We start from the raw sequence: 461373 nt of genomic DNA, 5'->3' as shown, positions 1-461373 counted from the left end.
AATTTCCGTCATTTCCCTGAGAGCGTCCTCACAGAAGTCGGCTGCCGAATAAGGCTCGGCAGGATCCCGGATATCAATCAACCGGTGCGGAGCCTGCGCCAGTTCCTGGGCAGAGGGTTTGGCCGTTCCTATATCCATTCCTTTGTAGACCAGTGCCGAATCAACACTGACCAACTCACAGGGCAGCCTCTGTGCCAACTGGATCGCCAGATCCGTTTTACCAGAGGCAGTGGGTCCCATCAGAAAAATAGCCGGTGGCCGTTTTTCTTCAGGAGCGACAGTCTGTGTATTCGGTTCGGATGTCATAAAAAAACAAAGCGTTATCAAAAAAAACGGGGAGCTGAGTGTACCTGAAGCGTTCCCGGTATCAAAAGCCATAGACTGAATACTTGTGAAAGAGTTCCAAAGGCCTGGCCGGGAACGGCAAAAATTTTTTTTACCAATTTGTTGCTACCACAGTAGGGCAGTCTATTCTCGAACAGAGTCCTGATTTTATTTTATTGGAACGTGTAAACAATGGAATGACTGACGTAAACTGATCCACAACAAGGGTTTCTCATGAAAGCAGTCCCGTTTTTAACTCCCTTTTGCCGAAAAATACTTTCACTGGCAGCTCTTTCCTTAATGCTATCCCCTGTCCAGGCTAACGAACTTTATAGCCAGTTTTATAGCTTTGGAGACAGCATCTCAGATACGGGAAACCTGAAAATCGATTATCACGGGCGGAAAGTGCCACTCAAGTTCTCAGACAAAACCCTGTACAACCAGAATGTTGCCGGCACCATGGGGTTTAATCTTCGCCCCTCTATGGATGGCGGCAATAACTTTGCTGTGAGCGGTAACTCCAGTGAGGAAATCCTGTTATCCGTCACGTCTGATAAACCCTACACGCCGTTGAACCTGGAAATTTTCAAGTCCCAGAAGCAGAATACTTTCTTTATGAGAAACCATGGCCAGGCAGATAAGAAAGCCATGTACATGATTCTGGGCGGTAGCAATGACGTCGAATTTGAGAGGCTCGGGCTTCGTACACCCCTGCAAGTCGCCCGGAACCTGATAGCCAGTGTCAATGCGCTCCATAGCTATGGCGCTCGCTATATCTTTATGCTCAATGTTCCCAATCTCGGAGAAACACCGGGAGGAGAGAAATTGTTGGCTGACAAACGCTCTGCCATCAGAACCTACAGCAAAGACATTGATAGCTCCGTCCTCAAAGAACTCAAAAATTCCAATGCCAATGTCTTCTATATGAACTTGTACGGACTGCTTAAAGAAGTATCTGATAACCCGGCAGCCTATGGTCTTGTTAATCTTCCCCCTGAAAACGTAGATATCACCTGCATGGTTAAGGGCGAAAACAGCGTTCCGTGTATAAAGCCCGACTCCAGTGTTAAAGGTGGTGACGAGAGAAAACGCGTTATAACAGGCGTTGCAAACCAGTCCGTATTCTGGGACGGCCTGCACCCCTCCAGCTATATGCACAAGATAGGCAGCGATTATATTTTGTCGGCTGTCAGAGGGGCTACCGAGGTCGGCGGCCTGCCAAGAATTGCAGACTCTCATTCCACCACACTGGATGGCAGCATTTTTAACGAGCTGGCACAGTACCGCTGGCGGGACGTGGCGCCAGGCACCCTGTCATTCTTTGGCGGTGGCGGAGCTGGAGTAGAAAACCAGATTTATGATGCTGTTGATAAAAAAGCCGACGACAACAAGGGCTATGCAATCCACGCCGGCCTTCACTATCAATTGACAGAAAGCCTCAAGCTGGGGGTCGCTATACAAGGTGCTGAAACCCGTTACAAGCCTGAGCAGTCCGACTTTAAAACCACCAGTGTAGGTGGCAGTCTGTTTGCCAGTTACCAGGGGGAAAGGTTTTTCTCCAATGCCGCAGTAAATTATCTCGACCTTGATTACAAAAATAAGCGCGGTTTCCGCTTGGCCGCCCTGACACGTAAAGAAAGCAGCTCCACTTCTGGCAAACTCTATGGTTTAACGCTGGATGCGGGCTACGCACTCTACGACAACGGACAACTAAAAGCAGGCCCTGTGGTTTCCGCCAGCTATCATAAGTCATCGGTGGATGGCTTTGCCGAGTCCGGAGACAGCCTGTCCGCCCTGGTATTCGGTGATCAGGAGCTGGACTTCAAGAATGCCGCAGCCGGTGTCTTTCTTGATGCTATAAACGACAAAACACGTCTTGGCCTTCAGCTTGATTACAACAAAGACCTTAATAGTGATGACGTGAGAACCGTTAACCTGAGACAGAAAAAATTTTCCCGCATGGCCTATCTACCCGCTGATATCAGCAACAACGATGCCTGGCGAATGAAGGTGAGAGTAGGACATTCCCTGACACCCGACGTAGAAATTTATGGCAGCTACCAGTTCAGCAAGGCGATTGACTATCCGATCGATTATCAAGCCCTGCAAGTGGGCATTTCCTGGTCCATGTAAGCGTTATCCGTTCGTCCTGAGCTGATTGAAGGACGGACGGAACCTGTGAGGTTAACGCCCCCGCAAAAACAGTTTGTCCAGCTGGTCCAGTGTTAACAGCGTCCAGGTGGGCCTTCCGTGGTTGCACTGTCCACTGCGCTCTGTATGCTCCATATCCCTGAGCAGAGCGTTCATTTCTTCGATGGAAAGACGACGGTTAGCTCGTACTGAGCCATGGCAGGCCATTGTTGCCAGCACTTCATTAATCTGACTTTCCACACGATCACTGGCACCGTGTTGCATCAGGTCTGAAACCACATCACGAACCAGCTGCTCAACGTCCGCATTGTGCAACATCACCGGCACCTGACGAACCAGCAGCGTTTCTGGCCCCATACGCTCAAGAGTCAGTCCCAGTTTCCTGAAGTACTCATTATTCTCTTCAGCACAGGTCGCCTCACGGTCACTGACAGCAATGGATTTTGGCACCAGCAGGGGCTGGGCTTTAATGCCATCGGCATGCCAGGAAATTTTCATCCGTTCATAAGTAATGCGTTCGTGGGCGGCATGCATGTCCACCAGAATCATTCCCTGCTCATTCTCAGCGAGAATGTAAATACCTTTCAGCTGAGCGATGGCAAAACCCAGGGGCGGAATATCGGCTTGAACGGCTTGCGCATCGTTGACGGCTAAAGGCTGACCTTCCTGAGGAGCATTGTGCTCCGCAGCACCAGAAGCATAGAGTTCACCGTAGGCTTTAATCTGCTGTTGAACCTGTTCTGGCATAGGTGTTTCTTTTAATTGTCTGGCACCTGCCGATGCCGACGGTGATCCCGACGTCGCACCATGAGCATAAGAAGAAGCGCCCGGAGCCGGGGACAGCTGCATACTTTCCTGACTCTTGAACTCGCCACCTTCAACACCGGAAGCCCGGGTTTGAGGTTGTGAAGAAAGTGGTGAAGAAAGTGCGGCTGAAGGCAGTTGATCTTCCGGAGACACCTCACCCAAGGCACGATGCAGGGTACTGAACAGGAAATTATGGACCATTCGGCCATCCCGGAATCGAACCTCATGTTTGGTGGGGTGAACGTTGACATCCACCAGCGCCGGATCCAGTTCAAGATACAAGACAAAGGTTGGATGCCTGCCGCCGTAAAGGACATCACGGTAAGCCTGACGAACAGCGTGTGCCACCAGCTTATCCCTGATTACCCGGCCATTGACAAAAAAGTACTGAAGATCGGCGCTGGACCGGGAAAAGGTGGGCAACCCTACCCAGCCCCACAGCTTGAGCCCTGACACCTCAACATCAACAATCACCGAGTGTTCAATAAACTTCGGCCCACACAGGGCAGCGACCCGACGATCTTTCTCAGCCTGAGTGCTACAGGGTCTGAGCTGATGAATACTGCGCTGGTTGTGTCTTAAACCAAATCCCACATCAAACCGGGACAGGGCCAGACGCTTTACCACTTCTTCAAGATGGGAAAACTCGGTTTTTTCCGTGCGCAGGAATTTACGTCGTGCCGGGGTATTAAAAAACAGATCCTTGACTTCGATGGTGGTACCCACAGGGTGAGGCGCGGGATTGACAATAGCCTCCATATCACGCCCTTCGGTACGAACCTGCCAGCCCGACTCCTGACTCTCAACCTGGGACGTTAATGTCAAGCGTGACACCGAACTGATGGATGCCAATGCTTCACCACGAAAACCCAGGGTGCCGACACCTTCCAGGTCTTCCAGTTCGGAAATCTTGCTGGTGGCGTGTCGCGACAAGGCCAGTGCCAGATCATCTTTACCAATGCCATGTCCGTCATCACGAATACGGATCAGTTTGACGCCCCCACTGTCTACGTCGACATTCACTCGTTTCGCACCGGCATCAAGACTGTTTTCCAACAGTTCTTTAACAACCGACGCAGGACGTTCAACCACCTCACCGGCAGCGATCTGGTTAGCAAGGCGGGTATCGAGTAAACGGATAGGTTTCATAAAAAGGGGTCAGTCAGTCCGGTTTTATTGCCGGAAAGACTATCAGCCCCCGTCGACTTTTGCCAAGCCCTTAAAACAGACTGGACAACAAAGTGGGTGTCCAGCTCATGGCAAAGTCGGTCACCGCAGGCATGGCATTATGGTCGAAGTACAAGGCCGCAATCTCATCCTTGAAATCCTTGATGCGCCAGAGTGCCAGCATGGCTGGAATAAGCCGATAACCCGGAATGGCGAAGCCCAACAACTTCAGTGCTGACAGTGACGGGCTGGCAGAACCACAAGCCTGTGCCAGCTGAAGCATACGACGGCCCATGTTTTCATTGACTTCATAGTGAACCTGATCTTTCACCACGCCCTTAAGCCGTGTCTCCAGCCGCTCTAACCTCTCTTCTGAAACAACGAGGGTTGCAGCCCCCTTCACTTTGCTTCCTGCCGGAGACAAAATACCCACAGCTACGGTGAGAAACCGCCAGACTTTATTTTCAAGCTCTACCGTGGGCATACCGGTCAGCACATCGATCACCTGAAGGTTTTCCGGTTTTTTTTGTCCTTCAGTTTGTTTTGCCAGAACCTCAGGTTCTTCGGCGGGCCTGAAGGGTTCTCCCCAGGCTTCGGGCGCATTTTGTTTTGCCTTCTGTTTCCAGACCTGCTCCGGCACCAGCAATCGCTGTCTGACACCAACAGACCGAAATCTGGAAGGTGGCACCGAATCAATGCAGGGGTACTCGGTAATCACCTCATAGGATTCCAGCAAATCTGGCCCATGGACTTCAGGCTCTTCAAGATCAGGGGGGGAGAGCGTTAGATTTTCAAATTCAGCAATAGACCGATCATCCAGTCTGGTAATGGCATCGCTGAAAACCCGATGCCCTGGCTGGTTGACCCGGTTATGCTTATTTAAAGGATGATCCTGACACCCATGGTCAGACAGTTCATCGGTTGATAACCGATTCTGACTAGCAGGTAATGGGTGAACTGAAATTCTTGTATGCATAGCCATATCTCCCTGGGATTTTCCTCACAAGGGCACTTTATGGGAAAAACTCAGGGAAGTGACTGACCAGCCTGTCAGCAGTGCTGACATTACCTCCAGATTTTTTTAATTCGGAATAACCAACGTCTGCCCGGTTCTGATCGTATCTGAGCGGCTGATATCATTGGCTGTTTTCAATGAACTCAAACTGATATCAAAGCGACTGGCAATCTCTGACAAAGTATCACCCGCCCGGATCACATACTGGTCTGGACGGGTATCTATTTTACCCTCAGCCTTGAGGCTGGCGAGCAGACTGCCGGGTGGCGGCTTATTAACAAAGTAGCCTTTCACACCTTTGAATATCTGTCGGGCCATGGCACGCTGATGGCTTCGGGTTTTCAGTTTACGGCCTTCTTTGGGATTAGAGATAAAGCCGGTTTCCACCAGAATAGAGGGAATATCGGGCGACTTAAGCACGACAAAAGCCGCCTGCTCCACCTGTTTTTTGTGCAGCCTGTTAATCGCACCAATATGCTTCAGTACCTTATCACCAACTTCCAGACTGGAAGACAGCGTTGAGGTCATGGACAGATCCAGCAAAACCCCCGCCAGAACATCGCCTTTGTCACTCAGAGAGATGCCCCCTTCACCACCAATCAGATCCGATGAGTTGGCCCTGTGAGCCAGCCAGCGGGCCGTCTCTGAGGTGGCTCCGCCAATGGACAGCGCGTATACCGAGGCACCATTGGCACTGGGGTTGGTAAAAGCGTCGGCATGGATGGAGATAAACAGGTCTGCCCCTGCTTCACGGGCAATACTGGCTCGCTCACGCAGGGGGATGTAGTAGTCCCCGGTTCTTACCAGCACAGGCTTGAAGCCGGGTTCTTTTTTCAACAGCGCGGCCAGGTCTTTGGAAATGTTCAGCGTGACGACTTTTTCATGTCCGCCACCATAGGCCAGCGCGCCAGGGTCTTCGCCGCCATGACCGGCATCAATGGCCACCACAATATCTCTGTTGGAAGGGGGTTTGACGGGCTGTTTTACCGACTCTGTCGTTTTTTTCTGACCATCAAAGAGATCAACTACAAGGCGATAGCCGTAGGTTGCATTGGGTGCCAGCAGGAAGCTTTTGCTGGTGACCTTATTCTTCAGATCCAAAACAACACGCAAATCTTTTTTGTTTCGAACACCATAACGAATCTTGCTTATGGGGGTGTTGCTGAGGCGGGGATTAGCGACATTTTTGGGCTTTTGAGTGCCACGGATATCCAGCACCAGTCTTCTGGGGTTGTCCAGAAAGAACTGCGAGTGAGCCACGTCGCTGGAGACATCAAAGACCAGACGGGTTTTATCGGGAGAACGCCAGACACGGACATCATCCACCTGGGCTGCAAACAATGGCAGAGGCAGAATCAACAGGGCAGCAACAAAGAACCTCCTTATCCTTAACGACATTCGCCCTCCTGCCATCCCTGCAGCTTTTTCAGCTTTTGCAGCTTTTTCAGCTTTTGCAACATCGCCTGCCCACGTTCGGTCCCTGCTTTGATCAGGGCCTTACGTCCGGGCAGGTGGTAGTCCAGTTGTACTTCCAGATCAGCGTCCGGCAGAGCCCCTGCGCCTTTGCAGGGCCACTCGATCAGACAAAGACAGTCCTCTTCAAAGTAATCCCGTCCCCCGATAAACTCAAGTTCTTCAGGGTCAGCCAGTCGATACAGGTCAAAATGATAGACCTGTTGATCTCCAATGGTGTAGGGCTCCACCAAGGTATAAGTCGGGCTTTTAACCGCCCCCTGATGACCAAGACTGTGCAGAATCCCCCGGCATAACGTGGTCTTTCCGGCCCCCAGGTTACCCACCAGATAAACGACAGCGTGACCACCGCTTACTTCAGCCAGCTTTTTGCCCAGCTGAACCATTTCCTGCTCATTATCAATCAGCAGCTCAATCCTGCCTTCCATACACTCACTATTTGTTTACGGGAACGGATGTCCGTTCATTGCTTGTTGTCTCTATAGCTTGTTGTCTCTACAGCTTGTTGTCTCTATAGCTTGCTATTTTATTCAGCTGGCTTCTTATATGAGGAACCGTTTCCAGCGCCAGCATGCCTCTTTCACCCTGAAGTCCGGCTAAATGGTCTGCGGCTGTCGCATGTAGCCAGACGCCCAAAGCGGCAGCAGCATGAGTCTCTAACCCTTGGGCGGCCAGTGCAGCGATCACACCGCTGAGTACGTCTCCCATACCCGCTACTGCCATACCCGGATTACCCTCGGAACACAGATTCAGGGTTTTGCCGTCGTATACCAGTGTGCCCGCTCCCTTTAATACCACCACTGCACCGAAGCGGCTAAACAGTTCTTTCGCAGCCTTGACCCGGTCGGCATTAATGGTTGCAGCCCGGGTTTCCAGCAGCCTTGCCGCTTCACCGGCATGGGGTGTGAGAATCATCGGGTACTTTCGATGTTTAAGCAACGCCGGATCTTCCGAAACGAGATTGAGACCATCGGCATCCACCACCACAGGACACTCAGCTTTCAGTACTTCAGTAAGCAGCTCACGGGCCCATGGATCTTTTCCCAGACCGGGCCCCACCACCAAAAGATTTTTCCCTGCCATAAGCGGTCGCAGATCTTCTGCCCCTGACACCGCTGATGCCATTAACTCTGGACGACGGGCGGCCAGGGCCAGCAGATGTTCCCGACGAGTCGCTACGGTGACCCGACCCGCACCGCAATACAAGGCCGCTTCTGCCGACATAATGGCGGCCCCGGGCATCCCCTGATTGCCAGCCACCACCATAACATGCCCATTGTCGCCTTTGTGTAAATCTCTGGCCCGGGGCTGAAGCCAGCGACTCAGCCGGGCTTCTGACAATCTCAGAGCTTGAATTGGTACGGCGTTATAAACCTCTGCCGGTACATCCAGATCAGCAAACTCAACCCGCCCGGACAGCTCTTTTCCGTGGCCTGAAAGCAAGCCCAGCTTTATACCAATAAAGGTTACGGTGACATCTGCTTTTATGGCAACGCCCAGGGCAATGCCTCTATCCGCACAAAGACCGGACGGAATATCCACAGCCAGAACCGGTCGGCCCGATTCGTTGATTCGAACGACAATGTCTCGATAGTGACCCTCAACCTCTCTTGCCAGCCCCGTTCCCAGCAGGGCATCGACAAACACATCACCGGACAGTGGGGTCTCGGGTGCATAAGGTTCAACATCAACCCCTTCTGCGATACAGGCTTCATAGGCTGAGAGGGCGTCGCCAGACAGTTTTTTGGGGGAAGACAGGCAAGTCACTGAAACCGCAATCCTCCGTTTGGCGGCGAGCATGGCTACCAGATAACCGTCGCCGCCATTATTCCCGCCACCGCAGAAAACCTGAAGCCGTTTGCCGTGAAGCAGGTCTGGCCAATGATTCATCAGGCAGCGAAAAGCCGCACGGGCCGCCCGATTCATTAGTTCAAAGCCATTGATCTGAAACTTATTGATCGCCGTGTCATCCAGCTGGCGGACTTGTTCAGCGGTATACAGCCGATCACAGATGCTAACTTGAGTGCTGTCGTACATAAGTGTTCACCTTTGCCTCTGTACGAAATCTTAACCTAGTATTGATGACCATTCTTCACAAAAACCGGTGTGTTAGAATGCTTTTCCAGATTCCCCTATTCTTTTCTGGCAGCAATTTATCAACGTGTCCACATCCAATCACTCTTCTGCAAGCCTTGATTATCAACAACTGGTTGACGATATTCGCCTTTGGGCCCGGCAATTAGGCTTTCAGCAGGTAGGGATTACTGAACCCCGAATCCCGGAGCAGGACAAAAAACAGTTTCAGCAGTGGCTGGAACAGGGACTGCACGGTGACCTGGAGTACATGGAACGGCATAAGGAACTAAGGTGCCATCCTGAGCAGCTTCACGAAGGTGTTATCCGAATCATCTCTGTCAGAATGGATTATCTGCCTGCAGAAACCGAGACCATCAAAATTCTGAATGAGCCGGAAAAGGCTTACGTCTCCCGTTATGCTTTGGGACGTGATTACCACAAGCTGATTCGCAAACGCTTAACCCAGCTCGGCAAAAAAATAGAAGCGGTGGTTGGAGACCATGGCTACCGGGCCTTTGTTGACAGCGCACCGGTGATGGAAAGACCCCTTGCCCAGCAGGCCGGTCTGGGCTGGATGGGCAAACACTCGCTGATTATCAACCGTCAGGCCGGTTCTTTCTTTTTCCTGGGGGAACTCTTTACCAATTTACCCCTGCCCACGGATCAACCTTATGAGAAGAACCATTGCGGTCGTTGCAGTGCCTGTATGGATATTTGCCCCACCAGCGCCATTATTGAGCCCTACAAAGTGGATGCCAGAAAGTGTATTTCCTACCTGACCATTGAGAACCGTGGCCCCATACCCGAAGAGCTGCGCAGCAAAATGGGCAACAGGGTTTTTGGCTGTGATGACTGTCAGCTCACCTGTCCCTGGAATCGATTTGCCAGACATACGCAGGAAAGTGATTTTCAGCCCCGTCATCATCTGGATAACAGTGATTTGGCGGATCTCTTTCTGTGGACAGAGGAAGAATTTCTGGAGCGCACGGCCGGGTCACCAATTCGGCGTGCAGGTTTTGAATGCTGGTTGAGGAACCTGGCGGTAGGTCTGGGTAATGCCCCCACTACCGATAAAGTTATGTCGGCGCTGCACCAGCGCAGGAACTATCCTTCGGAGCTGGTGAAGGAGCATGTGGAGTGGGCGCTTGCACAGCACAGTTTATGTTCTCGTGGCTAAACTAAGTTCAAATTATAACGGGCACTTCTTCCACCCCCCGGCATGCGATTCAAACAGCCCTTCTCAACCAGGTCGCCAAGATCACGTGTAGCCGTTGCTTTGGAACATCCAGTCATCCCCATGTACTTTTTGGCGCTCACCCCAAACTCAAAGCCATCCGGACCGGCCTTAAACACTTTATTGATGGCTTTTACTTGCCGATCATTTAGTCCAGATTCTGGGTGGGCTTCCCAGAACCTTGATTTCTTAAGGACAAAGTCAACCTTTTTCACAGCGTCTCTTTGTGCCAACAGAACCGATTTGCAAAACCAATTCACCCAGGCAGTGATGTCCAAATTTGCTTGGCTTGCCTTGTTCAGCCCGTTGTAATAAGCGTTCTTGTCTTTCTCAATAATGGTCGACAGGCTAAGCAGCGGTGGCCGATCAAGATCTTGAGCCAGCGCCTGTTCAGCGATTGCCCGACCAACACGTCCATTACCATCATCAAACGGGTGGATAGACTCAAACCATAGGTGGGCTATTGCTGAACGGACGGGACCTGGAAGCGCTTCTTTCTGACTGGGGTTTAGCGGACTCGAATCGTTATACCAACTTAAAAACCGATCCATTTCAGCTGCCACTTGATGTGCGGGTGGGGCCTCGTAATGTACCTTTTCGTAACCGATAGGCCCCGATATCACTTGCATAGGGTCTTCCGATGTTCGCCATTGACCCACTTGTATTTTGTGTCGAAGAAAGCGGTTCTCTTGCTCAGGTATAACCAGCTGATGCCAATGAAACAGCTTTTCTTTTGTCAGCTCGGCTTTAAAGGTTTTGCGGACATCCACCATCAGCGCGGCAATACCTTCGGCACGGGGGTCCGCAACCCGGGTAGGCGGGTTGCTTAGTCCTAAAAAGTTTTTGATGGAGGAGCGTACATCCTCCCTGTCCAGTCGTTCCCCTTCAATCTCGCTTGTATTAATTGCCTCACTGACCATGAGGTCTATGTAGGCCTCGTATTGGAGCGAGTCCTTAAGCTGCCCCATTCCACCAGACAGCCGACCAGCTTCCAAGGCGTATTGATAGAGAGCGTCACGAGACTGCGCATCATCGTAGGTGAATTTTGGCCAGTCAGGGTGCTGCCAGCTGTATTTCATAAGTTGGTCCGAGCCGATTGGGGGTGGCTTATCGGCTCAGTATAGTTAATATTTTGAGCCGTTTGCAGTAGCATCAGCGCAAAAGCAGTTAGCAAAATCGTCGTAAACCCTCGCCCAATCGGGCGGGGATATAAGACGGGAACGCGAGGAGCGTTCCGGTTGCGTGTTTGTACGGAGTTGGCTATATTCAACCTCGGTCTGTCCCTATGCAGGGACTCACGGTGACGAAAACCAAGCACTGTTAAAAAAAATACATAGCAGAGTTAACTGCTTGTTGGGCTAGAAGACCCGCGAAAGTCGTTATTGAAACGCATCGCAGAGGGAACCGTATAGATACCCAATAAATCAAACAAAAGACCAAACAAATAACCGAGGGGCACCCGGTTACTGCTGATGGAGGCTTCTGTGTAAGTCCAGCCGCTATGGGCTGGCAAAAGCCTGAGAAGTCAGAAAGAAGCCTCGCCTTACAAGGCGGGGAGTGTCACAGTACAGGGCTTATAACCTCTGGAAACCACCCCCCGAACGCTGCCCATCCTGATGCTCAACCTTGGGTTTCTTTGGCTTCTTGCGTTTGGGTGGACGAGTATCCAGTTTCGATTCTGGCAGTGCATTCACAGGCTTGAAACCAGGGATTTCCTCCCGATCAATCACCTGACGCGTTAACCTTTCAATCGCCACCAGCTCTTTAAATTCGTCGGCACACACCAGGGAAACTGCCTGTCCGGTGGCACCGGCCCTGCCTGTTCTGCCGATCCGGTGCACATAGTCTTCAGCAACATTGGGCAGATCAAAATTAACGACCTGCGGCAACTGATCAATATCCAGCCCTCGTGCAGCAATATCGGTAGCTACCAGAATTCGAATCGCACCGCTTTTGAACTCAGCCAGCGCTTTGGTCCGAGCATTCTGGCTTTTATTGCCGTGAATAGCAGCCGCCTGAATCCCCTTACTCTCAAGATGCCGTGTGAGCCGGTTGGCACCGTGTTTTGTCCGGGTAAATACCAGCACCTGATGCCAGTCATTCTCCTTGATTAACTGGGTCAGCAGAGCGGCTTTCTTACTTTTATCCACAGGGCAGATGCACTGGTCTACGGTTTTAGCGGTGGCGTTTCTTGGTGTAACCGAGATCTCTACCGGCGAGCGCACCAGACCTTTTGCCAGTTTACGAATATCGTCGGAGAAGGTTGCCGAAAACAGCAGGCTCTGCCTGCTTTTGGGCAAGATCGCCAGAATCTTGCGAATATCATGAATAAAGCCCATGTCCAGCATACGGTCAGCTTCGTCCAGCACCAGCACTTCCAGCTGTTTGAACTTCACCGCGTTCTGGTTGTATAGATCCAGTAGCCTGCCCGGTGTTGCCACCAGCACATCGACACCTCTTCTCAATCTCATCATCTGGGGATTAATCTTGACTCCGCCAAATACCACGGTCGAGCGAAGAGGAAGATGACGGCTATAGGTTTCCACACTTTCAGCCACCTGAGCCGCCAGCTCACGGGTCGGTGTCAGAATTAACGCCCGCACCTGATTGCCCCGAACACGGGGTCCTTTTGCCAGCTTTTCCAGTATGGGCAGGGTAAAACCAGCCGTTTTTCCGGTACCCGTTTGGGCGGCGGCCATAACGTCATGACCTTCAAGCACTGCCGGAATAGCCTGAGACTGGATGGCGGATGGGGTATCGTAACCCTGCTCTGTGACAGCTTGGAGGATGGGCGCTGATAACCCCAGTGAGTCAAAGCTCATGAAACATTCTCGGTCTCGGTCGGTGTCATTCAGCAGAACCGGGCTGAAGACATGGAGGGGTCGGCAGCTTACCGTATATGTCTGGTTTAAGCTATCGGGCTGTTGCTGTCAGAGCTACAAACTTCTCCTGTGAACGCGCACGGCAAACACTGCATTGCTGGATAATAAGCGTATTGGCGTACAGCCTTGCTTTTGTGAGTTTGTATGCCATACTGACAAACAAATAAACATAGGAGGGACTAGGTCATGGCTCAAAGTGCAGCTCGTAAAGAGACCAGGCTTGTTGCAAGAGCATCCTATGAGGTGCAGGAAATGATACAACGGGCGGCTGACTACTCCGGTGCAACCCTGTCACAGTTCTTGATCGACTCAGCAATGGAAAAAGCACGCACGGTGATTGCCGAAACTGAAGCTATCCACTTGTCAGGAAAAAGTGCAGACGCCCTCCTGGAAGCCTTGGAAAATCCACCAAAAGCCAACTCTAAATTGCTGGAAGCTGCCGAGAACTATAGAGGCTCTGTGAATGCCTCTGACCATTAAAGAAATAACACGGCAGCACAAGAGGAAGGCATTTGATTGTGGCGCTCCTGAGCTGAATCAGTTTCTCCGGCAACAGGCTCGGCAAAAGACTGCCCAACACATCTCAAAGACCTACGTTGCTTGCCAGCATGATACTCCAACAGTCATTAACGGCTATTACACGCTGACCGGATGCTCTGTTATGACTCCGCCATCAGCTCATAGGGATTACAGGCAGTATCCACACCCTCTGAGCGCAGTTAAACTGGCACGATTGGCTGTTGACAAGCAGTGTCAGGGGCAAAAGCTGGGACAGCGATTGTTAATTGATGCCATAAAGCGCACTGTGATTGTATCGCAGCAAATATCGACTATTGGCCTGTTTGTTGGTCCAATGACTCCGGAAATTGTGCCCTTTTATCAGCAGTATGGATTTTTGCCTGCCGATCCTGACGATTCAAATCGTTTGGAAATGTGGCTGCCCATAGGTACCTGTTCAGAAGTGGCAAATGCCATAAAAAACCCATAACTTGAACACAAAAAGGTCAGGCTCCTAGGTTGAAGACTCAGGACCGAATAAAATGCTGACGATAAAAACGAAGCTCTTCAATGGATTCACGAATATCTTCCAGCGCCAGGTGAGTGCCTTTCTTGGTAAATTGCTTCAGCATTTCAGGCTGCCACCTTCTTGCCAGCTCTTTTAACGTACTGACATCAATATTGCGGTAGTGGAAAAACTCATGAAGCTCTGTCATGTAGCGGATAAGAAAACGGCGATCCTGACCAATGCTGTTCCCACACATGGGTGACGCACCGGCTTCGGAATACTGTTTGAGAAACGCCAGAGTCATTCGCTCGGCTTCGGCCAGACTGACCTGGCTCTCACGGACTCTCTGGGTCAGTCCCGTTTCACCGTGGGTTTTGATGCACCACTCATTCATATTGTTAAGCACTGCATCGCTCTGATGCACCGCTATCACGGGGCCTTCAGCAATAAAATTCAATTGACCATCGGTAACAATGGTCGCAATTTCCAGAATTTGGTCATGTTCAGGATCAAGACCCGTCATTTCCAGGTCGATCCAGATAAGGTTGTCCGTTTTAGCCATCAAACACCCGATTTCCTGTAGAGAGATGTGCCTGTAAAGAGATGTGCCAGCCAAGTTGCAGCGAATAGAACCCGGAGCTGAGCATTGGCAATAGCCCCGGGGACAATCCTGTGACATTTTCTGAGAAAATAATGGCAAATGAAGAAAGCCATGGCTGACTTATTAAGTCTAACCGATCATAATCTCTCCGTGAAATCCACACTCGCTTCCAACTGGCCGCTCCTTCTCTTTACTCAGTCATCAGCGAGACACAGGCTATTTGTGGCGCTATGCCATGAACAGCCGGAATCCTATTCAGCAGATCAGGTAAAACCTTGAGCAAAGCATGAGTAAGCGCAGACTAACGCGCAAACAGAAATGGCGCATAGAGAAAGTCCAGCAGGAACGCATTGCCCGTGCCCAGAAGCGGGAACAGCAGATTGAGCAGGAAATACAGGACGATAACCTGGGGCCTGAGCAACAGGGTCTGATCATTGCCCACTATGGAGCCACTCTGGATATTGAGCCCTTGGGCCAGCCCGGAGCCATTCGTCGATGCCACCTGCGAACCAACCTTCCGCCGCTGGTCACCGGAGACCGGGTGGTATGGCGCCCGTCGCTGAAAGATGAAACCGGAGTGGTAGTAGCCCTTGAAGATCGCACCAGCCTGCTGACCCGGCCCGACAACCATGGTCGAATCAAACCCGTTGCTGCCAATATCGACTATATTGTGCTGGTTATAGCGCCTGTCCCCATGCCTCACACCAATCTGATTGACCGTTATCTGGTGGCTGCTGAGACCGTAGGCATCGAGCCGGTTCTTTTATTGAACAAAATCGACCTGCTGGATGATGAGGGCATGGCACTGATGGACGACATGCTGTCAGTTTATGAAGACATTGGTTATAAAATCCTCCGGGCCTCCACCCGCTCCGAAGATGGGCTGGCCCCGCTCAAGGCTCTGCTGGATCAGCATGTCAGTGTCTTTGTTGGACAGAGTGGCGTGGGCAAGTCCTCACTGGTCAATGCCTTGTTACCCGGTGTCGATATCCGTGTTGGTGATTTGTCCGAAGCCACCGGCAAAGGTATGCATACCACCACCGCAGCAAAACTGTTCCGCTTCCCTGCCGGTGGCATGTTGATTGACTCACCCGGCATTCGGGAATTTGGCCTGTGGCATATTGATGCTCAGTCAGTGCTTGAGGGCTTCAGAGAATTCAGGCCCTATCTGGGTTATTGCCGGTTCCGGGACTGTCAGCACGAGAAAGAACCGGGCTGTGCACTAAAACAGGCTCTGGAAAACGGCGAAATTCTGGAAGAACGAATGTTCAGCTACAAACAGATTGTGGACTCTCTGGGCGTCTGATGAAGCGGCAATAACGTAAACTTTCACCCCATGAACCATAACGAGCCAGCCATATGAATCCGTTAGACCATCTGCCACTGATCCTTGAGGCTGAACAGCTGGTGCCTCTACTGGGGCACAAAGACCTGCTGATAGTCGACCTGTGTAACCCACGACTGTACGAACAATCCCATATTCCCGGTGCCATCAGTGTGGCGCCACAGAACATGGTTTCCGGCGTACAACCCGCTACCGGCAAACTGCCCGCCGTTGAACAGCTCAACCAGATGTTCTCTGACATTGGCTACCGCAAAAACAAACACATTGTTGTTTATGATGACGAGGGCGGTGGCTGGGCAGGTCGCTTTATCTGGACTCTGGATGTGATCGGACACCGGCAATACAGCTACCTGAACGGTGGTGCCCACGTCTGGCTGAATGAAGGTCATCCCACCGAAAGCACCCTGAACCGCCCTGAACCCACACAGGTTGACCTGAAGGTTGATGACTCCGTGATAGCCAGCAAAGACTTGATCATGGATTCGCTGGCAGACCCGGACACCGTGATCTGGGATGCTCGATCGGCGGCTGAATACCTGGGCGAAAGAATCTTCGCACAAAAGGGCGGCCACATCCCCGGAGCCGTGCACTTTGAATGGACATCGGCCATGGATCTTAACCGCAACCTGCGAATTCGCAGCAACATCGCCGATGTTCTTGAAACGCTGGGCATTACCCGCGACAAAAACGTGATTACCCATTGTCAGAGTCATCATCGTTCAGGGTTCACCTATCTGGTGGGTAAGTCGTTGGGGCTGTCTATCAGAGCTTACGATGGTTCCTGGTCAGAGTGGGGGAATCTGCCGGATACTCCTGTTGAAGCATAACTGCGTCGTTTAGTTATAAGTGCGTATCCCGACTGTCTATTTTAGTGCTTACTTGTGAGACGCTGTTCTCATCATTACAATCCAATCTCATTCAAAAACAGGACGAGTCCTGACTGTGAAAGATCGATTATTTGCCATTAGCCAATATTTTCTGCCGCACCACCTTATTTCACGGGCGGTTTACGGCTTTGTTGAGAACACCTGCCCCAGGTTCAAGAACGCGCTGATCCGTCGCATCATCCAACAATACGATGTTGATATGAGCGAGGCTGAGCGGGAAAACCCTGAAGATTACCTTCACTTTAACGATTTCTTCACCCGTTCCCTGAAACAGGGTGTACGTCCTCTGTCTGAAGACCAAAGCCTGATCGTCAGCCCTGCCGATGGCGAAGTCAGCCAGATCGGTAATATCGAAAACGGCAGGGTTTTCCAGGCCAAAGGGCACGACTACAGCCTGATTGAACTGCTGGGTGGAGACGATGATCTGGGTCAGGAGTTCATGGGTGGAAAGTTCGCCACCATCTACCTTTCTCCCCGTGACTATCATCGTGTTCACACACCTTTTGGTGGCACGCTGCGCAAAATGATTCACGTTCCTGGTCGTCTGTTTTCAGTAAACCAGAACACCGTTGAAAACATCCCCAACCTGTTTGCCCGTAATGAACGGGTTGTGGCTATTTTTGACACTGAGCGCGGCCCCATGGCGGTGATCATGGTAGGTGCCATGATTGTTGCCAGTATCGAAACCGTCTGGGCTGGGCTGGTCACCCCCGTCAGGAAAAATGTTCGTACGTTTAACTACGGCGAAAGTTCAGCGGAACAAGTCTCCCTGAGCCGGGGTGATGAAATGGGTCGATTCAAGATGGGCTCTACCGCTATTGTTCTCTTTGGCAAAGATCAGGTTGACTGGCTTGAGTCGTTCGAAGCCGGCTCGAAGATCAAGATGGGAGAGGCGCTGGCCGCACCAGTGAACTAGATGACTATTAAACTTGGCGTTGTGATGGACCCTATTGAGTCCATCGATTACAAAAAAGACAGTACTCTGGCAATGCTGGTGGCAGCCCAAAAAAAAGGCTGGGAACTGTTCTATATGCAGCAGGAAGACCTGTATCAGTCAGAAGGTGTCGCCTATGGCAGTATGCGTCCTCTGCAGGCCCGCTACAATCCGGAAGATTTTTATACTCTGGGAGACCGGGAAGAGCAGTCGCTGGGCACTCTGAATGTCATCCTGATGCGTAAAGACCCTCCTTTTGATATGGAGTTTATTTACAGCACCTATCTGCTTGAACAGGCCGAGGCCGCAGGCACGCTGGTGGTTAACAAACCCCAGAGTATTCGTGACTGCAACGAAAAAATGTTTGCCACCCTGTTCCCACAGTGTACGCCTCCGGTCATGGTGGCCCGCAGTGCAGGACACCTGAAAGCGTTTGCCGAGAAACACGGCGATGTAGTGCTCAAGCCGCTGGATGGTATGGGAGGGTCGTCTATTTTCAGAACTCACGCCAATGACCAGAACTTCAGTGTGATTGTTGAAACCCTGACCCGGCACGGGCAACAACAGGCCATGATCCAAAAGTACATTCCTGAGATCAAGGCAGGTGACAAACGCATTCTTTTGATCGACGGTGAACCGGTGCCTTATGCTCTGGCACGTATCCCGGCTGAAGGTGAACTGCGTGGCAACCTTGCTGCGGGCGGCAGTGGTGTGGGTCAGAAGCTGACTGAAAAAGACTACTGGATTGCTGAGCAGGTGGCGCCGGTACTGAAAGAAAAAGGTCTTCTGTTTGTGGGGTTGGATGTTATCGGAGAATATCTGACCGAAATCAATGTCACTTCGCCCACCTGTATACGACAGTTGGATGATCAGTTTGGTATTAGTATTGGTGACCGGTTGATGGATAAGATTGAGGAAAAGCTGTCGGTCCTGTGATCGAAAAAAGGGGGGATTTCTTTATCCCCCTGTTCATCAAAAACATTTCATTCCATTCTAAATCAATCAGTTTTATTTGATGCCCTCGATAATTTCATGATTCTATAAAACTTGGATTCCAGACTATAGAAATAAGCCCTACCTTCGTTGCCTAAAGTGAGCATAAGGTTTTCTTCTAGTCTGTAGATATTGCATTTAATTTCAACAGCCAATTGAAGAAGCAAAGACTTATCATGATATTTTTTAAAAAGAGATTTTGCCAAGGTAAAACGAGTTTCATTATCAACCTCTCTAATATGAAATTTTCTATTAAACTGAGTTGCAGCTTTAAATCCATCTTCGATAATCTTTTTATCGGCGTCAGATCTATTAGAAGGATTTTTAGCTCGATCAATAGCAGCATCCATAGCCTTATTCAGAATATCATTTTCAAGTTTACTCTTCATCTGGTGAGCACGAGTTCCAAAAACGTTCATACCAATTTCATCAGATCTTTTAAATGCGTCAAAAACTGCACCAATAATACGGCTAAAAATATTTTTCCTGCCTGTTTCAGCTGTGACATCGATCTCAACAAATCTATATTGATCACTACTGGGGCGGACAGAAACATGATAGTTTCTTTTTGCTTGCAACGAGTAAAATGTTGCTTTTTCCTCGCTACCTTTGAACCCACCAATTCCATCAATGAGTGTGCGATCATGCATCATATCATCCAATCTATTAATGTAAGTCGCAGCTGAACATCCTTGAATATTCATATCAATCACCTCCGTGGCAGTTAATCAACATACCTATCACTTAGGATAAGTAATAAATATGTTTTAAAAAGATATAGAAAAATCATCCTGACTATAATGACAACTCTGTTGGCAAGACTAACAATTAGTAATGAGTGCAATATCGCCCCGCTCTGGTATGCACATCAAATTTCTCTGCCGGCAGGTAACATGTCCATCCATTCTTTGTCCTCGTCGGTCATGGCCAGACGTTCAGCCGGACTTCTTTCAAGCAGGGCTTCAAGGGTTAACTCTTCTTTGACGGGGGACAAGACAATCTTATTGTCTTCAACGGACAGATTCAGCCTTGACCCTATTGTTATCCCCAAGGTTTTCAGTACGGCTTTGGGTATAGTGACGATACTGGCTCCGCCGGACTTTCTGACAGCTATGGACGACATGGTATTTTCCTCCTGATGTTTTATTCAGGTATAACCACGATCAGGTTTTACTCAAGTAAAATTTTATACATTCCATCGCAGAGCGAGGCTGTCGCAAAACTCTGGTTCCCATGCTCCAGCGTGGGAACCCATACCTATCTCGCGCTTTAGAGTCTGCTTTTTAGGGGAGGTATGCATTCCCACGCAGAGCGTGGAAACGAGTTAAATCACTCAAGTAATTCTCCCAACCTTAGCCTGGCTGTTCCAGCCTGTACTACATAACAATGCACCTTATAATCTTCCTCAACAAAAGCTTTTTTTCTACTTATCGACTTCTTCTTAGTCATTGGCCTTCCAGTATGTACGCAAACCCTTTTAAACTTCAACTCTTCCTCTACCCCATGCCATGCTTTAACGAGAGAAAGCAGGTACTTGACAAAAAGTTCTGAGTTTTTAAGTTGTAGACTGACTTCATTCACTCTGGGTTTGTTGGACTTCATATCCCCGAGAACAGCAACTAATGCCCCCTTAAGCCTTGTCAAAATAACAAAATCACACCCTTTATTAATTTTGTCATGTTGAACATTCAAGTAGCACGAAAGTTGTTTAAAACAGGAGCCTAATGTTCCGGATGGCTGATGATCAAGAGTGAAAGCTATATCTCCATCAGCAAGCCCCCTTATCTCCAAACTCTTGAGCTTGGCATCACGTCCTGTTTCTTTAACAATAATCGTTCTTGTGCCTGAATGTTCGACCACATTCAAGGTAACCTCTGGCGCAAGCAATCCAAGACACTCAGGTATCATAAACGACATCCTTATGTTTAACTCATCTGATAATAAATAGCGTCTTGCAAATTATTTGCATCTTCGATCTTTTCATCAAAAACATCGGTATCAATGCCATCCTCAGTAACCTCAACCTGATGAACTTTATGATCAGAGTACACTGTATACGCCTTAACCTGTTCTGGTCGCAATATATCTTCTTTAACCATCTTATGTTCTTTCATGAGGTTGGACCGCCCCTTGAAGTCGGCATTAAGCATGATTCTGTTATTTATTTCCCGCACCAGAAAATCACTGTGCGTGGTCATAACAACTTTGATACCCGCATTAACCAGCCTTGCCAGCAGCTTGGCCATTTGCCTTTGCTTATCTGGATGGAGATTCAGTTCTGGCTCGTCAATAATCAGAACACTGTTTTTTTCAGCTATAGAATTGATATACAGATCCAACAAAAACAGTGACTTAATCGAAGAAGAAGCCAGATAGATGGGTAGAACTGTTTTATCCCTGTTTCGTTCTTTAACAGGTTGATACAAAACCTGATCATTTACAGTATTAAAACTACCACCAATAATCTCTCTTAAAGCATCAAAAACAGGCTTGTATTCACCTGACTTATCTTCTTTAAGAAAACTTTTTTGCTTAGCAATAGTATCAGCGTCACGAACAATATCGATATTATCCTTAATAGGTTCTGCATATCTGGAGCGCATACTGTTCAACAGCCTGAATGGATTAATCCCTTTCTTGCTGCTATCGGACAAATGCTCAACCAGAATATTCTTGCTAAGGTCCAGCTCTTTATAGAAAAGAGAAATGCCAGTCCTTTCAGAGGTCAGTACAAAAGGAGTCAATAGGCAAGAACCAAGAAGAATCCTGGCCAACTGTCGCTCTACAATATCAGCAATAGCACGCTCAGGCAGGCCAGAGTCCGCACCCTGTAGTGTGATAATGAGCGTATCATCTCCTGACTCTTTTGAGAGAATCAGCCTACCTTTGCTACCCAGCCTTACTACCCAATGAATTTTTTCATTCAAATCGAGCGTGTAATTTTCGAGTTTGAGACCTACTTTGGTTTTCGACATCAGATCGGAATCTGTATTGAAGTACTTCCCAAGATTATGACTAAAACGATCAGACATTTTCTGAAGGATCCGGTCAAGTTTTCCTGCATAACCTGACAAAGAGAGCTTTGCAGTTCCATGCTCCTGAAGATCCTTAAAAAGCTTCGGCTCAAGGTCAAATGAAGCGACAAAAGGATAATGTTTCAACAAACCATATATGGCATAGTTGAGCCAGGTTTTACCGACATTATTTGGACCACAGATCAAAGTCATACCTCCCAACTCTATTGACCCTTGGTCCACATACCCCAGATTTTTAAATGTAAATTTCATCGCCCTTCGCTCAAAGGATATTCACAATAATGAGTGTGCTGAACTTTCTCAAACTTCAATAATACACAATTATCGCTACCAGTAGACAAGTAAGGTAGTACAAGCCCCCAAACCCTGCAGGCAGTACTTGCGCCCCCCATTTTCATTGATGACAATGCCCAAATAGCTGGTAATGTATTGAGATAACCTTCCAGCTTGAGGAGGTTCCTTTGTAAAATCGAGGATGCAGCTTTCAAGAGGCCCATTCCGTCAATGACGACCGTTTCTTCCGCCGACCGTTTAGGCTTTACCCTGTTCATGGCAGCCGCTATTCATGCCGTGGTTGTGCTCGGTCTGTCTTTTGGCCTTGAAGACCAGGTGCCACCTCCGAAAACGCTTGAAGTCACCCTTGCCACGTACAAGAGCCAGAAAAAACCAGACAATGCCGACTTCCTGGCTCAGCTCAATCAGCAGGGCAGTGGCACACTTGAAAAGAAAGCCACACCCACAACCGATCGCAAAGTCGATATACAGGACAACCAGATCAGCGAAGTTGAACTTCAGTCTCAGGAAGCTGCCGCACCTGAAACACAGGTAAAGAAAACACCTCAGGTCGTTACCCGGGCTGAGAGCGAGAAAAAGGTTCAGGACAGTGAAGTCATTGAGCAACCCGTCCCTGAACAACCCAAAGAAGCCGAGCCCCGCAAGCACATAGATCTGCGTCAGGAGATTGCCAGCCTTGAAGCCCAGCTCAGTGACCAGCGCCAGCAATATGCCAAGCGCCCCAGGGTGAAACGACTGACCGCCGCTTCTACCATGCTTGAGCCTGGTGCCGCTTATAAAAATGCCTGGAGACAGAAAGTCGAGCGTATCGGTAACCTGAACTATCCTGCCAAGGCTCGCCAGCAAAAACTCTATGGCGAACTCCGTTTGATGGTGGCGATTAACCGCGACGGCACCCTGTCTGATGTCAAAATTTTAAAATCTTCAGGTTACAAGGTTCTGGATGACGCTGCGATCCGGATCGTAAAGCTGGCGGCCCCCTATGCGCCATTCACCGATGATTTGCGGGATTACGACAAGGTGGAAATTATCCGTACCTGGCGCTTTGAAAGAGGTGATAGACTTTTCAGCCAGTAACGCCAGTGACTCACTTATCCAGCACTTTATTTGCCATCAGGTATTTGCCATCAGGGCCGTTTGCCTTAATACTCCTTCTATGAGCAGTAAAACCTTTCAAAGCCTCAAAAACCATTTCCTGATTGCTATGCCTCGCATGGCTGATACTTCTTTTGCGGGTACTTTAACGCTGGTTTGTGAACACAGCCCCACCGGGGCAATGGGCATCATCGTTAATCGTCCCACCGAACTGACGCTGGGTGAGATTTTCAGCCAGGTAGGCATCAAGGATTCAGACAAATGCTTCCTCAGCCCTGACGCTATTTATTCCGGTGGCCCTGTGGCGGTTGAAAGAGGCTTTGTGCTTCACTCTGGCAACGATCAATGGCAGTCCAGCCTGGAAATCAGTCAAGGGCTTCAGCTAACCACTTCCAGGGACATTCTCCTCGCCATGGCCCGGGACGAAGGCCCCGATGATTCACTGGTGGCCCTGGGCTATGCCGGCTGGGGCAGTGGTCAGCTTGAAAAAGAGCTGTCTGATAATGCCTGGCTCACCTGCAAGGCCAGTCAACAGATTATTTTCGAAACACCTTTCCAGCGACGTCTGGATGCTGCCGCCCAATCGCTGGGTGTCGATCTTCGACTGCTCTCTGATCAAATTGGCCATGCCTAACGCTTCACAACATAAGACCACCTTTAGACAACGAAAAGATGACTGAAAAAAAACTGAATACCCTGATGGGCTTTGACTTTGGCACCCGCAATATTGGCGTCGCCATCGGTCAGGTTGTGACCCGAACCGCAACAGCTCTGCCTTCTATCAAGGCAAAAGACGGTATTCCAAACTGGGACGATGTCACTGCGCTGATCGCAGAATGGCAACCTGACGCAGTGGTGGTCGGTATTCCTCTAAACATGGATGGCAGCGAGTCCCAGATGTCGATGCGCGCCAGGAAATTCGGTAAACGTCTGCATGGTCGTTACAACCTGCCTTTCTATGAGGCTGATGAGCGTCTAAGCTCTTTTGAAGCCAAAGACTGGGCAAACAAACTGGGTCATAGTGGGCACTATGGCTCTGATCCGGTCGATGGTATGGCGGCACAAATCATACTGGAAGGCTGGATGAGTTATGAGAACAACCCGGTGCTCTAGCACTTTTGTCACTCTGTTTATTCTGTTGGGTTCCCTGTGCCTGAAATCTCAGGCTAATGAGAGGGAAATTATTCACCCGCTCTGCTTTGAGCCTTTTACGGGCCTGGGAAAAACCAGTCAATCGTCGGGTAATAAAACCATCAACCTGAACAACTGCCAGAATAAATACATCAAGTATCCTTTCAAGCAGCCTACTGCCTGGCAGGCTGTTTTCGAAAAAAATGATCAACCCAAAGATAACAGCGAAACCGGCTTACCGACCTATGCCAGCTATAAACTGATTGGACAGATGGAAAACCGGCAGGTTCTGATGAGTTACTCCGCCAGTTACGGTGACAGCGGTAAATTCAGCCATGCTTTCATTGTTGAGGGTATCTCACTGCAAAAGCAGGTTGCTAATAACAATACACTGACCCAGACGTTATTCGTTGAAGGCGGTGATCGCTGCTTCGGAAGTATTGAACGGCTGTCGATTATTTCGCCACAGAAATTTGAGATCCGCCGCAAAGTAACACCCAGCGCCCTCGTGGGTTATGGGCTGACTGCTGACTACGCACTGAGAGTCACAAAAGGCCTGTCAGATTGTGCGTTGTGCTGCATAGGCAGTTTAGTGGAACAGGTGGATATGAAAGGCAATACAGAACTCGTGAATGTCATTCTACTGCCAAGAGAGTTACGTGAAACGGATACCGAACAGGAACGCTGCCTGAACCGTCTCACCAAAACGGACACCCATACCAATCTGTTAACCCACGAGGATCTGAAAACGCTTCAGCATAATTACATCAACGAGTGTCACGAGGGAATTGCACCCTCCCTCAATGGCTATTAAAAATGTTCCGGATCCCTGGCTTTTTCCTGGGCCACGTCCCTGGCAATCAGGCCTTTTCTCACCAGCTCGTGGAGACACTGGTCCAGTGTCTGCATACCCAGGGCAGCACCGGTCTGAATGGCAGAGTACATCTGGGCAATCTTGTCTTCGCGGATCAGGTTACGAATAGCAGAGGTGCCGATCATAATCTCGTGGGCAGCGACGCGTCCGCCACCGTTTTTCTTGATCAGGGTCTGGGAGATAACCGCCTGCAGGGACTCTGAAAGCATGGAGCGCACCATGGCTTTTTCTTCTCCGGGGAATACGTCCACCACACGGTCAACGGTCTTGGCGGCGGAGGTGGTGTGCAGGGTTCCGAAAACCAGATGACCCGTTTCTGCAGCTGTCAGGGCCAACCGAATGGTTTCAAGATCCCTCATCTCACCCACCAGAATAATATCAGGGTCTTCACGCAGTGCTGAGCGCAGTGCATCACTGAAACTGCGGGTATCCCTGTGAACTTCCCGCTGGTTTACCAGGCATTTTTTCGAGGTGTGGACAAATTCAATCGGGTCTTCGATGGTCAGAACATGCTTATGCTTGTTCTCATTGACGTAATTCATCATGGCCGCCAGACTGGTACTTTTTCCGGAACCGGTAGGCCCGGTCACCAGCACCAAGCCACGGGGCTTCAAGGCAATATCCTTGAACACCTGACCCATGCCCAGGTCCTCCAGTGAGAGGATTTTAGTGGGGATAGTACGAAAGGCGGCGCCGGCTCCACGACTGTGATTAAAAGCGTTAACACGAAAACGGGAAACACCGGGGACTTCAAAAGAGAAGTCTGTTTCCAACTTATCTTCGTAGTCTTTTTTCTGCTTGTCGTTCATAACGTCATGGATCAGGCTAAGAACGTGCTTGTGATCCATGGGGGGTACATTAACCCGGCGAATATCGCCATCGATACGAATCATGGGTGGAAGACCGGCTGAGATGTGCAGATCCGAAGCGCCTTGCTTGTAACTGAAGGCCAGCAGTTCGGTTATATCCATGAATTTTCCCCCCTGAAACCCGGACGCAGGTAAAATAGACCGGAACACCCCTTTATCTTCGACCGAAATACCGGTTTCTTGTTATTAACGCACTACGTACAGACTGATGACCTCATTAAATAGTCAATTCGATCAGGTTTTTGCAAGAATTCATAAAGCCGAGCAAGCCAGTGATCGGGAAGGCCAGGTGAAGCTTCTGGCAGTCAGTAAAACCAAACCCGCAAACATGATTGCCGAGGCCTGGCAGCTGGGCCAGAGGGATTTTGGCGAAAACTATGTACAGGAGGCTGTGGATAAAATCACCCAGCTCAGTCGTCTGAAAGGGTTGGTCTGGCACTTTATCGGACCCATCCAGTCCAACAAAACCCGCGATATTGCCTCTCACTTTCACTGGGTGCACAGTGTCGATCGCTTTAAAATTGCGCAACGACTGAATGATCAACGCCCGGAAAAACTGCCGCCCCTGAATATCTGTCTTCAAGTCAATATCAGCCAGGAAGAAAGCAAGTCCGGAGTCACTCTGGCAGAACTTCCTGAGCTGGCAGTGGCGGTATCTCAACTACCGAGATTACGGCTCCGTGGGCTAATGGCAATTCCCGCACCCCAGGCCGAACAAAGTAAACAGCGGGCGCCTTTCAAAAAGGTGGCCGATGCCCTTGAATCTATTAACCGTGAGCACCATCTAACTATGGATACATTGTCCATGGGAATGACCGGAGACCTGGAAGCAGCCATTGCTGAAGGGGCTACCATGGTTCGCATTGGTACGGCTCTTTTCGGGGCCAGGAGCCATAAGGAATAAGGAATGACCAATAAGACCATTGCCTTCATCGGTGCTGGCAATATGGCCACCAGCATTATGGGTGGATTGATTGAACACGGCTGGCCCAAAGACCGGATATTCGCTTCCTGTCGGACAGAAGCAAGCGCCAGAAAACGTTCCGAAGAGCTGGGCATTCAGGCATCTACCAACAGTCAGAAAGCGACAGCAAAAGCAGACATTGTGGTGCTGGCCGTTAAACCCCAGGTGATGAAAGCGGTTCTGACTGAACTGGCACCCGTGCTTCAGGAACGAAAACCTTTCATTATTTCTGTGGCCGCCGGTATCCGCCTCGACAGTCTGGATAGCTGGAGTGGCGGAGGGCTGCCGGTTGTCCGCGGTATGCCGAATACGCCATCCCTGTTGCATTGTGGGGCAACCGGTCTGTTCGCCAATACTCAGGTGACGGATGAACAGAAAGCCATTGCCAATGAGATTTTTTCACCCATTGGTATTCTTCACTGGCTGGCAACAGAAGAACAGGTCGATACCATTACCGCCCTGTCAGGCTCCGGCCCTGCTTACTTTTTCCTGTTCATGGAAGCTATGGCAGAAGCCGGGGTCAGGCTGGGGCTGGATCATGAAACCGCTGAACGCTTTTCATTGCAAACCGCTCTGGGAGCTGCAAACATGGCTGTTCAGAGCAATACGGATGTGGCCGAGCTGCGCAGAAGAGTCACCTCCCCCAACGGCACCACGGAACGAGCCTTGCAAACCTTCCAGAAGGAAGGCTTTGAAGCCGTGGTGTACAAAGCGGTTAAGGCCGCAAAAGAACGGGGTGCAGAGCTGGCAGAAGAGTTGGCTTAGTGTATTATGACTGCTTTATTTAATATTCACGGCTGTTTAGACACGAAGGATTTTTATGTCAGCACTCTCCTCCAGCCTCGTCTTTCTGATACAGACCCTGGGAGGTCTGTACATCATGGCTGTTCTGCTGCGCTTTCTGCTGCAACTGGTTAAGGCGGACTTTTATAACCCCATCTCTCAGGCCATTGTCAAAGTCACCTCGCCACTACTGAACCCTCTCAGGAAAGTGATTCCGGGAATGGGCGGCCTGGACCTGGCTGCTCTGGTCCTTGCCCTGCTCTTGCAAATACTGCTGGTTTACGTGCTCTTTATGGTCCAGGGTCTGGCCACTGCCGCGATTCCTTTTCCCCAGGTTCTGATTATCAGCCTTAAAGAACTGGCGGGAGAAATCCTGAACATCTATATGTTCAGCCTGATCATCATCGCCATTGCCAGCTGGGTAGCACCCGGCAGTTACAATCCGGGCCTGTTGCTGTTGCATCAACTGACTGAGCCCCTGAGCAGCAGAATCAGACGAGTGATTCCCCCCCTGGGAGGACTGGACTTTTCCCTGATGGTGCTGGTTTTAATCATTATTACCCTGAAGAATTTTATTGCCGCTCTTTAATTCAGTTCAAGGAACGCCCAAAACCTCTGGCTTTTTTCTAGAGGTTTATTGCCCTGTGGACGTTTATTCGTGACTGGCAAGGTGTCGGGTCACAGCAAAATAAGCGTTATAGGGCAAGATTCTGAGCATCCCCATCATCATGCCAAACACCGTCGGAAATCGAATTTCAAAATGTTTCCGACTCAAACCACGCAAAATAGCTTCCACTGCTGGCTCAACATCCATTAGAAAAGGCATTTTAAAGGTGTTTTTATCCGTCAGAGGGGTTTTCACAAAGCCCGGATTGATCAATTTGATCTCCACACCTTTCGGTTTCAGGTCAATGTGCAGAGACTCAGCCATATTGATCAGAGCCGCCTTGCTGGCACCATAACCGGCGGCAGCCGACAAACCACGATAACCGGCCAGCGACGCATTAATGGCAAGTGTTCCCGACTGCTGAGCCACCATTATTGGGATAAGTGCGTCCAGACAATGACAAACACCCATCACATTCAATTCGAAGTGTTGACGCATGTGGGTGGACCTGAACTCCACGCCTGCCGTTTTGATGAAGGTACCTGCATTTAAGATGGCAATATCGACCCGACCAAATCGCGTCATAATCACGTCGGCTGCCCGCATCACTTCATCATGACGGGTCACATCAACGGGCAGAGGGTAAATAGTCCCTTCCAGAGTCAGTGCCTCACTCTGTAGCTGATCCAGCTTGCCGGAACTGCGAGCTGCGGCTACGACCGTGCCACCCTGGCGGGCCATGGTTAAAGCCAACTGGCGACCGATTCCCTGACTGGCACCGGTAATCCAGACCACCTTGTTTTTCAGGGACGGGAGTTTCTTCATGGTTCCTTCCCTGGTTCGACACCCTGATGTTGCAGTTTTTCCAATGACGAGGAACTAATCAGTGAATGATCTTTACTGAAGTGGAAAGTGAGGGTGCCCAGAGCGAGTCCCCATTTGCTGACCCTGGCAATATTAAGAATCTGGCCGTTTTCCTGCAAGAACAACCAGTCATCAAACTTCACTCGCCAGTTGAACCCCCTGATGGGTAAATTCATTTCATACGTCCAGTTAAAGGTATTTCCCTGGCTCGCTCCTGTGGCCAGGCCGATCACATCGTGCGCCTGACCCTGATACTGACTATCAGCCAATATTTTTATCTGCCAAAGTCGGTGGGATATATCGCCATTTTGATAAATAAAATGTTCATCCAGCATTAGAACACTGTCTTCTACCCAACCTTTCATAATGACTTCAAAACGGTTTCGTATTTTGCCAAAGCGATCTGCAAAATCACCCTTGGCATAGGTGACACCCTGAAAATACTGTTCAATGGTTAAAACGGGTTGATCCCGTGTGTATCGTTCCTGCATTGCTTCCCGTATTGCATCCCGCATAAATAAGGCCTCCCTGCTGCTTATAAATCAGGCTTACTGATCTGATAAAGTCGCACGTCGATACTGTCCTGTTTAAAGCCCGCTTCACAATAAGCGAGGTAGAACAGCCACATGCGTTTAAAATGCTCGTCAAAGCCCAGAGTCATAATCTCCGGCCAGTGCTGCCTGAATGATTCAGCCCAGATTGACAGTGTTCTGGCGTAGTCACGACCAAAAGAATATGTGTTCTCGATGGCCAGACCTGCCTGGTGACATTGGTCATGGATCACCTGATCCGTCGGGAGCATACCGCCCGGGAAGATATAACGCTGAATAAAGTCGGCTTCTGCCCGGTAATCGTTGAAGCGTTCTTGATCAATGGTAATCACCTGGATCACAGCCACCCCGCCGGGCTTGAGAACATCAAACACTTTCTGAAAATAGATGGGCCAGTGGTTTTCTCCTACGGCCTCCAACATTTCTATGGAGACAATGCGGTCATACTGCCCCTGAATATCCCGGTAATCTTTTAGATGAACATTGAAACCCGCCTGCTGCTGAAGTGAATGACGGGCAAACTGTAGCTGCTCTGTGGACAGGGTCACTCCGAAATAATGCTGTCCTCCCTGCTGCTGTAATAACCGGGCAAAGCCTCCCCAGCCACAACCAATTTCCAGCACAGAATGCTCTGGCATTGTATCCAGCCAGTTCAGTATCTGATGGTATTTATTGGCCTGAGCCTGCTCCAGTGTTTCATCGTTATCATTGAACAGGGCGCTGGAATAGGTCATGGAAGGGTCCAGCCACAACCGATAAAAGTCATTGCCCAAATCATAATGGGCAGCAATGTTACGACGACTTCCTGAACGACTATTGTTGTTTAAAAGATGGCTCATCCGATTCAGTTTTCGAGACAGCCAGGTTGAGGAAAATTGTTTTTCTATCTGCTTCTCATTGACCATGCCCCAATCCAGTACAGCCTGCAGGTCGGGCGTATCCCAGTCCCCTTTCATATAGGATTCAGCCAGTCCGATCAACCCCCTGCTGGCCGCCCTGAGCAGACTAAAAGGGCGATTAATCCTGACTTGGGCTATCGGTACGTCCTGTACAGGCAAACCTACTGGTATCAGGCCGTCTTTTTGCTGTAACTCAATACGGCTCAGCGAGGCATTCTCCAGTCGTTTCACCAGCCACTTTATGGTATTTGATGCACCCTGCCCGCTGGACAAGCCATTCTGAGGCAGGGTTTTTCCTGAGATGTCCAACATTTATACCCCCTGTTTCCCGTACTTTTTTTGCCCACTGGTTCTTGTTATTTTGCCTGCATTTGCCAGTTTTTCATGCCACCGGTGTGTGGTGCCACGACTCCAGCTGAAGAAACGATCTTTTGGAACGTGGCGAACCACTCGAATTCCCTTAATAAACAGCCGAAAAGCCTCCCAATGAATGGCCAGAGTCACTTTAAAAGCCTGCAATGGCAGAACCAATAACTGCCTGAGAATATTCAAGTCACTGAGCACCTGTCGCTCACCTTTGAGTACGGCTGCAAATAACCGGCCTTCGGCATTGTGAAGATGAATGCCCAGCTTCAGGGTTTGATCGGGCAACTGTGCCTTGAAACGGTACTCACAATCGGTTTCAAAAAAAGGTGAAACGTGCAGTTGTTTTTTGACGGACTGGTGGAAGCTGGTCTTGTTATCCTCATTCTTTGCTATGGGGATAACGTAACTGTGTCGTTCACCAAAAGTGTTCGATACTTCATAGATAAGGGCAGATAACTTCTCCTCTGAGTCGAGACAATAATAGACCGTCAGAGGATTGAAGATGTAGCCAAACACTCTGGGATAACACAACATAAAGATTCGCTCAGGCGTCGCTATATCGTGCCCCAGCAGAAGCTCAGTGGCCTGGGTTTTAAGACAGCTTCCAGAACCATCACCAAAATCCTTTGGATATAAAGAGAGCAGATTAAACCGGCTGACTGAAAACAGCTTGAGCTGGTCATCAAGCTGCTCCAGCTCATCCAGATCAATAAACCAGGAAGCGATACGATACGAGAAGCGATGCTTGCGGGGTTGAATGCGGTTATGCATTAACTGCCCCCAGTAGATTGCTGACTTCATACCTGCCTCCTGACGCTGCCGTCCGTACCACTGCACGAAGCAAAGGTGACCGGTCTTTTCCCGATACCATGTTCGGGCCAGGTCAACCTGTCGTTCTGGTTTTCAACAGACCAGGGCCTTCGTTTTCCGCCCAGCGCTTCGGCCACAGCCAGCCCGGACTGAAGGCCGTCTTCATGAAAACCATAACCAAACCAGGCCCCACAGAACCATGTACGATTGTGGCCCTGTAACTCCCATAACCTTGACTGCGCCTCCAGGGCATTTCGATCAAACACAGGGTGGTCGTAGAGGTAGCAACCGTGAATGTGCCCGGGCTCTCTGGAAGGATTCAGGGTGACAAACAGAGGAGGGCCTTCCAGATGTTGAAGCCGATTCATCCAGTAAGTGACGGAAGGTCCTTCATTGGCACGGGTGCCAAAATAGTTCCAGCTCGCCCAGGCTTTTTTTCGGGTGGGCATCAGTCGTTCATCACTGTGCAAAATGGCCCGGTTTCGTTGAAAGCTGAAGGATCCCAACAGTAACTGCTCCAATTCGCTGGGTTCGCTCAACATGGCCAGGGAAGTATCGGCGTGACAGGCCATGACCACATGATCAAACTCGTGGATATCACCCTGCAAATCGGTGATGGTCACCCGGTCGGCATGGCGTTTGACCTTCCGGACACAGCGATTCTTGATGGCCAGACCGCTCATGTCACCCAGAATGCGGCTAACATATTCTCTGCTACCGCCATTCACGGTTTGCCATTGAGGACGGTCTGTCAGTTGCAGCAGACCATGATTCTGGCAAAATCGCATAAAAGCCAGGGCTGGATAATCCAGCATTCGATCCGAAGGTGTTGACCAGATGGCGGCTCCCATCGGAATCAGGTGATCGTCAATAAATCGTTGGCTGTAGCCCCGATCGGTGAGCAGCTCCCGAAGAGTGACCGATGGCTTCAGCTGTTTCATGACATCGGCGCTGGACTGGTAGAATCTGAAAATATCCATCAGCATTCTCAGAAATCCGGGCTTAACAACATTTGACCGTTGGGCAAACAATCCGCTCAGGCTGGTTCCTGAATATTCAGTCTGCCCCTGATTCATGGAAACAGCAAAAGACATATCTGTATTGACAACCGGTACATCCAGATAGTCAAAAAAAGCCGTCAGATTAGGATAAGTTTTGTTATTAAAAACAATAAAGCCGGTATCCACTGGAATAGACTGGTCACTGTCCTGAACCATCACCGTGTTACTGTGTCCGCCGAAGCGATCATCTTTTTCAAACAGGGTGACATTGTGCTGCTTAGACAGCAGCCAGGCGCTGGACAGCCCGCTGATGCCTGATCCAATTACAGCAATACTGAGTCCTTTAGCTGTCATAGAGCGACCTGTGTAAACGATAGTATCAATAATCTCTACGCTTTAACGGTTTATTCGGATCACTGAACCTGGCTTCCAGATGATCCAAACCAGCCTTGTTTACGTAGGCAGAGACAAACAGGCTGAACACACGATATTCTGATGATACGTCCATCTATGAACAAAAGCACAATGGATTCAGAAAACAGTCGCTGTGACATGTCAGGCAAACTCAAGCAGTCATTGGTTGATCTTGGCTGCTATCGGGACAAGCAGACATTTGCGCTCCTTTATGATTTTTTTGCGCCCAGACTCAAAAGGCACCTGATGACTAAAGGTGCTCACGGAGAGATGGCTGAAGACCTGGTTCAGGAAACCATGCTCTCCGTCTGGAGACATTGCAAAAGTTACGATCCCCGTAAGTCGACAGCTTCTACCTGGATATTCAGGATAGCCCGCAACCTCTGGATTGATCGACTGAGAAAGGAAAAGCCAGATTTGATGACACCTCTGGATAATTATCCGGAAACCTGTTTTGAACCGGCCATGGCAGAGTTTGATTCAGAAAAGATCAAGTCCGCCCTGAAGGGTTTGCCTCAGCAACAGGCCCAGCTGGTGTACAAAGTGTATTACGAAGGAAAAAGCCATCGTGAAATTTCTGAAGATATGGACATGCCGTTGGGCAGTGTGAAATCAGGCTTGAGACTGGCTTTCAACAAGCTTCGTAATCAAGCAGGAGAGGTAACATGACAACCCATCACCCTGACCTCAGTACCCTGATGAGTTACTCAGCAGGCAGTCTTCCTGATGCTGTTGCTACGGTGGTTGCCGCTCATCTGAGTGTATGCAGCCGTTGCCGCCAGCATGTTCAGGAAGCAGAACAGGTCGGTATCCGTTTACTGGAAGAGTTAGAACCAGCAACCTTGTCGGCCCATGCTAAAGACGACATTCTGGCTCTACTTGATAAGACTGAGCGGGCCGCCGCTGACAGCAGGGAAGAGCAGAATATTCCGAATGACTCCGATGTTCCCCCCCTCCTCAGACCCGTTTTGGGCTATTATCTGGACGACCTGCACTGGAAGTATATGGCACCCGGACTGAAGCAATTTATCCTGCCAGCATTCGGCAGTAACCTGAGATTGTTAAAAATTGCGCCAGGCACCTGTATGCCTTCCCATGGGCATACCGGCTCTGAGCTCACCATGGTATTAAGAGGCTCCTACACCGATGAGCTGGGACGATTTTGCGCTGGCGATGTCGCCGACCTGGACCCTGACGTTCAGCATCAGCCAGTGGCCGACACTGACGAACATTGTATTTGCCTGATTGCTACTGATGCCCCTTTACGATTCAACGGGCTGGTACCCAGGCTTCTGCAACCTTTCTTTCAGATTTGAGTGAGTTATTGATTTTTACCAATGCTTCAGGCGACTTATGACGTATTTAAGTTACCAAACTCCGCGTAAAGCATCGCCCAATCGGGCGGTGATACAAGCGGTCAGTACGCAGTACTGATAAGAACTATCATGCTTTACGGAAGCCTATGTTTTCTGTAAAGTGATTCCTATGAAGACGAAACGAGCCTACAAAGAACGATTCTACCCAACCCCTGAGCAAGCACAGCTACTTGCCCAATCATTTGGTTGCGCTCGTTTCGCCTACAATAATACCCTTCGATTTCGTACCGATGCCTACTACAAAGACGGAACCAGTATCTCTCATGCTCAGGCTGAAAAGAGGCTTGTCACGCTGAAGGCAGAGTATCCATTCTTAACCGATGTTTCCAGTGTCATTTTGCAACAAACACTCAGGGATCAGCAGGAAGCCTTCAGGAACTTTTGGGATGGAAGAGCCAAGTACCCCAAATTCAAAAAAAGACATTCGAGGCAAAGTATACGGCTGACAAAGGCTGCTTTCAGGTACAAAGAAGGCAAACTATTCATTGCCAAGAGCAAAGAGCCGTTGAATATTCGCTGGAGCCGACCACTGGCTTCTGAGCCTTCCAGTATCACTATCATTAAAGATCGTGCAGGCCGGTACTTTGTGTCCATGCTGTGCGAGTTTGAAGCTAAACCAATGCCTACCATCAATAAGACAGTAGGCATTGATTTAGGTTTAAATGATCTATTCATCACTTCAGACGGTGAAAAATCCGGTAATCCAAGGCACACCAAACGCTACGAGCAAAAGCTCGCCTATCTTCAGCGTCAGATGTCAAAAAAGCAAAAAGGCAGTAGCAACAGAGCCAAAGCAAAGCTCAAGGTTGCACGACTTCATGCCAAGATTGCCGATTGCCGGATGGATGCCACCCACCAGGCATCCCGCAAACTCATTAACGAGAACCAAGTTGTTTGCGTAGAGTCTCTGAACGTGAAGGGAATGATCAAAAATCCAAAACTGACGAAACATATAGCCGATGCAAACTGGGGAGTGTTTGTCCGCCAGTTGAAATACAAGGCTTATTGGGCGGGTAGAGATCTGGTTAAGATAGACCGTTTCTTTCCAAGTTCCAAACGCTGCTCCAGTTGCGGATTTATCCATGAAAGTCTGCCGTTGTCTATTCGTGATTGGGAGTGCCCAGAGTGCAAAACCCATCACGACCGGGACATTAACGCAGCAAAGAATATCAAAACCGCCGGGCTGGCGGGGTTAGCCTGTGGAGCGACTGGAACGGGGATAGAGGCTTAAAGCCCCTATCTAGGGAAGGCGTGTTGAAGCAGGAAGGTTCTTGGAGCGATCTAAGAACCCTCGCCCGATAGGGCGGGGAGTGTCAGAAAGGCTACCAAGGCACTATTGAGCCACAGGTTGAAACAGGATCCCTTTACGGCAAGCTGGCCTTTATCCGTGACTTGGTGACCTACGAGGCTGTGACACTCTCTGAGCTGGAAAAAGAGTTCAGGACGGCGGTTGATACTTATCTTAGAGAATGCATTGAGCTCGATAAAGTACCGGATAAACCTTTTAAAGGTTCCCTGAATATCCGGATTGGCGAAGAACTCCATCGCGTTGCGGCGACTGTTGACAGCGGCATGTCTCTGAATGCCTTTATCTGTAGCGCCATCAGGGAAAAGCTGGAACGGGATTTTAACACCAGGGTCTGATATCCAGTGCTTTCAGCAACCTTAACACCAGGGTCTGATGTCCAGCTCTTTCAGCAACCGCGATAATCATCATCCCGGCATGACTGAACATCAGATACCCTATTTGTTGACAATGAAACATCCAAGATTATGCTCTTACAATCATTCTGGATAAACGTGCAACTTGTAGTATTGATAAAAGGAATAAGCACAGGACCATAGCTGTGTAGACATGAAAAACAATATCAGGGCTAGTCGTTTCACTGAAAAAATATACAGCTGGAATACAAACAAGGAAATATCCTGTAACTATCGATATAAAGGAGAAAAATGTATCTTTGAAATGCGTAAGTATAATTCCCGAGGTGGCCTGTATTGAATCAAATATAATCGCTATTAACACAAGTGGTAACGTATTTTCAAAAAGCATTGTAACACTTTCATCAGATGTGTACTGCCTAATGAGCCAACTTTTTATTAAGTACAAAGACAGAGCAACCATGATCGTAATTAGAGTAATATTCAATAAACAAGCATATAACCAGCAGTGAGCTTCTTTATCTGATACAAACTTATCTGAATCTCCCAGTCTCGATAATTGTGCCTGCCCATATGCAATAGGAAAAATAAACACAATTGAAGCAACATTATTAAGTATCCCAAATGCCGCAACATATGATTCTCCCGCTTGCGCAATCCAAATAGCTAACATTGACATTGCGGTAAATTTAGTAACCACTGCTGCTGAGATCGGAATCCCAATAATAAAACTTTGCCTGAGCGTCGATAAACTAAAAACAGGTAATATTATTGGACCTCTTCCTCCGAATTGCCTCACATAGAGTAACATCCCATAAGTGAGAGAAAATATATAGCTCAGAACCGTTCCTACCGCAGCTCCTTTCTCTCCCATTGGCTCCCCTCCAGTTAAACCAAACACAAGGGGAACCGTGATCAATACATTAACCAGGAACGACAAGACACTTATCTTAAGTAGAGGCTTTGTATATTTACTCACGATAAATAGGTTGGTCACTACCATACTCAAGGAGAGTGGGATCAGGCCCCACATCAAAATTTTCAGATAATTATAGGCATGTGCACTTAACTCTATCTCAAAGCCAAAAAAGAATAAAAACGATTTTAGATTAACAATAATCAGACACAAAGCAGTGCTCACACAAAGCGCAAGAGCACCTACATTGAATACGACGCGTGCTTTTTCCCTGCTATCAGAGGCGGAGAAATACTGTGGAATCATACTCCGTAATAATCCGTTCACAGCTGTTACGAAAATAACGAAAATACTAGTACCAATAACTGCTGAAGATAATGCTAGTATTGAGAACCTTCCGAGCACAACTGTATCTATTACCCCTGACAATATACTAAAGCTTAAGGATATTAAAATTGGAAAGCTGATTTTAGCTGTTTCTAAAAGATCACGTTTGAAATAGGCATAGTATTTCGCCATTCGTACATATAGAGTCATTATTATCACTTCCCCTGTATTAGTCACGACCTGATCTGACACTGCCCTCTCCAAAACTGAGGGTTACCAGTTTAAGTTGGAAGTGCCACCAACTAAAGTAACCCTCAATGAATGAGAAAAACCATCCTGACTGACATCATCTTGCTGAAATTACGTGATACTCCAGCAACCCCCGATGTTGCATCCAGCGAATAAACCAGACCAGCAATCTCAAACGAATCCAGACTTTTGGACGAGTAACAGGCGACAGTTGTCTATAATGCTGCGAGAACCAGAAGCAGAAGCCAGAAAGAACATCCTGACTGATGTCGACGCATTCAATTTTTTCAAAGCCAGCTTCTTGCAGATGGTATTCATACTTCTGCTGAGTCATTAAGCCTTCCACAGAGATGCCACAGGATCTTGCCAGCAGATTGACCATTCTCTGCTCCATCCGATCCTTGAAGGGGCGGCTGAGCACCATATCAGTCAGGGTGAGGCTACCGCCTTCCTTAATCACTTTTCTGGCATTGTTGAAAAAGCGTGGTTTGTTATCAAAGTGGTAAGCGCAATCAAGGGCCAGCAGTTTGTCAAAAGAGTCTGCGTCCAACTTGGCCAGCTCTGCTTCATGACCTCTGACCAGCTTTAGCTGATCATAGTGATGACACTGATCCTGGGCACCTGCCAACAGCTGTTCCGTTTCTGCCAGGGCGGTGAGGGACTCAACCTGATAGTAATCGAGCCAGACCAAAAGCTGATCGTAGCTGGAAAAACCAACATCCAGCACCTTATCCTGATTGGAGAGACAGGCTTTATCGGCAAGAAGACCTGCCAGCTCAGAACACGCCTGGCCATAATCGGAGGTTTCACGCCAATAACCGATCAACCTCCAGCCGGAAGAGGTGGATACGCCACTGTTCAAAAGCCACTGATCAGCCTGCATACCCCGCTCGCCACTGGAAGAAGGCCACCAGATACTGATGATAAAACTGATCAGTTGGGATAAAAGTCCCGACATTACCAGCCAAGTTAGCAGGACGCCGGAAAGAAATGCGAAAATGGTCATAAATATAAATTATTATTCCTTGTGGATAAGCCTGCATGTGCCTGTAGTACTCAGACAGGTACCCGATAATAGAGAGATCCTTCTGCTATTACCAGAGGCAAACTTTTTCTTCCTGTGAATAGAAACTCGATGCATAAAATGTTTATAAAAATTCTACTCTTTGTTCTGGCTCTGGCTGGCTCCGCTTTCCTGTATCTGAAATTCAAACCGGTTGAAAAGCCTGTCAGCCCGCTTCCCGAACTGACCCAATTGTTGGAAAGAGCCGAGATTCAGTCTGAAGCACTCACCCTGCCAAAAGCAAAGCCCATTCATTTGGCAGACTGGCAGCTGCTGATGCAACAGGTGGCTGACCAGAACGGTTTGCAGATTGGCGTCAGAGAGGGCAATGCCCTGCAGGCTGAAATCTACATCAAGGAAGGATCGGTAGAATCCTTTGTGAACGGGTTTGCGGATATGTATGCCAGAGGGCTGAGAGTTCAGAGCATACGATTGCTGGAAGCCGGTGAGCCAGGGCAGGTTAGGGCTGAAATGGTGAAGTTGCTGGTGAGTCCTTAGATGACAGTCTTATCTTTACTGGCCGTTTGAGCCGTCAGTTTACTGTTAGTGAAAAGAAGGTCGACAGGAAAATGAGGTTCTTCTCGTTGTCTGACAAGTGACTCGATAGCGTCTTCATTGGCAATGTGAGTCATCAATGCTGGATTTTCTTTTCAAGAGAAGAGACATGTCTGGTTGCTCCAAAGTCGGTATTTATTTTCGCCTGAAGAGGGTTTTCAAAATTAATCGCTCCTCCGCAGTTCAGTAATTATCGCCCGAGCAAATTGATTAATGGTCAACACATGTCGGGCATCGGCGCTAATGGTGGCTAATCTGAGTGGATCCTCGTCTCGAATAGTGGCTTTTTTAACCCATAACCCCTCTCTCCCAAGACCATAAATGTGCGCCTCATTGTCACCCGCGGCGATGGTTACCAGATGGCAACCATCGGCACTGAAGGTGGCTGACCGGAGTTTACCTTTGTGGTTAATGGTGACTTTTGGTCTCCATATTCCATCGTCATCCCGACCATAGATTTGTGCGGTGTGATCGTCACTGGCGGTCACTACATAACGGCCATCAGCGCTGAAGTGGGCTAAGGTGATTGCGTCCTTGTGTTTAATGATGGCTTCTTTTTTCCACGATCCGGGGGTTTTCTGAACATAGATTTTTGCCTTCCCATCTTTACCGGCAGTCACCACACGTTTGTTATCGGTACTGAAGTTGGCTGAGTAGACCCGACCACCATGATTAATTGTTTGTATTTTTTCCCATGATCCGTCGTCCTGCAGGTCATAGATTGTTGCCGTACCATCTTTGCTGGCGGTTACCAGATGATTGCCATCGGCGCTGAAGGTGGCAGAGTAGACTTCATTCTTATGGCGAATGACGGTTCTTACGTTCCATGATCCATCTTCTTCCCGACCATAGATGGTGACAGTGTTATTATCTGAATCAATGACCGACAGATGACGTCCATCGAAGCTTAAGCTGGCCGACTTGACTGGACCCTCATGATTAATGGTGGCTGTTGGTTTCCACGATCCATCGGTCCCCAGACTATGGATTCTCAGCCCTCCATATTTATCAGCAGTCACCACATGGCGACTATCGGCGCTGAAGTTAGCAGAACAGATTATAGATTCATGATTAATGATGAGTTTTTCTGTCCATGATCCATCGTCAGTCTGACCACAGATTTTCGCTATGAGATCATCACTGTTGGTCACCATATGACGGCTATCACGACTGAAGATGGCGGATTTGAGCCAACGGGGATGTGAAATGACGGTGTTTTCTGCCCAGGATCCATCGATTTTCTGGCTGTGGACTTTCACCGTTGCATCCGCACTGGCGGTCGCCAGATGGTCGCTATTGGCGCTGAAGGTGGCTTCGTTGACAAAACGTCTATGCCAAAACTCGATTTTTTTTACTAACTCAAACGTTTCACATTGAGCCATCAGTTTACTGTTAGTGAAAAGAAGGTCGACAGGAAAATGAGGTTCTTCTCGCCGTCTTACAAGTGACTCGATAGTGTCCTCATTGGCAAATGGCCGCAACCAGTTACGGAGTTTTTGCTCATCACTTTTTGCCGTAGCGATAGTCTTGAGTTGATATTGGTGTGGAGCAGGAAACCGGCGATACCAGATTTTTTCCACCGTCTTATTGTTTTTAATAAATGTGTGAAAATGTTGGCATACCTTAGCTAAACCAATAATCTCCCGAAAACTCAAATGGCTGATAATCATAGAGGTCGGTACGTCGGGCAAACTGAGGAACAACGATTTGTTTTTGTCATAGACAGTAACCTCCCTGCCTGCACTGACACCCCTTGGTGCTTCCTGTGTTTGAGGTTGCTTAGGTGGTTGTGAGTCATCAATGCTGGATTTTCTTTTCAAAGTAGGAGGCATGTCTGGTTACTCCAAAGTCAGTATTCAATCTCGGCTTGAGAGAGTATTCAAAACCGATTCATGAAAGTTGGAAAGGGTTTCAGAATAAAAGTTCATAACATTAAGGTCAGTGACGCTGACTAAATTGCAAATAAGCCCCCCTGATCTACAATAATTTCGGCCAAACCAAAGAACTGGTCTGGCTGCCTGAGTAGCCAGTTGTAACCTGCTACAGCGGCAAAATAGAAAATTTGGGACAATTTAAAAATGAGTAATATGGCCAGAATTGTGGCATTGGTTTTATTTTTGACGACACTTCCATTGGCGGCCAGTGGAGGTACTGAAACACTCATCCATGTTAATGAACATCCAGTAGGTACGACGATTTCGAACCAGGGAATATCCCACTTATTAAAACCACAGACCCACCTTCTGGTACAACAGGATTCTTATACAATCGCTCGACAGGTGTTAGATTCACTGCGCACTTCTGCCATTTTTGTTGTTATTGCATTTGTACCCTATTACATAGCCGCCGCCAGAGAAGTGGTTCTTAAACAGCAGTCAGGCAGCCACTCTTTTATAACGGATGTTTTCGCAGCATCGGCAGTGACAGTAGAGTCAGGGATCGGTGCATTTTTTACACTGCTTAACCTGAATTTTTATTTTAACTATCTGACTTCCACTGTGTCTGACTACGTCGACAGGGAAAACAAAATCCTTGCCTGTGACGCGCACCTTCCCCGCAAAGGCTTCATGCCTGTCTACCCTGAACACCCTTGGCTGGCCAGTCATTACTATCAGCAGGTTGTATTCCCCGAAGATCAAAAGCCATTTCTGGAAATCAATGTACTGGAAAATAATGACGACATTGATCCCCCTGATGACATTCCAGAATGGCTCCATTTATACCAAACGCTTTCTGACAACCGTATGGATAAGCTGACTATCCAGATTGATGAGAACCATAACAACCTGCTAAAACTGATGGTCAGTGGAGACCAGGTTTCTGAAGAAATAAACCTGCTTATTGATGCTGAAACGGATGTTCAATGGGATTTAGAAACCATCACAACCGTCTGCTCACACTTTGAAGAGGCTAAGGTTTACAGTCTCTTTCATGGAGAAACCTTAAAGGCTGTTAACCGGGCTATTGAAAACGCAATATTGGGGAGTGCCACCGAAATGATGGTGTTTTCCCCATCTTTAACCGATGTGTTAAACAGTCAAAAAGGCGCTGCGGTTATTAGCCTGAGTACCAGCCAGAATAACCCGGTATCACGACTGGTTTACTCTGACCATGATCTTTTTAGCCACCATCAGGGCTTTTTACTGCTCACTGACTCCAGCCAGCATTCAGAGGATCTGTTTTCACTGGCGCTCAGTACCACATCAGACAAACTGGCCATGGGTATTTCGTCACAAAAAATCTGGCAGCAGCATCATATCAAGGACCTTGTGTCATTACTTCAAATGGGAACCGGGCACTTATTTTATCATTCCATGAATAGCCATCTGGCAAGGTCGTCTAACCTTGGGTCAGCTCCATCATCTCAACAGAGCCATTCCTTTAAAAACAGCCTGACCAATATTCGAGAACCGACAGAATTATCGCAACGTTCGGTGGAACCCGGTTTTTTGAGATCCTCAATCGATACTTTCGAAAGGATGATAGAAGCGGGAAAATGGTCTTTCCATAACGAACTGTATAATCTGCATGAAAAAATTTTAAACCGATTTGCTCTGTTCATGCTTGAACCGTCAGCTGATGGTGCCAGTTCATCGAAAAAAATACGACTGGATCAGACAAGGTACCCCAGGCAGAATGCACAGGGCCAAGAGGAAGAGCATGTTTCTTTATTAAGAAAATTCAGAAGGCTGCTACTAAGTAAATCCAGAAAGAAGGTTGATGAGCATACAAAATATGGTGATAGATTTATAATGGTAAATGATGTATTTGATAAGCGTCTTTTAAAAAAGGTTAAAAGAAAAATAGACAAAGATCGCCGATTGTTTGATGTGGATTTTATCAAAGGTCAGCTTGAAAAACACTTATTTATGGGGGGGTTCTTCATACCGAAAAATGATATTTGTGATCATGTGTTTCTGCAATTAATTAATGGTAATCTACGGTTTTATATGGAATTGGCATCCAAATATAGAAACCTGATCTGTCATTTTGACGAAAATGGCAAGATCATAGAAAAAGAAGAATTCAAAAAACGTATTGTTAACACTTCTTCAAAATCTGTTAAAAAGCTATGCTGTCAGGCATTAGAAAAAATGTGTGATTCATTTGGTTGGTCAGGTAATAAGGTTGAAAATATACGGTTTATTATAGTGCGTTATCCCCTGATCCATCCCGACAGGTTTGAAGGGTTCCCGTTACCTCACAAAAATATTAAGGATTTGCTCTGGCATCGTGATCCGGCGCAGGCAAGCTTTGTTGTACAGCTAAGTGACAACGATTGTGAAATAGAATATTCAGGTGGTGGACTTGATATTGGACGATCTTCAACGCGCCGCTTGATTGTTGACTCGCCTGATGAAGGGACGGAAGAAACACATGGTTATAAATTAAATTTCGGTTATGCCTTTACTAACGAGAAGCATTTGGTTCATCGGGGTGGAAATATAAACTTCAAATGCAGCAATGATAAGAGCAAAGTAGGAGAAAAATGCATCATTATTGTATCGGCTGATTACTGGTAAGTACTCAGCTATTTGGAAACGAATATTTCTAGCTTATTGGGCAGGTGCTCGGTCAGGCTCCTGGTAACCTGCTACAGCGGCAAAATAGAAAATGTGGGACAATTTAAAAATGAGTAATATGGCCAGACTGGCAACATTGATTTTATTTTTGACTGCACTTCCATTGGCGGCAAGTGGAGGCACTGAAACACTCATCAACGTCAATGAACATCCAGTAGGTACGACGATTTCGAACCAGGGAATACCCCACTTATTAAAACCACAGACTCACCTTCTGGTACAGCAGGACTCTTATACAATCGCACGACAGGTGTTAGATTCACTGCGCACTTCAGCCATTTTTGTTGTTATTGCATTTGTACCCTACTACATAGCCGCCGCCAGAGAAGTGGTTCTTAAACAGCAGTCAGGCAGCCACTCTTTTATAACGGATGTTTTCGCAGCATCGGCAGTGACAGTAGAGTCAGGGATTGGTGCATTTTTTACACTGCTTAACCTGAATTTTTATTTTAACTATCTGACTTCCACTGTGTCTGACTACGTCGACAGGGAAAACAAAATCCTTGCCTGTGACGCGCACCTTCCCCGTAAAGGCTTCATGCCTGTCTACCCTGAACACCCCTGGCTGGCCAGTCATTACTATCAGCAGGTTGTATTCCCCGAAGATCAAAAGCCATTTCTGGAAATCAATGTACTGAGCAATAATGACGACATTGATCCCCCTGATGACATTCCAGAATGGGTCAATTTATACCAAACGCTTTCTAACAACCGTATGGATAAGCTGACTATCCAGATCGATGAGAACCACACCAACCTGCTAAAACTGATGGTCAGTGGAGATCAGGTTTCTGAAGAAATAAACCTGATTATTGATGCTGAAACGGATGTTCAATGGGATTTAGAAACTATCACAACCGTCTGCTCACACTTTGAAGAGGCTAAGGTTTACAGTCTCTTTCATGGAGAAACCTTAAAGGCTGTTAACCGGGCTATTGAAAGCGCAATATTGGGGAGTGCCACCGAAATGATGGTGTTTTCCCCATCTTTAACCGATGTGTTAAACAGTCAAAAAGGCGCTGCGGTTATCGGCCTGAGTAGTAGCCAGAATAACCCGGTATCACGACTGGTTTACTCTGACCATGATCTTTTTAGCCACCATCAGGGCTTTTTACTGCTTACTGACTCCAGCCAGCATTCAGAGGATCTGTTTTCACTGGCGCTCAGTACGACGTCAGACAAACTGGCCATGAGTATTTCTGCACAAAAAATCTGGCAGCAGCACCATATCAAGAACCTTATGTCACTGCTTCAAATGGGAATCGGGCACTTATTTTATCATTCCATGAATAACCATCTGGCAAGGTCGTCTAATCTTGGGTCAGCTCCATCATCTCAACAGAGCCATTCTTTTAAAAACAGTCTGGCCAGTGTTCCGGAATCGACGGAATTATCGAAAGGTTTGGTAGAGTCTGGTTTTTTGAGAGTATCAACCGATACTTTCAAAAAGATGATAAAAGCGGGTAAATGGTCTTTCCATAACGAACTGTATAATCTGCATGTAAAAATTTTAAACCGATTTGCTCTATTCATGCTTGAACCGTCGGCTGATGGTGCCAGTTCATCGAAAAAAATACGACTGGATCAAACAAGGTACCCTAGGCAGAGTGCACAGGACTCAGAAGAGAATGTTTTAGCAGATATAGCCGGTAGCAGCCATTTCGCCACGCCATCGGTTTTAGGGGAAAGGACAGTCGATAAAAATATAAAATATGGTGATAAATTCATTCAGGTAAAAGATGTATTTGATAAAGATCTTTTAAAAAAGGTCAAAAGAGAAATAAGCGAAGATCGCCGAATATTTGATGTGGATTTTATCAAAAAAGGGTTTTTAGAATCCTCCTCTAAAGATTATTTCAGAATTCCGAAAAATAATATTTTTGATTATCTAGCTCTGAACCGCCTTAATGGTAACCTACGAAATGTAATTAAATTGGATGACGAGGTAGAAGAACTGACCTGTCATTTTGATAAAGATGGAAAGATAAAAGAAAAAGAAGCATTCAAGAGAAATATTATTTACACCCGTTCGGAATCTGTTAAAGAACTATGCTGCCAGGCATTAGAAAAGATGGCAGATTCATTAAATTTTTCAGGTAATAAGTTTGACAATATACAGTTCTATATAATGCGCTATCCCCTAATGCATCCCGACAGGTTTGAAGGGTTCTTTTTGCCTCACAAAAATATTAAGGGTTTTCCTTGGCATCGCGATCCGGCACAGGCAAGTCTGGTTGTACAGTTGAATGACAACGATGGTGAAATAGAATATTCAGGTGGTGGACTTGATATTGGACAGTCTTCAGATCGCGGCAAGAATCTTCACTCGCCTGATAAAGGGACGGAAGAAACACATGGTTATAAATTAAATTGCGGTTATGCCTTTACTAACAAGAATTATTTGGTTCATCGGGGCGGAGATATAAACTTCAAATGCAGCAATGATAAGAACAAAGTAGCAGAAAAATGCATCATTGTTGTATTGGCTGATTACTGGTAAGTACTCAGCTATTTGGAAACGAATATTTCTGGCTTATTGGGCAGGTGCTCGGTCAGGCTCCTGGTAACCTGCTACAGCGGCAAAATAGAAAATGTGGGACAATTTAAAAATGAGTAATATGGCCAGACTGGCAACATTGATTTTATTTTTGACTGCACTTCCATTGGCGGCAAGTGGAGGCACTGAAACACTCATCAACGTCAATGAACATCCAGTAGGTACGACGATTTCGAACCAGGGAATACCCCACTTATTAAAACCACAGACTCACCTTCTGGTACAGCAGGACTCTTATACAATCGCACGACAGGTGTTAGATTCACTGCGCACTTCAGCCATTTTTGTTGTTATTGCATTTGTACCCTACTACATAGCCGCCGCCAGAGAAGTGGTTCTTAAACAGCAGTCAGGCAGACACTCTTTTATAACGGATGTTTTCGCAGCATCGGCAGTGACAGCAGAGTCACGGATCGGTGCATTTTTTACACTGCTTAACCTGAATTTTTATTTTAACTATCTGACTTCCACCGTGTCTGGCTACGTCGACAGGGAAAACAAAATCCTTGCCTGTGACTCGAACCTTCCTCGCAAAGGGTTTATGCCTGTTTACCCTGAACACCCCTGGCTGGCCAGTCATTACTATCAGCGAGTTGTATTCCATGAAGATCAAAAGCCATTTCTGGAAATCAATGTACTGAGCAATAATGACGACATTGATCCCCCTGATGACATTCCAGAATGGGTCAATTTATACCAAACGCTTTCTAACAACCGTATGGATAAGCTGACTATCCAGATTCATGAGAACCACACCAACCTGCTAAAACTGATGGTCAGTGGAGATCAGGTTTCTGAAGAAATAAACCTGATTATTGATGCTGAAACGGATGTTCAATGGGATTTAGAAACCATCACAACCGTCTGCTCACACTTTGAAGAGGCTAAGGTTTACAGTCTCTTTCATAGAGAAACCTTAAAGGCTGTTAACCGGGCTATTGAAAACGCAATGTCGGGCAATACCACTGAAAGGATGGTTTTTTCCCCATCTTTAACCGATGTGTTAAACAGTCAAAAAGGCGCTGCGGTTATCGGCCTGAGTAGTAGCCATAATAACCCGGCATCACGACTGGTTTACTCTGACCATGATCTTTTTAGCCATCATCAGGGCTTTTTACTGCTCACTGACTCCAGCCAGCATTCAGAGGATCTGTTTTCACTGGCGCTCAGTACCACATCAGACAAACTGGCCATGGGTATTTCGGCACAAAAAATCTGGCAGCAGCATCATATCAAGGACCTTATGTCACTGCTTCAGATGGGAACCGGGCACTTATTTTATCATTCCATGAATACCCATCTGGCAAGGTCGTCTAATCTTGGGTCAGCTCCATCAACTCGACAGAGCCATTCTTTTAAAAACAGTCTGACCCGTGTTCCGGAATCGACAGAATTATCGAAAGGTTTGGTAGAACCCGGTTTTTTGAGCACATCAAGCAATACTTTCAAAGAAATGATAGAAGCGGGTAAATGGTCTTTCCATAAAGAATTGTATAATCTGCATGAAAAAATTTTAAACCGATTTGCTCTGTTCATGCTTGAACCGTCGGCTGATGGTGCCAGTTCATCGAAAAAAATACAACTGGATCAGACAAGGTTCCCAAGGCAGAGCGCAGTCGATAAAAATATAAAATATGGTGATAAATTCATTCAGGTAAAAGATGTATTTGATGAAGGTATTTTAGAAAAGGTCAACGGCGAAATAGAAAAAGATCGTCGGATGTTTGATGTGGATTTTGTCGAGAATATTTTAGATAAATGCAAAAATATTGCTAATGGTAAAATTCCGGAGAATGATCTTTTTACTGATATAAATGTAGGTATTTTTGGAGAAGGAAACTTGCGCTCTCTAATTAGATTGGATTCTGACAATAAAGTCTTAAATAGCTATTTTGATAAAGATGGTAAGATGATAGATAAAGAGCTATTCAAGGAAAATATTATTCAAACCCGCTCGGAAGCCGTCAAAGATCTATGCTGCCAAGCATTGGAAAAAATGGCTGCTTCATTAGATTGGTCAAACAGTTTGGTTGAAAAAATACATTTGTATATAATCCGCTATCCCCTTTTCCATCCTGACAAGTACAAAGGGGTCTTCTACAGATCTGGTAAGGTTGAGGATATGCCCTGGCATCGCGACGATGCAGAGGCCACTCTGGTTGTACAGTTGAATGACCACGATTGTGAAACAGACTATTCAGGAGGTGGGCTTAATATTGGCCGTTATATTGGCCGGTCTTTAGACGAGATTTTTAAATTCCCTGATGATGGTACGGAAGAAAGCTATTTTTATGAAAAAAATAGCGGTTTTGTCTTTACTAACAAGGCTGGTTTAGTTCACCAATGCCAAGATATGGTCTACAAAATCACTAATGATGAAACAAAAGTGGTAGAAAAATGCATAATTCTTGTACTCGCTAAACGAGTAATCAGAAAAATTGGTATAGGAAAATGACTTGCACCCTTGATCGTACTGGAAGGATGATCGTTGTTTTTTGAATGGGAAAATAAGCGCATGGACGTGCTGAATTAATTGCAAATAAGCCCCCCTGAACTACACTAATCCCAGCCAAAACAAAGAACTGATCTGGGCTGCCTTTTAACCTGTTAAAGCGGCAAAATAAAAAATGTGGGACAATTTAAAAATGAGTAATATGGCCAGAATTGTGGCATTGGTTTTATTTTTGACGCCACTTCCATTGGCGGCCAGTGGAGGTACTGAAACACTCATCCATGTTAATGAACATCCAGTAGGTACGACGATTTCGAACCAGGGAATATCCCACTTATTAAAACCACAGACTCACCTTCTGGTACAGCAGGATTCTTATACAATCGCACGACAGGTGTTAGATTCACTGCGCACTTCTGCCATTTTCGTTGTTATTGCATTTGTACCCTATTACATAGCCGCCGCCAGAGAAGTGGTTCTTAAACAGCAGTCAGGCAGCCACTCTTTTATAACGGATGTTTTCGCAGCATCGGCAGTGACAGTAGAGTCACGGATCGGTGCATTTTTTACACTGCTTAACCTGAATTTTTATTTTAACTATCTGACTTCCACTGTGTCTGGCTACGTCGACAGGGAAAACAAAATCCTTGCCTGTGACGCGCACCTTCCCCGTAAAGGCTTCATGCCTGTTTACCCTGAACACCCCTGGCTGGCCAGTCATTATTATCAGAAGGTTGTATTCCCCGAAGATCAAAAGCCATTTCTGGAAATTAATGTACTGAGCAATAATGACGACATTGATCCCCCTGACGGCATTCCAGAATGGGTTCATTTATACCAAACGCTTTCTAACAACCGTATGGATAAGCTGACTATCAAGATTCATGAGAACCACAACAACCTGCTAAAACTGATGGTCAGTGGAGATCAGGTTTCTGAAGAAATAAACCTGATTATTGATGCTGAAACGGATGTTCAATGGGATTTAGAAACCATCACAACCGTCTGCTCACACTTTGAAGAGGCTAAGGTTTACAGCCTCTTTCATAGAGAAACCTTAAAGGCTGTTAACCAGGCTATTGAAAACGCAATGTCGGGCAATACCACTGAAAGGATGGTTTTTTCCCCATCTTTAACCGATGTGTTAAACAGTCAGAAAGGTGCTGCGGTTATCGGCCTGAGTGGTAGCCAGAATAACCCGGCATCACGACTGGTTTACTCTGACCATGATCTTTTTAGCCACCATCAGGGCTTTTTACTGCTCACTGACTCCAGCCAGCATTCAGATGATCTGTTTTCACTGGCGCTCAGTACCACATCAGACAAACTGGCCATGGGTATTTCGGCACAAAAAATCTGGCAGCAGCATCATATCAAGGACCTTATGTCACTGCTTCAGATGGGAACCGGGCACTTATTTTATCATTCCATGAATACCCATCTGGCAAGGTCGTCTAATCTTGGGTCAGCTCCATCAACTCGACAGAGCCATTCTTTTAAAAACAGTCTGACCCGTGTTCCGGAATCGACAGAATTATCGAAACGTTCGATAGAGCCCGGTTTTTTCAGAGCATTAACCCATGTTTTCACAGAAATGATGAAAGCGGGTCAATCGTCTTTCCATAACGAACTGGACAGGCTGCATGTGAAATTTTTAAGCTCATTCGCTCTGTTCATGCTTGAGCCATCGGCTGATGGTGTCAGGTCATCGAAAAAAATACGACTGGATCGGAACTCCGGGCAGGACGCACAGTACTCAAAGGAGGATGTTTCAGCAGAAAGGGCAGTTGATGAACATATAAAATATGGTGATAAATTCATTCCGTTAAATGATGTGTTTGATAAAGGTCTTTTAAAAAAGGTCAATTGGGAAGTAGGTCAAGATCGCCGGTTGTTTGATGTGGATTTTATCAAAAATGAGATTGATAAAGCCCTTTTCCCTGATTTTTTATTGATACCTGACAATGATATTTTCGATCATATGGTTATTGATATTGTTAACAATAACCTACGGAATGTGATTAAATTGCATACCGAGGAAAAAGCGCTGACCTGTTATTTTGATAAAGATGGAAAGATAAAAGAAAAAGAAGCACTCAAGAGAGGTATTACTCACACCCGTTCGGAATCTGTTAAAGAACTATGCTGTCAGGCATTAGAAAAAATGGCAGATTCATTAAATTGGTCAGGTAATAAGGTTGAAAATATACAGTTTTATATAATACGCTATCCCCTAATGCACCCCGACAGGCTTGAAGGGCTCCGTCAGCCTATCAAAAATATTAAGAGTTTGAGATGGCATCGCGATCCGGGACAGGCAAGCCTCGTCGTACAGTTGAATGACAACGATGGTGAAATAGAATATTCAGGTGGTGGACTTGATATTGGAAGGTCTTCAATTCGCGGCAATCGTATGGATTCGCCTGATAAAGGGACGGAAGAAACACATGGTTATAAAATGAATAGCGGTTATGTTTTTACTAACGAGGAGAAATTGGTTCATCGGGGCGGAGATATAGACTTCAAATGCAGCAATGATAAGGAAAAAGTAGGAGAAAAATGTATCATTACTGCATTCGCTGATTACAAGTAAGTACTCAGCTATTTGGAATCGAATATTTCTGGCTTATTGGGCAGTTTATGAAATATCCGGGCTAGCCGTTTGAGAACCTGTCGCATAGTCTTACGGCAACATCGTACCTGAAAGCAATCCCAACACCACTGAACCAGGTATTTCAACGTCCAGCGTCGTACGTGGGTATGCCGCATGTATGGACTGCTGGAGCAGACAATCTTGTGTCTGCTGCCACTAAGTACCAGTCTGACAAACTCTGATTTTCTAACTGGGTGCGATTTAGTGCAACGGTTTCGCATTTTACTGCTACTCTTGCTGATGCTTGGAAACATCAACAAATACAGACGGCAGAGAGCTTCAAATGTGCAAAAACACAACACGTTGCCTGGTATGGAGCGCCATCACGTTTCTCACGAACTCTATTCGCAGCTTTCTTATGCATCGCCATGGCTTGATGCATATCCCCAGTTCTATGACTGGATTCAGGAGCCATTTAAGAGTGAGTAATCCAGCCAGACGGGTGACATTGATTTTATTTTTGACGGCGGTTCCATTGGCGGCAAGTGGAGGTACTGAAACACTCATTAATGTCAATGAAAATCCAGTAGGGACGACGATTTCGAACCAGGGAATAACCCGCCTATTAAAACCACAGACCCACCTTCTGGTACAACAGGACTCTTATACAATCGCACGACAGGTGTTAGGTTCACTGAGAACTTCAGCCATTCTTGTTGCTGTTTCCTTTTTACCCTATTACATGGCCGCCGCCAGCGAGGTGGTTGGCAAATACCCATCAAGAGGAAGCCGGTCTTATGTAGCCGATTTTTTCGCATCATCGGCAATGGCATTGGAGTCACAAGTCAGGGCATTCTTTACATTGCTCAACCTGTATTTTTATTCTAACTATCTGACCGGTACTGTGTCTGACTATGTTGGCAGGGAAAACAAAATCCTTGCCTGTGAATCGAACCTTCCCCGCAAAGGGTTCATGCCTGTCTACCCTGAACACCCCTGGCTGGCCAGTCATTATTATCAGCAGGTTGTATTCCCCGAAGATCAAAAGCCATTTCTGGAAATCAATCTACTGAAAAACAATCTACTGAAAAACAATGCCGACACTGAGCTCCCTGACGATATTCCAGAATGGGTTCATTTATATCAAACGCTTTCTGACAGCCGTCTGGATAAGCTGACTATCCAAATTCATGAGAACCATAATCACCTGCTAAAACTTATGGTCAGTGGTGAACAGGTTTCTGAGGAAATATACCTGACTATTGATGCTGAAACGGATGCTGAAACGGATGCTGAAACGGATGTTCAATGGGATTTAGAGACCATTACAAACGTCTGTTCACACTTTGAAGGGGCTAAGGTTTACAGCCTCTTTCATGGAGAAACCTTAAAGGCTGTTAACCGGGCCATTGAAAACGCAATGTCGGGCAATACCGCTGAAAGGGTGGTTTTTTCCCCATCGTTAACCGATGTTTTAAACAGTCAAAAAGGCGCTGCGGTTATCAGTCTGAGCAGTAGCCAGAATAACCCGGTATCACGATTGGTTTACTCTGACCATGATCTTTTTAGCCACCATCAGGGATTTTTACTGCTCACTGACTCAAGCCAGCATTCAGAAGATCTGTTTTCACTGGCGCTCAGTACCACATCAGACAAACTGGCTATGGGTCTTTCGTCACAAAAAACCTGGAGGCAAGATCATATCAACGACCTTATGTCATTACTTCAAATGGGAACCGGGCACTTATTATATCGCTCTATGAATACCCATCTGGCAAGAACGTCTAACCCTGGGTCAGCCCCATCACCTCAACAGAGCCATTCCTTTAAAAACAGCCTGCCCAATATTGGGGAATCGACAGAATTATCGAAAGGTCCGGTAGAGTCCGGTTTTTTGAGAGCATCAACCGATACTGTCCAAAAGATGATAAAAGCGGGTGAACTGTCTTTCCATAACGAACTGTACAAGCTGCATAGGGGATTTTTAAAATCATTCGCTCTGTTTATGCTTGAACCATCGGCTGATGATGCCAGTCAATCGAAAAAAATACGACTGGGTCAGACAAGGCACTCCAGACAGAGCGTTCAGGACTCAGAAGAGAGTGTTCCAGCAGATAGAGTCGATAGTGACACGGCCGGTAGTAGCCATTTCGCCACGTCATCGGTTTTAGGGGAAAGTACAATTGATGAACAAATAAAATTTGGAGATAAATTTATAAAGATAAATCAAGTATTTAACAAAGATCTTTTAAAAAAGGTCAACGGAGAAATAGGCAAAGATTGCCGATTATTTGATGTCGACTTTATCAAAGAAGGGTTTTTAGAATCCATGTCTGGTAAATATTTCAGAATGTCGGGAAATGATATTTTTGATCATGTAGCTCTGAAAATTGTTGGTGGTAACATATATAATGAAATTGAATTGAATTCCGAGGAAAAACGCCTGATCAGTCATTTTGATAAAGATGGCAGGATAAAAGAAAGAGAAGCCTTCAAGAAAGATATTATTTATACTCGTTCAGAAGCCGTTAAAGAGCTGTGTTGTCAGGCATTGGAAAAAATGGTTGTTTCATTAGGTTGGTCAGGTAATGAGGTTGAAAATATACAATTTTTAATAATGCGCTATCCCCTAATCCATCCTGACAGGTTTAAAGGGTTCTTAATGACTCCCAAAAATATGAAGGGTTTGCCTTGGAGTCGTGATCCGGCACAGGCAAGCCTGATCGTACAGCTGAATGACAACGATTGTGAAAGGGGATATTCAGGCGGTGGAGTTAATATTGGATGTCGTTCTTCATCTTTTTTTTCTTCAGCTTCATGGTTTGTCGATGGCCCACCTAAGGAAGGTACGGAAGAAGAGCATCTTCTTGAACAAAATAGGGGTTTAATTTATACCAACCGTGAGGGTTTAGTTCACAAGGAAGCAGACATAGACTGCGAATTCGGCAATGATGAAAAAAAAGTGGGAGAAAAACGCATCCTGCTTGTATTGGCTGGTTACCGGTAATCGATCAAAATACTTCTGGATCAGATAAGCTACCCCAGTCAGGGAGGCTTTTCAATTAATTGCAAATAAGCCTCCTGATCTACAATAATCCCCGCCAAACCAAAAAACTGGTCTGGCTGCCTTGTAACCTGCTGAAGCGGGAAAATAGAAAGTTTGGGAAATTTTAAAAATGAGTAATATGGTCAGACTGGTGACATTGATTTTATTTTTGACGGCGTTTTCATTGGCTGCAAATGGAAATACTGAAGCACTCATCCATGTCAATGAAAATCCAGTAGGTACGACGATTTCGAACCAGGGAATACCCCACTTATTAAAACCACAGACCCACCTTCTGGTACAACAGGATTCTTATACAATCGCACGACAGGTGTTAGATTCACTGCGCACTTCAGCCATTTTTGTTGTTATTGCATTTGTACCCTACTACATAGCCGCCGCCAGAGAAGTGGTTCTTAAACAGCAGTCAGGCAGCCACTCTTTTATAACGGATTTATTCGCAGCATCGGCAGTGACAGTGGAGTCAGGGATCGGTGCATTTTTTACACTGCTTAACCTGAATTTTTATTCTAATTATCTGACCTCCACTGTGTCTGACTACGTCGACAGGGAAAACAAAATCCTTGCCTGTGACTCACACCTTCTCCGCAAAGGATTTATGCCTGTCTACCCTGAGCACCCTTGGCTGGCCAGTCATTATTATCAGCAAGTTGTATTCCCCGAAGATCAAAAGCCATTTCTTGAAATCAATGTACTGAGCAACAATGACGACATTGATCTCCCTGATGACATTCCAGAATGGCTCCATTTATACCAAACGCTTTCTGACAACCGTATGGATAAGCTGACTATCCAGATTGATCAGAACCATAACAACCGGCTAAAACTGATGGTCAGTGGAGACCAGGTTTCTGAAGAAATAAACCTGCTTATTGATGCTGAAACGGATGTTCAATGGGATTTAGAAACCATCACAACCGTCTGCTCACACTTTGAAGAGGCTAAGGTTTACAGTCTCTTTCATGGAGAAACCTTAAAAGCTGTTAACCGGGCCATTGAAAATGCAATGTTGGGGAGTACCACTGAAAGGATGGTTTTTTCCCCATCGTTAACCGATGTTGTAAACAGTCAAAAAGGCGCTGCGGTTATCAGCCTGAGCAGTAGCCAGAATAACCCGGTATCACGACTGGTTTACTCCGACCATGATCTTTTTAGCCACCATCAGGGCTTTTTACTGCTCACTGACTCCAGCCAGCATTCAGAAGATCTGTTTTCACTGGCGCTCAGTACGACATCAGACAAACTGGCCATGGGTATTTCGGCACAAAAAATCTGGCAGCAGCATCATATCAAGGACCTTATGTCACTACTTCAGATGGGAACCGGGCACTTATTTTATCATTCCATGAATAGCCATCTGGCAAGGTCGTCTAGTGCTGGATCAGCCCCATCAACTCAGCAGAGCGATTCTTTTAAAAACAGTCTGAACAGTGTTCCGGAATCGACAGAATTATCGAACGGTTTGGTAAAGCCCGGTTTTTTGAGCGCATCAACCGATACTTCCAAAGAGGTGATAAAAGCGGATAAATGGTCTTTCCATAAAGAATTGTATAATCTGCATGAAAAATTTTTAAACCGATTTGCTCTGTTCATGCTTGAACCATCGGCTGATGGTGCCAGTCCATCGAAAAAAATACGACAGGATCAGACAAGGTACCCCAGGCAAAGCGCAGTCGATAAAAATATAAAATATGGTGATAAATTCATTCAGGTAAAAGATGTATTTGATGAAGGTGTTTTAGAAAAGGTCAACCGTGAAATAGACAAAGATCGTCGACTGTTTGATTTGGATCTTATCAATGAAGTGTTTGATAGTATCTTTTCAACTTTTGAAAAACAAATAGCTAAGAGTGATATCTTTGATTGCACATATATAAGATTTGAATCTTTTATAGAACCTGAAAATAGTAACATAGTGTATTCATATCTTTTGCATGGCTTAGACGGATATTTAGTCTGTCAATTTGATGAAAATGGCAAGATAAAAGCAAAAGAAGCATTCAAGAGGACTCTTCAAACCCGTTCGGAAGCTGTTAAAGAACTATGCTGCCAGGCATTGGAAAAAATGGCTGTTTTATTAGATTGGTCAGGTAATGAGGTTGCCAGGATAAAGATTTATATAAATCGCTATCCTCTATTCAATCCTGTCAGGTTTAAAGGTTTATCGTTCACTCCTCAGAATATTAAGAATATGCACTGGCATCGTGATCAAGAGGAGGGTAGCCTGGTCGTACAGCTGAATGAGCACGATTGTGAAACGGAATACTCAGGTGGTGGACTTGAGATTGCCCAGTGTTTAGCTTCTGATCCTTTTATGACCCCGCTTGAAGGTACGAAAGAAGAAAACCCTTATGAAAAAAATGGCGGATATGCTTTTACTAACGAAATGACTTTGATTCACCGTAGTCAAGATATAGAGTTTAAAGGCATCAATGATGAAAAAGAAGTGGCAGAAAAACGAATAATCGTTGTAGTGGGTAGTAAACTCCGTCCCTAAAGGAACGGGCTTGCAAAAGCCTCTCATTTTGAGATTGACTTGATAAAAGTACTGAGCACCGTGTCTTGATTTACATCCTCAACTTAATGACAGGATTCAGGAGTGATTTAAGAGTGATTAATCTAGCCAGACTAGTGACATTAATTTTATTTTTGACGGCACTTCCATTGGCGGCCAGTGGAGTGACTGAAACACTCATCCATGTCAATGAAAATCCAGTAGGTACGACGATTTCGAACCAGGGAATACCCCACTTATTAAAACCACAGACTCACCTTCTGGTACAACAGGATTCTTATACAATCGCACGACAGGTGTTAGATTCACTGCGCACTTCAGCCATTTTTGTTGTTATTGCATTTGTACCCTACTACATAGCCGCCGCCAGAGAAGTGGTTCTTAAACAGCAGTCAGGCAGCCACTCTTTTATAACGGATTTATTCGCAGCATCGGCAGTGACAGTGGAGTCAGGGATCGGTGCATTTTTTACACTGCTTAACCTGAATTTTTATTCTAATTATCTGACCTCCACTGTGTCTGACTACGTCGACAGGGAAAACAAAATCCTTGCCTGTGACTCACACCTTCTCCGCAAAGGATTTATGCCTGTCTACCCTGAGCACCCTTGGCTGGCCAGTCATTATTATCAGCAAGTTGTATTCCCCGAAGATCAAAAGCCATTTCTTGAAATCAATGTACTGAGCAACAATGACGACATTGATCTCCCTGATGACATTCCAGAATGGCTCCATTTATACCAAACGCTTTCTGACAACCGTATGGATAAGCTGACTATCCAGATTGATCAGAACCATAACAACCGGCTAAAACTGATGGTCAGTGGAGACCAGGTTTCTGAAGAAATAAACCTGCTTATTGATGCTGAAACGGATGTTCAATGGGATTTAGAAACCATCACAACCGTCTGCTCACACTTTGAAGAGGCTAAGGTTTACAGTCTCTTTCATGGAGAAACCTTAAAAGCTGTTAACCGGGCCATTGAAAATGCAATGTTGGGGAGTACCACTGAAAGGATGGTTTTTTTCCCCATCGTTAACCGATGTTGTAAACAGTCAAAAAGGCGCTGCGGTTATCAGCCTGAGCAGTAGCCAGAATAACCCGGTATCACGACTGGTTTACTCCGACCATGATCTTTTTAGCCACCATCAGGGCTTTTTACTGCTCACTGACTCCAGCCAGCATTCAGAAGATCTGTTTTCACTGGCGCTCAGTACGACATCAGACAAACTGGCCATGGGTATTTCGGCACAAAAAATCTGGCAGCAGCATCATATCAAGGACCTTATGTCACTACTTCAGATGGGAACCGGGCACTTATTTTATCATTCCATGAATAGCCATCTGGCAAGGTCGTCTAGTGCTGGATCAGCCCCATCAACTCAGCAGAGCGATTCTTTTAAAAACAGTCTGAACAGTGTTCCGGAATCGACAGAATTATCGAACGGTTTGGTAAAGCCCGGTTTTTTGAGCGCATCAACCGATACTTCCAAAGAGGTGATAAAAGCGGATAAATGGTCTTTCCATAAAGAATTGTATAATCTGCATGAAAAATTTTTAAACCGATTTGCTCTGTTCATGCTTGAACCATCGGCTGATGGTGCCAGTCCATCGAAAAAAATACGACAGGATCAGACAAGGTACCCCAGGCAAAGCGCAGTCGATAAAAATATAAAATATGGTGATAAATTCATTCAGGTAAAAGATGTATTTGATGAAGGTGTTTTAGAAAAGGTCAACCGTGAAATAGACAAAGATCGTCGACTGTTTGATTTGGATCTTATCAATGAAGTGTTTAATAGAATCGATACAAGTTGTAAAAATCAAATACCTAAGAATGATATCTTTGATTGCCCATATATAAGATTTGAATCTAGTAAAAGACATGAAGATAGTAACATAGTGTATTCATATCTTTTGCATGACGTAGGCAAATATTTAGTCTGTCAAGTTGATGAAGATGGCAAGATAAAAGCAAAAGAAGCATTCAAGAGGAATCTTCTAACCCGTTCGGAAGCTGTTAAAGAACTATGCTGCCAGGCATTGGAAAAAATGGCTGTTTTATTAGATTGGTCAGGTAATGAGGTTGACAGGATAAAGATTTTTATAAATCGCTATCCTCTATTCAATCCTGTCAGATTTAAAGGTTTATCGTTCACTCCTCAGAATATTAAGAATATGCACTGGCATCGTGATCAAAACGAGGGTAGTCTGGTCGTACAGCTGAATGAGCACGATTGTGAAACGGAATACTCAGGTGGTGGACTTGAAATTGCCCAGTGTTCAGATTCTTATCCTTTTATTATCCCGCTTGAAGGTACGGAAGAAAAAAAACCTTATAAAAAAAATGGCGGATATGCCTTTACTAACGACATGAGTTTGATTCACCGTAGTCAAGATATAGAGTTTAAAGGCATCAATGATGAAAAAGAAGTGGCAGAAAAACGAATAATCGTTGTAATGGGTAATAAAAGAAAAGCAGCAAAATAGACAATTCAGGAGCAGTCATTTTGATAAAAATGGCTGCTTAGATTGGTCAGATAATGATGCTCCAGCGTGGGAACGAGCCGTTGGTGTCTTGCAACAATCACAATCGGGCAGGGTAAGAAATAGCGAAAAGTCATTGCACATTCAAGCCAACACTGGAACTATTGGCTGGCCTAACAAAAATTAATGCAAAGGAAGTTTTTCTATGTCCGAGGGGGTTTTCAGACGGTGTGCTATCACCGCCAGTCTATTGGTTGCCTGCTTTAACGTGCAGGCAGAGGTCGTGAATGTCAGTGATGATCTGGCTCCGGAAGCAGCGACAGGGTTTGAAGAAAAGAGTCTGGTAAAGGCCAGCAAACACATGGTGGCAGCGGCCAATCCGCTGGCTGTCCAGGCAGGCGATGAGATTCTCAGAAAAGGCGGTTCGGCAGCGGATGCTGCGATTGCCGTTCAGCTGGTACTGAACCTGGTTGAACCACAGTCGTCTGGTATTGGCGGCGGTGCCTTTACTCTCTACTTCGACGCTGAAAAAAAACGTCTGATCACTCTGGATGGCCGGGAAACAGCTCCTGCAAAAGCAACACCGACCCTGTTTCAGGACGACACCGGCAAACCATTACAATTTTATGATGCCGTGGTTGGGGGGCGCTCGGTAGGTACGCCAGGTACCGTCAAACTGCTGGAAGAGATGCACCAGCGTTATGGTAAACGTCCATGGTCTGAGCTTTTCCAACCGGCCATTAAACTGGCGGAAGAAGGCTTTATGGTTTCTCCCAGACTGGCCAGCCTGATTGCCAAAGATCAGGAAAAACTCAGCCGTTATCCGGGCACCCGCCAATATTTCTTTGATAAAAAAGGACAACCGCTTCAGGCGGGAACGCTTCTGAAAAACCCTGAGTTTGCCAGAACCCTGAGGCTGATTGCCAGCGGTGGTTCAAAAGCCTTTTATAAAGGAGAGCTGGCAGACAAGATTGTCAAAACCGTCAGAAAAGCCGAGGGCAACCCCGGAGTGCTTTCAAGAAAGGATCTGAGAAACTATCGGGTAATAGAGCGTACGCCGGTATGTTCAGCCTATCGCCAATATTCTATTTGCGGCATGGGTCCTCCCAGCTCAGGGGCTACCACAGTGGGACAGATTCTGGGCATTCTGCAGTCGTATGACCTGGCCAGCCTGGGATCTGAGAATCCGGAGTCCTGGCGTCTGTTTGCCGGTGCATCAAGACTGGCTTTTGCAGACAGGGCCCGTTATCTGGCCGACAGTGACTATGTACCTGTACCTGTCCAGGGACTTCTGGATAGTCAATATCTGGCAGAAAGGGCTAGACAGCTTCAGTCCGACCAGCCTCTGAAGACCGTGAAAGCAGGCAACCCCGCCTGGCAGCACGCTTCGCTTCAGGCGGATGATCAGTCCATTGAACTGCCCTCTACCAGCCATATTTCCATTGTCGATGCCGAGGGTAACGCTCTGTCCATGACAACGACAATTGAGAACGGCTTTGGTTCCCGTTTGATGGTGGGCGGTTTCCTGCTGAACAATGAATTGACTGATTTCTCCTTTGCCAGTCATGACAATGGTACGCCTATTGCCAATCGTGTTGAACCTGGTAAAAGACCAAGGTCTTCTATGGCGCCTACTATTGTTATGAATAAAGAGGGAGATCCTTATATGGTGATCGGCTCACCCGGCGGTAGTCGTATTATCAGTTATGTTGCCAAAACTCTGGTTGCTCACATTGACTGGGGAATGGATATTCAGAAAGCTATTTCCCTGCCCCATCTGATCAATCCAATGGGTGTTTATGAGCTGGAGCAAGATAGCGATGCAGAGCTTATGAAGCCGGCGCTGGAAAAGCTCGGTTATCCCGTCAAGGTGAGGGAACTGAACAGTGGCCTGCACGGTATTGTGATAACCGAAGAAGGTCTTGAGGGCGGCGCTGATCCTCGACGTGAGGGAGTAGCGATGGGGATTTAGTGGCGGTCAATAATTGACCTTCCAGTTAGAGGATGGTTTAGGCTGAAACCCTGAACCATCCTCTCTTATTTTTGGAATAACGCTAATGCAGAAGCTGAAAACCCTGTTCTTGGGAACTACTGTTTTAATGTCGTCCATGTTGGCTCAGGCTGAGGCATCATTCCCGACCGTTGACGTCTACAAAATCCCTGCCTGCGGCTGTTGTACAGACTGGGCGAAACACATGGAAGAGCATGGCTTTAAGGTCAGGTTGCATGATGTACCCAGCACCGCCATGTTCCGTGCCAAGGGCGGTATTCCAACAGGAATGGAATCCTGCCACACGGCTTTTATTGGCGATTATGCCTTTGAAGGTCATATCCCGGCTGAAGACATCATACGTTTGCTGACTGAAAAGCCTGAAGGGGTGAATGGCCTGACGGTTCCGGGTATGCCCATGGGTTCACCCGGTATGGATTACGGCAACAGCAAAGAGCCTTATCAGGTGGTTAGTTTCACTGAGGATGGCAAGTTGAGTGTGTTTGCTACTCATTGACTTGTGTTTAACCCAAAGAAGCCCTTCTATGGGCTTCTTTGGATGATGAGATTGGAACGAGTTTATTGACACCGGTTTCTAAACTCGATGACGAGTAACGATATCATCTTCGACGCTGATAACCAGTCGCTTACCAAGAGCATGAAGCACTTCCTCTATGCTCTGGATTTTTGACCCGGCATTAGGATCAAGCAAAGTTCTGATAAACTTCTCATTCTTTCCAACCAGTGCTGCAAGCTCTGTTTTCTTATGACGCTTAGCCTTGTGCTCGTTGTAGATAGCAGCCTTGGCAGCAATAAGGGCAGACGGCGAAACTGGAAAGGTGTTAACGGCCAGCATGTCACCGGGAACAGGTAAAACTTCATCGTTTTCTATAGTGGTTGCAATCAGCTCATCAAGGCAGTCAGCAGCCTCGCCAAGAGCTTCTTCTATAGTTTCTCCATCGGTACAACCCCATCCGAAGTCGTAAAACTTCACTAGATAACGACCGTCTTCATCACAACTGACGGTAGCAGGATACTGTATTCTCATGGTTTTACCTCCGGGAGCTTTATAGCCCCTCTATATCACCCTTATTTAATCCGAGGTCTTCTAACATATTTTTCAAAAGCCCAGCCCCGATTTCTTTTTTTGGGTCTTTCAAGGTGGTCTTTCGATCTCCGTAATAAAGTGTCCCGTGAGACCCCTTTCCTCTCGCTTTAAGCAATTTGAGCTGTTCATCTCTTAGCCTTGCCAGTTTTTTAAGCTTCTTGAGTAGTTCGTTTCCGTTCATGCCTTTATTATAGGGCATATATGATCCGAAAAGGTCAATTATACGGTTTTTTTTATCCGAAAAAAGGTGGGAGGGACACCGGCTTAAGGTTAAAGAATTCCCCTCGAAGAGATTTTATTCAGAATCGGCGTCTTTTCCCTCAACCAACCGGTCAATGATAGGGCAGTCCGGCCTATCGTCCCCATGACAGCACTGGGTGAGCTGTTTCAGGCTCTTACGAATCACCTGCAGCTGACTGATCTTCTCCTCGACATCGACTATTTTTTGCAGGGCCAGTGATTTCACATCAGCACTTTTACGGTGCCTGTCATTGTAAAGTCCCAGAAGGTCTGAGCACTCTTTCAAAGTAAAACCCAATTCTCTGGCGTGGCTAATAAAAGACAGTTCTCGTAGGTGCGATTCATTATAATCACGGTAACCATTGTCTAAACGGTGAGCCGGTGAGATCAGCTCCAGACTTTCATAGTAACGAATGGTTTTGGCGGTCAGCCCGGTGGCCTGTGCTGCTTTGGAAATATTCATCACTCAGATCTCCCTGGCGGTGGGCCTGAACCGTCTCAGACGGTTGGCATTACTGACGACAGTGACCGATGACAGTGCCATGGCAGCGCCTGCAACCACCGGGTTAAGCAACATACCCGTGAGAGGATAAAGCACTCCGGCTGCAATGGGGATGCCCAGAGAGTTGTAGACGAAGGCGCCGAACAGGTTCTGCTTTATGTTTTTAAGGGTTGCCCTGGACAGCTCAACAGCATCAGCCAGTCCATGCAGCGAAGCGCGAATCAGGGTGATGTCGGCTGATTCAATGGCAACATCGGTGCCTGTGCCAATGGCAAAGCCAACGTCGGCACGGGCAAGGGCTGGAGCGTCGTTTATGCCGTCACCGGTCATGCCGATTTTATGTCCTTTTTCCTGCAACTGTCTGATATAGCTTTCCTTGTCTTCAGGCAGGGTTTCGGCCCTGAAGTCATCAATGCCTACCTGTTGAGCGACAGCAGCAGCCGTCAGCCTGTTGTCACCCGTCAGCATCATGACCCTGATGCCCAGTTTATGCAGCCTGTCGATAGCCGCTTTGGAGTCTTTTCTTATCGGGTCGGCCACCGCTATCAGCCCCGTCAGCTGTTGATCCACTGCCAGATACATGGGGGTTTTTCCCTGATTGGCCAGCGACGCTGAAATGGATGCCAGGGGCGTGACATCAATGTGATTAGCAGCCATCAGCTTGTCATTACCCAGCATCACAGACTTTTCGTTAACACGCCCGGTCACTCCCTGACCGGTCACCGCATGAAAATCCGATACCGGTGAAATTAACAACGACTGTTGTTTAGCCGAGCCGACAATAGCATCAGCCAGAGGATGTTCCGATGCGCTTTCAAGACTGGCGGCTATCTGCAGAATCTGGTTCCTTTCTTCCTCTGTGTCCGCTGTGGTGCTGATCCGATCGGTTACCTTGGGAACACCTTCAGTAATGGTTCCTGTTTTATCCAGCACGATCGTGGTCAATTGACTGGCCTGCTGCAAAGAATCCCCCTTGCGAATCAGCATACCCAGTTCCGCGGCCTTGCCAACACCAGCCATCACCGACATGGGCGTAGCCAGACCCAGGGCACAGGGGCAGGCGATAATCAAAACCGTGGTGGCGACGACCAATGCGTGAGCCAATGCCGGTGCAGGGCCGAATAAGAACCAAAGCGTGGCTGACAGAAGTGCGATGACCATCACAACGGGTACAAATATCGATGAGATCTGGTCGGCCATCCGGGCAATGGGCATTTTTGAGCCCTGGGCTTTTTTTACCAAGGCAATAATATGGGCCAGAGCCGTTTCGCTGCCGACTTTTTCTGCCCTGAACAGCAAACTGCCATTTTTATTCAGAGTCCCTGCTGAAACGTCGTCGTCTGGTGTTTTTTTCACGGCCAGTGGTTCGCCTGTGAGCATCGACTCATCCACCAGACTGCTGCCTTCCACGACGATGCCGTCTACTGCGATTTTTTCTCCAGGCCTGACTCTGACAATGTCGCCTTTTAAAACCTGATGTGTAGGAATATCCATTTCCTGTCCACTGCGCACGACTCTGGCTGTTTTTGACTGAAGCCCTAACAGTCGCTGAATCGCCTGACTGGTTTTGCCTTTGGCTCTTAACTCCAGGGCATGACCCAGATTGATAAGACCAATAATCATGGCACTGGCTTCAAAGTAAACATGGCGAGCGGCAAAAGGTAGCAGCTGAGGAAACAAGACGACGACCATAGAATAGAGCCAGGCTATGCCTGTGCCAGTGGCGATCAGAGTGTCCATGTTGGTGTTGCCATGCTTCAGGGATTTCCACATGCCGGTAAAGTAATGCCTGCCAGAGAACACCAGGATAAACAGCGTGGCAAGGCCGACAACCCCCCAGGCAAGTTGCTGAGAGGGCGTGTTGACGCTCATTTCACCGGTGACAACACCCCAGATCATCAGGGGAAAACCCAGGCTCAGGGCAATCGCCGTATGTTTTAGCAGGTGGCGATACTGTTTTTTATCTTCCTGCTCCTGGTTTGCCTGAATAGAACATTGTCGTTCAGAGTCGCAAGGCATCATTTCAGCTTCGAATCCGGCGGCTTTCACGGCTGAAATCAGAGAAGAAGGGTCGGCTCTGCCTTCGACCATGGCGGTTTTATCAGCAAAGTTAACACTGGCTTCATTCACGCCAGTCACAGCTTTCAGAGCCTTTTCAATTTTGCCCACACAACCGGCACAGTTGACTCCGGACAGGGCCAGCTGAATCTGTAGAGATTTCATGATCTTACTCTCGGAGATCAATTTTAAAGGGAAACTGAGCACAGGATAACCCTTACCCTGACTGGAAGGTAAATGGTTGTTTAGCAGCTATTTGTAACCAAGTGACCACAAAAATGATACAGGTCAATTTATGCAACGCCATTAATCTATTATGGTAACCAGTCACTCCCTCCTTGTTGATAAAAAGCAGTTTCCTATGAGCACACCCGAACACCTGTTTCCCAAGCATTTCTGGTGGGGCAGCGCGACTTCCGCTACCCAGTGTGAAGGCGCTTCCCGCGAAGGCGGCCGTGGCCCCAATGTCTGGGATTTCTGGTATGAAAAAGAACCTGAGAAGTTCCACCATCAGGTAGGCCCCTGCGAAGCCTCTACCTTCTACAAAAATTACAAAAATGATATTGCCCTGATGAAAGAGCTGGGGCACAACTCGTTTCGTACTTCCATCTCCTGGTCTCGCCTGATTCCAGCCGGAACCGGCGAGGTGAATCCCCAGGCCGTGGCTTTCTACAATGACATGATTGATGAATTGATCAGGCAGGGCATTGAACCGGTCATCAACCTGTTCCATTTTGACCTGCCCGTTCCGCTGGTGGAAAAGGGAGGCTGGGAATCCCGGGAAACGGTTGAGGCTTTTGCTGAATACGCTGAGAAATGTTTTGAACTCTTTGGTCACAAGGTAAATTATTGGTTTACCCAGAACGAACCCATTGTGCCAGTGGAAGCGGGTTATCTGAATGTCTATCACTGGCCCTGCGTCGTAGATTTTAAAAGGGCGGCACAAGTCGCTTACCACTCCATTCTGGCCAATGCCTGTGCTATTGAGCGTTATCGAAAAACCGGGCTGGCAGGAAAGATCGGTATCATCCTGAACCTTTCACCAACCTACGCTCGCAGTGATTCCCCTGAAGATCAGAAAGCGGCTCATATAGCCGATTTGTTCTGTACCAGGGCATTCCTCGATCCGGTCACCAAAGGAACTTACCCTCGTGAGCTGGTGGCGTTGCTGAAAGCGCACGGTCAGCTGCCAGACTATGACAAGGCAGATCTTGAGATTATTGCTGCCAACACCATTGATGTCCTGGGCTTTAATTACTATCAGCCCCGTCGAGTGAAAGCCAGGGAAGTAGCCCCCGCTGCCGATGCCCCGTTTGTTCCTGAGAATTTCTACGACTTTTACCAGATGCCCGGTCGCAAGATGAATGAACACCGTGGCTGGGAAATCTATGAGAAAGGGGTATACGACACCTTGCTTGATTTGCGGGATAACTACGACAACATTGAAGTCTATATCTCCGAGAATGGTATGGGTGTTGAAGGTGAGAAGCAATTTGAAGTCAATGGTCAGATACAGGACGACTATCGCATCGACTTTATCAGTGACCATCTGAAATGGATTCACAAAGCCTCCGAAGAAGGCTCCAGAGTTCGCGGCTATCACCTGTGGACGTTTATTGATTGCTGGTCCTGGCTGAATGCTTATAAAAACCGTTACGGTTTTGTCAGTCTGGATCTGGAAACTCAGGAGAGAACCATTAAGAAGAGCGGTCTCTGGTTCAGGGATGTCGCCCGCAATAATGGCTTTTAAGCCTGGCGTTTATGGTTAATGAAACCCCGGTTATCCGGGGTTTTTGTTACCCGTCGGTAGGGAAAATAATTCCCAGTGTTTTACGGGCTTGTGTGATGATTCGGTTAACTTCACGGGTTTTTGCCAATCCGGGATGATCAACGGTGTTGCCTTCAATCAATTCAGCAAAAGCAGCGGCTTCGTATTCCATCGTATTTTCTGCCTGCTTTCGGGTCAGTTTTTGCACCGGGTGGTCACGCGTTATCAGGCTGACACCTCTGCATTCAGAAATAAAGTCGATCAGTAAAGTGCCCTGTTCACCCTGAATTTCACTGGGAATATGCCCATCGCTGACTTTGGAGTGAGCAATCAGCACTTCGAAATCCTGATAATGAAGTGTCAGAGAACCTTCTGCGTCCACACCTGATTCCAGCAGGTTGCCGTTAGCGGTAAAGCTTTGTGGGGCTCCAAACAGCTCTACGGCGGCGCTCAGAGGATAAATGCCAATATCCATCAGAGAGCCATTGGCAAATGCGGGGTTAAAGGTATTGGGATTTTCTCCATCCAGATAGCGCTGGTAGCGTGATGAATACTGACAATATGAAAAGTAGGCTTTGCGCAGTTTACCCAGTTTTGGCAGGGTGTTTTTGCAGATTTCCATATTGGGCAAGTAACGGGTTTTCATAGCTTCAAACAAAACGACATTGTTTTGTTTGGCCAGTTCAATCAGTTGATCGACTTCCGTAACGTTTGAGGCAATCGGTTTTTCTGCGATGACATGTTTGCCCTGTTTCAGAAACAACCTGGCCTGAGGAGCATGAAGAGCATTAGGGCTGGCGATATAAACAGCATCAACATCCTTGTTAATGGCCATAGCTTCCAGATCGTCATAGCATTGGCTGACGCCATACTCAGCAGCAAATGCCCGGGCGGTTTCCAGTTGGCGGGAGTAAACCGCCTGCAAAAGGAGTTTGCCCGTTGCCTGCGCGGCCTTACAAAAATCGTGGCTGATCCAGTTGGTTCCTATGACGGCAAAGCGAATCATGGCTGTTTCTCTGTGAGGTAAAGTTCGTTGAAGTAAGCCGCTACGCGGCAAAAAAATCACAGTATTGTCTAATAACTCCTGATACCACACCAATTCTGATATGCCTGAATAACAGGAATGCTTATTCGTTATAGCGAAATTATTGAAAACCAGCTTGACTTAATGCATTTTCATAATAGTCAAACCAGAGTGTACTCCAACCCATTTGCTGACATAGATCGAGAAGATCATATTCATCATTGATATTGTTGTCTGTTATTATTTCATGTGTGTCTTTATTTATAATCAGACCATTCCAAATCATGTTCACCAAGTTTGGATATACTGACTGGCGGCGAATATGATGAAACTCAGAGGTTCTTTTTATTAGTTTAAAACCTGTGAGTTCATCACAAACTATATTGAACTGTTTTATTCTGCTTTTCTTTAATTCTCTCTTTACACTCGTTATGTATTCATTATATCTAAGGCGATAAACTTCAGCAGAATCTGAGTCTCTTACAGATTTCCCTATATTTTCAGATAGTCGGAGATAATCTCTTCTCTGATTAGAGATTGGACTATCAATTATTTCATTAAGTCGATAAATTACAGCCGAGTAGTTTATACAAATAACACCCCCAAAATTAACTTTATCACCTGAAGGTATTCCGTCTACAAAGTAGCTAGATGTTGCTTTATCTGTCCTCCATATTTGAAAAAGATATTCTTCATTTATCCATACCTTGCCAGTCCCATCCACAAGAGTACCATTTGTCCAAGCGTTTAGTGTACCTTGTGCTGATGTTTTATTAAGATTGTTGCCAATATTATTTTCTAGATCAAAGTTAGGTTTGCTATTTTTGAATAAAATCGTTAATTCACTGCCTCTTTTATTATTTTGCATGCTTTAACATCCTTTCATAGAGGCTATTTAATACCTCTGTAGCTTTTTTTGCATCGGAATGCTGGCTTTTTTCAGGATTTATCTTCTTTATTATCTTGTTTCTCCAAGCCTTAGCTTTTTTCTTATCTTTGTAGAAAGAAGGTGCTATTTTTAATGCATTTATCTGAGCCTCACCAGTTAATACTGCTAGATAATAAATTAATTCACTCTCCTCACTTAAAAAATAATCGGACTGATAGCCTGAAGGGGCGTTCAAGCTATCATGATTTAAATCAAGCTTATCTAAAAGTTCAATAACAGAAGAAATGATGGTTTTTTGTTTGTCTTCATTTATATTAAAAATTAAATCATCTGACAGAGAATGATCTGGTTCATTTTGTTTTTCCATTTCCATTTAAACCTCAATTTAAAGTTGTACGTACTATACCACATTAATTCTGATGTGTCTGAATAGCAAGAATACCAAACATTAATTCAACCGAAAAAAAAGTTCGAAGAGCTTTACCAAAGACGGCTCGCTGCACTCAAGCTACAAGGTGAAAATAGTGGCTGATACAGTTGGTTCCTATGACGGGAAAACGAATCATGACTTCTTTCTCTGTCAGGTAAAAACGGCAGGCTATTCTCGTTCAGGCTTTTGGTGAGTGCCAGCGTATTTTGCTGGCTAAAGAGCATCGAGCCAATTTAGCTCAATAGATCCACGATGGCTTTACCTACGCCGTGTGCGCTGGCTGGGTTTTGACCTGTGATCACGCGGGTATCGACAATCACCAACTCTTGCCATGGTTGGACTTTAGAGTAGCGTGCTGCGCTACGTGCCAGAGACTCTTCCAATAGGAATGGGATGTCGTTTATGGTACCGAAGTCGATTTCCTCTTCGCGACTGAAACCCGTCACCGACTTAGACGCAAGCAGCTTTTCGCCATTGCTTAGTGTGATAGGCAGAAGGGCACCCGGACCATGACAAACGGCTGCCACAATACCGCCATCTTCATAATGTTTTGCGGAGATGTTTGCGAAATCTTCGTTGCTCGCCAAGTCAGAGAGAAGACCAAAACCACCTGGATAGAAGACCGCATCGTAGCTGTCACCGTTGATTTGTGATACTGGAATGGTGTTGTTGATGCGGTTCTGGAAATCATCATCAGCTAAGATGCTCGTGTTTACCGCATCACCTTCAATGTTTGTTCCATACAGTGGTGCTTGCCCGCCTTTGATGGAAGCAATGTCGTAATCGAAGCCAGCACCCAGTAATTCGCTGAGCGCGTGAGTTAGCTCTGGTGCGTAAGTTCCGTTTGCCTGGTCGGTTTCACCAAGAGTTGCATGGTTCGTCACAATAATGAGTACTTTCTTCATAATGGTTTCCTTATTGGCTTGCGTGTATTTGTTGTACACCTTCATAGTAATTGCTAAACAAATGAGCAACAATGCAATTAATCGACAAAACATTATTGCCATATAGCAAAGGTGAGTATGGACAGTTTTGAAGGCATCAATGAGTTTGTTACGGTTGCTGAGAGCTTAGGGTTTTCTGCAGCAGCGAAACAATTGGGCTGCAGCACCAGTCACGTCAGCCGCCAGGTCACAAGATTAGAAGAGCGGTTAGGCGTTGCCTTGTTAGCGCGTTCGACACGAATGGTGAGCTTAACAGCAGCAGGGCAGGCGTATTATCAGCAGTGCAAAGAGCTAGTGATTGGGCTTCAACAAGCCAATGAGCAACTCACCACACAGCAAACTCAATTGAGTGGCACATTACGAGTGAGTGCGGCTGGTGCGTTTTCTGAAAACCACGTTGCCCCTGCCTTGATGACGTTCGCCAAACAACATCCCAATCTCACGGTAGAAATCAACTTCAATACCAGCATAGTGAACTTTATTGAAGAGGGTTGTGATTTTGCCATTCGTTACGGAAAATTAAGTGATTCAGGCCTGGTCGCAAGAAAGCTGGTGGATCGACCAATGGCAGCTGCTGCCAGTCAGGGTTACATTGATGAGCATGGTTTACCGACTCACCCTGAGCAGCTCAAGCGTCACAGTTGCATCATCGCCAACAAAAACGTTTGGTTGTTTGAAAAAGATGGCAAGCCGTTAGATGGAGTGAAAGTGCAAGGCAGATGGAAGAGCAATAATGCCCACACTGTTTTGCAAGCCTGTGCAGAAGGGTTAGGCGTGGCATATCTACCAAAGAGCAGCTTTAACGATGCTATCTCGTCTGGTCGTTTGGTTCCAATTCTTAAGCCCTATTGGGGAAGCGGTAATAGTAGTTGGATTGTGTATCAGAATCGTCATTTTCTGCCACTAAGAGCGAGATTGGTTATCGATTTTTTACTCGACCACTTTGCGGATTGGCAGGGGTGATCAGGTGATATGGCAAATCCTGAACAATCCTCATCAGTTCTAGCTGGGAAAAGTGACTGTCCCCTCGCACCACCTAAGCAACCTCGAACAGAGGAAGCACCAAGAGGTGTCAGTGCAGGCAGGAAGGTTGCTGTCTTTGACAAAAATGAATCTTTATTCCTTAGTTTGCCCGACGTACCAACATTTAAGATTATCCGCCATTTGAGTTTTCGGGAGATTATTGGTTTAGCAAAGGTATGCTCACATTTTCACCAATTTATTAAAACCAATAAAACGGTGGAAAAAATCTGGTATCGCCGGTTTCCTGCTCCACACCAATATCAACTCAAGACTATCGCTACGGCAAAAAATGATGAGCAAAAACTCCGTAACTGGTTGCAGCCGTTTGCCAATGAAAACACTAGGGAGCGGGACTGATCCTTCGAGGAAGTGATTTTCCACATAGAGAATGGCGGCCTGCTGGATGACATTGCCCACCCTAACCAGCAAACCTATTCGCATCAGCGGATTTTTGTGGTGAATGTACAAGGTTACGTCTGGCTGGTGCCTTACGTGGAAAGTAAGCAGGAGATCTTTTTAAAAACACTGATTCCCAGCCGCAAACTTACCAGCAATTCCCGCTGTTTTTTTAAGCCTTTGAGCCGCATAGCCTCCAGCGCACTCAAAAAAAAACACTTCGCAGACTTTTTAGCTCTATATTGAAGGCATGAAAACACTGTCGTACTTTTGTGATCACAGCCATGCCCAAAGTCAGCAAACACCTTAACGCAGCAAACCTAATCGATCAGGTTTGCAAGTGCCTTGATGAGATTCCAGATCACCGGCCTAACCATTGCCCTAATGGGATTCCCTTTCCCAACTTTGCAAAATCCGCTTTTGCCATGATGCATCAGAAGTACGATTCCCTTCTGACCTTTGACTCTGACCGTGCCGACCCGGTTATTCTTCATAACCTGGCGACTATGTATCACGTCCAAGATCAGAAAGTACCCTGTGATACACGCATGAGAGAAGTGCTTGATCCCATTGAGCCTGCACAGTTTCGCAAGCCCTTCAAGAAGTTATTCTCCCTGATTCAGCGTAACAAGCTTCTTAAAGCCTTCGAGTACCAGTGTGGTGACTTGAAAGACTGGTACCTGATGCCGGTTGATGGCACCGGCCTCTTCTACTCAGGTAAATGCCGATGCCAAGAGTGTTGTGTAAAAAACAAGGGGAAACCCAATGAAGCTTACTACCACAACTTATTGGGCGGCTGTATTGTTCACCCGGATCAAAAAGTCGTCATGCCCTTTGCCCCAGAGGCGATTGTTCAACAGGACGGCGACAACAAGAATGACTGCGAACAGAATGCCATCAAGCGCTACCTGGCGCACGTCAAGAGAGAGCACCCTCATTTAAAACTGGTCATACTCCTGGATGGGCTTTTTGCTGACAATCCTACTATTGAGTTGATCAAGAGCTATGGCTGGCACTTCATCATTGTGGCTAAAGATGGCAACCACAAATCCCTTATCGAGGCGATGGATGCGCTGTGTGACCAGGAACAGCTCAGTTATCATAAAATCATTGATGAAGAGCAAGGAACCAGGCACTGGTTTCGTTTCGCTAATGATGTACCGCTGAATGCCTCCAAGTTGACCCAAAATGTCAATGTCCTTGATTACGTGGAGACAGACAGTGAAGGCAAACGCCACACCTGGTGCTGGGTCACAGATATTGAGTTAACCAAAGATACCGTTGAAGCTGTCATGAGAGGAGGTCGTTGCCGCTGGCACATCGAGAACCAAACGTTTAACACCCTGAAAAACCAAGGCTACAGCCTTGAACACAACTATGGTCACGGGAAGCAGCACCTGGCAACCAACCTGGCTTACCTGACGTTCCTGGCCTTCATGGTTGATCAAATCCAGGAAATGGCCAGCCCGGAATTCAAAAAGGCGCTGAAGGAGCGAGCGAGGGGCGTCCGAACGTACCTATGGAAGGTGATTACACGGGTATTCCTGTCCTGGATGCTCGAAGGTTGGGATGAATTGTTCGATGCGCTCATATATGGCATAAAGCCTGGTAGGGTTCAAATTAACACTTCATAGAAAAGTAATGTAGCCAAGGTTTTCAGGGGACAATAGTACTTGTTAATGTACCTGGGGTGCAGGGTTTTTGCTGGCCGCTAACTCCTGAGCACGAATTTGAATAAAATACTTACATTGTCGTATTAAGTGCGGGAATCGCTGCAAACTTACCCGTGACTATTTGGGAGATTGAACATGAAAAAAACCACACTGGATAACGAGGAACAGACGCTGCTCGATGCCCTTGAACAAGGTGAGTATGAATCCGTGATGACGCCCGAGCGCAAGGCAATGCTGGAAGCAGCGGCCAGTCAGACCTTTAAAAAGGATAAGCGTATTAATATCCGCATTTCCCAACATGACCTGATGGCAATTCAGTCACGGGCCCAGCGGGAAGGGATTCCATACCAGACACTAGTGTCCAGTATTATCCATAAGTACCTGTCCGGCGCTTTGCGGGACGTTTCAACGCAGCCTTGAACAGTCACTGAACCCCGCCCTTTTTCCTTCACCCCCAGGGAACCCCGGGGGGACCTGATCAAATTTCCCATTTCACACTGACAGCAAAGTTTCTGCCGGGCTGGGTATAACGGTTAAGGCCTTCATAGGTAGTAGGAAGACCCCGCACATCATCCCACTTCCAGTATTTTTTGTCGGTAATATTGAACATACCAGCGGTCAGGGTTACGTCTTTGATGGGCTTGTAGTAAGCGGTCATATCGACAATGCCGTAGCCGGGTGTTGCGAACTGTTCGCCCCCTGCTTCACTCTCGTCTGAAGCAATATCACTGTTAGAGATATCGTTTTTATCTTTAGCGGCCACCAGCGTCCACATCAGCTCCCCACCCCAGTTGTCACTGGGTGCGTCATAGGCCAGGCCAATAACAGCGGTGAGCGGGGCAATACTGTTCAGAGGATCGTCTTTAAACAACTCTCCCTTATCATTGGAAAAAGTCCCCTGACCTTCACTCCAGGCGACAGCTGTCTTAAAGCTGGTGCCAGTAGGGGCTCCCATGGCTTCGTCCAGCCAGAGCTGCCCCTTGAATTCAAGCCCCTTGATGGTGGTGTCATCGAGATTCTGATATTGGAAGCGGGCCTCTCTGTTCACTATTCCAAGGGGAACCAGTTCAATAAAGTCATCATAGCGATTGTAAAACGCCGTGATTTCTGCACTTCCAAGTCGCCCATTGGCTCTTAATCCCACTTCAATAGAGTCACTTTTCTCGGGCTTAAGGTTAGGATTGGGCATGACATGGATGCTGACTGGGAGCGGTACGATTTCTTCAAAGTACATCGCAAATAAATCCGGTGTACCAAAGCCCTGGCTGTACTGTGCAAACCCGGAAAACACGTCTGTGAATTTATAAACAGCCCCCAGCTTTCCAGACCAACTGTCGTATGATTGGTCTTTATAAGCTTTCTGGTAATATTGATCCGTTTCAGTTTTGGGTGAAAAACTGTCGTAACGAATACCGGGGGTTACGGTCAGACGATCATCCAAAAAAGATATTTCATCCTGAAGATAGAAGCCCGCAGAATCAACGGTGGCCAGCGGCGCATAACGACTAATGTCGTTTTTTTCGCCCGCCGGATTCTTAACGTAAGTGGTCTTGTTGAGATTATTCTGCTCTTTTCTTTCCAGCTCCAGACCATAGCTGATAAGGTGATCGGACCATTTGAAGTCCAGCCATTTGGTCATGTTCAGACCCAACTGCCAGCTGGTTTCCCTGTAGACGTAATCCTTGTGTCTTGCCTGAGTTTCCCATTTCGGAAAGCTCCCGGTTTCGACCTGCATTTCATCATAGGTAATCTGATTGGTCTCAGTTTCCTGCCAGTTCAGAGTCCACTTGAGTGTATCGAAAGCCGGTGCAAATGCTTCCCACTCATGGAACAGGCCAAGGCGTTGACGCCGGGTTGAGTCATCGGCATTAAACTTGCCGTAAGGAGAAGGATTTCCCGTGGGCTGTGCGCCGACCATGGACAATAAATCGGTCTTGGAGTTGAGATCACGCCACTCGGCAGTTAACCCCACACGATGATTGTCGTTCACTTGATACTGTAATTTACCCAGCACGTTATTGATCCCGATATCCTTGGGATCGGCTTCTCCCCTGGCATCTCCCGTCACATCAGCGCCACCATGGGTCCGGGTTTCCTTGGCATCACGGCGGGTATAGATCAGCAGGCTCTCCAGGTCACCGCTGCGATTGGCAAAGGTTGCTGTTTCGGTAAACGCACTGTCGGCAGAGGAGTATCCTCCCTTCAACGATACATAGCCGTCATCCCCTTCGTGCTTGAGAAAATCGGCTGGATCTTTGGTGACAAACGCCACCACACCACCGATGGCATCACTGCCATGAACGGTGGAAGCCGGGCCTTTTAAGACCTCAACCGCCTTGATGGTTTCCAGGTCAATAAAGTTTCTCTGGGACCGCAGAAAAATTTGGGTGGAATCAAAAGCTTTGGCCTGATCCACACTGTCTACAGTGATTTTGACCCGGTTGGCATCCATCCCACGAATATTGAAGCTGCCTGCACCGGTCCGGCCATCATCCGTGACCGTGACTCCCGGCTCGTAACGCACCAGGTCATCAATGTCATTGACCATTCTTTTTTCAATGTCATCCGCTGTGGTGACATCCACACTGCTGGCCACTGAATCCAGATTCTGCTCAGTCAGGGTCGCTGACACAGTCACCTGATCCAGCAGAGTGGGTTGTGTGGAGGGCAAAGCATCTTCTGCCTGTGCTGTAGCAGTGGCTACCGCCATAATGGCCAGGGCCAGATGTGTTTTTTGAATTGCGGATAGGCTCATACAACTTCCTGAGACTCAAATGAATTGGCTCTTCTGCAACCTGAACTCTACCACTACCGGCAGGTGATCCGAGAGTAAAAAAGAGGTTTTTAAAACTGAAGGCATAATACCACCCATTGCCGACCATGGTCTGACAGTATGGTTTTTATTGCGCTTTCAGTTTCTGTTTCTGCTTGATCATCTTGTTGACCCCAAGCTTCAGCGCCGACTGAATAACCTGCTTTTGAATAAAGGCATCATACCTCTGCTGATATTTATCCATTTGCCTGTCCAGCATGTCACGGGTGTAGAGCCGACCCTTCACCACAACGGCTTCGATGGTATTCAGGGCAGCAAGGTTTTCCCTGGGATTCTCTCGGTAAATGACAAAGTTGGCGTTAGCGCCGGGCTCGAAGCTGACCGGTTGCCCAAGAAACCTGGCCGGGACCGTCGTCGCTGCTGCCAAAGCCTGCTCTGGCCCCAGACCAGAATCGGAAAGCAACTCAATCTCCTTGATTAAGGATGCGCCAGGAACAACCCCCGGAGCCATGGTATCGGTCCCGGCATGGATAGGCACACCCGCTTCATAAAGTGCTTTGACCGTCGCCTGCATTGTTGTCAATACATCTTCAAAGGCCATTATCTGGGCTTCGTTCATAAAACGTGCTGCGGTGATTCCCTCTTCTGAATCCCAAAGGGTATCCCGATAGTAATCAGGCAAAAGCTCGTTTGCTTTGTCTGCTAACATGGCTTCACGATGTTTACTGGCTATGACCCGTTCGATAGTCACCAGCGTGGGTGTGACAGCACTTCCCTGTTCGACCAGTGCCGATATCATGGCTTTTCTGCGTTTTTCGTCCATATTCAGCCACTGCATACGACCGGCGACGTAGTTGTCCGGATTCTTTGCCGCAGGAGGAAAGCCCCTCAAATGCTGAACATCGTCCAGCTTCGCTTGCGCGGCATTCATACCATGAGGAACATGCCCAACCAGCTGCATATGGTATTTATGGGCGGCTACACGCAGGGCGTCCAGCACATCAGGCTGAACATGGTCGTATACTTTGACACAGCTGTTACCCTGCTCAGACAGTGTTTTTACCACCTGGTCAGCGTCTTCAGGCCTGCTCACAACCAGAGCAGAGTCCCAGACCGGATCAGGCCCGTCAATCATACGACCACAGCTTTCTATATTCGGACCGGCCATTGTGCCTTTGGAGATCAGGGCCCGAAGCTCGGAGGATTGACCCGGCTTCATATCGCCCATGGTGCGAATCGTGGTCACGCCATGATAAAGATGCAAAAAGGCAAACAGTTCATTTTGATCGGGCAGCGGCAAATGATTCCAGTGGGCGTGCATATCAATTAATCCGGGCATTACAAACATACCGGCGTAGGGATCATTTTCGTCAGCTTCAGCCTTTTTGACACGGGCAATGGTTGCCCCTTTAACCTCAAGGCTGACCGGAGCGGTTGCCGGTTCTCCGGGAATCACCAGCTCGACGTTGCTGAGCTTTAACCCTGGCTCGGGAGAAGGCAGGGCAGCCGGTAGCTGAATCTGTATGGCTGCAACGGCAGCCAGTGCAAGCAATAACACCATAATGGGTAACAGTATTTTTTCGGGACTGTGAATGCCTTCAGCATATTCCCAAACCCCTGTCGTTGAATATGGGTAGAAATCTCATTATTGCGCAAGGGCTTACGACGATTTGCTAAACGTTAAAGTACCAGTTGACTGCCAGTACGGAAGCAATGGTCAGCAGGGCGCTGCCAAAGGTTATAAGGTATTGCCGGTTGATGGTGGTATGGATTTCGGTTTTCAGTTCGGCGTATGTTCTGGAGTTTTCCATTTTCAGTTCGTAGTAGCGAGCGTCTGACTCGGCTTTCTGTTTTTGGTAGCGAGCCTCTGACTGGGCTTTCTCTTCGTAGTAGCGAGCGTCTGACTCGGCTTTCTGTTTTTGGTAGCGAGCCTCTGACTGGGCTTTCTCTTCGTAGTAGCGAGCGTCTGACTCGGCTTTCTGTTTTTGGTAGCGAGCCTCTGACTCAGCTTTCTCTTCGTAGTAGCGAGCGTCTGACTCGGCTTTCATGTCGGCCATTTTTTGATCACTGCGAGTCTGGTACTGCAAGATGGCCTCCTGCATGATAAGCACGTCTTTCTTGCTGGCATTGTGATCCGGGTCAAGGGAGGCACTGACTTTTGCCGCCAGCTCCTCGTCAATACCAATGTTTTTCAGTTCTTTGAACAGCGTTTTTGACACACCCGAATCCTGCTAATTGATGGAAGAGATAGAAGCCTAGACCATAGATGACTTTAACAACAAACCGTCTGGGCTGATTGCCCCCTTTTAGCAAATGATAACGATTTGCATTTAGTTTTAGTTTTACCTATTATCCTACGCCATCATCACGAGCACTTCGGGGTTTTAAAATAAAGTGCTTGTGTGACTGACCTGATCCAGATTCATAAAAAAATACACATAGGAAAACAATGACGTTTACTAAAAGTAGACTGGCAATGGCTGTCATGGCAGTGACTTCCAGTTTTGTATACGCAGAAAATACACCCCAGACTCAGGCAACCCTGCTCAATCAAGTGACAGTGACGGCTACCCGATCTGAAAAAGACATCAACGATGTTGCCCGGACGATCGAAGTCGTAGACCAGGATCAGATCCAGCAGGACCAGCCTGAATCAGTGGCTCAAGCCGTCAAGGCGTTGCCAAACGTCTCCGTCCGTGGTGGCCCGCGGGCTAATTCCCAGAGTATTAACATTCGTGGCCTGGAAGGCACCCGTGTTTTGCAGATCACCGATGGTGCCCGCCAAAACTTTGCCAACGGTCACCGTGGTACTTATTTCACAGACCCGGAGTTGTTGAAGTCTATTGAGGTAGTGAAAGGCCCATCCAGTAACCTGTGGGGTTCAGGTGCTATCGGTGGTGTTGTCGTACAAAACACCAAAACAGCCGAAGATCTGCTGGCACCCGGTAACACCCTGGGTGGTTATGTATCCCAGGGCTTCCTGAGCAACAACCATGAATCCCGGACCCGTGCCTCTCTTTACGGGATCACCGACCGCTTCGACTGGTTGCTCAATGGTTACTACAACGACGGCGGTAACTATAAAACAGGCACCAGTGGCCAGGGCAATGGCGACGAAATAGAACACTCCGGCTCCCGCGAACAGGGTGGTATGGCGAAACTGGGCTGGCAGCTGAATGACGACAGTCGTCTTGAGTTTAAGGCTCAGCAAGCCCAAACCAATGCCAGGGTACCCAGCAATCCAGCAACAGCCGTGGCTACCGATTCGCCATTGATCGTGCAGGAATCTGCCCATACCAACGTGTCCGCAGCCTACCTTCTTAATCCAGACAGTGCGCTGGTCGACAGCAGGCTCCAGCTGTTTTACAACGATACCGAATTTGATGAGTATCGAATTGAGGACAAGCAGACTGACAATACCCGCTACAAAACTCTCGGGACAGCGTTTACCAACGTCTCAAAACTGACTCATTTTGAATTAACTTACGGTCTGGATGCCTACAAAAACACCATTGAGACAGTCAGGGATGATACAGGTAATGAAGGCAATCGCCCGGAAAATCTGGACGGTGAATCCACCACTGCCGGTGCGTTTGTACAAGCCGATATTCCTTTGGCAGAGGCATGGACTTTGCAGACCGGCGTCCGCTATGACCGCTTTGAAGCCCGGGACAACCGCTCTGAATCCGATATCGAGGAGAAGAAACAGTCTAACCATGCGATCTCTCCTTCTGCAGCCCTGATCTGGGATAGCACCGACTGGCTGACGCTCAGCGCAAGCTATAACGAAGCGTTCCGCGCCCCCAGTATGGAAGAGATGTTTTCCACAGGGACTCACTTTGCTGCCGGGCCTTTCGTCAACAGGTTTGTTCCTAATCCGGATCTCAAACCCGAAGAAGCTAAAAATAAGGAAATTTCCGCCCGCATGAATTTTGCTGGCATTCTGGGCGATGATGAACTGACCCTGACTGCGAATGTCTTCCAGAATGATGTGGATAACTTTATTAACATGATCGTTGAAGGCACAACGACCACCTGGAAAAACGTTGATGAAGCTGAATTGAAAGGCTTTGAGCTGGCCAGCCAGTATCGTTACCAGGATATTCAGTTTGGCCTGTCCTATGGTCAGACCCGGGGAGAAAATAAAAAGACCGGTGAGTACCTGGATCACATTCCGGCCGACAAAGTCGTTGCCGATGTTGCCTACCTGATGCTACAGGGCGACCTGAAGATGGGCTCCCGTTATACCCATGTTGGTGCCCAGGAAAATATCCGTGCCGACTATGACAGCATGAGTTCCTACGGCAGCTACGATCTGGTTGACCTGTACCTGAGCTATGAACCAACCACCAGCGCTCTTAAAGGCATCAGAACCGATCTGACCGTCAGCAACCTGACCGACGAGTACTACATCACGGCCTGGGAAACACTCCACGAGCCAGGCCGCAGCATCAAGCTGAACCTGCGATATCGGTTCTAATACATCACTTCAATGAGTTTGATGTGAACAATCCACGTTCATCCTGAGCGCCCTTCGACTCCGCTCAGGGTGAACGGAGTTTGGGTGCCTTTTCTGCACAAACCCTTCGGCTTTTCTCTACATAAGGACATGATGTCCTGATACCCGAATCATTAACATGTGATGAATAATAGCCTTGCAAAAACAGTAAAACGGTACGGTCAAAAACGCATTTATTGCCCCAAATCAAATAAAGTTCAACGCATCACAGAAATGCGAATTATTATCATTTAATTTATTGAATACATCTTAAAGTTGCAGTAACCTTCATCCGCCAATGAACAAGTAAACTAATTATGTCTCGAACGCTGCTACTCACATTGATCATTTCCATTGCCACTCACGTCGCAGCGGCGGTCTACCATGGTCAGCAGGAAGATCAGCAGGCTGAAGTAGCCCAGGGCAGTATCAAAGCCCCCATCAGTATGACCTTTTCTTCGGTACAGCAGGCGGCTGCACAGCCGGAGCCTGTCAAAGAAGAGCCTGTCAAAGACACCCTTGAACCAGTGGCAAAAAAGCCCGAGCCCATCAAGCAACCAAAGCCGAAGAAAAACGTCGTCAAGATAGCGGAACCAGAGCCGCAGCCTGAAAAGCCCGACATCAAAAAAGAACCGGAAAAGGTGGCCGAGAAAAAACCTGAGCCACCCAAAAAAGAAGTAAAGCCTCAGGATGAAGCTCCCGCTGAAACTCAGGTGGTCAAAACAGCCACCGAAAAGACGGAAGTCGAAGGCCTCAGCAATGAGCCGGTTTTCGTCTCTAAACCCGCTATTCGCAAGTCCGTACCGCCCAAATACCCACGCATCGCGCAACGCAGAAACCAGCAGGGCGTTGTTATGCTGGAAGTTGTGGTGGACAGCCAGGGTCATGCCATGAACATAAAAGTACTGGAGTCATCCGGTTTCGAGCTGCTCGACCAGTCTGCCATTGAGGCCGTTGAAGACTGGCAGTTCGAACCACAGAAACGCAACAACCAACTGGTGGCTTCCCGGGTGCATATTCCCGTGGCATTCCAACTGAATTAACCGCCTCTGGTTCACTCCACAGGCGACAGAAGACTTTTAAGATAAAAGACAGGTATTAATTGATGTTACTGGAACAGATCTCATCCCTGGGACTTATGGGCTGGCCCCTGACCATTATTTCCTGCATCAGTCTGGCCCTGATTCTGGAAAGGCTGATTACCTTTACTCTGCTCCCCAGCCTCAACAAAAAAAGCATGAACACCCTTCTCAATGAAGTGCGCGGCTGCTCCAACTGCAACAACAGCCAGAACAAACTCTGCAAAAACCTGGTTGCCGGGAAAGGGGTTCGCAAGGGCATCGCTATTCTGCTGAGCCACAATGACTGCGAAAAGGAAATGCGTGAAGAAGTGGCTGGCCTCTGGCTTCTGAAACAAAAAAACGCCCTTCATGCCTGGCTGAAACCCCTGATGCTGATTGGTATCCTGGCTCCGATGCTGGGACTGCTCGGTACCGTCCTTGGCCTGATTGGAATGTTCCAGGGCATTTCTGAAATACACGGCCCGGTCACACCGGACGTTCTGGCGGGCGGCCTCTGGGAAGCGATGTTCACCACGGCATTTGGTCTGATGGTGGCCATTCCATCCCTGGCAGCGGCTCACGGTTTTGGCATCTGGGCCAATTACTATGTATCGAAGCTGGAGTTCGCCCTGAATCACGCCAACCTGCTGCTGGAAGGCGTGAAAATGAACGACGATGGTATTGCCCTTAATCAGGAACCCGGCACCTGCCCCGAGGCTGTTGCAGCATGATTCGTATTTCCAATAGCGACGAAACCAACGCTTCGTTCAACGCAGCAGACCTGACACCTCTGCTGGATGTGGTTTTTATCGTCATGGTGTTCCTGCTGTTCACCGCCAATGTGCAAACCCTGAGTCTGCCGGTGAATCTGCCTGAAGCCAGCCGTGAACAAGCCGCCCTGACCGAAGAACCGAAAACACTCACGGTGAGTATCCTGGCAAAGGGTCAGCCCTGGGCGCTGGAAGATCAAAAATACGACAGCTTTAAAGTGTTTAGTCAGAAGTTGCTGGCCCAGGTCAAGGAAGCACCAGACACCACGGTGCTTGTTGCCGGCGATCAGGAAGCGCCGCTGGGTAATCTGGTTAAGCTCATGATGTTTTTAAGTGAACACGACATCACCGCCGCACAAGTGCTTATGGAGGAGGACTCTCGATGATAAAAAGGTCTGGAAAAAGACTTCCAGTTCCTCTGCTGATGGCGGCTCTGTTGTCATTCTCCATAATGACAGCGGACGCTCAGGAAAATCCTTCAGCGCAAGATTCAGCGCAAGAGAAGCGCATTATTTCTGCTGGCAACGGCATTACTGAAATCATTTACGCACTGGGTGCCGGTGATCAGCTGGTGGCTGTTGACCTGACCAGTAACTACCCTCCGCAGGTGAATAAACTGCCTAAGCTCGGTTATCACAAGCAGCTGTCTGCCGAAGGGATTCTGGCACTCAAGCCTGACCTGCTTATCGGCACCGACGACATGGGTCCAAAAGCCACCCTCACGCAATTGGCAATGGCGGGGCTGGAAGTGGAATCCCTGGCCACCGACCACTCTGCCGAAAGCCTTCTGGAACGCATCCATTCACTGGCGGACCTTCTGGATAAAGAACAGGAAGGCAAAGCCCTCTGGCAGTCCATCGACCATGACCTGAAGGCGGCAAAGCAACTGGCCATTGGCAGGGAGAAGCCCAGAGTCCTGTTTCTGCTGGCTGCTGAAGGCAGAAATCCTTCCGTTTCCGGTGCTGGCACTGAAGCCAATGCCCTGATCGAACTGGCCGGCGGTTTTAATCCTGCCAAAGCTCAGTTCAACAGTTACAAACCTCTGGCCAATGAGTCGCTTTTGACCCTCGCTCCTGATGTGATCATCTATTCGAGTCTTGGTCGTGGCCTGACCGTGGAACAACTGCTGGCCAGCCAGCCTGTTTTGAAACAGACACCGGCAGGTAAAAACGCCCGTGTCATTGCCCTGGATGGTCGGTTGCTGTTGGGCGGGCTGGGCCCAAGAATCGGCGAAACCGCCCTGAACCTGGCCAAGAGCTTTTACCCGGAATCCTGATCACTGTCATTGAGAGCAATAATGAACCGTAGTCGTAAATCAGCACTGCTGCTGATATCGCTGGCAGTAGCCCTGCCAGCCGTTATTATCCTGTCGGTGGGCACCGGTCCGGTTTCCATCTCCCCTCTGGATATTATCTATGTCCTTCTGGATCGTCTGGGAATTACTGACAGTCAGGTGCCTGAGCAGACCCGACTGATTGTAGAATCCATCCGCACGCCAAGAACCCTGATGGGGATCATGGTGGGCAGCGCCCTGGCCATTGCCGGTGCGTCCATGCAGGGCTTGTTCAGAAACCCGCTGGCAGATCCCAGTATCATTGGGGTATCCAGCGGAGCCGCCCTGGGTGCCGGGATCGGAATTGTGTTAGGTGCGCCTCTGTTTGCCGGTTTTCCACCATTACTGATGGAGTACAACGTCTCCCTTCTGGCCTTTTTCGGTGGCGTTCTTACGACCTGGATCGTGTATAAGATAGGGACGACCAATAACGGTACTTCTGTCGCTACCATGCTGCTGGCCGGTGTCGCCATTTCTGCACTGACCGGCGCAGGTATGGGAATACTGACGTATATGGCCGACGATAACACGCTCAGAAGCCTGGCCTTCTGGTCAATGGGCAGCATTGGTGGTGCCAACTGGAACTCAGTCCTGCTTTGCTTCACCCTGCTGGGTCCTGTGGTTTTCATGCTGTGCCGTTACGGACAGGTTCTTAACGCCATGCTGCTGGGTGAATCCGAAGCCAGACATCTGGGCATTGATGTCCAGAAAACCAAACTCAAACTGATTGTGGTCACGGCCATGGCAGTGGGTGTCTCAGTTTCTGTGGCCGGTATTATTGGCTTTGTCGGGCTGGTGGTGCCTCACCTGATTCGCCTGATGGTAGGGCCTGATCACAGAACCCTGTTACCCGCCTCAGCCATGCTGGGTGGTGTGCTGCTGCTGGCCGCCGACATGATCGCCAGAATAGTGGTCGCTCCCGCAGAACTGCCTATTGGTATTGTCACTGCCCTGATGGGGGCGCCGTTCTTTATGTCTCTGCTGTGGCAGCAACGCAAGAGGATTGCCTGATGAGTTGTCTCAAGGTTGAACATGCCACAGTGCAGATCGGTGAAAAGATACTGCTGGATGATGTCAGCATCTCTGTCGCTCCCGGCGAAGTGGTGACGGTACTGGGCCCTAACGGGGCGGGTAAAAGTACCCTGATGAAAGTCATCAGCGGTGAGCAAAAGCCTTCGTCAGGAAACGTACTGTTAAACGACAGAAGCGACTGGAAACTGCAACAACAGGCTTTGATGCTGGGCGTTTTACCTCAGTCTTCCTCCCTGAGCTTTCCCTTCACGGTCGAAGAAGTAGTTATTCTGGGGCGCATTCCCTGCTCGACAGACCGGACAGAGAACCTGGCTATCGTTGAAGCCGCTCTGACTGAGGTCGATGGCCTGTACCTGAAAGATCGTCAGTACACCACCCTTTCCGGTGGTGAACGACAAAGGGTGCATATGGCCCGGGTATTGGCCCAGATCTGGGAAGAGTCGGATTTTGGCAAACGTTACCTGCTGCTGGACGAACCCACCTCAGCACTGGACCCGGCCCACCAGCAACTGACGCTGAAAATGGCTCGCAGACAGGCTGAAAAAGGTGTGGGTGTCCTGGTCATTCTGCACGACCTTAACCTGGCAGCCCGTTACTCAGACCGTCTGGTGATTTTGAAAGAAGGGGGTATGGCTGCCCACGGAACACCCCATGAAGTGTTGACTGCCGAAACGGTGCAAGCCGTGTTTGATGTGGATGTTACGATTTCACAGCATCCTGTGCATAACTGTCCTTTGGTGATTAATAACTAGTGCATACAACCCCCCTCGTTCCCACGCTCTGCGTGGGAACGCATACCGGTAGTGCGTCACGCTCCCATGCTGGAGCATGGGAGCAAGTCACTTATTCATGTCTAAAAATTTCTTAAAGACTTCTAAATTGAACTTTTTCTGTTCGGCTATCATTATTTCGTTTTGAAGCATCCGTTTTTCTGTTTCTATTTGCCTTTTGTGAACTACTCGCCCCTAAAGGAGCGAGCTTCCAATACTAAGCAAGCTACCGGAGTAGTTACCGTTCTTTTCTTTTTTGACGTTTCACTGCGAGCTGCGGAAGAGGGCTTGCCCTTTCCCGACTTACGGTTCGCTCCACGTCCTTTAGTCAGCACAGGAATTCCTTTGCCAACCAACTCCGTTCCAGAGTCCATGAAAAACTTAATTGCTCGTTTCTTGATTACGATGCTGGCGTTTCTGTCAGCGTTGTCAAAGTGTCCACATTGACCGCAAAGAAACAGTTCTTGTGTCTTGCGGTTGTCGGGGTGAGTGTGACCGCAATCAGCACACTCTTGACTCGTAAAGGGTGCAGGCACTTTGAAGACTGCTTTGCCTGCTCTTGCTGCTTTATATCGGGTGTAGGTTTCCAAGAAGTGCCATCCTACGTTGAGAATGGCCTTGTTCAGTCCGGCTTTTTGTTTCGCCTTGTTGGAGATGAACTTTCCATTTTGATCTTTTTTTGCTTTTGGCCTGCGAGTCATTTTTGAGGTTTTCAGATCCTCGAAAACAATGACCTTGGCCTTGCTATCGACCATTTTTCTGCTGGTTTGGTGGCAGAAGTCTTGCCGAATGTTGGCTACTTTCTTGTGCTGCCTGCTAATCCTGTTCTTTGTTTTCTGACGACGGTTAGAGCCTTTGGTTTGGCGAGACAAACGGCGCTGAAACCTCTTCAGGTATCGCTTGCGCTTATCCATGTTCTTTGTCTGGTTTTCTGTAAAGTCGTAAGGCTTAACACCAGTATGAACAGGTATAACAACACCTCGGTCCACGCCGATAACATGCTCTTCCAGCCACTCTTTGGAAGCACCTTTAAGGTATTCCAAATGCTCTTTTTCTGTTGCTGGTTCTTCTGATCCATCGTCATAACAGAAAGAAACAGAGTACTGACCAGCCTCTTTCCTAATGTAAATGGATTTTGGTTCGTTGAATGGACGGTGAGTTTTAAACGACAAATAACCAATATTATTGGTCTTTGTACCAATGAAAAGACGGGTTACACCATCTTCACAGATATCGAACCGGAACACTTCATTGGTGAGATAAATGCTGCCCTTGTCGGATTTTGGCTTCTTCTTTGGCTTACCGCACTGGCCATTGATGTGTTTTTGGTAGGTCTTATACCAGTTGGTAGCCGAGTTTCTGATTATCTGACTGGGACAATCGGATAACCAGGGTGATAACTCTTCGCTTTTGAATTGGGCTGCCTTTGTGTCAATAGGGGCATACGCACCTATGGGGCAGTATTTTTTTGCGTAAGTGCTGTAATAGCGATGTTCATCACATTTCGCATTCCAGATAAACCGAGCGCAACCCATCCACTGAGACAGAACCAACTTTTGCTGATCTGTTGGATTGGCTTTGAGTCGGATACCTTGAAGCATTACATAACCTGTTGAATTGAATGGCTTCATGCTAGTCTGGCTAGAAATATCTGTCAAATATGAGGTTTTTATGTACGAATGGAGATCGGGTAGATCATGTGTATTTAGGAATAACGTACATCTAGTATTTGTTACTAAATACCGTAGAACCGTGTTCACTGAGAAATGATCGACCGGCTACGAAGCGACTGTCACAGCAAGGCTAACGCCTTGCAAGGGCTTGACCCGCCTCTAAAGAAGCGGGATTGCGCCCTTAATTTCGTTCAAACTCTATAAAATTCGATGTTTCTGGCGGCCCACTTTCCTAAACACTTCGGAATCAAGCGGTGCCACTCATCCTCATTTTCTGTATGTTTATCCATGTTATCGAGATAGATTTCCAGCCAATATTGCTCGTCTTGACCTTTAGACAATAACTCTGAAAATTTCCTGGTTGTTAAGGGGCTAACGACAATGTTTTGATGACGCAAACAGTGCTTGGCTATCGTTAATTTACTCTTTTCCGGGCATTCTTCCCAGAGTTGATGAAAATATTCCCGGCACTCTCTAAGGTGCGATTTACAAAAAGAAGCTTTGCACTTTTTCATTGTAGCCAGAGGCAGGCCATCTGTTTTCAGGGAAGACATTGAGTTATTTTCTGCACTTTCGCTACTGACCTCAGGAATATCTTTCAAGCAATCGTCATGCTCATCGGCGCTGTTGGCAATGTTGGCAATGTTGGCAATGTTGGCAATGTTGGCAATGTCGCCAAAGTCTATGTATTTATCATTGGATTCAGGGAACAAAATAAGGTTGATAACATTTAAGATCAATGCCAAAACTGCTTCCCGGGAAAAATCATTGTATTTGAAGTGTTTGAGGGAACATAATTGTTGATCCAATGGACTTCGATCAATGCTCTCATAACATCCTTTTTTCAGGAAGATGCTTCTGAACTCAAAATACACCTCTTTAAGATCTTTTATTTTGCCATCATAGAATTCCTTGTTATTTTCAACAAAACTTATTGCATTGGCAGTATTTTTAAATTGAATGGAAAAAAGATTATAAATAATAACACAAAGCTGCTTTGGATAAGTGCGTTTAATTTCATCAATATGTTGGGACAGAATGTCCCTGCTTAAATCATCCAGCGGTGTTGAGTCGGAGCATAGACAATTACTTTTCCCCATCACATCCAGCCATTGCTCCAGATTGAACTTATTGTTCTGATTAACACACGACCGATATAGGATTCGGGAAAGCTGGGGTGTATTTTTAAATACCTGGCCGTCCTCACCAGGATTGTAAAAACGAACATTGTCTAATACCGATGATGAAAACCGCTCACCTTCAAAATAACATTGGTTGAAATAGCTATCGTCAACAATGGCTCTGTTTAACCGCTCTGTATTAAATTGACATTCGCTAAAATTAGCCTGCAGTACTGTCCCCTCCATTGAACAGCGGCTGAAATTAATCTCTTTTATACAGCACTTTTTATTTAGCGTAAGACCATCCAGGGAATCCAGCTTGCACTCCAACAGTTGCGGGTTTTGCTCAAACAGCAACTGTATTTGCTCTTCGCCACAACACTTGACAAGCGCTTTGATGCTTTCGTGATACTCGCTGTCTTTAGAGATTAACTCGTAGTAGAAGATTGACCAGGATTCCCGAAAAAGCTGTTCCAGCGGGCGTCCGTCGGGCCAGTGACTAAAACGCTTCTTCAGTGTACCCAACAATTGCCGTTGTCCTTCGAGGGAACTCATCTCAAGTTTGTCCAACTCGTCAATCAAGGACACAGGATTGGAAAAACGGGTCTCTTGTGACGCAGTGTCTTCAATCTGTCGATAATCGTAGAGTGACCACGTAATAATTTTCTCATTACGTGCAAAGGCCTCCAAACCTGAGAATTCATTCTCATATTGCCCTTCATTTCTATAAATTTGTCCATCCATTCGGCCCAGTGTTTCAGAAGTCAGGACCAAAGACATGGCCCCACCCGCTCTGTACCTGGAATTATCCTTCAGCCCCTCCATGACTCGGAAAAATGTGTATTCTGCGTCGCGTCGCATCCTGTCTGCCACATCCTGCGCACTGACAGGATTAGGACCTATCCCAATCTGACCACGCCGTTCAAAAGAGTCCAGGGCACCTTCATTTTCCAGGCTGATCCAGAACAGTTGACTGTTCTGTTCCTGCTTTGCATAAAAGTTTAAATTGTGCCCGAGGCAGAATTCCCTGGCGGGGTTTGCCGAAATGCTATAGGGAAACCCCGGACGGAATTGCACCCAACGTCCTGCGCGAATCAGAGAATGCCTATCCCACTTCAGTTCTTCATCACTGAGATTCAGCAACCGTTTAAGAAACGCTTGTTTGCGGCTGTTGTCCGGAGTATTGATAGCCGCTGCCACGGTACGGTTCATATCACCAAGGCAGCCGTGGTAGTCGGCCAGGGCATCCAGCCATATCTCCTCCAGATCGTTGGTATCCGGCCTTTCCCCGTCAATGCCCAACTCTGCCAGCTCCCTGAACAAGGCTTCAACCACCGTTTTACTGTGTCCCGGAAAGGTGAGGGTCAGTTGATTTTCAAAACAAATGGCTTCAGGCAGGTTCGGAGGAGAAAACAGAATACTGCCGCCTTCGCAGACAGTCGATTCAAGCACAACAGCCCGAACCGGTGAGGTGGTCAACCGGGCTTCCTTCAGTTGTTCCGGACTTAAATAACCAACGCTCTGGCCAGTCAGTTTGGCAAAACCATGGCTGAATTCAGCCAGTTCTATTTTCACTTCAACCTCTTCGCCGGTTCTTGAACTGACTCGTGCAGGAAAGACAGGGGCGGGCAGTGGCGTTTTAATGGCTGGCAGCTTTGCAATATACGGCACGTCGGAGATTAACGACGCCCGGCACTTGTTAGCAATGTCTTGCAGAATCATCACGGTATCATTAAGGGTGGCGTGATCCTTTTCGTGCCATCGTGTTTTATCTTCAGCTAACTGCTCGGCCATGCCCTTACAATCATTGGCCAGGCTGGTCAGGTCACTGCGCCAGTCGCGGTAACGGTGTTCCAGGGCATGTTCAGGATCATTCAGGGCAAAGTTGGTATATTGAACCCGGTGCGCCAGACGGTGCAATCCCTGCTCCAGAGCCAGGTTATCAGCCAGTTTCTTGCCCGCTTCCCGGGACAGCTTGAGGAACATCCGGGTAATAGGCTGGCCATTGGCATCCAGTAACTGGCTGATTCCGATCTGCCTGCCCTGAATATCCTGCCCTTTGACCGGCAGCCAACCGCCGCGGATACCCGATGCCTCGATCGACTTATATTCCGCCATGGATACCCGCTCACCCGCTTCCAGACTGTTGGGAAAGCGGGTGGTCAGCCAGGCAATGCGATCGTGAATGGTTTGTCGTAACCAGCTGCGGTCACCGGGCAGAAAACCGCTGTGTTCGATCAGCTGGTCCAGCGCCTGCCAGTCAACCTGACGCAAGATATCTTTCAGGGTCTCGCCCAGTAAGTCATCCTCTAATGGCGCAAGGATATCGACGCAAGGGTTATAGATCGGTAACGAGTTCATGGGCGGAGCCTTAGGATCCCGAAGTTTTTGCAGCAGCACCGGCATGGAGGAAAAGTCATCCGCTTTGGGGTCAGGCTCTGGTTTCTCTGGGCACGGGTAACGGGTCGCCATCCCGGCATAATCCCAGTGGAACATAACCGGCTCCCCTTCCGGAGTTAGTTCAATGCCTTCCCAGGCACTGTTCACCATATTTTCGTTACCAACAATCACATTAATCAGCAATAACCGGGCCCACTGCTCTGGAGACAAAGAGCGCAGCGTCGCCTCCCCGCCTTTGAGCTTACCCTGCCATTGTTCGGGAACAGGACTGACCACATAAAAATGCCCCTGCTCTTCATGGACAAAACTCTGAGGTACGGTAATGCCCAGCAGCCCGGCAAGATTAGCCATCAGTAGCTGGTTGCGGGCACTGAGCTCACAGCTCGCCGGTTTGATGGAATAAACCTGTTGGCTAATGGGGTCGTTGTAAAGCCCTGCTGGCCAGGTGCTGCTCTGGCATTCTTCCATGGCAGTACTTTTCATAGCAGCATTTTTCATAGCAGCATTGTCCAGGATCAGTTTTGCCAGAGAGAAAGACGATGTCGGTGGTTCTGCCAGCTGTCCGGCATAAGGTGCAATCAACTCCCGGACAACACTGGACTGCTCACCTATGCTAAACAGCTCATAACTGAAGGGAGAAGGATGGTGCTCCCACTGCTTTTTAGTGTTTTTACACAGGCTGTGGTCACCGATTCTGAAGAAATAGTTGCCGCTTGTTTCACTGTCCTGCAACCTGGTCCGGTACCAGAGGTCACCCTGCCTGCCAATCACCTGGCAGACTTCCTGAGCCAGCGTGCGCCAATGTTTTCTCTGGAGATCATCCTGACTGGCAACAAAGCACTCCAGCCGATCCATGTAAAAGCAGTCTCTGACCCGCATAACCTCCAGCGTATCGGCATCATGGAGCAGGCTGCGCAGAGTCTGTATCTCCGCTGGCAGATTCCAACAGCCCTTCGGATTATCCTTGTGGAAAATGGCTTCACCACACTGCCAGGCCAGGGACTGATCTATGCCTGAGTTGCGCAGGTGTTCCATCAGGTTGTCGGCACTGGCCCGCTCCCAATCCTTCGTATCGTTCCCATCGCCTTCACGGCCCGTATCGTGAAACAGGCAGACTTTGATCAGCAGCGGTATCATTTGGTCGGGAAATTCCAGCGCCCTGCGGTCGCCGTGCAGTCTACGCTGTTGCAACAGGGCGACTGCCCAGATTGCCGCCCGACAACTGTGCTGGAGACCATGAACTTCGCGAGCAATGCACCCGGCAGGCGGTGAGATGTGTGATGGGCGATAAGGCTGAAGCAAGGCCGTTTTCGCTACCTGGGTAGATTCGATCAACGATGGATCAATGATCGGAAAATGGGTGGATTCAGTGTTTGTGTTAGTTGTTTTCGGACACTTTTTTACCGGTTCACTGGTCGGCGTTGCCAGTGTTGTCGCGCTGATTTGTGAAGTAATATCAGCAACGGTTACTTTACGTTTATGTCCGTCAATAGGGGTGGCCTGATCCCACTTTTCAGGAGCAGCACCGGGGAGCATAGGCTCTTCACGTGTACTCACTGTCCTAGTGGCAAAAGCGACGCCTGTCTCACTATTGTCAGGTGAACGGGTACAGCCAGCAAAAGGTTGGTGTTCTGTTGTTTTAATAGGAAGCGGATCCATTTTTAGCCCTCGCAACGATCCCTGTTACAGCAATCCGATTAAGACGAACCTGATCGAATGTGAATTTGACTTTTTATCCAACAATTAGTTCCTTCCATGGTCAGGGCTAAATCCTAATGGAAGTGCCAGTTGATCACAAAGACGCTGACAATGGTGGTAATCAGGCCGAGAAAGGTAATGATGTATTGTCGGTTGGAAGAGCCCATTTCAGTGCGCACATCGGCTATTTCTTTATGCAGCTCCGTACGCAGGGTAGCGATATCCGAACTCAGTGACTGATAATTGCGCTCACCCTGTAACTGAATCTGCATGATGGCTTCCTGCATAATCAGGATATCTTTTTTACTGGCATTGTGTTCAGGATCAAGGGAAGCACTGACTTTGCTGGCCAGCTCTTCATCAATGCCAATACGCTTTAGCTCTGAGAATAACGACTTTTCCATGACCACCCCGAAAAAAACTGAATTACAGCGTAGATCAGGGATGACATTATGACCACCTAAAAAGAACCTTAAATTCGACTGGTATTCGACTGGTATTCGACTGGTATTCGACTGGTATTTTCCTGATTTTGTGCCATCCTGAAATGCAGTTTTCTGATCGCTTGTCACGATTTGCTTGTCACGATTGTCACTCTGCCTATGCTGTCGCTGAACCATTGACGACTCCTTGCCCAGTACCTGCTGTGCTCTCTCCGCTTCATCAGAGAGTGAAACCACGATCGCTTGGGCTTTGAGAGTCATAACCGGCCTGTCCCTGCTACTGGCTCTGTAACCTGATACCTTCTCCTGAGGGTCCTGAGCATGATGAAGTTGAAACATTACACGATCTGGTTAATCGCTGCTGTATTCCTGTTACAGGCTCTGTACTCACGGGCTCGAAGCATTGCAGGTGCATCATGCAACGCAATGACGCTGCCTGATGCGACGGCGGGGAAAGACGTGTCGATCGTGAGCCAGAATGCCGTAGGTTCAACCGTTGCCGTGCCCACTGGAGTCTTGACATCCTCCCCGCCGTGAATGACGGGGATTTCTACAACTTCTGCAAGCCGAGCTTACATCCCCGTGCTCAAAGTACAGGGTTTTACGCTCATACGATAACCACTCTACCCATAGCACTGGCTCTGTAACCTGATACCTTCTCCGGGGAGTCCTGAGCATGATGAAGTTGAAATATTATCTGGTCTGGTTAATCACAACCGTACTTCTGTTACAGGCTCTGGATCTTCAGGCCACTCCCGCTAATTGCAGTACTTTTGCAACGGATCGTTCTTCATCAGATGGGTTAAGAGGCTGTTGGCTAGCGAGAATAACTTTCCCGGACGAAAGTGCATTGTTATCGCTACCAATTCGACTATAAATGTCAATAAGGTGGTAGAAGACACTCCTGAGAACACCATAATGCTACTCTCCTCCGCCCCTTCGGTTAGTCCGGTACCCGGTAAAAAGAGTGAATCTAAACACTATATTAATGGTCCCATCACGTTGAAAAACGGCCACGAGATTATAGGGGCTCCTGATGACGGTTTTGAAATCGTCATCGAGGATCGGGTGACGTTTTATGGCGAAGAAATGATCAAAATTGGTAAGCAAAACAGTTTCACGTTTCCAGAAATAAGAGATAGTCGTATCAAACTCATTACTTTCAAGCCTATGAATGCTTGTGGGGGCGGCCTAAACAGCATTATCGATGCAAAGTGTTTTAACCGGAAACTGATTGTAGAAGACAACAAATTCATTTTTCATCAACGGGAGGCTGTCCTTCTCCTCGTTTGTAGCCAATCAATACAACCTATCAAGGGTTTCGCTTTCACGGGTCCAATCCTGAAGTTTACCAACAACGTGATCACAAGTGAGACATTCATATTTACAGATGGTATACGAAGAGTCTTCCTTCCAGAGACGGTATTATTGGTTAATCTTCCTAACGTGAAGGGCGAGTCAGATACGCTCCACTTCTCTGGAAACACACTCAGCGGCAAACTAGCCCGGATATTTCATAAACTGCCCCGAATCTCGCGCAGGACTTTGTCGCTCTAAGGGATTTTGCGAGGGAGCGCCGTACCGGGGAGTACGGTCGACTGAGCAAAACTCCCTTAGAGCGGCAAAGGACAAGCGAGATCGGGAGCACGTTTATGAAATATCCGGGCTAGGGACTGTAGGTCGGTTTCACCTTGGCTCCGGAACCGATATGAAGATCTTCAACAATACTGTCGACATTGACAATGACGGTCCGCTATCGATTGCTGGTGGACGTCGACGTTGGCGATTAGGTGGCTTTTCGCTTTCAGGTCTTGAGAATAACAACAATAATGAAAAACCTCCTCTCTTTAAAGTGGCCGGTAATAATATCAAAGTCACACATTCAGTTTTCAATATCGAGTCGCGAGTTGCAGTGGATCTTGCCTGTAATAACCTGACTGGGGAGCGACCATGGTTTCAAGCTCGAAGGCAATATCCCCTGATAGCCATTGAGCCATCAAAACAGCAAGCTCAGTGTGGCGGAACACTCACCAATATCTGGAAACCCAGACGTGACAACCCCTCTGCTCGTGCCAACGACAGCTTGATAAACGTCGAAAATCGATTCCTCTTTACCACTGTCCCTCCAGACCCCGTTTTTCCTGATGACTGCCCCGCCTGTCCAACCGCTCCTGCCTGTCCGAGCACGCCGCGTCCGACAGTCTTGTGCGACTTTCTTACAGGGCAGTCCATGGGTGTTCAAAAAAAGCTAGACCAGTATAAAGATCTGTTTAGTGGACGACAGTGTGTTGTTCTCAGTGCCGACCCGGCACAGGATTTAAGTGCGTTAATCAAACGGACTCCACCGAATGCCGTCGTATTATTGTCCTCCGAAACGGTCTCCGGACCATCAGCGACTTCCTCCGGATCATCAGCAACGTCCTCCGTACCATCAACGACTTCCGTGACGGGTAAAACGCCGGTTGAATACTTTACTGACCACGAAATCTCCCTAAAGGATGGTCAGGCTATTATTGGGGCTGCTGATGATGACTCTGAAATCGTTATCAGGGACCGGCCAGGATTTAAACACCATCATTTGATCAGGGTTGGAGCCAAAGACGACTTCCAGCTTAGCGATACCAGAGACAGCCATATAAAACATATTACTTTTCGGCCAGCTCGAAATGATGGACATCACCCCATTGACTCCATTGTTTTCGCAGAGTGCTATAACCGGAAGCTGATGGTAGAAGACAACCTGTTTCATGGCCCCGCCCGGGCAGCTGTTACCCTTAATTGCGCGAAATTTCTGGATGCGTCGGCTGCTAATTGGATCCAGGGCCCGAACTTACGGTTCGCTAATAACAGGATCATCGGTGAAAAGTACGACTCGATGGTCGACCAACGTGTTCCCCATGACATTCTCAATCAAGGGTTATTTATTCATCTTCCTGCCATTGTGAAACAGTCGGGGCAATTATCTGTTATTAGCAACACATTCGAGGGCAATATGGATCATGCGGGTGTGTTAAGGCTGGCGACCGGAAGCTATATCAGGGTACGTGAAAACCTCATTGACATTTCCAATGTCGGCAGCGCATCTGGCGACTCTATTGACAAGGGAGGGTTCGTTCTCTCAGGGCCCGTAAAAGATACCGTCGTTCCTGCTGTTTTTTATCTGGCTGGCAATCAGATCCGTGCCACACAGACAGCCATAGCGGTCAAGGGAGAGCTTGCGCTGGCCCTGGTTTGTAATCACCTTCAGGGTACCAGAGCCTGGCACCAACCCCAGCAACAATTCAGCATGAAAGCTCTTTCAAAAATGCCGAAAGACGTGTCGAACGTGTGCCGGAACCTGGTAAGTTCAACCGCTCTGCCAACGACGCCACCGAGTGGCAACCGCTTGGCTAATACCTGGACAGCCATCAATGACTCCCTTGAGACTCCCTGCTGTGGACTGACCAACTTCGAAGGTCAATTCGTCTTTGACACAGAAGTTTGCCAGCCCGGCACTGTTACGTGCCTTACCGACACCGACGCGACAGCGGCTCCCACTTCATCATCAGCGGGCACCACCGCAGTCACTACGGCTTTGGGAATCATAACCACCCTGTCCATATTACAGGCTCTTTAAGCTGATGGCTCTTTAAGCTGATGCATTGGCCTCAAGCTTGTCGCTGACTCAGTGCACAGCAAGCCACCGCTGTGCTCCCGCAAAGGTGCCTGTACTTTGGGACGGGTAATCGGTAGAAGGAGGATGCCAGACAGTGCCGCTGTGGATGGAGCATTCCGCAATGTTCGTTAAAACCGTCTTTCATCACCCCTGTCAGGAATACACCGACTCGTAAAAAATGCCCAAAATTTGAATGATCGTCCACTGCCTTTCCTTCAAGCCGACCACATGCTCCTCCTGACTATTGACCGTCAATACACTAATCCCTTGAAAACAGAAAAATACCCATCTCGCCGTTGGGTTCTGGCAAGGCTTTTTTTTCTGGTCTGGAAATACACGACTCTGCTTTTTCAGTTCCTGCCTTATTCTGTGCTGGATAGCAGCATAGACCATCAGGCACAGAGTCATCACCATTAACAGGGCTTCAATGCGTTCCGCTTTCTTCAGATAGAGTGAAGAAACCAGAAAATCCGGACTCTTCAGGAACCGAAAGCCACCTTCAACCTGTTGTTGTGACTTGTAGGTAGACAGCAGCTCAGAGGCATTCAAACTATCTTGATCCAGTTCATTGGTGCCCAGGATAAAACAACCCAGTGAGGCCTGTGCATTCTCCCTTTTCTCGCAGGAAACAAAGCATTCGGCTTGCACAAAGTACTCGAAGTGATCAGGCTTGCTATCCGGCGATGGTCTTCCTTTGCCGGAATAACAGGGTTTACAGATAACCTCAGGCTCTGTTTCACTTTGACAGAGTTTTGATTGTTTCTGCCACAAGGCAAAAGACTTCAATGCATCGTCCCGGCACAGAAAGGCTTTTTTACTCAGCTTCTCGAGATCGCGGGCCTCTTTCAGTGACTGCTTCTGCATCTTTCGGCTCAGTGTTTTCTGTTCATTATGCCTGCGCTTTTTGTTGAGAAACAAGAACCATCGTTGTTGAACCTCCCCATAGCAGGAAGGCACTTCAGCTGAGTAATAATCTTCATAGCCTTCAACAGGCTCCAGTGACATCGCTGGCGCTTTGCAGGCCAGATCCTTTACATCCTTGATATTCAGGGGCACCCGGGAGATAAACAGCTGCTTTTGCTCGTCAAGCGACTGAAGGGTTTCTGCGACATACATGGCGGCATCAGCAACCAGATAGCGGCTATTCAAGGCAGCCTTAAAAGACGACAGATGATTTTTAATAATTTCCTGAAAATATGTTTTGTCGTTTACATTGCCGCTGGCAGGAGCCATGAACACAGGGATACCCGCCTCATTTTCGGTCATACAAGAGCAAAGCTCTGCCCAAAAAAGTACCAACACTGGCCTGGCTACTCCAAACCATAGCGAAAGTGGGTGGCTGGTGTGACTCCAAACGAACAGGCATTCCGGGATGGTTAGTTGTTTGGGAAGGCTGGGCGAAACTGCAAGACCGTCTCCACACCTACCGGGTAACGAGGGGTGTGGAGATCTGACTAAGAGACAGCCTTCAGGGCGGGGTTCAGTGACATACCTATAAGCATGTTTTAGTTGATCGATGAAAGGCTGCAAGTCATTTTCGATAAACAACAGTTTTTGACCGGGGTCAAGTTTTCATCAAACTGATACAAATGTGCGAACAATCGTTCAAATATCAGATACTGTCATCAACGGCAATTGAATATAGTGCAATCCATTCCAAACTTTCACACAGATTGCCAATGACAGCCCACGACCCTCAAGCTCAGAAAGTGTCGTCTGGAGACAGCCCTTCTAAAGTCAAAAAGATGTATACCATTGCCCACACCCATTGGGATTATGAGTGGTATTTCACCCAGAATGAGTCGCAAATCCAGCTCGACTATCACATGGACGAGCTGCTGTATGCGCTGGATGCCAACCTGCTGCAAAGCTATCTGCTGGATGGCCAGACCAGCCTGATTGAAGACCATCTCAGTAATTGCCCCCAGAACCGTGAAGCCATTGCCAGGCAGGTAGCAGACAAGCGACTGCTGATTGGCCCCTGGTACACACAATCGGACCTGATGATTGTGGCGGGTGAAGCCATCGTCAAAAATCTCCAGACCGGTTATCACTACGCGCAAGCCATGGGTCACTCCATGGACATCGCCTATGTTCCGGACTCCTTTGGCCAAAGTCAGGATATGCCAAAAATCTTTAATGGGTTTGGTCTGACCCGCTTTGTGTTCTGGCGTGGGCTGTCCAGCCGCAAGAGTGCCTATCGTGAATTTTTGTGGCAAAGCGAAGATGGTTCTGCACTGACCTGCTACAACATTCGTGAAGGTTACTACCCCGGCGGTGCGCTGATCTGGGGGAATGAACACGATATCCGTTCTACCGCCGACACCAACAGCCAGGCCTCGCACTTTGATTTTGGTGTCTTTCCCGTCGGGGGCGACCAGCGTTATGTGGACTTCGACTTTAAAGCAAAAATAGCCAGGGCCAATCGTGAAGTTGCAGAGTATGAATTTATAGAAAGCGACTACGGACAAGTATTCGAAGCGATCGACACCGACAAACTGGCAACGATCCACGGCGAAATGCTGGACTCCGAGAACTCCAAAATACATCGCTCCATCTACTCCTCACGCTACGACCATAAATATATGAATGACCGGGTAGAGCGCAAGCTCATCAATACCCTGGAGCCTCTGATGGCCGTGGGAGCCGCCCTGGGGCTGGAACACAAGCGTGGAACCCTTGACAACATCTGGAAAGGGGTTCTGAAAAACCATGCCCATGACAGTGCCTGTGGCTGTAATACCGACAAAACCAACTACCAGATTCTAAACCGGTTTATTAATGCCGATGAGCGGATTGATGCCCATATTGATTACCTGATTCGCAAGATTTCTGAAGCAACGCCGCAAGACAGTACCCTGACACTGTTCAATACTTTGGCTTACCCGTCAGACAAGAAAATCACAGCCACCATCAGTACCAAAAAGCCTTGTTTTGACATCACCCTGAAGGGTCAGAGCATTCCTTTTGAAGTGGAAGCCATCCGTAAGGTCTACAACGGTTCCATCAAACGGGACGAAAGCGAAAACGATCCAGAGTTGTATTACTACGAGACTGATATTGCTTTCAGACAGGCAATGAAACCGCTTTCTTATTGCAACCTGAACGTTGAAGAAGGGGGGCAGGAACACTCCGTTACCCGGCAGGAAATGGTTCTGGCGGCTATTGAAGATGATCACTACCAACTGACAGTCAGTAACGGTCAACTGAACCTTAAAGAAAAAAGCACAGGCAGACTGCTCAACAACTTGATCATGCTGGTCGATCAAGCCGATGACGGTGATACCTACGATTACTCACCGCTGGTGGGGGACGAGCCTCTGGCATTCGATTTTACCGATGCCGAATGCTCTGCCGAAGCCCACTCGCTCACCCAGACCCTGACAATCAGAAGCAGCATTGAATTGCCGGAAGCGATTGCAGGTCAGATGCGCAGCAGTACGTTGAAAAAACTGCCCTACAGCCTGCAAATTTCTCTGGAAAACAACGGTCTGCTGCAATGTCGTTTGCAAGTGGACAACACTTGTAAAGATCACCGCCTGAGAGTTCGGATTAATACTGGTATTCAGGCAACGACGTCTTTTGCTGATACGCCATTCGGCTGCATTGAGCGCCCTGTTCGTCAAACTGAAATGGATAACTGGCAGGCGCTGGGTTGGAACGAAGAACCCACCGGCATTTATCCCATGCTGAACATCGTCAACCTACATGATGATCAAAGCTCTGTCACAGCCTTTACCCGTGGCATCAAAGAATACGAGATCACCGGCGACCAGGGACAATTTATTGAATTGACCGCTTTCCGAAGTGTTGGCTGGCTCGGTAAGCCAGAGCTTCAGCGTCGTCCCGGTAAGGCATCAGGCAATGAATACCGCTATATCCCGACACCGGACAGCCAGCTTTTGCAAAGCCTTGAATGTGAGTTTGCCATCAGTCTGGACACTCAATTCCACTTCGCAGAACTGCGCAAACGGCAACAGAACTGGACGACACCGGTTCTGCACTATCAAAAGCAGGAGTTGAACCGTTTTACCGGCCCTCTGAAATATTTTGTCTCCAACCGTATGCGCCGTGAACTGGACAGTGAATTCCAGTTGTTCAGCAAGATAGAACTCAGCGACCAGCTGGTCAGTTCTTTGTTCAAGCTGGCAGACGATGGCCGTAGCTATATTCTCCGCCTGCTCAATGCCAGTAATGAGCAACGGGTAAGCGCAACCATTGAATTCAACACAGCACCGAAACGGTTAACGGAGACCGACCTGACCGAGCGTTCTCAGCTGGCCGTTTTCGACAACACGATCGACCTGGACACCATGAAACCGGGCGAAATCAAAACCTTCCTGATTGAACTTTGAGAGTGACTGATGAGTAAAAAAGTCCTTGCCATTACGGGGTGTGCCGCGGGCATAGCACATACGTTCATGGCGGCAGAGAGCCTTGAGAGCACTGCCAAAGCCATGGGTTACGAGGTAAAAGTAGAAACCCACGGCACCATCGGTGTTGAAAATGAATTCACTGCCAAGGAAATTCAGGAAGCCGATGTCATCATCATTGCCGCGGACATTGATGTCAGCCTCGATCGTTTTATCGACAAACGTGTTCTGAAAACCTATGTAAAAGCGGCGATTGAAGATCCTGAAGGTCTGATCAAACAGGCTTTTGAAACCGCCGAAAAACACTCGGTAAAGGGTGAGACCGTCGGCAGTGTTTCCCTGGGCAAAACCAACAACAGCGCCGTAAAACATCTGATGAGTGGCATCAGCTACATGATTCCGATGTGTATCTCGGCGGGTCTGTTGCTGGCTATTGCCAACATTTTTGCCTTCTCTGCCGATGAAGCCGGTAACCTGGTGAACTGGGGGTTTGATGTAGAAACCGCCAGCGGTCTGTTCCTAAGCAAACTGTTTGCCCTGGGCCAGATCGGCTTTAAGTTGATGATCCCGCTGTTTGCCGGATTCACCGCTTACTCGATTGCGGACCGTCCGGCCATTGCCCCTGCCATGATCGGTGCTTACATCATCAATGATCCGGCCTTTCTGGGCACAGAAGCCGGTGCAGGTTTCCTGGGTGCCATCATTGTTGCCTTCCTGGCCGGTTATATCGTCAAATATCTGAAGCAAATCCCCTGGCCGAAGATCATTATGCCCATCGTACCGATCATGGTGATTCCGCTACTGGCGACATTTGCCGTGTTTGTCGTGGTGTTTTACGGCATTGGTCATCCAATCGCTGCCATCATGACCGCTATGTACGATGGCCTGAACTCTTTGTCTAACGCTTATGCAGCGGCTCCGATTCTGATTGGTGCGCTGATTGGTGCCATGATCGGCTTTGACCTGGGTGGGCCGGTTAACAAGATTGCCCTGATTTTCGGTACCGCGGTATTCACCGATACGGTGGCCAAGTACGGTATCCAGGGCGCAAACTTTGTACCGGGCACTGCGGCCCAGGCGGCGATCTCTGTGGCACCTCTGGGCGCCTGGCTGGCGACCAAGTTGTTCAAAAATCTATTCAGCTCCGACCAGACTGTTATGGGTAACAACGCCATGGCCATGGGTATGGTGGGCATCACTGAAGGTGCGATTCCTTTTGCGGCCAGTAAGCCACTGGTATTTATCCCCGCTAACGTGATTGGCTCCGCTGTAGCCGGTGCTTTGGTGACTGCATTTGGTGCCAAATTCTACGGTGGCCTGGGTTCGCCGCTGGGTACCTTTGTCGGTTATATCGAACAGCCCATGCCATTTGTGCCCTGGATCTTCTCTATTTGTGTAGGCATCACAGTAACCGCCTGCATCATTGGTTTTGGTCTGAAACAGGCGCAGAAAAAAGCCCTTAGAGAAGCCGCTAAAGAAGAGAAAGGAGAAGTTGCTCATGCTTAAGCAAGAAAATGTCATTCTGGATGTTGCTGCATCCTCCAAAGAAGCCTTGTTCGAAGCCATCAGCAAGGTGGCCCTGGAAACTGGTGTTATTTCCAACGCCGATGCCTTTGTTGAAGGGCTGAAAGCGCGTGAAGTCTTCGGCTCTACTGGCTTTATGGATGGCTTTGCCATTCCTCATTGCAAGAACGCTGTCGTGCAGGAACCCACGGTTTTCTTCATTCGTTTGCAGGAAGGTCTTGAATGGGGGCTGGCGGACAACACCGCTGCTCAATATATTTTCTGCCTGGCCATTTCAGATACTGACGACGGTGAACAACTGAAAGTACTGAGCAAGCTGTCACGCAAGCTGGTTCATGCAGACTTTCGCAGCCAGCTGAAAGCCGTTACTTCGACGGCTGACATTGTTGAGATTGTGAATCAGGCTATTGGCTGATTCCGTCAGGGCTGCATGATCCGCAGCCCTTAACCAATACGAGGGACGGTTGATATGTATCTTGCCATCGATCTGGGCGGCACTTTTGTTAAGTACGGAGTGCTGGATGAACAGGGAAACATCAGGCTGAAAAACAAGTTCCCAACCCCTCAGGGAGAGATTGAACCGCTCTATGGAGAGATCCGTCGTGTATTTGATCAGGTCTCTGCAGAGTTTGAAATCAAAGGTCTGGCGATCAGTGCTCCCGGTGCGGTAACTGAACAGGGGGTGATTCATGGTATCAGTGCCATTCCCTGTATTCATGGCCCCAATATTCGGGAAGATCTTCAAAGCCAATTCAATATTCCCGTAGCCATAGAAAACGATGCCAACTGTGCGGCGCTGGCAGAAGTCAGGGCGGGCAGTGCCAGAGGCTATGAAGACGTGCTGTTTGTGGTCTGTGGCACCGGTGTCGGTGGCGCGGTTATCAAAAAAGGACAACTGCACAAGGGTAAACATCTTTTGGGCGGTGAGTTCGGAATGCTGGTTCAGTACGACCATAAACAGGGCCGTATGGAATCCTTCAGCTGGCTGGCCTCCACGGGTAATATGGCACGCAGGGCTTCTGAAAAACTGAACCGCGAACTGTCGGGTCAGGAGGTGTTTGAGCTGGCTGCGTCGGGTAATCAAACCTGTCAGGAAGAGGTTGATGCTTTCTACGCCCACCTTTCAGTTCTGCTGACCAACCTTCAGTGTGTTTATGACCCTGAGTTGATTGTGGTATCAGGAGGGGTTACTGAACGGCCTCAGTTTGGTGAAGAGTTGAAAGCTGCTTTGGACACCATTAATAGCAAACGAGACGTTCTTGCCATTGAGACTGAAGTGGCTGTTGCTGAGCATAGGAATGATGCTAATTTGTTGGGGGCGTTCTTTAATCTGAAGGACAAGGTCGGGCATTTTGGGAAGTATTTAGCCTGACAAATCTCAAGCTCTGCTTGACTATTCCGAAATGACTTACTAATGTTCAGTTAGCTCATCCACCATGCTGTGGAAGGAGTAACGAAGGCGTCACATAACCAAGTGTGACGCCTTTAGTCTTTTCAAGCCAACTAAATTTCCTGTCCCTGCCAGTATCTTACGTATTCCCTCTGGAGTTTTCGTTTTGTGTGCTCCCTATCAACACAATAGGCCGTCCACGGCAGGATGTAGTCTCTCCGGTCAGCGAGGATCACCAGATATTCATGACTTTCCAGCCAGAGTAGAATTCTGGTTTCATTCCTGCGACGCTGGTTCCTCCATACCTTAATTGAAGTATCCTCTGAATGGTTTATAACCGATGCTGGCCAGCGTATGCGTTCCATTCGTCGTATATCAGGCTGCCGGTCCTCCTCCACCTCACCTTCGGTGATCATATGCCTGAAGGTTGCTTCTTTACCATCCGCAGTCAGAGGGTGGCGTTTTAACGCAAGCCTGCGTCCTTTAAATGAAGGTTTGGAGCTTACAAAATCTGCTCTGAATAGCTGATAAACAGCCTCATAAAAAGCATTCCAAGCGCTGTAATTTTTACGGCGAATGAGGGGTGGAAGCCAGTCTGGTTCAGCGATATCAGGCATTAGCTCCCCCGTTTGGTGTCCACTTCAACAGGTTGCTCTTGTTCTCTTTCAAAAGAGTGGATCGTGTAAGGTTGTATCTGGAACGTTGTTGCATCCGCTTGACCACCTGATGCTTGGCCACGCTGTTAAATTTTCCACGATTAGCGTACATCACAGTCCCTATCAACAAATCAGCCAACTGCATAAGATCAACATGTTTTGATTCAACCAGTTGCACTCTCTGGACAATATGATGAGAAAAATCATAAAGATTATGACAAAGAGCGTCATGCAGTTTACGAACCTTGTTACCCCCCTGAGTATCTTTAATATCCAAGTAAATCCGATAATGAGCCTGAGGATCGAAAATAGCCTTCAACATGGTGAAATACATTTTGTAGTACCAAGTGTCATGATCCTGGCTGAACAGGTTATGATTAAGGACGCTTTTGTCAGCTATAACTCCACGAAAATGCAAATCGTCGTCGTCAAAAAAATAATCCAGGATATCAAGATAAAAAGTCAGTTTGGCCGGTGAAACACTGGTCCATTTAATTTCCATCTGTGGGTTAAGGTCGTGCTTCTGGCGAATTTCCCTCAGCCTCCGGGCTATTTCCTTGCGCTTGCTGACTGGACACCAGACGGCTCCGAGTACCATAAAGGGCTGTCTGTCGTTTTCCAAATGACAGGATTCGTCGCAATAGACGTTATAAAGCTCGCTCAAGAAAATACTCCCGTTGTTTGTCATGATAACCTGTATTCGCAGCAGGTCTTTTTACATTTGTAAGATAACACCCACCATCTTGCCTGAAGCACTGAGATTATCTGACGCTCCCCCTTTAAAACGCAAAAAACCTGCAACCGTGGCCACTCGCTACGTATTAGAATGGGCACTATTGCAAGTCTGTGAGTCAATGTAGCAAGACGATCGAAGAACGCAAGCTGTTCAAAAACTACCGTGCTTTTCAAAATCCAAGTTGCTCGTTCCCACGCAGAGCGAGGGAACGAGGGGTAAAACCTGTAGGGCGGCGAGTTTGGAGTGCTGGTTCAGTACGACCATGAACAGGGTCGTATGGAGTCCTTCAGCTGGCTGGCCTCCACCGGCAATATGGCACGCAGGGCTTCTGAAAAATTGAACCGCGAACTGTCGGGTCAGGAGGTGTTTGAGCTGGCTGCTTCCGGTAATCAAACCTGTCAGGAAGAGGTTTCGGCCTTCTACGCCCATCTGTCAGTTTTGCTGACCAACCTTCAGTGTGTTTATGACCCTGAGCTGATTGTGGTACCAGGAGGGGTTACTGAACGGCCTCAGTTTGGTGAAGAGCTGAAAGCTGCCCTGGACGCCATTAATAGTAAACGAGATGTTCTTGCCATTGAGACTGAAGTGGCTGTTGCTGAGCATAGGAATGATGCCAATTTGTTGGGGGCGTTCTTTAATCTAAAGGACAAGGTCGGGCATTGAGATGTAAGACTGAAAACCAGCCAGCCAACTTGCAGCCCCCTCTTCAACTGCTATCCTCAAACCTCGAACAAAAAACCACACAGGAAAGCAGTGTCACTGAACCCCGCCCTGAAGGACGGGGCTTGTAAAAGCCTCTAATTCAGAAATGTAAGTGACCAGACTAAGCCACTTCGAGTGGCTACATTAAAGGCGAATGTATAGTTACCTTGGGATGCTTCACCAGTCCCAAGCTCTAAGGATAGTGGTTAAACAGTGTATTGAGGGTTAATCACAGTGCTGCTATCAAGAAACCGCCTATTAACATTGTCGAGGTGAACTTTACTGGCGAAAGCCTGGTTCGGTGCGTAAGCGCCAAAAATAGAGTGATGGCTTGCCCTAACGGGCAAGTCAACATTCCTCCCCGCACTAGAAGCACGGGGTATCCAGTTGAGGAAAAACGATGAGCCTTGAGGCAAGAGTCGCAACACTGGAAGAACAGGTAGACAAGCATGACCGACACTTTGACAAGGTGGCAGATAAACTAGAAAAGACTGGCTGGTACCTTGACAAGGTGGCAGATAAGCTAGAAAAGATTGACCGGCGTCTTAGCGAGCATGACCAGCGTCTTGACAGGCTCGACAGCAAGCTCGCCTAGAACGCGGTTTTACCTCGCTCCCATGCAGAGCGTGGGAACGAGGTGAAGCTCAGACCTGCTGGCCGACTTATCCCCAGGGATGGGGGGTATCCCACCAAGCGCCTGGAGCGCGACTGGGAGGGAGCGGTTGATGGCTGGAGAATGGTATCCGTTAAATGGAGTGAACAGTTATGAGTAATTTATACGAAACTGATTATCATCAGTGGCTTGGTCAACAAGCAAATTTGTTAGCTAATAAACAGTTTAGTGAACTTGACCTTGATAACCTTATTGCGGAATTGGAAATGAGTAGAGAGGATGAAATTGACAAGCTGGAATCCTTTCTTGTTAACCTGGTGCTTCATTTACTCAAATGTGAGTATCAAACGACCGTGTTGAAAGATGGGTGTAATACACACTTTATTCCTAGCTGGTTAACCAGTATTAGTAATCGTAGAAGTGATATTCAGCGTGTGATTAAGAAGCACAAGAGCGTACAGCACGTTTGCGAAGAAGCGTTGGCCAATATTTATCCCGAAGCGAAACGGCGTGCTATTAAACAGATGAATAAGCATGTTCACGCGAATCAAAAGCTCACTCAAGATAGCTTTCCTAATGAATGCCCTTGGAGCTATGAACAGGTTATAAATGAAGATTGGGAACCACTAAACGGAGTAAACATTTATAAGTAATTTGACTCGCTCCATGCAGAGCGTGGGAACGAGGGGTAAAGCTCTGTTGATTATTCCGATATGACTTACTAATGTTCAACTAGCTCATCCACCATGCTGTGGAAGGAGTAACGAAGGCGTCGTATAAACAAGTGCGGCGCCTTTATTCTTTTAAGGCTGAATACCTTCTTTAAACGTCTCAAAAAATTGGCTGGGATGTATTGATTAGAAGTCATTGGCTTGATACTCCACATCAATACGATCTTTCAATTCACCTTCATTTATTTAATCTGACGCTTTTACGTCAATTTCCCAGTCAACACCAACATTTGAAGACCAAACATTGATCGAAAATTCGTTTCCATCCGGGTCTTTAACAGTATCGTAGTTCTCAGCAACACTATCCCGACTCCTGTCGGCTCTAAGCACTGGAGAAGGTACACTAACAATATAGAATTCCTTACCATCAAGGCTGATGATCAAATAGCCACCAGAAACCGGGGGCATGCAATCTGTACCTTCGATCGTAAAACTCATATTTTTTCCTCTTTTCGTGCCTGCCATCTTGCCTGAAGCATTCAGGTTATCCAGCTCCCCCCCCCACTTAAAACGCAAAAAAACCTGCAACCGTGACCACTCGCTACTGATTAGAATGGGCACTATTGCAGGTCTGTGGGTCAATGCAGCAAGATGATCGGAAAACGCAAGCCGCTCAAAACTGCCGTACTTTTCAAAATCCAACTTTGTTACAATGCCCGATCGGTAAAGATAGTACGGATCCATGCATGAGCCAGCTGTTACATCAGTTACTGTTTGACCAAGCTGAAAAAGCACCTCTGTCCAGCGCCCTGGGAGTGAAATCTCAGTGGTATGATTATGTTTCGGTTGCCCGGCATGTAAAAAGTGTGGCCTCTGGCTTGCAGAGCCTGGGTTTATCCAGACATGAGAGGGTGGCGGTTTACCTGCCAAAAACTGCTGAAGCGGTGTTCAGTTATTTTGGAACAACGGCTGCCGGTGGTGTCATGGTGCCTGTCAATCCGGTGTTAAAAGCGCCTCAGGTGTTGCATATTCTGACGGACTGTAAAGCCAGAGTTCTGATCACCAACAAGGCTCGCTTCAAGCAGATGGAGGCCAGCCTGACTGATTGCCACGATCTACGTCATGTTGTGTTGGTGGATGGGCACGCTGAAGAGAATAACAGTACTCAGGTTATTGCCTGGTCTGACTTCCTGAAGGAAGAGAACGCCTGGTCTCAGCCGCCCGCGATTGATATGGATATGGCAGCGATTCTCTACACCTCCGGAAGCACCGGTAAACCCAAGGGAGTTGTACTGTCTCATCGTAATATGGTGACCGGCGCTTACAGTGTTTCTGAATATCTTGAAAATACCCACCGGGACCGGCTTTTATGTGTACTGCCGTTTAGTTTTGACTATGGTTTCAGTCAACTGACCACTGCCTTTGCTTCCGGTGCCAGTTGCTATCTGCTGGAATACCTGTTGCCTGGAGACATCATCAAACAGGTGGCTCAACAAAATATTACCGGCCTGGCCCTGGTGCCTCCCCTCTGGGTGCAACTGTCTGAAATGAATTGGCCTGAAGAAGCCTCAAAAAGTTTGAGGTATTTCACCAATTCTGGTGGTGCGATGCCATCGTCAACCCTGGCTGCGCTCAGAAACAAAATGCCGCAGGCTTCACCCTATTTAATGTATGGCCTGACGGAAGCCTTTCGGTCCAGTTATCTGCCACCAGAAGAAGTCGACCGTCGTCCGGGCTCTATGGGCAAAGCCATTCCCAATGCTGAGTTACTTGTTATTAATGAAAGCGGACTGCCCTGTAAACCCCATGAGCCGGGAGAACTGGTTCATCGGGGAAGCCTGGTGGCACTGGGCTACTGGAATGATACTGAACGAACCAGAGAGCGCTTCAAACCCGCCCCTTTGTCTATTCAGGAAATCCCAACGCCAGAGCTGGCGGTCTGGTCCGGTGATGTGGTTACTCAGGATGAAGACGGTTATTTGTATTTTGTTGGACGCAAAGACGACATGATCAAGACATCGGGCTACCGGGTCAGTCCCAGTGAGCTTGAGGAACTGATGTACACATCGGGCATGGTAGCCGAAGTGGCCGCTATCGGTGTCCCCCATCACCGGCTGGGGCAGGCTATTGTGCTGATCGTGGTATCAGCGACGGATGAGCCTGTTGAAGAAAAAGCAGTGATCAAGCATTACCAGAAACACATGCCATCCTATATGGTGCCCTCACGGGTTATTACTCAACCTTCATTAGCCAGAAATCCTAACGGCAAGATAGACCGCAAAGCCCTGGCTGCAGAGTATGAACATCTGTTTGTATCCGGAGAAAACAAATGAGCAAGCAGCATGATCGTCTGCAGCGAATTGCAGTAAAAGACAATGTTCTTCAAATAGCGGGTCGCCCTGCAAATCAACTGGTGGCCATGGCGGGCGGAACACCCTGTTATATATACGACAGAAATGCACTGACTGAGCGGGTACAATCGCTGCGCTCAGTGATGCCCTCTGACTTAAAGCTGCATTATGCGATCAAAGCGAATCCATTGCCTGCTGTTGTTTATCATATGGCAGGACTTGTAGATGGCCTGGACGTGGCCTCCCAGAGAGAAATGGTGGTAGCTATAGGTTCGGGTATTGATCCTGAAACAATCAGCTTTGCCGGCCCCGCAAAAAGAGTCGAAGAACTCAGGGCAGCTGTGGCAGCCAATATCGTGATTAATGTTGAATCCAGCCTGGAGCTGGAAAGGCTTTACCAACTTTCCTCTGAGTTGCAGATAAAGCCCAGAATCGCTTTGCGCGTTAACCCAGACTTTGAACTCAAGTCGTCCGGCATGAAAATGGCCGGAGGGCCAAAGCAGTTTGGTATTGATGCAGAATTAATGCCTGACGTGTTATCTGGGCTGGATACCGAAAAAGTAGATTTTTATGGTTTTCATATTTTCTCCGGATCCCAGAATCTAAAACCGGATGCGTTGATTGAGGCTCATGCTAAAACCTTTGAGCTGGCTACACGACTCTGTGAGCTGGCTCCTGCTCCGGTCCGGCATATCAACATTGGTGGCGGTCTCGGGATTCCCTATTTTCCGGGTGAGCAGATGCTGGATGTTGTGCCCGTTGCTGAGCATCTTCAAAAGTTGATGGACGCACGCACGGGCCGATTCAAAAACGCTGAGATTGTTATGGAGTTGGGCCGATACCTGGTGGGCGAAGCGGGTTACTACCTCTGTCAGATTACCGATAAAAAAGTATCCAGGGGCCAGACGTTCCTGATGACCGATGGCGGGCTGCATCATAATTTGTCGAACTCTGGCAATTTTGGTCAGGTGATCCGGAAAAACTACCCAGTCCTGATTGCCAATCGAGTCACATCGGAAGAGAAGGAAACCGTTGAGATTGTAGGGCCGTTATGCACTCCCCTGGATATTGTTGGTGCCAAGCTGGAGCTACCGGTGGCAGAGGTGGGTGATCTGGTTGTGGTATTTCAGTCTGGGGCTTATGGGGCTACGGCTAGTCCTCAGCAGTTCTTGAGTCATCCTGAAGTGAAAGAGATGTTGGTTTGAGGCGGGGGGCTTAATATCAACAGGTTTGTGAATAAAGCAGGAGAGCGGGTATGAAAACTGTTCAGGTAAAAGTATCTGACTTTCGGGAAAACTTGCAGGTTTGGCTTGCCCGGGTTAACGACGGTGAAAGTCTGGCTCTCTCTGAACATGGCAAAATTATTGCCCGTGTTATACCCGAATTTTCCGAGACAGGAAGGGAGAATCAGGCAAGGGGCAGGCTGAGCATTATTGCTTCTCAGTGTCAGATCGGAGACGTCATCTCTCCACTTTGGGAAAGCTGGGATGCTCAGCCAGATTATGGATAAAAAGCCCACAGGGCTTTCCCACTCACCCACATGATTAGGATTTTTTAGTGTAATGTCTACCGTGGATAAACCAAAAGCTAAGGTGCGTGAGGCTATTGCTGAGGATTTTGCCCAGGTTTATCCTCTGTTAAGGCAGCTGAACAGCACGCGATTTACAGAAGCTATATGGAAAAGACTGTTTACGAATCTGTGGGGGCAGGAGAATTGGTCACCCGGTTACGTGCTTGATACCGGTGAAAAGATAGTGGGTTTTCTTGGTGGGTTCTATTCTGAGGAAACGATTGAGGGGCAGAGGCAGGTTATTTGCAACCTGACGGCGTGGGTTGTTGATGAAGACTATCGCAGCTCCTCCATGATGCTGTTGATGCCTTTCTTACGTAAGAAGTCGGTAGTGCTCACCAGCCTGACGTCCTCACCTGAAGCTTACGCCGTTTATAAAAAACTGGGCTTTAAGGATCTTGATACCAGTGCCAGGGTTATTTATCCATGGCCGTCTTTTATGGGAGCTGTGGAGCTGGTAACTGAGCCAGAAAAGGTGAGAAAGCTACTGAATGAGCAGGACCGCCGGTGCTTTGATGCTCATCTCTCCTTAGATGTCTGGCAGTATGCGATCAGGAAAGGGAACCGGGTCTGTTATTTATTGATCACTCGTCGTTTAAATCGGGCTCATATACATCGGGTAGGTGATATCGAGCTGTTCAGAGAAACCATCGGCCAGGCAAGCAGGCCTCTCTGTAAAGCAATGAGTGTGAGAGGATTGCAGGTTGATGAGCGCTTTCTTGCCGGGAAAAAGCTGCTGCTCTCTCGCTCGAAACAGTTTAGCCAGCCGAAGCAGTACAAAGGGAGTATTTCGGCAGGCGGGGTGAATGCCAGTTACTCGGAGCTGGTGGTGTTGGCGACGCTCTGATGTGCTGGTTTTTTTGTCTCAGGGCTGCTTCAGAATAGAAAATGACTCAGGCAGCCCGTTCAATGTAGCCCAACAAACTACCCACCGTTTCGAAGATGGTGGCATCGATATCATCATCGGCTACGTTGATGCCAAAGGACTCTTCCATGGCGGTGATCACACCCACTACTGCCATAGAGTCAAACTCAGGGAGGGCGCCCAGAAGTTCGGTTTCTTCGTCAAAGCTGCTGGTATCGATTTCGAGAATCTCTGCCAACAGATTTTTCAGTTCTTCAATTTTTGCCATCTAAATATCCAGTGCTGCCAATATCGACAATAATAATGCGTTACTATCCGAGGCAGGCACTTTAATGTTTTTATAAAGTGCCTGCAAGATAAAATTTATTTAAAAAAATATGTATTAAAACGTATATAAATATTCTTGATTAAATTAATAGTCCGCTAACAAGTCCAACTAAAAATACAACCAAGGCTATAAGGATTTTTTGTTTTTTCTTTTTACGGCTTTTTTTCTTCTCATTTATATCCTGAATATGACTATCATAGCCGGTATGCGCTACAGCATCATTCTCTAATATAGCTGCGTACATTCCAAGCGATTTCATATTTGAAGATAAAGCGCTTTCTACAGAAGCTGAACTATTGGACTCATCAAGAAAGGAAGCGTAACCTCCTTTAATTGATAGATAATCGCTCTTCCTTCTTAATCCGGGGTTAAAAGAGAAACCTTGCCATTTGGGATTCGATGATAAGAGTTTGTTATACACTGTTTTATCACAAGAAAATTTTTCTCCTAGCGAATGGAATGGATAATCTCTTTTAATATCGTGATAAAAGCTTCTTAACCAGACCTGATATACATATTTATTACTTTCAAGTACTCTTAAAGAATCTTCAATAAACCCTCCACGATAAAACTCCCAATCATCTTCACAGTGGAAAATATAGTCTGTGTCGACCAACGAGTAAGCTTTATCAATAGACTTTATTTGGCCTAGCTTTTTTGTGTTAACAATGATAGTGCAGTATTTTTTAAATTTCTCAGGAATTAGTGATAGAACTGCATCATCACCGGAATCTTCTATGATTATTAACTTTCTAATTGGGCAAGTGTTATTACTGAAAAAGCTACTCAGAGTTTTCTCTAGTAAGTTAAAGCGGCCACAGCTTGTTATTACTAAAGAAACATTACTTTTATCTGAAAATGAAGAGGTTTTCATGACTTTATTTTTAAGAAACTCTCTTTATGAATTGTAAATAAATTTTAACATTCTAAACAGCTAGAGGTTAAAGCCAAGGTGGAGGAAGAACTCTTTTTATTTGGCGTCTTATGTTTTTTTCAACCTCCTTCAACATTGTCGTTTCTCCTGGCAATCTTCGTTTAATCCCAAGATCTTTTAATAAGGGAAACAGATCTTCTCTAATAGAAGATGATTCAAGGGCATCGTCAGTTAGGTGTACATTTCGTGGATAAACAGCAAAAGTTTTTAAATCTTTATTTATATAGCCTCCCGTCATGTAATCATCAACTGGCATATATAATGGATATGCATGCTTTAACAGCTTTTTGGCCCCTTGTTCTGTGACTAGATAAGCTGTTGTACAGGAACTTTTATTGGTAAATTTTACAATTTTTGATTTTTTGGTGAGTTGGGTTTTATGCCAGATAGAAGGGAGGCATTCTCGATAAAACATCATCATTAAATCCCAAGAGACCGAGCTTTTTTTTATATTCTTGAGGCACTCTATGGATTCTTGAGTTAAAACAACATCTGACTCCAGTATCAATGCACAAGGTATCTGCTCATCAACAATTTTTTGCCAAATACTGGTATGACTCAGATAACACCCAATCTCTCCAAGAGCCAGAGGACGACCCCCATGCTTAATAGATTGACTTTCAGAATACAGATTTTTCTGATCGTTACTAAGTTCGTGCCCATCAACTGCATTCGAGAATTCAAAGTTGACACCTTTTAATGTTAAATGCTCAGCAACTTCTATACGGCGATCAACTTCCCTTTCCATGCATATAACAAATACGGGAAAATCAATAAGAGTAGAATTTATTGGGTTAGACATTTTCTTTTGTTTTCATATTAAGTTTCTTGTTTGAAGAAGCAAGAATGTTTGCAACAAACATCGGTATTGTCAGGACAAAAAGTAGTCCACCAGGGTACTCATAAATACGATGCCCATCAAATTGTAATGTAACCATCATACCTAGCACTACCGCATCCCAACTACTTATTTTCGATTTTTTTATAATTATTTCATACGGTCTTTTTAATAAGCATACAAGCAATAGAACCAGCGCAATGATGCCACCGTAAAATGTTGCGTTAATGTAAATCGAATGCCAGTTATTTATGACTGTTTCACCTACCATATTGCGAGGGCTGGCTGCTATACCATGACCAAAAAACAAGGTGCTTGGTGACTCTGTAATTCTTGTGATAGCGTTAGCATAGATTTCAAATCTATGGGAGTCAGCTCTTTCAATCAAACTACTAAAGTAGTCAGAGTAATATAACTCAATAACAGTTATAACTGTTAAAAAAGCAATCAAGCTTATTGAGAAATAAACGAAAAAGCTCTTAAGAGAATCTACTTTTGAAAAAGCAACAATAATCATGCCAGCTAACAAGCCTAGAAGAGCCCCTCTTGATGAAAGGGATAGTGTAGCTGATGCAAGAAGCAAAAAGCTGATTGAAAATAAGAGAAGGTGAATTCTATTTCGTGCATGAAGAACATGAAAAAATGAAATAATAGCTGCTGAGGAAGAAAACCAAGCAATAGGATTGCGATTATCAAAGACCCCAAAAATAACATCAGGAAGTCTTGTATCAATAACTCCCCACTTATAGTAAACCGCTGAAAGTAATATCAATGCTGCTAATACATAGTAATAATCCAGTTTTCTGAAACGTTCCAACTGATATCTACTAATGTTAAATATAAGAAACAAAAGAGCCAGTGTGGCCAGCATTTTCGCAGCCATGTTATTAATTTTGTCACTATCTGACCATAACAGACTAAGAGCAAACCAGGCTGTTAGGAGAAGAAATAACTGAACGAACCGATCCTTCATGAAAGGGTTGAAGTCCTTCCACCTTATGCATATAAGCACAGGTATACAAATCCAGACACGATAAAAGTTGACCACAAGCTTTCCGTAATCAGTAAAAGTGGGTACAAATAGAATGGCAAGTAAAAAATACCAGCACCACTGCTCTGAAACTTTAAATTTAATTAAACTGAAATAGCTAGATAGTCTGGTCATTTAGATTTAAACTCCGTACGGAAAAAGACCTCATTAGACTTTACTCCACGCCTATAGAATCCTTCAGAACCAAAGTAGCTTTTCTTTCTTTTAATAAGTTTTTCTTGTAGAAGAATACGTAAATATTTTTTAGGTGTAGGCGATGTTCTCAGGTCATGCATCATTTCCAAAGCACAACTTTTCTTTACCTGTTGTTCTCGAGATAATGAAAAAGAAAAAAAGCGATCAATTGAACTGTTCTCTGGAGGAAGACCTGTGAGGCTTCCAGAAGGGCCAAACGGCCATTGGTCAGTTCTCTTGAGATGATTAACATAGTAAAACAGTTCTATGTTAGATGTATTCGACTCTTCCAATGCTTTCTGTACAGCAATCGTTGTATAGTGATGATCGCTATGACTGTCGAGTTCAGGGTGAGGGGTGACAATAATATCAGGTCTATAGTTTGAAATAACTTCTGAGCAGTCTCTTATCAAATTGCCCCAACTACTCTTACAATCTGCATCTGTAGATAGCTTTAACTTATTAAAGCTTCTAAATACTTTAGTATTATCAAGATTTGCAGAAGTAGATCGAACACTTCTCTCAGGATTTTCAAACATTTCTTTTAAAGTGCCGTCAAAGTAACCCAGGTTAATAGCTTGCCGAGAAGGTAATCCCGCCCACAATGGAACAGTAACACTATCAAAAACTCTAAGCTCTCCTTTAATTCTTCCCGGGCTTATCTCTTTACCTGTCAAATCGAACATGCTATCAGCCTCTGACTCTCCAGCAGTGACTGTTACAACCATACTCTGATTAGAACTATAAAGCCCATAAGCAGCTATTTCTGAATCATCAGGGTGAGGTGACATCACCAGGATTTTTTTATCTTTCAAACATGGGTTTTTAAAAGCTATAAGTTCTAATTTTGTTCCTGTTAGTTTGCAATATTTTGGAAACAGGGAAAGCTGTTCCTGTCCTACTTCGAAACTATGGCTGATATTGAGATAACGACTTCCTTTTGCGCCACGCTCAAAGTACTGTCTGTTTGAAAGAGAATCATTGTCCTTGCCGATAGAAATAAATGGATCAAATATATAGCCAAAAAAATTCGATTTTAAATTAATGCTTAGCAGTATTGTAAAATCACCGTTTTGGAACTTTTCAGGAACTGATAGTTTGTTCTTTTCTAGATACACTGTTAGTTTTTCAGCACTAGAGAATGAGAAGAGCTGATCTTCCTGTACGTTATATCGTATGTGATCTGCCCACAATACTTCATTCAAAATATAAAAACAGAGAACTAAAAAGAGAGCACTAATGTAATAATGACTATAAATCAGCAAGCCAGTTACGATAAGCGATACTAAAGTTGCAATAATTTTTATATTTTTTATAACCATTTTTTAATATAAGCCTTGATAAGCTTTCTAAAAAAGTTTGCTTTTAATGCGGTGGCTTTATTTAAAGAAAAAGCACTCCAATACTCTTCAATGGCATCACCATATTTTTTATTGAGATAGAGGCTTCTGAACTGATCAAGATGTTTGAGTGTTTTGTAAGCCTCTTTGTATTTCATAAATTCAGCAGGAATTTTTTCAGGGTCAAACAGTACCTCTGTAAGTATATTAGGTAGATCATGCAACTCTGGGTAGTATCTTCCACGCAAGCTGTCATCATGCTTTAGAATATTTGAGACATAATCATTGATTTTGATAACATTGAAATTAGCGAAAATATGGGCAAACAATGATTCATCTTCGCTTTGTGGTATATGATCAGGGAATTCGAAGTGCTCAAATATGTTTTTTCTGAAAAGTATCGAGCTACAAAGCATTGAAACTGTTTCATCAGTCACATAGTTTTTGAAGTTAACTTCTCTTGAGTCGCTTAGTTCCCATAAGCAGCGAGGCTTTCTCTGACCTTTCGCATTTACAGAATAGTATCTAGCAATAATGAAGTCGGCATCATGATTATTTTTTATGGCGCATCTGAATTTATCAATTGCATCTGGCAACAGTGTGTCATCACTATCCAAAAAAAGTAGATAGTCGCCTTTTGCCAACTTTACTCCTCTATTTCTTGTTACAGGCACGCCTTGGTTTTCCTGACTGATATAAGTGATATTATCATCCAGGGTGAGCAGTAGTTCTTGCATCACCTCGTCAGTATTATCAGTTGAGCCATCATTGATAACGATCAGCTCACAGTCATCGCCAATTTGCTGAGTGACTGATTTAATGGTGTCTGGCAGGAATTGAGCATAATTATAAGAGGGAATAATAATGCTGATAAGTGGTGATGAGCCGTTAGTCATATAAGCGTGTTTCGAACCTTATCTATAATGGGTTGAAAAAAAGGCTTTGCTTGATCTGAATTAACCCAGTTTCTCTCAAACCTATCGATGTCCCTAAGATATGATCTTATGAATAATTTCTTGAAGCGGAATGACTTCATAGAGTCAAGATCTATCATCAGTGTCTTATGATTTTCTACCATGAAATTAGTACTTTTGAAGTCTCCATGCGCTACAAGGACTTCAGGAAAAGTTAGTAAAAAATCTTCTACTTCTCTTCTGACGGAAGACCAATATTCATTCTTAGGTTGTTCTTCAAAATATTCAGACAGTGTTACACCGGGAATAAATTCTGTAATCAGGTAGCTTGTGTGAATCCAGGGGCCGGATCTTTGCTCTAACATAGCAAGTGGAACAGGACTTTTTATTCCAAGCCAATTTAATAGCTCTGCTCCCTTCCAACATACTTTAGCCCTGGAATCAATTATGCTCCGAGTCAGACTATAGAGCTTGCTTTTGCTATTGTAGCGCTTAACCACAACCTTTTTGCCATCCGGCAATGTCATTAGGCTTATCGTAGTTGCAGCACAGTGTCCAATCAACTCTGATCTATGCATAAGTTGATTGGGTTCTTTAAGCAAAGATTCCAGAATATCCTGATATTTACCTTTCCGTATTACTTGGAAATGGCTCCAGGATTTATTTGTGCTGAAGGTTTCATTATTTTCAATGCACCGATGTAAACTTTTTTCTCTGGCCTTTCTCAAGTGAAAAATATTTTTTTTACATTTATTGAAATCAATGCAGTGTTTTTTTTGAGTGATGAGAGATTTATTCCAGGCTTCTGGTAGGTATCGGTCATATCTTGGATATAACCTGAAAAGATGCTCACTTATATCCGTTGCTTCGTGCTTTTTTTTTCGACTATCAGCTACCTCTTGATAAGGCTCCAGTAAATATTGCTTATAATCAACTATTCGAACCAATAAGCTATCGAAATTATGGTAAGAGTGTATTTTTATTAGTGCATTAAGAAAACCACATAACCAATTGATCCGCTCATTGTCAGTTTTATCGAGTAGGAACTCATTTATATTAATAGAGCCTGAGCCGCTCATTATCTCCCCTCAAAAAACTTTAGGATTTTTCGGATTTGCTGTTTATCAGAATCGTCTAGTTTCTGGCGTTGCTTATAAATTTTATAAAACTTTAAACGTTTGGTTTTTGATAAAACATGCTTTGCTGTTTTATCCAGACATGCCAGGTCTTTGATGATGCCTCGTTTATAAAGTGGGTAAGGAAGCCTATCACCCGAAGGACAGTCAATTAATGCAATTTTTGGTTTATTTGATTGTGTTACCAAAATATTGCGCCAATGGAAGTCAATATGAATAAAGTGATGGTCATGAAGAGTACGCATAGCACTAGCAATCTGTTGCATGACAGATTTTAACCATGCAGAGTCATTTAATAGCAATGGAGCTCCGCTGGCTACCTGCGATAAATCCATGCTATTGGTCACTTCTTCAGTAATCAGTGCCCCTTGCCTCATCATGCCAAAGTACTTTTTCCTCACCATAAGCTACGACTTTGGCTGCAGGGATCTGAAAACTATGGAACAAAAGCATATTTTCCCATTCAGCTCTAATCCTGCTTCGCCCCATATAGCGCCGTAAACCTTTACCACCAGATGTATAGCGTTTTACATTGTAATTAGTGCCAGCGACGTTTACTTTAATGACATCACTGAGCTCGTCATCAGTGATGGTTTCACCTTTTAAATCAAAGACCTTATCAATAGTTGAGAAGACATTTGCAGCTGGGCTGTTTTGATATTGCTTGGAAATAGTCCAGAATGAAGACTTTAGCATGACAGAGTTCTTATAACTGAAAGGCCGAAGCCTTCATGATGATCAAAGTTAATAGTTTGGATGACCGGCTTTTCGCTCCATTCGTTTATAGAGTTTTGCCGATTTTTTATCTATTTTTTTCCACATCTTTTGCCAATAGGGAGTGGTGAGAGCATCCCTTAATGATAAATTTGTATAGAGTTTAATAAACCGAAAAATATCCCTTTGGGTAAAACCATAGTCCATGGCTGAAAAATAGAGACCAGAGAGATCCTTCAATCGCCACCGGTCTGGCAAAGAGCTTCTAATCTGTGCTCTATGTAAATCGATCAGAAAAAACTCAAGGGCTTCCAGGTTCAGGTCGGTCGTCTTCTTTAACATAAAGTGACAGAGGTAATAATCACGATGATTAATACCATTGTCATGCAATATTCGGCTAATATTGGCTAAATTCTTTGTGATTGCCTGCTTTACGATAAAATCTGGAGGTACTGCTCTCCACTTTTCACAGAAGTCTTCCAGAGTCCACATATCAGACAGCGCTTCAGTCACAATGAATGAATGCTGTTTGGCTGGGTTACAGCCTTTTTGACCAAAAGCAACTGGAGTCATTGTCTTTAAGCCCAACTCCTTCAGTCGATTCAATGCAAGCCACTCATCCAGAGCACCTAGTACTGGCTTTCTGAAGCGAATCAGTTCCCCAACAATCGCCTTCCAGCCAACACCTCTATGTACTTTTGCGAAATAATAAGAGCCGTTCAGCTGAAAGCGGAATGTGCGACGAGACTCTAGGGCTCGGTAGACTTCACCATCCATATTATCCAGTAATTGGTGAGGATCTTTACCTGACCAGGCTTGTTTAAAGTCATCTCTCAAATAAAGCATTATGTGTGGGCTGCTCTCTTTTTTGCCAAGTCAATTATATAATCAGCTGCTTTAGCATGTTGACTATATAAATCCGTTTCCTCAGCAAATTTCAATGCGTTCTTATGCCATTCAGCCCATTGTTCTGAAGTGAGCATTTTAATGGCTAGTTTATTGAATTTAGTTTGATTGAAAGGTGTACTGGCAACTATTCCTGACTCGGAGTCTGAAATATAAGGAGCATAACCACAAATATCGGTAGTCAACACAGGTAAACCGGCAGCTATTGCTTCCAGCAGAACCATGCCAGCACTTTCTGTGTAGGCTGGATGAATCAGTAAGTCAGCACTGAGCATCAACTGTTGAACATCATTTCTTCCCCCAAGGAAGTGGATATTATTGATACATCCTAGATTTTTTGCCTGTTTCTCAAAGTGCTTTGAACAATCGTCACCTAGTACTAAAAGAGTCGTTTTATCTAACAAATTGGATGGTAAACTGGCTAAAGTATTTATTGCCCGGTCCAAACCTTTCGTTTTAAAACTTGAACCAACAAGTAGCATGACTCGCTGAGTTTGATCGATTGCTAGTTCATTTCGATAATGTTGACGAATCAGAGCACGGTTTTCTACTAGTGTATTTTTTTCTATGCCTGGAGGTAATAATCTGAATCTTTTTTTAGGTGTGCCATAAAATCTATGGAATATCTCTATCTGATGTTGGGTCAGAGCCAGAATGAGTGCTTTTGAATTACTGGAAAATACGCTCTCTTCAAGACAGTAGTAGCCTTTGTAACGTGGTGTTAGTCGATACCACCAAGCCCGGTCATTTAGAGCCTTCTCCTTATAACAAGTATCCGCCGCATAATAAACATCCAGCCCCGGCATCTTATTAAACCCCACCAACGTCACTTCTGCCCGATTGGCCAACGCCTTACCGACCTGCCGCTGAAAACTCTGCATCCGAACATGGTTAGAATGACCGCTGACGTCAAGAAGCCGGATATCAAAGCCATCAGGTCGTTCACCCTGCCAAGCGGTGGTGAACACGAGAATCTTATGACCTCTTTTCTGGCACTCAAGGGCAATCCTCAGGAAATCTCTTTGCAACCCCCCAAAAGGAAAATATTTATAAAGCGCAAACGCCAATATCATGAAGCCTCCTCCTGAAGGAGCTTCTCCAGATAAGGCCAGACATAATCCGGTGTCATTGGGGTAAAGATTTCGGGGTCGGCTTTAGGGAGCTGGCTTTTTGGGCACTGATCAACGGTTAGATGAATCTGGGCGCTGCCATAAGCACCCACCCGTTCAGGGCGGGTCGGGCCATAAAGAGAAACAGCCGGTGTTTCCAGGGCAGCGGTCAAATGACCCAGTCCGGTATCCACCGCCACGGCTGCCTTAGCATTGGCTATGACGCCCGCAATACCGCCCAGGCCGAGGCGCGGCAGTACTTCAATATGATCGGAACTTTTTGCGATGCAGTTGGCGCGCTCTTTCTCTTTTTCGCTGCCCCATGGAATGACGATATGCATCCCGGCTGCCTGAACTTTCTGGGCCAGTTGACACCAGTAGGTTTCTGGCCAGTGTTTAGTCGGCCATGTGGTGCCATGAATAAATACGACGTAGGATTTGTTTTTAATCAGATCGTCATCGAATCTGGATTGGTCGAGCAGAAACTGTCCGGGTTGCTCGGGCAATGGGTAGTTCAGCGACTTGGCAAACAGCTGTCGTACACGCTCAACGGCATGTTGTTCCCAGTTAACCGTTTTTGGGAAGTCGTATAACTTTGCAGCAACGGGCTCTCTGGCTGAGTTTTTATCCAGCCCGAAATTTGGGCCTTTTGCCATGCGGGTAATCAGAGCACTCTTCAGCAACCCCTGGGCATCAATAACGGCATCATACTTTCTGGCTTTGAGATCCTTGCGAAAACGGTGCCATTCTCCTGAGCGGACGGTGTTCAGTATCGACTTTCGCCACCGGCGTACAGCGACCGGTATCACTTTATCGACGGCGGGGTGCCAGCGTGGGATTTCTGCAAACCCTTCTTCTACCACCCAGTCAAACTGGATGTCCGGTATCGCTGCTGCGGCATCGGTGAGAGCGGGAAGTGTGTGAATCACATCGCCCATGGACGTGGTTTTTACAATAAGAACTCTCAACCCTGAATCTCCAGGGTCTGTTCGCCAGACAGTCGTTCCAGAGCATCCATCACCCGCTCAGGGCCAAGCTGGTTCATACAATTCATGTGTTCCAGGGGGCATTCTCGTTTAAAGCAGGGGCTGCATTCCAGACCCAGCCAAAGTATTTCACTGTTGTCGTTCATTGGCGGGGTGTGTGCGGCGGTGGTTGAGCCATAAACAGCCACCAGCGGTCGGGCCAGTGCAGCGGCAATATGCATAAGACCAGAGTCGTTTGAAACCACAGCATGAGCCAGAGACATCAGGTCAACGGCATCGGCCAAAGTGGTTTGTCCTGCCAGATTAAAGCAGCGTTTTTGCAGGCTTACAGGCAGATAGCCCATGATTTCATGGGTGACAGCACGGTCTTTTTCGGAGCCGAACAACCATACTTGCCAGCCTTTCTGGGCCATCGTCAACGCCACTTCGCCATAGTAACCGGCGGGCCATTGTTTCGAGGGACCAAATTCAGCGCCGGGACAAAGTGCCAGGATGGGCGCATCATCCGATAGTTGATAGCGATGCAGTGCCCTGGCAACGTTATGGCGATCAACGCTCAAGGCGGGTTTCGGAAGAGGAGAAGGCAGCGGTGACTTTTCCGGATAGGCTAAGGCAACAAAGCGTTCAACCATCAGAGGGTATTGCGCTTTATCCAGAACTCTTAAGTCATTAAGCAGACCATACCTCATTTCTCCCCGCCAGCCCGTTCTGACAGGAATGCCTGCGAGCCATGGAATCAGGGCAGACTTCAGTGAGTTAGGCAGCAGAATCGCCTGATCGTACCTCTGCGCTTTCAGGTCCCTGGCGATTCTTCTGCGCAGGGTCAGGTTCAGGCTGCCATGCCCTACCGGCATATCGATCCCACTGTGAACTTCAGGCATTCGCTCAATAATAGGGCGGCTCCAGCCGGGTGCCAGCACGTCGATGATAGCTTCTGGATGTTGTCGTTTCAGGGCAATGAACAAAGTTTGAGCCATTACCATGTCCCCCACCCAGGAGGGACCGACAATCAAATATTTCACGTTGCAGCAGTTCCTGAGGACCGATCCACCGATCCACCGATCCGGATCTCTTGTAATTAGGCACGCTACCGCCCTCAGTGAGAGCAGGCAGTCACCGATGGCAGGGTAAGCGACTGGACAGTAGTCCAGCTTCAGTTCAAACAGGTAAATAAAAAAGTGGCGCAGATTATACGCCACTTTTTGGTTCAATAACTCAGTAATTGTTGCAACCGACTGAGTGATTTAACTCACATAGGCCTGCCACTCAGGGTAGGCTTCCCGCCTGCCCTGCACCTGGTCAAAGTACATGGTTTGCAGCTGTTCGGTAATGGGGCCGCGTTGACCACTGCCGATGATACGGCCATCATGCTCACGAATCGGCAGCACTTCAGCGGCGGTACCGGTAAAGAAAGCTTCTTTGGCAATATAGACTTCGTCACGGGTAATCCGTTTTTCCCTGACTTCCAGACCCAGGTCCCGGGCGAAACGGATAATCGTATCACGGGTAATCCCTTCCAGACAGGACGTCAGTTCCGGTGTGTAGAGAATGCCATCTCCTTTGACAATAAAGACGTTTTCACCACTGCCTTCGGCCACGTAACCTTCATTGTCCAACAGCAGGGCTTCTTCACAGCCACTGTCCAGGGCTTCGCGCAGTGCCAGCATGGAGTTCATATAGTTACCATTGGCTTTGGCCTTGCACAGGGTGATATTGACATGGTGACGGGTGTAGGAAGAGGTACGGATTTTGATCCCTTTCTCTTTGGCATCAGGGTCCATGTAAGAAGGCCAGTCCCATGCGGCGATGATACAGTGAACCGTCAATCCGTCAGCACGAAGACCCATGCCTTCAGAGCCCAGGAAACACATGGGTCGGAGATAGGCGCTGTCCAGACCGTTTTCGCGAACCACCTGCTTTTGGGCTTCCATCAGCTCTTCACGGGTGTAAGGAATGGTTATGCCCAGAATATGGGCACTTCTGAACAGTCGGTCAGTATGTTCTTCCAGACGGAAAATAGCCGGGCCTTTATCCGTATGGTAAGCCCGAACCCCTTCAAAGACCCCCATACCATAGTGCAGAGTATGGGTCAGAACGTGGGTTTGTGCTTCTCGCCATGGAACCAGCTTGCCATCAAACCAAATAACACCGTCTCTATCGGCGAAGGACATACGAAAACTCCCAGTGTGATCTAATTATCGCGTCATTGGAGCATACTTTGCTGATGATTCCAAACGGCTGGCGGGCCTTTGGATTATTCCATCCATTGTTGCCAAAGCCCTTCAACCTGTTGGGTGAAAGGTTCTACCAGAGTGGGTTCCACAAAAGGCAGCTCGTTTTGCAGAGCCTTTGAGTGAGCCGCTTTTCTCAGGCATTTGTAAGCTTCTCTCAGTCCCTGACCTTCACTGGCGGTGAGGTAACCGGCTTCTTCCAGTGACTCCGAAATGCGAATGTTATCCGGAAAACGTGCAACCTCGGGCTGAGCGTGTGCATGAGCTAATACAGCGTATTGCATCAGAAATTCGATATCAACAATGCCGCCGCGACCATGCTTTAAATGAAAGAGGGGTTGGCCTTGCTGATTCCGCCGGGACTTTGTCAGATGGTCTTGCATCTTACGACGCATCTTGATGACCTCTTCTTTCAAGACGACGGGATCCCTTGCCATCGCCAGAATGCTTTTGCGAAGTGATTCAAATTGTGCAGCCAGCTGCTTATCACCTGCCACTGCCCTGGCCCGAACCAGAGCCTGATGCTCCCAGGTCCAGGCTTCATTACGCTGGTACTTTTCAAAAGATGTCAGTGAACTAACCAGCATTCCAGAAGCACCGGAAGGACGGAGACGCATGTCGACTTCATAGAGTCTGCCGGAAGGGGTATGGGTGGTGAGGATGTGTATGATTCTCTGCCCCAGTCGTGTATAGAATGTGGAGCTTTCTATAGGGCGGGCGCCGTCTGTTTCTTTATGGGTGGCACCGTTATGCACGAACACCAGATCCAGGTCTGATCCCGGACTCAGTTCGATACCACCAAGTTTGCCGTAACCAATAATGATAAAGCCGGGGTTACAGGTAGAGCCGTCTTCACCGACAGGGTGTCCGTGTCGCTCAACCAGGGCTTTCCAGGCAAGGCCGACCACCTGATCCAGCAAGGCTTCGGCGATCCAGGTCAGGTAATCACTTTCTTTCATCAGGGGTAATGTGCCAGCAACCTGGGCTGCCGCTACTTTTAACAGGTGTGACATCTTGAAGTAGCGCAATGCTTCCATCTGGGCTTCCAGATCGTCTTCCGGAATATGAGTCAGTTGTTGCCTGAGGTCGTGTTCAAGTTCCGCTTTTTCGGGTGGGTTATAAAGGTCACCAATATCCAGAAATTCATCCAGCAGGGCCGGGTGCCGGGCGATCTGGTCTGCTATCCAGGGGCTTGCTGTGCACAGGCGGATCAGATGCTCCAGGGCTTTGGGGTTTTCCATCAGCAAAACCAGGTAAGCCGTCCGGCGCACCACACTTTCAATAAGAGGAAGGATGCGTGTCAGGGCCAGATCAGGCTGTTCGCTTCGACCGATATGTTCCAATAGCAACGGCATGAAATGATCCAGTCGCTCACGACTCTGGCGGCGGATTCGGGTGATGGCTTTGCCATCCCTGAGTGCTAACAGCCGCTGTCTCGATGCCTGCGGTTCTGAAAACGGATGTTCCTGAAACTGCTTTAATTCTTCGTCTTCGGTGAGGCTGCCCTGCCACAGCAGCTGCCAGTGTTCCTGGGCCGTCTGCTCTTGATCGCTGGCGACTTTCGGTACCGAGATGACTTCATCAAAGTGATGTGCCACCAGCGCCCTGTGATGATCCAGCGTATTCATCAGGGAAGACCAGTCCTGATGCCCCATACTAAAAGCAATTCTTGCCTGTTGCTGACCATCAACCGGCAGCTCCTGTGTCTGTCTGTCCTGTAGCGCCTGAAGAGCGTGCTCAATATCACGCAGATAGATATAGGCGTCAGTTAACGTTTGTGTGACCTCTTTCGGCAGGTAGTGAGGAGAGAGCAGACCTAGAATAGTGAGCAACCCTTTCTCCTGAAGACTTCGGTCACGGCCACCATGGATCAGTTGGAATGATTGGGCAATAAATTCAATCTCCCTGATGCCGCCAGGGCCCAGTTTGATATTGCCCTGCATGCCTTTGCGCTTCACTTCTCTTTGAATCAGGGTTTTCATATCCCTGAGGGCAGCAATAGCACTGAAGTCAATGTACTTTCTAAAGGTGAATGGCTTCAGAATGTTGAGCAGATTCTGACCTTCCGGGATATCCCCGGCAATGGCTCTGGCCTTGATCATGGCGTAGCGTTCCCAGTCCCTGCCCTGATCCTGATAATACTGCTCCATGGCGGAAAAGCTCATGGCCAGGGCACCGCTGGTACCATAAGGCCTTAGTCGCATATCCACCCGAAACACAAAACCATCGACGGTTTGACTGTCTATCACTTTGATCAGACGCTGCCCAAGCCGGGTAAAGAACTCCTGATTATCCAGGGAGCGAGGCCCACCCACGGTTTCACCTTTGTGGGGGTAGGTGAACATCAGGTCGATGTCGGAAGAAAGATTCAGCTCCTGCCCTCCCAGCTTGCCCATGCCGAGCACAATCATCTTTTGTGGTTGAGGGGTTTCTCCAGAGCCGCCTCCCATTGGGGTGCCCCAGGTTTTACAGGCTTCGGCATAGAGCCAGTTCAATGACTGATCGACGCAGGCATCGGCCATGGCAGAAAGATCCTGCGTGGTTTCTTGCATGGAGCACAGGCGGTTGAGGTCGCGCCAGATGATTTTGACCATCTCCCGGTTTCTATAGACCCGAAGTTGTCGCATCAGATCGTTTTCGTTAAGAGCTTGCTGAGTCAGCTGGCCAAGTGCCTGTTGATGCCTGCCCGGTTCGGGCGTTTCTAACGGCTGAAGTTGGAAAACCAGATCCGGATGCTTCAGGCATTGCTCAAAGGCAAAGTCGCTGCCCGCCCAGGTTTTATAAAGTTGGGCGAGAAATTCCGGAGATAGCGAGTCAGGGCTGTTGGCCAGATCGGCTGTTCGACAGGTCTCCAGGAACTGATCCCATTGGCTGCTGAGGCTGGTTTTTATCGGTGCAGGGCAGTTTATCAGCTCAGGGCTTTTCTTGGGCTCAGGGCTTTTCTTGGGCTCATGGCTTTTCTTGGGCTCAGGGCTTTTCTTGGGCTCAGGGCTTTTCTTGGGCTCAGGGCTTTTCTTGGGCTCAGGGCTTTTCATAGGCTCAGGGCTGTGATCTGGCAACTCCATGGATGGAAGATCTCCATAAACAGAAACGTATCAGGTTGAAAGTTTACCGTTTTTAACCTTATCTGGAATTAAATAGTTCTTAATCTTGTCAACCAGTCTTTGTAAATGACTAATGTCTTTTATATTTCTTACTGACCGGTAAACATATTTATATTTTTCTGTGATTTCAGTTGTAAAGTCTACGTAGGGTTCAGGGGGTTCGTCATTCTCAGTTGTCTGGCTGGCATCTGCATCGTTAAGGTTGCCATCTGCATCGTTAAAGCAAGCCTCCCAGAAAAGATCACTGGCTTCTTCTCGATTATTGGCGGAAAGGGCAAAGAAAATTAATGCCAGATTACCAACCGCCTCATACTTATCTTCTATGGATGAGTCTTGTTGAAGAATCATGTTTACACGCTCTATCTCTTGCCGGGCAATCTTCTCTACCAGAGTCTGGCGGTCTGCATTCAAGCCATCGATGACATCTTGTCTGAACCGACGCAGGTTCAGGCCTTTATGTGCATTTAATTTTATTAACGCCTTAGTCATACAGAACAGGGATTGACTGAAGCCAAAGCTGAAGCTTTAGATACAACTGGCACAACAATCAACCATATACTTACATTCTTCTCCCAGGGCATTACACACTGCAGGGGCAAGATGTACGTACTCGTCGCTCATGTCGTATTTTTTGTTGAAATATCTGTCACTCAGTAAATCCAAAATTGAACCAATGAAAAATTCATCTAAATCGCTCATATCGCTGCTATCGCTACTATCGAATAACGCTCCCAATTCACAAACGCCATGACAAGAATCGACGTAACAATTTAAACCAAAAGTATGTTCTCGTTGTCCAGAGCCCTCGTTACCACCACCAGAGCCGGAAGAGCCTGGATTGGTTGTAAAGGTGAACCCCCCAGAGGCTTGCTGACCGGATGATTTGTTTTGCGCCTTTTGTGGTTGGCTCTGTTGTTGACCATTTCCGGGCAGCATCATGGTGATGATCGTAAATGGATACTCCTGACTTGCCTTCGGCTTATCCATTGGGAGTGGTGAATAGGTGCTCCAATAGCTTTCAGCCTGGCAGATGGTAGACAAGCACCAAAGCAATAACAGCGGTGCCAGGAAAAACGAATTTTTCATCAGACCTCACTTTTTTAATGACCTTTTAAAAGTCCAGTAAGCATGGACGAAAAATCCAGGGGCATGGGGTTTATTCCATGCCGGAAAAAATGCGCACCAATAGATTTATTTTCTGTTGGAGAGGACTTTACCTTTATTTGTGAAACATTCGGTCTACGATACATAACGGCCTTAGAATGGATGACTAGTACATCATTTCAATGATTTTGATGTGAACAATCTACGTTCATCCTGAGCGGAGTCGAAGGATGTGGACTCCGAACCAACAATGAAGATTGTGCCAACCACCCTTCGACTCCGCTCAGGGTGAACGGAGCTTGGTTGCCATTGATAGAGGGAACCCATCAATCACATTGAAACCGTGTACTAGAGTGCCAACATGAACATTTTCAGTTCCGGGTCAGGGGTTGCGCTGTTGTCAGCCATTTATGCCTTCTCCTGTCATGCTTTCCCTACGGCTGGCTCGACGGACGATTCCATCTATACAGAGGTTTCAAGTTGTTCTGAATTAACCCTCAGTATTGATAGGGATGTATGCAGTCGCCACCTACCTGTTTTTAAGGCGTTTATCGGGGCAAAGAACCATCAGCTATCTCCGCCAACACCTTCCCCCGGCACTTCTTCAGGTATTCACCCGACTCTCCCCTCAATGTCTGAACCTATTCCTGAAACCGTCAAGATAATAAAAATATCCGCAACAACACAAAAACTGAGTGATGAGGTTTTTAAAACTATATATCCAACGTTGTTTATTTTTGATGCAGAGCAATCACCCGGCAAGGGACAACCCGCTGTTTATGAGTTGTCATTGTCAGAATTCATTAGTGACGATCGCAAAAGAATCCAGCGTTTTCATCTGCCGGCTAACTCGGCTTTTGTGGGGAACAAGGCAGATATTCTGCCAGAACTTGTGATTGAAGGAGGTCTTCAGGATCGTTTTGTGATGTCGGCCCCCCATAATAATTCTGTCTATTATCTGGCGAATATTAAAATTGATTCCAGAAATACCGGCGCCCGGTTTACGAGTGATACTGAAACAGCAGGATTAAAAAGGTTAGACAAGTTAACCACCTGGGAAAAAATAGCCGTAGGTGCTGGCCTGTTATTTTTTGATCAGGTTATTACCCAAACCTGGTTCCACCTTTCAGAAGGTATCAGGCAGGCCTGGATCAGATATACCAGTCAGGCGCTGGCAGCCACATTGGGTATGGGTCTTCCGGCGCTCCCGAATGGTATCAATGGATTGAGAAGAAGGTCAGGGCACGCCCGGTCAGGATTTCTGGATCAATGGGGGCGTCCAGATCTATATCAATCAGGTCATTTGTTAGCGACATCCTCCATTACCCAAGGATCTGTTGCTGATTTAGCCGCTTCCATCACCCAGGATGATCGTTGGCCCACCCACAGCCAAAATGCCATCACTACTGGTGAAGAACGGGCTGATCACTTTGTTACCCGTGATGGGGTGACTTTTGCGGGCACCCATTTGATCATCGACTTCTGGGGAGCTAAAAATCTGGATGACATTGATCTGATGGAACAAATGATGTGTGAGGCGGTTGAAAGGGCGGGTGCTACCTTGTTGGATATTCGCCTTCGTAACTTCGAGCCCAATGGTGGCATTTCTGGCTTTGCGGTATTGGCTGAGTCGCATATCAGTGTCCACACCTGGCCAGAGAGGGACTTCGCGGCGTTCGATATCTTTATGTGTGGCGATGCTCGGCCAGAGACAGCGGTTCCGATTTTAAAGGCCGCCTTTAATCCTGACTCGACTGATATCAGAGGGCTCTTGCGTGGGAGGGTGCGTTGTGAAAGCGAGTAGGCTTTTTCTCGATTCTTTCCAACCTGAGGATTCTTATATGTACTTTTAAAAGTACATATAGAGATCAGAAGTACGTAGATCATGGGTAATAACGGTAGGTATGGAGTTTAAAAAATGACTCCTTCCCACTCTCCAGTGAATGCACACCTCCCCAACAAGTCAGGGCATAAATTGCTATTGAGGTATCCCCCACCAGTGTTTTTTCTTACTTATCAGCAGATATGCCCAAAAATATTATGATCGCGCATAATAATGCAGCGGCTTTTGATGTATTTCTGTAACTTTGCTGCACCTAAGTACTGGTACTCATTGCGGCTTTTGCTTATCTTGTAGTTCAATTACTAAAGTTGATCGAAATCAATTTTCTGAAGGTTTAAACTCTGTCTTCTTATCACCAGATTAACTGTCCATCCGGGGCCGATCACTCGGCTGGAAGCCTGACGGCATGGTGGTCGAACATAAAGCTCAAGCAGGCAGGGCAAATTTTTCATTAGATAACTTTGGCGCTGGGAGTCACGACAGGGATGGTATTCGAGCTGTCCTTATGCGGGCTCCTGAGGCTTACGTCGCTTAATCATCGGTTGTTACTGATGATACGGACCGAAAAAAGCAGTCCATCGAAGGTAAGCCTCGACTATCCTGACAAACAGAATTTAACTGGCACATCGACGAAGAACGGCCACTTTGGAGTGTAGTTGTTCATCTCAGGTTGAGACGGTTTATCTCAACATTTCGAACAGGATACAGCGCTCAATTCTCGGAGCAAACTATATGCACGACATCGATCCCATCGAAACCCAGGAGTGGCTGGAAGCCCTGGATTCTGTTCTGGAAAAAGAAGGGGAAGACCGGGCTCACTACCTGATGACCCGCCTTTCCCAACATGCCAGGGCAAAAGGCACCCAGCTGCCCTACGCGATAACGACTCCTTATCGCAACACCATTCCGCCTGAGAAAGAAGCGAGAATGCCGGGTGACCTGTTCATGGAACGCAGAATCCGTTCCCTGGTTCGTTGGAACGCGCTGGCCATGGTCATGCGTGCTAACCAGAAAGACAGCTCTCTGGGTGGTCACATTTCGTCCTTTGCCTCCAGTGCAACCTTGTACGACATCGGCTACAACTACTTCTTCCATGGTTACAACGACAACCGTGAAGGCGACCTGGTGTACTACCAGGGACACACGTCTCCGGGTATCTATTCCCGGGCTTTCCTGGAAGGTCGTCTGAGCGAAGATCAGCTGGATGGTTTCCGTCAGGAAGTCGAAGGCAAGGGTCTCCCCTCCTACCCTCACCCGCACCTGATGCCTGACTTCTGGCAGTTCCCCACCGTCTCCATGGGGCTGGGTCCATTGCAGGCCATCTATCAGGCACGCTTTATGAAGTACCTGATCAACCGCGGTATGGCTCAGGAGCAGAACCGTAAGGTCTGGGCTTTCCTGGGCGATGGTGAAATGGACGAGCCGGAATCCACCGGTGCTATTTCTCTGGCGGGCCGTGAAAAGCTGGACAACCTGATCTTTGTGGTGAACTGTAACCTGCAACGTCTGGATGGCCCGGTTCGTGGTAACGGCAAGATCATTCAGGAACTGGAAGGCGTCTTCCGTGGTGCTGGCTGGAACGTCATCAAGGTCACCTGGGGTCGTCACTGGGATCAGCTGTTTGCCCAGGACAAAGACGGCATGTTGCAAAAACTGATGGACGAAGCCGTAGACGGTGACTATCAGAACTGTAAAGCCAAGGGCGGCGCCTGGACCCGTGAGCACTTCTTCGGTCGCTATCCTGAAACCAAAAAGATGGTGGAACACCTGTCGGACGACGACATCTGGCGTCTGAACCGGGGTGGTCACGATCCCTACAAGGTGTACGCGGCCTACCACGCTGCAGTCAACACCACCGACAAGCCAACGGTTATTCTGGCTAAGACAGTAAAAGGTTACGGTACCGGTACCACCGGCGAAGCCTCCAACGTCAGCCACAACGTTAAGAAACTGCCCATCGATGATCTGAAACAGTTCCGTGACCGTTTCGACCTGCCGATTAAAGATGAAGACCTGGCGGCCCTGCCTTACTTCAAGCCCGCTGAAGACAGCCCGGAAATGGTTTACATGCGCAAGCATCGTGAAAAACTGGGTGGCTTCATTCCTCAGCGCCGGGAGCAGTCTGACGTACACTTGCAGATTCCTGAACTGAGTGCCTTCGACGCCGTTCTTAAAGGCAGTGGTGAGCGTGAAATCTCAACCACCATGGCTTACGTGCGGGTGTTGGCTGCCCTGGCCAAAGACAAGAAGATTGGCAAGCACGTGGTACCGATCATCCCTGACGAAGCCCGGACTTTCGGTATGGAAGGTATGTTCCGACAGCTGGGTATCTACTCGGCAGAAGGTCAGATGTACGAGCCAGTGGACTCCGATCAGGTGATGTTCTACAAGGAGTCCAAACAGGGGCAGATTCTGGAAGAAGGCATCAATGAAGCCGGTGCTCACGCGGCCTGGATCGCTGCTGCGACTTCCTACAGCAACAACAACGTACCGATGATTCCTTTCTACGCCTTTTACTCCATGTTCGGTTTCCAGCGTACCGGTGACCTGGCCTGGGCTTCAGGCGACATGCAGGCTCGCGGTTTCCTGATCGGTGCCACTTCTGGCCGTACTTCCCTGAACGGTGAAGGCCTGCAACATCAGGACGGTCACAGCCATATTCTGGCTTCTACGGTTCCTAATTGCATCAGCTATGACCCGACTTACGGTTATGAGCTGGCGGTGATTGTTCAGGACGGCCTGCGTCGTATGTATAGCGACAACGAAAACGTCTGGTACTACATCACCACCATGAACGACAGTTACAAGATGCCAGCCATGCCAGAAGGCGACGGCGTCGTTGAAGGCATCGTCAAGGGTCTGTACTGCTTCGAGGAGAGCGCCGGTAAAGACGGTCTGAAAGTACAACTGATGGGCTGTGGCACTATTCTCGAAGAAGTCCGTGCTGCGGCGGATATCCTGCGTAACGACTTCGGTATTGAGTCGGATATCTGGAGCGCCACCAGCTTCAACGAACTGCGCCGTGATGGTATGGCGGCAGCTCGTCACAACATGCTGAACCCTGATTCCGAGCAGCAGACAGGCTGGGTTGAAGAGCAGCTGTCAGGTCGCAAGGGACCGGTTGTTGCTGCCTCTGACTATATGAAGATTTACGCTGACCAGATTCGTGAATTTGTACCCGGCACGTTTATTGCCTTGGGTACTGATGGTTTCGGTCGTTCCGATACCCGCGAGAAACTGCGTGAGTTCTTCGAAGTGGATCGTTACTTCGTTGTTATTGCCGCCCTGTACGGTCTGGTAAAAGACGGTGAACTGAACGTGTCGGTACTGAAAGAGGCGATGAAAAAGTTCAACATCGACGGCGACAAAGCTAACCCACTGTACTGCTGATTTCATAAGGTTATCCCGAATGAGCGATGAAATAATCAAGATCCCCGATATCGGCAGTGGCAGCGCAGAAGTGATTGAAATCTGCGTTGCCCCCGGTGATTCGGTTTCTGCCGATGACTCCCTGATTGTTCTGGAGTCAGACAAGGCATCCATGGAAGTGCCTGCACCCCGTGACGGCAAGATCTCAGAGATCATTGTCAAAGTAGGCGACAGTGTGTCTGAAGGTGACGACATGCTGAAAATGGTGGCAGATGCAGCAGCCGGGGAAAGCACTGTTGCTGCTGAAGAAGCTCCAGTGCCTGCGGCACAGCCAGAGTCGGCTCCTGTACCAGCTGCACCGGCTCCAGTGGCCGCCAGCAGCATTCAGGAAGTGACGGTGCCTGATATTGGTGCCGAAAACGTTCCGGTCATCGAAATCTGTGTCACTGTGGGTGACGAAATTTCTGAAGAAGATTCTCTGATTGTGCTGGAATCTGACAAAGCCAGTATGGACGTACCTTCGCCTTTTGCCGGTGTCATCAAAGAGATCTGCGTTAAAGAAGGTGACAAACTGAGCCAGGGTGATCTGGTGGTAAAAGTTGAAACCACCGGAGGGGCTGCACCTGTTCCAGCACCTCAGGCTGCCGCCCAGGCCGCTCCTGCACCACAGGCTTCAGCTCCCGCTCCTGCGGCGGCCAAAGCGCCAGAACCGGCCGCACCGACTTCTGTTCAGAAACAGGTAGAACTGGAAGAAACCAATCGTAATTTCCATGCAGGTCCCGCCGTTCGCAGGCTTGCCCGTGAGTTTGGCGTTACCCTTGGACGAGTAAAAGGCACAGGCCCGCGCAGCCGTATCCTGAAAGAAGATGTTCAGGCCTACGTCAAAGCGAAGCTGACCGAAGCGGACAAACCTCAGGCAGCCGCTGCAGGCGGAGCCGGCATTCCTCCGGTGCCAGCCCAGGATTACGCCAAGTGGGGTGAAATCGAAGAAGTCGCCCTGAATCGTCTGCGTAAGGTTGCCGCTCAGAACTTCCAGCGCTCCTGGCTGAACGTGCCTCACGTGACTCAGTTTGATGAAGCGGATATTACTGAACTGGAAGCGTTCCGGAAGGCTAATAAAGCACTAGCAGAAGCCCAGGGCACCAAGCTGACGCCGCTGCCTTTCTTCCTGAAGGCAGTGGCTTACGTACTGAAAGAAATGCCGGTATTCTGCTCTTCCCTGAGTGAAGACGGCGAGTCGGTTATCTACAAAAAGTACATTAATATTGGTGTTGCCGTAGACACTCCTGACGGCCTGCTGGTACCGGTCATCAAGAATGTTGACCAGAAAGGTATCTGGGATCTGTCCAGGGAGTGTATTGAACTGGCTGGCAAGGCCCGTGACAAGAAGCTTAAGCCTGCCGAAATGCAGGGTGGCTGCTTCACCATTTCCAGCCTGGGTTCTGTCGGTGGTACGGCCTTTACTCCTATCGTGAATGCCCCTGAAGTCGCCATTCTGGGTATCTCCAAGGCATCCATGAAGCCCATCTGGAACGGCATGGACTTTGATGCACGTCTGATGTGCCCACTGTCGCTATCCTACGATCACCGTGTGGTCAATGGGGCTGATGCGGCCCGTTTCACCACCATGCTGGCTAACCTGCTGTCAGACATTCGTCGTCTGTTGCTGTAATCCCGATTGCTGCCCATATAAAAGCCCGCGACTGTTTTGCAGTTGCGGGCTTTTTTTTATCCGCTGCCACCTTTTGTGTTTGAAAGAAAATCTTGATCTGGCGCTTTCTTGATCTATCTTACGTTTCTAAAAAATAAGAAATAAAAGCTGAACACTACAAACTACAGACCGGAATGTAATGAAAAACTCATTCTTTATGGTGCTGCTCTTGTCGTTGTCCGTCATCTGTCAGGCTAAACCATTAACAAAAAGCTTTATTGTCGAGCTTCAACAAGATGAAAGATTAAATGGAAGCATTTCTATAAAGCCAGCCCCGAATGCATTACCAGACGTTGCCGACGCAAATGTGCCTTCGGGATCAGTGTTTGTGCCTGATGGCAAACCGGACAAACTTGACGGTTATGGGTTTAAAACCTCCTACTTTGACTTGATCTCGTGGCAATTGATTTTCGCTTCTCATCTGCTGGTTGCTTACCAACTGGTTATCACCATCCATGACACCCCTGGCTCTAAACCTTATTCATGGATACCTGTAGAAACGTTTGTCGCTGTTGGCTGGCTTTTGAAAAGCTATTGGAACCTCAGTTCACCCTTGTTCAACCCGATGGATCAACTGCAGGCCAGTCAGGATGACCCATTTGCGATTACCACTATGGTTCACCTCGGGCATGCTAAACATCCAAGGGAACATCCGAACCACAACACAAAGCAGCCAGCAATATCATCCGGCCAGCAAACCACAGCAACCACCACCACCCAACTGACAGGCTCTGTCACCCACACCTTGCCTTCTGGCTCTAACGGTGGCAACGAAGACTCTCATCAACATCATCATACTCTGGATCTGAATTGTTTCGCCCATCCCTGTCATGGGGTTTGTAGATTCCGACAATTAACCAATAACGGAGGGCCTGCTGAATTGTCGTTGAATTCTATAATTGCTTCTCTCGACACGCTGATTTATCCCCCTATTGATATTGAAGTGGCTGATTTCGGCTCAATTGACCGTTCTGTTTATCTCCCTGATGCGGGCGACCCCAGTGATTATTCCGATCTGACGATCTATCCTCCTGCCGATTCGCCTGCTGATAGCCCAACCCGTTAAATCCGCCCCCTGAACGTCAAAGGATAGCGTCCCTGAGCATCCGGCCTGCCCAGAAACTTCATGCCGTCTTTTATCGTTTCGGGCAGGGCTTCACCGTCTGACACTTTCCCGCTCAATGAATAACTGCCGTTGAGGTTGACACTGAATACCGCATCTGTCGTCAGAAACTCGGACGACTGGCGAATGTTACCTTCCAGGGTATTTCCCTTGCAGCTGAGGTCAGCATCCGCCTGACCTAATTTCACCTCACCCAAGGGACTGCTGATTCGCCCTCTTTCCCATTCCATGCGGCCATCCAACTCGACACACTGACCCCCTTCATAGATCAGGGAATCTGCCACCAGATTGATATTACCCCTGGCCGTTGCCGGAACCGGCATGGATGCAAACTGCTGCAACCAGCCTGCCGAAGCGTCTGCTTCGAGGTCTTCGATCGTCATGCCCTGAAGGCTATAGGTCACTGTCGCCTGACCCGCAACGGCGGAAAAATTGTCACCGACTTCAAGATCCGCTTTGATCTTTCCAGTCAGCAGTGCAGAAGGCCGGAGATCCCAGCTGACATCCTCAAGCTCGATACCATTGACAGTTAATGTCTGCGCTGAACCCGACCAGACTGAGCCGGAAAGACCTTCCAGCTTAACCTCCGGCATTTTAGGTGCGTGATTCCAGACAAAGGCGGCTGGTAACTCTGCCAGCATAAAACCTGTGTAAGAAACAGCGGCCAGGGCAGCCAGAGAAATAATTTTTTTCATGTGTCTTAACTCTTGCTGTTGGCGTTCTCTATGCTGAAGGCTTTCTCTGCGCTGAAGGCTTTCTCTGCGCTGAAGGCTTTCTCTGCGCTGAAGGCTCTTGCTATTCTCAATGCATTAACATTCACATGCCCTGGCTTTTCGGCAGCTGCTACTTCCAGCTCCCTGATCTCAACACCGCCCTGCTGTTCAAGGTTAACCAGCCAACTCAGTAAACGATCAAAACCCACGGTATCAAGATCGACCTACAAGGTATCACGAACGGTTCGAACCCCGGTGATGCGCAGATCGAAATCTTTTGCGGTGCTGTTTACCATCTGATCCAGAGGTAACACCAGATAGCGGGTCCGGTCAGGCTGCCCCTGACGCAGACTAGCAATCTCGCTGGCCTGCTCCTGTATCGAAGCCAGTAACTTCTGACTGGCTGCCAGCTTTTGCTCAGCAGCCAACTGGCGTTCTGACAGAGGGTTGAAAATGCCCTGCCAGACAACCCAGACACTCACCAATGCCCCTGCCACCATGCAAAGTTGCTGCTCGCGACGACTCAGGCCACGCCAGTAGCTCTGAATCTGACGCCATCGCTCATTGAAGCCTTCCACGATGTTATTCATGAATCACTCCCCCTGATAATCAGCGTACCCTTGGCAATATCACCACTTTTCTCCAGTGTTTCAACCGTGATCACCAGTTGCTCGCCGGATTCTTCCCGGAATGCCGTAAAGGTCTCAAAATCTTTAGCGGTGGCTTCCAGTCGCAGTGATTGCTGAGACTGGTTATACGACAAAGTAACTGGTTTAAGTTGCGGGTACTGTTTAAACAGCGGAGCAGTCTGATCCAGCAGCTTCAACAGGCCTGAGTCGTCACCTTTGGTGCTTTTCAAAGCCATAAGCTTCTGTCTCATCTGCGACTGTAGACGTACAATTCGCTCACCAGGAAATAGATCACTGTAGACCGTATGGGCCTGTGCCCGAAGCTGATCGGCCTGTTGTTCCAACTGTACCGATTTCAATACCGCCTGAGCCGTAAACAGCGTGAGGGTAACCGCCAGAAGCCCAGCCGCCAGCCCCCAGGGTTTCAAACTTTTGATGGCCGATGACTCAACCTGCCAGACGCCCTGCAACAGGTTGGGACTGTTCTTCTCTGAGACGGCACTGACCGCACCCGCTGCCAGCACTTCCAGAGCCGGGCCTGCAACTTCCTGATGCCATTCACCCGGACTGTTCTCCGGTGGTTCACTGAAACTGTTCACCTTCAGAGGCGCTGTTTCAGAGTCCTCCTCTGCCAGATAAAAGCTCAGCCAGGATGGGTCACAGGCTGCCCAATTCCAGCGGCCAGTACGAAGCAGCCATCGTTCATCCATGGCCAGTGCCGAGCACTCTCCCTCGCTCCAGGGCAGAGCCAAAGCTTCAGGAATCATGGTTTTTAATTTAAGGCCGGACTGATTCAGGGCTTCATGCCAGAACGCCATTTTCGAATGAGCGACCACGGACAGATACACCTGATCCCCCTCCCTGGTCATCACTGAAATATGGAGATCATCGACATCCTCAGCCAGATCATCTTCCAGACGAAAAGGCAGTGACTTTAATACCGCCTTAGTCAGCCGACCTTCCACCTGAAGGCAGTGAACGCTGACCAGCTCCGAAGGGACCAAAACAATGGTTTTTGCGTCCGGGAATGACTCCGACAGTGCCCCCAGATCGGCAACAGACGACAGAATACCAGAGGAGTCTTGTCCCTCTTGCGCTGTTGGGTAGCACTGCCAGTGAACGGGCTGGCCGGGATCTCCAGGCAGCCTGATGATAAGATGCTGGCTCACTCAAGCCCTCCAAACTCTCGGCGAATAACGCTGAACTTATTCTCTTCTTCCCGCCGCAGCAGGCTCTTTATTCGGACGTTGGAGTCCACGTAGGAAGCGGTGGCAGCCATCACGAAATATTGACTGTCCACCGACATCAGCTCCTGAGTCTCTTCGGCACTGAAGTTGGCAAGAGACGGTTGTTGAATAAACTCATCCACGCTCTTCCAGCCATCCTCCGGCCTTTGTTCCAATACTTCTTTTGCCTGTTCTATGGAGAGCTCACCCAGATACAGGGCACTGAGCACCGGTGCATGATCCGGCGACAGAGTATTGATATTAATGTTCATCTCAGTAGCTGGCAGTGCACAGACATAAGGTTGGACCCTTCTCATAATGCTGGCATTAACGCCCTTCACCGCTCTCAGCTCCGAAGCCGATCTCATACTGGTATTAGCAGCCAGATAGGGCACTGGCAACGACTGATAATAACTGTCTTCCGCCCCGGTGCCAGAACCCTGGGTATCGTCGTTGTCTACCCAGTCCCGGGTTGATTGGGCAATGATATCTGCCTGGTAGGACTCAATCTGCAGCACTTCCATCAGGGATTGAAACACTTTGATTTCAGTCGAAGTCTGTCCTTCTTTATCGGGTACCTGCAAAGCGTTCACGTTCAAACAAGCCTGAGCATCGGAGATTTTGCCCTGAATCGCTCCGCCATCCACGGGAAAAGTCACTTCCCCCGTGGCCCAGGTTTGACCGAGATTGACCGTTCCGTCGCTTTCTTCTAATTCGTCCTGAAGTACCTTGATCGCCAGTTCTTCGGCAGACAATGCATACCAGCGGGCCTGTTCCATTTGTTGCAGGGAAGCGGTCCGGCGCATTTGCAGGGAAAAGCCGAAGGTAATCTCTGCCGCAATCAGCACCATCAGCGTCAATACGAACATGACGATCAACAAGGCGACACCCGACTGACGATGCTTCTGGAGCCTTGTGTTCATGACGACTTCTCCTGGGCTTGCCAGGTGCCGGGTAACACATAACGCCGTTCAATGATCCCCAGATCCTTCAGCTCAAAAGTAATCTTTAAGCCCTGGGGCAGCGTACTGCCAAGCTTTTCTAGCCACTGGCCATCAATAAAGTACTGAAACTTCAGTGAACGGACATCGGTTAACAGATCCCTTATCACCGGTTCTGCATTTTCCTCGGGATCCAGCACATAAAAGTGCTGACGTTCCAGCACTCCATCCTTGAGTCGATAACTGACTTTCTGCAACTCGGAGCGGGGGAGTTTCTGCCCGGGGTTGCGCCAGCCCAGCCGAATAAAGGCTGCTGCCTCATCGTCTGACTCCAGCATATCTTTGCCGGCAAACAGGCTTTGCTCGGTGAGTTCACCATCGACCCGCACACCGCGGTCAATCATTTGTCGGAAGTCCTGCCCCATCACCATCATGGCGTAGTCTATTTCCTGAATACGACTCTGATGATCGCTGGCCACCTCCCGAGCCCCCATAACTCCCTGTAGAATCTGCCAGGCGCTGATACTGACCAGGGCAAAAATGGTCAGCGCCACCAGCATTTCTAGCAGGGTAAAACCACGATGGGTCGATACGTTCAAGGCTTTCGATGCGCTCAAGGCTTTCGATGCGCTCAAGGCTTTCGATACGCTCAAGGCTTTCAATACGTTCAAGACTGCTTCACCGTATAGGTTTGCAGACTGGCCAAGGCTGGCTTGCTCTCATCACGACTCAGTCGAACTTCGACCTGGATGGCCCGAAAATCTTCATCCGCAGTACGCACACTCCGGGACCGCACATACCAGGTTTGATCAGCCAGCTCACGGGTAGCTTTTTCCCAGGTCTGGGACGGCCACTCTTTTGTCAGATAAAGATCGACCAGTTCATTATCAGCAACCCAGCGAGCCATGGTCTTATGTTTCAGGTACTGGCTGTTATCCAGACTTTCACTGGTGGTTCTGAGCACGGTAATACCAGCGATGGCCAGAATGGTCATGGCCATCAGTACTTCTAATAAGGTGAAGCCTTTAGCGCTTATGGAGCAGCCTTTAGCGCTTCTGGAGCAGCCTTTAGCCTTTTGGGAATGAACTGAATGGCGTTTCATGTGTCAGCCCCGGCTACTTGTTTTGTCGTACTCATCTGCACTGACCACGTTAACTTCACCGGTTTCCCTGATCATCACGCTATAAAAACGACGAGCGTCGCTGGCTGACTGAAACCGTACTTCAGCCGGGGTCACTTCACCGCTGGACCAGAGGTAAAGGTCAGGCGTTGCCTTGTTTGAGCCGTTGGAAAACAAGCTACTGTCTTGCTGCTTTTCAGCATCCAGAGCCGCCTGCCAGATCAGCTCGCCCGGCATAAAGTCCAGTCTTATGGCGTCCGACAACACTCTCTCTGTTAGCAACCGGTCACTCTTCAGTAGCTGCCATTGGCCTTCATGCCACTCCATAAACTGATAGCCATTGTCAGTAAATCGAACCCCAAGGTTCTTACCCTTGAGCAGTGACTCTTGGTGGCCGGTTTTCACCAGGGCAGCAAATCGCCGCGCATCGGTTTTCAAACGCGCTGAACTGTCAGCCGGTGCCAGAGTGGGCAATACCACCGCGGTAGCAATGCCCAGCAGTACCAGAACCAGCATGATTTCAAGCAGGGTGAAACCAGCACTTTTCATCAGGAATTCATATTCCAGTTGCCAATGTCGTCGTCAGAGCCCGCCTGACCGTCAGGACCGGCAGAGAAAATATCGATATCACCAAATTCACCGGGAAACTGCATCAGGTAGTCATTGCCCCATGGGTCCTGGGGTAGACGACGGATGTAGCCGTTGTCACGGTAATTTCTCGGTTGTGGGTTGCCGGAAGGCTGTTCCACCAGGGCGTTCAGCCCCTGCTGGGTGGATGGAAAGTGGTTGTTGTCCAGCTTGTACATATCCAGGGCATTTTCCAGTGTCACTATGTCACTGACGGCTTTCTGCTGGTCTGCTTTTTCTTTATTACCCAGAACGTTCGGGGCAACAAAGCTGGCGAGAACGCCGAGAATCACGATCACCACCATAATCTCGATCAGGGTAAAACCCTGCTGTTTTTGTCGATGTGTCGTTTTCGTAGTCATTGACCATTGTCTCCTAATGTCATACAGCCCGATCTGAGTCAGGCTCCTTATTCAGCTAACCACCGGATACCAGTGAATTAAGGTCCAGCATCGGGGTCAGAATCGCCATAACAATAAACAGCACCATGCCCGCCATGGACACAATCAGCAAAGGGCCAAACACGCCCAGGGCAATATTCACCTGATTTTCAAATTGTCGATCCTGGCTGTCGGCAGCACGACCCAGCATTTGTTCCAGCGCCCCTGACTTTTCACCACTGGCAATAATGTGCAGCATCATGGGTGGAAACAGTTGTGTCTGATCCAGCGCTATCCAAAGGCTGGAACCTTCCCTCACACGCTCCGAAGCCTGTTCAAGGGACTTTCGGATAAAAGCGTTGGACATCACTTCTGCCGAGATTTTCATCCCTTCCAGAAGCGGCACCGAACTGCTGCTGAGAATACTGAGTGTCCGGGCAAAACGGGAGGTATCAACACCGGCACCCACTTCGCCAATAACGGGCATTTTTAATAGCAACCGGTCGTGAGCCAGTCTTCGTTTGGGGTTTACCAGCAGGCGCTGTCTGAGAAATAACAGCATGATCAGCCCGGCCAGTACACCAAAACCGTAATCCCGGACAAAGTCACTCATGGCGATCAGAGCCCGGGTCATGGCTGGCAACTCCTGCCCAAGATCAGCAAACTGTTCCACCACGGTGGGTACGACAGTTGCCAATAAAATGGCAATAACCGAGACAGCCACAATGGTCAGAATGGCCGGATAGATCATGGCCTGAATTAATTTGCCCCGGATCACCTGACGCTGCTCGGTGTAGTCCGCCAGTCGTTCCAGCACCGTATCCAGATGACCGGATTTTTCACCGGCCGCCACCATGGAGCAATAGAGGGTGTCGAAGGTTTTCGGGTAAATCGCCAGGCTTTCCGCCAGCGTCCGACCTTCCAGCACTTTCGCTCTTACCGTGGTAATGATGGTTTTCAGGTGGGGTTTCTGAACCTGACGGGACAGTGCCTGAAGACATTCTTCCAAGGGAATGGCCGCCGCCACCAGAGTGGCCAGCTGGCGAGTCAGCATGGCGACTTCAGCCGGACTGGCTTTTTTCTCAAACAGGGAAAACGACGCACGTCCGCCACGGCTCTTTGGTTCGGATTCAGTAATGGTAACCGGCGCCAGACCTTCCGAGCGTAACTGCTGACGAAGCTGACGGGCCGAGTCAGCCTCCAGTACGCCTTTGCGTTTTTTACCCTTTTTATCCAGGGCTTCGTATGCAAATACGCCCATTATTCCTCCCGGGTCACCCGCAGCACCTCTTCGATAGACGTCCTACCCGCAAGGACTTTACGGAAGCCATCTTTCTGGATACTGGGGCTGTTCCTGCGAATGACATCTTCCAGTGCCTGTTCACCGGCACCTTCATGAATCATCCGACGGACTTCATCATTGACCAGGAACAACTCGTGAATGCCGGTTCGGCCTTTATAGCCGCCACCATGACACTCAGAACAACCTTCGGGGCTGGCCTCGTGAACGGATCTGCTGTCAGCGTCGTCCATTCCCATCAGCCTGCGCTCGTGAGCCGTTGGCGCTCTGGCTACTTTACAGGCAGGGCAAAGGGTACGCACCAGACGCTGGGCCAGAACGCCCAGCAGACTGGATGACAGCAGGAAAGGTTCAATGCCCATATCCCTTAGGCGAGTGACCGCACCAATCGCCGTATTGGTGTGCAGGGTACTCAAAACCAGGTGGCCAGTCAGGGAAGCCTGGATGGAAATTTCTGCGGTTTCCAGGTCACGAATCTCACCTACCATCACCACATCCGGGTCCTGACGCAAAATGGCACGCAGCCCCCGGGCAAAGGTCATATCGACCTTGGGGTTGACCTGTGTCTGACCCACCCCTTCCAGATCGTATTCCACAGGGTCTTCAACGGTGAGGATATTACGTTCAGTGTCGTTAATTTCCGTTAAACCGGCGTACAGCGTCGTACTCTTACCGGAACCGGTTGGGCCGGTAACCAGCAGAATACCGTGAGGTTTATGCAGAGCCTCACGGATATGCTGATGAATATCCGGGGTCATGCCCAGACTGGACATATCCATACGCACGCTGTTGCGATCCAGCAAACGCAATACGATTCGCTCGCCATGGCGAGAAGGCAGTGTCGATACCCGGACATCGACGGCGCGGCCACCCAGACGCAGGGAAATACGACCATCCTGCGGCACTCGCTTCTCGGCAATATCCAGCTTGGCCATCACCTTGATACGGGATACCAGCAGGGCCGCCAGTTTACGCTGAGGTCGAAGAATCTCTCGCAACACACCATCGACACGGAAGCGAATAACCAGACAGTTTTCGAAGGTTTCGATATGAATATCGGAAGCCCCTTCCTTGATCGCCTCACCCAGCATGGCGTTGATCATTCGAATAATCGGTGCGCCATCGTCGGCATCCAGAAGGTCTTCGTTGTCGGGCAGTTCTTCGGCCAGGGAGTGCAGCTCTTCGTCGTTGCCGATATCGTTCATCAGCTGTCGGGCTGCCGACGAATCTTTCTGATAATAAGCCGATAGCCTTGCTTCAAATTCACCGTCTGACAGCGGTTTTAGGGTGATCGGACCCGCAACAAAACGACGAACTTCGCTAATAACCGCTCTGGACAGTTGACCATTGACGTACAGGCAGGGATGACCCTGAGGCTCCTGTTCCAGCAGGACACCAAAGTTACGGGCAAAGGCAAAGGGCAGCTCCAGAACTCTGGCTGTAGTATCCTGAACAGTATCCTGAACAGTACCCTGAACTGAAGCTTCCACTGCCTGATCAGCTGTTATCGCCGGGTTCTGCATCGCTTTTCTCCGACTGATGAGTGGCTACCTTGTCACCGTCTTCTTTGTTACCGTCCTCTTGCTCTTTTTCCTTCTGTTCAGCTTCATCGAACTTCTGGCGAGCTTTATTCATCAGCTCAGTGTTAGAAGGGTATTCCGGCATGACCGGGGTTTTGGCATCAGGCATCAGCTCAACGCCCTGACTCTGGCGGTCCAGCTGGCGGGCACGCATATAGCTGTATTTCTTGCCGCTGATACTGGTCAGGATATCGTCGTCACGAATGATGGTGGGTCTCAGGAAAACCATCAGGTTGCGCTTCCTCACTTCGCTGGAGGTGGAGCGGAACAGCGCACCAATAAAAGGAATGTCACCCAGCAGCGGCACTTTGGAAACACTTTCCTGAACGTCTTCATCCAGCAGCCCGCCAATCACGATAGTGTCACCACTGCGTACCATAACGGAGGTTTTCACTTCACGCTTGGAAAATGTCACGTCGACAGAAGTACGACCATTAACACCGGACACTTCCTGGGTAATATCCAGCATCACCGAATCGCCTTCATTGATCTGGGGCTTAACGGTCATTTTGACACCGACTTCCTTACGCTCAACGGTCTGGAAAGGATTGTCGTTGTTTGAGCTGGAGGCAGAACCGGTAATCACTGGCACTTCGTCGCCCACAATAAAAGAAGACTCGGCGTTATCCAGGGTCATCAGGCTGGGAGTCGCCAGGACATTGGATTTTGTTGAGTTGGTGACCGCCTGCAACAGCGCTGTCCAGTTGCCGGATGTGATGCTGAAGGCGGCACCGGATACACCGGCAAGGGCTTCATAGAGTTGGGTGTAGTCGCCCGGCTGATCAGGATTGATGGTAACATTGCCATTTTCACTGACGATCGTTGAGCCCGGCACATCCTCAGCATCTTTCATACCGGCCATAATCTGGCCAATGGGTACTGTACGGCCATCATTAAACTGCATCATACTGCCGCTTTCACTGGCCAGCTGGAAGGACAGGTTAATGCCATCGCCATCGGTAACTTCAACAATAATGGCTTCCACCAGCACCTGGGCACGGCGGATATCCAGCTGCTTAATGACACTTTCCAGGCTTTTCATAATGTCGGGCTGAGCGGTGACCACCAGAGCATTGGTTTGCTCATGCACATTAATGCTGAATTTCTGGTCGTTGCTGCGAACTGTTTTACCACTGTCTTTTTCTGCCTGAACCGTCTGGCCTACCCCTTCCATGACTTCTTTCAGATCTTCCGCCTTGGCGTATTTCAAATAGAAGACACGGGTATTGCCGGAGGATTCCTGTTCGGCATCCAGCTGGTAAACAATACGATTCACTTTTTGCAGCTGGCTGGTTGGCCCGGCAACAATCAGGCGGTTGCTGCGGTCATCGGCCACAACCGTGACTTTGGAAGCACTGCTTTTGCTGGTTTTTTCCTGCAACAGGGAGGTGAGAATCCGCTGCATTTCTGAAGCTGAGGCGTATTCCAGCTCAATCACCGAGAAGTTCCGGTTACCGGCTCGGTCTACCCGCCTGACAATCTCAACCAGACGTTTGACATTGGCCGCACGACCGGTCATCAGCAGAATATTGGAAGGATCGTAATGAACGACATTGCCCGAGGTATCATTGAGCTGGCGCAGTAACGGCGACAGTTCTCTCACCGGCACGTTCTGAACCGGGAGCACCCAGGTCACGAACTCATCACCTTCACCCGGATTTTCCTTGTCTGCCAGCGCAATAGCCGACATTTTTGCGTTCTTGTCCTGAACCACTTTCAAGACGTTATTCTCTTGTTCGATGACGGCAAAGCCGTGGACTTCGAGAACGTTCAAAAAGAGCTGATAGTATTGTTCCGCGTTGAGCCTGTCGTAGGAACGAACCGTCACAGAACCACGAACAGCAGGGTCCAGAATAATGGTTTTGTTCAGCGTGGCGCTGACTGTACTGGCAAATTCAGCAATATCGGCCTTCTCAAAGCTGGCGGAATACTGTTTATAACCCGCTGAAGGCTCTTGATAACCCGCTGAAGGCTCTTGATAACCCGCTGAAGGCTCTTGGTAACTGGCTGAAGGCTCTTGATAACCCGCTGAAGGCTCTTGAGAGCTAGCGGAAGATTCATTAGCAAAAACAGGCGCTGAAACCAGTAAAAATCCTGCCATCAGTGAGCAGGTCTGGCTGCGCAACTGTTTCCAATAGATCCGGGCGCGGCCCCCTTTAAGCGGTTCAGGGAGTACGGAGACAACCCCTGCCTTTCCTCTCAAAATCATAGTTTTACTTCTATTTCATAGAGACGACCATCTCGGGCAATGGTCATCGATAACTGGGTGAGCTGCTTGACTTCTTGCAGTAATTTCATGGTGTCGTTGCTGTCACTCAGGTCATATCCGTTGATAGACAGGGCGATATCATCAGGCTTCAGACCCGACTCACGAAAAACGTCAGGCAGTTTGCCAGGGGTTAAGCGATAACCGGCCAGCTGGCCTTCTTTCTGTACCGGGGTGATCTGGACAAAATCCGTAAAAGAGGACGGGTCAGAAATCAGTTGTTGACGCACTTTTGCCAGACGACCACTGTCTCTTTTTTCTACTTTTCGACCGGCTTCATCGGGATAAAGCAACAGAGCTTCGAGCTTGCCCCGGTTCAGGACTATCACCCGATCTTCATAAATATCCTTCACTTGCGCATTGGAACCCTGAAGCTTTTCACCGATTCGATAGGTGCGATCACGACCACTGGCGTGAATCACTGCAACGGAATTAGCAGGAATGGTACTGGCAACAATACCGGTTACTTTTGCAGACAGGCGGGATTTGGGCACGGCGTTGGGATCAATGCCACTGTTTTCGGTGTGTGTCAGCTTGATCGGCTCCTGACCAAACAGATGGAAATCATTCAGCGCGGGATAGGCATCCTGCTCTGACGGACGACGACTGACCACTGTCGACTGAGATTGCCATGACTGAGCCGTAGCCTTATCGGAACCCTCCAGGAATTGCCAGGTCAGGCGAGCTAGCTGCTGAGTCAGAAGAATCACCAAGACTACTTCACAACCCATAATAAGTCGCCGTATCCCAGTCTGCGACAACACATTGGCAAGGTTAAAGTCTGGCGAGTACAAAGAGGCTCGAGCCTTCAGTCTGTTGAGCAGGATTGTCGACATGGTACAACGTGTATCATCAGTTCGTTTATTTGTCCGGTGTGGATAAAATCGGCGTCAAGAGTTTTAATTTTACAATTGCCAGTAAAAATGGCACATAGGTACTAGTCATTGGTTATACGTGCAAATGCCCAGAAAAACAACAAATCCAACTCGCTCCCATGCTACTGCTACCGCATCGGAGTGTAACCAGCCCGTCGTATGCATTCCCACGCAGAGCGTGGGAACCCAGTCGATCGACTTGATGATAACGGGCTTCTGTTACAGTCCCATGAAGCAACCAAGCTCTCTAAAAAAATCTGGTCTTATTTTCAGGCTGCTTAGTGTACGTTAATAGAAGGCCCCCTCCCAAAGAGCCGCAGGGATAGTGCGAAACAAACTCTGGTGGCGGGCTTAATACTTAAAAAAAAAACAACAATATAAGAGCATAGGGATATGAAACTTAACGACACAGCCTTTCTGTCTGCATTGTCTTTGGTGCCATCTTTAGTGCCATCTTTGGTGCTATCTGCCTTTGCAACCTCGGTCTTTGCACAACCTGAAAGCATTCATCTGAGCTATGGACCGGATCTTTCCAGTAAAATAGACGTCAAGGACACTCGTTTAGCCCTGAGATGGCATTTAACTGAAAAAGGCGTTCTGGAAAATTCGCAGTGGAGCGATCGCTTCCTGCTCGATACCTCGGTTTCTTACTGGGATAATCGACTCGATGCCAGTCCGTCTCACAGTGCCGGGGGTGGCGATGATATCTATGGCTTTTTCATAACCCCGGTATGGCAGTTCAAAAGCCCCAGCCAGCGGTATTACCTTGATGTCGGCCTGGGCGCTGGCTGGATCAGTGATACTCAGATTCGTTACAAAGGCAGTCTGCCGTTAGAAAAAAGCACACAATTTCAATTTGAAACCATGGTGGGTGCCGGTGTTCTCCTGGGTTCTGAAAGGAATTTTGACCTGGGCGCCAAACTGCTCCACTACTCCAACGCTTATATCAAACGGCCTAACATGGATTTGAATGTGCTCCAGTTCTCTCTTGCCTATCGTTTTTAAAATAATATGCCCGACATTTGTCGGGCATTTCTCTGGTCAGTTATAACTCCAGTTCGCTGGAGATAAACTCCAGCAGTTCCTGTTCACTGGTGCAGGCTGCCAGAGAATCTCTGAAGGCTCCACGCATAATGCGTCGTGCCAACTGTGCAAAAATCTGCATGTGCACGCTGCCGGCTTCACTGGCTCTTACCGTCAACATAAAGACGGTATCGGTCATCACCGGATCACCTTCATTCCAGAGAATAGGCTCAGCCAGTTTCATAATACTGATACTGTTAACGGCAATGCTGTCTGACTTGCAGTGAGGGATAGCGATACCAAAGCCCAGCATGGTGGGAGAAATCGCTTCCCGCTCCCAAATGGCTTGTTCGGCACCAACAACATCAGACACCCGGCCATTAATATCGAGATTGTCCACCAGCGTTTTGATGACTTCGCCTTTACTGCGGCAATCAGCGTTCATAATGATGGAATGTTCAGCCAGAATGGGCAGGGCTTCTTGCTGTTGAACCGCGCTTTGCAGATGCTCCAACACGGCTTCAGAGGTTTCCAGCTGAAGTACCTGCTCCAGCAATGCTTTACTGTCTGCCAGTGTCAGCTGGCTGATCGCTTCTTTGATCTCAAGAATACGGGGTGCGCTCAGGCTGATTTCATCCAGCCCCAGTCCCAGAAGAATCGGCAGATGTTCTGGATTTCCGGCAAACTCACCGCACATACCCACCCAGGCACCGGCTTTATGGGCTTCGCTGACAACATGCTGCAGCAGTCTCAGGAAAGCCGGGTTCAGAGAATCATAAAGATGCTCGACTTTGCTGTTGCCCCTGTCCGCTGCCAACAGATATTGAGTCAGGTCATTGCTGCCAATACTGAAGAAGTCAACATAGCGAACCAGCTGATCAATGATGAAAGCACAGGATGGCACTTCCAGCATAATGCCCAGCTGAACATCCGGATTATGCTCAACTCCCTCAAGCTTCATTGTTTCAACAATCTGGTTGAATACTTCCCTGAGCCACTTGGCTTCGGCGAGTGTTGCCACCATAGGCACCATGATTTTGCACTGACCGTAATGGCTGGCTCTTAAAATGGCACGCAGCTGGGTTTCGAAAAGCTTCAGGTACTTTGGATAGAGGCGCACGGCACGGTAACCCAGGAAAGGATTTTCTTCTGTGCCGATATTAAAATAATCCACCGGCTTATCACCACCAATATCCATGGTGCGAATAATCACTGGCTTACCATTGGCAGCGGTTACAGCCTTGCGATAGGTTTCAAACTGCTCTTCTTCACAGGGCGGCTCAGTCCGATCCATATAGAGCATTTCGGTACGGAATAATCCAACGCCTTCAGCACCCTGGGCAAATGCCGCTTCTGCTTCTTCAGCGCTGGCAATATTTGCAGCCACTTCCATGAGATGACCATCCAAAGTAACAGCGGCCTGGTCAACATACTTCTGGCGTCGCAGATTAAGTCTTTCCTGCTTACTTTGCTCAAGATCATAAAAGCGAGCGACTTTTTCAGAAGGATTACTGATTAACAGACCAAGGTTGGCGTCCATAATCACCTGAGCGCCTTCAGCAGCCAGAGTGCGGGCTCCTTCTACACCAACCATCACGGGAATACCAAAGGATCGAGCCACGATAACCGTGTGGGACGTCGTACCACCCGCTTCCAGAACCAGTCCTTTCAAGCGTGTTCGGTCCAGCGACAGAAACTGGCTGGGCGCCAGTGAACCGGCAATACAAACGGTATCTGTCGTTAGCTCTGTATCTGTTTTTTCAAAACTGTCTGCACCGTAAGTCATAACAATCAGTTTTGAACAGAGGTCACGGATATCCAGGGCACGTTCCTGCAGGTATTCACTGCGGGAACTTTCCAGCACCTGAGTGAAGTGCTCCTGCGTTGTCAAAATGGCCGATAAAATCGATGACCCGGCATTAATTCCTTCGGCAATACTGCTGACCAGTTTTTCATCACCAAGCAGAGAGAGGTGCGCCTTGAGGATGGCTTTTTCTTCACCACCAGATGTCTCAACCTGATGCTCAAGCTGAGCTTGCAACTGTTGTCTGGTTTGATCAAAACGTGCCTGTTCTTCGTGGCCGTCGGCTTTTTCCAGTGTTTCAGGATTGAGAACCAGACGGGGTTCACCCAAAACCAGCGGTATTCCCCTGGCCAGACCAGGGCTTACTGAAACCCCTCTAAGACTTTGCAGCGGTTCATCACGAAGCATGTGTGGCAAAGGCTTTTGTCGCTTATCTTTAACAACTTCAAGTGGCTCATCACAGGCCAGAAACTCAGTTTCCAGAAATGACTTGAATTGATTCAGGGTAGATTCTGCCTGATCCCCGGTTACCTCAACCAGAACAGGATCATTCAGGGCAATGTCAGAAGCAATCATGGATAACACAGAGCGAGTATCCGCTTCCTTGTTATTCCGAAGATTGGTGATGGTGATGGCGTCGCTGTAACTTTTTACGGTCTCTTCAATAAAACTTGCAGGCCTGGCGTGCAATCCATTGGGCAGTGGGAAGGTATAATTAAAACTTGCTGAGCTGTTCATCATCTGGAGTTATCTTAAAAAGTCAGTAGTCGTATGTATCAGAAAGCGGAACTTCACTGATCACCAAAATCAAAATAAATGAAGTAAAAAAGGTTTCAGGCTTCTGAATAGATTGCGGATATGATGTCCTGAGGCGATTTCAGAATCTCATCAATGGATACATGAAAAGTTTTAAGGCCTTTAAAGCGATCATCACCATTGATAGTGATATCGGTTGTTAAAATGGCAATATCCGCACTTTCTATATCCTGTCTGGACAACGCATCTATAATGCCCAGGGCACCCTGAGTTTCTACCTTGATGGAATGCCCACGGGTTCTGGCACAACGCTCCAGCACTTCAGCAGCCATGTAAGTTTCGGCGATTCCCGTTGAACAGGCAGTCACTGCAATGATGTTCATGGTAAGCCCTGTCTGGTGATTACAGGAGTCATAGTAGGGAGGTCAAGTTTCAGGGGGAATCGTAAAATTGAACCATCGGGGTCAAAAAAGTACCAAAGCTTAAAAATGTTGACAGAAATCAACATTTTTAAGCAGGTGAATGAGTGTAGCGGTCAGCTGACTGCCTGCCTGAGTGGTTACCTTCAGGCCTGTGCCGATAATAACCGACAGCCGCCGTATGATTGGTCACAGTGGCAGCCCTGGGAAATGGATGGAGAAAAATAAGGGTGGAAGAGTGGTAAGAGCCGCATGCTTGACAGGTCATGTGGGCGCTGCCATCCTTCCCATAAAGCAAAGTATGTTAGACAATATACATACCAAGCATGGAGATGATCTAGATGAGTGGTGGAAAGCCGAAGTTGGTTTTGGTATCGACAAGCTCACCCAAGGAGAAGCCGGGCACCTACGAAAAGCCGAGAGCTTTGAAAAGATCAGAAATCGAATCCTTGAGGAAAGACCTACGTAGTAGCTTTGCTGAGCTTGAGGGGATTATTGCTGCGGATCAAGAGCTGATGCGTATGTGACGGTTTTGGAATATAAATAATAACTATAAGAAATATATAATCCTCATTTTAATTTCGTATTTGGATGTAAAAAGAAATTGCAAATCACATGGAAATAAGTAAATAATTACCACTACCGAAAACCTCGCCCGATTGGAGCGGGGTTTTTTTATACCTGAAGGAAACACCTTCTCAACTCACCTGCTAGTGGCCTCCATTTAACCACTGACATTCCTGACTAACTCCAGATCAGTCCGCAGTGCTTCCTGCAACTGTGTAATCAACGATAGCAGGCATGACAAGACGACTTTCCTTTCATGTGCCCGTAACAATAAAGAGTTATGACGGGATAGAGCAGCGGTCAGCTTGCTGGTCTCATAAGCCATAGGTCGTCGCGTTGGGGCGGTGACTGGAATCAAAACCGTCGCACTTCAGATATCTGACAAAGGCACAATGCCGTGTTGTATGTTCACCGAAAACTTACCTTCTGACCACTAACATCAGGCAGCGTACTTAGCCCGATATTCACCCAGCGTCATCCCCGTATGCTTACGAAACACCCTGCCCATATAACTGCTGTCCTTGAAACCGGTTCTGGCGGCAATTTCTGACATATTCATCGAGTATTGGCTGAGCAGCATCTTGGCCCGGTCAATCCTGACCAGCGTCAGATATTCATTGAACCCCATTCCACCTTCTTCCCGAAACAGGCGGGAGAGATGGTTGGGAGAAATACAATACTCCAGGGCCACTGATTCACGGGTAATCCTGGCGCTGAAGTTTTTTTGCAGGTACATACTTATTGCTCGCCACTTGTCGTTTGATCGGCGTACCTGAGAATATTGATGATCTTCTATTTTGCCCCGGCAGTACCTTAACAAGCCTTCTGCGATACAGGCAGCAATGCCATTATCCTCAGTGGCACGGGCTGATTCACACAGAGCTTTCTCCAGATAAAGACCTTCCTGCCGCACTGGTTCGGGGATACTGTATTTCACCACCGAGGCCGCTTTCGCCTGGTGATCACTGAACGTCAGGCTCATGCCTATTTGATAGTGGCCAAACAGCAGGGTCAGGGCGGTTCCCTTTGTGTTCCAGTCCGGCAGATCCCAAGTCTGTGCAGGTATGTAAATCACATCACCCTGTTGGGCCTCAACCTTCTGATATTGCCCTTTGTGTCCAATAGCCGTCAGATAAGTACCCTCCAGTACGACCACCATTCTCGCAAATTTCACCAGAAAAGCATTTTGGGGGTATTCATCAGTATGCGAGGCAAACCGGACTTGCCGGAGTCTTCCACTGGCAAGAAAATCGTCGATCTGCTGGGCTATCTTGGCTGATTCGAGCATGGTGCGTTCATGTTAAGTCTAAAGTCGCTGAAGAGTGGGCAGCGAGCCTGTCCGGGGATGCTGCAAGAGTACAAAACTCAGAGAGAAGGGTCTATCTCTTGTTAGCCAAGCCGTGGCCTTGCTGGCATCTCATTCTCTTTTGTTGATATACGTCAACAAATGTTTACGTTGTTACAAAAGTCCGTTATACGCTTCATTTGTCGGATTTTCGTCATGATTTCGTTTTCTTATAGTCAACTCTGACCACCACAGACTGTCCAGGTTTGTGCCCTCTTTTTACAGCACCGGATGATGAGTAGAACCCATTATGAAGAATGATCTTGCCACCCTGAAGCGGCATCTGCTGACAGGCACCAGCCACATGCTGCCCTTTATCGTCGCCGGTGGTGTATTGCTGGCTTTATCGGTGATGCTTAATGGTAAAGGCGCTCAGCCGGAAGGTGTTTTCCTGACCGGCATCTGGGACATGGGCATTGCCGGCTTTACGCTGTTTGTTCCGGTGCTTGGCGGCTATATCGCCTACTCCATTGCTGATCGTCCCGCACTGGCGCCGGGCATGATCGGTGCCTATCTGGCTAACGCCAATGGCACCGGATTCCTTGGTGCCATCATTGTTGGTTTCCTGGCTGGCTACATTGTTAATCAGCTAAAAAGAATTCCACTGTCCAATAAGTTCAAAGCGGTTTCTACTTATTTTATCCTGCCAATAGGCGGCACCTTTATTGTATCTGCCATTGTTATCTGGGGTATTGGTCAACCCATTGCGGCCCTGATGGAAGCTCTGAACGGCTGGCTGTCAGGCATGGGTGATGCCTCAAAAGTTGCACTGGGTACGGTTCTGGGTGGGATGACCGCCTTTGATATGGGCGGCCCAATCAACAAGGTTGCCACTCTGTTCGCTCAGACTCAGGTCTTTGAGCATCCGGAATTGATGGGCGGTGTTGGTGTTGCTATCTGTGTGCCTCCCCTGGGTATGTTCCTGGCGACTCTGCTCTCCAAAAGCCGCTACACCGATGAAGAGCGTGAAGCCGGCCGTGCCGCTGGCCTGATGGGTATGATCGGTATTACCGAAGGCGCTATTCCCTTTGCAGCAAACGACCCTCTGCGTGTAATTCCTTCCATTGTTGCGGGTGGCATTGTCGGTAACGTCATCGCTTTCCAGATGAATGTATTGAACCACGCTCCGTGGGGTGGCTGGATTGTGTTGCCCGTAGTTGATGGTCGAATAGGCTACATCATTGCTACTATCGCCGGTGCTGCTACTACTGCTCTGATAGTGAACTTCCTCAAGAAGCCTATCGATAAGCGCTCTGAAGAGAAAGAAGAAAAGCTGGATAGCTCTGACGAGCTGGATATTCAGTTCGACTGAACAATAAGGGGCTCCAACATAACGGAGCTCTAAACCCCTGACATTAACATTCACTGTTAAAACGATTAAACGGAGTACAAACATGAAAATGCTGGCTGTTACTTCCTGCCCTTCCGGTGTTGCCCACACTTACATGGCAGCTGAAGCCCTGGAAAACGCTGCCAAGGAAAAAGGTTGGAACGTCAAAGTCGAAACCCAGGGTTCCTACGGTATTGAAAACCGCATTGAGCTGGAAGAAGTTCGTGATGCCGACTTTGTGCTGCTGACCAAAGACATCGCCATCAAGGAAGAAGGTCGATTTACAGGCAAGCCCATTATTCGAGTCGGTGTGGCCGACGCTGTCAAAAAAGCGCCTCAGATTATTGAGCAGATTGAGAAGAAGCTGAAGAAGTAAGTCTCAGTCGTTTATCGGCTGGTTGTGCCAGCCGGTTCAGGTAAGAACAAACACCATTTAAGCGGGTTGTATTGATCTGGGCATTTACCCTGACTCAATAGAGATTGCCACTCGGACAACCTGCTTGCTATCACAGTTGAAGAACCAGCCATTTAGCTTAAGGCGTTGTCACACTCTGCCTGACGGGGCTCGGCTGCTTTAAAAACTTACTGGTAAGGAACACAGTATGTTGTTAAAAAAAAGCATTCTCTCTACCGCTATTGCCATCACACTGGCCTCATTGGCAGGTTGTGATAGCAATGATGATGCGAGCCCGGCCTCAGACATTGGAGATAACCCTGTCCATGTAGAAGGCCCCGGTATTCTAAAATACGTCGATCCTTTCATAGGCGCAGGTTTTAACGGACATACTTTCCCCGGGGCAGTTCTTCCTGAAGGTTTTGTGCAACTGAGCCCTGATAACCAACTGACTGGCTGGCATTCATCCAGCGGTTATCATTACGACAACGATACCCTTTACGGTTTCAGCCATACCCATCTGAGCGGCACAGGTATTGGCGATCTGGGCGATATTCTCTTCCTGCCTTTCACCGGTGATAAAAGTGAATCCAGTCAATTCCGCAAGTCTCAGGAAGGCGCCAAACCCGGTTTCTATCAGGTTGAGTTAGACGATACTGGAATTATTGCGGAACTGACGGCAACTCAACGTGTTGGTCTGCATCGCTATACGTTTCCTGAAGGTGAAACCCAAAAGCTGAAGATTGACCTGGGCCACACTCTGAACGAAGACTGGGGAGGTGTCAGTTTGGTCAATGAACTGGAAGTGGTTGATGACTACACCGTCATTGGCAAGCGCTACAGTGGTGGCTGGGCTCCTGACCAACGCATTTACTTCACTGCCAAATTTAACAAGCCGATTGCCAAATACCTTATCACCAGCCAGGGAGAACCTCAGGCAGGCAGCAGCTATAAAACCGAAGGCAGTGATGTTGTCGCTTATATTGAGTTTGAACAGGACAACTCACCTCTAGAAGTGAAAGTGGGTCTGTCACCGGTGAGTACCGACGGTGCAGAGAAAAACCTCATAGCTGAAGCCAGTGATCTGACGTTCGACGAAGCCGTCACAAAAGCAGAAAATATCTGGCTGGATAATCTGGATGACTTTGAGGTTGAAGGCGGCACTGAGGGTGAACTCACCAACTTCTACACGGCGCTGTATCACACCAAACTTGCTCCCATGGTGCATCAGGATGTAGATGGAAAGTATCTGGGAATGGACAAGGCTGAGTATGATGCGAACTTAATCGCTAAGGACTACCAGAATTATACCGTCTACTCCATGTGGGACACCTTTAGAGCCCTGCATCCACTGAAAACCATTACTGAACCCGAGAAAGCCGGTGAGTACGCAGTCAACCTTGTTCAGAAATACAAGGAAGGGGGCCTGCTGCCGAAGTGGGAACTGCACTCCAACTACACAGGCACCATGGTAGGTTACCCATCCGTTGCCATCATTGCTGATGCAATGGTTAAAGGACTAGCAGACGAAATTAATCCCACTGAAGCGCTGGAAGCTGCTGTTGCCAGCTCAACCTGGCACCCGGAAGACTTTACCGAGTGGGATCAGGAACTGCTGAAAACCATCATGACTCCTCACATCCAATACATTGAGATGTTGGGCTACGCACCTGCTGACAAAACCCATGAATCCGTTTCATACGGTTTGGAAAATGCCTATTACGATTGGACGATCTCACTGATTGCCGACATAGCAGGGGACCAGAACAAAAAAGCTGAGTACGAAGAGAGAGCCCAGGGTTACCAGGAATACTTCGACTACAACCCTGAAGCCTACGCTGAACACAGTGCAACTGGATTTATGCGACCCAAAATGCTGGATGGCAGCTGGAGAGAACCTTTTGATCCTTACAATGCCGTGCACGAAACCGGTGACTACACAGAAGGTAACTCCTGGCAGTGGACCTGGTTTGTTCCCCAGGATATTTCTGGCCTGAAAGAGGTTATGGGTGGCGAAGAGGCTTTCAAACAAAATCTCGATGCCCTGTTTAATGCCCGCGAGGATGAAGGCACCAGCGATATGACGGGCCTGATCGGTCAGTATGTTCAGGGCAATGAGCCTGATCAGCACGTTCCTTACCTCTACAACTACACCGATACCCCATGGAAGACCCAGGAAATTGTCGATGAAATTCTGGATGAGTTCTACCTGCCAACCCCTGAAGGCATCGTCGGTAACGAAGATGTTGGTGCCATGTCAGCCTGGTATGTCATGAGTGCCCTGGGCTTCTATCAGATTACGCCGGGGGATCCGACCTATACCATTGGTCGCCCTCTGTTTGATCAAGTCACCATTCCTGTCGGCAATGGTGGCAGATTCACCATCACTGCGAAAAATAACGAGCCTGACAATATCTACGTCCAGAGCGTAGCCATTAATGGTCATGAATTGGAAGAAGGCCTGTTCTTCGAACATGCCGAGTTCAAAGACGGTGGTGAACTGATTTTTGAGATGGGTCCAGAGCCTAAAGCCTTGAATTGATGCCTGGGGAGCACGCTCCCCGTCCCAACTACTTACAAAACATTCACCGGCCTTCCCTGTTGGGAAGGTCATGGGAGCTCTCATGTCTGAAAAAGCTGCCAGAGCTCTCTAAACATTAATAGCTCTGCTCACGCAGAGCCTTAATCCCTCAAAAAAAAACCTTAGACCATTAAACGACAGTTATGTTTTACAGGAGTCATCAATGCTGAGCCCTCTCTCAAAATCCATAAAAACCATCTGCCTGAGTCTGGGCATTACCGCTATGGCAGCCACACTTTCAGGCTGTGTTACCAACAGTTCTTTGGAGTACTCTACTGCTCAAGGCAGTGACAAAGTTGCTCATTTCTTCGGCATTTTCGACCTCAACTGGGATCAACGACTGCGCGAAGAGACCCCACTGGACAAAACTGACCTTCTCTATATTGCCTTTGCTCATCCTTACGATGAAGACGGTGACGGCGCCTACGAACTGGGTTATGAAAACGCCCGTAGCGGTGAAAAGGTTAAGCCTGGCGATACCGACAAGGACCGCATCAATCAGCTGGTATCGGCTGCCCGTGAAAAGAATCCGGGCGTACAGATTCTGATTTCTCAGGGCTGGAATCAGAATGGTTACTGGAAAGCGGCTCAAAACCCTGAAGTCTTTGCAGAAAGTGTGGTCTCTTTTATCCGAAAGCATGGCCTGGATGGCTATGACATGGACTACGAGATCGAGACAGACCAGATCACCCTGCCACAATTTGAAACCCTGGCTCAGACAGTACACGATCATCTTGAGCGAGCTTCCGTAGAAGATGGCAAAGATTATCTATTCACTATCACTCCTGACCACACCTCTCTGCGCGTATGGAACGGCACTCTGGTTAATAGTCTGTTCGACTACATCAATCTGCAAACCTATTGGGGCGATCGCTTCCACTTCATTGATGACTTCAAGGCTACCGGTGTTGAAACCGACAAAATGATGATTGGTATGAGCAGTGAGAGCTACAACCGGCCAGCTGATGATCCTGAAGCGTTCATCAAAGTCGCCCGGGAAAATAATACCCAGGGTATTTTCGCATGGCGTATGGATACCGACAGTATGGATCAGATGGGGACACCTCATTACAAAATCACCGAAGACATGTGGGAGCAAATGGGCCGTCAGTAATACACGACACATAGTGTTTTCAATATTCTTCAGGGTGAAAAAATGTTTAAAAAGAGTATAACCGCGGTTGCTGTGACTGCGGTTCTGGCCAGCCTCAGTGGTTGTGATGACAACAGCAGTAATAGCAATACAACACAGGGTGGCTATGTTGAGCCAGAAATTCTTAAATACGTTGATCCGTTTATTGGTACCGATGCCACGGGCAATACCACACCATCGGCCGTTTATCCGGAAGGCATGATTCAACCCGGTCCTGACTCGATCAATGAAGATGGCACCGCTGGTGATTACAAATACTGGAAAGACACCATCAGCGGCTTCAGTACTACCCATCTCTCAGGTGCGGGCAAGGGCGACTTGAATGATTTTGCCTTTCTTCCTTTCATTGATTTTGAATCAGGCCCGGCCAAGTTCAGTAAAGAGAATGAAGAAGCCTCTCCAGGCTACTACTCCGTAGAGTTCGATGACAGCGATATTAGAACTGAGCTGACCGTTACCAAGCGAGTTGCACTGCACCGATACACTTACCCTGAGGGTGAAAGTCGCAAACTCAAGCTCGACCTGGGTCATGAGCTACAAGAAACCTATGGTAACCACAGCCGCGAAATTGATTTCCAGATCATCGGTGATAACGCCATTGCGGGCAAACGAGTGAGCAATGAATGGGCTCAATACCAGACCGTTTATTTCTATGCTGAATTCACTGAGCCTTTTGTTAAATACATGGCCATGGATGAAGGTGAGAATACCGATGATCTAAATATTGAGGACAGCCGCGATGTCATTGCTTTTCTGGACTTTGGGCAGGGCAATCAACAGCTGGGCATGAAGATCGCCATTTCACCCAACAGTATTGATGGCGCCAAGGCCAACATCGATGCAGAAACAGACGGCTTTGCATTTGATCAGATTCGTCAGGATGCAGCGAATGCCTGGGCTGAAACGCTGAGCAAGATTGAACTCGAAGGCGGAACCGAGGCAGAAAAAACCAATTTCTACACCTCCATGTACCATACCTATTTTGCCCCCTTTCTCTATCAGGATGTGGACGGCCAATACCGGGGAATGGATGGCCAGTCCTATCAGACTGATCCGAATCGACCGAACTATTCCGTGTATTCGATGTGGGACACTTTCCGGGCAGCTCACCCTCTGAAAACCATCACAGAAAAAGAGCGTTCTATTGAGTACGTTCACGACCTGATCAACAAATTCAAAAAAGGCGATGTACTGCCAAAGTGGGAACTCCACTCAGACTATACCGGTGAAATGCCTGGTTATCCTTCTGTCTCCATCATTGCCGATACCATGGTCAAATATCCAGAAGCTTTTACCCAACAGGATTTCAAAGATGCACTGGAAGCCGCATTAATCAGCTCCAACTGGCACCCGGAAATCACTCATGACTGGATTCCTTACGTAGACGAATGGAATGGTGATAAACGCTGGCACGTTATGACCCGTCATTCCGAATATCAGGAAAGCGATGGCTTTATCGGTGCCGATATTCGCAAGAACCCCGCTGATATATACGACACCATCGTTAATGAAACGGTTTCTTATGGTTTGGAGAATGCTTATTACGACTGGGCCATTGCCCAGATAGCCAAACTCGCTGGCGATGAGGGGCAGTACGATCGCTATATCAAACGCTCAGAATCCTTCAAAAACTATTTCGACCATAATCCAGCTTATTACGCAGAGTACGGCGCTACAGGATTTATGCGACCGAAAAATCGGGATGGCAGTTGGACCTTCAATGACTGCTCAGGAGAGGGACAGTGTACTGAAGAAAATCAGGATATCTTCAACCCTTATGTCGCTGAACATCGCGGCGAGGACTTTACGGAAGGCAGTACCTGGCAGTGGTCCTGGTTTGTCCCCCATGACATTGATGGGTTGATGGAAATAATGGGGGATGAAGCAAGCTTTCGCCAAAATCTGGACGCCCTGTTTAATGCCGACCCCAATGGCATCAATGATACCGGCGATATGACCGGCAAAATTGGTCAGTATGTTCAAGGCAACGAGCCCGATCACCATGTGCCTTTCCTGTACAACTACACTCTGGAGCCCTGGAAAACTCAGGAATATCTCGATCAGATCCTCGACACACTTTATCTGCCCACACCAGAAGGCATCCCCGGCAATGAAGACGTGGGCCAGATGTCGGCCTGGTACATGATGACAGCCATGGGCTTTTATCAGATTTCACCGGCAGATCCAACTTACACCATCGGCCGACCGCTCTTCGACGAAGTGACTATCCAGCTGGCAGAAGGTGAATTCACTATCACCACCGAAAACAATGGGCCGGACAATCTGTATGTTCAGGAAGTCACCATTAACGGTGAACCACTGGATGAAAACTTCACTTTCCAGCATGAAGACATCAAACCCGGTGGCAATCTGCACTTTGTAATGAGTGACACCCCCAATAAAGAACTTCGTTAAGGGCTCTTTATTTGTGTTTTCAATTTGTGTTTCCAGCACTTGAAGAGAAGTCCGACTTCTCTTCTCCCCTTCTACTCTCAGAAAACAGGACGTAAGACGTTTTTATGCTTCTGAAAAGAAATATAATGGCAATGACCATTACTGCTGCTCTCGCCGGACTGACAGGTTGTGATTCCAACGATAACGAAACGAACACGGGTTCTTCAGAACGCCCCGTCTACGAAGTACTTGGTTATGTTGACCCCTTTATAGGCACAGGACCAGACGGACATACTTTCCCAGGGGCGGCTTCCCCCTCCGGCATGGTTCAGTTAAGCCCTGACACCACCATGGAAGGTTGGGGCTCAGCTTCCGGTTACTTCGATGACGGGACTCAGGAAGATATCCCGGTATACGGCTTTAGTCATACACATTTGAGTGGTACAGGTATTACGGATCTGGGTGATATTCTTATTCTGCCGTTTACCGATAACAGTAACGACACCTACAACACTTTCGATAAAGCCAATGAAAAAGCCAGCCCTGGTTATTACTCCGTCAAACTGAATCGCTCAAATATTCTTGCTGAGCTGACGGTATCACCTCGTGTGGGCTACCATCGCTACACCTTTCCAAGTGGATCAGAGCGTAAGATTAAACTGGATCTTGAGCACACACTGAACAAGAGCTGGGGCAATGAATCTCTGCTGAATGAGATCGAGATGGTGGATGAGTACACTCTGCGGGGCCACCGTAAGAGCGATGCCTGGTCCAGAGACCAGAGCGTTTACTTTTATGTAAAGTTCTCTGCCCCCATCACCGATGCCCGCCTGCTTGCTGACGGCAATGAGGTATTACTCAGCAAAGAAGATGGCCTGATTGAAGCCAAAGGGCTGGTTTCCTACCTGAGCTTTGCCCCATCCGATCAACCTCTGGAAATAAGGATGGGTATATCATCCACTGACATGGAAGGAGCTGAGCTCAACCTGAAAACAGAGGTTCCGGATTGGGGCTTTAATAACGTTCTGGCTGATACCGAAAAAGCCTGGGCCGACGAGCTTTCTGCAGTGGATGTCTCAGGGGGCACCGAAGCAGAGAAAATCAACTTCTATACCGCCCTGTATCACACTCAAATCTCCCCCATGATCTCTCAGGATGTCGATGGCGATTATCGTTCCATGTACCCCTACAAGGAGATCAAGAATGCCGGAGATCTACCCAACTACACCGTCTACTCCATGTGGGATACCTTCAGGGCATTCCACCCACTGCAGACCATCATTAATCCAGATAAAGCTGAAGATTACGTCAACGACCTGATCCGCAAGCAACAGGATGGCGGACTGCTGCCCAAGTGGGAGCTTTATGGTCATTACACTGGAACCATGATTGGCTACCCCTCCGTTTCTATTATCGCTGACGCCATTACCAAAGGCTTTGACATTGATGTAAATGCCGCCCTGGATGCTGTTGTGACGTCTACCACTTACGACTTAAGCCGTTTTCCTGACTGGGATCCCGACATTCTCCAGTTTGTTCAGGATCTACAGATGCAGGATCACATCGATAATGGCTGGGTTCGCTACGGATACTGGAACTCTGCTTCCTACGGGCTCGAATATTCCTATGGCGACTGGGCCGTCTCTGAAATCGCCCGGGTAGCGGGAGATACCGACAGACAGGAAGAGTATCTCAAAAGGTCTGAGCACTACCTGCATTACTGGGATAAAGAAACAGGATTCTTCCGTGCCAAAAATCTGGATGGCACCTTCTACCTCCCTGAAGATCAGGAGAAGTTTGATCCTTATTACGTTGACGAGTTTGCCTTTACTGAAGGGAATGCCTGGCAGTGGAAATGGCAAATTTTTCATGACTTCGACCACCTGGAAACCCTGATCGGTGGACCTGAGCAATTTAAAACCGACCTCAGAGCCCTGTTCGAAGCCGAAGAAAGTACCAGCGGAGAAGACCTGCCTGATATGACCGGTTTTATTGGTCAGTACCTTCACGGCAATGAGCCTTCCCATCACATCGCTTATCTATGGAACCGCACTGATGAACCCTGGATGGCTCAGGAGTACCTTGACCAGATTATGCGTGAATTTTACCAGCCAACACCTGAGGGTCTGGTCGGTAACGAAGATGTAGGCCAGGTGTCAGCCTGGTATGTGATGAGTGCTATGGGCTTCTATCAGGTAACCCCGGGGATTCCGGAGTACTCCATTGGTCGTCCATTGTTCGATGAGGCAGTCATTGAACTGCCTGACGGTGAGTTCACGATCACTGCCGTTAATAACAGCCCTGCCAACCGATACATCAAGGAAGTCACCATCAACGGCCAGCCTCTGGGGGAAAACAACACCTTCAGGCACAGCGACATAGTGGCTGGCGGTGAGCTCCGGTTCGTCATGACCAATACCAGACCGGATAACCTCTAATACGATCAGCACCACACCCTGGAGCCTGTCGGACTTATGGCAGGTTCCATGATGGCACACCCTCAAAAAGAAAAGGTACACAATACAATGCTAAGAAAAGCTTTGTTAAGAAAATCTTTGCTAAGAAAGTCTTTGTTGGCCGTATCGATTGCTGCCGTTCTTGGGACGCTAGCTGGCTGTGATTCCAGTGATGACGAAAGCACCGTCATCAACGCCCCTCCTGAAACCTCTCTGACTCAATATGTCGATACCACCATCGGCACCGGCGGACTGGGCAACACTTATCCGGGAGCTACTGTGCCTCATGGCATGATCCAGCTCAGCCCTGACAATGGCGTCAGTGGCTGGGACTACATTAGCGGCTATTTCTATTACGACGATCTGCAGCAAATGATTGGCTTTTCCCATACTCACCTTTCCGGCACCGGTGCGGGAGATATGTATGACCTGCGGGTCATGCCGGTCAACAGCCGCTCTGACCTGTTGAGAGGTAATAAGGAAGCGTCAGAATTTGACCATGAAAATGAAACGGCCACTGCCGGATACTATCAGGTCATGCTCAAGGATTACGAGATCAATGCCGAGCTGACAAGTACAGAGCGTGTCGGCTTCCACCGATACACTTTCCCGACCGATGACCGCTCCGAAATCGTCATAGATCCGGGCCATACCATGAACTGGGATCTGCCGACCGAAACCATGATTCGGGTTGTGGATCACCAGACCCTGGAAGGCTATCGAATGTCTGAGGGCTGGGCTGCAGACCAGCGTGAATACTTTGTTATCAAGTTTTCCAAACCCTTCAAGGCTCACCGTCTGTTTGCTTACTCATACGGTGAAGACGGTACTGAAATCCCAGGAAATCAGGTTAAAAAAGACTATACACGGGCTTATCTTGAGTTTGAGACCACGGCAGCAAAAACCGAAATTGAAGTTAAAGTTGCCATGTCTTCCGTCAGCATTGACGGTGCCTATAAAAACCTGGCAGCCGAAGCTCAAGATCTGGACTTTGAGGGTGCCCATAAGCGTGCAACCGTGCTTTGGGAAAAAGAACTGGAAAAAGTTGAGATTCCTACTGAAGATGAACGCTTCAACGACGAAAAACGTATTTTTTACACCGCAATCTATCATTCACTTTTAGGTCCGACCCTGCATTCAGATATTGATGGGCAGTACAAAGGTGCTGACCATCAGACTCAAAAAGCAGAAGAGTTTGATCGCTACGACACTTTCTCTCTATGGGATACCTATCGAGCTGCCCATCCACTCTACACCATTCTGGAGCCAGAGCGTGTAGACGACATGGTGAAGTCCATGTTGGCTCATTACGACGAAACCGGCCTACTGCCTGTTTGGTCATTAAAAGGGAACGAAACCAATATGATGCAGGGGTATCACGCCTTGCCGGTAATTGCTGATGCCATCATCAAAGATATTGGTGATTTTGATCGTGAACGGGCTTATCAGGCTATGGCAGATACCGCCAGAAATGAGTCCATACCGGGTATGACTCAGTACATCAACGATGGTTATGTGCACTACGGCATAACAAAAGGTGAATCGGATACCGATGACTGGGCTGCATCGAAAACGCTGGAGTATGCTTACGATGACTGGAGTGTTGCCGTCATCGCTAAACGACTCGGCAAGGATGAGTCTGAGGTTGACGAATTTTTTAATCGTGCAGACAACTGGAAAAACCAGTTCGACGATAATGTCGTCGTTCAGCACAAAGATGAGCACGGCAACCTGATTGATATCCCCGGCGGCTGGTTTGTGCCCAAACTGGCAGATGGCTCCTTCATTCCAGATTTCAACCCTGAGCAATACCACCGGGATGACAGTGATCAGGATTCTGGCTCTATTGGCTTCAGTGAAAGTAATGGCTGGCACTACTTTGCGTCGGTTCCCCATAATATTGATGGCCTTATCAACAAGCTGGGCGGCCCCGATGTTATGGAAAAGCGTCTGGACCTGATGTTTGGAACCGAGCCCAAAAATAAGGATCACCTGCCTATTTTCAGTACTGGAATGGTAGGGCAGTACGTACAGGGTAACGAGCCTGATATGCACGTACCTTATTTGTTCAACTATGTTCAGTCACCCTGGAAAACCCAGAAATGGCTCAATGAAGTCATCAATGTCTGCTACGACGATACCCCGGAAGGTATTTGCGGTAATGACGACTACGGTCAGACATCTGCCTGGTATGTTTTTTCAGCCATGGGCTTCTACCCGGTTAACCCTGCAAACAGTGTTTATGCCATTGGTAAACCCATCTTCCCTGAACTGACCCTGAACCTGCCAGACAACAAGTCCTTTACCGTCATCGCTGAAAATGTTTCGGATGAGAATATCTACATTCAATCTGCAACACTCAATGGTGAAGTACTGGATCGTTCCTGGATCAGCCATGAGGAAATCATGAACGGTGGTGAGCTGAAGTTCGTGATGTATAACGAACCCAATAAGAACTGGGCTTCTGCTCCTGACTCCGTACCACCATCAGGCCTTTCTGAGTCTTGATTTCATAAATCGAGTGTCAGCAAAATACGCTGGCACTCACAGGAAGCCTGAACGAGAATGGCCTGCCATTTTACCTGACAGAGACAGAATTCATACACGCCAACGATCACCCACGGCAGTCAGCAGATGAACCTGTTCAATGCCAAGTACAATGATTATTGCTATCTGCCTCTGCTGGTTTTTGAGGGAATTAGCGGCAAGCTGATCACAGCTATCTTACGCCCGGGAAAAACACCAACCGGTAAGGAAAATGCAGCCATTCTCAAACGTATCATTGGACTGCTCCGAAAAAAATGGCCAAAAACTCATCTGCTGGTGCGAGGGGACAGTCACTTTTCCCAGCCAGAACTGATGAGGGTTGTTCAGGATGATCCCCATTCCGATTATGTGCTGGGTATAAGGAGCCGGTCACAAGACAGCCTTGCGCCCTAAAGCCAAAGAATTGTTGGATGAAGCTACAAAGACCGGATCAAATTGCATCTACCCCGCAGCTGTCCATTCAAGGGGCTTTTACAGCATGTGACAGAATTCTTTTATTCAAAGCCATCGCTCAAGCCAGGGTAAGTCTATTTCCTGCTATCAAGATTGGGTGAGAAACCAGAGCTGGGTCCTTTGGGGAGGTTGCTCGGCTTAAAATTGGGTAATTGGCCACAAAACAACCGATTCAGAGACTTAGACTGCCAATAAAGGCAAAATCAATGAGTTTTTAAGCAGCCGACTGGTGTGGTGGGTAGAATGAACCACCTGAATCAAAGTCTGCTGCTCATTTATGAAATATCCGGGCTAGTGGTTTTTTGTTTGAGGTTTGAGAATAGCAGTTGAAGAGGGGGATGCAAGTTGTTGGCGGGGGTGGGATTGAGCCCAATGGCTTGGCCAGCAACGGGAGCTGCTGGCCAACGATATCACTCAACGAACCATATGCAGAAAATGCATGTGTTTCTCATACTGATCAATAATATCGCCAATCACCTGCTCTTTAGTCCAACCCATGATGTCGTAGTCCTGGCCACCCTCTCTCAAGAAGACTTCTGCCCGGTAATATTTGCTTTCTTCTTCGTCATCAATAACAAAGCTGGGTTGCACGTATGAACGTGGACTGACCTTGTAGAGAAAATCCTGCTCTTCACCATGGAAAGCATTCAGCGAGACAATGCCTTTGTCCCGGTCAAAGTTGATGTCGGTTTCCACACCCTGCTCTTCCAGCTCCCTGGACAGGGATTTCATGGCGGGCAGCACCACACTTCTCATGAAAACCCTGACACTTTTGCGCTCAGGGAAATGGGTAATATTCTGCAACCGGGTTTGCCATGGAATGGACACATTGGCATGACTCGGGGCCAGTGTGGTTTGGGTCAGGCTCTCTTTCTTGGCGGCATCCAGTGCCAGTGCTTTTAATAATCCATAGCCGGACACCAGCAATACGATTGAGAAGGGGAGAGCCGTGGCAATCGTGGCGGTCTGGAGCGCCTTGAGTCCACCGGCCAGCATCAGCACCAGAGCCACCAGACCAATCAATGAAGACCAGAACACACGTTGCCAGACCGGAGTTTTGCCTTCCCCGCTGGAAGCCAGCATATCAATCACCATGGCACTGGAATCAGAAGAGGTGACAAAGAACACCACCACCATGATGATAGCGATTCCAGACAGAATTTCGGTAGCCGGGAAGTATTCCAGGAACTTGAAGAGCGCCAGAGAGACATCGACCTGAACAATGTCAGCCAGATCGGTGGCGCCGTGGTTCATAATCAGATCGATAGATGTATTGCCGAATACCGTCATCCAGATAAAGGTCAGACCGGCTGGGACAAACAGCACGCCAGAGATAAACTCGCGAATGGTTCTGCCCCTGGAGATACGGGCAATGAACATGCCGACAAAAGGTGACCAGGACAACCACCATGCCCAGTAAAACAGAGTCCAGCCGCCCAGCCAGTCGGTGGGTTCGTAGGCGTACAGGTTGAACGTTTTGTCGACAATATCGGACAGATAACTACCAATATTCTGCACCAGCAACTGCAACAGCAAAGTGGTCGGCCCGAGGATAATGACCATGGCCATCAGCAGCAGTGCCAACAGCAGATTAATCTCAGATAGACGACGAATGCCTTTATCAAGCCCTGAAGCGACAGAAAGCGTGGCCAGGGCGGTAATCACTACGATCAGAATCACCTGAACATAGGTGCTGACATCAATATCAAACAGGTAATTCAGGCCCGAGTTGACCTGGAGCACACCGTAACCCAGTGCTGTCGCCACACCAAAAGTCGTACCCAGAATGGCAAAGACATCAATAACATGCCCAATCGCACCGTGAATACGATCACCCACTATCGGGTAAAGGGCTGAACGCAGGGTTAAAGGCAGGCCATGACGATAACCAAAGAATGCCAGTATCAGGGCGACAATGGCGTAGATGGCCCAGGCATGAAACCCCCAGTGGAAAAAGGTAATGCGCATGGCTTCCCGTGCGGATTCAATGGAGGCCGGATCACCCACGGGCGGTGAGAGGAAGTGCTTGACGGGTTCCGCCACGCCAAAGAACATCAGGCCAATCCCCATTCCGGCTGAAAACAGCATGGCAAACCAGGAAGCAAAGCTGAAATCTGGCTCAGAATGGTCAGGGCCTAACTTGATATCGCCATAACGGGAGAGGCCGACAACAACGACGCCAATAAGGATAACGGCAACTGCCGCCACATAAAACCAACTGGCATTGGTCATTATGGCGGTTTGCAGGACAGTGGAATAAAGCTCGGCCTGCTTGGGGAACAGGGCTGTAAAGGCGACAACCAGAAGTATGATACTGGATGCGCCAACAAAGACCGGCAAATTAAGATTGTGACGTGATTCGGAGGGGTCAGACATAAAGATGGGAAGCTCCCGAAGTCAGTACAATCAATACATTGTCTGACTGAAGTGGTTTGAAGGAAGGATTCAAGATCATCGTTTTACCTCAACAGGATACCCCGCCCTTCAGAGGGCCAGGTTCCTTGAAACCGATGATAGACAATTTCAGGTGAATTAGCAGAAAAAAAGCCTACCGATCTAATGCTTAGTGGTCAAACTGTGTTTGTTTCTTTGATGCTATTTCGCTTCTGGAGGTCGGTGCGCTGGCTTTCTGAGAGGAACTCACTTTGAACTCTTATCGTTAGAAAGGTAATCTATATATCCGATTTTTATAAAAACCTCTGGTTATAAAAGCAGCCGACAATAACAATTACAGGTGCAACTCAATGCAAAAAGCTGTCAAAACCCTGGGTGCTGCTGCACTCCTTTCGTTATCCGGAACCGCCCTCTCTGCCCCTTCCTGTGGAAAAGTCACCATCGCCGACATGAACTGGAACTCAGCCTCGCTGATGGCCCATGTTGACCAGTTCATTCTCACCCATGGCTTTGGCTGCGATGCCGAGCTGGTGCCCGGCGATACTGTGCCCACCAGCACCTCCATGGTTGAAAAAGGTGAACCCGATATTGCCCCTGAGTTATGGAGCAACAGTGTTAAAGATGTTCTGGATCAGGGAATATCAGAACAACGTTTGCGCCTCGCCGGTGTCTCACTGTCTGATGGTGGCGAAGAGGGTTTCTGGGTTCCCAAATATCTGGTGGATAAGGACCCATCCCTGGCCACTATCGATGGCATTATCAAAAAAGCTGCATTATTCGAGCACCCGGAAGACGCCAGGTTAAGTGCTTTTTATGGCTGCCCGGCGGGCTGGACCTGCCAGATTACCGCCAGCAACCTGTTTCGTGCGCTGAATCTGGAAGACAAAGGTTTTGAACTGATCGATCCCGGCTCAGGGGCAGGCCTGTCCGGCTCGCTGGCAAAAGCCTACGAACGTAATGACGCCTGGTTCGGTTACTATTGGGCACCCACCGCCATTCTTGGCAAATATGAAATGGTCAAAGTTGACTTTGGCAGTGGCGTTGATAAAGACGAATACATGACCTGCACCAGTAAGCCTGACTGCGAATCCCCAAAGGTGACAATGTATCCACCTTCAGCCGTTCACTCAGTTACCACCGAGTCTTTCGCCAGCCAGTCTCCTGATGCTTTTGGGTACGTTGGTAAACGCGCCTTCACCAATGCTGATATGAACAAGCTGCTGGCCTGGATGGAAGACAACCAGGCGGACGGTGAAATAGCCATGGAGCATTTCCTGAAACATTACCCACACATCTGGCAGTCATGGGTTTCAGACCCCGTGGCCGATAAAGTGAAGGAGGCGCTGTCCAGCCTCTAAGGAAAATCCATTATGTCTGAAAAATCCTGGTTGACTGAGTTTCCGGAAATGGACCGCAGTGACCTTATTTCGATCAGAAAAACCCTGGATGGTGCTTACCGGGAATTTTCACGTACTTATGGCGACTCAATAGAAGCGTTCTTTGATCCTCTGTTGAGTTTCCTGTCCGGATTTGAGCAGTTACTGCTGAATTCGCCCTGGTGGCTGGTTCTGGCAGTGCTTGTCGGTCTGTCCTATGCCGCCAGCCGTTCCTGGAAATTGTCCGGAGTCATAGCACTTTCATTGCTGGCCATTGGTTATTTTGGCATGTGGGAAGATACCATGCGGACCCTGAGTATGATTACCGTCTGCACGGTGCTTGCCATCCTGCTGGGCATTCCCATCGGCATACTGATGGCTCGCTCTGACCGGGTTCAGAACATTGTCACCCCGATACTGGATGTCATGCAGACCATGCCTGCCTTTGTCTATCTTATTCCGGTGGTGATGCTGCTGGGCATTGGCAAAATCCCGGGTCTGATCGCCGTTATTATTTATGCCATTCCGCCAGTGATTCGCCTGACGAATCTGGGCATTCGTCTGGTGGATAAAGAAGCCCTGGAAGCCGCCACGGCGTTTGGTGCCAGTCCGATGCAACGCTTGACAGGCGTCCAACTACCGCTGGCCATGCCCAATATTATGGCGGGCATCAACCAGACCATTATGATGGCGCTGGCCATGGTGGTTATCGCCTCCATGATCGGCGTTAAAGGACTGGGGCAACCGGTGCTCAAATCCATTACCAACCAGTATTTCACCTTGGGCCTCCTGAATGGTCTGGCCATTGTTGCCCTTGCCATCATGTTTGACCGGGTTTCACAAGCCTGGGCAAAACGAAGCCAACAATACCGTGAGGGTTCCCATGTCTGAGCTGATCTGCGTGCGCAATCTCTACAAGATTTTCGGCAAGACGCCTGAACGGGTTTTAGGGCAAGTTAAGTCGGGTCTGGGCAAGAACGAGTTACTGGCACAGACTCATCACGGCCTGGGTCTCAAGGATATCAACCTGACCATTAACCGGGGAGAGATCTTTGTCATCATGGGCCTGTCCGGTTCGGGCAAATCCACTCTGATCCGGCACTTCAATCGACTGATTGACCCCACCGAGGGCGATATTATTGTCGATGGTGTTAATGTCATGAAGCTGGGTAAAAGAGAGCTGGAACAGTTCAGACGACACAAGATGTCTATGGTATTCCAGCGGTTTGGCCTTTTACCCCATCGCTCCGTCATTGATAACGTCAGTTATGGTCTGAAGGTGCAGGGGGTCAGCAAGGCCGAACGTCAGAAAAAAGCTCAGGAGTGGTTGGCAACAGTGGGTCTGGAAGGCTATGAAAAGCAGTTCCCTTCTCAGCTTTCAGGAGGTCAGCAACAGCGGGTTGGGCTAGCCAGGGCGCTTTGCACCAACGCTGAAATCCTGCTGATGGACGAAGCCTTTTCTGCCCTTGACCCACTGATTCGCAGTGAAATGCAGGATCAGCTGATCGAACTTCAGGAAAAGCTCAAGAAAACCATCGTCTTCATCACCCACGATCTTGATGAAGCTCTACGTCTGGGTGATCGTATCGCCATTCTGAAAGACGGCGAACTGGTACAACTGGGTAAGCCGGAAGATATTTTGCTCAATCCTGCCACGGATTACGTCGAGGCTTTCGTTAAAGACGTTAACCGAGCCAGAGCCCTGACCGTTGAAACGGTGATGCAACCACCGGTTAACCGCATCACCGCCAACACCATTGGTGAAGCACTGGAGCAGATGAAAAAGCTGCCAAAAAGATACGGTTACTACTTCAATGAACAGGGCTACCAGGGCATCGTGCTTCAGGACACCCTTGAGGAAGCGGCCCAGACCCACGCCAGCGACGCCCTTGGCGAAGAGATGGTGGAAGAGCTGGAGGCGGTTTCACCGGACGCCATTCTTGAAAGTGTTATTCCAGACACTCTGGAAACGGAGTACCCACTGCCTGTTGTCGATGAGACCGGAGAGTTTCAGGGTGAATTATCAAGAACCAATCTGATAGAAGTGTTAGGCGAGACCTCGAATCAAGCTGCCTGATTTACGGGCTTTGAGCGGATAACCCAAAAACTGCTATTCTCAGTTCTCGAACGAAAGAAGCGCATAGGCTTATCTATGAACGCCAAAGACAGGAAACGATGAAGCTCAAGTCTTTAGAACTACATAACTTTCGGGGCTTCCAGGCACTGAACCTGCCTCTTCCCGATGCCCGAACCCTTATATTTATTGGTCGCAACGGAGTAGGTAAAACCAGTTTGCTGGAAGCTATCGCTATCATGCTCTCCTGGTTACCTGCCCGTATTAAGTCCAAAAACAGCAGGGGGCTTAGCCTCAATGAGCAAGATATTTATTTTGATGCGAATGGCGCCTGCGTGAAACTGGAAGTGGTTCAGGGCAGAAATAAGTCCGAATGGCGCCTGTTCAAAAACAGGCCGGGCCGACCTGCTTCGGGCAGCAGCGAATTTAATGGGCTGAACAGCCTGGCCTTAGCATTACAAACAGCGATGCAAATAGGCGCTGACGCGCCTCTACCTTTAGTGGCTTACTATCCGGCTAACCGTTCAGTCACGGAAACCAGACTGGAATCCACTCGCAAAAATTATGACCAGCTGGATGCGTTTCATAATGCGTTTACCAAGGCGTCCAGTTTTAATAGTTTCTTTGAGTGGTTCCGAAACCGTGAAGACTTGGAGAACCAACAGAAGCTAAAGCAGAAAAATTTTTATTATCAGGATACCCAGCTTAAAGCCGTTCGGTCAGCGATCAGCGCCTTCTTGCCTGAAATTTCGGAACTCCACGTAGATCGAGAAGACCCCATTCCGCGCCTGCTGGCTGAAAAAGAAGGAAAAACCATTGTTATCAATCAGCTATCGGATGGTGAAAAGTGCTTGTTGGGATTGGTTGGAGATCTCGCCAGACGCCTGGCCCTGGCAAACCCGGCGTTGGAGCGCCCTCTTACCGGCGAAGGCATTATCCTGATTGATGAAATCGAACTGCACCTTCATCCCCGCTGGCAACGGGATATAGTGCCCGGGCTGGAACGTACCTTCCCCGGCTGCCAGTTTGTGGTGACTACCCATTCCCCACAGGTGCTTGGGGATGCCAGAGATGCCGCAATTTTTGTGGTGGATATCCATGGGGATGAACCCGTGCAGAACTTGCAGGATTCGCTGTTTGGCCGTGACACGGCGCATCTGCTTGAAGAGGTGATGGATGCATCTTCCCGAAATACATCGGTTCGGGAAAAACTGGATCAATTGTTTTTACAGCTGGATGAGAACAGAACCAAAGAAGCACGTGATTCCCTGGAGGCGCTGAAAGGCATACTGAGCCATGACCCGGAACTCATTCGTGCCAGCGTTTTGCTCAGGCGCAGAGAGAAGTTGGAACGATGAGATTTATCAGAAAGTCGGAAGAACCTGCTGAGCTGGCCTCTTACAGGAGCTACAACAATGCCACCTATAAGAATTTTACTGAGAATCAGGTGCTCTATAACCGAGTCAAGCAACAGCTGATCGACGATCAACTGGGGCTTTGCTGTTATTGCGGCACTGGTGTTGAGCTGAAGACGGCTCATATAGAGCATTTGCAGGATCAACACAGCAACAAGAGCCAGCAGTTGACTTACAGCAATTTTCTGGCCTCCTGCAATGGTGGTTGTCAACAGGAACACTGCGGTCATGCCAAAGGTCATCGGTGTCTGCCGGTGACACCATTGCAAGAAAACTGTATGGAGCGATTTGAGTATCGCACCAGTGGTCAGGTAGACGCAAAACTTGACAGCACAGCGGACCGCGATGCGCAGGCCGCTATCAATATTTTGAACTTGAATACTGTCAGGCTCAGGAATCAACGCAAAGCAGCCCTGTCCAATTCCGGGTTGTTTGATGAGGGGTTGAGCGTGGAAGATATTGAGGAGTTCATTGAGCTTTACTCCTCACCGAATGAGCAAGGGAAACTGGAGCCCTTTTCACAGGCTATTATCAGCCGTTTAAGACAGGAAAAAAGCGTGCTGCAACGGCAATTGGCCATGGCCTGATCTGAAAAAGCACAAACAGGCCCACCTGCCTGCTGACAAGAGACTCAAAAGGAAAGCGTATGACCACCCGCTATCTAACAAGAAAAAAAAGAAGGGTGATAAAAATGATCCGCCTCCCGAATTTTGGCTAACCTGATTTCCAAATAAACATTTCAACGACTGGGAAGCCAGGCCTTGCTATCCAAAAAACCATTGATTTTGATTTTGGCCACCGCCTTTTTTGCGCATTGCTCTAAAGGCCAAACTCAGGAAAACAGTATGCCTTTGCTTTTCGCCCTGGCTGTTGGCAAGGCGCAAAGAAATAACCAGCAAAGTGAAATCATTGCAACAGCCAAACAAAGGGGGAGTCTGATGCTCTCTTGCTTTAGAGGCTGGCTTGAGGAACCAGAAGAAGAGGGCATTGAATGGTGCGTCATAGCTAAGACTTACAGTCGGGCAGCCTCTGATAATGGTTCTGACAATGAAGACAGCAGCACCTCTGATAAAAGCAGCGACAACCGTTCAAACGAAGATGAAGACGAAGCTAATGCCGAATCTGATGTCCGATATGAAACCACAACACTTAATCCTTTTCGGGTATCCAATGAAATCAGTCAGTATTGTGCGGCTCTGCCACTGAAAAACATTAAGCAGGAGCCCGTTTCAGACAGTAAAATACTCACTTACAGCACCGACGACCAGAGAATCAAGAGACCCAAGGTGCACCAGTGCGACCATGAGGGCTGTAATTTCAGCACTGGCTACAAGAGTAATCTGAAAACACACAAACAGACCCACCTGCCTGCCGACCAGAGAGTCAAGAGACCCAAGGTGCACCTGTGTGACCATGAGGGCTGCGACTACAGCACCGACCGGACGAACAGTCTGAAAACGCACAAACAAACCCACTTGCCTGCCGACCAGAGAACCAAGAGACCCAAGGTGCACCTGTGCGACCATGAGGGCTGCAACTACAGCTCCAATCAGGAGGGCAATCTGAAAAGGCACAAACAGACCCACCTGCCCGCCGAACAGAGAGCCAGGATGCACCCGTGTGACTATGAGAACTGCGACTACAGCGCCGGCCATGCAAGCCATCTGAAAACCCACAAACAAACCCACCTGTTTGCCGACCAGAGAACCAAGCTTCACCGGTGTGACCATGAGGGATGCAACTACAGCTCCAATCAGGAGGGCAATCTGAGAAGGCACAAACAGACCCACCTGCCCGCCGAACAGAGAGCCAAGATGCACCAGTGTAACCATGAGGGCTGCGACTACAGCGCCGGCAATGCACTCAATCTGAAAACCCACAAACAAACCCACCTGCCTGCCGACCAGAGAACCAAGCTTCACCGGTGCGACCATAAGGGCTGCAACTACAGCTCCAATCAGGAGGGCAATCTGAGAAGGCACAAACAGACCCACCTGCCCGCCGAACAGAGAGTCAAGGTACACCAGTGTGACCATGAGGGCTGCGACTACAGCACTGACTCGGTGGGCGATTTGAAAAAGCACAAACAGACCCATCTGCCTGCCGACCAGAGACCCAAAAGGAAAGCGCATGGCCAGCTGCCATCTAACGTGAAAAGAAAGAAGGGGAATGAAGTGTAGTAGCCACTATCTGATCTGATACTAACCATCGCCAACAGTGACAAAGAGATGCAAATTTATGGTCTTGGGAGAGAGGGGGTAATGGGTCAAAAAAGCCACCATTCGACGCAAGTCGAGGATCCTGTTAACCACCATCAGCCCCGATGGACGACATGTGTTTAATATGAATAAACACCATCAGGTGAGAGTCACTGAACTACGGAGGAAAGGTTGATTAGTGAAACAAAGAAAGACTAAAGCGTAAGGTGCGGGCCCAGATAAGCAATGTAAATAGTTTTTTCTGAGGATTCTGGATAGAAATGAAGCCGATAACCATCAGGCAATTTCACATGATTCTGGCAATTCACCTTTATGCCTTTAGGCAGCCAGAACTCACGCTCTTTTCTTTTTTTCGGGTCATTGTTGACCGACGGTGATTCACCACTCACTTTTGCAGCAAGGCCGCAGGTAGCTAAATGCTCATGTTGATAGTCAGTAAATTCTCCCGCTCTCCATCGAAGCACAAAGTCGTTTATGCATAAAAGAGCATCTCTGACTTTGCTGAGTATGTCTACCCTGTGTCCCCAGGCTTTTAGCTGGCTCCCGAAATCACCGATGAACTCTAAGCCGTAAAAGAATTCTTTGCGCTGACTCCAAAGCTTCCTGCCTGTCGTCAGCTGTTCTGTTCTACGAAGTTCTAACGCACTTTTATGGAACTCCAAAGACTTAAATGAAAAGATATTGCGTAGCAATACCTCTGCCTTGGACAAGTCATCGTGGCTCTCGTCTAAATCCAGCACCCAAGCCTGAAGTTCGCTTTTTTTCCACTTTTCGCAACTTGGGAAGCTGATCAGAAAAGAATCATAAATGTGGCAGGCAAGTAACGCTGGTAGAGCCGTTGAGTCCTCTTTCAATCCAACCTCTCTGCAATAGCCGATCTGTTCGAGATCAGCCGCCGTGAGCAGAGGCTGCCTTGTTTTCAGGCTCCGAAAAGCCCGTACAACCTCTTTCAGGTCACTGTCACTGCAAGCTTCGTCATACCAGTTTCTCCAGACATAGCCTGGAGCCAACTGCATCTGGAACCAGTCTGGGTCTACACTCTCATCAAGTAGCATCAGGTTATAACCATAATGCCTACATTGAATCGTCACGCGTATAAACTCCGGCACTGCCGATCTGGCAGTGGAAAGGCTATCAAAGGGTAGCGAATGGTGATTAAAAACCAACACCTGGCTCATACAGCACCTTATTGATAGAAGCCATTATTTATAGAAGCCGTTCCAATTGCTTATCCCACTCATCAAAGAAACCATTTGGCCACTCATCAATACGACCCTGATCGTCGATCTTCGGCTTTCGAATGTGCGATGCGTGCTCACTCCCCTTATTCTCCCGCTCAAGGAAAAACAGGCTAACCGTTTCTTTTGAGGCAAGGTTTTCCTTAATGGCAACACGAACACCGTTCAGGAAGTGATCAGAATGAGATTCTACTATCAGCTGAATACCCGATTGGGCAGCCAGTGTACATAATCGTCCCATAACGGCCTGGCCTGCAGGGTGCAAATGAGACTCAGGGTTCTCGATAATCAACAGGTCACCGACTCTGGCTCGCAGGATACTGGAAATCACCGGAAGCACATAGCTCAAACCAAAGCCTACATTCTGAGGTTTAAACTTATTGGTTGTCTGATTCCCCTGTACAAAGGCAAAGCTCAAAGAGGCGGAGTTGTACTGCGGTAAAGCTTCCGTTTTGACCTTGAGCCCAGGTGCAATTTCAGACATCCAGGCATCAATATTGGCCAGCAAATCATTAGAAACAGCCGTCGGGTGAATCAAGGCTTTATTTTCAAGAGGCTGGTCAGCATGGTCAGCGATGTAATGAACTGTGTACTCTCCCCGGTTGCCCAGTGAATTCAACTCATTGATGTGAAATTCAGAGAGTTCATGATGACTTTTTGGGGCAACCCTGTCAGCACTAAGATATTGAAAATTTCGGTTGAAAAGGCTCAACTCTTCAGCTTTATCTACAGAAACCCGACCTTGTACAGGTAACAAGTCAGACTTCGCGGCATAATCAAATACAAAAGCGGTTGCAGCTTCTCGCTCAGACCATTTCACCGTGAAACAGATGGCTTCTTCTTCACTCTCCTGGGAGAGCACATCCCGCCCTGTTCCGAGAGACGCATAATCGCCCTTGAGCAACAGTCCTTTTGAAAAAAGAACATTCCTCTCATAGGACTGCCGCAATAACAGCAGTGTTTGTATGAGAGAGGATTTTCCCATACCGTTAAGGCCAGAAAAGATATTCAGCTGAGATAACGGAAAGCCGTCATTCAGCAATGTTTTAAAGTTTTTTATGTGCAGATACTCAAGCATCACCTGCCTCCGTCAAAACCTGGTTAAGCAAGCTTTTAACTCGATCGTGTCGAATCCTCACGTTCTCAACCTTCTGCGTGCTATAGGTAATTGCATTGAAGAACTCTGTATCATTTTTTAGCAGCTCACGATTACGGGCTTTAACCACATCTTTGCTGGACTCCAGTATGGCAAACTCCTCAGGCTTACATCGTCCGAGACAAACAGACCAAACCTCAAACAGAGTGCTGCTTTTTCGCTTCTGTTTTTGGGAGCCATCAAGAATTTTCAAGAAAGCATCATCATCTAAAAGGCGATAACAGCGCTCAATGGCCGTATCAAACAGTATTTTCATCGTATCTAACTCTGAATCACTTTTCGTTTTGATTTCTTCGAGCATGTCATCAAGAAATGCCGTAATGTTCTTTTTGCTGGTCTGGAAATCATGTTGAAAAAAAGCAAAAAATCTGAGCACATGCTCCTGGTCACTCATGCGGCGGGACTGGTTTCCCAAGGTCATGATCAGGTGTTGATTTTTTGCGCATTTTTTCAGGAAATCCCGCTCCCTTGGCTTAGCCATTGCGTGCCGTATTTCCTGGTTATTCAGAGTCAACCCACCCGTATTAATACGTTGAAAGATACTGTATTTAACTTCTGTAGGCGTAGTGGGCCTGATTTGGTAGGTCGTGACCTGACACTCTTTCAAACGTCTCTTATAAACCCTTGGTAGCTCATCATAGGTTTTACCTTGGAGTTCCTTTGAAAGAAACTCAAGCCCATGCAGCCTTAACGGTCTCTTCTTATCTATAACAAATCTGCGTATAGCTGAAAGCCGCTGTAACCCATCAACAACCAGCCACTTATCTTCATCACTGGCATCAAAATAAAATGCCGGTAGAGGAAGCCTGATTAAAATTGATTCAATCAGCCGACTCATTTTGTTGGGCGACCAAAGTTCAGCCCGGCGTTGAAAGTCTGTATTCAGATCTATCTCATCGTGCTCCATGCGCTCGATCAAGCTATCCATGGATACAGGGGTGACAGCTATATCAATCTCGCTGGGGTTGAATGGCTGCATCTGGTCATCGGGGTTAGAATCATTATCCTCGCCCAGCGATTCAAACTGTTCTTCCTCCAGCTCAATGGTGTTTTCTTCGTCCTGATCAACTGGCATTTCGGGCTCCTGGATATCCTTGACGAGATCTGTTACTACATGCTCTCACAGTTTTCCCCCATGGGAAATTTGCTGATCTGAGCAAAGAAAACCTGATCATTCTAGCCTTACCCAGCTTGTAAATCCAAAACCCGCTGCACAAGCTTCAGGGTTCAGTCTCTTCAGTGCATTTTGCAGCATACTGAAGAGAATGGCAGGGATACAGGAAATAGCACTGGATCGATGCCGCCTGTGTGGGGAGTCAGGAGCCAATATCTTGCAAAAAAGAGCGAACCATCTATAACACAGTGGGGTGGATGACGGATACCAGAGTGATATGAAGAAAACATATTACACACTTGTTGTTTACAGGTTTCTTTTTTCCTGTTTTATGATGCAACTGGCAGCAATACAGCCAGCACTGGCCGTCAATAGTTTTACCGGACAGATGTCGTTAAGTTCACTCTTACCTCTGATTGCCACTGTTTACCGAAATATTCCCGAAGCAAAGAACCGCTTGCCTGATCTTAATGTCACTATGGCTAAGATCATTACCCCGGACATCGACCCGGTGGATTCGGAAAACAGCCTGCCAGCATCGCTGGTGCCTTCAGAGTTTCCTGCCATGGTGAGAGTCAGCGATATTGCTGAGGAAAACTGGCCGCAACTCATTGAAGCAGAGTCCCTTCAGAATGATACCGACAGCGTCAGACCCGTCTTCGGATGGGCTAATAAACGGATACTGAACTCATTCTCCGATGACCCGTTATTAAGATTTCTTACATTCATTTACGGGGCCGCTTTTTATGTTCAGGACGACAATGGGCAGCTGTCTTACATCATCCAACACAACGGCAAGCTGTTGTTCATCAGCAGGATTGAAGCCTACTTGTGGTTCAGCCGGTACAGCCAGAGCTTTCTTGAGTCACTCTATCCGGAGGTTTTCGGCCCATCGCTGCCGGCGGGTGGCGGTTGGCACGAATGGAAACGCTTCATTCGAAAGAAGCCTTTTCATCCTGATCAAATAGTTAAGGAACCCGACACAGCTTCTACCGAAAGGGCTGGAAGGCAAAGACCGATCAACCAGCAGACAATTGTGGCTGCTGGTGGCGGTTCGTCCTCTGGAGACGGTCGTCTGTTCTCTGGAGACGGTCGTCTTTTACAAGTGGAGTACGCTGGAGAGGCTGTCGGCCTGGGTCTCTGCGCGGTCGGCGTAAAATCTGCTGACACCGTCGTCTTGGCTGTGGAAAAGAGGCCGTTGCAGCTGCTGCAGAGCCAGACTAACCGTAAAATCGCCCAAATTGATGAGCACGCTCACCTGGCCTTCGCTGGTCTGTCTGCTGACGCCCGTGCCCTGATCCGAAAGGCTCAGCTGGAGTGCCAGAGTTTTCGTTTGTCCTTCGAGGACGCCATGGATATCAACTGCATTGCTCGTCGCATCGCCGAGGTACAGCAGAAAGCTTCTCAGTATGGAGGTTGTCGCCCTTACGGTGTTGCCTGTATCGTTGGTGGGTTCAACAATGATGGCTCTCCTCAGCTCTGGAAGAGTGAGCCCTCCGGTGTATGCTCCAGCTGGAAAGCCTGTTCTGTCGGAAGGAAGAGCAAGGCTGTGTTGGAGCTGCTGGAGAGAGAATACAAGGACGATATGAGTCGCGATGACACTATTAAAATCGCCCTGAAGGGACTGCTGGAGGCTGTCGAATCTGGTGCTTCCAACATCGAGCTGATGGTTCTTGAGCGTGATCACTCATCCAGACGCTTGGCTCTTGCTGAGCTTGAGCAGTTGGAAACTGTTCTGAGCAAAGAGCGTGATGAGGAGGCCGCCAACAAGTGCCGCCGTGACGAGCAGTAATCAGCAACAGACTGATTGCCCAAATGCAAAAATGAATTTTATCGAATGAGCGTAAAACCCTGTCCTTTTAGGTCGGGGATGGCTGGCGAACTCATAAAAATGATCCGCCTCCCGAATTTTGGCTAACCTGATTTCCAAATAAACATTTCAATAACTGGGAAGCCAGACCTTGCTATCCAAAAAACCATTGATTTTGATTTTGGCCATCGCCTTTTTTGCGCATTGCTCTAAAGGCCAAACTCAGGAAAACAGCATGCCTTTGCTTTTCGCCCCGGCTGTTGGCAAGGCGCAAAGAAATAACCAGCAAAGTGAAATCATTGCAACAGCCAAACAAAAAGGGAGTCTGATGCTCTCTTGCTTTAGAGGCTGGCACGAGGAACCAGAAGAAGAGGGCATTGAATGGTGCGTCATAGCTAAGACTTACCGTCGGGCAGCCCCTGATAATGGTTCTGACAGTGAAGACAGCAGCACCTTTGATGAAAGCAGCGACAACCTTTTAAACGAAGATGAAGACGACGCTAATGCTGAATCTGAGGTTCGGTATGAAACCACAACACTTAACCCTTTTCGGGTAGCCAATGAAATCAGTGAGTATTGTGCGGCTCCGGCACTGAAAAACATTAAGCAGGAGCCCGTTCCAGACAGTGAAATAGCCACTAACGGTACCTCTGATGAAAGCATCGACATCCGTTCAAACGAAGATGAATCTGGTGCTCAGTATGTAACCACGACACTCAACCCCTTTCGAGTATCAAATGAAATCAGTCAGTATGGTGCGACTCTGGAGCTGAAAAAGATTAAGCAGGAGCCCGTTTCAGACAGTGAAATACTCACTTACAGCACCGACGACCAGAGAATCAAGAGACCCAAGGTGCATCAGTGCGACCATGAGGGCTGCAACTACAGCACTGACTACAAGAGTAACCTGAAAAAACATAAACAGACCCACCTGCCTGCCGACCAGAGAATCAAGAGACCCAAGGTGCACCTGTGTGACCATGAGGGCTGCGACTACAGCACCAATCAGGAGAGCGCTCTGAAAAGGCACAAACAGACCCACCTGCCTGCCGACCAGCCCAAGGCGCACCTGTGTGACCATGAGGGCTGCGACTACAGCACCAATCAGGAGAGCACTCTGAAAAGGCACAAACAGACCCACCTGCCCGCCGAACAGAGAGCCAAGATGTACCCGTGTGACCATGAGGGCTGCAACTACAGAGCCGGCCATGCAAGCAATCTGAAAACCCACAAACAAACCCACCTGCCTACCGACCAGAGAACCAAGCTTTACCGGTGTGACCATGAGGGCTGCAACTACAGTTCCAATCAGGAGGGCAATCTGAGAAGGCACAAACAGACCCACCTGCCCGCCGAACAGAGAGCCAAGATGCACCCGTGTGACCATGAGGGCTGCGACTACAGCGCCGACAATGCAAGCAATCTGAAAACCCACAAACAAACCCACCTGCCTGCCGACCAGAGAACCAAGCTTCACCGGTGTGACCATGAGGGCTGCAACTACAGCTCCAATCAGGAAGGCAATCTGAAAAGGCACAAACGGACCCACCTGCCCGCCGAACAGAGAGTCAAGGTACACCAGTGTGACCATGAGGGCTGCGACTACAGCACCGACTCGGCGCGGGATTTGAAAAAGCACAAACAGACCCATCTGCCTGCCGACCAGAGAACGAAGCTTTACCAGTGTGACCATGAGGGCTGCAACCACAGCGCCGGCAATGCAAGCAACCTGAAAACCCACAAACAAACCCACCTGCCTACCGACCAGAGAAGCAAGCTTTACTGGTGTGACCATGAGGGCTGCAACTACAGCTCCAATCAGGAGGGCAATCTGAAAAGGCACAAACGGACCCATCTGCCTGCCGACCAGAGACCCAAAAGGAAAGCCCATGACCAGCTGCCATCTAACGTGAAAAGAAAGAAGGGGGGTGAAGTGTAGTAGCCACTATCTAAGCTGATACTAACCGGTGACTTCCAAGGAAGATGTCGCCTTACCTTATCAAGGTAACGATTGGTTCGCTAAGCGCCTGACGGATCGCCCACCAATCTGGTTATCAGAGCAACTCTCCCCTGAAAATTGGCGCTTATGATGGACCGAACAGGCTCCAGTTTGTAGGCTGTATTTAAATTTATATGGATGTCCTCTGTATCGGAATTAGATAGATAAAAAAATAAAACATTTCCAAATATAAAGTCTATTGTTACGTCTTACCGATAAAACCTTCAGGTAAATCCATCATGAAAATAGCAACGCTTCTGACTATGGCTCGCCTGTGTTTTTTATTTATCTTGTCTGTCATTTTGCCACTTGCTGGTCACTGTGCTGCTTATAGCGGCCTGGTGAGCTGGATGGGTTGGGGAAGTTCCTCCAAAGCCATTGATGAGGGATGGGCTGAGTCATCGGGGGAGATCAGTAAACTGTCGTTTATAGAGAACAACCCGCCCCTTCTTCTTACTTATGATCGCAAGGCCGTTGGTGAGAACGGTAAAACAGTTTCTGAACTGGAGAACAATCAGTTTTACGTCATCCTCGACAGCCAGCCGGGCGATCAATTTAATTTTTGTTTTCGAACGCCCCCTGCATCATCGGCAGTACATTTTCCCTCTCCCCCGGTATTTAAAAAACCTGTAACGGGTCAGGGGGTGCCGGATATACAAAATGGGAGAATAAGACGGGTTGCATCGACAACCAACAAGGAGCACTGGCAGCACGAATACACGACCAGATGGCGTTTACCGGCGGGTCATCAATCGCTGGTTTTAGCCATTGAAGACAATGATAATGGGTGGGTTATAGAACCAGAATGCAGCGGTATTGTTTCAGAAAGCACTGATTTGCCAACGTCATCGATCAGTAATAGGTCCGCTAATAAAAAAACATCATTTGTCGATATTTTTTACCGCAATAAACAGGCTGAAAAAGATGGGTTCGGTCATTCTGACGACGGCAGCCGTTTTAGTGGGCCTTTTGCGATACCCGGAGCCTCAGGTGCTGCGGATAACAGCAAACCATTCACAAGCTCTGGTGGTGGCGATTTTGGCAGTGACGATGATTTAGGCAATTTATTCAAGAAAAGACCCGGCGGTGGGATGGGCCCCCTTTATTCCTTTGAATGGATGAGTGAGCAGTTCAGCAGCGTGATTCTGCTGCCCGGCACTGACGGCCAAACCGTAAAAAAGCAGATTTGGGATACCCGGATTGTGCTCAAAATCAAGCAGGGTTGGAATGAGCAGGCCATCATTATTTCACAGGCGCTTTGGGACAAAATAAAAGCTGCAAATCTTGAAAGGAGTTCAGGGCTTTTTCTGGCATTGTCCAGACAGCCTGATAACCCCGAAGCTGTATTTGATCATTACCTGAACAGCAACCCGCCACAACCGCTACAAACAGAAGACTATGGTCGTGATGCCCGGCAAGCCTTTATTTTAAGTCCCAAACAATTACGCAGCGTGTCCGTTTTTCCGGGCCACGTCCCTACCGGGATCAGCCATCCTGGAGGAGCCGAAAACAGTCAGGCCGGAAGTCAGGCCGACCTTAATAGGGCCTCACCTGCCAGTGGTCAGTTTCAAAGCGACTCTGGTCGTCAAAATCAAGGTGGTGGTAGTCGAAGAGAGAGTGGGGGAGAGAGTGGGGAAGATGATGATGGGTCAGGTGGATCATCAAACAGTGGGTCATGCCAGAATTGTGGTAAAGCTGTACTTGCTTATAATAAATGCAAAGAATGTCTGTATCGTGAGTCCAGTGTACTTGAGCAGGTACCGACTGAAGAGCAGCCTCCTGCAATAGAACAAGACAGGGAGTTATCTGAATCAGGCACAAAAAGGGCTGATACTTCAGCAATCCATCTATTTAAATGGTTCAAAACGTTGAATTTAAAGGGAAGGGTGAGAGGGGATTGTTTTCGCAATAATAATTATTATAATTTTCCAGCACTTTATAAACTTTTAACTCAAAGTTTTATGTCAGATAAAAATACCCTGAGTAAATTTCATTCGAAATGGGTTCAATTTTCAAATGACAATTTTTCTCTTTACCACCTTATTTTAGAAGTGGGTGAATTGGCACAATCTCAGGGGATTGAGAATTATGTTGAGGTGGAAAGAATTGTTAAAACACTTGCTATTAAAAGGGATGAGTTTGAGCATGGGATTGGCTTGAGGAGATACAGAAACGAATTACTGAACAAATTAAAGAACAGAGGTTTTATTTCTCCTTATGACCAGGATCAAGTTTTTTATTCAAGACCAAGTCACGAACAGAAAGTAGAGTTAATTAATAATATTTATCAGGTATTTAAAGAAACGAGTCTGTCGCTACAAGCTGAACCATTCCCAACGAGATTTATAACAACAGTAATGTTTAATAGCTTTGCCAGAGATGTTTATGATGTATATGGTTTTGGTATACCGGATCCGAAAATGACTAATGAGGAGTTATCACAGATTTTTATGTGGGGCTATGGGATTTCTGGTAAATATTCTTTTATTACTCAAGATAACCAGGAGTTTTTACTTGGACACACGAGTGAACCACTTAATACCCAGTCATTAGCTGTTGCTAAAAATCAAGATGTAGATTTTAGAGACGTTGAAGCTATGTTTACTGCTTTGGTTCTTATAAGGTCAACGCTCGGAATACGCTTAATAGGGATGTTTCCTGATCATGATGATTTTGCTAAAGATGTACCCCTTGAGCAACTTAAGCTTTTACAAACCTTTACTTTTAAAGCCCGTAAACAGCTTGTCAGGTTGCTGAAATCCAAAGGAACAGAAGAAAAAGACAAATTTATACAGAGTATGTTTTTGATCTTTGGTATGGTTCCTAAGGAGCTATCGGATGAACTATTGAACCATGGATCTGTTCCGATGGCGCAAGCCGCTGCACAGGCAGTCGCCCATCTTCCGTATCAGCAATCAGAAACAAGCACGTCACAGTCTGCAACTTTGGAATCTGACTTAGCACAAGAGGAACTCCTTTTCACCGAAGAGCAAACCAGCCCTGAGAATCAGGAGATATTGCAAAATACTCAAGATCCGTCAAATCAGGTAAGGCAAGATCGGAAACGAAGGTTTGATGATGTGGAGCAAAGTGATTGATCGAAATGCTGGCGCAAACCCGTTCCTTCAGGGGCGGGTCTGCGTCAGCAGACGATCGTCTCCCAGTTCATGGTTTCGAACAGATTAGTGCCCATCAGCGGCTGTGAGACCCGTCACTGCGCTCAAAAGACAAACAGTCAAATAAAATTGCAACAATCGCAAAATCAATTACGCTAGACACAAGATAAATCATTATAAAGGTGAATTTATCTTGTGGGTTTCAACTACAAAGCTAGCCAAGATTGAAGGCGTAACCAGCCAAACCATAAGGCGCAAGATCGAAAGCGGTCACTACGAAAAAGTTAAACAAACCAGTGGTGGTCACTTTCGCATATTCATTAACCAGCAAAGGAAGATATGCTACGCAAGAGTCAGTTCTGGAAAGCAAAAATCCAGCATTGAAATGCAAAAGCGTATCTTACTCAAAGAGCACCTTGATGCAGAATTTATCAGCGACATTGCCAGTGCTTTCAACTTTAAGAGAAAAGGACTGCAAACCATTCTGGAATCAGCGGTGTGCGGAAATCCAACCCATATTGTGGTTGCCACAAAAGATCGCCTTGCCCGATCAGGGTTTGAACTCATCAAATGGCTTGTTGAATTATCGGGAGGACACATCGAGGTTTTGGATGACCCGGATAACGCCAGTGAGTCATTCGACACCCAAGAGCTTATCGGTTTCATTACCTCATTCTGCAATAGCCACTACGGGAAGCGATCTGCTAAAAGACGCAAAGATAATAGCGTCAAAAAAGATCAGGTTTTACCCAGAGAATGAGCAAGCCTATCACGATGCCCTGATGCTCTATCGCAGGTCGTACAACCTTGCTGTTGAGCGTTTCCGTAACGATGACTATAAAGATGCCAGCGGAAAACTCATCAACATGCGACCTGCCATTAAAGCTCAAGTGAAGCAAGAGCACAAAGAAAGTGGCAGGGCTTATAACTCGATTGTTTCTGATAACGGAACACTGGAGGCAGCGACTAAATTCAAAGCGGTCTGCGAGCACAACAAGAAGCTCAAGGGAGCTAAAGAGGGCTTTGCAGAAATCCATTTCAAAAGCCGCAAAGGTAGCAGGCACTCATTCTCTATTGACCGTTTCCCAAAGGGATTAAATCCCTGCGTAGACGCTCTTGGCAAGATTCACCTGACAGAAGATGTGCCAGCAGAAGCGATGGGTAAATCTTGTGTCATAACCTACGACAAAGGTCGCTGGTTCGTTCAGGTTCAACAACATATTGAGCTAAATCCCGAAATCCAAGGGAAGGTTAGATGCGTTGGAGTTGACCCCGGAGTTCGCACCTTTGCCACTTGCTACAGCGAAAAAGAGGCGTTGATAGCGGGTGATAACGTTGCAAAAACAAAGCTGTTCCCACTGATGAAACAAGTGGACAGCTTGGTCAGTCAAAAGCAAAAAATCCTGAACACGCAGAAGGGCGTTGAGTTCCCCGATATGCCCCAGTGGGCAAGAGATCGGATTACTCATTTCAACAGGGAAATTGACCGGCTGAAATGCAAAAAGGATGACATTGTTCTTGATCTGCATAACCGGCTGGCGTTCGAGCTGGTGTCGAACTACGACGTTGTATTTTTGCCAACCTTTGAGACAAGAGGTATGGTCACACGCAAAAATAAGAAGGTTCGCACCATACGCCGTAACACCTGCCGCCAGATGCTTGACCTCAACCACTACCAATTCAAAAAGCGGCTTAAGTGGTACGCAAAAAAGTATGGAAAGCATGTGGTTGATTGCAACGAAGCCTATACATCCAAGACTCGATCATGGAACGGGACCATTGACGAAAAATTAGGTTCTTCCAAAGTTATTAAGGGAGAAGGTTTCACCGTTGATCGTGACATCAACGGTGCCAGAAATGTCTTTCTTAAGTGTTTGACAAGGTAGCTTGAGCCTTAGCCATAACAGCGAGTGTTGCGCTCGTTGCGGTTTTAATCAAGAGCTAAGACCACTGAGTATCCGCTGAAGTCGAGAGCTACCTTCTGAGCTGTATTTTAAATTTATATGGATGTCCTCTGTATCTTTCAAGATCCCTGGACATGTTCACTGAAAACTTTGGGGCGGTGAAAATACAGGCCAAAGGACTGGTGCAGAGTCTGGAAGACTGGCACTTGATGAATTAGAAGCTGGTGCAGCCTGATCCTCCTGATCCATGGAAAATGTCACTTCACCTGTTGCACCATGAACCGTTATTAAAGAAATAATCCCATTTGAATCATGTTGGTAACTTGAGATCACTCCGCAAGGATTCGGGTCGTTATCAGGGTCTTTCTGTGTAAACGTATTAGTGATCGGGTTATAGACGACCTCCTGTCCATTCCCCAGAGGTATGATTTCAAAGTTGTGACTTCCAGGTGGTGTTACAAAAGCCGAAAACACAGAGTTTAAACTGAGCAGCCCACTATTATGATTCTGCCCTTCGGCCAACAGGTTTAATAACTGTTCAAACTGCTGGCCAAAAGTGAAAAGTGAAGCTGTTACCGGCTCGCCATGAGCATCGCTCAGGGCAGCTGCATTCAGGGCACCAAGACTCTCCAGATGCCCGGCAGCAATCGTTGTAATATCTGCAAGGCTATTGTCTTCTTCATAGGTTGAAGTTTGTTGAGGCAAAGGTAGCGCACAAAACCCTTCGTAAGGGGTAGAGAAATAGACTTCTGCTCCGCCAATAATAACGCCTGCTTCTTTATTATGGTCTGTCTCTGAGAAGCGGATTGTTCGACCCAGAAAGTCGTAACGGACTGAGCCTGAGTAATCGCCAGTTTCTTCCAGGGTTATTGTCATTTCATTATTCTGTACTGGCGAAGCTGAGGCTGTATAAGATCCTGAAAGAAGTGATTGCCAATGGTACAAAATCTGATGCAAACCCGGCATCTGCGCAGACATCATCAACGATAAAATGTCCACTTCACCAGAGTCTTGTGTTGGGGATAAAGGTATCATTTGAACATGTAGTGAGACCTGGCCTTCGCTGTTAGTAAACCGTCGCATAGAACCTATCTTCTGGCCGTTGACGGAAATTGTATAGCCAGTTGCGAAAGAAATGGCTTTTGCGTGCTGTATAGCGAAGATTATTAAGATGAAAAAAATAAAATAGCTTTTAGATACTCTATACATGTGAAGTCATCTGAATAGTTATACATGGGAGTAAAACTATAGCTTTGCGGTAAGGCCTGCGCACAAAACCTGGGAAAATTTCAGCAAAAATCTAAACCGCGCCAATCTAGTGCAGCCAAGCTCTGATATCCGTACACCCCTCGTTCTCACTATTAATGGCACCCAAACTCCGTTCACCCTGAGCGGAGTCGAAGGGTGCTCAGGATGAACGTGGATTGTTTACATCAAACTCATTGAAATGATGTACCAGTTTGTTAGGTGAGATCGGGATAGGGCGTAGCCTCACAGCTACGCTCCTCCCACAACACCCAGCATACGGGTCCGTACTGGGCGTTTCGGTCAGTTAAGCAGCCAATAATCTAATCAAACCTAATTCATCGAACCAACTATTCGGCAATGCTAAGTGCAGCGCAGGACTCCGGCTTATCCGCCAGTACCCTTTGCTCGATCCTACTGTCTGCCTCGTCAGCTCTTCACTGACTCCTCGCCTTCTTAGCTCCGCATATCGCTTCGGACTTTTCTTCCATTGATACCAGAGCAAACTTCTCAATCGTCGCCTGATCCAGCAGTCAAAGTTTTCAAACTCCGAACGGGTTTCAACTTCTCGAAAGTAGTTCTTCCAGCCCCGTAAATAGCGATTCAGAGACTCCAATCTCTGCTCCAGTGACCGCCCGCCTTTGCGGGTTAGTTGTTTGACCTTGTCCCTGAACCGCTTGCAGGTTTTATCTGCCAGCTTCTTCCTGCCATCTCTGGTAAAGCTGTATCCCAGGAACGCCCGCCTCCATGCCTTGTCAACTGCACTTTTCGCAACGTTGACTTTCAGCTTCAGCTTACTTTCGATGTAACGAGTCAAACTTGCCATCACTCTCTCGCCTGCTTTCTTGCTTCGCACAAACACCCGACAGTCATCAGCGTAACGTACAAATCGTAAATCACGCTTTTCTAACTCTTTATCGAGTTCATCCAGTACGATGTTAGACAACACAGGTGAGAGCGGCCCTCCCTGAGGCACTCCTTCCGTCTGCGGTTTTACCAGCCCGTTCTCCATCACTCCGGACTGTAGGAATCGTCGAATTAAACGTAATACATCCTTGTCATCTGTGTGAACTGCCAGTTTTGCCATCAGTCGATCATGGTTAACCCGATCGAAGAATTTCGACAGGTCAATGTCCACAACCCAGTTATATCCTTCTCGGATATACGACTGAGCCTGATTAATCGCCTGATGAGCTGACCGGTTCGGCCTGAACCCGTAACTGAAAGATGAGAACCTTAGTTCCCACTCGGCCTGCAATACTTGCTGTATCGCTTGCTGCACCATTCGGTCTAAGGCGATTGGTATACCCAACTGCCTTTCTCCTCCGTCCGGTTTGGGAATCAGTACTCGCCTTACGGGAGCAGGACGCCATTCTCCCTGCAAAAGACATTGTCGCAGTTCATGACCATGTTCTTGTAGATGGGTGTACAACCCTTCCACTGTCATACGGTCGATCCCTGCTGCGCCTTTATTGCGTTTAACTCGCTGAAAGGCTCTTGTTAAATTATTGGGGTTGGCGATACGCTCCATCAGTCTAGTACCACCCGCCGGGCTTTCGTAATCCTGTGATACCGACACGACCTCAGCTCTCATAGCCTTGCAGCCTCCGGTTCCGCCGTGACCACTTGGCATGAGTTCCAGTGTTTGCTGGATTTGTCTGCGTCCAGTGTATCGAATAACAGAAACTACTCACCACTCTGTACCGTTCAGGCCTTCACTGACATACGCCAGCTACTATGCCATCTGCTGACTTCTGTGTGGCGGTCAAGTCACCTTACGATGACCTCAGTCCGAAATATCAGACACCACACAGACCTCCCGAGGTAAGTCACACCGCCTTCGCCGCACAACCGCCAGATCTACTGCCTGAATGTCCGGATGAGTATGGACTTCGTCATCATACGCTGACTCGTCCTCACGCAAACAGCCTCATATCTGATTTCTGTTCGTCGGCTCGCGGTTTTGCTCCACACTGCCTTCAGCCTGCACCTCACGATACAAACCTTGTGCTTCACTAGTCCTTCGCCCTCATCTGGCTGGACAGGGGACTTTCACCCCCAAGCTGTGTGACATGCTCGGCACACGTATGCATTCCCACGCGAAGCGTGGGAACGAGGGGGTGTAGGGGAGTCAGAAGCTAATATCTACATACCAGAAACCACAAAGCCATTAATCGTGAACTACTCGCTAAAAATGATCCACCTCCCGAATTTTGTCTAACCTGATTTCCAAATAAACATTTCAACGACTGGGAAGCCAGACCTTGCTATCCAAAAAACCATTGATTTTGATTTTGCCCATCGCCTTTTTTGCGCATTGCTCTAAAGGCCAAACTCAGGAAAACAGTATGCCTTTGCTTTTCGCCCTGGCTGTTGGCAAGGCGCAAAGAAATAACCAGCAAAGTGAACTCATTGCAACAGCCAAACAAAGGGGGAGTCTAATGCTCTCTTGCTTTAGAGGCTGGCTTTAGGAACCAGAAGAAGAGGGCATTGAATGGTGCGTCATAGCTAAGACTTACAGTCGGGCAGCCTCTGATAATGGTTCTAACAGTGAAGACAGCAGCACCTCTGATGAAAGCAGCGACAACCGTTTAAACGAAGATGAAGACGAAGCTAATGCCGAATCAGATATTCGATATGAAACCACAACACTTAACCCTTTTCGGGTAGCCAATGAAATCAGTGAGTATTGTGCGGCTCCGGCACTGAAAAACATTAAGCAGGAACCCGTTTCAGACAGTGAAATAGCCACTAACGGTACCTCTGATGAAAGCATCGACATCTGTTCAAACGAAGATGAATCTGATGCTCAGTATGTAACCACGACACTCAATCCCTTTCGAGTATCAAATGAAATCAGTCAGTATGATGCGACTCTGGAGCTGAAAAAGATTAAGCAGGAGCCCGTTTCAGACCGTGAAATACCCTCTTACAGCACCGACGACCAGAGAATCAAGCTTCACCGGTGTGACCATGAGGGCTGAACTACAGCTCCAATCAGGAAGGCAATCTGAAAAGGCACAAACAGACCCATCTGCCTGCCGACCAGAGACCCAAAAGGAAAGCGCATGACCAGCTGCCATCTAACGTGAAAAGAAAGAAGGGGGATGAAGTGTTATCCGGTATCCGGAATTAGATAGATAAAAAGAAATAAAACATTTCCAAATATAAGGTCTATTGTTACGTCTTACTGATAAAACCTTCAGGTAAATCCATCATGAAAATAGCAATGCTTCTGACTATGGCTCGCCTGTGTTTTTTATTTATCTTGTCTGTCATTTTGCCACTTGCTGGTCACTGTGCTGCTTATAGCGGCCTGTTGAGCTGGATGGGTTGGGGAAGTTCCTCCAAAGCCATTGATGAGGGATGGGCTGAGTCATCGGGGGAGATCAGCAAACTGTCGTTTATAGAGAACAACCCGCCCCTTCTTTTTACTTATGATCGCAAGGCCGTTGGTGAGAACGGTAAAACAGTTTCTGAACTGGAGAACAATCAGTTTTACGTCATCCTCGACAGCCAGCCGGGCGATCAATTTAATTTTTGTTTTCGAACGCCCCCTGCATCGTCGGCAGTACATTTTCCCTCTCCCCCGGTATTTAAAAAGCCTGTAACGGGTCAGGGGGTGCCGGATATACAAAATGGGAGAATAAGACGGGTTGCATCGACACCCAACAAGGAGCGCTGGCAGCACGAATACACGACCAGATGGCGTTTACCGGCGGGTCATCAATCGCTGGTTTTAGCCATTGAAGACAATGATAATGGGTGGGTTATAGAACCGGAATGCAGCGGTATTGTTTCAGAAAGCACTGATTTGCCATCGTCATCGAGCAGTAATAGGTCCGCTAATAAAAAAACATCATTTGTCGATATTTTTTACCGCAATAAACAGGCTGAAAAAGATGGGTTCGGTCATTCTGACGACGGCAGCCGTTTTAGTGCGCCTTTTGCGATACCCGGAGCCTCAGGTGCTGCGGATAACAGTAAACCATTCACAAGCTCTGGTGGTGGCGATTTTGGCAGTGACGATGATTTAGGCAATTTATTCAAGAAAAGACCCGGCGGTGGGATGGGCCCCCTTTATTCCTTTGAATGGATGAGTGAGCAGTTCAGCAGCGTGATTCTGCTGCCCGGCACTGACGGCCAAACCGTAAAAAAGCAGATTTGGGATACCCGGATTGTGCTCAAAATCAAGCAGGGTTGGAATGAGCAGGCCATCATTATTTCGCAGGCGCTTTGGGACAAAATAAAAGCTGCAAACCTTGAAAGGAGTTCAGGGCTTTTTCTGGCATTGTCCAGACAGCCTGATAATCCCGAAGCTGTATTTGATCATTACCTGAACAGCAACCCGCCACAACCGCTACAAACAGAAGACTATGGTCGTGATGCCCAGCAAGCCTTTATTTTAAGTCCCAAACAATTACGCAGCGTGTCCGTTTTTCCGGGCCACGTCCCTACCGGGATCAGCCATCCTGGAGGAGCCGAAAACAGTCAGGCCGGAAGTCAGGCCGCCCCTAATAGGGCCTCACCTGCCAGTGGTCAGTTTCAAAGCGACTCTGGTCGTCAAAATCAAGGTGGTGGTAGTCGAAGAGAGTGTGGGGGAGAGAGTGGGGAAGATGATGATGGGTCAGGTGGATCATCAAACAGTGGGTCATGCCAGAATTGTGGTAAAGCTGTACTTGCTTATAATAAATGCAAAGAATGTCTGTATCGTGAGTCCAGTGTACTTGAGCAGGTACCAACTGAAGAGCAGCCTCCTGCAATAGAACAAGACAGGGAGTTATCTGAATCAGGCACAAAAAGGGCTGGTACTTCAGCAATCCATCTATTTAAATGGTTCAAAACGTTGGATTTCATGGGAAGGGTGAAAGGGGATTGTTTTCGCATTAATGATTATTATAATTTTCCAGCACTTTATAAACTTTTAACTCAAAGTTTTATGTCAGATAAAAATACCCTAAGTAAATTTCATTCGAAATGGGTTAAATTTTTAAATGACAGCATGCCTCTTTACTACCTTATTTTAGAAGTGGGTGAATTAGCACAATCCCAGGGGATTGAGAATTATGTTGAGGTGGAAAGAATTGTTAAAACACTGGCTATTAAAAGGGATGAGTTTGAGAATAGGACTGCCTTGATAAGATTCAGAAACGACTTACTGAATAACTTAAAGAGTGAAGGTTTTATTTCTCCTTATGACTCGGATCAAGTCTTTTATTCAGGACCAAGTCCTGAACAGAAAGTAGAGTTAATTAATTATATTTATCAGATATTTAAAGAAACGAGTCTGTCGCTACAAGCTGAACTATTCCCAACGAGATTTATAACAACAGTAATGTTTAATAAATTTGCCAGAGATGTTTATGATAAATATGGTTTTGGTATACCGGATCCGAAAATGAGTAATGAGGAGCTATCACAGGTTTTTATGTGGGGCTGTGGGATTTCTAGTAAATATTCTTTTATTACTCAAGATAACCAGGAGTTTTTACTTGGACACACGAGTGAACCACTTAATACCCAGTCATTAGCTGTTGCTAAAAATCAAGATGTAGATTTTAGAGATGTTGAAGCTATGTTTACTGCTTTGGTTCTTATAAGGTCAATGCTCGGAATACGCTTAAGAGGGATGTTTCCTGATCATGGCGATTTTGCTAAAGATGTACCCCTTGAGCAGCTTGAGCTTTTACAAACCTTTACTTTTAAAGCCCGTGAACAGCTTTTCAGGTTGCTGAAATCCAAAGGAACAGAAGAAAAAGACAAATTTATACAGAGTATGTTTTTGATCTTTGGTATGATTCCTAAGGAGCTATCGGATGAACTATTGAACCATGGATCTGTTCCGATGGCGCAAGCCGCTGCACAGGCAGTCGCCCATCTTCCGTATCAGCAATCAGAAACAAGCACGTCACAGTCTGCAACTTTGGAATCTGACTTAGCACAAGAGGAACTCCTTTTCACCGAAGAGCAAACCAGCCCTGATAACCAGGAGATATTGCAAAATACTCAAGATCCGTCAAATCAGGTAAGGCAAGACCGGAAACGAAGGTTTGATGATATGGAGGAAAGTGATTGATTTGTTGAGCCAGTATCCATGGAAGGTAGTCTCGACCTACGCCTGAACCACAACCTTCAGACTGTAAAGACTCAATCTCTTCCTCATTGAAGCAGTATTTGCGCTTTACCATATCAGAGGCTCCGGTGTATGGCCTGAAATAAACCATACACCTTGCCTCTGTCGTTTTTAAACCAAACTCACTCCACCGTCACCGACTTAGCCAAATTACGAGGCTGATCAACATCCGTCCCCTTAATAATGGCTACGTAGTAAGACAAAAGCTGCAAAGGCACGGTATAGAGAATAGGCGCAACCACTTCCGGCACAGTCTCTACTGGCAATATCTTAATGCCGTCGCCTGCCACCAGACGGGCATGGCGGTCTGCGAAAACAAACAGATGCCCCCCTCTGGCCCGTACTTCTTCCATGTTGGATTTCAGTTTTTCCAACAGGTCGTTGTTGGGGGCCACTACGATCACGGGCATATCGTTGTCAATCAGAGCCAGTGGGCCGTGCTTCAATTCACCGGCAGCGTAGGCTTCTGCGTGAATATAGGAGATTTCCTTGAGCTTCAGCGCACCTTCCATGGCAATCGGGTATTGAGTACCGCGACCGAGGAAAAGGCAGTGGTGCTTGTCGGCAAAATCTTCTGCAACCACTTCAATCTCACTGCTCATTTCCAGCGTACTGCTGATGATATGGGGCAGTTCTCTCAGGGCTTTAACCACGTCGGCTTCCTGCTCTTCGGTCATTCCGGTGTGACGGCCAATGGCCGTTACCAGCATCAGCAGAGCGGCCAGCTGAGTCGTGAAGGCTTTGGTTGAGGCAACACCGATCTCGGCTCCGGCCCGGGTCATCAAAGCAATATCAGACTCACGAACCATGGAAGAGCCCGGAACATTACAAATGCTCAGGGAAGCCATGTAACCCATCTCTTTAGCCAGCTTCAGAGCGGCCAGGGTGTCCGCCGTTTCTCCTGACTGGGAAAGAGTGACGAACAGACAGTCCTCCGGCACAAAGAATTTGCGATAGCGAAACTCTGAGGCAATTTCTATACGACAGGGGATTCCTGCCAGCTCTTCAAACCAGTAACGGGCCACCATACCGGCATGATAACTGGTACCGCAGGCAACAATCTGAACCGCTTTGGTTTTATTGAGTAGCTCAATACCGTTTTTACCCAGGATATCCAGGTTCAGCTTTGTCTCACCCAGTCGGCCTTCGAGGGTATTGGCAATGGCATCGGGCTGCTCATGAATTTCTTTGAGCATGTAGTGGCGGTATGGGCCTTTGTCACCCGCATCGTGCTCAATATCACTTTCGCCCGCTGCACGGGTAACGCTTTTGCCGTCGATATCATAGACAGACACTGTCGTCCGGGTCACTTCCGCCACATCACCTTCTTCCAGAAACATAAAGCGACGGGTGACTGGAAACAACGCCAACTGATCAGAAGCAATAAAGTTTTCATCTAATCCCAGACCAATGACCAGCGGACTGCCAGAACGGGCCACCACCAGACGCTCGGGATCTCTGCGATCCATAACGACCATGCCATAGGCCCCTTCTAACTGACGCACAGCGGCTTGAACGGCAGCGATCAGGCTGTCATAACTTTTCAGTTCGTGGTTGATCAGGTGAGCAATGACTTCTGTGTCTGTGTCAGAAGTAAAGGTGTAATCTGCCTGCTCCAGATAATTTCTCAGGCGTTCGTGGTTCTCGATAATGCCGTTATGAACCACGGCAATATCTTCACCGGAGATGTGGGGGTGAGCGTTACGTTCGTTGGGCTCACCATGAGTCGCCCAGCGAGTATGGGCAATACCGGTGCCACCAGGAACCGGAGATTCATTGATCGCTTCGCTCAATTCGGAAACCTTTCCGGTTCTGCGAAGTCGTTGCAGTTCGCCATTGCCATCAACGATGGCAACGCCTGCGGAGTCATAGCCGCGATACTCCAGACGACGCAAACCTTCTAACAGAATGGGCGCTACATCCCTTTGTGCCACAGCACCGACAATGCCACACATAATTTTCTACCTTTGCTTTGTGTTCTGCCTGATATTCAATTCTTTTTGCTGGGACGCTGCCAGCCGTCAATATTTTTCTGACGACTGCGGGCCACACCCAGCTGGCCTTCGCCCAGGTTTTGGGTAATTACTGAACCCGCTGCCGTGGTCGCACCTTTACCGACAGTGACCGGTGCAACCAGTGAACTGTTGGTACCGATGAAGGCGTTATTTTCAATCACGGTTTTGTGCTTGTTCACTCCATCATAGTTACAGGTCACAGTACCCGCTCCAACATTAACACCGGTACCTATTTCAGCGTCGCCTATATAGGTCAGATGGTTGACCTTGCTGCCCTGGCCAATGACTGCCTTTTTGATTTCAACAAAGTTACCCACCTTGGCATTTTCTGCCATTTGAGTACCCGGACGCAGTCGTGCAAATGGACCCACTTCACAGTTCGCAGCAACGTCTGCCTCTTCAAGAATCGAGTGCGCTTTGATCACAGCCCCTTCGCCGATTTTGGAATTGCGAATGATGCAGCCAGCCTCAATGACCACGTTGTCAGCAATCTCGACATGGCCTTCGAGGATCACGTTGACATCCAGCAGGATATCCTTGCCGGTGTTAATATCACCACGAATATCAAGACGGGCAGGGTCAATAATGGTGACACCGCTGGTCATCATGGCGGTCGCCAGCTGTTGCTGGAAAGCCCGCTCCAATTCTGTCAGCTGAACCCGGCTGTTGACGCCCTCCACTTCGGTCGCTTTCTGTGGTTGAACATGCACGACCGGAGTCTTTTCGGACACCGCTTTAGACACGACATCCGTCAGATAATATTCCTGCTGGGCATTGTTGTTATCCAGCCCCATGACCCAGTCTCCCAGCTTGCCACCGGGAATGGCCATAATACCGGTGTTGACCTCGTTGATAGCCAGTTGTTCAGGCGTCGCATCTTTATCTTCAACAATGGCCTGCACATTGCCAACATCATCCCGGACAATACGACCATAACCTGATGGATTAGCGAGATTGATGGTTAACAGACCCAGTCGTTCACCGTTACTGGCTGCCAGCAGGGATTGCAGGGTAGAAGTGTGTATCAGCGGCACATCGCCGTAGAGTACCAGCACGACATCGGCCTCTTTGCAGCCAGGTACCGCCTGCTGCACCGCATGGCCTGTCCCCAGCTGCTCCGTCTGTTCAACCCAGTTCAGGTCGTAGTGTCCCAGGGCACTTTTTACCTTGTCCGCACCGTGACCAATGACAACATGAATGTCACCTTCGCCAATCACCTTCTGGGTTTGCAGGGCACTGAGAATGACGTGCTCCAACATGGGTTTACCGGCAATGGGATGGAGGACTTTGGGCAGGTTGGATTTCATACGACTGCCTTGACCGGCAGCAAGAATGACGATATCAGCTCTCATGGTTTTCTCTTAATAATTCGGTTTTTCTGTGTCGCCTGACGGGAAAAAAGACAGTACAGACCAGACAAATAACAGCAGGAGGTATCAGAAACCGGTGTCGCTTTCCTAACGACTCATGTCATAAGAAAAGGTGACACTTTTCTACAGTATTGGATTTAGCTTATCCTATAAAGTCTAAAACACAACCGTGTTTGTCATTGGAAAATTGACAATATGAACCTCGACACATTAAAGCAGCTGGGGCTCGACCAGAAAGAAATTCAGCTTTATCTGGCTTTGCTAAAGCTGGGAACGGCTTCTATCCGCGATATTGCGGCTGAAGCTGATATTAATCGCGGAACCACCTATGAGACCCTGAAAGCCCTGGCGGGTAAAGGTATTGTCAGCTACTTTCCAAAAGGAAAAAGACGGGTGTTCTGTGCCGAGCCTCCGGAAAAGCTTCTGGATCTGGCAGAGGAGAAAAAACAATCTCTGGAACAGAGCATTGAAGAGATGAAACAGAAGCTGATCCCACAACTGAATCAGCTTAAACCCGACTTCAACCCCGGCAACGTCCGCTTTTATGAAGGCGACAGTGGTATTGAGTTTGTTCTTAAGGACATACTGAATACCGTCGCCAAACAGGACGATAAAAACTACTCCATTTTTTCATCCAAACCGATCCGGCAGCACCTCTACCGACCTTTTCCGAATTATACCCAGCAGCGTATCCGCAAGGGCATTAATGTCCGGGTTATTGCTATTGGTGAAGGGGGTGAGGATGCTGAACTTTCTGAGCGTAAATGGATCAATGCCAGCGGTAAAGTGGATGCCAGCTACATTGCTATTTACCCACCAAAAGTCGCCATGATTTCGCTGGCATCCATGGATTATCCCGTTGCGGTTGTGATTGATTCCATTGAGATCGCCAGCACCCAGCAAATTATCTTTGATACGTTATGGAACACCTTGTAATTGACGACTGGGTCACTTATACACAAAAATCTATATCAAAATGTTTTGATATACTTTGTACTGCTTGCTAGACTCCCGCTTTCAACAGACGGGGTAGAATCCTTTTGGCCCCCAGAAGCCAACGGTCCATTGCTAAGGAGCTTTGCGTGTCGGAATCAGGATCAGTCGAACAGCTTGCTGCTTTAGGAAAAGCGTATGGCGATGCACTGAGGCTTGAGATATTAAGAGTTCTGAGCACAGACTCTTTCGGGGTACTGGAGCTCAGTCGTCTTTTCGATGTGCGTCAGCCTGCCATGAGCCACCATCTCAAGGTTCTTTCTCAGGCCGGACTTGTGAGTACCCGCAAGGAAGGTAATACCGTATTTTACCGTCGGGCTCTGCCACCCCAGGAAGGGATTATTAACGACCTTATGAGTTCCCTTTTTTCGGCGGTGGACACTTTATCGTTGTCATCTTCCCTGACCCGTCGTCTGTTGCAGGTCAGAGGTCAGAGGGCTGAGCAATCCATGGCTTTTTTTGCCCGCAATGTGGATCAATTTCGTCAGCATCAGGAACTTATCGCTGACCATGATCTCTATGCTCGATGTGTCACAGACGTTTTGGAAAAAACCGAATTACCTGACCATCAGCGAGTATTGGAGCTGGGACCGGGTGAAGGCGATTTTCTGGAAACACTGAGTACCTACTTTCAGCGGGTCTATGCTGTGGATAATTGCGGAGCAATGCTGGCCATCAGTCAGCAGAAGGCAAAAGAGCGGAACCTGAAAAACGTTGAGTTTATTCATGGGGAAATAGCTTCCCTGAATGCTCTGGAAGGCCAGTTTGACTGCATCGTGGCTAATATGGTGTTGCACCATGTGGTCGCCCCTTCCGATATTTTTACCTGGGTTTCAAAACTATTGAAGCCTGGTGGCAGTATGCTAGTCAGCGAATTGAGCAGTCATAATCAGGATTGGGTACGGGAATCCTGTGGTGATTTATGGCTTGGATTCAGTGCTGAAGACCTTGACGGTTGGGCACAGAATGCAGGCCTGAAAATAGGTGAGTCCCAGTACCTGGGGCTACGTAATGGCTTTCAGATTCAGGTCAGGCGGCTTTTCAGCCCCCTGGGCTAACCTGGGCTAAATAGTTTTAAGAGGCGAAAAACGACTATGGCAGATTATACGCTGTTCACTTCCGAGTCCGTTTCCGAAGGTCATCCTGACAAGATTGCCGATCAGATTTCCGACGCTATTCTGGATGCTATCCTCAAGGATGATCCGGAAGCCCGTGTTGCAATTGAAACCATGGTAAAAACCGGGATGGTCATCGTTGCCGGTGAAGTGCGTACCGACACTTATGTCGATATCGAAGAACTGGTTCGCAAAGTGGTCACTGACATTGGTTATGACAATGGCGACCTGGGCTTTGACGGTGATTGCGTGGCCGTTTTGAATGCCATTGGCAAGCAATCTCCGGATATTGCTGTCGGTGTTGACGAAACCGGCGAACATGAACAGGGGGCAGGCGACCAAGGTCTTATGTTTGGTTACGCGACCAACGAAACACCGGTACTGATGCCCGCCCCGATCTACTATTCTCACGAGCTGGTTAAACGTCAGGCTGAACTGCGCAAAAACGGCACCCTGCCCTGGCTGCGTCCGGACGCCAAGAGTCAGGTCACCATGCGTTACGACAGCGAAGGCAAGGTACAAAGTGTCGATGCCGTAGTGCTGTCAACACAGCACCACCCTGACATCTCTCAGGAAGAACTGCAGAAAGAAATTCTGGAAAAAGTCATCAAGCCAGTGTTGCCAGCGCAATGGCTTCATGAAGACACTCGTTACCACATCAACCCAACCGGTATTTTCGTGATTGGTGGCCCCGTGGGTGACTGTGGTCTGACAGGGCGAAAAATCATCGTAGACACCTACGGTGGCATGGCTCGTCACGGTGGCGGAGCCTTCTCTGGCAAGGACCCATCAAAGGTTGACCGTTCTGCTGCTTACGCAGGTCGTTACGTAGCCAAGAATGTTGTCGCCGCCGGTCTGGCTGACAAGTGCGAGATTCAGGTGTCTTATGCCATTGGTGTCGCTGAACCGACGTCTATCTCAATTGATACATTCGGTACTGGCAAGATTACTGATGCCAAAATTGAAGTGCTGGTTCGTGAGTACTTCGATCTGCGTCCAAAAGGCCTGATTAACATGCTGGACCTGAAGCGTCCTATTTATCAGGCGACTGCAGCCTACGGCCACTTCGGTCGTGAAGAAGAAGAGTTCTCCTGGGAGCGTACCGACAAGGCGGATGCCCTGAGAGCCGCGGCAGGTCTGTAATCAATACTGACCTCTGTTAAAAAGGGCTGCTTTGTGCAGCCTTTTTTGTGCGACCTCTGTTCGACTCTGCTATTTCTTTCTTCCGGTTCTGTTGATCGACGATGGCTCAATAGCATTCCTGTGCTCCTGCGTTAACTCCTGACAACACTATTGATTCACGTCATATCTGGCTAAAGCTACGTACCGGGTGCTGTTTTTTTGTGCTATTGTCCATGCCAATTCTGTCCCTCAGTACTGTTGTCTCTTCGTGACAGCAGTCGATCTTCACTGAACCCGCGCTTAGGGAGATACCTGATGAACGTACTGAAAATGACCGATCTGGATCTGGCTGGCAAACGTGTCCTGATCCGTGAAGACCTCAACGTTCCCGTCAAAGATGGCAAAGTCACCAGCGATGCCCGAATCCTCGCTTCTCTGCCCACTATTCAGCGCGCCCTGGAAGCGGGTGCCAAAGTCATGGCAACGTCTCATCTGGGCCGCCCGACCGAAGGTGAGTACGACGAACAGTTCTCGCTGAAACCTGTTGCGGATTACATTGGTCAGCTGCTGGGCAAAGAGGTTCGCCTGATCAAAGACTGGGTTGACGGTGGTTTTGAGGTGGCCGAAGGTGAGCTGGTGATTCTTGAGAACGTACGTTTTAACCGGGGCGAAAAAAAGGATGACGAAGCCCTGTCTAAAAAGATGGCGGCCTTGTGCGATGTTTATGTTATGGATGCATTTGGCACCGCTCACCGTGCTCAGGCATCGACTCACGGCGTTGGTAAATTCGCTGAAATCGCCTGTGCAGGGCCGTTGCTGGCCGGTGAACTGGAAGCTCTGGGTAAAGCCCTGGGCAACCCTGAACGCCCTATGTGCGCTATCGTTGGTGGTTCCAAGGTATCCACCAAACTGACGGTTCTGGAATCCCTGTCTGATGTCTGCGATCAGCTGATCGTCGGTGGTGGTATCGCCAACACCTTCCTGGCGGCTGCCGGTCATAATGTCGGCAAGTCCCTTTACGAAAAAGACCTGATCCCCAATGCCAAAGCATTGATGAAAAAGGTTGATGTCCCCATGCCCGTAGACGTGATCTGCGGTAAGCAATTTGACGAAAATGAAACCGCTGTCGTTAAACAGGTATCCGAAGTAGAAGACGACGACATGATCTTCGACGTCGGCCCCCAAACCCAGAAACTGTTTAATGACGTACTGAAGTCCTCAAAAACCATTCTTTGGAACGGCCCTGTGGGTGTCTTTGAATTTGACCAGTTTGGTGAAGGCACCCGCTCCATGTCTCTGGCCATTGCCGAGTCTGACGCGTTCTCCATTGCCGGTGGCGGTGATACGCTGGCCGCGATTGACAAGTACGGAATTAAAGACCGTGTATCTTATATTTCCACAGGCGGTGGTGCTTTCCTGGAGTTTGTAGAAGGCAAGAAACTCCCGGCTGTAGCGATGCTGGAAGCAGCCTGTCAATAACAGCCTTTGGGCAGTCAGAGACTTTCTGACTGCCGTTTTCCAAGCTCTGAACTAAGCTCTACAACTCACCCTCTGAGTTGTGGAGAAAGATCTTGTCTCACTTTCGTTTTGTTAAGCAGCTGAAACGTGCTTCTGAATACAAAGCCATTCTTGGCTGCCTGCTCTTCATCATTTCCCCAGCAAACGCTGACACCATCAAGGTCGCTGTGACAGCGAATTTTCATTTTGTCATGGAAAGCCTGAAAGAGCGGTTCCAGTCACGGTATGGTCATACCCTGGAGTTGCACTATGGTACTTCAGGAGAACTGAAACGACTGGTCAGTGATGACACTCAGAAGTTTGATCTTTTTCTATCTGCTGACAATTTAAAGACGGCAGAACTGGAACGACAGCATAAGATTTTAGAGAACTCCAGAACGGTCTATGCCCAGGGGTTGCTGGCGTTCTGGCACGGTCAGTGGGGTCCGCTAAAACCCGAAGACATAGAAAGCTACCTGACCGAAAAGACCCCACCAGCCATTCACATTGCAGACCCGAAGGATACTCCATACCTACAAGCCGCTGTATCCGCCCTTCAGAACTATAATCTTTACGAAACACTCAAAGATCAGGGCAGACTGATGGTCAGTGACCATATCAGCAAGGCATGGACGAATAGGCAAAATGCTTATGATGCTGGTTTTATGCCTTTTTCTATGTTGAAGGGCACCAACTTCGACCGCCTTCTTTTCCCTGTCAGTATAACTCTGGTGCCACAATCACTTTACCCACCACTGGTTCAGGAGCTGGTCATCCTCAGGTCCACCGAGCATGAAGCGGCTGCCAAAGCTCTGGTCGAGTACCTGCTCTGTGATGAAACGCAGAAGTTTATCGCCGTCGATGGTGGTTATCAAAGAGCACGGGTCGAAAAAGAAAAAGCAGGTTTAATCGATCCACTCATCGCCTATTTCTCCGTGCACGGTACCAGTCAATTCTTGCTCGTAGGCGTTATAGTAAGCGTTATGGGCGTAGCTCTGGTTGAGTTGTTGGCATTTTTGCCCGCTCTCTAATACCTTTTGACGCCCCCTTCCCGAAATCTGAACTAAGCTCTGTAACTCACTCACTAAGTTGTGGAGAACAACCTTGTTTCACTTCCGTTTTGTTAAAAAAACTTTCTTCGAATACAAAGCCATTCCTGAATTACCCATTATGGCTTTTATTCTTGGATGCCTGCTCTCTATCAGCCCGCCATCTGGTGCTGATACTATCAAGGTGGCCGTCGCATCGAATTTTTTTTATGTCCTGGAAACCCTGAAAGTTCAGTTCGAGTCACGGTTCGGACACACCCTGGAATTGACCAGCTATGGTTCTTCAGGAGACCTGAAGAGGGCGATCAGTAATAACACTGATAAGATTGACCTGTTTCTATCTGCTGACAACATAAGAACGGCCGAACTGGAACAAGAGGGCAAGGTTTTAGAAAATTCCAGAAAGATCTACGCCCAGGGGTTGCTGGCGTTCTGGCACGGCCAGAATGTCCTGGTAGAACCCGACGATATAAAAACCTTCATCATAGAAACCAACCCACCAGCCATTCACATTGCAGACCCGCTGGATGCCCCATACGGGCATGCGGCTAAATCAGTCCTTGAGAAATATGGCCTTTATCAAACGCTCAAAGACCAGAATAAATTGGTTATCCGTATCTTTGTCGAACTGACATGGAGACTCATAAAAGATTCTACCAGTGTTGGTTTTGTACCTGCTTCTCTGGTGATGGGAACCAACAGCAATGGCAACAACAGGATTAACCTCGCGGTCGGTGCCACACTGGTTCCGCAAAAACTTTACACGCCATTGCTTCAGGAACTGGTGATCCTCAAAGACACCGAGCATGAAGCCGCCGCCAGAACGTTTGTCGATTACCTGCTCTCTGACGAAGTACAAGCGTTTATTGCCGCTAATGGTTATAAAAGAGCCCCCGTCCAAAGGGAAGAAGGTTCAAGCCTCGTACTCAGTGGCTCAGTGTCCATCCACAAACGCCAGTCCTCCTACCCCAAAGCGGCGATGGTGATCATCTGGCTAAATACAGCACTCTGGATGTTAAGCGGTGCATAGTTCGACCATGGGAATTATAATGAGTCACTTTAAATAGACATTGTGATGTAACTGCGCAGATTGTAGTTCATGAGTTCAATAGCCGTTGCCGATGGGATCGTCAAAAGGTCTCACGTCCGGCTATTTGTGCTTTTGTACTACTCGGCAGAAAAGCATTCAGGGAACAGGTATGCAAAATCAAGAGTGCTTACAAGAGGGGTGGTACCTACTGAAAGCCAAACCTCATCAAGAGCAGAGAGCCCGGGAAAATCTGGAAACTCAGGGATTTGATACATACTGCCCCATTGTAAAGGTTCGAGCCAAAGCCAAAGACCCGCTGAAGGAAGAGGCTCTCTTTCCCGGCTATGTGTTTCTTTACCTGGATCTCAAGGATCTGGATCGCTATCACAAGATTCGCTCTACCCGTGGCGTCATTGAGATCGTCTACTTTAACCGGATCACCCGTCAGCTCCATAAGGATGGCCGCCTGAGCAAAAGTCAGGAGCAGAACGTGCAGGCTCTGCTGCCCAAGCCTATCCCCAATGGTCATGAAGTGATCAAGGATATCCAGTTAATTGTCGAAGCCCTCAATAACCGTGCAGAAGGTAAAGGCACTGCTTCAGATAAAACGGCCCCCTTCAACAAGGGTGACAAGGTGATCATGAGGCAATCTCTGTACCAGCAACTGGAGATGACGTTTGTGACTGGCCTCGGTTCTAAACGGGGTCTGATCCTGGTGCAACACATCAGGAAGCAGAGAAATTCTCAAGGCGAGACAGTCTGCGAAGTCGTTTCCGAGCAGAAAATGGCAGCCAAGTATAAGGATCTGAAGAAAGCCTGATGAAAAGTGCAACGAGCAAAGTCGCCTATGATGAATCCTGAAAGGCTGAACCCTGAAAGCCTTAAAAACCAGATCAAGCCTCTGAACTTTCCTATGAAAGCCAGGGGCTCTGACACCGGCCAGGATACGGACATCAAAACATACCTTGATTTTTATGGGATCAATTTTGCAGCCGGGTCAGCGGATGTTCGCCACGCTATGGGGTCTATCGACAGCTGCGATTACAGGATTGCCTGTCACCTGTTTGAGAAGTGCAATGCCAGGGGGACTTTTTTTCTCCTTCATGGTTACTACGATCATGTTGGACTCTTCCCCCGAATCATCCGCTTCCTGCTGGAACAGGGGTTCAATGTTCTGGCCTATGACTTGCCCGGTCATGGGCTCTCCACTGGCAAGCCCGCCACGATCCCGGATTTTTCTGTCTACACCCTGATTCTTGAAGACATACTGAGCCATTGTGAAGATCACCTGCCCAAGCCCTGGCACAGTTATGGCCACAGTACCGGGTGTGCAATCCTTACCGACTGCCTGATCAACAGGGAAGCCCACCACAGGCTCAGCCCTTTCCAACAAGTGATTTTATCAGCGCCCCTGGTCAGACCCTGGAGGTGGAGACTGGGACGATTGCAGTTGCAACTGGCGAGACTGTTCATCACCCAGTTGCCCCGAACATACACCCGGAACTCCAGAAAAGAATCGTTTCTGGAGCTTTCTCATAACGATCCTTTGTCCCCCGACATTCTGCCTGTTCAGTGGGTAATGGCTATGGATCGCTGGATCAGGCGCATTGAATCCAGCAAGACACAATCACCGATCAGCCCACTCATTCTCCAGGGTACATTCGACCGTACCGTCGATGCCGGGCATAACATTCCGGTACTGGAAAAGCTCTATACCCAACCCAGTGTCTTTTATCTTGAAGGTGCCCGGCACCACTTGCCGAATGAGCTGGACGAAACTGTTGATGATTACCTCTGCTGGTTGACTGGCAGGCTGAATGCGGAGTAATCCCGGGGTCTTTCGGGCTCACCTCATGGTCACAAACTCTTCCGCAGAGGTCGGATGAATCGCCACCGTGTTATCAAAGTCTGCCTTGGTTGCACCCATTTTCAGAGCCACTGCAAAGCCCTGCAGCATTTCATCGGAACCATGACCAATGGTGTGAATGCCAACAATCTTCTCTTCTTTACCGACAGTCACCAGCTTCATACGGCTTGGCTGACGGTGGCGGGTCAGCGCACTGTACATGGCGGTAAAGCCGCTGGTGTAGACCTTAACGTTTTCCTCGCCATGGCGTTCGATGGCTTCGCTTTCAGTCAAACCCACGGTGCCAATGGTGGGGTGACTAAAGACGACAGTTGCAACATTATCGTAATTCAGGTGTTCTTCCGGTTTATTGTTGAACAGTCTTTCTGACAAACGACGTCCGGCAGCCACTGCAACGGGTGTCAGTTCAATCTTGCCAATATTGTCGCCTACCGCATAAATACCCGGTACGTTGGTGTTCTGGAACTTATCCACAGGAATGTAACCATGCTCGTCGGTTTCGACACCTGCGGCTTCCAGGTTGATGGCGTGGGTATGTGGCTTACGGCCTGCGGCCCAGATAACAGTATCAACCGTCAGGCTGTTGCCATTTTCCAGATGGATGGTCAGGCTGCCATCGCTTTCTTTGGTGATTTTTTCAGGCACAGAGTGAGTGTGAAGGGTCGGACCTTCAGCGTTCATGATCTCAACCAGCGTATCGGACAGCATGTCATCGAAACTGCGCAGTGGCTTATGCCTGCGAACCAGCAGGTGGGTTTCGCTGCCCAGGGCATGAAGAACACCCGCCAGCTCGACGGCGATGTATCCTGCCCCCAGAACCGCAACACGCTCAGGGCGTTCGGTCAGCTCAAAAAAGCCATCAGAGTCAATACCGTATTCTGCACCGGGAATGGCTGGCACAGCAGGCTCACCACCGGTGGCGATGGTGATGTGGTCCGCTGTGTATTGGACACCATCCACTTCAACCGTTTTGGCATCCACAAAACGACCATAACCTTTTATGACGGTCACTTTGTTGTTGCCCAGTACACGGTCATAGGACTGGTGAATACGGCTGATATAAGCCTCACGACTTTCAACCAGTTTGCCCCAGCTGAAGTTCTTAAGAATGTCCTCACGGTTCAGGTCAAAGCCATAATCCGGGCCATAGTGGATAGCATCGGAAATCTGGCCTGCAAACCACATAGCTTTCTTAGGGACACAGCCAACGTTGACGCAGGTGCCACCGAGGTGTTTGGCTTCAACGAGGCCCACTTTTGCGCCATGCATGGCAGCGCGATTAGCGGTACCGATGCCACCGCTGCCACCACCGATGACGAGGTAGTCAAAATGAGTATCTGTAGTCATGAATTGTTCCTGAAGAATTCCAACGGTCATTAGAAGACACTATATGGGCAAGCTCTTAAATTTAAATGGGGTGAGACAGAAAACCGGACATTGTTTACCACTTATGACGCTTCCAATTTACGACACTTTGCGTATATAAAACTGAAAACGTTACGTTAATGTCTCACTGTTACACGATAACCTCCCACAAGTAACACATTTCAGCACAGTAAAAGCACCTATCTTTTCCAATCCCTGCATCGGTTTATACGTACTTAAAAGAGTTCATCCATTTTTCAAAAAGTTGGCACGTGGATTGTATATGTAGAGTTGAAAGCAAAAAAAACTGACGAAAAATAACAACAGCAACGAGGCAAACGAATCGACAGACAAAAACAATGATAAAAGTCGATGACCGTACAAGCAGATTGGTTTACAGGATGTTTTTTTGTGGTGTAGCAACCAACAGGGAAACCGGAGCTGAGAAGAATTGCAAAAGCAACGTGAGCATCCGGGCAAACATGGAAGGATAATAAAGCCATTATCCACACAGCCTGAAAACCAATCTGCTTACTTTTTGGTTCAATAACATTTTGACGACATTCCCTACTCTTTTATCACCCTGCCAAAAAACCACGCATTGCCACTTCGGCTTTTCCTGTCTGTATAAGATGAAGGTCAAGACTTATCCTTAGGGCTATCCACGATTTAATTTAAGGGCTGTGCATGTCGATAAGATTATGAACGGCCTCTCAGACTCACACATCATGACAGTGATATGCACTCTTGCAAGCTGGTAAATAATGACCGATCTAGACTCCAATAGCATTCATACTGGCCTTTCCGGTCGTATTCTTCTCGAAAACCCTTTGCTGAACAAAGGTACTGCCTTCACGTTTGAAGAGCGCAGTGAGCTGGACCTGCACGGCCTACTGCCTCCCCGGGTAGAAACACTGGAAGAGCAGTGTCGCCGCTCCTACAAATCATTTGCGGTCAAGCCCACCCCGATTCTCAAGCATATTTACCTGCGCTCTCTGCAAGACACCAACGAAACGCTTTTCTATGCCCTGGTTCAGCGTCATCTCCAGGAAATGCTGCCGATCATCTACACCCCGGTGGTCGGTCAGGCCTGTCAGAGGTACAGCGATCTTTATCGTCGTCCCCGTGGTCTCTACATCTCTTTCCCCGAACGCGCCCAGATTGACGCCATGCTGGCAAACTTCAAGCGCAACATTGAAGTGATTGTAGTGACTGACGGTGAGCGTGTCCTGGGTCTGGGTGATCAGGGTATTGGTGGCATGGGTATCTGCATCGGTAAACTGTCCCTTTACTCTGCCGTAGGTGGTATCACGCCCAACCTGACACTGCCTATTACCCTGGATTGTGGAACCAACAACAAGAAGCTGCTGGAAGATCCTAATTACCTGGGGTGGCGTCATGAGCGTATCGGTGACGACGATTATTATGAATTTGTCGAGCTGTTCATCCAGGCACTTAAACGTCGCTGGCCAAATGCCCTGTTGCAATTTGAAGACTTCGCGATCAACCACGCTACGCCTTTGCTGGAAAAATATCGTGATCAACTCTGCACCTTCAACGATGACATTCAGGGCACTGCCGGTGTCACGGCTGCCACTTTGATGGCAGCCGCCAAGGCAGCAGGCAAATCCATTGAAGATCTGAGCGTGGCTTTCCTGGGTGCAGGTTCTGCTGGCTGTGGTATTGCTGAACAGATTATCCGCCTGATGGTGGGCCGCGGACTGTCTGAAGAGGAAGCCCGCAAGCGCATTTACATGGTGGATCGTGACGGTCTGGTGCACGACCAGATGAAAGACCTCCGTCCATTCCAGCAAAAACTGGCTTACCGTTTCGCGGATATTGAAAGCGGCTCAGCCAAGGGCGGGGTTTCTTTCGCAGAGGTCGTTCGCACTCTCAAGCCAGACGCCATTATTGGTGTTTCCGGCCAACCCGGCCTGTTCACTCAGGACATTATTGAGAACATGGCGGCCAACCACGAGCAGCCCATTATCTTTCCGCTGTCGAACCCGATCAGCCAGGTAGAAGCTCAGCCTGAAGACATTATCAAATGGACCAAAGGCAAAGCGTTGGTGGCTACTGGCAGCCCATTTGAGCCGGTTCAGTTTAACGACCGTAGCTACCCGATTGCTCAGTGCAACAATATCTATATTTTCCCCGGCTTGGGTCTGGGGGTGCTGGCTTCCGGTGCCGGTCGTATCACTGACAAGATGCTTGACGTTGCAGTAGAAACACTGGCCCTGGCTTCTCCTGCCCTGGTGAACAGGGAAGCGCCTCTTTTGCCTTTGATGGATCGCATTCAGCAGGTCACTAACGACATTGCTCTTGCTGTCGCCCTTCAGGCTCAGAAAGAAGGCCTGGCTCCTGTCACTGAACTGACTGATCTGGAACAAAAGATCAGAGCAAAACGCTGGAGCCCTGAATACCGGCGCATTCGCATGTCTTTCTGCTGAAAGGCTGATCTGTAAATACAAGTCTCTGTTTGCACGTCTTGCGACGTTAAAATAGAGGCTTGTACAAATAACCCGGCAAAAATGCGCTAAAAAACCAGTTATATCCACTAAATATTCAATCAAAAATAAAAAATAACGTCATAAATGATAGGTCCTTATCACTCTTTATCCATTTATTGATCTAGATCAACCTCACTTAGTGCCAAACGAACTTAAGCTGTCGACGATCGGGGACACTGGTGCAACTTTTTGACCGGTGCAACCCTGCCATAAAACCCCGGCAGACCCGTCTAACCCCACAAGCGTCATAAGAAATCGCTGGGGTTGCTCAGCGATAACACCTCTAAAAAGCCTGATACGACAATTTCCCCGGATAACTCTACCGCGCAACACAAAGACAATTGAGCGGCGGGAGAGACGTGTTTGGCAACAAAGGAAATTAGTATGAAGCAGTGGATTCGACTTTCTCTCACAGCCAAGGTGCTGATTGGCATGGTAGTAGGCCTGGCTATTGGCCTGACAATGCGTCAGTTTACAGGTAATACTTTCGTTGAGCATTACCTGGTAAATGGCGTATTTAACGTCTTCGGTCAAATATTTTTGACCGCCCTGAAAATGATTGTAGTCCCCCTGATATTCACCTCTATCGTATGCGGAACCTGCTCCCTCAAAGACGTCACGGTACTGGGTCGTCTGGGCGGAAAAACCCTCGTTTTCTATCTGCTTACGACGTCTCTTGCCATCAGTCTGGCGATGGGCCTGGCATTGCTGGTCAGCCCGGGTGAAGGTGCCAATCTGGAAAGTGCTTCTTCTTTTGCCGCTTCCACCGCGCCTTCGCTGACTGAAGTCATCATTGGCATGTTCCCGGCTAACCCCATCGAAGCCATGGCCTCTGGTAACACACTGCAAATCATCGTATTCGCTCTGCTGTTCGGTATTGCCACTGCTGCCGCCGGTAAACCCGCTGAGCCTATCGTAAAGATTTTTGTGGCCCTGAATGAAGTCATGATGAAGCTGACCACCCTGATCATGAATCTGGCGCCTTACGGTGTGATGGGGTTGCTGGCCAAGCTGTTCTACTCCATCGACCTGGGTGCTATCGGCAACCTGGTTCAGTATTTCCTGGTCGTACTGGGGGCCCTGGCTCTGCAACTGTTCATCACTTACTGCGGTCTGTTAAAAATCACTACCGGTTTGAGTCCGCGCACCTTCCTGAAGAAAATTCAGGATGCCCTTATGTTCGGCTTTACCACAGCCTCCAGTAACGCCACTATCCCGGTTACTCTGGAAGCCATAACCCGTCGTATGGGGGTCAGCAACAAGGTGGCCTCTTTCACCATACCGCTGGGCAGTACCATCAACATGGACGGTACCGCCATCATGCAGGGTGCTGCGACAGTCTTTATCGCCCAAGCCTTTGGTATTGACCTGAGCATGGGTGACTACCTGATGGTCATCGTGACAGCCACTCTGGCTTCTGTCGGTACTGCCGGTGTACCTGGTGTTGGTCTGGTTACGCTGGCAATGGTTCTGCAACAGGTAGGCCTGCCCCTGGAAGGTATTGCCCTGATCATCGGTGTCGATCGTCTGCTGGATATGGTACGTACCGCCGTTAATATAGCAGGCGACAGTGTTGTAACCTGTATCGTTGCCAAGAGTGAAGGCGAGATGGATCTGAACGTATATAACGATCCTGAAGCCGGTGAAAGCGATGAAAACATCGACTTCCATCATATTGGTGAACGGTTAGCCCACAATACCTGACCGATAGCTGACTTCAGGCGCTGGTTATTGGGATCGTGATAGAATACGCTTTTAGCTTATGGCAGTTTTAACTCCATGATTTTTTTAAATGTGACGTTTTATGACTGAATCCCACCCGCCCTGTTGTACAGAATTGCCAGAAATGTCTTCAGAGCAGCTGGCTCGTCTGGCCTCTCTTTTCAGGCTCTTGGGGGATGAGGGGCGTCTCAAGCTGGTTTTGGCCTGTATTGATACGCCACAGCCAGTCTGCTGCCTGTCAGAACTATCGGGTATGTCTCAACCCCTGACCAGCCATCACCTCCGAGGGCTTAGAGAAGCCAGGATTCTCAAATCTTCCCGCCGTGGTAAACAGGTAATCTACGAGCTGGATGACCATCATATAAGGCATGTGGTTCTGGATCTTGCCAGTCATCTCCTGGAGTCCTCCGAGCCATAACGCTTAACCTGCCCGCCTGCGGTTATTCCTATCGTTGGGTCTCTGCCTTCTAAACTTTGCCGTTCATCGGGCGACTCTAATAGACAGCCAAAAGCAAAGGCAATCATCCCTGCATTCAAGGTGATGGTTGTCAGCAATATCAGCCAGGGAGGCGCAGAGGTGTCCAGATCAGGGAAAAATAAAGATAACCATAAAGGGTTGGGCAGATTTGATGTTCTGGGCACAAAGGGAATGAAAACCTTGGGCCTTGATGGCAAAAGTACCATCCTGCTGAAAGGTTTGGGTGAATACAGTATTGCTATCGAGCCAGCCGGAGCATCAAGGATCGTGACCAGCACTTCGGCACCTGATGATTTGACCAGCGAACGTCTTGATCTTTTACATCCCGGAATGAACCTGCCTTCCAGATGGGTACTGAAAGGTGCAATGCTGAAAGGCAGAGATCTTGAAAGGGTTTGTTTTAACCAAACGGACCTGAAAGGCAGCAACTTCAGAAAGGCTCGGTTGCGGGGAGCCCGATTTAAAGGCTGTGATTTATCAGGGGCTGATTTCAGAGGTGCTGATCTGAAGGGTGCTATCTTCGAAGATTCCTCTCTGGAAGGTGCGGACCTGAGGCATTGTCGGCTGGATGACGCCCGTCTGGTGGATTGCAATTTGTTTGCTGTTAATTTTGACCAGAGTTGTCTGGATAATGCGGTGATTGATAGCTGCAATATGGGTGCTCAAAGTTTTCATAACAGTTCATGCATGGGCTTAAAAATGCATAACAGCCAGATGGTTCAGGGCTTTTTGGATGATGCCAACTTTACCGGTTCCCAGCTCAGGAATATGGAATTCAGGGATTGCACACTGACCAGCACTCACTTCAATAATGTGTTGATGGAAGAGTGTCAGTTCAGGGGCTGCGACAGTTTTCAGGAAGGGCCGGTGTTTTCAGGTAGCACTCTGAACAAGGTGGTTATGACAGATTGCGAATTCAATATTCCCCAGCTGGTTCGGACCCGGATCTCGAACAGTCATTTTACCCGGGTCGAGATGGATTCAGCTTTAATGGAAGGCACCGAGTTCAACAAGGTGATTTTTGATCAGGGTCAGTTCAGGGAGTGTTACAGCCTGGAAGAAAGCCCATCATTTAACCACTGTCGTTTGGATCACATTACCATTGATCAGGCCGAGTTCAGTCATGCCCGGTTTAATCAAAGCTCTTTTATTGGTGCTATGATTCGCGATTCTGACGTTGGTGCCTGGACTCTGAACCGCACAGATCTGGATGGGGAAACTTTAATCGAATGACTGTCGGGTCAGTCGATTTGAAGGTTGCCGTCGTTGAGCAGGTTGTTCAGGATTTGCGCCTCGGTGCCGCCTCCCCCGTAGTTTGAGAGATCAACGCCTTCCAGCTTGATCTTCTGGGTCACACTGCCGTCAGCGCCCGGCATCACTTCGATAGTGGTGTCGCCGTTACTGAAATTCAGGTTCAGGTATTGATCCAGAGAAATTGAATCATCCACCAGAACATCACTCAGATCGATAATGTCCCCGCCGGAGCCTGTGTTAAAGTCCTTGATGATATCCTGGGCAGGCGTCGCCACTGACCCCAGGTCAGACGAGAGCCAGACAAAGGTGTCGCTGTCATCACCACCGGTGAGAGTGTCATCGCCTACTCCGCCTGTGATGATATCCTCACCCGCACCACCAAAGATCAGGTCGTCCCCGGCATCACCGATAAGGGTGTCGGCACCGCCTTCACCTTTGATCGTGTCGGACTGGGCTGTACCATCGATAATTTCTCCGGAATGGGTACCCACGAGATCAACATCGCCAACCTTTAAAAACACTTTCGAGTCATCAATGACAGCCCCGTAGTTGCCAGCCCAGCCTTCCTGGTCTCTACCACCGTGTTCAAAATAAATATAACGGACACCGGCACCATAATTACTGAACGTGCTGGCAGCTTCCTGCCAGTTGTCGCTTGCAGTCAGTGTCCCGGAATTGTAAGAGGTAATGACATTATTGCTGGCGTCTCGCAGCTCAACTTTCAGGTAATAATCATCATCAAGGTGGGTATCTTTAAACCAGTCACTGACACCGATGTCAGGAGCGGAGTCAAGATACTGTTCGGTGAAGCCTTTGGCCACAAGGTCTATCGTTTGTGACTTTTTAGCCCATTCGTGGGAGGTAACCCATCCCTTACCGTCGCCATCATGACTGATATGTGTTGAAGCCCAGCCGTCACCACCGTTTTCAATAATGTTCCAGTCCGAGGTGCCATTCTGGCCACTGCTATTGGTCAGAAGGTTTTGAGAGTAGGCGCCTCTCACATTTAGAGTGAACGTCTGTGGGTCACTGGAAAGACTGCCATCGCTCACCGTAAAGCCAAAGCTGGTGCCAACATCCGGATTAGTCGCTGGGGCTGTATAGGTCAGATTGCCAAGGTCTGCTGCGGTGATGACCTGATTAGCCGTCACCGCTGCACCATTCAACGTTAAAGATCCGGAAGCGGGCAGAGTGGTGATAGTAACGGATTGCAGGCTGTCACCGGCATCAACGTCGGTGAAGCTGAAATCTTCTGCACTGAAGGTGTAACTGTCCGTCTGTTTTAATAAAAGACTGTTGTCTGATGATACCGGCTTGTCGTCTACCGAGTTGACCCTGATGGACAAGCTCTCACTGACTGATGAACTGTCACCGTTACTTTCTGTCGTGGTGGCTGTGAACGTCAGATTCATGGTATCTGTGCTGTCTGCCGGTGGTGTTATCTGCAGGTTAGCGAAGTCCCAGCCGGAAATATCGACAGCGGTGCCATCTGCTGTTATCGAGTGGCTGCCATCAGTGAGGACTGCTCCGGCAGGTACGCCATTGGCAGAAACGGTCAGCGTTTCAGAACCGTCGGTGTCGACCTGGGTAATGCCGAGATCCGGCAGATTGAAAGCGGTATCCTCATCCGTAGCACGCACTTTGGTGATTCGGATATTGTCCGCAGTGAATTCGTTGGAGCTTTCGTCGAATCGGAGCTCTGTACTGGGATTACCGGTAGCATTTAACAGGATGGTTTTGGTTGATGTATGGGTACCTGAACCAGGAGCTTCTGAATAGGTTGCGACTGTCTGTCCATTCCATTTCACCCAGATATTAGTAGTATGATGAAGATTCCTCATATGATTCAGAGTAAATGTTAATTCGTAAGTCTGTACTGAGCTGTCACTGGTGTCGATGTTTCTATAGCTCTCAGTTAAATGATAATTATGCAGCTGATTGTTCTTAACCAATGAATAATTGATGCCATAAGGGTTGCTTCGTTGCCAGCCGTCAGCATTGTTGCCATCAAAAGTACTATTCAATACTTCAGAGCTGATATTATTCATAGTGACGCTGTCCGCCACCGCTGCCACATCAAATGTCCGGGTATACTCACCAGAATAACTATTACCGTCGTGTATTTTAAAGCCGATAGAAGTGTAGTCATCACCGGCTTCGTTACTGTCTGGTTCAAAGACCAGAAGACCTGCTTCAATATCCGCTTTGCTGATGACCTGATCTTGCGTCACAGCAACGCCATTCAGCTTCAGGCTTCCCTCATCAGGTAAGGTTGATACCTTGATCTGGGTCATGTCAGCCGCTTCCTGAGCGCTGTGACTCAGATCGGTCAGAGTGAGGGCATAGCTGGTATCCTCATTGGCAGACAGCGTGCTGCTGTTGACATAAACCGTATAATCGCGAGTACTGCTGAGCTGGCCATCACTCACCTGCACCCTAATGGTGTGAGATGCGTTGCTGTCATGATCCAACAGTGTGCTGTCAGCCACTGAAATCTCACCGGTTGCACTGTTAATGGTGAAGCGGCCACCAGCGTCGTTAATCAATGAGTAAGTGAGTTGGTTACTGGCATTATCAACATCCGTTGCCGCTACTGAACCCAGAACAATGCCGTTGGCAGTCTGTTCGACGACATGGAAGGCATCGCTGACGAGATTTTCTACCGAGTCAGCTTCATAGAGGGCTTTGACCTGATGAGCACCCAGGCCAGTGTTGAAAATAGCAAGTTCACCTATGGAACCGTCCAGATGACCATCATTCCAGTGACTTTTTCCGATATAGTTGCCTGATCTGACAATCTCCGGAGGTGCAGCTCCGTTGAGATTCTCCCCGGCCAGCTCACCGTTTTTATAGACCCGCATTACCCCATTATCATCAACAGTAGCGGTCACATGAAGCCACTCGCCCGCGGTAAAGAAGTTGTTAATATGGAGCTGCCCGACCTTGGAGCCTCCATCAAAGATTTCAAACGCCAGTGCATTACCGGTGCCAATATGGGCAAGGAGAATGTTGTTGTTGGCAGAACCATCACCGAAGTCCACTATCCTCGACCAGTTCTGGCTCAGGCTATCGTATTTCACCCAGGCAGAAATGGTCATGGCTCCACCCAACTTAAGCCCTGAAATTTCGCCACTGCCGGAGCTACCATCCATTTCAAAGGCCTGGCCACCGTTATGTCCGCTGCCCAATGTGGCACTGCCACTGAGGGTCAGGTTGTTACCATTGCCTGAAATGTCCGTGTTATCTGAGAAACTGTAAGCGGCCTCAACTCCGCTTATGAGGGGACTGCCCAAGAGTTCAGGAGCATCGTTGGTATCGCTGATCTGAATGGTGTAGTTCTGTTGTGACGTTAGCTGACCGTCACTGACCTGAACGGCAATGGCGTGGGTGCTGGATGCTTCATAATCCAGAAGACTGCCGTCGGCAACAGTAATTTCTCCGGTAGCGCTATTGATAGCAAATCGGCCACCTGCATCATTAGTCAGGCTGTAAACCAGGTTATCACCCTCTGCGTCGGTGGCTTTGACAGAGCCTACTACGGTGCCATTTGAGCTGTTTTCAACGGCAGATAAAGGATCAACGTTTTTACCCGTAGCGGTATCCAGGAATCCGGAGACTGCACTGCCACCGTTCACGGCTATGTCACTGATGCCATAGCCTATATCGCTGTTGGACGTCGCAACCGATGTCGCTGTACCCGCTGTTTCAAAGTAGGTCGTTTTCTGTGCGCTACTGAGGCTGTTCCAGGTGGCCAGATCGGTGTATTTGGCTTCAATTGCTTTGAAGTTGAGAGTGCCGTTCTGGTTCTCGGTGATCTGGATTTTGACCCCTTTGCTGTAACTTCCGCCTGTTTTAATCAACCAGACAGAATCACCAAGCTCGAAGCCATTCGGCAAATTAAAAGAATCAGCAGACTTGTTGGTAATGGACGCGCCACCCCAGACAAAATCTATTTTTTCAACCACTGCTGCGGGTGCAATAGGTGCATCATTAACCGCGACAATATCAAATGTCCGGGTGTGCTCACCAGAATAGCTACTGCCGTCGTATACCTGAAAGCCGAAAGATGTGTAGTTATTACCGTTCTCGTCACTGTCTGGCTCAAATACCAGCAGGCCTGCTTCAATATCTGCTTTGCTGATGACCTGATTTGCTGTCACAACAACGCCATTAAGCTTCAGGCTTCCCTCGTCCGGTAAAGTGGATACCTTGATTTGAGTCATTGCATCCGCTTCCTGACCGCTGCTACTCAGGTCGGTCAGTGTCAGGGTGTAGCTTGTGTCCTCATCGGAAAATAGCGTGGATTCTGTCAGGTAAACCGTGTAATTGTGGGTGCTGCTGAGCTGGCCATCACTGACCTGCACCGTAATGGTGTGCGAAGCGTTGCTGTCATGATCCAGCAGAGTGCTGTCAGCCACGGAAATTTCACCGGTTACACTGTTAATGGCGAAGCGGCCACCGGCATCGTTCGTCAATGAGTAAGTCAGTAGGTTACTGGCACTATCAACATCCGTTGCCGTTACTGAACCCAGGACAGTGCCGTTGGCACTCTGTTCGATGACATGGAAGGCATCGCTGACGAGATTTGCTACCGAGTCAGCTTGATAGGCGGCTTTGACCTGATGAGCACTGAGGCCAGTGTTGAAAATAGCAAGATCGCCTATTGAGCCGTCCATACTAGCATCATTGATCCCATGACTCCTGCCGACGTAGTTGTTTGATCTGACAATCTCAGGAATCAAAGCCCCGTTGAGATTCTCTCCGGCCAGCTCTCCGTCTTTATAGACCCGCATCGCCCCGCTATCATCAACAGTGGCGGTCACATGAACCCACTCTCCTTCAGTAAAGAAGTCGCTGATAATAAGCTCTCCGTCTGCGGGGTAGCCTGCTCCATCGAAAATTTGAAAGGCGAGACCACTACCTGTGCCGACACGGGAAAGTAGAATATTGTTGTCAGCAAAGCCATCACCGAAGTCTATTACCCTGGACCAGCCTTGACTAAAGCTGTCGTATTTCACCCAGGCAGAAATGGTCAGGGCTCCACCTATCTTAAGCCCCGAAATCTCACCACTACTACTGGAGCTACCATCCAGTTCCAAGGCTTGGCCACCGTTATGTCCGCTGCCCAATGTGGCATTGCCATTCAGGGTCAGGTTGTTACCGTTACCTGAGATATCCGTGTTATCTGAGAAACTGTAGGCTGCCTCAACTCCTTCGATGAGAGGACTGCTTGATAATTCAGGGGCATCGTTGACAGCTGTGACATCGATTGACCACAAAACATCTGTTGTCTCTGAACCATCCGAAACGGAAATCCTGACTGACAGATTGCCAACATCAGGATCATCAGGTGTTCCGCTAAAGGTTCGGGTTGCGGCATCGAACGTCAGCCAGGCGGGCAAGGGATTGCCATTGGCCAGGCTGGCACTGTAAGTCAGTGCGTCGCCCTCTGCGTCGGAGAAGGCATTGGCGGGTATGGTGTAACTGAAAGCAGATTCTTCCGCCACAGTCTGATTATTAATGCTGCCAACCAGTTCCGGAGCATCGTTGACCCCGACAACATTAATCTTGAATTGGTCTGAAACACTGAGGACGCCGTCGCTGGCAGTCACTTTGATGGTGATTTGTCCAAGATCCGGGTCATCGGGTGTCCCGGAAAAAGTGCCATTGGATGGATCGAATGACAGCCATGCGGGTAACGGACTGCCATCATCCAGCGTGGCAGAATAAGTCAGGTTGTCACCGTCTATGTCGGAAAAAGCGTTTGCAGGTAATTGGTAGCTGAATGCCTGTTCTTCGGTTGCAGACTGGTCCGCCGTACCCGCATCAATAGCTGGACCGTCGTTGGTGCCATTAATAGTAATAACGATATTGTGGGTGGTGCCATCCAGAGACTTCACGGTGATGGTCTCGGTCAGGGTGTCACCATCGCCCAGAGTCTGAATATCGGCCTGGCTGTTACTGGCCGAATAGCTCCAGCTACCACTGCCATTAATGGCCAGTGAACCGTAGCTGCCGGTGATGGTCTCTGCGGTGAAACTGGCTTCGCCGCCATCAACATCGGTGATACTCAGAGTGCCGGAGGTCATCAAGGTGTTGCCGACGTCCTCAGTGACGCTGCCACTGTCATCGCCAGTGATCACCGCTGCATCGTTGGTGCCATTGATGGTAATAACGATATTGTGGGTGGTGCCATCCAGGGACTTTACTGTGATGGTCTCGGTCAAGCTGTCACCATCCCCTAAGGCCTGAATATCAGCATGGTTGTTACTAGCCGAATAGCTCCAGCTACCACTGCCATTAATAGTCAGTGAACCGTAGCTGCCAGTGATGGTCTCTGCGGTAAAACTGGCTTCGCCGCCATCAACATCGGTGACAATCAGGGTGCCTGAGGTCATCAGGGTGTTGCCAGCATCCTCAGTGACGCTGCCACTGTCATCGCCAGTGATGACTGCCGCGTCGTTAGTGCCGTTGATGGTAATAACGATATTGTGGGTAGTGCCATCCAGAGACCGAACCGTCAGGGTCTCGGTCAAGCTGTCACCATTGCCCAGAGCCTGAATATCAGCATGGTTATTATTGGCCGAATAGCTCCAGCTACCACTGCCATTAATGGTCAGTGAACCATAGCTGCCGGTGATGGTCTCCGCGGTAAAACCGGCTTCGCCGCCATCAACATCAGTGACAGTCAGGGTGCCGGAGGTCACCAAGGTGTTGCTGGCATCCTCAGTGACGCTGCCACTGTCATCACCCGTGATCACCGCCGCGTCGTTGGTGCCGTTGATGGTAATAACGATATTGTGGGTGGTGCCATCCAGAGACTTTACGGTGATGGTCTCGGACAGGCTGTCACCATTGCCCAAGGTCTGAATATCGGCCTGACTGTTACTGGCCGAATAGTTCCAGCTTCCGTTGTTGGCGATGGCCAGTGAACCGTAGCTGCCAGTGATGGTCTCTGCGGTGAAACTGGCTTCGCCGCCATCAACATCGGTGACAGTCAGGGTGCCTGAGGTCGTCAGGGTGTTGCCGGCGTCCTCAGTGACGCTACCAGTATCATCGCCAGTGATGACCGCAGCATCGTTGGTGCCGTTAATGGTGATAACGATATTGTGGGTGGTGCCATCCAGAGATTTTACGGTGATGGTCTCGGACAGGCTGTCACCATTGCCCAGAGTTTGAATATCGGCCTGGCTGTTACTGGCCGAATAGCTCCAGCTACCACTGCCATTAATGGTCAGTGAACCGTAGGTGCCGGTGATGGTCTCTGCGGTGAAACTGGCTTCGCCGCTATCGACATCGGTGACAGTCAGGGTGCCGGAGGTCGTCAGGGTGTTGCCGGCGTCCTCAGTGACGCTGCCACTGTCATCGCCAGTGATGACTGCCGCGTCGTTGGTGCCGTTGATGGTAATGACGATATCGCGGGTGGTGCCATCCAGAGACTTTACGGTGATGGTCTCGGTCAGGGCGTCACCATCGCCCAGAGTCTGAATATCGGCCTGGCTGTTACTGGCCGAATAGCTCCAGCTACCACTGCCATTAATAGTCAGTGAACCGTAGCTGCCAGTGATGGTTTCTGCTGTGAAACTGGCTTCGCCGCCATCAACATCGGTGACAGTCAGGGTGCCTGAGGTCACCAAGGTGTTGCTGGCGTCTTCAGTGACGCTGCCACTGTCATCACCCGTGATCACCGCCGCGTCGTTGGTGCCGTTAATGGTAATAACGATATTGTGGGTGGTGCCATCCAGAGATTTTACGGTGATGGTCTCGGACAGGCTGTCACCATCGCCCAGAGCCTGAATATCAGCATGGTTGTTACTGGCCGAATAGCTCCAGCTACCACTGGCATCAATGATCAATGAACCGTAGCTGCCGGTGATGGTCTCCGCGGTAAAACCGGCTTCGCCGCCATCAACATCGGTGACACTCAGGGTGCCTGAGGTCATCAGGGTGTTGCCGGCGTCCTCAGTGACGCTGCCACTGTCATCGCCAGTGATTACTGCCGCATCGTTGGTGCCGTTAACGGTGATAACGATATTGTGGGTGGTGCCATCCAGAGTCTTTACGGTGATGGTCTCGGTCAAGCTGTCACCATTGCCCAGAGCCTGAATATCGGCCTGACTGTTACTGGCCGAATAGCTCCAGCTACCACTGGTATTAATGGTCAGTGAACCGTAGCTGCCAGTGATGGTCTCTGCTGTGAAACTGGCTTCGCCGCCATCAGCATCGGTGACACTCAGGGTGCCGGAGGTCACCAAGGTGTTGCTGGCGTCTTCAGTAACGCTGCCACTGTCATCACCCGTGATCACCGCCGCGTCGTTGGTGCCGTTGATGGTAATGACAATATTGTGGGTAGTGCCATCCAGAGACTTTACGGTGACGGTCTCGGTCAGGGTATCACCATCCCCCAGAGCCTGAATATCAGCCCGGTTGTTATTAGCCGAATAGCTCCAGCTACCACTGCCATTAATAGTCAGTGAACCGTAGCTGCCGGTGATGGTCTCTGCGGTGAAACTGGCTTCGCCACCATCAACATCGGTGACACTCAGGGTGCCGGAGGTCATCAAGGTGTTGCCAGCATCCTCAGTGACGCTGCCACTGTCATCGCCCGTGATCACCGCTACATCGTTGGTGCCATTGATGGTAATGACGATATTGTGGGTGGTGCCATCCAGGGACTTTACGGTGATGGTCTCGGTCAAGCTGTCACCATTGCCCAGAGCCTTAATATCGGCCTGACTGTTACTGGCCGAATAGCTCCAGCTACCACTGGCATCAATGATCAATGAACCGTAGCTGCCGGTGATGGTCTCTGCGGTGAAACTGGCTTCGCCTCCGTCAACATCGGTGACACTCAGGGTGCCTGAGGTCATCAGGGTGTTGCCGGCGTCCTCAGTGACGCTGCCACTGTCATCGCCAGTGATCACCGCTGCATCGTTGGTGCCATTGATGGTAATAACGATATTGTGGGTGGTGCCATCCAGGGACTTTACTGTGATGGTCTCGGTCAAGCTGTCACCATCCCCTAAGGCCTGAATATCAGCATGGTTGTTACTAGCCGAATAGCTCCAGCTACCACTGCCATTAATAGTCAGTGAACCGTAGCTGCCGGTGATGGTCTCTGCGGTGAAACTGGCTTCGCCACCATCAACATCGGTGACACTCAGGGTGCCGGAGGTCATCAGAGTGTTGCCAGCATCCTCAGTGACGCTGCCACTGTCATCGCCAGTGATGACTGCCGCGTCGTTGGTGCCGTTGATGGTAATGACGATATTGTGGGTGGTGCCATCCAGAGACCGAACCGTCAGGGTCTCCGTCAGGCTGTCACCATTGCCCAGAGCCTGAATATCGGCCTGACTGTTATTGGCCGAATAGTTCCAGCTTCCGTTGTTGGCGATGGTCAGTGAACCATAGCTGCCGGTGATGGTCTCCGCGGTAAAACCGGCTTCGCCGCCATCAACATCGGTGACACTCAGGGTGCCGGAGGTCACCAAGGTGTTGCTGGCGTCTTCAGTAACGCTGCCACTGTCATCACCCGTGATCACCGCCGCGTCGTTGGTGCCGTTGATGGTAATGACAATATTGTGGGTAGTGCCATCCAGAGACTTTACGGTGACGGTCTCGGTCAGGGTATCACCATCCCCCAGAGCCTGAATATCAGCCTGGTTGTTATTAGCCGAATAGCTCCAGCTACCACTGCCATTAATAGTCAGTGAACCGTAGCTGCCAGTGATGGTCTCTGCGGTGAAACTGGCTTCGCCGCCATCAACATCGGTGACACTCAGGGTGCCGGAGGTCATCAGGATGTTGCCGGCGTCCTCAGTGACGCTGCCACTGTCATCCCCAGTGATCACCGCTGCATCGTTGGTGCCATTGATGGTAATAACGATATTGTGGGTGGTGCCATCCAGAGACTTCACCGTCAGGGTCTCGGTCAGGGTGTCACCATCCCCCAGAGCCTGAATATCGGCCTGATTGTTACTGGCCGAATAGCTCCAGCTTCCACTGGCATTAATGGACAGTGAACCGTAGCTGCCGGTGATGGTCTCTGCGGTGAAACTGGCTTCGCCACCATCAACATCGGTGACACTCAGGGTGCCGGAGGTCATCAGAGTGTTGCCAGCATCCTCAGTGACGCTGCCACTGTCATCGCCAGTGATGACTGCCGCGTCGTTGGTGCCGTTGATGGTAATGACGATATTGTGGGTGGTGCCATCCAGAGACCGAACCGTCAGGGTCTCCGTCAGGCTGTCACCATTGCCCAGAGCCTGAATATCGGCCTGACTGTTATTGGCCGAATAGTTCCAGCTTCCATTGTTGGCGATGGTCAGTGAACCGTAGCTGCCGGTGATGGTCTCTGCGGTAAAACTGGCTTCGCCACCATCAACATCGGTGACACTCAGGGTGCCTGAGGTCATCAGGGTGTTGCCAGCATCCTCAGTGACGCTGCCACTGTCATCGCCCGTGATCACCGCTACATCGTTGGTGCCATTGATGGTAATGACGATATTGTGGGTGGTGCCATCCAGAGACTTCACGGTGATGGTCTCGGACAGGCTGTCACCATTGCCCAAGGTCTGAATATCGGCCTGACTGTTACTGGCCGAATAGTTCCAGCTTCCGTTGTTGGCGATGGCCAGTGAACCGTAGCTGCCAGTGATGGTTTCTGCTGTGAAACTGGCTTCGCCGCCATCAACATCGGTGACACTCAGAGTGCCGGAGGTCATCAAGGTGTTGCCGACGTCTTCAGTGACGCTGCCAGTATCATCGCCAGTGATAACTGCCACATCGTTGGTGCCATTGATGTTAATAACGATATTGTGTGTAGTGCCATCCAAAGACCGAACCGTCAGGGTCTCGGTCAAGCTGTCACCATTGCCCAAAGCCTGAATATCGGCCTGGCTGTTACTGGCCGAATAGCTCCAACTACCACTGGCATTAATGGTCAGTGAACCGTAACTGCCGGTGATGGTCTCTGCGGTGAAACTGGCCTCTCCCTGGTCAGCATCAATGACAGTCAGGGAGCCTGATGTTGTGAGTGTGCTGGCATGACTGTCTTCAGCTACGGTTACTGTATCAAGGCCTGTTATCTGTGCGGTGTCGTTTGTACCAGTGATGACCAGAGTGGCAGTCTGGGCAACTGAACCACCATTGCCGTCTTCAATGTCATAGCTGTAGACAATGGTTTCAGTCACTCCGTCGGGAAGATAGTCATAGGCACCGGGGTCAATGGTAAGGATGTTGCCATTGATGGTGATGCCAGAGTCGTCACCAGATGACAGGGTGATCTGAGTCACGGAGAGATTATCACCAACATCAACATCTGCAGCAGACTCAAGCAGGTCGATGTTGACTGAAGCCGAGTCTTCAACAACATTTTTCGCAATGGCAGAGCTGACCGTTGGGTCATCATTGACCGATGTAATGCTGAAGTCGAAAGTCGCTGAAGATGAGAAAAGTTGGCCATCACTGACCTGAAATTCGAATGAGGCGTAAAGGTTGCCATGTTCGTTTTGAGTCGGCTCAAATTTCAACCGGCCTGCCAACAGCTCACTTTTTGTCACTTCCATACCCGCAGTAACAGCTGATCCGTTAAAGAGCAGCGCACCTGCCAGAGGCAACTGAGTAATTTTGATGCTTTGCAGTGTCTGCCCGGCATCCGGGTCAGTGAAGGCGAAGTCGGATGTGCTGAAGATATAAGGTGTATCTTCGTCGGATGTCACCAGCGTACCTGCCGAAACCGGAGCATCATTGACAGAAATGATGAGATCAACATTCCCCACAACGGGTGCTTCGTTGATGTCGTTGACTTCAAGGGTAAAGCTCTCTGAATAGGCGGCACCATCAACATCAGTCGTTGTCACCTTAACATCAACGGATTCATCGGTTTCGTGGTCAAGGGCTATACCTTCTTTCAGCTTGAGATCGCCGTCTACCACTTCAAAGCGATGGTCATCGACGGTGTAGGTGTGAGTGTCAGAAAGATCTTTGTCTGTGGTAGACAAAGTACCCACAACTGCACCATCCTGATTTTCATCAATACGGGTTCCGGATAGATCAATATCTTCCGGATTATCATTGCTGCCCTCAATGGTAATGGACGCACTCTGACTGACAACACCACCCTGCCCGTCTTCTATTTCGTAGCTGTACTCGATCACTTCAGATTCACCTGCCGCCAGATGCTCATAAGCAGATGCATCCACAGCAAGGCTGTTGTCATCGTCCGCGATAGTAATACCTGAAGGATCACCGGCGGTTATCTTGAGAGAGACGGCCTTAAGGCTGTCTGATGCATCCAGGTCGAACGCACCTGCCAAGAGGTCAACGTTAAAGTCATCGCTGTTCTTATCGAACGTCTGGATGACAGCTTCTCTGACCTGAGGCTGATCATTGTCGCCTGAGAGCGTAATGGTGACAGACTCTAAAACAGACTCTCCCCGGGAATTCGTGACCCGATATTCGTAGGTCAGGGTTTCTGTTTCTCCAGCAGCCAGATATTTATAGGCCTCAGGGTCAACACTCAGACTGCTGCCGTCCAGACCAATACTGACACCCGCCTCATTGCCCTCAGTCAGGCGTAACTGAGTCACCGAGAGGGTTTCTGAAGGATCCTTGTCAAAAGCCTGAGAGAGCAGATCGATGGTCGTTTCCCCATCACTCTGAACAAGCTCGGCTAATACAGGCTCGGCAGTTTCCGGGGCATCGCCGACATCACTCTCACCTGTAATGGTGATATCAACAGAAGCTCTTGAGCTGGCACCCCTGCTGTCTTTGGCTTGAAAAACAAAAGTGACAACCGATTGTTCACCTGCCGCAAGGTAATCGAAGTCACTGCCGGGCAGGAAGCGAAAGCTACCATCGTCATTCAGTATCAACTGCCCTGAGTCAGGAGCAGTGACCAGACTGAACTTTAGCGCTTCCCCGGAGTTGGCGTCGTAAGCCTGGAGCTTGCCTTCAAGCTCTGTCGCGCTTTCACTGCTTCCCATCACCATGTTTTGAGCGGTGGGTGCATAATTGACAGGAACGGAAGCAGTTAATACTTCATGGTATCGTTCGGATACCGGCAGTGGTTCGATGGATTTAAGCGGTTGTTCAATCTCTTCTGATGATTCCGATAGCGGCTTTGTCTTGCTTTGCTCTTCTAATTCTGTGGCCTCTCTTTCCACCACTACGACTTCACTGGAGAAGCCATTACTTACTTCCGGGCCAGGATCTTGAGAGGAACTGTCGGGCTCTTCTGATGAAGAGAGCTCAGCAACGTCAACAGGATTAACTTTAATAGGGGGAATTTCGGCAGAACCTGCCCTGTCTGCATTAGCATCCAGTATCTCTTCGATTTCTGATGACAGCTTAGCATCAGAAGGTGATGCAGTTTGAAGCATATTCTCCAGCATAACCAGCTGGGACTGCCCCTCCAGCTGAATGACTTCACTATTAACGAGAAGAATAGAGACAGGGCCACTGGATTCGGAGACGACCCTCTCATTGAGATAGAGTGGATCTCCTTCCTTAAGAATGCGTTTGCTGCCATCAGGAGCGATGGCGAATACATCGCCATCGGTATCCTGAACATGACCAATAACAGGTCTGGAACCATCAGAATTGGAATTCATAGCCCCTTCCCGGGAAGCGTCTACCGCTCAGTCAGAGCATTCTGCCTGGCCCTGAGAATTGGCTTCATCAGATATTCCATCAGGGTTTTTTCTCCGGTGATAATATCGATGTTAGCCTTCATACCCGGGATGATTTCCAGCGGTTTTTCAGGGTTGCCAAGCTGGTTTTCATGGGTTCTGACGCGAACGATGTAGAAACTTTCGCCTTTTTCATCTTTGATGGTATCGGCACTTATATGGTCTACCACACCCTCAAGCCCACCATAGACGGCAAAGTCATAGGCTGTCAGTTTGACCACAGACTTCATACCTTCCCTGAGAAAGCCTATATCTTTAGGAGCGATCTGGGCTTCAACCAAGAGGGATTCCTCTACAGGAACAATTTCCATGACATCCATGCCAGGCTGTATAACGCCGCCTACCGTTTTGACATTAATCTTTTTAACAATGCCTTCAACCGGTGAGCGAAGCAGTGTCCTGACCACCTGGTCTTCCAGGCTGGTTTGTGTTTCAGACATTTGATCCAGTTTGACTTCAGATTCCTTCAGCTCCTGCACCACTTCTTCCCGGAATTTGACCGTCAGTTCCCGCTTACGTGCCAGAGCCTCCTGGTAAGCTTCGCTCAACTTGGGAATGGACAGCTCTGTCATATTCTTCTCGGAAGCCAGATCATTCACTCTCTGCTTGAGTTGAATCATTTCTACATGGGAAACCACGCCTTGCTCAGCCAGGGGGTTGGTCAGCTCCAGCTCTTCTTCTCCCAGCTCCAGACTGGTGGTTAAAAACTCCAGCTGTGACTCGGAAGCGGCCAGTTCATGTTTGGCCTGGGATGCTTGTTTGTTGACAATATCCAGCTCAGCTTTGAGCCCGGCATCGCGTCTCTGGTAAATCTGGATTTCCCGGTCAACATAATCCTGATAATCATTTAATTGAGGAGGAAACTTCAGTGGATTGCCAGACAGTTCAGCCCTGAGTCTGGCGGCTCTGGCCAGCTCACTGTAATACTCAACAGCGCCTTCCCTGAAAGTAGATTTGAAGCGGGTATCATCCAGTTGCAGCAGTGGCTGCCCTTCCTTGACCAGCTCGCCCTCACGGACATAAAGCTCTTCCAGTATGCCGCCTTCAAAGTTCTGAATGACCTGTAGATGAGAAGAGGGAACGACTTCACCCATACCCCGGGTGATTTCATCCAATGGTGCCAGACTGGCCCAGGTGATGGCTGAGCCAATAGCCAGCAACATGGTGTAAATGAGCAACCTGCCGCCTGTTGGTGCTTTCATAAGCATGGCGGCACTGGTATCAGACATGTACTCCAGGTCTTCCGGGCTGACATTGTCTTCTAATGAAGCCGTATTCTCCAGGATTTCCTCTTCTTCAACCTGTCTGTCCAGTTCTTCACGATCATCCACTATGACTTCTTCAGTCACGGCTTGCTGATCCTCAGAACTCGATTCATACGCTGTCTCCGGCGGAGTCGTTGGTTGAGTATCTGAAGCCGGTTGATCTTCTGGTAATTCAGAAGCGTTTTTATCGTCCTTGTAGTCGCTCATTGCACGATCCTGTTTAATCCATTCAAGGTCATTGGCAGTTCATTGCTGACTGCAGGGTTATTCGATTTTGAGTTTGCCCTGCTTAAGGGCGGCGTGAACCTGATCCTTGGGTCCGTCCGCAACAATCTTGCCGTTATCCACCAGAATCAGGCGATCAACCAGCTCCAGCATGGAAGCCTTATGAGTGACCAGAACAATGGTTTTATCCTTGCATTGCTTTTTCAGTTGCTCTTTGACCCGCAACTCGGTGGTGTTATCCATGGAGCTGGAGGGTTCATCCAGAACCAGAATCGGTGGGTCCATCAGGAGTGCTCTGGCTAAGGCGATACTTTGTCGCTGTCCACCTGAGAGGTTTTGTCCCCTTTCGCCCACGATCATGTCCATGCCATTGGGGTGCTTGTTGGCGAATTCCGTCACACCGGATATTTCAGCCGCTTTCAGCAAGGCGGCGTCGTCAACGAAGCTGGCACCGAGGGTGATGTTTTCTTTAATGCTTCCGTAAAACAGGGTGATGTCCTGAGAGACACAGCCAATGCTGCTTCGAAGGTCCGAAGGATTGATCTGTCTCAGGTCAATACCATCGACTCGGATGGCACCTTCATTAGGCTCATAAAGACCAAGAATCAGCTTCTCTATGGTCGTTTTTCCAGAACCGATACGACCGATAATGGCTACTTTCTCACCAGGCTTGATGTTCAGGCTGATGTTTCTGAGCGCCTGGATCTCCTGACCCGGATAGGTGAAATTGACACCATCAAATTCGATACTTCCGGCCAGCTCAGGACGATTGACGTAGTCACGGTCCGCTGGACGTTCTACCGGCATATCCATGATGTCGTTAAGTCCATCCAGGGCCGATTTAGCCTGGTTGTAGCGAGTGGCAAGGCCAGCTACCTGAGCCATGGGCGCGAGGCATCGACCTGACAACATAACGGTAGCAATCAGACCACCCATACTGAGGTCACCCTCAGAAATCAGGAACACACCGTAAGACACCAGGGCAATGTTACACATCTGTTGAACATAAGCACTGACGGTTGATGCGGAAGAACTCAATAGCTTGGTTTTGATACTCCAGGTAGCTATGTGGCCTACTGCTTTTTCCCACTTGTACTGAATTTCGCTCTCTGCCTGGGCAATCTTCAGGGCTTCCATGCCAGAAAGGCTTTCAATCAGGGTGGCGTTTTTCTGGGAGTTGGAGCGCAGGGTTTTCTCAACAGAACGCTTGAGAGGTGCCTGAATGGCAAAACTGTACAGGGCTATCAGAGCCATACAGAACACAGGAATGTAAGCTAATGGACCACCCAGAATGAAAATCACCATCAATATGATCAGGGTGAAAGGCAGATCCACCAGAGCAATCACCGTTGATGAAGTGATAAATTCCCGGATGCTCTCAAATTCCTGAAGGCTCTTGGCAAAGGAACCGACCGAAACCGGTTTGGCCGACATGCTTAATCCCAGCACCCGCTCCATCACCCGGGATGAGAGCAGTATGTCCGACTTTTTGCCTGCAAGGTCAATAAAGTAACTTCGAATCATTTTCAGAACGAAGTCAAAGCTGAAGATAATAATGGCACCCACAGCTAGCACCCAGAGGGTATCAAAAGCCTGGTTGGGCACCACTCTGTCGTAAACATTCATGACAAACAGCGGGCTGGCCACCACAAAAATATTGATCAGCAAGGAAGCCAGCAAGACATCCCGGTAAATTCTCCAGGAGCCAAGAATCGTGCCCCAGAACCAATGTCGGGAGCGAATATTCAGCGTCGTGGGGGTGCGCTTGTCATACCGGTGTTTTTCCCGGACATAAATGGTGTAGCCGGTATAGTGCTCTTCCAGATCCGAAAGGTCGATGTCTTGAACACCTTCTCCCGCTTCAGGAATAATCACCCGGGCTTTTTCTTCTTCATGATCAATATCAATCAGAATGCAGGCTTTACGTTCTTTTAGAAAAAGAACCGTAGGCGTGACCAGAGGAGAGATATCTTTTAATGCTCTCTTATGGGTTTTCGACGCAAGGCCTGCTCTTTCGGCTGCCCGGGAAAATAGCTCTGCGGTCAGTTTGCCGTTTTCAAGGGGTAACCCGGCACGAAGGGAATCGTGAGAAAAGGGCTTTCCATAATGCTTGGTTAGAATACTGAGGCATTCCAATAGAGGGTCAAACTCCAGTTGGTCGCTCTCTGGTATACCCCACTCTTCGTTTGCATCTTCTGCAGCTGCACTGTAATTCATAGTTTCTGCCACTGAATTAATAAAATAAAATACAGAGGTACTGCCTGTTCTGTAACTTGTTCTGTAAAAGCGTATCTGAAATTAATAGTAGCGTAGTTTATTGGTCTTAAATAATTAATAAGAAATCATTTGAAAATTGTCTTATATCTGACGACTGATTGTTGTTAACCAAATAAGACATTAAATATGATGCTTTTTTGGCATGGAGGTGTTTTGTGAGTTTTGAAGGTGTTAAGTCTTTTGCTGCAAGTCATTTAAGTCTTTCCGGCTTTAAAAACGATTGTAAAAAATTATATGGGAAGATTTTTGGCAAACTGGTTCACGTTCTTGAAGGGCTAACAACGGTTTTGGACAAAGTCAAAAAATCCCCCAGGACCGATTTGGCATTTAATCAGTCTATTTATAAACGCAAAACCAATCCCTGGAGTGTGAAGACCAGGCTTCATTACTGGCACCTTGAACGAAATGAGCACAAAGCAAGATCGTTAATGAATGACTTTCTGGAAAATCTGGTTGAAAGAGGTGCTGGTATCGAAGACCTTTCCTCCGATAAAGCCAAAGCATTGACCAGTGAGTTAATGGAGATCCTTATTGAGTTGGACGCTACTGTTTTTAAAGCGTTTTCAATTGCTGAAGGTCGCAAGGCCAGTCCAGATGATTTGGGCCTGGCAATGCGCGCTCTTTTTGATGAGGTTGAAGGTTCAATAGTCGGTAACGAAAAACTAAAAGCGCAATTAGGTGAAAAAGGCTTTTTATATAAATTTGTTTGTGCCTGTGCAAAGCTGAATTTTATTGATGTGGATGAGGTATCGGAAAATGACAAACTATTCAAGACTCGTGCAATCAATTGCTTGAGCGTAGAAGGTCTCAACTTTTTGCACAGTATTTTGATGCTTCACTACGAGATGACGGATAGCGAGCTTCCTGATGAAAAAGAATCATTACAAAAACAAATTAGTAAGGTGTCTGCCGACGATGAAGATATTTTACCCATGAGTCAGATCATTTTTAACAGATTTCGTATTTAAGATTAGGGTTTATGCCATTTGTCATCCATCGGATGATTTTAGTGTCATGTTGCCTGGATTTATATTCTTCTGGAAAAGAATGATCGACTGAGAACCAGTCGATCATTTGAGCCGGTGGTTTCAGGCATCTTTGATTTCATCGTAAGTTTTGTAGAGAATCGCTTCTTCCTTAGTAATCCGCTTGCTCAGCGCTTTGATAATGTTGTTGCAGTCCTGCTGAAAGTTTTCGTTAGTGTTATCGTAATTTTCATACAGGTTGAAAAAAACCATCACTTTGGCAGAAATCTTATCCATATCCAGCGCATAGTCAGTCAGGGTAGATTTCAGGCGCTCATCATTCTCGGCGGCTTCTCTCAGTACGGGATAAAGGTACTTATCTTCTTTGTTTAAATGAGCCAGGAGCATCTTTTTAGCTGAAAGGATCAAATCCCGTCCTTCCTGGTTATCAACACCCACTTCACGAGCTTGTAAAAGTAAGTCACTGATTTGCGCATGTTCTTTTTTGAATTCCTGAATTAACTGAGACATGGGTGTTCACTCCTTGAACGTAATGGTTTCTAATAGTTTAGATCGTCACTCCCATATATCTCTTAAATCATCAAAGTGCTTCGTCCCATCCTAAAGCACTCTGGCCACAGGGTTATCAAAGCATTTTGAGATTGTGACAGATGGCTTTGGAAGGTTCAGCCTGATTCAGGGCATAGAAATGCAACCCCGGAACGCCCTGCTCAATGAGCCTTTCACACATCCGGGTGACCACTTCTTCACCAAACTGTTTGATGCTGTCGATATCGTCACCGTAGGCTTCCAGCTGCTTGCGAATCCAGCGTGGAATTTCGGCGCCACAGGCATCAGAGAAACGAGCTAAACGGGTGTAGTTGGTGATAGGCATAATGCCCGGAATAATCGGCAGATCAATCCCCAGGCTCCTGGCACGATCGACAAAATAAAAATAGCTGTCCGCATTAAAGAAATACTGGGTAATGGCTGAACTGGCCCCCGCATCGACCTTGCGTTTAAAGTGAACCAGATCCGCTTCAAAGTTTTGCGCCTGAGGGTGAGCTTCCGGATAAGCGGCGACTTCCAGATGAAAGTGGTCTCCGGTTTCGGCGCGGATAAATTCCACCAGTTCGTTAGCGTACTGCAATTCACCGTTCGAACGCCCCATACCCGATGGCAGATCGCCGCGCAAAGCAACAATGCGATTAATCCCCTGACGCTGGTACAGCTCCAGCAGTTCTTTTAACCGGGCTTTGCTGTCGCCCACACAGGAGAGGTGAGGCGCAGTGGGAATATCGGTGCTATTGCGAACGCCCATTACGGTATCGAAGGTTCGCTCACGGGTGGAACCACCAGCACCATAGGTCACAGAGAAAAAATCTGGCTGGCATTGGGAGAGTTCAATCGCTGTCTGAGCGAGCTTTTTAGCACCCTCTTCCGTTTTGGTCGGAAAAAACTCAAAGCTGATGGTCAGCTTTTTATTGTTCGTTGTCATCGTTCGTCACAACCTTCATCTCTGTTCCTGTGAGCCTGTACAGAAGCACAGGCTCCTGCTGATCAGTACTTATACTCATCCGCCTTGAATGGACCTTCCACAGCAACATTGATGTAGTCTGCCTGCTGTTCGGTCAGCTGGGTAATCACCCCGCCAAAGCCTTGAACCATGTAAAGGGCCACCTCTTCATCCAGCTGCTTGGGCAGAACCTTCACATACAGGTTTTCAGCCTTCTCGGCAGCGGGCAGGTGAGCAAAGCCTTCTTGATACAGATGAATCTGGGCCAGAACCTGGTTGGCAAACGAACCATCCATAATACGGGATGGATGGCCGGTGGCATTACCCAGATTGACCAGACGACCTTCAGAGAGCAGAATCAGATGGTCGTTGCTGCCCTTGTCACGCCAGATCTTGTGGACCTGAGGTTTCACTTCTTCCCACTCCCATGTCTCTCTCATGAACGCCGTATCAATTTCCGTATCAAAGTGACCGATATTGCAGACCACACAGCTGCTCTTCAGCGCCTTCAACATTTCCCGGTCACAGACGTGTAAATTACCGGTACTGGTTACCAGCAGATCGGTAGTGCCGAGCAATTCCTTGTTGATGCTGGCAGCCGTGCCTTCGTTGACACCGTTAATGTAGGGAGAAACCACTTCAAAACCGTCCATGCAGGCCTGCATGGCACAGATAGGATCAATCTCGGTCACCTTTACGATCATGCCTTCCTGACGCAGGGAAGCCGCAGATCCTTTACCAACATCGCCATAACCAATCACCAGGGCTTTTTTGCCTGCCAGCAAGTGATCTGTACCCCGCTTGATAGCATCATTCAATGAATGACGACAGCCGTATTTATTGTCGTTCTTGCTTTTGGTAACGGCGTCGTTAACGTTGATTGCCGGTACTTTCAGAGTACCTTTTTCCAGCATTTCCAGCAGCCGATGTACTCCGGTGGTGGTCTCTTCAGAAATACCGTGGATGTTATCCAGAATTTCAGGATACTTGTCGTGTAGCATCAGAGTCAGGTCACCACCGTCGTCCAGAATCATATTGGCATCCCAGGGCTGGCCACCTTCGGTCAGAATGGTTTGTTCAATGCACCACCAGAATTCTTCTTCCGTCTCCCCCTTCCAGGCGAATACAGGAATACCCGCAGCAGCGATGGCCGCAGCCGCGTGATCCTGGGTAGAGAAGATGTTACAGGAAGACCAGCGAACGTCGGCCCCGAGATCGATCAGAGTTTCAATCAGTACAGCGGTTTGGATGGTCATGTGGATGCAGCCCATGATCTTCGCCCCTTTCAGAGGCTGCTGGTCATGGTACTTCTGGCGGATAGCCATCAGGGCAGGCATTTCACCTTCAGCTATCTGGATTTCGCGGCGACCCCATTGGGCCAGGGAAATGTCGGCAACCCGATAGTCAGTAAAGCTCTCAACAGCTGCAGGAGTGGCGCTCATGGGTAAAATCCTGTTATGCGTACTTACCGAAAGACAGGCCGAAGTCTAACAGCCGTCTTAATCTATATCAATTTTTTTTGATATAGATTTTGAATAAAGAATACAGTGAGAATGACGGGCGACAGATTAAAATCATTGACCGTCGATCCTTGAAGCAGGTGAGGTCGTTATGGTCGTTTGACAGATTGAGGTATAGCCATCTGCACAGAAAGGAAGACAACTCAGCGCCATCCGTTATAATTCGCCATCCGGATTCATGAAGTGGCTGACTATTGCAGGTATGGCCACGCTTTTTGGGAGCAGAAACGGTTTTCAGGACTTTGATCCAGAAGCCTGCTCCAGTGGTGCGAATAGTTTGCATCGTATTCGATAATTCAAATCTAACATTGAGTGGATTTTATGGAGATCATCTTTCAGCGTATCGCTGAAGAGCTGAACGTTCGTACAGCACAAGTCACCAGTGCGGTTGCACTGCTGGACGATGGCGCTACCGTCCCTTTTATTGCCCGTTACCGTAAAGAAGTTACCGGTGCTCTTGATGACACCCAGCTGCGTACGCTGGAAGAGCGTCTGCGGTATCTTCGTGAACTGGAAGAGCGGCGTGAAACGGTTCTGAACAGCATTCGCGATCAGGAGAAACTGACACCGGAACTGGAAAAGGATATTCGTGCTGCGGACACTAAAACCCGGCTTGAAGATCTTTATCTTCCCTACAAACCGAAGCGGCGTACCAAAGGTCAAATCGCGATTGAAGCCGGTCTGGAGCCACTGGCTGATCGACTGTTCAACGAGCCGGATACCGATCCGGAAGCGGTCGCTGTCGATTTTGTTAATGCCGACAAAGGCATTGCTGACACTAAGGCAGCACTGGAAGGCGCACGCTACATTCTGATGGAAAGGTTCAGTGAAGACGCTGAACTGCTGGGTAAACTGAGGGATATGCTCTGGAATGAGGGTATTCTTTCCAGCCGGGGTATTGCAGGCAAGGAAGAAGAGGGGGCGAAATTCCGGGATTACTTTGAGCATGATGAGCCGATCAAACAGGTGCCTTCTCATCGTGCCCTGGCTATTTTCCGTGGCCGTAATGAAGGCGTGCTCCAGTCTAATATTCGTCTTGAGAACGAGCCTGAGTCACGTCTGGAAACCCACCCCTGCGAAAAAGTTATTGCTGATCACTGGGACATTGCCGATCAGGGCAGAGCCGCGGACAAGTGGCTTAAAGATGTCGTACGCTGGACCTGGAGAGTAAAACTCCTGACCCAGCTTGAAACGGACTTGATGACCCGGGTGCGTGAAACTGCAGAAGAAGAAGCGATCAAAGTGTTTGCCAAAAACCTCAAAGATCTGCTTTTGGCAGCCCCTGCCGGTCTGCGTCCCACCCTGGGTCTTGATCCGGGTCTGCGTACGGGAGTCAAAGTGGCCGTCGTCGACGCCACGGGCAAACTGGTAGAACACACCACCATCTTCCCCCATGCGCCTCAGCGTCAATGGAAAGAAGCCCTGGGCACCCTGGCAACACTTTGCCTGACCCACGGTGTCGAGCTGGTCAGTATTGGTAACGGTACCGCGTCTCGTGAAACGGATCGTCTCGTCGCTGAACTGATGAGAGCTTATCCAAAACTGGGTTTGACCAAAATTGTCGTCAGTGAAGCCGGTGCCTCGGTTTATTCTGCTTCTGAACTGGCAGCTCGTGAATTCCCTGACCTGGATGTTTCTATCCGTGGTGCGGTATCCATTGCCCGTCGTCTACAGGACCCACTGGCTGAGCTGGTTAAGATTGAACCTAAAGCCATCGGTGTTGGTCAGTATCAGCACGATGTCAGCCAGACTCAGTTGTCACGCTCCCTGGAAGCGGTGGTTGAAGATTGTGTAAATGCTGTCGGGGTTGATGTCAACACAGCGTCCAGTGCTTTGCTGACCCGTGTCTCCGGTCTCAACAGAACGCTGGCTGATAACATCGTTGCCTTCCGTGACCAGAACGGTGTGTTTGCTGATCGTGAAACACTCAGGAAAGTAGGTCGTTTTGGCCCTAAAGCCTTTGAACAGGCTGCGGGCTTCCTGCGCGTCATGAATGGCGAAAACCCTCTCGATGCTTCGGCGGTTCACCCTGAGTCTTATCCGATTGTGGAGAAGATCGCCCGTCAGTCCGAGCGTGCGGTTCAAGGTCTGATCGGTGACTCTCTGTTCCTGAGGTCCCTGGATCCAAAAACCTTCACGGATGAAACCTTTGGTTTGCCCACTGTGACCGACATTATTTCAGAACTGGATAAGCCCGGACGCGACCCCCGCCCGGAATTCAAGGCGCCGGAATTCCAGGAAGGCGTTGAAAAAATCAGTGACCTGAAGCTCAACATGGAGCTGGAAGGCGTTGTCACCAACGTCACCAACTTTGGTGCTTTTGTTGATGTCGGTGTTCATCAGGATGGTCTGGTGCATATTTCTGCGCTGTCCAATACCTTCGTAAAAGATCCTGCTGAAGTGGTGAAGGCCGGTGATATCGTCAAAGTCAAAGTGATGGAAGTAGACGTCCAGCGCAAGCGTATTGGGCTCTCCATGCGCATGAGTGACAAGGCGGAAGAAGTGGCACAGGCCAGACAACAACCTCGTGGTGAACGTTCTGGTAACACCAAGCCTCAGCATCGTGGTGGCAAAAGAAACAACCATCAGGCTAAAAAAGAGCAGTCTGCCGGCTCTTTTGCTGACCTGTTTGCCAATGCTAAAAAGCTGAGAAAGTAAGTGAGTCAAAGGAGCAGCCTCCGAGGGGGGCTGCTCACCATCTGAAAGCTTTCGCAGCCTTCGATAGGTGCAAGGAAGATTCTAACGTTATATAGTCCTTCCCGGAAAATGATTACTGCCTTCTGCACTGCTCACAGGCTCCTTAGAAAACGCCACCTGGATTGGGATTGTATTTTGACTAACCAGTACGAGAGTCGTCTGCACCTACTACAGCAGTCGTCCAACCAAAACCTGCTCAGTGGTATACGACACGGAATCGAACGTGAAGGGTTGCGGGTATCGGCTGACGCACGGTTGTCACAGTGTTCTCATCCAGAGGTGCTAGGTAAAACCCTGACGCACCCTTATATCACGACGGACTACTCTGAAGCCTTGCTCGAGTTCATTACTCCGGTTCACTGCAAGCTGGAAGATGTTATGAAGTTTCTGGAAGAGCTCCATAGCTACACCTGCAAAAATCTTAATGGCGAATTACTCTGGGCAGGCAGCATGCCCGCTTTGCTGGAAGGCGAACAGAGTATTCCCATTGCCCGTTATGGTGACTCCAATTCAGGCAAAATGAAATCTGTCTACCGCGAAGGGCTGGCGCATCGTTATGGGAAGGCCATGCAAACGATTGCTGGTATTCATTACAACTTCTCTTTGCCGGAATCGCTCTGGCAACTGTTGTCTGACGCTGAGTCTGCGAGTCCTTCTCTGAAGGAGTTCCAGTCAGAATCCTACCTGGCAATGATCAGAAACTTTCGTCGTTATTCCTGGCTGCTGATGTATCTGTTTGGCGCTTCTCCCGCAGTGAGCAAGAGTTTCTTTACTCAGGAAAGATCCTGCGAATCACTGGCACAACTGGATGAAGACACCTTGTATTTGCCCTGGGCAACGTCTTTGAGAATGAGTGACCTGGGTTATACCAATAACGCTCAATCATCCCTGAGTGTTTGTTACAACACGCTTGGAGAGTACGTTTCCAGTCTTACCAAAGCGATTAAAACCCCCTATCGGCCTTATGAAAAAATCGGGCTCAAAAAGGATGATCGTTATCTGCAGCTGAATACCAATCTTCTCCAGATAGAGAACGAGTATTACAGCAATATTCGGCCCAAGCGAATTGCTAAACGGGGTGAGAAACCCCTGTCCGCATTATCGAACCATGGCGTTGAATATGTTGAAGTGCGCTGCATGGACATCAATCCCATGGAGCCGCTAGGGTTGTCTGTGGTTGATGCTGCATTTCTGGATGTGTTTCTGGTATTTACCGCCCTGATGGACAGTCCTGAAATAGATCATGCAGAGTGCCAGAGATTGACTGAAAACTTTGCCCGAACGGTTTCAGAAGGAAGACGTCCCGGACTGGAGTTAAATAATGAGCAGGGGCCGGTCACTCTGACTGACTGGGGCATGAGTTTAATCGACAAAATGGTGCCCGTTGCCCGGATGCTGGATCAGGCCAATGACTCCAACCTATTCACCGAATCCCTGGTTGAGCAGAGAGAGAAGCTGTTAAATTCAGAATGCACACCCTCAGCCAGAATCCTGCAGGCGCTGAAAAGCAGTGGCGATAATTATATTGATTGGATGCTCAAACAGTCCCAGATCCACTCCCGTTATTTCAGCCAGCGAGATATCGACCCGGAAAGGCTAGAGTATTTTGGACGTATAGCCACAGAATCAAGAGAAGATCAGGAGCGGTTAAAAACGTCAGATACCATGGATTTTGATGCGTTTTTGAAACACTATTTTGAATCTGAATAATGTTGTTTTATGCAATCGATGGTCAGTCCCTGCGAAAAATCGGTTGCTCTTTTTGCCTTTTCGTTCGGGCAAGCAGTGGCCTTTGTGTTTTTGAGTGAGCTTGTAGCTCAGCGCATGAGGGCGAGGTGCTGTTTTTTTAACTGATTTCTTAAATAATCTTTTTTAATCAAAGCTGACTTGCTTAGCTTTAATAGAATTAAAAAACCCTAAAAACCCCGAAAAAAACGACTTTTGGTGCGAGTGTCCAAATATAACCAAGATCGAAATTTACAGTAAATTGAAATTACCTCTTGCCGCAAAAAATTCACTGTCATAACCTAGCAACTGAGTCGTCATTTCCAAGGCGCGATAAAGCGATCTCATTTCGAGTAGATGAGATCCAAACCAAGAGGAATAGTCATGCTGGAGGGGTGCAAAACGGCCAGAGAACGTTGGGGTGGAGTATCAGAGATCATTGACCGCTGGCTTAACGAGCGACAGTCACTGATCGTTCTCTACTGTTCAGTCAATGGAGTGAATCAATTTCACGAAGATAAAAGGCCTATTGCAAACAAATTGAAAGAGATGTGTCAGATTCTGGTTGATTATGTTTCAGCCGGCCACTTCGAAGTCTACGAACAACTGATTCAGGAAGGTATTGATTTTAATGATGGGGGAGTAGAAAGGGTGCAATCTATTCTGCCCAAGCTGGAAAAAAATACACAGGTTTGTCTGGATTTTAACGATGGTTGTGAGTCCCTCAGCAGTATCACCATGTTACAAACCCACCTGTCCGACCTGGGCGAAGCTCTGGAAGAGCGGTTTTCTCTGGAAGACCAGATGATTGAAATGCTTCACGAATCCCACAGAGAGCTGCTCTCTTCGCAGCAGTAATACTGCTGGCGGATAGTTTGCATATCTGCCAGCAGTGCGAAGTAAACCGCTCAGTTTACGATGAGTTGCCAGGCTCTTTTTCCCTTGTTTTTCTGTGAGTTTTTTTAACACTCGACAACTCTCCTTTGAAAGTCAGCATCCGATCAGGTCCAATTCTTCGAGGAATATAAAGTTCTCGAACAGAGCCTTGGACATCTGTTGCAAGCCCTCAGCCCAGCCTTTTTGATGACCTGGTTCAGTGTCAACGTCGCTTAGCTCGACACAGCAAGGATCACATTTTTTTCTTGGTACGATCGTTTTTCCCTCTTTGTGCAAACGTTAAGAGATAGCACGTGTTATGGAACATTAGTTTTACAAAAATGCCTGAAATTTAAGGGTAAAATGGCTTCCACCAAAAATAAAACGAAAGACGACACATTTTTCCTGAAGGAAAAAAATGACATTTTATTAAAAAAAATGTACAAAAAAATTTGCAGTCGTGTGATAAGCACTCTATTTTCTAATTAAAACTGGATATAAATTATTCAGCTTTTATACCGAAGTACTTCTAAGGGCAATGACGAGGGACGACTAAATGCCTGTAGCTAAAAGGAAGCCAGCCGCCAAGAAGGCTGCTAAAAAACCAGCAGTTAAAAAACCGGCAGTTAAAAAACCGGCTGCTAAAAAAACTGCAGCTAAGAAAACCACCCGCAAGGTAGATCCAGTCAAGAAGCTGGAAAAAGAAGTTGAAGCTCTCAAGAAAAAGCTGGATAAGGCTAAAGAGTCTTTGAAGAAGGCAAAGACAAAAGCTAAAGCCGCTGCCAAGAAAAAGGCTCCCGCTAAAAAAGCACCCGCCAAGAAAGCCGCTGCTAAAAAGAAAACCGTAGCGAAAAAAACCACTGCCAAGAAAAAGGCTCCAGCTCGTAAGGCTCCAGCCAAGAAAAAGGCACCAGCCCGTAAAGCACCTGCCAAAAAAGCGGTAGCCACGAAGAAGGCTACTGCTCGCAAGGCTACTGCTAAAAAGGCTCCAGCCAAGAAGAAGGCGCCAGCTAAGAAAAGCGCCAAGCGCTGATCGCTACAGCAGTATCTGCAGGAGAGGGTTCCCTCTCCTGCAATAATTCCAAATATCTGTCTCCCTCTCGCCAGCTACCTGCGAGTACTTCCTTGTGGCAATGAATCAGTTGCCACTTTTATAAACTACCACCACCAATTCTAAAGATTTGGTGGTGGTTTTACAGAGCAAGCTCTGTGTAGGCCGGTTTCCGACCCCAACTCATTCAACCACAGACTTCGCATTGATGCACCCGCTCTTTCAGTGTCTTTTTCTTCAGTGACCAGTATACAGGGCAAGGCTAGCGCCTTGCTCGCTATCCCCCTCCACCCTATTGCTTCGCAAAAGGATGGAGAACCCCGCGACTAATGTTGGAAGTAACCTTTCCTGAATGCTCATCTCGAAACGCATATTCCCTTAGGAATGCCAGTGAAACACTGTTTATAATGCACGCATGATTAATTTGAACTCAGTCAGTTTACTGCGCTCTGGCAAGATTTTGCTGGAAGAAAGCAGCGCAATCATTCATCACGGTCAGCATGTTGGATTGGTAGGTGCCAATGGGTGTGGCAAGTCGAGCTTGCTGGCCCTGATTATGGGTAACCTGCAACCAGATAAAGGTGAGGTCAGCCTCGATGCCGGTCGGGGGATTGCTCATATGGCCCAGGAAGTTCTGGCCCTGGATCAGAAAGCCATTGATTATGTGTTGGATGGTGATGAGACACTTCGAACGATAGAAAAAGCCATTGAGTGTGCCGAACGAGATGAAGCGCACAGCGAGCTTGCAGAGCTTCACGAAAAGCTGCTCCAGGCAGATGGCTATACAGCGCACGCCCGTGCCGAACAATTGCTCCATGGTCTTGGATTTTCTGATGAACAAATCGACCGTAGCGTAAAAGATTTCTCCGGTGGCTGGAGAATGAGACTGAATCTGGCACGCACCCTCATGTGTCCTTCCGATTTGCTGTTCCTTGATGAGCCAACCAACCATTTGGATCTGGATGCCATTGTCTGGCTCGAAAGCTTTCTTAAACGTTATCAGGGCACACTGATCATTATCTCTCACGACCGTGATTTTCTGGATGCCGTGATTGATATCACCCTTCACATTGAACATCAGAAGCTGAACACCTATCGTGGCAATTATTCTGCTTTTGAACGCATGCGCTCTGAGCGTCTTCAGCAACAACAAGTTGCCTTTGAAAAACAACAAAAGCAGCGCGCTCACATGGAGAAGTTCGTTGAGCGGTTTCGTGCCAAGGCGGCCAAGGCCAAACAGGCACAGAGCCGCTTAAAAGCGCTGGCCAGGCTGGAAGAAATAGCGCCAGCCCATGTCGATTCCCCTTTTCGCTTCAGTTTTCCTGATCCTGAAAAAATGTCTTCACCACTGTTGACCCTGGACAGGGCAGAGCTGGGTTATGAGGGCAATACCCTGATCAGGCTGAAACTGAATATCCTGCCCGGCAGTCGCATCGGTTTGCTGGGAGCCAATGGTGCGGGCAAATCGACCCTGATTCGGACACTGGCAGGAGAGCTACCCCTGATCGCTGGCCAGAGGCATGACGGAGAACACCTGAAAATCGGGTACTTCGCCCAACATCAATTAGAAAAACTCGATGCTGCCGCCAGCCCCCTGCTCCATTTACAACGAATGTCGCCTGAAGCCCGGGAACAGGAGTTGAGAGATTTCCTGGGTGGCTTTGGTTTTCATGGTGACAAGGCTTTGGAAACCATTGCAGGTTTTTCTGGTGGTGAACAGGCGAGACTGGCTCTGGCCATAGTAGCCTGGCAAAAGCCCAACTTATTGTTGCTGGATGAACCGACTAACCATCTTGACCTGGAAATGCGTCATGCTTTGACCATGGCTCTACAAACATTCGAAGGAGCCATGATACTGGTATCCCACGATCGTAATCTCCTGCGCAGCACCACAGATGATCTTTTGCTGGTTTATGATGGCCGGGTCGAAGCCTTCGAAGGGGATCTGGAAGATTATGGCGTCTGGTTAACTCAGCAGCGCCAGAAAGAAAAATCAGAAACCGTTTCTGAAACCTTACAACCGGCTCACTCGGCACAAGCCCGCAAAGAACAGAAGCGTCTGGATGCGGAACGTCGTAAGCAGCTCAGACCCATGAAAAAGAAAGTAGACTCTCTGGAGCAAAAACTGGAGAAACAGCAAACATTGCTGGCTGAGGTAGAATCGGAACTGGTCAACCCAAAGCTCTACGAACCTTCAGAAAAAGAGCGTTTGAAATTATTGCTGGACCAGCAGACTCAATACAAGAAAAGTATCGCTGACACCGAAGAAGAGTGGATGGAGGCGCTGGAGCAACTTGAAGCGCTGGAAAACGAGTAAACGCCAGCCGACGCCTGACGACGACCAGGTTCCTGATGCAGCTGAGCGCAACACCCTACACACGATCTCTGTTGGGCTGTCTGGCAAAACAACAACCAGACAGCACGGCTTTGCTGGACGTGTATAGCTGGGCATGCATAGCTGCACACTCCCTAAGTAGGGGGCATGAATCTGACTGATGACCTTTTATGCCTGCTCGTAGGCTACTTCTTCAGCTTCATCAGATACACTGTCCAGTTTGCCCAGCAGGCTACCCACCCTGTCACTCCAGGAGCTCAGTTCCTGCTTGAGATGAGTATTTTCATCTTCCAGGCGGGTATTGGTCGAACGCAACTCTTCAAGCTCCATTCGAGTGAGCTCAAGTTTGTCGATCAGATTCTGAAGTTTGTTCTCTAGTTGGCCTAAGGATTCGATAGACATAACTGTTACTTTTTTCACCAGGAAATAGTTTGGACGAAATCAGCCGGTCTGTAACCGACAGCTGCCTGCCTGTTTTGAAAGCATTAGTCTGGCGGGCTGGTGTGCAAAATTCAGGGTGGCTTTTACACTGGCTCTACGATAGCACATACTTCAGGCTAAGTTCAGATAAGTTACGTATATGCAGGCTATACTTGCGAGGTGATGACAAAAGAACGCGAGTGAAAAACGCATGTTTACGACTCGGTTCTGATGTGAATCCACCGCCTTTGAAATGCTTTAAAGACGACTAGCATCATGTACTAACCGGGCGTCTGATACCGGCTTAATGCCCTTCTTTAATCCAGATTCTTTTCTAAAGCCGGGGCAGCACGTTTGTGCGGCGATAAGCGCCATTAGCCTGTTCTACCGGAGTATTGCTCAAACCAGCCAGCAATCTTGGTGCTTTTCAAAATTGCACAGGGCAACCGTTGACCCTGTGCGATGGGGTGAAATGCCCCAAGGAGTTTTGCATGAGCGAAACGACACTACCCGACGCAACGATTGTCTCTGTTCTCAACGTGAAGGATGAGGCCATGAAGGCTTTTTACGTCTCCCTGACCTGCAACCAGAGCGTCGACGAATACATTCATGATCAGCATCTTTACTTCTCTTCACGTCAGGTGGAAAGTGTTTTTCTGAGCCATCTGCTGGCTTTGACGGAGTTGGCCCTGGATCGTTGTTTTCTTCGTACTCGATAATACTGACAACTACCCACCAAATAGATACACTTCCCCGCTTTGAATATGAATACAGATCGGGCTTCCGGGCTGACTGTGGTCAGCCTGGTGATTCTGCATGTCGATAGACAATCTGTGGACATTGCCATCAGTTGTTCATCACCCGACGTGCTAAAAAGTGTTTCACGGTAACAAGTGATAGATAAGTAACTATGCCAGAAACTATTCCTCCTGACTCGGTGGGTCTGGTCGCATCGAGAACGGTTCATTTTGACCAGCCCCTTCAGCTAAGTTGCGGTCAGACTCTGAAAGAATATGACCTGGTAATTGAAACCTACGGCGAACTGAATACCGAAAAGAATAATGGTGTTTTGATCTGCCACGCACTCAGTGGCCATCATCATGCGGCAGGTTATCACACGCTGGACGATCGCAAGCCTGGCTGGTGGGATAATTTTATCGGTCCGGGAAAACCTCTGGATACCCGGCATTTCTTTGTTGTCAGTCTCAATAACCTCGGCGGCTGCCATGGCAGTACAGGCCCAACCAGCATCAACCCGCAAACCGGAAAACGTTATGGCTCTGATTTCCCCATAGTGACCGTGGAAGACTGGGTTGAGAGTCAAGCCAGACTGGCAGACCATCTTGGTATACGACAATGGGCATCTGTTGTGGGTGGCAGTCTCGGTGGTATGCAGGCGCTTTACTGGTCTATGGCTTATCCTGAACGAGTGCGTCATGCCATTGTGATTGCCTCGGCTCCCAAGCTGTCGGCACAGAATATTGCCTTCAATGAAGTGGCCCGTCAGGCCATTCGCTCCGATGAAAACTTTCGGGACGGGCAATATCTTGAAGCGGGAACGCTGCCCAGGAACGGCCTGGGATTAGCCAGAATGGTAGGCCACATTACCTACCTGTCGGATGATGCCATGGGACAGAAGTTTGGCCGTGAACTCAAAAATAAAGAATACAGTTTTGATTACGGCGTTCAGTTTCAGGTAGAGAGTTATCTTCGCTATCAGGGGGAAAACTTCTCCGGCAGTTTTGATGCCAACACCTATTTGTTGATGACTCGGGCCCTGGATTATTTTGATCCGGCTCGCCCGTTTAATGATGACCTTGTCTGTGCCCTGTCTCAGGTCAAGGCACACTTTTTGTTGATTTCATTCACTACCGACTGGCGCTTCTCCCCGGAGCGCTCCAGAGAGATCACCGATGCATTGCTGAAGGCAGGCAAGCAGGTCTCCTATATGGAAGTGGATGCTCCCCAGGGCCATGATGCATTCCTGATGAACATTCCCCGATATGTAGATGCTGTTTCAAGCTATATGACACGAGTCGCTGACGAATGCAGGGAGGCCATTGTATGAGCACTCGTGTTGATTTTGCCATCATTAGTGACTGGATTGACCAGGACAGTCGTATTCTTGATCTGGCCTGCGGTGAAGGCACTTTGCTGGCAGATCTGAGCAGCAACAAGCAGGTCAGGGGTTATGGGTTGGAGATTAATCCACAAAATATCCAGAAGTGTATTGAGAAGGGCGTCAATGTTCTTGAGCAAAACATTGACCAGGGGCTGAGCAATTTTGGCGATCAAAGCTTTGATACCGTTGTTATGACGCAAGCTCTGCAGGCTTTGCAGTTTCCCCATTTAGCACTGGATGAAATGCTGAGGGTGGGTCGGGAATGCATTGTCACCTTTCCGAACTTCGGCCATTGGCGTTGCCGCTGGTATCTGGCGGCTAAAGGTAGAATGCCGGTATCCAAATTTATGCCTTATACCTGGTATAACACGCCTAATATACACTTCTGTACGTTTAAGGATTTTGAAGACCTTTGCCATCAGAAAAAGCTGAAGATCATTAATCGCATGGTAACCGATAGTGCCAACAGGGGCGGCTTGAGAACCCGCTTGCTGCCCAATCTGATGGGAGAAGTGGCTATCTATCATCTGACTCGAGGAGAGTAAAATCATGGCCTGTTTATGGCTGCAACGTTTTGGGCTGTTCAGTCTACTGTTGACGCTTGTCGTTTTTTCACAAGCTTATGCCGCGCCGGTACCTGAAGCCCGTGTTATCAATGACGAGCCAGCCCGGTTTGGTGATTATGAAGTGTATTACAGTGCCTTCCCCAGCACATTCCTTGAGCCCGATATGGCCAAGATGTACGGTTTCGAACGTGGGCCAAAAAACGGTCTGGTCAATATCGTTGTCAGAAACGTCAGGGACAGTGAAGAAGGCACGGCGGTAAAAGCCTCTTTTGACGGCAAAACCAGCAACCTTCTGGGTCAGCAGTCTGCTCTGAAATTCAGGGAAATCGACGAAGGTGATGCCGTCTATTATCTGGCAGGTTTTCGGTTCAGTAATGAAGAAACGCTAAAATTCACCATCAAAATACGCCTCGAAGGCTCCAGTCAGAGTCATACCATTCAGTTCAGCCAGAAGTTCTACGAGGGTGGCCAATGAAGTCGTTGCTAAACAAAGCGCCAAAAAAAGTGGTATTGGCCAGCGGTAACCAGGGCAAGCTCATTGAGCTTCAGCAGATGCTCTCAGGGCTGGACTTTGAAGTGTTTCCACAAAGTGATTTCAACGTCGACTCTGTTGAGGAAACGGGACTGACCTTTGTAGAGAACGCTCTGATCAAGGCCAGACATGCGGCGAAACTATCGGGTTTTGCAGCCATTGCTGATGATTCCGGGATTGAAGTGGATGCCCTCAATGGTCAACCGGGTATTTACTCAGCACGCTTTGCCGGTGAGCAGGCCACCGATAAAGCGAATAACCAGAAGCTGTTACAGAGCTTGAACGGATTGCCCAAAGAGCAAAGAACCGCACGTTTTCACAGCGTGCTGGTCTATCTGCGTCATGCAGAAGATCCTACTCCCCTGATCTGTCATGGCCGCTGGGAAGGCTACATTCTGGACGCACCTGTAGGTGATCAGGGTTTTGGTTATGACCCGCTGTTTTATGTGCCTGATCAGGATTGTGCGGCGGCTGAACTCAGCCGGGAACAAAAGAACCGCATCAGCCACCGGGCAAAAGCCATGGCGCAACTTCTGGAGCAGTTAAAAGAACGCTCCTGAAGGTTTTTTCTCCGTGCAGCCGTTGATAACATCCGGCTGCTTTAATCACCTGATCCGATTGTCAATATGCTCGAACTCCCGCCATTGAGCCTTTATGTGCACATTCCCTGGTGTGTCAAAAAATGTCCTTATTGTGACTTCAACTCCCACGCGCTCAGTCATGGTATTCCTGAAGAAGCCTATGTCGATGCCCTGTTGGAAGACTTTGACAACGAAGTGAATACCCTTCAGGGGAGAGCGCTTCACACGATTTTCTTCGGTGGTGGCACTCCCAGTTTGATGTCTGCCAACGGCTTTGATCGTTTTCTCTGCGAGCTGGAAAAAAGAATCCGTTTCTTGCCGGAGATTGAAATCACCATGGAAGCCAACCCCGGCACCTATGAACACGATCGGTTCAAGGACTATCGCAAAGCCGGTATCAACCGATTGTCATTGGGAGTTCAGAGTTTTCAGGATGAAAAACTCAAGGCACTGGGCCGAATTCACAGCTCAGACGAAGCACATAAAGCCATTGAGTCCCTGACGGGGATGGGCTTTGACAACTTCAATATTGATCTGATGCACGGGCTGCCTGGTCAGAGCATTCAGGACGGTCTGTCCGATCTGCAAAAAGCCATTACACTGGCACCAACCCATATTTCCTGGTATCAGCTCACCATTGAACCCAATACAGTTTTCTATTCAAAAACGCCGATCTTGCCCGAGGACGATACCCTCTGGTCCATTCAGGAAGAAGGGTGGGATTTACTGGCAGAGGCCGGGTATCAGCAGTACGAAATTTCAGCCTACAGCCGACCCGGTAAACAGGCCAGACATAACCTTAACTATTGGCAGTTTGGCGACTATATCGGTATTGGCGCAGGAGCCCATGGCAAGATAACCGAGCGGGAGACGGGCAGGATTTATCGGAACTGGAAAACCCGGATGCCCAGCGATTATCTGGCAGCGGATAAACCCTTCGAGGCGGGCAACAGGACACTGAGCAGGGATGATCTGCCCATTGAATTCATGATGAATGTTCTGCGACTTAACCAGGGCGTTGATCACTCACTGTTTCAGCGCAGAACCGGAATGGCATTCTCAGATATTGATTCGCAACGTCAGCAGGCGATTCAAAAAGGTTTGCTGGAGCAGGATCGCTTACAGCCAACCAGGCAGGGGCGACTCTTTTTGAACGATCTGTTGGCGTTGTTTACTGATGGATGAGTGGCTTCAAAATAAAAGCCCCTCATCTTGTCTGCTTCCTAGGAGCCTTATCTTCCAGAGGGTTCAGAAAATGACTAAGCTGCGTCATTATACGGTCTGGTTAATCGCCCCTGTATTCCTGTTTCATACTCTGAGCTTAAAGGCCCAGACAACGACTCAATCTCCAGCCACAACAAGCCGTCCAACAGCGTGCAACACTCTTAAAGAACAGACGACGGGGGTTAAGAAACGACTATACGAGTACAGAAAACTTGTTAGCGGACGACAGTGCATTGTTCTCACTGCCAACCCTGCGGATGATTTAAGTGAGCTGATACAACAGATTCCCGAGAATACCGTTATATTGCTCTCTTCCAATACGACTGCGCCAACTGCTGCCCACGCAACAAGGATAATTCCGGTTAAGTACTTTATTGGCAGCGAGATAGTTCTAAAGGACGGTCACGACATTCTCGGGGCTGCTGATGACGGTTTTATAATCGTCATTACGTTTCACTCAAATTATCAGAAGAAAGATATGATCAAGGCTGGAACCACTGACAACTTTCAGTTTGAAAAAACAAGAGACAGTCATATAGAACACATTACTTTCCTGTCCACTGGGCCTAAACACCACAGGCCGGTCAACACCATTGTTTTCGCAGAGTGCTATAACCGGAGATTGATCGTACAAAACAACGTTTTCTTTCTTCCTGAATGGGCTGCAGTTTACATTGATTGCAAAGAACCTCTGAATGCATCGGCCAATGCCACACGTCCCGGCCCGGGTCTGCTGTTCGCCAATAACACACTCAGAGTTGACACCATCAGTGCGATGCACCATGGAACTATTCCTGATGAAGGGGTCTATATTAATCTTCCTAACATCATGAACCATTCAGAGAGGGTCGCAGTTATTGGGAACCTGTTCATGGGCGCAATGGCAGATGCAGGTGAGTTTAATCTCGGACCCCGAGCCAGTATGGATGTTTTCAGAAATACACTCTTGATTTACATTGCCGAACAACCTCAACGAGGTTTTGTTCTTACAGGTTATGCAGATACCGACGCAGAACGTCCTCTCTTTAATCTGGCCGCTAATGAGATCTATATAACAGGGACAGCCATAACCGTCAGCACACCCCTTGCACTGGCTCTGGCTTGCAATAAACTGGAGGCAGTCAACCCGTGGCAACAACTTCAACCACAATTCATCCTGAAAGCTGTAGATCCATTACCACTGGCAAGAGAGTGCGAAAGCTTCTTCAATTCAACCGGTCATATCATGAATACCTGGACGGCTATAAATGGCTCCACGGCGACTGCCAGCAGCGGACTGATCAACGTCGAAGGTCAGTTCCTGTTTGAGTCGAACAGCAGCCAGACAGCAACCGGATCCCCTACTGCTATTACCGACACGCCTGCCATTAACGGCACGTTCGCCACTTCTTCAGAAGTTACGACCCTGGTGACTACTGGCTTGGCCGTCATAACAACGCTGGCCATTTTATCGGCTCTGTAAAAGCCCCTCGTTTTGTCTGCCTGGTATTCTGCAATCAGTAGCCAAAACGACTCTGGCTGAGTATCCTGCGAATCGGTTGTGAATTATTTACGGGCACAAAACGAAGAGTGAACTATGGAATGGATAACGGACAGCATTATTTTTCTATCCAAGCTGGCTCGTCAGCATCTTGATGTTATTGCGATGGCCCTGACGGCAGTGGCAACCGCCTTTATAGGTCGTTTTATTGCCTCATGGGGCAGTCGTTGGTTAGACCGGCTTCATGCCGTGTTGAGAGTTCCTGTAAGAGCGGTTTTGAATCTCGCCCTGTTTGGTGCCATCTTCTATTTTGTCCCTCAATGGCTCGGTCATTTACTGAGCTACTTCAATCATTTCACTCTGGCTCCAGTATTGCTGGTGATCATCATCTGCGTAGGGTTATTGTCGGAGAGGCTGGGACGTTGAGCAGAGGAGCAAAACGATGGCCGCTTTGCCCACTCCGGAAAGGGCAGTGTTTATTCCGTTCTCTCAAACAAAAGGTCCCAAACCCCATGACCCAACCGATGACCGCGCTTTTCAAACTTGGTTAGAGGTCTGAAGTCTGGCCTGGGCGCATAGCGACCTTCACCTTCCTGATTGTTAAAACCTTCAGCCGCTGTCATGACTTCCATCATTTGCTCAGCATAGTTTTCCCAGTCTGTGGCCAGGTGAATAACACCGCCTATAGCCAGTTTCGGTCTGATGGCTGCAATAAATCCGGGTTGAATCAGGCGGCGCTTATGATGACGCTTCTTATGCCAGGGGTCGGGGAAATAAATCTGAACTCTGGACAGGCTACCGTCGGCAATGCATTCACGAAGCACTTCAACCGCATCATCACAGTAGCTGCGAACATTGGTGACACCCGCCAGCTGGCACTCATTCAGCAGGCTGCCGACCCCCGGACGATGAACTTCAATACCGATAAAGTTTTTGTCACCCTCAGCTTTTGCCATGGCCAGCAGTGACAGACCCATGCCGTAACCGATTTCCAGTACGACCGGTGCCTCCCGGCCAAAGGCTTCGGTGATGTTTAACGGGCCGTCTTCTTTTCGAAGACCCCACTTGTCCCAGCATTCATCCCAGCCACGACGTTGCCCTGTGGTCATACGACCTGCGCGCAGGACAAAACTTTTGATTTCCCGACGTTTAGTCGGATCAGGGGTATGATCAGGTTCAACTGAGGTGGTCATGAGAGGTATGTGGTCTGCCAATGAAAAGTTGGCGTAAGATACCTAAACTGCGTTGACTTGAAAACCTTCTGCAACTGGATTGGGGTTGCCGGAAGAATCCCGGCAACCCTTTTTTCAAGTTAAAGACCTATTCAGGCAAAGGATTTTGTTTCAGTTTCAGGTTTGATCTCTTCACTGCTTGCCAGCTGATAGCTTGCAGGCTCTACTTTCTCTTCTTCAGCGCTCTGGCTTGCTGGTTCTACCGCAGGCTCTTCTTCAACCTGAGCCAGCTGGTAGCTTGCAGGCTCTACTTTCTCTTCTTCAGCGCTCTGGCTTGCTGGTTCTACCGCAGGCTCTTCTTCAACCTGAGCCAGCTGGTAGCTTGCAGGTTCTACTTTCTCTTCTTCAGCGCTCTGGCTGGCTGGTTCTACCGCAGGCTCTTCTTCCACCTGAGCCAGCTGGTAGCTTGCTGGTTCTACTTTCTCTTCTTCAGCGCTCTGGCTTGCTGGTTCTACCGCAGGCTCTTCTTCCACCTGGGCCAGCTGGTAGCTTGCAGGCTCTACTTTCTCTTCTTCAGCGCTCTGGCTTGCTGGTTCTACCGCAGGCTCTTCTTCCACCTGAGCCAGCTGGTAGCTTGCTGGTTCTACTTTCTCTTCTTCAGCGCTCTGGCTGGCTGGTTCTACCGCAGGCTCTTCTTCAACCTGGGCCAGCTGGTAGCTTGCAGGTTCTACTTTCTCTTCTTCAGCGCTCTGGCTGGCTGGTTCAACTTTAGGCTCTTCTTCTGCCTGAGCCAGAATGTAACCGGTTGGTTCTACCTTGGTTTCATCAGCGGCAGTTTCTTCAATGGCAGCTGCTTGAGTGGTCTTTTCAGGGCAAGGCTCAGTGGTCTCGGCAAATGCGGTGCCAGCAGTCATTGCGAAAGTTGAAGCAACCATTAAAGCCATCAGTGTCTTTTTCATAATTTGAGTCTCCGGTTTTCGTTCTCTGTAAGTCTTTGTTTAAAAGATGGGCCTAGAATAGCCAGACTCGGATAACCGGAAGATGATTAAAACATTAAACTTTTTTCATTTTGTTTCACGGGACAGTTTTCAGTGCTCTGGTGGCTACTTCCAGGTAAAAAATGAACGTTCTTCCTTTCCTGTACCAACAGGCATATAGTGCACTTTGCCCTGTGATTTCACTGTAGGTGGCTCCCAATGAAAGAAACAACCAAGCAGCAGATACTGGACGCTTTTCAGTTCCGTCATGCCTGCAAAAGTTTTGATCCGGATAAAAAAATATCCGATGAAGATTTCGATTTCATCCTGGATGCAGGACTACTGTCGCCCAGTTCATTCGGGTTCGAACCCTGGAAATTTCTGGTGATCGATAACCAAGAGTTGAGAAAGAAAATGCTTCCGGTGTGTCTGGGTGCTGAAGGCCAGCTGCCCACTGCCAGCCACTTTGTAGTGACTCTGGCTCGAAAGGAACCCGGCATGATTTACAGCTCTCCTTATATCGAAGAGCACATGCGCGAAGTAGAGCAGCTCCCTGACGAGATTGTTAATCTGAAGGGCGATTTCTACAAAACATTCCAGACCGATCACTTCAAGTTGACCGAGTCGCCCAGAGCCATGTTTGACTGGTCCTGCAAACAAACCTACATCGCCCTGGGCAATATGCTGAGCGTTGCCGCCCAGATCGGTATAGATTCCTGCCCGATTGAAGGGTTTGACCGCGATCCTTTGGAGGATATTCTTGAACAGGAAGATCTGTTGGATCGCCATCACTTCGGCATCAGCTACCTGGTCGCTTTCGGCTACCGTCAGGAAGAGCCCAGGGCCAAAACACGCTCGCCAAAAGATCGGCTGGTTCAGTGGGTCAAATAGGAGCGGATGTGAAGCTGGAGCTATAAAAGCTCCGGCTCAGGATCTTTAAATGGTTAACGTTTGCGAGCGATCATCAACCCGTCGCTCACTGGCAATAACACCATATCGACCCTGTCGTCTTGTTGAATAAAGCGGTTGCATTCATCAATGGCTTTGGCCTCAGCATCCTGAGGATTCACCACCGAACCGCTCCAGAGACTGTTATCCACTAACACCAGTCCGCCGGATTTCAGTAATTCAATACCGCGCTGGTAGTAATTCAGATAATTTTCTTTATCGGCATCAATGAACAGCCAGTCGAATAAACCCTTCTGGTCTTTCATTTCAGCCAGGCTGTCCAGGGCAGGCTGAATTTTCAAGGTTATTTTTTCTGACACACCCGCTTTCTGCCAATGCTCCCTGGCAATACTCGTCCATTCTTCAGAAACATCCAGACAAGTCAGGTGACCCTCTTCTGGCATGGCCAGCACCGTTGCCAGAGCACTGTAGCCAGTGAATGTACCGATCTCTATTCCCCTTCTTGCGCCACTGATCTTCACCAGCATTTGCATGAACGCGCCCTGCTCCGGCGAAATCTGCATATACCCTTCGGCAAAGTCTGCCATCCGTGCTCGCAGCTCACTTAATACAGGGTGATCACGCATACCCGGATCAGTGAGATAAGCAGCAATTTCAGGCGTTATGGTCAGAGAGGTTCTGGCCATGATATTTCTCCTCTGTTCATTCAGTTGGCAGGATATCTACGCCCACTGTTTACTGGCGAAAATACGATTTTATACCAAACTGTCCGGTTTACCTGTTAATGAATGTCAACGGTTGTCAATTGACAACCGAAAAGGACATATCGTCAACAGCGTCGTTACTGTACATGGAAGACCGGAGGGGCAATACCGAAACTGGATCGAAAAAGGCAGGCTTAAATACATCAGAAACAAGGAAAGCCTTCGTCTGATTCGACTGTCCCCGGTTCAATTCCGAGGCGTGGTTCACCAGCTCGAAGGCTCTGATGGAAAGGTAGCTATCGCAGAATCCCCTGTCAATCCGGTAAAGGATGATGCTCATGCCAGTGGCGGGCAATCTGCTCCCGGGTGCATAGCCATACTTTTTCCTTTGACTGCACATAATCCAGGAAACGCATCAGTGCAGCCGCACGACCCGGCCTGCCAACCAAACGACAATGCAAACCTACCGACATCATTTTTGGCTGATCGGCTCCCTCGTCATAGAGCACATCAAAGGCGTCTTTCAAATAGTTGAAAAACTGATCGCCAGAGTTAAAACCCTGGGCGGTAGCGAAACGCATATCATTGCAGTCCAGTGTATAAGGCACCACCAGCTGCGGCTGATCAAATCGGGTATCCCAATAGGGCAGATCGTCTGCATAACTGTCGGCGTGATAGAGAAAACCACCCTCTTCTGCCACCAGCTGCTCCGTCTGGGGGCTGCAACGACCTGTGTACCAACCCGAAGGTCTCTGGCCGGTCATTTCTGTGTGAATTTGAATGGCTTTCTGCATGTGCTCACGCTCTTCATCAGGATCGTGAAACTGATAATCAATCCAGCGATAACCGTGGCTGGCTATTTCCCAGTCAGCATTCAACATAGCCTCTACAACCCGGGGGTTTCGTTCCATAGCCATGGCCACGGCATAGACGGTTACAGGGATGTTTCTCTGGATGAAGATACGATGAAGCCGCCAGAAGCCAGCCCTGGCCCCGTAGTCATAGATAGACTCCATACTGATATGGCGCATTCCTTCATACGACTGAGCACCAATAATTTCGGAAAGGAAAGCTTCCGAACCCTTGTCACCATGAAGCACAGAGTTCTCGCCCCCTTCCTCGTAGTTAATGACAAACTGAACCGCAATCCGCGACTGTTCAGGCCATTGTGGATGGGGAGGAGTATTTCCATACCCTGTTAAGTCCCTTGGGTAGTTGTTCTCTCTGTTATCCATGACAAGCTCCGGCTTATTTTTGTTGGTTTTAAACCAATATATTGATTGCACCCGCATCTGTGGCATAAACTCCCAAAGTCTGACTATTTGGTCAACATTTTGTTAGAACAAAAAAACAAATGTCCTTTTAGCCTCTTAATTGGGGCGACAATAAAATTCCGATAAAACCAACAAAAAACCAGGATATGCAATGAAAAAAATAGCTGATGGCTCTCTTCCAGCTAATGGCTCCAACGACGCCATGCTGTGGCAACAGACAAAAGTTGATCTGGCCGCCCGTGCTTTGGGTGGTGATGTGCTGTCTGCAAGCGATGACTTCTTTGCTGAAAAAGACAACCTGCTGCTGGATTCTGAGCCGGTTTTTCTTCCGGAAAAATACACGGCTTACGGCAAATGGATGGACGGCTGGGAATCCCGCCGACGCCGCACTGGCGATCATGACTGGGTGGTCGTCAGGCTTGCAACCCCGGGAATGGTGGAAGGGTTGGAAGTCGATACCCGTCACTTCAAAGGCAATGCCCCCGGTGCCGTTCAGCTGGAATACATCGCCAGCGAGTCAGACCCTGATGAGCACAGCCAATGGCAGACAATGACCGACAGGATGGCTGTTGAAGCCGATCACCGCAACCTGATCCGTTTGGACCAGCCTGTTGAAGCCACTCATATTCGCCTGACGATTTTTCCCGATGGCGGTGTTGCCCGGCTAAGAGTCTACGGAAAAATTATGTTTAACACTCAACACCTGCTCCCCAACGAACCCGTTGATCTATCGGCACTGATGAACGGTGCCCACCCAGTCAGCTGTTCCGACGCGTTCTTCAGCCCCATGCAAAATCTGCTGCGTCCGGGTCGTGGTGCCGATATGCACGATGGCTGGGAAACCCGCCGAAGACGCGCTGGCGGTCATGACTGGATGATTATCAGGCTGGCAACACCGGGTAAAATTGGCCGGGTTGAAATGGATACCCTGCATTTCAAAGGTAACTATCCCGACAGAGGCAGTCTGGAAGGCTGTTATTTTGAAGGAGAAATACCAGACGACAGTGTACGTTGGCAACCGATCCTGAGCGAACAGAAACTTCATGCCCATCGTAATCACTCTTTTGTCGAGAATCTGGAAAATACTCAGGAAATATACACCCATGTCCGTCTGAATATTTTCCCCGATGGTGGCGTATCCCGATTGCGGGTCATCGGTCAGCCGGAGCCAGCAAAATGACATTGAGTGAACTGAATACACTGAGCGAAGAGCAGGCAACAGAAACCTTGCGTCAGTGCTGTGCCAGCAGCCACTGGGTTGAGTGCATGGTGGCGGCAAGACCCTTTGCCAATATTGAAAGCCTGCTGATTGCTGCCAACGCCGTATGGTCTCATTGTCAGAAATCCGATTACCTGGAAGCTTTTGATGCTCACCCGAAAATCGGTGACATCAACAGCCTGAAAAAAAAATATCAAAACACTCAAGCCATGGCGGGCCATGAGCAGTCTGGTGTCGATGAAGCCAATGCAGGAACCCTGCAGGCACTGGCTGAAAACAATGGCAAATATGAGCGCCGGTTTGGCTATATCTTCATTGTCTGCGCGACCGGCAAAAGTGCCAGCGAGATGCTGACGCTACTGGAGGAACGTTTGCATAATGAGCCAGCGGATGAACTCTCAATTGCAGCGGCTGAACAGCATAAAATAACCAGCATCCGCCTGTGCAAAATGCTCAAGAACACCTCTTTGCCCAAAGAAGGAGCGATTTTATGACCGGGATCAGCACTCATATCCTCGACACCGCCCGCGGCCACCCTGCCGACCGGGTTCCTGTCACCCTGTACAAGCAGGTAGAAGACAACTGGATAGAGGTAGGGCAGGGTACAACGAACGACGATGGAAGAATAAACAGTCTGGCTACGGACGAAGTCAACCTTCCTGAAGGCATTTATAAGCTGGACTTTGCCATTGCGGATTACTTTAACCGGCTGGAGCAAAAGTACTTTTATCCGCAGGTCCCGGTCATTTTTGAGGTCAGTGATGATCGTCACCACCATGTGCCGTTGCTGATATCCCCCTTCGGATATTCGACTTACCGGGGGAGCTGATTGCCACATGCCAGCCACAGTAACCACCCGGGCTCTCCCCGTAGAGCCCTTGTCTGCTGAAGCGTTCAAACCTTTTGGCGATGTGATCGAAGCCCGTGGTGACGCCACGATCATCAATCAGGGCCGTTGTCGTAAGTTCAGCGACCTCACCCGTATTCAAACCGATGCCGGGGGGGAAGTGGCTGTCCACATTTACCACACGCAAGCCATCAAACAGCCCTACCGACTGGACTTACTGGAACGTCATCCTCTGGGCAGCCAGACTTTTATGCCCCTTGAGCAACAGCCATTTTTGATTGTTGTCGCCCCTGATCATCATCAGGAACCGGACTTTAATCATATTCGCTGCTTCATTACTGATGGCTCCCAGGGCATTAACTACCATCCGGGCACTTGGCACCATCCACTGCTTTCTGCCGGTGATGGAATGGCCTATCTGGTGATTGACCGGGCCGGGCCGGGGCACAATTGTGACGAAGTTTTAATCCCGGCCCACCTTTCTCTGACAGTGGGAGCCCCGATATGAATACGACGACGATGACAACCCCTGTTTTCTGGCGGGCGTCGGTACTTCACTTTCTGGATGATCCCGATAAGGGAGAGCAGAACTGGGAATACTTTGACGACGGTGGCTTACTGGTTGAATCAGGCTATATCAAGGCTTGCGGCCCTGCCAAAACCTTATTGCAACAACTGCCGGAAGGCTGTGAAATCCGGGATCTCTCAGGCAGGATGATTATTCCGGGATTTGTAGATACTCATGTCCATTACCCCCAGCTGGAAGTCATGGCAGGCTGCGGAGTACAACTGCTCGACTGGCTGGAACAGTATACCTTTCCGGCTGAAGCCCGCTTTTCAGACCCTGAATATGCCAGCGAGATTGCCGAGTTATTTCTGGATCAGTGCCTGAACAGTGGCACCACCACGGCACTGGTTTTCGGCACGGTTGCGCCCCAGTCGGTTGATGCTTTCTTTGAAGCTGCGCACAAACGCAACCTGCGTATGATTGCTGGCAAGGTCATGATGGATCGCAACGCGCCAGAGTATCTGCTCGACACACCACAAAGCAGCTACGAAGATTCAAAACAATTGATCAATCGCTGGCACAATAAAGGTCGACTGTCTTATGCCGTCACGCCCCGCTTTGCGCCGACTTCTTCTGCTGAGCAACTTACTCTGGCCGGACAGCTACTCAAAGAACATAACGACCTCTACCTGCATACCCACCTGTCTGAAAATCCCAAAGAGATAGAGTGGGTTCAGCAACTGTTTCCTGACAGCGAACATTACCTGGATGTTTATGACCAGCATGGCCTGCTGGGTCCTCGATCGGTTTTTGCCCATTCCATCCATCTGTGCGACCAGAGTTGGGAGCGAATGGCTGAAAGTGACTCATCCATTGCCTGCTGTCCGGGTTCCAACCTGTTCCTGGGCAGCGGTTTATTCAATTTTGCCAGGGCAAAAAACAAAAATATTCGCGTTGGGCTGGGCACAGACGTGGGTGGTGGCACCAGTCTATGCCTGTTTAACACGATGAAAGACGCTTATCAGGTATCTCAGTTGAGTGAGCATACGATATCTCCTCTTCAAGCTTTCTACCTGGCCACTCTGGGGGGCGCCCGAGCCCTGCATCTCGACGACCGCATCGGCAGTTTCCGGATCGGTAACGAGGCAGACTTTCTGGTGCTTAACCCCAACGCCACACCTTTGTTGAAATTCAGAACAGAAAAAACGAAAACACTGGAAGAGTTGCTGGGTGTCCTGATGGTGATGGGTGACGACCGGGTCATTGAAAAAACCATTGTCATGGGCCGGGAGACTCGAGGAAGAAACTGACTATGGAATCTTATATACAAGACTGGCTGAATCTGATTTTCCGCTGGTTGCACGTCACCGCGGGCATTGCCTGGATCGGTGCCTCCTTTTACTTCAACTGGCTGGAAGGCCGACTGGAAAATGCCCCTCAGGCGAAACAGAAAAAAGGCATTAAAGGAGAGTTATGGGCGGTGCACGGCGGCGGTTTCTATGAAGTGAATAAATACCGTCTGGCACCGGAGAAAATGCCGGAAACCCTGCACTGGTTCAAATGGGAAGCTTATGTCACCTGGCTCAGTGGCTTTGGTTTGCTGGCGATTATCTACTACTGGGGCGCAGAAAGTTATCTGTTAGCCGCGGACTCGCCACTGTCATCGGCCTCAGCCATTGCAGTCAGTGTATTCAGCCTGTTCCTGAGCTGGCTGGCTTACGACTTTCTTTGCCGTACCCGCTTGTTTAACCATGAAAAACAGTTCAGTGCGGTACTGTTCGGGCTGATTGTTTTTTCAGCCTGGGGATATGCTCAACTGTTCAGCGACAGAGCGGCTTATATCCACGTCGGCGCCCTGATCGGAACCCTGATGGTGGGTAATGTCTTTCAGATTATCATCCCGTCCCAAAGAAAGCTGGTTGATGCGGCCCAAAGAGGTGATAGCAGCTTTGACCCGGCCATTGCTCAACATGCGCTGCTTCGCTCAAGGCACAACAACTATTTTACCTTGCCACTGTTGTTTATCATGATCAGCGGTCACTACCCGATGACTTATGGCCATGAACTGAACTGGGCGATTCTTGCCGCCCTGTCACTGGCTGCCATTCTGATCCGACACTTCTTTAACCGTCGTAATCAGGGCGCTGTATTAACCTGGCTATGGCCCACGGCTGCGGTAGTGATGTTGAGCCTGGCTTTTGTTATCCGACCGCAAATGGCCCCTATGCCCGAGGTGGCAGAAGCACCGGCTTTTGACGAACAAGCCATTGTCGAGATTGTCACTAACCGTTGTTCTACCTGTCATGCGGCTAAACCAACCGACCCTCTCTTTCGGGTCGCTCCGGGTGGGTTGATCTTTGATGACTATGAATCCATCGCCAGCAAAGCGGACAAGATCTACAGTCAGGCCGTTTTAACCCATATCATGCCCCTGGCAAACCGCACTGAGATGACGGAAGAAGAGCGTCAGTTACTGGGACAGTGGTATCAACAGCTGAAATCTGAAGCAGACAACGCTGTCAAAGTGTCCATGAACTGATTGAATGCAGGATTCTGAATGCAGAGTTCTGCCAAACTCTTTTTTATCCATGGATGGCTTCTGTTGTATAAAATTGCCACTGTCGCCACTCTTTTAAACGGCTATGACCTTATGGAGGCAAATATGAAAAAATGGCAGTGTATGGTGTGCGGTTTTATCTATGACGAAGAACAGGGCTGGCCAGATGATGGGATCGAGCCGGGAACTCGCTGGGAAGATGTTCCTGAAGACTGGCTTTGCCCTGACTGCGGTGTCAGCAAAGACGACTTTGAAATGGTCAGAGTCGGCTGATTGTGTAGAAATAGTCCAATTCCTGCATTTTTCGCGAGAAAGGCTATTGCCCTAACCTCAACAGTGTTTTAGTCTGTTGATGGTTGCCTATCCAACGGACGATAAAAAACAAGAAGGAGTGCATGACAACATGCGTAAACCAGAACTCGTCAACGCCATTGCCGATCAGGCAGATCTGACAAAAGAACAGGCTAATCAGGCACTCAATGCCATGATTGAAGCCATAACCTCCGCCCTGAAAGAAGAAGACAGTGTCAACCTTATAGGCTTTGGTACATTCCTGCAGCGCAGCAGGGCCGCACGTACAGGCAAAAATCCACAAACTGGTGAACCGATTCAAATTGCTGCCAGCAATACCGTAGCCTTTAAACCAGGCAAAGCCCTCAAAGACGCCGTTAACAGCTGATACCGGCAGAGCCCACAATTCCCGAGGTTGCTCTGCCGACAGAGCAACCTCATTCATTCAGACCTTTCTTTTTCCTGACAACCTTTTTCCTGACAACCTTTTTCCTGACAACCTTTTTCCTGACAACCCCAGCCACAGCCTTTCTGAGTATCTTCCCAGTAGCCAGAAACTGAGCGCCAGCAGTGCAAAAAACAATGCTTTATGCATTTCGTCCCAGCCGTACTCAAAGAACCGGGTGTAGAGATTCAACAACAGAAAACAGACACCCATGATTCTCAGAATGGCGTCGTCCCGGCGAAAACCGATAAAAATCGCCAAACATGACGCTGCCATCATGGCCAGTTGCCATAACCAAAGCTCCATTTGCGATGCCTCGGGGGGCTCAAGCGTAGGATCGTAATTACCTATCATGGACAATACCCACAAACACAGGAAGAGCATCATTAACGAGCAAAACCGGGTCACATTAAAAAAAGCCCTGGTCCGATTAAATAGTGGCAGGCCATAACCCAGCAAAAGGATCACCAGACTGAAGACAAGAAATCGCACTAGATAACTCATCCCGAAAAATGGCAAATCATTATCACCAGCCCAGTAAGCCATTTCGGCTAAAAACCAGCAAGCCAGTGCCCCTAAGCCCAGTACCCAAAGCAACAGTGATTCCAGCAGTATCGCGACTATCAGATAGATCGCAGCCGCAAGCAACAATAACAGCGAATAGTGACCATCGACTGTATAAAAGACTTTGCCCAGGTAGTAAATGGAAGCCACTGTGGATACAGCTCCCAGGAAAAAAATAAGCTCCTGACTAAAGACACGGCCTTTCTGACGGGACTTGAACCAGCCGCCAAACAGGTAAATGGCTACCGACAATGCAGCAAAAAACACACTTCGGGTGTCGTCCTGAAGGCTAAATAAATGCTCCAGCCATGCCATCAGGGCCTCATCCATCACTACGGCTAACAGGGACAACACCATGGAAGACAATGCAGCCCAGAATGCGTACTGAGCCAACAGACGCCACTGAAAGGATTTCACATCCAGAGAGCCCAGCAGAGCTGCTTTTTTCTCTTCATCCAGAAGGCCATCACGAGACCAGTTCTCCAGAGTTTTTTGCAGAAAACGGAACTGTTTTCCATTCACTTTCATAATGCCTCCCGAAAATAACTTATAACGTACTTTCCGAACCCCTAATTTTCGACCAGAGTGTTGACACTTTCACCTTATATCCCTAACATTCGCCGCACTTGTTGAACAGAACATTGCTGATCGCAGGGCCCAGGTGGCGGAATTGGTAGACGCGCTAGCTTCAGGTGCTAGTGTCCGAAAGGGCGTGGAAGTTCGAGTCTTCTCCTGGGCACCAATCATTCAATGATGATTGGTCTGGACGCAAAGTCCATACAATTTAAGTGATAGGCCCAGGTGGCGGAATTGGTAGACGCGCTAGCTTCAGGTGCTAGTGTCCGAAAGGGCGTGGAAGTTCGAGTCTTCTCCTGGGCACCATATCACAGACTTTAAAAAGCTGATCTTTGATCGGCTTTTTTAGTCTCTGAATCTCGAAAAATTTTCTCTTCTTTTGATTTATATTGCACACTCTTAATTCCTTGATGCCGACAGTCTGACCTAGAGTGTTCAATGGCACTTAATACTTGGCTGGCTTTTCTGGCCGCAACCATCATCATCAGCGTGACGCCGGGGGCCGGTGCGGTTAATACCATGGCCACCGCCATTCGCTCAGGGTTGGTCAGAACCCTGCCATCCATCATGGGGCTCCAGGTCGCCCTGATTCTATTTTTGATCATCGTCGCCGCAGGCCTTGGGGCCATTCTTGCCGCCTCAGAGACACTGTTTACCCTGATCAAGTGGACAGGCGCTTTTTACCTGATTTTCCTGGGCATCATGAAATGGCGCGAAGCGTCGAATGAGCTTTCTGTAGAGAGCCAAACCCATATTAGTCATAGAAAATCCTTCGCCAGTGCCATTCTGGTCAATCTGACTAACCCCAAGGCCATTGTGTTTCAGGCTGCTTTCCTGCCACAGTTTATCGACCCTGCCCTGATGCTCTGGCCTCAATATCTGATTATGGGAATCACCATGGTTACCGTTGATAGTTTGGTTATGATCGGTTACGCCAGCTTCGCCCTGAAACTGATGCCCATTCTGAATAAGTACGGAAAGCTGCAAAACCGGCTGTTTGGCTCAATGTTTATAGCCTGCGGCGGGCTTCTGGCTGGCAGCGAGCGGTTATAGTCCTAACGGCACTATGGTCAATGTCTCACAAACGAAGAGGAAAACCTCCGGTTTCACAAAACATCTGGCCATGGATAATAGGAATCGTCAGCTGCGAACAGGATGTTCACAAAGTCAGGAAGACTTAAGCTGACAAAGATACAGGCAGGACGCCTCAAGACAGTCAGGAAGACTTGAACACCGCAGGGAGCGGACAAAGCAGGAAGCTTTGAAGTCAGGATGACAGCTTGCAGGAAGCTCATTTCAGGGCAGGAAGCCCCGAAACACAGGGCAAGGAAAGAGATTCACAAAGATCGTACAAAAAGCAGACCACAAGGTCTGTTTTTTGTATCGGGGATATTGACAAAGAATCCGCTCATACATATTATGCACCTCGTTCTTTGCCGGTATAGCTCAGTTGGTAGAGCAACTGACTTGTAATCAGTGGGTCCCGAGTTCGACTCTTGGTGCCGGCACCAAATAAAACAAAGCCCGTAGCGTTAGCGAACACTACGGGCTTTTTTGTGTCTGTCGTTTTAGTGTAGGTACTAGTGCAGGTAAGCGACATTGCTAGGGCAGGTTCAAGCGGCCTTGCTTTTATTCCTTGCCCCCTGTTCGGCCTTCACGGAATAGGCATCCGGGTTCATGTTAATCACCTTCACGAACTGGTCAGGCCGCTGTACTGCCACGTCACCCCGCCATAGCACCCTGATTGCCACTGCGTTCTGACTGAACAGGTCTACTTCTTTCTGGGGGGCTTGTGCGGCAATGTTGCCGGTGTAAGCGTATTCCAGGCGAATGTTATGGCGAATGCCGATGGCCAGTTGTGACCAGTTGCCTACAATGGCAGTGGATTCGTCCACCTGGTTGGTGTCGTAATGGCTGATCTGGCCCCAGCTGGGTGGTGGCATCAAGGGCTGGCCATCGCTGGCGGTCAGTGCGTCCAGGATGCCGAAATTAACCGGGGCCATCATCAGGCCACCGGGTTCACCGTTCACTTGCCTGATCATGGTGACAGCCTGTGAGAATGGCGCATAGCTGGTCAGGGCGGCGTTCAGGTCGATCTCCTGCACGCCCAAGGTATTAAGCACGCCCACCGGCTCGATGCGTTCGTTGCTTTCACTGTCGGTTGCGCCCTCCCCGCTCAGTGCCGCCAGGTCTACGCCTTCGGCAATGATATTGCTCAGTGTCTGGGTCAGGAAGACATCAAGCCCGATAGCGTCCTCCATCAGTTCCATGGACAGTGTCACCAGTGCGCCGAAGCTGCACGACTTCAGCACCACCGGCTCAAGTGCCACGTCTGTGCGATGAATCTTGCCCAGCTCTGGGCGCCATGCCCCTGAAGCGTCGCCGGTCTGCCTTGGCACCGTCAGGGTGGTGGCATCCATGGGCCAGACGACAGCGCCAGCCTGCATCACCCTGGCCTTGTTTCTTGCCAGGTCGATAATGCTAGCCGACAGTGGAGTAGGGATCAGTACGCCGCCGGTGCCGGTAGTGGTCATGGCACGCCGGGTCAGGTCGTTATGATCCCCAGTCACCCAGGACCGCACGTAGTCACCCAGCTTCAGGCCAGACAGGTCTTCAGAACTTACGAACTTCTGGCACCAGTCGCTCATGCGCTGGTCTTTGGCCAGGGGTTCAAATTGATTAAGTTCACGGCTATCGCTATTCATGGCTGGGCGTATGGGGATGCCATAATCATCTTTGATATAGGTTCGGGTTTGCTTGGGTAGTGGATTCGATGGCTTTTCAAGTTCGTACTTTTCAAAAAACCGGATCTGCCAGCCCTTAATTGCTTCGTAAGCTGCCCTCTCTGGTTCATTAAAATCCCGGTTTTCCTGGGTAGCCTTGTTAATCATTATCTTCATGCACCTGAGCAGTGAATTACCGGCATCCAACAGGTCTTCGGCATAAATCTCTATGGGGCTGATTTGAATATCGCCTTTGCCATCTTCCGAATGGTAGTAACGCTTCAGAATATCGATCGCTTCCGGGCAATGCTTATTAATAACGTCAAAGTTTTTGATCTGCATCTTCATGGTGAAGACTCCTTTAATCGTGGGTGGTATTGATAGCATAGGCGACGATACGCGCATGAAATGACAAAGTGCGGGTGTTGGCCTGCCAGATTTCACGTAGCGCGCTATTGGACGAATTCGTCCAATAAGAAAATCAGATCAAGTGGCCAATTGACCACTTGATCTGTCGGTATCTCAATCGTTTTTTCAGTGGGCAAATTTGCCCCTTGATTTATTAATGGGGTTTGTGGTGTCGTTGAATCTCTGCATAGGCGGCACCTGACAGAAAGTCAGAGGGCGATGGTGGCAGGGAAGTTGGCAAACATGCGAGCAGGTGATAATCAACATACAGAAAGAGGTCAGGCAAATTTGCCCGACCTCAGTAATGGCCAGGCTGCTGACTTATTAAATGTTTCAGAAAGAAGTATAAAGTCAGCCAAAAAAGTCTGCCAATTGGCAGACTTTTTCAAATGATCAAGCTTCTGAACTGATGAATGTTTCAGAAAGATCTGTTCATCGTGCCAAAAAAGTCCAAACCCAGGGCATCCCCGAACTAATCAGGAAAGTGGATGCAGGCGATGTCAAAGTGTCGGTGGCCGCCGACGTGGCCACCCTGCCAGAGTATGAGCAGCGGCACCTAGTGGCACTGAATGAAAAGGCCATCCTGAATGCCGCCAAGAATATCCGCAGCCAGAAGGCCAGCCCTCGGGCCAGTCATAGCCAATGGGTAGGGGGGGTCGAAAACCTGCGGCTCGCCGACGTAAACCGCCGCCGTGCCCCAGATTTTTATGCGTGCAACTTCGGGCTTTTTTTGTCACCCGCTATTTCACACAGGTTAAATGGCTTCGGTCTTTCTTCACGGGTGGCTGATCCAGTCCGGTCTTGCGTTCTCCATACTGGATCATTCGCCGGTACAGATCGGTTTGCTGTTCAGCCAGGCTGATCAGTTTGGCCAAGTCCTCCCCTGCCGCACCCATGCAGCCATTCATGTAGTAACCGGGTTCAAAAGCCTTGTGCTTCGCCAGAAACGACAGCTGTTCTTTCATCAGTTCAAGGCGATCCTGGAGCAGCCGGTATAGTGCCAGCTGGTCATCCAGTCGTTGGTGGTAGCGTTCAGATGGGGTCATGTCTTGAATCCTACTGTTAAAACCATGGAAAAAAACCGGTTTTTGGGTGGCTAAGTTGGCTTGTTGCCCTTCATGCCTTGCAGCGCAAGCCCTAATGGCTATCCAACCTATTTTTCATGGGTGGTTAGGGGTTGGCTACAGTGTTTAGGTTGGCCTGTGGTTTTTCTTTTATTAGCCAACTTATATATTTTTTTAAAAAATAATATTAAAGTTGGCTAGTTCTTAACCCTTGGTAACTATGACTTCTGCCAACCTAGCCAAGCTAGCCAACCAATATTTAAAGTTCTGAAAAAACCTCATCTTCCGAATGCCCCAATATACCGGCAAAACGCTTACACATTTCTTTGGCTTCGGCCAGCTGGTAAAGCCTTGGCCCTTTCGGATCTGGCCGTTTCTTGCTGATTTGCATCGCTTTCATAAGGTTGCCGACTTCGGTTTCAGCCGCTCTTTGAAGTATATCCATGTGCATGTTGAGCTTGGCCCAGTCCCGATACTTCCCGGCCAGATCCTTGCCATCAATCCTTGCCGGTAAGGGGTCAACCGTAGCCGCCTTCTCAAGCCACTCATAGCACCACTGTTGAACCGGCTTCATGCTTTGCAGCTTTTCGGCAATCAGGCCACGGGTGACAGGTGCCTTATGGGGGTTAAAATCATTAATGTCCAGGTGCAACAGGTAGTGCAACAGCTTGCTGGCCCCACCACCCTGGTTCAGCCAGCTATAGAACTGGTTAAAGTGCGCCTGGTTCTGAGCGTACTTAGCATCGGGTTCAATCACCAGGTAACGCCGCTCCCTCTGGCCAGCCAGCAATACATGGTCATGATTACTGGCAAAGATGAAGCGCGCAAAGTTGGGCATCGGCTCCGCGTCGATATTCTTGCGCTCCATGCTGACCGTGGGTTCACTGATCATCGCCTTAAGCGTGTCGGCAACCTTTTGATCAGTAAGTTGGACCTCATCGGCGAACACCAGCAGCCGGTTGGCAACAATGGAGTTAAACCGTCCGGTCAGCAGGCTGTCCCCGTTCAGCTGGACAAAGTGCGGGCCCAGGATCTCCGCTAACGGCCTAACCATCGTCCCCTTGCCCGTGCCCTCGACTGACTTCAACAGGATGGCCACCGACGGCCTTACGTCCGGCTTCTGCAGCATGTGCGCTAACCACTGGATAAAGTACCGACTGACCTCCTCATCACCCCCACACAACACCTGCCGTACATGGTGCGTAAAGGTGCCGACGTCGCCCTCTTCAGCAGTCACATCGAAACCCTGCCACATGTTAAACACGTCCTTGGGGCAGGCTTCCACATTTGGCTGAAAGGTCACACCGCCGGGCATGAAGTTCTTGCCCGGCCAGCACAACCAGGCTTTACCGGGATTCATGCCCGCCACTTCGGGATCAGCAAGAAAGTAGTTTTTGAATTGTGGCAATGGGTCAAATGTTATGACCAACTTGCCATTAACGGCGCTATAGCGTTTCAGGGCGATGAAGTGCTTGCCTGACAGCACTGTATGGGTATAGTACTGGTTGAATTCTTTTAGCCGTTCTACCTCAGCCAGTGACAGCTTTTTGCCACCGGCCTGCATCAGATGCTGTGGTGTCTGTGGTTCACACTCTGGTTGTTTTATGTCTTTTGCTTCAACCGCTCGTGATTTTGGCGTGGTTTTATCTGACATCACGCCACCTCCTGTTGACTAATAAAGAAATCTGACCAGTCCTTGTAAGGTGTTGGCGGTTGTGAAATCAGGCAGCCATGTACCTCTGTTGTGGCTTTAATGGCATGCTTCAGCCCTGCCGGGTCACTGTCCGGGCACAAAATAATTTCAGAGTCCGGATGATACTGGCGAACCAGCTTCGCCACCGATGAAAACTGATTCGCTGAAAAGGCGCAGACCACCTTGCAAGCTCCGCTTTCGATCTGGTAACAGGCGTCCGCATCAGCCACCCCTTCCGTGATCAGGACGTGGTGTGAGTCCGGTCCGTAAGCCAGCCAGCCCCCTTTGACTGGTGCATTACGGACAAAGTAACGGGGCCAGCGGCTGCCATCGGTTGGCATGTAGTTGACAAAGCGCTGGATATTCATCAGGAAGCCGTCCGGGCTGTATACGGGCACCAGTAGCCAGTCATCAAGCTGGCGGCACAGGCTTTTCAGAAAGGGGCTGAACCGCTTGTATTCGGCGTAAGGATGCCGCCGATAGGGCACTGAATTGTCCCAGAACCGGTTAGCCTCCTGGATGCCTTCCGCCTGTTGCTGTTGCTTCTTCTGCTGGTTCTGCTGCTCATGCACACGACGGCGCTCTTCGGCTTCCTTTCGCAGCCGATCCAGTTCTTCAGGGAAGTCCTGACTCAGCCCCAGCAGGCTGGCCACCTGTTGCACTGTCCGGGTGAAGTCCCAGCCGTGCAGCTTCATCAGCAGGGTGAAACCGTCACCGCCGCCGCAATGGCGGCAGGCCCAGCCGCCCTCATCGTCAGACTTGAAGCTGTAGCGGTCATGGCCACCACACAGGGGGCAGGCCGTGCCTGTGGATCGGGTCCTGGTATCGACCTGCAGGTCAGTCAACCCGGCCAGCTGTTGCAGGATATAAGGCCACTGCCCGAAGGCAGCCCCCTTGACAGCCGCCGTAAAATTACGGTGTGTCATGGCCTAACCCCCTGCCCTGAATTTAATTCGCCCGGCTTCGCTTTTAATTCGCCATTTAATTCGCCGCCATACAGGTCTGACAGCATCTCCAGCAAGCCCTGGTAAGTGGCTTCGGCCTTATCGATTTCCTTCTCCCAGTACTGCATAGCCTCTTCATTGCCCAAGTCACGGCAATCGCGAACCTGGTTCCGGGCTTCAGTCTGCCTGTGGTTGACAGCGCACAGGGCATTCTCAAGGATCTTGAACTTATTCATGGCAGCTACCCCCTACCAGGCTGCTGGCCTGTTCAAGGGCTGCTTCCAAAACATCCCAGACACGGAACTTGCGCCAGTGCCGGACACTGACCTTGATGTAACGCTTCTGCGCCGGGTGCAGGTGCCGGTATTGCTCAATGAGCACAATCTCAAGTTCACTGGCGGTGTTGCATAAGGTGACCAGTTGCCTCTCGGTCAGCTCAACAGTGACAGCCGGTGAATGGTCTTTATGGTTGCGAATGGCCTTGATGATCATCCCTGAACCCTCCAGCCAATCACCAAACCATTCAGGCGCAAAGCCTGTGCGACAGCCGCCTGGTATGAGCTGGCTGATAGTTCGGTGAAGCGCTGGACGGTGCAGGCAGATAGGCGGGCAGTGTCGCCCGACAGGATCGCGATTCGGTAAAGCATGGGATAGGCTCCTTTTGTAACTGGAACCTGTCACCCAGAGTGCTAAGTCTGACTGGTGACAGGCTGGAAGGGTTAGCACTACCGGCACAAAAGGGAACCGGCCTGCCCGAAGGCAGCCCTCCCAGCCCGTCATAAACTGGACGTGCTGAAATGTCGCAACAATAAAAAAGCCGCACTGGTGGCGACTGTTGCGCCTTTTGTGGTTCCGGGTGCTAATCCGGGTTCTGGATTGTGCCAGAACAGGGACAACGATAAAGCCTGAACCGGCAGTCGTCAATATGAATAAAAGACAATCACAGGATTTATTGGCTAAACTGGGGTTGGCGTTGGGTACGCTGGCGGCCCTTTCCTTTCGATTCTCCTGGGGGGCTGCCGATTTAAAAACAATCATGCTGCCCCCATCCTTTCCCGTTCCCACTTCAACAGGTCTTTGATATTCCAGCGGCGCGCCCTTGGCCCTATCTTGTCACCTTCTGGCATTTTCTTATCAGCAATCCAGCGGTAAAGCGTGGTTGAGCCTATGCCATAGCGTGAACAAACCTCTTTATAGGTCAGGTATTGTTTGCTGAAATCATTCTGGGACATGACAGGTTGCCTCGGTAAAAAAAGACAACCTTTATTTCAGACGGTCTGAAGCGAATCTTCATCTGATTCAGATTTCAGATTTAACGACAGTTGTTGCTTGTTGTTCTTTCAGGGCGCTATCGGCATCCTTCAATAACTGTTGAAGCGTTGGCAGACTTAAGCCCTGCAACGAATACCCAAGATGTTCGGCAGTATCCCTGATTAATTGCGCTATGGCTTTTTGTCCGCCTTTCCTGCCCTGTTCGTCATATTTTTGGTAAAGCCCGGTATACCTGGCAAGAATGGCAACGGCCAACAGGGTGCTTCGCTTGTCTTTTGCTGATTTTGTCTCTACTGGGATGGGTTCACAGTTGGCGGGTGATAGTGCTGGCGCTTCAGGCTGCCAGTTTTCAGCAACCTCTTTGCTGATATAGATTTCATCAGAACCTATTATTCCTGGTGGTGGCTCTATTGTCCGTGTTGGCTTCAATATCCCAGCTTCGACCTGTTCAATCAGTTGCATCAGATACGCCTCAGCCTGGTAGCAACCGGGTAGTAATTGACGTTTTATTGCACACTTGACACTGTCCCGGCAAACCATTGGATCAATGTCAGCTTTCATCAAAGCCACTTCATCAAGGCTATAATCTACTCTGTCTGGTTTCATAGCATTGTCCTGCTGGTATCCAGATACAAAAAGGGCGCAGTGTCGCAAGCTGCGCCCTTACCTGTTCAGCAGTATAGTTTCTAACGCCCCTTAAGCTGCCGGTAGTGTTCAAGGTCTACTAACTTGGCCGGTACAGTGTCGGTTAATATTTTTTCAAGGTAACTGTCGTACACCTTGGCTGTATCACGTTTTTCAGGCAGCCGGTCGTCATGATCGTAGTGCTTTGATTCCACACTACCATCTTCCCTGGACTGCAAAAGATAGCGCTGTTCTCTTGGCACCCGGCAATCAGTAAAAAGACGAATAGCTGTCCGGCGAATGTCTTTAGCCGTCCATTGTTCAGGTATGGGTTCATCCTGGTCACGGGCTTGCTGCATTAACCAGTCGTTATAACTCTTCACAAACTTTGAAAGATTTCTTTCACTGATAGGTACTTTATTTCTGATATAGAAAGGGCCTGGATTATTGCCAGAATAAATCTGTATTTCTCTTAATACAGATATAGCTCTGTCAGTTAACGGGATTATCCGTTTCTTGGCTTTTGCGTTTTTGCCTTTTCGGTCAATAAAGGTGAGTGTTCGTTGCTGAAAGTTCACATCTTCCCATAAACATCGGGATAACTGTTTCGGCCTGTTGCCATACAGACAGAAACATAACTTTATCAGTAGCCAATACAAAGGGCTGTAGCCGGGCCTACCATTACTAATACCTTGCCAAGCATTTCTAATTTCTTCATTATCAAGCACTCTTTTCCTGACATTCTCAAGCTCAGAATGTCGTGGTATGGCTGAAACTGGATTAAATAAAATGCCAAACCTTTTACCCTGTTCGGATAAATGAAGTGGGTCATTATCAATCTTCATGCCTTCATTAAATGCTGTTTGAAGATAACTTCTTATTCTGACGTAATTGGTTTTACATCCACGGGCATAAACTTCTCCCAGAATCTTGATGATATCATCCGTGGTAACATCAGCAGCTTTCTTGTTCGCAATGCTTGGGTGAGCTTTGATGACATTGGTTTTTAATGATGTAGTGACATCTCGTGCAGAGGATGCCTCTTTTCTAAACAACAAGTCGCTGTATAACTTAATCAAATCTATAAATGTGCCCTTGCTGGCCTCGATAGCCTCTTGCTGCTTTCTTTCTTCAGCCTTCTGCTGCCGGTCAGCTTCTTGCTGTTCAAGATATTCTTTCAAGTCCTGCGGGCTGACCTGCTGTCGCAGGGTAGCCAGTTCGGTGGCCTTTTCTCTTATTTCTTTCAGGCTGAAACCTGCCGTCTTGGTTCTGGGTGGCTTGTAACGCCCTAACAGGACAAATACAGACTTCCTGCCTTTCCAGTAACGGTAGTAACCCGTAGTAGTTTCACCCTGCTTACGAAAGACCATTGCACCATGACCTTTACCAAAGCTCTCAACTTCATCCTTGCCTGTTTTCAGGCTCTTTAAATCCGGGTCTGTAATACGGCTCATATCCTGGCACCTTTCCCTAGTTTGTACGTACCTGCACTAGCAAAATTTAGTGCAGGTATTAGTGCAGGTATGAGACAGGGTTGAAACGTGCAGAAAAAAATATTTATGGGACAAAACATGGCTATAAGCCTTTAAATACAAAGGGTTAGTAATTATAAGTGAAAACCCATAAAACCCCATAAAAACCTTATAAGCGCGGCTTGTAATCAGTGGGTCCCGAGTTCGACTCTTGGTGCCGGCACCATACAACAGAAGGGCTTCCTAGTTAGGAAGCCCTTTTTTATGCCCTCAAAAAAACCTACAGTGACACGTCTGCGACATGTGTCATAAACCTTAATTTTTTCTGTTTTTGCCTAATCGTCGATATGAAAGCCGCATTACTGACATTTGTCGGGCTATAGAAATTGGCTTATTGAAGGAATATGAAAGAAAAAGGTATTCTTGAATCGTTTGCCAAAAACGGGCGAACTGGCTCCCGGTCAGCCTTACGGGCATTGAGTGGGCGCTACTTGAAATACAAGTTGATGACAAAGACGCTGATAATGGTAGTAATCAAGCCGAGGAAAGTAGTGATGTATTGCCGGTTAAAGGAACCCATTTCAGTGCGAACATCGGTGATTTCAGTGCGAACATCGGTAATTTCTGCCCGAACATCGGTGATTTCTGCCCGAACATCACTGATTTGAGCACGAACACCCGCTATCTCGGTATGCAGTGCTGAACTGAGTGCCTGATAACTGCGCTCACTTTGAAGTTGTACTTGCATAATGGCTTCTTGCAGTACCAGGATATCTTTTTTACTGGCATTGTATTCCGGGTCAAGAGAAGCACTGACCTTGCTGGCCAGTTCTTCATCAATGCCAATACGTTTTAATTCTGAAAATAACGACTTTTCCATAACGACTCCGACACAACAGAACCACAGCATAGACCAGGGATGACATTATGACCAACTGGCAGGACTACACCGCAGAGCCTCGTTTCCAACAGGCCGACGATGCCGAAAAAGGCCGTTTGCGTAACCAGTACTGGCAAGAGAATCTGGCCCCTGCCATATTCACCTCCCATTGTTGAATAGCTGACCAGTTTTTTCCAGCCTATGACCCGTCAGCAGAAAACTTACAGATTCAGTCAAAGCATTTAATTTCCAGGACTAAACAGATCGACTTTGAGGATGATGAGAGCAAAATTCTGCTTGTTTTGGCTGAGGGAGTTGAGTTCAGAAAAGCGGGTCAGGCTGTTTTCTGCTGGAATGCCTGTATTTTTTCAAGGTCGCTTTTTTCTGCAGTTTGAACGTTATACAAATCCCAGCGAACCTGCAGACTCAACCAGAAGTCTGGTGACATTCCGAAAAAGCGGGCTAGCCTCAGCGCTGTACTGGGTGTGATCCCACGCTTTTTATTGACCAGTTCATTCACTCGCTGATAAGGCACGTGAATGGCATCCGCTAGCTCCCTTTGTGAAATATTCATAGGCATCAGGAACTCTTCCAGCAACATTTCACCGGGATGGGTCGGTGGTCGGTTTTCAGGCACTCTGGTCATCCGTTGCTCCTAGTGGTAATCGGTGACTTCAACATTTTCCGGTCCTTTGTTTCCCCACCGGAAGCAGATTCGATACTGGTCATTAATCCTGATACTGTGTTGCCCTTTCCGGTCTCGGGTCAAGGCTTCAAGACAGTTACCCGGTGGAACCTTCAGTTCATCCAGGATTAGCACAGAATCCAGCTGATCCAGCTTTCTTGCGGCAATTCGCCAAAGCGACTGGGGACAGACTTTGCGGGCCAGGCGGGAAGCCTTGCCGTTAAAAATATCTGCTGTAGCCTTGTCTTTGAAGGAAGCGATCATGGATTACATGGTAGCACGGACACCATGCTAAAGTGTTCGATATTATCGGGTTGAGTGTGTAGTGGCACACTCTTGACTCTCAGGATGTACCATCCACATTGTGGGTGGCCTCTAAATTTCTACCAGTGCTTTGAGCGGGGCAATGTCACCGTGGCAGATGTTGAGCAGGCGACCATTGCGGTGCAAAAAGTCCACAAACAGAAAAGCCCCAAAAGCCTCAGCACTATCTGGGGCTTTTTCGTACCTGCTTATTTTTCCAGTTTCAGTCCCCACTTCTTATACGACACATTCTGCAATGTAGAATTTGAGGCAGGTTGGGAAGCGGACCATTCTTTATAATCCTTCTTTCTTTTCTTGTTAGATGGCGGCTGGCCATACGCTTTTCTTTTAATTCTTTCAGGTCTCTGGTCGGTGGGCAGGTGGATCCGTTTGTGCTTTTTCAGATTGCTCAACCGGTTCGTGATGTAGTGGCAGCCCTCATGGTCACATTGGTGCATCTTGGGTCTTTGGTCAGCAGGCAGGTGGGTCTGTTTGTGCATTCTCAGACTGGCCGCCCGATTCGTGCTGTAGTCGCAGCCCTCATGGTCACAATGGTGCTCCTTGGGTCTTTGGTCGGTAGGCAGGTGGATCTGTTTGTGCGCTTTCAGATTGTTCGACCGGTTCGTGCTGTAGTCGCAGCCCTCATGGTCACATTGGTGCACCTTGGGTCTTTGGTCGGCAGGCAGGTGGGTCTGTTTGTGCGCGTTCAGATTGCTCGACCAGAACGCGCTGTAGTCGCAGCCCTCATGGTCACACTGGTGCACCCTGATTCTTTGGTCGGCAGACAGGTGGGTCTGTTTGTGCATTCTCAGATTGGCCGCCCGGTTCGTGCTGTAGTCGCAGCCCTCATGGTCACACTGGTGCACCCTGGTTCTTTGGTCAGCAGACAGGTGGGTCTGTTTGTGCATTCTCAGATTGGCCGCCCGGTTCGTGCTGTAGTCGCAGCCCTCATGGTCACACTGGTGCACCTTGGGTCTCTGGTTGGCAGGCAGGCGGAGCTGTTTCTGTTTGTGCGTTTTCAGGTGCCTCATGCGGTCGGTGTTGTAAACAGGTGAGGTGACTTTCAGGTGGTTAACAGACTCCGCTTTTGTCACGTCTGCCTCTGGCTCAGTGAGTATTTCATTGTTTGAAATGAACGCCTGCTGAATCATTTCCAGTGCCAGCATCACACAAAACTGACTGGTTTCGTCTAACGCCCGAAAAGGACTAACTCTCGTGTGTACACACTGAACATCAGTTTCGGTATCAGTTTCGTCTTCGTCAGAACGGTTGCCGCTGTTTTCATCAGAGGTTCCGCTGTCTTCACTGCCAGAACCCTCATCAGAGTCTGCCCGACTGTGAGCTAAAGTTTCGACGCCAGAATCGGGAGAAAAGCAATAACGAGTGTCTGGTTTTAAGAGAATGCCATCACCGAAGCAGACTCGTGGCATGTCGCCGTGGTTCTCCTCGAATTCCTGTTTCAACTCCCACCATTCGATGGTCTCACTCTCTTCTAACAGAGGGAGAAGCCTGTTTTCGACGCCCGGTGGGTGAAGAACAATTTTCAGGTGCTCGTCAAGTAGAAGCCTTATCCGGGTGGGTTGGTTATTTCCTAAGCAGAGTTGTTTTTCCTGAGCATGGCCATTAGAGCTATGCACAGAAAAGACCATGGTGAAGATCAAAATCAATGTTTTGTTAGATAGCAAGGTTTGGCTTCCCAGTGGTTGAACTGTTTATTGGGAAGTCAGGTTAGTAAAAATCTGGAGAGGTCGGAGGTTTCTTTGCCGTGAAAATCCCCAAATTCAGGACGCAAGCAATGGCCTTGCATAGAACAAGGAACGAATGTCTCATTCACAGTGAGCGGATTGGTAATACCACCAACCCAGAACTCGACTGGAAAAAGTTCACACCTGTGTTAACCTATCACCATGCGTGAAATCAGTTTCTATACAACGGAAGACGGCAAAACGCCTATTGCTGATTTTCTGAATGCCCTGAGCAGCCAGCAGGTTCAAAAGGTTACCTGGGTTCTGAAGCTGGTTCAGGAGCAGGAGAAAGTACCGAGCAGTTATTTTAAAAAGTTGGTTGGCACTGAGGAAATCTGGGAGGTTAGGGTTCAATCTGGAAGTGATATATTTCGTCTGCTGGGTTTCTTTGACGGAGGCAGCTTGGTCGTATTAAATCACGCTTTTCAAAAAAAGACACAGAAAACACCGTCAAAAGCCATCAAATTGGCAGAAAGGCGCCGCAGGGATTATCTGAACAGGAGGAAAAAACGATGAGTGATCTGGATCAATACATTCAAGATAGGAAAGCCCGAGACCCGGAATTTGCCGACGGTTATGATGAGGGCTATGAGTCGTTCAAGTTTGGAGTATTGCTCAAGGAGGCCAGAAAAGAGGCAGGGTTAACCCAGCTCCAGCTGGCACAAAAGCTTCAAACCCAGAAAAGCGCGATATCCCGTATCGAAAACAATTCTGAGGATGTAAAACTCTCCACACTTGAGCGCTTTGCTGCTGCCCTGGGTAAAAAGCTGGAAATTCGGCTAGTCTAACCCGCTTCTGGGCTTTTAAGTCAACTTAAAATTACAGCCTTGCAGCAAATTGAATAGACTCAGACAAAGGCCCCAACAGATAACCCAGCAACGTGCGCTTGCCTGCCAGGATATTTAATTCAACGGTCATGCCCGGAATCAATTGATTATTTTCATCAAACCCTGAGCTTTCCGTCTCAATCATAGCCTTGTAGTAATGCTTAGCCGTGACGCTATCGAGATAAGTATCAGCACTCACCTCCAGAACCTTGCCTTTCAGAGAACCGTAAGTCGTGTAGTCGTAAGCAGAAACCCGAACATTCACCGACTGACCGGGCCATACTCTGGCTCTGTCATGGGGAGCCACCATAGCTTCTACCATCAGGGGAACACCATCTGGCACTATCTCCGCCAATATTGAACCTGGTGACACGACCTCACCAATAGTATTGACATGCAGGGTATGCAAAGTCCCCGTAACCGGTGCCACTACTTTTTTACGGATCACCCGTTCACCGGAAGATTGAATCTGTGCCTGAATCTGAGCAATTTCTAGTCGGACTTTGTTGTAATCATGCTGTGCCTCTTCACGAAAATCCGTCATCAGCTTGGCTTTCTTTAAGCGCAGCTCCGATAGCTTGGCGGTGACAACCGGAATCTGCTTCATTGACTGGTTGATTCGGGTCTCAATTTTCAGCAACGCCATCTTTTTTTCCAGCTGATTATGAATTGAACCCGCACCTTCTTTAAGGAGTGTTGTCAATATATCCAACTGCTTTTGAGCAACTGCCCGCTCGTTTTTCATATCCTCGATGACCTGATCAAGCTCAGATAACAGTGCTTCTTCTTTGCTGACCTGTTGGCGAAGAATAGAGATTTGTTCGCTGAGTTTTCTGGCACGCTTTTTATACAACTCATGTTCGTTGAGAGAGTACTCGTTATTCTGAGCCGTTGTTTTACTGACGGTGATAAGCTCTTCACCGGTCATTTCTGCATACAATCGTTGCGCTTTTGCAGTCAGTCCTCTGAGTCTTTGGTTCAATACGCTGATATTCTCGGCCAGGGCAGGATTCATCACCGAAAACAATACCGTGTCTTTGAGAATCCGCTGCCCTTCTTTGACGTGTAATTCGGTGAGAATACCGCCTTCCAGATGCTCAACCACAAGGTTATTGCTGAAAGTAGTCACCCGGCCATGACTCTTGACAACCACATCTATTTCGACAATGGCTGACCAGACCAGAAAACACAGCACAATAAAAGTGATGGTAAAAATGATCGAATAGCGGGAAAAAGAACGGTAACGCATTCGGGTAAGCAGTGGCTTCATTATTCGCTCTCCACTACCTTGATAATCACCTGATTTCGTTGCTCTGTACCGGATTCGTCAAGTCTGATCTTGATAGCTTCAGCGGACATACCAGCGGCCAGAAGAATGCTTCGAACTTGAGAAATTCGATTGAATGCAATTTCGTAAGAAACCGTTTTAGCCAGACTTCGGGTATTGAGCAAACTAATGACATGAATCGTTTTACCCTGGAGATCACTCAGGTTTGCCTCAACCCAATCTTTCAGCTCTTTGTCTGCTGCTTCAGAAAGGCGTGAATTGAAATCCTCGTACTTGATACGAATGAGCTTACTCTTTATCTCCGTAGACACCTGGCTCTCTAAATTGACGCTCATGGCTTCAGAAACAATTTCTTTCTCAATATCCGCTTCCACCGAGGCCTGCTGACCCGATTCCAGCCCTTCGGCCGATCCGGCTGCTGAATGCTCAGCTTCAATAGACGACTGCGCAATATCAAAACCCACCTGCATACTCAGTGCAGAAACCACCATAACCAAGACAACCACCAGGAAAACAAAGACCAGCAGAGTCGTCGACAAAGCATCCACAAATCCGGGCCATGGGTTGCTTTCAACTTTTTTAGCCATGGTGCTCCAGTAGCAGAGGTGCGGGAAAGAAATGGTCTGATTATCTATCGTCTGCCTGATGTGTTTCTTAATAACGGCTTGAATATCAAAAGTAACCATCCTTTGCAGTTTTCGTCTTGTGGGCCGAATAAGACCTTGTGGCTTGTAACGTCATCTTCAAGAGTGGGCAGGCGACAAAAAAATCAGGACAGGCAGGATCAAATTCTATGAAACTAAAAAGTCTGCTTGGGGTGAGTTCATTACTCTTTCTCTCCCCCATGAGTGCTTTATCGCTACCAGAGGCTGTTACCAAAGCGCTGGAGATTAACCCAACGCTGAAGTCTCTGGAGGCTACGGTTGATGTTGGAAAGGCCCAGCTGGACAAGAGTTATGCCGACTACCAGCCCAAGATTACCCTCCAGCTAGAAAGTGGTCAGAGCAACAAAACAGACAGCGCCTGGCAGCAAAAGCGCAAATCATCCGTCACCCTCAATCAGGTGGTGTACGATTTTGGTCGGATTTCCAACGAGGTCAGTGCCAGAACATACAAGCTGAATGCCTACCAACAGGATTTTAATAACGGGCGTGAACAGCTGGTTCTACTCACCTCAAACGCCTTTCTGGAGATAGTGAAGCTTGAGGAAGTGATCGGGTATATCAATGAGAATATAGCCTTTTACAATCGCTTTCTAGGTATCCTTGAAACCCGAAATCAAACAGGCGCGTCCAGCAAATCGGATGTTCAACGCCTGTCCAGTCTGAGCCAGAATGCCCAGCTTGAGTTGATCCAGTACCAGACAGACCTGACTTTTGCCCGTAAAACCTTTAAAAGCCTGACCAACATCGAGCCAGAAAACCTGACAATTCCTGTGCTGGACGGACTGGTCATCAAGCAGACCCCCCAAGAGCTGGTGGAATTTGCAACGACCCGGAGTTATCAAATCCAGTCACTCAAAAAAAACATTGAGTTTGCTAAAGAAAATCGAGACAAAGCCCGCTCCGGACTTTATCCCAGGTTTAACCTGAAGATCGAAAGCAACAGGGAAAACTCTCTGGACACCAACGGGCAATGGTCAACCACACAGGCTGCGGGTATCACAATGAGCTATGACCTCTGGGATGGCTTCAAGGCCCGAAGCAATGTTGATGAAAACAATGCCAGGGTCATGCGAGCTAATCATCAGTTGCAGGAGGCAACACTGACACTGGAAAAAGAGGCGGAGGAAGCTTACAGCGCGATGCTGAAGTTAAAAGACGAACAGGCCGTCAATAAAGAGGCTCTGGAAACCAACCGTGAAATTGTCGATCTCTATTACAAAGAATTTGAACTGGGTGAAAAGACCTTGCTGGACATCACCACAGCCCAGGGGGATTACCATAACAGCAGAGTCCAGAGTGCTGTGTTCCGGTTTGAGTACTACAAGAGTATGTTGAGAATCCGTTATTACCTGAACGACATCATCAATACGGTACAAAATCTGGCAGACAAATCACAATAATGCTTCAGAAGAAAAGCGATAGGACATCGGGCAACAAGGACAAAAAAGGATAATGGAGATATGTCTGAGCTGCATATTGCCAACCCAAAAAGAATAGTGAGCTTCATAAGGCGAATGCAGTTTGTCGCCGTAGCCACCGTTATTCTGGTTTATTTTTCCAGGGATTTTTTTATCACGGCACTGATGTCGAACCTGCCCCTGAACGGTACGATTTTATCGGTATTCATAATCGGTACGGTGCTCTGCTTCCTTTATGTGTTTCAACTCAAAGACGATGTTCTGGTAGTTGCCAAACTGGATGAGATCCTCTTTGAAAACAAAGACGGTCTGGACGATCAGAATGTGCAGGGCAAACCGAAACCATTGAAAATGCACCTGATGGGGCCAACCGTCACCCTCCTGAAAAACAACATTGCCTCCCTGGGTGTTATCAGACTCTCGGCTCCTGCAACCCGGGCCCTGATAGATTCCCTGCAAGACAGTATGAGCGAAAAGTCTGCCTTCATTCGCTACTTCACCGACCTGCTGGTTTTTATCGGACTGCTTGGAACGTTCCTTGGTCTGACCATCACCATTGGCTCCATCGGGGGCATCCTGTCTGACCTGGCAGCAGGATTAGATGGCGGTGATATTATGGAAACCCTGGTCAAGCTGGTCAGAGGTCTGGAAGGGCCGCTTGGCGGAATGAGTACTGCCTTCGGTTCTTCCCTGATGGGACTGAGTACTTCGTTGGTGCTGGGTATTTTTCTGCTCAGTCTGGACAAGGCCGGCTATTACTTCACCTCTGCCATGGAGAACTGGCTGGCCGAGCACACCGTTGAAAGGCATTCGAATGGTAGAGCAGCTACGACCACTGCGGCCCCGGCCATTGAAAACGGGCAACTGGAGCAAATTACCAGCCAGCTCGGTATCATCGCCGATACTCTGAAGAAAATCAGCATTCAGTCTACCGATGACAGACAGTGGCAAACCCTGATCGCTTTACTGAATAGTAACCACCGTGAGCTGAAAAATGAGACCTCCGGGCTGTCTGAATCCTTATTGCGGGCTGAACAACATCTTGAAACTTCTGCCGGACTTCAGTCGAATCAGTTAGCCCTGGCACAACTGCAACTGCAGGAATCTGAAAAACTACGACAATTGTTCACTACTCAGACCGATGCCAGCGTAGAAGCACTGGGGGCAGTCCAGGAGAGCAAGCATCGGCTGGTTCAGATTGTCAATACTCTGCTGGATGAGCAAAAAGCGCTGGGACGCAGTCATGTGCAAACCACGGAGCAGATCACCGGGCTGCAAACCTCCATCTCACAGAAAACAGACGACTCTGTCAGCGAAATTAAAGTCGTCTCTCAACAGTTACAGGCGCTTTCTGAAAAAGTTCAGGAAGATAACCAGGCCAGCCAAATCAGGCAGTCAAGAATGGAAAAGCTGTTCATGTCCATGTCCAGGGCAATTAAAGATGTAAGGGCCAGAATAAAAGGAAATTGAGCAATGAGGGCTCGCTGGCACATCATTCCCCTGGCCTGGAGTCTGGCCGCTTCGGCTGACGAGAGTCCGGATTTTATTTTCCCGGTGGCTTGTCATTATGGTGTTGACTGCTTTATCCAGAACTATGTTGATCATGACCCCACTGCTGGCTATAGCGACTATCAGTGCCGTCAGCAAACCTATGACGGCCATTCCGGTACCGATATCAGGTTAATCAACCTGCCTCAAATGGATAAGGGGGTTCCGGTGCTGGCAGCAGCCAGTGGTAAGGTCGTCGCGACACGAGATGGTGTTACAGATGCTTATCTGGACCCCGCCAGACGTGAGGAAATAAAACGGATCGGCCTGGGCAATGCCGTTGTTATCCAGCACAGTCACGGCTGGCGCACCATTTATGGCCATCTGAAAAAGGGCAGTCTGACCATCAAAAAAGGTGACCATGTCATCCAGGGGCAGTCACTGGGAGAAATCGGCCTGTCGGGGTTAACCGAATTTCCCCATGTGCACTTTCAGGTTACCCATCACAATAAGACGATTGACCCGTTTATCGGAAAACCGGACAGAGGCAAATGTGGGGATACCCTCAACAGTCAATGGCTAGGAACCGCAGACAACAAGATAACGTATTTCCCGGGCTTGTTATTGGATCAGGGGTTTAGCAAAACTCCCCCAGAAAACTACCGGACGATTGAAACCGGAAACTTTAATAAGGGTTCGGGTGACAAAAGCCAGCACCTGTTTTTTTGGGTTCGGTTCATCGGCCTGTCAATGGGTGATCAGGTAACATTGAGCTTCGTTGCACCCAATAGCGAACGGATCAGAGAGCATAGCTTCCCGAAACTGAAATCAAGCAAGGCGCAGCAGCTTTACTACATCGGCATAAAAAACCCGGCCATCCAGCCAGGACGACCGGGTCGCTGGCAGGGGGGCGTCAGGCTGGAACGCACATCAATGCCCCCCATTAACAAGGTTTTTGATTATGCTGTCGGTGTTGAGGACGTAACTGACCGTTGATAACTCAGCTCCTTTAGCACTCGACTGCGACTGCCATCACCGATGATACGACCTTCGGATATCACGATAATCCGATCCACCAATTGCAACAGGTTTTGCCGGTGAGTGATAAGAATCAGCGTCTGGTCGTCCTTCAGGATGCCCGGAAGACGCTGACAGAACAGTGTTTCGTTGTAGTTATCATAGGCACTGGTGGGTTCATCAAGAATCAGTAAACGACCTCGACGCAACAACGCACGAGCCAGGCAAAGCGCCTGTCGTTGACCACCGGAGAGATTTTCGCCCCGTTCCATGATTTCATGGGCGTAGCCTCGGGAGCACTTCTGGACAAATCCATCCAGACAAGCCCCATAACAGGCTTCATCCAGCTTTTCAGTGGATGCTGCACTCAGTCCAAGCATCAGGTTACTTTTCAGTGTGCCAGCGAATACGGAAGGTTTTTGCGGTGCCACAGCATAATGTCGGCGGTAATGGTCGAGGTTAAGATGTTGTAGATTGCGACCATCCACCATGACATTGCCTTCAGTGGGTTCTACCAGTCCCTGGATCATGCGGATGAGCGTACTCTTTCCTGAGCCGGAAGCGCCCAGTATCGCCACCCGCTCCCCTGGCTCAATCTTCAGACTGATATTTTTCAGAATCTCTGGTTCTGAGGCTTGATATCGATAGGACACTTTATCGAATTCAATCAGTCCTTTCAGGCTGGGAACATTGAGTTTATCGTTGAGATCATCCTCTCCGGCCAGCCCCAGCAGCTCGTTAATCTCTTTTAACGCCTTAACGGAAAAACTCAGACGATTCACTGCCATGGCCAGACTCATCAGCGGAGCAACGGCTCGGCTGCCAAGAATAATACAGGCAAACAGGGAGCCGGAAGAAAGATTACCACTGTGTATCTGGAATACACCCAGAATCAGCATACCGATAACCACACTCTGACTGGCACTGGCCACCAGCGTGTTAAGCAGAACATTGGACTGTTTACTGGCCAGGGATGCCCAGGCAGACACGGTGACCAGACTACGCCAGCGCGCCTGAGTCTTGCCTGTCGCACCGAGGGTTTTAATGGCTTCCAGTTCTGAGCTGACTTCGTAGAGAAAGGCACTTTTGGCATTATTGGCCCGGGTCAGCTGGCTGGCACGGTGCCGCGTGCGTCGATAACTGTATATCGCAATGGGTATCAGGCAGGCCGCAATGCCAAGAGGAATGAGTGCCATGACGCCACTGATCAGTCCTATAACCAGGGTAAACAGGATAAAAAATGGCGCATCCAGTAACGATAACACCACCGTTCCGGACAGAAATTCCTTAACCCGGGCAAAATTTTCCACAACATGGGCAATGCGGCCTGCAGAGTCCGGCAGTTCACTCTGCTTCAGCTGAACAAGACGCCCCATGATGAACTGTTCACTGCGCTTTTCAATAACCCGGCAGGCGTCATCGACAAAATAAGTGCGAAGCCAGCGCAGGACAAAATCAAAGACAACCACGACCAGCATACCCATCCCCAGGACAAGAAGCGTATCAGTAGCAAAGGTTGGGATGAGTTTATCGAACACCATGTTGGTGAATAACGGTAGCGCCAGAGTCAGCAGATTGACCATCAGGGTCGCCAGCAATACCTGAATGTAGTGAGGCCGGAGTTCGTTCATCTGAGCGCGAAACCAGGCGGGCATCAATAGTTTGCTGGCAGCGTTTTTTTCCTGTTGTTCAGTGAAGCAGAAAACCGTGCCGGTATAAACCGGCGCCAATCGCGACAAAGAAATCCACAGGCCCAGAGGGTGCTTTCGTGACGCCATGAAATACTCACCGTTGCGAATTTCGGTGATGGTCATGAACTTTTTTTTCTTTAACTGAATGATGCAGGGCAGGTCATCTTCGGTAATATCAATGAGTTTGCTGCTTTTTTTTGTCATGTCCAGGCTACAGTAGGCAGCAGCCTGTTTCAGGCGACGGTGATCAAACTCCTGACCATCCTGCGTGAGTGTCTCTAAATCCTCTTTGACAACATCGGCTCCCATGTAATGACACAGGGTGAGGAAACAATCTTTGAGGTGAAACTTAAGCATAAGAGGCGCTCTTTTAGTTAGCTGGCGCCCTCTGAACCTACTGGCCTGAATCCATCAGAGGAAATTGACTATTAAGGTATTGCCATTACCGTCATCGTAAGTGTGCTGACTGGGATTACTGGTATCACTATTGGTCGAATCATTCACAGTAATGCCATCAGTGCCATTGTCATCAATATCAATGGTCAGGCTGTTACTTCCTCCGGTAAGAGCAGCGATATCATTCATGGAGATAGTGATGGTATCGGCACTTCCATCGCTGAAATCAATCTTTTCAACATTATCAATAAGGCTGGTGTAGTTGCCCAAATCCCAGGTGCCACCGTTATTCAGATTGAGCGTGTCATAGTCGGCGCCGCCATCTATCCGTGTGGCATTGTTTTGCAGGGCTGCCAGATCGATATTGAGCGTGTCGTCACCGGCTCCGCCAATAAGCTGATCTGCTGCAAAACCCGTTAAGGTGTCATCACCGGCATTACCTTCCAGTACGTTAGCTACTGTGCTGGAGGCGGTGAGATTATCCCCGCTGCTGGAACCCAGCACTTTTTCAATACTGGTCAGAGTATCGCTACTGCCACCACCATCGGTGGCGTTACCGGTGTCCAGGTTAACCGTGACGTCACTGGCTTCATTGCTGTAATCAACCGTGTCTTCACCGGCTCCGCCATCCAGCGTGTCGGCTCCGGCGCCACCGCGAAGCGTGTCATTACCAGCACCGCCTTCAAGACGGTTGTTGTCAGTGTTACCGGTAAGCGTGTCATTCCCGCTACCGCCAATAATATTTTCGATATTACGAAGAGTATCCGTGCCTGCGGTCGTGGTGGCCGTGCCATCGTTACCGGTTTCCGCCAGAGTCACAGTGACACCGGCAGTATCCGTCGAGTAATCCACGGTGTCAGTATCTGCGCCACCATCCAGAATATCGTTGCCACCGCTGCCATAAATCGTGTCTACGCCATTACCGGCCTCTATGGTATTAACGAACGTACTCCCGGTCAGTAAATCCCCGTGATCACTGCCCGTGATATTCTCAATATCGGTCAGGGTGTCGTTACTGCTGCCACCGTCGGTGGCCACACCAGTGCCCAGGTTAACCGTGACGCCACTGGCTTCACTGCTGTAATCAACCGTGTCTTCACCGGCCCCACCATTCAGCGTATCGACTCCGGCACCACCCTCCAAAATATCGTTGTCGTCACCGGCAATGAGAGTATCGTTTCCGTTTCCGCCCCGGAGTGTGTCATTGCCGCTACCACTGGTCAGAATATTGTTGGCACTGTCACCAATCAGGGTGTCGTTGCCGTGGTTGGTGGTGACATTCTCAAAACCCTTGACCTTGTCAGTACCGGTGGAGGCTCCGCCGCCATAACTTTTGTTGACGGTGATGTAACCATCAGCATCGGCTATGGCAGAGAGGTCGACGGTAATATCATCCGGTGTATCACCAGCTCCGATGGCATTACCCACCATATCCAGCGTATCGCCGACCGCAGTGTTAGCACCGCCATCTAATTTATCGTTTCCGAAGCCACCGTGGATGGTGTCATCGCCAGCGCCACCCGTAATGATGTCATCGTCCTGATTACCGTTAATGTTGTCGTCGCCGTCTTCTCCATTAATAGTGTCAGCACCGGCACCACCCTCAATAAGATCGCCTCCGGCACCCCCGTCGATGGTGTTGGCTGATCCATCACCAACCAACTGGTCGCCAAATGCATTGTCGGAGCCAATAATGTTTTCGATATCAGTCAGCGTATCGTTTGCAAAACCACCATCTAAGGCGATACCCGCAAACAAATTAACTTCAACCCGCCCTGAATCCTGGCTGTAATCAACGGTATCAATGTCATCACCGCCATCCAGCGTATCAGCACCGACACCACCGCGAAGCGTGTCATCACCGGCACCGCCATCAAGTCGGTTGCTGTCAGTGTTACCGATGAGCGTATCAGCCCCGCTGCCGCCAATAATATTTTCGATCTCACGAAGGGTGTCGGTGCCCGTAGAGATGGTGGCTGTACCATCATTACCGGTTTCGGCCAGAGTGACACTGACACCGGCAGTATCCGCCGAGTAATCCACGGTGTCGATATCTGCGCCGCCATCCAGAATATCGTTGCCACCGCTGCCATGGAATGTATCGTTGCCACCCGCACCACTGAGACTATTGTTGTTGCTGTCACCGGTCATGGTATCGATAAAAGCAGTACCAACGACATTTTCCACATTACGGACAGTATCGGTATTACCACTCTTAGCCACCGAGCCATCAGATGCTCCAGCCAGAGTGACGGTCACACCGCTGCTGTTGCTACTGTAATTGACAGTATCCGTGCCGCTGCCACCATCCAGAATGTCGGTACCACCACTTGAGTTAATCGTGTCGTTATCATCACCGGCATCGATGTTATTGTCCTCATTATCACCCGTGATGGTGTCGGCGCCGTCTGTGGCAATAATGTTTTCGATATTACTAAGTGTGTCTGTCTCAGTGCCATCAAAGACGGTACCGTTACCGCTGCCATTGAGCACAACCGTGATACCGGAATTAGCATGGTTACTGTAATCCGCCGAGTCAGAACCAGTGCCACCATCCAGGGTGTCTGTGCCGGTACCCGCTTTCAGAGTATCGTCACCCCCCATACCATTAAGGGTGTTATTGCCAGTGTCTCCGGTCAGGGTATCGTTGTTACCGGAGCCAGTGACATTTTCAATATTTTTGAGCGTGTCGGTAGCACTACCATGAGTCGCGCTGCCATTGGCAGAGTCGTTCAGAGTGATGGTTAGGCCAGTACCAGAGTTGTTGAAATGGGCTGTGTTGTAATCCACCGAGTCGCTGCCGCCGCCACCATCAAGGGTGTCGCTGCCGTCAGAGCCGTAAAGGGTGTCTGCGCCGGTACCGGCATTGATCGAATTGTTGACACTGCTGCCGGTCAGGGCGTCGTCTTGATTACTGCCAGTAATATTTTCAATATTCTTCAGGGTATCGGTGCCCTGATCGGTGCTACTGCCTGTCTTGCTTGTCAGGTTGACGGTCACACCGTTGGCAGCGCCACTGTAATCAACGGTATCAATGTCATCACCCCCCTCCAGCACATCATCACCGGCACCACCGATCAGTACGTCGTCGCCCGAGCCGCCATCCAGAGTATTAACTGCGCTGTCACCTGTCAGCGTATCGTTGTGTATACTGCCGGTAATATTTTCGATTTCGTGGAGGGTATCAGAGCCGATTTCAGCGCTGCCGGTGGCTGTGCCATCGGCCAGATTGACATCAACCGCGTTAGCAGCGTCAGCGTAACTGACCGTATCATTACCGTCACCGCCCCGTATCTCATCGTCACCGGCATTGCCTTGCAGCGTGTCAGCGCCATTGTTACCGTAAAGCTTGTCGTTGCCAGAACCGCCTTTCAGAGTGTCTCCACCCCCGCCTCCACGCAGGGTATTGGCTTGGGCATTGCCGGTAATATTATCGGCCTGGCCACCTCCGGTAACGTTTTCAATCCCGGCGATGCTGCTGTCAGATGAACCATAACCATCCTGAGTGGCTTTTCCGTCACCCAGGTCAAGGTCGATGGCGTGGGTTGCCAAACTCAGGTTCAGCAGGTCATCGCCACTGCCACCGTCAATGGTGTCATCACCTTGGCCACCAATGATGGTGTCATTGTCAGCACCGCCTTGCAGTGTGTCGTTACCGGCACCGCCATCAATCGTGTCCTGACCGGCATTGCCTTGCAATGTATTGGCGTCACCGTTACCGGTGAGATCGTCGTCACCGCTGCCTCCGACCACACTTTCAATACCGGACAGGTTGTCAGTGACTCCGCTGACGGTTGCCGTTTGTGAAACATTGGACAGGTCAACGGTGACTGCCGAACTCTCACTGGCGTAGTTAACAGTATCATTGCCATCACCGCCTTCCAGCGTGTCGGCGCCGGCACCGCCGGTCAGAGTATCATTGCCATCACCGCCTTCCAGATGATTGGCGTTGGCGTCCCCTGTCAGGTCGTCATCATGGGCACCACCACGGATATTCTCGATATTTACGAGGGTATCGCTGGAACCCTGGCCATCTTCGGCATTGGTGCCAACCAGATCGCTGAGATCAGCGGTCACATCACCAATGGCGTCGCTGAAATCGGCCCAGTCTGCTGTACCTGCACCACCGTCGAGGCTGTCATTACCGGCTCCGCCAATCAGGGTGTCATCACCGGAACCTCCGTTCAGCGTGTCGCCTTCTGCCCCTCCTCGCAGGGTATCGTCGTTATCACCGCCATTGAGGATATCAATGCCATCCCCTCCTTCAAGCACATCATCACCGGCGTCACCGTTCAGCGTGTCGGCACCCGCCTCGCCACGCAGCGTGTCATTGTTGTCACCGCCGTGGAGGGTATCGTCATCGGCGCCACCTTCGAGGGTATCGTCGTCATCACCCCCTTCCAGGGTATCATTGCCGGCACCGCCAAAGAGCTGATCCTGACCGGCATCGCCACGCAAGGTATCGTTGTCTGCCTCGCCATAGAGGGTGTCATTTTCCGTACCCCCTTCAAGGGTATCTGCCCCGGCACCACCATACAGCGTGTCCTGACCAGCATCTCCGTAAAGCAGGTCGTCGCTGTCATGGCCTTCCAGCCTGTCATTACCGCTACCGCCATGAAACTGGTCAATTCCAGTACTTCCGGTCAGCACATTGACATCAGCACTGCCCGTGACAGTACCGCCGTTAGCGCCCAGCGTAACATTCTCAATATTGGTAATACTGGAGTCGCTGGTACCATAACCATCGTTGGTTGCTGTCTCTGCCTGAAGATCAATATCGACTGCTTGTGTTGCCCCGGTTAACAACAGAGTATCGGTTCCTGCCCCGCCGTTGATGGCGTCGTCACCGGCACCCCCGTCAAGCTCGTCATCACCATCTTCACCCCAGAGCGTGTCATTCTCGGTTCCACCTGAAAGATTATCCTGACCGGTGCCACCCTTGAGGAAATCTGCACCCTGACCCCCTGTCAGGATGTCGTTATCGGCATTACCCTCGATGTCATCGTTATCCGCACCACCGTCAATGGTATCGTTGCCATCGCCGCCAACCAGCTCATCATCGCCACTGCCACCTGAAAGGGTGTCATCGCCGCCGCCCCCTTCAAACCGGTGGCTGCCAGCATTGCCGGTCAAACTGTCGTTGTTGGCAGTACCGATAATAGTTTCAATATTAAGCAGCGTGTCCTGACCACCTTCACCGTCATTACTGACCTGGTTACTGCCCAGGTTCATATCAACAGTGATCGCCCCCTTGCCGCTGTAATCGGCGGTGTCGGAATCACTGCCACCATCCAGGGTATCGTTACCGGTTCCACCGTAAAGAATGTCATCCCCGGCGTCGCCATTCAGGCTGTCATTGCCAGCATCGCCGTAGAGGGTATCGTTGTCATCACCACCACTGACAGTGTCACCATCAGCGTCCCCGTGGAGAGTGTCATCTCCGGCACCGCCATCAATGATGTCCGCACCATCACCACCATTGACTGTATCTGCTGCACCACCGGCGTTAATGGTATCAATACCAGCATTGCCATTGAGAGTATTGGCACTGTCATTACCGGTCAGGGTATCGTCAAGTCCGGTACCGTTTATGTTCTCTATGCCTTCCAGGGTATCGGTATCGGTGCCATCGTTAGCCGTTCCGTTACCGCTGGCACCCAGCGTAACCGTCACTGCGCTGCCATGGGTACTGTAATTAACGGTATCACCGTTGCTGCTGTGGTTTCCGCCCCTCAGGGTATCGGCACCGGCCTTGCCATAAAGGGTGTCATCCCCGTCCTGGCCATCCAGAATATTGACTTCTGCAGTACCTGTCAGGATGTCATCACCGGAACCACCCAGCACAGATTCAAAATTGGCAATGGTGTCAGTATCCACCCCATCCACCACCGAAGACGAACCCAGGTCAACCGTCAGGCCTGTGGTATTGTCAGAATAATCCAGGGTATCGTTATCATTGGCGCTTTCACCACCATCCAGGGTATCGCTGCCACTGCCACCCTTAAGGGTGTCATCGCCTTCATCGCCGTTGAGAGTATCGTTGCCACCCCCGCCTTCCAGAGTGTCATTACCTATTCCACCGTCATAACGGTTGGCCCCGCTATCACCGATGATGTGGTCATCACCCGCACCCAGCACCAGGTCTTCAATGCTGGTCAGGGTATCGATATTGCCACCACCGAGATCGACCTGAAAACTGTTTCCGCCCGCTGAACGGTCAATAGTCAGTGATCCGGCGAAGGCGCTGTAATCCACCCGGTCATTACCCAGCCCACCATCGAGAGTGTCAGCGCCAAGACCACCCTCAAGAATGTCGTCACCGTCCTGACCCAGCAACACATCGTCGCCATCGCCGCCGGTCAGGGTATCGGCGCCATCGCCACCTTCCAGTTGGTTCGCCTGAGTATCACCCTCGATGGTGTCATCGTTGTCAGAGCCAATAACATTCTCAATGCCTGTGAGTGTGTCATTGGCACCATCGCCATCGTCGGTAGCTAAGCCATTAAACAGGTTCACATTGATAGCGCTGCCGGCATCGCTGTAATCGACGGTATCAGTGCCAGCGTCGCCGATAAGCGTATCTACCCCTCCCGCACCATAAAGCGTATCGTTGCCATCACCGCCAGTCAGCCGGTTATTTTCATCATCCCCCCGAATCGAATCATCGTAAGCCGTGCCAACCACCCTTTCGATATCGATCACCGCGTCACGGTTGCCGTAGCCATCATTGGTGGCTTCTTCATTGGCCAAGTCAATGGTCAGGGCTCCGGTGGCGGCGCTGTAGTCGGCAGTATCAGTCAGGCTATTATCGGTTGTCTCATCGCCGCCACGCAGGGTGTCTGCGCCGTCTCCGCCGATCAGGGTATCCGCGCCGTCTCCGCCATGAAGAATGTTGGCAAGGTTATTACCGGTTAAGGTGTCATCATGACTGCTGCCGGTAAGGTTTTCGATGCCTGCCAGAGTATCGGTGTCACTGGTGGCGGCATCAGTGGAGGTACCGCTGCCGGCGCCACCATTGGTCAGTGTTGCGGTGACAGCACTGCCATGCCCTGTGTAATCTGCTGTATCCCCGCTCCCCTGACCACCGTCGAGGGTGTCATCGCCAGCACCGCCTCGCAGGGTATCATCACCCGTATCGCCAACAAGCTGATCAGCACCGTCACTGCCGCTGAGGGTATCGTTACCAGCATTGCCACGAAGGGTATTGTCGGCATTATCGCCGGTCAGCGTGTCGTCGTTACTGCCGCCAGAAAGATTTTCAATATCGGATAGGGTGTCCTGGCCACTTTGGCCATCGTTGTTTTGTGACTGATCAAGAAGGTTGATGGTGACAGACTGAGTCTGGGCACTGTAATCTGCGGTATCAGTCCCGGCATCACCCTGCAGGTTGTCATCACCCGAACCACCGATCAGAATGTCGTCGCCATTTCCGCCTTTGAGGATGTCATCAAGATCTCCCCCATCGAGGGTATCATTACCCTCCTGCCCTTCCAGGGTATCGGTGCCTCCCAGCCCATTCAGGGTGTCGTTATCATCTCCCCCCGAGAGAACATTACTGTTGATGTCGCCGGTCAGCGTATCGGCATGGTCGCCGCCTATCAGGTTTTCAATGGACTGAAGAGTATCCTGACCACCCAGAGTGTCATTGATCAGAGCGCCAGCAGACAGATCAATCGTCAGGCTGGATACAGCGTCCTGATAATCCGCCGTATCACTGCCAAGATTACCGGTAAGGATGTCGTTGCCAGAGCCGCCGGACAGAGTATCATCACCTGCCCCGCCATCAAGCGTATTGTTGGCCGAATCACCGGTCAGAGTGTCATTCCCGGAGCCGCTGACGATATTCTCAACATCAAAAAGACTGTCCCGATCACCATGACCATCATCATTATTGGTATCGTCTGCCAGATTAATCAGGACGTCGTTAGTCTGGTAGCTGTAGACGGCGGTATCCGTGCCACTACCGCCTCTCAGCGTGTCATTGCCAGCCTCACCCACCAGCCGATCATCACCATCGCCACCGTCCAGTTCATTAACTTCGCTGCTACCGGTAATGGAATCGTTATTGTCAGTTCCGACGATATTTTCAATATCAACCAGAGTATCAGTATCTAAATTGCCACCACTGAAAGTGACAGACCCCGAACCTAGATTAACGGTCAGCTCAACGCCCGATACCGAGCTGTAATCCACCGTATCAGTACCCGAACCACCATCGATGGTATCGCTGCCCGCACCTTCGTAGAAAGTATCCGCTCCGTCGTTTCCGTACAGCTGGTCATTACCGGCATTGCCGGTAATGCTGTCATCACCCGCTCCACCTTCTATGCGGTTAACGCCAGCTTCGCCGATGAGAGTGTCGTTGTGATCACCGGACAAAATATTTTCGATATCATTAAACGTGTCTGTGAGGGCACCCTGCTCTTTGGCCCGGTTTGTGGTGAGATCCACTTCAACCGCTGCGGAGGCATCGGTGTAATCCACTGTGTCAGTGCCCGAACCGCCATCCAGTAAGTCGGTTCCTGCACCACCCTGCAGAATGTCGTCCTGATTACCACCATAGAGCTGGTCATCACCGTCGGCCCCACTGAGGGTATCGGTACCGTCGTTGCCGTAAAATTCATTGTTTTGATTATCGCCCGTAGCAACATCATCACCTGCACCAAGCTGGATAATCTCGATATTGCTCAGGGTATCGCTGCCCCCTTGACCATCATCGTTAATAGCCTGGTTGACCAGATCAATAACAACGGCCTGGCCACTGGTATTTGCAGAATAATCAACGGTGTCGGTATCGTCACCGCCATCAAGGGTGTCATCACCAGCAGCACCGTTCAGCGTATCGTTACCCGAACCACCGGACAGCTGGTTGTCTGCGCTACTCCCTGTCAGGGTATCCGCCCCATCGGAGCCAATGATGTTCTCAATATTACGGAGTGTATCGGTATCAGATCCGGACACAGCCGAGCCGTCCCCTCCCAGAACCAGCGATGCGACAACGGATTGACCTGAACCCAGATTACTGTAATCGACCGTATCAATATCATCGCCGCCATCGATAATGTCGTCGCCACCCCCCTCGATAAACACATCATTGCCGGTTCCGCCTTCGAGGGAATCAGCACCATCGCCACCAGTCAGAGTATCGTTGCCAGCATTCCCCCTGAGAGTATTGGCATCCACTGTCCCGATCAGTGTGTCGTCACCGGTGCCAGTACTGACCGCTTCAAAATTGCTGATGGTATCGACATTGCTCGAGCCGGCGTTAACGGTGGAGTTGTTCAGGTCTACGGTGAGGTTATTGATGTGGTCGGTGTAATCCAGAGTGTCAAAATCAGCGCCACCATCCAGGTCATCGTTCCCGGTACCACCGCTGATGGTATCATCGCCGCCCAATCCCTCTATAGCATTGGCTTTAGTGTCTCCGGTCAGGGTGTCATTGTGGTTACTGCCCCTGACATCCTCAATGCCATCCAGAGTGTCATTACCATTGCCGCCCGATGCAGTTTTTGTGGTCAGGTTAACGGTGACGCCAGCCGTGGCATCATCATAATCCGCCCGGTCAGCAGTGCCATCGCCACCGATCAGTTCATCATCACCCAGGCCGCCCTTGAGAACATCGTTTCCTTCACGACCTTCCAGCTTATTATTCTGGTTATCACCGGTCAGCGCATCGCCGAGGGTGCCGCCAATCAGGTTTTCAATATTTTCCAGAGTGTCCTGACCACCGTCGCCATCGCTGGAGACCTGGTTATTTGAGAGACTGGCGGTGACGCTACCGGTGACTCCACTGTAATCAGCGGTATCGTTCCCGTCGCCCCCTTTCAGTGTGTCGTTACCGCCATTACCACGCAGGGTATCGTCGCCATCCAACCCGCTCAGCGTGTTGTTCTGGTTATCCCCCGTCAGCGTGTCGTTATTGAGGCTACCGGTAACATTCTCAATGCTGTCCAGAGTATCGCTGGAGGAATCACCGTCGTCAGAAGCCTGATTCGAGGCTGCGGAAAGATCTACCGTCACTCCGGACTGGGCATCGCTGTAATCCGCCGTATCGGTGCCTGCACCACCTGTGAGAGTGTCATTGCCGGCCCCACCACTGAGGGTGTCGTTATCGGCCCCCCCTTCCAGAATATCGTTGCCGCCCATGCCCTTCAGCGTGTCGTCACCGGCACCGCCTTCAAACTTGTTGACCTCAGCGTCACCGGTCAGGGAATCTCCATGGGTACTACCGATCAGATTCTCAATATCAGTCAGAACATCAGAACTGCCATCACCGTCATCAGTAGCTTGCGAGTTGGACAGGTCAGCCACCACCGCACCGGCAGCACCACTGTAATCCACCGTATCGACATCGGAACCGCCACTGCCTACCAGATGATCCTGACCGCCACCACCTGCCAGAATGTCATCACCGCCGCCCCCGGTCAGTACATTATCTCCGCCGTTACCCGTCAGCGTATCGGCGGCACTGCCACCGGTGACGTTCTCTATATCATTCAGCGTGTCCTGAGCACCGCTACCGTCATCGTTCTGAGATTGGTCTTGAAGGTTGATGGTCACCGCCGTATTCCGGGCGCTGTAATCTGCCGTATCCCCTGCCGATTCACCACCACTGCCACCATCGAGGGTATCCGCACCATCGCCACCGACCAGTGTGTCATCACCGCTTTCACCATAGAGCCGGTCAACGCCGCCATTGCCGGTCAGGGTATCGTCGGCCTGACCGCCATGAAGATCATTGGCGTTGTTATCGCCGGTTAAGGTATCGGCGTGGTCACTGCCACGCAGATTTTCAATGCTGATCAGTGTGTCTATCGCGTCGCCACTCACTGACGCCTGAGGAGTGAGGGAAGAAAGGTCGGCATTGACCGAACCACTAGCCGCGCTGTAGTCCGCCGTGTCCGTGTCGGCGCCACCGTCAAGGGTATCGCTGCCGAGGCCGCCAGTCAGGGTGTCATCACCGCTGCCCCCCTGAAGGTGGTCATTACCGCTATTGCCATCGATGGTATCGCTACCACTGCCGCCATCTATAAGGTTGTCGTGAATATCGCCGGTCAGGGTATCACCCAGCCCGCTGCCTGTGATGTTTTCAATATCGAAAAGGCTGTCTTCATCGGCTGTCCCGTCGGTGGTCTTGCCGCTGACAAGATCAACCGTTACCGCACGACTATGGCTGCTGTAGTCAACTGTGTCACCGTTGGTTTCCCCGTTGGCACCGCCATCGAGAGTATCACTGCCACTGCCACCTTGCAGGGTGTCATCACCCTCGTTACCGAACAGCTGGTCAGCGCCGTCATTGCCACTCAGGGTATCGTTGCCGTCATTGCCCTGCAGGATATTGGCGTCGCCGTCACCCGTCAGCGTATCGTCGTGATCACTGCCGTTAATATTCTCAATGCTGACCAGGGTATCGGTGTCGCTGCCAATGGTGACCGTATCGGTATTGCCGGATATATCTACCACCACACTGGCGGACATCAGGCTGTAATCGACCGTATCACTGCCGATGCCGCCGTCGAGGCGGTCACTGCCGAGGCCGCCATCAAGGATATCGTCGCCACTGCCGCCTTCCAGAGTGTCATCGCCCGCATCACCATAGAGCTTGTCGGCGTCATTTTCCCCCTGAAGGGTATCGCCGCCATCGCCACCATGCAGCGTATCGCCACCACTGCCACCCTGTAGCAGGTTGACCTGGCTGTCACCGGTAATGTTGTCAGCACTGGCACTGCCGACAATATTTTCGATGCTGTCGAGGGTATCAGTAGCCCCTGAACCGTCGGTGGCATTGGGCGTGGCGTCAGCAAGGTTCACGGTAATACCGCTGGCATCATTGCTGTATACGGCGGTATCAATGCCAGCACCGCCTCGCAACTGGTCGGCACCTATGCCGCCTTCAAGGCGGTCTGCATCGTCACCGCCTTCCAGGACATCGTCGCCCTCACCACCGATCAGGGTATCCTCGCCCGCTTCTCCCCTGAGGGTGTCAGCATCCAGCCCCCCGTCCAGTGTGTCGTTGTCGGCACCACCGGCCAGTTCGTCCTCTCCCCGTCCTCCCGTGAGGGTGTCATCACCGCCATTGCCTAGCAGGGTATTGGCATCGTTATCGCCAGTGAGCGTATCGGCAAACTGGCTGCCGGTGATGTTTTCAATGCTGATCAGGGTATCCGTGGCATCACCAGCAACACTGGCCGTACCACTCCCTCCAGACAGGCCTGCCGTAACAGACCCCGATGCATCGGTGTAGTCCGCAGTATCACCGCCACTGTCCTCATCACCGCCATCCAGCGTATCGGCACCGGCACCACCGGCCAGAGTATCATCGCCCTGGCCGCCAGAGAGGGTATTAACATTGCCATCGCCGGTCAGGGTGTCCTTAAAGTCACTGCCGGTGACATTCTCAATGTTGTCTACGATATCAACAGAACCACTGCCATCGGTGGCTCGGTCCGCAGAGAGATCCACAACCACACCGATACCGTCACTGTTAGCATCCTGATCAGCAGCGTAACTGAGCGTATCCACACCGGCACCCGTGCCGCCATCAATGGTGTCAGCGCCCTCACCTCCCTCCAGCGTATCGGAGCCATTACCGCCCTCAAGGGAATCATTACCCTGTCCGCCTTTCAGAGTGTCGTTGCCATCACCGCCCTGCAACCTGTTGGCAAAGGTATCGCCTGTCAGCACATCATTACCGCTGCTGCCAGTAACATTCTCTATTCCGATCAGGGTATCCTGACCAGCACTATCACCGTCATCCGTCGCCTTGCCGATAGACAAATCGACTGTGACTGCACTGGCCGCCAGTGAGTAGTCGGCAGTATCGCCCACCGCCGTATTGGCACCACCTTCGAGAGTGTCATTGCCTGCCCCTCCTGTCAGGGTGTCATCCCCTGCACCGCCATAGAGCTTATTGACATTTCCGTCGCCGATAATCCGGTCGTCATGGCTGCTGCCCTGAATATTATCGATATCATGGAAGGTATCCTGACCACCATCACCATCGTCTGTCGCTCCGCCCGTCAGGCTGGCAGTAACAGCTGCTGCCGCATTGGTGTAATCAACGGTGTTTTCACCATCGCCACCCCGGAAGGTATCATTGCCGCTCCCACCCGCCAGAGTGTCGTCGCCCAAGCCACCAGACAGCTCATTATCATCGTTATTTCCGGTCAGGCTGTCGTTGTGGTTACTGCCAATCACTTTTTCAATGCCGCTCAAGGCATCCTCGTCACCGAAACCATCAAACGCAGTGCCACTTTTCAGGTTCACGGTTACAGCCTGGGTACTGGTGCTGTAATCCACCGTGTCAATGCCATCACCGCCAGCCAGCTCATCATCATCACGGCCACCGACCAGTACGTCGTCACCATCCCCGCCGGTCAATACATTGGCATTATCATCACCGGTCAGAGCGTCATTATTAGAGCCGCCGGTTACATTTTCGATGTCGCTCAGGATGTCGGTAGTTATCCCGCCTTCAGTTACCTTGTCATTCGTCTTTGACAGATCAACCATGACAATGCCTGTGTTGTCACTGTAATCTGCCGTGTCACTGCCCGCTCCGCCATTGAGGGTATCGGCCCCGGCTCCACCCATCAGGATATCGTTGTCATTACCGCCATTGAGAGTGTCATTGCCGCCATTACCGCGCAATGTATCTGCGCCGGCATTGCCAGTAAGGACGTTGCTTCCTCCATCACCGGTCAGGCTGTCATCTTTGCTGGTACCGGTCATATTTTCAATGTTCCGCAGAATGTCCTGACCGCCCTCGCTGTCAGTCGCCTGACCATCCTGACCATCAGCCAGACTGGCCGTGACACCGCTGGAGCCATCACTGAAGACAACCGTGTCGCCGGTGGCAACGTCACTGCCACCATCCAGAGTGTCATTGCCGGCACCGCCGGTCAGCGTGTCGTCACCGGCTCCGCCAGAGAGTTCGTTGCCCTGGGAAAGACTGTCAGTGCCGGTCAGGGTATCGTCGCCGCTGCCGCCGATCAGGTTCTCAACATTGCTGTAGGTGTCATTACCACCGCTGCCGTCATTACCGAGGCCAGTCTTCAGGTTGGCGGTGACGCCAACGGAGATACCGTCATAAGTGACCGTATCCACGTCCGCACCACCATCAAACTCATCTGTCCCGGCACCGCCAGAGAGCGTATCATTGCCGTCGTCGCCCCTTAGCTTGTCGTCACCTAAACCGCCACTGAGGGTGTCATCGCCACCATTGCCGGACAGAATATTGTCTTCGGTACCACCCGTGAGCTCATCGCCCGCAGAGCCACCAGCGACGTTCTCTATATCCACCAGAGTGTCCTGACCATTGTTACCGTCATTGTTCAGGGACTGGTTCTGAAGGTTGATGGTTACCTTCGTGTTACGGGCGCTGTAATCCGCCGTGTCACTGCCCGCTCCTCCATCGAGGATATCCGCACCGTCGCCACCGACCAGGATGTCATCACCCTCTTCACCATAGAGCCGGTCAACGCCGCCATTGCCGCTCAGGATATCGTTGTCCTGACCGCCATGAAGATCATTGGCGTTGATATCGCCGGTTAAGGTATCGGTGTGATTACTGCCACGCAGATTTTCAATGCTGATCAGTGTATCCGTGTCGCCACCGACTGACGCCTGGGGGGTGCCAGAAGAAAGGTCGGCATTGACCGAACCACTAGCCCCGCTGTAGTCCGCCGTGTCGGTGTCGGCACCGCCGTCAAGTCTGTCGCTGCCGAGGCCACCAGCCAGGGTGTCGTTGCCTCCTTCACCTTTAAGTTCATTGTCTTCGGCATCACCACTGATCGTATCCTGAGCATTACTGCCCGTTATATTCTCAATGCCATACAGCTTGTCGTTACCACCGTCGCCATCATCGCTGGCTGAATTGGCAGAGAGATCAACCGTGACCCCTGCCGCTGCCAGTGAATAGCTGACGGTATCTGTGTCCTGACTGCCAGGATTCATTCCCGCAGCTTCTGTCTCCCCATAAAAAGTGTCATTACCGGCACCACCACGGAGCAGGTCATCACCCCCGTTACCGCTGAGTACGTTGTTACCGCTCTCACCCACCAGCGTGTCGTTGTTGCTGCCACCCGTGACATTTTCAATATTGCTCAGGGTATCGGTGCCCGCATCAATGCCGTTGGTATTGGTTAATGACCCATCCAGGGCAACGGTCACGATACCGGTGCTGGCTGAATAGTCAGCGGTATCACTCCCGGCGCCACCGTCCAGTGTGTTACTGCCGCCTCTGCCAATGAGCACATCGTCCCCGGCACTACCCGACAGCTTGTTATCGGAACTGTCTCCCAGCAGGCGGTCATCACCGCTGCCGCCCGTAATATTTTCAATACCAATGAGTGTGTCAGTGCCACTGTTTGTACTGCTGGCAATACCAGTATCCAGATCCGCATTCAGATCGGTTGAGTCAGCACTGTAATCGGCGGTATCACCGTTGACTGCCTGGATACCCCCGTTGAGAGTATCATTACCGCTGCCGCCGGACAGCTGGTCATCACCGTCCCCTCCCAGCAGGGTGTCTTCGCCTCCGGCGCCATCGAGAACATCATCACCGACATCGCCAGTCAGCGTATTAGCATCAGCGTTGCCGGTTAGCTGGTCATTGCCGGAACCGCCTATGACATTTTCAATGCCTGAAATGTTGTCCTGGTCGCCATTACCATCGTCAGTTACCACGCCGCTGGTCAGATCAACCTGAAGGCCGATGGTGGCGGCGCTGTAATCAACCGTATCACCTTGGGTTTCATTGCCATCCCCACCGATCAGCTGATCGGCTCCAGAGCCACCAATGAGCGTGTCATCGCCATCACCGCCGTCGAGTATGTCTGCCCCTGCGCCACCGGACAGTTGATCATCACCGGCATTGCCCCGAAGCACATTATTTTCATTACTCGCACCGGCGGTAATCACATCATCACCAGAGCCGCCCAGCACATTCTCAATACTGGTCAGGGTATCGGTGTTATTGAAGCCGTCGTTGCTGGCCGTATCATTTTCCAGATCAACAGCAATATTGCCGGTTACTGTGGAATAGTCAGCGGTATCGCTCTCTGCACCATTACCACCATCGAAGGTATCGCTGCCATCACCGCCCACAAAGGTATCTTCACCGTCCCCACCCTGCAGGTGGTTATTCAGCTCATTGCCGATCAGAGTGTCGTTTCCTGTGGAGCCTATGATATTTTCAATGTTTTGCAGGGCATCGATTCCGCCGTCACCATCATCGGCAGCATTGGCACCAATGCCGTATGAAGACGCTGTGTGATCTGTGCCGGAAAGGTTAACGGTCACCGCTGACGAAGCTTCGCTGTAATCGACCCAGTCGCCAGTCTGGCCATTAAGGCCACCGTCCAGCGTATCGTTACCCCCCCGGCCCATCAGCGTATCGTCACCACTGCCGCCCCTGAGAGTGTTATCATCCGAGGTCCCTTTTAACAAATCGTCTCCGGAACCACCGGACACATTCTCAATGGAAATCAGTGTGTCTTGTCCTGACCCTGTTGCCACGTTCGCATCATTCAGGTTGACTGTAAGGTCGGTCGTCTCGTCGCCATAGCTGACGGTATCACTCCCGTCCCCCCCATCCAGCGTGTTGGTCCCCCCACCACCGCCCAGGGTATCGTCCCCGTCCAGACCGAATATCTCGTTATCCCCGGTATCACCGAGCAGTATGTCGCCCTGCCCCGCTAGGTTGGTGCCTTCGATATTTTCAATAGATTGAATGGTATCTGTGCCACCCAGGCCATCATCGGAAATACGGCCATCGCTCAGGTCGACAATGACGGCACTGGAAAGAGCAGCAAAACTGACGGTATCGACGCCATCGCCACCGCGAAGATCATCGTTACCGGAACCGCCATCCAGCACATCGTCCCCATCACCGCCTTCGAGAATGTCATTACCAGTGCCCCCGATCAGCGTGTCATCATCGTCGCCTCCCTGAAGGGTATCGTGCCCACCCTGACCATCAAGCCTGTCCATGCCACGACCGCTGCTCAGCACATTATCAAGATCATTCCCCGTGAGCGTGTCATTGCCGTGATCCGTGGTGATATTCTCAAACCCGGTGATGGTGTCGGTACCTGTGAACTGGCCGTTCCCATAACTCTCGTTAACCGTAACGGAACCCGTTCCATCCGGTGAGGTGCTCAAGTCAATCGTGATATCATCCGGCGTATCGGAAGTCCCCACCATATCCAGCGTATCAATACCTTCACCACCATCGAGGGTATCGTTGCCAAAACCGCCATGGATAATGTCATCGTTGGCACCACCCTCGATAACGTCGTCACCCTCATTGCCATTTATGTAGTCGTTACCGGCGCCACCATGGATGGTATCCGTCCCGTCTCCACCAGAAATGTTGTCATTGCCATCCATTCCGTTGAGGACATTCGCCGTAAAATCACCAAAAATCTGGTCATTCCCGGAACTGCCGGTCACGTTCTCAACATTGGTCAGGGTGTCTGTATCACCGCTGCCGTCGGTGGCGGTGGACCCTGCCAGATTAACCGTGACAGAACCGGTTTCATCACTGTAATCCACCGTATCCAGGCCTGCGCCACCGTCCAGGCTGTCTGCACCGGCACCCCCTTTCAGGATATCGGTATCTTCACCACCCGATAGCATGTCATCATCAGCACCGCCTTCCAGTACGTCACTCCCGGCACCGCCGTAAAGAGTATCTGTACCGGCACCACCTGCCAGAAAGTCATCTCCACTCAAACCGCTGATAACGTCGTCGCCGGCAAGGCCGGTCAGTGTATTATCACCATTGTTGCTGGCGTCAACGTATTCACTACCGGTGATGGTATCGTCATGGAGGGTGCCGGTGACGTTCTCAAAGTTGCTAATGACATCAGAAGTGCCATAACCGTCATCCGTCACCGACCCGGAGCCGAGGTCTACTTTGACGCCACGTTCAGGCCCTATGGTAGTACCGCCATATTCATAGCTGAACTGGATAGTGTCAGAACCCGCCCCGCCATCGAGCTGATCATTACCCATATCGCCGGAGACTAAGTCATCGCCGCCTGCTGCATTAACAGTGTCGTCACCAACGCCTGCACGGATAATGTCATCATAATCGCCTGTTGTTATATGGTCATTGGTCGGGCTGGTATCCAGTACCAGAGGCGACTCTTCTGATGAGGAAAGGGTGAGTTCATTCGGGTCTGTGGCATCCCGGCGGATAACAGGGATGCTGTATTCACTTTCTGAGCCGTCCTGGAGAACCAGCTTGAAGGAAAGGTCGACTACCTGGGAGTCCGTTCCGGTAGGGTAGGTTAGAATAAAATTGGTCAGGCTCGGCAGCAGCCAGCTTCCGTCACCCTCATCCACTCCACCGGCCACTCCCCAGCCGTCCGGCATATTTTCAACATAAATAGCTTCAATATCACTGACATTTGCATCATTCTGCAAAACCAGTTTCTTACTGTTTAGGGAATTACTGAAGAGTAAAGGGTCTTCACCGTAAATTTCCAGGCCACTGTTGTAATTGAGCTGGACATCAAAATCTCCGTCCTGGCTGCTACTTCCAAAACGCTCGACCTCAAGGTGCTGCTCGGGATCGCTTTTGCTAATCGAAGAGCTATTACCGCCACCACCGATAATGAGCTGACCTGCAGAACTTGAGCCGACATTGGTCACGAACACCGAGAATGTAATATTACTGTTACCATCCGCGTCTTTTTGAGGCTCTGGAGGCTCTTGAGGCTCTTGAGGCGCAGAAGAGGGGCTGGAGCTGGTTGCCTGCGCTATGTCGGTAAAGTCATCGTCCCGGGGCTCTACCTCTTCTACTGGTTTTTTCTTAAATTCCTCATCCTTCTTTTTTATTTCCTTACTGGCTTTCGATTGATTCTTTGAATCAGCCGTTTCACTGTATGACGTTGCTTCAGCTTCCTTTTCTGATGACGTTTCTTCCTCTTCAGACTCACCATCGTCACCCTTCAGAGTAGAAACAGGTACATCTTCCGATTCAATAAAACTGGATTTGGCAATGAATTCATCACCGCTCATAACGGAGCCATCGGCGAATTTGAATTGAACGGTTTGCTCTGTTGCAACCATTACCCCTGCAAGTAACAGGGTGATTTCAATACCATCCGGAAAAACAATAACAAAATCAGGCCCCCTGACTTCCAGTTTTACGTCATCTGAATTAAAGTCCAGGGCATACTGGGTGTCAGCTGACACGGATTTGACGATTGATTTTGATGGTTTTTCAAACCGAACCGTTTCAAGCTCTTTGGCAGCATCTGAATCTACTGTTGAATCACTGGAGGCCTGCGATTGCTGATCATCACTGGTGCTACTATCATCAGCCATGATTACATCCCTGTGTAATGATGTTGAAAACTATAAATCTTGATGGATATTTTTCGTCACAAAAAAAAAATAAGCGATCTATTTAAAATACGACCACCATTAAGTAGGTATAGATAGTCAGCTTCATTAATTCAAAGATTAAAAGACAGTCTATTTAACTAATAACCTGAACAGTTTTGACAACTTTACATTGACGTACCAAGGCATGTGCCACAAAGCCTAAAAAAGCGACATGGAAGAAGCTGAACCACTGTGCATACAATTATCTAATTTTAAGAATCCAGTATGATACTCTTGTTCCGCCGTGTTAACTGGAGTGACAAAAGAGTTAAACAAAACGCCTAATGGCCAATCGGATTTATAATCAATACTTGAAGCCGTATTAATAGGAATATCTATGGCATCTAACCGATACCCAAAGGTTAACAAGTCTTTTTCATAAGCTGCATCGAAACAATAATGCCATAGGAAAGGATTGACCGGATAAGAGGTTTTTCCACTCTTCAGCTCATCCCAGGCACTGTTGCAAAATGCCATACCCTGCTCATCCAGATCTTTAATAGAAAAGTTCTTGCTAATACCCAACTCTGTTGCCGTATAGTCAAACCCTGCAATAGCAAGAAAACTGTGCGTATTTCGGGGAGGGCGAAAGCCAATATAGTTGTTGATTTCTTGTACTCTTGTAATCAAGGGCTTTATTTTCTCAGTGCAGGTAACAAAATCACCGGTTCCGTTTCTGCCGTCTGGCAAGGTGTAATCTACAGGAAAACATGATGCCCGGTTCAAATACTGGCTTATTGCATGATCAAGCCCTAAACCCAAAAAACTTTCTGCATTAAGCTTGTAAGTCTTGCTGTTTATCTTAACGATAAAATCCTCATCCTTATCCACCTCATAAGCAATCTGTGTAGAAGCACCGCCCAGTTCAAGAATACCGATTGTGTCTCCCTGTAGTTTTATGCGCGAGTTGTCATAATTCAACGCCAGCCAGGCATACAGCCCTTCTTTTCTACCTGTTATTGTCGCCACTTCGATGGTGGCTGAAGGAAACTTTTCTTTTAACCGTTTTCTAACTTCATCATTCAGGGCTGCTCTTTTCTCCGGCCCTATTTGTCGCATTCCAGCGGTTGAATAAAAGTAAATATCATTAATATTTTCTTTGCTGGCTGAAGCAAATAGCCTCTGAAGATATCCATCCAGACTATCTACCTTTTCCTCATGAACACCTCCTTTTATTTTGCTTAACGTTTTTTCCCTAATAACAGGCATTCCGTTGGCAGGGTCTGAGGAATATTCATAGATATGGAGCCTTGAACCGGTACTGCCCGCATCGACTACTGCTGTTTTCTTTTCCGAACCAGAACTATAGTCCGCCATTGCCACTGAGCACAAAATTACCAGAATACTGGCTAACTTACCTGAAGACATCTTTCCTGAAGACATAGTAGTCACACCGTGCTTTCCCAAGGTTGAAAACACCCACATTGAAACCTGATAAGAGAGTAGCAGAACTTCGAGAGCATGAAGGTTCGGTATTTTAATATTTTTTAACAGAACATGGTCGATAATTAGTAAAGTTTAAGTTAAAAAACGCTCAATAAAATAGAACCTATATAAATGAACAATAAGCCACCCTTATGGGGAGAACCGGCCCCTTGGTTTCACGCTCATACAACCAATAACCCTCGATTTGCATTTTCCAGCCTCGGTGGACGTTTTGTCGGACTGGTCTTTCTCGGAGACTGCTCAGCAAAACCGGTTATCAAGTTCCTGGAAGAAATCACTCAAGCAAACGTAATCACTCGTGATAACAAAAGCGTCCGTTTCGCAGTCACCTTGAATCAAAAAGATCTGCATAACCCTCAGGCGCAGGCAGCCTTCCCAAAACAGCGCATTTTTTATGATGAAGGGGGCACTGTTGCCAGACGATACGGTGCCTTGGGCAAACACTCCGAACAGCAAGAAATGTTCTATCCTTACTGGCTAATTCTTGACCCAACGCTTCGTGTCTATGCCAGAGGCAACATTGATGAACCTCATATTTTTATAAAAACCATGCAGAGCTTGCCTGACCCTGTCTACCATGCATCGCCAGAGATAGAGCCATGGGCCCCGGTTTTACTGGTACCCAGGGTGCTTGAAACCGACTTTTGCGAAACCCTTATTCGTTATTATCAGAAAGGGCAGCCGGAGCCATCGGGCTTTATGCGAACCATTGGGGGTAAAACAATGGAGCTGCAGGATAACACTATCAAACGTCGAACCGACATCAGTATTGATGATGAAATCCTGCAGGCGGCACTGAAACATCGAATAAAAACCCGCCTTACTCCCGAAATAGCCAAAGCCTTTCAGTTTCAGGCGACACGTATTGAACGCTTCATCGTTGCCTGCTACGGCAGTAGTGATGCAGGCTTCTTCAAAGAACACAGGGATAACACTACAAAAGGCACCGCACACCGACGATTTGCTATCAGCATCAACCTTAACAGTGAAGAATACGAGGGTGGTGAATTGTGGTTTCCAGAATACGGCAACCGTCGCTATAAGCCCCCCACGGGCGGTGCTATTGTCTTTTCCTGTTCTCTTATGCATGCAGCGACGCCGGTAACAAACGGCACCCGCTATGTCACCCTGCCATTTCTTTACGATGATGCGGCAGCCAAAATACGTGAAGAAAACAATCGCTTTCTGGGCGATGGGGTTGAGCCTTATCAGTCTCGCTAACCTTTGCCAGTGGTGGGTCAAATGTGAAGCAGTAAAAGCTTGTTAAAGCTCAATACGCATGTCTGGAGAAAGTCCTGCCAAGTGTTCCCTGAGTACAACTTTATGAGCATCCATCATCGGCAACTCCCGGATCAGCGTCGGCCAGTGAGCCCTGGCTGTTTCCAGCGCATCATCAAGATGAACTTTTATGGCAGGCCAGGGAGCACCTATTCGAGTAGACCAGTACCGGAAAGTGTCCATAGTGATGTTTTTCCAGACTTTCTCCTTACCCATGTTCAGCGCAGAGCCTGTCTCACCTCTGACATAAGGCAGAGTAGTAACGATGTCATAGGCGGGCGACAGCTGCGGGTGGATTCGATCAGGATAAATCATGCTCCAGTTTTTTAAATGAGCGTCACCATTGGCCAGTAAGATATTCGCCAACAGTCGTCTTGTCATCTGCTGCAAATCCGCCAGACCGTTCTGACCAAACTGGTAAATGATACGGCCTATTTGCTCATAGTTGGCATGATGATATTTTTTATGGGCATACAGCTCAAAGATCTGGGCAAAGTCTTCTGCATGAATGCGTATTTTTTCGTTCTTGTTGCCACTGCGGTCAAACCGGCGAATACCAAAAGCCATAGACTCGTTCGGCAGAACAATATCTGGCAGATTGTCGAGCTTTTCCAAAGGTATAAGCTGAATGTCCGGAATGTGAACCCCTATACTCTCAGCGAGTTTCATGGCAGAAAATTCGTTCTCCGGTACATTTCTGTGTACCGTTGAGGGGGTTTTGATGATCCAGCTGTCAGCGCCTATTTGTGCGCCGATATTAAACCGCCCATCCCGACGCACACTGGAAAACTTCATCTGCACGCCAGCCAGTGAAAATTTTGAATCTGTGGCCCTCACATCTATCTGGACAGGTTCTATCTGCCCTCTTCCGCTCAAGGCCCAGGCAGGTATCTGTCCAGCGCTGATCGAGTGAGCTGCCAATGCCCCCGGCAGGTTTTCCCCAGTCCAGGCCAGAAGAGGGAATTCATTCTCAGTATGAGTTTTCAGAGTGCTGGAAAGCCATTCGCGTAACGCACCTTCTGGCAATAAATTAGAAAGAACTGGCGACAGGCGTTGAGAGTGACTCTGTCGCTTTTCCAGATAATCTTCCTGAAACATCTGAGTGAGGGTAAACGTCGGGCGCTCGATGGGTGAAAGCTGACGATACTCAGGATCAAATGTCAGCCTGTTTCGGCCTCCGGAGTAGTGAACCAGAATGCCGATACGCTGACCGTGGAGAATAAGCGACAGAGCTTCTGTAAACTCAGAGCGAATGCGTTGTGATACAGCCAAGATTCAGTCCTCCAAATCTTTAAGAAATCCTTGCCAGGCTGATTGTCTGTTTTCATCATTGGGCGTAATAAGCTCATCCTCTCCAGATAGATGCCTTGGTATCAGTTTCAATTCCAGATCCAAACCTTCAAGAATGCGAAATAACGTCGAAACCCGCAGATCACTGCCAGACTCCGCTCGTTGATACTGCTGCTGCGACATCCCGATTCTCATCAGCATATCCTTTTGTCCCAGCCCTTTGCTTTTCCGGTAATCCCGCAAAGCTTTTGCCAGCTCTTCCTGTGTTTTCATTGGAGGCACCCAAAATACAACCTGTAAGATGTAATGTAGACAAAATACATGTTAATTGATGTATTATCAGTGTTTACAACTTATATTATGTAATTATAGAAAATACAACTTAAAGGTTGTTTTAAGAGGCATAAAACTGTTCTATGAAACGCCTATCAGGTGATGCTCAAAGCACTTTTTTCAAGCAGATTCAGATATTCCCGCACTTCCTCAAACTGGAACTGATTGAACACTTTGATGCCATGCCTTTCCAGAAAAGCCGAGGTCACACCCTGACCTGAAATCTTGCGACCCGAAAATGAACCATCGTAGACCCTGGTACTGCCACAGGAAGGGCTGTCCTCGGTCAAAATCGCCACCTTGATGTCGTACCTTTGACACATCTGATAAGCCTTTTCAGCTCCTGCCAGAAAAGGCTTGGTGACATTCTGGCCGCACTCCGTTTCTACTTCAGCGGAACCATCTATGACACAGCCTGCCAGACCTTCCACTATTTCAGCGGGCAGCCTGGGCACAGCTAAGCCGCCCTCCAGCTCAGGACAGACAGATACGATACGACCTTCTTTTCGCCATACTCCCAACCAGAAATGATCCACTCTTTTGGCCTTTCCATTGTACCGAACCGGATCACCCAACAGGCAGGCGCTCACCAGTATTTTTTGCACAATTAATGAACTCAAGTTGCGTGGGGAAGACGAAAGCCTACGCCAGATGCAGGCAGTTATCCAGTTGGGCTATTCTGAACAGTCAAATAAAATTGCAACAATCGCAAAATCAATTACTCTAGACACAAGATAAATCATCAAAAGGTGAATTTATCTTGTGCGTTTCAACTTTAAGTGTTTGACAAGGTAGCTTGAACCTTAGCCATAACAGCGAGTGTTGTGCTCGTTGCGGTTTTAATCAAGAGTAGACAGCCAAAGGATCATTCCATGAAAGGACTCTTTTTTAGCGGCCTCTGTTTGTTGTCCTTGCCCGCCTTTTCAGAAAACTACCTCCCTCTGCCATCACCACCGGTCTCCGCGGAAGCTCATGACTATAAAAAGCAGAATATCGATCAGTTGACCGAGAACGGAGATGATGAGGAACTGGTAAGGCTTTCCGGTCAAATCATTAAGAAGCTGAAATGTTCAATTTACCTGTTTCGGGATAAAACCGGAGAAATCCAGATTCAGATTAAGAATGACGACATACCCAAAAAGGGTCTGCTGTTTCGTTCTCCCACCATTATTAAAGGGGAGGTCATGAGAGACCCCAACAAGCCTATTATGGTGGAAGCTGACAAGATTCTGTATGTCTTCTAAAGGCTGATCAGTACCTGTGGATTCCGGATCTTTGATCCGGTTCTGAATACGGTCACCGACCTTCAGCTACGGCCATAGTCGCTCTCATATTTAGTTTTCAGACATTTTTTTCGGGTAAATTTAGTTTTTTATGGCAGTATTTAGTTTTTGCTGTCTATAAAAGGCTCGATTTATGCCAGTCCCCATTGGCTACGAATGGTTGAAAGAACATTTCCAGCTGAGTGTTGTACCCCACTCTGTTCGCTCCTTCACCGGAGGTTTACTGGGGACCAGGGCCGACCAAATAAAACGGCATGAGATTCTCGAACAGAACCTTCCCGACTCCGCCAGACCGGAAGAGACTCTGGCAGGGCACCTTCTGTTTGCTTTAGAGCATGAAGGTGCCAACCCGGCTTATCTCCGACAGGTTTTTCTGCAAACAGGCGCAAAAGATCAAATTCAGTCCACGATCCAGAAGCGCCCCAGTGGCCGCTGGAGCCGTCGTTTGTGGTTCTGGTATGAGTACCTTACGGAAACCTTGTTGCCACTGCCTGACTGCAAAGCCGTTAAATATGAGTCGGTTCTTGATGAAGAGCGCTACTTTACCGCTCACCCCATTAATATTCGGCGATACTGTCTGCGCAACAATCTACCAGGACATGGAAGATTCCTGCCACTGGTTCAAAAAACGGATGCTCTGCGTAAAGAGTCCGATGCCAGCCTGGAACAATGTCTGCACAGCGCCCTTGCTGATTACGACGAAGAAGTATTTGCCAGAGCCTCGCGCTTCCTGACCACCTACGAAACCCGAACCTCTTCAGAAATTGAATCCGAAAACATCACACCTGATAAATACATTCGTTTCGGCCGGGCACTGGAAATGGCAGGCCAGACACCACTGACCAAAGAGCGATTAATTGAAATCCAGAACATCATTAAAGATGGTCACCAACAGGAACCTGACTATCGGGTTGAGCAAAACTACATCGGCGGCCCCGGCCCCCAGGGAGTGGCCCTGCCACCACCACGCCCGGAAAACATCGAAGACCTGATGGATGACTGGTTTACCATGGTAGAACGCTTGGCCGACTCAGACGTTCCCGCCAGTGTGCGAGCCGGGATTCTCTCAGCCAGTTTTGTCTATCTGCACCCTTTTATAGATGGCAATGGCCGGATCAGCCGTTACCTGATCCAGGATGTTCTGGCGAAGTCCGGCATTCTGAAATCGGGGATTATTCTGCCGGTGTCTGGCGGGATTCTGAACCGCCAAAAAGACTATTATCAAACACTGGATCTGCTATCCAGAGCCATATGCGCCCAGACAGATTACTACATCGATGAAGCCGGACACATCACTATAGAAGGAGAAACAGATCACCTGTTCCGCTATCTGGATCTGACTCACTATTGCCAATGGCTTTGCGAAGTGATTGGCGATGTAGCTGCGCACCTGCTGCCCAAAGAAATAGACACGCTGGTACTGGCCGACCGCCTCTACCGGGCTCTGGATGATTTGCTTGATCTATCGGCAAAAGAGCTGCGCCTGATGGTCAAGATTATTCTCGACAACGAAGGCAAGTTGAGTAAACGGAAGCGAAAACAGTTCGAGTTTCTGACTGAACACGACTTCAAGCAGATCGACCTGGTGGCTGCCGAAGTACTAAAAATCAATACCAGGCAGTAGCCTGAGGAGCTTTCTCAGCAATGGCAGCAGATTATCGATCGACAAATAGCGAGCAGTTTGAGCCAGAAAGCTTTTTGCCAAGCTGAAAGCGAACGTCGAACAACTAAGTCTTTATCCTTAATTTACCCATCCAGCTTGCTTATAGGCACTCCCAGATCGAAACTCTATCTACACGGTAGATATCCGTACAAACAGAGGGGTGAAATATGGCAACTGCACGTTTAGACCTAATGGATGAAGACTCTACACAGGTTATTTCTGAATATGAAGGCATGACAGTCGAAAACGATGTCTTTGATCGCTTTACAGAAGTCTGCGAAAAAGCAAAAGCTCCAAATATAGCTTTGCTGGATGCCTTGGCATTTGCCGAGGAGAAAGGTATCAATAAAACAGCCGGACTCAACATCCACCCATACCCACCTCAGTAAAGAATCCGACAACGAATAGTACCATCAATTTCTTTCAGCTTCTCCAGCGCAATCTCACTGTGATCAGCATCGACGTCAGTCACCACATAACCGACAGATTCGTTAGTTTGCAGGAACTGACCGCTGATATTGATATTATTTTTGGAAAAGACCCTGTTGATCGCTCCCAGAACACCGGGGATATTCTCGTGAATATGCAGGATACGGTGCTTGTCCGGATGAGCTGGCAGTGACACTTCGGGGAAATTAACAGACGACAATGTTGTACCATTGTCACTGTACATAATAAACTTCTCAGAGACTTCACGACCGATATTTTCCTGCGCTTCCTGGGTGCTGCCGCCTACATGAGGCGTCAGAATCACATTATCGAGCCCACGCAGCGGGCTGACAAACTCTTCATGGTTGGAACGTGGTTCTTCCGGGAAAACATCAATGGCAGCACCCAGCAACTTGCCTGTTTCAATGGCACGGGCCAGGGACTGAATGTCGACAACGGTTCCACGGGAAGCATTGATCAGAATACTGCCTTCTTTCATGGCCGCAAACTGCTCTTTACCAAACATCCATTGAGTGGCAGGTGTTTCAGGAACGTGCAGGCTGACCACATCCGACATGGCCAGCAGTTCATTGAGACTGCCTACCTGGCTGGCATTACCGATGGACAGTTTAGTCACCACATCGTAGTAATAGACGTCCATGCCCATAGATTCAGCCAGAACACTCAGCTGGCTGCCGATATTGCCGTAACCGATAATACCCAGCTTTTTGCCGCGAATTTCGTAGGATTTGGCGGCACTTTTCTGCCAGCCACCCCGGTGAGCAACCGCATTTTTTTCAGGAACACCTCGCAGCAAAAGAATGGCTTCAGCCAATACCAGTTCAGCAACAGAACGAGTATTGGAATAGGGTGCATTGAAGACTGGAATGCCACGGGAGGTAGCAGCAACCAGCTCAACCTGATTGGTACCGATACAGAAACAACCGACGGCAATCAGCTTCCGGGCTGCGGCAAAGATGTCCTCGGTCAGCTGGGTCCGGGAGCGAATGCCGACAAAGTGTGCTTCGGCAATCCGGCTTTTCAGCTCGTCATCTGGTAACGACTTGGACACATAATCAATATTGGTGTAGCCGGAAGCTTCAAGCACTTCCACAGCAGACGGGTGAACGCCCTCCAGAAGGAGGAATCGAATCTTACTCTTGTCCAGGGAAATAGAGGGCATAACAATGGCTCAGATGTCTTATTATCTACCGTGTATAGTAGCTGGCTTTACAACCAGTCGGGCTGAGGATAATAGCACACAAAAGAAAAAGAGCCTTATCTTAAGGAGGCAACCTCTGGATTTTTTGTCCAATCACCACGACGGGGTTTAAACCTCGAGTGTAGAGCAGTTATGATGCGTTTCTGTTTCAGACACCTATACTCGACAACGTAGTCAGAATCTGTCTGATAGCCTGAGACAATGCCGGGTGGTCTTCGGAAAATTTGATGGCTTCCTGCTCAAGCTGTTCGTTGTAGTCCTGCAGGGGTATGTCGCCCTCTGCCTGAGCCAGCGCCAGCTGTAGCTCGTCGGTAATCTGCTTGAGGGCGCCTGCTGTACAATCATCCACAGGTTGCCCTTCAATCAGGTCGTGCAGGTTCTGGATATTGATCTGGAGTTCTTCGGACATGACGTGCTCCTGGGATCCGGTTAATCTGGAAAACGAATGTCTGTACTGTGAATGATAGTTGTAGCATGAATAAACGACTGATTAATACTCATGATGTATCAAGCTATGAGCAAAATAACAATACAAGAACAAACCAACAAAAAGGAAGCCTCATGAAGTACAGGCATCATTGGCTAAGTGGCGATCGCATTAACCTGCCGACCGGCAAAGTTGTCTGTGTCGGTCGTAACTATGTTGAGCATATCCGGGAATTAAACAACCCTCTGCCCGATGACCCGGTGTTGTTTATCAAGCCTTCAACCTCCCTGGTATCCTTGGAGACTCCTTTTGCTATCCCCGTCGATCGCGGTGAAGTGCATCATGAAACAGAAATAGCGATCCTGATAGATACCCAACTCCAGAATGCCTGTGAGAGTGAGAGTATTGATGCTATCAAAGCAATAGGGCTGGCACTGGATCTGACGCTCCGGGATGTTCAATCCCGGCTGAAAGCGAAGGGGCTGCCCTGGGAAATAGCCAAGGCGTTTGACGGCAGCTGCCCTGTTTCAGGCTTTATTGCCAAGGAATACCTGCCTGATTTTGATGACATTCACTTCAGCCTTAAAATCAATGGCCAGATTCGTCAGAAAGACACGTCAGCCCACATGCTGACTTCCATTCCGGGACTGATCAGCTATATCAGCCGTCATTTCACACTGGAACCCGGTGATATTATCCTCACAGGGACTCCGGCTGGTGTCGGTCCTTTGAAACAGGGGGATCAGCTGGAACTGGCTATTTCTGACCGGTTTACTCTGACAACATCCTGTGTCTGCCCGTAAGACAATCACTTCAGATTGCGAATAAACGGCTTTCTTCGTCGGTCATATAACTGTCACATTTTCACCTTATAGTTTTTGTCAGTAGATACATGCCTATAGTCGTAGAAGTGCCTACAGCCGTTAAAGTGCCTACAGCCGTTAAAGTGCCTACAGCCGTTAAAGAGAGGCTCAAAAAATCCCTTCAGGAGAGACACGGATGAAACTTAAAGCCCTAATAACAACAATGACCCTTGCTGCTGGCATACAGGCGGCTTCTGCCAGTCAGATCGACGCCGAAATCCCCACTTACCAGAAAGCCAGTGGTGTATCAGGCAACCTGTCCAGTGTCGGCTCTGACACGTTGGCCAATCTGATGACCCTGTGGGCAGAAGATTTCAAACGTGAATACCCTAATGTCAATGTACAGATTCAGGCAGCGGGTTCTTCGACTGCACCACCCGCCCTGACTGAAGGGACTTCCAACATCGGCCCCATGAGCCGCAAAATGAAAGACAAGGAACTGGAAGCTTTTGAGAAGAAACACGGCTACAAGCCCACTGCCGTTCCGGTCGCTATTGATGCTCTGGCGGTTTTCGTCAACAAAGACAACCCCATCAAGGGGCTGACCATGGCGCAGGTGGACGCTATTTTCTCTTCCACCCGCAAGTGTGGCGGCGACAAAGACATCACCACTTGGGGCGGTGCGGGTCTGGACGGAGTCTGGAAAAACCGTTCAATCCAGCTATATGGCCGTAACTCGGTATCCGGCACCTACGGTTACTTCAAGAAGAAAGCCCTGTGTAAAGGTGACTTCCGTAACAACGTCAACGAACAGCCGGGTTCTGCTTCTGTCGTACAATCGGTCAGTGCTTCTGTTAATGGCATTGGCTATTCCGGGATTGGCTACCAGACGTCCAGTGTACGTACTGTCCCCCTGGCCAGAAAAGCCGGTCAGCCCTTTGTTGAAGCCACGCCCACTAACGCTGTCAACAACTCTTACCCACTGTCTCGTTTCCTGTATGTATACGTTAACAAGCAGCCCAACAAGAAACTGCCTCCCATGGAAGCTGAATTCCTGAAACTGGTGCTGTCCCAGCAGGGTCAGGAAGTGGTGGTTAAAGATGGCTACATCCCCTTGCCTGCCAAGGTGGTTGAAAAGTATCGGTCTGAACTCGAGCTGTAATCCACCGCTTGATGAGTGATGCACGCGGGGCCAACTGGCCCCGTTTTCATTTTTGGCTCAGAGAATCATGGCGGCAATCCAGCCAAAAATGATCATGGGAATATTGAAGTGTAAAAAGGTGGGAATCACCGAATCCCGAATGTGGTCGTGCTGACCATCCACATTCAAGCCAGCGGTGGGGCCAATGGTGGATTCTGAAACCGGAGAGCCCGCATCCCCTAACGCTCCTGCGGCACCTACCAGACAGGCTATCGCCAGCGGCGTAAAACCGAGCTCCATACCCAGCGGCACATAAAGGGTGGCAATAATCGGCACCGTTGAGAACGAAGAACCAATACCCATAGTAATCAGCAGCCCGACCAGAAGCATAAGAATGGCGGCAAGCGCCTGACTGTTGCCAACAAACATCTGCACCTGACCCACCAGCTCAGGAATATCACCTGTTGAGCGGAGCACCTCGGCAAAGCCTGCCGCCGAGATCATAATGAAGCCAAAAACCGCCATCATTCGCAGACCTTCATTGAACACCTCGTCTGCTTCCCGCCAACAGACGATTCGCCCAATGACCATGATAATAAAACCCAGTGCAGCCCCAAGAACCATGGATCCGGCCAGCAATTGACTCACCAGCAAAACCGCGATGGCAATGACAGAGGTAATGATGACAGGCTTACTTAACTGAACCTCTTGCTGATGAATCAAAAGGGTTTCTGCCTGACGATAGGCCCTTGGCTTTCGATAACTGAAAAATACCGCGATCAGCAATCCCAGGAACATGCCAAAAACAGGAATCGCCATGGCCAGCGGCATTTGGCTCAGCTCAATATCCAGCCCATTTTCCTGCAGGTTGCCACCAAGAATCTGATTCAGATAGACACTGCCAAAACCGATTGGAAAGAGCATATAGGTTGCAGTAAGACCAAAGGTCAGCAGACAGGCCACCTGACGGCGATCAATCGCCATAGCACTGAATACTGATAACAGGGGTGGAATCAGTATGGGAATAAAAGCGATATGGATGGGCACCAGATTCTGGGAAGAAAAGGCCATCAACACCATGGTCAGGAACAAACCGTACTTTAGCTTTACATTGTTATGAGAGCTATTACTGCTCTTCACTGTGCGGATGATCTTGCCAGCCATCCACTCAGGTATACCGGAGCGGGCAATGGCCATAGCAAAAGCACCCAGCATGGCGTAACTAATGGCAATACCCACGCCACCGCCTAAACCTCTGGAAAATGCCTCCAGAGTCTGAACAATATCCAGACCTCCGATCATTCCCCCGGCCATCGCCCCAATAAAGAGCGCCAGAACCACATTGACGCGCAACAAACTCAATACGAGCATGACGGCGACCGCCAGAATCACTGCGTTCATAGTATTTCCAAATGGTATTTTTTCGTTATTACCGCCAGCAACAGTCAGCTATGGAGCATGAGCTATAGCGGCATAAATCAGTTTTAGTTAATAGCTTTATTATTCCTGCAAATAGAGCGCCAGCGGGCTAAGCAAGTATTTAAAGCATAGGGATATTCCTGATAAAGCGGTCAGGAATCAATGATGGGAATGATGGTGGGGATGCAGAGGGGCAGCAGCAGTTTGAGAGAACACTGTCAGGGAAAAACAACCCGTTGTAGACAAGGACAATTGTCTTGATTGCATGGATAAAGCTTCCTGATGGAATCATCTGTTTGGACGGTCGATCTTAACAGACCCTGCTGAAAAAGCGAGCCAAAGATTCCCAAGCTATGCTGTGATCTGTCTCCCATTTTTTTCAATTCTGTCATATTTTTGTAACACAGGCCCTTTAAGGTACGATCAATAATCCCTGCGACCAGTGCCATGTACCCACCAATAATAGAAGACAGCCCTGGTGTCGATTACAACACCCCGGCCCATAAACGCCATCAGTCACTTCGCTTTTTCAAAGATCACCTGACCCGCTGGAGTGTGGCCGTGGGTGGTCTCGGTGTTATTGCTGCCATCCTGCTGATCTTTATTTACCTTCTTTACGAGGTGGCTCCCTTATTCAAAAGCGCAGACATTGAACAAACCAGCACCTGGACACAGACACTTACCGAAGAGCAACGCCCACTGTACCAGAGCATGGAAGAACAGGCGGAACTGGCTTTTTCCATCACCGCTGACGGTGCCATGACGTTTTCCGCCACCGGAACCGGGGCGCAGAAATATCACTATTCCCTGCCCCTTCCTGCTGGCACCTCAGTCACCACCATTGCCAATGATCCGGTTGATAACAACCTGCTGGCCGCCGGTCTGAGTAATGGTCAGGTCATTATTTTCAAGCACCTCTATAAAATTACCTGGCCGGATGATAAACGACTGATCACCCCCAAAATCAGCTACCCATACGGTGAGCAGGCGATTGATTTGATAGCAGGTCAACAGGCTGTTTCACACCTGAGCATCAGTGACAGTGAAGACCAGCTGTTGCTCACCGGTTATGGTGACCAGCGCCTGTACATGACCGCTTTTACCAAGGAATTAGACTTCCTGACCGAAGAGGTCACACTGACAGAAGAACGTATCACCCTGCCTGAAGTGGATGGGCGTATTCACGATGTCCTGATTGCTCCGGATCAACGCTGGCTGTTTGTTCAATCCGGTAGCGACGAGCTGACATTGATCGATATCAGCAATCTTCATCAACCTCATGTGGTTTCAGAAACGGACCTGACGACCCACTCGGCCAAAGTGACGACCATGACGTTCCTGCTGGGCGGAACTTCCCTGCTGATCGGCGATGACACCGGTATGATCAGCCAGTGGTTCATGGTCAGAGATAAACAAAACCAGTGGCGTCTGCAGCGAATCCGTGAATTCGAGCTGACCGGTGAACCGATTACACAGATTGTCCCCGAGCATCGCCGCAAGGGCTTTCTGGCAGCCGACGACAAGGGCAATGTTGGCATTTTCTACACCACCGCTAACAGAACCCTGCTGACCCGGAAGCTGAGCAATGGTCCTGTTGAGCAACTGGTTATTGCTCCCCGCAGCAACTATATGCTGGTGAGCAGCAATGGCGCTACCGAATTCTGGCGTATTGAGAATGAACATCCGGAAGTCTCCCTGTCGGCACTCTGGGGTAAAGTCTGGTATGAAGGCTATGAGCAACCTGAATACATCTGGCAGTCCTCAGCTTCGACCAATGACTTTGAGCCAAAACTGAGCCTGACTCCCCTGGCCTTCGGAACCCTCAAGGCCGCCTTTTACGCCATGTTACTGGCGACGCCTCTGGCCATAGCCGGAGCCATCTATACCGCTTACTTCATGGCCCCTGCCATGCGCCGTAAGGTAAAGCCTGTTATTGAATTGATGGAAGCACTGCCTACGGTCATCCTGGGGTTTCTGGCCGGTCTCTGGCTGGCTCCCCTGATCGAGAACAATCTGGCGGGCATCTTTGCGCTGCTGCTGATTGTTCCAGTCAGCATAGTGCTGTTTGCGTTTGCCTGGGACTCGATGCCCGGTCGAATTCGCCACGCTATTCCAGAAGGTTGGCAGGCTGCCCTGCTGATCCCTGTGGTACTGATCAGTGGTGCTATTGCCATGAACCTCAACGGCACCATCGAAGCCACCCTCTTTAATGGCGACCTGAGAACCTGGCTGACCTCTGAGCTGGGTATTCCTTACGATCAGCGTAATGCTCTGGTGGTGGGGCTGGCTATGGGCTTTGCTGTAATCCCCACCATTTTCTCCATCGCAGAGGATGCCATTTTCAGTGTTCCCAAACATCTGAGCTACGGCTCTCTGGCACTGGGCGCAACCCCCTGGCAGACACTGATGCGGGTGGTTCTGCTGACCGCCAGTCCGGGCATATTCTCCGCCGTGATGATTGGTATGGGTCGTGCCGTGGGTGAAACCATGATTGTGCTGATGGCCACTGGCAACACGCCGATCATGGACGCCAATATCTTCGAGGGCATGAGAACCCTGGCTGCCAACATTGCGGTAGAAATGCCGGAATCCGAAGTCGGCAGCAGCCACTATCGCATTCTGTTCCTTGCGGCACTGGTGCTGTTTCTGTTCACTTTTGTGGTGAACACCGCTGCCGAGATGGTTCGTCATCGACTGCGCAAGAAGTACAGTTCGCTTTAGGGAAGGAGCCGGAACATGAGCAATAAAATAACTCAGTGGTATCAAACGGGCTCGCCCTGGGTTTGGCTGAATGCCGGAGCGGTTGCCATCAGTGTCATTCTTGTGGTCGGTCTTCTGGGCTTGATTGCAATCCGGGGTCTGGGTCACTTCTGGCCGGGACACATTCTGGTGGCTGACTATGCCCCTCCCGGTCATCAAGCCCAGTTAATCGCTGGCGAAATTGTCGATACCGAAACCGTTTCTGCCACCCGTCTTAAGGCTGCCGGTCTCCCGGTTCCAAAGGGAATGGAAGCAGTGACCCGTGATTTGCTGAAAGTGGGTAACCGAGATGTTTCAGGTTCGGACTTTGCCTGGGTGATCGACCTTTGGCTTGAGAACCGCCATTACCCTGAAAATATCGTTGCCATGGAGCGCCGGGAGTGGGGTAACTTCTACGGTTACCTGAACAGCATCAAACAGGATGGTAAAGTCGTGGCAGAGGGTGAAGCTGCCTGGCCAGAATTCCAGAAGAGACTGGACAGAGCCCTGGCGATCTACGACGAAATCTACGCCATTGAAAAGCACGAAATAGGTTCCGTCAACGCTAAGCTGGAGCTCCTGCGTCTGGAGCAGCGGGGTCTCGAACTGGAAGGTACAGCCACTCCCCAGGCGCTCGCCGATATCGAGGCACAACGCAAAGCTTATCAGGCTGAATATAAGGTGATGGAAGCCAGGCTGGGTGATCTGTACGTAGCGTTCAACCGTGACAGCCTGATGGCTACCACTATAGATGGCACAGAGATCGAGCAGTCTTTTAGCAAAATCGTTCGGGCCTATAAACCCAATGCCATGACCCTGACCGAGAAGGTGCTTTTTTATCTCGACAAGTTAGGCGAATTTATCACTGACGACCCCAGAGAGGCGAATACAGAAGGGGGCGTTTTCCCAGCCATTTTTGGTACGGTCATGATGGTGATTCTGATGTCGATCATCGTGACACCCTTTGGTGTCATCGCAGCGGTTTATCTCCGGGAATACGCCAATCAGGGCTGGCTGACCCGGGCCATTCGGGTAGCCGTGAATAATCTGGCTGGCGTCCCTTCCATTGTCTACGGTGTCTTTGGCCTCGGTTTCTTCATCTACTTTGCCGGTGGTCAGATTGACCAGCTGTTCTTCGAGGAAGCACTGCCCTCACCGACCTTCGGGACACCGGGATTGCTCTGGGCGTCGATTACCCTGGCCCTGTTAACGTTACCCGTGGTCATCGTTGCCACCGAAGAAGGGCTGTCACGCATTCCAAGCTCTGTCCGTGAGGGCAGTCTGGCACTGGGGGCAACCAAGGCAGAAACTCTTTGGCGTGTGGTGCTGCCCATGGCCAGCCCAGCCATGATGACAGGGTTAATTCTGGCGGTTGCCCGTGCTGCCGGTGAAGTAGCGCCACTGATGCTGGTTGGCGTGGTTAAGCTGGCTCCCAGCCTGCCTCTGGATAGCAATTACCCATACCTGCATCTGGATCAGAAATTTATGCACCTGGGGTTCCATATTTACGATGTCGGCTTCCAGAGCCCCAACGTAGAAGCAGCCAGACCATTGGTTTACGCCACAGCTCTGCTACTGGTGGTGGTCATTGCGGTTCTCAACCTTTCAGCAGTGGCCATTCGCAACCATTTGCGTGAAAAATACAAAAGTCTGGAGGTGTGAGGTTGATACGTGTGCCAGAAAGGTTTAATAACTTATTGAAGGTAACGTCATGCAGGATGAGGCACTGGACTTGAATACACCCTCCCGGACAGCAAACCAACAGAGCAAAGCCACTCCCGATGCGGCCAGCTCAACACCGGCGTTTAACCTCGACAGTCTGGGGCGCAGCCGTCGCAAGCTTAGCCTGGAGCAAGAAGAAAAATGTATGGATATCAGGCATTTGAATCTGTTTTACGGTGACAAGCAGGCACTGCACGATATCTCCCTGACCATTCCCAAACGCAGGGTCACTGCTTTCATTGGTCCATCAGGCTGTGGTAAATCCACGCTGTTGCGCAGTATGAACAGAATGAATGATCTGGTAGAAGGCTGCCGCGTCGAAGGTGAAATTCAGCTGGATGACCAGAATATTTATCAAAAGGGTGTCAATGTCGCAGACCTTCGTCGCCGGGTTGGCATGGTATTCCAGAAGCCAAACCCCTTCCCAAAGACTGTTTATGAAAATGTTGCCTACGGGCTGCGTATTCAGGGCATCAACAAAAAGCGTGTTCTGGATGAAGTGGTAGAGTGGGCTTTGCGCAGTGCGGCACTTTGGGATGAAGTGAAAGATCGTCTGCATGAAAATGCCCTGGGTATGTCCGGTGGCCAGCAGCAGCGTCTGGTGATCGCCCGAACCATTGCTGTGGAGCCAGAAGTCCTGCTGCTGGACGAACCGGCTTCAGCCCTGGACCCGATTTCAACCTTAAAAATTGAAGAGCTGATTAACAAGCTCAAATCCAAATTCACCATCGCTATCGTGACCCACAATATGCAACAGGCGGCTCGTGTCTCAGACTACACAGCCTTTATGTACATGGGTAAGCTCATTGAATTCGACGATACCGATACGCTGTTCACAAACCCACAACAGAAACAAACTGAAGACTATATAACCGGTCGTTACGGCTGAATGCTATAGCATCTGGAAAAAACATGGATACCAAAAGCGAACTTCTTAGCCACCATATCTCCCAGCAATTCAACCATGAACTGGAAGAGTTGCGAAATAACCTTCTGGCCATGGGTGGGCAGGTTGAAAAACAGGTATCCGATGCGATCAATGCCCTGATCGATGCTGACAGCGAAGAGGCTGTCGCAGTCTGCGAAAAAGACACCGACATCAACTACATGGAACTGGCCATCGATGAAGAATGCTCCCGCATTCTGGCCAGACGCCAGCCTGCTGCCAGCGACCTCCGTCTGGTCATTTCCTGCTCCAAGGCCGCCACCGACTTGGAAAGGATTGGTGACGAGGCAGCAAAAATTGCCCGCTTTGCCATTAGCCTCAGTGAACAGGGAGAAGCGCCCAAAGGTTATATCGAGGCTCGTCACATTGGTAACCTTGTACGACACATGGTTCAGGATGCACTCAATGCTTTTGCCCGCTTCGATGCCGATCTTGCCCTGGCCGTTGCTAAGGAAGATAAAACTGTCGACCGGGAATACAAAAGCGCAACACGGGAACTGGTCACCTACATGATGGAAGACCCCAGATCCATCACCCGGGTTCTAAATATCATGTGGGTATTGAGATCACTGGAACGGATTGGCGATCATGCCCGTAACCTGGCGGAGTACGTGATCTATCTGGTGAAAGGTACTGATGTACGACACATTGGTATTAAAAGAATCCAGGAAGAAGTGTTTGATAAGCCTTGATGGTTGAGTACTCAGCATCGCAACAATCCCGGTAATAATAGGGCCGTTGAGTTTACACTTTAAAGTACCAGTTGATGATAAAGACGCTGAAAATGGTGGTAATCAGGCTCAGAAAGGTAATGATGTATTGCCGGTTGATGGAACCCATTTCAGTGCGAACATCAGTGATTTCTGCCCTGACATCACTGATTTCACCTCGAACATCGGTGATTTCAGCTCGCACATCGCTGATTTGACCTCGAACATCGCCAATCTCAGATCGAACATCGCCAATCTCGGAGCGAACATCGGCTATCTCTTTATGCAGTTCAATACGCAGGGAACTGATATCCGAACTCAGTGACTGATAATTGCGCTCACCTTGCAGCTGTAGCTGCATGATGGCTTCCTGCATAATCAGGATATCTTTTTTACTGGCATTGTATTCCGGGTCAAGGGAAGCACTGACCTTGCTGGCCAGTTCTTCATCAATACCGATACGTTTTAATTCTGAGAATAACGACTTTTCCATAACCACCCCTACAGAACAGAACCACAGCATAGATCAGGGATCACATTATGACCAGCTGACAGGGCTTCACCGCAGACCCTATTGAAACCCGAAGAGCCCCTTATCCTGTTTAATGGTCAGGTTTGGAGTGATGTCATGGTTTTTGCCCGGTTGATCAACTATAACTCTAGAGTTATGATAAATTAACCTTTCGATGAAGAGCGCTATGAAGAGTCGGAATTTGATCAAGATGCTTGAAAAAGATGGCTGGGAGTTAACACGGATCAACGGCAGCCACCATATTTTCAAACATCCGGTCAAAAAGGGAACGCCTTCTGTACCTCACCCCAAACAAGGATTACCGAAGGGGACGGTCAGGAATATTCTCAAGGAGGCAGAGCTTATATAAGCTTCGTCCAGAGGGTTTGATTAGGAGAAATCTATGTTATACCCCATTGTTATTCATAAAGACCCTGACAGTGCATACGGTGTTACAGTGCCTGATATCAAAGGCTGCTTTTCAGCCGGAGATACTTTTGCTGAAGCACTGGAGTGCACCAAAGAAGCCATTAACGGCTATCTGGAAATGTTCACTGAAGAAGGCAAGCCAATTCCTAACGGATCGGATATTGATGACCTGGTTGATAACCCTGATTATGAGGGAGGAACCTGGGCATTAGTGGAAGTGGATATCACCCCATATTTGGGAAAAACTGAAAAAATCAACGTCACACTGCCTTCCAGCCTGATCAGGAAAATAGACGATGAAGTAAGAAAGCATTCTTCCCAGTATCGAAGTCGTTCCAGCTTTCTCGCACAGGCAGCATTTAGAGAGCTTTGATAAACATCCAGCTAAAAGCCTTTTTTCGCCATGAGAACCTCATGAGAAACCCCAGAATCTATACTGACCAGCCTCTGGCAAACGATCAGGTCGTTGAGCTAACCGACAGTGCTGCCAACCATGTTGGCAAAGTCCTGCGCATGAAACCTGAAGAGCCTCTTATCCTGTTTAATGGTCAGGGAAGCGCCTGGCAGGGAAGGATTCAGTTTGTTGCCAAAAAAGTGGTTACCGTTGCTTTGGCAGCAGAACTGAATCAGGTCACGGAATCCCCCTTGAAAATCCACGTGGGGCAGAGCCTTAGCAGGGGTGAGCGAATGGATTACGCGATCCAGAAGACCACCGAAATGGGCGTGACGGAAATAACACCACTCTTTTCTGAACGCTGCGAAGTCAAGCTGAATGCAGAGCGTCAGGAAAAACGAATCAGACACTGGCAACAGGTCGCTATCAGTGCCTGTGAACAGTGTGGCCTGAACAGGGTTCCGGTGATTCACTCGCCTGCATTTGTAGTAGATTGGATGGCACAGCAACACTCTGACTTGAAGTTTGTACTGCATCATCGAACCGAAAAAAAACTGGAAGGGTTCGATCGACCAGAAACCATTGCTTTGTTAATCGGCCCGGAAGGTGGGCTGACTCAGGAAGAAATTACCAGGGCAGAGTCGTCAGGCTTTCATGCCCTGGCACTGGGGCCGAGAGTCCTGAGAACGGAAACTGCCCCGGTAACTGCAATCAGTGTCATGCAGTATCTATGGGGTGATCTGTAAACATTGCAGATAACTGCTGTTCCACTTTTTCAAGATCGGGAATGGCGGCAGGAATACCCTTGATAGTGACTCTGAATGTTTCTGCTGACCCTCGATGACTGTCAGCTTCCCCCCTGGGTTGAACGTCGCCTGCTGTCAGCTCCACTGCCTGAGGAATACCCTGTATCACCATGGCATAAAAAGGAGTCTGCGCATTCCCGATACTGCTGTGCATAACGGCAATCCTTGCCGTCGCAGAGAATTCTGCAAAACGACCACCGTTGATTCGTTCAAAGGTAATCAAAGGGATGGTTTGCCCCCGCCAGTCAATTTCACCGAGCAACCATCGGCTTTCCTGACAGCCACCGGATGGACGACTGTAGTCAACAACATCGACAATGCAGGAAGCAGGCAGCAGCAGCGGTATCTGCTGCATAGGAAGCAAACGAGACTTCAGGCTATTTTCACGCTCAAGGCTATTTTCACGCTCAGGAGCCCCCGTCATAACGCAACTCCTCTATTGTTTTAAGCCTGCGAACCAATGTGACAGGGTCGATAATGATGGCAACACGACCATCGCCCAGAATGGTGGCTCCGTTAACACCCACCAGATCAGCGAACTGCGGCCCCAGGCTTTTGGCAAAAATTTCAGTGCCGCCAATGATTTCATCCACATGCAGAGCCAGATTCCGGCCCCCCCGCTGGATGATCACAACCGGACATTTTTCGGGTTGAATTCCAGGGCTGTTATTGCCCAGCAGTTCACCCAGGAACATAAGCTGGTGCTCCATACCGCCATATTGCAGGGGCGTATTGTTCTGGTAGCAGTCGGTCAGGACTTCGGGGGCCACTACCGTAATACCATCAATGGACTGCATGGGCAGGGCATAGAGGTTACCTGCAACCTGAACCATCAGGGCACGGTTGACCGACAGAGTAAAGGGCAGACGCAGCTTGAAGGAAGCGCCCTTGCCGGGCTCACTGCTAATCTGGACGCTGCCACCCATCTGACGTATTTCAGTATTGACGACATCCAGACTGAAACCGGGTTCCAGAATCAGTTGGGCAATTTCCTGATCGCTCAGTTCATCTTCCGAACTGATCAGGTTGTTTTCCAGGGCTCTGGCGTGCACAGCCGGAAGGTCGATGCCTTGACCATCGTCGCTCAACTCGACAACAACATCGGCACCGTCCCGGGCAATGGCCAGGGTCAGATGACCGGTTTCTGGTTTGCCCAGGCTCAGACGCTTCTCCACAGAGGACTCAATGCCATGGTCAATGGCATTTCGAAGCAGATGTTCCAGTGGCGCCAGGATTCGTTCCAGCATGGTACGATCCATTTTCCCTTCAGCGTTGGTAACATTCAGGCTGACAGGCTTGCTCAGCTCAGTAGACAACTGACGGGTAATCTTGCGAAGCCGTGGCAATAGACAACTAAACGACACCATCCGGGCCTGCATCAGCTTTTCCTGAAGCTCTCTCAGAGTTCTCGCCTGTTGCAGTAGCAGGGTTTCTGCTTCGCGACTTTTTTCCTGAATGCCTGCCTTCAGATCTTTAAGGTCAAGATCTTTAAGGTTAATAGTGCTACCCATTTCCTTAAGGGTGTTGTTGATACCATGAACCTGTTGCTCGACACGGCCACGATAAATACTCGACTCACTGGAAAGCGTGATCAGCGACTCCAGAAGCTGCGCAGGTATACGAATCATTTCGTGATTCCCGGACAGGACACCGACTGTGCTGGTAGTAACCGGTGTTTCGAATCGCGTTGTTTCAGGAGCAGGCTGCTCGAGGGGCTCTTTTTTGGGCTGGCTCAGGTAGTCAGGAAGATCCAGAAACAGTTCAGGCAGTTCGGGGCCAGAGTCTTCCTCATTGGTTGCAATATTGAGAAGGGGGACTGTGTCGGCGGCTATGGGCTCTTGTTCAAGAACCGGTTCGGTCCGAACCGGTTCAGCGATGAGCAGCGCTTCCAGAGACTCCCTGAGTTCTGTAAATACTGATTGCGGTCTGACTGGCGTTTGCTGGGCCGCAGCCATGTTCATCATATCGACCATAGCTTCAAAGCCATTGGACAGTGGTGCCGCAAGAACCCCCGGTAATAGAGTCTCGTGCTTGCCCAGATAATTCATAACATCCAGAAGCACATCGCATAGCTCAGCCAGCGAGGTGAGTCCTGCCCTGCTTGCCTGTTCAGCCAGTATGGCTAGTTCTTTCTGGAACCGTTTCAGCTCTTCCCCAGGCAGAGCGTTGCGCCAGGTCGAAAGGTACTTATCGGCGTCCAGCAGCAGATCCAGGTCACTGTAGGCAAACAGATGGTTGTCCTGACCGGTAGAGTATTTTTTGCTGGTAGATGGTGCCTGATGCTGTTCAATATTGGGCGGCGGGGTGTCGTACTCGGGCTCAGCAGCTGGCTTTGATAAGGCTTCAACAATAGCCAGCTGTGCCGCTATCGGTTCCGCGTCGTCTAACCTTTCCAAGTCAATTTCTGAATCATTGGCAATAGCGCCATCAATAGTGCTCTCTTCGTCCTCAATGGTGTAAGTTTCACCTTTGGCCAGGGCGTCCGCCTGCTCCATGCAGACCAGAACGTCGTGGGTCAGAACCTGGCTCTGCTCCGCAAAGTCGGAAATCAATGCTGGCAGCATATCATTAACGCGGCTGATCAGGTGGCTTAATTCAGGGCTGTGGTGAATGGTGCCGTCGATCAGGTGGTTTAGCATGTTCTCGATGGACCACGCCAGCTCAGCCACAACATTGGCATCAACCAAACGACCACTGCCTTTCAATAGATAGAAAGCCCTGCGGATATCTTTCAGACGATTGTGATCATCCTGATGATCGATCCAGACAGCTACATTTTCAGTCAGTTGCCGCTGAACTCTGTCGGCTTCTTCCATGAAAACCACCAGCAGCTCATCGTCAATGATGCTCTCTCGCTCTACCGGGTCTTCTTCAACGTCCGGAGCAAGAGTCCCGGTCTGACCGGGTTCAGAATAGGGTATAACTTCAGCCGGTGTCTCTGCTTCCAGGCTGCTGGATGAGGTGAACTTAAACTGCACCACATCGTATGGGTTAACCTCGACCTGTCTGTTGGTCAAGGTGACAGATGCCTGAATAACATCAGAAATATCGGCCTGGGCTCTGGTCAGTGCTTCTTCCAGGTTGTAGCGTGCTTTCAACGCTCCGGTGAAACCCTCATGACCTTTCGAGGTAGCAATGTAGTAGAGCAATCCCCTGAGCAGGGCATCATTGGGGTCAGTATTGATAAAAGCAGCACCCTGTTTAATAAACAGGCGGATCTGACCATCCAGCCCTCTCAAGAGGTTAGCGACATGAATATTCTGTTCGATCGACTGATTATCCAGCCCTTCAACCAGAGCAATACTGGCTTCCCAGAGAGGAGAAAGGGGCGCGCCCCAGGAAAGGTCCTGTAATTTGGTAAACAATTTAGCCAGAATTTTAATCTGCTGAGCCCGATTCTGATCCCGCAAATAACCTGCGAGCGTCAGCTGATACTTCTGCCGTATTTTTCTCAGTAACGGTACCAGACCGGTCTGTTCAAGAGCCTCCAGTTGCGGTGGCTCGACAGGATCAATCAGTGAGCAGCGGTCCGGAAAGAAAAAAGTAGCTTCCGGCAGCGGATCGTCCTCTCGCAGCCGTCTCAGTTCGTTAATCAGGGGCAGAAGCGCCAATGGACGATCAACACCACTGTCGAGAGTCTGTTGAATATAATCTGACAGCTGCAAGGTGCCTTGTATCAGGACGGCCAGAGCCATTCTGACATCAGACACCCGATCACTGATCAGTGCCTCGGACAATCTATTTATTTCCAGACTCAAATGGCTGGCGCCTTCATACTGCAACAGTTTGAGTGCGCCATGAGCCTGACGGAACGCCCTCTGTCCGACGCTTATATGGGCTGGGTTGCCGGGCTCTTGCTGGTATTTTTCCAAGGCCTGGCGGGCTTCAACAAGCGCCTGTTCAATCTCTTCCTTAACCCGGTGCAGGCCTGCATAATCCTGTTGTTCAGCCATTGCCGACCCCCATTTTTGCCTGTCAGCAACCTATGCTGCTGGAATAATATGCTGCTGGAATAAAAATGCTCATCAGATGGTTATTTTGTCTTTTTGTACGATCTTCGCTGCTTCATTTTCTGCTGCCGGAGGCAGACGGAAGCCGGATACAGACTGACGCATTTCCAGGGCCATTTCCGCCAGATTCCCTACCGAGCCGGCGGTGGCTGTGGTGCTGGAGGCCGTTCGGGTGGTGATGTCCCGGATGGTCGTCATACGCAGGGCTATCTGTTGGGCAGAATCTGTTTGCTGCTTCGCGGTCTCGGAAATGTTGCGGATCAGTTCGGCGAGGCTGCTGGATACTTTCTCAACCTCTTCCAGGGCAACCCCGGCATCCTGTGCCAGTCTGGCACCGTTGACTACCTCAGCAGTGGTTTGCTCCATGGAGATAACGGCTTCGTTGGTATCGGTCTGGATGGTAGATACCAGTGCTTCAATTTGTCTGGTCGCACCCGATACCCGTTCTGCAAGACGCTGCACCTCGTCCGCTACCACCGCAAACCCCCTGCCAGCTTCACCCGCCATGGAAGCCTGGATGGCAGCATTCAGGGACAGAATATTGGTCTGCTCTGCGATGTCGTTGATCAGGGAAATGATGTCACCGATTTCCTGCGAAGACTCACCCAGACGTTTGATTCGCCTGGAAGTGTCCTGAATCTGTTCGCGGATAGTATCCATGCCTTCAATGGTATTACGAACGACCTGACCACCGCTGGTGGCAATTGCTACCGATCTGTCGGCTACCTGTGCTGATTCAGAGGCGCTCGCAGAGACTATGGTCATTGACTCAGTCATATCATTGACCGCCTGACTGGCATAGTTGATTTCTTCGGCCTGGTCACCCGCTGCCTGGGCCAGCTCTTTCGCGGTACTCTGTGTTTCCTGGGCTGAGGTATCCACTTCCACCGCGGTTTCATTGATGGTCTTGACCAGTACCCGCAATTGTTCAATAGAGAAGTTAATGGAGTCGGCAATGGCACCCGTAAAGTCTTCGGTAACTGTCGCCTGTACCGTCAGGTCGCCGTCTGCAAGGTCGGCCATTTCATCAAGCAGTCGCTGGATCGCAGCCTGGTTGGCTTCGTTCCGGGCGGCGGTTTCAGCCAGACGCTGACGGGTATCTTTGACAATAGTCAGGGCGATCATCAGCAGAGAGAACAGAGCAACCACACCGGCAATACTGATAACTATGTTGTTCACCAGACGCTGGCCAGTCAGACTTTCAAAGGTATCAACGAGAATGGACGTTTGTTGCAGCAGCTGCCGGGAGTCAGTGAAAATCTGGTCAGCAGCCGCTCGTACCCGGAACAGTTCCGGGGTGGTCTCCAGAATTTCGTCAACACTGCCTTCTACAAAGCCAAACAGGTCGGAAATTTCAGCCAGACGATCAATGGCTTCGGCATCGGTGACCTGACTGATACGCATAGCCAGATCACCTTCCAGCATACCGTTCAGTACTCGACCAAACAGCTTGGCATCACGACCAAAACTGTCTGCTGCCATAATGGCGTCTTCACCCCCTTCCAGCACTTTTGAGGCACTTCGAATAATACGTTCTGCAAGCCATGGCTGGCGCTGTGCCATTGCAATCTGGTCATTGGGAGCACCATTCTCAAGGAGAATCTGTACCACTTCGTCGTACTCCACCTGCAGCTGGATAATGGTTTCACCCAGAGTTTTTGCCACTTCATGCAGGGCTATCACGGTTGTTTCTGCGGCCAGAATGTTATCCGCTTCTACTTTCAATTCAGACCAGGCTGCACCCAGTGTCTCAATCTGTGCGGCGGCATTGCCGTCATCGGAGCTAAGCAACGGAGCAACAGAAAGTCTGGTGTTTTGCAGGGAGGTAAAACGTTCATCAAATTCATTGCGTGCTTCACGCAACAGAATAAAGGCTTCTTCCTTACCGTCCGCTGCCTCGGTAGCACTGGTTGCAATGCGCTGAGAAAGTACCCGAAGCTCACCAGCATCAGTCAGGTGCTGTTGATCAAGCCTGCTCTGCTGGCTGATAAAAATAAATGAACCGGTGATAACGGATAGAGACAGAATTAACAGGAAAATCGAGGCCAGAATGGCTCGGCTCGTCCCTGCTCCCTGGACACTGGTTGCGGTATTGCCTTTCATTATTATCGTCCCCGGTGACGTCTTTGGAATGCTCGCCTTGTTGATTATTGATTGTTGTTATTGGATTACACTTTGGCTGCTTTTAAAAATCGAGAATCATTCACTAGCAGCTGTGTGTTAAACACCATGTAATCTTTTTCTTGACGGTAATGGCCAACAGTAAACGGCTTAACTGCATCAAACAGATGATCAGGCACGCTATCAGAGAACTGGCTGGTGGAAAAATGCACCATACCCTGCACTTCATCAACGATCAGACCCACCGACACTTCTCCCTGCTCGACCACCATAATCCGGCGGGCCGACCTCTGGCTGTCTTGAGCCTTACCCAGAAACTCTCCCAGATCTATGATGGGAAGTAAACGCCCGCATACGTTTGAGATGCCTTTTGCCCAGGAATGTACACCTGGCAGGGGCGTGCTGGATGGAACGGGCAGAAATTGCGTTACCTCACTCATCTGTACCGCAAACTGCTGGCCACTCAGAGTGAAGCCAACGCCCTTCCAGGACTCAACCCGGCTTTGTTTTTCAGGCGGCTCAAAAGCATTGCGGCTGACCCTGGCATCCAGCTCCAGCAATGCCTCAAAAGGGCTTGTGTGAACAGTGTTCATGCAGATTCAGCTTCCAGAATAGTATTCAGTGTTTTCAGCAGGATCTCTTCGCGAACAGGCTTGATCAGATAATCTTTCGCACCCTGCCTGATTCCCCAGGCTCTGTCAGTTTCCTGATCTTTGGTGGTGACAATCACGACCGGGATATGGGAAGTATCATTCGCTTTAGACAATTGCCGTGTAGCCTGAAAACCGTTGAGACCCGGCATGACAATATCCATCAATACCGCATCGGGATACTCGACCCGGCAGAGTGCGACACCATCAGCACCATTGTTCGCAGTCATCACGCTGTGGCCATGCTTTTCCAGCATGGCTTTCAACTGGAACAACTCAGTGGGTGAGTCATCAACAATGAGAATGTTTGCCATTATTTTCCCCTGTCACTGCTTTTACCCAAATCCTCAGGGCGAAGCTTTTTCATTGTTTTTTCGATTCTGGAAGGGCCGTATTCCAGCCAGACTCTTCAACATTTTTAACATGATTTGTCGTTAAATAGCCAGCCAATGAGTAGCCAGAAAACCTGCGCAATATTTGGCTAAAGCCACGCCTGCAGAAGCCGACGTATTAGAAAATCAGCCAATGGAATCTGGAAGGCAGGCAAGGATGCTCATGAAATTCAACCCGATATCGTCTTTGGGGCAAGTGCCATCATTTCGCCCCCTCCGCTTATGCCTGCTGGGTGTAGCTTTGATTGGCAGTGTTTTATTCAGTCGCCTTGCGATGGCAGAGACCCTGACTGAGGTGGTAAACAAGGCTCTGATCAGCCACCCTCAGGCTCAGGCTGGCTTGAGCCGCTACCGGGCGGCCACTAAAAATATTGATGTGGCCTGGGGCGGCTGGTGGCCTTCAGTGGATGTCACAACCGGGATTGGCAAGCAGAAAAAAAACTCCCCTGATGACAACCCCAACGATGGCATCAACTTTACCCGCAAGGAAGCTTCTTTCTCCATTAGCCAGAACCTGTTTTCCGGATTTGATACCAGCAACAGTATTGACCAGGCCAGCCACAGTGCCACTGCTGAATATCTGCGTCTGAGAAATACCCTGCAGGATTTGACTCTGGAGATCACCGATGCCTATCTGAAGGTTCTGGAAAGAAGGGAGATGGTCAAGCTGGCCGAAGAGAACCTGGAACTCCACAACGTCATCTTCAAGCAGATTGCTCAGCGTAGCCGTCAGGGCGTAGCCAGGGCTTCAGACCTGAATCAGGTTGAGGGACGAGTGGCCAGAGCGACGGTTAACGTGATCAATGCCCGTAACAACCTCGTTGATGCCGAAAGTGAATATTACAGTCTGGTGGGCTCTATGCCCGGTGAACTTAAGCAGCCTGACGCTGATAAGCTGCCCCTTTATGGAAGTTTTGATGAGGCATTGGCAGCCAGCGTCAAAAGGCATCCGGGCATTCTGGCGACTGAGTGGGACATCAAGTCCTCAGAGTCGGAAGAATCCGCCACAGACAGTAGCTTCTTCCCATCAGTGGACATCAATATTGACAGGAGCTGGAAGCATAATGCCGATGGCCAGCTGGGTGCCCATGAAGATACCACCGCCGTCATGAAGCTCAGCTATAACCTCTTTCGTGGCGGCTCTGACCGGGCCCGTTCCAAAGAAAGCGCCTACAGGACAGAAGAGAGCAGGGCTCAACGAGACAGGATGCTGAGGAATACCGAAGAAACATTGCGGCTGGCCTGGTCGGCCCGTGAGTTTGTCGGTGAACAGATGCAATACCTTCGTCAACATGAAGAATCCAGCAAAAAAACCGTTCAGGCCTACCAGGAGCAGTTTAATATTGGCAAACGAACCCTGTTGGATCTTCTGGACAGCGAAAATGAGCTTTTCCAGTCCAGCCGCAACCTGACCAGAGCGGTTTATCAGGAAATGTTTGCCCGTTTCCGAATCGTTGCTGCTACTGGAGAGCTGCTGGACAATCTGGAGATCGTCCTTCCTGCAAGCTGGCAGGAGCAGGAGTAAGAATAACCATAACCACCTGATGCCCCAGAGCAAGTCACTGCTCTGGGGCTGATCGGGTCTGACTCCGGTTCTTTAGGTCACAATCAACCACCCCCCCCTCCTGAAATTTTCTACTAGCCTTACTGAGTCAAGTTAAACAGAGCTGTGCCACCGACGCATGAGGTTCAATCAATGAAAATACTTGCTGTAACTGCCTGCCCAACCGGTATTGCTCATACCTACATGGCTGCCGAGAAACTCACCGAAGCCGCGCTCAACCATGGACACATGATCAAGGTAGAAACCCAGGGAGCTATGGGCATTGAGAACGAAATCATACCTGAGGATATAGAGGAAGCAGATGTTGCCATTCTGGCGGTGGATATTGCGGTGGACGGTGAAGATCGCTTCAGCGGTCTGAGGGTCATCAAGGTGTCTGTATCAGAAGCGATTCGACATCCGGAAGTGGTGATTGCACAACTGGGTCAGGAGTAACTGCTGATCACTCTTCCTCGACATCATCCAGCTCTTGCCAATCATAGTAGCTTTGTAGAAGCTCGTAACTGAGCATCCGGTTTTTCTGTTGCGAGTAGGCACCGGCGACCATGGGAACGGCCCTAGGGCGGGCTGTGTCAATAAATTCCAGGGGCTCTCCCCCCCGATAGACCTGGCAATCATGAGTAACTTCACCCTGATCTTTGAGGCCTTTTATCCAGTAATGACAGAACTCAGCCAGGTCGATTGAGATTTTAGATGCCATGCCCTTCTTCCACTCTTCTTTGGACATGGACTGTTCGAACAGCTGATAAACCTCAAGGTCCTCAATCGCTATCCCGTTATCGAACCGGCTCATTTCAAGCCTTTCAATATCCCGGACTATCGAGGCGGTAAGCGTTTTGGAGAGTGCTGTGTCGGATGCCTTTTGACTGCCAGTGACATCTCTGGCGACAACTTCGGCTACTGCCGGGTGCATATCTCCAGCCCGAATCAGCAGATCCTGACAACGTTCTCTCTCTGTATCATTGCCACGGCTTTCAAGGACTCTGGCAGTATTAGGCCGGTTCATAGCCAATCCCAGCTGGTAGGGATAGATGGCTTCTTTGGGAAACGCAGTGGCTGAAGGATGCCCATGCTTTCGCATGAAATTCATAAGCAGTGGGAACAACAGCGCTTTTCTTGCTGAATGTGCTGAACCCTGGCAGTCGTCGTTTTGATCGGGCAATGAAGCCAGTGGGGTTCCCACAGAATCTTCCCCACTGAGCGGTTCGCCTTGCCTTAAAAAAATGGCCCTATCTCCCGATAAGTCAAAATCTCTGGTACCAGTACTATCTTGATAAAACTCTACTTGATAGTGCCGGAGCATTGCGACGACCGGATCGTAGGCCGGAGCCAAATACGGCTGCGAGCCTTCTTGTGAAAGTGGGGATTTCAGAGTATCGGTCGCCGGATCATATATAAGTTTTTCACTACGCCAGTCGGTCTGATCTTGTCGCACGGCATAAGTACCAGGCCTGCGGCTATCAGGTTCCGAAAGCTCCGGTAATTTCTCCAGTGAGGGTAGATCAACGCAAATGCCCCGCCCTTTCACGTCCGGTCGAGGCACGGGGTGTTGCATGTCCAGCAGGGTTTGTTTCCTGCTTTCCAGCTCTCTTTTGGCTTCGGCGAGATCCCTTTGTAGAGCGACTTTTTTTTCTGACGTGTAATACTGGCCGATTTCAGTAAAGGTTTTTGCCAGCGATTCCCTGAGTTTCTTTGATGCCTGAGGATCTCTCATACCCTCGTCGGCAGGGATAATATTGATCATCCTGCCGTTACTGCCAACATGAATGACCAGCAGGGGAGGCTCAGCTCCGTTGGGTTTACCTGAAGCAATCTGCTGGCTCAAGTCGGCTGCACAGCTGGCCAGCGTTGCCCGGGTTTCAAGGGCTTCTACCCTGAAACTCTGCTGAATAAAGTGCTTTTCGGCTTCTTCCGGGGTTGCCGGAGCGGGCAAAGGTCTTGTGCTGGGAACGGGGACGGTTTTTGATGCTTTCCGTCGCCCCAGGGAGGTTTGTGACTGAGGAGTATCCCCCCTGGGAATCACTGGCTGTGTTTCATCACCTGACGGCTGGCCTGGTACGGCTGGTGGTTCTGAGCCGTGAGCGGCAGGCCTATTGGAGTTGGCGGGAGGTATGCTCATAATTTGCTTCCGTTGAAAACCGGTCAAAGGCCATGTTCGTATTGAACTTCCATGATCGTATTACCGAAACGATTGTCTGCCTCAAAGTAGTCCTTAATACCTTCTCGAATGGCTTTCGCGACCTCCGCCTTAGTGGTGTCAGCGTGACGATAAATATCGCTAACAAAGTCACAGGCGCGAAGTACAGGCAGAGTAGGTTGACCTTGCTTGGCTGCCCAGTGGTTATATTCATTCTGTGTGGCAATAAGGTTTTTAGCGGTTTGCCGAACACCGTCGAGAAAGACATCTTTGTCTTCAAAATCTTTATGAGACCGATCTGGAGGCACTACATAAATCATGGCGCGGTTCTTCTTGATAGCGGCTGGGCAGTGCTCATCCCTGAAAACACTGACAAAGACAGTACCCAGATGATCGGGTCTGTTAGTCACATGCCCAAGTATGGTTGCCAGAGGAGTATTCTCAGTGGTGTCTTTGTTTGAAAGGACATATCCTGAGTATCTTTCATTTCTCGCTCCTGCCAAAAAATCCTGCTGAGCCTTTTCTATGGCTTTTTGCTGGGGGAGCGGGAAAAATTCTCCAAACCGGGCATTCATTCCGGTGGCATCTTCGCCAAACAATAAGTCAACAGAACCCGCGTTCACAGAAGCGATACCCCCTGTTTGCCCGTAATCAGCCTCAGTCTCTTCCGTCAGGTAGATATCTGAAAATTGGCCTCCTTCGTTCAAAGGCAACAAGCGCTCAACGTGCCTCACATGATTGAAAGCCGGTGCGTGATGGGTCAGTGTCGCTCCAGTTGACCTGATGCTTGTGCCTTCGTCAGGGACGCCTTCATCAGGGACATCCAAAGGCCTGACTGGCTTTGTGGCTACGGGTGGGGGCATACGTTTGGAAGCATCTTTTGGAATTAACAGAAACTGACCCTGATCTGTTTGTTGATGAGGCGTTCTGGCAGGGTTGAAGGGTCTCGCCGGAGACCTGGCAGTGAACTGGTTTTCATCAATCACCAGGGTAATTTTTGGCACAGGAGGAGCAGGAAACGTTCCGCCGTTCTCTTCGATCTCCCGACCAATAAGAACCAGTTCTTCCTTGGTGTTCTCTATCTGTTCCCTGAGCGCACGTTTTTCTTCAGGGCCATTCTTCTGGTCAATCACCGTCAGTTTTTTTTGCAGCGACTCTCTGAGCTGGGTGGCCTCTTGTGAGTCAGTCGGCAGGTCAGGATCTGGCGGTAAAACGGAGGTCATTTTGCCATTTTTTTTCACAAAAACAATTTCGAAAGGCAGGTCATCCTGAAACTGTGATGGATCCTTAAGGCGTTTTGTCAGGTCGGGAATAAAATTCAGGAAATCATGTTGAGCCTGAAAGGATAGAACCTGATTGAACTGTTGATGATAATCACTCTCCAGCCTCTTTAACGGACTAAGGTGGCTCGCAGGGGTTGCCGGTACCGTGCTGCGCCTGCTAATCGGGGTATCAGGTGCTTCGTTATGACCACCGGGGAGTGCATTGGGTTTTGTCCGCGGAGCGATCCCTCCCGTGTCGGACGAGGAGGGGGTCTCAGGCGTAGTTACGACCGGTGAATGAGATCCCGGAGGCTGCGAAGGAGGTATGTTTCCACCACCTATAGGCATAGCTTATTCCCGAATTAATTGACCTTGAATGCTGTTCTGCGTTGATAACTGATTAACGTATTTCCTTGTTATCGGTCGAAATTAACACTTTTGAATAAGCTAAATATTTATGACTGGAAGTGCTGAAGAACCATTTTGAACCAGGTTCCAACCATGAAGAGTTTGTCAGCCCGCTGTGGGGACTCGATAACGTGATTCTGACGCCTCACGTGGGCGGCAGCACCCAGGAAGCTTTATATCAGTTGTAATCCTAAGTAGTCTGAGAACGGTAGGAAGTCTTTATCTGATTGAAGAAGAAAAAGATCATGCTCAATACAATAGGTTGCGATAAAGGAATCTATAGTCTTTCGGATGGTAATACCGTTTTTCCTGAGAGAGCGGTAATTTTCTGCTGCTTTTAGAGCTATTGATTGGCCGGCAAGTGAACGGATCTCAAGTGAGATGAGGAGTGATCTGGCGACAGCATAGTCCTTATTACTTTTGAATCCCTCTAGCACTTCAGTAAGAATCAAATCTCCAGTCAGTAGTTTCTTGTTGCCAAGAAACGAATCCAGTTTATCAGTGGCTTCACTAGGTTGATCATTGAAGTAATCGATCCATACTGACGAATCAACCAGAATCAACGATCTGCCCTCATATCATCCAGATCACCTTCCCATTTTAGTTTGCCTCGGAACTGCCTGATTCTTTCTTGTTTTTTCAGCTCGACCAAAAGTTTGAGTCCTTCCTCAACAGCCTCGCGTTTAGTCTTAAGTCCACTGTACTCAAGTGCTTCAGCCATTAACTGTTTATTAATCACAATGTTTGTTCTCATAATGTTCTCCTGAGTTTATTTTGTGTATGCTTTTAAAAAAATATACACATTGTAGACTTTTGGGTCATGTTTCAAACAAATTTACTTGCTGGTGGAAGGCAGGGCTTATTCCCGAATTAATTGACCGCTGCTCTGCGTTGATAACTGATTGACGTATTGCCTTGTTATCGGTCAGAATTAACACTTTTGAAAGAGCTAAATATTTATGACTGGAAGTGCTGACGAACCATTTATTCGGGCAAAGAGGCACTTCGCTCCTTAATCAGAACATCTGCGGGTATATGCCGAGCCCACTGTGCAGTTTGCGAATCATTGTGAGACTCAGATCCCGCTTTCCATTCAGTATCTCGGACACCTTGCTGGCAGAACCAAAATAACGCTTCATGTCATTTCGGGTCAGACCCTCTTGCTCCATACGAAATTTGATGGCGTGAACTACTCGCCCCTAAAGGAGCGAGCTTCCAATACTAAGCAAGCTACCGGAGTAGTTACCGTTCTTTTCTTTTTTGACGTTTCACTGCGAGCTGCGGAAGAGGGCTTGCCCTTTCCCGACTTACATTTCGCTCCACGTCCTTTAGTTAGCACAGGAATTCCTTTGCCAACCAACTCCGTCCCAGAGTCCATGAAAAACTTAATTGCTCGTTTCTTGATTACGATGCTGGCGTTTCTGTCAGCGTTGTCAAAGTGTCCACATTGACCGCAAAGAAACCGTTCTTGTGTCTTGCGGTTGTCGGGGTGAGTGTGACCGCAATCAGCACACTCTTGACTCGTAAAGGGTGCAGGCACTTTGAAGACTGCTTTGCCTGCTCTTGCTGCTTTATATCGGGTGTAAGTTTCCAAGAAGTGCCATCCTACGTTGAGAATGGCCTTGTTCAGTCCGGCTTTTTGTTTCGCCTTGTTGGAGATGAACTTTCCGTTTTGATCTTTTTTTGCCTTTAGCCTGCGAGTCATTTTTGAGGTTTTCAGATCCTCGAAAACAATGACCCTGGCCTTGCTGTCAACCATTTTACGGCTGGTTTGGTGGCAAAAATCTTGCCGAATGTTGGCTACTTTCTTGTGCTGCCTGCTAATCCTGTTCTTTGTTTTCTGACGACGGTTAGAGCCTTTGGTTTGGCGTGACAAACGACGCTGAAACCTCTTCAGGTATCGCTGGCGCTTATCCATGCTCTTTGTCTGGTTTTCTGTAAAGTCATAAGGCTTAACGCCAGTATGAACAGGTATAACAACACCTCGATCGACGCCGATAACATGCGCTTCCAGCCACTCTTTGGAAGCACCTTTAAGGTATTCCAAATGCTCTTTTTCTGTTGCTGGTTCTTCTGATCCATCGTCATAACAGAAAGAAACGGAGTACTGACCAGCTTCTTTTCTAATGTAAATGGATTTTGGTTCGCTGAATGGACGGTGAGTTTTAAACGACAAATAACCAATATTATTGGTCTTTGTACCAATGAAAAGACGGGTTACACCATCTTCACAGATATCGAACCGGAACACTTCATTGGTGAGATAAATGCTGCCCTTGTCGGATTTTGGCTTTTTCTTTGGCTTACCGCACTGGCCATTAATGTGTTTATGGTAGGTCTGATACCAATTGACGGCAGAATTCCTGATTATCTGGCTGGGGCAATCAGATAACCAAGGTGTCAATTCTTTGCTTTTGAATTGCGAAGTCTTCTGATCGACCGGAGCATGAGTTCCGACAGGGCAATACTTTCTGGCGTAGGTGCTGTAGTACCGATGTTCATCACACTTTGCATTCCAGATAACCCGGGCGCAGCCCATCCATTGAGACAGAACCAACTTTTGCTGATCTGTTGGATTGGCTTTGAGTCGGATACCTTGAAGCATTACATAACCTGTTGAATTGAATGGCTTCATGCTAGTCTGGCTAGAAATATCTGTCAAATATGAGGTTTTTATGTACGAATGGAGATCTTGTAGATCATGTACATTTAGGAATAACGTACATCTAGTATTTGTTACTAAATACCGTAGAGCCGTGTTCACTAAGGAAATGATCGACCGGCTACGAAGCGACTGTCACAGCAAGGCTAACGCCTTGCAAGGGCTTGACCCGCCTCTAAAGAAGCGGGATTGCGCCCTTAATTTCGTTCAACAGGGTCTGGCAGATCTGAAGGAAATTGCTCCGTTTCATATTTCTCAACAAGGAGAGCCAATAATTCCAGTTCGTTATCTTCTTTTGACCCTTCTTCCGGACAGCTATCTATAAGGAACATCAGGCGTTCCATGGCATCCGCATGATCTTTTTCTGTCTTAATGACTTTGATCTCAGACATCAATTACCTCCTGAAGTTTTGTTTATCATAATCCGCATGAGTGCCAACCCACTTGATTGCAACAATACCATTCCGATAAGTCACCTTTACAACCAGACGATAGTTATTACCTTTGATATTTCCTATAAACCTATAAAGTAGTCGATATCGGTTTTCTGAGGTCGTAGGTTTCTTTGAGGTAGGTTGGGAGGCAGATCATTCTTTATCACCTTTCTTTCTTTTCGCGTTAGATGGCGACTGGTCATAGGCTTTTCTTTTGGTTCTCTGGTCGGCAGAAAGGTGGGTCTGTTTGTGCCTTTTCAAACTGCTCGCCCGGTCAGTGCTGTAATTGCAGCCCTCATGGTCACACTGGTGCACCTTGGGTCTCTGGTCGGCAGGCAAGTGGGTCTGTTTGTGCCTTTTCAGATGCGCCGGCCGCTCACCCCTGTAGTCGCAACCCTCATGGTCACACTGGTGCACCCTGAGTCTCTGTTCAGCAGGCAGGTGGGTCTGTTTGTGGTCTTTCAGTTTGCTCGCGCGTTCAGCCTTGTAGTTGCAGCCCTCATGGTCACACTGGTGCACCCTGAGTCTCTGGTCGGCAGGCAGGTGGATCTTTTTATGCTCTTTCAGATGTTCCGCTCGGTCCGTGCTGTAGTTGCAGCCCTCATGGTCACACTGGTGCACTCTGAGTCTCTGGTCGGCAGGCAGGTGGGTCTCCCTGTGCTTTTTCAGATTGCCCTTGATGTCGGTGCTGTAGTTGCAGCCCTCATGGTCACACTGGTGCTCCCTGAGTCTCTGGTCGGCAGGCAGGTGGATCTTTTTATGCTCTTTCAGATGTTCCGCTCGGTCCGTGCTGTAGTGGCAGCCCTCATGGTCACACTGGTGCACCCTGAGTCTCTGGTCAGCAGGCAGGTGGGTCTCCCTGTGCTTTTTCAGATGGCCCCTGTGGTCGGTGCTGTACTTGCAGCCCTCATGGTCACACTGGTGCACTCTGAGTCTCTCGTCGACAGGCAGGTGGATTTGTTTATGCGCTTTCAGATTCTCCGCCCGGTCCGTGCTGTAGTCGCAGCCCTCATGGTCACAGTGGTGCACGCTGAGTCTCTGGTCGGCAGGCAGGTGGATCTGTTTATGCGCTTTCAGATGTTGCGCTCGGTCCGTGCTGTAGTCGCAGCCCTCATGGTCACACTGGTGCTCCCTGAGTCTCTGGTCAGCAGGCAGGTGGGTCTCCCCGTGCTTTTTCAGATTGCCCTTGATGTCGGTGCTGTAGTTGCAGCCCTCATGGTCACACTGGTGCTCCCTGAGTCTCTGGTCGGCAGGCAGGTGGATCTTTTTATGCGCTTTCAGATGTTCCGCTCGGCCCGCGCTGTAGTGGCAGCCCTCATGGTCACACTGGTGCATCCTGAGTCTCTGGTCAGCAGGCAGGTGGGTCTCCCTGTGCTTTTTCAGATTGCCCGTGTGGTCGGTGCTGTAGTTGCAGCCCTCATGGTCACACTGGTGGATATTGGGTTTCCTGGGTCTCTTGGGTCTGTGGCCGACAGGCAGGCGGGTCTGTTTGTGCGTTTTCAGCTGACCCATGTCGTCGGTGCTGTAAGTGAGTATTTCACTATTTGAAACAGGCTCCTGCTTAATCTTTTTCAGTTCCAGAGTCTCACCACACTGACTGATTTCATTGGATACTCGAAAGGGATTAAGTGTCGTGGTTACATACTGAGCATCAGACTCGTCTTCGTTTGAACGATTGTCATTGCTTTCATCAGAGGTGCCGTTAGTGATTATTTCACTGTCTGCAACGGGCTCCTCCTTAGTCTTTTTCAGTGCCAGAGCCGAACAATACTGACTGGTTGCATTGGCTACCCGAAAGGGATTAAGTGTTGTGGTTGCATACTGAACATCGGGTTCAGCATTAGCTTCATCTTCGTTTGAATCCTTGCCGCCGCTTTCATCAGAAGGACCGCTGTCTTTACTGTCAGAACCATTATCAGAGGCTGCCTGACTGCAAGCCGTAACTTCGACGCCAGAAGCAGTAGAAAAGCAATAGCGAGTGTCAGGCTTTAAGACGGTGTGACCACCGAAACAAGGTATATCACTGTCGTTTATCTCAGTGGCGATAGCTTTAGCCGAAGAGCCAAGTTCTGCTAGCCCATCCCGGACCGGGAAAAGAGGGAGAAGAATAGTTTCAAGGCCCGAAACGTAGACTCCTTTTATTGATAAGACTTCAATAAAGGGCTTCGGGGCGTTGATCAGCGCCTTGCCGACAGCCAGAGCGAAGCGCAAAGCCAACCTATTTTCCTGAGCGTAACCATTGGAGCAATGCACAGAAAAGGCAATAGCCAAGGTCAAAATCAATGGTTTTTTGGATAGCAAAGCCCGGCTTCCCGGTCGTTGAAATGTTTATTGAGAAATCAGGTTAGTCAAAATCTGGAGAGAGGTCGGTGGTTTCTTTGCCGTAAAATGCCCGAATTCAGGACGCAGGCAACCGCCTTGCACAAAACAAGAAACGAATGTCTCATTAATGAACCCATACCGTCTGTAGGACTGAATAGTTAGGCCCGTTTGGGCGATGCTTTACATAAAATTTGGTAAAAACAACAAATGAGACAGGCTCACGAAATCGCTATAATGCCCCGTTTAATAAATCCGGTAACGCTCGCAGGTCTCCGGCAGAGACTGCCAGCACAGACCAGGCGGTCAGCTATTTCTGGTCAAACACCGGAGCTGGCCAGCCCAAAGCGAAAGAAACAGATTGAACCTTTGATGAGTAAACAAGATACAGCCCTGAGCCCAAAAACAGCCCTAAGCTCGAAAGAAGCCCTGAGCCAAAAAGACTGCGCCCAGCGATTTATATTCGAGAACGCCGATCTTCGTGGCGAAATTGTCTCTCTGGGCAGCAGCCTGACCGAATCCCTGGCCGCTCACGACTACCCGGTTAATGTTAAAGCCTTGCTGGGCGAGCTGGCGGCAGCTGCCGTTCTACTCAGCTCGACTCTGAAATTTGAAGGTATTCTGAGCCTGCAAGCTAAAGGCGATGGCCCTTTGTCGCTGTTGATGGTTGAGTGTACCGATCAGAAAACCTTCCGCGCCCTGGCTCGTTGGGACGAAGAGAATACCGACCAACTGACTGCCAAAGGTCTGTCGGGCCTGCTGGGTAATGGCCAGTTGGTGATGACCATTGATCCTCACAAAGGCAATCGTTACCAGGGGATTGTGCCTCTGCATCACGAAACCCTGACCGAAGGTCTGAATGCCTACTTCAGGCAATCCGAACAGCTGCCAACCCGTTTCTGGCTGGCCGGTAACGGTGATCAGGGGGCAGGTATTCTGTTGCAGGCTTTACCCGCCAGTATTGAACAGGAAGAGGGTGAACGTCAGGAGTCGTGGAATCGTATGGTCACGCTGGCAGATACCGCCACCGAAGCAGAAATGCTCGAGCTGGAGCACGAGGCTTTGTTACTCAGGCTGTTCCATGAAGAAGAAGTTCGGGTTTTCGATCGTGAAGCGGTGTCCTTCAGCTGCAACTGCTCTCGTCCCCGCAGTGCTAAAATACTGGCCAGTCTGGGCCAGGAAGAAGCGGAGTCCATGGTGGCGGACCTTGGAAAAATCGAGATGGGATGTCAATTCTGTAGTCAGACCTATACTTTTACAGCGCAGGATGTGGCTGAGATCTTTCAGGGTAACGAACCCAAAACCCACTGATCGGTATTTCTCCCCGGCCGGAGATGCTCCGGCCAGATCTCTTTTCTATCAGGCCTCAGATGATCAAACTTTTATCGATAAATAGGTCACTTATGCGTTTATCTGGGTCAATATATCCCCTATCATGGTCGCCTCTGCACCGTTTACCACAGAATCACAAATACAAACAACACGACTTGCTTGACGCTTAGGGGAGCTTTAAATGACAGAAGTTAGCGCAACTATTGAGCTGGACACAGCAGCTTTGGCCAGTCTGGGTATCACAGACGTAACGGACATTGTTTACAACCCGTCCTACCAACGTCTATTTGAGGAGGAGACCCGTCCCGGGCTGGAAGGTTATGAAAAAGGCGTAGTGACCGAGCTGGGGGCCGTTGCTGTTGATACCGGCATTTTTACCGGTCGTTCACCGAAAGATAAATACATCGTCAAAGACGATACCACCCGCGACACCCTGTGGTGGTCTGACCAGGGCAAAAACGATAACAAAGCAATCACCCAGAACGTCTGGACTGATCTGAAAAGTCTTGTTACCCGACAGTTGTCCGGTAAGCGCCTGTTCGTGATTGACGGTTTTTGTGGTGCCAACCAACAAACCCGTTTAAGTGTTCGCTTTATCACCGAAGTGGCCTGGCAGGCTCACTTCGTAAAGAATATGTTTATTCGTCCTTCCCAGGAGGAGCTGGCAAGCTTTGAGCCTGACTTTGTGGTAATGAATGGTGCCAGGTGCACCAATCCAGACTGGCAGGAGCAGGGTCTGAACTCTGAGAACTTTGTCGCCTTTAACCTGACCGAGCGGGTACAGATTATCGGTGGCACCTGGTACGGTGGCGAGATGAAAAAAGGTATGTTCTCCATCATGAACTACCTGCTGCCCCTGAAAGGTATCGCCTCCATGCACTGCTCTGCGAATGTCGGTAAAGACGGCGATGTTGCAGTATTCTTTGGATTGTCCGGTACGGGTAAAACCACTCTCTCTGCCGATCCAAAGCGGGCTCTGGTGGGTGATGATGAGCACGGCTGGGACGACCACGGTGTCTTCAACTTTGAAGGTGGCTGCTACGCCAAAACCATCAACCTGAGCAGGGAAAACGAGCCAGACATCTACAACGCGATTCGTCGTGATGCCCTGCTGGAAAACGTGACGGTGCGTGAAGACAGCACCATCGATTTTACCGATGGCTCCAAAACAGAAAACACCCGTGTTTCCTATCCGATTGAGCACATTGAAAACATTGTTAAGCCGGTGTCAAAAGCAGGTCACGCCAAAAAAGTAATCTTCCTGACGGCGGACGCGTTTGGTGTGCTGCCTCCGGTATCAAAGCTGACACCAGAACAAACCAAATACCATTTCCTGTCTGGTTTTACCGCCAAGCTGGCGGGTACTGAACGGGGTATTACGGAGCCAACGCCAACATTTTCTGCCTGTTTTGGCGCAGCGTTTCTGACCCTGCATCCGACCCGATACGCTGAAGAACTGGTTAAAAAGATGGAAGCCAATGGTGCCACCGCCTATCTGGTTAACACCGGCTGGAATGGCACGGGTCAACGCATTTCCATCAAGGCTACCCGTGCCATCATTGATGCCATCCTTGATGGCAGCATTGATAAGGCGGAAACAATAACCGTTCCTTACTTTGGTCTGCACGTTCCAACCCACGTTGAAGGCGTGGAAGATGGTATTCTGAACCCTCAGGATACCTACGAGAACAAAGAAGACTGGGATAACAAGGCTCGTGACCTGGCTGATCGCTTTATCACCAACTTCAGCAAGTTCACAGATACCGACGAAGGCAAGGCTCTGGTCGCTGCCGGCCCATCTCTGGACTGATATAAAAAAACCGTCGTGCAATGGTTGCTTTACCCAGGCAACGATTGTACGACAGTTTATTGTTTTCTGATGCTTATTGCTGCAACCAGTGGCTGGCCACATCCAGCATACGGTTGGAGAAGCCCCACTCATTATCAAACCAGCAAAGCAGCTTAACCAGCTTGCCAGAAGTCACCTTGGTCTGGGTAGCATCGACCACACAGGAGCGGGCATCATGATTGAAGTCTACGGAGGCGTGGGGTTCGTCAGAGAAGCCCAGAATGCCTTCCAGACGACCATGGGTAGCCTGTTCCAGAATCCGGTTCACTTGCTCTGCGGTGGTTTCCTGTTCAATGTGGACGCAGAGATCCATGCAGGAAACATTGATGGTGGGCACCCTGATGGCATTGGCTTTGAAGCACCCCTTAAGGTCAGGCAGCAGTCTGTCAATGCCCCTGGCCAGACCGGTATCCACAGGAATGATGGATTGCAGGGCACTTCGGGTCAGTCTGAGATCACTCTGGTGGTAAGCATCAATCACCGGCTGATCATTCATCGCTGAGTGAATGGTGGTGATACTTCCATACTCAATGCCAAAAGCATCATTGAGTGTCTTGATAACAGGAACAATGCAGTTTGTGGTACACGAAGCACTGGAGACAATGCGCTGATCGCGAGTGAGATCCTGCTCATTGATACCGTAAACAATCGTGGCATCGACATCCGCTTGAGCAGGCTGTGAAAAGAGCAGCTTTCGGGCGCCACTCTCTAGATGTTGTTCCGCTATTGCCCTTTCATTGAATGATCCCGAGCACTCCAGCAACAGATCAATACCGAGGCTTTGCCAGTCAATATTTTCAGCACGGGCTTCGTGAAGCAGCTGGATACGGTCGCCTGCTACGATCAGCTGATTTTCTGCCGACTCAACTTTGGCCGGGAAGCGACCATGGGTGGTGTCATAACGGGTCAGATAGGTGAGTGTATCCTGATCGGACAGTTCGTTGATGGCAACAACCTGCAAGTCTTTGCGATAACCATTTTCGTAAAGGGCACGCAGAACACACTGGCCGATACGACCGTATCCGTTGATGGCTATTCGAAACACATTCTTCCGGAGCATAGTCTTGCGTCAGGCTCATTACTGCTGAATGGGGTCGGTATTATAAGCACAATAAAGAAACTTTGCCCCATCTTGTTGACGGGGCTCTTAATTCTGGCAATCAGGCACAGGCTCCGGTTTCCGAGTCTGGAGTGCCTTTTGTCGCCCGTTCATCTAATGGGATGCCCTGATTCTTAACCAGTAACAAGGAAGCAAAAGAGAGCACACCACAGACGGCTATCACAGCGGTCATAGGTAATTGAGTACCATTATGAAACAGACCTACCACCGCCGAAGAAACACCGCCAATGGTGAAGCGAAGTGCACCCGCCATGGCATTGGCTGTACCTGCTGACCTCGGAAAATGAGACAGGGCCAGGGCGTTGGAGTTAGGGCCGGTCAGACCAATGCAGCTGATGTAAATCACCACAGGGATCACCAACCCGACCAGCCCACCGATCTCAAACTTTGCGTTAATCATCATTACCACGGCGCTGATGGTGGCAAGAATGCTACCTGCTTTCAGGATAGTGAACAGTGGCAGGCGATCGATCAGTCGGATATTGATCATATTCATGGCCATCATGGCCAGGATATTGACGGCAAACAGCAGGCCATAGTGCTCTGGCTTAACCCCATACAGCTCAATATACACGTAGGGCGAGCCGGCAATAAAAGCAAACATACCACCAAAGAAAAATGCATGAGAGAGAATGCAGCCCACGGCTTCCCGGTTTTTCAGTACGGACAGGTAAGTCATGCCCAGCTGGCTGGCGGGTACCACCAGCCTTCTCTCCTGCGGGAGAGTTTCCGGAACTTTTGAGACAGCCAGCACTACGGCAAAGGCAGACAAAACCGCCAGAAAAATAAACAGGCTTTCCCAACCCATGAATTTAAGCATCTGACCTCCCAGCAGGGGAGCAATCAGCGGCGCTACCGTCACCACCATCAAAATAGACGACATAACCTTTGCGCTTTCCTGCCGTGAGAACAAGTCCCGAACCATGGCGGGAATGGTGACCATAACGGCAGCCCCGGCCATCGCCTGAAGCACCCGGACAATAATCAGTTGCAGACCGTTTTCACAAAGCGCCGCCATAACACTGGTAACAAGAAAAGCCACCAGACCCGGAAACATGATTTTTCTACGACCAAAGCGGTCTGAGAGAGGTCCGTACAATAGCTGCCCCAGGGCAAAGCCCATGGTGTAGGCACTGAGTGTAAACTGGATAACACTCAGGGGTTCTCCCATCGCTTTGGCAATGGCAGGGATGGCCGGGAGGTAGAGATCGACGGCCATAGGGCCAAGCGAGGTTAAGGCGCCAAGAGTCAGTACGAACAAAAGCCTGTCGCGGCCATTACTCTTTAAAGTGTTTTGGTTTTTATCTTCCTGGCTGACTGTTTCTGGCTCAAGGCTTTCTGTTGGCTCAAGGCTTTCTGTTGGCTCAAGGCTTTCTGTTGGCTCAAGGCTTTCTGTCTGAAGATTTTTTTCAATATTGATGGTCATGAAACTTCCCTGGATCGAGCGGGCGAGTCGCTGAAATTATTAGTCTTCTGTTGTCTATTCCTTCTGTTTGAGCTGCGACACAGCCGCCGCAGGTCGAGGGATAAAAAATAAGTTTGCTGTCGTGTACAGAAGAGATGGCAGTTTTAAGCCGCTATTTTAATTCTTATCGGTATAAAAAAATATATTTAATAGGTAAATAAATAATATTGAAAGTAACGCTTGAGTGTTTGATATATTATCTGCCTGACTGGCTATCACTCCGCCACTCCCCTTTAAGGTGGCAATTTTCAGAATAAGGTTCCTATGAAAGCCCATCATCCAGGTATTTTGCTGATCCTGTTGCTGCTGGTTTTTCCACAGTTCAGCGAAACGGTTTATGCCCCGGTATTACCCGGAGTCTCCGCCGCATTTTCGGTGTCCAGTAATCTGGCCCAGTTAACCATGAGCCTCTATTTTGCCGGCTTTGCCGCCGGTGTCCTTTGCTGGGGGTATCTGGCTGATCGAATCGGCAGGCGAAAATCCATGATTGCAGGTCTTGTGATCTACGGTTTGTCTGCCCTTGTTGCTGTTTTTGTTGAAAGCTTTTGGGCATTCCTGATGGCTCGTATCGCTTTGGCTTTTGGTGCCAGCGCAGGGTCCGTCGTCATTCAGACCGTGATTCGTGATTGCTATGAAGGCGAAGGGATTGTGAGGGTCTTCTCTCTGGTGGGCGTTGCTTTGTCATTGTCTCCCACGCTGGGACCGGTACTGGGAGGGATTCTGGCAGAAAGCCATGGTTTGGAGGGCGTTCTTTATGCCCTGGTCTGTCTGGCGGTGCTGTTGCTGATATGGACTTTGTTGAAACTGCCTGAAACCCAAAAAGCGCAACCAGGCAATAACCCTGAGCGCCTTTCAATGGTGGCTCTGGCGGGCAAGATGCTCTGCGATCGTCGTATTCTCTGTTCGGTTCTGCTGGTAGCGGGCATGAACATTTTGTTATTTGGTTACTACACGCTGGGGCCTTTTGTGGTTGCCAAAATGGGCTTTTCTGAACAGGTATTCGGTTTTTCGGGGCTGTTGATGGCCCTGGGCACAGCCATAGGAGCTCTACTCAACCGATCACTGGTGCGGCGAGTGAATATAGAAAAACTGGTTCAATGGGGATGCACTCTGGCTCTGGCGGGCAGCTTATTGCAAGGGCTTGTCAGCGTACTCAGTTTTGAGTCTCAACGGCTTCACCTTGTGCTCTTTTTGCTGCCAATGATCCTGATTGTGACAGGGTTCGGGCTGACCATACCCAATGTCCTGGGAACCGCCCTGGTGGATTATAAACCGCAACTGGGTTCGGCAGGAGCACTGCTGGGCTTGTTCTATTACCTGGTGATTATGGCCGGGCTGGGCGCTTTGAGTGCGTGGTATGTGGATACACTCTGGTATATGCCCATGAACTTTGCCCTCATCAGTACTTTATTAGTGCTGATTGCCAACGTTAAGCGCAAGGTTCTCCATCCTTTTGCGAAGTAAAGTAAGACCTCAACCACAGAACAGGCTCTGTGTAGAACCCGGACAACTGCTCCCCGAATTCTTTGTATAATTGGGCTACAGAAAAACGCCAAGCAACCTACAAGTTATATGGAAAAAAGCCTGTGGTATTGACTGGGGTGCAATAGTCTGCGTGGCTTTTTTAACGAATGCAGGTGAAAGTATGACTATGTCGTGTGCCTTAAAGACGCTTTTTTTTTCAGTGTTTTTGTTTTTCTATCAGCAGAGCCTGGCAAACGACACCTGGCGTATTGAAAAGTTTCGTAAGTATCAAATGAAAAACTGGCAACAGCCTTCGAAAGAACCACAAAACGACACAGGTCAATCCAATATAAGCCCACTTGAAAATATCCGTATTGGCTTTGCCAGGCTTAATTTAGAGTCTGACGATTTATGTGGAGATGAGCGAATGGAGATCTGTGAAGGTTACGAGCTTACTGAGCAAGACTTTAATCGTCTGAACAGCTTTTATTTTAATTATGTGAGCCGAGGTGATCCTCAACGTCGAAAAGTTCGCATTCAAAGAGTACTGGGTATCATACATCGTATGCTAGCTATTAATATAAACAGGTTCAATGATGTAGATTGGGTAGAGGAAGAGTTCATCAAGGCAATGGCAAAAAGCCTTTTTGATCAATTGTTTTTGTCTGCCACGATAAATAATAGTAGTAATCCTCATTTCAATTATTTTCATTTAGTTCCGGGGGGAAGGCAGTGCAATTATGTTGGGGTTAATAACGGTCTGGTCCTGATGTTTCTTACTTTTCTTGCTCCCCACTTTCTTGCTAAGGATCAGCTTTATAATTACCTTTGTATCTTGGGTAATGTATACACTGGAGAAATCTGCGATCAAGCATTCGACTGTACATTGCTTTCTGAAAATATCAATGAATATCATTCTCCACAATGCCTTGCAGATCAATTGAATGCAGCCGAATTAGACGCAGGAATAGCGTTTCTGATCGGTTTAACTGCAATGGCATCAGCCGCTTTCCAGCGCATTGATTCAAGACAGGACTCACATGAGTCACTGAAGACCTTGTTGATAAGATGCCTGCCATACCAGCTTCTGCCAATTATCTACAGTAATGCAGCCAGGCATTGTCGACCCGGACGCTCATGCCCTGTGCCTGCGTTTATGTATACCGTTAATGGCATGCAAGAATTTACACACAGTATTGTGGGTGTTAACCCCACACCTTTATCGGAGGCATCATCGACTGAAAGTCTGCAATTTCTAATGGATTATATTGAGCTTGCAGATAGCGAAGACTCAGACAGAGCAGGATCAGGCACTGAGTTTGCCCCTGAGGAATCGGATGCTGAGGATCAGGATCTATCAATAGTCGTTCAGCAACAAAATGAACTGATAGGCCAATTACGACAGGAATTGACAAACCAACCTGCAACTGAGGAAGCGGGAGCTGTCGGAGGAGCTCCAGCAGAAAACGACCAATGTTCAATTTGTACCAACCTTCTGACAGATAATATGATTCTATATCGTTGTGGACATGCCGGTTTTTGCAAAAATTGTGCTGAGCGACTTATAGATGAGCAGAGAGAGTGCCCCTTTTGTCGGGTCATACCCCTGTCATACATGAAGATACTCAACATGGCTTTGCACTGAATCTGTGCACGACGCCAGCCACCTTGCTGGCTGTGAACATTCCTCCCCTAACCAGAAGTACCGAGAGGTAAAACGATGAAGAACAACCCTGAATGGACCACCCGATGGCAAGAAGGACGCATTGGTTTCCACAGATCTGAGTTCAATCCGTCCTTATTGAAATTCTGGCCACAACTGAACCTGTCAGAAGCCCGGTCAGTGCTGGTGCCACTGTGTGGCAAGAGTCTGGATATGATCTGGTTCAGACAGCAGGGGCTGGAAGTGATCGGTACCGAACTGGTGAAAATGGCGGTTGAGTCTTTCTATCAGGAACAGGCGCTGCAACCGGAAGTGAAAGAGGTTCAGACTCACCGGCATTGGCAGGCCGACGATATTCATATCCTCGAAGGTGATTTCTTTGCCCTGCCGGAAAACGCCGTTGAAAGCACCGTTTTTTACGACCGTGCCGCCCTGATTGCACTGCCCGCAGAGCTGAGACAACAATACGTCAATCAGCTGATGCGCACCGCTCCCCATTTACAGGAAGGTCTGTTAATCACGGTTGAGTACGATCAGAACCTGATGTCGGGCCCTCCCTTTTCGGTTCAGGAGCACGAAGTCAGAGCCCTGTACTCACCCTGGTTTGAGGTGATCAAGCTGGACACACAAAGCATGGTTGCTGCAAGCCACTTGAGGGAGCAAGGCGTCAACGAGTTGGTTGAAGTGGTCTATAAGCTCATGGCACTGACTTAACTTTTAACTTGCCAATCTTTTTTTGAGAAATTTGCAGGTTTCCCAATGGAGGAAGGAACCTTTGCTAATAAGTACTGTCATACCAATCATGTCATGAAATTCGAGAGCGGGTTTCAATTAAAACGAATTAGGGAGTTATTCAAATATGGATATATCACAGACTGGCACTCCTACCGGAGTGACTCATACCGCTCCACAAGCTAACAGCAATGGGCATTTTTCAGGCTCCGATGTCCGGACCCTTGATCCACAGCCAGAAATGACTTCACAAGAACATAATCAGGCATCTGCTACTCCCATCGCGGATCGTAATGTTGATGCGTCTTTGAAGACAGATGACGCTCAAAGCGATTGTGGAAATAGTTCCAAAGCGCAAAAAAGGCCACTCCCTGATGACCCGGACACCGTACCTCAACTGTGCAAAATGATTAAAAGCGGTGCCATGGCTATCTCTGAAGAGCCTGCCACACTGGAAGAGTTTGTCGATAGCCTTGTAAAGGTGATTACCAACCCTGATAGTACGGACGCTGAAACTGCACAAGCCGTAAGGTTAATATCCAAGTACGGAGCCGATCAACTTGCCAGGTGCACAGTCTCATTTCCTATTAATAACAACCTTTCCTACCCAGCAATTACTCCTTTTGCTCTTGCATGCAGACACGGAAAGTTGGACTTAGTTGAGGCTCTGTTCGTGAATCAGGAACAATTAGACCAGACATTTGATACAAAAGGAAATGTGCCTAAAGGACGCACAGCACTCATGCTTGCAGTTATTAAAGGGCATGTAAATGTAGTGAAACAATTATTAGATTGGGGAGCTGACGTTCAAAAGCATGATGAAACCAACCTTTGTGCTGAAGAATTGAATATGATTTGTAATAACAAAGGTAAAGAAGATACATTCCGTAAAATCAAACAAGTATTAAAGGAGCATCGTGAAGAAAGGAACCTACCACCCTTCATATATCCCCCTTTTAGAATTTTTCACCTCAAAACTACCGGGGAAGCGCGGATTTATGCACAAGATCAAGAAACACTTTTATCTGTTGTCCGGGAGGTTAGGGCGTCTCTAAACGAACAATAGTCATGGCTCTATAACCCATGACTATTCTTGCATCACGCTTTTGAACTTAAAACGCTTCTTACGGTCAAAAGTGGCGAAATACAAAAAGAACCATGGAGGATATGACAATGCAACCCACTGGATCAGGGTCTCAAGTGCCGCCAATGAAACGTCCATTTGCCGACGTAGATGCGGCTGCTCCCCCCGCAAAAAAATCGTGCTTACGACAGGTTGAACCAACCGTAGCCGAAAAATCACTGCCATCCAGCAGTTGTAATAATAATTGCCTTGCTGATTTCAGGACCGCAATGGATCTTGCAATGCTTTTTTTAGAAGCCAGAAAGATCAAGCCGGTTCCCGGGCAAACTTATTTAGGAATAGTAAATCCCCTGTCATCTTTCAGAGATGAAATATCCGCCCAAATTGCTCGTTTGACTCAGAATGATGAAAACCCTGTGGTTAATGGACAGGCAGCGATGTATTCCCCTGAATCTCCGGATTCAGAAAGACCAGTGACACCCCTGTCTTCATCTTCGAGCAATGAGTCCAATGCCCGGTTCAAAACATCAACAAAAGGCGTGGTACACGGTACTGGTGTCATTGCTACCGATAGCTTTAAAAAGGATGAGGTCATCTGTACCTACGATGGACCATTGGTGTACAGAATCCCTATTCGTAATACTGGCAAATATCATGTCTTTGCCATGAAAGATGCGGGCAATAATGGCTTTAATGATATCAAGTTCATGGATAAAGACTCCTTCGTCGTATGGCCGGGCGTTGCTATTACAAAATCGGGCAGACCAGCCATTCAAATTGGCCGTGATGGTCAGAGTGATATCCGATTCCTGAATCACTCCAAGGAAGCCAATGTCATGATCTGCTATAAAGGCAAAGGCTGGATAAATTGGGGTGATCAGGACAGTCTTCAGCTGGAAGTTATGGCCATAAAAGACATTAAGTTGGGAGAAGAGCTGGTATTCGATTACGATACAACCAAGAAAGACTCTGAAATAGACTTCAGCAAATCAATGGTAGAAACAGCAACCGAAGAACAAAAAAAAGATATAATCGCAAGAATCAACAAGTTCAATAAAGGTTTGCACACTGAGAAAACAAGATCAGCAAAAACAATGAACAAAGAGATTGAACTGCCAGATGCACTTGATAACAAAATTGCTGATATCAAACAAAAAATAGACGAAATTCGTAAAGAAAATGTTGCACCCGCAACTCTTGATCAGTTTAAGGCAGCACTAAATGTCTTTCAGAAGGCTCTTCTCAAGATTATTTATTCTGACAAACCCTCAACTTCAAAAGATCTGGCTTCACATTTATTTCCAGGAAAAAACGGACCAGAAAAAAGAGCTTTTATGGAAGAATTAACCACTGAAGCCATTGAAGACTTGAAAAAATTTTTAACCCGTACGATGTTTAATGGAAGTCAAGTCTGGTTTACCGATAAAGAATTAAAAAAGTATCTTTCTTCATTAAATTTATGAAAAAACGGCAGGTGATATCAATCACTTGCCGTTTTTTAATAAGCTTTAAAAGCCATTCAGGGCATCAAGTTCCCTGTTGCGATCAGTCCAGAATCTCTTCAGCCGCAGCAACAATATTCTCTACCGTAAACCCGAAGTATGGGAACAGGTCGCCAGCCGGTGCAGACTCACCGAAAGTGGTCATGCCGATAACCCGTCCGTCCAGGCCAACGTACTTGTACCAGAAATCAGCCGCAGCCGCTTCAACGGCAATACGGGCAGGAACTTCCAGAGGCAGAACGCTCTGCTTGTATTGCGCATCCTGAACATCGAAAACGTCCGTGGATGGCATGGAGACAACGCGAACCTTGCGACCCTGTTCGGTCAGTACCGCTTCAGCATTGATAACCAGTTCCACTTCAGAACCGGTAGCGATCAGGATCAGCTCTGGCGTGCCTTGGCAATCCTTCAGTACATAACCACCCCGGGCAATGTCAGCTACCTGATCGGCTTCACGGGACATGCAGGGCAGACCCTGACGAGAGAAGATCAGCGCACTGGGGCCATCTTCACGCTCAATCGCATGTTTCCAGGCCACCGCCGATTCAACGGTGTCACAGGGACGCCAGGCATTGACGTTTGGAGTCAGACGCAGGCTGGCAATCTGTTCTACAGGCTGGTGAGTAGGACCGTCTTCACCCAGGCCAATCGAGTCATGGGTGTAAACCTGGATAGCACGCTGCTTCATCAGAGCGGCCATGCGCACAGCGTTACAGGCGTATTCCATGAAGACCAGGAAAGTAGCACCGTAGGGTACGAAGCCACCGTGCAGGGCAATACCGTTCATCATGGCGGTCATGCCGAATTCACGTACACCGTAGAATACATAGTTGCCGCTGGCATCAGCAGGCTTAACACCTTTAGAGCCGCTCCACAGAGTCAGGTTGGAACCGGCCAGGTCAGCAGAACCACCCAGCAGTTCAGGCAACAGCGGACCGAAAGCATTCAGAGTGTTCTGGGACGCTTTGCGGCTGGCGACTTTTTCACCTTCTGCCTGACAGGACTGGATGTACTCATCCGCCTTGGTAGAAAAGTCAGCAGGCAGTTGGCCTTTCTGACGACGAAGGTATTCTGCTGCCAGTTCAGGGTAAGCTGTCTGGTAAGCAGCAAACTTGTCGTTCCACGCGGCTTCTTTGGCAGTACCGGCTTCTTTGGCATTCCATTGGCTGTAGATGTCAGACGGAATTTCAAAAGCAGGGTGTTTCCAACCCAGACGCTCGCGGGTCAGTTGGATCTCTTCGTCACCCAGCGGGGCACCGTGGCACACTTCCTTGCCTTCCTTGTTGGGGGAACCAAAACCAATGATGGTTTTGCAGCAGATCAGGGTCGGTTTGGTGGTTTCAGCACGGCCAGCTTCGATGGCGGCACGGATGGCTTTGGGATCGTGACCGTCAACATTTGGAACAACGTGCCAGTTGTAGGATTCGAAACGCTGAACAGTGTCGTCGGTGAACCAGCCTTCCACTTCACCATCAATGGAGATGCCATTGTCGTCGTAGAAAACGATCAGTTTGCCCAGCTCCAGAGTCCCTGCCAGAGAGCAGACCTCGTGGGAGATACCTTCCATCATGCAACCGTCACCCATGAAGACATAGGTGTTGTGGTCAACAATGTCGTGACCTTCACGGTTGAACTGAGCCGCCAGAGTCTTTTCGGCCACCGCCATACCCACGGCATTGGCAATACCCTGACCCAGGGGACCGGTAGTGGTCTCAATGCCCGGAGCGTAACCGTACTCAGGGTGACCTGCGGTTTTCGAGTGCAGCTGACGGAAGCTCTTGAGGTCTTCAACAGACACATCGTAACCGCTCAGGTGCAGCAGGGAGTAAAGCAGCATGGAACCATGACCGTTGGACAGAACAAAACGGTCACGGTCAGCCCACTCAGGGTTAGCCGGGTTGTGATTCAGATAATCACGCCACAATACTTCAGCAATATCGGCCATACCCATTGGGGCACCGGGGTGTCCGGACTTGGCTTTCTGTACAGCGTCCATACTCAGGGCGCGGATGGCATTGGCTAGCTCACGACGTGAGGACATAGGAATCAGGGCTCCGAAGATCCAGTCTGTTGTAAATAGGCGGTTATTCTAATGCCTTCAGTTAAAAACTGAAATTGCTATAAATGACTATCCTGAAACCTCCGGTTCAACTACCACCGGAGGCTTTTTTGTATCAGGTGGTCTGAACCTGAGTTTTCCTGGTACTGAGTTGTTGCCAGATCCAGCGGAACAGGTTCCGGACTTTATACTTATGCTTTTCAGTAAGGCTGCCCAGGGCAACCGTCACCAGCATAATACAAACGACTATGGCAAGGTGTCTCCACACCGAAGTAATGTCTCCGGGCAACACCGAAGCAAAGAAGTTCATCAACGGTGAATGGAACAGGTAGAGAGAGAATGTCAGGCCGGCCCAGAAACGGATGGGCTTTTTAAATCGCTCCAGCCAGAACAAATGCTTTTTGGCTACCGTAACCAAACCCAGAAAGTGCATGGAAACCAGTACCGCGTAAACAAAGCTGATGATGAACTCATCGGAGTATCTCAGCCAGGTAGAAACCGTTTCTTTACCCAGAACTTCTTTGGTCCAGATCAGCAGGTCGGCATCAATACCGAAATACTTGATGGCCGTATAAATAGCGATAGGACTCAGGAACAGCAGCCAACCGATGACCTGAGAATGATTGATAGTCTGGCTTTTTCGGTAAGTCCAGACACCCAGCCACCAGGTGGGAGCCAACACCCAGAGCTTGGGCCCCATAATCAGCAGGATCAACAGCGCCAGCAACACTCTTTTTTTGCCGGTGAAATAACACACCGCAAAAAACAGCATGTAGTACCAGAACTCATAACTCAGGGACCAGAATGGGCCGTTAGTGGATGGACGGATATGGAAGGTCCAGATCTGATTGACAAAAAACAGGTTGGCAAAAAAACTCGTTACATTGTCGTAGATAGCATAAGAATTAATCCAGGGTATATAGAAGTCTGGAGACAGGTAAATGCCGATGGTATCCACAACCATAGTCAGCAAAAGCGCTGGCACGATGACCGAGTATAATCGGGAGAGTCTATTAACCATATAGTCCGTTTTATTCTCTTTTTTGGCATCCACCACGTAAGCAATGACATAGCCGGAGAGAATAAAAAACAGAATAACGACGTCGCTACCGATGTGGGAGTCCCTGTACCATTGCCAGACACCGCCCGAGATCCTGCTTAACGCCACATGGTAAAACATCACCATCATGGCTGCGCTAAAGCGCAGCAGATCAAGGTAAAGAGAAACCCGAGTATTCATGATGGCTGTCCCGACGGTTTCTGACGACTGAAACGCGCCCAGGTCATTTGCCACATGTTTTCAAGTGGCCGAACGTAGGCGGTTCTCAGGTCAAGGTAAGGATCTGGCTCATTGTTTACCAGACCGAAGGTCAGGTTGTTTCTCAGATCCTCGGTAGGAAGCACCAGGGTGCCGAACATCCAGTCCCAGATAGCCAGTACCTGACCATTATTTTTGCCCCAGTGTTTCATTCGGGTGCTGTGGTGGATCTGGTGATGAGCCGGGCTGATAAAGATATGGTTTAGAACGTGGCCCCAGTGTAACCAGATATGAGAGTGTCTGAGGTTGGAACCGGCAAATCTGAATACGAAGGAGGTAAAGCTAAGCCCCAGGATAGTCAGGACGTCGACTTTGCCCATAAACAGGAACAGCAGAATCCCCATAAGCGATCCGGAAATCGAGCGTCTGATAACACCGTCAAAAATAAAGTCCAGCGGGTGTTTTCTGTACAGACTGAGGGGCGTCATCGTCTTGGGAGAATGGTGAACTGCATGAATCTCCCAGAAAAACGGCAGTTTATGGTTAACCGTATGGGCAACGTAATAAGCGAAGTCAGACACCATCATGTAAACGAAGGCAAACAGGATAAATCCGTAAGGGCCTCCGGTCCAGCCAGGGGATGTCCATGTGCTGGATAAAAAGCTGTTCATCAGGAAGGCAAAGGATGCAGACGACAGCAACAGTTTAAGGGGCGTTAACAGTCCCTGGATAACACTGTTGCCCAGAAAGATCTTCACGTCGGCCCAGGCAGAACGACTCAGGTAGATATTTTTGGGAGTGAGAAAGCTGAAAAAACCTTTGACTGAATAGTCTTGATGATCTTTTTTTGAGTAATAAATATAGGAAACAAGGGCAAACAACGCCGATGACAACAAAAAGCCGACATGGAGCCTGCTTGTTGAAAGAAAAGATATGGTCAATGCGTCGTACAAACTGTTGCCTGCATTGATCAAAGCTTCCGAGAGCCATGCGGGTAAAACGCTATTCAAGAAGCTAATAAGAGTCTCAGGCATTTAATACTCCTGATGTACCGTTTAAGTTTAGATATTCACCCGTATTTTAATAAAGGCTGTCTAGGTAAATACCACGATTCAGTTTTCTAAATGGCCATCTTTTGTAAGGCGAGGCCTGAAAAAGTATTCTTCGGATAATAATCAGTTCATAGTAAAAAAAAAGTTAACAAGAATTAATCAGGTGATGACCGTATCTGCATAGGTGTTTGTTGGAGGGGCTAATAGCCCCAACCTTTCTGCTCTCAACTTGTCTGGGGCTGGCTTGATCTTGCAGAAATTTTTTGCCAGATCCACTGAAACAGACTTCTGACTTTATACTTATGTTTCTCAGTTACACTACCCACAACCACTGTCACAGCAACAATGCCCACCACCATAGCCAGGTGACGCAGAGGTGAATGAACATCACCCGGAAACACGGCAACAAACAAGTTCAATAATGGGTGATGAAAAAGGTACAGGGAAAACGTCAGACCCGCCCAATATCGAATAGCCTTCTGCCATCTCTCGAGCCAGAAAAGGCTGTTTTTGGCCACGGTCACCAGCCCAAGAAAGTGCATGGACACCAGAATCATGTAGACATAACTGATGATGAATTCGTCTGAGAATCTAAGCCATTTATAAACGGTATCGCTGCCGAGCGTGCTGTTGGTCCAATCCAGCAGAACATCGCTGATACCGAAGTATTTGATGAGTGCGTAAATCACAATCGGGCTCAGGAACAGAAACCAGCCGGTTGAACTGGAATGGTTGATGGTCTGGCTCTTTCTGTAAGTCCACACCCCCATCCACCAGACGGGCGCTAACAGCCAAAGCTTAAGACCCATGATCGCCAGCACCAGTGCCGTCAGCAGGATACGTTTGCCACCCTGGAAGTAGAAGACGGCAAAAAACATCATGTAGTACCAGAATTCATAGCTCAGGGACCAGAAAGGACCGTTACTGAAGGGGCGTATGTTGATGGTCCAGATCTGATTAATATAAAAGAAGCTGGCAAAAAAACGCTCAATATTGCTGTAAGGAATGTACCAGAAGGTTCGGTAATATTCCGGGTTCAGCAGTATCCCAAGCCCATCGACCACCATCGTCAGCAGCAGTGCGGGTATGACGACAGAATACAATCTTGAGAGCCGGTTAATCAGGTAACTGGTTCGGTCTTCTTTTTTCTGATCGGCTACGTAAGCAATCACGTAGCCTGACAACACGAAGAAAACAATGACCGTATCACTGCCAATACGCAGATCCCTGACCCATTGCCAGACACCGCCGGTAGCACGCTCTATGGCAACATGCGACAACATAACAATAAATGCTGCGCCAAAGCGCAGCAGGTCAAGATAGAGAGAAACCCTGACATTCATGCCGAGCTCTCCGTATGACGAGTTCTGGTGAATCGCCTGCGAGTCATTTCCCACATGTTTTTCAGGGGCCCCATGTACGCGGTTTTCAAATCAACATGAGGGTCAGGGTCGTTGGGAGTCAGTCCAAACACCAGAGTGTTTCTTAATTCTTCGGTGGGAAGAACAAGAGTACCGAACATCCAGTCCCAGATCGCAAAGACCTGGCCATTGTTTTTACCCCAGTGCTTTATTCTTGAACTGTGGTGGATCTGGTGGTGAGCAGGACTGATAAAAATATGATTCAGTACGTGGCCCCAGGAAACCCAGATATGAGAGTGCCTCAGGTTAGATCCTGCCATCCTGAACAGGAAGGAAAGGAAGCTGATGCCCAGGATGGTATAAACTTCGACTTTACCCATGAACAGGAACAGTAATAAGCCCATCATTGAACCGGCAATGGAGCTTCTGACCAAACCTCCAAACATAAAGTTCAGCGGATGAACCCGGTACAGGGTGAGCGGTGTCATGGTTCGGGGTGAATGGTGCAGCGCATGGATTTCCCAAAGCAGCGGGAATTTGTGAGCTGCAGTATGGCCAACGTAATAAGCAAAGTCGGAGACCAGCATATAAATCAGCGCAAACAGGTAAAGTCCGAAAGGACCTTCTGACCACCCGGGTGATGTCCAGTAGTGAGAAAGCAAAGAATTGACAAGAAAAGAGAACGATGCCGTGGATAGCAACAACCTGAAAGGTGCGATCAAACCTTTGATCGCTGTGTTACCGAGATAGATTTTCAGGTCTACCCAGCTCGACGAACTCAGGTAAATGCTTTTGGGGGTCAGAAAACTGAAAAACCCCTTTACAGAATGTTCCTGATTATCCTTTTTTGAGTAATAAAGGTAAGAAAACAGGGCAAACAGAGCCGAGGTAAAAAGGAAACCTACATGCATACGGCCCGTTGATAAAATCGGGGCAGTAATACCGCTATAAAGGCTGACGAACGTTCTTTCGACAACGTCGAAGAGCCATGCAGGTAAAACGCTATTCAAGAAGCCAAGAAGAGCCTCAGGCATATACATACTCCTGATGTACTGTTTTCATTCAGATATTTACCGTGACTGTGATGAAGGCTGATAAGGTAAATACCACAATTTAATTTTTCTAAATGGCTGCCTTGCTTTTAAGGTGAGGCCCGAAAAAATATTCTCAGGATAATAATCAGTCCATAGTAAAAAAAAAGTTAAAAGAATTTAACTAAGCGATAGCCGCACTATTATAGGTATTTAATCCCAGTTGAGTTTAGAGTCACGACTATAAACTAGGTACCAAAACTGGTTTGGCCTGACGTTGTGTTGCTTACATCAGGCGTTCTGACTTAATCCGGAATCACGTCAGGAATGAATGGTGTGTAGACATCTTTGCCTCTTTGTAGACTGAAGACTTATGATTTCACAGTAGGGTTAGAGCGGTAGGGCGTGAGTTTTGAATGCGCTTACCTGGGATTCAAAAGGGAGGTAAGGGCAGGGACGTCAAAACCCTAAATGAACATTATTCACAAAGGGCTGTTAAGCTTTGGGTTAATGTGCTTTGCGAGCTTTTAGCTTACGATTCTCGTGACAGTCTGAGCTGCTTTGGTTAAAACCTTCAAAAAATGCTTCTTTCAGGGTTTCAGAAAGCTTTCTGCTGGGTGATTGCTGCTCTGATGCTCCTGAAGAGTGTAAATCCAGAGGCTTAGCTTTATTTTTTTTATTTTTCTCGTTATAAAACAGAGAGTTAAAGGTTGTCATACCGTACCTCCTGAATATTTGGCCATAAGATGGTGATTTAGTTTTGGATCGAAGTAATGTTTACGATTAATCCAGACAAAACCATCACCTTTAGTTATAACGGCAACATCTGCGGGCCCTCCAACAGTTTCAGAGTCTGTTGACATTCTTCGCTTCACTGATGTCAAGTTTATAAGCGATTCGGCCAGTCTTGCAAGCTCGTCGCGAGGCAGAAAGCTTACAGCATTTATAATTGGGCTAGAGTTCCGCTCTCTGAGCATGTTTTGGAATTCTTCGCCTACACGTCTTGCTCCTATTGAGCCAAATCGACCGAGTTTAGACACGATTTTCGAAGCTGTATCAGCTTCTTCAGCTAGAAGTTTCTCAACTGCTTCTGGATAGGATGCGGCAATGCCGTGGATTAGGTCATTCACAGAGTTGATGTAGTCGGGGTGAACTCCATCCATAAATGTGCTTATAACGTCACTTTGAGCAAATGGTAATATTGTTACTGTATTATCAAGATCTATAACTGCTGAGCTGTTATCCCAGTACTTTAATCGTTTGTATGTTCCCTCAATATTGAATGAAAAAGTTGAAGGAAAAAGCTCTTTTTCCCCGAAACCGGATATAACCAAGCCGCTGTGTTGGCCTGTAAAGGCGTGACTGATCAGGAAGGCTTCAGTGATAATATTTACCAATGCACTTGAGTATTTTTCTACAAAATAATCGATGTGTTCTTCTAGCCCGGATATTTCATAAACTGCCCCGAATCTCGCGCAGGACTTTGTCGCTCTAAGGGATTTTGCGAGGGAGCGCCGTACCGGGGAGTACGGTCGACTGAGCAAAACTCCCTTAGAGCGGCAAAGGACAAGCGAGATCGGGAGCACGTTTATGAAATATCCGGGCTAGCGGGCTTTCGGAGGCGAGAGCTTTTAAAATCTTGGAGAGACTGCTTTCAATATCCTCTTTTAGCTCTGAATAAAAATCTTCGTCAGCTCTGGGGATTTGCTGATGTTGCTTAATGAAATCCTGTATCTGTGCAAGGGACATTCCGAGCTGTCTACCTAGTTCCCACTGAACCTCTTTATCACTCATCTTGGCAATACTATGGCTATCGAGATAGCTGATCAGGGGTTTAAAAATATGGAGTAAAAGGCCTTTTATATGAGTTTCAAAATATCGCACACTCATTTCGTCTGAGAATAAATTTGCGTCAGATTCGAGGTGCGTCAGGAAATGACTGGCATACTCTTCCAGGCTATCAAATGTTACAGAACCTAACTTTTGGCGGTATGTTTTGATAATGGTTTCCCAAGGAACTCCCATTATCTCAGCACCCCCGTAAATCATAACCCCAACAGGCGCGACCTTTGAGAGCTGAAAAAGTTTGTTAACACTGTTGTATATCTTAGGAGCGATCTGGTCTCCACCAGATATGGTTACCGCACTATCAGCAGCCATTGCTATCGCTGATTTATTCATAACGACGACTTCTGTTGTCATTAGGGACTCCTGCAGAAAAGTTCTGCAAAAGATAGCATATTACCTGCCTTGTGTTTGATCTATTGAGTGTTTGCAAGGTTGGTTGCATCTCAAGCAGTCTATTGTTGAACACCTATGACTGACTCATTGGTTGATGGTTTGTAACTATTCAGCCCCCCTGTAATCGGCTGGCATTTTCGTGATTTTGTGCCACTTTAAAGTACAGTAATACCAATAAAAAAGCCCCCAACTGGAGGCTTTTTTATATCAGGTTATTTGAATGTTTGCCTTTTTGGAACTGAAACTGTCCCAAAGCCTTCGGAACAAATCCCTGACCTTGTATTTATGTCGCTCTGTCGCAGTACCAACAATAACGGTGATGATCATGATGCCTGCAATAATCGACAGGTGTCGCCATCCTGAATGGATATCACCCGGGAAGACTGCCGCAAAGAAATTCATCAGCGGGTAATGGAAGAGGTACAGGGAGAAGGTCAGTCCTGCCCAAAAGCGAATCGGCTTCTGCCAACGTTCCAGCCAGGCCAGGTTATTTTTAGCCACCGTCACCAGACCCAAGAAGTGCATGGAAATCAAGATCATGTAGACGTAGCTGATGATGAACTCATCCGAGTACCTGAGCCATCTGAACACCGTACTGGAGCCCAGAGTGTTGTTGGTCCAATCCAGCAGAACATCGCTGATCCCCAGGTATTTAATAAGACCATAAATCACAATGGGGCTCAGAAACAGTAGCCAGCCGGTGCCACTGGAATGCTCAATCGTTTTGCTCTTTCGGTAAGTCCAGACACCCATCCACCAGACAGGAGCGAGGAGCCATAATTTCAATCCCATAATCGCCAGCACCAGGGCGGTGAGGATAATTCGCTTGTACCCGGTAAAGTAAAAGACCGTGAAGAACATCATGTAATACCAGAACTCGTAACTCAGCGACCAGAAAGGCCCGTTACTGAAGGGTCTGATATTGATGGTCCAGATCTGGTTGACATAGAAGAAACTGGCAAAGAACCGGGCTAAATCATGAAACTTTGAGTACCAGAAGGTTTCATAGAAATCCTGGGCCATCATGATTCCCAGCCAGTCAACAAACATAGTCAACAGCAGGGCTGGGATCACCACAGAGTAAAGTCTGGAGAACCGGTTAATAAGGTAGTTTTTTCTATCTTCCCGTTTGATGTCGGCAACGTAGGCAATGACATACCCGGACAAAACAAAGAAAACAATGACCGTATCACTGCCAATACGCAGATCTCTGATCCATTGCCAGGAGCCACCAGTGATTCTCTCCATGGCAACATGGGAGATCATCACGATAAATGCAGCCAGGAATCGCAACAAGTCCAGATACAGGGATACACGGGTATTCATGATGCAGCCGACCCGGATTTGAACGTTTTGTAACGCTGCCTGAGCATTTTCCCGATCATCTGGAAGGGATAAGCAGTGGCTGCCCTGAGCCCGGTATGAGGATCCGGCTTATTAACGAACAGACCCATCACCAGGTTTTTCCTGATTTCTTCCGATGGCAGCAGCAAAGTACCGAACATCCAGTCCCAGATAGCGAACACCTGACCATGATTTTTCCCCCAATGCTTCATACGTGCACTGTGGTGTATCTGGTGATGGGCAGGGCTGATAAAAATATGATTAAGAACACGGCCCCAGGAAATCCAGATGTGGGAATGCCTTAAGTTAGAAGCCGCTATGGTGAATACGAAGTAGATAAAGTTCATACCAAATATGCGATAGATATCGATTTTACCCATGAACAGGAAAATCAGCCCACCCAGCAGAAAACCCTCGATAACATTCTTGACGGACTTAAAGGTAATCCCATCCAGAGGGTGCAGGCGATAGAGCGTCAGGGGTGTCATAAACTTTGGCGAGTGGTGCACCGCATGGAACTGCCACAGGAAGGGATTCTTGTGACTCAAGGCATGGGCAACATAGTAAGCAAAGTCAGCAATAAGCAGGTACAGCAAGGCAAAAATATAAGGTCCATAAGGCCCTGAAGCCCAGCCGGGGGAGACCCAGTACTTGGCAAGCAAACCACTGAACATCAATGAGAACGCCGTGATGGACATCAACCCAAGAATCGGGGATAGCAGGCCGGAGGTGATCCGGTAGGCCAGAAACAGTTTCAGATCCACTAAAGACGAGTTCGACAGGTAGATACTTTTCGGTACCAGGAAGCAGAAGAAACCTTTTATGGAGGTGTCTTTATTGTCTTTGCGGGAATAGTAAATATACGAGAAAACCGCAAATAATGAAGATGTGAAGATAAATCCGATGAAAATCCTGCTGGTTGAAAAAATCGGGCTCATCAGAGCTTTCTGAAGGCTCTTCTATTGAACCCGTTAACGACTGCAATAGCCATTCAGGCAAAGGTAACCCTGAAAGCAGCTCAAGCATATTGAAACTCCGGCTTAAAATCACTTTATTAATTGGACTGACGACTGCTAATGGATAATCAGCGTATTGTATTTTTCAATGACTGATTGATTAAACGTTCCTGTAAGACATCGGGTCCATTTTTACAGCTCTGTTAAGTTTATTGAGTGAAGTGCTAACGAGGTATACGTATTTTTATTGCTTAAGTTTGATTGATTCTTCGCTGATGAACCCTTGGTTAGAAGTCTTTACAGTAACTTTGCATCCCGCGACTCATTTCTGGACAAACCCTGATATTAACCAGTGATATATTGAGAACCCTCAAAAATTCGCGCTCTGCTGGAAGATGTTCATGCTCAGATTGTCTGGCTTTTTCCATAAAAAATATTCAGCCATGTCGGTTTATTATGTTTAAAAGCCGTGCAAACTATCGTTCTTCGCTCATGGCTGTCTCAAAGCTCATGGCTGTCTCAAAGCTCATGGCTGTCTCAAAGCTCATGGCTGTCTCAAAGCTCATGGCTGTCTCAAAGCTCACGGCTGTCTCAAAGCTCACGGCTGTCTCAAAGCTCACGGCTGTCTCAAAGCTCACGGCTGTCTCAAAGCTCACGGCTGTCTCAACGACACTCGCACTGTCGCTGATCGTGTCGGGATGCTCTTCATCCGATGAAACCCTGAAGACCGATTCCGGACGCAGCCACACACTCACCCTGCTTCATACCAATGACCACAATGGTCAGTTCTGGAAAAACCCGCAGGATGAGGGAGGCATGGCTGCCCGCAAGACCCTGATTGACACCATCCGGGCTGAGGTGACTGCTGAAGGGGGTACAGTCCTGCTGCTGTCGGGTGGTGATATCAGCGGTGGCACACCGGAGTCTGCCCTGCAAAGTGGCGTTCCGGATATCAAAGGCATGAACCTGATGGGCTACGATGCCATGGTGGTCGGCAATCATGAATTTGATCACTCAATGAAAGTGCTCCGCCAGCAGCAAAATCTGGCAAAGTTTCCTTTTCTTTCTGCCAATACCTACGACGCCAGCACTGGCCGCCCCCTCTTTGATGCTTTTCGACTGATTGATGTGGGCGATATAACCGTAGCCATTGTTGGCCTGACTACACAGGATACCCGTAAGATAGGCAATCCGGACAATATCTCGCGCATTGACTTTAAGAATCCGTTACACATCGCCAACCTTCTGGTTCCCAAGATCAAGGAACTGGCTGACGTAGTGATTGCCCTGACTCACCTGGGCTACTTTCCCGATCAATGGCGAACTCACGCCCCACCCGGAGATATTGAGCTGGCAAAAGAGGTCGGTGCTATCGATATCATTATTGGGGCTCACTCAAGGACCGCCCTGCAACAGCCCGAGGTGGTGAATAATACCTGGATCATGCAGGCCGGAGCTAACGGAGAGTACCTTGGCAGGGCTGACTTTACCTGGAAAAACGGTCGGTTAACGCTGGATAATTACCAGCTGATTCCGGTCAACCAAAAAGATCAGAAAAGCCGAATAAAAGAAGATCCTGAAATGCTGAAGCTGCTGGCGCCCTATCAAAAAAAGGGTCAGGAATTAACGATGGTTTATGAGACCCGGTCACCGATTACTGCAAACAGTTTTGCTCCTGGCGGGATGCCAGGAGACCAGGCGGTATTCTCAGGAACTTAAGTACTCAGAAGCATGTCTGACGGGAGCAATGGTAATCAGTCTCCCATCAGCACAGAGTCCAGGGCCAGCACAATCATCTCGTCAAAGGATGTCTGTCTGTCTTCGGGAGACAGCGCGTCACCCTTGCGAATATGATCACTGACGGTGCAGATAGCCAGACCTTTGGCACCAAACTCAGCACAGACGCCGTAAAGACCTGCGGCTTCCATTTCTACACCCAGGATGCCGTGCTTTTCCATGATGTCGAACATGTTATTCTCGGGGCTGTAGAAAAGATCCGCAGAATAGAGATTGCCTACCTTCACCGGCATGTTCTTGTCACGGGCACTGTTAACCGCATTCTCCAGCAAGCCAAAATCGGCAATGGCGGCAAAGTCATGGTCGTTAAAGCGGATACGATTCACTTTCGAATCAGTGCTCGCACCCATACCAATCACGATGTCGCGCAGCTTCACGTCAGAAGAGATAGCACCACAGGAACCCACGCGAATCAGTTTGTTAACACCGTATTCAGTGATCAGCTCCTTGTAGTAAATGGAGGCTGAAGGAATGCCCATGCCGGAACCCATCACTGATATACGACGATCTTTATATGTTCCGGTGTAGCCAAACATATTACGAACGTCGTTTACCAGTTCAGCGCCTTGCAAAAAGTTCTCGGCAATGTATTTGGCACGCAATGGATCACCTGGCATCAGGCAGACATCAGCAAAAGTACCGGGTTTGGCATGAATATGAGGGGTCATTTTTTTCCTCTCCGGGGCTCTGCAAAAGAGCGCTTGAAATAGCGGGCCATGGACAGGCCGGTAAACAGTCAGCTCAGCTTACGACAGAAAGCTGGTGCCGTAATCCATGGGCTCCAGATCAAAGAAACCGGCCAGGCTCTGGCCAATATCTGCGAAGGTCTCCCGTCCACCCAGTGAAACCGGTGGCACCTTTTTGCCATAAACCAGTACGGGTATATGTTCACGGGTATGGTCGGTACCGTGCCAGGTAGGATCACAACCATGGTCGGCACTGATGATCAGCACATCGTCTTCCTGCATGGCGTTGAACAGTCTCGGTAACATGGCGTCCAGCTCTTCCAGCGCCCTGGCATAACCGGCCACATCACGACGATGGCCAAAGGATGAATCAAAATCAACGAAATTGGTAAAGACCAGGGAACGATCCGGGGCTGATTCCAGAGCCTGCATGGTGGCCTCAAACAAAGCCGGAATGCCAGTGGCCTTCAACGTTCTGGTAATACCCTGATGGGCAAAAATATCGGCGATTTTTCCAACACTGACCACTTCGCCACCACTGGCCACCAGCTTATCCAGCAGAGTGGGAGCAGGGGGCAGAACCGAGTAGTCCCGACGATTCCCGGTTCGCTGGAAGTCACCGGCATCATCACCCACAAAAGGACGGGCAATAACACGGCCAATATTGTAAGGATCGAGGAGCTCACGGGCGATTTTGCAGACTTCATACAGTCTGTCCAGGCCAAAAGTCTCTTCATGGCAGGCAATCTGGAAAACGCTGTCTGCCGATGTGTAAACAATAGGCTTGCCGGTACGCAGGTGTTCTTCGCCGAGGTTTTCCAGAATGGTTGTTCCCGAAGCGTGGCAATTACCCAAGACACCCGGCAATCGAGCCTTCTCCACCAGTTGCTCCAGCAGCTCTCTGGGAAAGCTGTTGTTCTCATCCTTGAAATAGCCCCAGTCAAACAGAACCGGAACACCCATCATTTCCCAATGGCCACTGGGGGTGTCCTTGCCACTGGAAATTTCCCTGGCGTAACCATGGGCACCGATCAGCTTTACATTGTTGTTCATGCCAGCGGGAAAGGCTCCCGAAGAATCTTTAGCCGCCTGCAACAAACCAAGACTGGCCAGGATCGGCAATTCCAGCACACCTTCCCGACCGATGTCTGCCTCACCCTGTGCACAGGCCCTGGCGATGTGGCCAATGGTATTTGAGCCGGCATCGCCAAACTGATCGGCATCGGCGCTGGCGCCAATCCCAAACGAATCCATTACCAGAACAATTGCTCGTTTCATGTGAAATACCTTACTCCTGAGAGTTCCCATTAGCAGGAACATGCTGACACTCTTGAACCATGACCGAACCGCCAGGCAGCATAGGCTCAGCCATTCCCTGCGAGTCCCCTAATTATTACTCAGAACCATGCCGAGCAGGACAGTGATTAATACTTAACCCGCTGAACGTCTGGAAAATGACTGGGCAGTGTTCACTAAATTGGGCACTGCTGGAATCCATGGACTACTTTATCAGAGCGTTCATAAACCCGATAAGGCAGATGTCATGACTAACTCAATTTCTCAGCTACCTGAAACAGCAAAACAATCGATATTTTGCCGTCGTGAAAAGGCGAAACTGTGGGCTGCTGCCCTTGGCCTCATCACTATGGCGTGTCCCTGCTCCAAACTGCTGGCAGATGTTCCTTTACCAACACCAGGGGAGGAGAATATTGCCGGAGCTAAAACGACAAAAGATTCTGACTTCCTGGACGCCATTACTAACCATTATGCTCATATGGGGCAAATCGCCCCCTCTGCTCTCAACTCGACTACGACTCATCTGATCTTTGCCATGAACCATGATAATGAGCTGGTCGCAAAGAAAGAGGAAGAGAAAACAGAAGAATCAGAGGACGCTGCAACTGCAACTGCAACTGCAACTGCGGCTGAAGCTGCTACTCCAGCTGAAGCTGCAGCAGCACCGGTGCAACAGCCTCTGGTTGAGATAGCACTTCCGTTCATGAGCCTGGAAGAGATTAAAGCCGAAATTAATGGCATGAATACAGGCATTCCTGAAGACGTTTTAAACGCTATGTTTGAGTATATCTCGAAGCCCGATCTCGATGCTGGTCATTCAATTTCAGTAATGATTAGTAATTTGATAGCAATACTCGACATAAAACTTAACGACAACCAGAATACGCTGATGAGTGTTTTAAATACCATCCAGGGGGAATCATCTCCTGTCAATTTGGAAAAAAAACAACAAAGACAGAGCCTCGCGATGTTAATCGTGAGTTTCTATGCCGCCCTCCATGCAGATAAACAAGACCCTGAGTTGGTTCAGTTCTTTTTTAACGCATTCCTGCTTCACGCCGTCGGCCTGTCTGGCATCGGGAGACTCCATGGCAAAAAAGGTGACCTTTTAGGTACAGATAAACCCATAGACCCCGAACTTTTATCCGACAACGTTCAAGAATCGTTTTCAGTCTTTTATGCAATAAAAGCGTTAGAAGAAGCACGCCGTGATTTTTTGCAACAAGTGAATGAGTTATTAAAAGCTAAAAAGGAAAAGGAAAAGGAAAAGGAAAAGGAAAAGGAAAAACAACCGGCTGACTCGGTACTTCAGCACGCTGCCAATCTACTCAATTACGGGGTTAACAGGAACGGGGGGCCACTTTATGAATTTAATATAGAATCACTCACCCGGTCATTGCAGGTATCAGCAGAACATAGTGACACAAATCCTGGGGTAGTTGCCTCTAATAATCAGTTTACGAGTTTGATTTATGTCATAGGGATGCTGCTTGATCCTTACGCGACAACACTCGCGCAATCACATGTTAATAACTTGTCGAGTTATTTTCGTGCATCAGGCTGGCTGGGAGATAGCACTGAACCTTCAGTCGTAGAAAATGGTACCGAGCCTTCAGAGCAAAAAAGCAAAGAAGAAACGATATTTGAAACATTCCAAAAGGTATTAGATGACGCAAAACAAAATAACGGGAAGGACGGCACTAAATTATTTGAAAAGTTGCTTTCATCGCTACAAAAATACATAGAGCATCAGTTACGAAAAGCTTTGAAGGATAATGAAGGTGATTACAAAATCATAATGGGCACCATTGGCTCAGGATTTGCTGACTTGCTGGAACGATCAGAAAAAATATTGGCAATCTATTCTGAACAGCCTGAAACAGCTGAATCGGACAAGGCAGCACAAGCAGAAGGCGGGCCCTACAGTGATGAGAACAAGAAAAAACACCTGCAAGATCGAATAGAAGCGTTGCAAGCATTCGTCAAATGGTTTAGTTCCAACTATGGATTTTATATGGACCCCCCTGTTGACTCGGACGTAGATGGCGCTGTCAGCAAGAAGCCTGAGGGTAGTGAATCTGACACGGATGAATCTGACCTGGAGGAATCTGATATGGATGATGCTGACAGTAATAAGGCTGACCATGGTGAAGCTGACATAGATGAAGCTGACATAGATGATGTTGACACTAATAAGCCTGAGGGTGGTGAATCTGACTTATGATTTAGGCTGCCAGCAGTTTCTAACAAACTGCTGGCACCAAAAAAATTCGGCAACGCTGTGATCCAAGGATCGGTTTTCTGTGCATTCATAAGCTAGAAAAGGCAGATGTTTATGAGTAACTCCACTTCCCAGCTACCTGAAACAACAAAGCAATCAATATTTTCCCATCGAAACAAAGCCTATCATACGGCTGCTTTCCTTAGTCTGATTATAATGGCTTGCTCCTGTTCAAAAGTGTTGGCAGAAAATATTCTATCAACACCTTTGATTGAGGAATTTATTGAAAAAAAAATAACCACTGAAGAAGAAATGAAAAAAAAATCCAGTTTCCTGGACTATTTGATTAACATAGACAGACTCCCCCCTTTCGAACTCAACTCAAATATGACCCGTGCCGTCTTCGCCATGAACCATGAAAATGAGCAAGGAACGCAGCCAGGCACATCAGCGGGGGCTGAAGCAGCTCAGCCACAGGCTGTATTGCAAATTCAGCCTCCTCTAATAAACCATGAATATATTGTCGCCACTGTCAATGGGTTGAATACATGGCTTGATCAAACCACCATAAACACCCTGTTGGACTACATTCCGTCAATCTCTAATGAAGGCCTGACAATTGCTAAAATGCTTACTCAATTGATACACGCTCTCAATATAACGGTTAACGAAGACCAGGTTCGGTTGATAACCATTCTAAATACTATCGAGGATACCGTATCTCCAATTGATTTAGATAAACCACATCAAGCCCAGGGCCTTGCGATATTAATATTGAGTTACTATGCAGCCATCCGTTCAAATGGCGCCAACTCTCAAGCGACTCATTTCTTTTTTCAAACATTCCTGAATCACGCCTCTAGCTTGTCTGGCATTGCGAGAATTCTTGATAAAAAAGCTGACCTTTTAGGTACAAATAAACCCATATTGACTCTAAAAACTTTAAAAAAGAATGTTGCAAAATGTATCCCCGTCAGCTCTGACATACAATTCTGGCGAGAAATGAGCTATATCCATTTGCTGCAGATGAACAACAACCCCTTATTTATTGAAGAACCAGAGATAGCCATTGACCCAATGCTAGAAGCCGCCATTACCTTTCTCACTTATAGCGATAACAATATCGGAATGCCGCTTTACCAACGCTATATACAATCAGAAATACGAATGTTAAGCGTGATGCAACAGCATGGTGAAAACAATCCAGAAATCGTTGCCTCAAGTAATCAATTCGCAAACCTGGTTGAGTCCGTAAGCATGATCCTTGATCCTTTCACCATACAATTAGCAACAATACATGTTGAAAACATGTCGAGTTATTTTAGCGCGTCATATTGGGATGACACCATTATTTCTTCAGAAGGAAAAGAAAAAAAGAAAATAAAAGAAAAGAAATTATTTAAAATATTCAAGAAACTATTAACCGACGCAAAAAACAACCCTGGTAATGAAAGTCCTAAAATATTTCAAGAATTACTTCTATCCTTGAAAAATTACATAGAACAACGAGTGCAAAGAACCTTTTTTGATAGAAATGAGCTCATAACCATAATGCTAACCCTCTGGACAGGATTTTCAGATCTGCTGACACAATCAGAGACTACTTTGTTACTGCTTGAGTCATTGACTGAAGTCGAAGACTATCTGCATACTCATGGAATTGAACAAAAAGAGAGGAAAAGAAAATACTTGAAAGATCGGATAAAACACTTAAAAGATTTTTCCATTTGGCTGAACTCAAATTACCGTGCTTTTATGAACGCTTATCAGCGTTCCAGCCAATCAATTCGAAGAACAGACTCCTAACCCAGGAGCCTGTCGGACTTTTTTTAAAGACGAAAGAAAACTCAGTATCCGCCTTTATCGTCTTCCTGTTCTTTCAGGCCAAGCGCCACCAGCAGGCTTCCGAGCAAGCTACTGGCACCAAAGCGGTAGTGGTTACGATCGATCCACTCCTCTCCCATAACGTCAGCGGCAATAGCCAGGTGTTCTGCTGCGTCCTGTGCTGTTCGAATGCCACCAGCAGGTTTAAAGCCTACGTTTTGCCTGCCACTGTCGCGAATGGCTTCCAGCATGATGCGGGCAGATTCCGGTGTCGCATTAACAGGGACTTTACCGGTTGAGGTTTTGATAAAGTCAGCACCGGCTTCAATGCAAATATCACTGGCCCGACGGATCAGGGCCGGATCCTTCAGTTCACCGGACTCAATGATCACCTTGAGCATCACCTTGTCTGCACAGACTTCTTTGCAACGACGAACCAGCTCAGCTCCAACCGTTTCATCACCTGCCATAAAGGCGCGATAGGGGAAAACAACGTCTACTTCATCGGCACCATAAACGACAGCCGCCCTGGTTTCTGTGACCGCCAGCTCAATATCATCACCGCCCTCGGGAAAGTTGGTAACGGTAGCAACCGTTACATCCTTCAGACCCAGCTCTTTAAGGGTCTTTTTGGCGATGGGAACAAATCTTGGGTAAATACAGACGGCAGCGGTATTGCCTGCTGGTGTTTTGGCTTTGTGGCAAAGATCAATAATCACTTCCGGCGTATCATTTTCATTCAGGGAAGTGAGGTCCATCAGTTGCAGGGCCTTACGGCTGCTGGCAGTGAGATCGGTCATGATTCTGTCCTCTGATTCAAAAGAGTTTCTGTACTGCAGAAGTAGGCAAGGGTGCAGCACATGCCCCTCATGGGACCGGGTCGCTTGAAGTGAAGGCGTATCCTAGAGAATACCTGCCAGTAAATACAACAAGTATTTTCGGACGGGCATTCGGCTTTTTTGAATAATACCACTGCTTTTCTGACGTCCTAAGTAGTACTCTATGGGGACTATAAAGCCAGCAAACAGTCGTACTCGCCTTATGATCCCAACGGAATCCCTCGAAATTGTCAGAGCCGTGGCCCACTTCAGAAACTTTACTGCTGCGGCCAGGTACCTGCATAAAGTACCTTCAGCAATCAGCTATACCGTCCGCAAGCTGGAAGAACGCCTGGATGTGCAACTGTTTCTGAGGGACAGTAAACGGGTTGAACTGACCCCGGCAGGCGAACACTTTATCCGTCAGACTGGCAAACTGCTGGCTGAACTGGAGGAACTGGAGAAAACCACCCGCCAGATGGCTACCGGCTGGGAACATGAAATCAAGATTGCCCTGGATAATGTTGTTAACCAGGGCATGGTTTACGATCTGATTCGCGACCTTCAGGCGGTTCGCCCGGAAACCAGTCTGGTGATCAATACTGAAGTTCACAACGGCTCCTGGGATGCCCTGTTCCATAACCGTTGCCAACTGGTCATTGGGGCTCCCAAGGCTATTCCGGACAATATTGAGACGAACGATCGTTTTGAATGGAAGTCCATGGGTTCGCTGGAATGGGATCTGGTGATGTCTCCCGGGCATCCGTTAGCCAGTATTTCCGGTCTCATCAGTCAGGACATGCTGAAGAATTACAGTTCAATCTGCATTCAGGATACATCCAGAGTCTTTCGACAAGGCTACAACCTGCTGCTCGAAGATCAGCAAATTCTCCTGGTTCCCAGTTTCCGCATGGCCATTGAGTGTCTGCTGAAAGGGTTGGGCATTACCGTCATGCCAAGCCACTTTGTTCAGCCCTACATTGAGCAGGAATTGCTGGTTCGCAGGGATGTGCTGGATATTCCCATGAATGACAGTTGTTACCTGGCCTGGAACAAGGAGGTCATGGGCAATGGTATTCGCTGGGTGCTGGACTGGCTGGGTGAAGAAAGCTGGCTGAACAAAGTCTGGCTACAGTATGACGCGATGAAGCCCATGGGTTATCACGTGCCATGACGGCTGTATGCCCTGTAAGTCATCCATTTGTATAGCTTACAGGCTTTAACAGCTGGTCTCGGTTCTTGGCCGGTCAAAGCGGTTCCCCATGGCAAAGACATTGCCCAGCAAAATAATCCCCACCCCCAATACTGACACCGGTGTCCATTGGTAACCCTCCAGAGCAGTGGAGATCAAGAGGGCAATAATGGGATAGACAATATCCACATAAGCGGTGCGATCAGATCCCATTCGCTGAATCAGGGAAAGGTATGAAGTCATGGCGACAACTGAACCAAAAACCACCAGATAAACCAGGGAAAGCAGGTAACCCGGACTAAAGTCAAACGAAGGTGGAACACCGCGGAGCAAGGCCAGCCCCACCATTTCCAGGCCACCATACAACATGGTAAACACCGTCACCGGTACCACTGACAAACCGTCTTTTTCGTTAATCTCGCAGGACACACTGCCCATGGAAAACATCAATACGGCAACCAGTGCCAGTGCCAGCCCCTTCAATTCCTGAGAGCTTGGGTCAATCTGCGTGATATGGGGGAAAAACACCATCAATATACCGACACTGCCCAGTGCCGCTCCTATCAGAACAGAGCGTTTAATGGCGTGTCCCAGCCAAAACCGGGCAATCACTACATTTGAATAAAGAATGCCCGTGCAAATCAATGCTGAAAGCCCACTGCTGATGAACTTTTCGCTCTCATAGACCAGCCAGTAGGACACACCGCAAAGGAAGGTTCCCTGAAAAAAAAGTCTCAAATGCTGCTGCCGGGTAAAGCCTGAAAACCTACCCCTGAAACGACAGATTAGCCATAACAACAGCGCCCCTGACAGAAACCGGTAAGCGATTGACCACATGGCGTCAACGGTTCCCAGCTGCCAGCTGACAGCATACCAGGTAGAGCCCCAAACCAGAGAGCAGATACAAAAGAGAGTGGCATTGGACACGTTCTGAACTTCCCGCATCGAAATCTTAACTGTATGACATTAGGCCAAATGCACAGTTTCGCCAGAACTGTTAGCAGTTATTTTTAATTCAGCGGTTCTGGAACCCAGTGACCCGAAATAAGTGCAATTTTTTCATGTTGATCCGTGGATAATCATCGAATCAAAACCTCCGTATCGATACCAAGCCAAGATGTTGCCCTCTATAGAAGACCTGCCTGCCAAGTTCCCGCCCAAACTGTCTGACTCACTGTCTGACCCACTGTTTAATCCACAACGGCTGACCTCTGCCCTGATTCTGGTATTCCTGACCATACATCTTTTGTTGGCAGCACTGATTCCACTGACTCATTACGAAGCTCATTACGCCCTGTACGGTACTTATCTTGACTGGAGCTATCTGGATCACCCACCGCTGACAGGTTGGCTGCAAACGATTCCACAGTTGTTTTCAGATCATGACTTTTTATTGAGATTGATCCCGATAGTATTATTGACCGCCAGTCAGTATCTGCTTGCCAGATCCTGTGAGCGTTTATTTCCCACAGCCCATCCATGGCTTGCACCCATTACCCTATTAATCATCAATGGGGCCATCGTCACCCATCTGGGAATTACCATGGCACCGGAAGTGCCGCTGCTCTTTGCGGCTCTGCTGTGCCTTCATTCTCTCCTTACTTTGCAAAATAAAGACCGCTGGCAGAATTGGCTGGGCCTGGGGTTTGCCCTTGGCCTGGCGGGGTTGTCCAAGTACACAGGTGTCACTCTTGCTCTGTCATCGGGACTGATACTGCTTATGAATCGTGGTTTTGCCGTTCTCAAACACCCCGGACTTTACCTGACCATGGCCATCACGCTGTTGATGATCAGTCCTGTACTCTATTGGAACTGGCAAAATGATTGGGCATCCTTCCAGTTTCAACTGGGTTACCAGTTCGAAGAGTCCGATAGTACATGGAGTCTGGCCAGCGCTTTTGAAGCCATAGCGATCCAGATCGGTGTCTATTCCCCACTGTTATTTATCGGCGGCCTGCTGGGCTCAGCCCGGGTGATGCGCAGCGGTAATCCCGGCGGGAAGGCCCTGGTGCTGATGGCATGGCCTATCCTGCTGCTGTTTTTCTGGATGTCTGGAGCAGGGCGATCATCAGCCCACTGGACGCTGATCAGCTGGTATCTGCTGGCTCCTCTTGCGGCACTATGGGTATCAGAGTGCTGGGGTTCAAGAGCTGTTCGCTGGCTGGCAAAAGGTTCTGGTAGCTTTTCTGCGGTGTTGTTGATGGCGTTTTTGGTGATTCCCCTGCCCATGCTTGAGTTCCCTGACATGAAGCACCCGCTGGGAAAAACAATGGGGTGGGAAGAAGCCGCCGAAGAGGGTCAACGCTTATTGCAGACCATTGAACCCGATCCGGATTATGAAGAGCCAACATTGCTGGTCACCAACTGGCACTATGCAAGTCAGTTGTCCTGGTACACCCAGGGTGCGCCCGTTCGTGATTTAAGCTCTGATCCCAGTCAGTACGTTCGCTGGTTTGGCGCCGCTGACCGCTGGACCCATGGCATCGTGATTCTACCCGATAACGAGAATACCATCAGTGTTCCGAATATGAATTGCACACTGCTGGAGAAAACTCCGGTTGAGTACGGAGAGAGCCTGGTTGGCCATTTCAGTTTCTTCTACTGCCAGGCCATTCAGTCCGGGCAATTAACGAGCTTGTAGTTAGCGCAACTAACGGCTCTGTCAGTCATTTTCGAAGCGAATCCCTGCATACTTGGCAAATAATATAAAAACACCACAAGGAGTAGGGAGTATGCAGAAAACAGGAAAATTCAGTGCAGCCATCCAAACAGCTCTTTTCGCCGCTATAAGCCCGATCAGGGGCATTATTGAAGGAGCGCGATTACTGACCACCGTGGTCGCTATTCCCGGTGCGGTCGCAGGCTATCTGTTGGGAACACTGGTCAGTCAGGTCATTAAAGTGCGCCGAACCGTCAGTGTACTGCAAGCGGCAGGTGCCATTGTTGGCGCTTATCTGATCATCCTGCAGGCCATCTCTCACCCTCTGCTGATGGCCTTATATCTCATCCCCGTAATGACAATAGTCGCCAAACAAACCATTAAAAACCTGATGGCCTGTAAAGCGGTATATCAGGAACTCAGAAAATACGGAACTTCAGAAACCCTGAAGCGTGGCGCAAAGCCGCCTATAATCCCTCTGCCCGGCAAATTTCTTATGGGTCGCAACAAACCCGGCCTGCAATCTGTTACACTGCCCGCCCAGACATCGTTCACCGCTACATAAGGCTTTGTTATGCGTTTTCTGGATCAGGTTCAGGCGGCTATGCGTAAGAACAACTCTCTGCTCTGCGTAGGTCTGGACCCTCTGCCCGAGAAGTTTCCCGCCCATATTCAGGCGCTGGAACAGCCTATTTTGGAATTTAATCGTTTCATCATTGATGCCACTGCCGACTTAGTGTGTGCTTACAAACCCCAGGCGGCCCATTATCATGCCCGTGGCGCTGAAGAGGAACTGGCTCAGACCATCGAATACATCAAAGATAATTACCCGGATATTCCCGTTATTCTCGACTCAAAGCGGGGTGATATTGGCAGTACGGCGGATCAGTATGCGACGGAAGCATTTGCTCGCTATGGCGCAGACGCCATCACCGTCAACCCGTATATGGGCATTGATACCATTGCGCCCTTCACCCGCTACGAAGACAAGGGCACCATCATCCTTTGCCGAACCTCCAACCCCGGGGCCGCTGCCATCCAGAACCTGAAGGTGGGTGACGATTTCCTGTATGAAGTCATTGCCCGTAAAGCCAAGGAGGAGTGGAACGACCACAATAACCTGCTGCTGGTTGTCGGCGCCACCAACCCTGAAGAACTCAAGCGGATCCGTACCCTTACCGGTGATATGACATTCCTGGTTCCGGGCCTGGGCGCCCAGGGTGGCGACGTAGAAGCCACTGTTAAAAATGGTCTCAACCATCAGGGTGAAGGCATCATTGTCAACTCTTCCCGCGGTATTCTTTATGCCGGCAATGATGAAAACTTTGCCGAAGCAGCCAGGGCGGCTGCCATTGAACTTAGAGATCAGGTAAATCAGTACCGTTAACAAATGGCTATTGGAAGATATCCTGAACCGGTATCTTCCTTTACAAAGACCTTTACAAAGACAGCCCCTGATCCTGATAAGCAGTTTGCCAATAATGCGTTTATCTTCTATACATCTACTTCTCCCTATTTTTTAAAAAGGATTAGCATGTGTAAGCGTCTATTTTTATTGTCTTATTTTGTCGTGTTGCTTCAAATACCACTTTCATTCGGAACAATAATAAAAACTTCCTCAAGGGATTTTGTTGTAGAACGCAACGGAGAAACGGTAAACATCAAAATAGAGGGTATACCCGGAATCATTGACTATTTTGCAGAGGTTAAACATGAAAATCCCGATTGCACTGGTTGCACAATGTATTTAATCAGAACATCTGAGGGGAAATACTATGTACATCATAAAAAAAACCAAATAGAGCATTCCGGAGTTGTCGATGTGATGAACCATCTATTCGTGACTGGAGGGAGAGCATCAGGGACGGTTCTCTTCATGCCGGGAAAGGTATCCACATCCTATTATGGATTACCCTGTTATCTACATAACCAAGTCGATGCACGGATGCAAACCACATACGTCCCTAACTTAGCGCAACTGTCCGATGGTTATTATCAAATTGTGATGGGACCCGATATTACCATTTCTGAATCTGTGATTGTTGGCAATTTTGAAATAGTAGAAGAAGCAACCTTTTAATATTTTTAATGCCCATTTCGAGCTTAAAATAGCAAAGCCATTGCGAGGAATTGCAACGAAGGTACAACTATCTTGAAAACACCCCGTTCGGCACTCCCTTAAAATCCTCGCCGTTGTTGGCTTCTGTTGTTTCAGCGGTATACTTAGGCGTTATTTCTGATAAGGAAGCTTCCCATGCGAAGACTCAAGAAGCTGCTGGACCAAAACCGCGAATGGTCAGATGCTGTTCGGGAAAAAGAACCTGATTTTTTTGAGCAACTTTCTCAGCAACAGGCTCCCAAATACCTCTGGATAGGCTGCTCTGACAGTCGGGTACCTGCCAACCAGATTACCGGCCTGATACCTGGTGAGCTGTTTGTTCATCGCAATGTGGCCAATCAGGTCATTCACACCGACCTCAACTGCCTCTCGGTTATCCAGTTCGCCGTTGAGTACCTGAAAGTGGAGCACATTATAGTGACCGGCCACTACGGCTGTGGCGGTGTCCAGGAGGCGGTAAAGAATCGCAAACTGGGTCTGATTGATAATTGGCTGCGTCACATTCAAGATGTACAGCACAAGCATCAAACCTTCCTGAATACTCTGGGCAGTCAGGAAGACGTGTTCGAACGTATGTACGAACTGAATGTTGTAGAACAGGCTCTGAATGTCTGCCAGACCACCATCGTTCAGGATGCCTGGCTGCGTGGGCAGGACCTGACGGTGCACAGCTGGATTTATGGGCTGAAAGACGGCCTGCTGAGGGATCTGGGACTCTGTGTCTCCGATCCTGACAGTCTCAATGGACTCTACAGCGATGCTATCAGGCTGATTACCCGCTGACTCTTCTTCTGTAAGTTCCGATGGTCATTCTCCGTGGCTGTCGGCTTTCTCCCTGAACTATCACCCGGCATCTGTATTTGCCAAAACCCCGTGACATAAGTTCAATTTAAAGTAAGAATAAGTACATCTTCATCAGTGAACTGTCGTTTTCACTTATGACTGCTTTAAATAAAACAATAAATAGTAAGCCGCAATGCGCTTTCCACTTCAGAGGATAAATCTATGACGCCTGAAAAATATCCGGTCCTGATGAGACTGTTGCACTGGCTGATGGCCTTTACCATCCTGGGTATCATCGCCAGTGGCTGGTATATGGCAAGCCTGTCCAAAGAGGTCAGCTATAAATACGACATCTACCCTTGGCACAAGTCTTTTGGCATCCTTATACTCCTGCTGGTAACGACCCGCATTCTGGTACGATTATTCAGCAAAGTACCTGAGCTACCTAAAGATTTACCCAATCACGAGAAGATATTGGCCAGGCTCACTCATTATTCTCTCTATGCCTTGATGATTCTTGTACCTCTCAGCGGTATCACCATGTCCGATGCGGGCGGGCATGATCTGTTCCTTTTTGGCATCCCACTGCCTGAGCTCATGGAAGACAACAAAGAGCTGGCAGGGACTCTCCATACGATCCACTCTTATATTCCCTATGCATTTCTGGCCGTTATAGCCCTTCATATTGTGGGTGCGCTTAAACACCGGTTTATGGATAAACCTGAAAACGATGTGCTGGGCAGAATGCTCTGAGCCGGCTAAAAAGGGCTCCGGTCAGGAGCCCTTTTTACCAGTCGGTAAACCCTGATGTTATGGCCTGTTCTTAAAGTCGATACCAGAACCTGTAGCGCTTTATCCCACTGACACACCAGCCCACTGGCAGCCCGCAACGAAGCTCGCTCGTCAATATTGTCGGAGAAGCACAACATTCTCAGTGTCATTCTGGCACCATCCGTCGAGATCATTGCGATAAATGTTGGTTCGTTGGGTTCCCGGATCACCAGAATAAAATCACCCTCACCCAGTGCAGTGCTGGTTAATTGCTGGATTGAGTTGAACTCCTGCAGCTCTTCAACCTCAAGATTAATCTTAAGCGCCATCATCGCCAGACCAACATCCATCAGCTCCAACGACAAGGCGTATAAATTCGGAAGCCGGGATTCGTCCAACTCCGGAGGCAATGAAATTTTTTGGCAATTGTTAGACATTTGATTCAAAAAACATTGCCGAATAGCAATGTCATGACCCATTAAGGTATCTGAAGCCAGAGTCACCCCACGCCCACGGCTACGAACTGCCTTTTGCAAGCTTTCTGCCTCTGCCTCTGCCTCTGCTTCTGCCTCTGCCTCTGCCTCTGCTGCTGCTTTTGCTGCTGCTTCATCATCATACAGGCGAACATAATCCTTTGAAATCCCCTTCAACATGTAACGCAATAGACGACTGAATTCAGACAACTGAACCCGGTAAAGCTGACCACTTAACTTGTTCAGGTAACGGCTGATCGTCCAAACAGTGAAACTTTGATCATGATCGACATAGCACACCGCTTTGCCAGCCTGATTTAAAAGAAAAGCGAAGCTCCAACTGCCTTTCAGGACAATCAGGGAAAAGAAATAACCTCCCTGAGGATTGGGAAGCGTCAAAACGTATTCGCCCTCATCCAAAATCTGGATATTGTCCAGGGGTTGAGTGGATGCACTCATCCAACCAACAGAGATCAACCCTGCCACTACACTCTGTTGAATTTCAGTCTGCACATGAATTAACAGCTGCTGAAGTTTATGTACTATTTCATTTGAAGCATCGAGAGTGTAGGTGTCCATGTTAATTTCCAGATAACAGACGTTGAAGGATTCAGCGGATAATACTTCTTGTTCGCAGGGAAGTTCGTCAAAAACTGGAGACTTCTGCTGGGCACCATCAAAAAAATCAAACGGCTGCTCCAGCCATTCACAACCACTCTGACTTTCCTCATCAGGAACGGGGGCAGGAACGAGGGCAGGAACGAGGGCAGGAACGAGGGCAGGAACGAGGGCAGGAACGGGGACAGAAAGCCCTGCTCCGGAAAAACCATTGAAGGATGGCTCTGATAAAGCTATTTGGCTGGTTGAAAACGTATCAACAGCATCAGCCCATCGACTGCAACCAGGGTCTAACCGAGGATCCCATCGTGGTTTTTTAAACAAAGGTTGTTCTTCACACTGGCAAGTCTTCTCAGTGGATATATACACCTCTCTGGGCTTGGGCTCTTTATTTTTCTGTTTATTAATCGAAGGATAGAACTGCACATTTTTACTGGCTCTTGCCCGGACGACTTTTTTTTCCCTGAACGTCCTGCCACAGCGACCACATGTACAACGACATTTCTCAAGCCTATGCCGACATTGTTGACAGCGTTGGCGACCTGATTGATCTATCACTATTTTATCTTTCTTGTGGTCGTCAGAGCCGTGACTGTAGAAGGCACCAAGCGATAAAAATAAAAACAACAACACACTCAAACCCGCTCCGAACATACAGCCTCCTGAACCAGACCCTTCAGGCAGATCAGTCCAGCTCACTTTAATATCCATACAACATCACACCTGCAATGCTTGCCTTTTATAAATTAATAATGACTGCCATCACGTGACTTTAATCGGTAAACCTTGACGTTGTGGCCTGTTCTTAAAGTCGATACAAGAACCTGTAGCGCTTTGTCCCATTGACAAAACAGCCCACTGGAAGCCCGCAACGAAGCTCGCTCGTCAATATTGTCTGAGAAGCACAACATTCGCAGTGTCATACTGACTCCATTAGTGGAGATCATTGCCATAAATGTCGACTCGCCGGGTTCCTGAATCATCAGGATAAAATCACCCTCACCCAGTGCCGTGTTCGTTAATTGCTGGATTGAGTTGAACGCCTGCAGCTCTTCAGCCTCAAGATCAATCTTAAGCGTCATCATCGCTTGACCAACATCCATCAACTGCAACAAAGCGTATAAGTCAGGAAGCCGGGATTCGTCCAACTCCTGAGGCAATGAAATTTTTTGGAAATTGTCAGGCATTTGATTCAAAAAACATTGTCGAATAGCGACGTCGTGACCTACGGAAGTATTAGAAGCCAGCTTCACACCGCCCTCACTGCTGCAATCTACCTTCTGCAAGTCTTCTGATTCCTCATCATAATCCGGGCCATAAAAAGCCTTATGGCTAGCCCCTATCATGTAATCAATCACCTCCTTCGAGATCGGTATCTTAACTTGATAAAGCTCGCCTCCAACCCTCAGGTAGCATTCAATCGCGCACATAACGGCAAGTTTTTGATTGTTGATGTAACAAACCAAAGCCCCCTCCTGATTCAGAAGGAAAATCAGGGTTACTTTGTCTTCTACAATAACGACGGCAATGGAATGACCACCCTCAGCATTGGGTAGAACCAGGGCATAATGACCATCACTCACAGACTTAATATTGCTGACAGGTTTAGCATCCGCATCCACCCACCCAACAGAGGCCAACCCTGCTACTACACGCTGTTGCATGCCAGCCCGCACCCATGAGCCGGTATCCTCCTGCCAATTATAAACTGCCAAGCTATCATCCTGTTCAATGGCAGTCTGAACCTGATGTAATACCAGCTGAAACTGCTGCTCTCGTATATCGGTAACGTCACATCCCAGAGGTACCATGGCTTCTTCCAGATAACGAATATTAAAGGGTAAAGCTGAGGGTGGATATTTCTGGCTTAAAGGTTTGACTTTAAGCGGAACCTGCTGCCTGAAGCCGCTAAGATCATTCCGCTGTGTAAACCATTTACGATCAAGTTGATTTTCCTTATCTGGTTCTGAATCTGAATCTTGATCTGAATATGCACCTGAACCTGAAACAGGAGCAGAACTTGAAACAGGAGCAGGAGGCTCTTCGTGGAAAGCACCTCTCACAGTTAATTCTGATAAAGCCATCTGAGAGTTTGAAGGTCCATCAAAAGCATCCACCCACGTACTGCAACCAGGCTCCTGTTGAGGATCCCATAGCCACTTTCTGACCAAAGGCTTTTCTTCACACTGGCAAGTATTGTCAGTGGATAAATAGACCTCTCTGGCCTTGGGTTCTTTGCCTCTGTCACTCTGGGCGGAGTCTTGCTCTTTTTTGTCTTGCTCTTTTTTGTCTTGCTCTTTTTTGTCTTGCCCTTTTTTTCTTGTTCTTGCCTGGGCGATTAACCTTTTCTCCCTGAACGGCTTGCCACATTGATGACATCGGCAACCACAGGCATCAAGACTTTCCCGACATTGTTGGCAACTTTGATGACCCGATTCATCTGTTACTATTTTATCTTTTTTGTAGTCGTCATATCCGTGACTGTGAAACGCTCCAAGCGACAAAAATAAAAACAACACACTCAAACCCGCTCTGAGCATAGAGCCTCCTGAAACAAACCATTCAGGGAGACTAGATACTTAATCGAGATTCGTCATGGAGAATCGGGAAAATTATTCACCATTCCGGCAAAGTGACCTATTCCAGCCAAAGCGAGTTATCAAACCAGAAAAGACATCATCCAGCGAAGCAGATAAAAAAAGCCGTTGGTGAGTAACGGGATGGGTCAGTTCCATATCCGTACAGGCCAGCAGTAATCTTCCGGCTGAAAAGTGTTGGGCAAAATATCGGTTATGCACTCCCTTCCCATGTTTGGCATCGCCAATAATCGGATGGGCAATGTGCTTCATATGCCGACGAATCTGATGTTTCCTGCCCGTTTTCGGCCAGACTCTCACCAGCGAGTAGCGGCTGGTTGGGTATCTTTCTATGGCAATCGGCAGCTCGACTGTTGCCAGTCTTTCATAAGCGGTAACCGCCTCTTGGGCCGGTTTATCCTGGCGTGCCTTGCGATCGGTCATTTTATCCAGCTCTTCTTTCAGCGGATGATCAATCACACCAAACTCTGGCACATACCCTCTGACAACCGCCAGATAGGTTTTCTCCACCAACCCGTCCTCAAATTGTTTTCCTGCCAGCCGGGCAACCTCCGGCGACAGGGAAAACAGTAAAACACCTGAAGTAGGCTTATCCAGACGGTGCAGTGGATAAACCCGCTGACCCACTTGATCTCTGACGATCTGTAAGGCAAACCGGGTTTCATGCCGGTCAATCATGGAACGATGCACCAGCAGGCCCGATGGCTTGTTAACCGCCACTAGCCATTGATCCTGATAAATGATTTCCAGTAATTCTGAAGTCTCTTCGGACATATACGACATCTCAACCTTAAAGGAGGCTATATGGCAGGTAAATCGCTATCACATTACCTCAAGATCAGAGAGATCGGCTCTCATAAGACTTTCGCGACCCAGGTCAAAACCTGCTACTGAAACGTAAACATCAAACCAGCGGTTCAAGGCTTCGATGTCTCTCTGCTCAGGCCAGCGACCCGGATCTTCTTCCCAGGCGGACAATTCATTTTCCATCATGGCACGGGCGTTGTTGGTCAGTACCGCCTTAAGGCCTTCCTCCGTTTCCTGCTCATCCAGCAGGTAGGAACCACCTTCCAGGCTCCAGTCTTCCGGCAAGTCGGTGCCCAGTCCTTTTGCCCAATCAATAAAAGGCTGTCCGGGCTTCAGGGTTACAACACAACGATTAATAAACTTCATGAGTTCTACCATCGAAATAAAGTTCTGTTTGATTCTATAACCATTTTACCCTTGGAGTTAGCTGCTATTGTGAACGACTCGCCTCTGAAGGAGCGAGCTTCCAATACTTTTGCTGTGCACGGGATGAAAAACCGGCAATTCTTGTCTAAATTGTGCAGCGGCAAGCTTCAGACTCCAGTTTCCGAAGTCTTATTGCTTCTAACCCAATTCTAACAAGTGCTTGATGCGGTCAGATTATCAAGCGTCAAGGAACCCCGTACTCAATGTACCGGTATCCAGTTGAGGAAAAACGATGAATTTTTTGTTCAGGGCGAAAGGCCTTCTGCTTCCTTACGCCATGGTGCTGTTATGCCTTTCTGCAAAAGTTTCAGTGGGGCTTCAGGGAGTGACTTTATCTCTGTCTATGGTTGAGCCTGTCCTGGCAAACAACAGAATTGCGGTATCTGATGAAGGTACAACCGTTCAACTTGGTAACAGAGTCATTTATCTGGATGATTTAACCCGGGATGACGTGAACCGGGTATGGCAGTCCTTCTTGTTTGGTGGTGTCATGTCGGCCATATTTTCTACCATGGGTTTGAGTTATGGGTTTTATTTTCACCATCACTGGCTCAATTCCTATTCCATTGCGATATTGGGTACGATGATGTCAGCCTTTCTTTATACGGATGCGATTCTAACCCGACTCAGGTTTGGATATGCCCTGGTTCGGAGTCTTTTTTCTCTTGATTATCCCATGCCTTATGCTGCCATTGCCTGCATAGTGCTGACAAGAGAAGAGCACAACCTGAATGATCCCCTGAGAACATACTTTAGTCCAAAGCTTGTATTGCTGTTACCACTGGCAAAAATACTAAGCTTGTCGTTCTTGGAAGATAAGAGTAATACCACAACCCATACGGATTTGAACGTGACAGGACACGCAGCTGATTTGTTCATTATCTACACTGAACCATCTCCTGTTAAGACGACTGCTTACAAACTGGAAAGAACAGGGGTTAGCGAACGGAGTACAGGCCATGATGGTTACAGCGCCCTGGCAGAAGCTATGAATAAGAATGGCCTCAGCGCTGTCTATATAGGTCCATTATTTTCCAAGTTCTTTCCCATGCCTTCGTCTCTGCCGAACGGCATTCAAATGTCAGAGTATGTTGTTGCGCTGGCCTATATTTGTTTCCGTGTGCACGATGGTGATGAACTGGTATACGGTATATTCGTCCAGAAGGCTTCTGGTTTGAACAAACCGGAAGCCCTTTCACCTTATCTGTTGTCTGCTTTTTCTAATTCTCATAATCGTTCAGCTATCACCAGGGCTCGAACCCTTCTTGCCCCAGTTTTTCTTGAAGAAGTCGCTGAGTTTCTCAATGAGTACGGCAACAATGAGACTGTTCAGATTAAGAATACAGCAGGAAATGCTCTGCATTATTACTTTTATAACGGGGAAAGCCAGGGGGAGGTTGTTGACATACGACACACTGAAGATAGTTCATATTTCACTTTACCCGGTTCAGATGGATTCCCTGAGGCTACTATCACCTGGAGCAGCCAGTTTGATGGACAGCAAACATTGGCTCTGGATACTGGCTGCAATGAGGATAGCAGCTGTGTGGTTGCCCAGTATAAAGTGCCTGCATGGGTCAATAAACTGTTAAGTATGCAGTTGGCTTACCTGGGATATTCCGTCGGGTTTAACTGGGCCGAAAGAGCTGTTAATGCTGTCCGTTCAGGCAAGCGTGTATTACCAAATTTTGAAGCTACGGATTACAACGGTGATGATGACAGTTGTCCAGTCTGTAAACGTCCTTCAATAAGCAATGAAGAGGGTACCTTTGATGGACTCGATGAGGATGAGCCTGTCGCGTTGATGAACCTGGCATGCAAGCACCCTATCTGTGCAGATTGTCAGAACCAGTTAATCCAGAATCAACTGGATGACAACTTACTCTCTGCCTGGAAGTTACAGCGTTTTGGTGTTAAGTGTCCAACCTGCAACCAAAAATCCTCTTTCACTCTGCTACCTTAGGCTCATGCAACGGAAATGCGCTGTTCAATTCGAAAGTGGATGCCCTCCCATCAAGGGATTCATAAGAGACAGGAAAAAATTTTGCCCATTCGCCCCAAGGGGATTGCCGCTTATTCACTTTTGCTGAACAGCGCCTATCTGAACAGTGTCTTCTTTCTTGGGGTAGTTTTAAAAGTGAGGAGTTACGAGTTTGATTTCTTATAGGTCTGATTCATTATTTTATTTTGCTATGAAAAAAATACTGGTGTTGTTTTTTACGTTGGCTTCCTGTTTTTCTCTGGCTAATGAAGAGGTCGATTTTCATTCAGGCAATAGTACTGACATGGCTCTGTTTGGGGGCGTTCGGGGACTCTCCCCTGAAATCAAAAGTGCATTAAAGGAGCAGGGTTTTGATAATTTAACTTTTAATGGCGAGGATAGTGGAAAAGTTCTGGAGACAATCAATAGTATTTTCAGTCGACTTGATGATGTCTCTTATAATGAAGGAGGGCTGAATGCAACAAACCATTTGATCGATGAAGCACTTTATGATGACCCTGAGTTGTTGCAGGCTGTTTATGAGACCTTGAAACAAGGGTTTTCTTTTTTGCCCTTGGTTTACTCTCAATACAGTACATGGTGGCACTTATATAATGGCATCGGGGATTTCTATCAGGTTCTAAAAGACCATCTGGCGGCTGTCCGGAAGCAGCCACCGCAAACCATTGAAAAACAGTCTGATCAATCAAGTTTCCTGAATTGTTTTTTTTCTGGTAGTAAGTCCCAGTGCTATCATCCTGAAGTGCTTGGTTATGCCATTTCAGGTATCAGCGTAGCCTGGCTATTACATACCAGTTATCGACTTCTTTATGTCTACAGAGATCTCAATGTACCATCTGCTGCCTTTATCGCAGGTACGCTGACACTGGGTACACTGACTTCAGCCTGGTGGGGGGAAGGTAATTCGATCTACGCTGTTTTGGCCGTTCAGGCACTTCGGGCCTATTTTCTGGTAAGTGGTCATCATCGTGAATTGTTCAGTTCTAATAAACTGGTCAGAATTTTATTGGCGTCTCATTATGTAAGTTCGGTTTTAAGTTTGATAGACAATTTACGCAATATTGGCTACTGGTCTGCTTTCAAGAAGGCCAATTGGCCTGCATATTATTTCTGTACCACATTGGCTGTGACCTCAGTGTTGGCTTACATCAGAAATATTCGTATTCCTGAGGCAATGCTGGTGATGGTGGGAGGCTCGACTTCAGCTTATCTGGTGACAGCATTTGCAGCCCTGTATGGTGCTCAAAATATGAACATGGAACACTGGCATTTGCTGCTTGCCTATGGCGGTATGATTATAAATTCTATGATTACTCCGGCAGGCATGTTCAATGTTATCCCTACATTGACTCAACAGTCTGTGATTGCCTTACGCTATGCCTACTCTTTAACAGAACCTGTTCCGGATGTTGTGGAGGGTTTTGATCCTGTATATTACACGGTAATGTCTATTATCTTGCCTGTGATGTATTTGCTGAATATCCCGATTATGTAAGTATTGCCGGTTCTGTCTCTGCGCAAACTAAATATACTGTCCGGCACAATGGCCTGAAGCCCAGGCCCACTGGAAGTTAAAGCCCCCCAGGTGGCCGGTTACATCGAGAACTTCACCGATAAAGAAAAGCCCTGGCTGGATGCGGCTCTCAAATGTTTTCGACGAGATTTTCGCAGTGTCCACGCCACCCAGCGTCACCTCTGCTTTTTTATAGCCTTCTGTACCAGAAGGTTTCAATTCCCAGTTCTCCAGTGCTTCAGCCAGATCTTCAAGTTCAGCCGAGGTGTAGTGTGCCATGGGCTTTTGACCATTGTCGGTTAATAATCTCAGCTGGCCTTGCTCACACAAGGCTTGAGACAACCTCTTGGTCATATGTTCAGACAAAATAGTGGCAGTCTGTGCCTTGGGCCTCTGTCTGGCACAGGACTGAAGCCAGTCGTGAATATCTACGCCAGGAATCCAGTTAATAGCAACCGTATCCCCCGGATTCCAATAGGACGAGATCTGTAAAATAACCGGCCCACTGACACCACGGTGGGTGAACAGAATATTTTCCCGAAAAGACTGCCCATTGCAGCGGGCTATCACTTCGGAGCTGACACCGGAAAGTTCTACAAAGTGTTTCAGCCAGGCCTGATTCATAGTGAAAGGTACCAGTGCCGGTTTTTGCTCAATCAGTTTATGACCAAACTGTTCAGCTACCTCATATCCAAAACCGGTGGCTCCCATGGTCGGGAATGATAAACCACCGGTTGCCACCACCAGTGACTGACAGGAAAAATCGCCGATATTGGTGGCCAGTGCGTAACCCGAAGATTCATTGGACTGTATGGATTCAACACGGGCTTTGGCTCGAATGGTGACACCGGCATCCCGACACTCACTGACCAGCAGATCGACGATCTCCTGTGAACGATTGTTACAGAAAAGCTGCCCCAGTGTTTTTTCATGCCAGGCCACCTGATACTTATCCACAAGTGCCTGAAAATCCCACTGGTTATAACGTGCCAGGGCTGACTTACAGAAGTGCAAGTTGTTTGACAGGTAATGGGCAGGCTCGGTGTAGAGATTGGTGAAGTTACAGCGTCCACCCCCTGAAATGATAATTTTCTTCCCAATCTTGTTGGCGTGATCCAGTACCAGAACCCTGCGGCCCCGATAACCCGCCGTGAGCGCGCACATAAGGCCCGATGCACCGGCACCGATAATAATGGCATCGTAGTCAGATTGTAGCGCTCTGGTCAGGGGCATATTCAATAGCTTTCAAATAAACGGTAAAGCCGTCAGCACATCGGCTGTCAGTGGGTTTTCAGATTGACATACTCACCACCCTAAAGGATGGTGATTCTGCACTAATTAGATAGTGCAGGCTTCAGCCTCACGGCTTTAGCAGTTTCCTGTTGCCGACGACATTACAGCATCGTTCGCTTGGCAGGCTCTAAGGGTATGACCTACCCCGAATTTCGTATATGCGCATTTATGCTAGAGGAAATGTAGTTACATCAACATCATATTTCAACGGAAACATTGATATTGTTGATAGAAGGAGTCCCAACGGACTCCCGACGAACTCCCCCTACCTCAAAGAAAGGGTTTATACGTTCGTCGAAAAGATGTTAGTGCTTTGATATCGACTCATGTCAGGCAAAGAACAAGAGGTCGTTATCACTGCTTGAAATTGCACCAGACAGCCATGATAATGATTCTCAATTAAATCCTAAGATCCTTTGAGTAGTTATATGGCAAGATCTCCTGCAAGAGAGCTATCTGTAAAGAGCATTGAGTCCCTGAGTCCTCATATGAAACGGGTCGTCCTGACCGGAGAATCTCTTTCTGATTTCCCACCAGATCAAGCCAGTGCTTATATAAAGCTGGTTTTCGATAATCCTGCCACACCCGAGAAGCCACTCCGGAGAAGTTACACCGTCGTTTCCAGTGATCAGCATACACAACAGTTAACAATTGATTTCGCAGTACACCCAAATACCCGTGACCAGGGGCCTGCTGCACGCTGGCTTGAAGATGCCAGCATTGGCGATCCGATCTCAGTATCCGGACCGGGCCCTACCAAGCTGGTTGACCTGGACGCAGACTGGTTTGTACTCACCGGAGATCTGACCGCACTGCCCGCCATTCGTGCCAACATAGAGATTTTACCCAGCCATGCAAAAGGCTACGTCATTCTGGAAATTCCTCATCAGGACGATCAGCAATCCTTGGCTCTGGAAGCATCATCAATTCCTGAAGGCATGGAAATTATCTGGGTGATAAACCCTCATCCAGGGCAGCAGAAAGAGCTTTTAAAAGAAGCCTTGGCCAATCTGCCTCGCCTGCCTGGAAACCCTTACCTATGGGCTGCCAGTGAGTTGAACGCTGTACTGGAGATCAGAAACTGGGCAAATGGACAATCTCTGACCCCCCGCTCCTCACGCTACATCAGTAGCTACTGGCAGCTTGGCCTTCCAGATGAAGCCCACAAAGTACAAAAAAGAGAGAGGCTCGCTGAAAAATAAGGGCCTGTACACACTTTTTCCTGCACAGACGACCATGGACGGTCTATTAGAAAAGGAAGTGGATAACCATAACGCACAACGCAAAAACCCCAGTCGATCTCTCAACTGGGGTTTTGCTGTATTCAATGCCTGGCGATGACCTACTCTCACATAGGGAAACCCCACACTACCATCGGCGATGCGTCGTTTCACTACCGAGTTCGGGATGGGATCGGGTGGTTCCAACGCTCTATGGTCACCAGGCAAAACTGGTTTGAACCGGAGGTTCATGAGGCTTTAAGGCTTTAAGGCTTTAAAGTTTATTTCAATCCGGTTCTGGAATCCTGTTTAAATAAGCTTTTTCTTGCTTCACACTCTTCATGTATGGTTTGTCTTAAAACCTTATAGCCTTACAGCTTTAAAGCCTTAAAACCCGCAGCTTCGCTGCGCTGCGCAAATCGCTTTGGCGTTATATGGTCAAGCCTCTCGAGTCATTAGTACGGGTTAGCTCAACGCCTCACAACGCTTACACACCCCGCCTATCAACGTCGTAGTCTTCAACGTCTCTTATGGGCCTTAAGGCCAGGGAAGTCTCATCTTGAAGGGGGCTTCCCGCTTAGATGCTTTCAGCGGTTATCCCGTCCGAACTTAGCTACCGGGCAATGCGTCTGGCGACACAACCCGAACACCAGTGGTTCGTCCACTCCGGTCCTCTCGTACTAGGAGCAGCTCTCCTCAAACTTCCAACGTCCACGGCAGATAGGGACCGAACTGTCTCACGACGTTCTAAACCCAGCTCGCGTACCACTTTAAATGGCGAACAGCCATACCCTTGGGACCGGCTTCAGCCCCAGGATGTGATGAGCCGACATCGAGGTGCCAAACACCGCCGTCGATGTGAACTCTTGGGCGGTATCAGCCTGTTATCCCCGGAGTACCTTTTATCCGTTGAGCGATGGCCCTTCCATTCAGAACCACCGGATCACTATGACCTACTTTCGTACCTGCTCGAGATGTACCTCTCGCAGTCAAGCTGGCTTGTACCATTACACTAACCGCACGATGTCCGACCGTGCTTAGCCAACCTTCGTGCTCCTCCGTTACTCTTTGGGAGGAGACCGCCCCAGTCAAACTACCCACCACACAATGTCCCCGATCCTGATAAAGGACCTGGGTTAGAACCTCAATATTGCCAGGGTGGTATTTCAAGGTTGGCTCCATGCAGACTGGCGTCCACACTTCAAAGCCTCCCACCTATCCTACACAAGCAACATCAAGATCCACTGTGAAGCTGTAGTAAAGGTTCACGGGGTCTTTCCGTCTAGCCGCGGATACACTGCATCTTAACAGCGATTTCAATTTCACTGAGTCCTGGGTGGAGACAGCGTGGCCATCGTTACGCCATTCGTGCAGGTCGGAACTTACCCGACAAGGAATTTCGCTACCTTAGGACCGTTATAGTTACGGCCGCCGTTTACTCGGGCTTCGATCAAGAGCTTCCCTCACCTCCAAATTTTTCTCGCTGACTGCGTTAAACGTCTTCGCTCGTTCAGTCATTTACTTATATGTAAACTCCTTCACTCGCTCAGCCGTTTGCCTTGCAGCAAAAAAAATTTGGGGGTGAGGTAACCCCATCAATTAACCTTCGAGCACCGGGCAGGCGTCACACCGTATACGTCCACTTACGTGTTAGCACAGTGCTGTGTTTTTAATAAACAGTCGCAGCCACCTGGTATCTTCGACCGCCGCCAGCTTGGGGAGCTTCAGCCCATAAAGAGCAGTCCCGTCACCAGCAGCGGCGCACCTTCTCCCGAAGTTACGGTGCCATTTTGCCTAGTTCCTTCACCCAGGTTCTCTCAAGCGCCTTGGTATTCTCTACCTGACCACCTGTGTCGGTTTCGGGTACGGTCCCTTTTGACCTGATGCTTAGAAGGTTTTCCTGGAAGCCTGGCATCAACCACTTCCCCACCTTGGTGGGTTCGTCATCAGTTCTCGGCTTTGTGGACCCGGATTTTCCTGAGTCCACAGCCTACGACCTTAAACAGGGACAACCATCGCCCTGCTGGCCTAGCCTTCTCCGTCACTCCATCGCAGTCAAAAGGGGTACAGGAATATTAACCTGTTTCCCATCGATTACGTCTTTCGACCTCACCTTAGGGGCCGACTCACCCTGCGCCGATTAGCGTTGCGCAGGAACCCTTGGTCTTCCGGCGAGGGAGCCTCTCACTCCCTTTATCGTTACTCATGTCAGCATTCGCACTTCTGATACCTCCAGCCCACCTCCCGGTTGACCTTCTACGGCTTACAGAACGCTCCTCTACCGGTGTCAGAAGACAGATGACAGAAGACGGAGGACAGATTGATCCGGTATAAATTCCACCGACTCAGTCTATCCAAATCCTTTGTCATCTTTGCCAGATGCTCGAACAGTTAAACCGATTGTCTGCTTTATAAAAGCTAACGACTGTCTTCTGTCCTCTGTCATCTGTCTTCTGACCCCCCGTAGCTTCGGTGAATAGTTTGAGCCCCGTTACATCTTCCGCGCGAGCCGACTCGACCAGTGAGCTATTACGCTTTCTTTAAAGGGTGGCTGCTTCTAAGCCAACCTCCTGGCTGTCTGGGCCTTCTCACATCGTTTCCCACTTAACTATTACTTTGGGACCTTAGCTGACGGTCTGGGTTGTTTCCCTTTCCACGACGGACGTTAGCACCCGCCGTGTGTCTCCCGTGATTGCACTCATCGGTATTCGGAGTTTGCATGGGGTTGGTAAGCCGGGATGGCCCCCTAGCCCAAACAGTGCTCTACCCCCGATGGTGAGACACGAGGCGCTACCTAAATAGCTTTCGAGGAGAACCAGCTATCTCCGGGCTTGATTAGCCTTTCACTCCTATCCACAAGTCATCCCCTGGCTTTTCAACGACAGTGGGTTCGGTCCTCCAATCAGTGTTACCTGATCTTCAACCTGCTCATGGATAGATCGCCCGGTTTCGGGTCTATTCACTGCGACTCTTTGTTCCGAAGAACGGCGCCCTATTAAGACTCGCTTTCGCTACGGCTTCCCTATGCGGTTAACCTTGCCACAGAAAATAAGTCGCTGACCCATTATACAAAAGGTACGCAGTCACACCCCTAAGGATGCTCCCACTGCTTGTACGTACACGGTTTCAGGTTCTATTTCACTCCCCTCAACGGGGTTCTTTTCGCCTTTCCCTCACGGTACTGGTTCACTATCGGTCAGTCAGGAGTATTTAGCCTTGGAGGATGGTCCCCCCATGTTCAGACAACATTTCACGTGTGCCGTCTTACTCGATTTCACAATAACTGGCCTTTCGTGTACGGGGCTGTCACCCACTATGGCGGCACTTTCCAGAGCCTTCCACTAGACCAAAAATTGCTTAAGGGCTGCTCCCCGTTCGCTCGCCGCTACTGGGGGAATCTCGGTTGATTTCTTTTCCTCCGGGTACTTAGATGTTTCAGTTCCCCGGGTTCGCCTCCTAAACCCTATGTATTCAGGTAAAGGATACTCACTTGTGTGAGTGGGTTTCCCCATTCGGACATTCCTGGATCAACGCCTGTTTATCGGCTCCCCAAGACTTTTCGCAGATTACCACGTCCTTCATCGCCTCTGACTGCCAAGGCATCCACCGTGTACGCTTAGTCACTTGACCATATAACCCAAAGCAATCTAATGATTGATTGAATCAAAGGTTCCTATAACTACCTTTAACGATCTTCAGTTCATCACTGGCCACTGTTAACTGACCACTGACAACTGAACGCCATACACATTAGCTATTACCTTTCGGCAAATAACTTGAGAGTGTCTCAGCAAGAATTTCATTAAAAGACTAACGTCTTTTAAATCAACTCAGCTTAATTTAAGTTTGGATTCCACATTGTTAAAGATCGCATTATCCGCTTCCCGTTAAAGAAGGGGACAATGAAGCAAAATACGCTTAATGAATGGGTTGTCCGGATTAATGGTGGAGCTAAGCGGGATCGAACCGCTGACCTCCTGCGTGCAAAGCAGGCGCTCTCCCAGCTGAGCTATAGCCCCATATCCCGAATCATGATTGGTGGGTCTGGGCAGACTCGAACTGCCGACCTCACCCTTATCAGGGGTGCGCTCTAACCAACTGAGCTACAGACCCAATCCTGTTGGTTCAGCGCAATGCTAAAACAACCGATTCATTAAACACACTTTTTTAAAGAACAAAACAACACCAGACGACTTTCGTCGTTGGTGTTATCAAACAATTCGTGTGAACGCTTATGAAAGGTCGGTCGTCGTTTAAGGAGGTGATCCAGCCCCAGGTTCCCCTAGGGCTACCTTGTTACGACTTCACCCCAGTCATGAATCACTCCGTGGTAACCGCTCTCCCGAAGGTTAAGCTAGCTACTTCTGGAGCAACCCACTCCCATGGTGTGACGGGCGGTGTGTACAAGGCCCGGGAACGTATTCACCGTGACATTCTGATTCACGATTACTAGCGATTCCGACTTCATGGAGTCGAGTTGCAGACTCCAATCCGGACTACGATGCACTTTCTCAGATTAGCTCCACCTCGCGGCTTGGCAACCGTCTGTATGCACCATTGTAGCACGTGTGTAGCCCTGGCCGTAAGGGCCATGATGACTTGACGTCGTCCCCACCTTCCTCCGGTTTGTCACCGGCAGTCTCCCCAGAGTGCCCGACCGAATCGCTGGTAACTGAGGATAAGGGTTGCGCTCGTTGCGGGACTTAACCCAACATCTCACGACACGAGCTGACGACAGCCATGCAGCACCTGTCACTGCGTTCCCGAAGGCACCCCTCTATCTCTAAAGGGTTCGCAGGATGTCAAGGCCAGGTAAGGTTCTTCGCGTTGCTTCGAATTAAACCACATGCTCCACCGCTTGTGCGGGCCCCCGTCAATTCATTTGAGTTTTAACCTTGCGGCCGTACTCCCCAGGCGGTCTACTTATCGCGTTAGCTGCGTCACCAGGAATGCAAGATCCCCGACGACTAGTAGACATCGTTTACGGCGTGGACTACCAGGGTATCTAATCCTGTTTGCTCCCCACGCTTTCGTACCTCAGCGTCAGTGTCAGACCAGAGTGTCGCCTTCGCCACTGGTGTTCCTTCCTATATCTACGCATTTCACCGCTACACAGGAAATTCCACACTCCTCTTCCGCACTCTAGCTTGCCAGTTTTGGATGCAATTCCCAGGTTAAGCCCGGGGCTTTCACATCCAACTTAACAAGCCGCCTACGCACGCTTTACGCCCAGTAATTCCGATTAACGCTCGCACCCTCCGTATTACCGCGGCTGCTGGCACGGAGTTAGCCGGTGCTTCTTCTGCGAGTAACGTCACAGCTCAAGGGTATTAACCTTGAACCTTTCCTCCTCGCTGAAAGTGCTTTACAACCCTAGGGCCTTCTTCACACACGCGGCATGGCTGCATCAGGCTTTCGCCCATTGTGCAATATTCCCCACTGCTGCCTCCCGTAGGAGTCTGGGCCGTGTCTCAGTCCCAGTGTGGCTGATCATCCTCTCAGACCAGCTACGGATCGTCGCCTTGGTAGGCCTTTACCCCACCAACCAGCTAATCCGACGCAGGCTCATCCGATAGCGCAAGGTTCCGAAGAATCCCCTGCTTTCCCTCTTAAGGCGTATGCGGTATTAATCCGGATTTCTCCGGGCTATCCCCCACTACCGGGCAGATTCCTACGTGTTACGCACCCGTCCGCCGCTCGTCAGCAACTAGCAAGCTAGTCCTGTTACCGCTCGACTTGCATGTGTTAGGCCTGCCGCCAGCGTTCAATCTGAGCCATGATCAAACTCTTCAGTTTAAATCGTTTTGCTTCCTGTCTGAAAACAGTCCGCTGCTCAATCTTTGCAATTAAACGTACATGAATTACAGGTATGTTCGCTTGCTTGATCAGCATTTAAATCATTCCAGAGCAAAGCTCTGTTGACCGATGCCATTCGCACAAGCGCCCACACGAATTGTCTGATAATTTGTTAAAGAACTGAGTTAAAACAAGAAGGTTTTAACCGGCTGAATCAGCAGTCAGTGCCATTCAGCGAGGCGCTCATCTTACCTTGGCGCCGGTTGTTGTCAAGCGCTTGTTTTCCAAGCGACTTTTCAACCCGCTGGGACTGCATCCGCTTACTCAGTAAGCGTTGCGTTTCCGTCTCAGCGGCGGTGCATTCTACCGAGTCAGCAGATATTGTCAACCTGACTTTTTATCAGATGATTCAGCTCTGCTGCTGTGGCAGCCCGCTCCGTTCGAGGAGGCGAACTATACAGAATTTCACGAGGGGTTCAACACACGACAAAGTACTCACGTAACATTCCCTAATACTTAAGAAGGTTAATTTTTATCTCCCCCTCAGAAATAAGAAGCCCAGCAAAATAGCCGGGCCCCTCGGAATGCACCATACGATCTGTTTAACAATCAGGCATTGGTAGCCACAAAGTATTTTGGATCTTCAATGACATTCACTTCCACCATGTTGCCTGCTTTCTTCAGCAGGTTCTGACAATCCTGACTCAGGTGCAGCAGGTGCAGGGTTCTGCCTGCCTTGGTGTAACGCTCTGCCAAAGTATCAATAGCTTCCAGTCCAGAGTGGTCACACACCCGGGAATCAGCAAAATCGATGACGACATCGTTGTTGTCGGTTTTCGGTGAGAACTGTTCCAGAAAGTGAGTGGTAGAACCAAAGAACAAGGGCCCGTGCACTTTGTAAACACTGGAGCCTTTATGGTCTTCTTTTTTCTCAATCCGAATGTGCTTGGCGTGTTCCCAGGCAAAAACAAGAGCAGAAACAATAACCCCGATAATAACGGCCACGGCCAGATCAGTCAGAACGGTTACGACCGATACCAACACCAGAACAAAAGCATCGCCCTTGGGCACTTTGCGTATGATACGAAAACTTGTCCATTCAAAAGTACCAATCACTACGATGAACATGACGCCGATCAGGGCTGCAACCGGAATTCGCTCAATCAGTGAGGAAGCCACCAATATGAATGCCAGCAGGAACAATGCTGCTGAAATACCCGACAGGCGACCACGGCCACCGGAGTTAACGTTGATCATGCTCTGCCCGATCATGGCACAGCCTCCCATACCACCAAAGAAGCCAGTGACAATGTTAGCTGCCCCCTGGCCCATGCATTCACGGTTAGAGCTGCCATGGGTTTCAGTCACCTCGTCGACCATTCGCAGGGTTAACAGAGACTCAATCAAACCAATAGCCGCCAGAATCAGAGAGTAAGGCAGAATGATCAGGAAGGTCTCCATGTTCAATGGCACCATGGGAATGCTGAATTCAGGTAGGCCACCCGCAATGCCAGCGACATCTCCCACCGTTCGGGTATCCAGATCAAGACCAATAACCAGCAGAGAAACCACAAGAATAGCAGCCAGAGAAGAAGGAATAGCGGTCGTCAGCTTCGGCAGGAAGTGGATAATAGCCATGGTCAAAGCCACCAGACCCAGCATCATGCCAAGTTCACTGCCCTGCATCCAGGCTATGTCAATAACACTGCCTTCCATAAAGGTGCCGGACAGCCAGCCTGTTGCGCCTTCAACGCCGAATTGACCCAGCTGAGCCAGGAAAATAACGATGGCCAGACCATTAACGAAGCCCAGCATCACCGGATGGGGCACCATGCGGATAAATTTACCCAGCTTGAGCATCCCGGCCAAAACCTGGATGATCCCCATCAGCACAACAGTTGCAAAGAGGTACTGCACGCCATGGTCTGCCACCAGACTGACCATCACCACAGCCAGTGCGCCGGTAGCACCGGAAATCATACCCGGACGACCACCGATTGCAGCCGTGATAAGCCCTACCATAAATGCTGCGTAGAGACCCACCAGTGGCTCTACTCCTGCGACAAATGCAAAGGCTACCGCTTCGGGCACCAATGCCAGTGCTACCGTCAGACCTGATAGCAGGTCGTTTTTCATGGTAGCTACTTTATTAGCTCTAAGTTCGAACAATATTGCCTCCGATTCAGACAGGCCGTCGGGAGAAACTTCTCGGGGATAACTTCTCTGGGTTAAACAGCGCGCGGATTCTAAAGAAGAGACTGACAGAAGACAACGACCAGACAACCTGAGAAACCACGGACCTTAACCCGTTTAACCCGACGGGCATATCACGATCCCGGATGGGATGATCTATTTTCTGTGCCTCACTACGACAGTACCCGCCAGTTTGTCATGCCAGCCTTGCTTTCTCTTATCCACCAAGATCCAGAAAAAGCCCAGAAACAGGGGCAAAATCGAGATAAAGTAGGCCAGGTAACGAATGACCGACTGAAACAGACCCGGAGCAAGACCCGTTTTTGCATCAACGATTTTCATTGAGACAACCATTTTACCGGGTGTAGCACTCTTGTAATGCCAGAATAAGATCACCGCCACTACCGGAAGCGCAAAGTTAGTAATGATACCTGCCGGATCCAGAAGTCGCCTTGAATCTGCAATCGTCAGCTGATTGCCATCAATCATCATGGTAAGGGAAAAAGTAATGGCAATCAGAATCAGAGTGTCGACCAACGTTGCCCAGAATCGGTCGAGGAACCCTGCATATTCGAGATTTTCTAACTGTTGAGAATTCGAATTCAGCTCAGACATTGTCGCTCTCTCCATTTATTATCATCTTTCGTTTCTTCCAAATTAGTTGAAAAAACTGAAATCAACAGAATCCGGGCATTAAATAAATAAAGGATGGAAGAAAAAAGGCGGCTTGGGACGAGCCGCCAAAACGATGAGGATATGCGAGTACTGGTAGCTGTTTACCAGTTTATCAGGTCAAAAAGTCTGGTCTCGATAGGCAACTCCTTTAGTTGTAATGAGAATGATTCTCATTCTATACCTAGCCAGAACGTTTGCAAGTGAATTTTTGTTTTTTTAAAAATCAAACATGAGCGTATTTCTCAGCATGACCCAGCCAGCGCAGCACCAATGGCTCTACATTTTGTGGTGCCTCTTTCAGCACCTTCTGAGCGGCATCCCTGACCTGATCCAGCAAAATGGCATCCCGTTCAAGGTCTGCCACTTTGAACTGGGCAAGCCCGGTCTGCCGGGTGCCCAACACTTCTCCCGGTCCACGTAATTGCAGATCTTTTTCAGCAATAACAAAGCCATCGCTGGAGTCTCGCATCACCTGCAAACGCTCCCTGCTCTGCTGGGAAAGCGGGGCGTGATACATCAAAAGACAGTGACTGGCTATACTGCCCCGACCAACACGACCTCTTAACTGATGTAATTGAGCCAGACCTAATCGCTCCGGATTTTCAATAATCATCAGGCTGGCATTAGGGACATCCACGCCCACTTCAATCACCGTAGTGGCCACCAGCAGATGCAGATGCCCGGACTTGAAAGCAGCCATGACTTCAAGCTTTTCAGCCGCTTTCATTCGACCATGGACCAACCCGATGGAAAGCTCAGGCAGTGCCTCACGTAACTGTTCAGCAGTCACCTCGGCGGCCTGGCACTGCAAAGCTTCTGATTCTTCAATCAAGGTGCAGACCCAGTACGCCTGACGGCCCCCCAAACAGGCTGAGCGCAGGCGCTCTATCACCTGGTCACGGCGGTCATCGCCAATCACAACGGTATTAACCGGTGTTCGGCCCGGGGGCAGTTCATCGATGACCGAACAATCCAAGTCAGCATAGGCGCTCATGGCCAGCGTTCGGGGGATCGGTGTTGCGGTCATAATCAGCTGATGAGGTTGGCCACCGTTCAACTCGCCTTTTTTTCGCAGTGCCATTCTCTGGTGCACACCAAAACGATGTTGTTCATCGATAATGGCCAGACCCAGCTTTTTGAACTGCACCTCTTCCTGAAAAAGGGCATGAGTACCGACAACCACAGCCGCGTCACCCTGGGCAATGTCTTCCAGAACCTGCTGACGCTTTTTACCTTTGGTTTTTCCTGACAGATAGGCGACAGAAATCCCCAACGGTTTCAGCCATTCCTTAAAATTTTTCTCATGCTGCTCAGCCAATATTTCCGTGGGTGCCATAACCGCCGCCTGATAACCATTCTCTATCGCCTGAAGGGCAGCCAGAGCAGCCACCACGGTTTTACCCGAACCCACATCACCCTGAACCAGCCTCAACATGGGATCAGGCTCCATCATATCCTGACTGATTTCCGCCAGTACCTTTTCTTGAGCGCCGGTCAGGGAAAATGGCAGCTGTTTACGAAAGTCACGGGTGAGTGTCTGCCCGGGTGGCATGGCATAGCTTTTTACCGTACGGATCAGACTTCGCAACTTCTGCATACTCAGGTTGTGAGCCAGAAGCTCTTCAAAAGCCAACCGTATTTGCGCCGGATGGCGACCTTCAGAAAGCAGTTCAACAGAAACATTGGGGGGCGGCGAGTGCAGGAACTCCAGGGCATCCACCAGCGACCCTAACTGGTATTGCCATCTGACATTTTCAGGCAGCCACTCCTGAAGGGCATCAGGATGATTCAGCTGGCCCAGGGCCTGCTCACAAAGACTTCGGATTCTCTGCTGGGTGAGCCCTTCGGTGGCCGGATAAACTGGCGTCAGGGTTTCCTCAACCTCCAGATCATGATCCGGCTTGATCACCCGGTATTCAGGGTGATAGATCTCCAGGCCGCTGGCTCCCCTGCGGGGCTGTCCAAAACAACGAACCTCGGTGCCCGGTTTGAGATGATTCCGCTGTGCGCTGGAGAAATGATAGAACCGCAACCCGACAGAACCGGTGCCATCACTGATACGGCAAAGCAGACTCTGACGCTTCCCCATCAAAACATCAGCAGCGACAACGGAGCCCTGAATAACATAATCCCCTTCCGGATGAATAGCAGCAATGGGCGTAATGCGGGTACGATCCTGATATCTCAGGGGCAGGTGAAAAAGCAGGTCTTGCAGGTTATGAATATGAATTTTTGCCAACTTGTCGGCGAGCGCCGCCCCAACACCTTTTAGTGCTGTCACAGGAGTCTCATGCAGGGGCTTCACCATATCACCTCACGGCTATTACTTTTTATTCATTTGCCTTCCAGGACAGAGCATAGTCTGAGAGCACTGGATAATGCATCTATTGCCTTGGGTCTCGGGAAGCTGGCACGCCAGGCCAAAGCCACCGTTCGACTGGGTGACGGTGAGCGAAAAGGTTTAGATGACAGGACATCGGGAGCATAATAATTGCCGACCAGAGCCGATTCAGGCAGTACACTGATGCCCATTCCGGAAGCCACCATATGGCGGATCGTTTCCAGAGAAGAAGCTTCAATGCCACCGCCTTCTTCACCACCCACATCGTCTTTCTGAGCCAGAAGCGGGCAGGCCTCCATGACCTGATCCCTGAAACAGTGGCCTTGCCCCAGAAGCAGTAACTCTTCGTTCACCAGTTCTGCGGGGTCTACCTCCTGCTTTGATTGCCAAGGATGCCCGGCTGGCAATAAAACCCTGAAAGGATCGTCGTACAGCGGCAGGGTCAAGACATCCGGCTCGGTAAACGGCAGTGCGATAATAATAGCGTCCAGCTCGCCCATTCTCAGTTTTTTTCGCAACACCGCGGTGAAGTTCTCTTCAATGTACAGCGGCATTTCAGGTGCTACCTGCGCCAACTGGGGCACAAGGTGTGGAAACAGGTAAGGCCCAATGGTGTAGATGGCGCCCACTCTCAGGGGTGAGGCCAACTGATCGCGCCCGGTCTTGGCAATCTGTTTGATCCCTGATACTTCTTCCAGAACTTTCCGGGCCTGGTGGACGACCTTTTCCCCCATGGGGGTCACCCGTAACGAATTGCGCGATCGTTCAAACAGGGCTACTCCAAGCTCATCTTCCAGTTTTTTCACTCCGACACTGAGGGTCGGCTGACTGACATGGCACTGGGCAGCAGCACGCCCAAAATGCTGCTCCTGGGCAAGAGTCACGATATAGCGCAATTCTGTGAGAGTCATAATAATGGAGCCTGCCTGAAAATAATCAGAACACTGTAAATTTAAACAGTTTTTTTTTCAAACTATTCCTGTGGCTTCTGCCAAAAGCGGAAGATAAATCACCAAAGCAGCAGAGAGAAGCACTCCATTTTAACAAGATTACTTGCAATTCATCGAAGATAAAGGACACTCACGGGTGTCCTTCTTTTTTACGGGGCCCCTATGAACAAAAATGTATTGATCGCCGGTTGCGGCGATGTCGGTTGCCAATTGGCACTACAACTTCTGGACACAGGCCATTACTCCGTCTGGGGATTACGTCGGAACATCGACCGTTTGCCCCAGGGCGTTCATCCTGTACGGGGCGATCTGTCGGACCCGGAACAGCTGGGCCAATGGCCTGACAAGATAGACTATGTCGTTTATGCGGCCGCCGCCGACGGACCCGGTGAAGACCATTACCGCAACGCCTATTTAAAGGGGCTTGCCAACGTGCTTTCCCGCCTTCAGGCAGAAGGCCAGCGGCCAGAGCGGGTACTGTTTACCTCCAGTACCGGCAGTTATCACCAGAATGAAGGTCAGTGGGTGGATGAAACGTCGCCCACGAACCCTGACCGTTATTCCGGGAAGATCATGCTGGAAGCAGAAGCGATTTTAATCAACAGTCCTTTTCCTGCAACAGCGGTTCGTTTTGGCGGTATTTACGGGCCCGGAAGAAACCACATGATCAACCGGGTAAAGACTGGTGAAGGCTGTAGTGCAGAACCTGTCGTTTATGGCAACCGCATTCATCGGGATGATTGCGCCGGTATCCTTGCTCACCTGATTCACCGTGATGAACAAAAGCTTCCTGTTGACTCCCTGTACCTGGGTGTTGATCACGAACCGGCTCCCATGTACGAAGTGCTGCACTGGCTGGCAGAGCAACTCAATATAACGCTGGATGACAGCCATCCTGCGCCTCAAAGAAGCAGCAAACGTTGCAGCAATCAAAAAATCATTGATGCGGGTTACAGGTTCAGGTTTCCAGACTATAAGGCTGGCTACTCAGAGCTGTTGAGCTCGACTACTGTTGAATAATCATTGTTGAACAAGTATGAAAATAGCGATTATCGGATTAGGCGGCATTGCCCAAAAAGCTTACCTGCCTGTATTGACCCAAAAGGCAGATCTGGAACTGATTTTTTGTACAAGAAACGCCGAAGCCCTTAATTATCTGGCAAGGCAATACCGAATTACTGAAACCTTTACAGATTACCTATCTCTGCCCACACATGACATAGATGCAGTGATGATTCACAGCTCAACCCCTTCCCATTTTGAGATAGCCCGGTTCTTTTTGAACACTGGATTACCAGTGTTTGTCGACAAGCCACTCTCTGATCATTACAGCCAATGTGAAGCACTTTACGAACTGGCAGCCAAAAAGAATCAGCCCCTGTTTATGGGCTTCAATCGTCGATATTTACCACTGCTAAACCAGCACCTTTATGAGAAAAGTGATCTGCTGGCTCTACGCTGGGAAAAACACCGATACCATCTGTCAGGCGAACTCAGAACCTTTGTTTTTGACGACTTCATTCATGCTCTGGACAGTATCAATATAGAAGGTGATACCTCCCCGGAAGATCTATCTATTTATTATCAGAAGACTGGCAGCAATCTGGCACGACTGGATATTCAATGGCAAGCTGGCAAAACTCTCTTGCAGGCGTCTATGAATCGTATGGCTGGAAAAACCCGTGAAACGATTCAGGCTGATTACCCAAATACCTCTTTTCGTTTCGATTCTTTTACATCAGGCCTTCGATGGCAAGGCAATGAAGAACAGACCTTGAGTCTGCCTGACTGGACCCCGATGCTAAAGTCTAAAGGTTTTCACGACATGATCGATCACTGGGTCAGTGTCGTACACGAAGGACGACAGGCCTGCGAACTGACGCAACGTAATCTGAATTCTCATTTACTCTGCGAAGCTCTGTGCACACACCTGTCAGATTCAACCACCAATTAAGCAGAGCAGTTGACTCAAAGAAACTGGTTATGTCCCCTGAAAAAATTGCCGTGATAGTTCACAGGCTTGCTCCACAAAAACCGAGCTTACATCACCCACTTAGTACACGGTTTCAATGAAATTGACGGGTTCCCTCTATCAATGGCACTCTAGCTCCGTTCACCCTGAGCGGAGCTTGGGTGCCATTGATAATCTGGAGCGTAGGAGCGAGGGGTGTACGGATATCGGAGCTTGGCTGCACTAGTTCGGTGCGGGTCTCACGCTCATTCGATAACCCTGATAATGATTCCCGGACCGTTGTTAAAAAACTACCTCAACTCCAGAATGGCATCAATCTCAACCGGCACACCTTTGGGCAGCTCTTTCACACCAATAGCAGCACGGGCGGGGTAAGGTTGAGTGAAGTACTCGGCCATCACTTCGTTGACCGCACTAAAGTTGCTAAGGTCAGTCAGGAAAATGCCTACTTTTGCGGCATCCTGAAGTTCGCCGCCAGCTGCTTCGGCAATCGCTTTCAGATTTTCAAAGCAGCGCCGGGTCTGGGCCTTGAAGTCTCCCTGCTCCAACTCCATGGTTTGGGGAACCAGGGGAATCTGGCCGGAAACATAAACAGTGGTTCCCGCCTTAACCGCTTGAGAATAAGTCCCAATGGCTTGAGGTGCATTTTCAGTGTTGATGGTCTGTCTGTTACTCATGTTTTTTGTCCGGCTAGGCTACTCTACGACGGTTAATGGAGTGAACGCCCTTAATGACACGAAGGCGTTTGATGATTCGGGCCAGATGGAGACGGTCCCTCACCTTGATCACCAGCTGCACCATGCAGAAACTGGCATCACGCTCTTCCATGCTGATTTTTTCAATATTGCCTTCCACAGCGGTGACACTGGTGGCCAAAGAAGCAATCATGCCACGATGATGTTCCAGCTCCACCAGCAGCTCTACCATGAACTCGCCGGAAACATCTTTATCCCAGTCTACTTCCAGCACTTTTTCAGGGCTGTGACGAATATCAACAATGTTTTTACAGCTTTCCGTATGAATGACGATGCCACGGCCTGAGCTGACATTGCCGACCACCGGATCGCCCGGAATCGGATAACAGCATTTGGCAAAGCTGATCACCATGCCTTCTGTGCCCCGGATTGACAGCGGCCTTTCAAAGTCAGACGTATCAATCTGGGTTTTCTCGGTTTTCACACTGCCAGGCTCCATTAGCATACGCGCAACGACGTAGGCCATGCGGTTGCCTAAACCAATGTCTTCCAGAAGGTCATCCAGAGTATCGCATTTGAGCGCTTTAATCTGACCCTGCAAGGCCTGCTCGTCCATATCATCCAGATGACTCTCGAAGCTGACCAGAGCCTTGTTCAGCAGTCGACGGCCAAGCGCGATGGATTCGTTGCGCCGCTGGTTTTTGAGGAAGTGACGTATATTGGATCGGGCTTTGCCGGTCACCACAAAATTCAACCAGGTGACATTAGGCCTTGCACCAGATGCCGTGACAATTTCTATCGTCTGCCCACTCTGCAATGGCTGACTCAGGGATGCCAGACGACGATCTATACGACAGGCGACGCAGGTGTTGCCGACATCCGTATGAACGGTGTAGGCAAAATCAACAGGAGTAGCGCCCTTGGGTAATTCGAGAATATGACCCTTTGGGGTAAAAACGTAGACTTCATCCGGAAACAGGTCGATCTTGACGTTTTCAATAAACTCCAGTGAATCACCGGCATTTTTTTGCAGCTCCAGTACACCTTTCAGCCACTGACGTGTACGGGCATGACTGCCGGATAGCGCTTCGTCCCCGGATTTATAGAGCCAATGAGCAGCAATGCCATTATTAGCCATATCTTCCATTTCCTGGGTACGGATCTGGATCTCAATGGGAACACCGTGCATACCAAAAAGACTGGTATGAAGCGACTGATAGCCGTTGGCCTTGGGGATAGCAATGTAGTCTTTGAAGCGCCCCGGAATCGGCTTGTAGAGGTTGTGAACCATGCCCAGGGCACGGTAACAGGAGTCAGCACTGTCGACAATGATGCGAAATGCAAACATGTCCATGATTTCAGCAAAGGACTTGCTCTGGTTACGCATCTTTCGATAGATACTGTAAAGGTGCTTTTCCCGCCCAACGACCCGACCCATCAGGCTCACTTCTTCAAGACGGGCAGCAATGGCTTTCTGAACCTGCCCCACCAGATCCTTACGATTACCCCGGGCTTCTTTAACCGCCTGACGTATCATTCGGGATCTCATGGGGTACATGGCCTGAAAGCCGAGATCTTCCAGCTCAATCCGCAGATTGTGCATACCCAGACGATTGGCAATGGGTACGTAGATATCGAGCGTTTCCCTGGCAATCCGACGACGCTTGTCGGGTCTTAGCACCCCCAGGGTACGCATGTTGTGGAGTCGATCTGACAACTTGACCAGGATGACCCGGATATCCCGCGCCATGGCCAGAGCCATTTTCTGGAAGTTTTCAGCCTGGGCCAGAGTTTTGTTTTCAAACTGCATGTGCGTCAGCTTGCTGACGCCATCCACCAGATCGGCTACGACTGCACCGAACTGCTCGTTAATGGCTGTTTTCTCAACTCCGGTATCTTCGATAACATCATGCAGCATGGCAGCCATCAGGCTGTGATGGTCCATGTGCATGTCTGCGAGAATCGCAGCCACCTCGAGCGGGTGGGTAATATAAGGCTCACCACTACGCCGGGTCTGACCGTCGTGTGCCTGTTCAGCGTAATAGTAAGCCCTACGAACAAGGTTGACCTGTTCGGGATTCAGGTAGGACTTCAAGCGGCCGGCAAACTCTTCAATAGTTAGCAAAGCCCGCTCCTCCTGTGCAGCCATCCAGCCATCCAGAATATCTCCGGGAGAGATCCGGAGCTATTAACCCTCAACACCCGCCAGGAACATGGCGGCTTCGTCTTCGTCTACCACTTTCTCTTCAACAGACAGAGGGGTTACCAGGCCTTCTGCAATTTCGCGCAGAGCCATAACGGTGGGCTTGTCGTTTTCCCACTCCAGTTTGGGATCCTTGCCACCAATCGCCAGCTGACGGGCACGCTTGGAAGCGACCATCACCAGCTCAAAGCGGTTATCAACATTATCCAGACAGTCTTCTACGGTTACTCGAGCCACTGCTCACCTCTCAAATTTGATCACTGTGGAAATTCTCTTTCCTATTCACCCCCAAGCCCAACCGGGAATAAGAAAGAGCACTTTTGCTGTATGGCTGAAACAACTTGTTTGCCGACCTTGCAGTGTACTTTACGGCCAGAGTCCAAACAACCCCGGAACGGGTCAGTCGTCATGCTCTGAAAGGTCTATTGATAGTATCGTCATCAGCTGACATTATTACTGCGCCACAGACATTTCAGAACAAAACTTATGACAACGACAATGAGTCAGCTGACGGCGCCAGAAAAACTGGCAGCCATGCAATCAGCGATGAAAAGCCAGAACATTCATGCCTGGATTATTCCAAGCTCCGATCCACACCAGAGCGAATACGTTGCCGACCGCTGGACTGGACGCGCCTGGCTGTCCGGGTTTGATGGCTCGGCAGGTACCGTCGTCGTCCTTCAGGAGCGGGCGGCATTATGGACCGACGGCCGCTATTTTCTTCAGGCTGAAGAACAGCTGGCAGGCAGCGGCATTGAACTGATGAAACAGGGGCAGCCTGATGCCCCCCCTATCAACGAATGGCTGGCCGATCACCTTGAAGAAGGTCAGGTCGTTGGCTTTGACGGCAAGGTTGTGAGCCTGAAATTCGTCAGAAGTCTCGAAAAATCCTTTGATAGCAAACGCCTGTCCCTGAAAACCGATCTTGATCTGCTGGATGAACTCTGGCAAAACCGCCCCGCCATGCCAGCTGAGCCCGTCTTCCTCCACAGCGATGCAATGGCAGGAAAAAGCCGTGAAGAAAAATTGGCTGAAGTACGGCAAGAAATGGCAGAAGCCGGAGCCGATCATGTTCTGCTCACCGCCCTGGACGACATTGCCTGGCTGTTCAACCTGCGTGGCTCTGATGTTGAATGCAACCCGGTTTTTCTTGCTTACGCTCATATCACCAACGACTCAGCACAACTCTTTATTGACGACCGTCGTATAGAGGAAGAAGCTTTGGCAGCGCTGAAAGCTTCTTCGGTAGAGTTGAGAGCTTACCCAGCGATTGCTGATAGCCTGTCATCACTCAACCACACAACGCTGTTGATTGACCCCGCTACCACCAGTCAGTGGCTGGTCGACGCTATCGCAGACAGCGTCGATGTGGTTGAGGCCACCAGCCCGGCCAGAAACCTCAAAGCGGTTAAAAACCCCATTGAAATCAAACGCATGGATGACTGTCATCGTCGCGATGGTGTCGCCATGGTGCGTTTTATGCGCTGGCTCGAAGGTCAGATTGCCACAGAAAGCCAGACCGAATTCACTCTGGATCAACAGCTTCGGGCATTCCGGGCGCTGGCTCCTGAATTCAAAGGCCCAAGCTTTTCGAGCATTATCGGATATGGCTCCAATGGCGCGGTGATTCATTATTGTGCTGACCAGGAAACCTGCCTGACGGTTCAGCCAAAAGGACTGCTACTGGTGGATTCAGGCGGCCAGTACGAAGATGGCACCACAGACATTACCCGTACCTTTGCCTGCGGTGAAATGACCGAAGAAGAAAAGAACGACTATACCCTGGTGCTCAAGTGTTACATTAATCTGGCCCGGGCCCGTTTTCTGCGGGGTACCCGTGGTATTCAGCTGGACATGCTGGCAAGACAACCGGCATGGGCTGAAGGTCAGAATTACAACCACGGTACCGGCCATGGTGTGGGTTATTTTCTGAATGTGCACGAAGGACCCCACAGTGTCAGCCCATACTTTCTGGATGTGGCTTTGAAACCCGGTATGCTGATCACCAATGAGCCGGGGATGTATCGTGATGGCAAGCACGGTATGCGGATCGAAAATATCATGCTGGTTGAAGAAGATACCGAAACCGAATTCGGCGTTTTCTACAAACTGAGAGATTTGACGCTGGCACCCATTGATACCCGTCCGCTGTTGCTCAATAAACTCAATAGTGAGGAAATCCAGTGGCTGAATAATTACCACGCCAAAGTGAGACGTGAGTTATCGCCACTTCTGGAAGGAGAAGACCTGGAGTGGCTGATCGGCGCCACAGAAGCCATCTAATCACAAGTCAATAGTTGTATATCTACAAAATGGCAGCCTGATGGCTGCCGTTTAATTCCATCTTCAAAAACACTGTTTGAGTAGCCAGAAAAGCTCAAACCTCTGCAGCTTTCGCGCCCTGATTGATCACAATCTTCCTTAACCCGCTTAAAAAGCCCTGCGCCACCCCGAGAATACCGCTAAAGGTACTCATGACCACTCCATGACGTCCCTTCATTTTCTCCTTAAAGTCACGGTCTGCGTTACCCACAACAACGGCTGTATGAACCGAAAAATGACTGCTTTTCCCGGGTGCCAGCAGATCCTCATCAAACTCAGTTTCGCCGACCGCAATAATAGTAGATTGACTCACTCCCATCGCTCTTGCCAGCCTGCTCATCCATTCCCCTTTAGTCATAGGTAATGAGAGTCTCACTTCTTGCGTACCGGATTTCAACTGGAGCATGGGAAGGACACCAAACAGTTTTAATATCCCTTGCTTCAACCGTTCCCTGTTTTCTTCCTGACTAAGATCCATTTCAGGAATCACTTTGAAAGTATAAATTGGAGCTAACTCAGGTTTTTCGACATCGGTAATAAACACCCCCTCTGACGCAAGTCGTGCTGCCAGCTCATCTTCCAAGTCAGCTATGAATGTCAGATATCGATCGAAATAGAAACCATCGGACCTGGGAATCAAGTTGTCTGGAAACAAGCTGAACCTGGGCACCAGAGCGCTAAAAAATCCGGTGCCTGAACGAGCCATCACATTCGCTCTGCCATAAAAGACTTCAGTGCTACTCCCAACGGATATCAGGTAATCAGGCTCAGGGAGCTGATGATCAGAAAAGCCCCGCCACTGATCGCAACCAAGAATGGTATCGGTCACAACAATCAGTCTCAATTTACCGCGATTTCGCCACTTCTTCACAAAAGCTTTGAACATGTCCCTTAACTGTGTCGTCTGTTCTCTTTGGTACCGATCGACTGGCAGCAAAGTTCCATAAAGACCCGTGAGTAGAACCACTTCTCCAACCAGCTTACCCATTTCTTTTTCAAGCTCAGCTAGTAAGCTTTCAAATTCCTGCGGCTGTTTTTCTAAATCCATGTAATCATCCGGTGGCAACTCATCTCCTGAGCGACTCTGTCCAAAAACACTTCTACCTGCCTGACGGCGTTGTTCGGAACCCTGCTGACTAGACGACTGATTACCACTGCTTTGCTGCAGATCCGGCTTTACGTAGGCGTGTTTCAACATAAGCGTGATCACTGGCAAGGGACTTCCTCCTCCCCCTCGACCAAAACCACCTCCGGGATACGGCCCAAAACCGCCGCCACCGACGGCAGCTGCCATTGGCACGATAAATGAGTCCGCTTTATCAGCGATTAATGAAACGGAATTATTAACAACCCATCCCTCACTTTCATCTGAATGGGCAGAATTCACTATCAAAATGTTGGACAGCAAAAAAGTAAGGGGAAACAACTGCAGAACGTACTTCATCTTCACACCTTTTGAAAAAAGATGTGAATTATAGTTCATGCCTAGTGCCAGACAGGGCCTGGCAACTAATCAGCATGGATAAATCGGACGGTCAGTTCAGCAAACCATCAATCAGACTGGACTTGTAGTATTGCATCCAGCCAATAGATAGACGACGACTCCTTATTATTGTCTGCAAGTCACGCAAAGCCAGATCAAACTCATCGTTGATCACCAGGTAATCAAACTCTGCGTAATGAGACATCTCATTCACAGCCTGATTCATACGACGTTCAATCACTTCCAAATCATCGGTACCACGACCGATCAAACGCTCACGAAGTGCTTCTTTGGAAGGCGGTAGAATAAAAATGCTGACCGCTTCAGGCATTAACTTGCGCACCTGTTGGGCGCCCTGCCAGTCAATTTCAAGAATCACGTCTTCGCCGGTATCCAACTGTTCCTGAACCCAGGCTTCAGAAGTGCCGTAGTAATTCCCGAATACTTCTGCATGTTCCAGGAACTGCCCCTGGTTCATCAATTCCAGAAAGATGTCCTTACTGGTGAAGTGATAGTTCATACCGTCGGTTTCACCGGGGCGAATCGGACGGGTTGTGTGGGAAACGGATACCTTCACGTGGGGAGTCGATTGAACCATCGCCTTAACCAGACTGGTTTTACCGGCTCCTGAGGGGGCTGCGATGATATAGAGTTTGCCTTTATTTGCCATGATATCTCCAGACGACAGCAGTGGGGCTCCCAGACGGGGTACGAGTGTTGGTAATTGTACACTATCAGGGAGGGTGTCCATGCATGAAAAACGTCCGATGCTCACTCGGCTGAATATACACTGCGGTCGGGCATGAACGTCTAGCTGAAGGAATCCCCGTCGATCACGACGGGGAGGATGTCAATCAGAATCAGAATCATAGAAAATATTGCCGCTATGGAAACCATTAGAATGGCTTTCGGAACCACTGTTCACAATTTCTATCCCGTTCTCTGAGGGAACCAGAAAACGTTGGTCCTGGACCAGCGAGGCCATCAGTTGGCGTTGTTCACCATTGCTGTCCGTTTTAACTATAGCCAGGAAAAAGGGGCGATCAAAGGATGCTTCTCTAGCACCAAAACCACCTGACCGAGTCATCCTTGTTGCAGTCTTGGCCTCTACATAAGCACCTTGTTCATTAACATCAGCCTTGACGACCTGGACTGTCTCAACAAAACCACATTTGCTTTGAGGAAAGTTTAACTTGGATACCAGACTTTCGGAGGTAATTTTCACACCCTGAATTTTTTCAATGCTCGTTTGTAAATCTTCCATTGCGCAATCAATGGCAATTTTCGGGAGTTTCAGGCAAAACTCTGATGTTCTGCATAATGGGCGTGTGACATTAGAAGTCAGCTCTTTGAGAGTATCGCAATCAAGATCACTGATTGAATACAATGACTCCTTGTCAGGAATAATGGCAATAAGGTCAACCTGATAATCCGGGCTGTCAGACTGCAAGCCTTTAGCAATGGCGAAGAAATCACAGTATTTTTTGTATCTGAACGTTCCGGTTTGTTCCATCATCTGAATGTTCTTGACAGTGTTACCATTGGCACAGGTGAACCATCTCTCAGAAGTATCCTTACTCTTAAAAGGATCTTGCCAACGGCCATCGACATTCAATACATTGCCGAAAATAAACGGCATATCTTTCTGTTCACGTTCAGAAACAATCCCCTCAAGGACATTTGGAACTCTCCCATGAGTCGCTTTTTTAACAAACTCAATGGTCCGGTCGGCGACCGACTCGTTGCCGACCGGCACTAACTTTTCAGTTCCATAGTATTCTTTCAGTGTTGTATCTAAGGATTGTTCGCAGCTCTGATAGGCTGATACCAAAAAGTTCTGGGTAGCGACCAGCGACCGTTGGTTTGGTGGCTGATATGGGTGACTTTTGCTTAACTTACCCAGCTCTGAGTGAATCATCTTTTCCAGCTCGGGTGACCATGAGCCTTTTTCCAGTCCCAGGAGTTTTTCCTTCTCGCGGTTCGTCTTGTCACTGTCGTCCATGGCTGCCACCATGAGACCCAGTAACTGGGCAAGGCTTTCAGAAGACAAAGCCACGCTGTCCTCATCGCTAGAATGCAGTAACTTTAATGACAGCTCCCCAAGCAGCTTGCTGATGTGGTGCTGCACATCCGTTTGACTTAAATGAGTATGAGCCTGTGATGCCGGTGCCGTATTTGCTGGGGCTTGAGGGCCCTGGGCGGCCACTTGTGGGTTAAAACCGTTTGAAACCGTGTACATATCCACCTCCTTATGGTTTGGGTACGGGTTTTTTGATCGTTAAATCCTATTAAAGTTCCAGCAGCGTCTGATTATTTACGAACGACCTGATACCGGGTACTGCGTCCATCTCCCCACGCTGGGATTGACTCAGGATCGCGCTGGGCATGTAAAGCCGAGTACTTTGGGCACCAGCTTGCGCCAGGGCCTGATCAGTAATAGCCTGGGTTAACCGCCCATTACCATCATCAAAAGGATGCAATGTCACAACTTACGAGCTTACCTGGAGTAGTGAGCCGATTGAAAATTCTATTCGGCTCAATTTATGAGCTGAATAATGGTATTAATTGGCTCACACAGCAAGACAGCCCGATTGGGCGAGGGTTTACGACGATTTTGCTAAACACAAAAACCCTGCAGGAATTTTGATGACGGCTATTCTAGGAGCCTGACCGAGAATAGCGCCCGTAGCGAGGACGGCAGAAAATTGAGGATAAAAATTCGGTTTTGTGAGGAGAATAGCTAGCTATTTGACGAACAAAAGCGGATTTTTAGACCAATTTGCTGTCGCCGCAGTAGGGCAGCTATTCTCGGTCAGGCTCCTAGTTAAATTCTTTTTAAGAGTGCGGACAAATCAATGACCCTAAAACATGCCTTTAAGGTACTTTTGTTTTCAGTATTTTTGTTTATTTCTCAGCATGGGCTGACAGACGACACCTACAACCTTGAAGAATTTCGCCAGTATTATAAAAAAACCTGAAGCCCACTTCAAAAGAACAACAAAAAGACGCAGACACTCCCATCATGAACCCATTTGAGAATATTCGTATTGGCTTTTTCAGACTAAATTTAACGTCTGACGATGTATATGGAGATGATCGACTGGAAATCTATAATGACCCTCTGTTTAATGAGCAAGACTTCAGACATCTGTCAAACTTTTACTCTAATTACGTAAACATAGGGGATCCTCAATATCGGCATGCGCGTATTCAGAGAATGTTGAGATTGATGTTTCGTGTATTCACTATAAATGTGACCACAAAAACCACAGAGATAGATCGAATAAGAATGAATGAAATGGCAGCAATACTCTTCGAACAATTATTTAATTCACCCACCATCAATGGCAAGGCTAACCCTCATTATAACTATTTCAATCGATCTATAGCATCAATCCAACCTGGCTATGACAATGTAAATGACGGTTTTGCCCTGATATTTCTTGCTTTTCTTAGCCCTCATGTTCTTTCCATGGCAGAATTTGAACGGTACTTTGCTCAGCTGCACCAACATTTTACCCGAAACAGCTACCATCAAGCGGTATCCAATTCTCTGATGTCTGGTAATCTCAGCGAATATCACTCTCCGCAAGGCTTTGCCAATCAGCTTAATGCGGCAAATCTGGACAGTGAAACGGCTCTTTTGATCGCTTTATGGGCAATGGGAATAGCTTCTCAATATTACATCCAATTTGGACGAGTTTGGCCAAAAACACTGGAAGAAGTGCTGCAAAGATTTTTGCAATATGACTTTCTGAGGAAAAGCTACCTGGTGATGGCAAACGACGACGTCAGCAAAATACTTTCTATGCCTGCGGTCCTGAAAAGCCTTGAAAGCATGTATGAGTTTGTGCACATAATTCTGGGTATTGACATCGCATCCTTGCCTATATTAGTGGAGGATGATCGGCCAGATTCCCATGAAGCAGTGGATTCAGATGATAACAGCGGGGTGTCAGAAGGAGCAGTGGGAGGAGCCACAGAAGAAGAAACCCAGGGATGTTTGATTTGCTCGGGTCCACTAAATCAATCAAAAAACGACACACGCTCTGTTCTTTGCAGTGTCTGTGTCAGAGCACTGTGAACAGCTCCCCCGACTGAGCGGGGGTTTACAGCGTTTTTGCTAAAGAAGCGGGATTTCATTCAACATTTGCAGGTCTTCGTCACTGAAACCTGAGAGGTAGAGCAGGCTGTCCAGGCCCAATGTTGAGATAGACTGTCTGGCGCTTTGCCTGACCACAGGCTTGGCCCGAAAGGCAACGCCCAATCCGGCGACACCGAGCATGGGTAAATCATTCGCTCCATCACCTACGGCAATGGTCTGCTGCAAAGAAACGCCTTCTTTCCGGGCAAGCTGTTTGAGAAGGTCTGCCTTGCGCTCGCCATTGACGATCTCGCCTTTGACGACACCGGTCACTTTGCCATCGACAATGTCCAGTTCATTGGCAAAGATATAATTGATCCCCAATCGCTCTTGAAGGAAATGAGCAAAGTAAGTAAAACCGCCTGACAGGATGGCCGTTTTATAACCCAGTGCGTTCAGGTATTTAAACAGCTTTTCAGCGCCTTCCATGATGGGCAGCTGTTCCGCTATGTCTGCCAGAACCGACTCATCCAGACCTTTCAGCATGGCCAGCCTTTCACGAAAACTCTCGTTAAAATCCAGTTCGCCCTGCATGGCCCTTTCAGTGATGTCTGCCACCTTGTCACCCACACCTGCCGCTTCAGCCAGCCGGTCGATGACTTCAGCTTCAATCAGGGTAGAGTCCATATCAAACACCGCCAGTCTGCGATTTTGACGATAAGTGTCGTCTTCCTGAAAAACCAGATCCATATCCAGCTCTGGGGAAATGTGCAGAAAGTCTGCCCTTAGTGTGTCCAGATCGGGAGCCGCTCCCCTGACCGAGAACTCCAGACAACGACCAGACAGCCGGGTAATCTGATGTATATTCAAACCGTAGTCTGCCGTGATATTAACGGCACCGGCGACTTGCTCTGTCGTGACGTTTCGGGACAGCAGGGTCAGGGTGTAATGATTCTTGCTCTGTTCGGATACTCTTTGTTCATAGTCTTTATCAGCCATGATGGACGTTATGGTCGCCATTAGGCCGAGTTTCTCTTGCTCTGTCATATTGATCAGCAGAATCTCTCTCACCGTTCACCTCCCTTCTTGTCGACCTCTATTGTAAGGCAAAGGGCAGATTATTGTCGGTCAGGTTATTAAACTCAAACCCCATCGATACTGAAAAAAAGCCCTGAGAATTAAAAAGCAATCTACACTGTCGGCTTGATCGAAATGCTGGCGCAAACCCGTTCCTTCAGGGGCGGGTCTAGCCAGCGCAAGGCGTTAGCCTTGCTGTGACAGTCGCTTAGAAGTTTTAACAGACTTTTCTGAAGGCGCTGTTCTCTGGCTTTCAATATATTTTTTAACTGTCTCCATACTGGCACCACCTGCTGATATACAGCAATAACTCGGACTCCAGAAGTGTTTTCCCCATAACATTGGCTTTATGCGCTCCCAGTATTCACGCTTTAGCATATACGACGATTTTCCTTTTAGCTTGCCTGCCAAGTTAGAGATTGCCAGCTTTGGGTGAACAGTAACCATTGCGTGAATATGATCGTGCTCCCCGTCAAATTCCATTAGCTCACAATCCATCTGAAGACAGGTCTCTGAAAATATTTCACGTAGTCGGTCAATCATTTCCTTGGTGAACACGTTTTTACGGTATTTAGTAACAAATACTAGGTGTACGTTATTCCTAAATACACATGATCTACCGGATCTATATTTGTACATACAAACCTCATATTTGACAGAGGTTTCTAGCCAGACTAGCATGAAGCCATTCAATTCAACAGGTTATGTAATGCTTCAAGGTATCCGACTCAAAGCCAATCCAACAGATCAGCAAAAGTTGGTTCTGTCTCAGTGGATGGGTTGCGCTCGGTTTATCTGGAATGCGAAATGTGATGAACATCGTTATTACAGCACTTACGCAAAAAAATACTGCCCCATAGGTACGCATGCCCCTGTTGACACAAAGGCAGCCCAATTCAAAAGCGAAGAGTTATCACCCTGGTTATCCGATTGTCCCAGTCAGATAATCAGAAACTCGGCTACCAACTGGTATAAGACCTACCAAAAACACATCAATGGCCAGTGCGGCAAGCCAAAGAAAAAGCCAAAATCCGACAAGGGCAGCATTTATCTCACCAATGAAGTGTTCCGGTTCGATATCTGTGAAGATGGTGTAACCCGTCTTTTCATTGGTACAAAGACCAACAATATTGGTTATTTGTCGTTTAAAACTCACCGTCCATTCAACGAACCAAAATCCATTTACATTAGGAAAGAGGCTGGTCAGTACTCTGTTTCTTTCTGTTATGACGATGGATCAGAAGAACCAGCAACAGAAAAAGAGCATTTGGAATACCTTAAAGGTGCTTCCAAAGAATGGCTGGAAGAGCATGTTATCGGCGTGGATCGAGGTGTTGCTATACCTGTTCATACTGGCGTTAAGCCTTACGACTTTACAGAAAACCAGACAAAGAGCATGGATAAGCGCCAGCGATACCTAAAGAGGTTTCAGCGCCGTTTGTCTCGCCAAACCAAAGGCTCTAACCGTCGTCAGAAAACAAAGAACAGGATTAGCAGGCAGCACAAGAAAGTAGCCAACATTCGGCAAGACTTCTGCCACCAAACCAGCAGAAAAATGGTCGATAGCAAGGCCAAGGTCATTGTTTTCGAGGATCTGAAAACCTCAAAAATGACTCGCAGGCCAAAAGCAAAAAAAGATCAAAACGGAAAGTTCATCTCCAACAAGGCGAAACAAAAAGCCGGACTGAACAAGGCCATTCTCAACGTAGGATGGCACTTCTTGGAAACCTGTACCCGATATAAAGCAGCAAAAGCAGGCAAAGCTGTATTCAAAGTGCCTGCACCCTTTACGAGTCAAGAGTGTGCTGATTGCGGTCACACTCACCCCGACAACCGCAAGACACAAGAACGGTTTCTTTGCGGTCAATGTGGACACTTTGACAACGCTGACAGAAACGCCAGCATCGTAATCAAGAAACGAGCAATTAAGTTTTTCATGGACTCTGGAACGGAGTTGGTTGGCAAAGGAATTCCTGTGCTAACTAAAGGACGTGGAGCGAAATGTAAGTCGGGAAAGGGCAAGCCCTCTCCCGCAGCTCGCAGTGAAACGTCAAAAAAGAAAAGAACGGTAACTACTCCGGTAGCTTGCTTAGTATTGGAAGCTCGCTCCTTTAGGGGCGAGTAGTTCACGTAGAGTTTGTCAGACATCAGAACGGGACGACTGGCAAGAACTCTAGAGCTACAGCCAAGGATGCTGTCGTGCTGCTGGATGGAATAAAAGCTGAACCAGTTTAAATGTTAGGTATTTTCAATGCGAGTAAGCCTGTGGCAAACATTGTTATTTTTTACTTTCGTTACAACCGGAACGGTTAAAGGAGATTTTCGGCCAACGCCTTCGCCATTATCTATAGTGCTGGGCGATGGTTCCATTATTGTTGAGGAGGATACGATTCTATCCATCCAGGGTTTCACTCCATTTTTTGATTCCCAAAAAGGTTCAGTGCTACTTATTTCAGACATTAACAAGAAAAATAGAATCAGGCTTCGGGCAGATGCTCGCCAGTCTCTGATTGTGACTGATATTTCAGGCGACCAGAAGCGCATTGATTTGCAGAGTCTGGTAGAAAATAAAAAAGCTGTTTTTTTGCCTGTTGATAGTTCGATTCATACTGAAAAAACGGGGCAGTCTTTTTCCGGCAACCTGACTCCGGGCCGGGCTATTTTTTCTCTTTCAGGTCTTGGCATTCAGGGCAAGTCACTCTTACCGGCACATTATGGACTACTGGGAATAAACGACAACAAAGCACTACTCTCTGACTTTCTGGATTATCCGGTCACGCCAACTTTTGTAGAAGTGACTGCTTATATGAATTATGAAAACTACCCGGATAACGAAGATGTCAGTGACACTATGATGATGCTGAGGTTCATGGTGGAGAAATCGCTGACAGTAGCCACGCTTTATTCTTTGTTGCGTTCAGCTTTTCCTGAAATCGCTCTTGGGATAGATGAATTTAAGAAAAAATTCTGCAGGAAAGAGCAACCACTAAAGCTGAAGAGACTTTACAATTATTTGGTATCCAAAAAGCAAAGTGCGATAGATAAAGCATCCCAAACCGCTGACGGTGCAACTGAGGGAGCTTCAGCGGCATTGCCGGAGTCTGAAAGCGCAGTAACTGCAGTTGGTTATTTGATTGCCAAACAAATTAGAAGAGAGTATCCCAGAAATAGAGATGACAAGATCAATGCTGTCCTAGAACGCTTCCCTGAGCCAGCTGCTGTTGCGCCTGTAAAAAAATCGTCGGCCTCACAACAGGGTGTACCCGTCTGGAGGGGCGGTGCAAATACCGTTTCTGCGGGTTTTGATTCTCCAGGAGGGAATTTAATGCTTACTGGCCGAGGTGCAGAGATGGTACCAAGGGATGAGCTACCGGGACTCTTGCGTGCTGTGCAACGTGCCACTGGTGTGGATATGGAACTATCAGATGAAGAAGATGAAGGTGTAACCGAAGGCGAAGGTGTGGCCGAAGGCGAAGGTGGAGATCAAGATGAAAACCAGGAGGCTGAACAAGAATAATAATTTACTACGACCGCAGTAGGACAGTCTTAATTCCAACAAACTTCTGGACGGTTGCTATTCTTGGTCAGGCTCTTAGCCAGATCAAAAGTTGGACTAATTTAAGAATTGGAAATTTTTAATTTACTTAATATTGAGTGAGGCTGTCCAATGCGAAAAAGCTTACGAAAGACGTTGTTATTTTTCACCTTGATTGCAGTGGGAACGGTTGAAGCGGGCCCTCCCCTAACGCCTTCGCCTGAGCCATTATCTATAGTGCTGAGCGATGGTCCCATTATTGTTAAAGAGGGTAGGATTTTACCCATTCAGGGTTTTACTCCATTTTTTGATTCCCAAAAAGGGTCGGTACTCTCTGAATTTCTGGATTATCCGGTCACGCCAACTTTTGTAGAAGTGACGGCCTATATGAATTATGAAAACTACGCAGATAGTGAAAACGTCAATGACACTATGATTCTGCTGAGGTTCCTGGTGGAGCAATCGGAATCAGTGGGAATGCTTTATTCTTTGTTAATGTCCGCTTTTTCTTCAAACTTTCTTGGCGGAGAAGAATTTACGAGCAGATTCTGGATGAAAGACGAATACCAACCGCTAAAGCTGGAACGCCTTTATCATTTTTTGGTGTCCAGAAAGCAAAGCGAAATAGCTAATGCGCCCCAAACCACTGAAGGTGCGACCGGGGGTGCTTCGACGGAGGAAGAAGCAGTGACGGCTGTGGGTTATGCGCTTGCCAGACACATTAGAACGGTGTTAAGTAGATTTCCCAGAGATGAAAAGGTCAATGCTGCTCTGGCACACTTCCCTGAACCGGCACCCACCACGGCAGGTTTGCCGCCTCGTCAAACTGTCCTTCTATCAAGACGTCAAATTCAAGCAGTAATAGATACTGCACGACAACTCTCAGAGACGGCAAATGATAGAGCAAGTCCAACAGTGTCTGATGACGATGAAACCACGAGTTCCAGCGATAGCAGCGATATTGAAGGTTGTTCAGAAATAATGGAAAGGAGTTTTGAACGAAATTAAGGGCGCAATCCCGCTTCTTTAGAAGCGGGTCAAGCCCTTGCAAGGCGTTAGCCTTGCTGTGACAGTCGCTTCGTAACCGGTCGATCATTTCCTTGGTGAACACGTTTCTACGGTATTTAGTACCAAATACTAGATGTACGTTATTCCTAAATACACAGGATTTACATGATTTCCGTTCGTACATACAAACTTCATATTTGACTGATATTTGTAACCAGACTAGCATGAAGCCATTCAATTCAACAGGTTATGTAATGCTTCAAGGTATCCAACTCAAAGCCAATCCAACAGATCAGCAAAAGTTGGTTCTGTCCCAGTGGATGGGTTGCGCTCGGGTTATCTGGAATGCAAAGTGTGATGAACATCGCTACTACAGCACCTACGCCAGAAAGTATTGCCCTGTCGGAACTCATGCTCCGGTCGATCAGAAGACTTCGCAATTCAAAAGCAAAGAATTAACACCTTGGTTATCCGATTGTCCCAGTCAGATAATCAGAAACTCGGCTACCAACTGGTATAAGACCTACCAAAAACACATCAATGGCCAGTGCGGTAAGCCAAAGAAAGAGTGTGCTGATTGCGGTCACACTCACCCCGACAACCGCAAGACACAAGAACGGTTTCTTTGCGGTCAATGTGGACACTTTGACAACGCTGACAGAAACGCCAGCATCGTAATCAAGAAACGAGCAATTAAGTTTTTCATGGACTCTGGAACGGAGTTGGTTGGCAAAGGAATTCCTGTGCTGACTAAAGGACGTGGAGCGAACCGTAAGCCGGGAAAGGGCAAGCCCTCTTCCGCAGCTCGCAGTGAAACGTCAAAAAAGAAAAGAACGGTAACTACTCCGGTAGCTTGCTTAGTATTGGAAGCTCGCTCCTTTAGGGGCGAGTAGTTCACGAAGACATGAATAATTGACCGGTTCGGCCAAAAATCCTGATAGCATTTTGACTCTCCCGGCTCTCTTTTGGGCGAGGCTTCTCGTCGAAGGTGGTAAACTGAATCTTTTTTGCTGACAGAGCTATCGAGACCCATGCTCCGCCTATTGCTGATTGCAGTAGCCAAATCTCCGAGCGGTAGCGTGCTGTCAGAAGAACCTCATGTCCAGGAGTGCCACAATGACTAGTGCCCAACAACGCGCCGAGCTTCAGCGCCAGATCTGGCAGATCGCCAATGATGTGCGTGGCTCAGTAGACGGCTGGGACTTTAAACAGTACGTCCTTGGTACTCTTTTCTACCGCTTTATCAGTGAGAACTTCACCAACTTCATCACGGGCGGTGATGACAGCGTCAATTATGCGGCCATGGATGATGGCGATGAAAACATTGCCGCAACCAGAGAAGATGCCATCAAAACCAAAGGGTATTTTATCTACCCCAGTGAACTGTTTGTGAACGTGGCGGCCAATGCCAGTAAAAACAATAACCTGAATACCGAGCTGGCTGACATATTCAAGTCGATTGAATGTTCAGCCAACGGTTACCCGTCCGAAGCGGATATCAAAGGCCTGTTTGCCGACTTCGACACCACCAGCAACCGTTTGGGCAACACAGTTAAAGATAAAAACAGCCGACTGGCTGCTGTGCTCAAAGGCGTTGCAGAGCTGGACTTCGGTGATTTTGAAGACAACCATATTGACCTGTTCGGCGACGCTTACGAGTTTCTGATCTCCAACTACGCCGCCAATGCAGGCAAGTCTGGTGGGGAGTTTTTTACCCCGCAAAGTGTGTCCAAACTGATCGCCCAGCTGGCCATGCACAAGCAGACCCATGTCAATAAAATCTATGACCCGGCAGCCGGTTCTGGCTCATTGTTGCTACAGGCAAAAAAGCACTTTGATGCCCATATTATTGAAGAAGGTTTTTTTGGTCAGGAGATCAACCACACCACTTTTAACCTGGCTCGTATGAACATGTTTTTGCATAACATTAACTACGACAAATTTAATATCGAGCTGGGCAACACCCTGACGGATCCGCACTTTGGCGATGACAAACCTTTTGATGCCATCGTCTCCAACCCACCTTACTCGGTGAAGTGGATCGGTTCTGGCGATCCGACCCTGATTAATGATGACCGCTTTGCCCCTGCTGGTGTGCTGGCCCCCAAATCCAAAGCAGATTTCGCCTTTGTTATGCACGCACTCAACTACCTTTCCGGCAGAGGTCGGGCAGCCATTGTCTGCTTCCCCGGCATTTTTTACCGCAGCGGGGCGGAAAAGAAAATCCGCCAGTACCTGGTGGATAACAACTATGTCGAAACAGTGATTTCGCTGGCCTCCAACCTTTTCTATGGTACGACGATTGCCGTCAATATCCTGGTACTTTCCAAGCGCAAAACCGAAACCACCACCCAGTTTATTGATGCCAGCGGTGAGGACTTCTTTAAAAAAGAGACCAATAACAATGTGCTGACGGATCAGCATATCCAGCAGATTATGGCGATCTTCGACAGCAAGGACGATGTCGAGCATGTCGCAAAGTGGGTCAGCCTTGAGACGATCGCTGCCAATGACTACAACCTGTCGGTCAGCAGTTATGTGGAAGCCAGAGATACCCGGGAGAAGGTTGATATTATTCAGCTGAATGCTGAGTTGAAAACTACGGTTGGCAGGATAGATCGTAACTATTCAGCACCCAGCAAAGGATGACCGCAGTAATTCTTCATGGCTATAAGCAGGGCTTCGAAAACGTTCTGACCCTGCTTTCTCGCCGATGAAACATAACTCCGTATCCGGCAATACCATTTCGCTCCTTTCTTGCTTCTGATACAACCTGATATTTTTTGCTTCACCTTGCCATTTCTGATGTCTCGTTCACTGCCATTATTGTCGAAGGGGATGTTGAGGTCGGTCATGAATCTCAAGGTTTCGTCCTTGAACTCCACCAACCGCTTAAACAGGTTGAAGGCTTTGGTATTTTTGACTTTGTCACGACCCAGCCGTTGCCGTACTCGTTCCATATACTCAGCCTCTTCAGCCAGCGCTCTTCTCGCTGTCCGCTCGAACAGTGAGGCAATGCGCTGGTAAATCACTTCTGGCATAGCCTTCATGCCAATCTTTCTGAAACCGTTGCTGAGATGGCAGGCCAGTCTCAGCAACCGTTGCAAACGTGCGGCAAGATGGTTGCAGTCCCTATCAACAACACCCTGTAACTCTCTCAGGTGATGGGCATTGCAGAGGGCATGAAGTGCAGCATAACGGAAGTAAGCCTTATAGTGGTCATGAACTAATATTCCAGCAAAGGCCAGTAAGATGCCCATGGACTCTATGGCGGAGTGACCTCGACTGGGATCAAGGTGATACATCGTCCATTTTTCAGTACGAAGGACATGCATCCACCATAGCGCCCCGGCTACTCTCATGCCCGTTTCGTCAGCACCGGCAATGGGTTCTACCTTGAGGGCATCGGCAATAGCCTGTTCGGTGCTGGCTAACTGGTTATAAGCCTTCTCCTGGAAGGTGCAGATAGAACCCGGGCTAACCTCTAATCCGAAAATATCCATGAAGAACTGGGAAGCGCGCTTGTAAGGCACCAGCTGATACTGGCAAAGATACACGGCCAGTGCCTGAGTAACAGGCCCATACTGCACATGAGAGTCTACGCCTTCGGGGAAGCTGGCCTGCGTTACATGACCGCAGCTACACTTTTTGACCTCTGCTACATGAGCAGTTACTTCAAAGTGACCAAAACGACCGGGTTCAAACACTTGTCGTTCAACCAGCTTAACCGTTTTTTCCGAACGCAGTGAGCAACGGCATTTTTCGCAGTCAATGACAGGGTGGTAGTGGGTATGCTCTGCTTTAGCAGCTTGTCGAAGCGTAGAACCCTTGTGACCTTTCTGGCCGCCGGGCTTACGACCTGACTTCTTTCGTAAGCTTTTTGGGTTGGGTTTTTCGTCTTTTGGGTCGCTCTCCGTCGCCTCTAAAGAGTCCTTTGCTTTGGCGTTGGGTTTTGCATATCCATCCGAGGATGGAGGCTTGCTGCTGTTGCGGCTGTTGGTATTGAGTCTAGCTGAGAGTTCTTTGTTCTCCGTCTCCAGCTTTGCCCCTTGCTGGCTCAGCACGGTCACCTGCTCTTGCAGTTCATTCACAACGGCAAGGAGGGCGACAATCATCTGAAATTCGGGAGTAAGCTGACTCATAGCGGCATACGACCAGGAAACTGTACTTCAGAGTGGCACATAATCACGAAAATACCAGTCGATTACAGGGGGGCTGAATAGTTACGATAGATCAGCTACGCTCGGATATTGATGCCATTGTGGCTGAGATAGAAGGTTGAGGCATGAACATTTTAAAATATCTTTCAAATGGCGAATTACTGGAAATGCAGTTATCCGGAAGTTCCGGATAACTGCCACAGACGACAAAGAATGTGAAGCATGACACTCAACAACAAATTAAACATCACCGACCAGATAGAACTTGCCAAAGCAGAAGAAAAGCTCAGCAAGCAAAAAGCCAAGCAGCTCTTTGATTCCGGTGATATTAATAAAGTAGAGGTTGGGACATTTGCTGGTCTGGCCTACATCCATGCCTACCTGTTTGGTGATATTTATGATTTTGCTGGCCTTATCCGCGAAGTGAATATTGCTAAAGGAAATTTTCGTTTTGCTCCCCTGATGTACCTGCAAACGTCGTTGGACAATATCAACAAGATGCCCCAAAACAACTTTGATGAAATCATCGAAAAATACGTGGAGATGAATATCGCCCACCCCTTCCGTGAGGGCAATGGCCGAGCCACCCGCATCTGGCTGGATCTGATACTCAAAGCCGAAACTCAGCAGGTCATCGACTGGAACCAGGTAGATAAAGAAGAGTACCTCTCTGCCATGCAACGCAGCGTCGTCAAAGACATCGAGATTAAGCATCTGCTCAGGCAAGCCTTAACCGATCAGATAGACGACCGTGACCTATATATGAAAGGCATTGATGTTAGCTTTTTTTATGAAGGTTATAGTGAATTCAGGACTGGAGAGCTTTAGTGGTGAGTGATATGAGTTTTATGGAAAAGCTGTTGGATGGGGTTGAGGTTGAATGGAAGCCCTTGGGAGAGATAGGTGAGTTTATCCGTGGTACCGGAATGCAAAAAAAGGATTTCGTTGAAACAGGATTTCCTGCTATTCACTATGGTCAAATTTATACTCGATACGACTTATCCGCTGAAAAGACTTTCACTTATGTATCTGATGAATTAGCCAGTAAATTAAGAAGGGCTTTAAAGAATGATCTCTTGTTAGCAACAACCTCAGAAAATGATGAAGATGTTGTTAAACCATTAGCTTGGCTGGGTGAGCAGGCCGCTATTTCTGGCGATATGATGCTATTTAGACACAGTCAGAATGTTAAGTACTTAGCATACTTTCTACAAACGGCTGAGTTTCAGACGCAGAAGAAACCATATATTACAGGAGCAAAGGTTCGTAGAGTTTCAAAAGACAGCTTGGCAAAAATTGTTGCCCCTATCCCTTGCCCGGAAAACCCACAAAAATCCCTAAAAATCCAATCCGAAATCGTCCGAATACTGGACAAATTCACCGAGTTGACCACCGAGTTGACCACCGAGTTGACCACCGAGCTTAATGCACGGAAAAAACAATACAACTACTATCGTGATCGGTTGTTGAGCTTTGAAGATGGTGAGGTTGAGTGGAAGACGCTGGGAGAACTTGGTGAGTTTATTCGTGGAAAGCGATTTACCAAAGCAGACTATGCAGATAGTGAAGGTGTTAACGTTATCCATTATGGCGAGATTTATACCCAGTACGGTGTTTCAGCAACTCATGCGGTTTCGCAGGTTCGCTCTGAGCTGGCCCCATCACTGAGGTACGCAGAACCCAATGATGTTGTAATAACCGATGTCGGGGAGACCGTTGAAGATGTTGCTAAAGCGGTTGCCTGGATTGGAGATGATAAAGTCGCTATTCACGATCACTGCTATGCCTATAGACACTCACTGAATCCCAAGTACGTCTCCTACTGTATGCAAACAAGCTCATTCATTGCAGATAAGGCAAAGTACATTGTTCGTGCAAAAGTGAAAACGCTGTTAATTAAAGGATTCTCGAAAGTTCAAATACCTGTTCCCTATCCGAACGATCCAGAGAAATCCCTCGCAGAGCAGGAGCGAATCGTTGCCATTCTGGACAAGTTCGACGCCCTGACAAACTCCATCACCGAAGGCTTACCCCGAGAAATTGAGCTGCGCCAAAAGCAGTACGAGTACTACCGTGACGTGCTGCTAAGCTTCCCAAAGCCAGAAGAGAGGGCAGCCTGATATGAGCCATAAAAACCTGAGCCTGCAAGACCAGACCACCGAATTCCTGCTTTATACCGCTCCCGGTGGCGATGTAAAGGTAGAGGTTTTGCTGAGTAATGAGACCCTATGGCTGACCCAACAGCGGATGGCCGAATTATTTGGCGTACAGCGCCCGGCCATTACCAAGCATCTGAAAAATATATTTGAAAGCAATGAGTTGCAGGAAGATGTGGTATGTTCCATTTTGGAACATACCACTGAGCACGGAGCCGTAGCAGGCAAAACCCAAACCGGGAAAATAAAGTACTACAACCTGGATGCCGTCATCTCCGTCGGCTATCGGGTCAACTCAACCCAAGCCACACAGTTCCGCATTTGGGCGACAGCCTTAATCAAGGAATACATCATCAAGGGCTTTGCCGTGGATGATGAACGTTTAAAAAATGGCCGGTATTTTGGTAAGGATTACTTTAAAGAGCTACTGGAGCGGGTGCGTTCCATCCGTGCCAGCGAGCGGCGTATTTATCAGCAGATTACCGATATCTTTGCCGAATGCAGTGTCGACTACCATCCCAAATCAGACACCACCCGTTTGTTTTATGCTCATGTGCAGGACAAATTTCATTTTGCCATTACCGGTCACACGGCAGCAGAAATCATCGCTTTAAAAGCCGATGCCGAGCTGCCTCTGATGGGCATGAACATCTATAAAAATGCTCCTGATGGCCGTGTACTGAAATCAGATTCCAAGGTGGCAAAAAACTATTTAGCTGAAAGTGAGATCAAACAGCTGGAGCGTACCGTATCCGCTTTTTTTGATTACATCGAAGGGATTATCGAACGACGCAACACCTTTACCATGGCAGGGTTTGCAGAGAGTGTGAATAAGTTTCTGGCCTTTAATGAGTATCAGGTTCTGGAAGGCCATGGCACCATCAGCCGCCAGCAGGCAGAACAAAAAGCCTTTGCCGAGTACGAGAAGTTCAATAAAAAACAGCGGATAGAATCGGATTTTGACCGTCAAATTAAAAAACTGCTGACAAAGAAAGGTAGTGATCAATGACCGACTACAAAACCATCGCCGAATCAAAAAACTTCATCATACTCGACCAATACACCCAGGAGTGGCAGGTCAAGGACAGCTACCAGAGCGAAACCGAACTCGAGCATGAACTGATCGAGGATCTGCAAAACCAGGGTTACGACTATGTAGCGGGCTTAAACACGCCCGAAAAAATGCTGGTGAACGTCCGTGAACAATTACAGGCACTGAACAACGTCAGATTTCAGGATGGCGAGTGGCTCCGGTTTGTCGAACAGTATCTGGACAATCCCAGCGACACCATCATTGATAAAACCCGCAAGGTTCATGACGACCACATTTTTGATTTTGTGTTTGACGATGGTCATATCGAAAACATCTACCTGCTGGATAAACAGAATATCGCCCGCAACAAAGTGCAGGTGATCAAACAGTTTCAACAAACCGGCACCCAGGCCAACCGCTACGATGTCACCCTTCTGGTGAATGGTTTACCGCTGGTGCAGATTGAGCTGAAAAAGCGCGGTATCGCCATACGGGAAGCCTTTAACCAGGTGCATCGCTACAGCAAAGAAAGCTTTAATGCCGAGAACTCGCTCTATAAGTACTTGCAGCTGTTTGTGATTTCCAACGGCACCGACACCCGTTACTTCGCCAACACCACCCAGCGCGATAAAAACAGCTTCGATTTCACCATGAACTGGGCGAAATCCGATAACACCCTGATTAAAGACCTGAAGGATTTTACCGCCACCTTCTTTCAGAAAAACACACTGCTCAGGGTACTGCTGCACTATTGTGTTTTCGATGTCAGCAATATCCTATTGGTAATGCGTCCCTACCAGATTGCCGCCACCGAGCGCATTCTGTGGAAAATCAGAAGCTCCTATCAGGGCAAAAACTGGAGCAACACCGAGAGTGGTGGCTTTATCTGGCACACCACCGGTTCAGGTAAAACCCTAACCAGTTTTAAAGCCGCCCGCCTGGCCACCGAGCAGGATTTTATTGATAAGGTCTTTTTTGTAGTGGACCGTAAAGACCTCGATTATCAGACCATGAAAGAGTACCAGCGCTTTTCACCCGACAGCGTAAACGGCTCAGACAGTACAGCAGGCTTAAAACGCAACCTCGCTAAAGACGACAACAAAATTATTGTTACTACCATTCAGAAGCTGAACAACCTGATCAAAAGCGAGAGTCACCTGCCTGTCTATCAACAACAGGTCGTGTTTATTTTTGACGAAGCCCATCGCAGCCAGTTTGGTGAAGCGCAAAGGAATTTGAAGAAAAAGTTTAAAAAGTACTATCAGTTTGGTTTTACCGGCACGCCGATCTTCCCGCAAAATGCGCTGGGCGCGGACACGACAGGCAGTGTGTTTGGCCGGGAATTACACTCTTATGTGATCACCGATGCCATTCGCGATGAAAAGGTGCTGAAGTTTAAAGTGGACTACAACGATGTACGACCACGGTTCAGAAATATTGAAAAAGAAACGGATGAGAAAAAACTGACCGCCGCTGAAAACAAGCAGGCTTTTTTGCATCCGGAGCGTATTACTGAAATCTCCCGGCACATTCTGAATAACTTCAGGCAAAAAACTCACCGACTGCAAGCTGGTGGCAAGGGTTTCAATGCCATGTTTGCCGTCAGCAGTGTCGATGCGGCCAAAGCTTACTACGAAAGCTTCAGAAATTTACAGAATAAAGACCATCAGGAACAACCGGGCAAAAAGCCCCTTAAAGTGGCCACTATCTTCTCTTTTGCGGCCAATGAAGAACAGGATGCCGTCGGAGATATTGCTGATGAGAGCTTTGAGGTGTCTGCCATGGACAGCAGTGCCAAAGAGTTTCTGAGCGCCGCTATTACTGACTATAACGCCCACTTTAAAACCAACTTTGGTGTCGATAGCAGAGGCTTTCAAAACTACTACCGCGACCTTGCCCAACGGGTAAAAAAACAGGAAGTCGACCTGCTGATCGTTGTCGGTATGTTCCTGACGGGTTTTGATGCCCCCACGTTAAACACCTTGTTTGTTGACAAAAACCTGCGTTATCACGGTTTGATGCAAGCCTACTCCCGTACCAACCGGATTTATGATGCCACCAAGACCTTTGGTAATATCGTCACCTTCCGTGATCTTGAGCAGCCAACGATCGACGCTATCACGCTGTTTGGTGATAAGAACACCAAAAACGTCGTGTTGGAGAAGAGCTACAAAGAGTACATGGAAGGATTTACCGATATCACCACAGGCGAAGCTCGCCGTGGCTATCTGGAGGTTGTGGCAGAACTGCAAAGACGCTTTCCAAAGCCTGATGAAATTATCAAAGAGCAGGATAAAAAAGACTTCGCAAAACTCTTTGGTGAATACCTGCGCGTTGAGAATGTACTGCAAAACTACGACGAGTTTGCTGGTTTGAAAGCCCTGCAAACGGTTGATAGGGATAATCCTGAGGCCGTCGAGGCGTTTAAAGCCAAATACTATCTGAACGACGATGACCTGGCAGCCATGCAGGCTATCGAAGTACCTTCAGAGCGGTTAATCCAGGATTATCGCTCAACTTATAACGATACCCGTGACTGGCTACGTCGTGAAAAAGCCGCTAACCAGAAGGAAGAGTCCAGCATCGATTGGGACGATGTCATCTTTGAAGTGGACCTGCTGAAATCTCAGGAGATCAACCTTGATTACATCCTGGAGCTGATTTTTGAGCACAACAAAAAGAATAAAAATAAAGCGGACTTGATTGAAGAAGTCCGTCGTCTTATTCGTGCCAGCCTCGGGAACCGTGCCAAGGAGAGCCTGATTGTTGATTTTATCAACCAGACCGACCTGGATAACATCGGAGACAAAGCCAGCGTCATTGATGCTTTCTATAAGTTCGCTCAGGCCGAACAAAAACGCGAGGCCGAAGAGCTTATCCGATCTGAAGGCTTAAATGACGATGCAGCCAGACGCTATATCAGTACTTCATTGAGGCGGAAGTACGCCAGCGAGAACGGTACTGACCTGAATGCCACTCTTCCCAAAATGAGCCCGCTGAATCCTCAATACAAGACGAAGAAACAGACGGTGTTCCAGAAAATTGCTGATTTCGTGGAAAAATTTAAAGGAATTAATGACCGGATTTAACCAGATGCGCATCTTTGAAAGTCAGGTTTTAACCACATTCTCTGTTAGAATCGTGCCTATTGGCACCCAATTCGTTCTTTAATGCACAAAGCTCCGCGTGATCGGCACTCTGGCAGCACAGTAATAGAAACACCTGACATAACACCTTAGGAGGTTCGGCCTTGTCATTGCCGAAAAAAATCATCACCCTGTTTGCCAGACAATCAGCAGCCCTGTCTCTTCGCCAGCAACTGTTGCTGCTGTTTGGCCTACTGTTCACCGCCTTAACCCTGTCTACTGGTTTTCTGGTCAACAGCGAACTGGAGTCCACCAGCCGTCATCAGGCTGACTCTATCGGCAACCTGCTGAGTGCCCAGACGGCCAGTGCCGCCACTGATATGCTGGTAACAGGAGACCGGCTCAGTCTCAACGTACTGTTGGGACAGCTGGTGCAAAACCCCTATGTGGCCAAGGCCGCTATTTATAGCATTGATAATCGTGAAATTGCCTCTTCCGAGAGTGATCAGGTCGATGAGAAGGGTGAAACCTATTCGTCACCTATACATTATCAGGACGTGATCGCGGGTTATGTTCGCCTGCAGCTGGACAAAGGGCTGCTGACCAAAAACCCCGGTGATGCCCTGACGCTGATTATTACCATCAGTATCATTCTTCTGGTCAGTGGTTTGCTGTTGCTTTACTTTTACGCCTCCAGCGTCACTTCCCGACTCCATCTGATTGAAAGACAGTTGCATTCTATTCTGCAATCCCCTACCAATCCGGTCTCCTGTAGAAACGAAATACTCAGACTCTCTGGCTTTGTGGAAAATCAGCTCACTGAAAAACTGATGGATTCTGTTGAACCGGAACCCGTGGAAGAGGAAAAAGAGGAAATCTCGGCCATCATCAGTGTCCGCAATAAAAACATGCCACGGTTGCGACAGCTGCTGGCTCCCCATGATCTGATGCACATTATTGAGACGCAGAGCGAAGCTCTGAAATGCGCCGCTCAACAGTATCAGGGAGCGTTAAGTTATACACCGGATGGCAGTGGGTATATTCGTTTTTCCAGTCTTGAAAGTGCTTCTTTTGCCATGGATGCCCTGAGTTGTGCCCTGTTGATACAAAGCCTTAACAGAGTGGTGGGTGAGCAGAACATTGCTTCACTGGAGATGGGACTGGGTATTTGTGTCAGTGACGGCATGTGTGATTTCCCCGGTGCAGAACATCCTTCACAATCCGACAGTGCCGCCAGTAATGCCTTGATGCTAGCCAGCCTGCCAGGCTCGGAAGGTATTCACATGTTCCGTGATCAGCTTAACTGGCTGCCTGCCGGAGAGCCCGAAATAAAAATCAGTGAACAGGGTGAGGATATTGTCGAGATCACCGGGGTACCGGCAGAGCAGCAGGAAACCATTGCGCAGGAGGCTTATGCGATCAGCCGGGAGCTGGAGCGATAGATCTTTCGTTTGGTAGTTACTAACGGAGAAATTATGAAGTCCAATCTAGCCATCGTTAAAACAGCCATAGCAATAGCTATTAGCTTGAGTTCATACGCCTACGGCAGCGGTAATTACTCACACAACACGACGCAGACGACAACAATTGCTCCAACTCCTATATCTGAAAGCCAACAAACTCTGGCTAAGGTATTTCCCAAATACACGACGGTGTTTGGCATTAAAGTTCGGGGCACAGAAAAAGTGCCCGATGAGAAACTGCTTCATGCTGCGAAAATTATGGCTGAATATCTTGATAACAATGATGATGGTCTTATCGATAATCAGCAAGTGGTTGGTACGTTACTTGCCAACAAAGCCACTTTGGCAATGATCGCTGACGATTCCGAACTACAGCCTGTGCGGAATAAAGTCGGAAACAGGAAGAAGCTACCCAATCTGCAGGACCTGAAAGCAAGCGAAACTCATCCAAATGGCGCAGCCAGAGGTGTATTTGATGGTGCCCTCGAAGAGGTGCTGCATTTGATCACCCGTCTTGGCTACAGCAAAGTTTATCCTGAGGCGCTTGGTGAGCGACATGGTTCATTGATTGCCGATGCCATGGACAAAGCTCGTGGTGGTCGGTTTGATACAATCCCGGACAGTTACCCTGAAAACGCCTGGTTCACTTATGAAGATGAAAGCTGTGACTACAGCTGTATGATCACTGAATATACTTATTTTGCACTGACTTCGATGCTCGGCGGTCAACAGTTTCCGGGTCGATTGGAAAAAATCCAGAATGAATGGAAATTAAACACCAGAGATAAAGTACGATCAGGTGACCCTGATGTTTACGATATCCTAACTAATCCGGTTTATTTACTGCCCAGCGTCTTACCCGATGGTCAATACAACTCAGCCACCTTCGAGATAAAAACAGGTGCCGATGAGCCAAGCACAACAGCCCATGATTCTGCAACGAAGGCAGAACAGCCGTTAGTCGTACTGCTCGTCGCAATGATAACTGTTTTTGGAAAAGTGATGCTGTAAGTACTTCAGACTCTCATTTCAATACCATGCCTGGCCATGTAGGCTTTAGCCTCCGGTATAGAGTATTCACCAAAGTGAAAAATACTCGCCGCCAGGACAGCATCGGCCTTGCCTTCTTTTACCCCCTCAACCAGATGATCCAGATTTCCCGCACCACCAGAAGCAATCACAGGTATTTCCAGAGCATCGGAAATGGCTCGGGTCACACCAATGTCGTAACCGTTTTTCACGCCGTCCTGGTCCATGCTGGTCAGCAGAACTTCCCCGGCTCCCAACTGTTCCATTTTCTTCGCCCACTTAATGGCATCCAGTCCGGTTGGCTTTCGGCCACCGTGGGTAAAGATTTCCCAGCGATCCGGTTCGCCTGACAGACTGACCTTCTTGGCATCAATGGCTACAACAATGCACTGAGCACCAAAACGGTCGGCGGCTTCCTGAACAAACTCAGGATTAAAGACAGCCGCCGTATTGATGCTCACTTTGTCGGCACCGGCATTAAGCAGGGTGCGAATATCTTCTACTCTGCGAATACCACCACCGACCGTCAGGGGGATAAACACTTTACTGGCCATACGCTCAACGGTATGAACCATGGTGTCGCGGTCTTCATGGCTGGCAGTGATATCCAGGAAGGTGATCTCATCAGCACCTTCTTCGTTATAGCGACAGGCCACTTCAACAGGGTCACCGGCATCACGGATATCAACAAACTGAACGCCTTTCACCACTCTGCCGTTATCAACATCCAGACAGGGAATAATTCTTTTCGCTAAGCCCATTGAACGGCCTCTCTGTTTTTTGCAATGAACCGCTCAGTTGACCAGACGCAGGCATACCGGGTATCGGTACTCATCCCCTCGACTGGCTTTCATGCTGGCCCTGATCACAAAAATCAGAGCAAACACCACCGCAAACGGAATCAGGGGAAGAAAAAGCAGCCCGATCAGAACGGCATTCAGCAATCCCCAAACAGCAATCACCAGAATCACGGTGATCTGGAAATTTAAAGACTCTTTGGCATGAAGGGCAACAAACTCCGACTGATCCTTTTTCTGATACCAGATCAGTAAAGGGATCACCAGGTTCAGACCCGGCAGGATACAGCCAAACAAGGTCAGGATGTGGGAGAAAACAGCCCAGTTTTTCTCATTGGAGTCGGGCTTCTTCATAAAAGGTTGTAAAGCGTCTATGTCCATTTTTTTAGCTCGAACGTTGTTTAAGTGTCGAGCCCTCTCTCTAAGGATTCCAGTTCAAAAAGTTCTCAAGCAGTTTCAGGCCACTGTCAGCGCTTTTCTCCGGGTGAAACTGCACCGCAAAAATAGTGTCCCTGGCCAGCGCTACATCAAAATCGACGCTGTAGTGACAACGACCAACGGCCATACCATCATCATTGGCATGAGCATGGTAGCTGTGAACAAAATAGAAGCGGGCGTTATCTTCGATGCCTTTCCAGAGAGGGTGGTAACGATGTTGCTGAACCGGGCTCCAGCCCATGTGGGGAACTTTCAGCTTTTCACCGGCTTCATCCACCAGCCCCCTGCCAAAAAATTTGACTCGCCCCGGCATCAGACCCAGACAGTCAACGCCACCATTCTCTTCGCTGTGACTCAACATGACTTGCATGCCTACACAGATACCCAGAAGCGGTCGTTGATTTTCGACCACTTCTCGCACCACATCATCCACACCTCTGGCACGAATTTCTGCCATACAATCACGGATGGCGCCGACACCGGGAAGCACTACACGATCGGCCTGCTGAATGATTTTCGGGTCAGCAGTCACCTTTACACGGGTATCGCTGCTGGCCACGTATTCCAGTGCTTTGCTGGCTGAGTGAAGGTTACCCATGCCGTAATCAATAACTGCCACTGTCTTCATTTTTTTAACTTTATGGCTGATTAAAGCGAACCTTTGGTGGATGGCATCTGGCCAGCCATGCGGGGATCCAGTGCCAGCGCCATTCTCAGTGCCCGCCCAAACGCCTTGAAGACGGTTTCTATCTGATGGTGAGCATTGCGACCACGCAGGTTATCAATGTGCAGCGTCACATTGGCATGATTAACAAAACCCTGGAAAAATTCATAGAACAGGTCGACGTCGAACTTGCCAATCATGGCCCGGGTAAAATCGACATTAAACTCAAGGCCAGGGCGTCCGGAGAAATCAATGACTACTCTGGACAGCGCCTCGTCCAGCGGTACATAAGAGTGACCGTATCGGGTTAGACCTTTCTTGTCACCAATGGCTTTAGTGAATGCCTGACCCAGGGTAATACCAATATCTTCTACAGTGTGGTGGTCATCAATTTCGTTGTCGCCCACCGCTTTTATGTTCAGGTCCATCATGCCATGACGGGCAATCTGGTCCATCATGTGGTTAAGAAATGGAACGCCTGTATCAAACTGGCCTTTGCCATTCCCATCCAGATTGATATCAACCCTGATCTGGGTTTCCAGAGTATTTCTTTCAACACTGGCCTTACGTTCAGCCATAGTAATCTCCGATTGTTTCTATTCTATACCGCCAGACTCTAACCGACTCCCGGACCAGAACCCGGCCATTATACGGAGCCGCTTTAAAGCAGGCGAGCTATTCATTGAGTACTTTTTCGAAAAGGCCTCCTTCCAGCCTTTCAAGCAAGTCGTCAATCTGCTTTCGCTTATTCTGTACCAGCTTGCCACCGGCAGGTCTTTCACGGTCATTGGCCCAGTTCTGGGACCAGCCTACGGTAAAGTCCACACATTGTTCGGCAAACTGAGGCAGTGAGAATGTCTTGGACTGCTCCAGACACCCGGTGAGGAAATTGTCGACATCCGACTGCTGCATGGGGTATTTGCCAACCGGTTTCTTCATAAGCTTGGGCTTGACGACATAAATCCAGAATTGCCCTTTCTTGGGTAGCTGACCACCGACCATACTCTTGAGATGACTGACATCCACCAGAGTTCTACAGTTCAGGGTTTCATTCCGATCCAGACCACCGATCTGCTGATTGGAGGATGCCAGCAACAGGCCATTGAATACCTTCCCTTCTTTCGGGGTAACACCCAGAACGGTTCTTGTCGGTGATTTTTCAACCACTCTGGCAAACCACCCTCGCTCATAGCCACTGACCCAGACAGGAAACTCAACTTCGTTTTTATTCAGCTTCTTCTCCCGGGCTGCCTCCAGCATCAGCGTGCCGGAAGCGACCAGATATTGTTTTTGATGAGCATCAATCCCGGGGAAACATGACGAACCAAAAGCCCATGAAGATATGGGCAAAGCCAGACCAAACGCCACTGCCTGCCATCGTTTGACCGATACTACCGCCAGAGTTCCCAATGTCTCCATAACCTGCACCTCAGATATTTAAACCGCAGAGGCAGATAACCCCCACAGCCAGAACAACCCCACCTCCATAATAGTCCCTGAAAAGCGTGCCATAGTGATCGGTCATTAATTTACAACATTTGCCGTCTGAAAAAATAATTCAACATAACACTTGCAATTGATTTACAAATCTGATTTGTTAGAAGCAATGGTCAGAAGGATCTGATTCATGCCTCCTCGAGTGCTGTTTACGGACAAAATGCTCAGGCTCGGAGTTGTTGCTACCCTGACAACACTTACTGCTTTTTCAGCGGACGCTCTTCTATTACCTCCAAAACCTCTGGCGTTGAGTTCATCATGGGATTGTCGTTCTGGTCCAAACAGCGACTGGCTGTGCCGAAGCAGTCAGACGGACCGCTACGAACAACCTTTGGAAACTGCTGCTTACTCTGTTTCAGATAGAAATAATGGCTACCCTGAGTCTATTCCTCAGCAGCACTATCAGCCGGTTCAAGCTGAGCCAGAAAACTACTTTGCACAGGAATCAGCACAACCTGTCGATCAACGGCAAGATCGCTATTCCAAACCCTATCAACAGACGACTCCTGAACAACAAACCCGGCAAAAAGTCACGGAGCTACTGAGTTCGAAACATGGCAGTGTTGTGATCCAGTGGCTTGCAACTCATACCAAAGAGCCATTAATAGATTTACAACGTCGTTTCCCGGTGCTGCAACAGGCGACGATTGTTCGTTACCAGCGCAACAACAAAGATTGGTTTGTACTTCTGGACGGCCCTTTCAAAGATCAACAATCAGCAATGACAGCCCTCAACAGTCCTCCCCGGTTGTTGATGACCGACAAGCTCTACCCCTGGACACGCTCTCTGGCCAGCATCCAGAAGCTCAACCTGATTATGCCGGGAGAGCTCAGAGATCCCGGCGATCTCTCACAGCCATCCAACGAACAGCGTTATGTAAACAACACTCCAGTGCAACCGGATAATAATCGACTGTTTGCCAGTATCGTCCCCGCTTATCCACAGGTTCAGCAACAAGAAACTGAACGGGACTACAACTCCGACCCTTACCAGGTTTCTGAGCCACGCTTTCAATCTTACCAGCAGCCCAGTGCTTATGAACAAGCACCGGATTTGAATTACAGTACTTCGCCTCAGCAACGTTATACCCGGAAAATGCCTGAAGTGGAACGCTATCCACAAGACTATCCACAAAACTATCCACAAAACTATCCACAAAACTATCCACAAGACTACTCACAAAACTATCCACAGAATAATTATTCAGCCAGAGAAGAGATCAACGTATACAGTCGTCCAAAAGCGGCCAGAAACTACCGGGAGCCCACTCAACATAATATTCTTGAAGCCTCCCGGAATAGCTACGCCATTCAGTGGCTGGCTGGAACCCGAAGGGATACCCTCGAAAGAGTCCGCAGGCGCTATGTACAGTTAAGTAACACCCAGATCATTCACTACCGAAAAGGGCAGCGGGACTGGTTTTTACTGGTAGGCCCTCCCTACCACAGTAAAGGTCAGGCTGATAGAGCACTTTCTAATCCGGAACTGGCTCATATTTCTTCACGCCTGTACCCCAGAATCCGGTCGGTTAATGAACTACAGCGTCTTATTTCGGGTGAGCCTGAAAAGACTCAGCAGGTTTACTCCCAGAGGGCTGCTCAGCCACAAGAGACCATCATCAGCGGGCCGGGCAACAGCTATACTATCCAGTGGTTTACAGCCAGCAAGCCGGAAGCCATTGAAAACCTGAAAAAACGATTCCCGGAATTACGATCGGCTGTCACAGCCCGATACCGTAAAAACCAGAAAGACTGGTATGTCCTCATTCAAGGTCAGTTCACCAGCAGTAAAGAAGCTCTGGCTGTTCTCAATTCACCACAACTGAAAAACGCTGCCCAGGTGCTTTACCCCTGGACCCGCTCAGTTAAGTCTCTGAAAAACCTTCAGGCTTGGGAAAGTTAAATTAATACACTTGCGGTACACTATCCTGATCAAGTAGTCAACTACCCGTCCCTAAAGGAACGGGCTTGTAAAAGCCCTTGTTGACTAGACCACTATTTAGGAGAGACAAAAATAGTAAACGTTATTTCGGATGTAGATACCTTGGAATGTCGCCTTAGTTCCTTGCTCTATCGTGGCTCTGTAAACAGTCTTATTGGGTTATAGACAGTCAACCACATTGCGAAGCCGTTATAACTGGTCGAAAGGAAGTCTGAAACTGGTTTGATCCTACAAATCAGCGTAAGCACAACTCGAAGGAGGTAGACTGAATGCTAGTTTACGTACTCAACAAAAATGGTGAACCATTAATGCCATGCAAGCCCCAACGGGCTAGAAAGCTCTTGAAAGAGAGTAAGGCTAAGGTTGTTTCAAGGACACCATTCACCATACAACTACAGTTTGGCTCTACAGGCTATAAGCAAACTGTAGTGACTGGTATGGATACTGGCTCTAAGGTTATCGGCTGTGCTGCTATATCTAATGGCAAGGTTGTATATCAGTCTCAAGTCAAGCTTAGAACCGATATTAAGAAAAAAATGGATCAAAGGAGAATGTATCGAAGCAATAGACGTAACAGAAAAACCCGATACAGAAAGCCCAGATTTTTGAACCGGAAAAACTCAACCATGTTCGGAAGGCTTCCACCTTCTGTAAGGTCTAAGGTTCAGTCCCATTTCAGGGAAAAGAAACAGGTTGAAATGATTTTACCTGTTACCCGATGGAATGTAGAAACGGCCAGTTTTGACATTCACAAGATAACCAACCCTGAAGTGTCAGGAAGGGGCTATCAGGAAGGAAAACAGAAGGATTATTACAACGTCAAAGCCTATGTCCTTGATCGTGATGGATACAAATGTCATTCAAAACAGAAGGTGAAGCACAGTGAAAAATTACACGTTCATCATATTGTATTTCGATCAAACGGCGGAACAGATGAGCCAGGCAACCTGATAACCCTATGTGAAAGGTGCCACAAGGATTTACACGATGGGAAATTTGAGATTAAGGGTCAGAAAAGCAAGACTAAACACGCTACCCAAGTCAGCATCATCAAGGAAGTGTTAAAGAAAAACTGGTCATTCAAAGAAACCTTTGGGTATGAGACAAAATTCAAGCGTGAAACGATTTTGAAATTACCCAAAACCCATTTCAATGATGCTGTAGCTATTTGCTGTGAACATGGGGAGCTGGTTAAACCGAGTCCAGTTTTGTATCAGAAAGTTCATGTCTCTAAAGGTGACTATCAGTTACACAAAGGGCAGAGATCAGAAAAGAAAATTCCTGTTGGCAAGTTGTTTGGCATTAAAAAGTTCGACTATGTAAATACCCAAAAGGGTAAAGGGTTCATCAAAGGCAGAATGTCTACAGGATATGCTGTATTGATGGATATAGAAGGTAAAACTACAATAACCAGCACAACAATTAAGAAGGGCTGTAAAAGGTTAAGTGCTAGAAGCACAACCCTGATCGACTTCAAACATTGTGCATAGCGAATCCTGGCGGATTCGTTGCTTACATCCCCCCCGCTAAAGGAGGGGTTTTACGCAAAATTCGATAAAAACTCTCTCAATGCCTTAAATCCTCTAAGGTCCCGAGGTCTCTCATGAATCGTCCACTAAAACTCATCGCCTTTGTGGTAGCTGGCATCATTATTCTTGTTGTTGCCGCCACCCTGATTCTTCCCAAAGTGATTGATCCCAATCGTTACCGGGACGATATTTCCAAACTGGTTTACGACAACACCGGCCTGACGCTCACGATTGATGGCCCCATTGGCTGGTCGGTCTTTCCCTGGCTGGGGCTTTCCCTTAAAGATGTGAATATTAAAGGGACTGACCACTCCGAGCTGGCAAAGCTGGGTACTGCTGAAATCAGCGTTAAACTGCTGCCTCTGTTAAGCAAAAAAGTCGAGATGCAAACAGCCAAACTGATGGGGCTGGAGCTGAACCTGGTCAAGGACAAGTCCGGCAAAGGCAACTGGTATGCGCCCAAAAAAGCGGGTAGCCAGCCCACTGAAACAGAAACCACAACAGTTACAACGCCCGAAGGTACCACCGAATCTGCAACCCTTGAGCTGGATATTGCCAATGTCAGCGTTGAAGGGCTGGTGATCCGTTACGACGACAAAAGCACAGGCAAAAGCTACCGGGTTGATCAGGCAGGGCTGGAAACCGGGGCGATTCGCAACAACGAACCTTTTGATTTCAATCTGAAGGCTCATATCAAAAGCAGTGAACCTGACCTGACACTCACGACTGACGTCAGTGGTATTCTAAAATTCAACCTCAAAGAAGGCACCTATGATCTGAAAGACCTCAAGATCTTTGCCAACCCGGCAGTCGATAACCTTACCGAGGAGAGCGCCGAAGCCCTGCAAATTGTCGGTGCCATAAATGTCCAGCAACATCCATTGATGGTGAAAGGTCATCTGGATGTCACTCAATTCAATCCGGGCAAGTTGCTCAAAGAACTCAAGATCTCGCTTCCCCCCATGGCAGATCCTGAGGCAATGACTCAAATGGCTTTCAAAAGCTCTTTTAACACCGATGGTAAAAGCTTCTCTGCGGATAAACTGGATCTGACGCTTGACGGCTTCAAGATGGATGGTTTTTTCAAAATCGGAAGTCTGGATAAACAGGACATAACCTTCCAGTTCAAAGGCACTGACCTGAATCTGGATCGCTATCTGCCACCCGCCACTGAAAAGACAGCCGCCAAAGAAGAACAATCTAAAGGCAAGTCTGAAGGCGTTCAGAGCACAGAGCCACCAGCTGTGGCTTCAAGTGCTGGAAAAGAGCTTCAGCCAAAAGAGCTTCAGCCAAAAGAGCTACCACTGATTCCGGAAGATGCCCTGCGCCCTTTGAACATCAAAGGCTCTCTGGAGCTGGCTTCTCTGACCGTTGCAAAACTCACGTTTAACAAGCCCTCAGTTCAGCTCAAAGCCCTGAACGGACGTCAGAACATCATGCTGACTTCTGGTTTTTATGAAGGCACCATTGATCTGGACACCAGGCTGGATGTTCGGAAAAAAGGTGATCCCGAAATACAGACAACAGCAGACCTGCAAGCTATTAACCTACAGGCCCTGGCTAAACCGATACCGGCTCTGAAGTCCATTGAGGGTAAAGTAAATGCCGACATGGACCTGACAACCCACGGCCAGCTGGAAAGTGTCCTGACCCGTAACCTGAACGGTAAGGTCGATTTCAAAGTAAATAAGGGAGCCTTTACCCAGGCCAACTTTGACAAGCTGGTATGCGAGGGAATTGCCAGAATTCGCAAGAAGGAACTGCAGAAAAAAGACTGGGGTCAAAGCACCCAATTCACCCAGCTTGGAGGCAGTTTTAACGTTCGCAACGGGGTAGCCTACAACAAGGATCTGACCGCAGCCCTGACCAACCTGAACCTCAAGGGTGATGGCGAAGTCAATCTGGTCAAGCAGACTATGGATTATCATGTCGGTCTGAACATCAGTGGCAACCGCGCTCCTGACAGTGATCCCGCCTGTCAGGTTAACGAAGACTACGTCAACGTCACCTGGCCGGTTCGTTGTCAGGGTAAGCTGGATCAGCTGGAGTGTGGTGTTGACACCGAACGCCTGGCCGACACAATTGCTGCGCTGGCCAGACAGGAAGTGAAAAAGCGTGTGGAAAAAGAGATTGAAGAAAAAGCCGGGCACCTGAAAGATGCCCTGAAAGGTCTTTTCAAATAGTAAGGTACCAGCGACTATCAGCCGAAGGTGGACACACTGAAGTAGACCACAAAGATACTGATAATATTCAACACCATACCCGCTCTCAGCATCTGGCTCTGTTTTACCTCACCGGTAGCACAGGCCAGAGCGTTGGGCGGTGTGGCTACCGGCAGCATGAAGGCACAGGTCGCCGCCACACCGACACCAAAGACCAGCGAGTAGGTGATCGCAGGGTTAAACTGATCAGCCAGGGCAATCATGACCGGAATTAGAATCGCTGCCGAGCCGGTGTTGGATGCCATTTCGGTCAGGAAAATCATCAGGGTAATACTGGCCATAATCAGCAACCAGCCGGGAGCGTCACTCAGTGAGGTCATGATGTTTCCGGCCAACCATGCGGATGTTCCTGTTCCCTGGAGCACCATGGACAGACAGAGGCCACCGCCGAACAGTAGCAAAATGCCCCAGTCGATTTTCTTCTCCAACTCTTTCCAGCCAATCAGCCCAAGCGCGGGTGCCGCAGCCGTAATCGCAAATGCAACCAGACGATCAAAGTCTTTAACGCCCAGGAACTGGCTGATGGGCTTGGCGAAAATCCAGCACACCACGGTGAACACAAACAGGGCAATGGTACCTTTTGCCTGGGGGCTCCAGTTCATTGCAAAGTCACTGCCACGGGTCTGGTTGACCTTGGCGTCTTTTTCCGGACGGATAATCAGCCACATGGAAAACAATACCGCGGGGAATAACATCACGGTGCTGGGCAGACCCACTTTCATCCAGGTCATGAAATCCAGATTGAGAGCCGCAGCAGCGATGCCGTTGGGTGGAGAACCGACAACGGTGGCCAGACCACCAATATTGGCGGCATAAGCCGTACCCAGCACCACAAAGGTGCGCATTCTGGGATACTGCTTATCAATCAAACCAATGGCAATCGGGAGCATCATGGCGGTTGTGGATGTGTTGCTCATCCACATGGACAAGAAAGAAACCACTGAGAAAAACAGGATAATAGAAACCCATAGACGACCACCCGCCAGATAAGTCACCCGTTCAGCCAGCCAACGATCTATTCCGTATTTGTTCAGCAACGCAGCCAGAGTAAAGCCGCCCATAAACAGGAAAATAATGGTTGAGGAGAAATTCGACATACCCTTGGCAAAGTCGAGCAAATGAAGCAGCGCAGCAATGACGGGCACCAAAATGGCCGAAGCGGCCAGCGGAATAATTTCTGTCATCCACAATCCGGCAAAAAGCAGCAGCATAAATAAGCCCAGCTGTGTATCGGGCTGTTCGACCAGTACCTGCCCCAGGAAATAACTGATGAGAGCCCACCCCCCTATGATGGCGAGCCTTAATGGAAGAGTTAGAGTGTTAATCGCAAGATTCCTTTTTCAACATAAATCACTACGGGTTTTGATGGCGGCAGATTAACGGCTTATTGGCCATCTTTTGTTGATTGATGTCACTTAAAAGGAAACTTTGTTAACGATCAAAGCCATCGGGTTCGGAGATATATGAGCAGGCCAAAGCTCCGACCCCGAAAATCAACAATGTTCACAAAAAACTTGAGAGAACAAAATGTTATGTTATAACATTTGTAGTCTTAACAAATATCCACTGCGTTTTTATCACCCGACACAGTGACCATTCACACAACAGGAGCCCTCCGTGCCTGCAATAAACTCGCCGGTTATTTCAACTGACGTTCACTCCCAATCCGCCCTGGCAACTCCCTGTAAAAAAGCTTCTCGCAAAAGAGGGGCTTACAGCCGAATGGCCAAAGCGTTGATTCTGGTGGCAGCGTCAGCAACCGCAACTGTTCATGCTGAAGACTTCAGTCCAAACTTCAGCCTGATTCTGGATGGCCATTACAAATCATCCGACAGCGCTCTGAGCGAATACGGAAAAGGGTTTGGTCTGGGTCATATTGAGTTGGGTGTCAGTGCAGCTATTGATGATCTTTTCTACGGTAAGTTCACCGGTGTCGTACATGAGCACGATGGCAAAACCGAATTCGAAACAGAAGAGGCATTTATCCAGACTCTGGCGCTTCCCGGCGGTTTCAGCGTTCGGGCGGGTCGATTCCTGTCTGATATCGGTTACCTGAATGGTCTGCACACTCACACCGATTCATTTGTTGAACGACCCGCTGCTTACCGTGCCATGCTGGGGTCTCACTATTTTGACGACGGTGTTCGCCTGAGTTATGTGCTGCCTACCGATACCTTCTGGACTATCGGTACCGAAGCCTTCAGCGGTACCAAGATGCAGGCTGCGGATTTAACCGATCCAAAATCAGTGGGTGTCTACACCGCCTTTACCAAACTGGGTGGTGATTTTAACGAAGAGAACAGCTGGCAGCTGGGCCTGAGCTACCTGAGAAATGACAACGGTGCCAGCATCAGCAGTCACGACCATGAGCAAGAACACTATCATGAGACTTCAGAAGAAGAGGCTCATGCCCATACCCATTCTCATAACGCCCAGTTTACCGGCAAGAACACTTATATTGCCGATGCCGTATGGAAGTGGGCCCCTGATGGCAATTACAAGTACCGCAGCCTGACTTTGTCTGGGGAATACCTGCAGACACGGGATCTCAGCGACACCATCGAAGGCAATGAGAAGAATGAAGGCTTCTACCTGAGCAGCGTTTATCGGATGACGCCTCAGTGGGCGGTGGGTGCTCGTTACGGTGAGTTCAAGGGCTACGAAGCCCACAGCGACCATTTCGATGAGAAGAACCTGAAAGAAACTGAATTCATGGTGTCCTGGAGTCACTCCCACTTCTCCACAGTCAGGCTGCAATACACCCATCAGACCGGCGATGGTTTCGATAACGCCAACAACAACATTGTAACCCTTCAGTATGTTATGTCCCTGGGAGCCCACGATGCGCACGCTTTCTAAACTGTTGCTGGCATCCGCCCTGGCCTTACCGGTATCCAGTCATGCGGCATTGACCGTTTTTGCCTGTGAACCGGAGTGGGCGGCATTGTCAGCAGAGATTGCACCTGAAGCAACAATTTATACGGCAACGACCGCCTTACAGGATCCTCATCATATTCAGGCGCGTCCGGGACTGATCTCAAAAATGAGGAAAGCTGACATAGCCGTTTGCTCAGGTGCTGAACTGGAGATCGGCTGGCTGCCGGTGCTACAGATGAAATCAGCCAATCCCAATGTCCAGAGCGGAGACAAAGGGCTGTTTTTTGCTGCTGACCAGATTGAAACCATTGATAAGCTTGAGAAGGTCGATCCCACCATGGGTGACGTTCACCCGCAAGGAAACCCTCACCTTCACCTTGATCCTTATCGGATGGTGAAAGTCGCTCAGGCGCTGGCTGAACGTATGGCAAAGCTTGATCCTCAGCATAAAGATGAATATTTGGCCAACGCCAAAAAGCTCTCAGAAGAGTGGGAGACCCATATCAAGCGCTGGGAAAAAGAAGCTGCACCGTTAAAAGGTAAAACCCTGATAACCTATCACAGCGACTTTGACTATCTGCTGAAGTGGCTGGGTGTCAATGTTGCTGCCGACCTGGAACCCAAACCCGGTCTGCCACCTTCAACCAGACACCTGGCATCCTTGTTGGAACTGTCTGAAAAGACGCACATTGATGCCATCGTGTACGCCTCTTACCAGGACAGGAAAGGAGCGGACTGGTTAAGTCAGAAAGCCGGTGTACCTGCCATAGAGTTACCAATGACAGTGGGTGGCAGCGAACAGAGTAGCAACCTGATCAGCTTGTATGACGATCTCATTCAAAAGCTGCTGAAAGCGACTTCGGCACCATGATGGAGTGGACTCTTATCGCAATTATGCTGCCTGCCCTTGTGGCAGGCATCATTGTTTTCAGTACTCATCTGGTGCTGGGGCGACAGGTTCTCAAGCGTGGCATTGTCTTTATGGATCTGGCCATTGCCCAGATCGCGGCTATGGGTGCCATTGTCGCTCATATCCTGACAATGTCACAGGCTCACAGCCATGACGGCGCCACGATATCAGGGACTTTTATGCCCTTTGCCTTTTCCATTGGTGGTGCTGGCCTGATTGCCTGGCTGGCCAAGTATGCCGAAAAAGAACTGGAAGCGATCATTGGCTGCATTTATGTGGTCTCTGCGGCTGCTATCACCCTGCTTATGGCCAGTGATCCCCACGGGGCGGAACATATTTCCAAAGCTCTGAATGGTCATATCCTCTGGCTTGGCTGGCAGGATATGATCGTTCCGGGGCTGACCAGTCTGGCATTTCTTACAGGGATAGCCATCAGACCACACATTCTTGATGGCAGGCTCTTTTATCCTGTTTTTGCCTTGATGGTGACACTGAGTGTCAAAATGGTGGGTGTCTATCTGGTGTTCAGCTCCTTGATTATGCCGGCACTGGCCGTCAATCAGTTGTCTGGAAAAAAAGCGCTTACTTCAGGGTATCTGACAGGCTTGGCAGGTCTGGTTCTGGGGCTGGTACTGTCGAGTCTTTATGACTTTCCCGGTGGGGCGACCATTGTCGTCAGTTTGGCTGTGGTTTGTGTTCTGTTCAGGGTATTGAGCAGGCGCTAATAACCCATGAAAAAAGCCAGAAGGGTTTTAACCTTCTGGCATATCCCTTACTTCACCCCAAAAACAGCGATAATCCTCCGGATTCAGCCCTAATTCTCTGAGGTAATCAATGGTTTTAGCTTGAACTTCCTCTGCCGTATAATCTGTGCAGGATTGGATACCTTCAGGAACAGGCTGCAAAGGGGTTTTATCCTTTCTGCGCTGTTGAATAGTTTGAAACAAGGCTTGTAAAAATTGGTTTATCAGCTTAATTTCCTCTACCGTTTTCGGGCAACGGAAAAAACGAAATTCCAGTGTTGATATTTTTTTAACTTTTCTTGCTCCGGTGATATGTAACAAAGACATAGCCATATACTTTTCCATATTACAATCATTAATTCTACCAACCCCCCGTTGTATGGACGTCATATGAACAAGCTGGCTATAAAAATGTGCAAATTGATTAAGCCTGTCTTTTTTTTCTGAATCAGTATGCTTTTTATGGCTTAACTTATGGCTTAACTGTTCATCACAACTTTCGTGTATTTTTTTATTATATTGATCAATGATCCAATTTAACCGCTTCACTGCAAATGGTTTCGTGTCTGGATTATAATCAGCAAATGTTTTATACCATTGAGCTTCATCTTCCTTCAGGATACGATCATTATTTCCAAACGCCCTCAGTAAAAAAGGGTGTCGCTGGATCTCAGACTCCAATGCCAGAAGCACACTGGTATCACCCTGAGTGGCACTCAAGACATCAACGTGTTTATGCCCGGAGCTATAGTCAATCAATCCGTCTTTGCGCATTGAATCAGTCACTTCAATCACCTTCTTAAAAGATAATTCCGCGAGTTGATCATCAGGATGATAAGGCGTGCAGTTTATTTCAAACCAATTCTGTGTGTCATAAAAAGGAGTCACGGTAAAGCTACTGTCAAATCCATAGCACACAGCAGATTTTTTATTCTTAATTTGATGAGTTAACTCTTTTTCTGAGAATCGAAGTAAAAAAATGCCAACCAGCGTACCCTCTGAATCAGAAGATAAATTTCTTACATCATATTCAAGCTCTTCACCCAATTTAAGGTTTAATCTGTTTTCCGTTTTCGTTTCATTGCCAGTCGGTAAAGGGCAAGCATCAAACAGGGCATCGATAATATCATCACAGCGCCGGAAAAAAATAGTATCCATAACATGTCGATTAAAAAACTCTCTCATACCGCTTTTGTTGGCGCGCAAAGCACTGGTCAACAAATTTACATCGCCATAGAGTGTATTACCATTATCAATGATTTGCTGCCTGAAGTTCGCGGCAAAATTAAAGATAACTCTCAACTCAGAAAAAAGACCTCTTGGAGCAAGAAGGGTTTCAAAAAATGGAAATATATCCTTTAACAATTGCTCGTAGGTAATTTCATTCCGAGAGCCAAAACGATACTTAACCTTTGGGATAACATCATCGGGTACGTTTTCCTTTTTATTAAGATAATCAACCAGCATGTGCCCCAGGATATAACATAATCTACCCCTTTCTCTTTTTGATTCAGCTGCTGCCCGTTCAGTAAAAATAGCCTCCAGGAAAGACTCTATCTCTTTAACCCGCGTCTGGCTCATGGTTTTACCCGCCACGTATTTATCGGGGCTGCCTTCAACAGTAAAACACCGGTCATGGACCAGACCTTCCTGATGTAAAACAAAATCGATAAAAATCTCTATTAATTCATCTCTTTGATCATCTTCACCAAAGTCTCTTACGATTTCTTCATATCTCAGTGACTGTATGAGCTCTACAATGGTCGTTCGAAAACGTTCAGCTACTTGTGCAGCAGTAAAGGTCTCACTCAGTAGGCCACTGGCTTGATCTACGCCCTGACAATCATCAGAAGTAATACAGTGGGAAGCTTTTCGCTCGGGAATAGTCCGACTCGCAATCTGATGGCTACAATCTGGCGCAATAACATCAAGCTTTCGCATCTTCTCTACCGGTGTAAGGGATGCACCCTCAACCCGTATCGTTCTTGAAAAACCTTTGATTACTTTCTGTTCTGAATCAGAACTTTTATCATTATTTTCAGCGAGGCTGCTTTTATAAAGTCCGCAAGCTCCTGCTCCGCTAGTGTCTGTATTCATAAATCCCTCTGTTGAATATATTTAATTCTTTTGAGCTATAAATGCTTCAGGCTAATAATTTCCAAAAAATTTTCAGAACAATGATTCATATTTTCAGAGCTGGCCTGCTTCACGGAATATCCCGTACTTCGCTCCAAAAACAGCGATAATCCTCCGGATTCAGACCTAATTCTCTGAGGTAATCAATGGTTTTAGCCTGAACTTCCTCTGCCGTATAATCTTTGCAGGATCGGATATTTTCAGGAACAGGCTGCAAAGGGGTCTTATCCTTTCTGCTCTGATTAAGGTTTTGAAACCAGACTTGCAAAAATTGGTTAATCAACTTGATTTCCTGTACCGTTTTCGGACAACGGAAAAAACGAAATTCCAGTGTTGAAAATTTTTTAACAGATTTTGCTCCGGTAATGTGCAGTAACGACATCGCCATACATTTTGCGTTCACATTGGCAGTAACATTACCTAACACCTTTTGTAGCGTCGTACTATGAACAAGCTGGCTATAAAAATTTGCAAATTGCTCAAGCCTCTCTTTTTTTTCCGAATCAGTGCTCCCTTTATGGTTTGGCTTTTCAGTGTCATTTTCTTCTATTTTTTTATTGTATCGGTCAATGATCTTATTTAACCGCTTTAAGGCAAATGGTTTTAAGCCTGGATCGTAATCAGCAAATGTTTTATACCATTGAGCTTCATCGTCCTGCAGGATACGATCATTATTTCCAAACGCCCTCAGTAAAAAAGGGTGTCGCTGGATCTCAGACTCCAATGCCAGAAGTACACTGGTATCACCCTGGGTAGCACTCAAGGCATCGACGTGTTTATGGCCGGAACTATAATCAATCAACCCTTCGTTGCGCATTGAATCAATCACTTCAATCACTTTCTCAAAAGATATTTCTGCGAGTTGATCATCAGAATGGTAAGGTGTGCAGTTTATTTCAAGCCATTTCGGTAAGTCGTAAAAAGGTAATACGGTAAAGCTATCATGAAAACCGTAGCGTGCAGCAGATCTGCCATTATTGGTAGGGTAATAACTCATTCCTTTTTGTTTGAGTCGAGATGAAAAACTACTAAGAACCATACGTTGTGACTCAGGAAGTTGATTATTTATATCATATTCAAGCTCTTCACCGAATTTTAGATTTAATCTGCCTGCCCGTTTCACTTCAGTGTCAGTCCCAACAGCGCAGTTATCGAACATAGCATTGACTATACCATCGCAGCGTCTGGAAAAAATAACCTCCATAACCTCTTGATTAAAAGGCTCTCTTATATCATTACTGAGGCGTAGAGCAATGGTTATAAGATTGTGGTCTTGACACGGTTCACAAGCACTATCAATGATTTCCTGTCTGAATTTTTTGACAAAATCAAAGATAACAAACAGCTCAGAAAAAAAGCCACTTTCACCAAGAAGGGTTTGAAAAAATGGAAATATAGCTTCCAACAATTTCACGTACCTAAATTCAGTGCAGCCAAATCTTTTTGAAATCACAATCTTTGGGATAACATCATCCGGTTCGTTTTCTTTTTTATTAAGATAATCAGCCAGCATGTCCCCAAAACGATAATTTATTAGAGGTTCATAACGTTTCGATTCCTTTACTGCCCGTTCAGTAAAAATAAACTTCAGGAAAGACTGTATTTCCTCAACCCGCCCCTGACTCATGGTTTTACCCGCCACGTATTTATTGGGGCTACCTTCAACAGTAAGGCACCGATCATGGACCAGACCTTCCTGATATAAAACAAAATCGATAAAAATCTCTATTAATTCATCTCTTTGATCATCTTCACCATATTCTCTTATGAGTTTTTCATATCCCAGTGAATGTATGAGGTCTACAATGGTCGTTCGAAGACGTTCAGCCACTTCCTTAGCGGTAAAGGTCTCACTCAGTAGGCCACTGGCTTCATCTACGCCCTGACAATCATCAGAAGTAATGCAGTGGGAAACTTTGCGCTCGGGAATCGTCCGACTCGCAGCCTGATGACTGCAATCTGGCACAATAGCATCAAGCTTTTGCATCTTCTCTACCGGTGTAAGGGATGCACCCCCAACCCGTAGCATTCTTGAAAAACCTTTGAATACTTTCTTTTGTGAATCAGAATTTTCATCATTCTTTTCAGCGAGGCTGCTTTTATTAAGTCCGCAAGCACCTGCTCCAGTAACGTTTACATCCATATGCATCGATAAATCCCTCTATTAAACACATTTAATTCTTTTGGTCGATGAATGCCTTAGACTGTTAATCCCCAAAAAAATTTCAGAACAATGATTCATATTTTCAGAGCTGGCCTGCTTCACGGAATATCCCGTACTTCGCTCCAAAAACAGCGATAATCCTCCGGATTCAGCCCTAATTCTTTTAGGTAATCAATGGTTTTAGCCTGAACTTCCTCTGCCGTATAATCTTTGCAGGATCGGATATTTTCAGGGACAGGCTGTAAAGGAGTCTTATCCTTTCTGCACTGATGAAGGTTTTGAAACCAGACTTGCAAAAATTGGTTAATCAATTTGATTTCCTGTACCGTTTTCGGACAACGGAAAAAACGAAATTCCAGCGTTGATAATTTTTCGACATCGCTTGCTCCGGTAATGTGCAGTAAAGATATAGCCATAAATTTTCCGTTCATAACGGCACCAACATTATCCACCCCCTTTTGTAGAGTCACAATATGAACAAGCTGATTGTAAAAATTTGCAAACTGCTCAAGTCTCTCTTTTTTTTCCGAATCAGAGCTCCCTTTATGGCTTGGCTTTTCAGTATCATTTTCTTCTATTTTTTTATTGTATCGGTCAATCATCTTATTTAACCGCTTCAAGGCAAATGATTTTAGGTCTGGATCGTAATCAGCAAATGTTTTATACCATTGAGCTTCATCGTTCTGCAGGATACGATCATTATTTCCAAACGCCCTCAGCAAAAAAGAATTTCGATGGATCTCAGACTCCATCGCCAGAAGCACATCGGTATCACCCTGGGTAGCACTCAAGGCATCGATGTGTTTATGGCCGGAGCTATAATCAATCATCCCTTCGTTGCGCATTGCATTAACCACTTCAATCACCTTCTCAAAAGACAATTCTGCGAGTGGATCATCAGAATGGTAAGGTGTGCAGTGTATTTCGAACCATCCCGCGTCGTAAGTAGGGGTTATGATAAAACGATTATCAAAACCATAACACTTATAGCTTGTGTAAGTGTTACTACTGTAAATAGTCATCCCTTTTTTTTGGATTCGATCTGCAAAACTCTTAAGAGGCCGACACTCTGATTTTTTTATATCATATTCAAGCTCTTCACCGAATTTAAGATTTAATCTGCCTGCCGGTTCCACTTCATTTTCAGTCCCAACAGCGCAGTTATCAAACATGGCATTGACTATACTATCGCAGCGTCTGGAAAAAATAACCTCCATAACATCTTGATTAAAACGCTCTCTTATATCATTACCATTGAGGCGTAGAGCAATGGTTATAAGATTGTTGTATTGACACGCTTCACAAGCACTATCAATGATTTCCTGTCTGAGTTTTATGACAAAATCAAAGATCATAACCAGCTCAGAAAAAAAGCCACTTCCACCAAGAAGGGTTTGAAAAAATGGAAATATAGCTTTCAACAATTTCTCGTAGGTAAATTCAGTGCATAAAATCACAGACTTTGGGATAACATTATCCGGTTTGTTTTCTTTTTTATTAAGATAATCAGCCAGCATGTACCCAAAACAATAATATATTTGAGGTCCATAACGTTTCAATTCCTTTACTGCCTGTTCAGTAAAAATAGCTTTCAGGAAAGACTGTATTTCTTCAACCCGCCCCTGACTCATGGTTTTACCCGCCACGTATTTATCGGGGCTGCCTTCAACAGTAAAACACCGGTCATGGATCAGACCTTCCTGATATAAAACAAAATCGATAAAAATCTCTATTAATTCATCTCTGTGATCATCTTCACCAAATTCTCTTATGATTTTTTCATATCTCAGTGAATGTATGAGGTCTACAATGGTCGTTCGAAAACGTTCAGCCACTTCCTTAGCGGTAAACGTCTCACCCAATAGGCCACTGGCTTGATCTGCGCCCTGACAATCATCAGAAGTAATGCAGTGGGAAACTTTTCGCTCGGGAATAGTCCGACTCACAGTCTGATGACTGCAATCTGGCACAATAGCATCAAGCTTTTGCATCTTCTCTACCGGTGTGAGGGACGCACCCCCAACCCGTAGCATTCTTGAAAAACCTTTGAATGCTTTCTTTTGTGAATCAGAATTTTCATCATTCTTTTCAGCGAGGCTGCTTTTATTAAGTCCGTCAGCACCTGCTCCAGTAGCGTTTACATCCATAAATCCCTCTATTAAACACATTTAATTATTTTGAGCGATGAATGCTTTAGACTATTAGCCTCTAAAAAAATTCCAGAACGATCGTTTATATTTTCCAATGCACTTGAGGGGATTACAGCAATCCTGAAGCGAAAGACTGGCAAGATTGTACCGACCAAGCCAGTCATTTCCCGGTGCAGGTTATGCCATTTTCGGGCGAGGTTTCAGGTAAAAGATGATATAGCGAATGGCGACATACGTCACAATAGCGGTGGCTATCCAGAGTTCAATACGCCCCAGCTGACAAAAGAGATCAGCAAAAACGCCAGTGACCTTGCCTTCCAGCTTCAGCAGTGCGGTGGCACCAATCACCATTGGGAAGGTAAAAGCGGCATAGCCTGGTGAAAATGGCAGTCTCAGCAGTTT

General features: G+C 48.6%; 361 protein-coding genes, 5 tRNA genes, 3 rRNA genes and 1 pseudogene (2 of these 370 running past the window's edge). 185 read left to right on the top strand and 185 right to left on the bottom strand.

The annotated features are described in order from the left end of the window. On the bottom strand, positions 1 to 306 hold the beginning of the coding sequence (miaA, locus tag K7B67_RS22940) for a tRNA (adenosine(37)-N6)-dimethylallyltransferase MiaA (RefSeq protein WP_252178164.1). The gene continues 666 nt to the left of window position 1, outside the view; only the first 306 of its 972 coding nucleotides appear in the window; it begins with the start codon at positions 304 to 306; its stop codon lies beyond the left edge, outside the window. A 318-nt stretch (positions 307 to 624) separates the two neighbouring features. Here miaA and K7B67_RS22935 point away from each other — a divergent pair, with 318 nt between their 5' ends. Continuing rightward, positions 625 to 2457, top strand: coding sequence for an autotransporter domain-containing protein (locus K7B67_RS22935; protein WP_252178163.1), 1833 nt, complete (start codon positions 625 to 627; stop codon positions 2455 to 2457). Between the two features lie 51 nt (positions 2458 to 2508). On the opposite strand, the gene mutL is transcribed toward K7B67_RS22935, so the two are convergent. From mutL to K7B67_RS22910, 5 genes are all read right to left on the bottom strand, one after another. After that, positions 2509 to 4431, bottom strand: a complete 1923-nt coding sequence (gene mutL / locus K7B67_RS22930) for a DNA mismatch repair endonuclease MutL (protein WP_252178162.1) — start codon at positions 4429 to 4431, stop codon at positions 2509 to 2511. A 70-nt stretch (positions 4432 to 4501) separates the two neighbouring features. After that, the gene (locus tag K7B67_RS22925; RefSeq protein ID WP_252178161.1) at positions 4502 to 5425 is read right to left on the bottom strand and encodes a hypothetical protein; all 924 of its coding nucleotides are present in this window, start codon (positions 5423 to 5425) and stop codon (positions 4502 to 4504) included. 105 nt (positions 5426 to 5530) lie between these two features. Further along, positions 5531 to 6862 carry an N-acetylmuramoyl-L-alanine amidase gene (locus K7B67_RS22920; protein ID WP_252178160.1) on the bottom strand — a complete coding sequence of 444 codons (1332 nt, stop codon included), beginning with the start codon at positions 6860 to 6862 and terminating at the stop codon, positions 5531 to 5533. Beyond that, positions 6853 to 7365, bottom strand: a complete 513-nt coding sequence (tsaE, locus tag K7B67_RS22915; RefSeq protein ID WP_252178159.1) for a tRNA (adenosine(37)-N6)-threonylcarbamoyltransferase complex ATPase subunit type 1 TsaE — start codon at positions 7363 to 7365, stop codon at positions 6853 to 6855. The genes K7B67_RS22920 and tsaE overlap by 10 nt, the downstream gene beginning before the upstream one ends. A gap of 67 nt (positions 7366 to 7432) precedes the next feature. Then, positions 7433 to 8974 (bottom strand): NAD(P)H-hydrate dehydratase, encoded by a 1542-nt coding sequence (locus K7B67_RS22910; protein WP_252178158.1) that lies wholly within the window; start codon positions 8972 to 8974, stop codon positions 7433 to 7435. A gap of 124 nt (positions 8975 to 9098) precedes the next feature. Between K7B67_RS22910 and queG the strand changes: the two genes are divergently transcribed. Further along, positions 9099 to 10190, top strand: coding sequence for a tRNA epoxyqueuosine(34) reductase QueG (gene queG / locus K7B67_RS22905; RefSeq protein WP_252178157.1), 1092 nt, complete (start codon positions 9099 to 9101; stop codon positions 10188 to 10190). Here queG and K7B67_RS22900 read toward each other — a convergent pair. Both K7B67_RS22900 and K7B67_RS22895 read right to left on the bottom strand, forming a co-directional pair. Beyond that, positions 10187 to 11326: a Fic family protein gene (locus tag K7B67_RS22900; RefSeq protein ID WP_252178156.1), complete on the bottom strand. Its 1140-nt coding sequence runs from the start codon at positions 11324 to 11326 to the stop codon at positions 10187 to 10189. The two genes, queG and K7B67_RS22900, sit on opposite strands and share 4 nt — an antisense overlap. 495 nt (positions 11327 to 11821) lie before the next feature. Continuing rightward, a complete protein-coding gene (locus K7B67_RS22895; protein WP_252178155.1) occupies positions 11822 to 13069 on the bottom strand; it encodes a DEAD/DEAH box helicase in 1248 nt (415 codons plus the stop codon). Positions 13070 to 13315: 246 nt separating this feature from the next. Between K7B67_RS22895 and K7B67_RS22890 the strand changes: the two genes are divergently transcribed. Both K7B67_RS22890 and K7B67_RS22885 read left to right on the top strand, forming a co-directional pair. Beyond that, a complete protein-coding gene (locus tag K7B67_RS22890; protein ID WP_252178154.1) occupies positions 13316 to 13609 on the top strand; it encodes a DUF1778 domain-containing protein in 294 nt (97 codons plus the stop codon). Then, on the top strand, positions 13593 to 14117 hold the full coding sequence (locus K7B67_RS22885) for a GNAT family N-acetyltransferase (protein WP_252178153.1): 525 nt from the start codon (positions 13593 to 13595) through the stop codon (positions 14115 to 14117). The genes K7B67_RS22890 and K7B67_RS22885 overlap by 17 nt, the downstream gene beginning before the upstream one ends. A 37-nt stretch (positions 14118 to 14154) precedes the next feature. Here the strand turns inward: K7B67_RS22885 and orn are convergent, their stop codons facing one another. Continuing rightward, positions 14155 to 14697 (bottom strand): oligoribonuclease, encoded by a 543-nt coding sequence (gene orn, locus K7B67_RS22880; RefSeq protein WP_252178152.1) that lies wholly within the window; start codon positions 14695 to 14697, stop codon positions 14155 to 14157. A gap of 325 nt (positions 14698 to 15022) precedes the next feature. On the opposite strand from orn, the gene rsgA reads away from it, so the two are divergent. The 4 genes from rsgA to gshB all read left to right on the top strand — a co-directional run bounded on the left by rsgA (position 15023) and on the right by gshB (position 18838). Then, the gene (gene rsgA, locus K7B67_RS22875; protein ID WP_252178151.1) at positions 15023 to 16042 is read left to right on the top strand and encodes a small ribosomal subunit biogenesis GTPase RsgA; all 1020 of its coding nucleotides are present in this window, start codon (positions 15023 to 15025) and stop codon (positions 16040 to 16042) included. 53 nt (positions 16043 to 16095) lie between these two features. Further along, the gene (locus tag K7B67_RS22870; RefSeq protein ID WP_252178150.1) at positions 16096 to 16908 is read left to right on the top strand and encodes a rhodanese-like domain-containing protein; all 813 of its coding nucleotides are present in this window, start codon (positions 16096 to 16098) and stop codon (positions 16906 to 16908) included. A gap of 115 nt (positions 16909 to 17023) precedes the next feature. Further along, positions 17024 to 17884: an archaetidylserine decarboxylase gene (gene asd, locus K7B67_RS22865; RefSeq protein ID WP_252178149.1), complete on the top strand. Its 861-nt coding sequence runs from the start codon at positions 17024 to 17026 to the stop codon at positions 17882 to 17884. After that, positions 17885 to 18838: a glutathione synthase gene (gene gshB, locus K7B67_RS22860; protein WP_252178148.1), complete on the top strand. Its 954-nt coding sequence runs from the start codon at positions 17885 to 17887 to the stop codon at positions 18836 to 18838. Positions 18839 to 18900: 62 nt separating this feature from the next. Here gshB and K7B67_RS22855 read toward each other — a convergent pair whose 3' ends face one another. The 4 genes from K7B67_RS22855 to K7B67_RS22840 form a co-directional block, all read right to left on the bottom strand. Then, on the bottom strand, positions 18901 to 19599 hold the full coding sequence (locus K7B67_RS22855; protein WP_252178147.1) for a hypothetical protein: 699 nt from the start codon (positions 19597 to 19599) through the stop codon (positions 18901 to 18903). Between the two features lie 164 nt (positions 19600 to 19763). Next, entirely contained in the window at positions 19764 to 20018 is a 255-nt protein-coding gene (locus K7B67_RS22850) for an AbrB/MazE/SpoVT family DNA-binding domain-containing protein (protein WP_252178146.1), read from the bottom strand. A 206-nt stretch (positions 20019 to 20224) separates the two neighbouring features. Beyond that, positions 20225 to 20812, bottom strand: coding sequence for a hypothetical protein (locus tag K7B67_RS22845; protein ID WP_252178145.1), 588 nt, complete (start codon positions 20810 to 20812; stop codon positions 20225 to 20227). Positions 20813 to 20820: 8 nt separating this feature from the next. Continuing rightward, positions 20821 to 22182, bottom strand: coding sequence for an AAA family ATPase (locus K7B67_RS22840; protein WP_252178144.1), 1362 nt, complete (start codon positions 22180 to 22182; stop codon positions 20821 to 20823). Positions 22183 to 22434: 252 nt separating this feature from the next. On the opposite strand from K7B67_RS22840, the gene K7B67_RS22835 reads away from it, so the two are divergent. The 4 genes from K7B67_RS22835 to K7B67_RS22820 all read left to right on the top strand — a co-directional run bounded on the left by K7B67_RS22835 (position 22435) and on the right by K7B67_RS22820 (position 25264). Next, positions 22435 to 23301 (top strand): energy transducer TonB, encoded by an 867-nt coding sequence (locus tag K7B67_RS22835; protein ID WP_252178143.1) that lies wholly within the window; start codon positions 22435 to 22437, stop codon positions 23299 to 23301. 79 nt (positions 23302 to 23380) lie between these two features. After that, on the top strand, positions 23381 to 23953 hold the full coding sequence (locus K7B67_RS22830) for a YqgE/AlgH family protein (protein ID WP_256484633.1): 573 nt from the start codon (positions 23381 to 23383) through the stop codon (positions 23951 to 23953). Between the two features lie 38 nt (positions 23954 to 23991). Beyond that, positions 23992 to 24432 (top strand): Holliday junction resolvase RuvX, encoded by a 441-nt coding sequence (gene ruvX, locus K7B67_RS22825; RefSeq protein ID WP_252178141.1) that lies wholly within the window; start codon positions 23992 to 23994, stop codon positions 24430 to 24432. Then, positions 24410 to 25264, top strand: a complete 855-nt coding sequence (locus tag K7B67_RS22820) for a hypothetical protein (protein WP_252178140.1) — start codon at positions 24410 to 24412, stop codon at positions 25262 to 25264. Before ruvX ends, K7B67_RS22820 begins: the two co-directional genes overlap by 23 nt. Here K7B67_RS22820 and K7B67_RS22815 read toward each other — a convergent pair. Then, a complete protein-coding gene (locus K7B67_RS22815; RefSeq protein WP_252178139.1) occupies positions 25261 to 26295 on the bottom strand; it encodes a type IV pilus twitching motility protein PilT in 1035 nt (344 codons plus the stop codon). The genes K7B67_RS22820 and K7B67_RS22815 overlap by 4 nt on opposite strands. A gap of 106 nt (positions 26296 to 26401) precedes the next feature. Here K7B67_RS22815 and K7B67_RS22810 point away from each other — a divergent pair, with 106 nt between their 5' ends. Genes K7B67_RS22810 through K7B67_RS22800 form a run of 3 tightly spaced genes read left to right on the top strand, consistent with a single transcriptional unit; the run spans position 26402 to position 28529 of the window. Further along, complete coding sequence (locus K7B67_RS22810; protein ID WP_252178138.1) at positions 26402 to 27097, top strand: YggS family pyridoxal phosphate-dependent enzyme; 696 nt, start codon at positions 26402 to 26404, stop codon at positions 27095 to 27097. A gap of 3 nt (positions 27098 to 27100) precedes the next feature. Beyond that, positions 27101 to 27922: a pyrroline-5-carboxylate reductase gene (gene proC, locus K7B67_RS22805; RefSeq protein WP_252178137.1), complete on the top strand. Its 822-nt coding sequence runs from the start codon at positions 27101 to 27103 to the stop codon at positions 27920 to 27922. 55 nt (positions 27923 to 27977) lie between these two features. After that, complete coding sequence (locus K7B67_RS22800) at positions 27978 to 28529, top strand: YggT family protein (RefSeq protein WP_252178136.1); 552 nt, start codon at positions 27978 to 27980, stop codon at positions 28527 to 28529. Between the two features lie 63 nt (positions 28530 to 28592). Here the strand turns inward: K7B67_RS22800 and K7B67_RS22795 are convergent, their stop codons facing one another. The 5 genes from K7B67_RS22795 to K7B67_RS22775 are packed head-to-tail and all read right to left on the bottom strand — an operon-like array spanning position 28593 to position 33392. Beyond that, a complete protein-coding gene (locus tag K7B67_RS22795) occupies positions 28593 to 29372 on the bottom strand; it encodes an SDR family NAD(P)-dependent oxidoreductase (RefSeq protein ID WP_252178135.1) in 780 nt (259 codons plus the stop codon). Then, a complete protein-coding gene (locus K7B67_RS22790; protein WP_252178134.1) occupies positions 29369 to 29926 on the bottom strand; it encodes a DUF3833 family protein in 558 nt (185 codons plus the stop codon). Before K7B67_RS22790 ends, K7B67_RS22795 begins: the two co-directional genes overlap by 4 nt. A gap of 20 nt (positions 29927 to 29946) precedes the next feature. Then, positions 29947 to 31173, bottom strand: a complete 1227-nt coding sequence (locus K7B67_RS22785; protein WP_252178133.1) for a cyclopropane-fatty-acyl-phospholipid synthase family protein — start codon at positions 31171 to 31173, stop codon at positions 29947 to 29949. Continuing rightward, positions 31174 to 32028: a DUF1365 domain-containing protein gene (locus K7B67_RS22780; protein ID WP_252178132.1), complete on the bottom strand. Its 855-nt coding sequence runs from the start codon at positions 32026 to 32028 to the stop codon at positions 31174 to 31176. It lies immediately after the preceding gene. Next, positions 32025 to 33392 (bottom strand): FAD-dependent oxidoreductase, encoded by a 1368-nt coding sequence (locus tag K7B67_RS22775; protein ID WP_252178131.1) that lies wholly within the window; start codon positions 33390 to 33392, stop codon positions 32025 to 32027. Before K7B67_RS22775 ends, K7B67_RS22780 begins: the two co-directional genes overlap by 4 nt. A gap of 156 nt (positions 33393 to 33548) precedes the next feature. Between K7B67_RS22775 and K7B67_RS22770 the strand changes: the two genes are divergently transcribed. The 4 genes from K7B67_RS22770 (at position 33549) to K7B67_RS22755 (ending at position 36472) form a co-directional block, all read left to right on the top strand. After that, entirely contained in the window at positions 33549 to 34121 is a 573-nt protein-coding gene (locus K7B67_RS22770) for a sigma-70 family RNA polymerase sigma factor (RefSeq protein ID WP_252178130.1), read from the top strand. Next, positions 34118 to 34768, top strand: a complete 651-nt coding sequence (locus tag K7B67_RS22765) for a ChrR family anti-sigma-E factor (protein WP_252178129.1) — start codon at positions 34118 to 34120, stop codon at positions 34766 to 34768. The genes K7B67_RS22770 and K7B67_RS22765 overlap by 4 nt, the downstream gene beginning before the upstream one ends. Before the next feature lie 169 nt (positions 34769 to 34937). Then, positions 34938 to 36059, top strand: a complete 1122-nt coding sequence (locus tag K7B67_RS22760) for a transposase (protein ID WP_252178128.1) — start codon at positions 34938 to 34940, stop codon at positions 36057 to 36059. A gap of 164 nt (positions 36060 to 36223) precedes the next feature. Further along, on the top strand, positions 36224 to 36472 hold the full coding sequence (locus tag K7B67_RS22755; RefSeq protein ID WP_252178127.1) for a toxin-antitoxin system HicB family antitoxin: 249 nt from the start codon (positions 36224 to 36226) through the stop codon (positions 36470 to 36472). Between the two features lie 127 nt (positions 36473 to 36599). Here the strand turns inward: K7B67_RS22755 and K7B67_RS22750 are convergent, their stop codons facing one another. Both K7B67_RS22750 and K7B67_RS22745 read right to left on the bottom strand, forming a co-directional pair. Further along, positions 36600 to 37943, bottom strand: a complete 1344-nt coding sequence (locus K7B67_RS22750) for an MATE family efflux transporter (protein WP_252178126.1) — start codon at positions 37941 to 37943, stop codon at positions 36600 to 36602. A gap of 136 nt (positions 37944 to 38079) precedes the next feature. After that, positions 38080 to 38988 (bottom strand): methyltransferase domain-containing protein, encoded by a 909-nt coding sequence (locus tag K7B67_RS22745; RefSeq protein WP_252178125.1) that lies wholly within the window; start codon positions 38986 to 38988, stop codon positions 38080 to 38082. A 138-nt stretch (positions 38989 to 39126) separates the two neighbouring features. Between K7B67_RS22745 and K7B67_RS22740 the strand changes: the two genes are divergently transcribed. Further along, the gene (locus K7B67_RS22740) at positions 39127 to 39543 is read left to right on the top strand and encodes a hypothetical protein (protein ID WP_252178124.1); all 417 of its coding nucleotides are present in this window, start codon (positions 39127 to 39129) and stop codon (positions 39541 to 39543) included. A 221-nt stretch (positions 39544 to 39764) separates the two neighbouring features. Here K7B67_RS22740 and K7B67_RS22735 read toward each other — a convergent pair whose 3' ends face one another. The 3 genes from K7B67_RS22735 to K7B67_RS22725 all read right to left on the bottom strand — a co-directional run bounded on the left by K7B67_RS22735 (position 39765) and on the right by K7B67_RS22725 (position 42317). Continuing rightward, entirely contained in the window at positions 39765 to 41432 is a 1668-nt protein-coding gene (locus tag K7B67_RS22735) for an F-box/WD40 repeat-containing protein (RefSeq protein WP_252178123.1), read from the bottom strand. Between the two features lie 119 nt (positions 41433 to 41551). Then, a complete protein-coding gene (locus K7B67_RS22730; protein ID WP_252178122.1) occupies positions 41552 to 41764 on the bottom strand; it encodes a hypothetical protein in 213 nt (70 codons plus the stop codon). Positions 41765 to 42032: 268 nt separating this feature from the next. Continuing rightward, on the bottom strand, positions 42033 to 42317 hold the full coding sequence (locus K7B67_RS22725) for a hypothetical protein (protein ID WP_252178121.1): 285 nt from the start codon (positions 42315 to 42317) through the stop codon (positions 42033 to 42035). A gap of 27 nt (positions 42318 to 42344) precedes the next feature. Between K7B67_RS22725 and K7B67_RS22720 the strand changes: the two genes are divergently transcribed. From K7B67_RS22720 to K7B67_RS22710, 3 genes are all read left to right on the top strand, one after another. Then, positions 42345 to 44123 carry a hypothetical protein gene (locus K7B67_RS22720; protein WP_252178120.1) on the top strand — a complete coding sequence of 593 codons (1779 nt, stop codon included), beginning with the start codon at positions 42345 to 42347 and terminating at the stop codon, positions 44121 to 44123. Between the two features lie 91 nt (positions 44124 to 44214). Further along, positions 44215 to 46683 (top strand): hypothetical protein, encoded by a 2469-nt coding sequence (locus tag K7B67_RS22715; RefSeq protein ID WP_252178119.1) that lies wholly within the window; start codon positions 44215 to 44217, stop codon positions 46681 to 46683. Between the two features lie 598 nt (positions 46684 to 47281). Beyond that, positions 47282 to 49195: a hypothetical protein gene (locus K7B67_RS22710; RefSeq protein WP_252178118.1), complete on the top strand. Its 1914-nt coding sequence runs from the start codon at positions 47282 to 47284 to the stop codon at positions 49193 to 49195. Between the two features lie 544 nt (positions 49196 to 49739). Here the strand turns inward: K7B67_RS22710 and K7B67_RS22705 are convergent. Next, positions 49740 to 50024, bottom strand: coding sequence for a hypothetical protein (locus K7B67_RS22705; RefSeq protein WP_252178117.1), 285 nt, complete (start codon positions 50022 to 50024; stop codon positions 49740 to 49742). An 81-nt stretch (positions 50025 to 50105) separates the two neighbouring features. On the opposite strand from K7B67_RS22705, the gene K7B67_RS22700 reads away from it, so the two are divergent. After that, on the top strand, positions 50106 to 51785 hold the full coding sequence (locus K7B67_RS22700; RefSeq protein ID WP_252178116.1) for a hypothetical protein: 1680 nt from the start codon (positions 50106 to 50108) through the stop codon (positions 51783 to 51785). 1219 nt (positions 51786 to 53004) lie between these two features. Further along, positions 53005 to 54792: a hypothetical protein gene (locus K7B67_RS22695; protein ID WP_252178115.1), complete on the top strand. Its 1788-nt coding sequence runs from the start codon at positions 53005 to 53007 to the stop codon at positions 54790 to 54792. Between the two features lie 51 nt (positions 54793 to 54843). On the opposite strand, the gene K7B67_RS22690 is transcribed toward K7B67_RS22695, so the two are convergent. Together K7B67_RS22690 and K7B67_RS22685 are read right to left on the bottom strand one after the other, a co-directional pair. After that, on the bottom strand, positions 54844 to 55047 hold the full coding sequence (locus K7B67_RS22690) for a hypothetical protein (RefSeq protein WP_252178114.1): 204 nt from the start codon (positions 55045 to 55047) through the stop codon (positions 54844 to 54846). A 379-nt stretch (positions 55048 to 55426) separates the two neighbouring features. Further along, entirely contained in the window at positions 55427 to 55600 is a 174-nt protein-coding gene (locus tag K7B67_RS22685; RefSeq protein WP_252178113.1) for a hypothetical protein, read from the bottom strand. A gap of 27 nt (positions 55601 to 55627) precedes the next feature. Between K7B67_RS22685 and K7B67_RS22680 the strand changes: the two genes are divergently transcribed. The 5 genes from K7B67_RS22680 (at position 55628) to K7B67_RS22660 (ending at position 62361) form a co-directional block, all read left to right on the top strand. Beyond that, a complete protein-coding gene (locus tag K7B67_RS22680; protein ID WP_252178112.1) occupies positions 55628 to 57349 on the top strand; it encodes a hypothetical protein in 1722 nt (573 codons plus the stop codon). A gap of 182 nt (positions 57350 to 57531) precedes the next feature. Beyond that, entirely contained in the window at positions 57532 to 58458 is a 927-nt protein-coding gene (locus K7B67_RS22675; RefSeq protein ID WP_252178111.1) for a hypothetical protein, read from the top strand. Continuing rightward, entirely contained in the window at positions 58349 to 59857 is a 1509-nt protein-coding gene (locus tag K7B67_RS22670; protein WP_252178110.1) for a hypothetical protein, read from the top strand. The genes K7B67_RS22675 and K7B67_RS22670 overlap by 110 nt, the downstream gene beginning before the upstream one ends. Positions 59858 to 60059: 202 nt before the next feature. After that, positions 60060 to 61826, top strand: a complete 1767-nt coding sequence (gene ggt, locus K7B67_RS22665) for a gamma-glutamyltransferase (RefSeq protein ID WP_252178109.1) — start codon at positions 60060 to 60062, stop codon at positions 61824 to 61826. An 85-nt stretch (positions 61827 to 61911) separates the two neighbouring features. Beyond that, positions 61912 to 62361 carry a DUF411 domain-containing protein gene (locus tag K7B67_RS22660; RefSeq protein WP_252178108.1) on the top strand — a complete coding sequence of 150 codons (450 nt, stop codon included), beginning with the start codon at positions 61912 to 61914 and terminating at the stop codon, positions 62359 to 62361. 78 nt (positions 62362 to 62439) lie between these two features. On the opposite strand, the gene K7B67_RS22655 is transcribed toward K7B67_RS22660, so the two are convergent. The 4 genes from K7B67_RS22655 to K7B67_RS22640 form a co-directional block, all read right to left on the bottom strand. Further along, positions 62440 to 62892 (bottom strand): type II toxin-antitoxin system HicB family antitoxin, encoded by a 453-nt coding sequence (locus K7B67_RS22655; RefSeq protein ID WP_252178107.1) that lies wholly within the window; start codon positions 62890 to 62892, stop codon positions 62440 to 62442. Positions 62893 to 62911: 19 nt separating this feature from the next. Further along, positions 62912 to 63151, bottom strand: coding sequence for a type II toxin-antitoxin system HicA family toxin (locus K7B67_RS22650; RefSeq protein ID WP_252178106.1), 240 nt, complete (start codon positions 63149 to 63151; stop codon positions 62912 to 62914). 96 nt (positions 63152 to 63247) lie between these two features. Next, a complete protein-coding gene (cueR, locus tag K7B67_RS22645; protein ID WP_252178105.1) occupies positions 63248 to 63655 on the bottom strand; it encodes a Cu(I)-responsive transcriptional regulator in 408 nt (135 codons plus the stop codon). A gap of 3 nt (positions 63656 to 63658) precedes the next feature. Further along, complete coding sequence (locus tag K7B67_RS22640) at positions 63659 to 65917, bottom strand: heavy metal translocating P-type ATPase (RefSeq protein WP_252178104.1); 2259 nt, start codon at positions 65915 to 65917, stop codon at positions 63659 to 63661. A 196-nt stretch (positions 65918 to 66113) separates the two neighbouring features. On the opposite strand from K7B67_RS22640, the gene K7B67_RS22635 reads away from it, so the two are divergent. Further along, a complete protein-coding gene (locus K7B67_RS22635; RefSeq protein ID WP_252178103.1) occupies positions 66114 to 67502 on the top strand; it encodes a glycoside hydrolase family 1 protein in 1389 nt (462 codons plus the stop codon). 46 nt (positions 67503 to 67548) lie between these two features. Here K7B67_RS22635 and K7B67_RS22630 read toward each other — a convergent pair whose 3' ends face one another. From K7B67_RS22630 to K7B67_RS22615, 4 genes are all read right to left on the bottom strand, one after another. After that, entirely contained in the window at positions 67549 to 68526 is a 978-nt protein-coding gene (locus K7B67_RS22630; protein WP_252178102.1) for a Gfo/Idh/MocA family oxidoreductase, read from the bottom strand. 139 nt (positions 68527 to 68665) lie between these two features. Beyond that, the gene (locus K7B67_RS22625) at positions 68666 to 69412 is read right to left on the bottom strand and encodes a hypothetical protein (RefSeq protein ID WP_252178101.1); all 747 of its coding nucleotides are present in this window, start codon (positions 69410 to 69412) and stop codon (positions 68666 to 68668) included. Continuing rightward, positions 69402 to 69806 carry a hypothetical protein gene (locus K7B67_RS22620; RefSeq protein ID WP_252178100.1) on the bottom strand — a complete coding sequence of 135 codons (405 nt, stop codon included), beginning with the start codon at positions 69804 to 69806 and terminating at the stop codon, positions 69402 to 69404. The genes K7B67_RS22625 and K7B67_RS22620 overlap by 11 nt, the downstream gene beginning before the upstream one ends. 290 nt (positions 69807 to 70096) lie before the next feature. Continuing rightward, complete coding sequence (locus K7B67_RS22615) at positions 70097 to 70768, bottom strand: type 1 glutamine amidotransferase domain-containing protein (RefSeq protein WP_252178099.1); 672 nt, start codon at positions 70766 to 70768, stop codon at positions 70097 to 70099. A gap of 117 nt (positions 70769 to 70885) precedes the next feature. Between K7B67_RS22615 and K7B67_RS22610 the strand changes: the two genes are divergently transcribed. The 5 genes from K7B67_RS22610 to K7B67_RS22590 all read left to right on the top strand — a co-directional run bounded on the left by K7B67_RS22610 (position 70886) and on the right by K7B67_RS22590 (position 74319). After that, positions 70886 to 71770 (top strand): LysR family transcriptional regulator, encoded by an 885-nt coding sequence (locus K7B67_RS22610; RefSeq protein WP_252178098.1) that lies wholly within the window; start codon positions 70886 to 70888, stop codon positions 71768 to 71770. Between the two features lie 9 nt (positions 71771 to 71779). Continuing rightward, a complete protein-coding gene (locus K7B67_RS22605; protein WP_252178097.1) occupies positions 71780 to 72187 on the top strand; it encodes an F-box protein in 408 nt (135 codons plus the stop codon). Positions 72188 to 72199: 12 nt separating this feature from the next. Then, the gene (locus K7B67_RS22600) at positions 72200 to 72472 is read left to right on the top strand and encodes a hypothetical protein (RefSeq protein ID WP_252178096.1); all 273 of its coding nucleotides are present in this window, start codon (positions 72200 to 72202) and stop codon (positions 72470 to 72472) included. A gap of 38 nt (positions 72473 to 72510) precedes the next feature. After that, positions 72511 to 73860 (top strand): transposase, encoded by a 1350-nt coding sequence (locus tag K7B67_RS22595; protein WP_252178095.1) that lies wholly within the window; start codon positions 72511 to 72513, stop codon positions 73858 to 73860. Between the two features lie 174 nt (positions 73861 to 74034). Further along, positions 74035 to 74319 (top strand): CopG family antitoxin, encoded by a 285-nt coding sequence (locus tag K7B67_RS22590; RefSeq protein ID WP_252178094.1) that lies wholly within the window; start codon positions 74035 to 74037, stop codon positions 74317 to 74319. Between the two features lie 58 nt (positions 74320 to 74377). On the opposite strand, the gene K7B67_RS22585 is transcribed toward K7B67_RS22590, so the two are convergent. From K7B67_RS22585 to K7B67_RS22575, 3 genes are all read right to left on the bottom strand, one after another. Further along, positions 74378 to 76654 (bottom strand): TonB-dependent hemoglobin/transferrin/lactoferrin family receptor, encoded by a 2277-nt coding sequence (locus K7B67_RS22585; RefSeq protein WP_252178093.1) that lies wholly within the window; start codon positions 76652 to 76654, stop codon positions 74378 to 74380. A gap of 145 nt (positions 76655 to 76799) precedes the next feature. Further along, positions 76800 to 78233 carry an amidohydrolase family protein gene (locus K7B67_RS22580; protein WP_252178092.1) on the bottom strand — a complete coding sequence of 478 codons (1434 nt, stop codon included), beginning with the start codon at positions 78231 to 78233 and terminating at the stop codon, positions 76800 to 76802. Positions 78234 to 78345: 112 nt separating this feature from the next. Then, on the bottom strand, positions 78346 to 78891 hold the full coding sequence (locus K7B67_RS22575) for a hypothetical protein (RefSeq protein WP_252178091.1): 546 nt from the start codon (positions 78889 to 78891) through the stop codon (positions 78346 to 78348). Positions 78892 to 79121: 230 nt separating this feature from the next. Here K7B67_RS22575 and K7B67_RS22570 point away from each other — a divergent pair, with 230 nt between their 5' ends. The 7 genes from K7B67_RS22570 (at position 79122) to K7B67_RS22540 (ending at position 86118) form a co-directional block, all read left to right on the top strand. Beyond that, entirely contained in the window at positions 79122 to 81152 is a 2031-nt protein-coding gene (locus tag K7B67_RS22570; protein WP_252178090.1) for a TonB-dependent hemoglobin/transferrin/lactoferrin family receptor, read from the top strand. A 335-nt stretch (positions 81153 to 81487) separates the two neighbouring features. Continuing rightward, positions 81488 to 82213, top strand: coding sequence for an energy transducer TonB (locus K7B67_RS22565; protein WP_252178089.1), 726 nt, complete (start codon positions 81488 to 81490; stop codon positions 82211 to 82213). Positions 82214 to 82275: 62 nt separating this feature from the next. Next, on the top strand, positions 82276 to 82962 hold the full coding sequence (locus tag K7B67_RS22560) for a MotA/TolQ/ExbB proton channel family protein (protein ID WP_252180633.1): 687 nt from the start codon (positions 82276 to 82278) through the stop codon (positions 82960 to 82962). Continuing rightward, positions 82959 to 83387, top strand: coding sequence for a biopolymer transporter ExbD (locus K7B67_RS22555; RefSeq protein ID WP_252178088.1), 429 nt, complete (start codon positions 82959 to 82961; stop codon positions 83385 to 83387). The genes K7B67_RS22560 and K7B67_RS22555 overlap by 4 nt, the downstream gene beginning before the upstream one ends. Beyond that, positions 83384 to 84277: an ABC transporter substrate-binding protein gene (locus K7B67_RS22550; RefSeq protein WP_252178087.1), complete on the top strand. Its 894-nt coding sequence runs from the start codon at positions 83384 to 83386 to the stop codon at positions 84275 to 84277. Before K7B67_RS22555 ends, K7B67_RS22550 begins: the two co-directional genes overlap by 4 nt. Before the next feature lie 21 nt (positions 84278 to 84298). Beyond that, positions 84299 to 85345 (top strand): iron chelate uptake ABC transporter family permease subunit, encoded by a 1047-nt coding sequence (locus K7B67_RS22545; protein WP_252178086.1) that lies wholly within the window; start codon positions 84299 to 84301, stop codon positions 85343 to 85345. Beyond that, the gene (locus tag K7B67_RS22540; RefSeq protein WP_252178085.1) at positions 85345 to 86118 is read left to right on the top strand and encodes a heme ABC transporter ATP-binding protein; all 774 of its coding nucleotides are present in this window, start codon (positions 85345 to 85347) and stop codon (positions 86116 to 86118) included. Before K7B67_RS22545 ends, K7B67_RS22540 begins: the two co-directional genes overlap by 1 nt. 203 nt (positions 86119 to 86321) lie before the next feature. Here K7B67_RS22540 and K7B67_RS22535 read toward each other — a convergent pair whose 3' ends face one another. From K7B67_RS22535 to K7B67_RS22525, 3 genes are all read right to left on the bottom strand, one after another. Then, entirely contained in the window at positions 86322 to 87737 is a 1416-nt protein-coding gene (locus K7B67_RS22535) for a transposase (RefSeq protein ID WP_252178084.1), read from the bottom strand. Between the two features lie 263 nt (positions 87738 to 88000). Then, positions 88001 to 92989: a pentapeptide repeat-containing protein gene (locus K7B67_RS22530; RefSeq protein WP_252178083.1), complete on the bottom strand. Its 4989-nt coding sequence runs from the start codon at positions 92987 to 92989 to the stop codon at positions 88001 to 88003. A gap of 113 nt (positions 92990 to 93102) precedes the next feature. After that, positions 93103 to 93810 carry a hypothetical protein gene (locus K7B67_RS22525; protein ID WP_252178082.1) on the bottom strand — a complete coding sequence of 236 codons (708 nt, stop codon included), beginning with the start codon at positions 93808 to 93810 and terminating at the stop codon, positions 93103 to 93105. A 579-nt stretch (positions 93811 to 94389) separates the two neighbouring features. Here K7B67_RS22525 and K7B67_RS22520 point away from each other — a divergent pair. Continuing rightward, positions 94390 to 95028: a hypothetical protein gene (locus K7B67_RS22520; protein ID WP_252178081.1), complete on the top strand. Its 639-nt coding sequence runs from the start codon at positions 94390 to 94392 to the stop codon at positions 95026 to 95028. Positions 95029 to 95179: 151 nt separating this feature from the next. Continuing rightward, the gene (locus tag K7B67_RS22515; RefSeq protein WP_252178080.1) at positions 95180 to 97087 is read left to right on the top strand and encodes a hypothetical protein; all 1908 of its coding nucleotides are present in this window, start codon (positions 95180 to 95182) and stop codon (positions 97085 to 97087) included. Positions 97088 to 97279: 192 nt separating this feature from the next. On the opposite strand, the gene K7B67_RS22510 is transcribed toward K7B67_RS22515, so the two are convergent. Further along, a complete protein-coding gene (locus K7B67_RS22510) occupies positions 97280 to 98392 on the bottom strand; it encodes an IS1634 family transposase (protein ID WP_252178079.1) in 1113 nt (370 codons plus the stop codon). A 413-nt stretch (positions 98393 to 98805) separates the two neighbouring features. Between K7B67_RS22510 and K7B67_RS22505 the strand changes: the two genes are divergently transcribed. From K7B67_RS22505 to K7B67_RS22490, 4 genes are read left to right on the top strand one after another with little or no spacing between them, the layout of a single operon-like run. Further along, the gene (locus K7B67_RS22505) at positions 98806 to 101481 is read left to right on the top strand and encodes a glycoside hydrolase family 38 C-terminal domain-containing protein (protein WP_252178078.1); all 2676 of its coding nucleotides are present in this window, start codon (positions 98806 to 98808) and stop codon (positions 101479 to 101481) included. Positions 101482 to 101490: 9 nt separating this feature from the next. After that, positions 101491 to 103005 (top strand): fructose-specific PTS transporter subunit EIIC, encoded by a 1515-nt coding sequence (locus K7B67_RS22500; protein WP_252178077.1) that lies wholly within the window; start codon positions 101491 to 101493, stop codon positions 103003 to 103005. Next, positions 102998 to 103438 (top strand): fructose PTS transporter subunit IIA, encoded by a 441-nt coding sequence (locus tag K7B67_RS22495; protein WP_252178076.1) that lies wholly within the window; start codon positions 102998 to 103000, stop codon positions 103436 to 103438. Before K7B67_RS22500 ends, K7B67_RS22495 begins: the two co-directional genes overlap by 8 nt. Positions 103439 to 103492: 54 nt before the next feature. Further along, positions 103493 to 104395 (top strand): ROK family protein, encoded by a 903-nt coding sequence (locus K7B67_RS22490; RefSeq protein ID WP_252178075.1) that lies wholly within the window; start codon positions 103493 to 103495, stop codon positions 104393 to 104395. Positions 104396 to 104526: 131 nt separating this feature from the next. Here K7B67_RS22490 and K7B67_RS22485 read toward each other — a convergent pair whose 3' ends face one another. Further along, a complete protein-coding gene (locus K7B67_RS22485) occupies positions 104527 to 105030 on the bottom strand; it encodes a hypothetical protein (RefSeq protein ID WP_252178074.1) in 504 nt (167 codons plus the stop codon). After that, positions 105023 to 105733 (bottom strand): DUF3800 domain-containing protein, encoded by a 711-nt coding sequence (locus K7B67_RS22480; protein ID WP_252178073.1) that lies wholly within the window; start codon positions 105731 to 105733, stop codon positions 105023 to 105025. Before K7B67_RS22480 ends, K7B67_RS22485 begins: the two co-directional genes overlap by 8 nt. 315 nt (positions 105734 to 106048) lie before the next feature. Between K7B67_RS22480 and K7B67_RS22475 the strand changes: the two genes are divergently transcribed. From K7B67_RS22475 to K7B67_RS22465, 3 genes are all read left to right on the top strand, one after another. Next, positions 106049 to 106468, top strand: coding sequence for an ROK family protein (locus K7B67_RS22475; RefSeq protein ID WP_252178072.1), 420 nt, complete (start codon positions 106049 to 106051; stop codon positions 106466 to 106468). Positions 106469 to 106907: 439 nt separating this feature from the next. After that, a complete protein-coding gene (locus K7B67_RS22470) occupies positions 106908 to 107102 on the top strand; it encodes a hypothetical protein (protein ID WP_252178071.1) in 195 nt (64 codons plus the stop codon). 170 nt (positions 107103 to 107272) lie between these two features. After that, entirely contained in the window at positions 107273 to 107773 is a 501-nt protein-coding gene (locus K7B67_RS22465; protein WP_252178070.1) for a DUF29 domain-containing protein, read from the top strand. Positions 107774 to 108037: 264 nt separating this feature from the next. On the opposite strand, the gene K7B67_RS22460 is transcribed toward K7B67_RS22465, so the two are convergent. Then, positions 108038 to 108535, bottom strand: a complete 498-nt coding sequence (locus tag K7B67_RS22460) for a hypothetical protein (RefSeq protein ID WP_252178069.1) — start codon at positions 108533 to 108535, stop codon at positions 108038 to 108040. 2 nt (positions 108536 to 108537) lie between these two features. Here K7B67_RS22460 and K7B67_RS22455 point away from each other — a divergent pair, with 2 nt between their 5' ends. The 4 genes from K7B67_RS22455 to K7B67_RS22440 all read left to right on the top strand — a co-directional run bounded on the left by K7B67_RS22455 (position 108538) and on the right by K7B67_RS22440 (position 112559). Further along, a complete protein-coding gene (locus tag K7B67_RS22455; protein WP_252178068.1) occupies positions 108538 to 110124 on the top strand; it encodes an acyl-CoA ligase (AMP-forming), exosortase A system-associated in 1587 nt (528 codons plus the stop codon). Then, the gene (locus K7B67_RS22450) at positions 110121 to 111347 is read left to right on the top strand and encodes a pyridoxal-dependent decarboxylase, exosortase A system-associated (protein WP_252178067.1); all 1227 of its coding nucleotides are present in this window, start codon (positions 110121 to 110123) and stop codon (positions 111345 to 111347) included. The genes K7B67_RS22455 and K7B67_RS22450 overlap by 4 nt, the downstream gene beginning before the upstream one ends. A gap of 50 nt (positions 111348 to 111397) precedes the next feature. Next, a complete protein-coding gene (locus tag K7B67_RS22445; RefSeq protein WP_252178066.1) occupies positions 111398 to 111652 on the top strand; it encodes a hypothetical protein in 255 nt (84 codons plus the stop codon). A 61-nt stretch (positions 111653 to 111713) separates the two neighbouring features. After that, positions 111714 to 112559, top strand: a complete 846-nt coding sequence (locus K7B67_RS22440) for a GNAT family N-acetyltransferase (RefSeq protein WP_252178065.1) — start codon at positions 111714 to 111716, stop codon at positions 112557 to 112559. A 46-nt stretch (positions 112560 to 112605) separates the two neighbouring features. On the opposite strand, the gene K7B67_RS22435 is transcribed toward K7B67_RS22440, so the two are convergent. The 17 genes from K7B67_RS22435 to K7B67_RS22355 form a co-directional block, all read right to left on the bottom strand. After that, positions 112606 to 112845, bottom strand: a complete 240-nt coding sequence (locus K7B67_RS22435) for a phosphopantetheine-binding protein (protein ID WP_252178064.1) — start codon at positions 112843 to 112845, stop codon at positions 112606 to 112608. Positions 112846 to 112984: 139 nt separating this feature from the next. Beyond that, positions 112985 to 113779 carry a glycosyltransferase gene (locus K7B67_RS22430; protein WP_252178063.1) on the bottom strand — a complete coding sequence of 265 codons (795 nt, stop codon included), beginning with the start codon at positions 113777 to 113779 and terminating at the stop codon, positions 112985 to 112987. 67 nt (positions 113780 to 113846) lie between these two features. Next, entirely contained in the window at positions 113847 to 114641 is a 795-nt protein-coding gene (locus tag K7B67_RS22425; protein WP_252178062.1) for a glycosyltransferase family 25 protein, read from the bottom strand. After that, a complete protein-coding gene (locus K7B67_RS22420) occupies positions 114634 to 115560 on the bottom strand; it encodes an O-antigen ligase family protein (protein WP_252178061.1) in 927 nt (308 codons plus the stop codon). Before K7B67_RS22420 ends, K7B67_RS22425 begins: the two co-directional genes overlap by 8 nt. Before the next feature lie 278 nt (positions 115561 to 115838). Then, entirely contained in the window at positions 115839 to 117224 is a 1386-nt protein-coding gene (locus K7B67_RS22415) for a PIG-L family deacetylase (protein ID WP_252178060.1), read from the bottom strand. Next, positions 117215 to 118138, bottom strand: a complete 924-nt coding sequence (locus K7B67_RS22410; protein WP_252178059.1) for a glycosyltransferase family 2 protein — start codon at positions 118136 to 118138, stop codon at positions 117215 to 117217. The genes K7B67_RS22415 and K7B67_RS22410 overlap by 10 nt, the downstream gene beginning before the upstream one ends. Continuing rightward, positions 118135 to 119235, bottom strand: a complete 1101-nt coding sequence (locus K7B67_RS22405) for a hypothetical protein (protein ID WP_252178058.1) — start codon at positions 119233 to 119235, stop codon at positions 118135 to 118137. The genes K7B67_RS22410 and K7B67_RS22405 overlap by 4 nt, the downstream gene beginning before the upstream one ends. Beyond that, entirely contained in the window at positions 119235 to 119627 is a 393-nt protein-coding gene (locus K7B67_RS22400) for a protein kinase (protein WP_252178057.1), read from the bottom strand. The genes K7B67_RS22405 and K7B67_RS22400 overlap by 1 nt, the downstream gene beginning before the upstream one ends. A gap of 16 nt (positions 119628 to 119643) precedes the next feature. After that, a complete protein-coding gene (locus K7B67_RS22395) occupies positions 119644 to 119988 on the bottom strand; it encodes a lipopolysaccharide kinase InaA family protein (RefSeq protein WP_252178056.1) in 345 nt (114 codons plus the stop codon). Between the two features lie 48 nt (positions 119989 to 120036). After that, entirely contained in the window at positions 120037 to 120852 is an 816-nt protein-coding gene (gene rfaP, locus K7B67_RS22390; RefSeq protein WP_252178055.1) for a lipopolysaccharide core heptose(I) kinase RfaP, read from the bottom strand. Next, a complete protein-coding gene (locus K7B67_RS22385) occupies positions 120852 to 121985 on the bottom strand; it encodes a glycosyltransferase family 4 protein (RefSeq protein ID WP_252178054.1) in 1134 nt (377 codons plus the stop codon). The genes rfaP and K7B67_RS22385 overlap by 1 nt, the downstream gene beginning before the upstream one ends. Further along, entirely contained in the window at positions 121982 to 122989 is a 1008-nt protein-coding gene (waaC, locus tag K7B67_RS22380; RefSeq protein WP_252178053.1) for a lipopolysaccharide heptosyltransferase I, read from the bottom strand. Before waaC ends, K7B67_RS22385 begins: the two co-directional genes overlap by 4 nt. After that, positions 122986 to 124029 (bottom strand): lipopolysaccharide heptosyltransferase II, encoded by a 1044-nt coding sequence (waaF, locus tag K7B67_RS22375; protein ID WP_256484632.1) that lies wholly within the window; start codon positions 124027 to 124029, stop codon positions 122986 to 122988. Before waaF ends, waaC begins: the two co-directional genes overlap by 4 nt. Positions 124030 to 124251: 222 nt before the next feature. Beyond that, entirely contained in the window at positions 124252 to 125178 is a 927-nt protein-coding gene (locus tag K7B67_RS22370) for a branched-chain amino acid transaminase (protein ID WP_252178051.1), read from the bottom strand. An 83-nt stretch (positions 125179 to 125261) separates the two neighbouring features. Then, a complete protein-coding gene (gene glnE / locus K7B67_RS22365) occupies positions 125262 to 128303 on the bottom strand; it encodes a bifunctional [glutamate--ammonia ligase]-adenylyl-L-tyrosine phosphorylase/[glutamate--ammonia-ligase] adenylyltransferase (RefSeq protein WP_252178050.1) in 3042 nt (1013 codons plus the stop codon). 30 nt (positions 128304 to 128333) lie between these two features. After that, positions 128334 to 128831 carry a hypothetical protein gene (locus K7B67_RS22360; protein ID WP_252178049.1) on the bottom strand — a complete coding sequence of 166 codons (498 nt, stop codon included), beginning with the start codon at positions 128829 to 128831 and terminating at the stop codon, positions 128334 to 128336. 36 nt (positions 128832 to 128867) lie between these two features. Next, the gene (locus K7B67_RS22355; RefSeq protein ID WP_252178048.1) at positions 128868 to 129428 is read right to left on the bottom strand and encodes a hypothetical protein; all 561 of its coding nucleotides are present in this window, start codon (positions 129426 to 129428) and stop codon (positions 128868 to 128870) included. Positions 129429 to 129807: 379 nt separating this feature from the next. Between K7B67_RS22355 and speD the strand changes: the two genes are divergently transcribed. The 4 genes from speD to K7B67_RS22335 all read left to right on the top strand — a co-directional run bounded on the left by speD (position 129808) and on the right by K7B67_RS22335 (position 137435). Next, on the top strand, positions 129808 to 131250 hold the full coding sequence (gene speD / locus K7B67_RS22350) for an adenosylmethionine decarboxylase (RefSeq protein WP_252178047.1): 1443 nt from the start codon (positions 129808 to 129810) through the stop codon (positions 131248 to 131250). Positions 131251 to 132021: 771 nt separating this feature from the next. Next, the gene (gene aceE / locus K7B67_RS22345) at positions 132022 to 134679 is read left to right on the top strand and encodes a pyruvate dehydrogenase (acetyl-transferring), homodimeric type (protein WP_252178046.1); all 2658 of its coding nucleotides are present in this window, start codon (positions 132022 to 132024) and stop codon (positions 134677 to 134679) included. Between the two features lie 19 nt (positions 134680 to 134698). Continuing rightward, positions 134699 to 136330, top strand: a complete 1632-nt coding sequence (gene aceF / locus K7B67_RS22340; RefSeq protein ID WP_252178045.1) for a dihydrolipoyllysine-residue acetyltransferase — start codon at positions 134699 to 134701, stop codon at positions 136328 to 136330. A 178-nt stretch (positions 136331 to 136508) separates the two neighbouring features. Further along, the gene (locus K7B67_RS22335) at positions 136509 to 137435 is read left to right on the top strand and encodes a hypothetical protein (protein WP_252178044.1); all 927 of its coding nucleotides are present in this window, start codon (positions 136509 to 136511) and stop codon (positions 137433 to 137435) included. Here K7B67_RS22335 and K7B67_RS22330 read toward each other — a convergent pair. From K7B67_RS22330 to gspC, 12 genes and pseudogenes are all read right to left on the bottom strand, one after another. Beyond that, positions 137432 to 138187 (bottom strand): type II secretion system protein N, encoded by a 756-nt coding sequence (locus K7B67_RS22330; RefSeq protein WP_252178043.1) that lies wholly within the window; start codon positions 138185 to 138187, stop codon positions 137432 to 137434. The genes K7B67_RS22335 and K7B67_RS22330 overlap by 4 nt on opposite strands. A gap of 5 nt (positions 138188 to 138192) precedes the next feature. Next, a pseudogene (locus K7B67_RS22325) lies at positions 138193 to 138795 on the bottom strand (type II secretion system protein M). Next, the gene (gene gspL, locus K7B67_RS22320; RefSeq protein WP_252178042.1) at positions 138792 to 140003 is read right to left on the bottom strand and encodes a type II secretion system protein GspL; all 1212 of its coding nucleotides are present in this window, start codon (positions 140001 to 140003) and stop codon (positions 138792 to 138794) included. Before gspL ends, K7B67_RS22325 begins: the two are co-directional and overlap by 4 nt. Beyond that, positions 140000 to 140983 (bottom strand): type II secretion system minor pseudopilin GspK, encoded by a 984-nt coding sequence (gene gspK, locus K7B67_RS22315; protein WP_252178041.1) that lies wholly within the window; start codon positions 140981 to 140983, stop codon positions 140000 to 140002. The genes gspL and gspK overlap by 4 nt, the downstream gene beginning before the upstream one ends. Beyond that, positions 140980 to 141672 (bottom strand): type II secretion system minor pseudopilin GspJ, encoded by a 693-nt coding sequence (gspJ, locus tag K7B67_RS22310; RefSeq protein WP_252178040.1) that lies wholly within the window; start codon positions 141670 to 141672, stop codon positions 140980 to 140982. Before gspJ ends, gspK begins: the two co-directional genes overlap by 4 nt. Next, on the bottom strand, positions 141669 to 142103 hold the full coding sequence (gene gspI, locus K7B67_RS22305) for a type II secretion system minor pseudopilin GspI (RefSeq protein WP_252178039.1): 435 nt from the start codon (positions 142101 to 142103) through the stop codon (positions 141669 to 141671). The genes gspJ and gspI overlap by 4 nt, the downstream gene beginning before the upstream one ends. Positions 142104 to 142106: 3 nt before the next feature. Next, positions 142107 to 142670 carry a type II secretion system minor pseudopilin GspH gene (gene gspH / locus K7B67_RS22300; RefSeq protein ID WP_252178038.1) on the bottom strand — a complete coding sequence of 188 codons (564 nt, stop codon included), beginning with the start codon at positions 142668 to 142670 and terminating at the stop codon, positions 142107 to 142109. After that, positions 142670 to 143110, bottom strand: a complete 441-nt coding sequence (gene gspG, locus K7B67_RS22295) for a type II secretion system major pseudopilin GspG (RefSeq protein WP_252178037.1) — start codon at positions 143108 to 143110, stop codon at positions 142670 to 142672. The genes gspH and gspG overlap by 1 nt, the downstream gene beginning before the upstream one ends. A 55-nt stretch (positions 143111 to 143165) precedes the next feature. Next, positions 143166 to 144389: a type II secretion system inner membrane protein GspF gene (gene gspF, locus K7B67_RS22290; protein ID WP_252178036.1), complete on the bottom strand. Its 1224-nt coding sequence runs from the start codon at positions 144387 to 144389 to the stop codon at positions 143166 to 143168. After that, entirely contained in the window at positions 144389 to 145951 is a 1563-nt protein-coding gene (gene gspE / locus K7B67_RS22285; protein WP_252178035.1) for a type II secretion system ATPase GspE, read from the bottom strand. The genes gspF and gspE overlap by 1 nt, the downstream gene beginning before the upstream one ends. Continuing rightward, complete coding sequence (gspD, locus tag K7B67_RS22280; RefSeq protein WP_252178034.1) at positions 145926 to 148217, bottom strand: type II secretion system secretin GspD; 2292 nt, start codon at positions 148215 to 148217, stop codon at positions 145926 to 145928. The genes gspE and gspD overlap by 26 nt, the downstream gene beginning before the upstream one ends. After that, on the bottom strand, positions 148214 to 148984 hold the full coding sequence (gene gspC / locus K7B67_RS22275) for a type II secretion system protein GspC (protein ID WP_252180632.1): 771 nt from the start codon (positions 148982 to 148984) through the stop codon (positions 148214 to 148216). The genes gspD and gspC overlap by 4 nt, the downstream gene beginning before the upstream one ends. 558 nt (positions 148985 to 149542) lie before the next feature. On the opposite strand from gspC, the gene K7B67_RS22270 reads away from it, so the two are divergent. Further along, complete coding sequence (locus K7B67_RS22270) at positions 149543 to 150154, top strand: acyloxyacyl hydrolase (protein ID WP_252178033.1); 612 nt, start codon at positions 149543 to 149545, stop codon at positions 150152 to 150154. Between the two features lie 40 nt (positions 150155 to 150194). Here K7B67_RS22270 and ptsP read toward each other — a convergent pair whose 3' ends face one another. Together ptsP and K7B67_RS22260 are read right to left on the bottom strand one after the other, a co-directional pair. Beyond that, a complete protein-coding gene (gene ptsP / locus K7B67_RS22265; RefSeq protein WP_252178032.1) occupies positions 150195 to 152717 on the bottom strand; it encodes a phosphoenolpyruvate--protein phosphotransferase in 2523 nt (840 codons plus the stop codon). A 92-nt stretch (positions 152718 to 152809) separates the two neighbouring features. After that, positions 152810 to 153115 carry a fructose PTS transporter subunit IIB gene (locus tag K7B67_RS22260; protein ID WP_252178031.1) on the bottom strand — a complete coding sequence of 102 codons (306 nt, stop codon included), beginning with the start codon at positions 153113 to 153115 and terminating at the stop codon, positions 152810 to 152812. 377 nt (positions 153116 to 153492) lie between these two features. Between K7B67_RS22260 and K7B67_RS22255 the strand changes: the two genes are divergently transcribed. After that, positions 153493 to 153678, top strand: a complete 186-nt coding sequence (locus tag K7B67_RS22255; RefSeq protein ID WP_252178030.1) for a hypothetical protein — start codon at positions 153493 to 153495, stop codon at positions 153676 to 153678. 479 nt (positions 153679 to 154157) lie between these two features. On the opposite strand, the gene K7B67_RS22250 is transcribed toward K7B67_RS22255, so the two are convergent. Then, complete coding sequence (locus K7B67_RS22250) at positions 154158 to 155006, bottom strand: AraC family transcriptional regulator (RefSeq protein ID WP_252178029.1); 849 nt, start codon at positions 155004 to 155006, stop codon at positions 154158 to 154160. A gap of 307 nt (positions 155007 to 155313) precedes the next feature. Here K7B67_RS22250 and K7B67_RS22245 point away from each other — a divergent pair, with 307 nt between their 5' ends. The 8 genes from K7B67_RS22245 (at position 155314) to K7B67_RS22210 (ending at position 168311) form a co-directional block, all read left to right on the top strand. After that, the gene (locus K7B67_RS22245) at positions 155314 to 156375 is read left to right on the top strand and encodes a PTS fructose transporter subunit EIIC (protein ID WP_252178028.1); all 1062 of its coding nucleotides are present in this window, start codon (positions 155314 to 155316) and stop codon (positions 156373 to 156375) included. An 82-nt stretch (positions 156376 to 156457) separates the two neighbouring features. Further along, positions 156458 to 156769, top strand: coding sequence for a PTS fructose-like transporter subunit IIB (locus K7B67_RS22240; RefSeq protein WP_252178027.1), 312 nt, complete (start codon positions 156458 to 156460; stop codon positions 156767 to 156769). 226 nt (positions 156770 to 156995) lie between these two features. Next, a complete protein-coding gene (locus K7B67_RS22235) occupies positions 156996 to 159329 on the top strand; it encodes a GH92 family glycosyl hydrolase (protein ID WP_252178026.1) in 2334 nt (777 codons plus the stop codon). Between the two features lie 202 nt (positions 159330 to 159531). Then, on the top strand, positions 159532 to 160482 hold the full coding sequence (locus K7B67_RS22230) for a glycoside hydrolase family 18 protein (RefSeq protein ID WP_252178025.1): 951 nt from the start codon (positions 159532 to 159534) through the stop codon (positions 160480 to 160482). A gap of 42 nt (positions 160483 to 160524) precedes the next feature. Further along, positions 160525 to 162936, top strand: a complete 2412-nt coding sequence (locus tag K7B67_RS22225) for a GH92 family glycosyl hydrolase (protein ID WP_252178024.1) — start codon at positions 160525 to 160527, stop codon at positions 162934 to 162936. Positions 162937 to 163040: 104 nt separating this feature from the next. After that, positions 163041 to 165353 (top strand): GH92 family glycosyl hydrolase, encoded by a 2313-nt coding sequence (locus tag K7B67_RS22220; protein WP_252178023.1) that lies wholly within the window; start codon positions 163041 to 163043, stop codon positions 165351 to 165353. 87 nt (positions 165354 to 165440) lie between these two features. Then, a complete protein-coding gene (locus tag K7B67_RS22215; protein ID WP_252178022.1) occupies positions 165441 to 167879 on the top strand; it encodes a GH92 family glycosyl hydrolase in 2439 nt (812 codons plus the stop codon). Positions 167880 to 167984: 105 nt separating this feature from the next. Then, positions 167985 to 168311, top strand: coding sequence for a transposase (locus K7B67_RS22210; protein ID WP_256484883.1), 327 nt, complete (start codon positions 167985 to 167987; stop codon positions 168309 to 168311). 474 nt (positions 168312 to 168785) lie between these two features. On the opposite strand, the gene betT is transcribed toward K7B67_RS22210, so the two are convergent. Continuing rightward, positions 168786 to 170747 carry a choline BCCT transporter BetT gene (betT, locus tag K7B67_RS22205; protein WP_252178020.1) on the bottom strand — a complete coding sequence of 654 codons (1962 nt, stop codon included), beginning with the start codon at positions 170745 to 170747 and terminating at the stop codon, positions 168786 to 168788. Positions 170748 to 171115: 368 nt separating this feature from the next. Here betT and K7B67_RS22200 point away from each other — a divergent pair, with 368 nt between their 5' ends. From K7B67_RS22200 to K7B67_RS22175, 6 genes are all read left to right on the top strand, one after another. Next, positions 171116 to 172123: an ABC transporter substrate-binding protein gene (locus tag K7B67_RS22200; RefSeq protein WP_252178019.1), complete on the top strand. Its 1008-nt coding sequence runs from the start codon at positions 171116 to 171118 to the stop codon at positions 172121 to 172123. A 12-nt stretch (positions 172124 to 172135) separates the two neighbouring features. Further along, positions 172136 to 173032: a proline/glycine betaine ABC transporter permease gene (locus K7B67_RS22195; RefSeq protein ID WP_252178018.1), complete on the top strand. Its 897-nt coding sequence runs from the start codon at positions 172136 to 172138 to the stop codon at positions 173030 to 173032. Then, positions 173025 to 174218, top strand: coding sequence for a glycine betaine/L-proline ABC transporter ATP-binding protein (locus K7B67_RS22190; protein ID WP_252178017.1), 1194 nt, complete (start codon positions 173025 to 173027; stop codon positions 174216 to 174218). Before K7B67_RS22195 ends, K7B67_RS22190 begins: the two co-directional genes overlap by 8 nt. A gap of 98 nt (positions 174219 to 174316) precedes the next feature. Further along, complete coding sequence (locus K7B67_RS22185) at positions 174317 to 175573, top strand: AAA family ATPase (protein WP_252178016.1); 1257 nt, start codon at positions 174317 to 174319, stop codon at positions 175571 to 175573. Beyond that, positions 175570 to 176217: a retron system putative HNH endonuclease gene (locus K7B67_RS22180; RefSeq protein ID WP_252178015.1), complete on the top strand. Its 648-nt coding sequence runs from the start codon at positions 175570 to 175572 to the stop codon at positions 176215 to 176217. The genes K7B67_RS22185 and K7B67_RS22180 overlap by 4 nt, the downstream gene beginning before the upstream one ends. A 174-nt stretch (positions 176218 to 176391) precedes the next feature. Continuing rightward, a complete protein-coding gene (locus K7B67_RS22175; protein ID WP_252178014.1) occupies positions 176392 to 177810 on the top strand; it encodes a C2H2-type zinc finger protein in 1419 nt (472 codons plus the stop codon). Between the two features lie 233 nt (positions 177811 to 178043). Here K7B67_RS22175 and K7B67_RS22170 read toward each other — a convergent pair whose 3' ends face one another. Genes K7B67_RS22170 through K7B67_RS22160 form a run of 3 tightly spaced genes read right to left on the bottom strand, consistent with a single transcriptional unit; the run spans position 178044 to position 181318 of the window. After that, positions 178044 to 179027, bottom strand: coding sequence for a hypothetical protein (locus K7B67_RS22170; protein WP_252178013.1), 984 nt, complete (start codon positions 179025 to 179027; stop codon positions 178044 to 178046). A 28-nt stretch (positions 179028 to 179055) separates the two neighbouring features. Beyond that, positions 179056 to 180165, bottom strand: a complete 1110-nt coding sequence (locus K7B67_RS22165; protein WP_252178012.1) for a DUF3696 domain-containing protein — start codon at positions 180163 to 180165, stop codon at positions 179056 to 179058. After that, positions 180158 to 181318 (bottom strand): DUF262 domain-containing protein, encoded by a 1161-nt coding sequence (locus K7B67_RS22160; RefSeq protein WP_252178011.1) that lies wholly within the window; start codon positions 181316 to 181318, stop codon positions 180158 to 180160. The genes K7B67_RS22165 and K7B67_RS22160 overlap by 8 nt, the downstream gene beginning before the upstream one ends. Positions 181319 to 181634: 316 nt before the next feature. Between K7B67_RS22160 and K7B67_RS22155 the strand changes: the two genes are divergently transcribed. The 5 genes from K7B67_RS22155 (at position 181635) to K7B67_RS22135 (ending at position 190168) form a co-directional block, all read left to right on the top strand. After that, positions 181635 to 183149, top strand: coding sequence for a hypothetical protein (locus tag K7B67_RS22155; RefSeq protein WP_252178010.1), 1515 nt, complete (start codon positions 181635 to 181637; stop codon positions 183147 to 183149). A 169-nt stretch (positions 183150 to 183318) separates the two neighbouring features. Further along, positions 183319 to 185106, top strand: coding sequence for a hypothetical protein (locus tag K7B67_RS22150; protein WP_252178009.1), 1788 nt, complete (start codon positions 183319 to 183321; stop codon positions 185104 to 185106). A 299-nt stretch (positions 185107 to 185405) separates the two neighbouring features. Next, positions 185406 to 188264 (top strand): hypothetical protein, encoded by a 2859-nt coding sequence (locus tag K7B67_RS22145; RefSeq protein ID WP_252178008.1) that lies wholly within the window; start codon positions 185406 to 185408, stop codon positions 188262 to 188264. Between the two features lie 211 nt (positions 188265 to 188475). Continuing rightward, entirely contained in the window at positions 188476 to 189042 is a 567-nt protein-coding gene (locus K7B67_RS22140; RefSeq protein WP_252178007.1) for a recombinase family protein, read from the top strand. Between the two features lie 22 nt (positions 189043 to 189064). Then, on the top strand, positions 189065 to 190168 hold the full coding sequence (locus K7B67_RS22135; RefSeq protein WP_252176943.1) for an RNA-guided endonuclease TnpB family protein: 1104 nt from the start codon (positions 189065 to 189067) through the stop codon (positions 190166 to 190168). Positions 190169 to 190324: 156 nt separating this feature from the next. On the opposite strand, the gene K7B67_RS22130 is transcribed toward K7B67_RS22135, so the two are convergent. Together K7B67_RS22130 and ltrA are read right to left on the bottom strand one after the other, a co-directional pair. Beyond that, the gene (locus K7B67_RS22130; RefSeq protein ID WP_252178006.1) at positions 190325 to 191395 is read right to left on the bottom strand and encodes a hypothetical protein; all 1071 of its coding nucleotides are present in this window, start codon (positions 191393 to 191395) and stop codon (positions 190325 to 190327) included. Positions 191396 to 191738: 343 nt separating this feature from the next. Beyond that, positions 191739 to 193064 (bottom strand): group II intron reverse transcriptase/maturase, encoded by a 1326-nt coding sequence (gene ltrA, locus K7B67_RS22125; protein ID WP_252176896.1) that lies wholly within the window; start codon positions 193062 to 193064, stop codon positions 191739 to 191741. Between the two features lie 631 nt (positions 193065 to 193695). Here ltrA and K7B67_RS22120 point away from each other — a divergent pair. Both K7B67_RS22120 and K7B67_RS22115 read left to right on the top strand, forming a co-directional pair. Then, positions 193696 to 193902, top strand: coding sequence for a hypothetical protein (locus K7B67_RS22120; RefSeq protein WP_252178005.1), 207 nt, complete (start codon positions 193696 to 193698; stop codon positions 193900 to 193902). A gap of 746 nt (positions 193903 to 194648) precedes the next feature. Then, entirely contained in the window at positions 194649 to 197507 is a 2859-nt protein-coding gene (locus tag K7B67_RS22115) for a hypothetical protein (RefSeq protein WP_252178004.1), read from the top strand. Positions 197508 to 197686: 179 nt separating this feature from the next. On the opposite strand, the gene glmS is transcribed toward K7B67_RS22115, so the two are convergent. Both glmS and glmU read right to left on the bottom strand, forming a co-directional pair. Further along, positions 197687 to 199519: a glutamine--fructose-6-phosphate transaminase (isomerizing) gene (glmS, locus tag K7B67_RS22110; RefSeq protein ID WP_252178003.1), complete on the bottom strand. Its 1833-nt coding sequence runs from the start codon at positions 199517 to 199519 to the stop codon at positions 197687 to 197689. A gap of 35 nt (positions 199520 to 199554) precedes the next feature. Continuing rightward, positions 199555 to 200931, bottom strand: a complete 1377-nt coding sequence (gene glmU / locus K7B67_RS22105; protein ID WP_252178002.1) for a bifunctional UDP-N-acetylglucosamine diphosphorylase/glucosamine-1-phosphate N-acetyltransferase GlmU — start codon at positions 200929 to 200931, stop codon at positions 199555 to 199557. Between the two features lie 213 nt (positions 200932 to 201144). On the opposite strand from glmU, the gene K7B67_RS22100 reads away from it, so the two are divergent. The 8 genes from K7B67_RS22100 (at position 201145) to K7B67_RS22065 (ending at position 209583) form a co-directional block, all read left to right on the top strand. Beyond that, positions 201145 to 201885 carry a helix-turn-helix domain-containing protein gene (locus K7B67_RS22100; RefSeq protein WP_252178001.1) on the top strand — a complete coding sequence of 247 codons (741 nt, stop codon included), beginning with the start codon at positions 201145 to 201147 and terminating at the stop codon, positions 201883 to 201885. A 146-nt stretch (positions 201886 to 202031) separates the two neighbouring features. Beyond that, the gene (locus tag K7B67_RS22095; RefSeq protein ID WP_252178000.1) at positions 202032 to 203000 is read left to right on the top strand and encodes a metalloregulator ArsR/SmtB family transcription factor; all 969 of its coding nucleotides are present in this window, start codon (positions 202032 to 202034) and stop codon (positions 202998 to 203000) included. 36 nt (positions 203001 to 203036) lie between these two features. After that, the gene (metK, locus tag K7B67_RS22090) at positions 203037 to 204200 is read left to right on the top strand and encodes a methionine adenosyltransferase (protein WP_252177999.1); all 1164 of its coding nucleotides are present in this window, start codon (positions 203037 to 203039) and stop codon (positions 204198 to 204200) included. Between the two features lie 294 nt (positions 204201 to 204494). Beyond that, positions 204495 to 205658 (top strand): phosphoglycerate kinase, encoded by a 1164-nt coding sequence (locus tag K7B67_RS22085; protein ID WP_252177998.1) that lies wholly within the window; start codon positions 204495 to 204497, stop codon positions 205656 to 205658. Between the two features lie 92 nt (positions 205659 to 205750). Next, complete coding sequence (modA, locus tag K7B67_RS22080) at positions 205751 to 206707, top strand: molybdate ABC transporter substrate-binding protein (protein ID WP_252177997.1); 957 nt, start codon at positions 205751 to 205753, stop codon at positions 206705 to 206707. Between the two features lie 73 nt (positions 206708 to 206780). Then, positions 206781 to 207755: a molybdate ABC transporter substrate-binding protein gene (gene modA, locus K7B67_RS22075; RefSeq protein ID WP_252177996.1), complete on the top strand. Its 975-nt coding sequence runs from the start codon at positions 206781 to 206783 to the stop codon at positions 207753 to 207755. Between the two features lie 169 nt (positions 207756 to 207924). Further along, positions 207925 to 208575 carry a transcription termination/antitermination NusG family protein gene (locus tag K7B67_RS22070; RefSeq protein ID WP_252177995.1) on the top strand — a complete coding sequence of 217 codons (651 nt, stop codon included), beginning with the start codon at positions 207925 to 207927 and terminating at the stop codon, positions 208573 to 208575. A gap of 27 nt (positions 208576 to 208602) precedes the next feature. Further along, positions 208603 to 209583 carry an alpha/beta hydrolase gene (locus tag K7B67_RS22065; protein WP_252177994.1) on the top strand — a complete coding sequence of 327 codons (981 nt, stop codon included), beginning with the start codon at positions 208603 to 208605 and terminating at the stop codon, positions 209581 to 209583. Between the two features lie 18 nt (positions 209584 to 209601). On the opposite strand, the gene gorA is transcribed toward K7B67_RS22065, so the two are convergent. Further along, positions 209602 to 210969, bottom strand: coding sequence for a glutathione-disulfide reductase (gene gorA, locus K7B67_RS22060; protein WP_252177993.1), 1368 nt, complete (start codon positions 210967 to 210969; stop codon positions 209602 to 209604). 782 nt (positions 210970 to 211751) lie between these two features. Here gorA and K7B67_RS22055 point away from each other — a divergent pair. The 4 genes from K7B67_RS22055 to K7B67_RS22040 all read left to right on the top strand — a co-directional run bounded on the left by K7B67_RS22055 (position 211752) and on the right by K7B67_RS22040 (position 216930). Further along, positions 211752 to 213437, top strand: coding sequence for an NAD-dependent malic enzyme (locus K7B67_RS22055; protein ID WP_252177992.1), 1686 nt, complete (start codon positions 211752 to 211754; stop codon positions 213435 to 213437). 444 nt (positions 213438 to 213881) lie between these two features. Then, entirely contained in the window at positions 213882 to 215201 is a 1320-nt protein-coding gene (locus tag K7B67_RS22050; RefSeq protein ID WP_252177991.1) for a dicarboxylate/amino acid:cation symporter, read from the top strand. Between the two features lie 100 nt (positions 215202 to 215301). After that, entirely contained in the window at positions 215302 to 215637 is a 336-nt protein-coding gene (locus K7B67_RS22045; RefSeq protein ID WP_252177990.1) for a metalloregulator ArsR/SmtB family transcription factor, read from the top strand. Between the two features lie 159 nt (positions 215638 to 215796). Beyond that, the gene (locus K7B67_RS22040) at positions 215797 to 216930 is read left to right on the top strand and encodes a pentapeptide repeat-containing protein (RefSeq protein WP_252177989.1); all 1134 of its coding nucleotides are present in this window, start codon (positions 215797 to 215799) and stop codon (positions 216928 to 216930) included. Between the two features lie 8 nt (positions 216931 to 216938). Here the strand turns inward: K7B67_RS22040 and K7B67_RS22035 are convergent, their stop codons facing one another. From K7B67_RS22035 to K7B67_RS22025, 3 genes are read right to left on the bottom strand one after another with little or no spacing between them, the layout of a single operon-like run. Beyond that, a complete protein-coding gene (locus tag K7B67_RS22035) occupies positions 216939 to 230564 on the bottom strand; it encodes a VCBS domain-containing protein (protein ID WP_252177988.1) in 13626 nt (4541 codons plus the stop codon). A gap of 20 nt (positions 230565 to 230584) precedes the next feature. Next, positions 230585 to 232114: an HlyD family type I secretion periplasmic adaptor subunit gene (locus K7B67_RS22030; protein ID WP_252177987.1), complete on the bottom strand. Its 1530-nt coding sequence runs from the start codon at positions 232112 to 232114 to the stop codon at positions 230585 to 230587. 57 nt (positions 232115 to 232171) lie between these two features. Next, positions 232172 to 234349 (bottom strand): type I secretion system permease/ATPase, encoded by a 2178-nt coding sequence (locus K7B67_RS22025; protein WP_252177986.1) that lies wholly within the window; start codon positions 234347 to 234349, stop codon positions 232172 to 232174. Positions 234350 to 234564: 215 nt separating this feature from the next. On the opposite strand from K7B67_RS22025, the gene K7B67_RS22020 reads away from it, so the two are divergent. Further along, the gene (locus K7B67_RS22020; protein ID WP_252177985.1) at positions 234565 to 235377 is read left to right on the top strand and encodes a hypothetical protein; all 813 of its coding nucleotides are present in this window, start codon (positions 234565 to 234567) and stop codon (positions 235375 to 235377) included. A 120-nt stretch (positions 235378 to 235497) separates the two neighbouring features. Here K7B67_RS22020 and K7B67_RS22015 read toward each other — a convergent pair whose 3' ends face one another. The 3 genes from K7B67_RS22015 to ahcY all read right to left on the bottom strand — a co-directional run bounded on the left by K7B67_RS22015 (position 235498) and on the right by ahcY (position 238332). Further along, positions 235498 to 235905 (bottom strand): hemerythrin domain-containing protein, encoded by a 408-nt coding sequence (locus K7B67_RS22015; protein ID WP_252177984.1) that lies wholly within the window; start codon positions 235903 to 235905, stop codon positions 235498 to 235500. Between the two features lie 115 nt (positions 235906 to 236020). After that, a complete protein-coding gene (metF, locus tag K7B67_RS22010; RefSeq protein WP_252177983.1) occupies positions 236021 to 236872 on the bottom strand; it encodes a methylenetetrahydrofolate reductase [NAD(P)H] in 852 nt (283 codons plus the stop codon). A 62-nt stretch (positions 236873 to 236934) separates the two neighbouring features. Continuing rightward, positions 236935 to 238332: an adenosylhomocysteinase gene (ahcY, locus tag K7B67_RS22005; protein ID WP_252177982.1), complete on the bottom strand. Its 1398-nt coding sequence runs from the start codon at positions 238330 to 238332 to the stop codon at positions 236935 to 236937. Between the two features lie 399 nt (positions 238333 to 238731). Here ahcY and K7B67_RS22000 point away from each other — a divergent pair, with 399 nt between their 5' ends. The 5 genes from K7B67_RS22000 (at position 238732) to K7B67_RS21980 (ending at position 247076) form a co-directional block, all read left to right on the top strand. Then, the gene (locus K7B67_RS22000) at positions 238732 to 241068 is read left to right on the top strand and encodes a Tex family protein (protein ID WP_252177981.1); all 2337 of its coding nucleotides are present in this window, start codon (positions 238732 to 238734) and stop codon (positions 241066 to 241068) included. A 174-nt stretch (positions 241069 to 241242) separates the two neighbouring features. Beyond that, on the top strand, positions 241243 to 242817 hold the full coding sequence (gene gshA, locus K7B67_RS21995) for a glutamate--cysteine ligase (RefSeq protein WP_252177980.1): 1575 nt from the start codon (positions 241243 to 241245) through the stop codon (positions 242815 to 242817). A gap of 399 nt (positions 242818 to 243216) precedes the next feature. Next, complete coding sequence (gene rsd, locus K7B67_RS21990; protein ID WP_252177979.1) at positions 243217 to 243690, top strand: sigma D regulator; 474 nt, start codon at positions 243217 to 243219, stop codon at positions 243688 to 243690. Between the two features lie 574 nt (positions 243691 to 244264). Beyond that, a complete protein-coding gene (locus K7B67_RS21985) occupies positions 244265 to 244741 on the top strand; it encodes a hypothetical protein (RefSeq protein WP_252177978.1) in 477 nt (158 codons plus the stop codon). 433 nt (positions 244742 to 245174) lie between these two features. Beyond that, positions 245175 to 247076 carry an ATP-binding cassette domain-containing protein gene (locus tag K7B67_RS21980; protein ID WP_252177977.1) on the top strand — a complete coding sequence of 634 codons (1902 nt, stop codon included), beginning with the start codon at positions 245175 to 245177 and terminating at the stop codon, positions 247074 to 247076. A gap of 186 nt (positions 247077 to 247262) precedes the next feature. Here the strand turns inward: K7B67_RS21980 and K7B67_RS21975 are convergent, their stop codons facing one another. Then, positions 247263 to 247496: a cell division protein ZapB gene (locus K7B67_RS21975; RefSeq protein ID WP_252177976.1), complete on the bottom strand. Its 234-nt coding sequence runs from the start codon at positions 247494 to 247496 to the stop codon at positions 247263 to 247265. Between the two features lie 509 nt (positions 247497 to 248005). Between K7B67_RS21975 and K7B67_RS21970 the strand changes: the two genes are divergently transcribed. The 8 genes from K7B67_RS21970 to K7B67_RS21935 all read left to right on the top strand — a co-directional run bounded on the left by K7B67_RS21970 (position 248006) and on the right by K7B67_RS21935 (position 254445). Continuing rightward, on the top strand, positions 248006 to 248233 hold the full coding sequence (locus tag K7B67_RS21970) for a hypothetical protein (RefSeq protein ID WP_252177975.1): 228 nt from the start codon (positions 248006 to 248008) through the stop codon (positions 248231 to 248233). Between the two features lie 191 nt (positions 248234 to 248424). After that, positions 248425 to 249582 carry a homoserine O-acetyltransferase gene (locus tag K7B67_RS21965; protein WP_252177974.1) on the top strand — a complete coding sequence of 386 codons (1158 nt, stop codon included), beginning with the start codon at positions 248425 to 248427 and terminating at the stop codon, positions 249580 to 249582. Then, the gene (metW, locus tag K7B67_RS21960; RefSeq protein WP_252177973.1) at positions 249579 to 250181 is read left to right on the top strand and encodes a methionine biosynthesis protein MetW; all 603 of its coding nucleotides are present in this window, start codon (positions 249579 to 249581) and stop codon (positions 250179 to 250181) included. The genes K7B67_RS21965 and metW overlap by 4 nt, the downstream gene beginning before the upstream one ends. A 4-nt stretch (positions 250182 to 250185) precedes the next feature. Further along, positions 250186 to 250677: a DUF4426 domain-containing protein gene (locus K7B67_RS21955; protein ID WP_252177972.1), complete on the top strand. Its 492-nt coding sequence runs from the start codon at positions 250186 to 250188 to the stop codon at positions 250675 to 250677. Then, positions 250674 to 251294, top strand: a complete 621-nt coding sequence (locus K7B67_RS21950; protein ID WP_252177971.1) for an XTP/dITP diphosphatase — start codon at positions 250674 to 250676, stop codon at positions 251292 to 251294. The genes K7B67_RS21955 and K7B67_RS21950 overlap by 4 nt, the downstream gene beginning before the upstream one ends. A 66-nt stretch (positions 251295 to 251360) precedes the next feature. Then, entirely contained in the window at positions 251361 to 252500 is a 1140-nt protein-coding gene (hemW, locus tag K7B67_RS21945; RefSeq protein WP_252177970.1) for a radical SAM family heme chaperone HemW, read from the top strand. Between the two features lie 70 nt (positions 252501 to 252570). Then, positions 252571 to 254001, top strand: a complete 1431-nt coding sequence (locus tag K7B67_RS21940; protein WP_252177969.1) for a hypothetical protein — start codon at positions 252571 to 252573, stop codon at positions 253999 to 254001. Between the two features lie 114 nt (positions 254002 to 254115). Continuing rightward, positions 254116 to 254445 carry a DUF3392 family protein gene (locus tag K7B67_RS21935; RefSeq protein WP_252177968.1) on the top strand — a complete coding sequence of 110 codons (330 nt, stop codon included), beginning with the start codon at positions 254116 to 254118 and terminating at the stop codon, positions 254443 to 254445. Between the two features lie 50 nt (positions 254446 to 254495). Here the strand turns inward: K7B67_RS21935 and trmB are convergent, their stop codons facing one another. Together trmB and K7B67_RS21925 are read right to left on the bottom strand one after the other, a co-directional pair. After that, positions 254496 to 255212, bottom strand: coding sequence for a tRNA (guanosine(46)-N7)-methyltransferase TrmB (trmB, locus tag K7B67_RS21930; protein WP_252177967.1), 717 nt, complete (start codon positions 255210 to 255212; stop codon positions 254496 to 254498). A 131-nt stretch (positions 255213 to 255343) separates the two neighbouring features. Continuing rightward, on the bottom strand, positions 255344 to 256150 hold the full coding sequence (locus tag K7B67_RS21925) for a hypothetical protein (protein ID WP_252177966.1): 807 nt from the start codon (positions 256148 to 256150) through the stop codon (positions 255344 to 255346). 237 nt (positions 256151 to 256387) lie between these two features. On the opposite strand from K7B67_RS21925, the gene K7B67_RS21920 reads away from it, so the two are divergent. After that, positions 256388 to 257059, top strand: a complete 672-nt coding sequence (locus K7B67_RS21920; protein ID WP_252177965.1) for an NAD(P)H-dependent oxidoreductase — start codon at positions 256388 to 256390, stop codon at positions 257057 to 257059. A 53-nt stretch (positions 257060 to 257112) separates the two neighbouring features. Here K7B67_RS21920 and K7B67_RS21915 read toward each other — a convergent pair whose 3' ends face one another. Beyond that, positions 257113 to 257763, bottom strand: coding sequence for a class I SAM-dependent methyltransferase (locus tag K7B67_RS21915; protein WP_252177964.1), 651 nt, complete (start codon positions 257761 to 257763; stop codon positions 257113 to 257115). Positions 257764 to 258095: 332 nt separating this feature from the next. Further along, a complete protein-coding gene (gene puuE, locus K7B67_RS21910; protein WP_252177963.1) occupies positions 258096 to 259016 on the bottom strand; it encodes an allantoinase PuuE in 921 nt (306 codons plus the stop codon). A 190-nt stretch (positions 259017 to 259206) separates the two neighbouring features. On the opposite strand from puuE, the gene alc reads away from it, so the two are divergent. The 8 genes from alc to K7B67_RS21870 all read left to right on the top strand — a co-directional run bounded on the left by alc (position 259207) and on the right by K7B67_RS21870 (position 264865). Continuing rightward, a complete protein-coding gene (alc, locus tag K7B67_RS21905; RefSeq protein ID WP_252177962.1) occupies positions 259207 to 260235 on the top strand; it encodes an allantoicase in 1029 nt (342 codons plus the stop codon). Next, positions 260232 to 260768 carry a 2-oxo-4-hydroxy-4-carboxy-5-ureidoimidazoline decarboxylase gene (gene uraD, locus K7B67_RS21900; RefSeq protein ID WP_252177961.1) on the top strand — a complete coding sequence of 179 codons (537 nt, stop codon included), beginning with the start codon at positions 260232 to 260234 and terminating at the stop codon, positions 260766 to 260768. The genes alc and uraD overlap by 4 nt, the downstream gene beginning before the upstream one ends. Then, positions 260765 to 261103 (top strand): hydroxyisourate hydrolase, encoded by a 339-nt coding sequence (uraH, locus tag K7B67_RS21895; protein ID WP_252177960.1) that lies wholly within the window; start codon positions 260765 to 260767, stop codon positions 261101 to 261103. Before uraD ends, uraH begins: the two co-directional genes overlap by 4 nt. A gap of 7 nt (positions 261104 to 261110) precedes the next feature. Beyond that, positions 261111 to 261629 carry an ureidoglycolate lyase gene (locus K7B67_RS21890; protein ID WP_252177959.1) on the top strand — a complete coding sequence of 173 codons (519 nt, stop codon included), beginning with the start codon at positions 261111 to 261113 and terminating at the stop codon, positions 261627 to 261629. Further along, complete coding sequence (gene guaD / locus K7B67_RS21885; protein ID WP_346658242.1) at positions 261626 to 262939, top strand: guanine deaminase; 1314 nt, start codon at positions 261626 to 261628, stop codon at positions 262937 to 262939. The genes K7B67_RS21890 and guaD overlap by 4 nt, the downstream gene beginning before the upstream one ends. Before the next feature lie 2 nt (positions 262940 to 262941). Further along, on the top strand, positions 262942 to 264168 hold the full coding sequence (locus K7B67_RS21880; RefSeq protein ID WP_252177958.1) for a urate hydroxylase PuuD: 1227 nt from the start codon (positions 262942 to 262944) through the stop codon (positions 264166 to 264168). 123 nt (positions 264169 to 264291) lie between these two features. Further along, on the top strand, positions 264292 to 264459 hold the full coding sequence (locus K7B67_RS21875) for a rubredoxin (protein ID WP_252180630.1): 168 nt from the start codon (positions 264292 to 264294) through the stop codon (positions 264457 to 264459). Positions 264460 to 264589: 130 nt separating this feature from the next. Then, positions 264590 to 264865, top strand: coding sequence for an HU family DNA-binding protein (locus K7B67_RS21870; protein ID WP_252177957.1), 276 nt, complete (start codon positions 264590 to 264592; stop codon positions 264863 to 264865). Between the two features lie 57 nt (positions 264866 to 264922). Here the strand turns inward: K7B67_RS21870 and K7B67_RS21865 are convergent, their stop codons facing one another. Then, a complete protein-coding gene (locus K7B67_RS21865; RefSeq protein ID WP_252177956.1) occupies positions 264923 to 266014 on the bottom strand; it encodes a hypothetical protein in 1092 nt (363 codons plus the stop codon). Positions 266015 to 266141: 127 nt separating this feature from the next. Here K7B67_RS21865 and K7B67_RS21860 point away from each other — a divergent pair. The 4 genes from K7B67_RS21860 (at position 266142) to K7B67_RS21845 (ending at position 267573) form a co-directional block, all read left to right on the top strand. Then, positions 266142 to 266228 (top strand) — tRNA-Leu (locus K7B67_RS21860). Between the two features lie 53 nt (positions 266229 to 266281). Beyond that, positions 266282 to 266368 (top strand) — tRNA-Leu (locus K7B67_RS21855). 132 nt (positions 266369 to 266500) lie between these two features. Continuing rightward, positions 266501 to 267115, top strand: coding sequence for a homoserine/homoserine lactone efflux protein (gene rhtB / locus K7B67_RS21850; RefSeq protein WP_252177955.1), 615 nt, complete (start codon positions 266501 to 266503; stop codon positions 267113 to 267115). Between the two features lie 382 nt (positions 267116 to 267497). Beyond that, positions 267498 to 267573: transfer RNA gene (locus K7B67_RS21845), tRNA-Thr, on the top strand. 102 nt (positions 267574 to 267675) lie between these two features. Here K7B67_RS21845 and K7B67_RS21840 read toward each other — a convergent pair. The 10 genes from K7B67_RS21840 to K7B67_RS21795 form a co-directional block, all read right to left on the bottom strand. Then, positions 267676 to 269133 carry a phage major capsid protein gene (locus K7B67_RS21840; RefSeq protein WP_252177954.1) on the bottom strand — a complete coding sequence of 486 codons (1458 nt, stop codon included), beginning with the start codon at positions 269131 to 269133 and terminating at the stop codon, positions 267676 to 267678. A gap of 800 nt (positions 269134 to 269933) precedes the next feature. Further along, a complete protein-coding gene (locus K7B67_RS21835; RefSeq protein ID WP_252177953.1) occupies positions 269934 to 270239 on the bottom strand; it encodes a hypothetical protein in 306 nt (101 codons plus the stop codon). 277 nt (positions 270240 to 270516) lie between these two features. Then, on the bottom strand, positions 270517 to 271911 hold the full coding sequence (locus K7B67_RS21830) for a DUF5906 domain-containing protein (RefSeq protein ID WP_252177952.1): 1395 nt from the start codon (positions 271909 to 271911) through the stop codon (positions 270517 to 270519). Then, entirely contained in the window at positions 271911 to 272876 is a 966-nt protein-coding gene (locus K7B67_RS21825) for a primase-helicase zinc-binding domain-containing protein (RefSeq protein WP_252177951.1), read from the bottom strand. The genes K7B67_RS21830 and K7B67_RS21825 overlap by 1 nt, the downstream gene beginning before the upstream one ends. After that, complete coding sequence (locus K7B67_RS21820) at positions 272873 to 273130, bottom strand: hypothetical protein (protein WP_252177950.1); 258 nt, start codon at positions 273128 to 273130, stop codon at positions 272873 to 272875. Before K7B67_RS21820 ends, K7B67_RS21825 begins: the two co-directional genes overlap by 4 nt. Continuing rightward, a complete protein-coding gene (locus tag K7B67_RS21815) occupies positions 273123 to 273932 on the bottom strand; it encodes a hypothetical protein (RefSeq protein WP_252177949.1) in 810 nt (269 codons plus the stop codon). Before K7B67_RS21815 ends, K7B67_RS21820 begins: the two co-directional genes overlap by 8 nt. Then, complete coding sequence (locus tag K7B67_RS21810) at positions 273929 to 274126, bottom strand: helix-turn-helix domain-containing protein (protein ID WP_252177948.1); 198 nt, start codon at positions 274124 to 274126, stop codon at positions 273929 to 273931. Before K7B67_RS21810 ends, K7B67_RS21815 begins: the two co-directional genes overlap by 4 nt. Positions 274127 to 274193: 67 nt before the next feature. Then, positions 274194 to 274772 carry a hypothetical protein gene (locus K7B67_RS21805; protein WP_252177947.1) on the bottom strand — a complete coding sequence of 193 codons (579 nt, stop codon included), beginning with the start codon at positions 274770 to 274772 and terminating at the stop codon, positions 274194 to 274196. Between the two features lie 80 nt (positions 274773 to 274852). Then, positions 274853 to 276244, bottom strand: a complete 1392-nt coding sequence (locus tag K7B67_RS21800) for a hypothetical protein (RefSeq protein ID WP_252177946.1) — start codon at positions 276242 to 276244, stop codon at positions 274853 to 274855. A 505-nt stretch (positions 276245 to 276749) separates the two neighbouring features. Further along, entirely contained in the window at positions 276750 to 277142 is a 393-nt protein-coding gene (locus K7B67_RS21795) for a hypothetical protein (RefSeq protein WP_252177945.1), read from the bottom strand. A 47-nt stretch (positions 277143 to 277189) separates the two neighbouring features. On the opposite strand from K7B67_RS21795, the gene K7B67_RS23920 reads away from it, so the two are divergent. Next, entirely contained in the window at positions 277190 to 277318 is a 129-nt protein-coding gene (locus tag K7B67_RS23920; protein WP_256484619.1) for a hypothetical protein, read from the top strand. Positions 277319 to 277476: 158 nt separating this feature from the next. Here K7B67_RS23920 and K7B67_RS21790 read toward each other — a convergent pair whose 3' ends face one another. The 3 genes from K7B67_RS21790 to K7B67_RS21780 all read right to left on the bottom strand — a co-directional run bounded on the left by K7B67_RS21790 (position 277477) and on the right by K7B67_RS21780 (position 279815). Further along, entirely contained in the window at positions 277477 to 277788 is a 312-nt protein-coding gene (locus tag K7B67_RS21790) for a HigA family addiction module antitoxin (RefSeq protein WP_256484618.1), read from the bottom strand. A gap of 9 nt (positions 277789 to 277797) precedes the next feature. Beyond that, positions 277798 to 278091, bottom strand: coding sequence for a type II toxin-antitoxin system RelE/ParE family toxin (locus K7B67_RS21785; RefSeq protein WP_252177943.1), 294 nt, complete (start codon positions 278089 to 278091; stop codon positions 277798 to 277800). A gap of 248 nt (positions 278092 to 278339) precedes the next feature. Beyond that, entirely contained in the window at positions 278340 to 279815 is a 1476-nt protein-coding gene (locus K7B67_RS21780; RefSeq protein ID WP_252177942.1) for a C2H2-type zinc finger protein, read from the bottom strand. Between the two features lie 222 nt (positions 279816 to 280037). On the opposite strand from K7B67_RS21780, the gene K7B67_RS21775 reads away from it, so the two are divergent. Both K7B67_RS21775 and K7B67_RS21770 read left to right on the top strand, forming a co-directional pair. After that, positions 280038 to 280391 (top strand): type II toxin-antitoxin system RelE/ParE family toxin, encoded by a 354-nt coding sequence (locus K7B67_RS21775; RefSeq protein ID WP_252177941.1) that lies wholly within the window; start codon positions 280038 to 280040, stop codon positions 280389 to 280391. Beyond that, positions 280388 to 280663 (top strand): helix-turn-helix transcriptional regulator, encoded by a 276-nt coding sequence (locus K7B67_RS21770; RefSeq protein WP_252177940.1) that lies wholly within the window; start codon positions 280388 to 280390, stop codon positions 280661 to 280663. The genes K7B67_RS21775 and K7B67_RS21770 overlap by 4 nt, the downstream gene beginning before the upstream one ends. A 31-nt stretch (positions 280664 to 280694) precedes the next feature. Here the strand turns inward: K7B67_RS21770 and K7B67_RS21765 are convergent, their stop codons facing one another. Beyond that, entirely contained in the window at positions 280695 to 281972 is a 1278-nt protein-coding gene (locus K7B67_RS21765) for an HlyD family type I secretion periplasmic adaptor subunit (protein ID WP_252177939.1), read from the bottom strand. After that, complete coding sequence (locus K7B67_RS21760; protein ID WP_252177938.1) at positions 281972 to 282676, bottom strand: hypothetical protein; 705 nt, start codon at positions 282674 to 282676, stop codon at positions 281972 to 281974. The genes K7B67_RS21765 and K7B67_RS21760 overlap by 1 nt, the downstream gene beginning before the upstream one ends. Positions 282677 to 282783: 107 nt before the next feature. On the opposite strand from K7B67_RS21760, the gene K7B67_RS21755 reads away from it, so the two are divergent. Genes K7B67_RS21755 through K7B67_RS21745 form a run of 3 tightly spaced genes read left to right on the top strand, consistent with a single transcriptional unit; the run spans position 282784 to position 286557 of the window. Then, on the top strand, positions 282784 to 284055 hold the full coding sequence (locus K7B67_RS21755) for a TolC family protein (protein ID WP_252177937.1): 1272 nt from the start codon (positions 282784 to 282786) through the stop codon (positions 284053 to 284055). Between the two features lie 60 nt (positions 284056 to 284115). Then, complete coding sequence (locus tag K7B67_RS21750) at positions 284116 to 285543, top strand: hypothetical protein (protein ID WP_252177936.1); 1428 nt, start codon at positions 284116 to 284118, stop codon at positions 285541 to 285543. A 3-nt stretch (positions 285544 to 285546) separates the two neighbouring features. Then, on the top strand, positions 285547 to 286557 hold the full coding sequence (locus K7B67_RS21745; protein WP_252177935.1) for a M23 family metallopeptidase: 1011 nt from the start codon (positions 285547 to 285549) through the stop codon (positions 286555 to 286557). On the opposite strand, the gene K7B67_RS21740 is transcribed toward K7B67_RS21745, so the two are convergent. From K7B67_RS21740 to K7B67_RS21730, 3 genes are all read right to left on the bottom strand, one after another. Continuing rightward, on the bottom strand, positions 286521 to 288626 hold the full coding sequence (locus K7B67_RS21740) for an ATP-binding cassette domain-containing protein (RefSeq protein ID WP_252177934.1): 2106 nt from the start codon (positions 288624 to 288626) through the stop codon (positions 286521 to 286523). The two genes, K7B67_RS21745 and K7B67_RS21740, sit on opposite strands and share 37 nt — an antisense overlap. A 54-nt stretch (positions 288627 to 288680) precedes the next feature. Beyond that, positions 288681 to 308003 carry a hypothetical protein gene (locus K7B67_RS21735; RefSeq protein ID WP_252177933.1) on the bottom strand — a complete coding sequence of 6441 codons (19323 nt, stop codon included), beginning with the start codon at positions 308001 to 308003 and terminating at the stop codon, positions 288681 to 288683. Positions 308004 to 308222: 219 nt separating this feature from the next. Next, on the bottom strand, positions 308223 to 309446 hold the full coding sequence (locus K7B67_RS21730) for a hypothetical protein (protein ID WP_252180629.1): 1224 nt from the start codon (positions 309444 to 309446) through the stop codon (positions 308223 to 308225). Between the two features lie 174 nt (positions 309447 to 309620). Between K7B67_RS21730 and K7B67_RS21725 the strand changes: the two genes are divergently transcribed. Beyond that, positions 309621 to 310730, top strand: coding sequence for a 2OG-Fe(II) oxygenase (locus K7B67_RS21725; protein WP_252177932.1), 1110 nt, complete (start codon positions 309621 to 309623; stop codon positions 310728 to 310730). Positions 310731 to 310772: 42 nt separating this feature from the next. On the opposite strand, the gene K7B67_RS21720 is transcribed toward K7B67_RS21725, so the two are convergent. The 3 genes from K7B67_RS21720 to K7B67_RS21710 form a co-directional block, all read right to left on the bottom strand. Beyond that, on the bottom strand, positions 310773 to 312059 hold the full coding sequence (locus tag K7B67_RS21720; protein WP_252177931.1) for a type II toxin-antitoxin system HipA family toxin: 1287 nt from the start codon (positions 312057 to 312059) through the stop codon (positions 310773 to 310775). Between the two features lie 3 nt (positions 312060 to 312062). Further along, positions 312063 to 312350, bottom strand: a complete 288-nt coding sequence (locus K7B67_RS21715; protein ID WP_252177930.1) for a helix-turn-helix transcriptional regulator — start codon at positions 312348 to 312350, stop codon at positions 312063 to 312065. Between the two features lie 155 nt (positions 312351 to 312505). Then, positions 312506 to 313015 carry a DUF523 domain-containing protein gene (locus K7B67_RS21710; protein ID WP_252177929.1) on the bottom strand — a complete coding sequence of 170 codons (510 nt, stop codon included), beginning with the start codon at positions 313013 to 313015 and terminating at the stop codon, positions 312506 to 312508. Positions 313016 to 313282: 267 nt separating this feature from the next. On the opposite strand from K7B67_RS21710, the gene K7B67_RS21705 reads away from it, so the two are divergent. The 3 genes from K7B67_RS21705 to K7B67_RS21695 all read left to right on the top strand — a co-directional run bounded on the left by K7B67_RS21705 (position 313283) and on the right by K7B67_RS21695 (position 315745). Then, a complete protein-coding gene (locus K7B67_RS21705) occupies positions 313283 to 313654 on the top strand; it encodes a NirD/YgiW/YdeI family stress tolerance protein (RefSeq protein ID WP_252177928.1) in 372 nt (123 codons plus the stop codon). Positions 313655 to 313826: 172 nt separating this feature from the next. Beyond that, entirely contained in the window at positions 313827 to 315317 is a 1491-nt protein-coding gene (locus K7B67_RS21700; protein ID WP_252177927.1) for a Fic family protein, read from the top strand. Positions 315318 to 315523: 206 nt separating this feature from the next. After that, on the top strand, positions 315524 to 315745 hold the full coding sequence (locus tag K7B67_RS21695; RefSeq protein WP_252177926.1) for a DUF1778 domain-containing protein: 222 nt from the start codon (positions 315524 to 315526) through the stop codon (positions 315743 to 315745). Here K7B67_RS21695 and serA read toward each other — a convergent pair. Next, entirely contained in the window at positions 315739 to 316968 is a 1230-nt protein-coding gene (gene serA, locus K7B67_RS21690) for a phosphoglycerate dehydrogenase (RefSeq protein WP_252177925.1), read from the bottom strand. The two genes, K7B67_RS21695 and serA, sit on opposite strands and share 7 nt — an antisense overlap. A 187-nt stretch (positions 316969 to 317155) precedes the next feature. Beyond that, positions 317156 to 317416: a DUF4404 family protein gene (locus tag K7B67_RS21685; RefSeq protein ID WP_252177924.1), complete on the bottom strand. Its 261-nt coding sequence runs from the start codon at positions 317414 to 317416 to the stop codon at positions 317156 to 317158. Positions 317417 to 317568: 152 nt separating this feature from the next. Here K7B67_RS21685 and K7B67_RS21680 point away from each other — a divergent pair, with 152 nt between their 5' ends. Next, positions 317569 to 318237, top strand: a complete 669-nt coding sequence (locus K7B67_RS21680) for a fumarylacetoacetate hydrolase family protein (RefSeq protein ID WP_252177923.1) — start codon at positions 317569 to 317571, stop codon at positions 318235 to 318237. Positions 318238 to 318433: 196 nt separating this feature from the next. Continuing rightward, positions 318434 to 319399 (top strand): phosphate ABC transporter substrate-binding protein PstS family protein, encoded by a 966-nt coding sequence (locus K7B67_RS21675; RefSeq protein WP_252177922.1) that lies wholly within the window; start codon positions 318434 to 318436, stop codon positions 319397 to 319399. 57 nt (positions 319400 to 319456) lie between these two features. Here K7B67_RS21675 and K7B67_RS21670 read toward each other — a convergent pair whose 3' ends face one another. Further along, positions 319457 to 320779 (bottom strand): Na+/H+ antiporter NhaC family protein, encoded by a 1323-nt coding sequence (locus tag K7B67_RS21670; protein ID WP_252177921.1) that lies wholly within the window; start codon positions 320777 to 320779, stop codon positions 319457 to 319459. 465 nt (positions 320780 to 321244) lie between these two features. On the opposite strand from K7B67_RS21670, the gene K7B67_RS21665 reads away from it, so the two are divergent. The 4 genes from K7B67_RS21665 to phoU are packed head-to-tail and all read left to right on the top strand — an operon-like array spanning position 321245 to position 326896. Next, a complete protein-coding gene (locus tag K7B67_RS21665; RefSeq protein ID WP_252177920.1) occupies positions 321245 to 323518 on the top strand; it encodes an ABC transporter permease subunit in 2274 nt (757 codons plus the stop codon). Positions 323519 to 323533: 15 nt separating this feature from the next. Beyond that, positions 323534 to 325198, top strand: a complete 1665-nt coding sequence (gene pstA / locus K7B67_RS21660; RefSeq protein WP_252177919.1) for a phosphate ABC transporter permease PstA — start codon at positions 323534 to 323536, stop codon at positions 325196 to 325198. 49 nt (positions 325199 to 325247) lie between these two features. After that, positions 325248 to 326147, top strand: coding sequence for a phosphate ABC transporter ATP-binding protein PstB (gene pstB, locus K7B67_RS21655; RefSeq protein WP_252177918.1), 900 nt, complete (start codon positions 325248 to 325250; stop codon positions 326145 to 326147). Positions 326148 to 326170: 23 nt separating this feature from the next. Further along, a complete protein-coding gene (gene phoU, locus K7B67_RS21650) occupies positions 326171 to 326896 on the top strand; it encodes a phosphate signaling complex protein PhoU (RefSeq protein ID WP_252177917.1) in 726 nt (241 codons plus the stop codon). 52 nt (positions 326897 to 326948) lie between these two features. Here the strand turns inward: phoU and K7B67_RS21645 are convergent, their stop codons facing one another. Then, a complete protein-coding gene (locus tag K7B67_RS21645; protein ID WP_252177916.1) occupies positions 326949 to 327407 on the bottom strand; it encodes a hypothetical protein in 459 nt (152 codons plus the stop codon). Positions 327408 to 327627: 220 nt separating this feature from the next. Between K7B67_RS21645 and K7B67_RS21640 the strand changes: the two genes are divergently transcribed. Genes K7B67_RS21640 through K7B67_RS21630 form a run of 3 tightly spaced genes read left to right on the top strand, consistent with a single transcriptional unit; the run spans position 327628 to position 328994 of the window. Beyond that, positions 327628 to 327795, top strand: coding sequence for a type II toxin-antitoxin system HicA family toxin (locus K7B67_RS21640; RefSeq protein WP_256484613.1), 168 nt, complete (start codon positions 327628 to 327630; stop codon positions 327793 to 327795). A gap of 33 nt (positions 327796 to 327828) precedes the next feature. Beyond that, on the top strand, positions 327829 to 328227 hold the full coding sequence (locus tag K7B67_RS21635) for a type II toxin-antitoxin system HicB family antitoxin (protein ID WP_252177915.1): 399 nt from the start codon (positions 327829 to 327831) through the stop codon (positions 328225 to 328227). A 41-nt stretch (positions 328228 to 328268) separates the two neighbouring features. After that, a complete protein-coding gene (locus tag K7B67_RS21630) occupies positions 328269 to 328994 on the top strand; it encodes a 16S rRNA (uracil(1498)-N(3))-methyltransferase (RefSeq protein WP_252177914.1) in 726 nt (241 codons plus the stop codon). On the opposite strand, the gene K7B67_RS21625 is transcribed toward K7B67_RS21630, so the two are convergent. From K7B67_RS21625 to pilH, 5 genes are all read right to left on the bottom strand, one after another. After that, entirely contained in the window at positions 328966 to 329478 is a 513-nt protein-coding gene (locus tag K7B67_RS21625; protein ID WP_252177913.1) for a chemotaxis protein CheW, read from the bottom strand. The genes K7B67_RS21630 and K7B67_RS21625 overlap by 29 nt on opposite strands. Further along, positions 329462 to 333007, bottom strand: coding sequence for a chemotaxis protein CheA (locus K7B67_RS21620; RefSeq protein ID WP_252177912.1), 3546 nt, complete (start codon positions 333005 to 333007; stop codon positions 329462 to 329464). Before K7B67_RS21620 ends, K7B67_RS21625 begins: the two co-directional genes overlap by 17 nt. A 72-nt stretch (positions 333008 to 333079) precedes the next feature. Beyond that, positions 333080 to 335167 (bottom strand): methyl-accepting chemotaxis protein, encoded by a 2088-nt coding sequence (locus K7B67_RS21615; protein ID WP_252177911.1) that lies wholly within the window; start codon positions 335165 to 335167, stop codon positions 333080 to 333082. 65 nt (positions 335168 to 335232) lie between these two features. Continuing rightward, entirely contained in the window at positions 335233 to 335778 is a 546-nt protein-coding gene (locus K7B67_RS21610) for a chemotaxis protein CheW (protein ID WP_252177910.1), read from the bottom strand. Then, entirely contained in the window at positions 335775 to 336149 is a 375-nt protein-coding gene (gene pilH / locus K7B67_RS21605) for a twitching motility response regulator PilH (RefSeq protein WP_252177909.1), read from the bottom strand. The genes K7B67_RS21610 and pilH overlap by 4 nt, the downstream gene beginning before the upstream one ends. Before the next feature lie 241 nt (positions 336150 to 336390). Here pilH and K7B67_RS21600 point away from each other — a divergent pair, with 241 nt between their 5' ends. Then, positions 336391 to 337752: a TolC family outer membrane protein gene (locus K7B67_RS21600; RefSeq protein WP_252177908.1), complete on the top strand. Its 1362-nt coding sequence runs from the start codon at positions 336391 to 336393 to the stop codon at positions 337750 to 337752. Between the two features lie 171 nt (positions 337753 to 337923). Continuing rightward, on the top strand, positions 337924 to 338226 hold the full coding sequence (locus K7B67_RS21595; RefSeq protein WP_252177907.1) for a PTS fructose transporter subunit IIB: 303 nt from the start codon (positions 337924 to 337926) through the stop codon (positions 338224 to 338226). A gap of 7 nt (positions 338227 to 338233) precedes the next feature. On the opposite strand, the gene K7B67_RS21590 is transcribed toward K7B67_RS21595, so the two are convergent. The 6 genes from K7B67_RS21590 to K7B67_RS21565 all read right to left on the bottom strand — a co-directional run bounded on the left by K7B67_RS21590 (position 338234) and on the right by K7B67_RS21565 (position 344203). Next, positions 338234 to 339910, bottom strand: a complete 1677-nt coding sequence (locus K7B67_RS21590; RefSeq protein WP_252177906.1) for a hypothetical protein — start codon at positions 339908 to 339910, stop codon at positions 338234 to 338236. A gap of 23 nt (positions 339911 to 339933) precedes the next feature. Then, positions 339934 to 341538: a hypothetical protein gene (locus K7B67_RS21585; protein WP_252177905.1), complete on the bottom strand. Its 1605-nt coding sequence runs from the start codon at positions 341536 to 341538 to the stop codon at positions 339934 to 339936. A 233-nt stretch (positions 341539 to 341771) separates the two neighbouring features. After that, positions 341772 to 342161, bottom strand: a complete 390-nt coding sequence (locus K7B67_RS21580; protein WP_252177904.1) for a PIN domain nuclease — start codon at positions 342159 to 342161, stop codon at positions 341772 to 341774. Next, positions 342158 to 342352, bottom strand: a complete 195-nt coding sequence (locus K7B67_RS21575; RefSeq protein WP_252177903.1) for a type II toxin-antitoxin system VapB family antitoxin — start codon at positions 342350 to 342352, stop codon at positions 342158 to 342160. The genes K7B67_RS21580 and K7B67_RS21575 overlap by 4 nt, the downstream gene beginning before the upstream one ends. Positions 342353 to 342614: 262 nt before the next feature. Continuing rightward, positions 342615 to 342767, bottom strand: a complete 153-nt coding sequence (locus K7B67_RS21570; protein WP_256484612.1) for a helix-turn-helix domain-containing protein — start codon at positions 342765 to 342767, stop codon at positions 342615 to 342617. 20 nt (positions 342768 to 342787) lie between these two features. After that, entirely contained in the window at positions 342788 to 344203 is a 1416-nt protein-coding gene (locus K7B67_RS21565; RefSeq protein ID WP_252177902.1) for a transposase, read from the bottom strand. A 70-nt stretch (positions 344204 to 344273) separates the two neighbouring features. Here K7B67_RS21565 and K7B67_RS23915 point away from each other — a divergent pair, with 70 nt between their 5' ends. Beyond that, entirely contained in the window at positions 344274 to 344585 is a 312-nt protein-coding gene (locus tag K7B67_RS23915) for a transposase (RefSeq protein ID WP_256484881.1), read from the top strand. A gap of 70 nt (positions 344586 to 344655) precedes the next feature. On the opposite strand, the gene K7B67_RS21550 is transcribed toward K7B67_RS23915, so the two are convergent. Together K7B67_RS21550 and K7B67_RS21545 are read right to left on the bottom strand one after the other, a co-directional pair. Then, positions 344656 to 344778, bottom strand: coding sequence for a type II toxin-antitoxin system HigB family toxin (locus tag K7B67_RS21550; protein ID WP_346658284.1), 123 nt, complete (start codon positions 344776 to 344778; stop codon positions 344656 to 344658). A gap of 69 nt (positions 344779 to 344847) precedes the next feature. Beyond that, positions 344848 to 346995 (bottom strand): hypothetical protein, encoded by a 2148-nt coding sequence (locus tag K7B67_RS21545; RefSeq protein WP_252177901.1) that lies wholly within the window; start codon positions 346993 to 346995, stop codon positions 344848 to 344850. Between the two features lie 390 nt (positions 346996 to 347385). Between K7B67_RS21545 and hslO the strand changes: the two genes are divergently transcribed. After that, entirely contained in the window at positions 347386 to 348324 is a 939-nt protein-coding gene (hslO, locus tag K7B67_RS21540) for an Hsp33 family molecular chaperone HslO (protein WP_252177900.1), read from the top strand. A 202-nt stretch (positions 348325 to 348526) separates the two neighbouring features. Further along, positions 348527 to 350155, top strand: coding sequence for a phosphoenolpyruvate carboxykinase (ATP) (gene pckA, locus K7B67_RS21535; protein ID WP_252177899.1), 1629 nt, complete (start codon positions 348527 to 348529; stop codon positions 350153 to 350155). A gap of 73 nt (positions 350156 to 350228) precedes the next feature. Here pckA and K7B67_RS21530 read toward each other — a convergent pair whose 3' ends face one another. Next, positions 350229 to 351254 (bottom strand): glyceraldehyde 3-phosphate dehydrogenase NAD-binding domain-containing protein, encoded by a 1026-nt coding sequence (locus tag K7B67_RS21530; RefSeq protein WP_252177898.1) that lies wholly within the window; start codon positions 351252 to 351254, stop codon positions 350229 to 350231. A 100-nt stretch (positions 351255 to 351354) separates the two neighbouring features. Continuing rightward, positions 351355 to 352740: a Bcr/CflA family multidrug efflux MFS transporter gene (locus tag K7B67_RS21525; protein WP_252177897.1), complete on the bottom strand. Its 1386-nt coding sequence runs from the start codon at positions 352738 to 352740 to the stop codon at positions 351355 to 351357. A gap of 303 nt (positions 352741 to 353043) precedes the next feature. Between K7B67_RS21525 and K7B67_RS21520 the strand changes: the two genes are divergently transcribed. The 5 genes from K7B67_RS21520 to K7B67_RS21500 all read left to right on the top strand — a co-directional run bounded on the left by K7B67_RS21520 (position 353044) and on the right by K7B67_RS21500 (position 359185). Beyond that, entirely contained in the window at positions 353044 to 354243 is a 1200-nt protein-coding gene (locus K7B67_RS21520; RefSeq protein ID WP_252177896.1) for a multidrug effflux MFS transporter, read from the top strand. A gap of 70 nt (positions 354244 to 354313) precedes the next feature. Then, positions 354314 to 355888 (top strand): RING finger protein, encoded by a 1575-nt coding sequence (locus K7B67_RS21515; RefSeq protein ID WP_252177895.1) that lies wholly within the window; start codon positions 354314 to 354316, stop codon positions 355886 to 355888. 75 nt (positions 355889 to 355963) lie between these two features. Beyond that, entirely contained in the window at positions 355964 to 356620 is a 657-nt protein-coding gene (locus K7B67_RS21510) for a thiopurine S-methyltransferase (protein ID WP_252177894.1), read from the top strand. Between the two features lie 145 nt (positions 356621 to 356765). Beyond that, a complete protein-coding gene (locus K7B67_RS21505; protein ID WP_252177893.1) occupies positions 356766 to 357704 on the top strand; it encodes an ankyrin repeat domain-containing protein in 939 nt (312 codons plus the stop codon). A 143-nt stretch (positions 357705 to 357847) separates the two neighbouring features. Then, positions 357848 to 359185, top strand: coding sequence for an SET domain-containing protein (locus K7B67_RS21500; RefSeq protein ID WP_252177892.1), 1338 nt, complete (start codon positions 357848 to 357850; stop codon positions 359183 to 359185). 82 nt (positions 359186 to 359267) lie between these two features. On the opposite strand, the gene tkt is transcribed toward K7B67_RS21500, so the two are convergent. The 10 genes from tkt to K7B67_RS21450 form a co-directional block, all read right to left on the bottom strand. After that, the gene (tkt, locus tag K7B67_RS21495; RefSeq protein ID WP_252177891.1) at positions 359268 to 361265 is read right to left on the bottom strand and encodes a transketolase; all 1998 of its coding nucleotides are present in this window, start codon (positions 361263 to 361265) and stop codon (positions 359268 to 359270) included. 133 nt (positions 361266 to 361398) lie between these two features. After that, the gene (locus tag K7B67_RS21490) at positions 361399 to 362523 is read right to left on the bottom strand and encodes an acyltransferase (RefSeq protein WP_252177890.1); all 1125 of its coding nucleotides are present in this window, start codon (positions 362521 to 362523) and stop codon (positions 361399 to 361401) included. After that, positions 362520 to 363575, bottom strand: a complete 1056-nt coding sequence (locus K7B67_RS21485; RefSeq protein ID WP_252177889.1) for a sterol desaturase family protein — start codon at positions 363573 to 363575, stop codon at positions 362520 to 362522. The genes K7B67_RS21490 and K7B67_RS21485 overlap by 4 nt, the downstream gene beginning before the upstream one ends. Before the next feature lie 242 nt (positions 363576 to 363817). Next, complete coding sequence (locus K7B67_RS21480; RefSeq protein ID WP_252177888.1) at positions 363818 to 364936, bottom strand: acyltransferase; 1119 nt, start codon at positions 364934 to 364936, stop codon at positions 363818 to 363820. Further along, positions 364933 to 365988, bottom strand: coding sequence for a sterol desaturase family protein (locus tag K7B67_RS21475; protein ID WP_252177887.1), 1056 nt, complete (start codon positions 365986 to 365988; stop codon positions 364933 to 364935). The genes K7B67_RS21480 and K7B67_RS21475 overlap by 4 nt, the downstream gene beginning before the upstream one ends. Positions 365989 to 366492: 504 nt before the next feature. Next, a complete protein-coding gene (locus tag K7B67_RS21470; RefSeq protein ID WP_252177886.1) occupies positions 366493 to 366702 on the bottom strand; it encodes a hypothetical protein in 210 nt (69 codons plus the stop codon). Continuing rightward, complete coding sequence (locus K7B67_RS21465; protein WP_252177885.1) at positions 366699 to 367529, bottom strand: hypothetical protein; 831 nt, start codon at positions 367527 to 367529, stop codon at positions 366699 to 366701. The genes K7B67_RS21470 and K7B67_RS21465 overlap by 4 nt, the downstream gene beginning before the upstream one ends. A 7-nt stretch (positions 367530 to 367536) precedes the next feature. Continuing rightward, the gene (locus tag K7B67_RS21460; protein WP_252177884.1) at positions 367537 to 368187 is read right to left on the bottom strand and encodes a hypothetical protein; all 651 of its coding nucleotides are present in this window, start codon (positions 368185 to 368187) and stop codon (positions 367537 to 367539) included. A gap of 246 nt (positions 368188 to 368433) precedes the next feature. Next, a complete protein-coding gene (locus K7B67_RS21455) occupies positions 368434 to 369552 on the bottom strand; it encodes an acyltransferase (protein WP_252177883.1) in 1119 nt (372 codons plus the stop codon). Next, positions 369549 to 370508: a sterol desaturase family protein gene (locus tag K7B67_RS21450; RefSeq protein WP_252177882.1), complete on the bottom strand. Its 960-nt coding sequence runs from the start codon at positions 370506 to 370508 to the stop codon at positions 369549 to 369551. The genes K7B67_RS21455 and K7B67_RS21450 overlap by 4 nt, the downstream gene beginning before the upstream one ends. Before the next feature lie 582 nt (positions 370509 to 371090). Between K7B67_RS21450 and K7B67_RS21445 the strand changes: the two genes are divergently transcribed. Then, positions 371091 to 372245, top strand: coding sequence for a metallophosphoesterase (locus K7B67_RS21445; RefSeq protein ID WP_252177881.1), 1155 nt, complete (start codon positions 371091 to 371093; stop codon positions 372243 to 372245). Positions 372246 to 372280: 35 nt separating this feature from the next. On the opposite strand, the gene deoD is transcribed toward K7B67_RS21445, so the two are convergent. Both deoD and K7B67_RS21435 read right to left on the bottom strand, forming a co-directional pair. Beyond that, entirely contained in the window at positions 372281 to 372991 is a 711-nt protein-coding gene (gene deoD, locus K7B67_RS21440) for a purine-nucleoside phosphorylase (RefSeq protein WP_252177880.1), read from the bottom strand. Between the two features lie 78 nt (positions 372992 to 373069). Then, the gene (locus K7B67_RS21435; RefSeq protein WP_252177879.1) at positions 373070 to 374287 is read right to left on the bottom strand and encodes a phosphopentomutase; all 1218 of its coding nucleotides are present in this window, start codon (positions 374285 to 374287) and stop codon (positions 373070 to 373072) included. Positions 374288 to 374552: 265 nt separating this feature from the next. Between K7B67_RS21435 and K7B67_RS21430 the strand changes: the two genes are divergently transcribed. Further along, positions 374553 to 376529 carry a hypothetical protein gene (locus K7B67_RS21430; RefSeq protein WP_252177878.1) on the top strand — a complete coding sequence of 659 codons (1977 nt, stop codon included), beginning with the start codon at positions 374553 to 374555 and terminating at the stop codon, positions 376527 to 376529. A 111-nt stretch (positions 376530 to 376640) separates the two neighbouring features. Then, positions 376641 to 378332 (top strand): hypothetical protein, encoded by a 1692-nt coding sequence (locus tag K7B67_RS21425; RefSeq protein ID WP_252177877.1) that lies wholly within the window; start codon positions 376641 to 376643, stop codon positions 378330 to 378332. Positions 378333 to 378373: 41 nt separating this feature from the next. Here the strand turns inward: K7B67_RS21425 and deoC are convergent, their stop codons facing one another. Then, a complete protein-coding gene (gene deoC, locus K7B67_RS21420) occupies positions 378374 to 379150 on the bottom strand; it encodes a deoxyribose-phosphate aldolase (RefSeq protein ID WP_252177876.1) in 777 nt (258 codons plus the stop codon). Positions 379151 to 379352: 202 nt separating this feature from the next. On the opposite strand from deoC, the gene K7B67_RS21415 reads away from it, so the two are divergent. Next, positions 379353 to 380342: a LysR substrate-binding domain-containing protein gene (locus K7B67_RS21415; RefSeq protein WP_252177875.1), complete on the top strand. Its 990-nt coding sequence runs from the start codon at positions 379353 to 379355 to the stop codon at positions 380340 to 380342. Between the two features lie 45 nt (positions 380343 to 380387). Here K7B67_RS21415 and K7B67_RS21410 read toward each other — a convergent pair whose 3' ends face one another. After that, on the bottom strand, positions 380388 to 381287 hold the full coding sequence (locus K7B67_RS21410; RefSeq protein ID WP_252177874.1) for an EamA family transporter: 900 nt from the start codon (positions 381285 to 381287) through the stop codon (positions 380388 to 380390). A 190-nt stretch (positions 381288 to 381477) separates the two neighbouring features. On the opposite strand from K7B67_RS21410, the gene K7B67_RS21405 reads away from it, so the two are divergent. The 6 genes from K7B67_RS21405 to K7B67_RS21380 all read left to right on the top strand — a co-directional run bounded on the left by K7B67_RS21405 (position 381478) and on the right by K7B67_RS21380 (position 386674). Next, positions 381478 to 383001, top strand: a complete 1524-nt coding sequence (locus K7B67_RS21405; RefSeq protein ID WP_252177873.1) for a glycosyltransferase family 39 protein — start codon at positions 381478 to 381480, stop codon at positions 382999 to 383001. 91 nt (positions 383002 to 383092) lie between these two features. Beyond that, positions 383093 to 383584 carry a hypothetical protein gene (locus tag K7B67_RS21400; RefSeq protein WP_252177872.1) on the top strand — a complete coding sequence of 164 codons (492 nt, stop codon included), beginning with the start codon at positions 383093 to 383095 and terminating at the stop codon, positions 383582 to 383584. Between the two features lie 9 nt (positions 383585 to 383593). Next, a complete protein-coding gene (gene pyrF / locus K7B67_RS21395) occupies positions 383594 to 384406 on the top strand; it encodes an orotidine-5'-phosphate decarboxylase (RefSeq protein ID WP_252177871.1) in 813 nt (270 codons plus the stop codon). Between the two features lie 3 nt (positions 384407 to 384409). Next, positions 384410 to 385099, top strand: coding sequence for a hypothetical protein (locus tag K7B67_RS21390; protein ID WP_252177870.1), 690 nt, complete (start codon positions 384410 to 384412; stop codon positions 385097 to 385099). Positions 385100 to 385273: 174 nt separating this feature from the next. Continuing rightward, positions 385274 to 385921: a carbonate dehydratase gene (can, locus tag K7B67_RS21385; RefSeq protein WP_252177869.1), complete on the top strand. Its 648-nt coding sequence runs from the start codon at positions 385274 to 385276 to the stop codon at positions 385919 to 385921. Positions 385922 to 386143: 222 nt separating this feature from the next. Continuing rightward, positions 386144 to 386674 carry a cytochrome b gene (locus K7B67_RS21380; protein ID WP_252177868.1) on the top strand — a complete coding sequence of 177 codons (531 nt, stop codon included), beginning with the start codon at positions 386144 to 386146 and terminating at the stop codon, positions 386672 to 386674. A gap of 5 nt (positions 386675 to 386679) precedes the next feature. Here the strand turns inward: K7B67_RS21380 and K7B67_RS21375 are convergent, their stop codons facing one another. From K7B67_RS21375 to K7B67_RS21360, 4 genes are all read right to left on the bottom strand, one after another. Beyond that, positions 386680 to 388494, bottom strand: a complete 1815-nt coding sequence (locus tag K7B67_RS21375) for a hypothetical protein (protein ID WP_252177867.1) — start codon at positions 388492 to 388494, stop codon at positions 386680 to 386682. 35 nt (positions 388495 to 388529) lie between these two features. Further along, positions 388530 to 390323, bottom strand: a complete 1794-nt coding sequence (locus K7B67_RS21370) for a hypothetical protein (RefSeq protein ID WP_252177866.1) — start codon at positions 390321 to 390323, stop codon at positions 388530 to 388532. Positions 390324 to 390395: 72 nt separating this feature from the next. Next, the gene (truC, locus tag K7B67_RS21365) at positions 390396 to 391154 is read right to left on the bottom strand and encodes a tRNA pseudouridine(65) synthase TruC (RefSeq protein WP_252177865.1); all 759 of its coding nucleotides are present in this window, start codon (positions 391152 to 391154) and stop codon (positions 390396 to 390398) included. A gap of 48 nt (positions 391155 to 391202) precedes the next feature. After that, entirely contained in the window at positions 391203 to 391553 is a 351-nt protein-coding gene (locus tag K7B67_RS21360) for a hypothetical protein (protein ID WP_252177864.1), read from the bottom strand. Between the two features lie 292 nt (positions 391554 to 391845). On the opposite strand from K7B67_RS21360, the gene K7B67_RS21355 reads away from it, so the two are divergent. Both K7B67_RS21355 and K7B67_RS21350 read left to right on the top strand, forming a co-directional pair. Further along, positions 391846 to 393576 (top strand): hypothetical protein, encoded by a 1731-nt coding sequence (locus tag K7B67_RS21355; protein ID WP_252177863.1) that lies wholly within the window; start codon positions 391846 to 391848, stop codon positions 393574 to 393576. Positions 393577 to 393766: 190 nt separating this feature from the next. After that, on the top strand, positions 393767 to 395110 hold the full coding sequence (locus K7B67_RS21350; RefSeq protein WP_252177862.1) for a hypothetical protein: 1344 nt from the start codon (positions 393767 to 393769) through the stop codon (positions 395108 to 395110). A 27-nt stretch (positions 395111 to 395137) separates the two neighbouring features. Here the strand turns inward: K7B67_RS21350 and K7B67_RS21345 are convergent, their stop codons facing one another. Beyond that, the gene (locus tag K7B67_RS21345) at positions 395138 to 396361 is read right to left on the bottom strand and encodes an NAD(P)/FAD-dependent oxidoreductase (protein WP_252177861.1); all 1224 of its coding nucleotides are present in this window, start codon (positions 396359 to 396361) and stop codon (positions 395138 to 395140) included. 488 nt (positions 396362 to 396849) lie between these two features. On the opposite strand from K7B67_RS21345, the gene K7B67_RS21340 reads away from it, so the two are divergent. Beyond that, positions 396850 to 397623 carry a siderophore-interacting protein gene (locus K7B67_RS21340; protein WP_252177860.1) on the top strand — a complete coding sequence of 258 codons (774 nt, stop codon included), beginning with the start codon at positions 396850 to 396852 and terminating at the stop codon, positions 397621 to 397623. A gap of 127 nt (positions 397624 to 397750) precedes the next feature. Here K7B67_RS21340 and rrf read toward each other — a convergent pair. From rrf to K7B67_RS21295, 9 genes are all read right to left on the bottom strand, one after another. After that, positions 397751 to 397866: ribosomal RNA gene (gene rrf, locus K7B67_RS21335) — 5S ribosomal RNA — on the bottom strand. Positions 397867 to 398075: 209 nt separating this feature from the next. Then, positions 398076 to 401271 (bottom strand): 23S ribosomal RNA (locus tag K7B67_RS21330). Positions 401272 to 401584: 313 nt separating this feature from the next. Beyond that, positions 401585 to 401660, bottom strand: a tRNA-Ala gene (locus K7B67_RS21325). A 17-nt stretch (positions 401661 to 401677) separates the two neighbouring features. Then, positions 401678 to 401754 (bottom strand) — tRNA-Ile (locus K7B67_RS21320). Between the two features lie 141 nt (positions 401755 to 401895). After that, positions 401896 to 403437 (bottom strand): 16S ribosomal RNA (locus tag K7B67_RS21315). The 16S, 23S and 5S rRNA genes sit together here with 2 tRNA genes alongside, the layout of an rRNA operon. Positions 403438 to 404046: 609 nt before the next feature. Continuing rightward, positions 404047 to 405573 carry a SulP family inorganic anion transporter gene (locus tag K7B67_RS21310; RefSeq protein WP_346658283.1) on the bottom strand — a complete coding sequence of 509 codons (1527 nt, stop codon included), beginning with the start codon at positions 405571 to 405573 and terminating at the stop codon, positions 404047 to 404049. Between the two features lie 213 nt (positions 405574 to 405786). Further along, on the bottom strand, positions 405787 to 406245 hold the full coding sequence (locus K7B67_RS21305; protein ID WP_252177858.1) for an RDD family protein: 459 nt from the start codon (positions 406243 to 406245) through the stop codon (positions 405787 to 405789). Between the two features lie 283 nt (positions 406246 to 406528). Beyond that, positions 406529 to 408613, bottom strand: a complete 2085-nt coding sequence (gene recG, locus K7B67_RS21300; RefSeq protein ID WP_252177857.1) for an ATP-dependent DNA helicase RecG — start codon at positions 408611 to 408613, stop codon at positions 406529 to 406531. 26 nt (positions 408614 to 408639) lie between these two features. Next, complete coding sequence (locus K7B67_RS21295) at positions 408640 to 409557, bottom strand: hydrogen peroxide-inducible genes activator (RefSeq protein ID WP_252177856.1); 918 nt, start codon at positions 409555 to 409557, stop codon at positions 408640 to 408642. 201 nt (positions 409558 to 409758) lie between these two features. Between K7B67_RS21295 and K7B67_RS21290 the strand changes: the two genes are divergently transcribed. Further along, positions 409759 to 410616 (top strand): SDR family oxidoreductase, encoded by an 858-nt coding sequence (locus K7B67_RS21290; protein WP_252177855.1) that lies wholly within the window; start codon positions 409759 to 409761, stop codon positions 410614 to 410616. A 16-nt stretch (positions 410617 to 410632) separates the two neighbouring features. Next, positions 410633 to 411550: a Gfo/Idh/MocA family oxidoreductase gene (locus K7B67_RS21285; protein WP_252177854.1), complete on the top strand. Its 918-nt coding sequence runs from the start codon at positions 410633 to 410635 to the stop codon at positions 411548 to 411550. A 308-nt stretch (positions 411551 to 411858) separates the two neighbouring features. On the opposite strand, the gene K7B67_RS21280 is transcribed toward K7B67_RS21285, so the two are convergent. From K7B67_RS21280 to rpoZ, 3 genes are all read right to left on the bottom strand, one after another. Continuing rightward, positions 411859 to 412245, bottom strand: coding sequence for a RidA family protein (locus K7B67_RS21280; RefSeq protein WP_252177853.1), 387 nt, complete (start codon positions 412243 to 412245; stop codon positions 411859 to 411861). A 13-nt stretch (positions 412246 to 412258) separates the two neighbouring features. Next, a complete protein-coding gene (gene spoT, locus K7B67_RS21275) occupies positions 412259 to 414388 on the bottom strand; it encodes a bifunctional GTP diphosphokinase/guanosine-3',5'-bis pyrophosphate 3'-pyrophosphohydrolase (RefSeq protein ID WP_252180625.1) in 2130 nt (709 codons plus the stop codon). 63 nt (positions 414389 to 414451) lie between these two features. Then, a complete protein-coding gene (gene rpoZ / locus K7B67_RS21270; RefSeq protein ID WP_252177852.1) occupies positions 414452 to 414703 on the bottom strand; it encodes a DNA-directed RNA polymerase subunit omega in 252 nt (83 codons plus the stop codon). A 249-nt stretch (positions 414704 to 414952) separates the two neighbouring features. On the opposite strand from rpoZ, the gene K7B67_RS21265 reads away from it, so the two are divergent. Then, entirely contained in the window at positions 414953 to 416749 is a 1797-nt protein-coding gene (locus K7B67_RS21265) for an aminopeptidase P family protein (RefSeq protein WP_252177851.1), read from the top strand. A 94-nt stretch (positions 416750 to 416843) separates the two neighbouring features. Here K7B67_RS21265 and K7B67_RS21260 read toward each other — a convergent pair whose 3' ends face one another. The 3 genes from K7B67_RS21260 to K7B67_RS21250 form a co-directional block, all read right to left on the bottom strand. Then, positions 416844 to 418271, bottom strand: coding sequence for a hypothetical protein (locus K7B67_RS21260; RefSeq protein ID WP_252177850.1), 1428 nt, complete (start codon positions 418269 to 418271; stop codon positions 416844 to 416846). A 52-nt stretch (positions 418272 to 418323) separates the two neighbouring features. Further along, entirely contained in the window at positions 418324 to 418941 is a 618-nt protein-coding gene (gene gmk / locus K7B67_RS21255; RefSeq protein WP_252177849.1) for a guanylate kinase, read from the bottom strand. 180 nt (positions 418942 to 419121) lie between these two features. Continuing rightward, on the bottom strand, positions 419122 to 420510 hold the full coding sequence (locus K7B67_RS21250) for a serpin family protein (protein WP_252177848.1): 1389 nt from the start codon (positions 420508 to 420510) through the stop codon (positions 419122 to 419124). A 783-nt stretch (positions 420511 to 421293) separates the two neighbouring features. Between K7B67_RS21250 and K7B67_RS21245 the strand changes: the two genes are divergently transcribed. Next, on the top strand, positions 421294 to 422355 hold the full coding sequence (locus K7B67_RS21245; RefSeq protein ID WP_252177847.1) for a hypothetical protein: 1062 nt from the start codon (positions 421294 to 421296) through the stop codon (positions 422353 to 422355). Between the two features lie 39 nt (positions 422356 to 422394). Here the strand turns inward: K7B67_RS21245 and serB are convergent, their stop codons facing one another. Beyond that, complete coding sequence (gene serB, locus K7B67_RS21240; protein ID WP_252177846.1) at positions 422395 to 423426, bottom strand: phosphoserine phosphatase SerB; 1032 nt, start codon at positions 423424 to 423426, stop codon at positions 422395 to 422397. Positions 423427 to 423618: 192 nt separating this feature from the next. Further along, positions 423619 to 424071, bottom strand: coding sequence for an IS200/IS605 family transposase (gene tnpA, locus K7B67_RS21235; RefSeq protein WP_252177845.1), 453 nt, complete (start codon positions 424069 to 424071; stop codon positions 423619 to 423621). Between the two features lie 70 nt (positions 424072 to 424141). Here tnpA and K7B67_RS21230 point away from each other — a divergent pair, with 70 nt between their 5' ends. From K7B67_RS21230 to K7B67_RS21210, 5 genes are all read left to right on the top strand, one after another. After that, complete coding sequence (locus K7B67_RS21230) at positions 424142 to 425557, top strand: transposase (protein WP_252177844.1); 1416 nt, start codon at positions 424142 to 424144, stop codon at positions 425555 to 425557. Between the two features lie 126 nt (positions 425558 to 425683). Continuing rightward, the gene (locus K7B67_RS21225) at positions 425684 to 426949 is read left to right on the top strand and encodes a hypothetical protein (protein WP_252177843.1); all 1266 of its coding nucleotides are present in this window, start codon (positions 425684 to 425686) and stop codon (positions 426947 to 426949) included. Positions 426950 to 427099: 150 nt separating this feature from the next. Continuing rightward, positions 427100 to 427975, top strand: a complete 876-nt coding sequence (locus K7B67_RS21220; protein WP_252177842.1) for a hypothetical protein — start codon at positions 427100 to 427102, stop codon at positions 427973 to 427975. Between the two features lie 254 nt (positions 427976 to 428229). Beyond that, on the top strand, positions 428230 to 428868 hold the full coding sequence (locus K7B67_RS21215) for a zinc ribbon domain-containing protein (RefSeq protein ID WP_252177841.1): 639 nt from the start codon (positions 428230 to 428232) through the stop codon (positions 428866 to 428868). A 223-nt stretch (positions 428869 to 429091) separates the two neighbouring features. Next, positions 429092 to 430624, top strand: coding sequence for a type I restriction-modification system subunit M (locus tag K7B67_RS21210; RefSeq protein ID WP_252177840.1), 1533 nt, complete (start codon positions 429092 to 429094; stop codon positions 430622 to 430624). On the opposite strand, the gene K7B67_RS21205 is transcribed toward K7B67_RS21210, so the two are convergent. After that, positions 430600 to 432117 (bottom strand): IS66 family transposase, encoded by a 1518-nt coding sequence (locus K7B67_RS21205; protein ID WP_252177798.1) that lies wholly within the window; start codon positions 432115 to 432117, stop codon positions 430600 to 430602. The two genes, K7B67_RS21210 and K7B67_RS21205, sit on opposite strands and share 25 nt — an antisense overlap. Before the next feature lie 240 nt (positions 432118 to 432357). Between K7B67_RS21205 and K7B67_RS21200 the strand changes: the two genes are divergently transcribed. The 6 genes from K7B67_RS21200 (at position 432358) to K7B67_RS21175 (ending at position 440884) form a co-directional block, all read left to right on the top strand. Beyond that, positions 432358 to 432963, top strand: a complete 606-nt coding sequence (locus K7B67_RS21200; protein ID WP_252177839.1) for a Fic family protein — start codon at positions 432358 to 432360, stop codon at positions 432961 to 432963. Between the two features lie 11 nt (positions 432964 to 432974). Next, positions 432975 to 434255 (top strand): restriction endonuclease subunit S, encoded by a 1281-nt coding sequence (locus K7B67_RS21195; protein ID WP_252177838.1) that lies wholly within the window; start codon positions 432975 to 432977, stop codon positions 434253 to 434255. A gap of 1 nt (position 434256) precedes the next feature. Then, positions 434257 to 435300 carry a virulence RhuM family protein gene (locus tag K7B67_RS21190; protein WP_252177837.1) on the top strand — a complete coding sequence of 348 codons (1044 nt, stop codon included), beginning with the start codon at positions 434257 to 434259 and terminating at the stop codon, positions 435298 to 435300. Next, positions 435297 to 438413: a type I restriction endonuclease subunit R gene (locus tag K7B67_RS21185; RefSeq protein WP_252177836.1), complete on the top strand. Its 3117-nt coding sequence runs from the start codon at positions 435297 to 435299 to the stop codon at positions 438411 to 438413. The genes K7B67_RS21190 and K7B67_RS21185 overlap by 4 nt, the downstream gene beginning before the upstream one ends. A gap of 161 nt (positions 438414 to 438574) precedes the next feature. Beyond that, entirely contained in the window at positions 438575 to 439852 is a 1278-nt protein-coding gene (locus tag K7B67_RS21180) for a hypothetical protein (protein WP_252177835.1), read from the top strand. A gap of 33 nt (positions 439853 to 439885) precedes the next feature. Continuing rightward, a complete protein-coding gene (locus tag K7B67_RS21175; RefSeq protein ID WP_252177834.1) occupies positions 439886 to 440884 on the top strand; it encodes a hypothetical protein in 999 nt (332 codons plus the stop codon). A gap of 5 nt (positions 440885 to 440889) precedes the next feature. Here K7B67_RS21175 and hisF read toward each other — a convergent pair whose 3' ends face one another. From hisF to K7B67_RS21150, 5 genes are all read right to left on the bottom strand, one after another. Further along, on the bottom strand, positions 440890 to 441663 hold the full coding sequence (gene hisF, locus K7B67_RS21170) for an imidazole glycerol phosphate synthase subunit HisF (RefSeq protein WP_252177833.1): 774 nt from the start codon (positions 441661 to 441663) through the stop codon (positions 440890 to 440892). A gap of 33 nt (positions 441664 to 441696) precedes the next feature. Continuing rightward, entirely contained in the window at positions 441697 to 442080 is a 384-nt protein-coding gene (locus tag K7B67_RS21165; protein ID WP_252177832.1) for a DUF4870 domain-containing protein, read from the bottom strand. Between the two features lie 40 nt (positions 442081 to 442120). Continuing rightward, the gene (hisH, locus tag K7B67_RS21160) at positions 442121 to 442765 is read right to left on the bottom strand and encodes an imidazole glycerol phosphate synthase subunit HisH (RefSeq protein WP_252177831.1); all 645 of its coding nucleotides are present in this window, start codon (positions 442763 to 442765) and stop codon (positions 442121 to 442123) included. 20 nt (positions 442766 to 442785) lie between these two features. Continuing rightward, the gene (gene hisB / locus K7B67_RS21155) at positions 442786 to 443379 is read right to left on the bottom strand and encodes an imidazoleglycerol-phosphate dehydratase HisB (protein WP_252177830.1); all 594 of its coding nucleotides are present in this window, start codon (positions 443377 to 443379) and stop codon (positions 442786 to 442788) included. Positions 443380 to 443476: 97 nt separating this feature from the next. Next, positions 443477 to 444220, bottom strand: coding sequence for a hypothetical protein (locus K7B67_RS21150; RefSeq protein WP_252177829.1), 744 nt, complete (start codon positions 444218 to 444220; stop codon positions 443477 to 443479). Between the two features lie 208 nt (positions 444221 to 444428). Here K7B67_RS21150 and K7B67_RS21145 point away from each other — a divergent pair, with 208 nt between their 5' ends. The 3 genes from K7B67_RS21145 (at position 444429) to K7B67_RS21135 (ending at position 449952) form a co-directional block, all read left to right on the top strand. Further along, complete coding sequence (locus tag K7B67_RS21145) at positions 444429 to 446201, top strand: hypothetical protein (RefSeq protein ID WP_252177828.1); 1773 nt, start codon at positions 444429 to 444431, stop codon at positions 446199 to 446201. A gap of 308 nt (positions 446202 to 446509) precedes the next feature. Beyond that, entirely contained in the window at positions 446510 to 447730 is a 1221-nt protein-coding gene (gene iscB, locus K7B67_RS21140) for an RNA-guided endonuclease IscB (protein WP_252177827.1), read from the top strand. Positions 447731 to 447843: 113 nt separating this feature from the next. Continuing rightward, positions 447844 to 449952: an AsmA family protein gene (locus tag K7B67_RS21135; RefSeq protein WP_252177826.1), complete on the top strand. Its 2109-nt coding sequence runs from the start codon at positions 447844 to 447846 to the stop codon at positions 449950 to 449952. A 17-nt stretch (positions 449953 to 449969) separates the two neighbouring features. Here the strand turns inward: K7B67_RS21135 and K7B67_RS21130 are convergent, their stop codons facing one another. Then, complete coding sequence (locus K7B67_RS21130; protein ID WP_256484606.1) at positions 449970 to 451202, bottom strand: SLC13 family permease; 1233 nt, start codon at positions 451200 to 451202, stop codon at positions 449970 to 449972. 406 nt (positions 451203 to 451608) lie between these two features. On the opposite strand from K7B67_RS21130, the gene K7B67_RS21125 reads away from it, so the two are divergent. Genes K7B67_RS21125 through K7B67_RS21115 form a run of 3 tightly spaced genes read left to right on the top strand, consistent with a single transcriptional unit; the run spans position 451609 to position 454503 of the window. Beyond that, positions 451609 to 452850 carry a hypothetical protein gene (locus K7B67_RS21125; RefSeq protein ID WP_252177824.1) on the top strand — a complete coding sequence of 414 codons (1242 nt, stop codon included), beginning with the start codon at positions 451609 to 451611 and terminating at the stop codon, positions 452848 to 452850. Then, positions 452834 to 453739 (top strand): zinc ABC transporter substrate-binding protein, encoded by a 906-nt coding sequence (locus K7B67_RS21120; RefSeq protein ID WP_252177823.1) that lies wholly within the window; start codon positions 452834 to 452836, stop codon positions 453737 to 453739. The genes K7B67_RS21125 and K7B67_RS21120 overlap by 17 nt, the downstream gene beginning before the upstream one ends. Beyond that, positions 453736 to 454503: a metal ABC transporter permease gene (locus K7B67_RS21115; RefSeq protein ID WP_252177822.1), complete on the top strand. Its 768-nt coding sequence runs from the start codon at positions 453736 to 453738 to the stop codon at positions 454501 to 454503. Before K7B67_RS21120 ends, K7B67_RS21115 begins: the two co-directional genes overlap by 4 nt. A 27-nt stretch (positions 454504 to 454530) precedes the next feature. On the opposite strand, the gene K7B67_RS21110 is transcribed toward K7B67_RS21115, so the two are convergent. The 4 genes from K7B67_RS21110 to K7B67_RS21095 all read right to left on the bottom strand — a co-directional run. After that, positions 454531 to 456618: a hypothetical protein gene (locus K7B67_RS21110; RefSeq protein ID WP_252177821.1), complete on the bottom strand. Its 2088-nt coding sequence runs from the start codon at positions 456616 to 456618 to the stop codon at positions 454531 to 454533. 109 nt (positions 456619 to 456727) lie between these two features. Then, positions 456728 to 458800: a hypothetical protein gene (locus K7B67_RS21105; protein WP_252177820.1), complete on the bottom strand. Its 2073-nt coding sequence runs from the start codon at positions 458798 to 458800 to the stop codon at positions 456728 to 456730. Between the two features lie 119 nt (positions 458801 to 458919). Beyond that, on the bottom strand, positions 458920 to 460968 hold the full coding sequence (locus tag K7B67_RS21100; RefSeq protein ID WP_252177819.1) for a hypothetical protein: 2049 nt from the start codon (positions 460966 to 460968) through the stop codon (positions 458920 to 458922). Between the two features lie 180 nt (positions 460969 to 461148). Continuing rightward, positions 461149 to 461373, bottom strand: partial view of a TDT family transporter gene (locus K7B67_RS21095; RefSeq protein WP_252177818.1) — the 3' portion only. Its footprint extends 747 nt past the window's final position; only the last 225 of its 972 coding nucleotides appear in the window; its start codon lies beyond the right edge, outside the window; its stop codon occupies positions 461149 to 461151.

Source organism: Endozoicomonas sp. 4G (assembly GCF_023822025.1).
Taxonomy (GTDB): domain Bacteria; phylum Pseudomonadota; class Gammaproteobacteria; order Pseudomonadales; family Endozoicomonadaceae; genus Endozoicomonas_A.
This window is presented reverse-complemented; position numbering and strand designations above follow the sequence as displayed.

What these genes read in the sequence shown, in the direction of transcription:
- K7B67_RS21250 (WP_252177848.1), bottom strand. Translation starts at nt 420,510, where the DNA reads ATGTACACGGTTTCAAACGGTTTTAACCCACAAGTGGCCGCCCAGGGC.
- K7B67_RS21700 (WP_252177927.1), top strand. Translation starts at nt 313,827, where the DNA reads ATGCCAGTCCCCATTGGCTACGAATGGTTGAAAGAACATTTCCAGCTG.
- K7B67_RS22445 (WP_252178066.1), top strand. Translation starts at nt 111,398, where the DNA reads ATGAAAACTGTTCAGGTAAAAGTATCTGACTTTCGGGAAAACTTGCAG.
- K7B67_RS22565 (WP_252178089.1), top strand. Translation starts at nt 81,488, where the DNA reads ATGTCTCGAACGCTGCTACTCACATTGATCATTTCCATTGCCACTCAC.
- K7B67_RS23920 (WP_256484619.1), top strand. Translation starts at nt 277,190, where the DNA reads ATGACCAACTGGCAGGACTACACCGCAGAGCCTCGTTTCCAACAGGCC.
- K7B67_RS21190 (WP_252177837.1), top strand. Translation starts at nt 434,257, where the DNA reads ATGAGCCATAAAAACCTGAGCCTGCAAGACCAGACCACCGAATTCCTG.
- K7B67_RS22520 (WP_252178081.1), top strand. Translation starts at nt 94,390, where the DNA reads ATGCTACTCTCCTCCGCCCCTTCGGTTAGTCCGGTACCCGGTAAAAAG.
- K7B67_RS22630 (WP_252178102.1), bottom strand. Translation starts at nt 68,526, where the DNA reads ATGATTCGCTTTGCCGTCATAGGAACCAACTGGATCAGCCACGATTTT.
- K7B67_RS23915 (WP_256484881.1), top strand. Translation starts at nt 344,274, where the DNA reads ATGTACGAATGGAGATCTTGTAGATCATGTACATTTAGGAATAACGTA.
- K7B67_RS22540 (WP_252178085.1), top strand. Translation starts at nt 85,345, where the DNA reads ATGAGTTGTCTCAAGGTTGAACATGCCACAGTGCAGATCGGTGAAAAG.
- gshB (WP_252178148.1), top strand. Translation starts at nt 17,885, where the DNA reads ATGACTATTAAACTTGGCGTTGTGATGGACCCTATTGAGTCCATCGAT.
- K7B67_RS21285 (WP_252177854.1), top strand. Translation starts at nt 410,633, where the DNA reads ATGAAAATAGCGATTATCGGATTAGGCGGCATTGCCCAAAAAGCTTAC.
- K7B67_RS22845 (WP_252178145.1), bottom strand. Translation starts at nt 20,812, where the DNA reads ATGTCGTTTATGATACCTGAGTGTCTTGGATTGCTTGCGCCAGAGGTT.
- K7B67_RS21590 (WP_252177906.1), bottom strand. Translation starts at nt 339,910, where the DNA reads ATGAGCATACCTCCCGCCAACTCCAATAGGCCTGCCGCTCACGGCTCA.
- K7B67_RS21230 (WP_252177844.1), top strand. Translation starts at nt 424,142, where the DNA reads ATGCTTCAAGGTATCCGACTCAAAGCCAATCCAACAGATCAGCAAAAG.
- K7B67_RS21725 (WP_252177932.1), top strand. Translation starts at nt 309,621, where the DNA reads ATGAACAATAAGCCACCCTTATGGGGAGAACCGGCCCCTTGGTTTCAC.
- K7B67_RS21305 (WP_252177858.1), bottom strand. Translation starts at nt 406,245, where the DNA reads ATGTCTGAGCTGAATTCGAATTCTCAACAGTTAGAAAATCTCGAATAT.
- K7B67_RS21575 (WP_252177903.1), bottom strand. Translation starts at nt 342,352, where the DNA reads ATGAGAACAAACATTGTGATTAATAAACAGTTAATGGCTGAAGCACTT.
- K7B67_RS22750 (WP_252178126.1), bottom strand. Translation starts at nt 37,943, where the DNA reads ATGACTCTATATGTACGAATGGCGAAATACTATGCCTATTTCAAACGT.
- K7B67_RS22650 (WP_252178106.1), bottom strand. Translation starts at nt 63,151, where the DNA reads ATGCCCTATAATAAAGGCATGAACGGAAACGAACTACTCAAGAAGCTT.
- K7B67_RS22580 (WP_252178092.1), bottom strand. Translation starts at nt 78,233, where the DNA reads ATGGTGTTATTGCTTGCACTGGCTGCCGTTGCAGCCATACAGATTCAG.
- K7B67_RS21695 (WP_252177926.1), top strand. Translation starts at nt 315,524, where the DNA reads ATGGCAACTGCACGTTTAGACCTAATGGATGAAGACTCTACACAGGTT.
- K7B67_RS22635 (WP_252178103.1), top strand. Translation starts at nt 66,114, where the DNA reads ATGAGCACACCCGAACACCTGTTTCCCAAGCATTTCTGGTGGGGCAGC.
- betT (WP_252178020.1), bottom strand. Translation starts at nt 170,747, where the DNA reads ATGTCTGACCCCTCCGAATCACGTCACAATCTTAATTTGCCGGTCTTT.
- K7B67_RS22450 (WP_252178067.1), top strand. Translation starts at nt 110,121, where the DNA reads ATGAGCAAGCAGCATGATCGTCTGCAGCGAATTGCAGTAAAAGACAAT.
- K7B67_RS21145 (WP_252177828.1), top strand. Translation starts at nt 444,429, where the DNA reads ATGCCTCCTCGAGTGCTGTTTACGGACAAAATGCTCAGGCTCGGAGTT.
- K7B67_RS22180 (WP_252178015.1), top strand. Translation starts at nt 175,570, where the DNA reads ATGAGATTTATCAGAAAGTCGGAAGAACCTGCTGAGCTGGCCTCTTAC.
- K7B67_RS22535 (WP_252178084.1), bottom strand. Translation starts at nt 87,737, where the DNA reads ATGCTTCAAGGTATCCGACTCAAAGCCAATCCAACAGATCAGCAAAAG.
- aceF (WP_252178045.1), top strand. Translation starts at nt 134,699, where the DNA reads ATGAGCGATGAAATAATCAAGATCCCCGATATCGGCAGTGGCAGCGCA.
- K7B67_RS21405 (WP_252177873.1), top strand. Translation starts at nt 381,478, where the DNA reads ATGTTGCCCTCTATAGAAGACCTGCCTGCCAAGTTCCCGCCCAAACTG.
- K7B67_RS21740 (WP_252177934.1), bottom strand. Translation starts at nt 288,626, where the DNA reads ATGCTTAAGTTTCACCTCAAAGATTGTTTCCTCACCCTGTGTCATTAC.
- K7B67_RS22385 (WP_252178054.1), bottom strand. Translation starts at nt 121,985, where the DNA reads ATGATATTGGCGTTTGCGCTTTATAAATATTTTCCTTTTGGGGGGTTG.
- K7B67_RS21265 (WP_252177851.1), top strand. Translation starts at nt 414,953, where the DNA reads ATGACAACGACAATGAGTCAGCTGACGGCGCCAGAAAAACTGGCAGCC.
- glmU (WP_252178002.1), bottom strand. Translation starts at nt 200,931, where the DNA reads ATGAGAGCTGATATCGTCATTCTTGCTGCCGGTCAAGGCAGTCGTATG.
- K7B67_RS21110 (WP_252177821.1), bottom strand. Translation starts at nt 456,618, where the DNA reads ATGAATACAGACACTAGCGGAGCAGGAGCTTGCGGACTTTATAAAAGC.
- K7B67_RS21375 (WP_252177867.1), bottom strand. Translation starts at nt 388,494, where the DNA reads ATGGATATTAAAGTGAGCTGGACTGATCTGCCTGAAGGGTCTGGTTCA.
- K7B67_RS22725 (WP_252178121.1), bottom strand. Translation starts at nt 42,317, where the DNA reads ATGGAGCCATTCTGGAATGTCATCAGGGGGATCAATGTCGTCATTATT.
- K7B67_RS22405 (WP_252178058.1), bottom strand. Translation starts at nt 119,235, where the DNA reads ATGAGCGGCTCAGGCTCTATTAATATAAATGAGTTCCTACTCGATAAA.
- K7B67_RS22690 (WP_252178114.1), bottom strand. Translation starts at nt 55,047, where the DNA reads ATGAGTGCTTCAGTATTTCCATTTGCAGCCAATGAAAACGCCGTCAAA.
- K7B67_RS22735 (WP_252178123.1), bottom strand. Translation starts at nt 41,432, where the DNA reads ATGCCTCCTACTTTGAAAAGAAAATCCAGCATTGATGACTCACAACCA.
- K7B67_RS21765 (WP_252177939.1), bottom strand. Translation starts at nt 281,972, where the DNA reads ATGAAGCCACTGCTTACCCGAATGCGTTACCGTTCTTTTTCCCGCTAT.
- hslO (WP_252177900.1), top strand. Translation starts at nt 347,386, where the DNA reads ATGAGTAAACAAGATACAGCCCTGAGCCCAAAAACAGCCCTAAGCTCG.
- K7B67_RS22835 (WP_252178143.1), top strand. Translation starts at nt 22,435, where the DNA reads ATGACGACCGTTTCTTCCGCCGACCGTTTAGGCTTTACCCTGTTCATG.
- K7B67_RS22515 (WP_252178080.1), top strand. Translation starts at nt 95,180, where the DNA reads ATGAAGATCTTCAACAATACTGTCGACATTGACAATGACGGTCCGCTA.
- cueR (WP_252178105.1), bottom strand. Translation starts at nt 63,655, where the DNA reads ATGAATATTTCCAAAGCAGCACAGGCCACCGGGCTGACCGCCAAAACC.
- K7B67_RS21120 (WP_252177823.1), top strand. Translation starts at nt 452,834, where the DNA reads ATGCGCACGCTTTCTAAACTGTTGCTGGCATCCGCCCTGGCCTTACCG.
- K7B67_RS21890 (WP_252177959.1), top strand. Translation starts at nt 261,111, where the DNA reads ATGCCAGCCACAGTAACCACCCGGGCTCTCCCCGTAGAGCCCTTGTCT.
- K7B67_RS22810 (WP_252178138.1), top strand. Translation starts at nt 26,402, where the DNA reads ATGACCTCATTAAATAGTCAATTCGATCAGGTTTTTGCAAGAATTCAT.
- gspK (WP_252178041.1), bottom strand. Translation starts at nt 140,983, where the DNA reads ATGAACACAAGGCTCCAGAAGCATCGTCAGTCGGGTGTCGCCTTGTTG.
- glnE (WP_252178050.1), bottom strand. Translation starts at nt 128,303, where the DNA reads ATGGAGTTGCCAGATCACAGCCCTGAGCCTATGAAAAGCCCTGAGCCC.
- K7B67_RS22165 (WP_252178012.1), bottom strand. Translation starts at nt 180,165, where the DNA reads ATGCTTGAGTATCTGCACATAAAAAACTTTAAAACATTGCTGAATGAC.
- K7B67_RS21735 (WP_252177933.1), bottom strand. Translation starts at nt 308,003, where the DNA reads ATGGCTGATGATAGTAGCACCAGTGATGATCAGCAATCGCAGGCCTCC.
- K7B67_RS21475 (WP_252177887.1), bottom strand. Translation starts at nt 365,988, where the DNA reads ATGCCTGAGGCTCTTCTTGGCTTCTTGAATAGCGTTTTACCTGCATGG.
- rsgA (WP_252178151.1), top strand. Translation starts at nt 15,023, where the DNA reads ATGAGTAAGCGCAGACTAACGCGCAAACAGAAATGGCGCATAGAGAAA.
- K7B67_RS21645 (WP_252177916.1), bottom strand. Translation starts at nt 327,407, where the DNA reads ATGGAAAAGTCGTTATTCTCAGAATTAAAACGTATCGGTATTGATGAA.
- K7B67_RS21570 (WP_256484612.1), bottom strand. Translation starts at nt 342,767, where the DNA reads ATGGAGCAAGAGGGTCTGACCCGAAATGACATGAAGCGTTATTTTGGT.
- K7B67_RS22235 (WP_252178026.1), top strand. Translation starts at nt 156,996, where the DNA reads ATGTTGTTAAAAAAAAGCATTCTCTCTACCGCTATTGCCATCACACTG.
- K7B67_RS22025 (WP_252177986.1), bottom strand. Translation starts at nt 234,349, where the DNA reads ATGAATTACAGTGCAGCTGCAGAAGATGCAAACGAAGAGTGGGGTATA.
- K7B67_RS21585 (WP_252177905.1), bottom strand. Translation starts at nt 341,538, where the DNA reads ATGCCTATAGGTGGTGGAAACATACCTCCTTCGCAGCCTCCGGGATCT.
- K7B67_RS21680 (WP_252177923.1), top strand. Translation starts at nt 317,569, where the DNA reads ATGAAGTACAGGCATCATTGGCTAAGTGGCGATCGCATTAACCTGCCG.
- K7B67_RS21485 (WP_252177889.1), bottom strand. Translation starts at nt 363,575, where the DNA reads ATGCCTGAGACTCTTATTAGCTTCTTGAATAGCGTTTTACCCGCATGG.
- K7B67_RS22260 (WP_252178031.1), bottom strand. Translation starts at nt 153,115, where the DNA reads ATGAACATCATTGCAGTGACTGCCTGTTCAACGGGAATCGCCGAAACT.
- K7B67_RS21790 (WP_256484618.1), bottom strand. Translation starts at nt 277,788, where the DNA reads ATGACCAGAGTGCCTGAAAACCGACCACCGACCCATCCCGGTGAAATG.
- K7B67_RS21800 (WP_252177946.1), bottom strand. Translation starts at nt 276,244, where the DNA reads ATGAGCCGTATTACAGACCCGGATTTAAAGAGCCTGAAAACAGGCAAG.
- K7B67_RS22760 (WP_252178128.1), top strand. Translation starts at nt 34,938, where the DNA reads ATGAAGACGAAACGAGCCTACAAAGAACGATTCTACCCAACCCCTGAG.
- K7B67_RS21980 (WP_252177977.1), top strand. Translation starts at nt 245,175, where the DNA reads ATGATTAATTTGAACTCAGTCAGTTTACTGCGCTCTGGCAAGATTTTG.
- K7B67_RS22395 (WP_252178056.1), bottom strand. Translation starts at nt 119,988, where the DNA reads ATGCTAAAGTCTTCATTCTGGACTATTTCCAAGCAATATCAAAACAGC.
- hemW (WP_252177970.1), top strand. Translation starts at nt 251,361, where the DNA reads ATGCTCGAACTCCCGCCATTGAGCCTTTATGTGCACATTCCCTGGTGT.
- K7B67_RS22610 (WP_252178098.1), top strand. Translation starts at nt 70,886, where the DNA reads ATGGACAGTTTTGAAGGCATCAATGAGTTTGTTACGGTTGCTGAGAGC.
- K7B67_RS22855 (WP_252178147.1), bottom strand. Translation starts at nt 19,599, where the DNA reads ATGAATATTCAAGGATGTTCAGCTGCGACTTACATTAATAGATTGGAT.
- K7B67_RS22785 (WP_252178133.1), bottom strand. Translation starts at nt 31,173, where the DNA reads ATGTTGGACATCTCAGGAAAAACCCTGCCTCAGAATGGCTTGTCCAGC.
- K7B67_RS22700 (WP_252178116.1), top strand. Translation starts at nt 50,106, where the DNA reads ATGGTCAGTGGAGATCAGGTTTCTGAAGAAATAAACCTGATTATTGAT.
- K7B67_RS21220 (WP_252177842.1), top strand. Translation starts at nt 427,100, where the DNA reads ATGCGAAAAAGCTTACGAAAGACGTTGTTATTTTTCACCTTGATTGCA.
- K7B67_RS21215 (WP_252177841.1), top strand. Translation starts at nt 428,230, where the DNA reads ATGCTTCAAGGTATCCAACTCAAAGCCAATCCAACAGATCAGCAAAAG.
- K7B67_RS21870 (WP_252177957.1), top strand. Translation starts at nt 264,590, where the DNA reads ATGCGTAAACCAGAACTCGTCAACGCCATTGCCGATCAGGCAGATCTG.
- K7B67_RS21445 (WP_252177881.1), top strand. Translation starts at nt 371,091, where the DNA reads ATGGCTGTCTCAAAGCTCACGGCTGTCTCAAAGCTCACGGCTGTCTCA.
- tnpA (WP_252177845.1), bottom strand. Translation starts at nt 424,071, where the DNA reads ATGTACAAATATAGATCCGGTAGATCATGTGTATTTAGGAATAACGTA.
- K7B67_RS22705 (WP_252178117.1), bottom strand. Translation starts at nt 50,024, where the DNA reads ATGAACCCATTCTGGAATGCCGTCAGGGGGATCAATGTCGTCATTATT.
- K7B67_RS22740 (WP_252178124.1), top strand. Translation starts at nt 39,127, where the DNA reads ATGTTTATAAAAATTCTACTCTTTGTTCTGGCTCTGGCTGGCTCCGCT.
- pstB (WP_252177918.1), top strand. Translation starts at nt 325,248, where the DNA reads ATGCAGGATGAGGCACTGGACTTGAATACACCCTCCCGGACAGCAAAC.
- K7B67_RS21100 (WP_252177819.1), bottom strand. Translation starts at nt 460,968, where the DNA reads ATGGATGTAAACGCTACTGGAGCAGGTGCTGACGGACTTAATAAAAGC.
- K7B67_RS21615 (WP_252177911.1), bottom strand. Translation starts at nt 335,167, where the DNA reads ATGAAAGGCAATACCGCAACCAGTGTCCAGGGAGCAGGGACGAGCCGA.
- recG (WP_252177857.1), bottom strand. Translation starts at nt 408,613, where the DNA reads ATGGTGAAGCCCCTGCATGAGACTCCTGTGACAGCACTAAAAGGTGTT.
- K7B67_RS21480 (WP_252177888.1), bottom strand. Translation starts at nt 364,936, where the DNA reads ATGAATGTCAGGGTTTCTCTCTATCTTGACCTGCTGCGCTTTGGCGCA.
- hisB (WP_252177830.1), bottom strand. Translation starts at nt 443,379, where the DNA reads ATGGCTGAACGTAAGGCCAGTGTTGAAAGAAATACTCTGGAAACCCAG.
- K7B67_RS21115 (WP_252177822.1), top strand. Translation starts at nt 453,736, where the DNA reads ATGATGGAGTGGACTCTTATCGCAATTATGCTGCCTGCCCTTGTGGCA.
- K7B67_RS22815 (WP_252178139.1), bottom strand. Translation starts at nt 26,295, where the DNA reads ATGGATATAACCGAACTGCTGGCCTTCAGTTACAAGCAAGGCGCTTCG.
- speD (WP_252178047.1), top strand. Translation starts at nt 129,808, where the DNA reads ATGAACATTTTCAGTTCCGGGTCAGGGGTTGCGCTGTTGTCAGCCATT.
- K7B67_RS21795 (WP_252177945.1), bottom strand. Translation starts at nt 277,142, where the DNA reads ATGGAAAAGTCGTTATTTTCAGAATTAAAACGTATTGGCATTGATGAA.
- K7B67_RS22330 (WP_252178043.1), bottom strand. Translation starts at nt 138,187, where the DNA reads ATGAAAAAAATTATTTCTCTGGCTGCCCTGGCCGCTGTTTCTTACACA.
- K7B67_RS21670 (WP_252177921.1), bottom strand. Translation starts at nt 320,779, where the DNA reads ATGAACGCAGTGATTCTGGCGGTCGCCGTCATGCTCGTATTGAGTTTG.
- K7B67_RS21450 (WP_252177882.1), bottom strand. Translation starts at nt 370,508, where the DNA reads ATGAGCCCGATTTTTTCAACCAGCAGGATTTTCATCGGATTTATCTTC.
- alc (WP_252177962.1), top strand. Translation starts at nt 259,207, where the DNA reads ATGAAAAAAATAGCTGATGGCTCTCTTCCAGCTAATGGCTCCAACGAC.
- K7B67_RS22530 (WP_252178083.1), bottom strand. Translation starts at nt 92,989, where the DNA reads ATGGATCCGCTTCCTATTAAAACAACAGAACACCAACCTTTTGCTGGC.
- gspG (WP_252178037.1), bottom strand. Translation starts at nt 143,110, where the DNA reads ATGACTACGAAAACGACACATCGACAAAAACAGCAGGGTTTTACCCTG.
- puuE (WP_252177963.1), bottom strand. Translation starts at nt 259,016, where the DNA reads ATGGATAACAGAGAGAACAACTACCCAAGGGACTTAACAGGGTATGGA.
- K7B67_RS22780 (WP_252178132.1), bottom strand. Translation starts at nt 32,028, where the DNA reads ATGAAGTCAGCAATCTACTGGGGGCAGTTAATGCATAACCGCATTCAA.
- K7B67_RS21730 (WP_252180629.1), bottom strand. Translation starts at nt 309,446, where the DNA reads ATGTCTTCAGGAAAGATGTCTTCAGGTAAGTTAGCCAGTATTCTGGTA.
- K7B67_RS21935 (WP_252177968.1), top strand. Translation starts at nt 254,116, where the DNA reads ATGGAATGGATAACGGACAGCATTATTTTTCTATCCAAGCTGGCTCGT.
- K7B67_RS21205 (WP_252177798.1), bottom strand. Translation starts at nt 432,117, where the DNA reads ATGAGTCAGCTTACTCCCGAATTTCAGATGATTGTCGCCCTCCTTGCC.
- K7B67_RS21830 (WP_252177952.1), bottom strand. Translation starts at nt 271,911, where the DNA reads ATGTCAGATAAAACCACGCCAAAATCACGAGCGGTTGAAGCAAAAGAC.
- K7B67_RS22640 (WP_252178104.1), bottom strand. Translation starts at nt 65,917, where the DNA reads ATGAAATCTCTACAGATTCAGCTGGCCCTGTCCGGAGTCAACTGTGCC.
- K7B67_RS22050 (WP_252177991.1), top strand. Translation starts at nt 213,882, where the DNA reads ATGAAGCAGTGGATTCGACTTTCTCTCACAGCCAAGGTGCTGATTGGC.
- K7B67_RS21430 (WP_252177878.1), top strand. Translation starts at nt 374,553, where the DNA reads ATGACTAACTCAATTTCTCAGCTACCTGAAACAGCAAAACAATCGATA.
- K7B67_RS21705 (WP_252177928.1), top strand. Translation starts at nt 313,283, where the DNA reads ATGAAAGGACTCTTTTTTAGCGGCCTCTGTTTGTTGTCCTTGCCCGCC.
- K7B67_RS22550 (WP_252178087.1), top strand. Translation starts at nt 83,384, where the DNA reads ATGATAAAAAGGTCTGGAAAAAGACTTCCAGTTCCTCTGCTGATGGCG.
- K7B67_RS22465 (WP_252178070.1), top strand. Translation starts at nt 107,273, where the DNA reads ATGAGTAATTTATACGAAACTGATTATCATCAGTGGCTTGGTCAACAA.
- ggt (WP_252178109.1), top strand. Translation starts at nt 60,060, where the DNA reads ATGTCCGAGGGGGTTTTCAGACGGTGTGCTATCACCGCCAGTCTATTG.
- ltrA (WP_252176896.1), bottom strand. Translation starts at nt 193,064, where the DNA reads ATGCCAAGTGGTCACGGCGGAACCGGAGGCTGCAAGGCTATGAGAGCT.
- K7B67_RS21175 (WP_252177834.1), top strand. Translation starts at nt 439,886, where the DNA reads ATGAAGTCCAATCTAGCCATCGTTAAAACAGCCATAGCAATAGCTATT.
- K7B67_RS22190 (WP_252178017.1), top strand. Translation starts at nt 173,025, where the DNA reads ATGTCTGAGCTGATCTGCGTGCGCAATCTCTACAAGATTTTCGGCAAG.
- K7B67_RS21135 (WP_252177826.1), top strand. Translation starts at nt 447,844, where the DNA reads ATGAATCGTCCACTAAAACTCATCGCCTTTGTGGTAGCTGGCATCATT.
- K7B67_RS22070 (WP_252177995.1), top strand. Translation starts at nt 207,925, where the DNA reads ATGCAAAATCAAGAGTGCTTACAAGAGGGGTGGTACCTACTGAAAGCC.
- hisH (WP_252177831.1), bottom strand. Translation starts at nt 442,765, where the DNA reads ATGAAGACAGTGGCAGTTATTGATTACGGCATGGGTAACCTTCACTCA.
- K7B67_RS22045 (WP_252177990.1), top strand. Translation starts at nt 215,302, where the DNA reads ATGACTGAATCCCACCCGCCCTGTTGTACAGAATTGCCAGAAATGTCT.
- K7B67_RS21825 (WP_252177951.1), bottom strand. Translation starts at nt 272,876, where the DNA reads ATGACACACCGTAATTTTACGGCGGCTGTCAAGGGGGCTGCCTTCGGG.
- K7B67_RS21770 (WP_252177940.1), top strand. Translation starts at nt 280,388, where the DNA reads ATGAGTGATCTGGATCAATACATTCAAGATAGGAAAGCCCGAGACCCG.
- K7B67_RS22925 (WP_252178161.1), bottom strand. Translation starts at nt 5,425, where the DNA reads ATGCATACAAGAATTTCAGTTCACCCATTACCTGCTAGTCAGAATCGG.
- gspD (WP_252178034.1), bottom strand. Translation starts at nt 148,217, where the DNA reads ATGATTTTGAGAGGAAAGGCAGGGGTTGTCTCCGTACTCCCTGAACCG.
- K7B67_RS21290 (WP_252177855.1), top strand. Translation starts at nt 409,759, where the DNA reads ATGAACAAAAATGTATTGATCGCCGGTTGCGGCGATGTCGGTTGCCAA.
- hisF (WP_252177833.1), bottom strand. Translation starts at nt 441,663, where the DNA reads ATGGGCTTAGCGAAAAGAATTATTCCCTGTCTGGATGTTGATAACGGC.
- tsaE (WP_252178159.1), bottom strand. Translation starts at nt 7,365, where the DNA reads ATGGAAGGCAGGATTGAGCTGCTGATTGATAATGAGCAGGAAATGGTT.
- serA (WP_252177925.1), bottom strand. Translation starts at nt 316,968, where the DNA reads ATGCCCTCTATTTCCCTGGACAAGAGTAAGATTCGATTCCTCCTTCTG.
- pstA (WP_252177919.1), top strand. Translation starts at nt 323,534, where the DNA reads ATGAGCAATAAAATAACTCAGTGGTATCAAACGGGCTCGCCCTGGGTT.
- K7B67_RS21530 (WP_252177898.1), bottom strand. Translation starts at nt 351,254, where the DNA reads ATGCTCCGGAAGAATGTGTTTCGAATAGCCATCAACGGATACGGTCGT.
- tkt (WP_252177891.1), bottom strand. Translation starts at nt 361,265, where the DNA reads ATGTCCTCACGTCGTGAGCTAGCCAATGCCATCCGCGCCCTGAGTATG.
- K7B67_RS21415 (WP_252177875.1), top strand. Translation starts at nt 379,353, where the DNA reads ATGGGGACTATAAAGCCAGCAAACAGTCGTACTCGCCTTATGATCCCA.
- K7B67_RS22215 (WP_252178022.1), top strand. Translation starts at nt 165,441, where the DNA reads ATGCTAAGAAAAGCTTTGTTAAGAAAATCTTTGCTAAGAAAGTCTTTG.
- K7B67_RS22410 (WP_252178059.1), bottom strand. Translation starts at nt 118,138, where the DNA reads ATGACTAACGGCTCATCACCACTTATCAGCATTATTATTCCCTCTTAT.
- K7B67_RS22615 (WP_252178099.1), bottom strand. Translation starts at nt 70,768, where the DNA reads ATGAAGAAAGTACTCATTATTGTGACGAACCATGCAACTCTTGGTGAA.
- K7B67_RS21380 (WP_252177868.1), top strand. Translation starts at nt 386,144, where the DNA reads ATGACGCCTGAAAAATATCCGGTCCTGATGAGACTGTTGCACTGGCTG.
- K7B67_RS21965 (WP_252177974.1), top strand. Translation starts at nt 248,425, where the DNA reads ATGCCAGAAACTATTCCTCCTGACTCGGTGGGTCTGGTCGCATCGAGA.
- K7B67_RS21310 (WP_346658283.1), bottom strand. Translation starts at nt 405,573, where the DNA reads ATGAAAAACGACCTGCTATCAGGTCTGACGGTAGCACTGGCATTGGTG.
- K7B67_RS21225 (WP_252177843.1), top strand. Translation starts at nt 425,684, where the DNA reads ATGCGAGTAAGCCTGTGGCAAACATTGTTATTTTTTACTTTCGTTACA.
- metK (WP_252177999.1), top strand. Translation starts at nt 203,037, where the DNA reads ATGGCAGATTATACGCTGTTCACTTCCGAGTCCGTTTCCGAAGGTCAT.
- pilH (WP_252177909.1), bottom strand. Translation starts at nt 336,149, where the DNA reads ATGGCAAACATTCTCATTGTTGATGACTCACCCACTGAGTTGTTCCAG.
- K7B67_RS21370 (WP_252177866.1), bottom strand. Translation starts at nt 390,323, where the DNA reads ATGCTCAGAGCGGGTTTGAGTGTGTTGTTTTTATTTTTGTCGCTTGGA.
- K7B67_RS22160 (WP_252178011.1), bottom strand. Translation starts at nt 181,318, where the DNA reads ATGCCAGTTGATCAGGACGAAGAAAACACCATTGAGCTGGAGGAAGAA.
- K7B67_RS22560 (WP_252180633.1), top strand. Translation starts at nt 82,276, where the DNA reads ATGTTACTGGAACAGATCTCATCCCTGGGACTTATGGGCTGGCCCCTG.
- K7B67_RS22360 (WP_252178049.1), bottom strand. Translation starts at nt 128,831, where the DNA reads ATGACTAAGGCGTTAATAAAATTAAATGCACATAAAGGCCTGAACCTG.
- K7B67_RS22895 (WP_252178155.1), bottom strand. Translation starts at nt 13,069, where the DNA reads ATGAGCTTTGACTCACTGGGGTTATCAGCGCCCATCCTCCAAGCTGTC.
- K7B67_RS22555 (WP_252178088.1), top strand. Translation starts at nt 82,959, where the DNA reads ATGATTCGTATTTCCAATAGCGACGAAACCAACGCTTCGTTCAACGCA.
- K7B67_RS21245 (WP_252177847.1), top strand. Translation starts at nt 421,294, where the DNA reads ATGAACCCATTTGAGAATATTCGTATTGGCTTTTTCAGACTAAATTTA.
- K7B67_RS22400 (WP_252178057.1), bottom strand. Translation starts at nt 119,627, where the DNA reads ATGGATTTATCGCAGGTAGCCAGCGGAGCTCCATTGCTATTAAATGAC.
- K7B67_RS22000 (WP_252177981.1), top strand. Translation starts at nt 238,732, where the DNA reads ATGGAGATCATCTTTCAGCGTATCGCTGAAGAGCTGAACGTTCGTACA.
- rsd (WP_252177979.1), top strand. Translation starts at nt 243,217, where the DNA reads ATGCTGGAGGGGTGCAAAACGGCCAGAGAACGTTGGGGTGGAGTATCA.
- K7B67_RS22710 (WP_252178118.1), top strand. Translation starts at nt 47,282, where the DNA reads ATGCCTGTTTACCCTGAACACCCCTGGCTGGCCAGTCATTACTATCAG.
- K7B67_RS22910 (WP_252178158.1), bottom strand. Translation starts at nt 8,974, where the DNA reads ATGTACGACAGCACTCAAGTTAGCATCTGTGATCGGCTGTATACCGCT.
- K7B67_RS21425 (WP_252177877.1), top strand. Translation starts at nt 376,641, where the DNA reads ATGAGTAACTCCACTTCCCAGCTACCTGAAACAACAAAGCAATCAATA.
- K7B67_RS22920 (WP_252178160.1), bottom strand. Translation starts at nt 6,862, where the DNA reads ATGTCGTTAAGGATAAGGAGGTTCTTTGTTGCTGCCCTGTTGATTCTG.
- K7B67_RS22420 (WP_252178061.1), bottom strand. Translation starts at nt 115,560, where the DNA reads ATGGCTGCGAAAATGCTGGCCACACTGGCTCTTTTGTTTCTTATATTT.
- K7B67_RS22490 (WP_252178075.1), top strand. Translation starts at nt 103,493, where the DNA reads ATGTATCTTGCCATCGATCTGGGCGGCACTTTTGTTAAGTACGGAGTG.
- K7B67_RS21105 (WP_252177820.1), bottom strand. Translation starts at nt 458,800, where the DNA reads ATGGATGTAAACGTTACTGGAGCAGGTGCTTGCGGACTTAATAAAAGC.
- K7B67_RS22100 (WP_252178001.1), top strand. Translation starts at nt 201,145, where the DNA reads ATGAACCTCGACACATTAAAGCAGCTGGGGCTCGACCAGAAAGAAATT.
- glmS (WP_252178003.1), bottom strand. Translation starts at nt 199,519, where the DNA reads ATGTGTGGCATTGTCGGTGCTGTGGCACAAAGGGATGTAGCGCCCATT.
- gspE (WP_252178035.1), bottom strand. Translation starts at nt 145,951, where the DNA reads ATGCAGAACCCGGCGATAACAGCTGATCAGGCAGTGGAAGCTTCAGTT.
- K7B67_RS21750 (WP_252177936.1), top strand. Translation starts at nt 284,116, where the DNA reads ATGTCTGAGCTGCATATTGCCAACCCAAAAAGAATAGTGAGCTTCATA.
- K7B67_RS22500 (WP_252178077.1), top strand. Translation starts at nt 101,491, where the DNA reads ATGAGTAAAAAAGTCCTTGCCATTACGGGGTGTGCCGCGGGCATAGCA.
- K7B67_RS22820 (WP_252178140.1), top strand. Translation starts at nt 24,410, where the DNA reads ATGAGAACAACCCGGTGCTCTAGCACTTTTGTCACTCTGTTTATTCTG.
- K7B67_RS21500 (WP_252177892.1), top strand. Translation starts at nt 357,848, where the DNA reads ATGAAACGTCCATTTGCCGACGTAGATGCGGCTGCTCCCCCCGCAAAA.
- gspH (WP_252178038.1), bottom strand. Translation starts at nt 142,670, where the DNA reads ATGAAAAGTGCTGGTTTCACCCTGCTTGAAATCATGCTGGTTCTGGTA.
- K7B67_RS21875 (WP_252180630.1), top strand. Translation starts at nt 264,292, where the DNA reads ATGAAAAAATGGCAGTGTATGGTGTGCGGTTTTATCTATGACGAAGAA.
- K7B67_RS22065 (WP_252177994.1), top strand. Translation starts at nt 208,603, where the DNA reads ATGATGAATCCTGAAAGGCTGAACCCTGAAAGCCTTAAAAACCAGATC.
- K7B67_RS21815 (WP_252177949.1), bottom strand. Translation starts at nt 273,932, where the DNA reads ATGATTGTTTTTAAATCGGCAGCCCCCCAGGAGAATCGAAAGGAAAGG.
- K7B67_RS22595 (WP_252178095.1), top strand. Translation starts at nt 72,511, where the DNA reads ATGCCCAAAGTCAGCAAACACCTTAACGCAGCAAACCTAATCGATCAG.
- ruvX (WP_252178141.1), top strand. Translation starts at nt 23,992, where the DNA reads ATGACTGAAAAAAAACTGAATACCCTGATGGGCTTTGACTTTGGCACC.
- K7B67_RS21455 (WP_252177883.1), bottom strand. Translation starts at nt 369,552, where the DNA reads ATGAATACCCGTGTATCCCTGTATCTGGACTTGTTGCGATTCCTGGCT.
- K7B67_RS21260 (WP_252177850.1), bottom strand. Translation starts at nt 418,271, where the DNA reads ATGAACTATAATTCACATCTTTTTTCAAAAGGTGTGAAGATGAAGTAC.
- K7B67_RS21360 (WP_252177864.1), bottom strand. Translation starts at nt 391,553, where the DNA reads ATGAAGTTTATTAATCGTTGTGTTGTAACCCTGAAGCCCGGACAGCCT.
- K7B67_RS21345 (WP_252177861.1), bottom strand. Translation starts at nt 396,361, where the DNA reads ATGCCCCTGACCAGAGCGCTACAATCTGACTACGATGCCATTATTATC.
- gspI (WP_252178039.1), bottom strand. Translation starts at nt 142,103, where the DNA reads ATGAAACGCCATTCAGTTCATTCCCAAAAGGCTAAAGGCTGCTCCAGA.
- K7B67_RS22680 (WP_252178112.1), top strand. Translation starts at nt 55,628, where the DNA reads ATGGATAAGCTGACTATCCAGATTGATCAGAACCATAACAACCGGCTA.
- K7B67_RS21940 (WP_252177969.1), top strand. Translation starts at nt 252,571, where the DNA reads ATGACTAAGCTGCGTCATTATACGGTCTGGTTAATCGCCCCTGTATTC.
- K7B67_RS22570 (WP_252178090.1), top strand. Translation starts at nt 79,122, where the DNA reads ATGACGTTTACTAAAAGTAGACTGGCAATGGCTGTCATGGCAGTGACT.
- K7B67_RS22775 (WP_252178131.1), bottom strand. Translation starts at nt 33,392, where the DNA reads ATGACAGCTAAAGGACTCAGTATTGCTGTAATTGGATCAGGCATCAGC.
- K7B67_RS22765 (WP_252178129.1), top strand. Translation starts at nt 34,118, where the DNA reads ATGACAACCCATCACCCTGACCTCAGTACCCTGATGAGTTACTCAGCA.
- K7B67_RS22135 (WP_252176943.1), top strand. Translation starts at nt 189,065, where the DNA reads ATGCTCTATCGCAGGTCGTACAACCTTGCTGTTGAGCGTTTCCGTAAC.
- K7B67_RS22720 (WP_252178120.1), top strand. Translation starts at nt 42,345, where the DNA reads ATGGATAAGCTGACTATCCAGATTGATGAGAACCATAACAACCTGCTA.
- K7B67_RS21775 (WP_252177941.1), top strand. Translation starts at nt 280,038, where the DNA reads ATGCGTGAAATCAGTTTCTATACAACGGAAGACGGCAAAACGCCTATT.
- K7B67_RS22130 (WP_252178006.1), bottom strand. Translation starts at nt 191,395, where the DNA reads ATGTATAGAGTATCTAAAAGCTATTTTATTTTTTTCATCTTAATAATC.
- truC (WP_252177865.1), bottom strand. Translation starts at nt 391,154, where the DNA reads ATGTCCGAAGAGACTTCAGAATTACTGGAAATCATTTATCAGGATCAA.
- K7B67_RS22935 (WP_252178163.1), top strand. Translation starts at nt 625, where the DNA reads ATGCTATCCCCTGTCCAGGCTAACGAACTTTATAGCCAGTTTTATAGC.
- K7B67_RS22220 (WP_252178023.1), top strand. Translation starts at nt 163,041, where the DNA reads ATGCTTCTGAAAAGAAATATAATGGCAATGACCATTACTGCTGCTCTC.
- ptsP (WP_252178032.1), bottom strand. Translation starts at nt 152,717, where the DNA reads ATGATGAACAGCTCAGCAAGTTTTAATTATACCTTCCCACTGCCCAAT.
- K7B67_RS22055 (WP_252177992.1), top strand. Translation starts at nt 211,752, where the DNA reads ATGACCGATCTAGACTCCAATAGCATTCATACTGGCCTTTCCGGTCGT.
- proC (WP_252178137.1), top strand. Translation starts at nt 27,101, where the DNA reads ATGACCAATAAGACCATTGCCTTCATCGGTGCTGGCAATATGGCCACC.
- K7B67_RS21985 (WP_252177978.1), top strand. Translation starts at nt 244,265, where the DNA reads ATGCCTGTAGCTAAAAGGAAGCCAGCCGCCAAGAAGGCTGCTAAAAAA.
- gmk (WP_252177849.1), bottom strand. Translation starts at nt 418,941, where the DNA reads ATGGCAAATAAAGGCAAACTCTATATCATCGCAGCCCCCTCAGGAGCC.
- K7B67_RS22170 (WP_252178013.1), bottom strand. Translation starts at nt 179,027, where the DNA reads ATGAGCCAGGTGTTGGTTTTTAATCACCATTCGCTACCCTTTGATAGC.
- K7B67_RS21130 (WP_256484606.1), bottom strand. Translation starts at nt 451,202, where the DNA reads ATGCTGCTGCTTTTTGCCGGATTGTGGATGACAGAAATTATTCCGCTG.
- K7B67_RS21880 (WP_252177958.1), top strand. Translation starts at nt 262,942, where the DNA reads ATGGAATCTTATATACAAGACTGGCTGAATCTGATTTTCCGCTGGTTG.
- gorA (WP_252177993.1), bottom strand. Translation starts at nt 210,969, where the DNA reads ATGACTACAGATACTCATTTTGACTACCTCGTCATCGGTGGTGGCAGC.
- K7B67_RS21975 (WP_252177976.1), bottom strand. Translation starts at nt 247,496, where the DNA reads ATGTCTATCGAATCCTTAGGCCAACTAGAGAACAAACTTCAGAATCTG.
- K7B67_RS22355 (WP_252178048.1), bottom strand. Translation starts at nt 129,428, where the DNA reads ATGAAAAATTCGTTTTTCCTGGCACCGCTGTTATTGCTTTGGTGCTTG.
- K7B67_RS22460 (WP_252178069.1), bottom strand. Translation starts at nt 108,535, where the DNA reads ATGGATCCGTACTATCTTTACCGATCGGGCATTGTAACAAAGTTGGAT.
- K7B67_RS22790 (WP_252178134.1), bottom strand. Translation starts at nt 29,926, where the DNA reads ATGCGGGATGCAATACGGGAAGCAATGCAGGAACGATACACACGGGAT.
- K7B67_RS21435 (WP_252177879.1), bottom strand. Translation starts at nt 374,287, where the DNA reads ATGAAACGAGCAATTGTTCTGGTAATGGATTCGTTTGGGATTGGCGCC.
- K7B67_RS21820 (WP_252177950.1), bottom strand. Translation starts at nt 273,130, where the DNA reads ATGAATAAGTTCAAGATCCTTGAGAATGCCCTGTGCGCTGTCAACCAC.
- K7B67_RS21950 (WP_252177971.1), top strand. Translation starts at nt 250,674, where the DNA reads ATGAAGTCGTTGCTAAACAAAGCGCCAAAAAAAGTGGTATTGGCCAGC.
- K7B67_RS21340 (WP_252177860.1), top strand. Translation starts at nt 396,850, where the DNA reads ATGGCAAGATCTCCTGCAAGAGAGCTATCTGTAAAGAGCATTGAGTCC.
- K7B67_RS21630 (WP_252177914.1), top strand. Translation starts at nt 328,269, where the DNA reads ATGAGAAACCCCAGAATCTATACTGACCAGCCTCTGGCAAACGATCAG.
- K7B67_RS22745 (WP_252178125.1), bottom strand. Translation starts at nt 38,988, where the DNA reads ATGACCATTTTCGCATTTCTTTCCGGCGTCCTGCTAACTTGGCTGGTA.
- K7B67_RS21970 (WP_252177975.1), top strand. Translation starts at nt 248,006, where the DNA reads ATGAGCGAAACGACACTACCCGACGCAACGATTGTCTCTGTTCTCAAC.
- K7B67_RS22795 (WP_252178135.1), bottom strand. Translation starts at nt 29,372, where the DNA reads ATGAAGAAACTCCCGTCCCTGAAAAACAAGGTGGTCTGGATTACCGGT.
- K7B67_RS22470 (WP_252178071.1), top strand. Translation starts at nt 106,908, where the DNA reads ATGAGCCTTGAGGCAAGAGTCGCAACACTGGAAGAACAGGTAGACAAG.
- K7B67_RS22145 (WP_252178008.1), top strand. Translation starts at nt 185,406, where the DNA reads ATGAAAATAGCAACGCTTCTGACTATGGCTCGCCTGTGTTTTTTATTT.
- K7B67_RS21620 (WP_252177912.1), bottom strand. Translation starts at nt 333,007, where the DNA reads ATGGCTGAACAACAGGATTATGCAGGCCTGCACCGGGTTAAGGAAGAG.
- K7B67_RS22590 (WP_252178094.1), top strand. Translation starts at nt 74,035, where the DNA reads ATGAAAAAAACCACACTGGATAACGAGGAACAGACGCTGCTCGATGCC.
- K7B67_RS21675 (WP_252177922.1), top strand. Translation starts at nt 318,434, where the DNA reads ATGAAACTTAAAGCCCTAATAACAACAATGACCCTTGCTGCTGGCATA.
- K7B67_RS21635 (WP_252177915.1), top strand. Translation starts at nt 327,829, where the DNA reads ATGTTATACCCCATTGTTATTCATAAAGACCCTGACAGTGCATACGGT.
- K7B67_RS22685 (WP_252178113.1), bottom strand. Translation starts at nt 55,600, where the DNA reads ATGGAGCCATTCTGGAATGTCATCAGGGAGATCAATGTCGTCATTGTT.
- K7B67_RS21195 (WP_252177838.1), top strand. Translation starts at nt 432,975, where the DNA reads ATGAGTTTTATGGAAAAGCTGTTGGATGGGGTTGAGGTTGAATGGAAG.
- K7B67_RS22545 (WP_252178086.1), top strand. Translation starts at nt 84,299, where the DNA reads ATGAACCGTAGTCGTAAATCAGCACTGCTGCTGATATCGCTGGCAGTA.
- K7B67_RS22770 (WP_252178130.1), top strand. Translation starts at nt 33,549, where the DNA reads ATGAACAAAAGCACAATGGATTCAGAAAACAGTCGCTGTGACATGTCA.
- metF (WP_252177983.1), bottom strand. Translation starts at nt 236,872, where the DNA reads ATGACAACGAACAATAAAAAGCTGACCATCAGCTTTGAGTTTTTTCCG.
- K7B67_RS21470 (WP_252177886.1), bottom strand. Translation starts at nt 366,702, where the DNA reads ATGACAACCTTTAACTCTCTGTTTTATAACGAGAAAAATAAAAAAAAT.
- K7B67_RS22870 (WP_252178150.1), top strand. Translation starts at nt 16,096, where the DNA reads ATGAATCCGTTAGACCATCTGCCACTGATCCTTGAGGCTGAACAGCTG.
- K7B67_RS21685 (WP_252177924.1), bottom strand. Translation starts at nt 317,416, where the DNA reads ATGTCCGAAGAACTCCAGATCAATATCCAGAACCTGCACGACCTGATT.
- K7B67_RS21920 (WP_252177965.1), top strand. Translation starts at nt 256,388, where the DNA reads ATGAAAGAAACAACCAAGCAGCAGATACTGGACGCTTTTCAGTTCCGT.
- trmB (WP_252177967.1), bottom strand. Translation starts at nt 255,212, where the DNA reads ATGACCACCTCAGTTGAACCTGATCATACCCCTGATCCGACTAAACGT.
- K7B67_RS22425 (WP_252178062.1), bottom strand. Translation starts at nt 114,641, where the DNA reads ATGTCTAACCCAATAAATTCTACTCTTATTGATTTTCCCGTATTTGTT.
- K7B67_RS22695 (WP_252178115.1), top strand. Translation starts at nt 53,005, where the DNA reads ATGGTCAGTGGTGAACAGGTTTCTGAGGAAATATACCTGACTATTGAT.
- K7B67_RS21505 (WP_252177893.1), top strand. Translation starts at nt 356,766, where the DNA reads ATGGATATATCACAGACTGGCACTCCTACCGGAGTGACTCATACCGCT.
- K7B67_RS22625 (WP_252178101.1), bottom strand. Translation starts at nt 69,412, where the DNA reads ATGCAAAATAATAAAAGAGGCAGTGAATTAACGATTTTATTCAAAAAT.
- gspF (WP_252178036.1), bottom strand. Translation starts at nt 144,389, where the DNA reads ATGGGCGTATTTGCATACGAAGCCCTGGATAAAAAGGGTAAAAAACGC.
- K7B67_RS22255 (WP_252178030.1), top strand. Translation starts at nt 153,493, where the DNA reads ATGAGTGGTGGAAAGCCGAAGTTGGTTTTGGTATCGACAAGCTCACCC.
- K7B67_RS22035 (WP_252177988.1), bottom strand. Translation starts at nt 230,564, where the DNA reads ATGAATTCCAATTCTGATGGTTCCAGACCTGTTATTGGTCATGTTCAG.
- K7B67_RS21165 (WP_252177832.1), bottom strand. Translation starts at nt 442,080, where the DNA reads ATGGACATAGACGCTTTACAACCTTTTATGAAGAAGCCCGACTCCAAT.
- K7B67_RS22085 (WP_252177998.1), top strand. Translation starts at nt 204,495, where the DNA reads ATGAACGTACTGAAAATGACCGATCTGGATCTGGCTGGCAAACGTGTC.
- K7B67_RS22240 (WP_252178027.1), top strand. Translation starts at nt 156,458, where the DNA reads ATGAAAATGCTGGCTGTTACTTCCTGCCCTTCCGGTGTTGCCCACACT.
- can (WP_252177869.1), top strand. Translation starts at nt 385,274, where the DNA reads ATGCGAAGACTCAAGAAGCTGCTGGACCAAAACCGCGAATGGTCAGAT.
- K7B67_RS21755 (WP_252177937.1), top strand. Translation starts at nt 282,784, where the DNA reads ATGAAACTAAAAAGTCTGCTTGGGGTGAGTTCATTACTCTTTCTCTCC.
- K7B67_RS22015 (WP_252177984.1), bottom strand. Translation starts at nt 235,905, where the DNA reads ATGTCTCAGTTAATTCAGGAATTCAAAAAAGAACATGCGCAAATCAGT.
- K7B67_RS21185 (WP_252177836.1), top strand. Translation starts at nt 435,297, where the DNA reads ATGACCGACTACAAAACCATCGCCGAATCAAAAAACTTCATCATACTC.
- K7B67_RS22830 (WP_256484633.1), top strand. Translation starts at nt 23,381, where the DNA reads ATGAGCAGTAAAACCTTTCAAAGCCTCAAAAACCATTTCCTGATTGCT.
- uraH (WP_252177960.1), top strand. Translation starts at nt 260,765, where the DNA reads ATGACCGGGATCAGCACTCATATCCTCGACACCGCCCGCGGCCACCCT.
- deoD (WP_252177880.1), bottom strand. Translation starts at nt 372,991, where the DNA reads ATGACCCCTCATATTCATGCCAAACCCGGTACTTTTGCTGATGTCTGC.
- K7B67_RS22250 (WP_252178029.1), bottom strand. Translation starts at nt 155,006, where the DNA reads ATGCTCGAATCAGCCAAGATAGCCCAGCAGATCGACGATTTTCTTGCC.
- K7B67_RS21565 (WP_252177902.1), bottom strand. Translation starts at nt 344,203, where the DNA reads ATGCTTCAAGGTATCCGACTCAAAGCCAATCCAACAGATCAGCAAAAG.
- metW (WP_252177973.1), top strand. Translation starts at nt 249,579, where the DNA reads ATGAGCACTCGTGTTGATTTTGCCATCATTAGTGACTGGATTGACCAG.
- K7B67_RS21355 (WP_252177863.1), top strand. Translation starts at nt 391,846, where the DNA reads ATGAATTTTTTGTTCAGGGCGAAAGGCCTTCTGCTTCCTTACGCCATG.
- K7B67_RS21295 (WP_252177856.1), bottom strand. Translation starts at nt 409,557, where the DNA reads ATGACTCTCACAGAATTGCGCTATATCGTGACTCTTGCCCAGGAGCAG.
- K7B67_RS22885 (WP_252178153.1), top strand. Translation starts at nt 13,593, where the DNA reads ATGCCTCTGACCATTAAAGAAATAACACGGCAGCACAAGAGGAAGGCA.
- K7B67_RS22890 (WP_252178154.1), top strand. Translation starts at nt 13,316, where the DNA reads ATGGCTCAAAGTGCAGCTCGTAAAGAGACCAGGCTTGTTGCAAGAGCA.
- uraD (WP_252177961.1), top strand. Translation starts at nt 260,232, where the DNA reads ATGACATTGAGTGAACTGAATACACTGAGCGAAGAGCAGGCAACAGAA.
- K7B67_RS21200 (WP_252177839.1), top strand. Translation starts at nt 432,358, where the DNA reads ATGACACTCAACAACAAATTAAACATCACCGACCAGATAGAACTTGCC.
- K7B67_RS22800 (WP_252178136.1), top strand. Translation starts at nt 27,978, where the DNA reads ATGTCAGCACTCTCCTCCAGCCTCGTCTTTCTGATACAGACCCTGGGA.
- K7B67_RS22525 (WP_252178082.1), bottom strand. Translation starts at nt 93,810, where the DNA reads ATGTTTCAACTTCATCATGCTCAGGACCCTCAGGAGAAGGTATCAGGT.
- K7B67_RS22495 (WP_252178076.1), top strand. Translation starts at nt 102,998, where the DNA reads ATGCTTAAGCAAGAAAATGTCATTCTGGATGTTGCTGCATCCTCCAAA.
- K7B67_RS22225 (WP_252178024.1), top strand. Translation starts at nt 160,525, where the DNA reads ATGTTTAAAAAGAGTATAACCGCGGTTGCTGTGACTGCGGTTCTGGCC.
- K7B67_RS21520 (WP_252177896.1), top strand. Translation starts at nt 353,044, where the DNA reads ATGAAAGCCCATCATCCAGGTATTTTGCTGATCCTGTTGCTGCTGGTT.
- K7B67_RS21925 (WP_252177966.1), bottom strand. Translation starts at nt 256,150, where the DNA reads ATGAAAAAGACACTGATGGCTTTAATGGTTGCTTCAACTTTCGCAATG.
- K7B67_RS22030 (WP_252177987.1), bottom strand. Translation starts at nt 232,114, where the DNA reads ATGAGCGACTACAAGGACGATAAAAACGCTTCTGAATTACCAGAAGAT.
- K7B67_RS21955 (WP_252177972.1), top strand. Translation starts at nt 250,186, where the DNA reads ATGGCCTGTTTATGGCTGCAACGTTTTGGGCTGTTCAGTCTACTGTTG.
- K7B67_RS22245 (WP_252178028.1), top strand. Translation starts at nt 155,314, where the DNA reads ATGAAGAATGATCTTGCCACCCTGAAGCGGCATCTGCTGACAGGCACC.
- K7B67_RS22485 (WP_252178074.1), bottom strand. Translation starts at nt 105,030, where the DNA reads ATGCCTGATATCGCTGAACCAGACTGGCTTCCACCCCTCATTCGCCGT.
- K7B67_RS21625 (WP_252177913.1), bottom strand. Translation starts at nt 329,478, where the DNA reads ATGACGGGGGCTCCTGAGCGTGAAAATAGCCTTGAGCGTGAAAATAGC.
- K7B67_RS22270 (WP_252178033.1), top strand. Translation starts at nt 149,543, where the DNA reads ATGAAACTTAACGACACAGCCTTTCTGTCTGCATTGTCTTTGGTGCCA.
- guaD (WP_346658242.1), top strand. Translation starts at nt 261,626, where the DNA reads ATGAATACGACGACGATGACAACCCCTGTTTTCTGGCGGGCGTCGGTA.
- K7B67_RS21805 (WP_252177947.1), bottom strand. Translation starts at nt 274,772, where the DNA reads ATGAAACCAGACAGAGTAGATTATAGCCTTGATGAAGTGGCTTTGATG.
- K7B67_RS22200 (WP_252178019.1), top strand. Translation starts at nt 171,116, where the DNA reads ATGCAAAAAGCTGTCAAAACCCTGGGTGCTGCTGCACTCCTTTCGTTA.
- K7B67_RS21760 (WP_252177938.1), bottom strand. Translation starts at nt 282,676, where the DNA reads ATGGTTACTTTTGATATTCAAGCCGTTATTAAGAAACACATCAGGCAG.
- K7B67_RS21400 (WP_252177872.1), top strand. Translation starts at nt 383,093, where the DNA reads ATGCAGAAAACAGGAAAATTCAGTGCAGCCATCCAAACAGCTCTTTTC.
- K7B67_RS21745 (WP_252177935.1), top strand. Translation starts at nt 285,547, where the DNA reads ATGAGGGCTCGCTGGCACATCATTCCCCTGGCCTGGAGTCTGGCCGCT.
- K7B67_RS22230 (WP_252178025.1), top strand. Translation starts at nt 159,532, where the DNA reads ATGCTGAGCCCTCTCTCAAAATCCATAAAAACCATCTGCCTGAGTCTG.
- K7B67_RS21280 (WP_252177853.1), bottom strand. Translation starts at nt 412,245, where the DNA reads ATGAGTAACAGACAGACCATCAACACTGAAAATGCACCTCAAGCCATT.
- K7B67_RS22415 (WP_252178060.1), bottom strand. Translation starts at nt 117,224, where the DNA reads ATGGTTATAAAAAATATAAAAATTATTGCAACTTTAGTATCGCTTATC.
- K7B67_RS22655 (WP_252178107.1), bottom strand. Translation starts at nt 62,892, where the DNA reads ATGAGAATACAGTATCCTGCTACCGTCAGTTGTGATGAAGACGGTCGT.
- K7B67_RS22660 (WP_252178108.1), top strand. Translation starts at nt 61,912, where the DNA reads ATGCAGAAGCTGAAAACCCTGTTCTTGGGAACTACTGTTTTAATGTCG.
- K7B67_RS21595 (WP_252177907.1), top strand. Translation starts at nt 337,924, where the DNA reads ATGAAAATACTTGCTGTAACTGCCTGCCCAACCGGTATTGCTCATACC.
- rhtB (WP_252177955.1), top strand. Translation starts at nt 266,501, where the DNA reads ATGGCACTTAATACTTGGCTGGCTTTTCTGGCCGCAACCATCATCATC.
- K7B67_RS21915 (WP_252177964.1), bottom strand. Translation starts at nt 257,763, where the DNA reads ATGGCCAGAACCTCTCTGACCATAACGCCTGAAATTGCTGCTTATCTC.
- K7B67_RS21715 (WP_252177930.1), bottom strand. Translation starts at nt 312,350, where the DNA reads ATGAAAACACAGGAAGAGCTGGCAAAAGCTTTGCGGGATTACCGGAAA.
- K7B67_RS21835 (WP_252177953.1), bottom strand. Translation starts at nt 270,239, where the DNA reads ATGACCCCATCTGAACGCTACCACCAACGACTGGATGACCAGCTGGCA.
- K7B67_RS22900 (WP_252178156.1), bottom strand. Translation starts at nt 11,326, where the DNA reads ATGAAATACAGCTGGCAGCACCCTGACTGGCCAAAATTCACCTACGAT.
- K7B67_RS22335 (WP_252178044.1), top strand. Translation starts at nt 136,509, where the DNA reads ATGAAAAACTCATTCTTTATGGTGCTGCTCTTGTCGTTGTCCGTCATC.
- K7B67_RS22435 (WP_252178064.1), bottom strand. Translation starts at nt 112,845, where the DNA reads ATGGCAAAAATTGAAGAACTGAAAAATCTGTTGGCAGAGATTCTCGAA.
- K7B67_RS22370 (WP_252178051.1), bottom strand. Translation starts at nt 125,178, where the DNA reads ATGTCCTTCGCCGATAGAGACGGTGTTATTTGGTTTGATGGCAAGCTG.
- iscB (WP_252177827.1), top strand. Translation starts at nt 446,510, where the DNA reads ATGCTAGTTTACGTACTCAACAAAAATGGTGAACCATTAATGCCATGC.
- K7B67_RS21510 (WP_252177894.1), top strand. Translation starts at nt 355,964, where the DNA reads ATGAAGAACAACCCTGAATGGACCACCCGATGGCAAGAAGGACGCATT.
- deoC (WP_252177876.1), bottom strand. Translation starts at nt 379,150, where the DNA reads ATGACCGATCTCACTGCCAGCAGCCGTAAGGCCCTGCAACTGATGGAC.
- orn (WP_252178152.1), bottom strand. Translation starts at nt 14,697, where the DNA reads ATGGCTAAAACGGACAACCTTATCTGGATCGACCTGGAAATGACGGGT.
- K7B67_RS21210 (WP_252177840.1), top strand. Translation starts at nt 429,092, where the DNA reads ATGACTAGTGCCCAACAACGCGCCGAGCTTCAGCGCCAGATCTGGCAG.
- K7B67_RS21525 (WP_252177897.1), bottom strand. Translation starts at nt 352,740, where the DNA reads ATGACCATCAATATTGAAAAAAATCTTCAGACAGAAAGCCTTGAGCCA.
- aceE (WP_252178046.1), top strand. Translation starts at nt 132,022, where the DNA reads ATGCACGACATCGATCCCATCGAAACCCAGGAGTGGCTGGAAGCCCTG.
- K7B67_RS21865 (WP_252177956.1), bottom strand. Translation starts at nt 266,014, where the DNA reads ATGAAAGTGAATGGAAAACAGTTCCGTTTTCTGCAAAAAACTCTGGAG.
- K7B67_RS21810 (WP_252177948.1), bottom strand. Translation starts at nt 274,126, where the DNA reads ATGTCCCAGAATGATTTCAGCAAACAATACCTGACCTATAAAGAGGTT.
- K7B67_RS22155 (WP_252178010.1), top strand. Translation starts at nt 181,635, where the DNA reads ATGAAGAAAACATATTACACACTTGTTGTTTACAGGTTTCTTTTTTCC.
- K7B67_RS22730 (WP_252178122.1), bottom strand. Translation starts at nt 41,764, where the DNA reads ATGAGTGTTTCAGTACCTCCACTGGCCGCCAATGGAAGTGTCGTCAAA.
- rfaP (WP_252178055.1), bottom strand. Translation starts at nt 120,852, where the DNA reads ATGCTTTATTTGAGAGATGACTTTAAACAAGCCTGGTCAGGTAAAGAT.
- K7B67_RS21490 (WP_252177890.1), bottom strand. Translation starts at nt 362,523, where the DNA reads ATGAATACTCGGGTTTCTCTTTACCTTGATCTGCTGCGCTTTAGCGCA.
- K7B67_RS22430 (WP_252178063.1), bottom strand. Translation starts at nt 113,779, where the DNA reads ATGAAAACCTCTTCATTTTCAGATAAAAGTAATGTTTCTTTAGTAATA.
- K7B67_RS22455 (WP_252178068.1), top strand. Translation starts at nt 108,538, where the DNA reads ATGAGCCAGCTGTTACATCAGTTACTGTTTGACCAAGCTGAAAAAGCA.
- K7B67_RS22115 (WP_252178004.1), top strand. Translation starts at nt 194,649, where the DNA reads ATGAAAATAGCAATGCTTCTGACTATGGCTCGCCTGTGTTTTTTATTT.
- K7B67_RS21600 (WP_252177908.1), top strand. Translation starts at nt 336,391, where the DNA reads ATGAAATTCAACCCGATATCGTCTTTGGGGCAAGTGCCATCATTTCGC.
- phoU (WP_252177917.1), top strand. Translation starts at nt 326,171, where the DNA reads ATGGATACCAAAAGCGAACTTCTTAGCCACCATATCTCCCAGCAATTC.
- K7B67_RS22585 (WP_252178093.1), bottom strand. Translation starts at nt 76,654, where the DNA reads ATGAGCCTATCCGCAATTCAAAAAACACATCTGGCCCTGGCCATTATG.
- K7B67_RS22620 (WP_252178100.1), bottom strand. Translation starts at nt 69,806, where the DNA reads ATGGAAATGGAAAAACAAAATGAACCAGATCATTCTCTGTCAGATGAT.
- K7B67_RS21390 (WP_252177870.1), top strand. Translation starts at nt 384,410, where the DNA reads ATGGCTATTGGAAGATATCCTGAACCGGTATCTTCCTTTACAAAGACC.
- K7B67_RS22505 (WP_252178078.1), top strand. Translation starts at nt 98,806, where the DNA reads ATGACAGCCCACGACCCTCAAGCTCAGAAAGTGTCGTCTGGAGACAGC.
- K7B67_RS21785 (WP_252177943.1), bottom strand. Translation starts at nt 278,091, where the DNA reads ATGATCGCTTCCTTCAAAGACAAGGCTACAGCAGATATTTTTAACGGC.
- K7B67_RS21610 (WP_252177910.1), bottom strand. Translation starts at nt 335,778, where the DNA reads ATGAACACTGTTCACACAAGCCCTTTTGAGGCATTGCTGGAGCTGGAT.
- K7B67_RS22840 (WP_252178144.1), bottom strand. Translation starts at nt 22,182, where the DNA reads ATGAAATTTACATTTAAAAATCTGGGGTATGTGGACCAAGGGTCAATA.
- pyrF (WP_252177871.1), top strand. Translation starts at nt 383,594, where the DNA reads ATGCGTTTTCTGGATCAGGTTCAGGCGGCTATGCGTAAGAACAACTCT.
- K7B67_RS22510 (WP_252178079.1), bottom strand. Translation starts at nt 98,392, where the DNA reads ATGACCGAAAATGAGGCGGGTATCCCTGTGTTCATGGCTCCTGCCAGC.
- pckA (WP_252177899.1), top strand. Translation starts at nt 348,527, where the DNA reads ATGACAGAAGTTAGCGCAACTATTGAGCTGGACACAGCAGCTTTGGCC.
- ahcY (WP_252177982.1), bottom strand. Translation starts at nt 238,332, where the DNA reads ATGAGCGCCACTCCTGCAGCTGTTGAGAGCTTTACTGACTATCGGGTT.
- mutL (WP_252178162.1), bottom strand. Translation starts at nt 4,431, where the DNA reads ATGAAACCTATCCGTTTACTCGATACCCGCCTTGCTAACCAGATCGCT.
- K7B67_RS22605 (WP_252178097.1), top strand. Translation starts at nt 71,780, where the DNA reads ATGGCAAATCCTGAACAATCCTCATCAGTTCTAGCTGGGAAAAGTGAC.
- K7B67_RS21460 (WP_252177884.1), bottom strand. Translation starts at nt 368,187, where the DNA reads ATGACAACAGAAGTCGTCGTTATGAATAAATCAGCGATAGCAATGGCT.
- K7B67_RS21665 (WP_252177920.1), top strand. Translation starts at nt 321,245, where the DNA reads ATGTACCCACCAATAATAGAAGACAGCCCTGGTGTCGATTACAACACC.
- K7B67_RS22850 (WP_252178146.1), bottom strand. Translation starts at nt 20,018, where the DNA reads ATGTCGTCCATAGCTGTCAGAAAGTCCGGCGGAGCCAGTATCGTCACT.
- K7B67_RS21840 (WP_252177954.1), bottom strand. Translation starts at nt 269,133, where the DNA reads ATGAAGATGCAGATCAAAAACTTTGACGTTATTAATAAGCATTGCCCG.
- K7B67_RS22195 (WP_252178018.1), top strand. Translation starts at nt 172,136, where the DNA reads ATGTCTGAAAAATCCTGGTTGACTGAGTTTCCGGAAATGGACCGCAGT.
- K7B67_RS21150 (WP_252177829.1), bottom strand. Translation starts at nt 444,220, where the DNA reads ATGGAGACATTGGGAACTCTGGCGGTAGTATCGGTCAAACGATGGCAG.
- K7B67_RS22185 (WP_252178016.1), top strand. Translation starts at nt 174,317, where the DNA reads ATGAAGCTCAAGTCTTTAGAACTACATAACTTTCGGGGCTTCCAGGCA.
- K7B67_RS22715 (WP_252178119.1), top strand. Translation starts at nt 44,215, where the DNA reads ATGTGGGACAATTTAAAAATGAGTAATATGGCCAGACTGGCAACATTG.